The organism is Deinococcus sp. JMULE3, assembly GCF_013337115.1.
Lineage (GTDB): Bacteria > Deinococcota > Deinococci > Deinococcales > Deinococcaceae > Deinococcus.
The window spans coordinates 226964-677719 of record NZ_SGWE01000004.1 but is presented as its reverse complement, the minus strand read 5'-3'; the positions used below and the strand labels follow the sequence as shown (position 1 = coordinate 677719).

Below are 450756 nucleotides of genomic sequence, written 5' to 3'. Positions count from 1 at the left end.
CCAGGTGAGGACGCCGGTGGCGGTCACGGTGTCGCCGCCGCGCAGGGTGTTCGCGGCGCTGAGGTTCTGGCCGCCGCGCGCGAAGATTTCCGGGTCGGGGTTCTGCTGGCGGCTGCCGTCGTCGATGCGGATGTAGCGGTTCTTGAATTCTGCTTGGTACGCGGCGTTGCCCGCGATGTCGGGGGCGTTCAGCTGCGTGAAGTTCGTCACGCGGGCGTCGGCGATGTCGAAGCTGCCGAAGCGGCCCAGCGGGAAGTTGTTCGTGACGGTGCCGCTCACGCTGACACGCATGCCCTCGAAGCGTTCGCGGGCCGTGACGTCCAGGGGCAGCGTGAGGCTCTGCGCGTCGGGGAGGGGCACGCCGCTGGCGAGCGTGATGACGCTGGCGGCGGTCGTGCCGATCTGGGTGGCGTTGTTGAACTCGGTGGGGGTGCCGGTCACACGCACGCGGTCCCCGACGTTCACGGTGGGGCACCCGGCCGTCCCGCAGTACACGAACACGCCGTCGCTGGTGGTGGCGTCGCTGTCGGCGTCGATGCCTTCTTCCTGCATGAAGAAGCCCTGCAGGGACGCGTTGAACGCGGCGGTGACGACGCCCTCGACCGTGACGCTCTGGGTGCTCAGGGGGCTGGCGGCGTCGCCGCTGGGGGTGGCGCCCTGCACGCTGGCGATGTTCGTCAGGGCCAGCGGGGTGGGGTTGTCGGTGGCGGCGAAGATCATGCTGAACGCGAAGGGGTCGCTGTCGCTGATGTCGCTGCCCTGCAGGGGCACGCTGGCGGCGAAGGTCACGAGCTGGGACGCCCCGGCGGCCAGCGGCTGGGTCTGCCAGCCCTGGTGGGCGATGCCGGGCACGGTGGTGCCGGTGGGGACGCTCAGCGTGATGCTGCCGGTGTCCAGTCCGGAGGTGATGGGGGTGGCGTTCGGGTCGGTCTGGATGACGCCGCCGGACAGCTGGCGGGACTGTTCGATCTGCATGCCGGTGGCCGTGACGGTCTGGCCGGTGCGGGTGCGGACGTTGCGGAAGGGGGTGCTGCCGTCGGTGGCGAGGGTACCCGCGGTGTCCACGGGCACGAAGGTGGGGAGGGTCAGGTCGCCGCCGGTGTTGTTGGTGACGCGGAAGGTGGCGGTCATGTGCACGACCCGGTTGACGTTGTCGACCAGGTTGGACATGTTGACGCGCTGGAAGGCCAGCTGGGCGGTGATGTCGCCGGCCTGGGCGCTGATGGGCGCGCCGAGGCGCTGCACGGTGGCCTGGGCGGCCGTGCCGGTCAGGGCGCTGACCTGGAGTTCGTACAGGCCGAGGCTGCGGGCCGCCTTGACCGGGGCGCTGACCGGGGTGCCGGTGGTGGGGGTGCTGGTGCCGCAGGCGGTCAGGGCGAGCAGTCCGGCGAGCAGCAGGCGTTTAGTACTCACTGCTGCCTCCGGGCATGCCGGGCAGTGCGTTGAAGCCGGCGGAGCCGATCAGCGTGACGGCCTGCCACTGGCCGACCGGGGTGACGGTGGGTGGCGTGTAGGGGAGGGGGGCCTCGTGCTGAGGCGTGGGCGCGGGCAGGGTGGGGCTGGCGTTCACGTTCGACTCCTGTGGAACCCACCCGTCTGGGGGTGAGTATTGTGAATGATTCGTTAATCAATATCGGGTGTGAGTGCAAAATCTGGATGTGTCAAGCGTAACTGTGGAAGTACTACGCCCGGTCATCTATAGAACCGCTACCCTTCATTTATGTGGACCCCGTCAGCCGACCTGCTGGTCACGGATCTCGACGACGAACTGATCCTGATGGACCCTGCTAGCGCCGAGATGTACAGCCTCAACGGTAGCGGCCGCGTCCTCTGGCAGGCCCTGCCCGCCACCGACGCCACCCTGGAAGAACTGCTGCGCCGCACGTACGGACTCGACGCGATCCAGGCCCGCGCCGACCTCGCCGCGTGGCTGGCCGACATGCAGCGCCGCGCCCTGATCCGCCGCGCCTGAAGCGCCTCCACCGATGAACCTCTCCAGCCTCGACCTGCACCTGAGCGGCGACCTGCCCGGCGCCCAGGCGGACGTCCTGCGGTTCGACTGGGCCTTTCACGGCCCGCGCCCCGCGACGTGGCCCGTCCAGATCCGGACCGGTCCACAGCCCGCCGCGCCCGACCTTCCCGAGCAGCAGGTCCAGCTGCCCGACCGGACGGTGACCCTGCGCTGCACCCCCGAGCAGGTGTGGATCGCGGGGGACCTGCACCTGCACGTCACGCCCGGCGGCGCGCAGGTGACCGTGCCCGACGGGGCAGGCGGTGACGGAGGTGCGCGGGACGTCTGGGCGCTGGCCCTGACCGAACTGCACCGCGCCGCCGGGTGGCTCCCACTGCACGCCGCGCTGATCGGCACGCCCACCCACGCGGTCCTGATCGGCGGTCCCAGCGGCGCGGGCAAGAGCACCGCCTGCCTGCGACTGCGCGCCGCCGGGCTGACCGTCCACGCCGAGGACCGCGCGTGGTACCAACCGGACGGGCACGCACTCGGCATGGACCGCACGCTGCGCGCCTATACGGACAGCCTCGAACGCTTCGCGCCGGACCTGCTGCCCCTGGCCCGCACCGCTCCCCGCGACCCGCGCGGCAAGATCATGCTGCCCCTGCAGCCCCGACCGGCAGTCACGCTGCGCGGCGTGCTGCTCCTGGGCGAGGGTGGCGCGCTCAGCGGCCCGGACCGCGTCCGGCACGCCTGGGAACTGACCGGCGTGCCGCTGACGACCGCCGGTCGGGGGGCCGCCACGCACGGCGTGCAGACGCTGCTGCGAAGCGTGCCCTGGGGCCGCACGACGCGTGACACCGTCGAGGCGGACGTCCGCGCCCTGCTGCACTGACCCGGCTCGCACGATCCGGCTGGGGTTCCGGCGGGAATGCTCTACGCTGCTCGTATGGAGTTCATCCGTCGCCTTCATGATCTGCGGTTCGACACGCCACTCGGCATTCTGCTGTCCACGCCGCTGGTGGCCGCCTGTCTCGTGCTGTTCGTCTGGAGTCTCGCGCCTGCCATCAAGGGTGCGGTCAGTCCCTCGTTCAAGGTGTGGCTGCGCGTCACCTGGGCCGCGTTCCTGCTTCCGGCGGTGACGGGCTTGCTGCTGGCGCTGAACGGCGAGAAGGTCGCCAGTGCCACCGATGTGGGCAAGGGCCTGAGCCGCTACGGCTACCCGGTCGATCCCAGCCGGAACGGGGAACACTGGATGTACGTGGCGTTCGTCCTCGGGAGTTTGTATCTGATCGAGGTGCTCATGGGTGATCGGCTGGTGGCGCGCCGCGTCGGCCTGCGGTTCCTGCCGCTGGTGACGCTCTTCATGTACGGCTGCGCGTTCATGATCGGGCGGGTCGCGGTGCTGCCCGGCAGTACGCCCGGCACCTGAACCCCGGTCCCTGAGGCTGGGTGCCCGGCCCGCAGTCACCCACCTGACCGGTTCATGAAGGGCACCCCGCGTCAGCGTGACGGTCGGAACCCCGCGTGCTGCGGCGCGGGAGGACGAGGGGGCTGCGGTCGTTCCGGCGCGTGTGGCGGGCATGAACGTCACGTCAGGTTCAGTTCATGACCACGGGGGGCAACTGTGATCAGGTGTGACCTCATGCGGCGAACGATCCTCCTTCTCCTGCTGTCCGGTCTGGCTCCGGCGGCGTACGCGGTTCCGGCCAGCGTGCAGGTGAAGTCCGGGGACACGCTGTTCCGTATCGCGACCCGTACCGGGGTCAGCGTCGCGGAGATCCGCCGCATCAACGGCCTGAAAAGTGACGTGATCCGCGTCGGTCAGGTGCTGCGCCTCGTCGGGGCCGCCGCGTCCACCCCGGCGCCCGCCAGCGCGTCGGGGCAGGGCCGGTACACCGTGAAGAAGGGCGACACCCTGAGTGCCATCGGCGCGCGCTACGGCGTGAGCGTCCGCGCGCTGCAGGCCGGGAACAGCCTGAAGGGCACGGCGCTCGCGGTCGGGCAGGTCCTGAAGATCCCGCCCCGCACGGCCGCACGCCCCGCCCCCACCACCGAGGTCCGCGTGGTGTACCGCTACGTGCGCGTCGGCGTGAAGGACACCCCGCAGGCCCTGGCCGCCCGCTACCGCCTGAGCGTGGACGACCTGCGCCGCCTGAACGGCCTGGGCAGCTTCAAGCACATCGTGCCCGGCAAGAAACTGCTCGTGCCGTCCCGGGTGCCCGTCCCGATCCCACCGAAACCGCAGCGTGACCCCGTGACCTTCAAACGCCTGACGCCTCTGAACGTGCCCATGCAGATCGCGAACGTGGACCTGCGCTGGCGCAGCACGCTGGTCGCCCCGGTGCTGCCAGGGCGGGCGCTGGTGTTCAATTCCGGCGCGCGGGTCGGGGAACTCGCCCGGCGCAGCGGCGCGCGCGTGCTCGTGAACGGCAGTTACTTCCACCCGCAGTCCTTCGCGCCCGCCGGGGACATCGTCATGCAGGGGCGGCTGCTCACCTGGGGGCGCATCCCGCAGGCCCTCGCCATCACGCCCGACAACCGCGCCGCGATCCGTCCCAGCGCCACGGCGCTGCTGGGCCGCCCGCTGGACACCACCTGGACCGGCATGGAAACCGTGATCGCCACCGGGCCGCGCATCCTCAGCGGCGGGCAGGTCGTCACGCGCTACAGCACCGCGTTCCGCGATCCGGCCCTGTTCGGCCGCGCCGCGCGCAGCGCCGTGGGGCTGGTCAGCAACCGCGACCTCGTCCTCGTCAGCACGCACGCGAAACTCACCACCACCGAGATGGGCAAGCTGCTGCTGCGCCTGGGCGTGCGCGACGCCCTGCTGCTCGACGGGGGCAGCAGCGCCGGAATCGCCTGGAACGGCCGCGCCGTGCTGGACAGCGTGCGGCGCGTCAGTTACGGCATCGGGGTGTTCACGAACTACACCGGGCGCCGCTACGCCCGCTGACGGCCACCCAGCCGCGCCCCCATCGCCCGCGCCCTGGCCGTCAGCAGGTCGGCGGCCGGTGCGGGCAGGAGGTCACGCGCCGTCGCCTCCCACAGCGTCAGCCACGCCCGCAGGTGCTCGCCCCGCACGCCCAGCCCCGCGTGAGCTGCGTTCAGGTTCCCCCGCCACGGGGCGAGGTCCGCGGCGCCGCCCAGCAGCGTCACCCAGAACGCCGTGACGCGCCCCAGGTGCGCGGGCCAGTCCTGAACGTGCGCCGCGAACACCGGCCCCAGCAGCGGGTCCCGGCGCGCGCGGGCGTAGAACTCGGTCACGACTGCCGCCAGTGCGGGCACGCCCCCCACCTCCTCCAGCGGGGAGCCGGGCGTGCGGTCCGCCCAGCCGGGCAGCGCCGCCAGGAAGGCCAGCCGAACCTCATCCGGCAGCTCCGGGTCCGCCCAGGCCACCGCGCGCCCGTGCGTCCAGTGGCGCGGCACCTCGCCCACCCAGTCGTGGGTCACGGCGCCGCGCGGCAGGGCCGCCCACTCCAGGCCCCCCTCTGATCTATGAATCGCGGCGCCCAGTGCGCGGCCCAGCAACGCCGCCCCGCTGCCCCAGCCCAGCACCGGCACGCCCCGTCGCAGCGCCGCCGCCACGCCCGTCAGCAGCGCCCAGCGCTCCGGCTGATCCCGCAGGTCGGCCACCGGGCCACCGTCGTGCGGCAGGAGCAGCCCCGCCGCCGCCTGAATGCGCACGCTGCCCAGTGGGCGGGCGTCCGGCCAGCCGGGCAGGGGAGAGGACGTCAGGAGCATCGCGGGCAGGATACCCGTCTCACGGTTGGGGGCGGGGGGCGCGGCGTACACTGACGGGCTGATGAGTGCCCCCGCCCCCGCCCCGCACACCCCAGCGCAGACCCGGCCGCCGCACACGCTGTCGGTCGCGCCGATGATGGACTGGACCGACCGGCACTGCCGCGTCTTCCACCGCACCCTGACCCGCCGCACGCTGCTGTACACCGAGATGGTCACGACCGGCGCGATCCTGCACGGCGACCGCGACCGGCACCTCGCCTTCGACGCGGGGGAACACCCGGTCGCGCTGCAACTGGGCGGCAGCGACGCCCAGGCCCTCGCGGACTGCACCCGCATCGCGCAAGGCTACGGGTACGACGAGGTGAACCTGAACTGCGGCTGCCCCAGCGACCGCGTCAGCAGCGGCTCGTTCGGCGCGTGCCTGATGGGCACCCGGACGTCGTGGCGCGCGCCGTGGACGCCATGCGCGCCGCCACCAGCCTCCCCGTGACCGTCAAGCACCGCATCGGCATCGACGACCTCGACAGCTACGAGCACCTGACCGGCTTCATCCGCACCGTGGAGGCCGCCGGGTGCGACACGTTCATCGTGCACGCCCGCAAGGCCTGGCTCTCGGGCCTGTCCCCCAAGGAGAACCGCGAGATTCCCCCCCTGCGGCACGAGGTCGTGCGGCAGCTGAAAGCCGACTTCCCGCACCTCACCATCGTCCTGAACGGCGGCGTGCTCACGCTGGACGCCGCGCAGGACGCTCTGGGCTGGGCGGACGGCGTCATGATCGGCCGCGCCGCGTACCAGGACCCGTTCATCCTCGCCCGCGCCGATCAGGACGTGTTCGGCGACGACACCCCGCCTGTCACGCGCCGCGAGGCCATCCACGCCTACCTGCCCTACGTCGCCGCGCAACTCCAGGCCGGACAGCCGCTGAACCGCATGATGAAACACACCCTCGGCCTCTTCGCCGGGCAGCCCGGCGCCCGCCACTGGAAACGCACCATCAGCGAACAGGGCCACAAACCCGGCGCGGGACTGGAGGTCGTCCACGCCGCGCTGGCAGGCGTGCCGGACCACGTGCTCGACGAACGCCCGGGCCAGAGCGTCCCGGCCTGAATTCATCCGGGAATAAATTGATTTGCTTCCAGCGGGATCGCGTTCCGTTGTCCCCTCTCCCCCTGTGGGACTCGGAGAGCTGCGGAGCAGAGAGGGAGGGACTCGCAGAGCGGCGCAGCTGAGGAGCGAAGCGACGGAAGGGTGAGGGGGCCACCGGGCGACTCATACGGACTCCGGTTGAAAGGTTTGCAAAATCTTTCAACCCGAGCGGATGCGAGGAGGAGAGAAACGGGTTCCGGACGTGGAGTTGGCAGATCGGTGGTGTTCCGATCTGTCAACGAAACAGACGGAATCCGTATCAGAATGTCTTGGAATCACTTGGAACCCTTTTCCCTCCTGCTCGCTCTGGTGCTCAGTTCGGCGAGTCCGGCTCAGTTCAGGGTGCGGCCCGGTTCGGCGAGCATGAACGGCGCGATCGGCACCCGCGCCCGCGCGCCCCAGGCGTCCTGCATGACGTAATGGCCGCCCATGTGGCCGGGCGCGGCCTCCAGCGTCACGAACGAGTCGTACGTGAACGACCCGCCGGGCGGCAGGACCGGCTGCTCGCCGACGACGCCCTCGCCGTCCACGCTGGTCTCGCGGCCCAGGCCGTCCACGATGTCCCAGTGGCGCGCCAGGAGCTTCCAGGTCTGGTCGCTGCGGTTCTCGATGTGGATGATGTACGCGAACACCAGCCGACCCGGCTGGCTGTGCGAGGGCATGAACAGCACCTCCACGCGGACCTGGATGTCGGGGCTGTCGGTGAAAGAGGGGGCGTCCGGCATGAACACCTGCATTGTGGATCATGACCCGTGGTCAGCTGCGGCGTGCGGGGCACACTGTGTCCGGGATGAATGTCGGTGACCCCGATGCCGGGCGTAGACTCGCGGGCGTGACTATCAACCGTGAATTCCTGTTCAAGCTTCTGGACGCCGCCGCGCCCAGCGGCCTGGAACGCCGCGCCGCCGACGTCTGGCTCGCTGAGGCCGCCACCTTCGCCCGCACGCACGAGGACCACTACGGCAACGTGTACGCCGAGGTCGGCCCCGAAGGTGCCCCCGCCGTCGCCCTGATGGGCCACCTGGACGAGATCGGCCTGATCGTCTCGCACGTGGGGGACGAGGGCTTCCTGAGTGTCCTGCCGGTCGGCGGCTGGGACCCGCAGGTGCTCGTCGGGCAGCGCATCCGCGTGCTCGCGCCCGGCGGGGACCTGATCGGCGTGATCGGCAAGAAAGCCATTCACGTCATGGACGCCGACGAACGCACCAAGGCCAGCCGGATCGAGGACCTGTGGATCGACCTGGGCCTGACCAGGGAGGAGGTCACCGAGCAGGTGCCGGTCGGCACGTACGCCGTGATCGAGCAGGGCCCCATCATGGTCGGCACGCGCGTCGTGGGCCGCGCGCTGGACAACCGCGTGGGCGCGTTCATCGTGCTCGAAGCCCTGCGCGCCGTCGCCGGGAAGAACCTCCCGTACCGCGTGGTGGCCGTCGGTACCAGCCAGGAGGAGATCGGCTGTTTCGGCGCGCAGCTCGGCGGGTACCACCTGAACCCCGTCGCGGGCGTCGCCGTGGACGTCACCCACGAGACCAAGCAGCCCGGCGTGAGTGAGAAGAAGTACGGCGTGGTGCCCTTCGGGTCCGGCGCGAACCTGACCGTCAGCCCGATGGTCAGCCCCGTCCTGACCCGCCAGATGACCGACGCGGCCCGCGAGGCCGACGTGCCGTTCACGCTGAGCGCCTCGGGCCGCTACTCCGGCACGGACGCCGACGCCCTGACCCTGGTGCGTGCCGGCGTGCCGACCGCCGTGGTCAGCATCCCCAACCGTTACATGCACTCCCCGAACGAGATGGTCGACGAGCGGGACGTGAAGGCCTGCACGGACATCATCGCCGCGTGGCTGGAACGCCTGCCCGCTCAGGCGGACTTCACCCGCCGCTGAGCAGTTCCATATGGTACGGACTCCGGTTTAAAGGTTTGCAAAATCTTTCAACCCGAGCGGAGCGAGCAGGAGAGAACCGGGTTCCGGGCGTGGAGTTGGCAACCCGGTGTCGTTCCGGGTTGTTAACGAAACAAACGGAACCCGTATGAGAACGCCCCGCCAATTGAAGGCGGGGCGTTCCTGCTGTGGTCGATCAGGATTTCTTCGCGTCGCGGGCCGCGCCCTTGACGTCGTTCGCGGCCTTCTGCACGTCGGCCTTCGCCTCGGCGACCTTGGCCTGAGCGTCCGCCTTGACCTCGGCGGCCTTGTCCTGCGCGGCGGCCTTTAGGTCGGCGGCCCTGTCGCTGGCGGTGCCTGCCACGTCCTTCGCGGCGTCCCCAGCCTTGTCGGCGGCGCCCTGCACGGCGTCCTTCACGTCACCGGCGACTTCCTTGACCTTGTCGGCGGCAGCCTGCGCGCCACCGGCGGCGGCGTCCTTGACCTCGCCCGCCTTGTCGGCGATGACCGCCCCGGCGTCCTTGGCGGCCTCCTTGGTCTTCTCCCAGCCCTTCGTGACGCTCTCGCCGACGTCGTGCGCGGCGTCCTTCAGGCCCAGTTCGGCCAGTTTGGCGTCCAGGGCGCGGCGGTTCTGTTCACGGCTGAAGTAGTACGCGCCGGCGCCGACCAGGGCACCGAGCGCGAGCAGGCGTTTCACGGGAAAATGACGGTCGCTTTTCATGAGAGCCAGCCTACGCCCCCTCATCTGTGCAGGATGAGGCGCGATTTACACGGCGTTCAGGGCTTCCTGAGACACGGGCCAGAGTGCAGGCCGGTTCTCAGGCGGGCGTCAGGCCCAGGCGGCGGGCCAGCGCCTCGGTCAGGATCCAGTCCTCCGGCTCGTCGTAGCCCTGCACCTGCACGAGCACGCAGCCGCGCTCCAGGTAGAACGCGCGGATCTTCGCCCAGGCCTCCTCCTCGTCCCCTGCGGTCTCGTCGATGTCCTCAAGGGTGCCCCACACGTCCCCGTCCAGATCGGCGCTGCGCAGCGCCTCGGCGTGCCCGCTCATGACCCAGGCGTCCACCACCTCGTCCCGCGCGTACGTCTCTGCGTCCTGGCGCAGGTCCAGGCGGTCGTCGCGTTCATACAGTCCGGCCAGGAAGGTCTCCCAGGCGTCGGCGGTCAGGGTGATCACGTTCATCCCCGCAGTGTACCGCCCGCCCCCGCCGCGCCCCGGCGTGAAGGAAGCGTGCAGGGACGCCTCCGGCACGCGCCCCGTAGACTGACGCATGACCACAGCCCACCCTGGCGTCGCCTCCCGCCGCGCGCTGCTGCTCGCGGCCCTGCTGCTGCTCCTGACCGCCCTGTTCGCCCCGGTCGCGCACGCCCAGTCGGGCGGCGGTTTCGGTGGGCGCAGCTCGGGCAGTTCCGGCGGGTCCAGTTCGGGCGGCGGGTACAGCGGCGGCAGTTCCTCACGCGGAGGCAGTTACGGCGGGGGCTACGGGGGCGGGTACAGCGGCCCGGTCATCATCAACAACGGCGGGTACGGCGGCGGCTACGGGTACAGCACGGGCGGCGGCGGCTTCGGCCTGGTCGGGCTGATCATCTTCGGTGTGGTGATCTTCGCCGTCGTGATGACCATGCGCCGCAGCCTGGGCGGCGGCGTGCGCGGCCTGAGCAGCGTCAGCGGCACCGCGCAGGCGGTCAGCGTGCAGCTCCTCCTGGCCGAGGGAGACGAGGTCAAGCGCGCCCTGCAACGCGTCGCGCAGACCGGCGACCCCGACACGAACGAGGGCCTGGCCCGGATGCTGCAGGAAGCCGCGCTGGTCGCGCTGCGCCACCCGGACCGCTGGGTGTACGGCACCGTGCAGCGCGCCCAGGGTTCAGCCAGCACCGCCGACAGCCAGGTGGGCGCCTGGGCCACCGAGGCCCGCGCGGCGTTCACCGAGCAGACCACCAGCAACTACCAGAACAGGGACCCGAACAGCGGTTACCAGCACCGCGACGACTACACCTTCAAGGCGGACCCCAGCGACCAGTACCTCGCCGTGACGATCATGGTCGCCGCGCACGCCCTCGCGGCCCTGCCCCCCGCCGGGGTCACCACCGCGCAGGAGGCCCGCGCGGCCCTGAGCGCCATCAGCAGCGTCGCGCCGGGCGACCTGATCCGCGCGGACGTCGTCTGGAGCCCCGACGCGCCCGGCGAGTTCCTCTCGGAGGACGAGGCCATCCAGAAGTACCCCAGCCTGACCCGCCTGTAGGTCACGGACATTGCGACCCCCGGCGCAGTGACCCGCCGGGGGTCGCGTCTATCCTGGGCGGGTCATGGCCCGCCGCCAGCCCGAGTCCACCTGGCCTCCGCCGCCCCGCGAGGCACCCACCTGCGCGCTGTGCGAACGCGCCGTGCCGCAGCTGACCGAGCACCACCTGCTGCCCCGCTCGCAGGGGAGGCGCCAGGGTCTGCGCGTCACGGACCTCCCCACCGCGATGCTGTGCAGTCCGTGCCACAAGTTCCTGCACCGGACCTTCTCGAACGTGGAACTCGCCCGTGAGTACCGCGACCTCACCGCGCTGCGTGGGCACGAGGACGTGCAGCGTTTCGTGCGCTGGCTCCGCACGCAGCCCGCCACGAAAGCCGTCCGGGTGCGCTGATACGGACTCCGGTTGAAAGGTTTGCAAGAAACTTTCAACCCGAGCGGACGCGAGGAGGAGAAAAACGGGTTCCGGGCGTGGAGTGAACAGATCGGTGGTGTTCCGATCTGTTCACGAAACAGACGGAATCCGTAGGAACCGGGCACCCGGACGGAGCCGGCAGGGGGCTACTTCAACGTGGCGACGAACTGGGCAACGGCGCTCATGTCCGCGTCCGACAGCGGCTTGACGGCGATCCGCATGGCGTCGGGGTAGGCGATGCCCACGGGCGGCATCGCGTGGTACGCCTTGAGGGTCTCCAGGACGCTGGCGGCACTCAGGCCCGCGATGGCCGGGATGCCCACGGCGTCCGCACCCTTGCCGTCCTCGCCGTGGCAGACCGCGCAGGCCAGCACGTCGCGGGACGGGGCGCCCTCCAGGTAGAGGGTGCGGCCCAGTGCGCCGGGCGCCGTGACGGGGGCAGCAGGCGTGGGGGTGCTGGGTGCGGGCGGCGTGGCGGGTGCGGGCGCAGCGGGTGGTCCGGCGTAGAACGCGGCGACGTCCACGATGTCCTGGTCACTCAGGCGCGACGCGACGCCCTGCATGGTGCCGTTGCGGCGCGTGCCGTTGCGGAAGGCCAGCAGTGCGTTCTGGATCTGTGCGGCGGGTTCGCCCTTCAGGACGGGGGCGCGGCCGGTTGGGCCGTGGCAGCCGCTGCAACTGGCGGCGATGGCCTCGCCCCGCGTGAGGTCGGCCGGGCCGGCCTTCAGGGTGGCAGGTGTGGTCGGTGCCGGTGTGGTCTGGGCCAGCGCGGCGACCCCGGCCAGCAGGGGCGTGACGAGCAGCAGGGCGGCAGGCAGGGAGCGTCGGTTCATGGGGAGCCTCCACGGGGCGCGGCAGCGCAGGACAGAATCGAACAGGGCGGCGAAAGGACGTGACAACGACTATCCGGGAAGAACAAAGGGGCAGGTCCGACCTGCCCCGCACTGGTCTGATGACCGTCAGTGTACGACCTGCGGCGCCCCCTGCGCGGCACCCACCTGGGCAGGCAGCCAGCGGCGCAGCGCCAGCGGCACACCCTCGGTCGCGACCAGCACCAGCAGACCGTACCGCAGGGCGCGCACCACGCCCATGTCCTTGAGTTCCTGCGGCAGCGCGCCCAGCGCGAAGTACACCGCGAACACCATCACCAGACCCAGCACCGCCACGATCACGCGCCCGGCCCAGTCACGCGGCGGGGCGAAGGTGGGCCGCGCCGCCCAGAAGCCCGCTAGCAGCCCCAGGCCCGTCCCGAACTCCCGCGGGGCACCCGCCGGAATCAGCGCCGCGACGACCAGCAGCGCCGTCGGAACGCCCCAGCGCAGCGCCCCCGCCTGCGGGAAGTGCACGCGCGCCGCCAGCAGCGCGAATCCAACGCCCAGCAGCAGGCCCACCACCACGTCACTGGGGTAGTGCACGTTCAACAGCAGGCGCGACGCCGCGATCACCGCCACCAGCACGGCGGCGAACACCGTGAAGACCGTCGAGCGCAGCTGCGCCGCGATCCCCAGCCACAGCGTCGCGCTCATCTGCGAGTGCCCGCTCGGCAGGCCCGGGCCGCCCGCCGTCGCCCGCGCCGCCTCGGACGCCACCGACGGATCGTTCGTGAAGGGACGCGGCAGGTTCAGGCCGTACTTCAGCGCGGAATTCAGCAGGTAACTCAGGGCGAACGCCACGCCCAGCTCCCGCCCACCCTGCGGCCTCACCAGCCACGTGAACAGCGCCAGCACCACGATGAACACCTCGTCACGACCCAGGTTCGTGATCATCAACCACAGCGATTCCATGATGCCCACATCATGACGTATCGGCCGGGCGAACGTGCGTGATGCACAGTTGAACAGCTCCGAGGCGACCTCCCAGGTCAGACAGGGGCCGGGAACGTCTGCAGGTATGCCAGCGCGCGCTCCCACACGTTCCCCGGAAAATCCCAGGGAGCCCGGTGATTGTTCCCGGCGCAGAACTCGGCCAGGGGCACCTGAACGTCCGTCACGTCGGCCAGCCACTCGGGCTGCTCCGCCTGCAAGGCCCGGCGGTGCGCGCCGAGCAGCTCATCCTCTGCCACGTACCCCTGCGCGTCGAACGCCATTCTGCCGTCGGAGACGTACACGTGCGCTCCGTGGAATCCCGCCGCCGGGCAGATGAACCGCGGCCGAAAACCCGCGCGTGGGTACCGTTCCAGAAACGCGAACGCCAGCACGTGACATGCCCCCGCCGAGAAGAAACGCAGGTCAGGCCGGGCGTAACTGAGGTGAATGTCCCGAACTTCCTCGGGCGTGCGCCTCAGTGCCGTGGGGGGGTGCCGCATGCGCCCAGCGTACCGCCGCGCCCCACGTGACCCGGCCCGGCGCACCAGACCCCACGCGCCGCCCCCACAGGGTCTGTCCAGACGAGCCCGCGAAAGCTAGACTGAACGTTATGACTGTTCCACAGGCCGACGTTCTGCGCGCCGTTCAGCACAACTCCCCGAACGCGCTGGAGTTGCGCGGCATCACCAAACGTTTCCCGCTCGTGCTCGCCAACGACAACATCTCCATGCAGGTCAAGTGGGGCAGCGTCCACGCCCTGTGCGGCGAGAACGGCGCGGGCAAGAGCACCCTGATGAAGATCGTGTACGGCATCCAGCCCCCCACCAGCGGCGAGATCGTCGTGGACGGCGAGACCGTGAACCTCAGCGACCCCAGCGAGGCCATCAAGCGCGGCATCGGCATGGTCTTCCAGCACTTCATGCTCGTCGAGACGCTGACCGTCACCGAGAACGTCATCCTGGGCATGGAACCCACCAGCGGCGGCTCAATCAACTACGGCGCGGCCCGTAAACGCGTCGCGGACCTCATCAAGCAGTTCAACTTCGACCTGAACCCCGACGCCATCGTCGGCGAACTGCCCGTCGGCCTGCAGCAGAAGGTCGAGATCCTCAAGACCCTGTACCGCGGCGCCCGCATCCTGATCCTCGACGAACCCACCGCCGTGCTGACCCCCAGCGAAACGGACGAACTGTTCGACTTCCTGGTCAACCAGTACGCCAGGAGCGGCAACGCCGTCGTGTTCATCAGCCACAAGCTGCACGAGGTGCTGCAGATCAGCGACACCATCAGCGTCATCCGCGACGGCAAGATGATCGGCTCGATCCCCACCCAGGGCGCCACCACCGAAACCCTGGCCCGCATGATGGTCGGCCGCGACGTCACCCTGAAAGTCAACAAGGCCCCCGCCCAGCCCGGCGAGGTCGCCCTGAACGTGCAGAACGTCGTCGTGAAGGGCGAGCACCGCAACGCCGTGGACGGCGTGAGCTTCCAGGTGCGCGCCGGGGAGATCGTCGGCATCGCGGGCGTCGAGGGCAACGGCCAGAGCGAACTCGTCGAGGCGATCACCGGCCTCCAGACGTACCAGGGTCAGATCACGTACCTCGGCAAGCCCGCGCGCGGCGTGCGCGAGGTCGAGGCCAGCGGCCTGTCCCACGTGCCCGAGGACCGCAACGAACGCGGCCTCGTCCTCGAGATGACCACCGCCGAGAACTTCATCCTGGGCGAACACGACCGCGCGCCCTTCGCCGGACCCCTCGGCATCCTCAAACAGGACGTCATCGAGCAGAACGCCCGCACTCTCAGCGAGCAGTACGACGTCCGCCCCCGCAGCGCCACCCTGCCTGCCGGGAGCTACTCCGGCGGGAACGCGCAGAAGATCATCGTCGCCCGCGAGATGCGCAAGGGCCCCAAGATCCTCGTCGCCAGCCAGCCCACCCGCGGCGTGGACATCGGCGCGATTGAATTCATCCACTCCCGCATCGTCGAGGCGCGCGACCAGGGCCTCGCCGTGCTGCTCGTCAGCGCCGACCTCGGCGAAGTCATGAACCTCGCCGACCGCATCCTCGTCATGTACGAAGGCAAGGTCGTCGGTGAGGTGAACGCCGCGAACGCCACCGAAACCCAGCTGGGCCTCCTGATGACCGGCAGCGGCGGCGACACCACCACCACCCAGGCCAGCTGGTAAACGCGGGGAGTAGGAAGTGGGCAGTGGGGAGTGGGTCCTGCGCCCGCCTCCGCCCCACCGGGAAGGCCCGCCAGCAGCGATGCTGTGCGGGCCTCTTCTTGTTCACTTCCCACTGCCTTCCGCGTCCCGATTCCCTAATTCACGGGTTCCGGTTCGCTGTGCGCGGCCTTGCCGGTCAGGTTGATTCCGGCGCTGGCGGCGATCACGCAGGCCATCGCGGCCCACTGCACGGCCGTGAGGCGCTCGCCGAGGAACAGCAGGCCGCTCAGGGCCGCCAGGGCCGGTTCGATGCTCATCATCACGCCGAAGATCCGGGCGGGAATGGCGCGCAGGGCGCGCATCTCCAGCGTGTACGGCAGCGCGCTGGACAGCACCGCGACGCCCAGGCCCAGCAGCAGCGCGTGCGGCGCGAGCAGCGCCGGACCTGCCTGAATCACGCCGAACGGCAGGGTGACGAGCGCGGCGACGATCATGCCTGCCACCACGCCGGTCGTGCCGGGCACCCGGCGGCCCACCGCGCCCCCCGCGAGGATATACAGCGCCCACATCCCGCCCGCCACGAGCGCCAGCACGATGCCCAGCACCGGGACGTTCCCGGCCCCGCCACTGCCGATGGGGGAGATCAGCACGATGCCCAGCCCCGCCAGCGCCACCCACGCCACGTCCAGCGGACGGCGCGACAGCGCCAGCGACAGCAGCAGCGGCCCCACGAACTCCAGCGTGACCGCCAGCCCCAGCGGCAGCAGCCGCAGCGACTCGTAGAACGCGAGGTTCATCAGGCCCAGCGCCGCGCCGTACGGGAGGATCGCCCGCCACTGCACCCACGACAGGCGGTTCAGCGCGGGACGGAACACCAGCATCAGCAGCGCCGCCGCGAGCGCCACGCGGACCGTGGTCGTCCCCGCCGGACCCAGCGTCGGGAACAGCGTCTTCGCGAAGGCCGCGCCGCCCTGGATGCTCAGCATCGCCAGCAGCAGGGACGGCACCGGCGGCAGGGTGAACCGCGCCCCCTTGGCCGGACTGGTCAAGACCGCCCCCGTGGCGCGGCGACCCGGGAACCGGTGGCAGAGTGGAAGAGGACGCGGGACATGGCGGGCATTAGATCACCCCACGCGCGGCTGCCGGGTGCGGGTGTCTGCCCTGCCTGAATGCCTACTCCTGCTCCTCCAGCACCCGCTTTGCGATGGTGAACCCGCTCAGGCCCGCCGGGACACCGGCGTAGATCGCTACCTGATGCAGCACGTCACTCAGATCACGGGCACTGACCCCGGTGTTGCGGGTCGCGCGAACGTGGCCCTCGAACTCCCGCTCGCGGCCCAGCGCCGCCAGGATGCCCAGCGTGACCATGTGCCGCTCGCGGTCCGTCAGGTTCCCCCGGCCCCACGCCGCGCCCCAGGCGTACTCGGTCAGGAAACGCTGGTAGTCCGCGCCGAACGCCTCGGGGTCGCCACTGAACGCCCGGTCCACGTACTCCTGCCCCATGACCTGCGCGCGCTTGCGTTTCCCGCGTTCCAGTTGGTCGCTCATGCCTGAGCGTACCCGGCGTGAACAGGGCAGCACTGTTACCGCGTCAGGGAGCGTGCAGACAGAGAAAAAACCCCCTCCCGGCGGGGGGAGGGGGCAGGCAGGGTTCAGGTGGGGCTCGGGCAGCGGTCTTACATTCCGGTGGTGGGGGAACGCACCCCACCACCTCCACTGCAGACCGCCGCTCGGGTCGGCTCCTCGTTCCACTCGGGTCAGGTCGTGGCGACCTGACCGCCGGTCAGGCCCACTTGATCAGGCCGGCTTCCAGGTCGTTGCTCAGCCCGTCGATCACGGGCAGCATGCGCACGCCGACCGAGTACAGGCCGCTGTCCTTCAGGGGGATCTCGGCGCTGAACGTGCCGCCGCCGCGGCTGGTCAGGGGCACGCGGGTCAGGTGGCCGCCGCGGTTCAGGACCGCCTCGACGCGCAGTTCGTCCAGGTTGATCCCGGCGGGGTTCACGTGCGCGGTGACGGGGACGCTCTGGCCGGGGCGGGCGGTGGCGGGCAGCTGGGCAGTGGCGGTCAGGGTGGTGTAGGGCCACTGCTGGCGCACCCAGCCCTTCCACGCGGCGAGTTCGCGCGCGCGGGTGCTGTTGCCACTGGCGAGTTTCGCGCCGCGCTCGGCGATGGGCCGGTAGTACTTCTGCACGTAGTCGATCACCTGACGCTGCATGGAGAAGCGCGGGCTGACCGTCTGGATGGCGCGGCGCACCGTGGACGCCCAGGTGGGCTGGCCGCTCAGGCCGCCGTAGTAGCGGGGCGTGATGTCGGTTTCCAGCGTGTGGTACATGCTGAAGGCGTCCGCGTCGTCCTGGACGTTCAGGTCGGCGTACTCGCGTTCCTCGCCGATGGGCCAGCCGTTCGTGCCATCAAAACCTTCGCGCCACCAGCCGTCCAGGATGGAGAGGTTGGGGCTGCCGTTGAAGCTGGCCTTCATGCCGCTGGTGCCGGAGGCCTCCAGGGGGCGGCGGGGGTTGTTCAGCCAGATGTCCACGCCCTGCACGAGGTGACGGGCGACGTGCATGTCGTAGTTTTCCAGGATGACGATCTTGCCGCGGAACTCGGGTTCCTGTGACACGCGGTAGATCTCCTGAATGAAGGACTTGCCGGGGTTGTCGGCGGGGTGGGCCTTCCCGGCGAACACGAACTGCACGGGCCGCTCGGGGTGGTTCACGATGCGGCTCAGGCGGGCCTTGTCGCGGAACAGCAGCGTGGCGCGCTTGTACGTCGCAAATCTGCGCGCGAAGCCGATGGTCAGGGTGTTCTCGTCGAGCAGGGTGTCGGTGGCCGCGACGTCCGCGGCGGACGCGCCGTTGCGGAGCATCTGCTCGCGCATGCGGCCGCGCACGAAGGTGATCATGTCGCGCTTCATGTCGCGCTGCACGTCCTGCAGCTGCTGGTCGGTCAGTCCCTCGACGGCTTCCCACATCTGCTCGTCTTCCAGACGCTCGGTCCAGTCGGCGGGGAGCACGGTGCCCAGCAGGTCACGCATGGCCTGGGACGTGAAGGTGAGGTTGTGCGCGCCGTTCGTGACGTGCCCGATCGGCACCTCCTCGGTCTCGGCACCGGGGTACAGGAACTTCCACATGTCGCGGCTGACCTCGCCGTGCAGTTCGGACACGCCGTTCGCCGCGCGGCTCATGTTCAGCGCGAACACCGTCATGGAGAAGGTCGGGACCGGGTGGCCGTCCCACATCTGCTCGTGCTCGGCCAGCCGGTACAGTTCGTCGCGGCTGGTGGCGAGCTGGGCGGGCCACGCGCCGATGTAGCGGTCCATCAGGTCGTACGCGAAGGCGTCGTTCCCGGCGGCGACGGGCGTGTGCGTGGTGAACAGCGTCGAGCTGGCCACGGTTTCCAGGGCGGTCTTGAAGTCCAGGCCGCGCGCCACGTACTCGCGGGTGCGTTCCAGGCCCAGCAGCGCGGCGTGACCCTCGTTCATGTGGTACACGTCGCCGGGGACGTTCAGGACGCGCAGCGCGCGGATGCCCGCCACGCCCAGCAGGACGTACTGCTGCACGCGCAGTTCCTGATTGCCGCCGTACAGGCGGGCCGTCAGCTTACGGTCGTCCTCGTTGTTCTCGGGGACGTTCGTGTCGAGCAGCAGCACCCTGATGCGGCCCACGTTCAGGTTCCAGATGCGGACGTGCACGTCGCGGTCGCCGATGCGGACCTTCACGCGCGCCTCCTCGCCACCTTCGGTCAGGGCGGGCGTGATGGGCAGGGTGGTCAGGTCGAGTTCGTCGTAGGCCTCGTTCTGCCAGCCGTCTTTGTCGAACAGCTGCCGGAAGTACCCCTGGTGGAACAGCATGCCGACCGCCGTGAAGGGAATCCCGAGGTCCGAGGCACTCTTGCAGTGGTCGCCCGCGAGCACGCCCAGACCGCCGGAGTAGATGGGCAGGGACTCGTGGAAGGCGTACTCCATGCTGAAGTACGCGACCGGCTTCATGCCCGCGGCGTTCTTCGCGGCCCAGGTGTCCTGCTTGCCCATGTAGGCGTCGAAGTCGGCCATGACTTTCGCGTAGCGCGCGAGGTACGCGGGGTCCGCGGCGGCCTGTTCCAGGCGGGCCTGGGGCACTTCGAGCAGCTGGCGCACCGGGTTGTGCTGGAAGCGCTCCCAATTTGCCGAATCGAGTTCCTGATACAGCGCCTGAGCGTGCGGCGTCCACGACCAGTAGAGGTTGTAAGCCAGTTCCGACAGCCGCGCGATGCCGGGCGGCAGCTGAGGCAGCACCGTGACCTTGCCAATGACGTTCATACCTGTCGAGCTTACACTAAGCCGCTCAGCCCCCGCCTTCATTGGTTCTGCCCGCCCCCACAATGCTGGGGGACACCTGTCCAGACAGTCACCCCGGAGCCCCCATGACCCACGACCCCCACGCCGCCCTGATGACCGAAGGCGACCGCATCGCCCGGCACCTCACGCAGACCCTGCACGTCACCACCCACGACCCCGCCCGCCTGACCCTATTGGGCCGCAGTCTCGCCCTGAACCTGACCCGCGCCTTCCAGCAGACCATCGAACACGTCACCCGCCATGCCGGACACCCCGTCCACGCCGAACTGACCCAGGATGCGCACGGGCACGCCACCCTGCACCTGACCCGCGCCGGCCCGTCCTCACGCGACCTGCCCCTGGGCGACCTGCCCGCCGCCGACCTGCTGCGCGACCTGCTGTGGCCCCACGGCACCCTGCACCCCGCCATCCGCGAGCACCTCCAGGACGCCCTGAGTGGCAGCGAACACCACGCCACCCGCGCCCTGGTCGCCGCGCTGCGCCACCCCAGCGTCCTGAAAGGCATGGAAGCGAAGATCCGCGCCGTCATGGCCCGACCATGAGCGGCCACGTCCTGGGCACCGTCCACACCGCCATCGCCGTCAGCGACCTGACCCGTGAACTCGGCTACTGGCAGGAGGTCCTGGGCTTCACCCTGCTCGGCCAGACCGAGGTCAGCGGTCCCCTCCCCGAACAGGAGACCGGCGTGCCCGGCCTGCGCAGCCGCCTCGCCATGCTCGCCCTGCACGGACAGACCGTCGAACTGTACCAGCCCCTCGCCCCCGAAGGCCGCGCCACGTACCGGCCCAGCCCGGCCGACATCGGCTCCTGGCACCTGGCCTTCCGCGTGGCGGACCTGGCCGCCCTGATCCGCGACAGCGCCCCGTGGGGCTGGCAGGTGCGCGGAGAGGTGGCGACCGTCACCGAGAGCCCAGGCCCGATCGGCGCGCGCTTGGCGTACCTGCACAACGCCGACGGCACCATCCTGGAATTCATCCAGCCGCCCGTTTGACCCGCCCCCGTTACAGGGGTTCGTTCACGCCGCGTTCCTGCGGGTGCATCGCGGCGCGGACGTCCTGCGGGGACAGTTCATCCAGGTCCAGCGGCATCGCCCGGCCCGAGAAGCGCAGCCCACGCGCCTCGACCGTACTCATGAGTTCGTCCCAGACGTCCTCGTACTCGGCGAGGGTCATGACGCTCCCGTCCGCGCGGGACAGCAGGCCCATCAGCGCCCAGGTGCGCGCCTCGAAGGATGTATCCGCGAAGGTCATGCCCCAGGGTAGAAGGGCAGGCGTCACAGCCACCTGCCACGCCGGACCCTAAGTGTGCGGAACTTCACCCCACGACCTTCATCCTGCGCTCAGCCCTGCGGGAGTTCCGCCTCGACCAGCGTGCCGTGCCCCGGACTGGACAGCACCCGGTACAGGCCGCCGCGCGCCTCGATCCGCTCGCGCATCTGCAGCAGGCCCAGGCCGCCCGCGCTGCTCACCCGGCCCGAGATCGCGTCCGGATCGAACCCCGCCCCGTCGTCCTGCACGCGCAGCGTCACGCCCTCCGCGCCGTGCAGCGTCACCTTGACCTCCTGCGCGCGGGCGTGCTTGGCGACGTTGTTCAGGCTCTCCTGCAGGATCCGGAACACGACCGCCTCGTCCCCCGGCGACAGGTGCACGTCCCCGCTGACGTTCAGGTGCACCCGCAGATTGTTCTGCTCGCCGAAATCCAGCACATAGCGGCGCACCGTCTCCAGCAGCCCGTAGCGTTCCAGGTCGATGGGCCGCAGCGCGAAGATCGAACGGCGCACCTCGCGGATCTGCTCGCGCAGCAGCGTCGTCGCCGCGCGCACCTCGGCTTCCGCCTTCGGGGGGTCCGTATGGATCTGCCGGGCCACCACGTCCAGCTTCAGCGCCGCGAACGCCAGCGACTGCGCCACCCCATCGTGAATCTCGCGGGCAATCCGGGCGCGCTCGTCGCTGATCGCCAGTTCCTCCGAGTACAGGTACGCCCGCGCGTTCCGCACCGCCAGCGTCGCCTGCCCTGCCATCAGCGCCAGCAGCGACACCCGCGCGTCATCGAAGGCGTTCGGGTCCGGGTCACCCAGCAGCAGCACGCCCACCAGGCCCTCCTCGTCCCGCATGGGCAGGCCCAGCACGCTGCGGGCGTCCGGGAACACCTCGGCGGCCTCCTCGTCGGTGGCCTTCAGGGCCGCCTCGGCATGTGCGACCCGCTGCGCGAACGCCGGGGCGACCCCGCCGCGCCGCTCGCCGTGCGCGTCCTGCGCGTACTCCAGCCGCAGCACCCCGTCCTGATCGCTCAGGACCACCGCGCGCGCCCCGGCCCCCACGCGGCCCGCCATGGCGTGCGTCACGCGGCCCAGCAGGCGACGCATGTTGCGCTCGGCGCGGATACTCTGATCCACCGAGTACAGCGTCATCAGGTCCAGCGTCCGCTGCCGCACCGCTTCCACGCCCCGGGCGACCTCGGCGGCCAGCGCCTGCGCCAGCGCCTCCGCGTCCGCCGGGGGCACGTCCTGGAAGTGCAGGGCCAGCGCCCCGCCGCCCGGCACCGCCACCTTCAGCGGATGCAGCGGTCCCGCCGCCTCGCCGCTGCCCCCCTCGGCGCGGGCCGTGCCGCTCAGGCCGCCCGGCACCGTCAGCGTCGCCCGCTGCGCGCCCGTCACGCGGACCGCGCCGCGCGCCGCGACGTCCAGCACCGCGCCCATGTCCGCCGCGTCCGACAGGTCCCGCATGAGTTCCTGCACCGCGCCCAGCCGCGCGTGCGACACCCGCAGCTCGCCGTACAGGTCCAGCAGCTGCCGCTCGGCCCGCTCGCGCGCGCGGGTGCCCTCCGCGATCCACTCCACGCTGAAGTACGTCACCGCCGGACCCACCAGCCCGTAGAACAGCAGGTGCGCCCACAGCTCCAGCGCCGCGCCGGGCAGCAGCGAGATCAGGAACTCCACCACGCCCACCACCAGCACGATCAGCGGCGGCAGAACGTTACGCACCACCCGCACGCGGTCCGACAGCCGGAAGCCCCTCGGCCCCCGCACCGGCGCGCCCTCCAGCGCCTCCGGCAGGGCGTCCGGCAGACCATCCGGCATGGGGGAGAGGTCGGGGTTCAGGGCGTCAGGAGCAGGCTGGCGCGGCGCAGGAGCGTCCGTCATGGCCCCAGTCTAGGCCCAGGCCTCCGGGCGAGCCGTCCCGGCCGGAGTCAGCTGTTCTGTTCGGTGTCCGGCAGGTTCAGCTCCGGGGCGTCCGGCGCCGGAGCCTGCCGGGGGGCGGTCGTGCCGCGCGCGGCGGCGTCCTCCACCTTCCACTGCACCTGCCGCAGCAGCCCGCGGAACAGGCGGCTCTCGGCGCTGCTCATCAACGCCCGGTCCAGCGTCGCCCGCCACAGCCGCAGCGTGTGCCGCGCCCGCACCGCGTCCGTATACCCGATCAGGGTCATCGTCTCGCGCAGGTGACCGTACAGCGCCTCCATCTCCTCACGCGTCGCCGTCTTGCGCTGCCGCTCGGGCAGTTCGTCCTGCCCCTGCAGGAACTCGTAACACACCAGCAGCACCGCCTGCGCCAGGTTCAGGCTCGCGTAATCCCCGGTCGGGATGCGCACCGCCAGCTGACACTGCTCCAGGTCGCTGTTGATCAGCCCGGTCTCCTCCGGGCCGAACACCAGCGCGGGCGCCGCCGCTGCGCGCACCAGCGGGCGCACGTACGCCGGGTGCTGCGGCGGGGCCAGATCCGCGCGCAGGCGCGCCGTGGTCCCCACACTGAGGTCCCGGTCGGCCAGCGCCTCGCGCAGCGTCGGGTACACCTTCGCCTCGCGCAGCAGGTCCGCCGCGTGCACCGCCATCGCCACCGCGCCGGAATCCAGGTGGTCGCAGCGTGGCGCGACGAGCCGCAGGTCCCGCGCCCCCATGTTCAGCATGGCGCGCGCCGCCGAACCGATATTGCCAGGAGTTTTAGGAGAAACGAGCACCACCGCGAGATTCACACCCCCGATGGTACCTCAGCGGCGCAATTCGACCGCGCCGCCGCCCACGTTCAGCGCGCAGGTCAGGGCGAGCTGAGCAGCGGCGTCTCGTCCACGACGTGCAGGCCCCACTTCAGGTCGTGCGCGAGATCCTCGGGCGTGTCGCCCCAGGAGTCCATGCTGAGCTGCGTGACGCCGCGCGCGCGCAGGTGTGTATTCACCTCGTTCAGCAGCGCCGAGCGCAGCGCCGTGTGCCGCCACAGCGGGTGCACGCCCGGCGCGTCCACGCGGCCCTGCCCGTCCTCGATGGCGGCGCGGCACACGCCGATCCCGCGCCCCTGGTCGTCCAGCGCGACCACGCTGACGTGCGCGTCGAAATCCCCCGCGCCGTCCCGCGCGGCGTCCTCGTGGACCGCGTGGTGCCCGATGCGGTCCTCGTACGTACGCAGCGCCTCCAGCCGCGCCGCGTGGGGCGTGTCGGCCAGGGCGCGCAGGGTCACGCCGTCCGGGGGCGTGACGTGCCGGTAGGGCACGCGGCCCTCCAGGCGGCGGTACGCGCCCGTCTCGCGCCAGCCCAGCGTCAGGAACGGCTCGGGTGGGAACAGGTGCCCGTCGGCGAACACGTACGCGCGGCCCACCTCGGCGCGCGCGGCGTCCGCCAGGGCCAGCGCCGCCCCTTCGCGCAGCGGCCCGCTGAACACGCCGCCGAGCAGTTCCGCACCGTGCGCCGGGCTGGGCCGCGTCCCGGCGGCACCCAGGACCACCTCGCGCGGCTCGCCGTCCTCGCCGGACTGCACCTCGAACGCCACCCACGCCGCCGTGCACACGTCCGCCATCCACGCGACCGCCTCCTGCGGCGCGTCGTACAGCGCGGCCAGGACGGTCGTCAGGCCGTCCCCGGACAGCCGCTCGACCTGAACGGTCACGCGTCCACCGGACCGGGCAGCGGGCGCAGCGGACTGCTCAGCACCCGCGCGTACAGCCCCAGGTACTCACGGGTCGGGCCGTCCCAGCTGAAATCCAGGCTCATGGCCTCCTGCGCGCGGGCCGTCCACTCCGCGCGGTCGTCGAAGGTCAGTCGCGCCTCGGCGCACGCGTCCACCAGCGCCTGCGGCGTCGCCCCGGCGAAACGGAAGCCCACCTCGTGCGGGACGGTGTCCACCAGCCCGCCCGTCTCACGCACCACGGGCAGCGTCCCGTAGCGCATGGCGATCATCTGCGACAGCCCGCACGGCTCGAAGCGGCTGGGCATCGCGAACGCGTCCGCGCCGGCGTAGATGCGGTGCGCCAGCGGCTCGTTCATACCCTGCGCGAACGCCACGCGCGGATGCGCGTTCCACTCGCGCAGCCCCGCCTCCAGACGCGGGTCGCCGCCACCCAGCACCACCACGTTCCAGTCGCGCGTCAGGGTGGGCAGCGCCTCGATCAGCAGGTCCATGCCCTTCTGCTCCGCCAGTCGGCTGACCGCCGCCAGGATCGGCGCGTCGTCCAGGCCGAATTCCGCGCGCAGCGCCGCCCCGCACGCCGCCTTGCCCGCCACGTCCGCGAACGGCGTGACGTCCACGTCCTTTCTCGGGTCCCAGCGGTCCTGATCCAGGCCGTTCAGGATGCCACTCAGGCGCCCCTCGTGCGTCAGGCGCACCAGCAGGCCCTCCAGGCCCTCACCGTACTCGGGCGTGGTGATCTCCAGCGCGTACGTCGGGCTGACCGTCGTCACCTGCGACGCGAACACCAGCCCCGCCTTCATCAGGTTCACGTCCCCGTGGAACTCCAGGCCCTCGTGCGTGAACGCCCAGTCCGGCAGGCCCGTCCAGCCCACCCCGTCGATCAGGTTCCAGCGCCCCTGGTACTGGAGGTTGTGCACGCTGAACACCGCCCGCACCCCCGCCAGCCGCGCCAGGGCCACCACCAGTCCCGCCTGCCAGTCGTGCGCGTGCACCACGTCCGGCGCGACACCCACGCGCTCCAGCGCGGGCAGCACCGCCCGCGCGAACTGCGCGAAGCGCCACACGTCATCCGGGAAGTACAACCCAGGACGATCGAACGCCCCCAGCCCCACGAACAGGAACTGCACGCCGCCCTGCACGACTTCCCCCACCCGCACGTCCGCCAGCGGCACCGACCCCGGCACGTCCAGCGCCCCACGCCAGACCTCCCGCACGGGCTGCGCGATATCCGCGTACCACGGCGACACCACCGTCACCGCCGCGCCCAGCCGCGCCTGCTGCGCCGGCAGCGCGCCCAGCACGTCACCCAGCCCACCGGACCGCGAGAACGGGAACACCTCGGACGCCACATGCACGACACGCATGCCCCGCACTCTACCCGCCCACGCGCCCCCGCCCCCCAGGCCCAGCAGGATTTGACAACCCAGCAGGCCATTGGTACACTTCCCCTCGCCCTGAACGAGGGCAGCCAAGAAAAGCTCTGCGGGCTCTTAGCTCAACGGTCAGAGCAGTCGGCTCATAACCGATTGGTTGCCGGTTCAAATCCGGCAGGGCCCACCACAACACGGGCGGTTAGCTCAGCGGTAGAGCATTCGCTTCACACGCGAAGGGTCGTAGGTTCAAATCCTATACCGCCCACCACATCAAACCTCGCTCCGGCGGGGTTTTTTCCTTGTTCCGCTCCAGCCTGCTGCGCCGGGCGTGGTCTACAATCAGGTCTCCCCGATGCCTTCACTCACTGCCCTTCCCGACCATGCCTGAACAGCGGGCGCAACTGCTGAGCGCCGTCTTCCGCCGCTCACCGATCGGTATGTCCCTGCTCGACACGGACGGCACGTTCCTGGACGTGAACGACGCCCTGTGCGACCTGCTGGGTTTCGCGCGGGACGACCTGCTGGGCCGCTCGTACCGGACCGTCACGCACCCCGACGACCTGCCGGCCGACGAGTTGCAGTGGCAGCGGACGCTGGACGGGCAGCAGGACGGCTTCGAGCGCCGCAAGCGCTACCTGAGCCGTGACGGGCGGGTCGTGCAGGCGCAGGTGAAGGTGTCGGTACTGCTCGGCCTGGCGGGCGAGGCGGCCGCGCTGCTGTCGCAGGTGCAGGACGTCACGGCCGTGCAGGACCTCGGCGAGCGGTTGCACCTGGCGGTGGAGGCCACGCAGGACGGCATCTGGGACTGGCGGCCCACGCTGGGCACCCTGGACTGCACCGAACGCTGTCAGGTCCTGGGTGGCGTGCTGCCCGGCGGTACCCTGCGGGACTGGTGGCTGGCCCTGCCGCGCCCCGAGCGGGTGGGGACGCTGCGCGCGTACCGGCAGCACGCGCAGGGTCAGGCGGAGCACATCGACCTGGAGTTCCGGCAGCGCGGCGCGGACGGCGTGGACCGCTGGCTGGCGCTGCGGGGGCGCGTGACCGCACGCAACGGGGGAGTCGTCACGCGCGTGACCGGGACGCTGTCGGACGTGACCACGCGGGTGCAGGCGCAGCGGGACGTGCAGGTGCTGCTGGACAACCTGCCGGCCATGATCGGGTACTGGGACGCCGGGCTGCGCAACCGCTTCGGGAACCGCGCGTACCTGGACTGGTTCGGGAAGACCCCGCAGCAGATGCGTGGGCAGCACATCCGGGACGTGATCGGCGCGGACGCGTACCACCTGAACCGGCCGTTCATGGACGCGGTGCTGCGCGGCGAGGCGCAGGTGTTCGACCGGACCATCACGGACGCGGCGGGCCGCGAGCGGCACACCGAACTGCGTTACGTGCCCGACCTTCAGGGCGGCGAGGTCCGTGGTTTCTTCGCGCTGGGGACCGACGTGACGGCGCGCCGCCGCGCCGAGCAGGCCCTGCGCGAGCAGCGGGAACTGGCGCGCGTGACCCTGGCGAGCATCGGGGACAGCGTGATCACCACCGACCCGCACGGAAACGTCACGTTCCTGAACCCGGTCGCGCAGCGCATGACCGGCTGGAGCAACGAGGACGCCGCCGGGCAGCCTATCGAGACGGTCATGCCCCTGCTGGACGAAACCACCCTGACGGTCGCCCCGAACCCCCTGCGGGCCGCGCTGAGCCGCCGCGAGATCATGGGCATGATGGGCGGCACCGCGCTGCGGTCGCGCAGCGGCGCGCTGTTCAGCGTGGAGGATTCCGCCGCGCCGATCCTCAGCGAGTCCGGCGAGCTGCTGGGCGCCGTGATCGTCTTCCATGACGTCACCGAGGCCCGCACCATGGCGCTGCGCATGAGTCACCTCGCGCAGCACGACACGCTGACCGACCTGCCCAACCGCGTGCTGCTGCGCGACCGGATCGCGCAGGCGACCACCCTGGCCCGGCGCCGGGGCACGCCGTTCGCGGTGCTGTTCCTGGACCTCGACCACTTCAAGGACGTGAACGATAGCCTGGGGCACCACGCCGGGGATCAGCTGCTGCGCGAGGTGGCCCGCCGCCTGACCGGCAACCTGCGCGCCTCGGACACCGTCAGCCGCCAGGGTGGGGACGAGTTCATCATCCTGCTGCCCGAGGTGAGCAGCGCCGCGCACGTGCAGACCGTGATCAGCAAACTCATGGCGGCCGTCACCGCGCCGTACGACCTGGACGGTCAGGTGGTGCACGTCACGCTCAGTCTGGGCGCGGCCCTGTACCCGCAGGACGGCCGTGACGCCGACGAGCTGCTCAAGCACGCCGACGCCGCCATGTACCGCGCCAAGGCCGAGGGCCGCAACCGCCACCACTTCTACTCCCGTGAACTGCACGACGAGATTCAGCGGCAGCACCAGCTGCGGCAGGACCTGCGCGCCGCTCTGGACGCGGGGCAGTTCCACCTCGTGTACCAGCCCAAAGTCAACCCGGACAGCGGCGCGGTGCTGGGCGCCGAGGCGCTGCTGCGCTGGAACGGCCCCGCGGGACCCGTCCCACCCGCCACGTTCATCCCCGTCGCCGAGGACACCGGACTGATCGTCCCGCTGGGCCGCTGGGTGCTGCGCGAGGCCTGCGCGCAGGCGCGCCGCTGGGCAGACGACGGGCGCGCCCTGCCGGTGTCCGTGAACATCTCGGCGGCGCAGTTCGGCGAGACCGGCTTCCTGGAAACCGTGCAGGAGGAACTGCGTTCCAGCGGCCTGAGCGCGCACCTGCTGGAACTGGAGGTCACCGAGACGCTCCTGATGCGCCACGTCGAACACGTCCAGCGCAACCTCGCGGCGCTGCGGGCGCTGGGCGTGCAGGTCAGCATCGACGATTTCGGCACCGGGTACTCCAGCCTCAGTTACCTGCACGCCTTCCCGGTGAACACGTTGAAGATCGACCGGTCGTTCCTCGCGCCGGACCGCAGCGGCCCGCAGGCCACCGCGCTGATCAGCGCCATCGTGGGCCTGGGGCAGGCGCTGAACCTGCAGGTGATCGCCGAGGGCGTCGAGGAACCCGCGCAGGTGCGGCAGCTGCTGCGGCTGGGCTGCGACGCCATGCAGGGCTACCTCTTCGCGCGGCCCCTGCCGCCCGCCGAGTTCCAGACGTGGCTGACCGACTGGCCCGCGCAGCACGCCGCCTTCGCCGCGCATGCCTGATACGGATTCCGTCTGTTTCGTTCACAACCCGGAACCACACCGGATTGCCAGCTCCACGTCCGGAACCCGCCCTGCTGCTTCTCTGCTCCGCCGCTCTGCGAGTCGTATCCGCTCGGGTTGAAGGTTTTTGCAAACCTTTCAACCCGAGGCCTTATGACCGGCGGGCAGCGCGTGCGCCTTTCGGGGGACGCTCGCGGCGCGCCCGGCCCGCTACGCTGCGCGGCATGATAAGGGTGATGGATCAGGGAGGCCCGACCCGACCCGCCCGCCCCGCCCCACGGCACGCGCTGGCGGAACTGCTCGACCCCGCCACGTACCGCGCCGCCGCGTACGTGCTGCTCAGCGTGCCCGCCGGGACGCTGGTCGCGGCGCTGCTGACGGCCGCCGTGCTCGTGGGCGTGCTGAGCCTGCCGGTCCTGATCGGGGCGCTGTTCCTGATCGGGGCGCTGTGGCTGGTCGCGGCGCTCGGGGACGCGCAACGCGCCCTGATGGGCGTGCTCGGCGTGCGCTTCGCGCGGCCCGCGCACGCGCTGAGGCCCGGCGGGCTGCTCGGGTGGCTGGGCGCCACGCTGGGCGACCCCGCCACGTACCGCACGCTGCTGTTCCACGTGATCCAGCTGCCGCTGGGGTTGATCTGCTGGGTGGTGCTCGCGGCGCTGCTCGCGGCGGTCGTGCTGGGCCTGGGCGCGCCCATATGGTTGATGGACAAGAGCGTCCCGCTGGTGTGGAACGAGTGGACGCTGGAGCCCGGCCCGGTCGCCGTGGCGGGCCTGATGCTGACCGGGGCGGGCGCGCTGATCGTCACGGCGGGCGTCGTGAACCTGATGGGTCGCATGTGGACCCGCCTGGGCGCCGCGCTGCTCGCCCGCGACCCCGCCGAGGCCGCGCGGCGCGAGGTGATCGCCCTGCGCCGCGCCGCCGGGAGGGTCGCGCTGGGCGACGACCTGCCCGCCACGCTGCGCGACCTGACCACCCAGGCGCGGGCGGCCAGCACCGCGGACGCCGTCGCGCTGGTCGCCCCGGACGGCACGCTGCGCGCCCTGGACGCGGGCTTCGGCCCGCCGGACCTCGCGGCGCTGAGCGGCCCGCTGACCCGCCCCCCGGCGCCCGGCGAGGCCAGCCTGACGCCCCTGAGCGGCGGGGCGGCGCTGGCGGCGCTGCCCGTCACGCTGCCCGCCAGCGCCGGCGCGGACGGCGGCACCCTGCGCGCCCTGTACGCGCCCGGCACCCGGCCCGGCGCGGACGAACTGGCGTTCCTGCTGTCCATCGCCGACCACGCCGGGACCGCGCTGCACGCCACGCAGCTGATCGAACGGGCGGGCGCGCGCGCCGGGGAACAGGAACGCGCCCGGCTGGCCCGTGAACTGCACGACAGCGTCGCGCAGGCGCTGTACGGCATCACGCTGGGCGCCAAGACCGCCCGCGCCACCCTGGAACGCGACCCGGACCGCACCCGCCAGAGCCTGGAGTACACCATCCGCCTCGCCGAGGGGGGCGTCTCGGAGATGAAGGCGCTGCTGTTCAGCCTGCGCCCCGACGCGCTGGAGGAAGGCGGCCTGATCGCCGCGCTGACCCAGCACGCCCACGCGCTCGAAGCCCGCCACGGCCTGACCGTCCACGCCGACCTGCGCGAGGAACCCGCCCTGAGCCCCGACGCGCAGGCCGCCGCGTACCGCGTGGCACAGGAGGCCCTGCACAACACCGTCAAGCACGCCCGCGCGGGTCAGGTGTGGCTGAGCGTCACCCAGGACGCCACGCACGTCACCCTGAGCGTCCGCGACGACGGGCGCGGCTTCGACGTCAATGCTCAGGGGCGCGGCACCCTCGGGCAGCGCAGCATGCGCGAACGCGCCGCCGGGGCCGGCGGTACCCTGGAAGTCCTCAGCGACCCCGGCCAGGGCACCCGCGTCACCCTGACCCTCCCCGCCACCCGGCCGGAGGTGAGCGCGTGACCAGCCTGCCCGCCTCGCGCCCCCTGGCGCCCACCCTGCGCCGCATGGCCGCCGGACTGCTGCTGGCGGGCGTGGGCGGCCTGCTCGTGTGGCAGGGCAGCGGCCGCACCCTGACGCCCGGCATGAGCGTGCAGGACACGCCCATCAGCGTGCAGCTGGACGGCCCGCTCCCGCTGGACCTCGCCAGCAGCGCCACCCTGACCCTCGGCGGGGACCGCACCGACCTGAGCGTCACCGCGCTGAACGCCGGGAGTCCCTACGCCCTGCGCGGCCGCGCGCACCACCGCGCCCGCAACCCCGTGCAGGCCGACGTGACCCGCCAGGGCCGCGCCATCACCGCCCACCTGAACCTGAACGTGCAGCCCCTGCGCGAACGCGGCGTGGTCATCAGCGGCCCCGAGGGCGTGCAGCACCGCCTGGAGGTCGGGATCAGCCGCGACCTGCCCGTCACGCTCAGCACCGGCACCGCCAGCGGTGACCAGACCCTGAACCTCACGCCGCTGCGCCTGCGCGCCCTGACCGTCCGCAGCGACAGCGGCGACCAGACCCTGACCCTCCCCGCCCGCGAGGCCGGAGCGATCAGCGCCGTCAGCCGCAGCGGCGCCGTCACCCTGAACGCCCCGCGCGGCAGCCTCACCGACGCGCTGCGCGTCAACACCGGCAGCGGCGACCAGCGCCTCGACCTGGGCGGCCTGACCACCCAGACCCTGGGCGTCGGCACCGACAGCGGCCGCGTGCGCCTGACCCTCCCGGTCCTCACCGGGCGCGGCACCGTCACCACCGGCAGCGGCGACATCCGCATCACCGCCACCGCCCGCACGCGCGGGAACCTCGACATCCGCAGCCAGAGCGGCGACGTCACCCTGATCCTCCCGCCCACCCTGACCGCCCGCGTCCGCTACCCGGACCGCGACACGCTGAACTTCCCCCCGGACCGCCCCCCCAGCCCCACGCCCGCGCTGGACGTGTTCGTGGACGCCGGGAGCCGCAGCGTGACCATTACCAGCGACCCCGCGTACGCCCCCGACCCACCCGCCAGTTCCAGCCGCTCCCTGACCCGGCGCTGACCCGCCGCTGAACCCCCACCCGGAGACCCCACATGACCCACGACCCCACCCCAGCATCCCCCGCGCCCGCCACCGTCCGCGTGCTGCTCGTCGACGACCACGCCGTCGTCCGCCAGGGCCTGCGCCTCTTCCTCGGCCTCGACCCGCTGATCGACGTGATCGGCGAGGCCGCCAACGGCGAGGAAGCCCTCCAGGCCGCCGCCACCCTGCACCCCGACGTGGTCATCATGGACCTGATGATGCCCGTCATGGACGGCATCACCGCCACCCGCACCCTCAAACGCCAGCACCCCGACACCGAGGTCATCGCCCTGACCAGCACCCTGGAGGAACACAAGGTCAACGGTGCCATCGAGGCGGGCGCGATCAGCTACATGCTCAAGGACGCCAGTTCGGACACGCTGGCCGACGCCATCCACGCCGCCGCACGCGGCGAGGTCCGCCTGCACCCCGAAGCCGCCAAACGCCTCGTGCGGGACTTCCGCGGCGGCGAGATGCGCGAGAGCCTCACCCCCAAGGAAACCATCGTCCTGCAACTCCTCGCCCACGGGTACAGCAACCGCGACATCGCCACCGACCAGGGCGTCAGCGAAGCCACCGTCAAGACCCACGTGTCGCGCCTGCTCAGCAAACTCGGCCTGGACAGCCGCACCCAGGCCGCCCTGTACGCCCTGAAACACGGCATCGCCACCCTGGACGGCGTCAACGTCTAATACGGATTCCGTCTGTTTCGTTGACAGATCGGAACTCCACCGATCTGCCAACTCCACGCCCGGAACCCGCTTCTCTCCTTCTCGCATCCGCTCGGGTCGAACGGTTTTTGCAAACCATTCAACCGGAGTCCGTATAACTGGCGTCGTCCGGCGGCCAGCCCAGCACCGCGCGCAGGCCCGTCATGCAGTCCGCGCGGTACACGCCCAGGTCCGGGTCCGGGTCGGCCAGGAAGCGCACGCTGAGGCCCTCGACGATGGCGCGCAGCAGCCGCGCCCGGCCCTCCGCGCCCGCCGATCCCACCAGCCGCGCCAGTTCCAGATCCACCGCCAGGGACTCCGCCAGGAACGCCCGCTGCATGGTCATCAGTTCCGCGTCGCGCGTCGCGGCCGCCAGGAAATCCAGGGACACCGTGTAGAACCGCCGGGTGTTCACCAGCCCGTAGAACTGGTTGTCCACGTACGCCCGCAGCTTCCCCTCGGGCGTGCCCGACAGGCGCACCGCGCGCCGCGTCGCCACCGCGATCGTCCGCGAGAAGCGCCGCATCACCGCCGCGAGCAGTCCCGCGCGGCTCCCGAAGTGGTACACCAGCGTCCCCCGGCTGACCCCGGCGTGCGCGGCGATGTCCGCCAGCGTCACGCCCGCGTACCCCCGCTCGTAGATCGCGAGGTACGCCGCCTTCTCCAGCGCCGCCCGCCGCGCGCGGTCCTGAATGGGATTCACCTTGCGCGCCATTGCCCACAGCATCCCGGCTGCGCGGGTGAAGGTCAAGGCGGGGCGGGGCAGTGGGGAGTGGGTTGTGGGATGGGACGCGGACCTCCGACCCACTCCCCACTTCCTACTGCCCACTCCCCCCGACGACCGCAACGATCAGCGTGACGGTCAGCGCGGCGAGCCCCATGCCGATCGAGGAGGCCGCCCCGGTCTGCTCGCCTTCCTCGCGGGCGCGGGCGGTGCCGACACCGTGCGCGACGGACCCGATGGCGATGCCGCGCGCCAGGGGGTGCCGGACGCGCAGGGCGGTCAGGAGGGCGGGGAGGATCAGCGCGCCGATCAGGCCGGACAGCACGGCGAGGGTGGCGGCCAGCGCGGGGGGGGCGTATGTGAACGGTGCGAGTTGCAGCGCGACGGGGCTGGTGGCGGGCGCGGTGTGCAGGGCCCGCTGCGCGTCGGGGGAGAGGTGCAGCGCGCGGGCCAGCAGGGTGTCCACCGTGACGCCCAGCGCGGTCCCGGTCAGTCCGCCGATCAGCAGGGCGCGCCACTGCCGGGCGAGGAGTGCCCGCAGGCGGTACAGCGGCACGGCGAGGGCGACGACGGCGGGCGTGAGCAGCGCAGAGAGCGGTTGCACGTCGTGCAGGTACGCGTCGTACGGCACCCGCGTGAGCAGCAGGGCAGCGGCGACGATCAGCGTGCCGATCAGCGTCGGGTTCGCCAGCGGGGACCGCACCCGCACCTGCATCAGCACGCCCGCCGCGAAGGCCAGCAGCGTGACCATGACCCAGATCAAGCGTCCTCCGGGCGCAGCAGGCGCGACGCGAGCAGACCCGCCGCGCCCGCCCCCACCAGCAGGCCCGCCGTCATCACCAGCACCCACAGGCCCCACGCGGCCCCCGCGCTGAGGAACTGCAGGAACCCCACGGTGGCCGGAATGAACAGCAACCCCAGGATGCCCAGCAGCCCGTCGGCGGCGTCCGTGATCCAGTGCAGCCGCACCACTTTCAATCCCAGCGCCGCCCACAGCAGCACCAGCCCCACCACCGACCCCGGCAGCGGCAGCCCCAGCGCGCCCGTCAGCGCCTGACCGGCCGCCGCGAACGCCAGCAGCAGCCCCAGGCCCAGCACGAACCGGGCCGGGGCCGGCAGGCGCGCCGTGACCGACCCGGACGTCACAGGCTCAGCCTGCCTGGGCGCTCAGGCGCGCGAGCATCCCGCGCACGACCTGCTTGGCGTGGCGGGCCACCAGCGGCATGAACTCGCGGTAGTCGACGTTCGCGTCGTGGTCGGCGGTGTCGCTGACCGAGCGGATCACCACGAACGGCACGCCGGCCTTCGCGCACACCTGCGCGACCGCCGCGCCCTCCATCTCGGCGCAGGCCGCGCCGAAACCCGTCCACAGGCGCGTCACGCCCTCCTTCGACGCGATGAACTGATCCCCGCTCGCCACGCGGCCGTCCAGCACGCGGATGCCCTCCACGTCCCGCGCGGCCTCCAGCGCCACCAGCCGTAGCGTGTCGTCGGCGGGCCACGCCGGCAGTTCGCCCGGCACGGTGCCCGCCGCGTAGCCCAGCGCCGTCACGTCCACGTCGTGCTGCACGCAGTCCGTGCTGACCACGATGTCCCCGACGCGCAGTTCAGGGTGCACGCCGCCCGCCACGCCCGTGAAGATCACGCGGGTCGCGCCCTGCATCAGCAGGTACGTCGTGGTCATGGCGGCATTCACCTTCCCGATCCCGCCGCGCGTGAGCAGCACCGGCACGCCGTCCAGCGCGCCCCGGTGCAGCGTCACGCCCGGAAAGGTCAGGTCCTCGCGGGCCATCAGGTCCGCCAGAAGCAACTCGATCTCTTCATCCATCGCGCCAATGATCGCCAGCATGGGGTGCAGTCTAGCGGGGGAGGGCTGTGGGGAGTGGGAAGTGGGGAGTGGGCCGGAGGTCCGCGTCCCAGGAGTCTGGGGGGGCGTGGGCGGGAAGGCCTGGGCGGGTGCTCGGGCTTCCACTTCCCACTGCCTACTCCCCACTCCCTACTTCCCGCCGCCTCATGGGCGGGGCGTATGCTCGCGGGCATGACGGACACCCTCAATCCGCGCGACACGCTGGACGTCACGGCCCTGCGTCACCCCGATTCCCTGAAGTGGACGCAGTACCCGGAAGACGTCATTCCCATGTGGGTGGCGGACATGGACTTCCCGGTCGCGCCGCCCATCATGCGCGCCCTGCACGAGCGGCTGGACGCCGGGCTGGGCTACGCGCAGCTGCGCGGCGACACCCGCCTGAAAGACGCCCTGCTGCCGAAGCTGGCCGCGCAGGGGCTGGACGGCCTGACGCACGAGAACGTGACGTTCCTGCCGGGCGTCGTGCCGGGCATCTACGCCGCCGTGCACGCCCTGACCACCCCGGCGAGCCGGTCGTGACCATGACGCCCATCTACCACCCGTTCCACCTGGCGATCACGGAGCTGGGCCGCCGCGTGGCGGGCGTGCCCCTGCGCGACGGCGAGAACGGCTATGAGATCAACTGGGCGGCGATGGACGCCGCGTCGCGCGGGTCGCGGCTGCTGCTGCTGTGCCACCCGCACAACCCCACCGGGCGCGTGTGGACCGCCGAGGAACTGCAGAAACTGCGCGACCTCGTGCTGGCGCGTGACCTGTTCGTCATGAGCGACGAACTGCACGCCGACCTGCGCTTCACGGACGAGGCGTTCGAGGCGTTCGCTGCCGACCCGCGCGTGCAGAACCGCACCATCACCCTGACCGGGCCGTGCAAGGCGTTCAACACGGCCGGGCTGGGCATCGGCGCGATGATCAGCCACAACGCCCAGCTGCTGACCCGCGTGCGCGGCGCAGCGGGCGGACTGATGGGTCACGAGAGCGCCCTGAGCGTCACCATGTGGCGCGCCGCCCTGGCCGAGGGTGGCCCCTGGCTGGCGGACACCGCCCAGTACCTGCAGGAGAACCGGGACTTCATGGCGGCGTTCCTGCGCGAGCGACTCCCCTGGGTGCGCTTCCACGTCCCCGAGGCGACGTACCTCGCGTGGCTGGACCTGCGCGAGCACCCGAAAGCCGGGGACATCCAGAACTTCCTGCTGGAGGAAGCGCGGGTCGCCATCCACGACGGCCCGGTCTTCGCGCACGAGGGCCACAAGCCGCAGTATCAGGGCTTCATCCGCCTGAACTTCGCCACCAGCCGCGAGCTGCTGACCGAGGCGCTGACCCGCGTGGAACGCGCCCTGAACGCCACGAAGTAGGCCGGAAGGAGTGGATGCGGTGCTGCACCACTCCCCACTTTCCACTTCCTGCGTTTACTGCGAGGTCAGTTCGCGCAGGCGCTCGATCAGGGGCCGCAGGCGCTCGCGGCGGGTCTTGAGAGCCGCGCGGTTCACGACCAGCCGCGCGGTCGAGTGGAACAGCACGTCCACTTCCTCCAGGTTGTTGGCGCGCAGGGTGCTGCCCGTCTGCACGAGGTCCACCACGGCGTCCGCGAGGCCCGTCAGGCACGCCAGTTCGATGTTCCCGCTGAGCTTGACGATCTCGGCGGGAATGCCGCGCGCGTTCAGGTACGCGCGGGCCGCGCGGGGGTACTTCGTGCCGACCCGAGCGATGTCCCCGTCCGCGCCGACCTCGCGGATCAGGGAGAGGCGGCACCCGGCAAATTTCAGGTCCACCGGTTCGTACACGGTGCGGCCCGACTCGATCAGGACGTCCTTCCCGACGATCCCGGCGTCCGCGACGCCCAGGTCCACGTACACCGGCACGTCCTGGTTGCGCAGTTCCAGTACGGTCACGCCCGGGAACTCGTGCCGCAGCGCGCGGGATTTCTCGGGCATGGTCAGCGGCAGGCCCGCCTGCGACAGCAGCGCGATGGCGTCTTCGAGGATGCGGCCCTTGGGCAGCGCCAGGGTCAGGTGGCCGGGGTCACGGGTGGGGGCGGGGGTCACTGCGTTACCTCCGGGGCGGGCTGGAAGGTCAGCGTGCCGCCCTGACTGCTGGCCCAGCGGTGGATGCCGCGCGCGGCGCTGAACGCCTGCAGCTCGGCCCGGTCGTCCGTCCAGGCGAGTTCCGCGTGCAGACCCTGCGTGCGCGCCGCGTCGGCCGCCGCGAGGTCCAGCGCCAGCACCAGTTCCGGCTCGGGGGGCAGGTCACCGGCCAGGGCGCGCATCAGGCGTTCCAGGCCCAGCGCGAAGCCCGCGCCCGGCAGGCCCCCCTCCAGCGCGTAGCGGCCCCCGCCCAGCACCGGCTGGTTCAGGCCCGGCGCGTACGCGCGGAACGTCAGCCCGGTGTAGTAGTCGTAGCGGCGGCTGACGCCCAGGTCGAACAGCAGCGGCCCCGCGTACAGCGCGGCCACGCGGCGCAGGTGCGCGACCGCCTCCTGCGCCCGCGTGCCGCGCGCCAGCGCCTGCGCGGCGTCCAGCACCTCGGGGCCGCCGTACAGGTCCGTCAGGGCGTGCAGCGTGCGGCGCGTGTCGCCGCCCAGCCCGAACTGGCCGCACAGCAGGTCCACGTCCGCGCCACTCTTGCGGTCGATCGCGTCGTGCAGCGCCGCCCGCGCCGCGCCGTGCAGCCCGGCGTCCTCCAGCACGGCGTCCACGAAGCCCGGGTACCCGACCTCCAGCGCCGCGCCCACCCCGACCTCACGCAGCGCCGCCGCCGCCAGGTGCAGCAGTTCCGCGTCCGCCTGCGCGGTCTCCACGCCGATCAGTTCCACGCCCAGCTGATTGAACTCCCGCAGGCGGCCCAGTTCGCTGTTCTGTGCGCGCAGCCACAGCCGCCCGGAGTACTGCAACCGCAGCGGGAACGGCCCCTGCGGGTACCGGGTGCGGACCAGTCGGCCCACGGCGGTCGTGAACTCGCTGCGCAGCGACAGCACCTGCCCGCCCGAGTCGATCAGTTTGAACGCCACGGCGTCCTGCGGATGGTGCGCGCTGGCGTACTCCAGGGCGGGGACCTCCACGCCACGGTACCCCCAGCGGGAGAACAGGCCGGACAGCTGCGCGCGGATCGCTTCACGCTGCGCCCACTCGGGCGGCAGCACGTCGCGCGTGCCCTCCGGAATGAACGCCGACACGCGCGGCGCGGCGCCGGGTGCGGCAGCGGTGGATGGGGCGGACGAATTCACGCCCGGCATTCTAAGCGCCACCCGCGCCGCCCACCGTCACCCCGGTCTGAACGCCCCGTGCGCGGCGCGTATACTGCCCGCACTATGCGCCGAGCCCCCCTCCTCGCCCTGCTGGGAGCCAGCCTGATCCTCACGCTGGGCAGCTGCGCCCGCACCACCGACAACTTCACGCCGCGCATCAGCGTCACCGACACCGGCGCCACCCGCAGCGCCAACGGCTTCCTCGTGCAGGGCTACGTCCTGGACGACACGGGCGTCACGGACATCCAGGTGGACGGCAGGAGCGTGCCCATCCAGCCCGGCAGCCGCAAGATCGCCCGCTTCCAGTTCCAGGCGGTGCTCTCCACTCCCACCGGGCAGTACACCATCACCGCCCGCGACGCCGCCGGGAACGAGGCGAAGTTCGTGCTGCCCGTCAGCGTGGACCCCACCCGGCCTGCCGTGAAGGTCACCCGCTTCGAACGTACCGGGAACGTCATCCGCGTCTCGGGCGTCGCCACGGACAACGTCCGCGTGGCGCAGGTCAGCGTGGACGGCAACCGCCTGAACATCACCCCTGGCAGGGAGGTCGAGTTCTACGCCGAGACGACCGGCATCTGGGCCGACATCGTGGTGACCGACACCGCCGGGAACACCACCAACCTCCGCGCCCGCTGAACCTTCATCACGCGGACCCTGCGGCACGCCCCTTCATGAACCGGCCTCCGCCCTGCGAGTGACGCGCCCGTGCCGGGCGGCACGCTAGCCTGCGCGGGTATGCACGACCTGACCAGCCTGATCCTCTCCGCGTCCTACGTGGGCCTGTTCGCCATCGTCTTCGCCGAGACGGGCCTGCTGCTGGGCTTCTTCCTGCCCGGCGACACCCTGCTGCTGGCCGCCGGGGTGCTGGCCGCTGGTGGAGCCCTGAGCCTGGGCGGTGTCATGGCCGCCGTCGTCGCGGGCGCGATCCTGGGCTGCGTCGCCGGGTACTTCATCGGTGGGCGGTTCGGGCCGCGCGTGTTCGCCAATCAGGACGCCCGGTACTTCAAACCCGAGTACGTGACCCGCGCCGAACTGTTCTTCGCGCGGTACGGCTGGCTGGCCGTCGTCCTGGCCCGCTTCGTGCCCGTCGTCCGGACCCTGGTGCCCACCATGGCGGGCGTGAGCCGCATGCCCCTGGCGCCGTTCACGCTGTACAACATCCTCGGCGCCATCCTGTGGGGCGTCAGCGTCCCCGCGCTGGGGTACTTCCTGGGCGACCGCATCCCCCACCTGGACCGCTACATCCTGTTCATCGTGGGGGGCGTCGTCGTGATCAGCATCGTGCCCGTGCTGCTGAAGGTCATGCAGGCCCGCCGCATGGCCTGACGCCGGACGTAGGAACTGGAGGGGGTGGGTGTCGTCGCGTGACGGACCCACCCCCTCCTGACTGGGGGAGGCTGGGATGACCGTGCAGAGGACAGTTGTGATGCCGACGGGCGGCCTGCTGGCCGTGACGCTCGGGGCTGGACTGCGGGCGAAGCGTGACGCGAGGACGGCGCCGCCCCCTGCGGTGACTCTCCCCCCGGACGACCCGCTGCCGGAGCCGCAGGCGCTCACGCAGCAGTGCGTGAGCTTCGCGCGCCGCGTCCTGGCCAAGCAGTATCACGGGGCAGATGGGCAGTCCAACCGGCTGACCGGCGTGAAGGCCCTCACCCCGGAGCTGTGGCAGGTGCGGGGTGAACTGACGAGTCGCGACGGCGGTCGCGTCACGGTGTATCCCGACGAGTGCCTGTACAGCGCCGATGCGATCAGCGCGAACATCCACCCCCGCGTGCCGTAGCAGCAGAGGAGGGGGGAGGCTGTCACCGGACAACCTCCCCCTCGCCTCTGCCTTTCCCACTCCCCACTTCCTCCTGCCCACTACCCCCGCAGGATGCGGGCCTCGTTCGGGCGCAGGGCCGCGCCACTCTGGGGCTGGTCGCCCAGGCTGCTCAGGAGGGTCTCGCCGCGCGCCAGGGTGCCGAGGTCGTGGGTCTGCGCGCCGAAGTTCAGCAGGACGGTCAGGGTCTCGCCGTGCTCCTCGCGGACGAAGGCGAACACGTCGTCCGGGGCGTCCACGCTGCGGTACGTGCCGCCGATCAGCGCGGGGTGTTCCTGGCGCAGGCGGGTCAGGGCGCGGAAGTAGTTCAGGTCGCTGGCCGGGTCGCCCTCCTGCGCGGAGACGTTCAGGGTGGCGAAGTCGTCCGCGATGGGCAGCCAGGGGGTCGTGCCGTTGGCGCTGAAGCCCGCGTTCACGCCAGCGTCCCACTGCATGGGAGTGCGTTCCGGGTCGCGGCCCGCCTCGGGGCTGTCGGGCTGTTGCAGCGCCGCGGGGTCCACGATGCGGTCAGCGGGAATCTCGACGTCGTGCATGCCGATCTCGTCGCCGTAGTACACGGTGGGGGTGCCGCGCAGGGTCAGCAGCAGGGTCTGCGCCACGCGGTACTGCGCGTCGCCCAGGCGGCTGCGGAAGCGGTGCTGGTCGTGGTTGCCGAGCACCCAGTTCGGCCACGCGCCCGCCGCGAGGCTCGCCGCGTCGTAGCTGTCCGCGAAGCGCCGCACGTCCTGCGCCGTCCAGGGCATCAGGATCAGGTGGAAGTTGAACGGCAGGTGCACCATCCGCGCGTCCTCGGTGCCGGAGTACGGCAGGAGCTGCTCGACCGGCAGGTAGATCTCGCCGACCATCATGCGGTCGTCGAATTCGTCCAGCACGGCCCGCATCTCGCGGATGTACTCGTGCGTCTCGGGTTGGTCCTGCGTGTACGGGTGCAGGAGGCTCCAGTGTTCGGGCTGTCCGGGCTGCCACTCGGGGTTCCCGGGTTCGTCCAGGTAGCGGTCGTCCTCGGCGAGCAGCCAGATGACGTCCACGCGGAAGCCGTCCACGCCGCGGCGCATCCAGAAGCGCAGCGCGTCGAACATCGCCTGCCGCACCGCCGGGTTGCGCCAGTTCAGGTCCGGCTGGCTGGGCAGGAACTGGTGCAGGTAGTACTGCCCGCTGGCCTCGTCCAGCGTCCAGGCGGGGCCGCCGAAGAAGGACTTCCAGTTGTTCGGCACGCCGCCGCCCTCGGCCGGGTCGCGCCACACGTACCAGTCGCGTTTCGCACTGCCTTTGCCCATCAGCGCCTCCTGGAACCACGCGTGGTCAGAAGACGAATGGTTGGGCACGTAGTCCAGCATGACCTTCAGGCCCAGGCGGTGCGCCTCGGCGACGAAGGCGTCGAAGTCCTCCAGCGTGCCGAACAGCGGGTCGATGTCGCAGTAGTCGGCGACGTCGTACCCGAAGTCGCGCATGGGGCTCCTGAAGATGGGGGAGAGCCACACGGCCTTCACGCCCAGGCTGGCTACGTAGGGTAGGCGGCGGGTGATGCCGCGCAGGTCGCCCACGCCGTCGCCGCTGTCGTCCTGGAAGGAACGCGGGTAGATCTGGTAGATGATGCCGCTCTGCCACCACTTCAGCTCGCCGGTCAGGGAGGAGGTCATGCCCAGCACAGTACCTTCTGAATCGTTTCAGATCAAGGGGGGAGGGGGCAGTGGGAAAGGATGGTCTGCTGGGGAATTTCTGTGCCCGCTCGGTGGGCGGGCTGAAAGCGAAGCTGGTGACGGCCTAGCAACGAGTTCGGTACATTGGCCTGCCTCAGCATCTCATGGATTCGGACTTATGCCGTTATAAATAAACTGTGGTGGAGACGGTATCTAGCCATGCCGTCTCCATTTTTTGCCTTCTGGGAGCCGCTGAGCAGCTCATGATACGAGCCCTAAACGGGGTTACTCACTTATCAGAAAGCACCAATATTATTTATTATCGATTTCTTTTGAAATATTCAAATAAATCCTCTTCTATAGATAGCAAACCTAATCCAATAATAGGACCTAAATATTCTTCATCATCTACTTCAGAAATATCTATCACGTCGTCTCCTCTATAGTATGCTCGCCCCTGACCTAAAACTGGCAAGGGTATGCTATATGCAATTTCTGGATAATTTCCTAGATATTTAAATGGACCCTTTGTTAGAATGGCTTTGCCTGTATAGTTTGGAAGGGATTTTCTGCCGATAATAATCATTTGATCGCCGAGTGAATCAACTGAAATATCATCTGGCGAATCATATTCTTTATCAAAAAAGCTTATAAGCATAGCACTTGTAAATATTTTTGAAATATGAATCACAATACCAACGACCCACTTGCCATTCCGGAGTTCAAAGCCAAATATATCACCACGTCGGACTCTTTTTGGATTAGGAATTATTTTCATCTAGGAAGCACTAGTCCTTCTCGAGAAATTATCCTCATTACTTCTTGTATCAAGGGGGCGGGTAGGACCACAGGACAGCGTGGAACACCAGAATGGGGCGCGCGTGGTTATCACAGCGAGTCATGTGCTTTCAAGACCTGTTGCGCAGTAGAGGTCGGAGCAGGTAGGTTCAAGGGTGTTGCGGCTTGAGAAGCTGAAATCCAGGGGGCGGTCCTTTGAACGGCTGGTGGGGTTGAGTCCTGCCGAGTTTGACCAGCTGCTGATTGAACTGGAGCCCTTGTGGGAACGGAGTCATCACCGCTCCCTTTCCCGCGCCGGACGGGTCCGGCGCATCGGAGCGGGCAACACCTTCAAGCTCGACCTCAGCCAGCGACTGCTGGTCACGCTGCTCTATCTGCGACAGTACTTCACCATGCATGTTCTGGGCATCCTGTTCGATCTGGACGCGGCGAACATCTGCCGGAACATCCATGCCCTGCTGCCGGTCCTGGAGCAGGCGTTGCCTGCTCCCCTCCGTCCCCGGACGCTCCAGGCCGAGCCGGATGAGGCTCCTGGAGGGGCGAGCAGGAACCCGAGGAAAATACGCTCTCTGGAGGAGTTTCTGGAGATCTTCCCCGAACTGACCGACGTGATCGTGGATGGGACTGAGCAACCTCGCGGGCAGCCGAAAGTGAAGAAGGGGGAGAACCCCGGCAAGAAGGCGGTCGGGCGGCCCAAGGACAAGAAGCGCTTTTACAGCGTCAAGAAAAGGACCCATACCCTGAAAACCCAGGTGGCGGTGACGCCCGAAGGACAGATCGTGCACCTCAGTGCGACCGCCAGCGGTCGCACCCACGACATGAAGGTGCTGCGACGTTCCCGACTGATGAACCGACTGCCCAGGCACGTCCGGGTGTGGGGAGACCGGGGCTATACCGGAATGGAGAAGGTCTATCCGGACTGGGAAACCATCGTGCCCGCCAAACGACCGAAGAACGGCGAGTTGAGCAAGGAGCAACGTGAGCTGAATCGGCTGATCTCCAAGGTGCGGATCAGCGCTGAGAATGCCATCGGCCGCATCAAGAAATTTCGCGTCTGCAAGGAGTTTTTCAGGAATCGGACCTCACAGCACGGCGTGATGTGGGGGTGTGTCGCCGGACTCGTCAATCTCCGTTGGCAACGCCGCCACCACCTCTGCACGCCCTGAGCGTAGGGACAGATCAGTGGGGAGCCGATTCGCGGCTCCCCACTGATCCTTCAACTACTGCGCAACAGGTCTTCAGTTCTCACCATCTCGGCTTCGGGTCACGAGACACTTTGAAGCCTGTCTCAGACAGCATTGATGGCATGTGAGGCATCACGGCATGACTGAGCATGTTGAGGCCGTATCCGGGGTCGAAATCGCCTGAACGTGCCCTTCCAGACCACTCCACGCTGTCCTGTGGTCCTGCCAGGGGTGAAAAATTCGATTCCCATTTCCCTTCAGGGTGAGGGCGTGTCTGAGCCCAGGCGCACCGTCACGTCCGCGCCGGAGGCCAGGGGCTGATCGTTGACCGTCCCGAAGCCCACGTCGCGCAGCACCCGCGCCGCCGCCGCGCCCGACGCGGTGGTCTTCGCGGGGCCGCGCGTCTCGTTCACGATCCAGACGTTCGCGTAGCCCAGGCCCTCCAGCCGTTCCTTCAGGCGGCGCGCACTGCCGTCCGGGGCGTCGGTGTTCACGACCGCCACGCCCAGCGACCGCGGATCGTTCGGGTCACGGAACTCCCTGGCGATCAGCGCCCCCAGCGCGGCGCGGTCCACCTCCCAGATGCTCGCCGCGCCCCGGTACCCGAAGTCACCGGGCACCTGATGCGTCTTGATCTGCACGCCGCTCAGGCCCGCGCCCATCAGCGCCGCCACCTGCGCGCGGGTCAGGTTCGACTTCATGTTCCGGTCCACCGCCGCGACCATCAGCGGGAGTCGCCACGCGTTCAGCGGATTGCGCACCTGCGCGCCCAGCGCCCCAACGAACTGCTGCTGCCGCCCGATCCGCCCGATATCACCCAGGTTGTCATGCCGGAAGCGCAGGAAACCCACCATCTGCTCGCCACTCAGGCGCTGCCGCCCGGGCTTCAGGTCGATGTGCAGGTTCCCGGCGTTGTCGTCGTACTTCATGGCCTGCCCCACGTCCACCGTCACGCCCCCCGCCGCGTCCGTCAGGGCGGGCACGGCGTTCAGGCTGAGCAGCGCGTACCCGTCCACCGGCAGGCCCGTCAGGTCCTGCACGGCGCGCATCAGGCCCTCGGGGCCGCCGCTGCGGTTCGCGCCGTTGATCTTGCCCCACCCGGACTGCGGGACGTTCACCCACGAGTCGCGCGGGATGCTCAGCAGGTTCACCCGTCCGTCCGGCCACGCCTGCGCCAGCATGATCGTGTCCGTCCGGCCCCGGTACGATTCCGGCTGGGCCGGGTAAGGCCACACCGGGGCACTCTCGTTGTACTCCACGTCCACGCCCGCCAGCACCAGATTCACCGGCCCTTCGGCCTTGCGCGGCAGCGTGCCGTACCGCGCGAGAAACGGCGCGGCGGGTGACACGACCGCCACCACGCCCGCCAGGACGACCAGACCAACCACAACCGGAGTGCGCACGCGCGGAGCATACCGCCCGGCGCCCCCCATGCGGATCAACCGTAAGGGGGACCTTCAGCTCAGGTCCCGCACCAGATGCGTGTACGTGCCCCCCGCCAGCGCCCGTGTCCCCGCCGGTCGGAAGCCCTGCCGGGCGTACAGCCGCGCCGCCGGGTTGCCGTCCTCGACCAGGAGGCCCACCCGGTGCAGACCCAGCGTCACGGCCCGGTCCGCTGCTGCGTCCAGCAGCCGAGCCCCGATGCCCCGTCCCCGCGCGGCCTCCGTGACGGCCAGGGTATCCACGTACAGCTCGCCGGGTGTGCCCTCGGATTCGACGTGACCCGGCAGGCCCAGGGCACGCAGCCGCTCGCGGAAGGGATCGTCCAGCGCCTCGGCGTGATCGCCGGGATACGCGAGGATCAGCCCCAGCGGCTCCCCGGCAGGCGACTGCGCGATCAGCTGATGCTCGAAACTCAGGCGGTTCCCGCGCAGCGGGTAGAAGCCCAGGAGGGTCCGTTCGGCGGCCACGTCGTCCGTCACGCCCGTCAGTGCGTGCCCGATCCGGCCAATGGTGGCCTGGATCAGTGGCACGGCGAACGCCGCGTCGAACGGGTGGGCCGGGCGGATGAGGATATCGGTCACCTCCTCAGGGTAACGGCACAGCAGAAACCGGGCTCCCGAAGGAACCCGGCCCGGCGCGAGGCGCCTTAGTTGAGGGTGATCTTGTTGGCGGTCAGGGTGCTGGCGGCCTCGTCGATTTCACCTTCGACCGCGACGCTGGCGTCGGCACGGTCAGTGCCGAAGAATTCCTCGGCGGTGGTGGCCGCACCTTCGAAGACGGTGTCGGGGGTGATGGTCACGGCGTAGTTGGCGTCGTTCTCGTTCAGGGTGAAGGTCTGGGCGGTGCCGTCGAAGTCGGTCACGGTGCCTTCCAGGCCGTCGCCCACGGCCATGTCGACCTCTTCGCTCATGTTGGCGTCGTCGTCGTTGGTCATGGTGCTGTCGACACCGGGGTCTTCAGCGTTATCGACGGCGCCTTCGCCCTCGGCAACAGGGTTGTCCACGCCGGTCGTGTCGGTGGTGGTCTCGACGGTGGTGCCGTCTTCGGTGGTGGTGGTTTCCGTCTTGGGCGCGCAGGAGGCGAGGAGGGCAGCGGTCAGGAGGGCCAGCAGGGTGGGTTTCATGCCTGTCATCTTCCCGATTCCCCAGCCTTCTCATGTGAGGAGAAACCCAGGGAGTCTTTACGTCCAATGCGGGGACTTAACTGAAGGTAAAGCTGCCGTCCTTGACGCCTACTTTCACGCGCCCCCCACCCTTCAGGCGCCCGAAGAGCATCAGGTCCGCCAGCGGGCGCTTCAGTTGCGCCTCGATCACGCGCGCCAGGGGCCGCGCGCCCATCAGCGGGTCGTAGCCCAGCGTCGCCAGCCGCGCCCGCGCCGCCGGGGTGACCGTCAGGGCCACCTCCCGCTCCTGCAACTGCACCTGCAACTCCCGGATGAACTTGTCCACCACGCCGCCCATCACGTCCGGGGACAGCGGCGCGAAGTGCAGCACGCCGTCCAGGCGGTTGCGGAACTCCGGCGTGAACGTGCGTTTCACCGCCTCGGACTCCTCGCCCGCGCGGCCCGAGCGCCCGAAGCCCAGCGCGGGCCGTGAGGCGTCGGCCGCCCCGGCGTTCGTCGTGAACACCAAGATCAGGCCGCGCCCATCCACCTTCTTCCCGGTGTGATCCGTCAGCGTCCCATGATCCATGAGTTGCAGGAACACGTTGTACACGTCCGGGTGCGCCTTCTCGATCTCGTCCAGCAGCAGCACCGCGTGCGGATGCTTCGCCACGGCGTCCGTCAGCAGGCCCCCCTGGTCGAAACCCACGTACCCGGGGGGCGCCCCGATCAGACGCGCGACCGTGTGCGCCTCCTGGTACTCGCTCATGTCGAAGCGCGCCAGGTGAATGCCCAGCCGCTCGGCCAGCGCGCGGGCCAGTTCGGTCTTGCCCACCCCGGTCGGCCCGGCGAACAGGAACGCCCCCTGCGGCTTCTGCGGGTCGCGCAGCCCCGCGCGGGCCAGTTTCACGGCGCTCGCCACGGCGCCCACCGCCGCGTCCTGCCCGAACACCCGCGCCCGCAGGTCCGCCTCCAGGGTCGCCAGGGACGCGACCTCCTCGGCCTTCACGGCGCCCAGCGGGACGCGCGCCATGCGGGCCACCGTGCCCTCGATGTCCGGCACGTCGATGGTGCCGCCCTTCCCGGCGCTGCTGCGCGCCGCGCCCGCCTCGTCCAGCACGTCAATGGCCTTGTCCGGCAGGAAGCGGTCGCGCAGGTGCCGTACCGACAGCCGCACCGCCGCGTCCAGCGCGCCCGGCGTGAACGTCACCCCATGATGCGCCTCATAGCGGGGGGCGAGGCCCTGCACGATCTTCAGGGCGTCCTCCTCGGACGGCTCAGGCACCTCGACCGTCTGGAAGCGGCGCCACAGCGCCCGGTCCTTCTCCAGGTGCCGCAGTTCCGCCGGGGTGGTCGCCCCCAGCACCCGCAGCTTGCCCCGCGCCAGCGCGGGCTTGAGGAGGTTCGCGGCGTCCACGCTGCCGCCCTCGGTCGCCCCAGCGCCCACCAGGGTGTGCAGCTCGTCGATGAACAGCACCGCGTTCTGCCCGTCCAGCGCCGCCAGCACGCCCTTGAGTCGCGCCTCGAAATCACCCCGGTAGCGCGTCCCGGCCAGCAGCGCCCCCAGATCCAGCGCATAGACCGACGCGCCCCGCAGGAAGCCCGGCGCCTGTCCGTCCACGATCCGCTGCGCGAGGCCCTCGGCCAGCGCCGTCTTGCCCACGCCCGGTTCGCCGACCAGCACCGGGTTGTTCTTCCCGCGCCGCGCCAGCACATGCACCACCCGCTCCAGCTCCGACGTCCGCCCGATCACCGGATCGAACGCCCCGGCGCGTGCCTGCGCCGTCAGGTCCGACGCGTAGGCCTCCAGCGGGTCCACCTCCGCCTCCGGCGCCTCGGGGGCCGGGCCGTCCACGCCCGCCACGCGCCGCTCGCGGTCACGGCCCGGCACCTTCGCCGCGCCGTGCGACACGAAACTCAGCACGTCCAGCCGCGACGCCCCCCGCGCCTCCAGCGCCGAACGGGCCGGACTGTCTGGTTCCTCCAGCAGTTCCACGAGGACCCGCGCGCCATCCGCGACCTCATGCCCCTTCCCGCTGGCGTGCAACTGCAACACCGCGCCCTCCACGACCCGGTGCACGCCCAGCGTGAAATCCGGCTCGGCGTCCGGCACCACCTCGAACTCCGCCAGCAGCGACTGCAGATCCTCACGCAGCCGCTCGACATCCACACCCACCGCCAGCAGCGCCTCCCGCGCCTCCGGATCGTGCGTCAGGGCCAGCAGCAGATGCTCCAGCGTGACCAGCTCATGCCCCGCCTCACGCGCGTAATCCGCCGCGCGGGCGATCGTGACCTGCAGGTGATCGCCGATCATGCGTCCGGCTCCGGTTCCGCCACGACCCGCAGGGGGTGCCCGTCACGCCGGGCGTGGTTCATGACCTGCGCGACTTTCGTCTCGGCGACGTCACGGGTGTACACGCCAGCCACGCCCTGCCCCTTGTGATGCACGGCCAGCATGATCAGTTCCGCCTCCTGCTCGGCCTTGCGGAAGTAGCGTTGCAGCACCATCACCACGAATTCCATGGGGGTGTAGTCGTCGTTCAGCAGGAGCACCCGGAACAGGCGGGGCCGCTGCGTATGCGTGCGTTCCAGCGTCTGGGTGCGCGAGTCGAGGTCGCGGCGCGTCATGCGCCCGAGTGTACCCGCCCGCGCCCGCCGGGGCTGCGGCGGCCCTCACGGTGCGGCGCCCACCCCGCAGGGCAACGGGCGACCCACCCGCGAAGGAAGGTCGCCCGCGCTGGGGTCCGGGTTACTCGCCGCTGGGCTGCGGGGCGACGGGCGGCGTCTGGAGGTGGCGGGTCATGAGGACCAGCACGAACAGCGCGTGGATGCACAGCAGACCGAAGACCTCCAGGGTGGGCTGCGTGACGTACCCGGCGGCACCGACGAGCTGGAAGAGGATCATGACGAGCAGGCCCTGCTGGCGCGCGTCGGGACGGCGCAGGAAGACGAAGGTGCCGCCCGCCATGCTGAAGAGCAGCGGCAGCAGCAGCGCGTTAAGCATCTCTTGAGACATACCTCATTATTGAACGACAACTCTGACAGGCATATGACCCGCCGGGAAGTTGTGTGAGCAAATGGGCATTTCTCCGTGCTGAACTGCCTGGACAGGTCCTTCATCAAAGGCGGTATCGACTCAGCTGCCTGTCATCCACACACAGGCCTCTCAGGGAATTCACATCCAGCCAGCCGTCCCGGAACTCGATCGGGCCGTTCAGCAGGTCGTCCCGCAACTTCAGCACGAAGCTCAGTTCGCACGGCTCGGTCACCTCCGCCTGCGTGGACAGCAGCGCCGCGTGAATGGTGCCCAGCCCCGTGCTGGCCTGCGACCCCACCATGCCGCGCTTCCCGGCCGCCGCCGCGCGGCGCAGCATCTGCAGGCCGTCCGTGAACCCGTTGCGGGCCGTCTTCACGTTCAGCACGTCGAAGGTATCAAAGTCCAGTTCCCGCTCCAGATCGGCGGGCGTGAAGCACGAGTCGTCCGCCACGACCGGCAGGCGACCCTGCGCATGCAATTCGGCGCGGGCACGCAGATTCCGCGCTGGAAGGGGTTCTTCCACGTACATCAGCCCGGCCTCGCGCATCGCGTCCAGCGCCGCCGGGGCCGACTGCGGCGTCAGGGTCTCGTTGCTGTCCGCATACAGCAGCACCTCACCGCCGAACTCGGCGCGCAGCTCGCGGATCACGCGCAGGTCCCGCTCGTGCTCGCGGCCCACCTTCACCTTCAGGCAGCGCACGCCCGCCGAGACCACGCGCCGCGCCTCGTCCAGCATCTCCTGCGGCGGGGCGATCCCCAGGATGAAACTGGGCCGCACCCGCGTGTTCGGCCCCAGCAGCGTGTCGAACAGCGTGACTCCCCGCGCGCGGGCGCGGGCGTCGTGCAGCGCCATGTCCAGCGCGCCGCGCGCCGTGTGGTTGTTCACCACACTGTTCCGCACGCGGTCCAGGGCCGCCTCGTCCGTGATCGGCAGGCCCACCAGAGCCGCCTCCAGGTGCGCGAGGATGCCCAGGACGCTCGCGGTCGTCTCGCCGTAGATCGTCGGGCGCGGTGTGGCCTCCGCCATGCCCACCGTGCCGTCCGAGAGGGTCACGCGCACCAGCACGTGCTCGGCGGCACTCAGGGCCGAGTGCGCCCCCCACGCCAGCGCCGACGTCAGCGGCAGGCGGAAGGGAACGCCCTCCAGGCGCGCGACCGTCGGGGCGCTCACGCCTCACCTCCGGCCCAGGCGCGCACCGCCGCCGCCACGCCCGCCGGGTCGAGCGCCACGGTGTCCAGCACCAGCGCCCGCGCGGACGGCAGGGTCCGCAGGAACGCCTCGGCGGCCGCCGGGTCGTAATTGCGGCGTTCCGACACCACGATCTTCACCTTCGCCAGCACGTCCGCCGGAGCGAACCCCTGAGCGGGCAGCGCGGCCAGGTCATCCAGTTCCGCCGGGGTGAACACTGCCTCCACGCCCTTCAGCGCCGCCAGTTCCTCCCGCAGCGCCCCGCCGGAGCCGCCCTGCACCTGATCGAAGGTGTCGGCGCGGCCCAGCAGCCGCCGCACCCGCACGAGGTCCGGCGCGCCCAGCGCCACGAAGCGCCACGCGGGGAACGCCTGAGCCGCGTACCTCACCTCGTCCAGGCCGCGCAGTCCGTCGAACACCGGGGCCTCGCCCCAGTGGGCGGTGTCCGCGATCAGCGACCCCAGCGCCTGCGCCATCCCGCCCGGATGCGCCTCGCGGTACGCGGCGGTCAGGCGGAAGCGTTCCTCACGGTCCCGCACGGGCGCGCCCGCCAGGGGCAGGATCATCACGGCGTCCGTCACCTCGCGCCGGTCCGGCAGCACCCGCACGCCGGCGTCCGCGCCGGTCAGGGCGGCCAGCGCCGTGCTCTTGCCCACACCCGTCACGCCCACCAGCACCGTCAGGGGCAGCTCGGACAGGGGACGTGCAGAGGGGTGGGCGGCGCGCCCGGCGCACGGAGGAACGGCAGGGAAGAGGTCGTCATGCCCCGCAGGCTACCTCGCAGCAAGACCAGCACCGGCGGGTTGAGTAATCATCTGATACAAAAAAGGATAAAAAACGAGTCGTATGCAAAGCAGTGTCGGAGGGTCACCCGCCCCGCCACCCCCCTCCTGCACGCGTCACAGTCAGGCAGCCCACCCGCACCCGGCCCGGCAGCGCCTATCCTGAACGCCATGATCGAGTCCCTCATCGGGCACACCCCCCTCCTGCAACTGACGCGCGTCGTCGAGCCCGGCATGGCCGACGTGTTCGTGAAACTCGAAGGACAGAACCCCGGCGGCAGCATCAAGGACCGCACCGCCCTCGGCCTGATCGAGGACGCCGAACGGCGCGGCCTCCTGCAACCCGGCGGGACCATCGTGGAACCCACCAGTGGCAACACCGGCATCGGCCTGGCGCAGGTCGCCGCCGCCAAGGGCTACAAGCTGATCCTGTGCATGCCCGCCAGCATGAGCGAGGAACGCAAACGCACCCTGGCCGCCTACGGCGCCGAACTGATCCTCACCGACCCTGCCCGCCGCATGCTCGCCGCCATCGAGGAAGCCGAGAAGCTCGTGCAGGAACGCGGCGCCGTCATGATGAACCAGTTCGGGAACCCCGCCAACCCCGCCGTTCACGAACGCACCACCGGCCCCGAACTGTGGGAGCAGATGGACGGCCGCATCGACGCCTTCGTGTACGGCAGCGGCACCGGCGGCACCATCAGCGGCGTCGGCCGGTACCTGAAACGCATGAACCCCGCCGTGCAGATCATCGCCTGTGAACCCGCCCGCAGCAACGTCCTCACCGGCGGCGAGATGGGCACCCACGGCTTCCAGGGCATGGGCCCCGGCTTCATCCCGGACAACCTCGACCGCAGCGTCATCGACGACGTCATCGACGTCTGGGAGGAAGACGCCTACCCCCTGGCCCGCCGCCTGGCGCAGGAGGAAGGCGTGTTCGTCGGCATGAGCAGCGGCGCCATGGCCTGGGCCGCGCTTGCGGTCGCCCGCCGCCTGGGCCCAGGCAAGCGTGTCGCCACCATCGCCTGCGACACCGGCGCCCGCTACCTGACCACCAGCCTCTTCGCGGGCGAGGGCGACACGCCCCCCGGCTACCTGCCCCGCTCGCGCCAGCGCACCGCCTGACCGCCGCACCCAGGGCCCCACACCACTGCGGGGGTGATTGTCCAGACATCCGCGCGCCCGCTACAGTGACGCGGATGTCACCCCAGAAACTCACCGCCGAACTCATCGGCACCTTCGCGCTCGTCTTCACCGGCCTGCTCGCCATCAACAATGAAGCCACCCTGCTGGGCGTCGCCTTCGCGCACGGCCTGATCATCGCCGTGATGGCCATGGCGCTCGGCACCGTCAGCGGCGGGCAGTTCAACCCCGCCGTCAGCGTCGCCCTGAGCCTCAGCGGCCACCAGGACTGGCGCACCACCCTCAGCTTCATTCCCGCGCAACTGACCGGCGCGGCGCTGGGCGCCCTGGCCGCGCTTGCTGTTGCCGGACCCGCCCGCATGCAGGCCATCGGTTACGGCACGCCCGCCCTCAGCGGCGTCACGCTGGGCGGCGGCCTCCTGGCCGAGGTGATCGCCACCGCCTTCCTGGTCCTGGTGATCGTGAAGGTCGCCATCCACCAGCGGCACGTCCTGGGCGGCCTGATCGTCGGCCTGACCATCGTCGCGGACATCCTCGCCACCGGCCCCCTGACCGGCGCCGCCATGAACCCCGCCCGCGCCTTCGGCCCCGCCCTGATCGGCGGGAACTGGACCGACCAGTGGGTGTACTGGGTCGGCCCGCTGCTGGGCGCCGCCATCGGCGCGCTGCTCGCCACCTTCACCGAAGGGCTCACGCCCCGCCGCGTGCCCGAACAGCTGAACTGAATCAGGACACAGGAGAGAGGCCCGGCGCTGCGTGCGACCGGGCCTCCGCTGTTCTTGTTTCCGTCAGCGGCGTCCGCCGAACATGCCGATCAGGTCGTCCAGGGCGCTGCCGTCGCGGTCGCCGTCCAGCGCGCGGTTCAGCGTGCCGAACAGGTCACCGCCCTGCGACTGCCCCATCTGCGGCTGAGGAGGGGCGCTGCGGCCCGCGTCCGGGTAACCCGGCAGGACACTCCCACCGAGGCCGCCGCCGAGGCCGCCACCCAGCCCACTGTCCATCCGGGGCGACTGCTGGGGCACCTGCGCCTGCGATTGACCGCCGCCCAGCAGCCCGCCGAGCAGGCCACCCAGGCCGCCGCCGCCCACCAGTCCGCCCAGGATGCTGCCCAGGTCCGGACTGCCGCCCGCGCCGCCGCCGCCGCTGTTCGTGGGGTTCGCGGCCGCGCCGCCCTGCCGCTGACGGCCCAGGTACGCCAGCACCAGCGGGGCCAGCATGCTCAGGATCTGCATGGCCAGCTGCGGGTCGATCCCGGCGCGTTTGCTGACCGCCTGCGCCGCCTGCGTCTGCTGCCCGCCGAAGACGTGCCCGAGGATCTTCTGCCCGTCGCGCGTGTCTGGCGTCTGCCCCTGCGCGAAGGCGTCCAGCGCGCTGCCGTCGTGACGACTCAGGGCGCCGCTCAGGGCGTCCAGACCGCCGGGCTGCGCGGCGTTGCGGGTCAGGGCGCCCAGCAGCAGCGGCAGCGCCGCCTGCAGGGCCGCCTGCGTCTGGTCCGGGCTGGTGCCCGCCTGCTGCCCGATGCGTTCCTGCGCCTGTCCCATCCCACCCAGCATGCCGAAGATGTCCATCATGGTGTGTTCCTCCTTGGAATGCGCCCAGCGTAAGCCGCGTGGGCCGGGCGTCCATCCGCCCGGCGTTCAGGAAACCCTGACGCACACCTCCGCTTCCCCCTCCGCCACCCGGCGTATTCCGCTGCTACCGCCTCGACCACTACTCTGAACGCTTCCGGTTCGGCAACTGGAGCAGGGAGGAAATCATGACCACCATGCCCGCCCCCCCCACGGGGGGCCACGTCTCACGCCTGTCCCGGCTGGCGCTGCCCCTGGCCGTCGCCCGGCTGGGTTTCCAGCGGCAGTTCGCGTACCCGCAGGCGGCCCTGTGGGGCCTGATCACCAACTCGTTCTTCGGCCTGCTGCGCGTCGCGGTGCTGCTGGCCCTGTTCGGCACCCGCCCGCAGGTCGCCGGGTACACCCCGCAGGACGCCATCACGTACACCGGGCTGACCCAGGCGTTCATCATGGCGTTCAGCCTGTTCGGCTGGTTCGACTTCATGCGCGTCGTCCACCGGGGCGAGGTGACAGCGGACCTGCTGCGCCCCGCCAGCCTGCTGGGCTTCTGGGCCGCGCAGGACGCCGGCCGGGCGCTGGGGCAGCTGGTGCTGCGCGGCCTGCCCATGCTGCTGATCTTCCAGATGGTCTGGGGCCTGAACTGGCCGCCCGGCCCGCTGGCGTGGGCGCAGGTCACCCTGAGCGTCCTGCTGGCCTGGGCGTGCGGGTTCCTGTTCCGCTTCCTCGTGAACTGCGCGGCGTTCTGGTCCCCGGACGCCGTGGGCTTCGGACGCTTCGCGTGGGCGGTGCTGGGCCTGGGCTGCGGCTTCCTGATGCCCCTGGCCTTCTTCCCCGACGGTGTTCGTGCCGTGCTGGCCTGGACGCCCTTTCCCGCCATGCTGAACACCACCGTGGAACTCTGGGTGGGCGTCACCACCGGCCCGGCCGCCTGGGCGGCCCTGGGCACGCAACTGGCCTGGACCGTGGCGCTGCTGCTCGCCTGCCGGGTCACGCTCCGCGCGGGCCTGCGGCGGCTGGAGGTCGCCGGTGGCTGACCTGCGGCATCACCTGACCCTGTACGTCCGGCTGCTGGGCGCGCAGATCCGTTCGCAGGGCGCGCACCGCACCTCCTTCATCCTCGACGCGCTCGGCAGCCTCCTGATCACCGCCGCCGAGTTCGCCGCCCTCGCGCTGGTCCTCCCACGCTTCGGCGGGCTGGGCGGCTGGACGCTGGGCGAGATCTGCCTGCTGTACGGCCTCGCGGAACTCGCGTTCGTCCTGATGGACATCCTGTTCGGCGGCTTCGACGCGCCCAACCTCTCCGCGCACGTCCGCAGCGGTTCGTTCAGCACGTTCCTGCTGCGCCCCGCCCCGCTGACGTTGCAGGTGTTCGCGTCCGACTTCGCGTTGCGCCGCCTGCCACGCGTGCTGCTCGCCGCTGCCATCGCCGCGTACGGCCTCACGCACGCGCCCCTCGCCGCTGGGCTCGAAACGGCCGCCCTCCTGACCGCTGCCGTGCTGGGCATGATCTGCTTCTTCGGCGGGCTGTTCGTCATCGGCGGCACCCTGACGTTCTGGACGGTGGACAGCGTCGAGGCCATGAACGTCCTCACCTACGGCGGCCGCACCCTCATCAGCTACCCCATGGACATCTACAGCGCGTGGCTGCGGCGCACCTTCACGTACCTGATCCCCGCCGCGTTCCTGTCCTACCTGCCCGCCCTGCACCTCCTGGGCCGCCCCCTGCCCGACGGCCTGCCCGGTTGGGCCGCGCTGATCGGACCGCTGGCCGGACCACTCGTGCTGGCCGCCGCGTTCGCGTTCTGGCGTGTCGGCGTGCGGCACTACCAGGGCACCGGAACATGATACGGATTCCGTTTGTTTCGTTGACAGATCGGAACACCGCCGATCCGTCAACTCCACGTCCGGAACCCGCTTTGCTCCTTCTCGCATCCGCTCGGATTGAACGGTTTGTACAAACCATTCAATCGGAGTCCGTATGACACCGCTCGCCACAGCCCCGAAGGGAGGCACCCCATGATTCACGTAGAGCACCTGCGCAAGACCTTCACCACCCGCACCGGCCGCTTCCTGAGCGCGGGGCGGCGCACCCACGAGGCCGTCCGGGACGTGTCCTTCCACATTCCACGCGGCGAGATCGTCGGGTACCTCGGGCCGAACGGGGCGGGGAAGAGCACCACCGTCAAGATCCTCACCGGCCTGCTCGTGCCCGACAGCGGCACCGTCACGGTGGGCGGCCTGACGCCCTGGCAGGACCGCCGCCGTCACGTCGCGCGGCTCGGCGCGGTGTTCGGGCAGCGCACCACCCTGTGGTGGGACCTCCCGGTCACCGAGAGCCTGCGCCTCCTGCGGCACGTCTACCGCATCCCGCACGCGACGTGGCAGGCGAACCTGAGCACCTTCACGGACCTGCTGGACCTCGGGCCGTTCCTGCATACCCCCGCCCGCGCGCTGTCGCTGGGCCAGCGGATGCGCGCCGACCTCGCCGCCGCGCTGCTGCACGACCCCGAACTGCTGTTCCTGGACGAACCCACCGTCGGCCTGGACGTCGTGGCCAAGGAACGCATCCGGGACTTCATCGCGCACGTCAACCGCGAACGGGAGGTCACGGTGCTCCTCACCACGCACGACCTCGGGGACGTGGAACGCCTCGCACGGCGCGTGCTGATCATTGACCACGGGCAGCTGCTCTTCGACGGCGACCTCGCCCGACTTCAGGCCGCGTACGGCTCGCAGCGCGAACTGCACGTCGAGTTCAGCGGACCCGTCCCCGACGCCGGGGTGCCCGGCCTGACCCTCCTGACCCACGAACCGGGCCGCGCCACGTACGCCTTCACGGGAGCCGCAGCGGACCCCATCGCCCGCGTCACCGCGCACGCGCCCGTCCGGGACCTGACCGTACGCGAACCGGACATCGAGGCCACCATCCGCCGCATCTACGAGGGCGACCTGCTCCGCGCCGGGGTAGGGTAGAGGTCATGTCGCACCCTGAAGCCACGGGCCCGGCCCCCAGCGTGAGCACAGGCGCGCTGTTCCTGATGATCCTGACCTGCGCGGTCGCCTTCAACGTCCTGTTCCTGACAGTCATCCCCGACGACCGCCCCCTGCGTCTCGCCTGCGCCGCCCTGCCCCTCGCCCCACTTCTGTGGACCGCCGCCGCCGTCTGGCGGGCGCGCGGCGTGCCCAGCCCATTTCCCGCCCCGCTCCTTCCCCTCACGGCCACCCTCCTCAGCCTGCCCGTGTCCGGCGCGGCCCTCCGCCTCGCGCAGGGCGACACGCTGCCCGCCGGACAGTGGGCCTTCCTGGGACTGGCCGCGCTGGCGTTCCTCGGGGCGACGATCTACACGTACCGCACCCGGCCTTGACCACCCTTCTGCCGCCCACACACTTTCGGGGTGACCCGGTCCCCGTCGCCCGCGCGCTGCTGGGTGGAACGCTCGTGCGCGTGCTGGACGGCGGGGAACGCCTGACCGGGCGGATCGTCGAGGTCGAGGCCTACGACTGCCCCCGCGACCCCGCCTGCACCGCCGGACGCTTCCACGCGGCCCGCAGTGCCGACATGGCCATCCCGCCCGGCACGTGGCTGTTCTGGACGGCGCACGGCCACCCGCTGCTGCAGGTCGCGTGCCGCCCGGAGGGCGTGTCGGCCAGCGTCCTGATCCGCGCACTGGAGCCGCTGGAGGGCCTGGGGCACATGCTGACCTTCCGACCCGTCACCCGCGAACGGGACCTGACGAACGGCCCCGCCAAACTCGTGTACGCGCTGGGCCTGAACCCCGCGCGGATCAGCGGGCGGCCCGTGAACGCCCCGGAACTGCACCTCCTGCCGCCCCCCGCACCCCTCCCCGACGAGGAGGTGGAGGTCACCGCCCGCATCGGCATCCGCGAGGGGCGCAACCTCCCGTGGCGCTTCACGATCCGCGGCAATCCCTGGGTGTCGCCCGCCACGCCCAGCATGGACCTCGCCCGGCCCACCTGAACCGGCACCGGGCCGATTCTCGCCGTGGTGGATGTGAGTCGTTCAGGACTCCCGGTGTCCACCCGCACGCACGGCCGCGTCACTGCGCGCGACCTCCTGCTGCGTGCCGCGCAGGTCCCGCCAGCCCCACACGTCACTGCTCATGCCCCCGAGCTGCGTGAACACCAGCATGCTGAGCGTTGCGCCGCACTCGGCAGCCGCCTGCACCTTGTGATGCCCGTCGAGCAGGTGGTGCATGTCGACACTCAACCCACCCAGCGGTGGCGACTGCGTGGAGATGCCCATGCCGTTCTGGCCGTGGCTGACCAGCAGCGTGACCGCGGTCGGCAGGGCGCCGCCCCGCAACTGGTCCCGGTAGTGCGCCACGCGGTCCACGTCCAGCCGGGACGCCGCCTGCGTCGGCAGGATCACCGTCCGCTCCAGGTAGACGAAATCCATGCCGTTCTGTCCGCGACGCACCAGGGATTCCGCGTCGCAGGCGTAGTACGGTTCGGTCCGGTGACGACCCGGCGGTTGCCCGCACAGCGTCACCAGTTCGTTCGACAGATAATCGTCCGGATCACCCAGGCGGACGGGTCGGGGGCGCAGGCGCCGCAGGAACACCAGATACTGTCCCGGTGGCAGCAGCGCCCCCAGGCCCGTCACCACCCGTGGGTCCAGGGTGTCCAGCCCGAGACTCAATGCCTCCTGGATGTGCTGAATGATGGGCAGCGGGGGTTGCAGGCGGCCCGGTAGCACCTCGAACAGCGCCGGGGCGGTCGAGGACCACCCGAATGCCCGCGTGACCGTCACGCCGTGCAGGTCCAGGTACCCGACGGGCCTCCACTGCACGGGGCGCGCGGCGGCGTCGCCCTGCACGGTCAGGTGCGCGAACGGCACGCTCCCCACCTGCCCCTGCACCCACTCCGGCGGGATTCGCCTGATCTCCGGCGAGTCAGGGGGGCTGTCCAGCGAGAGTGGTGTCCCGCCCGGCGCGACCAGGATCGGCGCGCCGTTCAGGAGGCGGCCCCGCGCCATCCACTCGTCCCGTTCGGCCAGGGTCGCCAGTTCCCCGGCATCCGGGCGCGACGGTCCACCCCGGTCCGTCAGGAGCCACCACACGTCCCGCAACCACTGCAGCGTCATTCCTGGCTTCCAGTGGTGTCCAGCAGCGCCGCGACGCCCTGCACCGCCGTGCGTTCGCCGCGCAGGACCTCGCCGCGCAGGGCGTGCAGCCGCGCCGGGTCGAGGCCCGCCTGGAACGCCCGCCACGCGGCCTCGCGCAGCAGTTCGTCGAACCACTGCGCTGCCTGCCGCTGCCGTTTCTCGCGCAGGTTCACCGCCGCGCGGTACGCCTCGACGGTGCTCCACACGGCGTCCAGGCCCTCGCCCGTCAATGCGGAGGCCCGCAGTGCCATGGGCCGCCACGGCGCGTCGTGCGGGGTCAGCAGCGTCAGCGCCGTCCGTAACTCCGTCTGGGCGCGCACCGCCGCCTGCGGGTTCGTGTCGGCCTTGTTCACCACACACACGTCCGCGAGTTCCATGATCCCCCGCTTGATGCCCTGCAACTCATCCCCCGCGTTCGGGAGGGTCAGCAGCACGAACAGGTCCGTCATGGCCGCCACCTGCGTCTCGCTCTGACCCACGCCCACCGTCTCCACAAGAATCACGTCGAAGCCCGCCGCCTCGCACAGAGTGATCGACTCGCGCGTGCGCCGCGCCACGCCGCCCAGCGTGCCCCCGCTGGGGCTGGGCCGGATGAACGCATTCGGATGCACCGTCAGGCGCGGCATGCGCGTCTTGTCGCCCATGATGCTGCCGCCCGTCCGGGCCGAACTGGGGTCCACGGCCAGCACCGCCACCCGGTGCCCCGCGTCGGCCAGCCGCACGCCCAGCGCCTCGATGAACGTGCTCTTGCCCACGCCCGGCACGCCCGTCAGGCCGATCCGCACCGACCGCCCCGCACGCGGCAGCACCTCCGAGAGGAGGGCCTGCGCCTGCGCCTCATGCTCGGGCCGCGTGGACTCGACCAGCGTGATCGCCTTCGCCAGCGCCCGCCGCGCGCCCGACAGCAGCGGCAGCGTCAGGGGATGGGCAGCGGTGGGCAAGTGAACCTCTCTATCAGCTCGGCGGGACGCAGTTCGCGTTCCAGGGTCGGCCAGGGGACGCGGTTCTCGGGCTGCACGTCGCCCCACTCGCGGGTCTGCACGACCTGCCCGTCCGGGCCGATCAGCCGTTCGATCCGCGCGGCCACTGCGTCCTGGCCGGGCGTGCGGCGCAGCACCCACGAGTACACGCGGGGGCGGCCCGCCTCGTCCCAGTCGATGCGCTGCTCGGTCCGGTCCGGGTTCCAGCCGGACGCGGCGCGCAACACCAGCCGTCGCACCGTGCCGCGCGCGTCCGTCCAGGTCTGCACGTCGAAGAACGCATCCATGATGCACCCCATCGACGAGCCCTGGAACGCCCGCCACCCTCCCAGCGCCGCGTCGTTCCCGCTCACGACCGCCCGCGCGGACGCGGCAGGGGAGAGGCCCACCGGGTTGCCCGCTCCGCCCGCCAGTGCCGCACCACCCGACAGCGGCGCACTCAGCAGCAGCGCCAGCAGCACGTGCTTCAGCATGTCAGCCCCCCCGGCACTACGCGCAGGTACGACCTCAGCGGTGTCGTCACGCCCCGCGCGCGGAACCCCGTCTCCTTCACCAGTCGCCCCCGCGCGTCGAACGACCCACGCACGTCCAGCAGGCGACCCGCGAAGCCACTCCAGCTCACGCTGAGGCCCGTCAGGCGCCCGGCCCGGTCGTAACTCTGCCGCACCCATAACCGGTTGTCCGGCACCAGTCGCGCGTACGTCAGGCTCCGCACGCGGCCCGAGCGGTCCAGCAGGAACGTCGTGCCCCCCCGCTCGCACACCCGCAGGCCCCCCACCTGCGCGGGCGGCCCCGCAGGCGGCGCGGGCAGAGTCATCCCCACCGCGCCCGCACCACCCAGACCAGTCCCAGTCACGCCCAGCACGGCAAACGCCACCACAGCCCTCAATCGCTTCAGCATGCGCGCAGGTACGCGGGAGAGGAGCAGAGGTTGCGAGACACGCGCGTCAGGCTCTCCGGCGAAAGATCAGGGAGATCAGCCAGACGACCAGACTCACGATAAAGAGAACAGCCGTCACGAGAACCAGCAGAAGTGGCGGGTTGACCTTCGGGAGGCTATCCCAGGACTCCGGGCCGCCACCGGAAAGCAGAAAGATGAAGCCCATCCCCAGAGGTTCGAGCAGTAGAAGTGCGCCCGCGACCAAGCCCAGGAGGCTGACCGTCATGCCCCCGCAGCCCAGGTGCCGCCAGACCCGGCTGGGATCGGCGGGGGCCGGGATCTGCGGGCTGGGCTGGGGTGTGCTCACGCCTGTTCGCGGGTCCGCAGGAGGTTCAGCACTTCGCGGGCGCTGTTGAGGATGGGGGTGCCGGGGCCGAAGATGCCCGCCGCGCCTGCCTCGCGCAGCGCGGGGTAGTCCTGTTGCGGGATCACGCCACCCACGACGACGAGGATGTCCCCCGCGCCCTGTTCACGCAGCGCGGCGATCAGTTGGGGCACGAGGGTCTTGTGCCCGGCGGCCTGACTGCTCACGCCGACGACGTGCACGTCGTTCTCGATGGCCTGCCGCGCGGCCTCGTCGGGCGTCTGGAAGAGGGGGCCGACGTCCACGTCGAAGCCCAGGTCGGCAAAGCCGGTGGCGATGACTTTCGCGCCGCGGTCGTGGCCGTCCTGGCCCATCTTCACGACGAGGATGCGGGGGCGGCGGCCCTCGGCCTCGGCGAAGGCCTCGATTTCGCCCTGGAGGGATGCGAAGCCCTCGTCGCCGTCGTACCCGGCGGCGTACACGCCCGACAGGGTGCGGATCTCGGCGGCGTGGCGGCCCCAGGCGCGTTCCAGGGCGTCGCTGACCTCGCCGACGGTGCAGCGGGCCTGCATGGCGGTCACGCTCAGGGCCAGCAGGTTGCCTGTGCCGCTGCGGGCGGCGTGTTCCAGCGCAGTCAGGGCGGCCTGCACGGCCTGCGGGTCGCGCGTTTCCCGCACGTGGTTCAGGCGGGCGATCTGCGCGTCCCGGACGGCGGCGTTGTCGATGTCCAGCACGTCCACCGGGGTGTCCTGCGTGGGGCGGTACTTGTTCACGCCGACGATGACGTCCTCGCCCCGGTCGATGCGGGCCTGTTTGCGCGCGGCGGACTCCTCGATGCGCAGTTTCGGCACGCCGCTCTCGATGGCCTTCGCCATGCCGCCCAGTTCCTCGACCTCGCGCATCAGTTCCCGCGCCTTCTCCGCGAGGTCGTGGGTGAGGCGTTCCATCATGAAACTGCCGCCCAGGGGTCCACGACGTGCGGGATGCCGGTCTCCTCCTGAATCACCAGCTGGGTGTTCCGCGCGATACGGGCGCTGAAGTCGGTGGGGAGGCCGATGGCCTCGTCGAAGGAGTTCGTGTGCAGGCTCTGCGTGCCGCCGAACACGGCCGCCATCGCCTCGACGGTCGTGCGGATGACGTTGTTGTACGGGTCCTGCTCGGTGAGGCTCCAGCCGCTCGTCTGGCAGTGGGTGCGCAGCGCGCGGCTCATGGGATTCCTCGGTTCGAAGGGCGCCATGAGTTCGCTCCAGAGCAGGCGGGCGGCGCGGAGCTTGGCGACCTCCATGTAGAAGTTCATGCCGATCCCGAAGAAGAAGCTCAGGCGCGGCGCGAACTCGTCGATGTGCAGGCCCTTCCCGAGCGCGGCCTTCACGTACTCCAGTCCGTCCGCGAGGGTGTACGCGAGTTCCAGCGCGGCGTTCGCCCCGGCCTCCTGGATGTGGTACCCGGAAATGGAAATCGAGTTGAAGCGTGGCATCTGCTGCGCCGTGAACTCGATGATGTCCGCGATGATCCGCATGCTGGGCGCCGGGGGGTAGATGTACGTGTTGCGCACCATGAACTCTTTGAGGATGTCGTTCTGGATGGTCCCGGACAGCTGATCGAGGGTCGCGCCCTGCTCCAGGCCCGCCACGATGTACCCCGCCAGGATCGGCAGGACCGCGCCGTTCATGGTCATCGACACCGACATCTCGGACAGGGGGATGCCGTCGAAGAGGATCTTCATGTCCTCGACGCTGTCGATGGCGACCCCTGCCTTGCCCACGTCGCCCACCACGCGCGGGTGGTCGCTGTCGTACCCGCGGTGCGTGGCGAGATCGAACGCGACCGAAAGGCCCTTCTGCCCGGCCGCGAGGTTGCGTCGGTAGAAGGCGTTCGACTCCTCGGCGGTACTGAAGCCCGCGTACTGGCGGATCGTCCAGGGGCGCGCGGCGTACATGGTGGCGCGCGGCCCGCGCGTGAAGGGCGGCAGGCCCGGCAGTGAGGCCGTGTCCACGTCCCGGGTGTCGTCTGCGGTGTACAGGGCCTGGAGGGTGATGCCCTCGGGCGTCTCGCGGTTCAGGCGCGCCGGGTCGGCGCCTTTCAGGTCCTTGCTGGCCTGGGCTTTCCAGGCACTCAGGTCGGGCATGTGTGTTCCTCCGTGTGCTGCCGCCATCATGCCACCCACCCCGCACCTGCACCAAACGCCCGTTCGGTCCCGGCTCCCGAAGCCTGTCCCGCTGTGTGGAACAGCCGCACACCGCATCATTCTGTTTCAGTGAGAAAACACTGCTCCCGCTTCGCCCCCCGTGAAACGGGACTGTGGGGGATGCTAAGCTTCTGCCCGTGACCCCCGACACCCCCGAAGCGAGGCGCGTGAAGCTCGCGCCGAGCATCCTCGCCAGCGATTTCGCCCGCCTGGGCGAAGAACTCCGCGCCATCGACAGCGCCGACTGGGCGCACGTGGACGTCATGGACGGCCAGTTCGTCCCGAACATCAGCTTCGGACTGCCCATCCTGGCCGCCGCCCGTGCCGCCAGCAGCCTGTTCATGGACGTTCACCTGATGATCGACCGGCCCGAACGGTACCTGCGTGACTTCGCCGACGCCGGAGCCGACAGCCTGACCGTCCACGTCGAGAGCACCCCCCACATCCACCGCGCCGTGCAGCAGATCAAGGAACTGGGCAAGAAGGCAGGCGTCACCCTGAACCCCGGCACGCCCCTGGAAACCCTGCGACCCGTCCTGGCCGACGTGGACCTCGTCCTGATCATGAGCGTCAACCCCGGCTTCGGCGGGCAGAAGTTCATCCCGCACAGCCTTGAACGCATCCGCACCGTCCGCCGCTGGCTCGACGAGATCGGCAGCCCCGCCGAACTGCAGGTCGACGGCGGCGTCAGCGCCACCAACGCCCGCGCCGTCGTCGCCGCCGGAGCCAGCAACCTCGTCGCCGGAAGCGCCGTGTTCGGCAAGGACGGCGCGCAGGCCGGACTGGAACGCCTCCGCGAGGCCCTGAAATAACATGCGCCTGCGGGTCGACCTCCTCCCACACGGCAACTACCCGGACGTCGTGGTCATCATCGACGTGCTGCGCGCCACCACCACCGCCGTCACGTACCTCGAACGCGGCGCCGACGCCCTGCTCCTGACCGCCACGCCGGAGGTCGCCCTGAACCTCCGCACCGAAGGCAGCCCCTACGTGCTCGGCGGGGAACGCGGCGGCCTGCCCATCCCCGGCTTCGACTTCGGCAACAGCCCCGTCGAGGCCGCCGGGCAGAACTTCACCGGCAGGACGGTCGTCATGAACACCACCAACGGCACCGGCGCCGCCCACACCGCCGCGCAGACCGGTAAGCACATCTTCCTCGCCGCGCTGACCAACGCGCACGCCGCCGCCCGCCGCGCCCGCGCCGCCGCCACCGAGGAAATCGCCATCGTCTGCGCCGGCACCGACGAACACGTCGGCCTGGAAGACGTCTACGCCGCCGGGGTCCTCGCCGAGTACCTGCTCGCCATGGGTGAATTCAGCATCGACGACGGCGCCCGCATCGCCCTGACGGTGCGCCGCAACAGTGGCAACCCCCTGGAAGCCCTGGGCAGCAGCGGACACGGCCAGCACCTCATGCGCCTCGGCCTGGGCGAGGATGTCCGGTGCGCCGCCGGACTGAGCACCAGCACGATCGTGCCCACTCTGGACCCCGGTGACGCCCCTGAAGGCACCCTGAGATTCACCGCCGGGTGAGGTGAGTCCACCCATTCCCGCCCGCCTGCCCCCCCGGCACGGCGGGCGGTTTCGTCCGCCTGGCCAGAAGCGATTCGCTAGCATGAAGGTTGCATGAACGGCCCGACCCTTCTGAACCTCCTCCGCACCGGCGACATCGAACCCCTGCACGCCCACCTCACCGACCTGCAGGCGCAGTACGAAGCCGGGCAGATCAGTGAAGGCGACCTGCTACGGGCCTTCACTGCCTTCCAGACCTCCGACCTGACCCTGGGAGAAGGCTTCCAGAAGTGGACTGAGATTTACCCCAGCACGTACGCCCCGCACGTTGCGCTGGCGGGCTGGTTCCTGGGACGAGGCTGGGAAGCGCGCGGGCAGGGCACATCCAACCACGTCAGCGACCAGGGCTGGCGCGCGATGGACCACTTCCTGACGCAGGCAGACGGGTGCTCCCGCCACGCTGCCACCCTCACCGCCAACCCCCTGGCCGCCTGGAACGTCACCGGACTGGCCAGCAACGCGCGCGGCTGCCAGTTGTGCCTGAACGACGTGCAGACGCAGCAGTACCCGGACTGGTTCACGCGCGCCGTTCAGGACAACCCGGGCACCCTCGCCCTGCGCCGCGTCATGCTGCTGCACCTGCGTACCGAGTGGGGCGGCAGCGAGGAACACATGCTCACCTTCGTGCGCCAGCAGCAGGACGCCGGACTGCTCAGTCAAACCGACGTACAGCGCCTCTGGGCCGAGTTCCACAGTCGCGTGTCGCATCACGCCCTGGCGTTCGCGGACGAACCGTCAGTTGCGGTGGAACGCGCCCGCATCGCAGCCGAACTCCACCCCCTGGAAGCCGAGCAGCTGTTCATTGCCCTGACCAGAGTGCGGGGCAGCAGTGAAGCGCGTCTTGCTGCCCTGCAGCGTTACCTGGACGCCGCACTGCAGGAGCACGCCAAACCCGGTCGCATGTTCGGGTGGGCGCTGTCCCAGGCGCGGGACTGGATCGTTCCGGAGACCTCCCGCCTGGCCGAGCTGCTCACCCGAGCCGCACAGAGTGGTGACATTGACTCGGCGATCATGCTGGGTGAATTTCAGATTCAACATCCAAAGTGGGACCTGCCGGACGCCCGTCCTCTCCTGCGGCAGGCCCGCGATCAGGGACATACCGAGGCCGCCGAACTGCTGGTGGAATTTCACGAGTCGACGTTCCGTGAAGCGTTGAAGGACACACCACAGAAGCGCGAAGACATTCTCAAGGCTGCCGATCTTCTCAGTGGGGACATGAGCTGGCGCGTGTACAGCGACTTCGACACGTACCAAACGCAGTTCGGGCTGGATGCCCGGCAACAGTTCCGGTACCTGCACCGCGCGGCGGACAGCGGCAACAACAAGGCCCGCTTTGAGCTGGCGCGGCAGTTGAGGGCTGGGAACGTCGAACTGGGAGACGACGGCGTGCTGCGTCCAGTCGATACGCAACCCATCCAGGCCAGCCTGGACTATGCCCGTTACCTCCTGCAACGCGCCGCCCTGACCGACCACGCCCCGTCACGGAAAATCCTTGAGGCCATGGACGAGCATCAGTGGCAGGAAGGCCGCGCGCAGCGGCTCAACGTGCGAACTGTTCGTCCAGACCGGTTTAGTTTGTCGACTGAGTCCGAACGCCACAGCTTCCGGGGATACTGGTACCTGGGTGTTCTGCTGATCCTCGTGCTGTTCCGGGTGTTCGACCACCTGGGAGACGGGTCGTTCGATCCGCGCACATTGAGGTCGCAGCGTGCGGAAAGCGCCGAGCACCAGCGGTTGATGGAGCGGGTGGCGGCCGGGGAACTCCAGCCGGTCTTCGAGAAGGACGGCGTCCACTTTGAGCCGGTGACTCCCAAGTCCCCCTGAATCCCCGCTGACTCTTTCTTCGCGCGTCAGCCGTTACGCTGTGGGGCGTGACTGCTTTACCCGTGGACCTTCACCTGAGCCCCGTGACCTCGACCGAGTCGGTGGACTGGGCGGCCATTCCCAGTCCGGCGTTCGTGCTGGACGAGTCGCGCCTGCGCCGGAACCTGGAGTTGATCTCGTACGTGCAGCGGGAGAGTGGCGCGCAGATCATCGTGGCGTTCAAGGGCTTCTCGATGTGGTCGGCGTTCCCGATGCTGCGCGAGTACGGGATCACCGGCGCGACGGCCAGCAGCCTGAACGAGACGATCCTCGCCAAGGAGGAGATGGGCGGCGAGGTGCACGTGTACGCCCCGGCGTACAGCGACGAGGACTTCCCACGCATCCTGGCGCTGGCGGATCATCTGGTGTTCAACTCGTTCCGGCAGTGGGAGCGCTTTAAGCCGCAGGTGGAGGCCGCGCGGGCGGCGGGCCGGACGGTGCACGTGGGTATCCGCGTGAACCCCGAGTACGCCGAGGTGGAAACGGACCTGTACAACCCGGCGGGGCCGTTCTCCCGGCTGGGTGTGACGCGCCGCGAGTTCCGGATGGACCTGATGGACGGCGTGGACGGCCTGCATTTCCACACGCTGTGCGAGAAGGACAGCGACACGCTGGAGCGGACGCTGGAGGTGCTGGAACGCAACTTCGGGGACGTGCTCTCACGCGTGAAGTGGGTGAACTTCGGCGGTGGACACCTGATGACCCGCGAAGGGTACGACGTCCCGCGCCTGATCCGCGTGGTGCGCGCCTTCCGCGAGAAGTGGGGCGTGCACGTGATCCTGGAGCCCGGCAGTGCGTTCGGCTGGCAGACCGGGTGGCTGGTCAGCAGCGTGCTGGACGTCGTGCATAACGTGAAGGACGCCCTGCTGCTGGATATCAGCGTGTCGGCGCACATGCCGGACGTGCTGGAGATGCCCTACCGGCCCCGCATCCTGGGGGCGGGCGACCCGCCCGAGCTGGATCATCACCGTGAGACGACCGAGGGCGCGGGCGGCCATCCGTACATCATCGGCGGGACGACCTGCCTCGCGGGGGACGTGGTCGGGGAGTACGTGTTCGACCGGGCGCTGAACGTCGGGGACCGCGTGGTGTTTGACGACATGATCCACTACACGATGGTGAAGACGACGTTCTTCAACGGTGTGAAGCACCCGGATATTGGCATCCTGCGTCTGGACGGCTCGTACGACCGCGTGAAGTCGTTCGGCTACGAGGAGTTCCGCGCGAAGCTCAGCTGACAGCGGTTTTCAGAGGCGTTGAGGAAATCCCTCAACGCCTCTGAAACGAGCCGAGCGAGCAGCCGTGAACGACAGCGGTTGGAAGTGGAGCCCAGGGGCGTGCCGTTGGCCCTGGGGTGGAACTGGAAACCGCTGTGAGGGCAGCGTTGTGGGCCGCTCCCTCTGCGCGTGGGGGCGGCCCGTGTGCTGGAAAACGAGGATTTCGTTGAGAGGGTGTGCCTCTGCCGGTGGGCGGAGGTGCCGATTCTGACCCCGCGTGGTGGCCGCGCACGGTGCGGCGTTGCCTGCGGGGGGAGGGGTGGGCCGGGGGCGTGCGGTGTGTCCCTCCGGCAGTGTTCGGCTGATCCTGGCCTCTTGCGAGGTGCCCTGAGGGTATGGGCCGCAGCTGACCCGCCACTGAAGGGCGCCCTCATGGAGGCGCTTTCGGCCCTCATCGACCTTCAGGTGCGGCCGGTCGGGGGCGCGGGGTGTCTGCGCGCGTGCTGTCTGTGTGCCTGGGCTCGGCTGCGCCAGACAGCGGATGGTCGCTGCGCGGGACGGACGGTACACTGGGCGGCATGACGGCCCGCCCGATGATGCGAATGTCCCCCCGGCGCTGAGGAACGAGCAGCGACCGCGCGGGGCGTTTCCGATCAGGCCGGGACGCCCCGCCCGCCATTTCACGCCCCCGCCCGCAGCCCGTATCCTGAACAGGTTGCCCCCGGCGCGGCCCACCGCGCTGCGGGGAAGGAAGGACGCCCATGAGCCAAGACCCGTTTTTCATCACGACCGCCATCGACTACGCCAACGGCGCGCCCCACATCGGGCACGTCTACGAGAAGATCCTCACCGACGCCATCGCCCGCTACCAGCGCCTCGCCGGGCGGGACGTGTTCTTCCTGACCGGCACGGACGAGCACGGCGAGAAGATCGCCAAGGCTGCCGCGAAGGCCGGTCAGACCCCGCAGGTGTTCGTGGACGACCTCGCCACGCGCGCCTTCAAGGGCCTGTGGGACCGCCTGGAAATCAGCTACGACGACTTCGTCCGCACCACCGAGGGGCGCCACAAGCGTTTCGTGCAGGACGTCCTGCAGCGCGTGTACGACGCCGGGGACATCTACTTCGACGAGTACGAGGGCCTGTACTCGGTCGGCGCCGAGCGCTACGTCACCGAGAAGGAACTCGTCGAGGGGCCTGACGGCGTGCGCCGCTACCCCGGTGACAAGGACCCTCCCGAACTGCGCCGCGAGGCGAACTACTTCTTCCGCATGGAGAAGTACCAGGCGTGGCTGCTGGAGCACATCCAGGCGAACCCGGACTTCATCCAGCCCGCCGGGTACCGCAACGAGGTCATCGAGATGCTGCGTGAACCCATCGGGCCGCTGAGCATCTCCCGGCCCAAGAGCCGCGTCCCGTGGGGCATCGAGCTGCCCTGGGACCCGGACCACGTCACGTACGTGTGGTTCGACGCGCTGCTGAACTACGTCTCCGCCCCCGTCAGCAAGGGTGCCAGGCCCGACGTGATCGGCACCGCGTGGCACGTGATCGGCAAGGACATCCTCAAGCCGCACGCGGTGTTCTGGCCGACCATGCTCAAGGCCGCCGGGCTGCCCCCCTACCGCCGCCTCGTGGTGCACAGCCACATCCTCGCGGAGGACGGCCGCAAGATGGGCAAGAGCCTCGGGAACGCCATCGACCCCGAAGCGCTCGTGGGCGCGTACCCGGTCGACGCGATCCGCTACACCCTGCTGCGCGAGGCGACCCTGAGCGCCGACAGCCCCTACGGCGAGGGCATCCTGGTGAACCGCCTGAACAGCGACCTCGCCAACGACCTGGGCAACCTGCTGTCGCGCACCGTCAGCATGATCCAGAAGTACCGCGCGGGCGTCATTCCCGCCGCCGCCGAACCCAGCGACCGTGACCGCGAGATCGAATCGGCGGCGCTGGCCCTGCCCGGACAGATCCTGGGCCTGGTGGACGACCTGAAGATCAACATGGCGATCGAGGCCGCCATGAACTTCGTGCGTGACCTGAACCGCTACATCGCCGAGAGTGCCCCGTGGACCCTCGCCAAGAGCGAGGAGACGCAGCGCCGCCTGGACACCGTGCTGTACACCGCCGCCGAGGGCCTGCGCGTCGCCAGCGTCGCCCTGGAAGCCGTGATTCCCGTCAAGGCCCGCGAACTGCGCGCCCAGCTTGGCCTCGGCGGGCACACGTACGCCCTGCAGGCCGCGTGGGGCCTCACGCCCGCCGGGACGCGCGTGCAGGGCGGCGCGATCCTCTTCCCGAAACCCGAACCGAAAGACACCCCCACCCCCGCCGCGCCCATTCCGAAGCCCGGCAAGAAAGAGAAAACCATGACCCAGACTGCCCCCGAACCCGCTGCTCCTGAAACCACCGCCCCCGCCACGCCCGCCGCTGCCCCTGCCGCCCCCGAAGCCACGGAGACGCTGATCAGCATCGACGAGTTCGCCCGCATCGACCTGCGCGTCGCGCAAGTCATCGCCGCCGAGGCCGTCGCGAAGGCCGACAAGCTCCTGAAACTCACCGTGAAACTCGGTGAGGAGGAACGCATCGTCGTCAGCGGCATCCGCAAGTGGTTCGAACCCGAAGCGCTCGTTGGCCGCAAGGTCATCCTGGTCGCCAACCTGAAACCCGCCAAGCTGCGCGGCATTCAGTCGCAGGGCATGATCCTCGCCGCCGAGGACGACCAGGGCAACCTGGACCTCGTGGGCCTGGGTCTGGACCTACCCAGCGGCACCAAGGTCCGCTGACCCGGCACTGACCCGGACTGACCCCGCACCGCCGCCCGCGCCCCACGCGCCGGGCGGCGTTCACGTTGCATGACGGTCCCGTCACGGGCTGCCCCGCAGGCGCGGGCTACACTGCACCCATGCCGTTTGTCGTCGTATCCGGTCTGTCCGGCAGTGGAAAAAGCACCGCCCTGCGAACCCTGGAGGACGCCGGGTTCTTCATCACGGACAACCTCCCGCCCGAACTGTGGGGCGCGATGCATGACCTCGTGCACGCCCGCGGCCTGACCCGCGTGGCCATCAGCACCGACGTCCGCACCCGCGACTTCATGGGCGCGCTGGAGGACAGCTACGTGCGCCTCTCACGCCGCCGCGAGGACCTGCGCGTCCTGTTCCTCGAAGCGAACGACGACGTGCTGCTCAAACGCTACAACTTCACCCGCCGCGAACACCCGCTGGGCGAGAACCTGATGTTCGACTTCGCGCGGGAACGCGAACTGCTCGCCCCGCTGCGCTCCATCGCGGACACCGTGATCGACACGACCGCCCTGAGCGCCAAGGACCTCGCCGCGCAGGTCCTGCGGGTCTACCGGCTGGAACACGACTTCCACCTGCGCCTGATGTCCTTCGGGTTCAAGCACGCCCCGCCCCGCGACGCGGACCTCGTGCTGGACGTGCGCAGCCTGCCCAACCCGTACTACGATCCGGAACTGCGCCCCCGCACCGGCCTGGACCCCGAGGTCGCCGCGTACGCCTTCCAGGGCGAGGCCAGCGAGCAGTTCTACGCCGACCTGCGCGACTTCGTGCGGGTCGCCGCCGAACGCGCCCGCACCACGGGCCGCCACGGGTACACCGTCGCGATCGGCTGCACCGGCGGGCAGCACCGCAGCGTCGCCGTCGCCCACCGTCTCTCGCAGGACCTCGCGGACCTGAACGTGGACATCATGGATCACCGCGACATGAAAGAACCCCATGAGTGACCCGCCACTCCCGCACCGCGCCCCACCGGAAACCCGCCGCCGCGAACTGCTCGCACGTGGACAGCTGGCCGGACGGCGCGCCCGCATGTGGATGTCCCCCGGCCTGGGCGTCAAACGCTGGCTGGCGCTGTTCGTCATCTGCACCCTGATCGGCGCGGTCGGCGTGCTGCACTTCACCTGGACCGGCCCGCTGCACTTCACCGCCACCCGCTGGATCCTCTGGGTGAACGCCCTGATCCGCCCCGAGGTCATGCCGCTGTACGTGGGCGGCATCGTCCTGATGACCCTGGCCCTGCTGGGTGCCCTGCTGAGCATCGTCATGCTCAACCGCTCGGTCCTCAGCGGCACCGGCACCGCCCCCGAACAGGCCGTGGACCTCATGTACCAGAACCGCCACCTGTCCCGCGGGCCGCGCATCGTGACCCTGGGCGGCGGAACCGGCATGTCCAACCTCCTGACCGGCCTGCGCGTCCACACCGGGAACACCACCGCCATCGTCACCGTCGCCGACGACGGCGGCAGCAGCGGGCGACTGCGGCAGTCGCTGGACATGATCGCCCCCGGCGACCTGACCGACTGCTACGCCGCCCTGAGCGACAGTCCCGTCATGACCCGCCTGCTCCTGCACCGCTTCACGCGCGGAGACGGCCTGGAAGGCCACACCTTCGGGAACCTGATGCTCGCCACCCTGAGCGAACAGGAAGGCAGCCTCAGCGACGCCATGCTCGACATCCACGAGGTGCTGCGCATCCGCGGCCGCGTGTACCCCGCCGCCACCCAGCCCCCCACCCTGGTCGCCCACCTGAAAGACGGCCGTACCGTGCGCGGCGAGAGCCAGTTCGCTGGTCACGTCACGCCGTCCCGTATCGACCACGTGACCCTGGACCCACCCGACCTGCCCGCCCTGCCCGAGGTCGTGCAGGCCATCCGGGACGCCGACCAGATCGTCCTGGGCCCCGGCAGCCTGTACACCAGCATCATTCCCGCGCTGCTCGTACCCGCCGTCGCGCAGGCCCTGCGGCAGAGTCCCGCCCCGCTGATCTACGTGGCGAGCCTGATGACCGAACCCGGCGAGACCGACGACCTGACCCTCGAAGGGCACGTGCAGGCCATCGCCCACCACCTGGGCCGCACGCCCGACTGCGTGCTGGTGAACAACGCCGTTCCGCCCCGTGACGTGATCGCCCGCTACGCCGCCGAGGGCGCCCACCTGCTGAGCCTCAACGGCGCCAGCCGCGACCTGCGCGGCCGCAGCGTGATCCTGCCCCTGCTGCACCCCGGCCAGGCCCGCCACGACCCGGCCGCCCTGGCCCAGGCGCTGCTGTACGCCGCGCCCCGCCGCGACCAGACCGTCTGAATGTCGCAACTGGAAGCGGGCGCCCCGTGCGGAGGGCGCCCGCTTCCTGCTGTTGCCGTTATACGGGATTCAAGTGATTCCAAAACATTCGGAGTCGCCCAGTGGCCCCCTCACCCTTCCGTCGCTTCGCTCCTCCCTCCCTCTCCCACATCCCACAGGGGGAGAGGGGACAACGGAAGGCAATCACGTTGGAAGCAAGTCAATTTCATCCCGTATTACAGGCCCAGCAGGCCCAGCGCGACCGTGTCGGTCAGTTCCCGCTGGAAGGGCTGCACGAGCGCCCGTTCCTGCGCGGTGCCGGTCTGCACGTCGCGGTTCAGGTCCGGCACCTGCCCGTTCTGCAGGGACTGCGCCGCCTGCGAGAAGTCGATGCTGGGCACGCCCAGCGCCCGGTTCACGCCCGCACGGACCGCCGCGTAGCGCTCGGCGCTCATGTTCTCGCGGTTCAGGGCGGCCACCTGCGCCTGCCGGGCCGCGCCGACACTGCCGCCCACCTCGCGCAGCACCGTCATCATCTGGAACAGGTTCGGGTTCTGCCCGTTCTGGATGTCCGTCCACACCTGCTGCACGCCCGTGAACGACGAACCCATCGCCTGCCGCACGTCACGGCGCACCCGCACGAACTTCTGCACGTCTGCCTTCGTCAGGGCCGCGTTCACGTTCCCGGTCGGGGCGGGCGGCGTGACCGTCCCCCCACCCTGAGTCTGCCCACCCTGCGCCGGTCCACTCTGGGTCTGCGCGGTGGGCGTCTGCCAGTCCGCCAGGAACGCCCGCGCGGGCTGAATCACCAGGAACCACGCCAGGCCGCCCAGCAGCGCTAGCACCAGCAGCGTGCCGCCACCGCAGCCCAGACACCCGCACCCCCATCCTCTGCCACTTGATCTCATGTCAGCTCTGTACGCGGGCGGCGCGCCAGGAGTTCCCGGGGCTATAGTCAGGGCAGACCATTACAGCTCAGCCCGGCGCGCCCGCGCCCAAGGAGTCCCATGAAGCGTTCCGTGACCGCCAGTCTGCTTGCTGCCCTCGCCCTGTCCGCCTGCACCCCGGCGTCCGTGCCGTCCCCCACCACCGCCCGCGCGCACGACACCCGCACCTTCAAGGCCGTGACGCCCACCTTCACCGCCCTGCCCGGTGCGAGCATCTACCAGGGCGTCAGGCCCGGCCTGCACGGTGACGCCGCGTACGCCATCGAGGTGCCCGACACCTGGAACGGTCAGCTGATCATGTACGCCCACGGGTACGCCGGTGACGGCCCCGACCTGAAAGTCCAGGCGCCCGCCCTGCGCGCCTACTGGCTGAGCCTCGGGTACGCCTGGGCGGCCAGTTCCTACAGCGCCAACTACTACGACGTGCAGGCCGGCGTGGAGGACACCAACGCCCTGGCCAACGCCTTCAGCACCCTGACCGGCCGGGCGAAACCCACCAAGACGCTGATCATGGGCGTCAGCATGGGCGGGCACGTCGCGGGCGCCGCCGTCGAGAAGGAAACCGCGCAGGCCGCGAAGAACAGGACCACCTACGCCGCCGCCATGCCCGTCTGCGGCGTGATGGACGAGGAGTACGAATTCCAGTGGCTCGGCGACTACACCCTGGCCGCCGCGCAGCTCGCCGGACTGGGACCCAAGACCTTCCCGCAGGGCACCGACACGTACCGGGCGCTGCTGCCCGACATCATCGGCGCGCTGTTCAGCAGCGCCACCGACCCCGTCTGGCAGGAAAACGCCACCCAGGGCGCCAAACTCCGCGAGATCGCCCGCAACCTGACCGGCGGCCCCCGACCCGTGTTCGACCTGGCCTTCCGCCTCGGGTACTGGCAGAAAGCGGTCCTCGGTACCGGCGGCGCTGACGGGACCATCACCGGCATCCTGCCGCGCAACATCTACGGCAACGCGGGCACCACCTACCGCTGGACGACCGGCGCGACCCCCACCCCCGCCGAGATGGCCTTCAACGCGGGCATCCTGCGCGTCACGCCCGCCGCTGACCCCAACCCCGCCCTGAGCGGCAAGGTGCGCTACCTGCCCCGCGTGAACGGCGAGATCAGCGTGCCCGTCCTGACCCTGCACACCACCGGGGACTTCTACGTGCCCTTCAAGCACCAGCAGCTGTACCGCGCCGCCGTGAACGCCGCCGGGAACGGCGACCGCCTCGTGCAGCGCGCCATCCGCGCCGCCGGACACTGCGAATTCACCGGCCCGGAACTCGTCGAGGGCTTTAACGACCTCGTGAAATGGGAGGCGGGCGGCGCGAAACCCGCCGGGGACGACGTCGCCACCCCCGCCGTGCTGGCCGACCCCAACTACGGCTGCGCCTTCACCCGCAGCACCCGCCCCGGCGTGGACGCCTGCCCCGCGAACTGACAGCGGTGTTCAGAGGTGTTGAGGGATTTGCTCAATGCCTCTGAACCGAGCAGAGCGAGAAGCCGTCAACATCAGCGGTTGGAAGTGGAGTTGAAGGGCGTGCCGTTGGCCCTTCAATGGAACTGGAAACCGCTGTGAGGGGAGAAGGTTGTGGGCTGTAGGCAGTAGGGAGTGGGAAGAGAGGGGGCATTCCGTGCCGGAGTGCCCCCCTCTCGTCACTCGGGCAGGGTGGGGAGCACCGTCAGCAGCGCGCGGCCCTCGCGCAGCGAGGCGGTCACGGTCCCGCCCGGCGTCTCGTTGCTGACCGTCCAGCCGCTCCCCAGCGGGATATTGGCGTTGTCCAGCGGCCAGCGCACCCCGCCCAGGCTCAGGCCCCGCAGGTCGGTCACGGCCAGCACACTCAGCGTCGCGCCGCGCGGCACCTCCAGCGACAGGGGAGAGGCAGGCGTCAGCGGCCAGCCCCACTCGTCCCCGCTCGTCAGGGTCACGCGCAGGCCCTCCAGCTCCGTCAGGCGCAGGGACAGCAGCGCCAGCGCCAGCGTGTGATCGAAGCGCCCGCCGAACGCGCCCAGCAGCACCAGTTCCGTCGCGCCCCGCTCGCGCGCCACCCGGATCGCCAGTTCCGCATCCGTCTCGTCCTTCGCCGCCGGATGCACCTCACGCGGGGCGTCCACGAACACGCCCGCCGACGAGTCGAAATCCCCCACCCACACGTCCACCCGCACGCCGAGGCCCCACATGCCCAGCAGCGCCGCGTGCCGCGCCCCACCATCCGCCGCGACCACCACGTCCGGGCGGGCAGCGCCGCCAGTAGCGGCGAATCCACCAGCCGACCCCCACCAGCACCCACGCGATCACGCCCGGTCCTCCGGCAGGCGCCGCACACCCGACTCGTCCACGCTCAGACGCAGGTGGTCCCCGTCCAGCGCCGCCGCCTCCCGCGCACTCAGGGTCAGGGACAGCGGCCCCCACGCGTGCGCGACCGTCACCTGCACGCCTCCCTCCACTGGCTGCCGCGCCGTCACCGGCCAACGGTCACCCACACCGGGTCGCAGCGCCTCTTCCGGCACGAACCGCACCCAGCCCGGCCCGTCCGGCAGGAGGTTCGACTCGCCCAGGAACGCCGCCACCCACGCCGTCGCGGGCCGCGCGAACACCTCCTCGGTGGCCCCCACCTGCACCAGCTCACCCGCCCGCATGACCGCCACGCGGGCAGAGAGCGCCCGCGCCTCCCGCTGATCATGCGTCACCAGCAGCACCCCCGCCCCCCACCCGCGCGAACAGGGACCGCAACCCCGCGCGCAACTCCGCGCGCAGCCGCTCATCCAGGTTCGACATCGGCTCATCCAGCAGCAGCAGTCCCGCCCCTGTCGCCAGCGCCCGCGCCAGCGCCACCCGCTGCGCCTGCCCCCCCGACAACTGCGCCGGACGCCGCGCCTCCAGCCCCGGCAGATCCACCAGCGCCAGCGCCTCGCGCGCCCGCGCCTCCGCTGCCGCGCGCCCCGCGCCCCGCACCCGCGGCCCGTACGCCACGTTCCCCAGCACACTCAGATGCGGAAACAACGCGTAATCCTGAAACACCAACCCCACCCCACGCGCCTCCGGCGGCAGGCCCGTCACATCCCGCCCCGCCACCACCACCGACCCCGCATCCGGCCGCTCCAGACCCGCCACCACCCGCAGCACCGTACTCTTCCCGCACCCGCTCGGGCCCAGCAGCGCCACCGTCTCACCCGCCGCCACGTCCAGCGACACACCCCGCACCGCCGCCACCCCACCAAACGATTTCTGGATGTCACGCAGCGACAGGGCAGGGGGAAGGTCGGTCACGCGGGACAGCATCTCACGTCACCTCGCCCTCGCCGCCGTCCAGCAGCGTGAAGGCCAGCGTGGCGAGGATGAGCAGCGCGGTCGCCAGTGCGCAGGCCTCGCCGAGGTTGCGTTCGCCGGGGCGGCCCAGCCGTTCGTACAGGCCGGTGCTGAGGGTCGCCCACTCGGGCCGCGTGAGGACCAGCGTCGCGCCGAACTCGCCCAGCACGGTCGCCAGGGCCAGCGCCCCGCCGCCCCGCAGCGCCGGGAAGGCCAGCGGCACCGTGACGGACCGGAATGCCGCGCCGCGCGTGGCGCCCAGTGAACGCGCCGCCTCGAACAGCTTGGGTGGAATGGCGCGCAACGCGGGCAGCAGCGAACGCACCACCAGCGGCCACGCCAGTAGCGTGTACGCCGCGATCAGCATCGGCAGTGTCGCGGCCAGCACCGGGTACGCCAGCAGGTACCCGACCGCGAGGCTGACCGGTGAGACCATCAGCGGCATCAGCGACACCAGGTCCAGCGCCCGCGACCCGGCCCGCCACGCGCCCAGCGCGTACAGGCCGCCCAGCAGCGTGGCGCCCGCCAGGGCCATCAGCCCGAAGCGCAGCGTGTTCCACACCAGCAGTGGTGTGTCCGGGTCCGCCAGCACGCCCTGCCAGTACGCCAGCGTGAACCCCGACGAGCCCAGCACGCCCCGCACCACCACCGCGACCAGCGGCGCGAAGCACACGAGCGTCACCACGCCACCCAGCCCCAGCAGCGCGGCCCGCGCCCCGCCCCGCGCGCGCGGCAGGCTACCCAGCGGCACGCCCACCCCACCCCGCGACAGCGCCACGTAAGCCCACGTCGCCAGCAGCGTGAACCCCAGCTGGCCCATGATCAACGCACTCGCCTCCGACAGACGCAGTTGCAGCGCCGTCAGGGTGTAGATCTCCACCTCCAGCGTCGCGAACCGTTCCCCGCCCAGCGCCAGCGGAAGGCCGAAACTCAACGCCGAGTACAGGAACACCAGCACCACCCCCGCCAGCACCCCCGGCAACGCTAGAGGCAACGCCACGCCCAGCGCCGCCCGCCACCAGGGCGCCCCCAGCGACCGCGCCGCGCCCACCACGTTCCCCGGCACCCGCGCGAACCCCGCGTAACTCAGACGCACCAGCACCGGCACGTTGAAGAACAGGTTCCCCAGCACCAGCAGCACCGGCGTGTCACTCAGGTCCACCCCCGACAGGCGCGTCACCCACCCCTGCGGCCCCAGCAGCGCACTCAGCCCCAGCACCGCCACCAGCGTCGGCGTCACGAACGGCAGCAGCAGCAGGCGCAGGAACAACCCCTTCCCACGCACCTCGAACCGCGACAGCAGAAACGCCAGCGGCACCCCGATCAGCGCCGCCACGCCCGCCGTCACGCCCGCCTGCGTCAGCGTCCACGCCAGGCGACCCTGGAAGTACGGGTCACGCCACACATCCAGGGTCACGCCACCCTCGCGCAGCGTTCTGGCCAGGGGGAGGACGAGGCAGAGTGCCACGAAGATCAGGCCTGGCAGGGCGAGGAGCCAGCCCTGGAGTTTCGTGCTGTTCATTGGAGGGCGCCTGCGGCGGGCTGCCCCACCCCCCAGCCCCCATCCCCAGGGGGGACGGGGGAGCAGTCGCTGCGCTCGGCAAGAGATTCTTTCGGTGCGGCGTATCTGGAATGGGCGGTGACGTGTCCGGCCTCGACGCCATCCTTCGCAACCGCCGAAGGCCCGCGCGCTTCGCGCACGACGGCTCGTGGGCCATGACGGTAGAGGGGCAGGAAGGCTTGGTGCATGTCAGCGGGGTCTACTTTTTCAGCTTTGGCAACAGCATGTCTGTAGGCTCCCCTCTAAGGGGAGCTGTCAGCGCAGCTGACTGAGGGGTCCTGCGCAGCAGCCGTGTGTCCTTCCGCTGCGAAGCAGCCTGTGTTCCCACTGCCCACTTCCCACTCCCCACAACCCTCACCTCGCGCGGAGCACCTGCGTCACCCACGCGTCCACGAGGCGCTGGGGGTTGGCGGCGATCTCGGCTTTCACGGTGGTGGGCTGGGGTTCCTGCGCGAAGGTGAACACGGGGTTCAGGGGGGTGCCTTTCACGGCGGGGTAGATCCACATGCGGGTGGGGATGTCGCTCTGGACGGGGGCGCTCAGCATGAAGTCCACGAATTTCCGGGCGAGGGCGGCCTGCTTGGTGCCTTTCAGGATGCCGACGCCTTCGAGCTGGGTGTAGGTGCTGCCGGGCAGGAAGAGGTTCCCGGTGGGGGACTGGGCGGGGAGTTTGGTGGGGTTGAAGCCGTCGGCGTAGAAGACTTCGGCGGCGGGGCTGCTGGCGTAACTCAGGACGATGGGGTACTTGCCGCCGTTGCGGGTGAAGTCCTTGTAGTAGGCGTCGCTCCAGCCGCGCGTGACTTTCATGCCCCCCTGCCGGGCGGCGCGCCACCACTGCCACGCGCCGGTTTCGCCGTAGTGGTTGACGGTGGCGAGGAGGAACGCGAGGCCGGGGCTGCTCGTGGCGGGGCTCTGCACGACGGTCAGTTTGGCGTAGGTGGGGGTTTTCAGGTCGTCGAGGCTTTTGGGCAGCGGGACGCTGTTTTTCTCGAACCACGCGCGGTCGTAGTTCAGGGCGACGAAGCCGTAGTCGACGGTGTTCAGCAGGCCGTCTTCGCTCAGGTGGTACGCGGCGGGCACGCGGGAGAGCAGGGGGCTCTTGTACGGCTGGAGGATGCCCGCCTGTCGGGCGCGGGGCAGCAGGCTGTTGTCCAGGCCGTACACGACGTCGGCGATGGGGGCGCGGCGGGTGAGGATCAGGCGGTTCAGGAGTTCCCCGGCGTCGCCACCCTTGATGAAGCGCACCTTGGCCCTGTTCTGCGTTTCGAACGCGGCGATGAGTTTCTTGTCCACGTCGAAGGAGTCGTGCGTGATGACCGTCAGGGTGGTCGGTGCTGCGGTGGTCTGGGCGCTGGCGGCGCTGGCAATGGCAAGTGCGGCAAGTACAGTCAGGTTGGTACGCATTAGAAAGTCCCCTCGCGTCACGAGGGGAAGCGGTGGGCCTGCGCCACGGGTGTGGGCGGCCGGTCACGCTCCCTCCGCCGGAATGACCCGGATCAGGTTCCTGGGGTAAGTCTCAGCCCGCCGCTTTCGGCAGGCACCCCCGGTGACGCACGCACGAGGATAGCGCACGCGGGCAACCGGGGCGCAGGTGGAGGGCTGACCGGGTGTACACTGGCGGCACCACAATTTCTGTTGTCCGCGTGCGTTCGCCGGTCGCTGCCGCCCGTCCCGAGGGGATGTTCGGGAAAGGAATGGTGATCTTTCGTGCCTCACCGCATCGTGAGTCTGGCCGCGCACAGCGGCACCGGGAAGACGACACTGGCCGAGGCCCTGCTGCACCGCAGCGGGGTCATTTCGCGCATGGGCCGCGTGGAGGACGGCACGACCCGCAGCGACCACACGGACGCCGAGAAGGCGCACGGCTTCTCGATCCAGACCGGGGTGCTGCGCCTGACCCACGAGGGCACGGACGTGACGGTGCTGGACACGCCGGGCTTCGCGGACTTCGTGCGGGAGATCCGGGGCGGGATTCGCGCGGCGGACAGCGTGCTGGTGCTCGTCAGCGCGGTGGGCGGCGTGGAGGTCGGCACCGAGCGCGCCTGGGCGACCGCCGACCGCTTCGGCATGCCGCGCGTGGTGGTGGTGAACAGGATGGACCGGGACCGGGCGGACTTCTTCACGGTGCTCGCGGACGTGCGGGCCAGCCTGAAGGGGCCGGTCGCGGCGGCGTTCCTGCCGGTGGGGGAGGGGCCGGACTTCCGGGGCGTGGTGAACGTCCTGACGGGCGAGGTCAGCCCCCCGCAGGACCTCCCGCCCGCCCTGAGCGGCGCGCTGCGCGAGGCGCGGGACGCGCTGCTGGACGCCATCGTCGAGACGGACGACGACCTGATGGGCCGCTACCTGGAGGGCGAACCCATCGGGGACGACGAGCTGGAGGCGGCGTACCTGCGGGCCGTCCACGCGGGCACCCTCTACCCGGTGCTGCCCGTCAGTGCCCTCAGCGGTGTGGGCCTGGACGCGCTGCTGCACCTGATGGTCACGGGGCTGCGCAGCGCCCGCGAACGCGGCCCGCTGACCGGCGTGGACGGCCAGACCCGCGAGCCCACCCCGGACGCCCCGCTGAGCGCGCGGGTGTGGCGGGTGTCCATCGACCCGTTCGTGGGCAAGGTCGCGTACATCCGCGTCTGGAGCGGCACGCTGCGGCCCGGCGACACGCTGCGCAACACCTCGCAGGACCTGGACGTGCGCCCCATGCACCTGTACGTCCCGAACGGCAAGGACCTCACCGAGGTGCCCGAACTGCCCGCCGGGAGCATCGGCGTCCTGACGAAACTCCCGGACCTGCACGCCGGGGACACCCTCGCCGACCCCGCCCGGCCCATCACGTACGACCCGCTGTGGCTGCCCGAACCGGTCCACACCGTCGCCATTCACCCCGCCACCCGCCAGGACGAGGACAAACTCGGCGCGGCCCTCGCGAAGCTGCGTGAGGAGGACCCTACCCTGCACTACGCCCGCGAACCCCAGACGGGCGAGCAGCTGCTGTCCGGCATGGGCGACATGCACCTGGGCATCGCCGTGGAGAAGCTGGCCGCGCAGGGCGTCACCGTGACCACCACCCCGCCCCGCATCCCCTACCGCGAGACCATCCACGCCCCCGCCGAGGCGCAGGGCAAACACCGGAAACAGAGCGGCGGGCACGGCCAGTACGGTGACTGCAGAGTCCGCATCGAACCCGGCCCAGGCTTCGCGTTCCGGTCTGCCGTCGTCGGCGGCGCCATCCCCGGCAAGTACATCCCCAGCATCGAGAAGGGCGTGCAGGACGCCATGCAGCGCGGCGCACTCGCCGGGTACCCCATGCAGGACGTCCACGTCACCGTGCTGGACGGCAGCTACCACGACGTGGACAGCAGCGATATCGCCTTCCGCACCGCCGGAAGCCTCGCCCTGAAAAACGCCGTGGCGAACGCCCGCCCCGGCCTGCTGGAACCCGTCATGCAGCTGCGCGTCCGCGCCCCCGCCTCGTTCACCGGGGACCTGATCAGCGACCTCCAGACCCGCCGCGCCCGCGTGCAGGGCATGGACCCCGAAGGGACCGTCATCACCGTCACCGCCCTCGTCCCCCAGGCGGAACTCCAGACGTACAGCGCCGACCTGCGCTCCCTGACCGGCGACCGCGGCGCGTTCAGCGTCAAACCCCACGGGTACCAGCCCGTCCCTGACCACCTCGCCAGGAAGATCATCGAGGCGCGGCAGGGGGAACTGGCCGGAGCGTGAACCGGGCCGCGTGAACCGGGCAGGTCGTCGCGCGGCCCCCACCCCACCCGCGTACCCTGGGGCATGGCGCACCCGTACCACCACGCGATCAGTTCCAGCCGACAGTTCGGCGGGACGCCCGACGAGTACCTGCCCATCCACAACTGGTTCGACCAGACCAAGGCCCACCTGCCGGACGTCCGCCACCGCGCCGTCCTGCACTCCAGCCTGGGCATCTTCCTGTGCGAACAGGTCTTCGGCACCACCCTGACCCTCAGCACCGGCAAGAAGGTCCCCGTGCGATTGATCGGCGAGCAGCACGTCCGCGAGGACATGGGCGGCGAGATTCCCACCGTGCAGGACTGGCTGGGCGACCTGCCCCTGCGCCCCTGGATGGCCCGCGGCGCCGCCCGCCTGAGCGAAAGCGAACAGGAGGAAGGCCCGTGAGCGTCTTCCCGCAGGGCTTCACCCGCCGCCTGCAGCGCGCCGGAGTGGCCCGCGTGCAGTTCACGTACCACTGGCACAGCGACGAGAGGCAGTTTGAACTGGAGGTGCTCGGCGAGGACGGACAGGCGCTGACCCTGCCGCCGGAACTGGAAGAGGGGATCCGGGAAGCCGTGTGGAACGAAGCCGTGTGGAACGCAGACTTGAGCACGTTCGGCACCTACCTGTGGGACCTCGCCAGCGGAGACGTGGTGCCGTTCGGGCAGCTGACCTACCTGACGGGGAACAGTCTGGGCGGCACCTACGAGGTGACCTTCACTGGCAACCCGGAGGAAGTCCTGGCAGCCCGCAGCACCCCCGACCCGACCCGGTCACAGGTGAACGCCTGGGTGACCTCACCCGACCCGCAGATCCGCGCGGCGGTCGCCGGGAACCGGTCCGTGCCGGACGACTGGGTCACGCCGCTGCACGGGGACCTGGACCCGTCCGTCTCCTGGACCATGCGCGACCGACCGGGCCGCACCCTGCCACTGTCGAAACAGGAGATGGAGGCCGGGAACCCCGCCACCCTGCCCCGCGTGCTGGACACCCTGGCCCGCAGCGAGTGGGCGCAGGTCCGCCGCGCGGTCGCCGCGAACCCCAGCACGCCCGGCCGCACCCTGACCGACCTCGCCGGGGACCCCGAATGGCGCGTCCGCCTCGCGGTCCTCAACAACCCGTCGGCGGCTGAGGACGTGCGCTCGGCGCTGCTGACGCTCTTCAGGGGGGCAGACGTGACGCTGCGCCGCATGGCAGCCCGAGCGGAATCCGTCCCCCTGGACCTGCTGAGCACGTACGCCACCGACCCGGACCCGAGCGTCCGCGCCGCCGTCATGGGCCGCGAGGACCTGCTAGGCGACCTGCTGAACCACCTGAAAGACGACCCACATTCGCTGGTGAAGGAAGCCTACGATCTCCGGGAGGACGAGACGAAAGAGGACCCCTTCGATCCGTCCTGGCCGCCCGAGGAGCAGTGGCGCGTCGCCCGGGCCGCCGGTGGTGGCCTTGAACTTCGCCATGACCTTGACTCGTTGGCGCAGGCGCCCAACCTGCTGCCGGACGTCCGCGACGTACTCCGGACACTTCCTGGAGCGATTTCCTCTCTGCTGCGCCGGGACGACCTGAGGGACGATGAACTGATGGACATGCTCGGCAACGGCCCCCTGCCGGTCTGGGCGCTGCCCCGGCGACCACTGCCCCCGGAGTTCCTGCGGACGTTGTGGGCGCAGCTGGGCGCGGACGAGCAGGGGCAGCAATCACTGGCGGGACGTCCGGACCTGCCGCCCGACGTGCGGGACGCCCTCCTGAATTCAGGCGGTGTGGCCGTGCGGGGAGCCATGGCCGTGGGAGCTCCGCTGGACGAACCCCTGGCCCGCCGCCTCGCGTCCGACCCGGTGGACTGGGTGGCGGAGACGCTGCTGCGCAACCGGACGCTGCCCCCCGTAGTGGCCCGCGAGGTGCTCGCCCGCCTGGGACCGGACGTGCTCAACCCGTACTTCCACACGCGGGAGCCGCTGCCGCCTGACCTGCTGGGCGTGTACGCCGAGGTCGCCACCGGGAACGTCCTAGTGAACCTCGCCGCCAATCCGACTACACCGTCCCTGCCGATCATCGAGCAGTTGCGGGCGTCAGGGCCGGATGGGATTCGGCCCCTGCTGACCGACCCGACCACGCCCCCAGAGATGCTGGCGCGACTGGTGGGGACCGCGCACGACCTCCTGCTCGTGCAGCACCCGAACTTCACGGCGGATCACCTGCGCGCCCTGATCACGCAGGGAATCCACTCGTTTCGATTCTGGAAAAGGGGTCACGGCGAGGAACACCAGCGGATCACGGAGTTGCTTCACGCCATGCTGGACTCCCCGTTCATGACCCCGGACCTGTGGGACCAGTTGATCTCAGTCCGGGCCATGAATTGGGAGTTGCGACAAGCCGTCGCCTCCCGCACGGATCTGCCGGAGTTCATCGCTCGCCGCCTTAAGGAAGACCCCGTCCAGGCCGTCGCGGACGCGGTGCGGCGGGACCTCTGGCCGGACCTGTAGAGGTTCAGGGTCCCATGCCTGGGAATGTCTCCCGGATCACCTGTCCGTTCCGGAAGGTGGTGACCTGATCGCCGTATGGGACTCCGCCGATGACCGTCCAGGTGGTCGCGCGCAGCAGGGTCTCCACGTCGGTCAGGGGTTCTTCGGGCGGGCCGCGCAGCCACAGGAGGTGCGTGGCGCTCAGGCCGACGCTGGAGGCGCGGGGCTGGCTGCTGAGGCGCTGCATGGCACCGGGCGGGGGCGTGAAGCTCAGCGTGCGGTTCAGGTGAGCCTCGTCCACGAAAGCGACACGGAACGTCGTGCAGGACTTCACCTCCAGTCCCTGCCACCAGCGGGGGAGAGGCCCGTTCCCGCTGCTGCCTGAGACGGGTTCTACCGGTCCCTGTGGTTCGAGTGTGAGGATGATGGCCTGCGGCGTTCTCTGCTCGCGGACGTGTCCTTTCACGCCGATTTCAACCTCGCGCGGGCCGGTCTGCTCGACCTGCGTGACCCGGACCGGGGTGGTGAGTGGAATGAAGAACTCGGTGGTACTGCTCCCCCGGACGCAGCGCAGCGGGCCGCCGCCGTACACCCAGGCGTCCCGCCCGGCCAGCCGCGCCAGTTCCGGCGGGAGGGTGTCAGCCGGGGCGTGACAGGCGACCAGCAGGGGCAGGAGGGGTAGCCAGGGACGCATCCTCCAGGCATACCACCTCGTGTCCCGGGGCGCGTCCCACTTTGGGTGCGGCGCGGCGTAGCATCCGGGGCATGACTGCGTCCCGCCCGATTGCCGATCTGCGTTCCGATACCGTCACGACCCCCACGCCTGCCATGCGCGAGGCGATGGCGCAGGCGCCGGTGGGGGATGACGTGTACGGCGAGGACCCGACCGTGAACGAGTTGCAGGCGGAGGTGGCGCGCCTGACCGGGCACGAGGCGGGGCTGTTCATGCCGTCGGGGACGATGACGAATCAGGTGGCGATCGCGCTGCACACGCGCCGGGGCGAGGAGGTCATCTGCGCGGAGGGGTCGCACATCTACGAGTGGGAACTGGGCATGATGGCGACGTTCAGCGGCGTGGTGCCGCGTTTCGTGCCCGCGCCGCTGGGTGTGCCCGCCCCGGAGGACGTGCGCGCCGCGATCCGGCGCAGCATCCACCAGTCGCCGAGCGGGTTGATCAGTCTGGAGAACACGCATAACAAGGCGGGTGGGACGGTGATCCCGCTGGACGTGCTGGCGGGGATTCGCGCGGTGGCGACCGAGGAGGGGCTGCCGCTGCACCTGGACGGCGCGCGGGTGGTGAACGCGGCGGTGGCGTTGGGTGTGCCGCTGCGGGACGTGGCGGGGATGTTCGACACGGTCAGCGTGTGCCTCAGCAAGGGCCTGGGTGCGCCGGTGGGCAGCGTGCTCGTCGGCAGCGCGGCGGCCATGAAGGGGGCGCACCGCTACCGGAAGATGATGGGCGGCGGCATGCGGCAGGCGGGCGTGCTGGCTGCGGCGGCGCTGGTGGCCCTGCGCGAGGGTCCGGCCCGGCTGGCGGAGGATCACCGCCGCACCCGCGAACTGGCCCACGCCCTCGTGAACGCGGGCTTCGACGTGAACCTGAGCGCCGTGCAGACGAACATCATCTACGCCACCGTGCACGATGCAGCGGCGCATGCCACCCGCTGGAGCGAGCAGGGCGTCCTGTGCAACGCGCTCGGGCCGGACAGCGTCCGCTTCGTGCTGCACCATCAGGTGGACGACGAGGCCCTGGCGGGCGCGATCCGCGTCCTGACGGCTTAAGGGGCGCGGCAGGCGCAGCGTGCGGTGTGGGCTTGACACGGGAAGACGATTCGCGGACACGCTGTCCCCACTCCCCACTCCCCACTCCCCACTCCCCACTCCCCACCTCTCAACTTTCCGTTGACGCGCTGTGCGGGGTGGGCGCGGTAGGCTCGGGGGCATGACCGTTCCAGAGCCTACCGCGCCCAGTGTGCCGCCCGTTCCGCCTGCCGAGCCTGCCGGGGTGCGGGCGGTCAGTGGGAACCGCGCGGCGCTGACGCTGCTGCTGGTGCAGAACGTGGTGTCGGCGGTGCTGATGGGGGTGGGGGCGCCGCTGGGGCTGGCGCTGCTGGGGGCGTTCGCGGTGGTGGTGCTCGTGGCGTTCACGGCGTTCCGGGACACCATGACGGCGTTGCTGCGGGATTCGCGCTGGCGGACTCCGCCCGCATGGGGCGTGGCGCTGGCGGCGTTCGCGCTGGCGTTCCTGGCGTCGCGGGCGTTCGTGCTGGCGTTCGTGACGCTGGTGCCGTCGTCCGCGAACGCGGTGCCGCAGTTCCTGAGTCAGGGGGCGGACGTGTGGGTGCTGCTGCTCGCGGCGGGCCTCCTGATTCCCTTCGCGGAGGAGGTCGCATTCCGGGGTCTACTGATGCGCGGGCACGAGCGGGCGGCGGGGTTCACGGTCGCGGCGGTCACGAGTACGCTGGTGTTCTCGCTGGCGCACGGCGTTCCGGCCAGCGTGGTGGGCATCATTCCGCTGGCGTACGTGCTGGCGAGGGTCGTGCAGCACACCGGCAGCCTGTGGAACGGCGTGATCGTGCACGCGCTGAACAACACCATCGCGGTGGGGCTGGGCACGCTGCTCGCGGGTCGCCTCCCGTCCGACCCGGAGCGGGCGACCGAACTGCTGAAGAACGAGGCGTTGCGCCTGCCGGTCGCCGGGGGTGCGGCGCTGTTCGGGACGGTGGTCCTCGTCGTGCTGCACCTGTGGCTGACCCCGAAGGCGGACCCGCAGGAGCGCAGCGCGCCCGGCCCGTGGCTGAGCGGCGCGTTCGTAATCATGCTGCTGTTCGGCCTCAGTGCGGGGGCGCTGACCCTGCCGGGCGTGGCGCAGTGGGTCACGGACCTGCGCGGCGCGCTGCGATGACCGACCCGGCCCGTGCTGGCCTGTGGGCGCGGCTGCGGGCGTTCGCGCGGCACCTGAAGGCGGAACTGCTCGCCCTGAGCCTCGCGGCCCGCGACCCGCGCATGCCCTGGTACGCGCGGGCGTGGGCGCTGCTGGTCCTCGCGTACGCGCTGAGTCCCATCGACCTGATCCCGGACTTCATTCCGTTGCTGGGGCAGCTGGACGACCTGCTGCTCGTCCCGGCGGGGCTGTGGGTGGCGCTGCGCCTGATCCCGCCAGAGGTGCTTCAGGACGCGCGGCGCGAGGCGGCAGGCCACCCGCAGAAACTGGCCCGCAGCGCGGTCGGCGGGGCGCTGATTGTGCTGGTCTACGCTGCGCTGGTCGTGCTGGCGTGGGCGTGGTGGCGCGCCCGCAACGGCTGATAAGGGCTCCGGTTGAGAGGTTTGCAAAAACTTTCAACCCGAGCGGATGCGAGAAGGAGCAAAGCGGGTTCCGGGCGTGGAGTTGGCAACCCGGTGTGGTTCCGGGTTGTTAACGAAACAGACGGAATCCGTATGACAGGCGGAGGTTGACGGGTGGACCGGCAGGGCATCCGACTCCGGCACCCGCCCCGGTCAGCGGGTAGCATGCTCCGGATGGCCCGTTCCCGCCCGACTGCCCCTCCCGCCCCTGTTCCCGAGGCGCCGCTGCCCGCCTCGATCCTGGCCGGTCCGCGTCTGTTCGCCCGCGCGCTTGCGCCGACCGAGCCGCTCGCGTGGCGGTATCTGGGCGTGGTGGCGGTCGCGGCGGTGCTGTCCGGCGGGGCGTACGCGGCGCTGGTGCGCCCGGCGGTGAACCTCGCGGCCGAGGTGGCGGGCGGCGCGGCTCCGCTCGCGTCGCACGCGTTGAACGTGATCGGCGGGGCGTTCCTGTCAATGTTCACGTTCGGGTTGATGTGGGGACTGGGTCTGCTGGGCGCGGGTCGCGCGGGTCGCCCGGCGGAGGTGTTCGGCGCGACCTTCGCGCTGCTCCCGCCGCTGTACGTGCTGGTGATCGTCCTGAGCTTCCTGATCCCCGACGGGGCGTGGCGCCCGGCCGCGGACGCGCTGGCGGCGGTGGGCAAGGACCCGAACGCGGCGCAGCGACTGGGGCTGGCGGGCCTGAAGACGAGCTCGGCGGCGTTCCTGCTGCTGGTGGTCACGCTGGTGGCGCCGCTGGTGCAGTCCGGGCTGGCGTTCGTGGCGTTCCGGGAACTGACGGGCCGCGCGGGCCGCGCGGCGCTGGGCGCGCTGCTGCCGCTGCTGCCTGCGCTGACGGTGGGCTTCATCGCGCTGGCGCCCGTGCTGCTGGCCCGCTGAAGGAAAACCGCCCCGCAGTAACGCGGGGCGGGGAAGAGGTGGGATCAGGTCAGAACACGCTCTGAGCGGGGTCCCACAGCCGCCACAGTTCGTACAGGCCGATCAGGAGGTGCAGGACGACCTTCGCGGCGATCCCGGCGAGCAGGCCGATCAGGGTGCCCCAGGCGCTGCGCAGCGCGTCCATGGGCGCCTTGCGCACGATCAGCAGCTCGGCGGTCAGGGCGCCCAGCAGCGGCCCGACGATCAGGCCGAACGGAATGATCGGCAGGATGCCCACGATCCCGCCGATGATGGCGCCCCACACGGCCTGTTTGCTGCCGCCGTACTTGCGGGCGCCCCAGGCGGAGGCGACGTTGTCGATCATGCCGATCAGGACCGTGATGACCCCGAAGGTGATCAGGAACGGCAGGTCCGGCCAGGGCTGGAAGCCGTCGATCAGGGTGGCGGCGACACTGCCGATGAAGATGATGGCGGTGGCGGGCAGGGCGGGCACGAAGGTGCCGATCATGCCGATCACCCACGCGACGAGGAAGATCAGGAACGCGAGACTCACGCGTCTCAGTACGCCACACGCGGCGCGTTCGTTCCCGGGGCGGCCGTCCCGCGTGGGGGGCACAACAGAAGAAACCCCCACCGAAGTGGGGGTGTTTGGTTGCAGGGACAGGATTTGAACCTGCGACCTCCGGGTTATGAGCCCGACGAGCTACCAGACTGCTCTACCCTGCGTTACTCTGGTTCTTCTTTTCGCTCTTTCTTCGCGTTGCCGCGTTCAGTGCTCAGGAATAGTATCTCCCGTTTCGGGATCTGTCAACACCTGTGCGCTCGGCGTGCCGCGCGACAGTCCCGCACGCCGGGCGCCGGGTACGCTGGGCGGCGTGAGCACGCCCGAACCGTCCGCCATCCAGACCCGCAAACTGCGGCACATCGAGGCGTGCCTGCGGCCCGACAGTCAGTACGCGCGGCAGACGACCGGCCTGGAGGACGTGGCGTGGCCGTACCGGGCGCTGCCCGAGCGCAACCTGGAGGACGTGGACCTGCGCACCACCTTCCTGGGCCGCCCGCTGGCCGCGCCGGTCCTGATCGGCGCGATGACCGGCGGGGCCGAGGCGGCGGGGCGCATCAACCGTAACCTCGCCGTGGCGGCGCAGCGGCTGGGGATCGGCATGATGCTGGGCTCGCAGCGCGTGATGCTGGAACGCCCGGAGGCCGCCGCGTCCTTTCAGGTGCGGGACGTCGCGCCGGACATTCCCCTGGTCGGGAATCTGGGCGGCGCGCAGTTCCTGCTGGGCTACGGCCCGGAGGAGGCGCGGCGCGCGGTGCGGGAGGTCGGGGCGGACGCGCTGGCCATTCACGTCAATCCGCTACAGGAGGCGCTGCAGCCGGGCGGGGATACCCGCTGGGCGGGCCTGCGCGACCGGCTGGCCGAGCTGATCCCGGCGCTGGACTTCCCGGTGATCCTGAAGGAGGTCGGGCACGGGCTGGACGCCGCGTCGGCGGCGCTGGCGGCCCCGCTGGGCTTCGCGGCGCTGGACGTGGCGGGCGCGGGCGGCACGAGCTGGGCGCGCGTGGAGCAGCTCGTGCATCACGGGGAGGTCCGCACGCCGGACCTGTGCGACCTGGGTGTGCCGACCGCGCAGGCGCTGCGGGACGCGCGACTGGCCGCGCCGGGCGTGCCGCTGATCGCGTCGGGCGGCGTCCGCACCGGCCTGGACGCCGCGCGCGCCCTGTGCCTGGGCGCCGGGATGGTCGCGGTGGCCCGCCCGCTGCTGGAACCCGCCCTGCACAGCGCCGACGCCGCCGAAGCGTGGCTGGCGAATTTCATCCATGAGCTGCGGGTGGCGCTGTTCGTGGGCGGGTACGCGGGCGTGACCGAGCTGCGCTGCTGACGGTGGGATCAGCGGGCCGGGTAGGTGTATGATTTTTCACACCCCTGCCCGGCCCGCCTCTCCCAGTTCGGAGGTTGTGCATGACCGAATCCCCCACCCCCCGCACTGCCCTCCTGATCGGGGCGAGCGGCTTCCTGGGCCGTCACGTCGCGGCGCAGCTGCGCGCCGAGGGATGGACCGTCCATGTGGCGTCCGGCGCGGCGCTGACGGACGCCCCGGAGGCCACCTGGGATAGCCTGACGCGCGGCGCGCAGGCCATCGTGAACGCGGCGGGCCTCACTGCCGGCACGCTCCCGGACCTGACCCGCGCGAACGTGCTGCTCGTCGCGCAGGCGCTGGGGGCCGCCGCACGCGCCGGACTGCCCCTGGTACACCTGTCCTCCGCTGCCGAGTACGGCCGCACCCCGCACGGGCACGCCAGCCGCGAGGACGACCCCGCCCGGCCCCTCAGCCCCTACGGGGGCAGCAAACTGGCGGGCACCGCCCTGATCGAGGAGGCCACGCGGGCCGGGCGGGTGCAGGCGGCCGCGCTGCGCCTCACGAACCCGCTGGGCGCCGGGCTGGGCGAGGGAACCCTGCCGGGCCGCGCCGCCGCCACCCTGCGGGCCGCGCGGGCTGCCGGGCAGCGCAGCGTGCGCTTCGGGCCGCTGGGCGCGTACCGGGACTTCGTGGACGCCCGCGACGTCGCCCGCGCCGTCACCCACGCCCTGACGGTCCTCCCGCAGGGGGCGCTGGGCGGCGCCGTGAACGTCGGCAGCGGGGAGGCCCGGCCCGTGCGCGACATCGTGACCGGCCTCGCCGCGCAGCTCGACTACGACGGCGAGGTCCTGGAGGACGCCCCCGGCAGTCCCCGCAGCGGCGACGTGCCCTGGCAGCAGGCCAGCCTGGACCGCCTGCACGCCAGCGGCTTCCAGTTGCGCCATACCTTCACGGACGCCCTGAGCGCCCTGCTGAACCCGGACGCCCACCCGGCCCCGGGCACGGTCCCGGCATGACGCTCCCGGCGCACCTGTGGCCCGCGCTGCTCCTGCTGTCCGCCTGCGCCGCCCCGCCCACGCAGGCCGGACAGAACCCACCCGCAACCGGGACACCTGCCACGCCCGCCCCGATGCCGCTGACCGCCGCCCGCACCTGGGGCTACCAGCTGACCGGGTACGGCACCGACCGCCTGACGCGCGTGGCCGCCTCGGCGTTCGACGTGGTCGTCGTGGATACCCTGGACGACGACGCCCGCCCCTGGCCCGCCCCGGAGGTCGCGCAGGCCGCCCGCACGCACGTCCTGCTGGGCTACCTGAGCGTCGGCGCGGCCGAGGCGTACCGCCCGTACTGGCAGCCCGGCTGGCGCCCAGGCACCCCCGCGTGGCTCCTGGCGGAACAGCCCGACTGGCCCGGCAACTACGACGTGGCCTACTGGGACGCCGACTGGCAGGCGCTGACGCTGCGGGAACTGGACCGCGTGATCGACCAGGGCTTCCACGGCGCGTACCTGGACCTGATCGACGCCTACGAGGGGCACCCGGACCGGCCCGCCGCCCGCGCCGAGATGGTCGCGTGGGTGTGCCGCCTCGCCGCGCACGCCCGCGCCCGCCGCGCCGGGTTCCTGATCGTCCCGCAGAACGCCGCCGAACTCATCCGCGACCCCCGCTACGCCCCCTGCGTGGACGCCCTGGGCAGCGAGGAGACCTTCGTGTACGCCATGAACCAGCCCACCGAGGCCGCCCGCCGCGACACGCTGCTCGCCGACTACGCCCTGTGGAAGGCCGCCGGGAAACCCGTGTTCACCGTGGACTACGCCGACCAGCCCGACCTGACCACCCGCACGTACGCCCAGGCCCGCGCCCAGGGCCTCATCCCCTACGTCACCGTCCGCGAAGCCGACCGCCTCACCCCAGGACAATAGAAGGAGGGGACCGGAGGTTCGATCTCCGGCACCCCTCTACCCAGCCTGAAAGCGGATTCCGTCTGTTGCGTGGCCAGATCGGAACACCACCGATCTGCCCACTCCACGCCCGGAACCCGTTTTTCTTCCACTCGCTCCGCTCGGATTGAACGGCTTTGTCAGCCATTCAATCGGAGTTCGTATCACATGTTGTGCAGGACGTTCATGATGTCGCCGTCCTTCATGACGTACTCCTTGCCTTCGGTGCGCACCCAGCCCTTGCTCTTGGCGTTCGCCCAGCCGCCGGCCTCGACCATCTTGTCCCACTCGATGACCTCGGCGCGGATGAAGCCGCGTTCCAGGTCGCTGTGGATCTCACCGGCGGCCTCCGGGGCCTTCTCGCCGCGGCGGATCGTCCAGGCGCGCACTTCCTTCTCGCCGCTCGTGATGAACGTGATCAGGCCCAGCGTGTCGTACCCGACCGTGACCAGCTGGTCCAGGCCGCTTTCCTGCACGCCCAGTTCCTCCAGGAACGCGCGGGCTTCGTCCTCGGGCATCTCGGCCAGTTCACCCTCGATCTGCGCGCTGATCTTCACGACCTGCGCGCCCTCGGCGGCGGCGTACTCGCGGACCTTCTGCACGTACTCGTTGTCCTCGGTCAGGTTGTCCTCGCCGACGTTAGCGACGTAGATCACGGGTTTGGTCGTGATCAGCCCGAACTCCTTGGGGATGGGCGCGTCGTACGTCCCGGCGCGGGCGGGTTTGCCCTCGGACAGCACGGCGATGATCTGCTCGGCCAGTTCCGCCTGCTCTTTCGCGTCCTTGTCGTTCCCCTTGGCTTTCTTCTGGAGGTTCTGGAGGCGTTTTTCCAGGCCGCCCAGGTCCGCGAGGATCAGTTCGGTGTTGATCGTCTCGATATCGTCGATGGGGTCCACGCGGCCCGCGACGTGAATGACGTTCCCGTCCTCGAAGCAGCGGACGACGTGCGCGATGGCGTCCACCTCGCGGATGTTCGCCAGGAACTGGTTCCCCAGGCCCTCGCCCTTGCTCGCACCCTTCACGAGGCCCGCGATGTCCACGAACTCCACGAACGTCGGGATGATCGGCGGGACGCGCTCACCCTTCGTGAACACGCGGCTCAGCGCGGCGAGACGCTCGTCCGGGACAGTCACGCGACCCACGTTCGGTTCGATCGTGGCGAACGGGTAGTTCGCGGCGAGCGCCCCGGCGCGCGTGATGGCGTTGAACAGCGTGCTTTTGCCCACGTTGGGCAGACCGACGATACCAATAGCAAGACCCATACAGACTCCTTCCACGCGCCACTTGGCACGGCGCGGCAACCCTGACAGTGTACAGGGCCGCGCCCGCAACGGCACCGGACAGGCAGGGGCCAGAACCTCGTATCGCCCGATCGTCGTCCCTGGCCGGGAGGAGTAGTTGGGCACCTTCACGCTGCCCGAACGCGCCGCGTACCGGTCGGGGCTGGACCGCGCCCTGGCGTCTCTCCGGGGGCTGTTCGCGAAGCATCCTGACCGGATCGAGTTCGGGATCGTCAGTCTGCCGTCCAGTACGCCGGAGCGGCTCTCTCCCGTGGGCGGGTACGACGTCATCGGGATCGTCACGGTGCCGGGATGGGTGACGACCGATTTCCGTGGGCAGACTGTCCGCGTGGAGGATCTCCCGGACCTCCTGGAGCCCGAGCTGAGCGCCCTGTTCCGGTCACCGGTGCGCTGATGGGCAGCAGAACACCCCGGCCGGAGCGGGGGTGTGGGTGGGTGGAGTAGGTTGCACGGTCCGCCAGAGGTCCGGGGTCAGTGCCGCGCCGGGCGTCATTGGAGCAGGTGCAACGCGCCCAGTGTCCTCGCGTCGCAGCGGGCGGTTTGTAGCGCTCCTGGCAGTGTGGGGCGCACCTGAACGGTCTCTCAAGTCCAGATGACGCCCGGGTGACCGTCAGCGGCCCAGCAGGGGGCGGTCCATCGGTTCGCACGCGACGCCGTTGCGGTTGGGGTCGCGGCTGGTGTGGTACGCGGCCTCGGTGCGGCGCAGGTCCTTCAGGCCCAGCGGGACGAGGCGGCGGCAGTCGCCGGTGGTGTCCACGGCGGCGCGCAGCACCCAGCCTCGCTGCGTGCCGAACTGCACGTCGCACCACAGGGCGTAGCAGCGGTTCAGGTTCAGTGCCGTGCGGGCACCGAGGGTGCGCAGCGGCGTGCTGGTCTGGTTCGGGACCGGGTACAGTTTCGTGACGGGCATCACCCAGGCGGGCGTGGCGTGGGCCGCGCCGCACAGGAGCAGCGGCAGCAGGGGGCGGATCAGGCGGTGCATGGCGTGCGGGTAGTGTAGCCGCTCAGCCCGGCACCTCCCTTCACCCGGAAGGGGGGAGGGGAGGCGCCGGGCTGAACGGGGCGGTGAGGTTACAGGTAGTCGACGCTGATGATCTCGAACTCGGCGCTGCCCTTGGGGAGCTGCACCGTGACCTTCTCCCCGGCGCGGCGCCCGGCGAGGGCCTTGCCGATGGGGCTGGCGTCGCTGATCTTGCCTTTCAGGACATCCACCTCGTACGTGCCGACCAGTTCGAAGTGATGCTCCTTGCCTTTGGCGTCGCGCACGCGGACCTTAGCGCCCAGTCCGGCGCCGCCCGTGGCGTCCTCCTCGATGATCAGGGCGCGTTCCAATTGCCGCTCCAGTTCGGAGATGCGGGCCTCGTTCTCGCTCTGCTGCATGCGGGCCTCGTCGTACGCGGCGCTTTCGCGCAGGTCGCCGTCCTCGATGGCGCGGCCCATGTTCTCGGAGATCTCCTCGCGTTTGGTGGTCTTCAGGAAGTGCAGGGTTTCGACCAGTTTGTCGTACCCGCGCTGGGTCATCGTGATGCGATCCTTCGTCATAGACAGTCAAGTATAGGCGGTTTCGGATGGTGGCGGGGTGGGAACTGACCGGTCGTTCCGGCGCGGTGTATGAAGGTCACCCTGCCGTTATCCCACCCGCGCGGGGGCGCGCAGCCCGTAGCGTGCGGGGCATGACACGAGACGACGCGAGCGACTACGCGCCCGAAGGCGAGATCCGGGACGACGGCACCACCGGCGAACTGCTGAACGACAAGATGGCTGCCGAGGACCTGCTGCGCGCGGCGGCCAGCGAGGACGCCACGAACGTGAACGACCAGCCGGGCTTTCAGGACGGGTCGCAGGGCGGCCGGGACTTCGAGGACCGCCAGGGCACCCCGAACAACGACGGGGACAGCGACCTGGAGGGCCGCGCGGCAGGCGGCGATGGCACGCACCGCAGCGGCGGCATCGACGGCGGCCCGGCCCGCACGACGCCCCTGCCGGGCGCCAAAAAGTAGGCATCAGGTAGAGGGGACCCCGGCCACACGGTCAGGGTCCCATCTGCTGTTGCGGGTTCAGCGGGTTTCGCTGCTGATGCCCAGGTTGTTCGCCACGGCCTGCTGCACCTGCTTCTGCGTGTCCATCACCTCGACCTCGACCTGAGCGCCGCTCTCCAGGTCCATCACGAAGTGGTCGCCGTCCAGCCGCACGCGCGAGAGGATCTGCTCCTCGCCCTCGGGGCGGGTCGTGGCGCGCAGGTCCACGAAGCGGCGCAGGGGCGTGCGGATCACCTTCGGCGCCAGGATCTCCTCGACCTGGAAGATCCCGCCGGAGTTGTTCATGGTCACGCTGATCAGCACCGGCTTGTCCCGCCCGCGCTCGATGACCACCTGATCCACCGCCAGTGCGCTGATCGAGTGGATGTCCACGCTGCCCAGGCTGAATGCCTTGCGTCCCCGGCCCTTGGTGATGTCCGTCCCGTCCGCCACGGCGACGATGCCGCCCTCCATGGTCAGCGGCGCGGGGTTCAGGTCGTGGCAGTTGATGGCGCCCAGGATGAACGAGCGCACCTTCACGCGCTTGAACGGGTCGGGGTACAGCGGCGTCATGATCCGGTCGAGGATCGGCAGGGCCAGCGCCACGCCGTGCGCCTCGTGCCCCACGCGGTGAATCTGGTTCCCGATGTCGTGCAGCATGGTGCCCAGGATGACCGTCAGGAACACGTCGTCCGCGTCTCCGACGCCACTCTCCATGATGTCGGTCCGCACCCCGCCCTCGAGCAGGAGTTCGGTGATCGCCATGCCCGCCGCGCCCGTAATGAACGCGTGCACGCGGCCGTGGTCGTTGTACCCCAGCTTGCGCATGGTGATGTAGTTCGCCATGTCCCAGTGCGCCAGGGCCTCCGGGTCGGCGCGCAGCGCGTCGTACGCGGCCAGGGCGCGTGGGTAGTCCCGCAGGTCGGTGCGGATCGCCTGATTGGCCTCCTCGATCAGTTTCGCGCGGGGCGTCGTGAACTCGACCACGCGGGTCTTCGCGGCGGGCGCGGCGCTGTCCTCGCGGCCCGCGACGTCGCTGACCGTGCCGCCCTCGACCTGCAGGCGGAACTTCTGCTCGCCGCCCATGCCGTCCTCATTCACCCTGGAACTCCGCGCGGCGCTTGTTCAGGAAGGCGTCCACCCCCTCACGGAAGTCCTTCGTGGCGACCGTCATGCCGAACAGGTCCGCCTCGACCTCCAGGCCCGCCTCCAGCGTGGTGTCCAGGCCGCGGCGCACCGCCTCCTTGACGAGGGACAGCGCGATCGGGGCGTTCTTCAGCATCAGCTCGGCCACCTCGCGCGCCTTGGTCAGCGCGTCGTCCGCGACGTAGTTCACGAGGCCCATGCCCAGCGCCTCGTCGGCCTTCACCTGCCGGGCCGTGAGCATCAGGTCCAGCGCGCGGCCCGCACCCACCAGCCGCGCCAGACGCTGCGTGCCGCCGAAACCGGGGATCAGGCCCAGCGAGACTTCCGGCAGGCCCAGGCGGGCGGTCGTGGCGGCCACGCGCACGTCGCACGCCAGCGCCAGTTCCAGCCCGCCGCCCAGCGCGAAGCCGTTCACGGCCGCGATCACGGGAATCGGCAGCGAGGAGATCTGATGCATGACGTCCTGCCCGGCCAGCGACAGCTCGCGGCCGTCGTACACGCCCTCCAGGTTCTCGAACTCGCTGATGTCCGCGCCCGCCACGAACGCCTTGTCCCCGGCGCCCGTGATGATCAGCGCGCCCACCTCGGCGTCCTCCACGATCAGGTTCACGGCCTGCGCGATCTCCGACAGGGTGTCGGCACTCAGGGCGTTCAGCGCGCGGGGGCGGTTGATGGTCAGGACCGCGATGGGGCCATGCTGGTCAATCTGCACGTTGTTGAACTCGAATTCATCCAGTTGGGTCATGCGAGTATCCTGCCACAGCCCGCCCCGCGCACAAAGGGCGCACAACAGCGATCACAACAAAAAGAAGGACCGCCCGGCTGGACGGCCCTCCCCGGCACGGTCGCTCATACGGATTCCGTTTGCTCCGTTGACAAATCGGAACATCACCGATCTGTCAACTCCACGTCCGGAACCCGTTTTCCTCCTGCTCGCATCCGCTCGAGTTGAAAGATTTTGCAAACCTTTCAACCGGAGTCCGTATCAGTCGCGCGCGGCCAGCGTCACGATGGCGTCCAGCGCCACGCGCACCATGCGGTCCACCCCGGCCGCCAGCACGTCGTCCGGCACCAGCTGCGGGTCGCCGATGTCGTTGCTGCACGCCGTCAGGCACGCCGCGCGCAGCCCCCGCTGAGCGGCCACCAGGAAGATCGCGCTGGCTTCCATCTCGAAGCCCAGCACGCCCCGGCCCGCCCACAGCCGCGCGTGCTCGGGCGTGCTGGCGTAGAAGGCGTCCTCGGTCATGACCAGCCCCACGTGGTGCGGCGCGCCGCTGGCGCGGGCGGCCTGCACGCTGGCCTCCACAACCTCGAAGCTCGCGGCCGGAGCGTACGGCGCGCCGCCCAGCATCTGCCGGGTGGTGCCGTCGTTCGGGACGGCCGCCGTGGCGATCACCAGATCACCGGGCGCCACGCTGGGGGTCGCGCCGCCCAGCGTGCCCACGCGGATCAGCGTCCGGGCGCCCAGCCGCGCGAGTTCCTCCGCGACGATCGCCGCGCTCGGGCAGCCCATCCCGGTCGTCTGCACGCTGACCGGCACGCCCTGATACGTGCCCGTGAAACCCAGCAGCTGTCGGTGGCTGGTGTACTCGTGGGCGCCCTCCAGGTATGTCTCGGCGATGTGCCGGGCGCGGTTGGGATCGCCGGGCAGCAGGACATACGGGGCGACGTCGCCGGGCTGGGCTCGAACATGAATCTGGCTCATGCGCCGGAGTATAGGTGGCGCGCCGGGTGCCGCCTACTGCCCGCAGGGTCCGCCGGACCGTGAGCGAAAGCTCATGAACGCCGGGCATGACGGCCCCGACAGCTTTCTCACGAGGCAGGTCGCTGAGCCCGCCCTGCACGTACTCCGCCCTCCTCATGCGAAAGGGCCGATCTGTCATGCGACGCTCACGATCAAGCGGAATGTCAGATTCGACTCACAAAAGCCCTTCACGTCGAGGAACTCACGGCGGTCTGTTCACAAAGACCTCACTGCCCCTGCCTACCGTGAGTCCCAGAGAGACGCGTCACATTGTGTCGATGTTTCCGAATCAGACCGCTCAAGGAGAACCACACATGCGCAAATCACTGATCATCGCGTCCACCCTGGCCCTCAGCCTCGGCGCAGCCAGCGCCCAGACCACCACGACCGCCGCCCCCGCCCAGGTCACCCTGAGCGACGTCCCCGCCGGTCACTGGGCCAAGGACGCCGTGGACAAGATCGTCCAGTGCGGCCTGATTCAGGGCTTCCCCGACGGCACCTTCCGCGGCAACGAGAACCTCACCCGCTACCAAGCCGCGCTGATCTTCTACCGCGCCCTGCAGACCGGCAGCCTCAGCGGCTGCGGCTTCAGCGCCAGTGACATGACCACTATCGCCAACGGCATGCAGGAAGTCAGCACCGAGCTGGCCGCCATCGCCAGCCGCGTCACCGACCTCGAGAAACTCACCGCCGACCAGCAGGCCCGCATCGACGCCCTCGAAGCGAAGATCAACGGCATGGACACCGGCGCTGCCAGCGCCGACGTCGCCGCGCTGAACGCCCGCATCGACGCGCTGGAAGCCGCCATCCGCAACATCCCCGCCGGTCCCCAGGGTCCCGCAGGCCCCACCGGCCCCCAGGGCCCCGCAGGCCCCACCGGTCCCCAGGGCCCCGCAGGCGCCAGCACCAGCACCACGGGCACCGTCACCACCCCCGCCCCCAGCACCGGCACCACCGTCGTCATCGGTGACACCACCCCCGTCGCCGCCGCCCCCATGAAGAACCTGTACGCCGGGGTCGGCGTGGGCGCCAAGATGGCCGGCAACGGCGCCGAGTGCCTGAACACCTTCGACCAGAACAAACCCAAGGTGAACTACTGCTACACCGGCAGCGTCATGGTCGGCAGCAACCAGGTCATCGGCCCGGTCGGCGCCCGCGTGGCCGCCGAGTACCAGCCCGGCTACAACGGCGTGAGCGTGGACGCCAACGCCACCTACGCCCTGCAGAACGGCAGCAGGCTGACCCCCTACGTCGGCGCCGGTCTGGGCCTGACGAGCAGCCAGACCCGCACCGCCGGGTCCACCGCCAACGCCAGCGACATCTACGTGAACGGCATCATCGGAGTGGACTACAACATCACCGACAGCCTCGCGGTGTTCGTGGAAGGCAACGGCCGCTACTACCTGAGCAACAACGGCTACGGCACCGGCCTCGCCACCAGCGCAGCCGACAAGGGCGGCTTCAACGGCGGCATCAAGACCGGCGTGAAGTTCTACTTCTAAGCCCCACACCCCTCCAGGGTTGCGACCCCCGGCCACTCGGCCGGGGGTCTTCGCATGGCAGGCGCGGCACGGTGTCCCTCACGCGTGCGGGCTACACTGCGCGGTGATGCGGCTCGTTTCGTTCATTCAGGTGCTGCTGCTGCTGGGCATCGCCGCGTACCTCGCGCTGGTCACGCTGGAGAACCCCGGCGTGGTCCGGCTGCCCCTGCCCACCGGGAGCGGTGAACTGACCGTGCCGGTCGGGGCGGGCGTGGCGATCTTCCTGGCGCTGGGCGTGCTGTTCGCCACGCTGCTGCTGCTGCCCGGCCTGTGGCGGGAACGCGTGCGCCGCACCCGCGAGGCCCGGCTGCGGCGCCAGGCCGAGGACCGCCTGACCGCGACCCTCCAGGCGCGCCTGGGGTCGGTGGTGCCCACCGAGGTCATCACGGACAGCGAGGTGACTCCATGACCGGTGACACCGTGACCGCGCCCCGCTGGGTGCTCGCGCCGCCCGCCAGCCGCCAGGAGCTGCTGCGCGTCATGCAGGAATGGCGCGTGTCGCCCCCGCTGGCGCAGGTCCTCACCGGGCGGCACCTCACGCCTGCGCTGCTGGACCCGCCCCTGACGCTGACGCCGAACCCGGCGCTGCGCGAGGCTGCCCGGCGCATCGTGACCGCGATCAGGGGGAAGCAGCGCGTCCGCATCCACGGGGATTACGACGCGGACGGCGTGAGCGCCACCGCCACCCTGGTCCTGGGCCTGCGCGACCTGGGCGCAGACGTGCATGGCTTCATCCCGCACCGCCTGAACGAGGGCTACGGCGTCCACCCGGACAAGGTCGAGGAGCACGCCGCTGCCTGCGACCTGCTCGTGACCGTGGACTGCGGCGTGACGAACCTGGAGGAGGTCGCGGCCCTGATCGCGCGGGGCGTGCAGGTCATCGTCACCGACCACCACGCGCCCGGCGCCGATTTCCCCGACGCACTGGTCGTCCACCCGCGCCTGACCGACCGCTACGACCACGACCTGCACAACCTGACCGGGGCGGGCGTCGCGTACCACCTCCTCTGGGCCGTTCATGAGGAACTTGGCCTGCCGGAACCACGCGCCCTGACGGCCCTGGCGACCCTGGGCACCGTCGCGGACGTCGCGCCTCTCATCGGGGAGAACCGGGCCCTGGTCAGGGCCGGACTGGACGCCCTGCGGGACACGACCCTGCCGGGCCTGCGCGCCCTGCTCGACTCTGGCCGCGTCAAGCGCCCCACCGCGCGGGACGTGGCCTTCATCCTCGCGCCGCGCATCAACGCCGCCGGACGCCTCGGCGAGGCCGACGTCGCCCTGGACCTGCTGACTACCCCCAGCGCGCACGACGCCAGCCGCCTCGCGGAATACCTGGAGATCCGCAACCAGGAACGCCGCAAACTCCAGGACGACATGTTCCAGCACGCCCTGACCCTCGCCGACCCGACCGAGCCCGCGCTCGTCGTCACGCACCCCGACTGGCACGCGGGCGTCATGGGCATCGTCGCCAGCAAACTCGTCGACGCGTACCACAAACCCGTGTTCATCGTCGCGCAGGGCAAGGGCTCCGTACGGTCCACGCCCGGCATCAGCGCCGTCGAGGGCCTGCGCTACAGCCACGACCTCCTGAAACGCTACGGCGGGCACCCCGGCGCCGCCGGATTCGCCATCGACCCCACCAATATGAACGCCTTCCGGGACCGCATCCACGCGTACGCCCGGCAGTTCCCCACCCCCGTCGCGCAGGTACGCCTGGATGCGCCACTCCCCGCGCTGGCCGCCAGCCTCGACCTGCTCCAGGAGACGCACACGTTCGAACCCTTCGGCGAGGGGCACGCCCTGCCGCTGTGGCACCTGCGCGAACCCCTCACCGAGACCCGACTGGTCGGCAAGAAAGGCAACAGCCTCCAGTTCAAGGTCGCGGGCCTGCGCGGCATCAAATTCGACGAAACAGACGACGCTGCCGGAGAACGCGACCTGGGCGCGCACCTCGTCAGCAGCGAATGGCGCGGCCAGACCCGCCTGGAATTCCACGGACAGGCCCTCCGCGCCCCCGGCACCATCGACCTCGACGCCCCCAACCCCGAGCGGCCCACCCCGCGCCTGAACCCCAAAGCCGCCATGGAACACCTGCGCGCCGGAGCCAGCGCCTACGCCGAAGGACCCGTCGCCGCGTACCTGCGCGACAACGTCCCCGGCCTCACCCTCGTCACCACCGCCGACGCGCACCCCGGCGGGGAACTCATCCTGTACGCCCTGCCACCCGAGGACACCCTGCGCGGCTGGCTGCACGCCACCCAGACCCGCCCCACCGCCAGCCTCGCCTTCGCGTTCGGCCCCAAAACCCTCGCGGAACTCGAAGGCAGCCTCAGCCGCCACCACCTCAGCGCCCCACCCGCCAACCCCCTCCTGAACCCCGGCACCCTGGAAGCCGCCGCCGACGCCTACCGCCGCTGGCAGTGGGCTCACCACTGGCGCACCCTCAGCGACGACGGCTGGACCGCCAGCGTCCACGCCATGCTCGGCGAACCCGTACAGGAACGGGAAGCAGTCAGCGCGGACTGAGAAGGGTCGAATCGTATGACGACTTAAGGCGTGTGCTCACAGCTGGGCACGTTCCGCTGGCCAGCACACTCCACCACCAGGAGGGCGTTCTGGAATGTCAAATCAAAATACCCCTGTGCCCGTCGCAGAAAGCCAGCCACCCGGATTGTGCCGTCTCCGATTTCAAACTCGCAGATCTCTGAGAGCTCTTCAGGAAGATGTTCAATAACCGGCAAACCGCCCTCTTCTCCGTGCTTTCGGATGGTCAGCGCGGTCCATGCAGTGAGTTCGAGGCGTACGCCTTCCAGCGTGACGTCCGGATCGATGTAGGCACCGGTCACTCCCACGACGAAGAGTCGCTCCTTCTGATCAAAATGCATCGCCAGTACAGGATCGTCGGGAGAAAACGACAGGGTTGCGCAGTGCCTGGGATGAAGCCTGATCATGTTCCCGTGACGCGGCGGGCGAGGGTCCAGCCGCTCAGCAGCGCGGTTTCCACGCGGGGGCCGTGCTCGTCGGGCGTGAACCAGTCGCCGCACCAGCCGATGCGTAGTTCGGGGTCCCAGTGGCAGGGGCCGGGCGCGGGGTGGGTGGGGATGGCGTAGCGCCAGCGGTGCGTGAAGGTGTGCAGGGTGGGGGGGAGGTCGCCTGTGATGTCGGCGGCGGCGCGCAGCAGGTCGGGCAGGACTTCCTCGGGGGTGCGGTCGAGGTTCGCGCGGCTCCAGTCGGGCGTGGCGTGCAGCGTCAGCGCGGGTGGGTGCCCGGCGGGGCGTTTGGTATGCTCGCGCGCCAGCCACTCCAGCACGGGATGGTCGGCGCGCAGGGCGGGCCAGCTGGCTTCCAGATCGTGTTCCAGCACGATGCCCGCCGCCCAGCACGGCGCGTATTCCACGCCCGCGACCCGTTCAGTGGTGCCCTCGGAGTCGCTGCCGCGCAGGTCGAGGTCCGCCAGGAGGGGGGCCAGCTGCGGTGCGGGCAGGTTCAGCAGGAGCGTCCCGGCGTCCCAGGTGGCACCGTCGCGGGTGTGGATGCGCCAGCCGCCGGGGCGGCGTTCCAGGCTGGTGACCGTCACGCCGGTGGTGACCTCCAGCCCGCGTGCGAGGGTGCGGCCCAGGGTGCTGAGGCCCTGCGGGGGCACGAAGCGGGGGTGCCCGTCGCCGCCGCCGCTGAGCTGTCCGGCCTCCCAGCGGGGAATACCGCGTGTCCACTCGGCGTTCCAGCCTTCCCGGATGCCTGCCTCGGCCAGTGCGCGGGTGCGGTCATGCCGGGCGGTGAAGAACCGCGCCCCGTGATCCAGCCGCGCCTCCCGCCCGTCGGGGAGGGTCACGCGGCGGGTGGCGGCGCGGCCCGACACGCCGCGCGCCTTGTCCAGCAGCGTGACGTGTTGCCCCGCCGCCCCCAGGTCACGCGCCGCCGCCAGGCCGCCCAGGCCCGCACCGACCATCAGCACGCCTTGCATGCGTTACAGCAGCGCCCGGTGATCGGCGAGGAGGCAGCGGTCCTGTACGACGTCGATGCCGCGCGCCGCGAGCTCGCGGGCGGTCGCGTCGTCGCGGATGCCGAGCTGCAACCACACGACTTTCGGCGGGGTGGGCATGGCCAGGATGTCGGGCAGGTGCTGGCGCACCTTGTCGCTGCGGCGGAACACGTCCACGATGTCCACCGGGGTCGTGATCTCCGCCAGGGTCGCCACCGCCCTGTGCCCGAAGTAACTCTCGCCACGCGCGGCCAGCGCCGGGTTTACCGGGATGATCGTGTACCCCTGGCGGTGCATGTACTCGGGGACGTAGTACGCGGGTTTCATCGCGTCGTGGTGGAAGCCCACCACGGCGATGACCTTGTGGTCGGTGAGGATCTGCCGCACCTGCGCCGTCTGCGTGACGAGTGTCATGCGCCCAGATCCCGACCCAGATCGAGGTACGCGGCGCGCGCGGCGTCCAGCGTGGCGTCCAGTTCCGCGTCGCCGTGCACGCCACTCACGAAGATGCTCTCGAACTGGCTGGGCGCCCAGTACACGCCCCGGCCCAGCATCCCCTGGAACCAGCGGGCGAAGGCCTTCGTGTCGCTCGCAGCGGCGTCCGTGTACGTCCGCACGCTGCCGTCCGGTGCGTTCAGGTGGAAGGCGGTCAGCATGCTGCCGATGTGGTTGATGCTGACCGGCACGCCCGCCGCGGCCGCCGCGTCCCGCAGGCCGTCCGCCAGAGCGGTGGTGTATGCCCCCAGCCGCGCGTACAGGTCCGGGTCGGCCTCCAGCGCACTCAGGGTCGCGAGGCCCGCCGCCATCGCCAGCGGGTTCCCGCTGAGCGTCCCGGCCTGATACACCGGACCCTGCGGCGACACGAAATCCATCACTGAAGCGCGGCCCCCGTACGCGCCCACCGGCAGGCCGCCGCCGATGATCTTGCCCCAGCAGATCAGGTCCGGACGCAGGCCCAGCAGGCCCGTCGCGCCGCCCAGCGACAGCCGGAAGCCGGTCATGACCTCATCCGCGATCAGCAGCGCCCCGTGGGTCTTCACGCGGTGCAGCGCCGCCAGGAACTCCGGCGTGGGAATCAGCACCCCGGCGTTCCCCACCACCGGCTCGAAGATCACCGCCGCCACCTCCGACCCGCGCGCGGCCATCAGGGCGTCCAGCGCCGCCGGGTCGTTGTACTCGGTGACCAGCGTCAGGCCCGCGTACTCCTCGGGCACGCCCGCGCTGCTCGGGGCCGCCGCGCCCAGCGCCCCGTCCGCGTTCGTCATCAGGCCACTCCCGGCCTCCACGAGCAGGCCGTCCGCGTGCCCGTGGTAGTTCCCGCGGAACTTCACGATGAACTTCCGGCCCGTCACGCCCCGCGCCAGCCGCAGCGCACTCATGGTCGCCTCGGTCCCGCTGCTCACGAACCGCACGCGGTCCACGCCCGTCAGGCGCGTCACCAGCTCCGCCAGCAGTACCTCCCGCTCGCCGGGCGCGCCGAAACTCGTGCCGTACTGCAGCGCGTCCGCGATCGCCTCACGCACCGCCGGGTGGTTGTGCCCCAGGATCATCGGCCCCCACGACCCGATGTAATCCAGCAGGCGCGTGCCGTCCGCGTCGGTCAGGTACGCGCCGTCCGCTCGGGCGATGAAGCGCGGCGTGCCGCCCACGCTGCGGAAGGCCCGCACCGGACTGTTCACCCCGCCCGGCGTGACGGCCCGCGCGCGCGCGAACAGCGCCTCCGAATGCGCCGTGGGCGCGGGCGTAGGAACAGCTTGCAACTCGGTGGTCATGCCCCCCACCTTACCGGAGGCCTGTGAGGCCTGTGGGCAACCCAGCGCACACTGAAGTGGAGCCAGGAGGTCTGCACCGCGCGCCGGGCCGGACGGGAGGGGCGCGCTACGCTGGCGGGATGAGTGAGTCGTCCCCCAACCTGACCGTCCGGGAGATGGGCGTGCGGGCCCGCGCCGCTGCCCGCGTGCTGCGGTCGCTGCCCACCGCGCGCAAGGTGGCCGCGCTGCACGCGATCGCCGCCGGACTGCGTGCCAACGCACCCGCGATCCTGGCGGCGAACGCGCAGGACGTGCAGGCTGCCATTGAGGCCGGACTGCCCGAACCGATGGTGGCCCGCCTGCGGCTGGACGCCCGGATGCTGGACGGCATCGCGGCGGACGTGGAGGCCGTGTCGCGCCTGCCCGACCCGGTGGGGGAGACCACCCCCGCGCAGACCCAGCCGAGCGGCATCCGCGTCAGCACCCGGCGCGTGCCGCTGGGCGTGCTGGGCGTCATCTACGAGAGCCGCCCGAACGTGACCGTGGACGTCGCCGCGCTGGCCCTGATGAGCGGGAACGCCGTGATCCTGCGCGGCGGCAAGGAAACCGTGCGCAGCAACGCCGCGCTGGAGGACGTCATCCACGCCGCGCTGCGGGAGCAGGGCCTCCCGGCGGACGGGGTACAGGTCATCCGCGACCCGGCCCGCGAGCGGATGCTGGAGCTGCTGAAACTGGACGATCTGGTTGATGCGATCATCCCGCGCGGCGGGGCAGGCCTGCACCGCTACTGCGTGGAGAACGCCACCGTGCCCGTCATCGTGGGCGGCATCGGCGTGGTGCACGTGTACCTCGACCCCAGCTTCACCCGCGACCCCGAGGACCGCGCGCGCGCCCTGGAGATCGTCCGGAACGCGAAGGTGCAGAAACCCAGCGCCTGCAACGCCCTGGACACCCTCCTGATCCACGTGGCGGCCCTGGACGCCCTGCCGGACATCGCCCGCGACCTTCAGGCGCACGGCGTGACCCTGCGCACCGACCCGCCCGCCCACGCGGCCCTGAGTGCCGCCGGGATCACCACCGAGCCCGCCACGGACGCCGATTACGGTACGGAATTTCTGGCCCTGACCGCCAGCGTGAAGACCGTCCCCTCCTTCGAGGACGCGCTGGACTTCATTGCCGCGCGCGGGAACCACACCGACGTGATCCTCACCCGCGACGATGCGCAGGCGGGGCGGTTCATCGAGGACGTCGACAGTGCCGCCGTGGTCGTGAACGCCAGCCCCCGCTTCAACGACGGCGGGCAACTCGGCCTGGGCGCCGAGGTCGCCATCAGCACCCAGAAACTCCACGCCCGCGGCCCCATGGGCCTGCGCGAACTGACCACCACGAAATGGATCGTGGAAGGCAACGGCGAGGTCAGGGAGTAGATGGTCAAAAGTTGATGGTTGATAAAGGGTCGCCCCTTCCATCAACCATCAACTTTCAACCGTTCACACCCCGAGCGGGACGTCCACTCCGAGTTCGGCCAGCACGGTGCGGATGGCCTGCGCGTCGATGCCGGTGCGGGCGTGGACGCTCTCGACGGTCGCGTGTTCCTGGAATTCGTCGGGGATGCCCAGGACGCGCACGGGAGTCCGCAGGCCCTCGGCGTTCAGGAATTCCAGGACGGCGCTGCCGAAGCCGCCCACGACGGTGTTGTCCTCGACGGTGATGATCGCGCGGGCCGTGCGGGCCACGTCGCGCAGCATCGCCTCGTCCAGGGGTTTCACGAAGCGGGCGTTCACGACGCCCACGCCGTCCAGTCCGGCGGCGGCCTTCTGCGCGTACTCCAGGCCCTTGCCGCCCGCCAGGATCACGACGTCCGTGCCGTCCTGCACGCGTTCCCAGGTGCCCCACTCCAGTTCAGGCCAGGTGCCCTCCGGAACGGGGGTGGTGTTGCCGCGCGGGTAGCGGATCGCGAAGGGACCGTCGTACGTCTGCGCGTACTTCAGCATGCCGCGCAGTTCCGCCGCGTCCTTCGGCAGGCCGATGCGCACGCCGGGGATGGAGCGCAGGAAGCTCAGGTCGAACACGCCGTTGTGCGTCGCGCCGTCCGCACCCACGATCCCGGCGCGGTCGATGGCGAACGTGACGTTCAGGTGCTCGATGGCGACGTCGTGCAGCACCTGATCGTACGCGCGCTGCAGGAACGACGAGTAGATCGCCACGACCGGGCGCAGGCCCTGCAGGGCCATCCCGGCGGCGGCGGTCACGGCGACCTCCTCGGCGATCCCGACGTCCAGGTAGCGGTTCGGGTGCGCCTTCGAGTACCCGACCAGCCCGCTGCCCTCGCGCATGGCAGGCGTGATCACGAAGGTGCGCGGGTCCTGCGCGGCCAATTCGGTCATGGCGTCCCCGAAGGCGTTGCTCCACGAGTACGCCTTGCTGGCGCTGAACTCGCCGGTGCTCGGGTCGAACTTGCCCGGACCGTGCCAGTAGATCGGGTCCGCTTCCGCGTAGCTGAGGCCCTTGCCCTTCTTCGTGACGACGTGCAGGATGGTCGGCCCGTCCAGATCCACGAGGCGTTCCATGAGCCACACGAGTTCCTGCACGTTGTGCCCGTCCACCGGGCCGACGTAGCGCACACCCATCGCCGCGAAGGGATTCACGCTGGCCGGGTCGAAGAAGTGCCGCGTGCTGCTCTTGGCGCGGCTCATGAAGCTCGCCAGGGGCTTGCTGACGGCCTCCATGGCCTTCTTGCCCGCGCCCTCGCCCTCCTGGAACCACTTCTGCACCTGCAGGCCCCGCATGAACTTGTTCATCGCGCCCACGTTCTCGCTGATGCTCATCTCGTTGTCGTTCAGGACGATCAGCATCCGGCGGTTCATGTCCCCGATGGTGTTCAGCGCAGCCAGGGCCATGCCGCCCGTCAGGCTGCCGTCCCCGATCACGGCCGCGACCTTGTAGTCCTGGCCCAGCGCGTCGCGGGCCATCGCCATGCCCAGCGCGTTCGCGAGGGAGGTGCTGGCGTGTCCGACCGTGATCGCGTCGTGCGGGGACTCGCTGACCTTCGTGAAGCCCGACAGACCCCCCTCCTTCTTCACGGTCGCCATCTGGTCGCGCCGCCCGGTCAGGATCTTGTGCGCGTACGCCTGATGCCCCACATCGAACAGAATCCGGTCACGCGGCGAGTTCAGCACGTAATGCAGCGCCACGATCAGGTCGGTGGCGCCCAGCGACGACGCGAGGTGCAGCCCGCCGACCGAGCACACCCGCGTGATCTCGTCACGCAGTTCCTGCGACAGCGCGGGCAGCTGCTCACGCGAGAGCTTCTTGAGGTCGTCGGGATTGTTCACGCGGTCCAGCAGCGGCGTGCCGGACGGCTGTCTGATGTCGGTCATGGTTGTCCTCCTGAACGCGGGGCGAAGTTCCGCTCCGTCAGGAGCAGCCCCTCGGGCGTGCGCACCTCGCCCACGAAAGGCGTGAACCACAGCTGCTGGGTGGCCGGGAACAGCCCGCCCACCGTGTCGCTGATCTGGCGCGTCACCACCCACACGTCGAAACGCCCGCCCGGCGTACTCACCGTGCGGCGCTCCTGCACCAGATAAGAGTACGACAGCGTGCCGCTGCCCTTCACGGCCCCGTCGTCCCCGACCAGACTCACCTGACTCTGCCCCTGCCACGTCAGGCCCGTACGCCACGCGTCCGGCGCGGGGTACTCCAGCCACGCCGGTTGCAGCCGCACCGTCACCCCCGGCTTGCGGATGCCAAGCAGTTTCACGCCCTGCGCGTCCGCCACGCGGTACCACGTCTGGTCCGCGCCGCGCCCGGTCATGCGCGTGGCGTTCGCCGCCTCCCCGCCAAACAGGGTCGGGCCGAGGTTCTGCACCACGTACGGCGCGCCGCCCGCATCCTCGCCTTCCGGCAGGTACGCCCACTGCAGCCCGGTCTCCTGCGGGTAGAACGACGCGCGGGTCAGCGGCGTGCTGCTCTGCACCGTACCGGGAGCGGTCGCCTGCGGGGCGCACGACCCCAGCGCGGCGCACAGCGCACCGGCCAGCACGGCAGCGAACGGGAAACGGGGGGCGGGCATGGCACCAAGCTTAGAACGCCTCATCGCCCTCATTCTGTCAGCAAACATGAAGTTCACCTGACGAACGTCCCCCCAAAGAGGGAGGGACACCCGGTCACAGGCCTGCGGGTGCCCCCCCCTCGGCAGGCTTCAGCTGTTGCTGCCGCCCCCCTCGCCCTGCACCTTGGCTTTCAGGGCCGCCATCGCGTCATCCAGCGCCTGCCCCCGCCCCAGGTCCTTGAGCTGCGCGTCGAAGTCGTTCTCCCTGCGCAGATCCTGCATGGCGCGGTTGCGGTCCTCCATGCCGGACACCTTCTGCTCCATCTCCTCGAAGGCGTCCATGGCGCCGCCCGCCTTGTCGAAGCCGGACACGCGGTCCAGGGTCGCCCCGGCCTGCGCGGTCTTCTGCCGGGCGGCCAGCAGGGACTTCTTGCTCTCCATCTCGTCGATCTTCGCTTCCAGTGCGCGCAGCTGGGTTTTCAGCTGCTCGACGGTACTGGACTGCACCTGCAGCTGCTCCTCGAAGCCCGCCGCGAGATCCTTGGCGTTCTGAGAGCGGCGCAGCGCCTCGCGCGCCAGGTCCTCGCTGCCGCCACGCAGGGCCTCCTCGGCCTTCTTCTCGTACTCGGCGGCCATGCGGCGGTTGGTGTTCGCCTCGCGTTCCAGCTTGGCGTTCTGGCTCATGGCGTCGGCCACTTCACTGCGGGCCTCGGCGTACGCGGCGCGCATGTCCCGCAGCGCCTGCTCGATGATCTTACCGGGGTCTTCGGCCTTGCTGATCAGGTCGTTCACGTTCGCGCGCAGCAGGCGCGACAGGCGGTCAAGGATGCTCATGGTGGTTCCTCCTGGGGAAAGTGGGGCTTGAGCCGAAGCTTACCCCCCACCAGGACGCGCGGGCACCCCGCAGGGTTCCACCCCTAAGAACACGTGAAGGTCAGGCCCACGGCGCAAAAGGGGGAGACCCGCTGGCCTCCCCCCATCCGCGCCGCGGTCCCTCAGAACACGATGGGTTTCAGGCCCACGCTGTCCGACCCGCACGCGACCGTCAGCACGCCGCCGTTCGGGGTGGTCGTGCAGCCCAGGGCGCGCAGGCCCGCCAGCGGGAAGATCAGGTTCCTGCCGTCCGTGGCGGGCGCCAGCGGCAGTTCCACCGCGCCCGCGTCGGTCTGCGCGGCGCGCGCGCCCACCGTGACCGTCAGGGTGCCCTGGTCGGCGTTCGACAGGCGGTACTTCCCGCCGCCCAGCGACGTGACCTTCACGACGCCGATCAGGTCGCTGCCCAGCACGTACGGCTGACCCTTCACGACCCCGGTGGGCACGGCGACCTTGGCGGGCGCGGCGGTCTTCGCGGTGGGCGCGGCGTCCACGACGACCAGCGTTTCCTTGTCGTTCAGGGCGCTGAGCATCACGAAGTTCGCCGGGGTGTCCTTGACCAGCAGCACGCTGGCCTTCCCGGTGGTCTTCCAGTCCCCGGCGCGCGCGGCCAGTTTGCCCTTCACCAGGGGGCGCAGCGTCGCGGCCGGCGTCTGCACGTACAGGCACACGGCGTTCCCGCTGAGCTTCAGGCTGTCCGGGCAGCTCATCAGGCGGCCCTTGACGACGGCGCCCACCTCGACCGCCAGGGCACTGACGCCCCGGTTCGTGGTGGCGGAGGCCGCCGGGGCCTTGGCGGGTGTCGCCGGAGCCGTCTGGGTGGTCTGGGCCAGGGACGCCGGGCCGAGCAGGGCGAGACCCAGGGTGACGCTGAGGGAAAGACGCATACCGGGCATGCTAGAGCGCCCGCATGAGAAAGCCCGCCCCTCCATGAAGGGCCGCCCTCATGCGCGGCGCAGCAGGTCCACGAGGGCGCGGACCTCCGCGGACAGCAGCGCGGCGGGCGCCGTGACCAGCGTGTGCGCGACCGTCACTGCCGGGGCTTCCAGGCCCACGCTGGCGACCGCGCCCAGTTGCACGTCCCGCGCGACGAACCCGGCGGGCATGATCGCCACGCCGTCCCCGGCCCGCACGCCCGCCAGGACCCCCCACAGGCTTCCCAGTTCCAGGCCCTGCGCCGCACTGACGCCCACGCCGTCCAGCAGCCGTTCGGCCTGTCGGCGCACGCCGCTGCCCCGCGCGGACCACAGCAGCGTCTCGCCGCGCAGCGCGTGCGGCGCCACGTACCCCAGGCCCGACAGCGGATGGCCGGGCGGCGTGACCAGCCGCAATTGATCCTCGCCGACGCGGTGCAGGTCCAGGTCCTCCACCGCCCGCTGTGGCGACGTGACGATCAGCGCCGCGCCCAGCCGCCCGGCGCGGACCTCCTCGATCAGCGTCCCGGCGGGCCGCGCCACGATCCGCAGGTGCAGCCCGGCCGTGCGGGCCCGGCGTACCAGGGCGCTTGAGTGCTCGCTCAGGGCGAAGGAGAGGCCCACCCGCAGGGCCGCCGCCGGGCGTTGCCGGGCGCCGCTGATCTGCCCGGCGACCTCCGCGAGGTTCCGGGCGATCGCCTGCGCGTGCGGGAGCAGCCGCTCTCCGGCCTCGGTGAGGGCCACGCCGCGACCCTGGCGGGTGTACAGCGGCTGCCCGAACTGCTCCTGCAGGGCGCGCAACTGACCGCTCACGGCAGGCTGACTGAGGTTCAGGGCCTGCCCGGCGCGGCTGACACTCCCCAGTTCCGCGACGACACTGAACGTGACGAGATGCTCCGGGTTGATCCTCACGCCCGCATGGTATCCGCACTGCCGATGGGAGCGGGCCGGGGACGTCGGTGTATCACGCCCCCCGATGACGCCATCACGGGAGCCGGGGGGCACGGTGACCGGAGGCTGCGGTGCGCTACCCTGCCCGCGTGACCCGCTCCGGCCTGCAAGACACCATCGCCGCCATCGCCACCGCTCCCGGCAGCGCGGGCGTGGGCATCGTGCGCGTCAGCGGCCCCGCTGCGCTGAGCGTCGCCGACCGGGTGTTCCGGGGCCGCCGCGCCCCCTCGCGCACGCCCGGCGGCCGTTTCCTGTTCGGGCACCTGCAAGGCGCCAGCGGCGAGGTGCTCGACGAGGGCCTGTGCCTGATCTTCAGGGGACCGCGCAGCTACACCGGCGAGGACGTCGCGGAACTCCAGACGCACGGCAGCCCCGCCGTCCTGGCCCGCGTCCTCCAGGCCACGCTGGACTGCGGCGCGCGCCCCGCGCGGCCCGGCGAGTTCACGCTGCGCGCGTACCTGAGCGGACGCCTGGACCTCGCGCAGGCCGAGGCGGTCCTGAACCTCATCGAGGCGCAGACCGACACCGCCCGGCGGCAGGCGACCCTGGGCCTCAGCGGCGCGCTGGGCGACCGCGTGGACGGCGTCGCGCGCGGCGTGACCCGCACCCTGGCCGCCATCCAGGCCCTGCTGGACTACCCCGAGGAGGGCGTCCCGGACGAGGACCGCACCCTCCCCCTGGCGCAGGCCGAGTCGGACCTGCGGGACCTGCTGGCGTCCGCGCGGGCCGGGCAGGTCGCCACGCGCGGCGCGCGACTGGCACTGATCGGGCGGCCCAACGCGGGCAAGAGCAGTCTCCTGAACGCCCTGCTGGGCTACGAGCGCAGCATCGTCACGCCCATCGCAGGAACCACCCGCGACTACCTGGAGGCCGCCGTGGAACTCGCCGGGGTGCCCGTCACGCTGGTGGATACGGCGGGCATCCGCGAGACCGGGGACGCCATCGAGGCCGCCGGGGTGCGACAGGCGCTGAGTCTCGCGGGAGCCGCCGATCTGGTCCTGGCGCTGGAGGACGGCAGCGCCCCCCGCGAGGCCCTGCCCGCCGACCTGAGCGGCGCCCGCGTCATCCGCGTGCGGACGAAAGCGGACCTGCCGGGCGCGTGGACCGACCCGGCCGCGCTGGACGTCAGCGCCGTGACTGGCTCGGGCCTTCCCGCGCTGCGGGACGCGATCCAGGCGGCGCTGCTGGGCGACACGGCGCGCGGCGAGGCGTGGCTGACCACCGAACGGCAGGCCGACGCCGCCCGCCGCGCCCTGGCCCACATCCAGGCCGCACAGACCCTCCCGGACGACCTGGCCGGGTACGAACTGGAAGAAGCCCTGCGCGCCCTGGCCGAACTGACCGGCCGGGACGTGCAGGAGGACGTGGTGGACGCCGTGTTCCGCAACTTCTGCGTGGGCAAGTAGTCGCCCGGCGCGCGTCAGCGCAGCTTGCCCAGGCTCTTGCGGATCAGGCTGTCGGCGCTCAGGTCGGGGTCGGCAGAGAGGAGTTCGGCGACCACGCCGCGCACCTGCGCCTCGCGGAAGCCCAGGGCGAGCAGGGCGTCCACGGCGTCGCGTCCGGCGGTGCTCGTGACCCGCGCGGCCTTCGCGCCGCCCCCCGTGGCAGGCGCGGCGAGGTGCTCGGGGATCTTGCCCTGAAGTTCCAGCACGAGCCGCTCGGCGGTCTTCTTCCCGACGCCGCTGACGCTGGACAGCAGTTTCACGTCCCCGCCGAGCAGTCCGGCGGCCAGGGCGCTGACGGGCATGGCGGACAGCAGCGCCAGCCCCAGCTTTGGGCCGACGCCGCTGACGCTGGTCAGCAGGTCGAACACGCGGACGCTGTCGGCGTCGTGGAAGCCGAACAGCAGCTGGGCGTCCTCGCGGACGATGAAACGGGTGTTCAGTTCGGCGGTCTCGCCGACGGTCAGCTTGCCCAGGGTGCTGACGGGGCACTGGACCTCGTAGCCGACGCCGCCCGCGACGACCACGGCGCTGTGTTCTCGGATTTCCCGGACGGTGCCGGACAGGTAGGCGATCATTGCCCCCATTCTACATTCCGCTGTGAACAGAATCCTGCGCCGGGGCAGGTTCGCACCACCCAGCAGGCCCCGTCGGCGCCCGGTGTGCTGCACTGTGGGGCATGTTCACCCTGCGCCCCGCCCGCGAAACCGACCGCGCCGCGCTGTACCGCATCTGCCTGGAAACGGGCGCCAGTGGCCAGGACGCCACACACCTGTACGCCGACCCTCTGATCCTGGGGCACGTGTACGCCGGGCCGTACCTGACGTACGCGCCGGACTTCGCGTTCGTGCTGGAGGACCAGGGGAGCGGTGAGGTGACGGGCTACGTCCTGGGCGTCCCCGACACGGCCGCCTTCGAGGCCACCCTGGACCGCGAGTGGTGGCCGCCCCTGCGGGAGCTGTACCCCGACCCGGCTGGCATTCCGCGTGAGGACCGCACGCCCGACCAGCGGATCGCGCACCTGATCCACCACCCGCCCCGCGCGCCGCAGAACGTGCTGACGGACTACCCGGCGCACCTCCACATCGACCTGCTGCCCACCGCGCAGGGAGGCGGGAGGGGCCGGGCGCTGATGCACACCCTGCTGGACGCGCTGCGTGAGGCCGGGGTGCCGGGCGTCCACCTGGGCGTGGGGGAGAGCAACACCCGCGCGCAGGGGTTCTACCGGCACCTGGGTTTCCGGGAACTGCACCGCGCGCCCGGCAGCGTGACCTTCGGCCTGCCCCTCACCTGAACCCGCCGCCAGGGGCAGCCAGTGAAAGGGACGCCCACACGGGACGTCCCTCTGCTGCTCAGCTGGATTACTTGCGGTAGACCTTCGTCACGCCGTTCACGGTGCGGATGGTGCCGCCCTCGAAGTCCGCCGCCCACGCGCCGCTGATGGTGTACTGGTCGCGGGTGGGGAAGCCCAGGAAGGAGCCGCTGCCGCCCAGACCCTGGTAGGTCTTCAGGACATTCCCGCTGAGCCAGAACGTGCCGTACTTCTCGGTGCCGTACAGCGCGCCGTTCTGGAAGAAGCCGTACAGGCCGCTGGTGCCCAGGCTGTTCTGCGGGATGACCTTCTCGTCACCGGCGGCCCAGCCCAGGCGGCTGGGGGGACGCGTGCCGCCGTTCTCGGCCCTGGCGAGCGCCAGGTACCGTTCGAGCAGCATGCCGTGCACGGCGTACGAGCGGCTGCTGCCGTTGGCGTGCAGGAGCACCGCGTCACCGTACGCGCCGACGCCCTTGAACTTCTGCCACAGGCCGTCACCCCAGCCGCTGGCGTAGGTGGTGGCCTGACCGAGGCTCTCGTCGCCCTTCAGGCGGGCGTAGGCGTCCACCATGGCCTGATCGCGCGTGCCGTTCTGCCGCTCGCCGGGCTGGATGGTGCCCGTGGGCTGGGCGGGCTGCGCCGGCTGTGCCGGGGTCGGCTGGGCGGGAGTGGGTTGTGCCGGGGCGGGCTGCTGGCCCTGGCCGGGCGTGATGGTCACGGTGCCGGTCGTGCTGCCCGGCATGGCGGGCGTGGGGTTGGCGACCGGGGTGCCGCCCACCTTGAAGGTCACGACGTCGGTCGTCCAGCCGTCGGCAGGCAGCGGGTTCACGACGATGCTCAGGGCACGCGCGAGGTTCTCCTGCCCCTTGACGCTCACCTGCGCGAAGCCCTGATCCTTGGCGAACTTCGCGATGTCGGTCAGGTCCAGTTCCCTGGTGCTGGCCAGCGCCAGCAGGCGGTCCTGACCGTTCGGGCCACCGACGTTCAGGCCGTACTTGGCGTTCTGCTGCGGGAACACGCGGGTCACGCCGCCCTGCACGAAATTGCTTTCCTCGAAGTTGTTCGGGAAGAACAGGTCCACGACGCCGTTCGCGTTGATGTTGAACAGGTACACGTACGCGTCCTGGTTGGTCTTCACGGCGATCTTGATCGGCTCGCCCTTGCGGTAGGTGGGGTTGGCCTTGCCGCTGGCATCCTTGTTCACCCAGACTTCCACGTTCAGTTTGGTCTCGACGGGGTTCACGATGATGCTCTGCGCGGTGATCTTGGCGGGGCTGGCGCCCGCGGCGCCGAGCAGCAGGGTACTCAGGATCAGGGTTCGTTTCAGCATGGTGGTGCCTCCTTGTGGTGAGGCGCACCGTACCCCGCAACTCTGACCAGTTGCTGATAAGACCGCGTCCTGCAAGGCACGCTGAAGACCCGCTCAAGCCCACCTGACGCGCAGCGCCCGAACATGAGGGCCGGTTGCGGACGGCGTGAGCGTGCGGGGGGTGAACGGGCGGTGTGCATCGCCTAGCCTGCGGGCATGCGCGGCCCCCTCCTGCTTCTTCTGGCGCTGCTGCCCGTGCACGCGCAGGCCGCTTCGGACCCCTGGCCCGGCTCGCCCGTCCTGACGCGGCTGTTCGTGCTGCCGTCCGGCCGGGCCGACCGTGACCGGCTGATCGGCGCGCTGGACCTGACGGTCGCGCAGGTGCGGGAACTGGAACGCCTCGCGGGCAGCGAACGCGCCTACGCGCAGGCCGCCCGGACACTCGACCGGGCGGGCGCGCAGGCCCTGAACGTGAAACTGGCCGCCATGAACGCCGAGAAGGACCGCAAGGTGCGCCGCCTGCTGGGCGCCGACTACAAGCTGTTCCGCGCGTGGGTGCGCGCGTGGTGGCAGGCCCAGGTGCGCCGCGCCGCTGGGCGCTGACCGCACAGACGAATCAGCTGTTTCGCTGACCGCTCAGAACACCACCGATCTGACAGATATAGGCCCGGAACCGGTTTTTCTCCGATTCACAGCCGCTCGGACCCAGCGGGCTTTGCAGCCCATTCAATCGGAAACCGTCTCAGCCCAGGCGGGTGGCGATCAAAAGCGCCAGCGGGGCGATGAGCAGCGCGGGCAGCAGGCTCCCGACCCGCACGCGGCGGTCCTCGAAGCCCAGCCCGGCCAGCATGAGGTTCCAGCTGATCCCGATGATGGTCAGGCCGCCCGCCCCGGTGATCAGCAGCACGTACGGGTTCGTCTTCAGGATCTGCGGGTCCGCGCCGCCCAGCAGCCCGGCCGCGAAGGTGCCTGCCAGCAGGCTGATGCCGCCCTGCACGGCCAGCACCGTCAGCGCGCTGAACCCCACCCCGATCCCGTACGCGCCCGCCAGGGCCAGCGCCGCGATGCCGTCCAGCGTGGCCTTCAGGACGTACGTGGCGCTGTCCCCGGTCAGGCCGTTCTGCAGGCCGCCGATCACGGTCATCGGCCCGATGCAGAACAGCAGGCTGGCCGCCACGAACCCCTCCGTGAAGCGGCCCCCACCCCGGAAGCGGCGTTTCAGGGTCTCGCCCAGGCGTTCCAGGCTCTCCTCGATGCCCAGCGCCTCGCCGATCACGGCGCCCAGCGCCAGACTGACCAGCGCGAGGATCACGCCCGGCACCGCGCCGCCCTGCACGCGGTTCAGGCTGCCCGCCATGTCCAGCCCGATGAACAGCGTCACCAGACTCAGGGTCTGCAGCAGCGTGCGCTGCGTTCTCTCGGGCAGCCGTCCGCCCACCGCGAGCCCCACGGCAGTGCCCAGCAGGACGGTGACGACGTTGACCAGGGTGCCGGACAGCTGCGACAGGACGCTCATCGCCGCTGACTGTAGAGCACGCCGCGCGGCACGCGGGCCTGGATTGTCCAGTTCCGCCCGCTGGCGGGGCGCCGCACGACCATCAACGCAACCTTGAGGGGACCTCAAGAAGCCCGCAAGATCTGTGACGCCCCGCTGACAGGCGGTGTGCTACGTTCTACGCAAGTTGAACCGACTGCACCTCATCCCCTGTACGCCGCGCTGGAGCGGCGGGCCGGGCGGTGCGTCCCTGAAACCCATGCCGCGCGTGCTTGCCGGTATCGACATCGAATCTGAACGGGGCTGCCTGCGGGCGGCCCCGCTGCGTTGAAGGAGGTCACATGACCCTGAACGACCAGTACCAGAACATGCCCAAACTCCTGAAAGTCAGCGAGGTGGCCGACTTCACCGGCACCCACGAACGCACCGTGCGCCGCTGGATCCGCGACGGCCGACTGAGCGCCGTCGAGCACCCCAGCGGACTGCGCGTCCCCAGGCGCTCCCTGTGGCGCTTCCTGGGTCTGGACCTCGCCCTGAGCGCGTAGCCGGGGCGGCTGGCACAATGGCGGGCGTGACCGACCCGCCGCGTGACCACCTGCTCGAAGACCTGCGCGCCGCCCTGAGCCTGCCGACCCCCACCTTCCGCGCGGCGGACCTGTCCCTCCCGGCGGGCCTGACCGCCGCGCAGACCGAGGAGGCCGCCGCGCTGGCCCTTCACTGGGGCGCGCCCCGCGCAGCGCTCGCCTGGAGTCGTGACCCGCTGCGTCGCGCCGCCGCGCACCTGCGCCTGGGTGACCCGACCGCCGCACGCGCCGAACTGGCAGCCGAGGCGGACGGCGCCCGCGTGGCACTCCTGCGTGCCCGGGCCGCCGCGCTTGACCGTGCCGCCGACGCGCCCGCGCTGGCCGACCACGCGCGCACCCAGGCCCGCCGCGCGGGCGACAGTGCCGCCCTGATCGCCGCCGTGAGCCTCCTCGCAGAAGGTCAGCAGGCGGACCCGTACGCGGCCCTGCGGACTCTCGCCGAGGGCCTGAAGGTCGCCGAGATCACCGGGCAGAGCGCCGACCCGCACCTGCTGGCGGTGCTGGCCCACACCCAGGCGCGCCTGAACCCCCGCAAGGCCCAGTCGACCGCCGCGAAGGCGCTCGACCGCAGCGCGCCGCGCAGCCCCGCGCGGGTGCTGGCCCTGCTGGCCCTGGCCCGCCCCGACGATGCCCACGCCGAGGCTCAGGCGGGTGACCTGCACCCCCGCTGGTGGGCGTTCACCGCAGTTCCGACGCCGCCCATGCCTGGGGGAACGGCACGTACGGGGGCGGACGGATGAACGCGCGGGGGCCTGGGTTGCCGCGCAGGTACACGCTCTCGTAGACCCACACGTTCCGCTCCTGCAGGGCGGCGTACAGCGCCACACCCAGCCGCAGTTCCTCAGCGGACAGGGGGAGGTGCCCCCGGTAGGCGCGCAGGAACGTTCCGCCCAGGACCGGGTCGAGGCGCAGGCTGAGGTGCAGCGCCCGCACGACCTCCCACGCGCGGGGGGCGAGGCGCGGCTGCTCCCAGTCGATCACCGAGGCAGGCACGCCCCCCAGGAAGAAGACGTTCCCGTCGTGGAAGTCGCCGTGCACGAACCGTAGAGGCAACGCGGGCAGATCGTCGGGCAGCGGCGAGGTCCGCAGGTGAGTGAGGCGCTGCCGGGTGCGGTCCAGCGCCCAGCCGTCCGCCGCGTCCGGGTGGGGGAGGGCCAGGATCGCCGTCTCGATGACCTGCAGGCGCTCCAGGGTCGCCGTCACGCCTGCCGGAGGGGAGAGGGGGGGCACCTCGAACGGCACCGCGTCCGGCAGGCGTGCGTGCAGGTCCGCCAGCAGCGCCCCAAGGCCCGCCGCGTGCTCCGGGGTCAACGCGGGACGCGGCACGGGCGTGCCGGGCGCCACCTCGAACAGCGCCGCCCAGCGGTTCCCCAGTCGGGCCAGCGTGCCGCCCCCGCGCGTGATCAGCACCTCAGGAGTGGGCAACCCGCAGGCGCGGGCCAGCCGCACGGCGCGGTGTTCGACCTCGGCCCGCTCGCGGTGAGGATCACGGTACACCCGCAGGTGGAACGCCCCCGACGCCGCCTGCACGCGCCAGGCGGCGTTGATGCTCCCGCCGCCCAGCGGGGTCAGCGCTGCTAACGGCCCGACCGGCCAGACCGCCGCGACCTCCGCCGCGAGCGGGCCGGTGGGGGTCACCCGGCCTGCACGTCCAGCCGCGCCAGTCCCCGGATCACGAAGCCCCCGGTGTACTGCCCCGGCTCCTGCGGGTCCACGAGGCGCAGGTCCGGCAGGGCGCGGCACAGCGCCCGCAGGCTCAGGGCGAGTTCAAGCCGGGCCAGCGGCGCGCCCAGGCAGTAGTGGATGCCCAGCCCGAACGTCAGGTGCGGGTTCGGATCGCGGTCCAGGCGCAGCTCGTCCGGCGCGTCGAAACGCTGCGGGTCGCGGTTTCCGCTGGCGTACAGCAGGCTCACGCGGTCGCCGGGTTTCAGGTCCGCGCCGTGCAGCGTCAGGGGTTCCAGCACGATCCGTTCGAACATCGGCAGGGGCGTGTCGAAACGCAGCAGTTCCTCGACCGCCCGGCGGAACACACCCAGGCTGTCCGGCTCATGCGCCTGCGCCACGAGGCCCTCCCAGTGACGGCGGTCGCGTTGCAGGGCCAGCACGCCCGCCGTCAGGCCGTTCACGCTGGCCTCGTGCCCGGCGTTCAGCAGGAGGATGCAGGTGTCGATCAGTTCCTGCTCGGTCAGGCGGTCCCCGCCTTCCTCGGCCTGCACGAGCGCCGTGATCAGGTCGTCCTGCGGCTGCGCGCGGCGCTGCGCGACCAGTTCCCGCAGCAGCGCGCTGAAGTCCAGCACGGCCTGCTCGGCCTCGTCCTGATCGGCGGGCGTGGGGGCGGGTTCGTACAGCTTCACGATCGACGCCGACCAGGGCCGCAGCTGCGCGCGGTGCTCGTGCGGCACGCCCAGCAGCTCCGCGATGACCGTCACGGGCAGCGGCTCGGCGTAGCCCTCGACCAGATCGAACGGCCCCTGGCGCCCCAGGTCACGCAGCTGCGCGTCCAGAATCACCTCGATCCGCTCCGAGAGGGCCTCCACGCGGCGGGGCGTGAACGCCAGCCCCACCAGCGACCGCAGGCGCGTGTGCTTAGGCGGCTCGCTGTCCAGCAGGTGATTGCTGTTGAACGCGTCGAAGTTCGCCTGCCGGGGGTCCGGCAGCGGCCAGCCCAGCTCGTCGCGCGAGAAGCGGTGCAGGGCGCTGCGCCCGAAGCGCCGGTCGCGCAGCACGGCACTGATGTTCGCGTGCCGGGTCAGCACCACCCGGTTCATGCCCGGATCGAAGAACACCGGCGTCTCGGCCCGCAGCCGCGCGAGCAGCGGGTAGGGGTCCCGCACGAACGCCGGGTCCGCCACCGGCAGCGCGAACGTCGGCAGGGCAGAGGTCAGGGCGCTCACAGGAACTGCTGCGCCTCCAGCCGCACGGGTCGGTCCTCCGGCTCGGCCTTCGCTGCGGGGGTCGCCACCGGGTTGACCAGCGCGTGCCCGGACAGCGGGGCCGCCCCCGCGACTGGCATCCCCGCGACTGGCGCCGCCTGAAGAGTCGGTTCCGTCGGCGCCGCCTGGGCCGCCGGGGTCGACTCCTGGGCCGCCGCGTTCGGGGCCGCCGCGTTCGGGGCCGCCGCGTCCGGGGCCGCCGGGGGCAGCTCGGCCGGGGCGGCGCGCAGCTGATCCAGACGCGGCGCCGTCAGGGCCACGTCCTCGGGTGGGGCGTGCCGCGCGGCGAGTTCCGAGAACGACGCCACGAGCGCCCGGTACCCGCTCAGGAACTGCGAGTACTCCTGCCGCGCCGCCGTCAGACGGGCGTTCAGGTCCGCGTGCCGCTCGCTGAACGCCCGTTCCAGTTCCGCCAGCCGCGCCGCCTGCGCCCGTTCGCGCTCCAGCGTCAGCGTGTGGTGGTCGCGTTCCAGATCCGCGAACCGTCCCCGGAACGCCGCTTCCAGCGCCGCGAGGCGCGCCTGATGCCCGGACTCCAGTTCCGCGCGGCGCGACTCGACCTCACGCATCAGCCCGTCGCGTTCAGTCGTGGCCTGCGCGACCATCAGGTCCGCCTCGCGCGCCGCGTTCTCCCGCAACTCGTGCGAGATGCGCTCGGCAGCGATCACGGCCCGGCGGATCTCGTCCTCGTTCTGCCGCTGGGCCTCCAGTTCCTTTTCCAGCATCGAGACGCGCTCAAGGGTCAGCTGGTGCTGCTGCAGCTGCGCTTCGAGATCATCGGCCAGATCGTTCAGGAAGGCGCGCACGCCACTGCGTTCGTACCCGCCCATCCGGGTGGGGAATTCCTGGTGACGCACATCAAGAGGGGTGAATTTCACGTGAACAGACTCCTTCCCACCCTGACCAGGGTGGCTCCAGCCGCGACGGCGTGCGGGTAATCCCCGCTCATGCCCATGCTCAACTCTGACAGACCCAGATCATGCGCGCGCCGGGCCGTGTCCGTAAACAGGTGCTTCAGCCGCGCGTCGCGCTCGGTGGGCGGCAGGTCGTCCAGGTCGGGGGCCATCACCATCAGTCCCCGCACGGTCAGCCCGGTCGCCTGCACCTCGCGCAGCGCACCCGGCAGCTCGTGCCCCTCCAGGCCGTGCTTCTGCGCCTCGCCGTTGTGCAGCTGCAGCAGCAGCTCCGGCGCGCGGCCCCAGCCCTGCGCCGCCTGCGCGATCGCCTCGGCCTGCCACGCCGCCTCGATGGAATGCACCAGCGAGACGTGCCGCAGGTACTTCACCTTGTTGCGCTGCAGCGACCCGATGAAATGCCATTCCAGGTCCGGGCGCAGCGTGGACTTGTCCCTCAGCTCCTGCGCGCGGCCCTCGCCCAGCGGGAACGCCCCGTATGAGAGCACGCAGCGGTCGATGGCGTCCAGGTCCTGACCCTTCGTCACGGCGACCAGCCGCGCGCTGCCCTCGGGGCGGCCCGCCGCCGCCTCGGCCGCGCGGATGCCCGCCAGGACCTCCGGGAGGCTCATGGGTGCACCCCGGCGCGGCCGCGCACCCGCTTACATGATGGTTTCACGCGCGCATTCTCACCCGGCGCCCCCCCACCGCTCAAGCGGAAGCTTCACGCCCCGCCGGTGTCCCGTCAGGAAGTTCTCATGCCCACTCCTGCCTGCCCAGGCCCGCCGCCCAGGACGGACGCCGCGGCCCACAAGCCCACCGCACGCAATCTTCACCCTTCTCAGGCTTGACCCCGCAAATGTGAGCGAAGCTGCGTACGCCCGCAGTTCCCAGCCCGCGCCAGCAGCCAGGGAACGATGTCCAAGGGTGTGCGACACTAGGAGAAGCATGCGACACCCCCTGACGCTCGCCGTGACCGTCCTTCTTGCCGCGCCCGCCGTCGCCCAGACCGCAGGCACCGTGCAGGACGTGACCGTGGTCGGCACCAGCGAACTGCTGGCCAACTTTATCCGCGCCACCCTCAGCACCCAGACCGGCACGCCCCTGAGCAGCGTGAACCTCCGCCAGGTGGAACAGGAGGTCGTCGCCAGCGGGTACTTCAAGAGCGCCGTCGCCGAACTGCGCAGCGTGGGCGGCAAGGACACCCTGGTCATCACGGTCGTTCCCAACCCCACCATCAAGGACGTCACCATCACCGGCCTGACCTTCCTGCCCGCCGAGGGCTTCAAGAAGAGTGTCGCCGACCTCCTGAACATCGCCCCCGGCGCCACCCTGAATGGCCAGCGCATCGACGAGGCCAAGACGGCCCTGGCGCAGAACTTCCAGCAGGAAGGCTACCCCTTCGCGCCCAGCATCAGCGCCGAAGTGAAGACCGAAACCGACGGCAGCGTCACCGTGAACTTCGTCGTGGAGGAAACCACCCCCATCACCCGCGTGGAGGTCGACGGCGTCACCCTGCTGCCCGCCACGCAGGTCAGCGCGATCTTCAAACCCCTGTACGACGCCAGACGCTTCACGCCCGACGCGTACTACGGCGCCGTGCAGCAGCTCCAGCAGGCCTACGACGACGCCGGGTACCTCCAGGCCGGCGTGGACGTCGCGGGCAGCACCCTGGAAGGCGGCGTGCTGAAAGTCAGGGTCATCGAGGGCCGCGTGCAGGCCGTGAACCTCGACGATCTCGGCAACCCCCAGGTCACCCTGCAGACCCAGGCCGGGCAGCCCATCAGCCTGAGCAAACTCCAGGCGGACGTCCGCACCCTGTCCAACCAGACCGGCAAACCCGTGGGCTTCGCCATCCAGCCCGACCCGCAGAACCCCGCGCAGGTCAACGTGTTCTTCGGGTCCGCCGGCGTCGAGACCGGCCCGGTCAAGGCGGTCGTCATCCAGGGCAACACCCTGATCCCCACCGCGACCCTGCAGGCCGCCGTGAAGACCGGCGTGGGCGACGTGTACTCCCCGCAGCTGGCCCAGCAGGACTTCATGGCGCTGCGTGACGCCTACCGCAAGCAGGGCTACGAGATCAGCACCCGCGACGCGATCAGCTTCAAGGACGGCACCCTGACCTATGCGGTGCGCGAGGTGAAGGTCGCCGCGTACGAACTGCAGTGGCAGGGCGCGCACAATACCAAGGACCGCGTCATCACCCGCGAACTGCCCGCCCCCGGCAGCGCCTTCAACCGCAACGAACTGAACGCCGCCATCGGCCGCATCGCCCGCCTGGGCTTCGTGCGCGTCACCACCGAGAGCGTCCGCGCCGACCCGCAGAACCCCGAGAGCATCACCTATGTGCTGGGCGTCGCCGAGACCAAGACCGGCATTCCCGTCACGCTGGGCCTGACCTACGACCAGTTCAACGGCGGCTTCGCCGGGGACGCCGGGTACACGAACAGCAACGTCTTCGGCCTGGGCCACAACCTGACGGCCAGCCTGGGCGGCCAGCAGAACGAGGCCGGACAGAACCTCGTCGGGAACGCCAACTACACCATCCCCTGGCTGGACGTGGACTTCCTCGACTTCCGCAAGACGCCCACCAGCGTCAGCTTCGGGGTGGGCAGCAACGTCAACGGGAACAACGCCCTGTTCAGCAAGGACACCGACACGCCGGCCCGCGCCGACACCGGCTGGGACTACACCACCCGTGACACCGGCTTCAGCGTCAGCGCCGGGCGCAGCCTCGCGAAGAACCTGTCCGGCAGCGTCGGCGTGGGCCTCAGCTACAAGACGTACTACCTCGAACCGCTCCAGAGCGGCGACAAGAACACCGTCACGTACAAGGACGCCGCCGGGAACGACCAGACCCGCACCTTCACCGAGGCAGACGCCGCCGCGCTGGTGCCCGACACCAACCTCACGACCCGCCTGTCCAGCGGCCTGAGCTACGACAGCTCCACGGGCGGCGAATTCCCCGACAGTGGCGTGCGCGCCAGCGTCGGCGCCGCTTACAGCTTCGGCCGTCAGGGAGAGACGCCCCTGCGCTGGACCACCCTGAGCGGCGGGGCCAGCACCTACTACGGCTTCGGCCGCACCATCGAGAAGGACCTGGGCGTCAGCAACAAGCAGCAGGTGTTCGCCGTGCGCGCCAACGCCGGGACTGTCCTGGGCCTGGACACCGCGCCCGCCGGAACCGGCTACGCCATCGGCGGCGGCAGCGTGAACACGCCCTTCCAGCTGCGCGGCCTGAAGGACGGCGAACTGTTCGGCACGAACTACTTCACCACCAGCGCCGAGTACCGCTACGACTTCGGCCTGAAAGCCGGGATCGCGCAGGGCCTGTACGGCGTGGTCTTCGCCGACGCCGGAACCGCCTGGGGCGGCAGCGCCACGAATACCGACCCCAGCCTGAAGTACGGCTTCGGGGCCGGCGCGCAGCTGAACCTCGGGATCGGGGGGGCGCTGCTGCCCAGCCTGCGCTTCGACTACGGCTTCAGCCCCCAGACCGGCACCGGGAAGTTCTACTTCCGCATCGGCAACTTCTGGTAAGCCACTGACCTGCCCTGCGCGGGCCGCCCCGGCAGCATGGCCGGGGGCGGCCCGCGCGCTAGCATGCCCGGATGACGTTCCCCCCACCCCCCGGAGGCCGCCCGTGGAAGGCCTGATGCTGGCGCGCGTGCTGCGCGACCTGACCGCGCAGTTGCCGCTGCGCACCCTGGGCTGGGCCTTCCCGGACGAGACGACCGCCGCGCTGCTCCTCGACGGCCCGCGGCTGGGCGGTCAGACCAATCTGGTGCTGTCCTACCGCCCGCCGCAGCCCGTGGTGTACCTGTCGCGCGAACGGCTGCGCGGCGACCCCCGCAGCCCCTTCCAGCGTTTCCTGGCCGCGCGGGTGCGGGGGGACCTGCTGCGCGCCGGGCAGCTGAAGCTCGACCGGGTGATCGCCCTGAATTTCGCGGGCGAGACCGGTTTCGTGGACCAGCCCCCCACCCGGCTGCTGTTCGAGGTGACGGGCCGCAACGCGAACCTCCTCGTGCTGGACGAGGGCGAGGGTTTCGAGGGCCGCATCGTCATGGCCGCGCGCGAGATCACCGGCAGCCGCAACCGCTTCCGCACCATCCGCACCGGGGGGCGCTACACGCCGCCGCCGCCCTACGAGAAGCTCGACCCGCGCACCCTGAGCCCCGAACAGGCGCAGACCCTCCGGCACGTGCCCATCGGACGCTGGCGCGAGCAGCTGGACGGCATGGGACCCCTGCTGGGCGCGGAACTCGCCCGCCGGGCCGACCTCACCCCCGACAGCCCGCCCGGCGAGGCGTGGGCCCAGGCCCTGGCCGCCGTGCAGTCCCTGGTCACCGACCCGACCGTCAGCGAGGGCGCCCTGCAGGACGGCGCCCGCGAGGCCGCGCGGGGCGAGAAGGCCGCCACCCTACGCAAGTCGCTGCGCGAACCGCTCGACAAGCGCGTGACGCTGCTGCGTAACCAGCTCGCGGACGTCACCCGCGCCGAGGCGGGCCTCACGGACGCCGCCCGCGACCGGGAGGAAGCCGACCTGCTCATGGCCTACGCCCACACGGTCCCCACCGGCGCCAGCAGCGTGCTGCTACCCGCCTTCGACGGGACCGGCGAGCGGCCCATTGCCCTGGAACCCATGCTGAGCGCCGTGCAGAACGCCGAGAAACGCTACGCCCGCGCCCGCCGCCGCGAGGACGTGTACCTGCGCCTCGCCGAACGCGAGGAGCCCCTGCGCGCCGAACTGGCCGAGGCCGAGGCCCGCGTGCAGGCCCTGGACACCGCCGACCTGCCCGACCTTGAAGCCCTGAACACCCGCGTGCAGCAGGAACGCCCCGAGAAGAGCCCCTACGGCACGCGCTTCACCACGCCCAGTGGCCTGGAGGCGCTGGTGGGCCGCAACAACAAGGAGAACGCCACCCTGACCCACCGCGTCGGCCGCAGCATGGACTGGTGGTTCCACGCGCAGGGCTACCCCGGCAGTCACGTTCTCGTGCGCAGCGGCGCACGCGACCTGGACCTGCCGGACATCCTGTACGCCGCCCGGCTGGCCGCCGCGAACAGTAAGGCGCGCGGCAGCAGCAACGTGCCCGTGGACTACACCCGCATCAAGCACGTCTGGAAACCACGCGGCGCGCCCGCCGGACAGGTGCACTACACCGACCAGAAGACCGTGTTCGTGGACGGCACCCTGCCCGAATAGGCCCCGGACCGTGACCGGCGGCCCGGTGCGCGGCCCGGCACCGCGTACAATGGCGGGTCGTGGAACGCATCATGTTCAGGGCCAAGATTCACCGCGCCACCGTCACCCAGGCCGACCTCGACTACGTCGGGAGCATCACCATCGACCAGGACCTGCTCGACGCGGCGGACATCCTCGTGAACGAACGGGTGGACATCTACAACATCACCAACGGCAACCGCCTGAGCACCTACGCCCTGAGCGGCCCGCGCGGCAGCGGCGTGATCGGCATCAACGGCGCCGCCGCGCACCTCGTGAACCCCGGCGATCTCGTGATCATCGCCGCGTACGGCCACTACAGCGACGAGGAAGCCCGCGCGCTGGAACCGCACGTCGTGCACGTGGACGCCCGCAACCGCCAGATCCAGCTGCAACCCGCCTGACCGCCGGGCGCCGCCCAGACGGCGCCGCGACGGCCACCTTCCATATACTCCACCGAGAGAGAGGCGCCGGGGTTCCATTCCGGCGCCTCCGCATGTCGTTCAGGCCGGTCTGGATGGGATGCGGCCCCGGTCTGCACACCGCTGTGCCCCACTCCGGGGGCGTGTCGTTAAATCTTTAACAGTCGTTAATCACGGTGGTATGCTGACCGGGTGCCCCGTTCGCCCATCTGGTCCACCCTGGTGCTGATCGGCGCTGCTGCACTGATGGTCTACGCCGCATGGCAGCACCACCCTGCCCTGATGGCGGGCGCCGCACTCACCATGGCGGCCGCCACCGTCAGCGCCTCCGATCTGACCCGACTGCTTCCCCTGGCCGCGTACACCGTGGCCTTCCTGATCTCACTCGTGCTGCCCGGCGCCCGCCTGGGCCCACTGGACCTGCTCGCGGCCCTGCTGACCCTGGGCGGCCTGGGCTTCCGCATCCTGCAGGAGCAGGCGACCGCCCGGCAGCTCGCGTGGCAGCGAAACACCATCGCCGCGCTGCACGCCGGCAGCGAACGCCTCGCGGACGCCCGCGACGCCGACGCGATCATCAGGGCGGGCATCGGCATCCTGGACAAACTCCAGGTCGCGCCGAACCTCGCCTTCGTCGCGTACCGGCAGGGTACTCCGCACATCCTGGCCGCCAAGGGCGCCTTCGAACCGTTCCTGGAACGCCCCATCCATCCCAGCGACAACGACAGCCGCAGCGTCCAGGCGGACCACTGGGTGGCCGAGGAAGCCCTGGCCCTCCTGAAGAAACCGCAGCGTCGCCACTACCACGTCGCCCCGGTGTACGGCCGCGCGTCGAACCACCTGGGCGTGCTGATCATCACCCGCAGCACCCCGGAAGCCTTCGACGACGAGGAAAAGAGCGTCGTGGCATCCTTCGCCCGCCTGCTCGGCGCGCAGCTGGGCCAGTGGAACGCCATCCGCGACCTGCGCGACGCGAACGACCTGACCCTGCGCTCGCTGGGCGCCGCGCTGGAACACCGCGACGACGACACCGGCGGGCACACCAGCCGCGTCGTGAACCTCAGCGTGCGCCTCGCGCGGCGCCTGGGCTGGGACGAGGATCAGGTCAAGGCGCTGCGCTGGGGCGCGTACCTGCACGACCTGGGCAAACTCGCCATTCCCGACGCGGTGCTGCACAAACGCGGCCCGCTGGACCACGAGGAACGCCGCGTCATCCAGACGCACACCACCATCGGCTACGACATGCTGCAGGACCTGCACTTCCTGCCCGCCGAGACGCTGGACCTCGTGCGGTACCACCATGAACGCTGGGACGGCACCGGGTACCCCAGCGGCCTGCGCGGGCAGAACATTCCCGACACCGCGCGGCTGTTCACCATCGTGGACGTGTTCGACGCCCTGACGAACGCCCGGCCGTACAAACCCGCCTGGACCCGCGACCGCGCGATCAGCGAGATCCGCCTGCAGGGCGGGCGGCAGTTCGATCCGCAGTATGTGGATGCCTTCCTGCGCATGATGGCCGAGCACGACGAGGCGCACCTCGTGGTGTGATACGGACTCCGGTTGAATGGCTGACAAAGCCGTTCAACCCGAGCGGACTCGCAGAGCTGCGCAGCAGCGCGAGCAGGAGAGAAACGGGTTCCGTCTGTTTCGTTGACAACCCGGAACGACACCGGGTTGCCAACTCCACGCCCGGAACCCGTATGATCCCTGAACGACAGGAGGGCGGGGCCGCGTGCTGGACAGCGGCCCCGCCTTCACATCCGGGTTCAGTCGAGGTCGAGGTCCGCGCGGGTGGGGGCGTACGCCCCGGCGTGCGCGCAGGCGGCGGCGGCGGCGGCCAGACCCACCCGCAGGTGCTCGGTCCACAGGGCGCCGGCGTTCTCGGTGGCGCTGACGAGCAGCCCGGCGCACAGGGCGTCCCCGGCACCGACGGTGTCCACGACCTGCACGGGCGCGGCCGGGAGGTCGGCGCGGCCCGCGCTGTGGTACAGGCTCGCGCCCTGCGCGCCGCGCGTGATCACGATCGGGGCCTTCGCGTTCAGGCCGCGCAGGCGCCGCATGACGTCGTCCTCGGACTGACCGGGGAAGAAGAACGCGAGGTCCTCGTCACTGAACTTCATCAGGTCGGCGCGGCGGGCGACCTGCTCGAACACCGCCGGGTAGTCCGGGTGGCGGTGCGTGATGCGGGCGTTCGGGTCGAAACTGATGCGCACGCCGGCCGCGCGGGCCGATTCGATCAGGCCCAGCAGGGTGTCCGCCAGCGGCCAGCGGCTCAGGCTGATGCCGCCCACGTGCAGCCAGCGGGCCGCGCGCAGCCAGCCGTCCGGGAGGCGGGTGGGGTCGAAGTGCAGGTCGGCGCTGTTCTCACCCAGGAAGCGGTACGCGGGTGGATTCGCGGAGTACACGACGGCCATCAGGGTGGGCGCCGGGACGCGCTGCAGGAAGCGCAGGTCCAGCCCGGCGTCCTGCGAGGCGCGGGTCAGGTCGTCCCCGAAGTTGTCCCCCCCGACCGCGCCCGCGAAGGCGCTGGGCACCCCCAGGGACGCGCAGGCCCGCGCGACGTTCCACCCGGCCCCGCCGGGGTGGGCGTGCCAGGCGTTCCCACCGGCGGTCACGAGGTCGGTCAGGGCCTCACCGGCGCTGACAATCAGGGGCAGGTCGTTCTGGGGCAGGGACATGACCCTGTCATCCTAGCGTGATGGTCACGAGACCACTCCTGGGCGGCCCCGCGCCTGTCTGACCTGCCCGGTGGGGGAGGAGTGACCGTAAGCCCGCCGCGCCGATCATGGTCCGATCATGCCCCCGGTGGCACCCTGTGATCAGGCGGGGTTCGGACCACTTCCGGGGGGGAGTTGAAGGTCCGGACCCGCCAAACCGTTATGCCCGTCAGGCCCGGTTCACCGGCAGGCGGTAGCGCACCACCCGGAAGTCGAAGACCTCCCGTTCGTCCACCGGCTCGAATCCGAACGTCTCGTATAGGCGGCGCAGGGCGGGGCGACTGGCCGCCGTATCCAGCTTCAGCCAGGGCCGACCCGACGCGCGCGTGACCTGCACGGCGTGCTCCAGCAGCGTGTGCGCCAGCCCCTGCCCCTGGCAGGCGGGGTGAACGGCCAGCTTGTGCAGGTACAGCGCCTCGCCGGGCGGATCGTCCGGCCAGAAGGGCGGGTCCGACTCCAGCAGGCTGAACGCCCCGACCGCCGCGCCGCCCCGCCACGCGACGTGCCACGTCGGGGCCGGGTAGTGCCGCGCCAGCCGCTCGGGCGTGACGCTCGCGGGTGGCCAGAGGGTGCGGCCCAGCGCCTCCTGATGCCGCGCTGTCGCCTCCACCACCCCGGCGGCGGCCTGAAGGTCCCCCCGCGTGAACGGCACGAGTTCAGTCATGCCCGGCATTATCCGGTGTACTCGGGCGCCGCCTCGATCCCGGTCGCCCAGACGTCCGCGCCGCGCAGCTCCAGCCGCACGCGGGGCAGGGGTGCCAGGGCCTTGCCGAACACCGCCTCGCCCGCCTTCAGGGGGTCGAACACCGAGTAGTGGCAGCGGCAGCCCAGCTGCGGGTGCTCCTGCCCGCCGGGCGCGCGGTAGTTGAACGCGAAGGCCAGCACCTCGGCGTCCCGCACGAGGTTCACGTTGCAGCCCAGGTGCGTGCACACCCGCGAGAAGCCCGCCAGATGCCCGCCCGGCACCGCCAGCGACCCCCGAGTGGCGACGGGGAGGCGCAGCAGCGTGCAGGGCCGCCCGGCGTACGTGAAGGTCACCTCGGCCCAGTCGGCGCCCAGGTCGGCCAGGGCCGCCACGCGCTGCGGCGGCGCCGCCTCGAAGGCGGGCTCGCCGGGCGTGCGTTTGCCCAACGTGACGCGGGTGGCGTACCAGCCCATGTACCCGAAGGTTCCGGCCGTTCCGGCGACCGGTAGCAGCCACCAGCGTTCCAGCAGCGCCCGGCGCGTCACGCGGCGCGCCCGTGGGGGGGTGGGCGCGGGGTCGCTCACTGGCCCTCCCGCTGCCAGCCTTCGAGCAGCGTCAGCAGCGCGTCCAGTTCATCCGCTTTCAGGTCCGGGTAGGCGGGCATGGCGCCCTTGCCCTGCGTGATCACCTGCGCCAGCGCCGCGCGGGTCAGGGTGGACGCCCGCAGGCTGGGGCCGGTCCCGCCGCCCCCGCCCGGTCCGTGGCAGGACGCGCAGCTCGCGGCGTACACGCGCAGGGCCGGGTCGCTGGTGTTCAGGCGGGCGCGCAGCGCCGTGATCAGGTCGTCCGCGTCGCGGCCCTTCGGGTCCAGCGTGCGGTAGCGTTCCAGCGCCGCCAGCGCCGCCTGATCCTCACCGAAGCGGGCCAGCGCGAAGCCCAGCAGCAGCTGCGATTCCGGCTCCTGCGGGGCCAGCTGCGCGCCGGTGCGGATCAGCAGCGCGGCCCGCTGGGCGTCCTCGGCGCTGATGGCCTGCCCGGTCTGCTCGCCGCGCGTCAGGAGCAGGATGCCCAGGCGGCGCAGCGCCTCCGGCTGACGCGGATCGAGTTTCAGGGCGCTGCCGTACGCCGTGACCGCCTGATCGAAGGTGTTCGAATCGAACGCCGCCTTGCCCCACGCCAGGTACGCTTCCTTCGTGCCGCTGCGCTCCGCCTGCGCCTTCAGGCCCGGCAGTTTCAGCACCGCCTGCACGTTCCCGGCCTCGTTGGGGGTCAGGCTGGCCAGCTGCCAGCGGGGCACGAACGTCACGGCGCCCACCACGGTCAGCAGCGCCGCGCCGCCCAGCAGCCCCAGCGCCAGCGTCCGGGTGCCGGGGCGGCCCTGCGGGGCGGGCGGCAGGGCGTCCAGGCCGCGCAGGGCCAGCGCCGCGCGCCGCTCCAGGTCCGGGCGGCGCGACTCGTCGGTCAGGGCCGCGAGCTCGGCGTACAGCCGGTCCCGTTCGGCCCCCAGGCGCGCGCGTTCCGCCGCGTCCGGATCGTCCGGCGTGCGCGCCCGCAGCGGCTCGGTCACCAGCCACACGCACGCGAGCGCCACGAGCGCCAGCAGCAGCACGTTCAGCAGCACCGGGCCGGTCACGAGTCACCGCCCCGGCGGGTGTCGCGCTGCACCTGCGCGAGGTACGGGTCGAAGCCGCCCGCGTCGTTCAGCGGTTCGTCCGGCAGGGTCGCCGCCGGGCGGCTGCGGCGCAGGAACGCCCACAGCACCCCACCTCCGGCCGCCAGGGCCGCCAGGGGCGCGCCCCACAGCAGCAGGTTCCGGCCACTCTTGGGCGGGTCGAGCAGCACGAAATTCCCGTACCGCTGCGAGAAATACACGTAGATGTCCGAGTCGCCGCGCCCCTGCGCGACCTGCTCGCGGACCGATTCACGCATCTTCACGGCGATGGTGCTGCGCGAGTCCGCGATGGACTCCCCGGTGTCGCACAGCGGGCAGCGCAGGTTCTTCTCGATCGCCAGCGCCCGCGCCTCCTGCGCCGGGGTCAGGGTGGGCGCCGTCTGGGCAAGCGTGACGGCCCCGCCCAGCAGGGCGCCCGTGAGCAGCAGCGCGCGCCTCATAGGCCGGGCACGCCGATCTTCTCCAGCCCCACGTTCAGGCGCTCGCGGGTCAGGCCGCCGCGGTCCATGTGCTGCACCACGCCGTCCTTATCGATGAAGACCGTCTCGGGAATGCCGCTCACGCCGTACTCCAGGCCCGTGTTGATGCCGGGGTCGCGCAGGTTCGGGTACGCCAGCGCGTACTCCTGAATGAACTGCCGGGCGTTCCCCTCGTTCGTCTCGTTGAACAGGATGCCCACGACCGCCAGCCCGTCCCCGCCGCTCTGGCGGGCGCTCAGCTCGCGGAACATCGGCGCCTCCTCGCGGCACGGACCGCACCACGACGCCCAGAAGTTCACGACGACGGGTCGGCCCCTGAGGCTCGCCAGGGACAGCGGCGTGTCGTCCAGGCTGGTCAGCGTGAACGCCGGGGCGGGCTTGCCGACCAGCGGCCCGCCGGTCTGGTCGTTGCTGGCCGGGGTGCGCAGCGCGACCGCCAGGACCGCCACCAGCGCGAACGCGATGGCCGGGGGCAGCAGGCGACGCCACAGCGGCGCGGGGGTTGGGGATGCAGGGGACTTCGGGGCAGAGGGGGTCGATTCGGTCATCACAGCTCCGGGAAGGTCAGGCAGGAAGGGGAGGAGGGGATCAGTCGGTGGCGGGTGCCAGTCGCGCCGGGGCGGCCTGGGCAGCGCGGCGCGGCGTGACGAGCGTGAACGCGGCCCCCACGCACACGAGGAGCGTGCCCCACCAGATCCACGACACCAGCGGCGATTCGATCAGGCGCACGCTGGCCCACTGGCCCTTCGGGTCCACGCCGGTCATCACGAGGTACGTGTCGCCGGTCAGGCCGTAGCGCACGGCCGGGGAGGGGAAGGGCGTGTCGCCGCCCTGCGTGTACGTGTTCAGGCGGGCGCTGAAGGGCCGCCCGTCGATCAGCACGCGCGCCACGATGGACCGCCCGTCGGGCCGGGTGACGTTCTCCAGGGCGGTCAGGGTCAGGTCCTCGTTCAGCAGGTGAACACGCTGGTTCATGTTCAGCGTGACCTGCGCGTCGCGGCGGTACGTGCCGCTGAACGCCAGCCCCAGCGCCAGCACGATCAGGCCCGCGTGGGACAGGTACGCCCCGTAGCGGCGCGGCTGCGCGCGCAGGGTGCGGCCCAGCCCGCCTGCCTGCCGGGCCGCGCGGGCCGTCAAAAGCCCCAGGCCCAGCAGGTTGTACGCGCTCAGGGCCACCGTCGCCAGCACGCCGGGGTGGCGCACGCCCAGCGCCAGCGCCAGCAGCGCCGCGCCTGCCCCCGCGATCAGCAGGGGCCGCAGCGCCCGCCACAGGCCCTGGCCGTCCGCGCGCCGCCAGGGCAGCAGCGGCCCCACGCCCATCAGCAGCAGCAGACCCAGGCCCAGCGGAATGGCGAACGCGTTGTAGAACGCCGGGCCCACGCTGGCGTCCCGGCGGCCCTGCACGGCCTCCACGATGGTCGGGAACAGCGTCCCCACCAGCACCATCACCGCGAACACCACGAACAGCCAGTTCCCCGCCAGGAACGCGCCCTCGCGGCTCAGCGCGGCGGGCGGGTCGTTGTCGTCCCGCAGGTGCGGCGCGCGCCACGCGGCCAGCAGCGTCCCGGCCAGCAGCAGGAACGCCAGGAAGCCCAGGAACACCGGCCCGACCGGGCCGCCCGCGAAGGCATGCACGCTCTGCACGATGCCGCTGCGGTTCAGGAACGTGCCCAGCACGGTGCTCGCGTACGCCAGCACGATCAGCCACACGTTCCACGACCGCATCAGGCCACGGCGTTCCTGAATCTGGATGGAATGCAGGAACGCCGTCGTCAGTAGCCACGGGATGAAACTCGCGTTCTCCACCGGGTCCCACGCCCAGTAGCCGCCCCAGCCGAGCGTCTCGTAACTCCACCAGCCGCCGGCCACGATCGCCGCCGTCAGCAGTGCCCAGGCGACCAGCGTCCAGCGGCGCGTCACGACCACCCAGTGGTCCGACAGGCGACCCGTCACCAGCGCCGCCACCGCGTACGCGAACGGTACGCTCAGACCCACGAAGCCCAGGTACAGCAGGACCGGGTGCACCGCCATCATCCAGTGGTTCTGCAGCGCCGGGTTCGGGCCGCGCCCGTCCGCGACCAGCGTCGCCACCGGCGTGAACGGCGAGGCGACCGTCGCGCACACGCCTACGAAGAACACCAGACTGGCGAACATCGCCGCCAGCGCCCAGGGCCGCAGCGCGTCGCGGCGCAGCGTGACACTCAGGATGAACGCGTACCCGGCCAGCAGCCACGCCCACAACAGGATGCTGCCCTCCAGCGCGCCCCACAGGCCCGTGACCTTCACCCAGGTCGGCGAGGCCCGCATGGAATGCTCCGCGACGAAGCGCACCGTGAAATCGTCCCGCAGCAGCGCCGCGAGCAGCACCAGCGTACTCAGGCTGACGAGCGCGAACACCGCCCAGGTGGCCCGGCGCGCGGCCTCCGTGACGCGCGGATCACGCCGCGCCCCGCCCAGCAGCGCCAGCAGCAGGCCCGCCACGCTGAACAGCAGCGCGCCCAGCAGGCTCAGCTGCCCCAGCGCGCCGGACGCACTGGACGTCCATGAGATCAGGTTCAGCACATTCACTCCCACCGCGCCGCGCGGGCGCGGTCCACCCACGGCCTCAATCGGCCGACTTGATCATGTCCTTCAGCTCGGCCTGCGTCTTCGGGACGTTGTACTCCTCGCTGTGCTTGACGACCAGATCCGTCGCGTGGAACGTGTCCCCCTGGAACTCGCCGCGCACCACGACCCCCTGGTCCTCCTTGAACAGGTCCGTCACCGCGCCCCGGTACTGCACCGGGTAGCTGACGCTGCCGTCCGTGACCGTGAAGCGCAGGTCCAGCGTCTGAGGCTCGTACTGCACGGCCTTCACCAGCCCCCCGATCCGCACCGGGCGGCCCTGCAGCTGCGCCTGCTGCTGCGCGTACTCGCTGGGCGTCACGAAGTACTCCAGCGACTTGTTCAGGTTCCCGAACGCGATGGTCGCCGTCAGGCCCACCAGCGCCGCCACGCCCAGCACGACCGGCAGCGGGCTGCGCTTACGGCGCCGCGCCTGTGGCAGCGGCGTCAGGGGCGCGGGCGATTCAGGACCGGGCACGCTCAACGGGGGGCCTCGCTGGCGTCCTCGCCACGCACGGCCCGCAGCCGCACCCATATCCACGCCAGATAACCGATCAGGACGCTGAACGTCGCCAGGTAAGAGAACAGCACGTACCAGAAGTACTTATCCACGGGCCACCTCCAGACCGCTCACGCCGGTCAGTTCGCGTTCCTCACGCGCCTCCTCACGGGCCGCCAGGATGCCGCGCAGGCGCAGCAGGAAGAAGTACAGCAGCGTGAACGACGCCACGCTCAGCAGCAGCGTCGGCAGGTACACCGGCGCGGCGTCCCAGCGCACGCCACCCAGCAGCTTCAGCGTCTGCGTCTGGTGCACGCCGCGCCACCACTCCACCGCCATGTAGTTCACGGGCACGTACAGCGTCCCCACGATCCCCACCACCGCCGACACCCGCGCGCGGCGCTCGGGGTCGTCGATCAGCGACCGGATCAACAGGTACCCGCCGTACACCACCAGACTCAGCGCCGTGGTCGTCAGCCGGGCGTCCCACACCCAGTACGTGCCCCAGGTGGGTTTGGCCCACAGCATCCCGCCGACGATGGTCGCCAGCGTGAACAGCAGCCCGATCTCGCCGCTGGCCATCGCCAGCCGGTCCCAGTGACGGCGGCGCTGGATCAGGTACAGCAGCCCGAACAGGCCCGTGCCGCCGTACGCGAGGTAACTCAGCCACGCCTCGGGCACATGCACGAACATCAGCCGCACCAGCGACCCCATGTTCAGATCCAGCGGAGAGGTCAGGCTCAGGCCCAGCACCACCGCCAGACCCAGGAGGCTGGCCGCGCCCAGCACGGTCGTCGTGACGTCTCTTTTCATATCGCTCCTATTGTGCCGTCAACGCCGGGCGGGGAACCGTGAGGCCCGCCGCGCAGCGGTCATTTCCGGCCCGCAGCATCGCGCCCCACGCCCCAAACCGGCAAGTGCGAGTGTCCCCGCCACGCTATCCTGCACGCACCCATGACCCGAATCATGCCCGCCGCGCTCCTCGCGCTCAGCGCCCTGCTGCCCGCCTGCGCCCCCGCCCAGACCGGCCCCCTGCCCGACCCCACCACGTACCGCCCCGGCCCCGCCGACGTCGCCACCCTGCCCGACCTGGGACCGGTCGGCCGCTGGATGATCACCAAGACGCTGGAACCCGCCACCTGGCTGGGCGAGCGGGTCGGTGACCGCACCCTGCGCGAACCCATCAACGTCCTGATCCTCGACCGGACCTCCGCGACCCCCGAAGCCGCCACCGCCCGCCTGAACGCCGCCATGACCGCCGCCGGGTACGGCCCGAAGAACATGCACAGCGACGGCTACAGCGGCCAGCTCGGCGAGCGCCTGTACGCGCAGCTGCCCCCCAGCGGCAAAGGCCTCGCGTTCAGTGACGGCCCCTGGTACGTCAGCAACCACCACGGCCGCGTGTTCGGACCCGCCCCCATCCAGGGCGGCTACCTGTTCAGCGCCGCGTTCAGCCTGGAGGACATGCGCTGGCTCCCCACACCCGGCCACACCTACAACAGCTTCAAGGCGACCCGCGAGGACCTCGCCACGCGCCTGACCGCCACCGGGATGTACCGCCGCGCCGCGAACGTGGACCTCGGCAACCGCCTCGACACCCCGCAGGAGACCACCGGCGACCACGACGGACAGGCCGCGCTGCTCACCACCCCCTGAGAAACGCAGTCAGGAGGCCTCGGGGAATGTTCCGCCGGGGCCTCTCCTGTCTTGCAGTCACAGGGGAGGTCAGCCCTCGACCGCGGCCGGAAACAGCAGGGTCGCCAGGATGATCGTGCCCAGGTCGAACGCCGTCAGGAACGTCAGCCAGGTGCTGACCTCGGGACTCCAGCCACCCTCCAGGAGCAGGCGGGTGGCCTGCACGGTCGCCAGGACCGCCGGGACCAGGATGGGGAAGGCCAGGGCGGGCAGCAGCGCCTCACGCGCGCGGAGGTTCACGGTGATGCTGCCGTAAAAGGTCGTGGCGGCCGCGAAGCCCAGCACGCCCAGCGCGGTCGTCAGGGCCAGCGCCGCCCACGGCAGGGCGCGGCCCGCCGCCGTGACCGCCTCGGACGCACCGAACAGCACCAGACCCGTCGGGACGGTCGCCGCCGCGACCAGCAGCAGGGGCGGCAGCACGCCCAGCAGCTTGCCCAGGTACAGCGCGCCGTGCGGCCCGGGGTACGCCAGCAGCTGCTCCAGCGCGCCTGCTTCCTGCTCCTGCGCGAAGGCCCGCTGGGCGCCCACCGCCGCCGCGAGGGCCAGCGCCGTCCAGATCGCCCCGGCGGCCAGCGGCGCGCTCAGGCGGGCGTCGCGGGACACCACGCCGCCGCTCAGGGCGAAGCCCAGCACCAGCAGCACGATCCCCGCGAAGAACGCCGTGGCCAGCAAGGTGTCGCGCGTGCGGCCCGCCACGCGCAGGTCCTTCGCGGCGACCGTCAGCGCCTGCCTCAGCGCGCCCTTCACGCGGGCACCTCCTCGTGCAGCAGGCCGCCCGCGAGGCGCATGGTGCGCGGCGCGACCACCTGCGCCAGCGCGGGCTCATGCGCGGCGATCAGCAGCGAGCAGCCCTGCCCGCGCAATTCCAGCAGCAGTTCCTGCACCAGCGCCCGCCCCGCGTCGTCCAGGTTCGCGAAGGGTTCGTCCACCAGCGTCACCGGGCGGGCCAGCAGGTGCGCGCGGGCCAGTGCCAGCCGCTTGCGCATCCCCGCCGACAGAAAACGCGCCCGGCGGGTGGCCGCGCCCTCCAGCCCCACGCGGCGCAGCGTGCCCGGCACGTCCCCTGCCCGCGCATGCATCCGCAGCGCGAACTCCAGATTCTCCGCCGTCGTCAGGTCCGGGTACAGGCCGCCGTCCACCGGCATCAGGTGAATCGCGTCCCGCACGCCGCGGCTGTCGCGCAGGTCGTAGCCCAGCACCCGCCCCTCGCCGCGCGTGGGCCTCAGCCCGGCGCTCAGCAGGCGCAGCAGCGTGGTCTTCCCGGCCCCGTTCTCGCCCAGCAGCGTCACGCCCTGCCCGGCCGGGACGTCCAGCGTCACGCCACGCAGGATCACCTCGCGTCCCAGCCGCAGCCACACGTCCCGCAGCTGCACCGCGAACGCCGCGCCCGGATCATTCGCAGCCCTGTCCGTCACAGGCGCAGCCACTCGGGCATGATCGAGAAGAAGAACGTCGCCAGCCGCGTGAACTGCCCCGTCAGCATCATCAGGCCCACCACGACCAGCAGCGCGCCCCCCACCTTCTCGAACACCCCCGCGAAGCGGTTCAGGCGGCGCAGGTTCACGCGGTGCCACAGCGCCGCCGCCAGCAGGAACGGCACGCTCAGGCCCAGCGTGTACGCCGCCAGCAGCGTCACGCCGCTGCCCAGGCTGGCGCTGCTGGCCGCGAGGCTCAGGACGCTGCCCAGCGTCGGCCCCAGGCATGGACTCCAGCCGAACGCGAACGCCGCCCCCAGCGCCACCGGCCCGTACCCTCCGGCGTTCGCCAGGGCGCGCGTGTCCCGCATCAGGAACGGCAGCCGGATCAGGCCCAGCATCACCAGCCCGAAGAAGATGATCAGCGCGGCCGACAGCTGTCCCAGCAGCGCCTTGTGCGGCGCGATCAGCGCGCCCAGGCTGCTGGCCGTCGCGCCCAGCGCGATGAACACCAGCCCGAACCCCAGGACGAACCCCAGCGCCCGCGACCACGGTTGCCGCTCCCCACCCAGCACGCCCAGGTAACTGGGGACCAGTGGCAGCACGCACGGACTCAGGAACGACACCAGCCCCGCCAGGAAAGCGACAGTCAGGGTCGGGGAAGCACTCGTCATGCCCGGCAGTCTAGCGGCCCACGCTCAGGCCGCCTGTCCCGCCGCCCTATTCCAGCTTGCCGCTGAAGGTGCCCTCCCAGGCGTTCATGATCCGGCCGTCCTGCACCAGCAGGACCGTGGGGTACGCCCCCACCCGCAGCTGCCGCGCGAAGAGGGTTGCCGCCTCGCCCGTCCAGGCCTGCACGCCCGCCGGGGCGGGGGAGGGGAACCCCTCGGCGTTCACGGCCCGCACCGGCAGGCCCGCCGCCAGCACCGCCGACCACAGGTCGCCCAGGTCCCCGCAGTCGTGGCTGTACACCACCACGACCTCCTGCGCCGCCGCCGTCCACGGATGCTGCGGCAGGGGTTCCCCCAGGCGCACGCGCGCCTCGGCGGTCGAGATGCCCAGGGTCAGCAGCAGGGTCAGCAGGGGAGCGCGACGCAACCTCATACGGCCTCCGATTGGATGGTGTGCGTATCAATCCGAGCGGACGCGAGTTGGAGCGGAACGGGTTCCGGGCGTGGAGTTGACAACCCGGTGAGGTTCCGGGTTGTGAACGGAACAGACGGAATCCGCATCATGCCTGCCATGATGCCCTGCCTTCTGCGCAGGTGCATGACGGAGTGGTGAGGGGGCACTCAATGGCGAACGCGCCCCCTGCCACTGGAGGCGCGTGGGAAGGGACCGTTACGGTGCGCTGGCTGGCGGAACGGACTGCGTGGTGCCCGTGACGCCCCTGGCGGCCTTCACGGCTTCCGGGTCGGGCTGCTCGTCCCGGAGTGGCGCGGGGCTCTCGTCCGGCGCGTAGCCGGGCAGGTCCTCCAGTTGCACGCGGCGCTGCACGATGTTCTGCGGCGGCGTGAACTCGGTCGCCAGTCGGTTGGTCGTGCGGTCCAGGCTGACCAGCAGCGAGTCCGGATCATTCCCGGGCCGGTACGTCGTCTCGCGGTACAGCGTGGGGGGCGGCGCGTCCGTCTGCACCTCGGTGTTCGCCGCGTCGCGGTAGTTGGGGTCCAGCACCGCCAGTTTCACGTTCGGCAGGAACTGCTGATCGGGGGCGTCCACGTACTGGATGCCGGGCGGTTCGCTGAACTGCCGCAGCGCCTGCCCCTGATGCGCGAGTTCCATCATGCGCCGCCAGATCGGGGCGTTCACGTACCCCGAGTAGTACCCGCGGCTGGGCATGTCCCCACCCTGCTGGCGGCCCACCCACACCGACCCGGTGTACAGGGGCGTGGTGCCCACGAACCAGAAGTCCTTCGGGCCGTTACTCGTGCCGGTCTTCCCGGCGACGGGCCACTCGCCGAACTTCGCGCGTCCGGCCAGGCCGCCCTGCGCCTCGTTCAGGTCGTTCACGACCCCGCGCAGCATGTCCAGGCCCAGCCACGCCACCTGCGGCGTCCACACGCGCTTGCCCTGGACGGGTTGGCTGTTCACGTCGAACAGCACGGAGCCACGCGCGTCGGTCACACGCGTGATGTACCGGGGCGTGCGGTACAGGCCGCCGTTCACGAACGGCGCGTACGAGGCCGCCATCTTCACCGGGGTCGTCTCGACGGCGCCCAGCGCGGCGGCCAGTCCGGTCCCGTCGTTCGTCTGCAGGCCCAGTTCGCGGATCTTGCCGAAGAACGTCTGCAGGCCGATCCGGTCCGCCAGCCGTACCGTCACGAGGTTCAGCGAGCGGTCCAGCGCCTCGCGGATCGTCATGTCGCGGTACGTGGTGGCTCCCTCGAAGTTCTCGGGTTCGTATACGCCGTTCTTACAGCCCGTGCACGGGAAGGAGACGGGCCGGTCCTCCTCACGGTGCGACTGGTCCAGCCCGGTGGACAGCGCCGTCGTGTACAGCAGCGGCTTGATGGTGGACCCGATCTGCCGCTGCCCCTGCGCCGCGTTGTTCCACGCGGCCGGGGGCTCACTGCCGCGCAGCTTCTGCCCGATCATGCCCAGCACCTCGCCCGTGTACGGGTTGAGGATGGTCGCCGCGAGCGTCGCGCTCGGTGGCAGACCGGTCGCCTCGCGACTCGCGGTCTCCACCGCGGACTGAACCTTGGAATCCAGCGTGGTGTACACCCGCAGGCCACCCGAGCCGTATACCACGTCCCGCCCGAAGCGGCGCACGAGTTCCTGCTCGACCTGCTGCGTGAAGTGCGGCGCGCGGGTCGTGACAACCGCCTTGAGTTCCTTCGCGCTGCGGTCCACCAGTTTCGCGGTCTTCACGTTCCCGCCCGCGTCGTACGTGACCTGCCAGCCGCGCGGCTGGAGTTTCTCCTGCCACGCCGCGTCCATCTGCGCCTGCGTGATCCAGCCGTCCTCGACCATCCGCGACAGCAGCACCCGCATCAGGGGCCGCATCTCCTCGTACCGGAAGTACCGCCCGGCGTTCGGGACGAGCACCGTCAGGTACGCCGCCTGCGCCAGCGTCAGGTCCTTCGGCGTCGTGCGGAAGTACGCCTGCGCCGCCGAGTAGATCCCGTACAGTTCCACCGGCCCGCCGTCCCCCAGTAGATGGTGTTCAGGTACGTCTGCAGGATCTCGGCCTTCGTGAACGACCGCTCGACCTGCACGCTCAGGATCCACTCCTTGAACTTACGGTCCGGCGTGCGGGCCTGCTGGTACTCCTCGAGCAGCAGCGTGTTCTTCACCAGCTGGTTCGTCAGGGTACTGCCGCCCTGCACGCTGTCGCCCCGCGCTGCGCGCTGCACCTGCCGTCCCAGCCCGTACGGGTCCAGGCCGTAATGCTCGAAGAAGCGTCGGTCCTCGTTGCTGATCAGCGCGCCCACCATGAACGGACTGATCTCGCCCAGGGTCACGATCGTGCGGCTGATCGCCTGATCCCCCACCTTCGGGATCAGCGTGCCGAGCGGCGCGCCGTCCCGCGCGAAGATCTTCGTCTCGGACCCCAGCGACCGCGTCAGGTTGTCCAGTTCGCGGTAATCCGGCAGTTCCCGCCCCCACTTCAGGGCGTACGTGGTCACGACGCCCGCCGCGGCCAGCAGCGCCGCGAGTAGGAACGACGTCAGAAATTTCAGGAAGCGCAGCACGATCACGCTGCACCCCGTTCGGCTGCGCCCGTCAACGCCGTCGCGCCTCGATCAGCTGATTCACCCGTCCGCGCAGGTTCTTGCCGGACAGTGGCTTGTACACGATGTCGTCCGCGCCCACCAGTTTCGCGTGATCGCGCGTCTGGTCGTCATCGAAGCCTGTCAGCAGCAGTACCGGGGTGTCCCGCAGCCGCTTGATCCGCTTGACGCGCGAGCAGATCTCGAAGCCGTCCATGAACGGCATCTTCACGTCCAGCAGCATCGCGTCGGGCGTGTGTTCCTTGAGGTACTCCAGGGCCAGTTTGCCGTCCGGCACCGCCACAATGTCGTGCCCGTCCGCCGACAGAATGACCTCCAGCATGGTCCGGATGGCCGGTTCGTCGTCCGCGACGAGAATGGTATACGCCATGCCGCTCATCATAGAGCAGGGCAGCGGGACACGCGCCGTGACCTGCTGCGCCATCTGCGCGGCGCGCCCGGCGACACCCACACAGGGTCGAGCGGAGGCCAGACTGGCACCGTCCGCCGGACGGACGCCACGCGGATCAGTGGCAACCCTGGCGGCCCAGCGCGCCGTCCAGCGTCGCCTGCGCCCGGTCCCAGGCGGAGCCGTCGTTCCCGAAGGCGGCCTCGGGTCGGCCGGCCCGGATGGCCTGGATGAAGCCCCAGGGATCCTGCTGCTGTCGCAACGACTCCTGCGCCGCGAGCGGGCAGGCGGCTTCCCGCCCTGTACAGGGCCAGCTGCGCCTCAGGGCGGGTCAGGTGCAGGGCCAGTGCCTCGGCCTCGCGGACGGCCCTGGTCCGGGCATCCACTGCGACGCCCTGGTACCCGACGATGGGCTGCCAGGATTGCGGCGCGCCAGGGGGGTGGGCAGCGGCTGCACGCTGTACGTCACGCCTGACGTCACCAGCGGCGGGTGATTCCACGGCCCGGTCAGGACGGCACCCAGACGGCCCTGCCCGAACGCCTCAAGGGCCTGCGCCTCGTTCAGGCTCGCGCCTGGCCCACCGACGCGGCGCAGCGCGCACCCCGCGCGGCTGACTGCTGCCGGGTCCGGCGCAGGAGCAAGCAGGTTCACGCCGAACGCCCGGAACAGCCCGGCCTGAAGGTAGGGATCGTGGGGCCCGAGCGCCACGCCCGGCCCATCCGCTGCGGCGGCGCGTTCCAGATCCGCCCAGCTGCCGATCCCGCCCGGCACCAGCGCCCGGTTCACGACCAGCGCCACGGCGTCTGCCATCAGCGGTCGGGCGCGCACCACCCCGCCCACGGTCAGGGCCGCCACGCCTGCCGGATCTCCCAGGTCGTCCCCGGCCAGCGGCGCCGTCTGCGCGGCCAGACCGGGCAGCCAGTGGTCCGGCACGCCCACCACCACGTCCGGACGGGCACGCGCGCCCTCCCAGCGTTCGATCAGGTCCCCGAACGCGACCGAGGTGACCCGCACCTGCACGCCCGTCGCCCGCGCGTACCCGGCGCTCTGCGCCCGCACCCACGCGAGGTCCTGGCCGACATAGTGCGTCCAGACCGTCAACGTGACCGCTTGCGCCTGCCCAAGGAGCATCAGGCCAGCCCCCAGAATCCACCGTCTCATATCCAGAGCAGAGCACACGCCCGTCCATAACGCACGCCGGGATGAAGCAGAGGCGGGGCGCCGTGGTTTCCCACCGCGCCCCGCCCCCTGCGTCCCGATTTACTCGAACTGCGCGAGCACCTGCGTCAGGCGTTCGCGCTGCGCGCCGAAGTCGGCCACGCGGCGTTTCTCCTCCTCGATGACCTCGGCGGGGGCGCGGGCGACGAAGCCCTCGTTGCTCAGTTTGCCCTGCGCCTGCTTGATCTGCTTGTCGAACTCCGCGAGGCGTTTCTTCTGCTTGCCGATCCAGTCGGCAATATCGACGGTGCCTTCCAGCGGCGCGCGGACGGTCACCCCCTGCTCGACGAGGCTCAGGGTGCGGCCCTCCAGGTCGCCGGACAGGTTCACGCGGGCGATGCTCTCGACCACGCGGGCGTTCTCGTGCACGGTCGGGGCGAGGTCGCCTTCCACGGCGACGTTCAGGCGGTCCTGCGGGCTGAGGCCCAGTTCGCTCTTGAGGCTGCGGGCAGCGGCGACGGCGGCGCGCAGGGCGTCGAACGCGCGGGTGGCGTCCGCGTCGTGCAGCGCCTCGTCCGCGGCGGGCCAGGTGTGCACGGCCAGCTGGCGGCGGTGGCCGAGCGCGGCGTACAGTTCGCTCGTCACGAACGGCATGAAGGGGTGCAGCAGCTTCAGGATGTGTTCCAGCGTGGCCTTCAGCGTCACCAGCGTGGACAGTTTGCCTTCCGCGAGGGCGGGTTTGGCGGCCTCGATGTACCAGTCGCAGAACTCGTCCCAGGTGAAGGTGTACAGCGTGCGGATCGCCGCGCCGATGTCGAACGCGTCGAGCTGCGCGGTCGCCTCGGCGGTCACGGCGTTCAGGCGCGACAGGATCCAGCGGTCCGCCAGGGTCAGGTCCGTGCGGGCGCGCACGGCGCTCAGAGCGTCGCGGCTGCGCAGGATCTCGCCGACGCTGTCGTCCAGCGCGCCCTGCACGTAGCGGATCAGGGCCTCGTCGGCCTCGTGCCCGGTCGTCTGGAGGTTCGGGAGGGCCTCGCCGAGGCGCAGCATCGCGAAGCGCGCGGCGTTCCACAGTTTGTTCGCGAAGTTGCGGCCCTGCTCGAAGCGGCGCGGGTCGTGCTTGATGTCCTGCCCGCCGGTGGACAGGAAGCTGAACGCGAAGCGGCTGGCGTCCACGCCGTACTGGTCGAACAGCTCCAGCGGATCGATGCCGTTGCCCTTGCTCTTGGACATCTTCTGGCCCTTCGCGTCGAGGTACAGGCCGTGCAGCATCACCGTGCTGAAGGGGGCCTGACCGGTCAGGCCGTACCCGGCCATCTGCATGCGCGCCACCCAGAAGAACAGGATGTCGTACCCGGTCACGAGCACCTGCGTGGGGTAGAACTTCCGGAAGTCCTCACTGTCCGTGTCGGGCCAGCCCAGAGTGCTAAACGGCCAGAGGTTGGAGCTGAACCACGTGTCGAACACGTCCGGGTCGCGGCGCAGGTTCAGGTGCGCGTAGCGGGGGTCCTGATCGCAGTCCAGGTCCGGGTTCTCGGGGTCCGGCACGTACAGGTTGCCCTGCTCGTCGTACCACGCGGGAATCTGGTGGCCCCACCACAGCTGACGGCTGATGTTCCAGTCGCGGATGTTCTCCAGCCAGTCGCGGTTCACCTTCGCGTACCGCTCGGGCACCAGCTGCATGTCGCCGCGCTCCAGCCCGGCCAGCACCTGCTCGGCGAAGGGTTTCATCTTCACGTACCACTGCTCGCTGATGATCGGCTCGACCGGCACCTTTGTCCGCTCCGACAGGCCGATGGCGGTGTCGTGGTCCTTCTCCTCCAGCAGGTCGCCGCCCTCGGTCAGGGCCTTCACGACCGCCTTTCGGGCCGCGAAGCGTTCCAGACCCTGGAACTCGGCGGGCACCAGCCCGTCGCGGGTCAGGTTGCCGTGCAGGTCGATCACGCTGGGCCGCGCGAGCCCGTGCCGCTCGCCCACCTCGAAGTCGGTCGGGTCGTGCGCGGGCGTGATCTTCAGCGCGCCCACCCCGAACTCCATCTCGACCGCCTCGTCCGCGATGATCGGCACATACCGGTCCGTCAGGGGAATGCGGGCCTCCTGCCCCACCAGATGCGCGAAACGCGGGTCCTCGGGATGCACGGCGATCGCCTGATCCGCGAAGATCGTCTCGGGCCGCACGGTCGCGATGCGGATCTCACCCGCCTCCCCGTTGCTGGCCGCCGCGTTCGGGTCGCGCAGCTTGTACGACAGGGTGTACATCTTGCCCTTACGGACCTCGCGGTCGATCTCCAGTTCCGACAGGGTCGTCTGACTGGCCGGGTCCCAGTTCACGATCCGCTCGCCACGGTACGCGGCTCCGTCGTGGTACAGCTTCACGAACTGATGCCGCACGGCGCGCGACAGGCCCTCGTCCATCGTGAAGCGCTCGCGCGTCCAGTCTGCACTGACGCCCAGGCGCGACAGCTGCTCCAGGATCATCCCGCCCGACTCGGCCTTCCACTCCCACACCTGATCCAGGAACTTGTCGCGGCCCAGGTCGTGACGGCTGACGCCCTGCTCGCGCAGCTGCCGCTCCACGACCACCTGCGTCGAGATGCCCGCGTGGTCCATGCCCGGCAGGTACAGCGCCTCGAAGCCCGCCATGCGCTTGTAGCGGATCAGCGTGTCGATCAGCGTGTTGTCCAGCGCGTGCCCCAGGTGCAGGTTCCCCGTCACGTTCGGCGGCGGGATCACGATCGTGAACGGCTCCTTCCCGCTCGTCGCGTCCGCGCGGAACGGCTCGTTCCGCCACTTCGCGGCCCAGCCCGGCTCGACCGCCTTCGGGTCGAACTGCTTGGCGAGGGTGGACGCGTCGTTCTCCGGCGTCTGGTCAGGGGTGATGGTCTGGTCGGGGGTATGGGGGTCAGTCATAGGGATGCTCCTGAAAGTGAGGACTCAGAGAAAAGTAGCGGCGGTCAGTCGGTGAAGATGAGGCAGGGCCGTTTCGTAGCCATGTCCAACAATCAGGTCATGCTGGTCCATCGGGACGAACCGGCAGTGGAAGGTCATGCCGTGGTCTGCGCCGTCGCCCGTGACGGCATGCGGCCAGTTGTCCGGGGTGTCCGCCGGTGCGCTCAGCCAGAAGTAATGCCACACCTGGGACGCCTCGCCCCGGGTCCAGTGCATCGAGGTCAGGTGAACCGGGGCGCGCAGTCGCAGGCCCGTTTCCTCAAAGCTTTCGCGGATGGCGGCCTGTGCCGGTGTTTCCCCGGGATCGACGCCACCGGCCGGAACCTGAATGCCCGCGTCGGGGTATCGGGGAGGATGTTCGAACACGAGCAGTTCGTGAGGCTGACGGGTGATGTAGGCGAGCACCCGTTGACGGCAGCCCTGACGTCCGGCCAGTTCGACCGCCCCGGTCAGCGGCCATTCGGTGCCTGTCATCTCGCTGTGTGCCATGTGGTGCCTCCAGAGCAGAAAAACGTCCCGTCCGCCGGATGAACTTCCGGATGCGGACGAGACGAGAGTGTCCCGTGGTACCACCGCGTTTCCCCGCCTGCATGGGGGGCACTCGCTGCGCGCTGTATCGGGCGCACCCGGAGGCTCTACGCCCCCCGCGCGGGGGGGTTCTGCCGTCGTGCTCGCGGGTGACGTTCGCCGGGGGCCGGTCCACCTGCCCTCTCAGTCGCGGGGCGGGTTTCCTGTGGGGGCCTGACCCGGGTACTCCTCCCGGTCACTGCACTCGGGAGTGTACGCGCCGGGGGGCGGGCATTTCAATCCGCACGCTGGCGCATTGGCGGGGTGGGGGCGGGCCGGGCATCCTGCGGGGCGTGCCCCCGACTGGAATAACCCTGTATCACCGCGCCGTGCGGGACGTGCGTGGCGATCACCTGCTCCCCCTGAGCACCCTGCGTGAGCGTCACCCGGACGTGTACGCCCGCGAGGCGGCCAAGTACGTGGGCCGCGAGGCGCTGATGCAGGAGCGGGTCGGGCGGCTGGACTGCCTCTGGACCGACGTGCTGTTCTTCTCGCCCGTGAACCCGGGGCCGCTGCTGGACGCCGCGCGGCAGAGCGGCCGGGCGATTCCCCCCGTGCGGTTCTGGACGCTGGACGCCTCGCACCTCGATCCGGCGCGGGCGTGCGTCCGGCTGGTGCGCCCCTGGCCGGGAGATGTGAAGCCCGCGCCGGACCCGGCGGACGAGCTGCCGTTCACGCCGCAGACGCTGCGGGAGCACTCAGCCGCGCTCCCGGCGACCCTGGACCGCCTGCGCGCCCTGCCGGAAGAAGCGCCCCTGATCCTGTGGATGGACGTCCCGCACGTCCTCTACCGCGGCGAGGTCCCGCTGGGTGCGCTGGGCGAGGTGCGCTGCTGAGCCTCGTCGCCCTCGGGAAGGCGTTCGAAGCGGTACAGCAGGGGTTTTTTCAGCAGGCCGCGCGGGACGGTCACGGTGGCGCTCTGGTAGGGGAGACCGCTGACCTGCGCGGACGCGCTGAACAGGTGCGTGTCCTCGCCGATGCGGGCGGCGCGGTCGCTGACGTCCAGCGGGCCCTGCGCGCGGCTCAGCACGTCGTAGGGGTGCTCGATCAGCACCGTGAGTTTCACGGGCTGGCCGATCAGGCTGCGCAGGGGGTTCGCGGCGCTGCTGAACGCGGCCCGCACGGGTTGCGCCTGACGCTCGCACGTGACGCGGACGCTCAGGCCGTACTCGCCGACCGGGAAGGTCAGGTCGCGGATCAGGGTCACGCCGTCGCCCTCGGCCTCACGGAACGCGGCCAGCAGGGCCTCGCGGCGGTTGCGGACCAGCGTGACGGGCATGGCGCGCTCCATGGGGAACTCGCCCCGCTGGATCACGCGTTCGGCGTGCTTCAGGGTGTCCTCGCGCGTGCGGAACGTGCGGTGAGTGACGGACTGCGCGGCGTGCCATACGCCACTGGAGTCGCGTTCCATCCACTCGACCCACAGGTCGAAGCGGTCGTGGAACTGCCAGGACGGGTGCGCCTGCGTGGCGGGACGCGCGGCCTCGCGGGCCGGTTCGTCACGGGGGGACAGGGAGTCACTGGTTCGGCTGGTGGGGCGGGAGATGGCACTCATGGGTCCTCCGGATGCCCATCATGCCGCAGATGACCCGCCGAATGTGAAAAAACACCGCGCCGGGGGGGATCATACGGATTCCGTTTGTTTCGCCAACAATCCGGAACTTCACCGGATGGCCGGCTCCACGTCCGGAACCCGTGTTGCTCCCACTCGCTTTGCTCGGATTGAACGGGCTGTGCAGCCCATTCAATCGGAGTCCGTATCACCCCCCAGCCCGGCGGCGCGGCCTCCGGCTCAGCTGATCTCGATCAGTTCCGCCAGCAGGAACGGCTTCAGTGTCTCCAGGACCAGCCGGGGCGGCGCGGCGGTGCGTTCCAGCAGCGTGCGGATGTTGCCACTGTCGGAGATCAGGTTCAGCACGCGGTACTGCGTGCGGGTCACGGGCTGCGCCTCGGTCCACTTCGCCGTGAAGCGCAGGCGTTTGTTCCAGTCGGGGAAGGTCCGCAGCAGCGGCTCCCACGCGGCGTTGTCCTCCAGCAGGCGGCGCAGGGCCGGGTCGCGGCGCAGGCTCATGGTGCGGTTGGGGGGCGGCTGGTCCACCTCGAAGGTGAACACCCCGGCGTCCAGGCTGGCCATGAACTGCAGGGCGTGCTCGCCGCGCAGGCGGCCGGCCTCGGCGTGCGTGATCTCGCCGCGTTCCAGCCACAGCTGCCCGCCGCGGATGTGGTCCACGCTGAGCCGCCCGGCGCGTCCGCTCGTGAGGAACATCTGCATGACGGACAGGAAGGGGAAGACTGCCAGATCGCCGCGTACCATAGGTGACCCTCAGTGTAGGGGCGCGCCGCCCCCGGTGCGAGGGGTCACCCCGCCGGGGGCGGCGGCGTGCGAAGATCGTCACATGCCTGACCCTCTGGACGTGCTGCTGTCCCTGTGCGCGGCGGACGCGCTGGGCGCCGCCACGGAATTCAAATCCCCCGACGTGATCCACGCGCGCTACGGCGCCGCCTTCCGCGCGTACCAGCCGGGCAGCGTGTTCGGTTTCGCGCCCGGCGAGGCCACCGACGACAGCCAGATGGTCGTCGCCACCCTGCTCGGCGCGGCGCGCGGCGAGGGCCACGCGGGCGTCCTCGCGGCATTCCGCGAGTGGCTGGCCGCCGCGCCGCCCGACGTGGGCGGCCTGACCCGCCAGGCCCTGAGACTGACCTTCACGCAACCGGAGCGGCTCGACGGGGGCGCGCTGGCCTGGGAACGCGGGGGCTTCGACGGGGCCGGGAACGGCGGGCTGATGCGCGTGGCCGCCGCTTGGCTGCTCGGGCACCGGGGCGCGGCCCTGGCGCGCGAGGCGGCGATCCTGACGGCCCTGACGCACGCCGATCCGCGCTGCGTGTACGCCTCGGTGTTCCTGACGGCGTTCATGGAGGCCCTCGCAGACGGCCAGGCCTACGCGGCGGCGGCGCAGGCAGCCCTGGGCGTCATGGACAGCCTGGACGGGCGGGACGTGCTGGTGGACGCGGGGATGCTGGGCCTGAACACCCAGGACGCCCACCGCGCCTTCCGGGGCCGCGAGCGTGAGGCCCGCGCGCAGGTCCGCGCCCGCGTCCGCTCCGGGCTGGAGGGCACGATCACCTCACAGAGTGGGTACGTGCTGGACACCCTGGAAGCCGCCGTCGCGCACGCCCGCCGCGCGGACTGGTGGGCGTGCGTGGAACCCGCCGTGCTGGGCGGTGACGACAGCGATACGGTCGCCTGCGTGGTCGGGGCCATCGTCGGTGCGCGCGGCCTGAGCACCCCGCCCGAACTCCTGCCGGATCTGCGGCTGGGACACAGCTGGCCCGGCTGGGAGCGGCACTGGATTGCCACCGAGCACCTGCCGGGCGTCCTGACCCACGCGATGGCGTGACCCGTACACTGGCGTGACCCGTGCAGTGGCGTGACCGGGACAGCCCCTCACCCTGAAGGGCCCAGGCGTGGTACACTGTCAGGGTTGCCCGCTACGCACATGCACCGGAGACCGGGGCGCAGACGTGGCGGAGGAGGCACCCATGAAGAAAGACATCCACCCCAAAGTCGTTCCCACCAAGATCATCTACCAGGGTAAAGTCGTGATGGAAACCCTGAGCACCAAGCCCGAAATCCACGTGGACGTCTGGAGCGGCGTGCACCCCTTCTGGACCGGCGAAGAGCGCTTCGTGGACACCGAAGGCCGCGTCGACAAGTTCAACAAGCGCTTCGGCGACAGCTACCGCAACAAGAAGAAGTAAGCGCCCCGCGCCTGCGCCGCCCCCACCCACCAGGGTCGGGGCGGTTCTGCTGTCCCTTCTGCTGGGCTGACCGACTGCTGGACTGGTGCCCGCGCGGCCCGGCAGGTTCACGCCCGATCTGCGATACTCGCGGGCGTGCTGAAATCCCCCTACCACGGCGGTCACCTGGAAGTCATCGTCGGCCCGATGTTCAGCGGGAAAAGCGAGGAACTCATCCGCCGCGTGACCCGCGCCGTGATCGCCCGGCAGCGCGTGTTCGTGTTCAAACCCGCGCTGGACGACCGCTATCACGAGTCCGCCGTCGCCAGTCACGCCGGGCGGACCGTGCACGCCGTCGCGGTGCGCGGCGCGGCTGACATCCGCGCGCACCTGAGCGGCGAGGGCACCCTGCTGCACGCCCAGGGCGACACGCTGCCCGACGTGGTCGGCATCGACGAGGTGCAGTTCCTCGACGAGGCGATCATCCCCCTGGCCCTGGACCTCGCCGACGCCGGTGTGCGCGTGATCCTCGCCGGGCTGGACCAGGACTTCCGCGCCGAACCGTTCGGGTTCATGCCCGAACTGCTGGCCCGCGCCGAGAGCGTCGAGAAACTCACCGCGATCTGCACGGTGTGCGGCGCGCCCGCCACCCGCTCGCAACGATTGATTGGCGGTCAACCGGCCCGTTTCGACGATCCGGTCGTCCTCGTGGGCGCCCAGGAGAGTTACGAGGCCCGCTGCCGCGTCCATCACGAACTGCGCGGCTGACCCGGCCGATGTCCCCCGCCCCTCACCCGGCGCGCCCCCGCCACGTGAAGACCGGCTGGTCATATCCCTACCGTTCCCACACGCTAGACTGTCCGGGCCGCGTCAACGCACCTCAAACGCACCTCATTGAAACGTCCCGTCCTGACTCCGGGGTTGATCCTTGCAGAAACCAGTCGCGAATCCCACTCCTGAAGCGTTCTCCTGGCTGCTAAGCCAGCGCCGCATGTTCACCTGGCTGGTCGCGCTGGGCGCCGTCGCCTGCGCCGCTGCGCTCGGCTCGCAGTACCCGCAGTTCGACCCGCTGGACCTGTGGGCGCTGCCCACCCTGATCGTCGTGCTGGTGGCCCTGCAACTGCTGCTGACGACCGGCCTGATCAGCGTGGGCACGGCCGTGCAGGTCACGTTTCTGGGCACGGCCTCCTACGTGCTGCTGGCCCTGAACCACCAGTTCTCAGTCCTGACCGGTGTCTCGCAGGCGCTGATGGAGAACACCTACTGGTTCGCGGTGATCTACGTCGCCGCGTTCCTGGTGTACGAACCGAAGCAGGCGGCCCGCGCCGCCGGGGTCATCCTGGGTCTGGCGACCCTCGTGTGCGCCGCGAACCTGATCCTGATGCCCGCCGACATGCGCGCCCACCTCATCGGACCGTGCGCGCAGTTCCTGCTGATGGGCGCCGTGCTGACCCTGATGCAGGCCACGCTGGGCGTGCAGCGCAGCCAGTTCCAGGCGGCGCGCGCCGCCGCGCTGACCGACCCGCTGACCGGACTCGCCAACCGCCGCGCGGCGGAGGAACGCCTGTCGCAACTGACCCGCAGTGAGCAGACGTACACGCTGATCCTGTTCGACCTGGATCACTTCAAACGCGTGAACGACATGCACGGGCACGCCATGGGCGACCTGGTGCTGCGCGGCGTCGCCGAGATCACCCGCCGTCACCTGCCCGAGGGGAGCCTCGCGGCCCGCTGGGGCGGTGAGGAATTCCTGCTGATCCTGCCCGAGCAGCGCGACAAGCACCTGCGTCCCATGCTGGACCGGCTGCGCGCCGATCTGCGCCACCACCGCTACGGCACCGTGAACGGCGTCACCGCCTGCTTCGGCGTGGCGACTGCCAGCCCGGCCGAGGACCCCGTGGACGTCGTGCAGCGCGCCGATCTGGCGATGTACCGCGTGAAGGCGCAGGGCCGCAACGACGTGCACCTCGCGGACCTGCGCCGCACCCAGGTCAGCTGACCCGGATCAGGACGCCGGATCAGGACGCCGGATCAGGACGCCGGATCAGGACGCCGGATCAGGAGGCCGGTTCAGGATGACGGTGTGGCCGGGCGGGCCCGCCGGGCGCGGCGGTCACCCGCATCCGGGGCCGCCGCCTCACCCACCGCGAGGCCCAGCTTGCGGGTCAGGACGCTGAGCTGCTCCAGTTCCTCGGCCGTCATGGCGCTGAACACCTCGCGGATGCCCCGGACGTGACGGGGCAGCACCTGCTCGATCAGCTCGCGGCCCGCGTCGGTCAGGGTCACCCGCATGATGCGGCGGTCCAGCGCGTCCCGGTCGCGGCGGACCAGCCCGTCGCGTTCCAGGTTGTCGATGACCATTGTCAGGTTCCCGCTGGAGCGCAGGATCTTGTCCGCCAGCTGCCGCTGACTGAGGGCACCCAGGTGGTACAGGGCTTCAAGCACGCCGAACTGGCTGATGGTGAGGTTGTGGTCGGAAAGATGACGGTTGGCGTTCACCTCGACCGCGTGCGCGGCGCGCCATAACTTCACGTAGGCGTCCAGCGCGGCGCGGTCGTCGGGTGAACCAGCGTAACGGTTCGGCATTACCCCCATGGTCGGGGGGCGGCCTCATGAAGTCAAGCTGATCGGCCGGTCAGAGGCGTCAGCAGGTGACGCCCTGACGGGCGGGGGCGTCAGCTCTGCTGCGCGCGGTACTCCTCGGTCGCGAGGCGCACGCAGGTCGCGACGGCGCGCATCGCCTCGTAGACTTCCTCGACCGGGGGGCGGGTCGGCGCGAGGCGGATGTTGCGGTCATGCGGGTCCCGCCCGCCGGGGTACGTGGCGCCCGCCGGGGTGAGGCTCACGCCTGCCTCGTCCGCCAGTTGCACCACGCGCGACGCGACGGGCGCGGTCGTGTCCAGGCTGATGAAGTACCCGCCGCGCGGACTGCCCCAGGTGGCGAACTCGCCGCCCGTCCCCAGTTCCGCGCGCAGCACCTCGTCCACCGCGCGGAATTTCGGGGCGATCAGCGCCGCGTGATCGTTCATCAGGCCCTCCAGCCCGCCGGGGTACGCCTGGAGGAACTTCACGTGTCGGGCCTGCTCGACCTTGTTCGGGCCGATGCTCTGCGCGTTCAGGAACGTCGACAGCCACCGGATGTTGTCCTCGCTGCTGCCCACGAAGCCCAGCCCGGCGCCTGCGAAGGTGATCTTGCTGGTGCTGGCGAACACGAACGTCCGGTCCGGGTACCCGGCGTCGCGCGACAGCGTCACGAGGTTCACGGGCGTGTCCTGCCCCGCCGGGTCGGGGGAGAGGTGGTGGGCGCGGTACGCGTCGTCCGCGAAGATCGTGAAGTCCGGCGCGGCCGCCTTCACGCCCGCCAGTCGCCGGGCCTTCTCGGCGCTGATGGTCTCCCCGCCGGGGTTCGAGTACGTGGGGACGAACAGCACGCCCTTCACGCTCGGGTCCGCCGCCAGTCGCTCGATGGCCTCGACGTCCGGGCCGTCAGGCTGCATGTCCACGGTCAGCAGGTCGAAGCCCAGCGTCTGCAGCAGCAGGAAGTGCCGGTCGTACCCGGGCGTCGTGACGATCATCTTCGGGTTCTGCCCCGCCCAGGGCTGCCCGCCACGCGGACCGTGCAGCAGCGCGAACGTCAGCACGTACCCCTGGAGTTCCAGGCTGGCGTTGTTCCACACGATCACGTTCTCGGGTTTCAGGTCCAGGTACGCGCCGAACATCGCCCGCGCGGACGGCAGGCCCGCCACGCCACCGGGGTAGTTACGCAGGTCCAGGCCGTCCATGTGCGTGTCCGTTTCATTCAGCACGGTCAGCAGGCCGTTACTCAGGTCGAAGTCCGCGTCGGCGGGCTGGCCGCGCTGCATGTTCAGCTTCAGACCCTTCGCCTTCACCGCGTCGTACGCCGCGCGCGCCTGCGCCAGGGCCTCACTCTGCACGTCACTCGTCATGCGCCCAGCGTACCCGCCCCCGCCCGGACAGGTCAGGGACGTGTCTACCCCTGACGGCGCGGGGTCGCTGTGCATGTGAACGGGCACTGACCGACGCACCCGCCCGAGTCAGGCCCACCCACTCCCCACGGCCCACACCCCACTCCCGGCGCCCCGCGCGCCCCGGGTGTTACACTGCCAGCGCTGCGCCCGCCGGGCCAGCTTTTCCCTTTCGTTCCTTTCCCATCCCGCCCTTTTCCCGCCCAGCTTCCACCACAACAGGAGAATTCCCATGCAATACGTCGTTCACCGCCCCCGCGTCGGGGTGTTCATTGATACGCAGAACCTCTATCACTCGGCCCGCGACCTGATGGAACGCACCGTGAACTTCGAGACGATCCTGAAGACCGCCACCGAGGGCCGCGAGCTCGTGCACGCCATCAGCTACACCGTGGAACGCGAGAACGAGGCCACCGCCCGCCCGTTCATCTACAAGCTGTCCACGCTGGGCTTCAAGGTGCGGCGCATGAACCTCACGCTGCACCACGTCACGGATGGCGGCAAGGCGATCTACGAGGGCAACTGGGACATGGGCATCGTGGCCGACATGGTGCGCCTGATGGACCACCTCGACATCGTGGTGCTCGGCAGCGGCGACGGGGACTTCACCGACATCGTGGAGGTCCTGCAGGAGCGGGGCAAGCGCGTGGAGGTCATCGCGTTCCGCGAGCACACCGCGCAGAAACTCGTGGACGCCGCCGACCGGTTCACGCACCTGCCCGACATCGACGGCGGCCTGATGCCCGCCCGCCAGACCCGCGCCGCCACCCCCAAGACCGAGGAGTAAACCCCGATGACCGACGCCACGCCGCACGCCGGGGCGGACGCCGTCCTGCACCGCCTGAACTTCCACCTGCCCGAGGACCGCGTCGCGCAGACCGGCGCGGAACCCCGCGACGCCTCGCGCCTGATGATCGTGGGCGACGAGATTCAGCACCGCGTCTTCCGCGACCTGCCGGAGTTCCTGCGAGCGGGCGACCTGCTGGTGTTCAACCAGAGCAAAGTCATCCCCGCCCGCGTCATGGCCCGCAAACCCGTGGACGCCCACGGGCACGGCGGCGGCAGCGTGGAGGTCATGCTGCTGCGCGCCGAGGAACGCCCGGAGCTGGGCCGACACGTCTGGAGCGCGTACCTGAAACCCGCCCGCCGCGCCGGGAACGAACTGTGGCTGGGCGGCCTGGCGCACGAGGGCGGGCACCGCGCCCAGGTCGTCGGGGAGCTGGAGGACGGCGCGCGGCTGCTGCGCTTCGACCACGACATCCTGCCGCACCTGGACGACATCGGCCGCCTGCCCCTCCCGCCGTACATCGACGCGGGCGACAGTGACGAGACGTGGCGCGAACGCTACCAGACCGTGTACGCCCGCGAGCCCGGCAGTGTCGCCGCGCCCACCGCCGGACTGCACTTCACGCCCGGACTGCTGGCACGCCTTGCGGGAATGGGCGTTCAGACCGCGCACGTCACCCTGCACGTCGGCGCCGGAACGTTCCGGCCCATCAGCGGCAGTGTCGCCGACCACGTCATGCACGCCGAACGCTGGCACGTCACCCCCGACACGGCGCAGGCCATCAACGCCGCCCGCGCCGAGGGCCGCCGCGTCATCGCCGTCGGCACCACCACCGTCCGCACGCTGGAAAGCGCCTGGGACGGCACGCAGGTGCAGCCCGGCGAGGGCGACACGCAGATCTTCATCACGCCCGGCCGTCCCGTCAACGTGCCGGACCTGCTCATCACGAACCTGCACCTGCCGGGCAGCACCCTGCTGCTGCTCGTCGCCGCGTTCGCCGGAGAGGACCGCATCCGCGCCGCGTACGACGCCGCCCTGAACGGCGACTACCGCTTCTACTCGCTGGGCGACGCGATGCTCCTGACCAACCTGCGCGGCGCGCAATCCGAGGTCAGTGGGGAGTAGGCAGTGGTGAGTGGGGAGTGGTGAGTGGGGACACACGAAGGTGGGCGCGTCACGGCGACGCGCCCACCTGCTCTTTCCACTGCCTACTGCCCACTCCCCACTTCCCGCGTGAGCGTGACCGTCGCCGCCTCACGCGCGAAGCCCATGCGTTCGTTGATGGCGAGCATGGGGCGGTTGATGACGTGGTTCCCGGTGCGGGAGTGCGTGAAACCCCGTGCCAGGGCGGCGCGGGCGGCGGCGAGTTTCAGCGCGAGGCCCAGGCCGTGCCCGCGCCATCCGGCGCGGACGCCGGTCAGGCCGTTGTGGACGAAGCCGGGGCGCGTGGCGATGGGTTGCGACAGCTGACTGGTCCCCACCCACGTGCCGTCCGGGGCGAGGGCGATCATGATGCCGCTCGTGTCGGGCAGCAGGGTGGGCATGCGCTCCAGCCACACGTCGAACGGCCAGACCTGCACCGGGCGGGCGCTGGGCACGTCGGTCAGCAGCGCGTGGATCAGCTCGTAGTGCTCCCGCTGGTGCGCGTCCCAGCCGCCCAGGTCGCTCAGGGGGACGATCCGCACGCCGCTCGCGCGGGCGCGGGCCTCGTCGGCGGCGAACGCGGCGAAGTCCAGGCTGCGCAGGTCGAGGGTGCTGAGCCACATGCGGTCCGCCTCCTGCCAGCCGCGCGCCCGCAGGAAGTCGTGCTCCCACCAGTCCTCGCGGACGCGGGTCACGGCGGTCGTCGCGCCCGCTGCGCGCAGCACGCCCAGCCCGGCGTCCAGCAGCTCGTCCGCCAGTGGCCCCCCGGCCTCCTGCGGGTGGAGGGTGAGGGTCAGGTCCAGCCAGCCGTCGTGCGCGTCCATGCGCGGCACGCCCGTCGTCACGGCCCCCCTCGCCTCGCCGTGTTCGAAGGCGGCCTGCTGGGTGTGGTGTTCGCCCGGGCGGCGGGTGGCGCTCAGGCGGGTCAGGTCGTCCACGCTGACGGGGCTGTCCGGGTGAGCCAGGGTGCGCAGCGCGGCCAGATCGGCGTCCACGATGGCGTGCAGGCGGGGGAGGGTCGCGTCCATGCACGATTACAGCACGCGCCCCGCAACCGCCGGGCACGTCAAATGGCTTACGGTGCGCTCAGCCGCCCTGTCTATACTCCGGGGTGATGACTGCAACCCAACCCGAGGCGACCGGCGTCAGCAACCCCCTGCTGAACGTCGGGTTCCGCATTCCCTTCGACCAGATCCGCCCCGAGCACGCCGAGGCCGCCGTGGACACCCTCCTGGCGCAGACTCAGGCGAAACTCGAGGACCTCGCCCGCAGCGGCGAGCGCGGCTTCGCCAACTTCATGGCGGACCTGGACACCCTGACCGAGCAGCTCGACACCGTGAACACCATCGTGCACCACCTCGACAGCGTGAACAGCAGCCCCGAATGGCACGCCGCGAAGATGGCGATCCTGCCCAGGACCAGCGAGTTCTACACGAAACTCAGCCTGCACCCCGGCCTGTGGGCGGCGCTGAAGGCCTTCGCCGAGACGCCCGAGGCCGCCGCGCTCGACCCGGTGCGCACCCGGCACCTGAAACTCACCATCGACGAGTTCCGCCGCGAGGGTGCCGACCTGCAGGGCGAGGAGCAGAAGCGCCTGCTGGCCCTGAACACCCGCCTGGCCGAGGTGACCAGTCAGTTCAGCAAGAACGTCCTCGACGAGACCGCCGCCTTCGAAATGTACGTGCCCGAGGGGCGACTGGCGGGCGTGCCGCAGCGCGTGCAGGACGCCACCCGCCGCGACGCCGAAGCCAAGGGCAAGGACGGGCACCGCCTGACCCTGCACGCCCCGGTCCTCGTGCCCGTCCTGACGTACGCCGACGACCGCGAACTGCGCCGCGACCTGTGGCTCGCGAACAGCCGCGTGGGTCAGCAGGAGGGCCGCGACAACCGCCCCCTGATCCGCGAGATCCTTGGGCTCCGCCGCGAGAAGGCCCAGCTCCTGGGCTTCAGGGACTTCGCCGACTACGTGCTGCAGGACCGCATGGCGGGCAGCGGCACGCGCGCCCTGGCCTTCGAACGCGACCTGGACGCCCGCACCCGTCCCGCCTTCGAACGCGAGAACGACGACCTGCGCGCCTTCCACCGCGAGCAGGTCGGTGCCGACGCCCCCGAACTGGAAGCCTGGGACGTCTCGTACTGGGCCGAGAAGCAGCGGCAGGTCAAGTACGACTTCGACGAGGAAGCCCTGCGCCCCTACTTCCCCATGGACGGCGTCCTGGCAGGCCTGTTCGAGATCACCCGCCACGTGTTCGGCATCAGCGTCACCGAGAGCGAAGCGCCCGGCTGGCACCCCGAAGTGCGCTACTACACCATCCACGACGAGGCGGGCACGCACGTCGCGAGCTTCTACACCGACTGGTTCCCCCGCGACAGCAAACGCGCCGGCGCGTGGATGAACGCCTTCATCACCGGCGGCCCCCGCGAAGGCGGCGTCGCGCCGCACCTGGGCCTGATGTGCGGCAACATGACGCCCCCCGACGGCGACACCCCCGCCCTGCTGTCCATCCGTGAAGTCGAAACCGTCTTCCACGAGTTCGGGCACCTGCTGCACCACGCCCTGAGCCGCGTGGAGGTCCGCAGCCTGAGCGGCACCAGCGTCCCGTGGGACTTCGTGGAACTCCCCAGCCAGATCATGGAGAACTGGGTCATGGAACGCGGCGCGCTCGACCTGTTCGCCCGCCACTACCAGACCGGCGAGACCATCCCCCAGGACCTGTTCGACCGCATGGTCGCCGCGCGCAACTACCGCGCCGCGAACGCCGCCATGCGCCAGTACTCCTTCGGCCTGACCGACCTGAGCCTGCACGTCGAGTTCGACCCCGAAGGCGACGCCGACCACGTCACGTACGCCCGCGACCTGATGGCGACCTTCAACCCCACCCCGCTGCCCGAGCACTACGCGATGATCGCCGCGTTCAACCACCTGTTCAGCAGCCCCGTCGGCTACGGCGCCGGGTACTACAGCTACAAGTGGGCCGAGGTGCTCGACGCCGACGCGTTCAGCCGCTTCGCGCAGGAAGGCATCTTCAACCGCGACACGGGCCGCGCCTTCGTGGACAGCGTCCTGAGCCGCGGCAACAGCGCCGACCCCGCCGAGCTGTACCGCGAGTTCATGGGCCGCGACCCCGACGCGGACGCCCTGCTGCGCCGAAGCGGCCTCCTCTAACCACACCGTTTCATTCCGGGGTCCAGGCACACGAGGCCTGGACCTCATCCTTTTTGCGGTTGACCCCGTGGGGACACATGAGAGGGAATGCCGATTTTCCCATCTCCTTCATCTGCCATTCAGGTTAAGATCGGTTCACGATGCTCATGCAGACCGCCCAGCGCACGCTGGGAGCCCTGGCGGCCCTCGTGGCCCTCGGACTCCCCGCCACGGCCCAGTCCACCGCCGAGCAGCAGCTGATCAAACGGCTGAACCAGGTGCGCGCCCAGGGCGTCACCTGCCCCGGCAGCGGCACCCGACCCGTCGCCGGCGGTCTCACGTTCACCCCGGCCCTCTCCGCCGCCGCGCGCATGCAGGCCGGGTACATGAGCGCCTCGGGCCGCATCACCCACACCGGCGCGAACGGGAGCACCCCCCGCGTCCGCGCCGCCAGCACCGGCGTGAACGCCGTCAGCGTCACCGAGATCGTCTTCATGGGCGGCAGCCAGAACCCCGAACAGGCGATCCGCTGGTGGCTGCAGTCCCCCGTGCACTGCTTCTGGATGAACGAACGCCGCTACACCCACGTCGGCGCCGCCGTCGTCCAGGGCTCCCGCGGTACCGCCTACGTGATGGTCCTCAGCAGCCAACCCCGCTGAAGGTCGCTAGACGATGGAGGATGGTTGATGGAACCGTCCTCCATCTTCTTGCTGTAGAGGCTGGGCGTTACCGGGCGGTCCAGCCCAGGTCCAGGTCCAGCACCGCGCCCGTCATGCCCCACGCCGCCGGGCTGACCACGTAACTGGCGAGTGCCGCGATGTCCTCCGGGTTCAGGAGGCGCTTGATCGCGGCGGGTTCCAGCATCACCTTCTGCTCGACCTCCTGCACCGTCAGGCCGCGCGTGCGGGCCTGATCCGCGATCTGCCCCTCGACCAGCGGCGTGCGCACGTACCCCGGGCAGATGGCGTTCACGGTCAGGCCCTGCTCACCGGCCTCCAGCGCCGCCGTGCGCGTCAGGCCGACCAGGCCGTGCTTCGCGCTGATGTACGCACTCTTGAAGGGGCTGGCCACGTGCCCGTGAATGCTCGCCACGTTCACGATCCGGCCCTGCCCGGAACGGGTCAGGTGCGGCCACGCGTACTTGCTCAGCAGGAACGGCGCCGTGAGCATCACGTGCAGCATCGCGTCCCACGTGTCCTCCGGGAACTCCGCGATCGGATCGATGTGCTGGAAGCCCGCGTTGTTCACCAGCACGTCCAGCCCACCCAGCGCCGCCACCGCCTCATCCACCGCGCGGCGGCAGTCCTCGCGGCGCGACAGGTCCGCCCCGATGAACGCCAGCCCATGCGCCCGCGCCACCTCGCGCGCCTGCGGGCGGTCCAGGTCCAGCACCGCCACCCGCAGCCCATCCTGCGCGAGGCGCTGCGCGATCGCCAGCCCGATGCCACTCGTGCCGCCCGTGACCAGCGCGGCCCTGCCCTGCTTCTGCGTGTCCTGCGTCATGCGCGGAGTCTAGGCCGCAGGCGTCACGCGGCGGTTACGCCCAGCGGTGTGCGCCTCAGGCCCGCGCGCCCGACAGCGCCTGCCACAGCGCCTGCGTCTCCGGCAGGGGGCGCAGTCCCAGGTCCGCCAGCGCCGCCGAAAGGGCCGCGTACACCCGCCCGGCCGCCGCGCCGCGCCCCAGCGCGTGCTGCGCGCGCATCAGCGCCCGCGCCGCCGGTTCATGGGCCGGATCGAGGCTCAGGGCGCGCCCGGCCGCCCGCGCCGCCCGGTCCGGGCGAGCCACCGCGAGGGCCACCTCCGCCTCGGCAGCCAGCGCTTCGGGCAGGGCCGCCGCGTAGCGCTCGGCCTCACGCGCCACGTCCTCCAGATCCACGTCCGCCAGCGTGGGCGGGAGCGCCAGCAGGGCCTCCAGGCGGCCCGGCGTCCCCGCCGCCTGCCCCAGGTGCGCCCAGGCGGCCGCCAGATCGACGTGCAGGTCCGCGCCGGGCCGCAGGCGCAACCAGTCCCCGCGTTCCAGGAACACGCCGCTGCGCGCGCGCGCCTCCTCCAGCACCTGCCCCAGCGCGTGCAGCGTCACGCGGAAGTTCCGTTCGCCCACGCCCGGGTCGGCGTCGGGGAACAGCGCCTCCTGCGCCGCCTCGCGCGGCAGGCCCGCCGGGTGCACGGCCAGCAGGGCCAGGAGGTCGCGGGCCTTCGCGCGGCCCCACTCGCGCACCCGGCCGTCCTCGCGCAGGACCGCCACGCGGCCCAGCACCTGCACCTGCACCTCGAACCCCGGCGTGTCCGCCGGGTCCGGCACCGCCGCGTACCCCAGTTCGCGGGCCGCCGTCGCCAGCGCGCCACGCGCATCCGGGTGAGCCTCGCCCAGGCGGGCCAGCAGCGCCGCGCGGCCCGCGCGGGACGCGACCGGCGCGAACAGGGACGGGCGGCCCAGCAGGAACGGGTACGCGGTCACCGCCTGCGCGGCCGCCCCGGCACCTCCCGCGTCCAGCGTGAACAGGGCCAGTGCCGCCGCCGCCTGCCCGAAGGCGTCCCCGCACGCGCTGAACAGCGCCGTCGCCTGCCGCAGCCCGTCCGGTGCCTGAGGGGCGAGCGGACCCTGCGCCAGCCCCAGCGCGGCCGTCAGGACCAGCAGGCCCTCCATGTAGCGGTCCCCGCCCGTCTGCCCCCGCGCCTCGGCCGTCAGGGCCTGCGCGCGCGCGCCGTCCCCCGCGCGGCCCGCCAGTGCCGCCAGCCCCATCAGGGGTTCCACCTGCAGGCGACCCGCCACGTGCTGCGCCTGCCGCAGCGCCGCCTCGTAGCTCTCACGGGCCGCCGCGAAGTCCCCCGCCGCCTGCTGCGCGTGCCCCAGCCGCGCCAGCGCCAGTGCCTGCACGAACGGACTCTCCAGCCGCTCACCCTCGGCCAGGCCCCGCCGCGCGCAGGCCCCGGCCGCATGCACCTCGCCCCGCGCCGCGTGCAGGAAACTCGCCAGCAGCAGGCCCTCGCGGTGATTCTGCGCGGCCCGCGCGCCGCCCGTCTCGCCGTCCGCCAGGGCCAGCGCCCGCGACAGCGCCGCGTCCAGATCCCCGGACCTCAGCGCGTAGCGCGCCCCGCCGCGCAGCTCGGGTTCCAGCGCCACGGCCTCCGCCAGCTGTCCGGCGTTCAGCAGGTTCTCCGCCCGCAGGCGACGCACCTCGCCCTGCCGGTCCCCGCCGATCAGCGCCGCCGCCTCGTCCAGTGGCCCCCAGGCGTGCGCGGGCTGCACGGTGTCCAGCGCGAGGCGCACCTCGCCCAGCGCGCGGTCCAGCGGGCCTGCCAGCGCGTACTCCGCGCGGGCCTCGTCGTAGCGGCTCGCCAGCCGCAGGGCGTCCCCGGCCAGGGCGTGCAGCGCCGGAGTCCACACCGCGCGCGGCAGGCGCGACAGGCTGCGGTCCACCAGCGTCACCCGCCCCTGCGCCAGCCACACCCCGCCCCGCCCGGCCAGCAGCGTCGCCGCGCGCGCCGCGTTCCCGGCCAGCAGGTGCGCCGCCAGCGCCCGCCGCAGCCGCCCCGTGCGCTCGAAGAACGCCGCGCCGCGCGCCGCGACCGCCCGCGCCTCCTCCGGCGGGAGCAGCCCCCGCAGGTGCGCGCGCAGCAGCGGGTGCGCGCGGTACGTGTCCTCACCTGCGCGGGTCAGGAACGTCCCACTGCCCGCCAGCGCGTCTAGCAGGGTGCGCGCGCGCGGCTCGTCCAGCGCGTCCTCCAGCAGCGCCGGAATCAGCTCCTCGAACACGCTGCTGCGCGTCAGCAGGCCCCGCAGGGACGGGTCGAGCGGTCCCAGCACCTCCTGCGCGAGGTACGTGAACAGCGTCCCCAGCGGCGCGTCCCCGCCCTCCAGGTCCGCCAGGTCCGCCGGCGTCACGCGGCCCTGCGCGGCCGCCTGCGTCAGGAACCGCACCGCGATCGGCCAGCCCTCGGTCGCCGCGTGCGCCGCCCGGACCTCCGCGCCCGACAGGGTCAGGCCCTGCGACGCGAACAGCGCGGCGATCTCGGCGGGCGTGAACGCCAGTTCCGCCGCCGACAGGCGCGCCGCGTCCCCCGACACCTCCAGCCGCGCCAGCTCCGGCAGGTCCAGCGCCGTGCGCGACAGCAGCGCCACGCGACCCTCGCCCGGCGCGAGGAGCTCCCCCAGCAGGTCCGCGCCCGGCGTGCCCGACAGGCCCTGCGCCTCGTCCAGCACCAGCAGCGCCGCGCAGCCGTCCAGCACGTCCGCCACCAGCCCTGCCACCCGCCGCGGCGACGCCCCGGCCCCCAGCGCCTCCCCGGGACGCGCCCCGCCCGGCAGGCCCTGCACCGCCAGCGACAGACTGGCCGCCAGCACCAGCGGATCGGCGTCGTCACTGTCCAGCGTCAACCACGCCACCGGCCCGGGCCGCGCCGCAGCCGCCTCGGCCAGCGCCGTCGTCTTCCCGTACCCGGCAGGCGCGGTCACCAGCAGCACGCGGGCGTCCAGCGCGTCCAGGAGGCGCGGGCGGGCCACCGCGCCGCGCACCGCCGGCAGCCGCGTGCGCCGCGCCGACGTCAGGTCCCGCCAGTGAAGGGTCACACCCGGCAATCTAGCGTGAAGTGCCGTCCTGGCGCGACAGAAACCCCACAAGGGGCAGGGGAGGGTCGGAGCCTGCCTCGCCCCGACCCTCCCCGCCAGCGCTGGAGGCTACAGCGCCAGGTACGCCTCGCGCACGGCCGGGTCGGCCAGCAGCGCCGCGCCCGTCCCCTCCCCCACGACCTGCCCGTTCTCCAGCACGTACGCCCGGTGAGCCAGTTTCAGGCTGAGGTTCACGTTCTGCTCGACCAGCACAACCGTCACGCCCCGCGCGTTCACGGCCTTCAACGCCTCGAACACCGTCTGGGTCATCAACGGCGACAGGCCCAGGCTGGGTTCGTCCACGACCAGCACACTGGGGCGGGCCATCAGCGCGCGGCCCACCGCGACCATCTGCTGCTCCCCACCGGACAGCGTGCCTGCCAGCTGCCCCGCCCGTTCCTGAAGGCGGGGGAACAGCGCGTAGACCTCGCCCAGTGTCTCGGCGGCGCGCGCGCGGGCGGCGGCACTCATGGCCGCGCCCAGCTCCAGGTTCTCGCGCACCGTCATGTGCGGGAACAACTCGCGGCCCTCCGGGACGTGCCCCAGGCCCAGCGCCACCACGCGGCTCGGTTCGGCCCGCGTGATGTCCACGCCACCCAGCGTGATACGGCCCGCCGTGGGCTTCACGACGCCACTCACGGCGCGTAGCGTGGTCGTTTTGCCCGCCCCGTTCGCGCCGATCACTGCCACGAACTCGCCCGGCGCGGCGTGCAGCGAGACGTCCCACAACACCTGCACCTTCCCGTACCCGGCAGCCAGACCCTCGATACGTAATTCCTGCCCCACGTCATTCGACGCGGGGGCCGTCCGATTCAGTGTGTCGGTCATACCGGATTCATCCGATTCCCGACCTTCCGGAACACCACCGGAAGTCCGTCCATCTCCTGAAGTCCGTTCATCATCGCTTCTCCCTCTGCTGCGCAGCCTTGCAGGTCCGGTCGGGTTCGTCTCCGACTCACCGCAATTCCTGTCATGCCTGTAATCCTTCCTCGGTGCCCAGGTACGCGCTGACCACGCGTGGGTCGGCGGTCACCTCGCGGTACGTGCCCTGCGCGAGCACCTGCCCCTGATCCATCACGACCACCCGGTCGGCCAGATCCCGCACGACCGGCATGATGTGCTCGATGAACAGCACGCTCACCCCGCTGTCGCGCACGCCGCGCACCAGAGCGACGGCCTCCTGAGCCTCGCCGGGACGCAGGCCCGCCATCACCTCGTCCAGCAGCAGCACGCTGGGGTTCGTCGCCAGGGCGCGCGCCACCTCCAGCCGCTTGTCCTGCAGCAGCGTCAGCTCATGCGCGGCCTTGTCGGCGTGCGCGGCCAGACCGGTGCGTTCCAGCAGCGCCCAGGCCCGCTCGCGCGCCTCCGGCAGGCGCTGACCGGGCTTGCCGAACAGCGCGCCCACCGTGACGTTCTCATGCACGGTCATCTCCGGGAAAGGCCGCACGATCTGGAACGCGCGGCCCAACCCGGCGTGACAGCGGGCCTCCATGGGCAGGTCCGTCACGTCGCGGCCCATCAGGTGCAGCCGCCCCGCTGACGGGCGGTACACGCCGGACAGCAGGTTCAGCAGCGTCGTCTTACCCGCCCCGTTCGGCCCGATCACCGCCAGGATCTCACCCTGATGGTGCTTGAAAGACACGTCCTGCACGGCCTTCAGACCCCCGAAGCGCTTCGAGAGGCCCTCGGCACGCAGGACCTCCACGCCCTGCGGGGCAGGGGAGAGGGTGCCCCCAATGGTCGTCGCGGCGGTCACAGGTCACCTCCGTGCTTCTTGTTGCGGCGCAGGCCCATCAGGCCGCGCGGCAGCCACAGGATGCTCAGCATCAGCACCAGCCCGTACACGACGAGATACCCGTTCTTCACGCTGTTGTGCAGCACTTCCTCGGCGACGCGCAGCACGGTCGCGCCCAGCACCGGCCCCAGCGTCGTGTACAGCCCCCCAAAGATCGAGGTGGTCAGCGGCGCGATGGAGTTCGCGAGGCTGAACGTTTCCAGCGGGTTGATGAAGAACGTCTTCCCGGCGTACAGCACCCCCGCCAGCGCGGCCAGCGACGAGCTGATGAAGAACGCCAGCAGCTTGAAGCGCACGATGCTCACGCCCAGCACCCGCGCCGTTTCCTCGCCCTGCCGGATCGCGGCGAACGCGAAGTGCAGCCGCGTCAGGCGCACCGCCAGACTGACCAGCACCGTGAACGCCAGCAGCCCCCACGCCAGAAAGTACTGCGCGCGGCTGTTCCCGCCCAGCAGCGCGGGCACGAGCAGCCCGGTCGCGCCGCCCGCGACGCTCTCGGGGAGGTTCTGGATGATCGTGCGGACGACCTCGGTGAAGGCCAGCGTGGCGATCGCGAAGTACATGCCGCTCAGGCGCATCGTGACCGCGCCCAGAATCAGGCTCACGCCGCCCGCCAGCAGTGCCGAGGCGGGCATGGCCAGCAGCCACGGCAGGCCCGCTTTCAGCAGCAGCGCGTACCCGTACGCGCCCAGCCCGTAGAACGCCGCGTGCGCGAGGCTCACCTGCCCGCTGCGCGCCAGGATGTCCCACGACAGCGCCATGATCCCGGCCACCAGCGTGAAGAACGCGATCTGCAGCAGGAACTCCGAACGGGTGCCCAGCGGCAGGAACGGGAACAGCGCCGCCAGCAGCAGGAACCCCAGCAGCGGCAGGACCGCGCCCAGCGTTACCTCGCGGCGCGGTGCCGCGCGCACGGGGCTGTTCCCCTCCGCGTTGCGGGTGCTCATCGTGCCCCCCGGAAGGACCGCAGGACCAGCGTCCCGAAGATCATCAGGAAGAACACCGCGTCACTCCAGCCGCCACCGCCCGGCACGTACGTCTGCACCAGCGCCTCGCTGACGCCCAGCAGCACCGACGCCCACAGCACGCCCGTCAGGTTTCCCAGGCCCGCCATGACGATGATCGCGAAGGCCTTCAGCGCGAACACCAGCCCCACGGTCGGGGACGCGAACAGGAGCACGCTGACCAGCACGCCCGCCACCGCCGCCAGGGCGCAGCTCACGCCGAACGCGATCAGGTACACGCGGTCCACGTTGATGCCGATCAGCTGCGCGCCCCGGCGGTTCTGCGCCACGGCCCGCATCTGGCGGCCCAGCGTCGTGCGGTACAGCACCCCGTACAGCGCGGCCAGCAGCAGCGCCGCCAGTCCGAACGCCAGCGCCTTCGGGCCGCCCACGCTCAGGTCGCCGAGTTGCAGGCTGCTCGCCTGGTACGGCGTGCTGACCGTGCGGGTGTTGCCGCCCAGCAGCATCAGCGCGAGGTTCTGCAGTAGGATGCCCAGCCCGAACGTCAGCAGCATCTGGTTCAGTTCCGGCGCGAGCAGCACGTGCCGGATGCTCACCCGGTACGTCAGCGCCCCGATGGCGAACACCGCGACGGCGATGACCGGCAGGCTCAGCAGCGGATCGACGCCCAGGAACGCGCTGCCCGCCCACGCCAGGAACGCCCCGATCATCAGGTATTCCCCGTGCGCGAAGTTGACGATGCCGACCACGCCCACCGCCAGCGCCAGCCCCGACGCGACCAGCGCGTACAGTCCGCTCTGGAGCAGGCCGTTGACCAGCGTCTGCATAAATAAGTCCATCTCTCTTCCTCCCCTCTGCCCTGCGAGGACACCGTCCAGAAAAACGCTCCGGGCTCTAAGCTGCCGGGGAACACGTCCCACACAGCTCACAGCCCAGAGCTCACCGCTCAGAGCATTACTTGCCGTACACCATGGACTTCTGCGCGAACTTGATCGGGTAGACCGGCACGCGCGCGTCCCCGAGATACTGGAAGTGCAGCCAGTTCCCGGCCTTGAAGCCCTGGTACTTCGTTTTCAGGCTGGGGCTGAAGGTCAGCTGCCCGAACGGCGTGGACACGTTCGTTTTCGCCATTTCGGCGGCGACTTTGGCCTTGTCGGTCGTGCCCGCGCGGTTGATCGCGGCGGCCAGTGTCTTGAGGTTCACGTACGCCAGCGGCGCGAAGTACTCGTCGGTCACGGTGCCGAACTTCTTCCTGTACGCGGCGACGAACGCGCGGCTGTCCTTGTTGGGGCTGGTGGACAGCCACAGGCTCAGGCCCGCGACGTTGTCGGCCAGTTTGTTCTTCTCGAAGCCGACGGGCCAGCTGGGGGGTGTGCCGTACAGCAGGCCCAGCTGCAGGTTCTGCTGCTTGATCTCGGTCGCCAGGGGCAGGGCGTCGGTGTCGTAGCCGACCCAGTACAGGATGTCGGGTTTCGCGGCCTTGGCCTTGCTGACCAGCGGGCCGAAGTTGCCGCTGCCGGTCTTGAACTTCTCGGTCATGACGACGTTGAACCCCGCCTTCCTGAAGGCGTCCACGGTCGCGTCGATGCCCGCGCTGCCGAAGGGGCCGTCCTCGTACGCGATGGCGATGTTCTTCGCCTTCTTGTACGTCTTGAGGTACTTGAAGTACCCGAGGATCGCCTCGAAGTTGTAGTACGACCAGGGGTGGTAGTGGAAGAAGTACGGGTGGTCCGCGAAGGCGTCCTCGACGGGCACGGCGGCCGCGCCGATCCAGGCCATGAAGGTGCCGTACTGCTTGGCGGGCCCGCTGATGGCGATGCTGGTGGCGCTGCTCACGCCGCCCGCCATGAAGTCCACCTTCTCGACCGTCACGAGCTTCACGAACTCCGGCACGGCCTTGGCGGGGGCGCTGCCGTCATCGGCGAATTCCAGTTCCAGGGGCTTGCCCAGCACGCCGCCCGCCTTGTTGATCTCGTCCAGGGCCAGCTGGTACCCGCTTCGTGCGGCCTGCCCGGACACGCTGCCCGCCCCGCTCAGGGGAAGCAGCACGCCGACCTTCACCGCGCTCGCGCCGGACAGCGCAAGCAGAATGCCCGTCATCAGGAGTGTTTTCATGTTCGCCCGGCAGTCTAGGACCGACTCGTCACACGGGCGTTACACCTGCCGCTGACCGGGCGTGTAACCGGCCCGTGACGCCCCCCACCTAGCCTGAACCGCGATGCGAGACAGTCAGTGGACCTGGACCCCGGGCGACTCCCCCGGTCTGTTCGAACTGCGGGGTGACCTGAACGTGGCGGGCGTCCCCGTCCCCGTGCGCCTGGGCGGGCGCGCCTGGGGTGAACTGAACGCCGCGCGCGACAACGCCGTGCTGGTCTGCCACCACTACACCGGCACCATGCGCGCCGCCGGGGTTCAGCCCGACGGCACGCCCGGCTGGTGGGCGGCCCTGATCGGGCCGGGGCGGGCGCTGGACACCGACCGGTTCCACGTGGTGTGCCTGAACAGCCTGGGGAACGTGCAGGTGCGCGACCCGCAGGTCGTCACGACCGGCCCCGCCACGCCCCACCCGGACGGGCAGCCGTGGGGAGAGCGGTTCCCGGCGTGGACGATGGCGGACCTGCACGCGGCGCAGTGCGGCCTGCTGCGCGCGCTGGACGCTCCGCACTGGCACGCGGTGGTCGGCCCCAGCTTCGGGGGGATGCAGGCGCTGCAGTGGGCGGCGCGCGCCCCGGCGCTGGCGCCGCGCGTGGCGGCGGTCGTGACCAGTCCGGTCGCGGGGCCGGTGCTGCGCGGCGTGTTCGGGCCGCTGCTGCACGCGGCGGCGCAGGGCGACCCGGATGCGGCGCTGCACGAGACGCTGCGCCTGATCACCTTCTTCGGGCTGGGCGCGGACGGCATGGACCTGCTGTTCCGCGAGGAGGACGTGGACGCCTACCTGCGTACCCGCACCGTCACCGCGGACCTGAGCCACGTGCTGGACATCGGCCGGGCCGTGCAGACCCATGACCTGCTGGAGGTCGCCCCCCTGGACGACCTGTGCCGCCGCTGGCGTGACCTGGGCACCCGGCTGCTGAGCGTGAACGTCCGCGGTGATCAGTTCTTCCCTGCCGCCGAGATGCGCGAGTTCGCCGCGCGCACGCAGGAGGCAGGCGTGGCGCACACCCACCTGGAATTCGACTCGCCGCGCGGGCACCTGGGCGGCCTGACCGACACTGCCGCGTTCGAGGACGCCCTGCGGGACCTGCTGGGCACGGCGCCGATCCCGCCCGCGCTGGACGTGGCGGAGGTGCGCCATGTCTGACGGAGGCATGACCCGCACCCTTGTAGCGCTGCACGGGAATTTCGCGTCCGCCCGCTGGTGGGTGGACCTGCTGGCCGATCCGCCTGCGGGGTGGCGGGTGCTGGCCCCGGACCTGCCGGGCTTCGCGGGCACGCCCCACGTGGGCGAGGTTGCGATTGGATCGTACGCGGACTGGATGCAGGACTGGCTGCACGCGCAGGGTGTCGTGCGGCCCGTGCTGCTGGGGCACTCGCTGGGAGGCGCGGTGGCGCTGGAGGTCGCGGCGCGTGAGCCGCAGGCCCTCGCGGGTCTGGTCCTGGCGGCCAGTGCACCCCTGAACGGGCTGGTCACGCCGGAGGAGAACTACCCGGTGCTGGAACTGCTGCGCACCACCCCGCCGCTGATGGAGGCCAGCCTGGGTGCCCTGTTCCCGTCGCGCCGCCCGGCGAACTTCGCGGACCTGCTGGCGGACGGCGCGAACATGGCCGTCACGCATTACAGCGGGAATGCCCGCGCGCTGGCCGCGTGGCGGGTGGACGCGGCGCGCCTGGCCGGGCTGCCCACGCTGGTGTTGGGCGGTGAACTGGACCCGCTGATCACGCCGGACATGGTGCGCGCACAGGCGTCGGCGCTGGGCACGGCGGCCACCATCCTGACCGGGCGCGGTCACGGCTTCCCGCAGGAGGACCCCGCCGCCTTCCGCGCGCTGCTGGACGGGTTCCTGTCCAGCCTCCCCATCTCCTAACGACCGTTCGTTCTACACTGGAGCCAACATGAACAAGGTGTACCCCGACGCCCACGCGGCGCTTCACGACATCGTCGCCGACGGCCAGACCATCGCCGTGGGCGGCTTCGGCCTGTGCGGCATTCCCGAACAGCTCATCCTCGCCCTGCGCGACAGCGGCGCTAAGGACCTGACCGCCGTCAGTAACAACGCCGGGGTGGACGGCTGGGGCCTGGGCCTGCTGCTCCAGACCCGCCAGATCCGCAAGATGATCAGCTCCTACGTCGGCGAGAACAAGGAATTCGAACGCCAGTACCTCGCCGGGGAACTGGAACTGGAATTCACGCCGCAGGGCACCCTGGCCGAACGCATGCGCGCCGGGGGCGCGGGCATCCCCGGCTTCTACACGAAGACCGGCGTGGGCACCACCGTCGCCGAGGGCAAGGAACACAAGGACTTTGACGGCCAGACGTTCATCCTGGAACGAGGCATCGTCGCCGACGTCGCCCTGGTGAAGGCGTGGAAGGCCGACCGGGCCGGGAACCTCGTGTACCGCAAGACCGCCCGGAACTTCAACCCGATGGCCGCCACCTGCGGCAGGGTCACCGTCGCGGAGGTCGAGGAGATCGTCGAGATCGGTCAGATCGACCCGGACGACGTGGACACCCCCGGCATCTTCGTGCAGCGCGTCGTGCTGAACGCCACGCCCGAGAAACGCATCGAGCAGCGCACCGTCCGCGCCGGGTGAGAAGGGGGACGGCCCGGCATCGTCAGCCGGGCTGCCCCCCTGGTTCAGTGCTTCTGCCACCACCCGTCGAACGGCGTGACCGGCACGGCGCGCTTGTGCCGGGTGACGCGGTACATCCGCTCCAGTTTCTCTGCCACTTCCGGCGCGACCGGCTGGCCTTCCAGGTAGTCGTCGATCTGGGCGTACGTCAGGCCCAATGCCACTTCATCGGGGAGGCCGGGGCGGTCGTCCTCCAGGTCGGCAGTGGGCACCTTCTGCCACGTCTCCGGCGCGGCGCCCAGGTGCGCGAGGAGCTGCGCGCCCTGGCGTTTGCTCAGGCCGGTCAGGGGGGTCAGGTCCACGCCGCCGTCCCCGTACTTCGTGAAGAAGCCCGTGATGGCCTCGGCGGCGTGGTCGGTGCCCACCACGAGCAGGTTCAGCTGCCCGGCCAGCGCGTACTGCGCGACCATCCGCTCGCGGGCCTTGATGTTCCCCCGCACGAAGTCGCGCAGCTCGCCGCCCATGCCCGCCTCGGCCAGCGCCTCGGCGGCGGCCCGCGCGGCGGCGTCCACGGCGCCCTTCACGTTCACGGTCACGCTCCGGTCGGGGCGGATGAACGCCAGGGCGCGCTGCGCGTCCGCCTCGTCGGCCTGCACGCCGTACGGCAGGCGCGCTGCCACGAACGTCGCGTCCGCACCCTCCCCGCGCAGTCGCTCGGCGGCCAGCTGGCACAGCCGCCCCGCCAGGGTGCTGTCCTGCCCGCCACTGATCCCCAGCACGAACCCCCGCGTGCCCGACGCCCGCAGGTACGCGCACAGGAACGCCACGCGCCGCTCCACCTCGGCCGCCGGGTCGATGACGGGGCGGACCTCCAGTTCCGTGATGATGGCCTGCTGCATGCTCATGCCGCGCAGTATCCCAGATGCGCTCAGGTGGCGCCCGGGCGCACGCAGGAACGCTCTACACTGAACGGGTGACCGAGCGGCCCACCCGACTGTACCTCCCGGACGACGTGCCCGCCGCGCCGCTGCCCGGCACCACCACCGTCGACGCCGTCATCGAGAGCCTGGGTGTCGGGGCGTTCCAGATCCGGCTGCTGCTCATCTGCGGCCTGACCTTCGCCGCCGACGCTATGGAGGTCCTGCTGATGGGCTTCGCGCTGCCCGGCGTGAACGCCTCGTTCGGCCTGCCGTCCGGCGCGCTGGGCAGCACCATGCTGCTCTCGGCGACGTTCCTCGGCATGCTGCTCGGCGCGCCCTTCTGGGGCCGTCAGGCCGACGTGTACGGGCGCCGCCCGGTGTTCCTGTTCACGGTGCTGGCGGGCGTGATCTTCGGGCTGGTGGGCGCCATGGCCCCGAACATCTGGGTGCTGGTGACCGCGCGGGTCCTGGCCGGATTCGCCATCGGGGGCACCATGGCGGTCGACTACGCCCTGATGGCCGAGTTCGTCCCCCGGCGCGTGCGGGGCCGCTTCCTGGTGCTCACCGAGGGCTTCTGGGCGATCGGGACGCTGCTGATCGCCGCGCTGGCCTACGGCGTGGGGCACCTGCTGCCACCGGAGGAGGGCTGGCGGGTGCTGGTGCTGATCGCCGCCCTGCCCGGCGTGGTGGGCCTGCTCGTGCGGACCGGCGTGCCGGACTCGCCCCGCTGGCTGAGTGCACGCGGCCGCCTGGACGAGGCCCGCGCCGCGCTGGAACGGGTCGCACAGCTCAACGGGCGAGACCTGCCGCCCGAACCGCTGGCCGCGCCGCGCCGCGTGACCGCCCGGCCCCCCCGCTGGGCGGCGCTGCTGTCCCCGCACCTGCGCGACCGGACGCTGCTGCTGGGCATCACCTGGTTCGGCATGAGCCTCGGGTACTACGGGATCTTCTCGTGGCTGCCCACGTACCTCCGCACGCAGGGCGTGGACCTGCCCGAGGCGTACCGCCTGGCGATGATCCTGGCGCTGGCGCAGATTCCCGGTTACCTGCTGTCCAGCCTGCTCGTCGAGTGGCTGGGGCGCCGCATGACGCTGGTGATCTTCATGCTGTCCAGCGCCGCCGGAGCGTACCTGTTCATGCTGTCCAGCGAGCCCGTCTGGACGCTGGTCGCGTCGGGGCTGCTGTCGTTCTCGCTGCTGGGCGCGTGGGGGGCGCTGTACGCCTTCACCGCCGAGGTGTTCCCCACCACGCTGCGCGGCACCGGCATGGGCACCGTCAGCGCCGCCGCGCGGCTGGGCAGCCTGATCTCCCCGGTGGCGGGCGGCCTGCTGCTCAGCGGGAACCTCGGTCAGGCGCTCACCGTGTTCGCCGCGTCGTTCATCATCTCGGCCGGGTGCGTCTGGGCGACCGGACTGGACCTGCGCGGCCAGCCCGTGCCGGAAGGGGAACACGGATGACGGGCGCGTCCCCGCTCGGCTCGGCGCTGTTCACGGACCTGTATCCGCTGACCATGCTGCAGGGCGACCACGCGGCCGGACTGCACGCGCAGACCGCCAGCCTGCGCGACCGCCACGGGCTGTGATACGGATTCCGTCTGTTTCGCCAACCATCCGGAACGTCACCAGATTGCCGGCTCCACGTCCGGAACCCGCCCCGCTCCCACTCGCATCCGCTCGGATTGCAGGGGCTGTGCAGCCCATTCAACCGGAGTCCGTATGGCCGATCCGCTGACCGTGTACGTGGGGCGATTTCAGCCGCCGCACGCGGGGCACCTGCAGACCATGCAGGCCGCCATAGACAGGCGCGGGCGGCTGCTGGTGCTGCTGGGCAGCGCGAACCTCGCCCGCAGCGCCCGCAATCCGTTCACGCCGCGCGAACGGGCCGGGATGATCCGCGCCGCGCTGCGCGAGTCTGGGGTCCCGCCGGGCCGCGTGACGCTGCGCCCCCTCCCGGACGAGTTCGACGCGACCCGCTGGGCGGCGCACGTCCGCCACGCTGCGCACGCCGTCGCCGGGAACGCCCCCGTGGTCCTGACCGGTTTCGAGAAGGACGCCAGCAGCAGTTACCTGCGCTGGTTCCCCGAGTGGACCCTGGCCCCCAGCCCGGCCCTGTGGGTGGGGGAGGGCGTGCTGAACGCCACCGAGGTCCGCGCTGGCCTCTTCGGGCAGGGCGAGGTGTCCCCGGACCTCCCCCCGGCGGTCTCCGGATTCCTGACCCACTTCCGGGGCACGGGCACCTTCACCCGCCTGCGCGCCGAGTGGACCGCGCTGGAGGCCGAACGGGCCGAGTGGGACGGCACGCCCCGCCACGAACGCCTCGACCTGCACGTCACCCCGGATCAGTCGCTGGTGTGGCTCTCCCGCTGCCCCGGCCCGGTCGGCGCGGGCCTCTGGACCCTGCCCGCCACGCCCCTGCCCCCCGACAGGCTGCCTGCGGGCGCGACGGTGTTCAGCCACCCGGCCCGCTCGCTGGGCGTTCCCACCACCGCGCACGTCGTCCTCGCGGACGCGCCGCCCGTGGGGACCCGCCCGGTGCCCCTCGCGCACGCACTGGAGCGCCCCAGGCAGTTCTTCGAGGACCACCACGTCATCCTCCGGCGGATGCTGGAGGCCGGGAGCGGCGCGCCGGGCGCGGGAGATGGACGCTCCACCTGAAACGGGCCTGTGACGGGCGCCGGGCATGATACGGGTGTCCATTCCAGCGGGCCCGGCGGCTTGACACCCCGGCAACCCGCGCCGCAAGCTGCCCCTGACTTTCACAATCCCACCCCTACTGACCGCAAGGAGGTCACCCATGCCCTGGACCCGAGACGAGATGGCCGCCCGCGCGGCCCGTGAACTGCAGGACGGCTACTACGTGAACCTGGGCATCGGCCTGCCCACCCTGGTCGCCAACCACATCCCCGACGGCGTGAGCGTCATGCTGCAGAGTGAAAACGGTCTGCTGGGCATCGGCCCGTTCCCCACCGAGGATCAGGTGGACCCGGACCTGATCAACGCCGGGAAGCAGACGGTCACGGCGCTGCCCGGCGCGAGTTTCTTCTCCAGTGCGGACAGTTTCGCCATGATCCGCGGCGGGCACGTGAACCTCGCCATTCTGGGCGCCATGCAGGTCAGCGAGAAGGGTGACCTGGCGAACTGGATGATTCCCGGCAAGATGGTCAAGGGCATGGGCGGCGCGATGGACCTCGTGGCGGGCGTGCAGCGCGTCGTGGTCCTGATGGAGCACGTGGCGAAGGGGGACGCGCACAAGATCCTGCCCGACTGCACCCTGCCACTGACCGGGCAGGCGGTCGTGAACCGCATCATCACGGACCTGGGCGTGCTGGATGTCACGCCTGGCGGCCTGAAACTGGTGGAACTCGCGCCGGGCGTGACGCTGGAAGAGCTGCAGGCGAAGACCGGCGCGGCCATCCACGCCTGAACCGCCTCCCCCGGCGCCTCCCGTGTCCCGGTGGATGCGGGGGGCGTGTCCTGCTTCCCTCGCATCCCTAACGAGCGTTTGTTAGACTGATGGCAACAATGACCCAGCCTGACACCAGCGCCCCCCCGGCGCCCCCGACCCGTAGCGCGTGGCAGGACGCCCTGGAACGCCTCGCCACCGACCGCCTGACCGTCCACGCGGGCGGGGGCGCCAAGGCCCAGCAGCGCCAGCACGACAAGAACCGCCTGACCGCCCGCGAACGCATCCGCCAGCTGATCGACGATGGCACCCCCTTCGACGAACTGATGACCTTCGCCGGGTGGGAGATGTATGGGGACGTCGGCGGCTGCCCGTCCGGCGGGACCGTCACCGGCATCGGCACCATCCAGGGTCGCCCCTGGATGATCATCGCCAACGACGCCACCGTGAAGGCCGGGGCGTTCTTCCCGATCACCGCCAAGAAGGTCATCCGCGCGCAGACCATCGCCCTGGAAAACCACCTCCCGGTCGTGTACCTCGTGGACAGTGCGGGTGTGTACCTGCCCATGCAGGACGAGATCTTCCCCGATCAGGACGACTTCGGCCGCGTGTTCTACCTCAACGCCCGCATGAGCGCACGCGGCATCCCGCAGATCGCCGCGATCATGGGCAACTGCGTCGCGGGAGGCGCGTACCTGCCCGTCATGTGCGACACCCTGATCATGACCGAGGGCTCCGGGCTGTACCTCGCCGGGCCCGCGCTGGTGAAGGCCGCCATCGGACAGGTCGTGGACAGCGAGGACCTCGGCGGGGCGGGCATGCACGCCTCTATCGCCGGGACCGTGGACTACAAGGAACCCGACGACGCCGCCGCACTGAAACGCATCCGCGCGCTGGCCGACCTGTACGCGCAGGGCGAACCCGCCCCGTTCGCCCGCCGCCGCAAGGAGACGCTGCCCGCCCCGGAACGCGACCTCACGGACCTCGTCGGCTTCGACGGCAGCAGGACCTACGACGTGCGCGACCTCATCACTGCCCTGGTGGACGGGGGCGAGTTCCACGAGTTCAAACCCGAGTACGGCGAGACGCTCGTGTGCGGCTTCGCCCGCGCCGGCGGCTACCCCGTGGCGTTCGTGGCGAACCAGCGCACCGTCATCAAGAAGAAACTCAAGAGCGGCGGCGAACCCGGCCTGCGCACCCGCATCGAGGTCGGCGGCGTCATCTACGGCGACAGCGCCGACAAGGCCGCCCGCTTCATCATGGACGCCAACCAGGCGGGCGTGCCCCTCGTGTTCCTGAGTGACGTGACCGGCTTCATGGTCGGCCGCGACAGCGAACAGGAAGGCATCATCCGGCGCGGCGCGAAACTCGTCAACGCCGTGAGCAACACCGTCGTCCCCAAGATCACCATCATCACCGGCGGGTCCTTCGGGGCCGGGAACTACGCCATGAACGGCAAGGCCTACGCCCCCCGCTTCCTGTTCGCGTGGCCCAGCGCCAAATACGCCGTCATGAGCGGCAACGCCGCCGCCAAGACCCTCCTCGACATCCAACTCGCCGCACTGAAACGGGGCGGCCACCAGCCCGACGACGAGGAACTCCAGCGCCTCTACGACGAGGTCAAGAGCAAGTACGACACCGAACTCGACCCCCGCTACGCCGCCGCCCGCCTCTGGGTCGACGAGATCATCCCCCCCAACGACACTCGCGACCGCCTCATCCGCGCCCTCGAAGCCTGCGCGCAGAACCCCCACCAGGACGAATTCCGCGTCGGCGTCTTCCAGGTATAGGTCCGTCGATGGTTGAAGGTCGATGGTCGAAAGACTGCCCGCCTTCCTCCATCACCTATCAACTTTCAACCATCACCCCCTCCGAAGGAGCCCCCATGACCAGCACCCTGAACCGCCCCGATGCCATGAACCCGAACACGCAGCCCATGAACGACGACCAGCGCACGATCATCAGCGCGCTGCGCGCCTTCCTGAAGAACAAGGTCGAGCCCGGCGCGGCCGAGCGGGACCAGACCAGTGAGTTCCCCATGCAGATCGTCCGTGAACTGGGCGAGATGGGCATCATGGGCGCGCAGACGCCCGAGGAGTACGGCGGCGCCGGGCTGGACACGGCGACGTTCGCGATGATCATCGAGGAGATCGCCGCGGTGGACGGCAGCCTGTGCCTGACGGTCGCCAGTCACAACAGCCTGTGCCAGGGTCACATCCTGATCGGCGGGACCGAGGCGCAGAAGCAGAAGTTCCTCCCGGCCCTGGCCAGCGCGGAGAAGCTGGGCGCGTGGGGCCTCACCGAACCCGGCAGCGGCAGCGACAGCGGCGGCATGCAGAGCAACGCCAAGGAGCAGCCCGACGGCAGCTGGATCCTGAACGGCAGCAAGAACTTCATCACGCAGGGCAGCGTCGGCGGCACGTACGTCGTCCTGGCCCGCACGGACGCCGCCCGCCCCGGCAAGGGCAAGAACGACGGCATCAGCGCGTTCGTGTTCAACCGCGACGAGGTGCAGGGCTTCTCCATCGGCCGCAAGGAAGACAAGCTGGGCCTGCGCTCCAGCGACACCGCGCAGCTGATCTTCGAGGACATCCACCTGCCGCAGGGCGCCCTGCTCGGCGAGCGTGGGAACGCCTTCAAGGACGTCATGAAAGTCCTCGACGGGGGCCGCGTCGGTATCGCCGCCATGGGCCTCGGCCTGGGCCGCGCCGCGTTCGAGTACGCCGCCCGCTACGTCAACCAGCGCGAACAGTTCGGCAAACCCATCGGTCACAACCAGAACCTCGCGTTCCGCCTCGCCGACATGGACACCAAACTCGAGGCCGCACGTCTGCTGATCCGCAAGGCCGCCGACCTCAAGGACGCCGGCATGAACTTCACCGTCCCGGTCGCCCGCGCCAAACTCTTCGCCACCACCGTCGGCGTCGAGGCCTGCGACGAGGCCATCCAGATGCTCGGCGGGTACGGCTACATCAAGGAATACCCCGTGGAACGCATGTGGCGCGACAACCGCCTCACCCGCATCGGCGAGGGCACCGACGAGGTGCAGCGCCTCGTCATCAGCCGCGACGTCCTCAAACGCTTCGCGGACTGAAACGAGCTCCGAGTGAATGGTGTGCAAGCACCGTTCAACCCGAATCAGTGGGCAGGGAAGGGGCCGGGGATTACTCCTCCGGCTCCTCCAGTTTTTCCAGGAACTCGTCGTACTGGTACGCGATCTGATCCGAGAAGCCGTACCCGAACCCGTCGGCGTTCTTCACGAGGCGTTCCAGCCGCTTGAAGGGAATGTCTTTCACGTCGAGGGTCGCGGCGCGTTTCAGGGCCGCTTCGAAGACGCCTTCCATGCTGCTGTAGTTGTTTTCGGGCCAGTCGCCGTACGCGTGCAGGCACAGCACACCGGCCTCGACGTAGCGCAGTTCCGCGTCCAGGGCCTCGGCGGGCGCGGCGACTTTCAGGTACGCGGTCAGGGCTTTCTTCGCCCCGCCGACCTTCATGCTGGGCAGGCGGCCGGAGGTGCGGAACGCCTTCTCCAGTTCGGTGTCCAGCCGGTCGAGGAGGCCGCTGTGGTCGCCTTCCAGCAGCGCGGCCAGCTGGCGTTTGTTGTCGCCGCTGGCGCGGTACAGCGTGACGATCAGCTCGCGGAGTTCCGGGGCGTCCATGTCGCCCAGCGTGTGGCGGAGTTGCGTGAGGGTCAGGGCCATGCCGTCAGCGTACCGGCTGGCGGGTGCGACAATCAGCCATGAAAGCCGGAAGACTGTGGGGGGTGGGGGCGGCGCTGGTGCTGGGTGCGTGGGTCCTCTCGACCAGACGCGCCGCCTCGTATGCCCGGCTGCACCCGGAGTTGCGCTCTCCTTTCGTGCGCTTCCGCTCGCCGCCGTTCACGGCGGGTGTCGTGGCGGTCATGGGGGCGATGCAGGCCCGCGCGAAGGCTCCAGCGCTGCCGGACGGGGTGACGGTGGAGGAGCGGCGCATTCCCGGCCCGCCCGGTGCGCCGGATGTGACGGTGTTCGTGTATAGGCCCCCGAATCTCCCGGCTGGGGCGGCGGCGATCCTGAACATTCACGGGGGCGGGTACGTGACCGGGTCGGCGGCGGCGTACCACCCGCAGAGCGCCGCGTACGCGCGAGAACTGGGCGTGCTGGTCGTGGGCGTCGAGTACCGTCTCGCGCCGGGCACGCCGTTCCCCGGCCCGCTGGAGGACTGTTACGCCGCCCTGACCTGGATGGCGCGGGAAGCAGAGGCCCTGGGCCTCGACCCGGCCCGCATCGCCCTCGTCGGCGACAGCGCCGGGGGTGGGCTGGCCGCCGCGCTGGCGCAGCTCGCGCACGACCGGAGCGAGGTCACGCCCGCCTTCCAGCTGCTGTACTACCCCATGCTGGACGACCGCACGGCCCTGAACGCCGATCACGCCGGGCGGGGTGAGTTCATCTGGCGGCCCGCGTCGAACGTGCTGGGCTGGACGTCGTACCTGGGCCGCCCACCGCGTCTGGACGATGCCCCCGAGTACGCCGCGCCCGCCCGCCGCGCCGAACTGACCGGCCTGCCGCCCGCGTGGATCGGCGTGGGCACTCTCGACCTCTTCCACGAAGAGGACCGGGACTATGCACGGCGACTCCAGGCTGCCGGGGTGCCCTGCGAGTACGTGGAGGTGCCCGGCGCGTACCACGCCTTCGAACGCTTCGCGCCGGACTCGGCGGTGGCGCGTGGCTTCACGACCTCCGCCCTGAACGCGCTGCGGCGCGGGCTGAGGCTGAGCTGATCCGGTTCAGCGATACGTCCCGATGCGGTCGCGTAGCAGCTCGAAGAAGCCGTCGGCGTTGACGTGGGTCATGACCTGCGCGTTGGGGGCGTTCCCGGTGACGTGCCAGAGGTCGGCGACGGTGCGGCCGTGGCTGGGGCCGCCGCTCAGGTCGATCTGGACGTGCATGGGTTGCACGCGGAACAGGTCGGGGCGCAGCAGGGACGCGACGGTCAGCGGGTCGTGCAGCGCGCCGCCGTCCCAGCCGTAGCGTTCACGGTGGTGTTCGGCGAAGAAGGCGAGCAGGTCGGCGACGAACGCGCCGGTGGGGGTGCCCAGGTCGCGGAACATGGCCACGCGGGCGGGGTGCGCGATGGCCTGATGGCTGGCGTTCAGGCCGATCATGGTCAGCGGCACGCCGCTCCCGAAAACGACGTGCGCGGCGTGCGGGTCGGCCAGGGCGTTGAATTCGGCGGCGGGTGTCCAGTTGCCGGTGTCGGTACTGCCGCCCATCCACACGACCTCCCGCACCAGTGGAACGATGTCCGGCGCGAGGCGGAAGGCCAGCGCGACGTTGGTCAGGGGTCCGGTGGGGACCAGCGTGATCTGGCCGGGGTGGGCGCGGACGGTGCGGATGATGAACGCGGCGGCGTGTTCGTCTTCGGTGCCGCGCGTCGGGGTGGGCAGGTGGGGGCCGTCCAGGCCGCTCTCGCCGTGCACGGCTTCCGCGCTGATCCTGGCCTGCACGAGCGGGCGGTCCGCTCCGGCGTACACGGGCACGTCGGACCGGGCGATCTGGCGGGTGATCAGGGCGTTGCGGGTGGTGCGGTCCAGGCCCACGTTCCCGAACACGGTGGTCAGGCCCAGCACGCGCAGTTCCGGACTGGCGAGCGCCAGCAGGATGTTCACGGCGTCGTCGTGACCGGGGTCGAGATCCAGGATGACGGGGCGGGGCGCGCTCATGCGGGTCAGTATGCGCCGCGAGGAATCGGCAAGGGGTCTGTCAGAGTTCACAGCGAGAGACCTGGTGTGGTGGCCTGCGTGAAGGTCGGTCCGGGGCAGCCCGAACCCAGCCCTGTGGTGGGTGGAGGCCGTGCCGGTCGGTGTGCGGCGTGCATGAGGGTCCATGAGCGGAGGTGTCCCCCACGGGGGCACCCGTCGCGCGTCCGGCGCGTGAAGTCATGGTAAGGCCCGTGCCATAACTGTCAGGGTCAGGTCAGTACACTGAGGGCATGAAAGGCCTGCGTGAATTCGTCGACTGGCTGCGCGAGGTGCTCACTGGCGGCCCTCAACCTCAGCCGGTTCCGGTTCCCGTGCGCGTGCGTGAGCGCCGCTGACGGGCAGTAAGCGTCCTCCTTCTCCATCCTGACTCTCCCGCCCACCCGCGTGGTGGGCGTTTCCCTGCTGGTCGCTGCCCGGCGCCGTGATGGGGGCGTGTCTGCTCCGCGTCAGGTTCATGCCGGTGGGGGGCGCTATGCTGCGGGGCGTGCAGGCAGGCGCAGACAGCGACTATGGAATGGGGGAGCTCCGGGCGCTGATCGCGTCCCGGCCCGAAGGGGACCGGCAGCGGGTGGAGGCGGCGTTCGTGTTCGCGCGGGACGCGCACGCGGGCGTGAACCGCAAGAGCGGCGAGCCGTACATCACGCACCCGGTCGCGGTGTCGGTGATCCTGGCGCGTCTGGGCATGGACACTGAGAGTCTGATGGCGGGTCTGCTGCACGACACGGTCGAGGACGTGGACGGCGTGACCTTCGAGCTGGTGGAAGAGCAGTTCGGGCCGGACGTGCGCCGCATCGTGGAAGGCGAGACGAAGGTCAGCAAGCTCAGCAAGCAGGGCTCGCAGGCGGCCGAGGTCCGCGAGTCCGGGCGGGACGTGCAGGCGGAGAACCTCCGGCAGATGCTGATCGCCATGACGGGCGACATCCGCATCATCGTGGTGAAGCTCGCCGACCGGCTGCACAACATGCGCACCCTGGGGTCCATGAAGCCCGAGAAGCAGCAGCGGATCGCGCGGGAGACCATGGACATCTTCGCGCCGCTCGCGCACCGCCTGGGGATCGGGCAGATCAAGTGGGAACTGGAGGACCTGAGCTTCCAGTACCTCTACCCCGACGAGTACGCGTACCTGCAGTCGCGCCTGCGGACCCGGCAGGAGGAACGCCAGACGCTGATCGAGAACGCCGTGCAGCAGCTGCACGAGGCCCTCATCGACGATCTGGAGCTGCCCGAGTGGATCAGTGACATCGACATCGCGGGGCGCAGCAAGCACCTCTGGAGCATTCACAACAAGATGCAGCGCGAGGGCAAGGGCCTGGAGCAGATCTTCGACCTGCTGGCGATCCGCGTGATCCTCACGCCGCGCGAACTGGTGGTGCCGCCCGGCACGGACGAGAAGCGCCGCGAGCGGGCCGAGGAGACCCGCGAGAAACGCATCTGCTACCACACGGTCAGCATCGTGCATAGCGTCTGGACGCCCCTGCCGGGCCGTTTCAAGGATTACATCGCGGTGCCCAAACCCAACGGGTACCAGTCGCTGCACACGACCGTGATCAGCCCCAGCGGGCAGCCCATCGAGGTGCAGATCCGCTCCCGGCGCATGCACGAGGTCGCGGAGTTCGGGATCGCCGCGCACTGGATGTACAAGCAGGGCAGCCAGCTCGCGCAGCGTGACCGGGAGAACTGGATCACGCAGCTGCGCGAGTTGCAGAACGAGATCAACGACGCCTCGGACTACATGGACGCCGTGAAGGTCGACATCCTGTCGCAGCGCGTGCGGGTCTTCACGCCCAAGGGCCTGGCGATCAGCCTCCCGGCGGGCAGCACCCCGATCGACTTCGCGTACCACATCCACACCCGCATCGGCGAGACGACCGTGGGCGCGCGCGTGAACGGCAGCATCGTGCCGCTGTCGCACCGGCTGGGCAACGGCGACATGGTTGAGATCGTCACCAGCAAGAACGGCCACCCCAGCCAGGACTGGCTGAACTTCGCGGTGACCCGCTCGGCCCGCACGAAGATCCGCCATCACTTCCGCGCGCAGGAACGCAGCGAGGCGCTGCAGCACGGGCATGACCTGCTGGAACGCTACCTGCGTAAGCGGCAGCTGGCCGTGCGGCAGCTGATGCGCACCAAGCTGCTGGAGGACGCCGCGCAGAAACTCATGGGGTCCCGCAACCCGGACGACCTGTACCTGGCGCTGCACGCCGGGAAACTCACGCCCAGCGCCGTGGGCAAGGTCCTGTCGCCGCAGCTGGCGCAGGAGCAGGCCTCCGGCCCGGTCCGCCGCGCGCCCGTCCCGAAGGCCCCCGAGCCGGGCGGCGTGTACGTCGAGGGGTTCAGCACGAACACCAAACTCAGCCAGTGCTGCAACCCCATCCGCGGCGATCAGGTCATGGGGTACCTGACGCGCGGGCGGGGCGTGAGCGTGCACCGCATCGACTGCCCGAACATGATCCGCCTGCTCAAGGACGAACCGGAACGCTGCGTGGCCGCCTCCTGGGACCCCGGCACGCCCGGCAGCGTCCTGGTGGACGTGGACGTCATCGCGCCCGACCGCACGGGACTGCTCGCGGACGTGCTGGGCGTCCTGGCCCGCGAGAAACGCAGCCCCACCAAGGTGGAGGCCGTGGTCGGGCAGGAGGAGATCGCCGTGATCCACCTGCGCCTGAACGTGTCCGGGCACGGGGACCTGGAAGGCATCCGCCGCGCGATCCTCACGGTGCCGGGCGTGCAGGACGTCGTCCGGGTCGGCGGACGCAAACGCAACGGCGCCAGCAGCTGACCCGGTCGCCCTCCGGTCGCGCGGTAGACTTCGCGCATGTCTCAATTCACGCCTGGTGCACGCCCGGCCTCGCTGACCCTGCTGCCGGACCTGGGCGACCTGCTGCGGCTGCACCCGCAGTTCAACGCGGGGACCGTCACGGAACTCCTCGCGCATCTGGGCGCGCGGGAGGTCCTGTGGGCCAGCGGCGACGATCCCGATCACCCGCTGAGGGACGCGCTGCCTGCCGCCGGGATCACGGTCCATGAGGGCTTCACCGCCGACTGGGCGTGGGCGGACGCCGAGCACGAGCAGATGCTGGGATTCCTGAACCAGTTCCCGCAGGGCCGCGAGCGACTGCGCCGCGCGCAGGGGGCCGAGCAGTCGCTGGCGGCCCTGGTGACGGCGCCGCTGGACGCCGCCCGCGTGCTGTCCCCCACGTTCCTGGCAGAGGTGGAGGCCACCCGCGCGGAGGTCCGCGCCGCGCTGGACGAGGGTCCCGGGACCCGCTGGCGCCAGCGCCGCATGGATGACCTCGCCGCGCGCCTGGACGGCCAGAGCGGCGTGGTCGTGGTCCCGCTGGACGACCTGCCGGCCCTGCTGCCCCGCCTTCCCGGCGCGGCCCTGCCTGACCTGGGCGGCTTCACGCCCGGCGAGACCAGTCGCCTGCGCGCCCTGGCCGACCGCGCGTGGCAACTGCGCGACCAGGACGACCTGAACGCCCTGCTGGCCCTCCTGGACCGCGAGAACGGGGACCGCGTGACGCCCCGCGCGGAACTGGACGCCGCCGCCGCCGGCATTCACCTCGCGGTGGGGGACCTGCCCGGCGCACGCGAGCGCCTGGAGCGCGCCGCGCACGCCCTGACTGACGGGCAGCCGCGCAGCCTCGCCGGACTGGTCCTGGCCCGGCTGGGGCAGGTGCGCGACGCGCTGGGGGACCGTGAACTCGCGCAGCGCACCTACCGCGCCGCGCTGGCCCTGAACCACGCGCCGCAGGTGGCGCGCGCCGCCGCGCAGGACGGGCTGCGGGAGGCCTTCGTGCTGGACCTGACCTGATGCGGCGGTGGGTGTCCCCCATTCATGGGGTGGTCATCTTCGCGTGACAGGATCGTCGCCGCCGGACACCATGAGTGCAACGACCGGGACGCGACCGGTCAGCCGGACGGTCACGCCCCGGTCACGTCCGGCCTGTCACCCTGCGCAGCGGGAGGGAACCTCATGCAACTCACCATGGTGGATATCTACGGTCCGGCGGGTCACATCGGAAAATTCGGGTTCTACACACTGCCCCGCCAGGGTGAACGGATCCTGCTGCCCGGCACGCGCACCCCGGTGACCGTGCAGGACATCACGCATTTCGGCGCGGCGCTCATGAGTGACCTGCTGCCGCCCCCGGTGCAGCTCACGGTGGGCCGCCCGCACGCCGGGGGCAGCGCCCTGCACCTGACCGAACCCGAATGGGCGACGCTCCCACCGGGCCTCGAACCCTGACCCTCCTGCACGGTCCCCACCTCCTCCCGGCGGGCGGGGTGGGGCTGCGTCCTGAACGTGTCACCGGACCTGTTCCAGCCACCACGCCGTCACGTCCAGGCGTTCGGCGTGCAGCAGGTGCGGCGGGCCGCTCAGGTCCAGGCCGTGGCGGTCCCCCAGGGTGTTCACCCGCACCTCCGCCTGCGCGCGCCGCAGTGGCCAGGGCGCGTGGTGGATGCGGCCCCGGAAGACCCGCCCGTCCGGCGCGGCACTGAACAGCCGCAGGCGGTCGGTCAGCCACGCCTCCAGACTGTCCGCTTCGGGGGTGAGGAGTGGACCGGTCGGGCGGTACGCCCCGGCGAACGCGCCAGGACCGGTGCGCAGGTCCGTGCGGACGCTGGCGTACCGCGTGACGCCGTCCTGCCGGTCCATCCACATGCGCGCCTGACGGTAGGGCAGGTGGAAGAACGTGCGAGCCAGGGCCGCCGCCAGCGGCTGCGTGACGTCCAGCGAGTAGAACCACACGCCGCTCTCGCCGTTCACGGTCACGTAGGTGCGCAGGTTCAGTTCCGGGAAGGCACTCAGGCCCGGCACGGCCGGCGTCAGGCGCGGGGCGACGTCCGCCATCCGGAACGGCACGACCCCCACGTACGCCAGACCGCCCCGCGTATCGACCTCCACGCCCGGGGGGAGGGTCGCCTGCACGGCGACGGGCGGCACCGGCCAGTGCATGAAACAGAGGTCCAGCCATCGCATCCTCAGCACCCAGGGCGTCATCCCGTCCAGTGCAGCACAGCCGCGCCCGCATTGAACAGGGCCGCGCGGCCCGCATGTGAACTCGGCCAAGGGCTGCCCAACCCTGCGTGAACGCCGCCTTGGTGCAGTTATCAGGTGCGCCGCCCCGCCACCTTCTAACCTGACAGCGTCTGATTTCCAGTCCATCCGGCGTCCCTCCCATCTGGGACGGCGCGGACTGACCCAGCTACAGGAGGCACCACCATGACCATGACCAACGAGAACGTTCTCGACAAGCTCCAGTACCTCCTCGGCACCCTGCGCGACGGCCAGAAAGGTTTCGAGGACGCTGCCGAGCACGCCACCGACCCCAGCCTCAAGAGCCTGTTCTCCGAGCGCAGTGCCCAGCGCGCCCAAATGGCGGGCGAGGTCGAGGCGCACATCAGCCGCCTGGGCGACAAGCCCCGCGAGCACGGCAGCGTCGGCGCGGCCCTGCACCGCACCTGGCTGAACGTCCGTGACGCCCTGACCGGCCGGGACGACACGGCCGTGGTCGCCGAAGCCGAGCGTGGCGAGGACGTCGCCGTGGAGAACTACCAGGACGTCCTGAAGGCCGAGGGGTTGCCCGCCGACGTGCGCAGCTTCGTGGAGGGCCAGTACGCGAAGGTGAAGGCCAGTCACGATCAGATCCGTGACATGAAGCACCGCATGGAAGCCTGAACCTGATACGGACTCCGATTGAATGGCTTATAAAGCCGTTCAATCCGAGCGGATGCGAGTAGGAGAGGAACGGATTCCGGACGTGGAGTTGGCAATCCGGTGAAGTTCCGGGTTGTTAACGGAACAAACGGGATCCGTATGATCCCATGACGACGCCCCCCGCAGTTCACGCGGGGGGCGTCGTCCGTTATGCCTGTGGTCAGCCGTTGCGGCGGCGGCGGCGCAGACGCTCCATGGCGGAGTCCAGGCTCAGGCGCATGCGTTCCAGCGCCTGCGCGAGGTCACCGATCTCGTCGTTGCGTTCGGCGCGCACCGGGCGGCTCAGGTCGCCCATGCTGATCGCGTCGGCGACCCGCACGAGTTCCTCGATGGGCTGCACCACGGCGCGGGCGGCGCGCAGCGCGAGGTACCCGGCGATCGCCAGGGCCAGCAGCGACACGAACATCACCAGGAACAGCGTGCGGCGCAGCGCGGACTGCTGCGCGCCGTTCTCCACACCGACCGCGACGGTGTACAGGACGTTCTCGGCCTCGCCCGCACGCTCATTGCTCACGACGCGTCGGCCGTCCACATCCTTCACGGTGATCTGCTGGACGATGTAGTTCACGTTCGTGACGGTCTGGTTGGCGGGGTCGGCGGCGGCCTTCTCCAGCTTCTCGACGTCGTTCGCGGTGCCGCCCATGGTGCGCATCTCGTTCGCCTGTTCGCGGAACAGCTTGGCGGGCGAGATGCTGTCCCTGAACACGGCGCTGTCCGGGTTCTCGATCAGCCAATTGCTGACCTGCGCGTTCAGCAGGTCGCCGACCTTCGGCACCTGGGTCGCGAAGTACCGCGAGCCGTCCCGCAGTTCGACCTGCACGAAGCCCACGCTGGAGTTGTTCACGAGCGCCTGCAGTTGCGGGTCGATGCTCTGGCTGCCGCGCGTCGGGTCGATGTTGCTCGCCACGGCCACCGCGATCGCCTTCGCGTTGCCCTGCACGAGGCCCTGCTGCAGGCCCGGCAGGGTCAGGGCCAGCACGCCCAGCGTCAGGAGGCTGGACACGCCCAGCGGGACCAGCGCGCCGACGGTCATGCGGTTGCGCAGGCTGCTGCGGCGCAGCTTCGGCCCCGAGTCGCTGTCCGGCAGGCCCGTCACGATAGGGTCCATCCCGGCTGCGCTGGGCACGGCAGCTGCCTCGGGCACGACCGGGGTGGGGGTGGTGTCGGTCAGGGTCAGGGCGCCCGTGAAGTCGGACCACACGTCCGCGGAGGCGTCCGGCGCCTTGGCCGGAGTGGGCGGCACCAGCGGCGCGCCGAACGCGGTGGCGAACGGGTCGGCGTCCGGCACGGGCAGGCCCGCCGGAACGGGCGGGGGCATCAGGGCGGTCGCGGTGTCCGCCCCGAAGGGAGAGGGGGTGGGTGGCATGAGGCTGGGCGCCGGAGCGTTCCAGTTCACGGCGGGCATGAACTCGGCCGGCAGGTCGCCGGGCACGCTGCCGGGGGCAGACAGGTTGGGTGCGGACAGGTTCGGGCCGGGCAGGGGCATACCGGGCGCCGCGAACGGGTCGGGCAGCGCGGCGGGCGGCGCGAGGTCCACCTCGGGCCAGATGCCCGACACGGAAAGCGGCACCTCGGCGCGGTCCGGGGCCAGGGGCGCGTCGTCCGGCGCACTGGGCGCGGCCGGGCGCGCCGGGGCGGCCAGCGACTGGAAGGGCTCGCTGATGACGCTGGTCTCCTCGCGGACTTCCTCCAGCGTGACGTCCGCGCCGACCGACTGGAACATCGCCAGGAGCAGTTCCGCGCGGGCGCGCCCCGTGGGTTTCATGAGGCGGCCGGTGCGGCGGTCGCTCAGGCGCTGCGCCTGCTCGCCGGTCAGGCCGAAGCGTTCCCGCAGCTGCTGCTCCAGTTCCGGCTTTCGTTCGCTGTTGACGGGCTGTCGGATGAGGACCGTGTACTTCATGGGTGTGCTCCAGGGATCGGCGTGCCGGTGGGGTCGGTGAGGGACGGGCGGAGGGTAGTCGGGGCGTTCATGTCACGCCCCGTTCGCGCAGCAGTCGGGCGAACAGTTGCACGCGTTCCGGCGTGAGCTGTTTGGCGAGGGTGGACAGCGTGGCATTCAGGGTGGCCTGCTCGCCCAGATCGTCGAGCACCTCGTCGACCATCACGGCGGCGACCGGGCCGACCACGCCGGTCAGGCACTGGATGATCCGTTCGGCCAGTTCGTCACTGACCGGCAGGTCACGCTGCGCGGCGCGGGCCACCCACGCGGTGGCGGCGTTCAGGCGTTCCTGCACGTCGGGTACGGTCATGCCCGCCAGCCGGGCGACCTCGGTGATGTCGCGCGTGCCGTCCACGTGATGCATGACGCGCCACACGCTGAACGGCAGCGGGGTGGCGTCCTGCAGCCCGTCGGGCCAGACCGGGGCGCTCACCGCTGCTCCAGTCCCGACGCGGCCCACTCGGGCCGGTCACGCAGGTTCGTGATGGGCAGGTCCACGAGGCGCAGGCCCAGGCGGGACAGCACGCCGCGCAGCGCGGCGCTCAGGGCGGGGCGGAACTCGTCGACGGGGACGTCGTCGTCGATGGTCAGCTGTCCCGCCTGGAAGGTCACGTCCTGCGCGAAGGGGTCCAGGCAGGGGTGCTCGTCCGCGAGGCGCATCGTGACGTCCTGCCACGCCGCGTCGAGCGGCTGGGTGCGGTGCGTGACGGCCAGCAGTTCCTGCCAGAAGCTGATCAGCCCGGCGCGGTTCGCTTCCGAGTGCGGCGTGAACAGCCACGCCCCGGCGCCCGTTTCGGGCAGCGTGCCGGTCATCAGGCGTCCGGACAGCCAGTAGCTGCACGCGGCCCCACTGACGAGCAGGCCGTGGTAGTGGGCGCGTTCCAGCGCCTGCTGCGTCTGCGGCCAGCTGCCCGGCGCGGGGCGGCCCTCGACGTCACGGGTGGTCCAGAGCAGTTCCACGAGGCGGGTCGAGAGTTCCACGAGGCTGACGCGGGCGCGTGGGAGGCCCTGCATGACGGTGGTCCACGTCACGGGCTGCCCGCCGTGCGTGTACCCGCCCAGCAGCGCGCCCTGATTCCACAGGAAGCGGGCCCAGCGGCTGCCCTGCCAGGCGTCGAGGACGCCGGTGAACCCCTGGCCCTGCCGGACGCCCAGGTCGGCGGTCACGTCGGTCCAGGGGTAGTGGTCGGTGCTGATGGCGCTGTACACCGCCGCGTCGAGCGGCACGGCGACCGGGTGCATGAGTTTCGGACTCGCGGTTGGGGTGGTGGGATCAGACATTCGACTTCCGTGTGAGGTCAGGATGAGGGTGCGGTCTGGGCTCGGGCGGAACTCCTTAAGGGATACCCCATCATGACACCCCTTCGCGTCTTACGTGCCGCTTACACCTGTGCAAAACCTCACGCCCCACCCCCCGGACGTGAAGGGTGAGGCGTGAGGTGAAGTGCTGGTGGGTTCAGCCCAGCTCGGTCAGGAGTTCCTGCACGCGGACCTTCAGGTCCCCGCGACCCTGCGGGGCGCCCAGCTGGTGCAGACCACCGTGGTACGCGTCCGGGTCGCCGAACAGGCGCGACAGCAGGTCGAATTCCCGCTGGCTGCGCAGGCTGGCGTCATCGCGGAACATGTTCACGTACTGATCCTGGAAGGCCCAGTCGCTCAGCTGCCCGTCCAGGTAGGCGCGCATCAGGCGGCGGTAGGGTTCCACGTTGTCGTCGGTGGCGACGCTCGCCACGCCCTCGCGGACGGGCACGTGCGCCTCGAACACCGGGCCGAGCGCCTGCGGGGTGATGTCCCAGTTGTTCACCTCGAACTGCGGCTGGCCGTCACGGAACAGGATCAGCTGCGGGCTGTGGTGAATCAGGCCGGTGCGCTGCGCGACGTGGTTGCTCGCGGGGCGCCAGTCCACCACGCGGATGAAGCCCACGGGCAGGTCGTGGCGCTGCAGGAAGGTCTCCAGCACGCCGAAGCCCTGCATGGTCTTGTGGCAGGTTCCGGCCTTGAACACGGCGGCCAGCGGGTACTCGGTGAGGAACTGGTCCACTTCCTCGGGGGTGGTCAGGGGAACCAGAACCTGCGCTTCAGTCTGAGCAGCTTGCGTCATGCGCCCAGCATAGCGCCCGCTTTAGAAAACGAAGTGAGGCAGGGCACAAGACCCACTGCCGGTCAGTCGAGCTGCCACACGTGCACTTTCAGGTGCCGCGCGCCCGGGTAGTCCTCGCCCGCGCCGAACCGCTCCTGTACTGTCCCGCGCCGCCCCGCCGCGTCCAGCCCCGCCCCGGCCATCCGCTCGAACGCCGCCGCGTTCACGCCCGCGTGGTTCAGCAGCGCCAGCACCTGCCCGCCCGGTGCCGTCACCCGCGCGGCCAGGGTCATCAGCCGCGCGTAGTCCCGCTCTGAGCGCCACACCCCGGCCTTGCCCCGCGCGAAACTGGGCGGGTCGAGCACCACCAGATCGAACACGTCCCCGCGCCGCTCCAGCCGCGCGAGCCACTCGAACACGTCCCCGAACAGGAAATCCGTGTCCGGTGCGGCCAATCCGCTCAGGGCGTAGTTCTCCTGCCCCCACGCCAGCACCTTGCGGGACAGGTCCACGTTCTTCACGACCGCCGCGCTGCCCAGAGCCGCGCTCAGGCCGAAGCCGCAGGTGTACGCGAAGGTGTTCAGTACCCGCCGCCCCGCCGCGTGCTCCCGCACCCAGGCGCGCGCCGGGCGGGCGTCCGTGAACACCCCCACGCTCAGGTCCGCGCCGGGGCGGATCAGCAGCGGCACCCCGGCCTCCAGCGCCGTCAGTTCAGGCCGCGCCTCGCCCCACACCGGGTCCGGCGGGGACAGGTCCTCACGGGCGACGTTCGCCGCGTGCCGGGCCTCCACGGGCCGCCGCTTCAGGTACACCCCCGCCAGCCCCGCCGCCTCGCCGCAGGCCGCCGCGAGCGCCGCCTCGTCCGGCGGGGTCAGGGGCACGTACAGGCTCAGCACCCCGGCGTCCCCGGCGACGTCCAGCGTGAACTGCCCGCCCGTCTCGGTCAGGTGCGCGGCGCGGTACACGGTCGTGCCTGACGCGGGCAGTGCGGCGCGCGCCGCGAACAGGCGAGGCAGATCAGGCAGGTGCAGGGGGTGGAACTCGGTCACACCCGAGTCTAGCCGCCGCGCCCCCACGAAACAGGCGGACGGGGGAGAGGCGGCCCTCTCACCCCGCCCGCCCTGACTGCCTTAAGGTCTTCCGCCGAGCAGCCACCACACCAGCGCCGTCGCGACCGCCGACACCACCCAGAACCGCATGGTGACGTGCGTCTCGGGCCAGCCGATGTCCTTGTGCTCGAAGTGATGCTGGATGGGGGACATCTTGAATACCCGCTTGCCGCGCAGTTTGAACGACGCCACCTGAATGACCACGCTGAGGACCGCCACGACCGGGATGATCGCCGCGATGGGCAGCAGCCACACGTCCGCGTACAGCACGTACGCGCCGGCCGCGATGGCCCCGATCGCGTGGCTGCCCATGTCGCCCATGAACACCCGCGCCGGGTGCGCGTTGAACCACAGGAAGCCCAGCAGCGCCGCGACCAGCAGTGCACTGACCGGCGACAGCGCCAGCAGCGGCAGCAGCACGATGATCGCCACGCCGCCCAGCAGGCCGTCCAGGCCGTCCGTGAAGTTGAAGGCATTCACGCTGCCCACCATGACCAGCGTCAGCAGGATCACGTCGCCCACCGGGCCGAATCCCGGCACGAGCTCGTGCGACGCGAGCGGCGCGGCGAAGTACGCGAACAGCAACGCCACCAGGAACTGCAGCGGGAACTTCTCGCGGGCCAGCAGTTCCGCGCGGCCCTTGCCGGTCATGCGTGAGCGGATCTTCAGCAGGTCGTCCACGCCGCCGATCACGCCCATCGCCAGGGCCGTCAGCCAGATGATCATCTCGCGCGGCCCCCCGGCGTTCCCCGTGAAGTACAGCGGCAGGAACACCACGCTGAGGGCCAGCACGAACGGTACGCCGCCCGCCGTGGGCGTCCCGTCCTTGATCAGGTGGGTCTGCGGGCCGTCCTGCCGCACCCGCTGCCCCCACCCGCGCGCCTTGCTCATGCGGACGAACAGGCCCACCAGGAACCACGACAGCAGCGCCGTGACGACCATCATGGCCGCACCGCCCGGAACGCACTTAGTCTCGACATCTCAACCGGGGAGCCTACCACGCACGGCTCAGGCCCCTCGATCGGCCCCCTGATCGGCCAACGCCTCCTGCGCCTCCTGCCGCACCTGCGCGGTCAGCCCCGAAGCCTCCGGCCAGCCTGTGAGGTCCAGCGACTTCAGCAGGTCCAGGATCGCCAGGGCCGCGCCGGGCGTGCCGTCCAGACCCGGCAGGCAGGCCGCCAGCCGCGCCGCCAGGGCCGGGAAGCGCACCTCGAAGCGGCGTTCCAGTCCGTACGCGTCCGCCCAGCCGGGCGCGGCTGGGATGGTGTCGGCGGCCAGCGCCAGCGCGTTTCCCAGCGCGTAGACCTGCGTGAACTGCCACGCGGACAGCCGCTCGCCCCGCCGGAACCGCCGCACGCCGACGAGCAGGTTCGTCAGCGCCTCGCCCAGAAGATGATCGCGCTGCGCCCCGCTCAGCGGTGCCGTCTGCGCCTCCTGCGGGCGGAGGTGTAGCGGAAGGTCTGCCGGGGCGTCCGGCGACCGCCATACCACCCGCGCGTTCACGAACTCCGCGCCGCGCAGGGCCGCCTCGTCGAACACGGCGAACTCGCCGTACACACCATCCCTGAACAGGACCTTGAAGCCGTCCGGCGTGTTCCGGAACACGTAAACCACGTCGCCGCCCAGCCACGCCAGGTCGTCCAGCAGCGCCCCCACCTGCCCGGGGCGGGCCACCACGAAGAAATCCAGGTCCGAGAATTGATCGGCCCGGTCGAGCTCGGCCCCCACCGACCCCAGAGCGAGCAGCGCCAGCGCCCGCCCAGAGGCCTCCAGGCCAGAAGCGATCACGTCCAGGCGGGCCAGCAGGCGTTCCACGGGGTCAGGTGTCATGCCCCTTTGTAGCGCAAGAACAGCAGAATTCAGAGGGCTGGATGGTCGTTCTCAATCCCTCTGAAGAGGGACATCGGAGAGCTGCGCAGCGCAATCACCTGCGAACCGCTGTGTGGCGTGACGGTTCAGTTCGCGAGGTACCGGATGAAGTCGCGCATCTCGTTCGCGCAGGCCCCGGCGTCCTTCGCGGCGGCGCTGCCGGTCACGGTCCGCAGCACGCCCCGGTCGCTCAGGTACAGCTGACTGATGCGGTACGTCACGCCCGCCTGCTGGTAGTCGTACGCGGCCAGCACCCCCCACGCCCCGGCGCGGTCCACGGGCTGCGTCACGACCGAGCGCATGCTGCGGCCCAGGCTGCTCTGCAGTTTCAGGGCGAACGTGCGGGCGTCCTCGGCACTCGTGAATGTCGGGAAGGCCTGCCCGGAGCGTTCCTCGCGCATCAGGCAGGCGCCGCTCGGGTCGGTCCAGTAGTTCGCGTCGCCGTTCACGGGCGTCCAGCCGGTCAGGGGAACGATCAGGGCCTGCGCCGGGCACAACAGCGCGGCCAGCGTGGCAGCGAGGAGGGTGGCTGGTCGGCGGGTCACGTGCGGCAGTCTACCCGGACCTTTATGGCAAACTTGTCTTTTTTCTCATGAAAGGGTTGCACCCGGATGGGGGTGATCATCCAGCCGCGCCGTCAGCCGGGCCCGCACTGCCGGCCACTCGGCGCGCAGCACGCTGAACATCACCGAGTCACGCGCCGACCCGTCCGGACGCACCTGATACGCCCGCAGCACGCCCTCCTCGGCAGCGCCCAGGCGGCGCATGGCCCGCAGGCTCCGCTCGTTGCGGGCGTCCACCTTGAAGTGCACCCGGTTGGCGCCCAGCACCCCAAAGGCACGTTCCATGACGAGCAGTTTCGCGTCCGTGTTCACGCCGCTCCCCTGCGCCTCGGGCAGCAGCATCGTTCCGACCTCCACCCAGCGGTCCGCGACATTCACGTCGCTGTAACTGATGCGGCCCACCACCCGCCCCGACGCCCGCGACCGCACCGCGAAGTTCACCCGGCGCGGCAGGGCGTTCAGCCGCTCCACGTACGCCACCCACGCCGCCGGGGTGTTCTCGGGCGGGCCACCGCGCGCCAGGAAGCGGATGGTGTCCTGGGTCGCCCCGGTGCTCAGGTCCGCGCCGTGCTCGGGGCGCAGGCCCTCCAGCGTCACCAGCCGCCCGCGCAACTCGGGCGTCTCGAACCACTGCTCGGCCGGGGCGGGCGTCGTCTCGCTCATGCCCGCAGCCTACGCCCACACCGGGCAGCGGGCGGTCAGCCGCGGTGGTACGGTTCGCCCGCGCTGATGGTACTCGCGCGGTACAGCGCCTCCGCGAGCACCACCATCGCCAGGTCGTGCGGCAGGGTCAGCTGCCCCAGCCCCCACAGCAGGTGCGCCCCGGCCCGCAGCTCGTCGGTGTGCCCGTCGGGACCGCCGATCGCGAACGCCAGTTCGCCCACGCCCGCCACGCCCTGCGCGTCCAGGTAAGCACTGAGGCCCTCGGACGTGAACTGCCGCCCGCGCGGGTCGAGCAGCACCAGCGGGGCGCGCCCGGCGGCGCGGCGCACCGCCTCGCTCTCCAGCGCCTGGGTCTTGCCGCTCACGCGCGTCACCTGCACCTTGTGGTAGCGGCGCAGTCTCTTCTCGTACTCGTCCCACCCGGCGCGCGCGTACGCCAGTTTCGGTTCCCCCACGGTGATCAGGTGCAGTCGCACGCCCCGCACCCTACCACCCCGCGCACTGGCCCCCCCGGGCCACGCCCCGTGCCTGGACGGCGCGCAGCGGACTTCATGACCGCATGCACGGCGCGGCGGGCGCGCGTGCCGCTAGACTGTGGCGCATGAGTGGCGTGAAGGTCCGGCAGGTCGGGGGGGCGGCGTGAACTACGCGGCGACCCTGGCGGTGCTGGTCGTGCTGGCGTTCTGCTTCCCGCTGACGGTGCAGCTGGCCGCGCAGGTCGGTGTGCCCGAGGCGGTGGTGCTGTCCGTGCTGGGCGCACTGGCGACCTTCGGGCTGGCGACGTTCACGGTCCGGTGGCAGGTGAACCGGCACCGGGTGCGGCTGGCGCGGCTGGAGGCGGCGCGCGCGCAAGTGGCGGCCGATCCGCAGAATCCACGGGCGTACTTCGTGGGTGGCGAGCACCTGGGGACGCTGCTGCTGCGCCTGGACCGGCGGCGCGAGGCGGCGGAGGTCATCGACCGCTACGCGCGGCTGGGCGGGGCGCGCGAGTCGGAGATCGTGGCGCTGCGCGAGGCGTTGTCGGCAGCGGAGCGGCGGCGTCACCGCGCGCAGGGGAGGGAAGCATGAAGGCCTACAAGGGCGTGGTCGAGAATGGCGTCGTGGTGATCGTGGGTGGTCGCCTGCCCGAGGGCACGGTGGTGACCGTGACGGTCGGTGAGGGTGAACTGCTGCGCGCGAGGATCACGAACGTCCTCAAGCGGCCCCGCAAGGTCCGGGTGCGGCTCAAGCCCACACCCGGTCTGGCCATGCAGGGTCTGGCGATGGAGGGACTGGTGCATCCCGGTCCGGGCGTCATACTCGGCAGCGATGACTGAGCCGGAGTTCACCGACACCCCTGATCTCGACCTGCCCGTCGGGCCGCCCGACGAGCTGACTGCCGACCTGCTGGACGACCTGCCGGACGTGACGCCGGTGAGCATCCCCGACGGCGCGCGGGTGTGGCTGGTCCCCACCCCGGTCGGGAACCTGGGGGACATCACGTTGCGGGCGCTGGACGTGTTGCGCGCCGCCGACGCGGTCGCCTGCGAGGACACCCGCCGGACCGGGGCGCTGCTGACGCACCTGGGCATCAAGAAGCCGCTGGTGCGGCTGGACGCGCACACGATGGGCCGCGCGCCGCAGGTGCTCGAACGGTACGCGCGGCTGGCGTACGTGAGCGACGCGGGCACGCCCGGCATCAGCGACCCCGGCGCGGAACTGGTCGCGGCGGCGCTGGCGGCGGACGTGCCGGTCGAGGCGCTGCCGGGCGCGACGGCGTTCGTTCCGGCGCTGGTGCTGTCGGCCCTGCCGACCGGGCGGTTCACCTTCGAGGGCTTCCTGCCCCGCTCTGGCCGGGACCGCAAGGAGCGGCTCTCGGCGGTCGCAGCCCGTGCCGAGACGAGCGTGCTGTACGAGAGTCCGCATCGCCTGCACGCGACGCTGGCCGACCTGCGTGACGCCTGCGGGCCGGAGCGGGCCGCGAGCGTGACCCGTGAGCTGACCAAGCGCTTCGAGGAGACGGTGCGCGGCACGCTGGCCGAACTGGCCGCGCACTTCGAGTCGGGCGTGCGCGGGGAGATCGTGGTGGTCGTCGCGGGCCGCCCGGAGGGCGAATCGGCCGGAGCGGAGGTGGACCACGCGGCGCGCGCGCGGGAGCTGGCGGGGCAGGGGCTGAGCACTCGGGATATACGTGATCTTCTCATCCGGGAGGGTTTGCGTAAGAATGACGCTTATGCACTGGCACTCCAGGCGACCTCGGACGCCTGACCCCGGCGGGACGCACCACCAGCACCTGGCGGGACCGTCCGGCGACCTGGAACTGCTTCCACGGTGCCACCCCAACCCCCACAGACAGCGAGGCCCAGCATGACCGAACCCCACTGCGACCCCCACCCCAACCCCGCCGGCATCAAACGTGTCGCCGTCCTCACCAGCGGCGGTGACGCCCCCGGCATGAACGCCGCCATCCGCGCCGTCGTGCGTACCGCCACCTCGCAGGGCATCGAGGTCATCGGCGTCCGGCGCGGCTTCTCCGGCCTGCACCGCGGCGACTTCATCACCCTCGGCGCCCGCGACGTCGCCAACACCCTGCAGCGCGGCGGGACCATCCTGCTCTCGGCCCGCAGCCACACCTGGCGCACCCCCGAAGGCCGCGCCCGCGGCGCCCGCCACCTGCGCGCCCACGACGTGGACGCCCTGATCGTCATCGGCGGGGACGGCAGCTTCCACGGCGCGCACTTCCTGCAGGAGGAACACGGCATTCCCGTCATCGGCCTGCCCGGCACCATCGACAACGACCTGTACGGCACCGACCACACCATCGGGTACTTCACGGCCGTCGAGACCGCACTGGACGCCGTGGACAAACTCCGCGACACCGGCGCCAGCCACGAACGCATCTTCGTGATCGAGGTCATGGGCCGCCACGCCGGACACATCGCCCTGGACGTCGCGGTCGCCGGCGGCGCCGAGGAGGTCTTCATCCCCGAGGACGCCAAGGAAGTCGCGGGCGTGCTGGAGATCGTCAAGGCGTCCGTGAAGAAGGGCAAGATGGGCAGCATCATCATCGTCGCCGAGGGGTACCCCGGCGGCGCGACCGGCGTGGCGCAGGCCATCCAGGACGGCACCGGCATGGAAACCCGCGTGAGCATCCTGGGTCACATCCAGCGCGGCGGTAGCCCCGTGTCCTCGGACCGCATCCTGGCGAGCCGCCTGGGCGAGGCCGCCGTGTACGCCCTGATGGACGGCAGGAGCGACGTCATGATCGGCCGCCAGAACCACGAGACGAGTTACATCCCGCTGGCCGACACCTGGGAGAAACGCAAGGACGTCAGCCGCGACCTGTACCGCTGCGCCAAGACCCTGAGCATCTGAACCTCATCGGGCGAACCTCCAGCCGACATGAAGGGCGCGTTCAGGCGCGCCCCACGCGCGGGCGGTAGCGTGACGGCATGACGAACGACAAGCCCGAGCACCCCAAGACCGAGGACGAGATCAGCAACGTCGACCTGCAGTTCATGGGCAAACCCGACCCGGAAGCGGAAATCGACGCGGCCGTGGACGCCGAGAACAAGGCCGCCAGCGCCTACCGCCAGGAAGGCCTGGACAAGCAGGACGTCGCCATGACCCAGAGCATGGACGCCAGCGACCCACCCAGCACCAACATGGGCCAGGAGTAAACAGCACCGCCCACGACAGGCAGGGTCACCTCGGCGGGGTGGCCCTGCCTGCGTCCGGCCCGAGACACCGCCTAGCCCGAGACACGCGGCGCGTACGGATTCCGGATCAGGTGCGGCGACTGCCTACAGGCTGGCGTGTCGGCTGGGCGGAGTCCTGCGCGTTCAGCCAGATGCCCCACACGCGCGCCTGATTGCGTCCGCCGTGCTTCGCGGCGTACAGGGCCTCGTCGGCGCGCTGCGCGAGTTGCCGCAGCGGCACGGACGCCCAGCTGGCCCCGCCGACCGAGACGGTCACGCCCGCGCCGGTGGCGCGCATGGGGTGCCGCTCGACGGCGGCGCGCAGGCGCTCGGCGACGCGGTTCAGGCCGTCGCCCTTGACGTCCCGCAGGATCACGGCGAATTCCTCGCCGCCGTAGCGGTACGCGCGGTCTCGGCCGCGCCCCTCGCGTTCCAGCAGCCGGGCGACCTCCTGCAGGACCTCGTCCCCGACGTGATGCCCGTGCGTGTCGTTCACGCGTTTGAAGTGATCGATGTCCAGCAGCAGCAGCGCGTCGCCCGGCCCCATTGCCTCCAGGTCCAGGTCGAACTGGCGGCGGTTGCCCAGGCCCGTCAGGGCGTCGGTCAGCGCCGCGGACTGCCACTGGCTGGTCAGGCGCAGGACGTGGAAGCGTTCGCTCAGGACGCCCCAGGCGGCCAGTGCGCCCACGACGTTTGAGAGCAGCAGGAGGGGGTAGGCCTGCCCGAACAGCCTCGCGCCGTCCGGCAGGGCCAGCAGGGGCACGCCGTTGAAGGCGAACATGACGATCACGGCCGGCCAGTGCTGCCAGAACAGCGGGCCGACCGGGGGAATGAAGCGGCGCATCACGCTGGTCAGCAGGATGACGCTCAGGAGGCTGGGCAGCGCGGCGTACATGCCGATTCCGCCCAGCAGCACGCGGTAGATCATGATGGGCAGCGCGACCAGCAGTCCGGCGACCGGGCCGAACTGCAGGGTGACGAACGCCACGGGCACGGCCCGCAGGTCGATGACGACGCCGGGGGCGACGGTCGCCGGGAACAGCAGCATGGTCAGGCCCGCTGCCGCGAACGCCGCTAGACGCAGCGTATGGTGCCAGCCGCGCCGGGACACGGGCCACGACCGGAACGTGAAGCGCAGCAGGTAATGCACGCTGATCAGCAGGCACAGGTTGAAGAACAGTTCGCGCAGCATGGCGGCCTCGGCATGGCGGGGGAAGGGCGACGGGGGAGAGGGTGCGGGTGGATGAGCTGCGTGGAGTGGTTGGGGTAGTGTACCGCCGGACGCGACCTCTTTCCGGCGAGATGACCACACGTTATTGATCGCGGCATATCAAGAACCGGCGTGGAAGTGGTACGCTGAAGGCATGACCGCCACCCGTAGCACCCGCCAGCGTGACGTGATCACCCGCGTCCTGCACGACGCCGAGGGACCCCTCGGTGTGGCGGACGTGCTGGACCGCGCCCGCACCGATCTGCCCGCCCTTGGCGTCGCCACCGTGTACCGCACCCTGAAACTCCTGACGGACCAGGGCCGCATCCACCCCGTCACCCTGGACGGCGAGACGCTGTACGAGGCCAGCGGCAAGGGCCACCACCACCACTTCGCCTGCACCCGCTGCCAGCGCGTGTTCACGCTGCACACCTGCCCGGTCGCGCTGCCCAGCGGCACCGTGTACCCCGGCGGTTTTATCGTCGAGGCGCACGAGGTCACCCTGTACGGCCAGTGCCCCGACTGCGCGCAGGCCAGCTGAGGCGCTGAAACACACACAGGACAGGCCGCCCGTGTGTGGGGCGGCCTGCTGTGTGTGCAGTGGTTACTCGTACCCGAGTTCGCGCAGTGCCTCGACGTCCTCGCGCCAGCCGGGAATCACGATGACCTCCAGCCCCAGGTACACCTTGCGGTCCAGGAAGACCTCCAGCTGCTTGCGGGCCGCCTGACCGATCTCGCGCAGCTGCTTGCCGCCCGAGCCGATCACCATGCCCTTGTGCGCGTTCTTCTCCACGACGATCTCACCCTCGATGCGCTGCAGGCCGTCCTCGCGTTCCGTCCAGCGGTTCACGCGCGTCGCCACCGCGTATGGCAGTTCATCGCGGAGCTTCTTCATGGCTTCCTCGCGGATGATCTCCGCGGCCCACTGCTCGCGGCTCTGGTCACTGGCCGGGCCGACCGGGAAGAAGAACGGCCCCTCGGGCAGGATCTCCAGCAGCTGCTCACGCAGCGTCGCCACGGCGTTCGGGTTGTTCTGCGCGCTGAGCATCATGTCGCTCAGGTCACCGTCACGCCCCTCCAGCAGCGCGCGGTACAGCTTCATGGCCTCGTCGGGGTACTTGGCGGCGTCGGTCTTGTTGCCCACCAGGAACAGCGGCTTGGGCAGCTCGCGGACCTGACGCGCGACCAGCTGGTCCTCGTCGGTGGGCGGGTGACGCAGATCCACGACCCACACGATCGCGTCCACGTCCGCCAGGGCGCTGTGCACCTCATGGTTCATGTACTTGCCCAGCGCGTCCTTGGGCTTGTGCAGGCCCGGCGTGTCCACGAACACGACCTGCCGCTCGCCGCTGGTGTGAATGCCGCGCACGCCGCGGCGGGTGGTCTGCGGCCGGGGGCTGGTCGGGGCGACCTTGGTGCCCAGGAACGCGTTCAGGAGGGTGCTTTTGCCGACGTTGGGCTTCCCCACGATGGCCACGAAGCCGGAGTGGGTCTGCTCGCCGGAGGTCATAGAAGATTCCGTCATCGCGGAGCATTGTGACACGCCGGGGCGAGGGCAAAGGTGCCGCGCCCCCGCCCGACCATGAAGGAAGCATGAACGAAGGCGCGGGCAACTTCGCTGGCAAGGCAGCCGTACTCCGTGCCATGAGAAGCCCCGTGACCAGCGGTCCCGAAAGCAAAGTGCAGGACATGTTCGCCCAGAGCGTCGCCGTCCTGAGCCGCCCCAGCCCCGCCACCTTCGAACGCTTCGAGCGGCGCGGCGGCCTGACCGCTGCGATCATCTACGTCATGATCGCCGCCGTGGTCTCCGCGGTCATCGCGGCCCTCTTCTCCTTCCTGCACAGCGACGTGACCTTCTTCGGACAGCTGTTCAACCGCCTGATCACGATCCCGCTGGGCTTCCTGACCTTCACGGGCGCCGTGTACCTGATCGGGAAGACCCTCTTCAGAGGCACCGGCACCTACCCCGAGGTCGCGTACTCCTTCGCGCTGTTCTTCGTCCCGCTGAGCATCGTCAGCACCCTGATCGGCGTCATTCCCATCCTGGGCTGGCTCGCCATGTTCCTGATCGGCCTGGCCATGATCTACTTCGGCTTCCTGGCCGTGCAGAGCAGCATGAACCTCCGCGACCAGACCCAGGCGATCGTCACGCTGGTCCTCGCGTGGATCGCGCAGATGATCGTGGTGGGCGTGGTCGGCACCATCATCGCCGGGATCTTCCTGACGGGCCGCGCCATCACCGGCAACTGACTGACCGACCCCAACCGAACAGCAGGGCGCGTGGCCAGGAAGGAGACCACGCGCCCTGCGCTTTGCCATTCCCCTTCCGCCGAAGGGGGGACTGGAGGTTCAGTCCTCACGGTACACGTACACCGCCACCGACATGCTGCCCTTCCCACCGCCGTAATACGTGCCCCGCACCGGGGACACGTCGCTGTACTCCCGCCCGTGCGCGATCTTGATGTGCTTCTCGCGCGCCACGCAGTTGTTCGTGGGATCCAGACCCAGCCAGCCGTACCCCGGAACGAAACACTCCACCCACGCGTGCGTGGCCTCCGCGCCGCGCATCTCGCCGCCGCTGTACAGGTACCCGCTCACGTACCGCGACGGAATCCCCAGCTGCCGCGTGACCCCCAGCATCGCGTGCGTGAAATCCTGACAGACCCCCCGGCCATGCTGCGCGAACTCCGCCAGCGGCGTGTTCACCGACGTCGCCTCGGTGTCGTACTGGAACTGGCTGTACAGGAACGTGTTCAGGTTCTGCAGGTACTCGCCCAGATCGTCCTGCGTGGTGGGCCGCGTCACGCCGAACACCTCCGGCCACGGACCCGACGGCACCCGCGGACACGGCACCAGGAACTCCGTCAGGGGCGCCCGCTGGCCGTCCAGCGCCGAGACCGGCACCGGCCCCGGATCCGGCAGGTTGTGCGTGTCCACCATCGCCTGCGCCTCGATCCGCAGGTGCGTGTGATGCGCGTGCACATGCACCTGATGCACCAGCGCCCCGAAGTAATCCCTATGGGACGACACCTCCGCGTCCGGCACCACGTGCAGATGGAACGACCGGACCGACTGCCGCGCCTCCTGCGTCGGATGCAGCCGCACCTGATTGAACGAATCCCACGCCGGCTGCGGGTACCGGTACTCGGTCACGTGCCGGATCTCACACCGCATGCCGGTCCCTCCCGGTGCCCGGGCACTGCACGGACCCGCTCATGCAGATTTCGGTTGAAAGGTTTGCACCTTCTTTCAACACGAGCAGAGTGAGCAGATCGGTGGCGTTCCGATCTGTGAACGAAACAGACGGAATCCGTTTCATTCCTTCTCGAAGAACGCCGCGGTGATCGCCGCGCCCACCCGGTTCACGTCCACCAGCAGGTCCGGCAGCGCCGGATCGCGCCGGTCCAGGATGTCCTCGATGCGGGCGTACTCCAGCCGGGCCACCAGCCACCGCGACAGGCGCGTCACGTCCTGATGCGCGCCCGGATGCCAGCGGTCGATCTGCTCGAGGGCCTCGTGCAGGTTCTGCGCGCCGTACCTCACGCTGCGCGGGAAGTACTCGTCGAGCAGCAGGAACGCCGCGATACTGCGCGGCTCGATCCCCTCATGGACGCGCTTGCGGAACGCCTCGTAGGCGCTGGCGCCCTTGAGGACCTGCACCCAGCGCTGCTCGAGCAGCATGTCCCGCGCCGGGTCCGTCGACGGCCGCAGCGCCTCGGGCGTCAGGCGACCCTGCAGCACCCGCAGCGTGTTGTCGGTGCGTTCCAGCATCTGCCCGGCCCGCATGAACGACCAGCCCTCATCGCGCGGCAGGGTCGCGAACGCAATCCCGAAGAAGAACTGCGACGCGTCACGCGCCGACACGCAGAACTCGTACAGCCCGTCGCGGTCCATGACCGCGCCCGTCTCGAAGCACAGGTTCAGGTACGCGCGGTTGATCGCCTCCCACATCTCACTGGGAATCCGGTCACGCAGGCCCCGCGCGTTCGACCGGGCGAACGCCAGACTGCTGGCGATACTCGACGGATTCTCCCGGTCGAACGCCAGCCAGGACCCCACGCTGCGGGTATCCACCCGCCCGTAGCGTTCCCGCAGGGCATTCTCACCGCCGGTCAGGTCCAGCAGCGGCCGCCAGTGGTCCCGCGCACTCCCGGCGGATTCCAGCGTCGCGTAGTAGTTCACGCTCAGGAGCCGGGCCGTGTTCTCCGCCCGCTCCATGTAGCGGCCCATCCAGAACAGGTTCTCGGCCAGTCGCGACAGCAGCAGCATCAGCGCTCACCGCCTTCGAGCTGCTGTTTTTCCAGCTGCTGCTGGAACGAGTGCGACCCCGGTCCGTCCTCGGGGGCGGGCACGTCGCCGGGCGGCTCGGCGTGCGCCTGCTGACTCTCGCCGTACGCGGCGACCTGCGCGTCGTCCGCGACACGCGCCCGCGCGTGCATGTCACGCTCGTTCAGGGAGTTGCGGGTCGCATCGGTGAGCGGCTCGGCATCCAGCGGCACCGCGCCGAAGCCGCCCTGCCACTGCGACTGCCCCTGAGACTGGGACTGCGACTGAGATTGGGACTGCCCCCCCGACGACTGCTCCTGCCGCTGACCCTGCACGGCAGGCGACGTGTCCCCGTGCAGCAGCTGCGTCATGCCCAGAGGCGCCCCCGGCCCGTCGTGATCCAGGACCCAGGTGTCCTTGCTGCCGCCCCCCTGCGAACTGTTCACGACCAGACTCCCTCGCCGCAGCGCCACGCGCGTCAGGCCGCCCGGCACGATCGTCACGTCCTCACCGAACAGGATGTACGGCCGCAGGTCCACGTGCGCCGCCTCGAACCCACTGCTGTCCGGGTAGAACGTCGGGTGCCGCGACAGGCCCACCACCGGCTGCGCGATGAACTCCCGCGGATCCTGCCGCACCTTGTGCAGGTACGCCGTGATCTGATCCGCGGTCGCTTCCGGCCCGATCAGCATGCCGTACCCGCCCGCCTCGCCCACCGACTTGAACACCAGTTCGGCCGCGTTCGCCAGCATGTACTCCAGATGCTCGGCGTTCCAGCCCAGGTACGTGGGCACGTTGTTCAGGATCGGCGACTCGTTCAGGTAGTACCGGATCATGTCCGGCACGTACGCGTACACCGCCTTGTCGTCCGCCACGCCCGTCCCAATGGCGTTCGCGATCGCCACGCGGCCCTGCCGGTAGACCTCCACCAGTCCCGCCACGCCCAGCGCACTGTCCCGCCGGAATGCCAGCGGATCCAGGAAATCATCGTCCACGCGGCGGTAGATGACGTCCACCTGCTGCCGCCCGCCGGTCGTGCGCATCCACACGCGCCCGCCGTCCACGAACAGGTCGCGGCCCTCCACGAGTTCCACACCCATCTGCTGCGCGAGGTACGCGTGCTCGAAGTACGCGCTGTTGTACATGCCGGGCGTCAGCACCACCACCGTGCCGTTCTCCCGCGGACTGCTGGCCAGCAGCAGGCGCAGCAGCGCCGACGCGTAATGCTGCACCGGCCGCACCCCCTGACCCTCGAACATGCCCGGGTACACCCGCGTCATCGCCTGCCGGTTCGCCAGCAGGTACGACACGCCGCTCGGCGAGCGCAGGTTGTCCTCCAGCACGAGGTACTCGCCCTGCTCGTTGCGGATCAGGTCCGTGCCGACCACGTGCGTGAACACCCCGCCCGGCGGCAGCACCCCGTGCACCTCGCGCCGGAAGTGCGAGCTGGTGTACACCAGCTCCGCCGGGATGACGCCGTCCCCCATGATCTGCGCGCCACTGTAGATGTCCGTCAGGAACGCATTCAGCGCCCGGACCCGCTGCGTCAGGCCCGACTCGATGTGCGCCCACTCGGACGACGGAATGATGCGCGGCACCGGATCGAACGGAAAGGTCCGCTCGGTGCCCTGCGCGTCCCCGTACACCGTGAACGTGATGCCCTGATTCCGGAACGCCAGGTCCAGCAGCTGATGTCGACGCTCGAACTCCGCCACTCCCAGCTGATCCAGGTACGCCTTGACACCCGCGTAGTGTGGACGGGCGGCGCGATCAGCGGTGAACATCTCATCGAAAAACCTGCTCCCGGGCTCATACTCCATCGCGTTCCACGCTCCCCTGCATCCCTTAGATGAACCAAGATACGGAAAGCGCCGCCGAAGCGACATGCCGCCAGCCGACATGAGAACGGACGTGAAGAAACGCGTATGCTCCGGGCTACACTGCCCCCCATGACCGGAACCCCGATCCACCCCGACGACCGCGCCCGCCTGGACCAGGTGTTCATGCAGGTCGTGCTGGACGTCCAGGCCCAGGCCCAGCAGACCGCGCCCGCCCAGAGCGGCAACCTGGCCGCCATGTTCCACAAGGAAACCGTCACTGACGCCCTGCAGGGCTGCGCCATGCTGATCGCCGGGTGGAACCAGGGCCGCGTGGACGACGCCGGCCTGACCCGCACTGCCAAGGCCCTGCGTGCCCTGGACCTCCCGGACCTCGCCGCCCGCGTGGAGAAACTCCGGCAGATCGCCGACGCCTGAACCTGACCTGCACCCCGGCGGTACCCCTGACGGGCAGGCTCCCCCCGGCGGACCGGGCAGCGCGTACCATGGCGCATGCCACTGCGATTCCTGAAACGGGGAGGAAAAGACCCGGAGGCCAGCGCCCAGGCCCAGCCCTCCGGGGGTCCACGCACCGAACGGTCCCGCCGCGAGGACCACTTCGAGCAGCGCCTGCGTGACGCCCTGCGCGGGCAGCCGGTCGAGGTGCGCGGCGCCACCGTCCTGCGGGACGTGCTGGCCTTCACCGTCACCCCCGAGCGTCCCAGGGGCGCGCTGGAACAGGCGTCGCAGGTGAAGGTCGATTACGTGCTCGTCACGCCGGGCACGGACGAACCCCTGGCGGGCCTCGTGCTGTCCTCCCGCGCGTACGGCCGCGACCGCCGCCGCCCGCAGTCCCCGACCATCCACGACAGCGGCGAGAAACGGTCCATCGTCACGGTCGTGCACCTCAACCCCAACCTGCTGCCCGACGCGGACAGCGTGCTCGGCGCGCTGCGCGCCTACCTGCCCGGCTGACCTTCCGTGAAGGCCCGTAAACCTGGACGACCTGTCTGCATGTGCCCTAGACCGCCCGCCAGTGCCCGCACGGCGCCGGGGCCTACACTGCGGCCCATGACGACGCGCGGCTTCTTTTATTGGTTCGGTCACCACCGGGCCTAGTCGCGCTGCATCCCCACCCCCCGACGCCCGGTGAGCCCACAAGCCACCGGGCGCTGCCGTACACCCCAGGAGACCCGCCATGACGCACCCCGAACCCACCATCCACGCTGGCCGCACCGAGAACCTGAACGTCAGCGGCTTCACGCCCCTGATCACCCCCCGCGCCCTGAAAGCCCTGCACCCCCTGACCCCGCAGGCCGAGGCGACCGTCCTGGCCGGACGCAAAGCCGCGCAGGACATCCTGCACGGCCGCGACGAGCGCCTGCTCGTGGTCGTCGGCCCCTGCTCCATCCACGACCACGAGCAGGCGCTCGACTACGCCCGCCGCCTCGCTGACCTGCGAGAACGCGTGAAAGACCGCCTGGAAGTGCACATGCGCGTGTACGTCGACAAGCCCCGCACCACCGTCGGCTGGCGCGGCTACCTGCTCGACCCGGACATGAACGGCACGAACGACATCAACAAGGGCCTCGAACTCACCCGCAAACTCATGGTGCAGGTCAGCGAACTGGGCCTGCCCGTCGCCACGGAACTCCTGGACCCGTTCGCGCCGCAGTACGTGTTCGACGCCGTCGCCTGGGCCTGCCTGGGCGCTCGCACCACCGAGTCGCAGACGCACCGCGTCATGAGCAGCGCCGTGTCCGCCCCCATGGGCTTCAAGAACGGCACGGGCGGCGGCATCAAACTCGCCGTGGACGCCATCGTCGCCGCGCGCGCCTCGCACGCGTTCTTCACCATTGACGACGACGGACAGGCCTGCATCGTCCACACCCTGGGCAACCCCGACGGGCACGTCATCCTGCGCGGCGGCCGCGGCGGCCCCAACTACGCCCCGCAGTTCGTCACGGAGGCCGCCGGACTCATGAGCAGCGCCGGACTGACCCCGGCCGTCATGGTGGACTGCTCGCACGCCAACAGCGGCTCAGACCACACCCGCCAGAGCCTCGTGTGGCGCGACGTGCTGCACCAGCGCGCCGCCGGACAGGACGCCGTGCGCGGCCTGATGATCGAGAGCAACCTCCGCCCCGGCAAGCAGGGCATCCCCGCCGACCTGAGCACCCTGATCCCCGGCCTGAGCGTCACGGACGCCTGCGTCGGCTGGGACGAGACCGAAGCGCTGCTGCTCGAAGCTCACGCCGCGCTGGGCCGCGAGACCGTCAGCGGCTGAGCCGCAGGTCCGGTTTCGGCAGCCCGAGCGCGTGCCGTCCCCAGTCGAATCGGCCCGATAGAGAAGCAGGTTCATTCGGGAAGACCGCCTGATGCATCTGGTGATCTGCAGGCATCACGGAATACAGGTACGCCGCTTTCATACCCTGGCCGTCCCCGCGCCAGATCACGCTCTGCTGCTTGCTGCCCAGCTTCCGGTAATCCAGGCCGTAGAGCGCCAGCGGCGTCCAGGTGTTCATCGGAAGGGGCCGGGCCGCGCGGTGATGGTCGCTCCGGACCTGACCGACCATCCAGCTGGTCCTGCCCCAAGAGCTCTGGACCCATTCCACGGTTGTTCTGGGGGGCAGGGTTGCCAGACACTGCGGAGAGCCCCGTATCCTGCCTTGCTCGGCGGGCCAGCGCATGTCCTCATACAGGGCCAGCCCGTTCCCGCCACACCGTCCCGTTTCCCAGACGCTGCTGCCCAGCACCACCTGCGCGCGGCGAACCCGGTTGGGCCCCAGACCGGGTGCGGGCGCCAGCCGGTGCATGGCCCAGTAGCCGCTCCCGCGCCCCGCTCCGCTGCCGACCGGGGTAATGGCCACGTACACCCACTCGGTGCGCGGCGGCACGCGCAGGGTCCCGGCCAGCATCTGCCCGCGCGGGGCGTACTCATATCCCAGGATGTCCCGCAGGTCGTCGCTGCTCAGTTCCTTCGACCAGTTCCAGCTGGCCTCGCGCACGCCGGGCAGTGGGAGGGGCACGCGGGTCCACACCCACCAGCCTCCGCCCCCGATCACCAGGGCGGTCAGGACCGTCCAGCCCAGAGCGGTGGTGAACACGTGCCCCAGCAGGGCGCGGTTGGTGCCCGCCGGGCGCCCCATGGCGGTCACGGCCAGATGCTCGGCTTCCTCGCGGCTGAATCCTTCGGCCTCCAGTTGCCGCACCCGGTCGAGGAGGTGGGTGCGGAGTTCGGCGGCGACCTCCAGGCGTTCGTGGCGGGGCAGGCCGGTGGTGGCGCGGCGGACGTAGCGGGACACGCGGCTCACGCGAGGCTCCGGCTGATCAGGGCGTTCACGGCCGCCTGGAGTTTCTGCCATTCGCCGCGCCGCCGCGTGAGTTCCTGGCCGCCACTGTCGGTCAGGGTGTAGACCTTGCGGGGGCTGCCGCCGCCGGGCGTGGGGTGCCACTGACCCTCGATGAGTCCGGCGCGGCTGAGGCGCAGCAGGGCGGGGTAGAGGCTGCCCTCGCTGAGTTCGAACAGGCCGCCGCTGCGGGTGCCGATGTGCTGCGCGAGTTCCAGGCCGTAGCGGGGCTGTTCCTGCAGGGCGGCGAGGATGACGAGGTCGATGGTGCCGGATTTCAGTGGATTCAAGTGGACCTCCGCAGTCATGTCTTGCAATGCAAGGCTTGCTTGACCAAGTATGCGATGAGAGGCCTGACCCTGCAAGCAGAAGTGACCAGTTAGAAAAACCACCCCGGTCGCGTGACCGGGGTGGGGGAGAGGTCCGTTCAGGTCAGGGGTTCTGCACGAGGCGGAAGTCGCGGAAGCTCAGGCCGTAGTTGCTGCCCGCCGCGCCGACCGCGCCGAGGATCTGGAACTGCGCGCCGATGTTCGTGACGGGCGCCGTGAAGGTGTACGTGAAGGTCTGCTCGGTGCCGGTCAGGGCGGCCTTGCCGTCCAGGTAGCGGGTGAAGCTGCCGCCGTTCTCGCCGATGACCACGGCGACCTCGCGGGCGTCGGTGGCCTTGCCCTTGAAGGTCAGGGTGTAGGACTTCCCGGCCGTGACGGGCACGTTCGTCTGGTTCAGCTGGACGTGCCAGTTGTTGCTGGGGTCCACGTTCGTGACGTTCAGGGTGACCGTGCCGCCGCTGACGCTGGTGCTCAGGCGTTCGGGGACGTTGCTCCAGGTGCTCCAGTACGCGCTGCCGGGCACGCCCGCGATGCCGGGAACGGTCGCGGTGGCGTCCTGCGTGAACGCGGCGTTGTACAGCAGGTTGCCGTCGGCGGCGGGCGGACGGGCTCCGGCGGCGTTCCCGACGCGCTTGATGACCACGTTGTCGATCCAGACCGGGCCGGTCCCGGCGTTCCCCAGGTTGAATTCCAGGCGGGCGGCGGCGTCGGAGGTGGCGCTCATGTCGAAGGTCAGGGTCTGGCGTGCCTTCGTGGTGCCCAGTTGGACGGTCTTCTCGCCGGAGTACGCGGCGTAGCCCCGGTCAGGGCCGCCGCCGACCTTGATCGTGACGGGACGGGCGGTCTGCGCCCAGGCGTCGAAGCTGACCTCGTACTTGCCGCCCAGTTCGATGTTCAGGCCGTCCTGGCGGACCTGCACGGCGTAGGCGACGCTCCCGGCGTTGGTGATGTCGGCCTTCAGGGCGCCCGCGTCGTTGCTCAGGGTGACCTGACCGTCGCTGGTGTACATGGTCCAGAACTTGCTGTTGTTCACGCCGCTCAGCGAGGTGGCGTCGGGCGTCACCAGCGGATCGGTGTCACTGAGGTCGAACGACCCGTTGTACACGAGGTTCCCGTCGGGCAGGGCCGGGCGGGCGGGTCTGGGCGTCCAGGGGTAGGTCATGTCGGGTTTCGGTCCGGCGCTGCCGTTCTCATTCTGCATGCCGTACACGCGGACGTAATCCACGAGCATCTGGCCCTGGTCGGGGGTGGTCGCGTCGGGGTTCCCGTCGAAGTTGCCGCCCACGGCGAGGTTCAGCAGCAGGTGGAAGGGCTTGTCGAAGGGGGCGGGCCAGGCGTTCAGGTCGGCGTCGCTGGTGGGGGGATTGTTCTTGGCGCTCCACCACTGGGTCTTTTCACTGGTGAGTTTCCCGTCGATGAACCACTGGATCTTGCCGGGCGTCCACTCGACGGCGTAGGTGTGCCACTGGTCCATGGTGCCGCCGTTGGCGAAGGTGACGGTTTCGCCCTTGTACACGTTGTTGGGCCACACGCCGCCGTAGTGGATGGTCTGCGCGAGTTCGGTGGGTTTGCTGCCCCAGCCCTCGGCGATGTCGATCTCGCCGTTCGCGGCCCAGCCGGGGTAGGGGCTGGGGGTTTCGGGGAGCATCCACACGGCGGGCCAGAAGCCCTTGCCCCTGGGGAATTTGGCGCGGATCTCGAACCTGCCGTAGGTGCGGCTGAACTTCCCGGCGGTGCGGACGCGCCCCGAGGTCCAGTCGAAGGTGCCGGTGGTGTTCCCGGTGGGACCGGTGAACTGTTCCTTCTTGGCGGTGATCACGAGGTTGCCGCCCTGAACGCTGACGTTGCTGGCGCGGTCGGTGTAGTACTCCAGTTCGTTGTTGCCCCACCCGGCGACGTAGTCGTTGCCGTTCATGAAGCCGTTGCCGGTCTGGTAGCTCCACTTGCTGGTGTCCAGCTGGGTGCCGTTGAATTCGTCGGCCCAGACGGGCGTGGCGGTGCTGGCCCCGGTGAGGTTGCAGGCGCCGAGCAGCAGCGTGACGGGCAGCAGGATGGGCAGGGGTGATCTGGGCATGGGGGTTCTCCTTGGCGCGTGGGGCGCAGGGCAGAGGGCGCCGCGTCCCAGGGGGTGGGACGGTGGCAGGGACCCCGGCGGCTCGGGGTCGGCGGACGTTGGATTACCCGGAGCGTAAGGGATTCTGAAAGCGCTGTCAAGAATCCGGATCACGCTGGGATTCATGCGCCAGAGCGTCAAAACTGCTCACGAGTCGAACGAATCCGGCCAGCGGTGAATCTGCTCGCTGGGCGCGAATCATGGCCCCGGCACTGCCCGGAATCACGCGGAAACCGGTGCTGCACAGCCGCGATCCTGCGTGATGACAGCTTCCTGCCCCGGCGGTCTCTCGACAGACGACGTTCCCGGCCGGCTGAATACGTTTTCTCGCCGAACGAACCCGCCCCGTGAAGGGAACTTCACCCCCGCCTACGGAACGCCGCGCCCCGCCGCGCCATGCTGGCAACGATGCCTCGCCCGGAACGCCCCTTCGGCGGTGGACGCCCGCCCAGCCAGCGTCCCAGTAAAATCTGCGCCCACTGCGGCCTGCCCTTCACTTGGCGCAGGAAGTGGGCGCGCGACTGGGACACCGTCAAGTACTGCTCGGACCGCTGCCGCGCCGCCGCGAAACGGGACCGCACGTGACGGCTCCCACCTACGGACTGGTCTGTCTGACCACCGGCCCCGAGATCCGCTTCCGCACCATCACCCTCACCCGCTACCGCGCCCTGACGGCAGACCAGCGGTACGGCACGCTGCTCGACCTGTACGCCGACAACACCGCCCGCGTGCGCCGCGCCGCCGACTACTGCGCCGCGCGCGGCATCCGCCTGTACCGCCTCAGCTCCAGCCTGTTCCCCATGCTGGACCTGCAAGGCGACGACACCGGCGCGCAGGTCCTCGCGCACCTCGCGCCGCAACTGCGGGACGCCGGGCACGCCTTCCAGGATCACGGCATCCGCGTCCTGATGCACCCCGAGCAGTTCATCGTCCTGAACAGCGACCGCCCCGAGGTCAGAGAGAGCAGCCTGCGCGCCATCACCACCCACGCGCACGTCATGGACGCCCTGGGCCTGGAGCGCAGCCCCTGGAACCTCCTGCTCCTGCACGGCGGCAAGGGCGGCCGCGCCCAGGAACTCCAGGCGATCATCCCCGACCTGCCCGAATCGGTCCGCCTGCGCCTGGGCCTGGAAAACGACGAGCGGGCCTACAGCCCCCGCGACCTCATGCCCGTCTGCGAGGCCACCGGCACCCCACTGGTGTTCGACGCGCACCACCACGTCGTCCACGACCACCTGCCCGACCAGGACCACCCCAGCGTCCGCGAGTGGGTCCTGGCCGCCCGCCGCACCTGGACGCCCCCAGAGTGGCAGGTCGTGCACCTCAGCAACGGCCTGGACGGCCCGCAGGACCGCCGCCACAGCCATCTGATCACGCACCTGCCCGCCGCGTACCACGACGTCCCCTGGATCGAGGTGGAAGCCAAGGGCAAGGAGGAAGCCCTGGCCGCCCTGGGCGCCTGCACCCCGGTGCGAACCGCGTGACCCCCGGCCCCCTGCGCGTGGTCGTCATGGGCGTCTCCGGCAGCGGCAAGACCACCCTGGGCCGTGCCCTGGGCGCCGCGCTGCACGCCCCGTTCCTGGACGGCGACGACCATCACACCCCCCAGGCCCGCGCGCGCATGCACGCCGGGCACCCCCTGACCGACGCGGACCGCGCCCCCTGGTTGGCCCGCCTGCGCGCCGAACTGGACGCCCACGACCGCGTGATCCTGGCCTGCTCCGCCCTGAAACGCCCCTACCGCGACGCCCTGCGCGCCCCCGGCACCCGCTTCCTGCACCTGCACGTCCCCGAAGACCTGCTGCGCGACCGCCTCCGGCACCGCCACGGGCACTACGCCGGACCCGACCTCCTGCCCTCGCAGCTGACCACCCTGCAACCCCCACAGCCCGACGAGCCCGACGCGATCACGCTGCACGTCACGGCCCGCGACACTCCCGCCGACGTGCTGCGTGGGGCCCTGGCCCGACTCCAGCCCTGACCACCCCCCGCGCCCCGCACGCGCTACCCTGCGGGGCGTGAATGTTGTCGTGTTCGACCTGGAAACCACGGGCCTCTCGCCGGAACGCGACGGCATCGTCGAGATCGGCGCCGTCCGCATCGTGGACGGGCAGGTGGACGAGGCTCAGCGGTACGAGACCCTGGTGCGCCCCACCACCGCCGACGGCGACGCCATGCTGATCCCCTGGCGGGCCGAGAAGGTGCACGGCATCAGCAACGACATGGTCCGCGCCTCGCCCACCATCCATGAGGTCCTGCCGGAATTCCTGGAGTTCGTGAACGGCTGGCCGGTCGTGGCGCACAACATCGGTTTCGACGCCGGGTTCATGCGCGCCAACGCCGCCCGCGCGGGCCTGAACTGGAACCCGCAGGCGGAGTACTGCACCGTGCAGCTCTCGCGCCGCGCCTTCCCCCGTGAACGCGCGCACAACCTGACGGTGCTGGCCGAGCGGCTGGGCCTGAACTTCGCGCCCGGTGGGCGCCACCGCTCCTTCGGGGACGTGCAGGTCACCGCGCAGGCCTACCTGCGCCTGACGGAACTCCTCCGGAAGGCCTGAAGCGCGATACCTCCCACCTCCAGATTCGGCAGGGGAGGGGCTTGACCCGCCGAAACAATCACGGTACGGCTGTTTCACAGCCCACAGCCCACAGCCCACAGCCCACAGCCCACAGCCCACAGCCCACAGCCCACAGCCCACAGCCCACAGCCCACAGCCCACAGCCCACAGCCCACAGCCCACAGCCCACAGCCCACAGCCCACAGCCCACAGCCCACAGCCCACACGCGAAAGAACCCGGCCACCTGGACCGGGTTCCTTTGCTGTGAGCCTTACTTCGAGAGGCGCAGTTTGCGCTGGTAGGCGGTCTCCTCGGGGAAGGCGACCACGCCCGTCTGGGCCTTGAAGGTCGGGCTGAAGCGCATCTTGGCGCCCTGGCCGACGCTCAGGCCTTCCAGGCCGTTGAGGTTCTCGTACCACTTGTACGCGGTGACGGACACGCCGGCGCTCTTCGCGGCGCTCAGGACGCTGCGGTACCCGTCGTGCGCGAGCTGCGCGGCACCCAGGTAGTCCAGCGCGTCGTACTTCGTCTTGGCCTGCACGAACTTGCTGTCGGCGCTCTGCGCGGCGCTGCTGACGCTGCCCGCTTTGTTGGCGCGGCGCACGAGTTCCAGGATGGCGTTCGTGTTGTTCAGGTACGCGGCGGTCAGGTAGCGGTACTGGCTGTCCAGGTTGAACTGCCCGAAGGTGCGGGACAGGTCGTTGTAGGACATGATCGTCGCGCTCTGGTCGCCGGTGTTCACGAAGTGGAAGTCGCCGCTGGGGCCGTACGAGAGGTTCTGCTCGCTGTCGTACCCGTCGTGCGGGTGGCTCAGGCTGAGGTGGTGCCCGGTCTCGTGCACGGTGGTGTCCGTGAAGCCGTACCCGAAGTCAAGCAGGTCGGGCGTCAGGAAGGAGTACACGAAGCTCTGCGTGCCGGTCTCGCCGTCGTCGTACGCGACGCCCAGCAGGCCGCCCTGGCTGTTCGTGCTGTCGTTGAACAGGTAGATGGGCAGGTTGTACGTCCCGGCGGGCGTGGTCTTGTACGTCTCGCGCAGTTCCTTCACGCCGAACTGGAACAGCTTCTCACCGCTGAAGTCGGCGTAGTCGGGCGAACAGGTGTCCTCACTGACGCCGAAGAAGCACTTGTACACGTCCGCGAGGTCGCCGTCCAGGGCAGTGGTCTTGCTGGACTGCTTGAAGGTCGCGAACGGCTGCAGGACCTTCACGCGGTCCTGCAGCAGGCCGTTCTTCAGGACGGTGGCGGGATCGGCGGCGCCGTCACCCTGCTCGACATGCACGTCCAGGTTGATGGTGTCGGGCATCTCGGGCGGCGTGAGGGCCGCGCGGTAGATGGGGCTGGGCGTGAACAGCAGGTTGATCGCGGTGTAGCGGGCGACCAGTGCCAGGTCCGGGCTGACCTTGCGGCCGTACCCGATGTTCGCCTTGCGGGTACCGTACTCCCAGATGGGCGGCATGCGGTAGTCGGGGACCTCGTCGCCGTCAACATCCGGGTTGGTCACGTCAATCGCGTCGGTCCAGGGGTCAGGGTTGGCAGACAGGTCGTAGAACCACACGCGCTGCGCCGGGGCGTTCTCGCGGGCGCTGCCGCCCCAGGCGATCAGGCGGCGTGACGAGTAGGTGCCGAACGGCGCGCCCGTGTCGGTGTCCTTGGCGTCCAGTCGGGCGTAGCTGTGGAACTTGAAGTCCGGGCGGTCGTACCAGTTCACGAAGTAGATGGTGTACTCGCCGGGCTTGACGCCCACGCGGCTCACGTTGTCCGCCAGCCAGTTCTCGGTCTTCAGCGCGTCGACGACGATGTTGTTGTTCGCGTCGATGGCGCGCGTGATGTTGCCTGCTGGGGTGGTGCAGGTCGGGTCGCCCTGGCAGTTGAAGATTTTCTCGCGGCTGGTCAGGGCTGCCGGCTGGCTGACCTCCTTGGTTTGGACGAACTTGAAGAAGTCGTCTTCGAAGGTCTGGTCGGCGAAGACGTAGTTGTAGTCGAAGTCGAAGCTGGTGCCGGTCTTCTCGGTGCGGCCGTACGCGCTGGGGATGCGGTTCACGGCGTCGTAGCTGCCGGGGAGGATCTGGTCGAAGTCGGCGGTGCTGACCTGGCGGGCGGTGGCGACCTGACCGGGCAGGGTCTGGCGGTACCCGACGAACACGATGTTCACCTTCAGTTTGGTGTTGATGGTGTCCTGCGTGCCGGGTTTCAGGGCCTGCAGTTTCCCGAATTCGGTCTGCGTGCCGGGGGTGGGTGTGGGCGTGTTGGGTTTGGTGCAGCCGGCGAGCAGGGCCGCGCCCAGCAGGGCGGTGGCGACGAGTTTGTGGTTCATGAGTCTCCTGAATGGGGGTGGAGGAGTGGGCTGATCCGCGCAGGAGCAGCGTGGAAGCGGATGTCATGCCCGGCCCGGAAGGGGTGGACACATGGAAATGGGACGACCGGCTCATCATAGCCTCTTTCCCCCGAATGGGTGTGTCGATATGACGTATGCCACAGCTGGACAGCTCCCTTGACCCCCGCGCCCGGCTCACGCTAGGCTTCATCTCAGCTCCCGCGTGGAGCGACCCACTTCAGAGCGCCCGAGAGACCTGGCTCGTAGACGGCGCGGCAACCGGACCTCATCACGTCACGGTGCCAAGGCCAGCCCCGCAGGCGGGTCGACGATGACCGCCGCCGGGGAGCAAGAGGGAAGGTCACGCGGTGATATGTCAGCGCCCCTTCTCGAGTCCATCCGAGCAGGGGCGCTTCTCCATTTGCATTTGCGCCCCACCGACGCACCCCACCGAGGAGGCGCAGTCATGGCGCACAAGTTCGAGACGTTGCAGGTTCACGCCGGGCAGAAGCCCGACCCCACCACAGGCGCGCAGCAGACGCCCATCTACCCCACGAACAGTTACGTGTTCCAGTCCCCGGAGCACGCCGCGGACCTGTTCGGCCTGCGGCAGTTCGGGAACATCTACAGCCGGATCATGAACCCCACGAACGCCGTGTTCGAGGACCGCGTCGCGGCGCTGGAGGGCGGCGTGGGCGCGCTGGCGGTCGCCAGTGGGCACGCCGCGCAGTTCCTGGCGATCACGAACGTCGCGCAGGCGGGCGACAACATCGTGTCCAGCCCGAACCTGTACGGCGGGACCGTGAACCAGTTCCGCGTGACCCTGAAACGACTGGGCATCGAGGTGCGCTTCACGAGCCGCGACGAGCGCCCCGAGGAATTCACCGCGCTGATCGACGACCGCACCCGCGCCGTGTACCTGGAGACCATCGGGAACCCCGCGCTGAACATCCCGGACTTCGAGGCGATCGCGGCCGCCGCGCACGCGCAGGGCGTCGCGGTGATCGTCGACAACACGTTCGGTGCCGGGGGGTACTACTGCCAGCCCCTGAAGCACGGCGCGGACGTGGTGCTGCACTCGGCGAGCAAGTGGATCGGCGGGCACGGGAACGGGATCGGCGGCGTGATCGTGGACGGCGGCACCTTCGACTGGGGGAACGGCCGGTACCCGCTGATGACCGAACCCAGCCCCAGCTACCACGGGCTGAACTTCTGGGAGACCTTCGGCGCGGGCAACCCGCTGGGCCTGCCGAACGTGGCGTTCATCATCCGCGCCCGCACCGAGGGCCTGCGCGACCTGGGACCCACCCTGGCCCCGCAGCAGGCGTGGCAGTTCCTGCAGGGCCTGGAAACCCTGAGCCTGCGCGCCGAGCGGCACGCGCAGAACGCGCACGCGCTGGCGTCGTGGCTGGCGTCGCACCCGGATGTGGCCCGCGTGACCTACCCCGGCCTGAGTAACCACCCGCACTTCGACCGCGCGCAGCATTACCTGCCGCGCGGGGCGGGCGCCGTGCTGACCTTCGAACTGCGCGGCGGTCGCGCGGCAGGCGAGGCGTTCATCCGCTCGGTGGCCCTGGCGCAGCACGTCGCGAACGTCGGCGACACCCGCACGCTGGTCATCCACCCGGCCAGCACCACGCACAGCCAGCTGGAGGAGGCCGCGCAGCGCGCCGCCGGGGTCACGCCCGGACTGGTGCGCGTGTCGGTGGGCATCGAGCATATCGACGACATCCGCGAGGACTTCGCGCAGGCGCTGGCTGCCGCGCTCGTCGAGGCCGGTGACGCCACCCTGGGGGACGCGTGACCGCCCTGACGCACCCCACCACCCCCACCATGCCCCTGAGCGCACCGGACGACACGCCCGAACGATGTCACGCCGAGGACCGCCCCCACCTGCGGGTCGCGCGGCTGTTCCGGACCCAGCCGCTGCTGCTCGACTGCGGCCTGCCCGTCAGTGACGTCCGGCTGGCGTACCACACCTACGGGACGCCGCAGGAGACCGCCACGCTGGTCCTGCACGCCCTGACCGGCACGAGCGCCGTGCACGAGTGGTGGCCGGACTTCCTGGGCGAAGGGAAACCCCTGGATACAGGGCGGGACTACGTGATCTGCGCGAACGTCCTGGGCGGTTGCGCGGGCAGCAGCGGCCCCGCCGACCTGCCCACCCTGAACGGCCAGGACGCCCCGCTGACCCTGCGCGACCTGGCCCGCGCGGGCCGCGCCCTGCTGGAGCACCTGGGCGTCAGGCGCGTGCGGATCGTGGGCGGCAGCATGGGCGGCATGCTCGCGTACGCGTGGCTGCTCGAATGCCCCGACCTCGTCGAGAAGGCCGTGATCATCGGCGCCCCGGCTCGCCACTCCCCGTGGGCGATCGGGCTGAACACCGCCGCCCGCAGCGCCATCCGCGCCGCGCCCGGCGGGGAAGGCCTGAAGGTCGCGCGGCAGATCGCCATGCTCTCCTACCGCAGCCCCGAGAGTTTCGCCGCCACCCAGAGCGGGCAGCGGCAGGGTGTCCCCGCCATCACGTCCTACCTGCACCATCAGGGCGAGAAACTCCACGCGCGCTTCTGCGAACGCACCTACGTCACCCTGACCGGCGCGATGGACGCCTTCCAGCCCAGCGACGCGGAACTGCAGACCATCCGCACGCCCGTTCTGGCCGTCGGGATCAGCAGCGACCAGCTGTACCCGGCCGCCGAGGTGCAGGCCAGCGCGGCACTCCTCCCGCACGCGCGGTACGTGGAACTGAACAGCATCCACGGGCACGACGCGTTCCTGATGGACGCGGGCGACCTCCCGGAGCAGGTCAGCGAGTTCCTGAAGGGCTGATCCCCACCTCAACCCAGAGCAGGAAGCCGCGCCGCGTCCGGACACGACCTCCAGACGGGCGCTTCCGGCGTGGCTACACGCGCCGCAGGGGCTCGTGCGGTTCCGGCGGCAGAGTCACGCGGATGGCGTCACCGGGTGTCACCTCACCGCTTTCCAGCACGGTGCCCATCACCCCGGCGAGGAACACCGGGTCGCCCGCGTCGTCCGTGCCGATCAGGCGGTGCATCAATCCCGGCTGGAACGCGTCGATCTGCGCGCAGGGGTTGCGCAGGCCCGTCACCTCGACCGCCGCGCCGGACGGGAAGGTCAGTCGCGTGCCGCGCGGCAGGGCCAGCAGGTCCAGGCCACGCGTCGTGATGTTCTCCCCCAGGTCGGCGGGTTGCACGTGGAAGCCGTCCGCCGCGACCTGACCAAGCAGTTCGGCGTGAATCAGGTGCACCTGCCGCAGGTTCGGCTGCGTGGGGTCCGCCCGGACGCGCGAGCGGTGCCGCACCGTCTCGCCCGCGTGCGCGTCGCCCTGCACGCCCAGCCCGGCCAGCAGCGTGATGCTCGGCTGTGGCGTCTTGCTGAAGCGGTGCGTGACGTTCCGCGCGACGGCGATGACCTGAGCCTGCTGAATCGTCATGCGCCGAGCGTACCCCGCCCGCTACAGCAGCCGCTCGGGTTCGTTCAGCAGCGCCCGGATAGGTGCGAAGGACCGGCGGTGCGCCTCGCTGACGCCCAGGTCGCGCAGGGCCGCGCGGTGGGCGGGCGCACCGTACCCCTTGTGCCCCGCGAAGCCGTAGCCGGGGTGCTGCGCGTCGAGGTCCAACATCAGCAGGTCCCGTTCCGTCTTCGCCAGCAGGCTCGCGGCGGCCACCGAGTAGCTCAGCGCGTCCGCTTTCGGGGGGGCCGTCAGGGGCAGGTCCGTGCGGAGCTTCAGGTAATCCGTGATCAGCGCCTGTGGGGCCGGGTCCAGCCGCGCCAGGGCCCGCTGAGCCGCCGCGTGCGTCGCGCCCAGGATGTTCAGGCGGTCGATCTCGTCCGGCCAGGCGTGCTCCACCGCCCAGCTCACCGCCACCTCGCGCACCTGCGCCGCGAACGCCTCACGCTGCGCGGCACTCAGCTGCTTGCTGTCCCGGAACGGGTACTCCGCCGCCGCGCCCGGCAGGATCACGGCGGCGACCGTCACCGGACCCGCCCACGCGCCTCGCCCGGCCTCGTCCACGCCCGCCACGCGGAAGTACCCACGCCGCCAGTGCTCACGTTCATAGGACCAGTCGGGGGTGACGGAAGGCACGCTCATCGGGCGTACCCTAGCGCATGCGCCGCCCCTGGATTCATGGGCGGCGCGTTGCGGGTGGGCGGCTCAGTCGGCGGCCAGGTCTGCCGTGTTCCGTTCCGGCACGCCGTCGCGGACGCTGGGGTGGATGCCGAAGTCCTGCGCGATGAGGCGGGCGGTCATCTTGGCGCTCATCATGACGCTGGGGGTGCCGCCGCCGGGCTGTGCGCCCGCGCCGACCATGTAGAGGTTGCGGACGTCCTCGCTGCGGTTGTGCGGGCGGAAGTACGCGCTCTGCGCCAGGATCGGCTCGGGGCCGAAGGCGTTGCCGAGGTAACTGTCGAGGGTCTGGGCGAAGTAGTCGGGCGTGATGAACTCGCTGTGCGTCAGGCGCTCGCGCAGGTTCGGGATGTACCCGCGTTCCTCCAGGAAGTCGTACACGCGCTCGACCAGCTTCGGGCCCTCCACGCTCCAGTCCAGGCCACTGGCGTTGTGGGGCACGGGCACCAGCGTGTACGCGGCGTGATGCCCTTCCGGGGCCAGGGTGGGGTCGGTCAGGGTGGGGACGTGCAGGTACTGGCTGAAGTCGCGGCCCAGCACCTTCTTCCCGAAGATCTCGGTGAGCAGTTCCTCGTAGCGCGGCCCGAGGATGATGTTGTGGTGGCGCAGGTTCAGCTCCGGGCCTTCCCGGCGGAACCCGAAGTAGATGACCAGCAGGCTCATGCTCTGGCGGGCGGCCTTGACGCGCACGTCGCTGTTCACGAGGCGCGCAGCGGCGGGCACGCGCTTGAGGTACGTGTTCGCCCAGTCGCCGTTGCTGACGACGATGTCCGCGTGCAGCTCCTCACCGCTTTCCAGGCGCAGGCCGCGCGCCACGCGCTTCCCGCCGGGTCGGCGGACCGGACGGCCCCGGTCGTCGGTCACGAGGATCTCCTGCACGCCGGCGTTCAGGCGCAGCGTGCCGCCCAGTTCCTCGAACTTGCGCACGAAGGCGTCCACAAGCGCGCCGGTGCCGCCCATCGCGTAGTGGATGCCCCAGGTCTTCTCCACGAAGTGGATCATCGCGTAGATCGCCGGGACGCTCAGGGGGTTCCCGCCGACGAGCAGCGTCTCGAACGAGAACACCTGCCGCATCTTGGGATTCTGGAAGTACTTGCTGGTGAACGAGAACAGCGTGCGTACGGCGTCCAGGCGCATCAGGTCCGGCACGACCCGCAGCATGGTCGGCATGTCCCCGAAGTGCGTGTACCCCAGTTCCAGGAAGCCGCGCTCGAAGATCGCCTGCGCGTCCGCGTGGAAGCGCTCGTACCCGGCGAGGTCCTCGGGGGCGAGGTCCGCGATCTGGCGGCGGGTGCTGACCGGATCGCCGTCGTAGTCGAAGTACGTGCCGTCATCGAAGTAGATGCGGTAGAACGGCAGGATCGGCACGAGCTTCACGTAGTCGCGGGTGCGTTCGCCGCCGCTCTCGCCCTCGCGCACGCGGGCGTCCGGGGCGAGGATCTGCGCGGGGTAATCCGGCTCGGCCAGCATGCCCCTGTCGCGTTCCAGGGCGAACAGTTCCTCGATGAAGTGCGGCACGGTGATCACGGTGGGGCCCATGTCGAACACGTACCCGTCGGCGGTGCGTTTCTGGTACGCGCGTCCGCCCGGCTGGTCCAGGCGCTCGACGATGGTCGTGTCGAAGCCCAGCGACTGCAGGCGGATGCCCAGCGACAGGCCCCCGATGCCCGCCCCGACGATCAGGGCGGTCTTGCGGCGTGAAGAGGCAGGCAGGGGAGAGGATTCAGGAGTCATTCGTGGCAACCTCCCGCCGCCCCAGTCGTGCGGGCGGCGTGGTGTGAAAGCAGGGTGTTCAGGACGGGTCGGGTGGTCAGGACAGGCTGGCGGGCGCGCTGCGCAGTTCCCACCACGCCTGCGGCAGCATCAGCAGTTTGCGGGTGCCGCTGACATGCGCGCGCCGCCCGAAGTTGTCGAAGTCGTTCCGGGCGAGGTCGTCCAGGATGCCCTCGTACGCGCGGGCGGCGGTCGCCACGGCCAGCCGGGCGCTGCCGTGCAGGCAGGGAATGCCCTGGCGGCCCTCGGCGTACCACTCGCGCGCCAGGGCGCTCAGGTGCCGCATCAGCGCGCGGTACTCGGGCGTGACCACGCCGCGGTCCAGATCGGCGCGGCTCACGCGGTACTCGGCCAGCAGCTCCGAGGGCAGGTATACCCGGCCGCGCGTGAGGTCCTCGCCGACGTCCCGCAGGATGTTCGTCAGTTGCATCGCCTGCCCCAGCATCAGTGCGGCGTGCAGGGTGCGTTCACCGCCGCTGTACCCGCTGACGGGCGCGATCATGAAGCCCACCACGCCCGCCACCCGGCGGCAGTACAGCATCAGGTCGTCCATGGAGTGGTACTCGTGCCCGCGCAGGTCCATGCGCAGGCCCTCGTGCAGTTCCGCGAACGCCGACAGCGGAATGGGGTACTCGCGCGCCGCCCAGGCGAGCGCGGTGTCGATGGGGTGATCGCCGGGCCGCCCCGCGAACGCGCCCTGCACGCGCGCCCACCACTGGTCCAGGCCCTGCTGCGCGGAGGCGCCGCTGAGTTCGTCGACGATGTCGTCCCCGTCGCGGCACGCGGCGTACACGGCCCACACGGCGCGTCGCTGTGCCATGGGAAAGAAGCGTGACCCCAGGTAGAAGGTCTTGCTGTGCTCCCGCGTCACGTCCTGACAGTGCGCCACGGCCCGGTCGAGTCCGGGGGGGATGCGGAGGTGAAGGTCAGGTCAGTCACGTTAGGGGTTCCTTTGCAGGCAGTGTACGAGGCGGCGTGGGGGCGAGACGTCACGGATTGTTACAGAGTGCCGCCCACCCCCGCCCGTACGGGTGACCCTGCCTGCACCTCGGAGCGCACGAACCGCTCGAACTGCACGGCCCCCACCGACAGGCCGTCCGTGCGTTCACAACCGGGCAGGTGCCGCGCCACCCACGCCGCGTCCGGGAAGGTCAGGCCGCCCAGCGCCGGGCGGGACAGCAGCCCCTGCACCGGCCCGGCGGTGCGGCGCAGGTACATCAGCCACAGCTGCCCGCCGGGCCGCAGCAGCCGCGCCAGTTCCGACAGCAGCCGCGCCGGATCGTGCGTCTCGTTCAGGGTGGCGCCCACCGTGATCCCGTCGAAGCTGCCGTCCGGCAGGCCACTGGCCTCCACGTTCACGTTCACCCAGGTGATGAGCGGGCTGCGTTCACGCTGCGCCGCGACCGCGAGCATCGCCGGGCTCAGGTCCGCCGCTGTCACCTGCGCGCCCGCGCGGGTCAGCACGCCCGCGTAGAACCCGGCGCTGGTGCCCACGTCCAGCCAGTGCTCCCCCGGAGCGGGGCGGCACAGCGCGGTGAACAGGGCCGCCTCGCGCTCCAGGGTGAAGCCGCGCGCACCCAGCAGCGCCAGGGACCGTGAGCGCCACCACGCGTACCCCCACGCCGTCACGGGCGAGAGGTTGCTGCGCTGCGCGGCACTCAGGGGCCGGGCATGTGCGCCTGGATTCAGGTTTTCTTTCGCCTGCGCGGCATGGGGCACGAGGTTCATTATGCTGGGGGCACTTCACGCCCCCCGTTCATGAAACGTGAGGGCTTCACCCGGAGGAAGTATGGAAGAACGCAAGAGCATGGGAGGCGCCCTGGTCGACGTATTCGACGCGGGCGTGACCCTCGTCAAATCGGAGATCAGCGCCGTCGCCCGCAAGGCCGGTCAGATCGCCAAAGCCAAGGGCATCGGCGCGGTGCTGCTGCTGGCCGCCACCGGTCCCCTCATCCTGGGTCTGGTCTTCATCATCCTGGCCGTGTTCTACGGCCTGATGCGCCTGGGCCTGGGCGCCTGGGCCGCCGCGCTGATCATCGCGATCCTGAGCTTCGTCGTGACCGGCGCCCTGATCTTCATGGGCATCAAGAAACTCGGCGCGGACGTCCACATGGACGAACCCCGCACCCGGAGGGACAGCATGGACGACCACACCCCCAGCCAGCCCGTCAATCCCGTCCCCGCGCCCAGCGGCAGCAACGCCGCGCGCGACTCGCACAACAGCAGCGGCCCGAAGGTCGAACTGCGCCGCGACGCCCAGGAGCACGCTGCCGGTGAGACCCGCGTCCTGCACGAAGCCGACGGCGTCGCCACCGTCCGCACCGAGGAGGGCACCGTCAACGTGCCCGTGTACGAGAGCAAACCCGGCGGGGAAGCCTCCCACTACGGCAGCGGGCTGAACAAGAAACTCAGCGGGCACCACGACCACGACCCCAACCTGCAGGAACCCAAGGTGCTCAAGGACGCCCCCGGGATCAGCGTCAGCACCACCCCCACCTTCCGCGAGGACATGCAGAAAGGCGGCAAGTGACATGCCCGAGTACCTCACCGAACGCGAGGAAGCCCGCAAACGCCTCCAGGAGAGCGTCGACGCCCTGACCAGCCAGGTCAGCCTGCACGCCAACATGCAGAAAGACCCCCTGAAGATGCTCGGCGGGGCTTCCGCCGTCGGCGCGCTGATGGGCATCGTCGTGGGCCGTCAGTTCCGCCGCAGCCGCAAGATCTACGTGGACGCCCAGAGCCCCGCCAAGCACCAGAAAGCCCTGATGAAAGCCCAGAAGAGCCAGAAGGGCGGCGGGGTCGGCGGCGCCCTGGTCGCCACGCTGGGCACGCTGGCCGTGAAGACCCTGATGGACAAGGTCGTCACGCCCCGCCTGGAAACCTTCGCGGACAACCTGCTCGACAAGGCCGGACAGCCCCGCGACCGCGACGCGCAGCCCGGCACCGTCCAGAAGGGACCCGGCGGGCACGTCAGCCCGAGTTACAGCAGCGGCGTCGGCGCGTTCACCCGCACCGCGCCTGCCGCCAGCGCCCAGAGCTATGCGCAGCAGGCGTCCGCTGACGGCAGCGCCGCGCCCGCCCCCACGAGCCGCACCCCGGTCAGCACCGTGAAGGCCGCCGCGCAGGGCAGCGCCATCTCCGAGCAGGACCTGAGCAACCCCAACAGGAAGTAATACGGACTCCGGTTGAAAGGTGTGCAACATCTTTCAACCCGAGCGGATGCGAGGAGGAGAAAAACGGGTTCCGGGCGTGGAGTTGGCAACCCGGTGCGGTTTTGGGTTGTCAACGAAACAGACGGAATCCGTATAACGCACGGCAGAGGAGGCGGCCCGCTCCGGAGTAGAGCGGGCCGCCTCCCTTGTGTGTAATGCACCTGCGGATTCCGTCTGTGGTCCGCGCTGCGGGTTGGCTCTGCGGGTCGTGTTCGGGTCAGCTGGCGGCCGTGCCGGACAGGTGAGAGGGGCTGGCCGGGCGGGCCGCCTGCAGCGCCAGGCCGCACAGCCACACCCGGCCCGGCAGGCCCGAACGGGACCAGCACCGGCGTTCGGCCAGGGCGCGGCGCAGCACCTGAAACGCGAACTCCTCCGGGTCGCGCACGTCGTGCCGCCGGGCCAGGGCGAACAGCAGTGGGGACGCCGCCTGCACCAGCGGCGCCCAGTCCGGGACGGGCTGGCTCAGGTGGCGTTCGATCGGGCACGGCGGGGTCACCACTCAAGTCTGACCTGCCCCCGCTCCTCGCAACCAGAACGGGTGTTCACGCGACCGTCAGATTCACTTCATGGGTGGTTCATCCGGCGTCCAGAAGTGGACATGAGACCAGCAGGCGTCCAGCGATACGCCCCTCCGATCAGATCAGGAACTGTCCGTTCTCCTGCACGACCTCGCCGTCCAGGCTCAGTCGGCCCTCCCGTCGCAGGTCGGTGATCAGGTCCCAGTGCACGGCGCTGGCGTTCACGCCGCCGGTCTCCGGGTAACTCTTGCCGATCGCGAGGTGCACGGTCCCGCCGATCTTCTCGTCGAACAGGATGTTCCCGGTCGGCACCTGAATCCCCCCGTTCGTGCCGATGCCCAGTTCGCCCAGTCGCCGCGCACCGGGATCGGTGTCCAGCGCGGCGTGCAGGGCGGCCTCGCCCTCGTCGGCACTGGCGTTCACGACCAGCCCACCCCGGAATTCCAGGCGGGCGCCGCGCACCATCACGCCCTGGTACTCGGCGGGCACCGTGAACGTCACGACGCCATCGGCGCTGTCCTCGTGCGGGCCGGTGAAGACCTCGCCGCTGGGCATGTTGCGTTTGCCGTCACTGTTCGCCCAGGTGCGGCCCCCCACGCGCAGGCTCAGGTCCGTGCCGGGCGCCTCGATCCGCACGACGTCCGCGCGGGTCAGGCGCTCGATGATGCGGGCCTGCGTCGCGCGGACCTCACCCCAGGCGGCCACCGGGTCGGCGCGGTCGAGGAACATGGCGCGCATCACGAAATCCCCGAAATGCGCCTCGCTCATGCCCGCCTGCGCCGCTGCGTACGCGGTCGGGTACAGCGTGAGGCTCCACTTCCTCCGCGCGCGGGCCGACGCGACCGGCGCGTTCGCCGCGAGCAGCCGTGCCCGGCGCGCCGCGTCCACACTCCGGGGCTCGGCGGGCGTCAGGACGCGCAGGCTGCCGTCCAGCGCCTCCACGTCCGACAGGTCCGCCGGGTGGATGGCGTCCAGCACCGCGTCACTGGCCAGTTCCGCGAAGTCCTCCAGCTGCCCCGGGTAGTCCACGCGCACCACGGGCCGCGCGCCGCGCGTGAGCAGCGCCCGCGTCACCGCGCGGATCAGCGGCGTCGCCTCCTGCCCCCCGGCGACCAGCAGGCGCTCGCCCGGCGCGGCCGACAGGCAGTAGTCGGCCAGCAGGGCCGCGTGAAGGTCCGGGGCGTAGGGAAGCAGATCTGCACTCATGGCCGCGAGCCTAGCACCGCGCGCCCCCACGGCGTCCCGCCTCGCCGACAGGCAAGGCAGCCGTCAGGCAAGACAGGGGCCGGTGCCTTCAGCGGGCCTGCGGTATCCTCGCCGGATATGACGGTGCCACCAGCCGCGCTCGACCCCCTGAACACCGCCGTCCTGACGATCACCTGCCCCGACCGGGGCGGGATCGTCGCGGCCGTCTCGCAGTTCCTGCACAACCACGGCGCGAACATCCTGCACAGCGACCAGCACAGCACCGACCCGGCGGGCGGAACGTTCTTCATGCGCATGGAATTCCACCTCGCGGGCCTGGACCTCGCCCGGGACCAGTTCGAGCGGGCCTTCGCGACCGTCGTCGCCGCGCCCTTCGGGATGGAGTGGCGCGTCGCGTACACCACGGAACCCAAACGCATGGCGCTGCTCGTCAGCCGCTACGACCACTGCTTCCTGGACCTGCTGTGGCGCAAGCGCCGGGGCGAACTGAACATCGAGATTCCGCTGATCATCAGCAACCACGATGACCTGCGCCGCGACGCGGAGATGTTCGGCATTCCCTTCCACGTCGTGCCCGTCACGAAGGACACCAAGGCCGAGGCGGAAGCCGAGCAGGTCCGCCTGATGCACGAGGCGGGCGCGGACTTCGCCGTGCTGGCCCGCTACATGCAGATCCTCAGCGGGGACTTCCTGCGCGCATTCGGGCGGCCCGTGATCAACATTCACCACTCGTTCCTCCCGGCGTTCGTCGGCGCGAACCCCTACCGCGCGGCGTTCAACCGGGGCGTGAAACTCATCGGCGCGACCAGCCACTACGTCACCGAGGAACTCGACGCCGGGCCGATCATCGCGCAGGACGTCATTCCCGTCACGCACCGCGAGACGCCCGACAGCCTGATGCGGATCGGGCGGGACGTGGAACGGCAGGTGCTGGCCCGCGCCGTGAAGGCGCACGTGGAAGACCGCGTGCTCGTGTACGGCAACAAGACCGTCGTGTTCTGAGCGGCTCGCTGACTGGAGCCCGACCTGTCCCTTGAGCTTACCGAGCGGTCAGGTTAGGCTTTCGGTCATGGCGACCCTGTACCTCGTGCTCCTGACCCTCCACAACCTCAACCGCTGGCTGATCCTGATCGCGGGCATCTGGACGCTGATCCGCACCGTGCCCGGCGCGTCCGGCGGGCGGACCTTCACGCCCGCCGACCGCCGCCCGGTCGTGATGTTCATGGGCAGCCTGCACCTGCAGGTCGTGCTGGGCCTGCTGCTGTTCGCGTTCATGGGCATGCAGAACATCCCCGTGTTCGCCGGTGCGCCGCGCGCCAGCTTCCAGTGGGAGCACCTGGGCCTGGGCATCATCGCCGCCGTGTTCGGCACCCTCGCCAGCGTGCAGGCCCGCAAGGCCCCCACCGACCAGGGCAAGTTCCGCGCCGCGACCCTCTGGACCGCGCTGAGCCTCGTGACCATCCTGCTCGGCATCCCCTGGTGGCGGCCCCTGCTGCGCTTCTTCACGCAGTAAGGGGTTGAGGGAGGTGGGCTGTGGGTCGTGGGGGGATTCCACGGGACCTGCAGCCCACCAGTCTTGATTGGTCAGTCGGCGGCGCTCATGGCGTCGGGGACGGTCAGTGGGGCGTGCGGGGTGGCGGGGGGCCGCAGCAGGTCCCGGAGGACCCGTCCTCCCTGCGCTTTGCTGGGCATGAACCACGTGAAGAACAGCAGGCGCATCAGCCACGCGACCGGTCCGGTGAAGGTCACGCCGCGCAGTTCGGTGATGGCGTTCCAGCGGCCCAGGCTGGCACTCTGCCCCAGCCCGCCGTACCGGAAGGGCCGCAGCGGCAGGCGGCGCACGCTGCGGGCCACGTTCCGGCCGATGCACTGGCCGTGTTTCATGGCGTACAGGGCGTTCGCCGGGTCCTCGCCGCGCGGCTGGCGGACGCACGCCGCGTCCCCACCGGCCCAGACGTTATGGCAGCCGGTCACGCGCAGGAACTCGTCGGTCAGCAGGCGGCCCCGTTCGTCGCGGGGCAGTCCTTCCGTGCCGGGCAGGGCGGTGTGCGCGATCCCGGCGGCCAGCAGCGTGAGGTCCGCGCGGCGCAGCGTGCCGCCCTCCAGGCGCGCGCCGAGCGGTTCGACGGCCTGCACGCGGGTGTGCTCGTGCAGCTGCACGCCCAGCGCCTCCAGGGACGCGCGGGCGTGGGCGCGCAGTCCCGCCAGTTCGGGCGGGAGGGTGTCCAGCACCCCTCCGGCGCTGATCAGGTGCACGTCGCCCGGCAGGCCCTCGCGCTGCTGGCGTTCACGCAGCGCGGCGGCCATCTCGACGCCGGCGTACCCGCCGCCGATCACGTTGATCGTCGTGGGGGTGCGCGCGGCGAACCGCAGCCCGACCTGCGCGCGGAACGCCTGCATGTCCTGCGGGCGTTTCAGCGTCCAGCCGTGCTCGCGCAGGCCCGGCACGCGCCCGAACGGGTCCACGGAGCCCACTCCCAGGATCAGGTGATCGAACGGCAGCCACGTCGCCTCCGCGCCCGGGACGCGCACCTGCACGCGCTGCATGGTCAGGTCCACCCGCGTGACCGTGCCCTGCACGACCTCTGTGCCGGGCAGCAGGGGCCGCAGGGGCGTCAGCGTGCGCGACAGGGCCAGCTGCCCGCCCAGCGCCTCGCCCGTGAACCCGTGGAAGGTGTGGTACGGGGTGGGATTCACGACCGTGACCTGCACCTCGCCCCGTGCCAGCTGCCGCCGCGCGCCGCGCCGCAGGGCCCGGCAGGCGTCCAGGCCCACGTACCCGCCGCCCACGACGACCACCCGCGTGACCGGACTTCGGGGAGCGGGGGCGTTCACGCGACCACCTCGCCCCGCTGGCGGTCCTGCGGGACCACCCCGGCGGGCAGGGGCGGCTCGAAGCGGCGGGTCACGGTGACCGGCTGCCCGAATGAGTGAGGGGCGGCCAGCGTGAACCCCAGGTGCCGCGCCTGCCGCGCCACGTCCAGCAGCAGCGTCGCCTGCTCGGGACTGGGGCTGCCCAGCGAGTAGTGCCCCCGGTGCCCGCACAGGCCCAGCAGGAGCGTCTCGGCGAGGCAGGCGTACGCCACGCCGGGCGGCAGGCCGATGAACCCGCGCCGCTGCACGCCGGGCACGCTGACCAGTCCGCCGTCCACGATCCGCACGTCCGGGCGTTCCAGCAGCAGCTCCGGGCGGGTGTTGCGCGGCTGGGTGTCGTCCAGGACGACCGCGCCGCGTTTCAGGTGCCGGGAGCCCAGCAGGGCGTCCTCGGCGCTCGTCAGCAGGATCACGAGGTCCGCGTCCCGCACGCGGTCCAGGTCGGTCGTGGCGACCGCCCGCCCGGCCGGGAGACTGGCCCGCAGGGACCGCAGCCGCGCCTCGTTCCGCGCGACGAGCAGCAGCGGATTCGGCGTTCTCTCGGCGAGCAGCCGCGTCAGGCAGCCGCCGACGCTGCCGGTCGCGCCCACGACCGCCACCAGCGCGTCGCCCGGCAGGTCGTCCAGCAGCCGCTGTGCGCCCAGCAGGGTCATGGCGGCCGTGAACGCGTTTCCGTTCGTCACGCCGATGTCCGTCCGGTGCCGCAGGGCCGCGCCGCCCGCCGTGGCCGGGGCGGTCAGGGCGCCCAGCCCGACGGTGCGCGCGCCGAGCTGCGCGGCGCGGTCCACGGCCCGCCCGATGATCCGCTGAGCGCGCCGCCCGCCACTCAGCAGGTCGCGGGGCGTCAGGGGCACCGTGATCAGCCACCCGGCGGTGCGGGCCGGGTCGTCCGCGAAGCGAATCGTGCCCGTGACCGGACTGGGGAACTCCAGGCGGCGCAGCGCGGCCGCGTACACGCCGTTCGGCACCCAGCCCAGCGGGCGGCAGATACCGCCCAGATCGGCGGCGACGTCGGTGCGGGGGTGAACGAGGAACGCGACGGGGTGACGGTCTGGGAACAGGGTGGGGATCATGGCAGGGACGCTCCGGATGGATGAGAGGACGAGTGAAACCGAGTGTGCCCGCCCGCGCGTTATGGGCGCGTTAGCGGGGCTGGCCTGCACTGTGCCTTCCGGGGCATGATCAGCCCGTGATCGGAGTCGGGCCGGGCTAGGAATGGCAGCAGAAAACGCCCCCCGCGGCGGAGGGGCGTCGAACGTGGCGCTCTCTGTGCGGATGTCCGTCAGCGGCCGGGTTCGATGATGACCTTGCCGGTCGTGCGGCGGTTCAGGAGGTCCGTAAAGGCCTGCACGCTCTGATCCAGGGCGTAGGTGGGGCCGACCTGCGGGACGACCTTGCCACTGCCGACCAGGTCGGCCAGGGCGCGGGCGGCTTCCTGGGTGGCGGGCGCGTCGCTCATGAGGCTGGTCAGCCACAGGCCCGTGACGGTCAGGTTGCGTTTCATGAGCTCCACGGGGCGCAGGTTCGCCTGTTCGCGGCTGGCGTTGCCGATCACGATGATCCGGCCGCGGCTGGCGGCCATGTCGAGGCTCTCCTGGAAGCGTTTGCCGCCCACGACCTCCAGGATCAGGGGCACACCTTTGCCGCCCGCTGCGTCGCGGACTTTCTTCACGCGGTCCGGGTCGTCCTGCAGGATCGTGACGTCCGCGCCCAGGGTGCGGGCGATGTCCAGTTTCTCGTCGGTGCTGGCCAGCGCGATGACGTTCATGCCCATGGCCTTGGCGAGCTGGATGCTGGCGGTGCCCAGCGCCCCGGCGGCGGCCTGCACGAGCACCCACTCGCCGGCCTCGCCGCGCCCGAGGGTCTTCAGGCCGTGGTACGCGGTGAAGTACGACACGGGGAACGCGGCGGCCTGCGCGCCGCTGAGGGATTGCGGGACGGGGATCAGCGCGGCGGCGGGCACGGTGGCGTACTCGGCCATGGCGCCGCTGCCGCCCAGCGCGGCGACGCGCGTGCCGACCTGCACGCCCTGCACGCCTTCACCCAGGGCGTCCACGATCCCGGCGAATTCCATGCCGGGCGTGTACGGCACGCGGGTGCGGGTGAGGTACTCCCCGGCGACGGCCAGCGCGTCGGCGAAGTTGATGCCGACCGCCTCGACCCGCACGCGGACCTCGCCGGGGGCGGGGGAGGGGACGGGCGCGTCCTGAAGCTGCATGACGTCGGGCGGCCCGAGGCGTTCCACGCGGATGGCGCGCATGCTGGCCTGCGGGGTGGCGGCAGTCTGACTGTCGGTCATGCCCGGCAGCATACCCCGCCCCTGCGCGAAAGTGAACGTCAACGTACACTCTGAACGTGAACGTGTTTGACCGTCCCGGCCTTTCATGGAAAGCTGGGGCCGCACACCGCACCCCGCAACCCGACCGCCCCGCAGGAGGCCCCGCATGAGCACCGAGAACATCGTCGCGCAGTCCCGCCAGGACGACGTCCTGATCCTGACCATCCAGAACCCGCCCGTGAACGCCTTCAGCCCCGGCGTCCCCGAGGGCCTCAAGGCCGGCCTTGACGCCGCCGCTGCAGACGACACCGTCAAGGCCGTCGTGATCATCGGCGGGGGGCGCACCTTCGTCGCCGGGGCGGACATCAAAACCTTCAACATGCCCCGCGAGCAGGCGCCGGACCTGCGCGGCACCATCGAAAAACTGGATGCGTTCCCCAAACCCACCGTCGCCGCCATTCACGGCACCGCGCTGGGCGGCGGGCTGGAACTCGCCATGGGCTGCACGTACCGCGTGGCGACCCCCGACGCGCAGCTGGGCCTGCCCGAGGTGAAACTCGGCGTCCTGCCCGGCGCGGGCGGCACCCAGCGCCTCCCCCGCGTGGTCGGCGCGCCCAAGGCCCTGGAGATGATGCTGAGCGGCAACCCGATCAAGGCGACCGAAGGGCAGGAGGTCGGCCTGATCGACCGCCTGATCGACGGGGACCTCCTGAGCGGCGCGGTCGCCTTCGCCCGCGAGGTCGCTGACACCCGGCCCCTCCCGCGCATCAGTGAACGCGCCGTGGACGGCGCGACCCCCGAGGTCTTCGCCGCCGCCCGCCAGGGCATCAGGAAGACCCACCGCGGGCAGCTGTCCCCGGAGCTGATCATCGACCTCGCCGAGATGGCTGCTGGCGCCCCCTTCCAGGACGGCTGGGCGGCCGAGGCGACGAAGTTCATGCAGGCGAAGGACTCCCCGCAGTCCCGCGCGCTGCGCCACGTGTTCTTCGCCGAGCGGGAAGCCGCGAAGATCCCCGGCCTGGGGAAGGACACGCCCACGCTGGACATCCGCCGCGCCGGGATCATCGGGGCGGGCACCATGGGCGGCGGCATCGCCATGAACTTCCTGAACGCCGGCATCCCCGTGACCATCGTGGAGACCACCCAGGAGGCGCTCGACCGGGGCCTGGGCGTCATCCGCCGCAACTACGAGAACACCGCCAAGAAGGGCCGCATGAGCCAGGACGACGTCGAGACCCGCATGGGCCTCCTGACGCCCAGCCTCGACATGGGCAGCCTCGCGGACGCCGACATCATCATCGAGGCGGTGTTCGAGAACATGGACGTGAAGAAGGACATCTTCACGCGGCTCGACGCCATCGCCAAACCCGGCGCGATCCTCGCCACGAACACCAGCACCCTGGACGTGAACGAGATCGCCGCCGTCACCAGCCGCCCCGAGAGCGTCATCGGCCTGCACTTCTTCAGCCCCGCCAACGTCATGAAACTGCTGGAGATCGTCCGCGCCGCCAGGACCAGCGACACGGTCCTGGCGACCAGCATGGCCCTCGCCCGCAAAATTAAAAAGGTCGGCGTGGTCGTCGGCGTGTGCGACGGCTTCGTCGGGAACCGCATGGTGCACCGCTACGGCGAGGAAGCCCGCCAGCTCGTCGAGGAAGGTGCCCGCCCCGAGGACGTGGACGCCGCCATGAACGCCCTGGGCCTCCCCATGGGTCCCTTCCAGATGAGCGACATGGCCGGACTGGACATCGGCCACGCCATCCGCGTGCACCGCGCCAGGGTCAGCGGCGAACCCGAACCGGACGGGTGGCTCGACCGGATCGTGAAGACCGGCCGCAAGGGCCAGAAGACCGGCGGCGGCATCTACGACTACGACGAGACGCGCAAACCCCGCCCGAACGCGGACGTGCAGGCCCTGATCGACACGTACCGCGCCGAGAAGGGCGTCACCCCCCGCGACATCAGCACCGACGAACTGACCAAACGCCTCGCGTACACCCTGGTGAACGAGGGCGCGCAGATCCTCGACGAGGGCATCGCCGCGCGCGCCGGGGACATCGACGTGATCTACCTGTACGGCTACGGCTTCCCCGCCTACCGCGGCGGCCCCATGCAGTACGCCGACGAGATGGGCCTGCAGAGCGTCGTGGCAGACCTGGAACGCTACGGCCAGACGCCCGCCCCCCTCCTGAAGCGCCTCGCGGACGAGGGCGGCAGCTTCGCCGGGCTGGACGCGAGCAGAGGACGCTGAGACCACGGCCTTGAGCGTCACCCCGTACCTGACCCACGCGCTTCTTCCGGCAGGCACCGACCTGGGCGGGCTGGGCGCGCGGGTCGCCCGGCACGCCGGAGCGGAGGCCAGCCTGCGCCCCGGCGACCGGGCCGGAGAGGTCGCGTTCGGCGGGTACCGCTTCTTCATCGCCCTCGATGACGGCACCGGCAATGGCAGTGAACTGGCCGGGCTGCGCGACGTGATCCTGACGGTCGCCACCGACGCCGAACGCCGGAAGACGTTCGGGGCGGTGCTGACCCTCGGCGGGCTGAGCCCCGACCCGGACCTGGAGCACTTCAACGACGCCGCCCTGCTCATGGAAGCGGTCGAGGCGCTGTGCCCCGGCGCGGTCCTGTTCGACCCGCAGTCCGGCGAGCGGATCTAGCCCTCAGCGGGAACGGGAAACGGGCCGGAGGCGTGCATGCTTCCGGCCCGTCTCCTGTCCCTGCTCCGCTCAGCCTGTGGTGCCGGATGCGGCCAGGGTGCCGTCGGTGGGTTCGTCGTGCCGGACGCTCTTGTACCAGCCGCGCCGCCCGGTGAAGTGGTTGAACAGCGCCAGCGGCAGCGACCACAGCGTGATCGCGCTGAACACCGGGAGGGTCAGCATGATGTACCCGACCACCCACAGCGGCAGGCGGCGTTCGGCGCGGTAGCGCAGCGCCCAGTTCAGCTGGAACGCCAGGGGCAGCAGCGTGAACACGGTCGCCACCCACGCGGGGGACGTGAAGCCGTGCCAGCCGAACGCGCGGCGCAGCGGCTGGGACAGCAGGCTGATGATCATCAGGGTGTTCAGCCACGGGCCGAGGATCAGGTACGTGAAGTCCGCCAGGGTGACGGGGTGGGCGCGTGCGCCCCACAGGCGGCCCAGGTAGCGCAGGCACTGCATGGTGCCCTGGATCCAGCGGGCACGCTGGCGCATGAACGGCACGGGGCTGATCATGCCCTGCTGCCCGACGTGCGCGGTGAGCAGCGCGATGCGGGCCCTGGGGTCGTGCAGGCGGATTTCCAGGGCGCTGCCGAAGTCCTCGAGCAGCACGTCCGGCCAGGGTTCCACGCCGCGTGCGAGCTGCCCGGCGACGTAACTGGCGCGCATGCACTGGCCGTTGCCGGTCAGGGACGCGGTGCCCGCCCAGTGCCGCACGCGCTGGTAGTGACCCAGGATGAAGTTCTCGAGGTCCTGCTGGATGAGCAGCACGCGCGCCAGCGCGCCCTGCAGGCCCGGGAGTTCGCTGGTCGTCTGGCGGTAGCGCATCCAGCCCTGCGCGGCGAGGACGTGCGGGTCCTGGAACGCGCCGCGCACCTGCGGGACGAAGTCGCTCCCCAGGCGGCCGTCGGCGTCCAGGCCCACGAAGACGTGCTGCGTGAGGTCCTGGCCCTGCATCTCGGGTTCGGCCAGGAGGCGCGTGACGGCCCAGTTCATGGCGCGGCCCTTGTTCTGCCGCGCTTCGGGGAACTCGCGGCGCAGGAGGCGCACGTCGGGGTCGCGCTGCGCGAACGCGCGGACGATGTGGTCGGTGCCGTCGTCGCTGGCGTCGTCGATGACGATCACGCGGGCGTCGGGGGCGACGGTGCGGACGTTCTGGAGGGTCGCCTCGATGACCTGCGCCTCGTTCAGCGCGGGGATCAGGAACGTGACGTGCACGCCGCCCTGGGCGTGGGGGATGCGGCGGGGGCGCATCAGGGCGCTGGCGGTCTGCTGCACGACGTACAGCGCGAACAGGACGAGGCCGAGAATGTCGAGGAAGGCGAGGAAGTTCATCAGTGGGGGCTCCGGGGTGGGGACGCGGGCGTCCCAGCAGGTCACTATGACATTAACCGGGTCTTCATGCCGGGAAGTTGAGGCACCTTCCGGTGGGGTGGGGCGTCCGCGCGGGACGCGACCCACCGGAGACGCTAGACTCGGTTCATGAATATTCCGCTGGGGGAAGCTGTCCCCGACGACGGAACGCGCGCCGCCGGGTCGGCCGCGCCGCCCATGCGACTGGCGGTCCTGACCGACGCGCCGCGCGTGGCGGGCAGTGAACTGTGGCTGCTGTACGTCCTGCCGCGCCTGCTGCCGGGGGGCGTGCAGCCCACCGTATTCCTGCGGGTGGGGGAGAGCCTGGACCGGCTGGCCGCGCAGTTCGGCGAGGCCGGGATTCCGGTGCGGCGCTACGCGGACCTGTCGGGCCTGCCGGACCTGACCCGTGACTTCGACCTGCGCCTGCTGCAGGCCTGGGACCCCGGCACGTACCTGCGCCTGCTGCCCCGGCTGGCCGCGCCGACGCTGGTCGTGTCGCACGATCAGCTGGACTACCACTACGCGCCGCCGCTGCGGGCGCTGTACCGCGAGACGTACCGCTTCACGAAGGCGATTCCGCTGCGCCGCGCGGGGCACCTGCTGACCGTGTCCCGCTGGGGCGCCGCATTCCTGCGCGGTCCGATGGGGCTGCGGGACACGACCTTCGTGACGAACGGCGTGGACCCAGAGCAGTTCCGGCCCGCCACCCCCGAGGACCGCGCGGCGCTGCGCGAGTCGCTGGGATTCACGCGCTTCACGGTCCTGATTCCGGGCCGCTTCACGCCCGAGAAGAACCAGTGGATGAGCGTCCGCGCGGCGCGGCACGCCCCGGACCTGGATTTCGTGTTCGTCGGGGACATGGACTCCAGCGTGGGGAAACTGGTGCAGGGCTACGCGGCGCGCCTGGGGTTGCGGAACGTCCGGTTCCTGGGCCGCCGCTGGGATATGCCGGAGCTGTACCGCGCGGCGGACGCGCTGCTGCAACCCACCCTGGCGGAGAACCAGTCCCTGGTGACGCTGGAAGCCATGGCGTCCGGCCTCCCGGTCGTCACGACGGACATTCCGGCGCAGGCGGAACTCGTGCAGGACGGCGTGACCGGCCTGACGGTGCCCGCGCAGCCGGACGTGCTGGCCCGCGCATTGCAGGCGCTCGCGGCACACCCGGAGCGCACCCGGGAGTTCGGGCGGGCCGCGCGGCAGTTCGTCCTCGATCACCACACCACCGACCACACCGCCGCGCTTGTCCTCGCTGAACTGCAGCGCATTGTTTCCACCCCCTCACCTGCGGCGCACGCCGCGAAGGAGTAAACCCCATGCCTGAAGCTGTCATCGTCTCCACCGCCCGCACTCCCATCGGCAAGGCCTACCGCGGCTTCCTGAACGACACGCACGGCAGCGACCTGGGCGCGCACGCCGTCACGCACGCCGTCGCCCGCGCGGGCGTGGACCCCGCCGAGATCGAGGACGTCATCATGGGCGCCGGGAACCCCGAGGGTGCCACCGGCAGCAACATCGCCCGGCAGATCGCGCTGCGCGCCGGCCTGCCGGTGGGCGTGGCGGGGCAGACCGTGAACCGCTTCTGCTCCAGCGGCCTGCAGACCATCGCCACCGCCGCGAACAGCGTCATGGCCGGCCAGGGCGACGTGTACGTCGCGGGCGGCCTGGAAAGCATCACGCTGACGCAGAACGAACACGCGAACAAGTACCGCCTGCGCGGCGAATGGCTCATGGAGCACAAGCCCGCCATCTACATGCCCATGCTGGAAACCGCCGAGATCGTCGCCAAACGCTACGGCATCACCCGTGAGCAGCAGGACGAGTACGCGTACCACTCGCAGATGCGCACCGCCCGCGCCCAGCAGGCCGGACTGTTCGAGCACGAGATCGTCCCCATGACCGCCACCATGAAGGTGCAGGACAAGGCCACCGGCGAGATCAGCGACCAGACCGTCACCCGCACCCTGGACGAGGGGAACCGCGCCGACACCACCCTGGAAGGCCTGGGCAAACTGAAACCCGTGTTCGAGGGCGGCGTCATCACCGCCGGGAATGCCAGCCAGCTCAGCGACGGCGCGGCTGCCGTGGTCGTCATGAACGCCGACGTCGCCCGCGAACGCGGCCTCGCTCCGCTGGGCCTGTTCAAGGGCTTCGCCATCGCCGGGTGCGAGCCCGACGAGATGGGCATCGGCCCGGTGTTCGCCGTGCCGAAACTCCTCAAGCGACACGGCCTCAGCGTGGACGACATCGACCTGTGGGAACTGAACGAGGCGTTCGCCGTGCAGGCCCTGTACTGCCGCGACCACCTCGGCATCGACCCCGAGAAGTACAACGTGAACGGCGGCTCCATCAGCATCGGGCACCCGTACGGCATGAGCGGCGCGCGCCTGACCGGGCACGCCCTGCTGGAAGGCAAACGCCGCGGCGCGAAGCACGTCGTGGTGACCATGTGCATCGGCGGCGGCATGGGCGCGGCGGGCCTGTTCGAGGTGCTGTGACGGCGTTCAGGGCACGGCCCTGAACCGAGTGGAACGAGCAGCCGCCAGAGGCGTTGGTGGGAAGTGGAGGTCGCGGGAGTGCGGTTCTCCCGTGACCGGAACTGGACACCATCGCCGGGGAAGTAGGCAGTCGGGAGTGGGCCGTGGGGGTGATCCTGCGGCCCGCTCTCCTGTTGTGCTGTTGCTGCGTGGGTAGAGTGCGGTATGGATCTGCTGGAGCGGCTGCTGGGGCATGACGCGTGGACGACGGGGCGGCTACTGGATCAGGCGCGCGTGCTGGACGAGGCGGGGCTGGATCAGCCGTTCGACCTGGGGTGGCGGACGGTGCGGGCGACCCTGGCCCATATCGTGCGGAACATGGAGGTCTGGACGGACCTGATGAGCGGCGTCCCGCCGCGCGTGGGTCCGGGGGACCGGGTCAGTCTGGATGAGCTGGCGTGGCGGCTGGAGGTGGTGGGGCCGCAGCTGGCGGCGCTCGCGAGGTGGGTGCAGGCGGAGGAGCGGCTGGATGACACCTGGGTGGACGTGCTGGACGATCCGCCGCGGCGCAAGTCGTTCGGTGGGGCCATCGCGCATGTGATCACGCATTCCATGCATCACCGGGCGCAGTTGATTCACATGCTGCGGACACTGGGCGTGCCGGACGTCGAGGAGGGGGACGTGCTGGGCTGGGAGCGTCGGGTGGTGCGGGGCGGCGCGTGGGACGTGGGCGGGGAGGCGTGACGGCTGTCGGCTCGTCACAATCGCTTAACATCAAACGAATTAGAGTGTGGGCATGACCACCACGCCCCTCACCCCGCACGGCCTACACCACGTCACCGCCGTCACCGCCGACGCCCGCGCCAACCTCGGGTACTACACCCAGACGCTCGGCCTGCGCCTCGTCAAGAAGACCGTCAACCAGGACGACGTCACCGCCTACCACCTCTTCTACGCCGACCGCGACGGCACCCCCGGCAGCGACCTGACCTTCTTCCAGTGGGACGTTCCCCGCGAACAGCCCGGCAACAACAGCGTCAGCCGCACCAGCCTGCGCGTCCCCACCGGCACCCTCGACTGGTGGCAGGCGCACCTGACCGCCAGCGGCACCCCCGTCACCCCCGTGACCCGCCACGGCCGCGCCCACCTTGATTTCAGCGATCCCGAAGGCCAGCGCCTCAGCCTCGTCGAGGGCGGCCCCGAAGGCACCCCCTGGGACGCCAGCCCCATCCCCACCGAGAAGCAGATCCTCGGCCTGGGACCCGCCGAACTGACCCTCCCGAACCTGTTCCCCACCACCCGCGTCCTCGAACGCGCCTACCACCTCACGCCCGCAGGCTCGTACCCCGACCCCGAACAACCAGGGCGGACCATTCACGTCTATGCCATGAATGAGGGCGGCCCGCACGCGGAACTGCACCTCCGCATCGACCCGACCATCCCACCCGCCCGGCCCGGTGCGGGCGGCGTGCACCACATCGCCCTGCGCGTCCACGACGACCAGTACCACGACTGGAACACCCACCTGACCAGCCTGGGCCTGCGCACCAGCGGCGAGGTCGACCGCCATTGGTTCCACAGCATCTACTACCGCGAACCGCAGGGCGTCCTGATCGAACTCGCCACCGACGGCCCCGGCTTCGCTGTCGACGAACACCCCGACCACCTGGGCGAAACGCTGATCCTCGCACCCTTCCTGGAACCGCACCGCGCGCAGATCGAAGCGGGCCTCACCCCCCTGACCTGAACGCACGACAAAACGCGCCGCCCCATCTCCTCGGGGCGGCGCGTTTCACCTGACGTTTACTGGCAGTCCACGACCGGGAACGCCTGCGCGGACTCCAGAATGTTGCTGTACCGACCCGCCGCGTCCAGACCCTGCACCTTCACGAACGTGTTCCCCTTCACGTCCAGGATCACCGGGTTCACCACGATTGCCTGCGCGTTCAGCTTCCCGGGCACGCTCAACGGCGCGGTCCCGGCACCCAGCGTCGCGCTCAGCACCGCGCTGCCGCTGTAATCCGCCGAGCCATACGAGTAGAAGCTGAAGTTCTGCGTGCCGCCCGTCTTCAGACCCTCGAACTGCGTGTACACCTGCTTCAGACCGCCCGTCCAGTCCAGATCCACGTACATCTCCGTGCTCTTGTTGTCACAGATGATGTACGACCCGGCCGGGATCACCTGACCGTCCTGATCACGGTACTCCGCACTCGTGCGGTACTGCGTGCTGTACGAGAACGACGTCAGCTTCAGGGATGTCGAGGGCTGCGTGCCGGGCGTGAAATCCGGCACGCTGACGGTCACGGAACAACCGGCAAGGGCAGAGGCGAGGGCAGCGGCGGCCAGAGCAACTTTCTTCATGCCTCTCACTCTGCCCGGCGAACCTGACGCCCGCGTGATGAGAGGCTGACCCGACGTGAGAACACAGGAAAAACCCCGACCACGAAGGCAAGGGTTTCCGTGAGGGCAGTGGATTACTTGCTGAGAGGCTGGGCCACGCCAGCCAGCGTGCAGTTGCGGTACACGTTCACCCTACTGAGGTTCGCACTGGTGATCGTGAAGGACGAGCCGGTACTCGTGTACACCTTCAGGTCGGCGTAGAACGACCCGGCGAGGTTGGACGCGGTGACGGCGCGGGGCTCGCGGATGGCGGGAGGCGTGGGGTTCACGATGATGCTGGCGGGCAGGAAATCACCCGACGCCGACTGGAAGTCGAACACGGCCTGATAGTTCCCGCTGCTGTCCTTGCTGAGCTGGCTGAGCGTGAACGTCTTGGTCTCATTGTACGTGCTGCTCGTCGTGCCCTTCAGGGTCACGTCCACTTTCGTCACGCTGCCTGCGGTGGCGAACTTCACGACCACCTGCGTGCTCGTCGCGCGCGCCGGATCGGTCGGGTTCGAGACGTTGTCGCAGCCCACGTATTTCGCCGGGCTGCTGCCCTGCAGGGTGTACTCGGTCGTGATCTCCACCACGCGACCATTCGCGCTCCCGTCCGGCGCACTCCCGTACGACCCGCAACTTGCCAGAACGCCCGTCAATCCCACCGCTGCCAGCATCAGTTTCTTCATGCCTTCCACTGTGTCGCCCCACACGCACCCACACATGACGGTCCACTTGATCCTCCCTAAAGGAATGAAGGAACGCCCCGACCGTGTCCTCATGCGTGCCACGAGAAAAACCCCCGCGCGGGGCGGGGGGCAGGGGAGGGTGCGGGGGTTACTTCGTGCAGGTGGCGTACACGGGCAGCGCGACGGTACTTGCCAGTTTCACGCTGCTGCGGCTGCGGTTGATCACGATGTCGGCCTTCAGCGTGGCGACGGAGCTTCCGCTGACCGTCACGGCGGCGGGGGCGGTCACGGCGGTGTTCACGGTCAGTGCGCCGCTGGCGATGCGCGTGACGGGCAGTTTGAATTCGCCGTCCTTGTCGCCCTTCAGGAGGTAGTTCCCGGCGACGTCGGTGGTGCTGACGACCTTCCCGGCGGCGTCGGTCAGGTTCACCTTGACGTTCTGGATGGTGCCGCCCGCCGCGAGGCCGATCACGATCTGCGTGCCGCTGTTCGCGCCGTTCACGCTGTCGCACAGGACGGGCGCGCCCGAGACGGTGTGGCTGGTGGTGACGCTCAGGAGTTTCTCGCTGCCGTCGCTGCCGCCCAGCGCGGTGCCGCAGGACGCGAGGATGACGGGGGTGGCAAGCGCGGCGAGGATCACTTTCTTCATGCGGTCCACTCTCGCGTCTGAGCGTAGCTTTAACATGATGGTTCCCTGAGAAGCGCGTGGGGCGCAGCGAGAACGCCGCCCCGCAGTGGTGCAGGGCGGCGCGCTCGGGTCAGGTCAGGCCATTGCCAGGGGCGAGGTCAGCGCCGCTGCTTCCGGGTTCAGTTTCGGCAGTTCCGGCAGGTCGTTCCCGCTGGCGTCCACGAGTTTCGCGTACATCATGTGCGGCGTCGCGTGCTCGATCCGCGCTAGGTGCACGCCGGGGCCGGTCACGCCGACTGCCTTGGGCACCACCGTCGGGTGGTTGCCGCGCGTGTGGCCCTCCAGGAAGCCGTTGTCGTGCGCCTCGCCGCGCAGCAGCAGCTCCTGGATGGTGCCGACCTTCGCGGCGTTCTTCCGGGCGCTCCACTCCTTCTGCCGCGCGATCAGCCGCTCCAGCCGTTCGGTCTTCACCTCGCGCGGCAGGTCGTCGAAGTGTTTGTAGCTGGGCGTGCCGGGGCGGGGCGAGTACGCGAACATGTACGCACTGTCGAAGCCCACCTCGTCGTAGAGGCTCAGCGTCTTCTGGAAGTCCTCCTCGGTCTCGCCGGGGAACCCCACGATGATGTCCGTCGCCAGGACCGCGTGCGGCAGGTGCTTGCGGATATCCGCGACGTGCCGCAGGTAATCCTCGCGGGTGTACTCGCGCGCCATGCGGCGCAGCACCCGGTTGCTGCCGCTCTGTACCGGGAGATGCACGTACTCGCAGATGGCGGGCGTTTCCGCCATGGCCGCCGCGACGTCCTCCGTGAAGTTCATCGGGTGGCTCGTCGTGAACTTCACGCGCCGCACCCCACTGCGCCCCACCAGCCGTAGCAGGTTCGCGAAACTCGGGTACCCGCCCACGCGCGCTCCCTGATCCACGCCGTACGCGTTCACGTTCTGCCCCAGCAGCGTCACCTCCTGCACGCCCGCCACCAGCAGGGAATCCAGTTCCCGCAGGATGTCGTCCGGGTGGCGGCTCACCTGCGGCCCGCGCGTCGTCGGGACGATGCAGTACGTGCAGTGATGATCACACCCCGCATGATCGTCAGGTGCGCCTGCAACTGCCCCGCCGGAGCGGGTGGAACGTGGTCATGCAGCTCATCGCGGAACGCCAGACCCCAGAACCGCTCGTTGCTCTCCAGCGCCTTGCCGATGTCCAGCAGGCTGCCCGGCCCCAGCAGGATGTCCACGCCGAACTTCCGCGCCATCTGCTGCCCTTCCTCCAGCTGCGCCAGGCAGCCCATCATGCCGATCACCAGGGGGCGGCGGGCCTTGATCTTGCGCAGGTCACCCAGCAGACTGCGGACCTTCTCCACGGGCTTCCCGCGAATGGCGCAGGTGTTCAGCAGCACGAAATCGGCCACGTCCACGCTGTCCACGATGTCCGCCCCGAAACTCACGAGTTGCGACTGCACCAGATGCGTGTCGTACTCGTTCATCTGACACCCGTAGGTGACGATGTGGGCACGCACGTTAGAAGTCCCTCAGGTTGTATTTCCAAAAGCACATGCTGGCAATTCTAGCGACCACCACGCAACCCGAATGTCACAGGGCCGCCTCATAGCGACAGTGCGATGATTTCCGAACGCATCAACTCGGAGCACAAGAACTTCTGAGTTTTCAGTGACATCACGGAGATTGGCGGCGATGTGCGACAGTTCACACAGCCCATCGTGTTCCTTGAGGCTGGACACGCGCCTGAATGGGGAAGTCAATATCGCAGGTTGTCCTTCGGTTTGGTTTCGATAGTCACTTATCTTCATCGTTTGTGTTTACGGGTGACGCCTCATCGTGCTTCGTGTCAGCATCGATTGCTCGAGCATAGGCTTCCTGCATCTCTTGGAAGCGAGCCTTTCTTGATGGATTCCACCATCTAGATTGAGCCAAATCGGACTCTCTATACGGTTTGACGAATTTGGGATAAAGGAACACAAATATGACGCGATGGCGGCTATGGCATATCCGGCTGCTGAGCCTATGTTTGCATAGTTTATTCCAGAGGGGGAATGTCTAAAGCGAGGTTTTTGAGATCCTACGCCAACGCTAAAGCTCATTCTCTCTAGGCCTTTCTGCAAATCTGGAAATAATCCAAAGGCCTCAGATGTAATATAACTGCTAACTGCTACGAAAATGATTAAAATAGGTATAAAAAATAACCAGAGTAAACCACCGAACCATCCATTATCCCTAGCGAACAATAAAAAAATAAAGACGAGGGCGGATAATATAATTCCGTCTATGAAGCCAAACACACAACCTGCTAAAAATTCCAATTATGATGCTCCTTTTCCGATAAAGTCACTCTGTGTCATTTAGCCCAGAAATTTCTGCATGAAATATAAAAAACCGTTGATTCTATTGTGAACATCTATCTGAGCGTAATCATGTGAGCATTCATTTTTTGCACCCACGCTCAGCCGGACGGATGGATTCCGGGGCCTTTCCCACGCCCCCGCGCAGGCAGGGGCAGCGTTCAGGATTCTAGCGGGTTGGGGGGCAGCGGTTGGAGGCGGCAGGTGCGGTCCCGCGCCGACGCCGCGCGAGGCACACTGAAGGCGTGACCAGCCTGAACGCCGCCCCCGCTGAGCCCGCCCTGACGGCCATTCCGTTCTGGCGGCGGCTGATGTTCACCTTCCCCGCGTCGTACGCGTTCCTGTCGCTGGGTGTCGGCACGCAGCCGATCCTGCATCTGGAAGGTCTGCCAGTCGTGCGGCAGCTCGCGGACGTGGTCAGCCGCGCGGTGTTTCAGGTGCCGGTGCCGCCCATTCCCCAACCGACGGGCAGTGGGGACACTGCGTTCGACTGGGCGTGGACGCTGTGCCTGCTGCTGCTGGCGGTGGCCGCCGGGCTGGTCTGGGCCGAGCGGCAGCGGTCGGCCCCTACCGCTGTTCAGCGGGTGGCGCTGCGGACGTTCCTGCGGGCGGTGCTGATCTGGTGGCTGACCATGTACGGGCTGAGCAAGTTCGCGTTCTCGCAGTTCGGATTGATCGGCAGCTGGCAACTGGCGGGCACGTACGGTGAATCCAGTCCGATGGGGCTGCTGTGGCGGTTCATGGCGGCCAGTCCCGGGTATCAGCTCGTGGCGGGCGTGGCCGAGGTGCTGCCCGCGCTGCTGCTCCTGCACCGCCGCACCGTGACGGCAGGCGCACTGGTCGCGGCGATCACCATGACGAACGTGTTCGCGCTGAACCTCTTCTACGACGTGCCGGTGAAACTCTTCAGTGGTCACCTGCTGCTGGCGGCGCTGCTGCTCCTGGCGCTGGACGCGCGGCGACTGCGGGCTGCGTTCACCGGAGGCGCGGTGGCGGCGGCTCCGTGGGCGCCGCGTCCGGTGTGGCGGCGGGTGCTGCCGTGGCTGCTCACGGCGCTGATCACGGTGCACGTGGGGCTCAGCTTCCGCACGGGCCTGCAGACGCTGCGGGAGGACCGGGAGTTCACGCAGTCCATTTCGGCTCCGCTCAAGTCCCGTGGGTTCAACCTCATTCAGGAGAAGCCGTTCAACCGGTAGGCAGGCTCAGGGCTGCGCGGGCACGGGGCGCAGGCTGACGCCATAGCTGAGGGCTTCGCGGCCCAGCAGGACGGTCCGCAGGTGCCCGTCCAGACTGACTGTTCCGTCGGTGTCGCGCCGCACGACGTACAGGTTCGCGCGGTGCGCGCCGTTCTCGAACAGCTGCAGGGTGATCTCGGTGCCGTCCACGAGCCGTTTGAAGCTGCCGCTCCCGGCGTACACCTTGCGGCTTTCCAGGTTCACGAGGCTGCCGCTGGCGCGCCCGTCGCGTTCCACGAGGCCCAGCGTCAGGCGGTACGGAACGCGTCCGGTGGGGCCGTTGCCTTCGCCCTCGTACACGCCGTTGACCTGCCGTTCCAGGGGCGTGATCGCGGGGAAGTACGCGCCCCACGCGCAGCCGCTCAGGGCGGGCGTCAGGAGCAGGGTGGCGGTCAGCGCGGGGCGGGCGAGGGTGCGGGGGCGCATGCGGGGCAGGGTACGCGCGGCTCATGAAGCGGGGCTGATGGGGAAGCGGGTGTGGGCGCGTGGTCATTTCTGCTTGCGCGCGGGGCGCAGGTGGGAACAATGAGAGGTACGCTGCTGCCGCTGAGTATCCCCGCTGTCTACCTGAGGCGGGCCGCAGGCGACTTTCCCTCTGGAGGTCCCCGTGGAGTCAACCTGTCCTGCCCCCGTGCCCGCGCTGCGGACGCTGGGTGAACTGAGTGTCGGCGGGGTGGTTCAGAGGCCCAAGCCGCTGCTGCTGCTGGCGTACCTGTCCCTGGAGGGCCGTCAGTCCCGCGCGCGGCTGGCGCGATTGTTCTGGCCGGAGTCCCGCAACGCGCTGAACAGTCTGGCGCAGCACCTGATCCGCCTGCGGCCCCTGGGCGCGGTGCTGCGCGAGGGTCCCGGCTGGCTGGAGGCGACCGTCACGACCGACGCGCACCTGTTCCGGGATCACCTGACGACCGGGGACGCGCGCGGCGCGCTGGACGTGTACGGCGGGGAGTTCCTGTGCGGGCTGGACGTGCCGCTGGGCGCGGAACTGGAGGAATGGGTGCTGTCCACGCGCGAGGCGCTGGCCGGGGGCGCGCGTGCGGCGCACCTGACGCTGGCGGAGGCCGCGCGGGACGGGGGGCGCAGTGTCGAGGCGGCCCGTCACGCGGAGGCGGCGTTCACGTTGCCGGGCGCCGCGCCGTTCGAGGAGCCTGAACTGCGGCGCCTGCTGGCGGTGCTGCCGCTGCACTCGCCACTGCGGGGCGCGGCGGCGCGCGAGTGGCGGGAGGTGCGCGGCCCGCTGCTGCTCGCGCCGCCCACGCCGTCCCAGGACGCCCCGGTGCGGCCGGAAGCGCCCATCGTGGGCCTGGATGACCTGATCATTCGGGTGCTGGACAGCCTGGAGGCGCGGAAGGTGGTGTTCATCAGCGGCGAGGCGGGCAGCGGCAAGAGTGCCGTGTGGGACGCGCTGCGTCCGCACCTTGGGGGGGTGCCGTGCACGTCGTCCGTCGCGCTGCCGGGCGATTCGGCCGCGCCGCTGAGCACGTACCAGCGGACGGTGGACGACCTGCTGCGGGACCTGCGGGCGCGTCCCTGCGCCGGTCTGCCCTCGGCGGTCGAGGCGCGGCTGCGGACGCTGTCGGCGCAGCCGGTCACGCCGGACGCGTTCGCGGCGGTCGTGGCGCTCCTGGCGGAGGTCTTCCCGCGTGGCGGGGTGGGCTGGACGGACGACTTCCATCACTGGGACGCGGCGTCGCACGCGTTCGCGGTGCACCTGACGCAGCGGGCGTGGCTGGAGGGCTCGCGGCACTCGGTGCTCGTCGCGTACCGCCCGGACGAACTGGGCGAACCGTACCGGGCGCGGAACGCGGCGCTGGTGGACGCGGGGGCCGCCGTGGAGTTCCGCCTGCCGCCGCTGGGCCGCGCGGCGTGCGAGGCGCTCGCGCAGCACTTCCTGCCGGGTGTGCGGGACGCGCAACTGGACGCCCTGCACCGCTTCAGTGGCGGGCATCCGGGCGTGCTGCGCGCCGTGCTGGAGGACGCCCGTGCGCGCGGCGACCTGCCCGAGGCGCTGCTGGTCCCGCCCGGCCCGACCCGTGACGGGCTGGCGCGGCGGATCGGGGCGGTGCGGGGCGCGGCGCTGGATGTGCTGCGGGTGCTGGCGCTGGGCGTCCCGCCGGAGCGCCTGAGTGTCCCGTGGCTCGCCGCACTCCTGGGCCGTCCGGAACGTGCCGTGCTGGACGCCGTGGACGCCCTGACGCAGGGCGGCTGGCTGACCCGCGCGGGCCTGCCGAGCGGCGCGCTGGCGCAGGTGGTGCTGGACGGCCTGCCGGACCTGACGGGCGCGCACCTGCGGGCGCGCATCGCGGCCCTGCCCGTCCAGGGGGCGGCCGTGACGCTGCACTGAACGTCCCCCCGATCCCGGGTCCAGGGACGTTCGGTGCGGGCGGTTCAGCGCACGCGGTTCAGGGTGACGGGGTAACTGAGGCCGTTCACGCGCAGCGTGCCGCTCAGGCGGGTGGCGGTGACGGTGGCGGACAGGGTGCCGCTGGCCTTCAGGGGCACGTTGCTGATGCCGAAGCCCAGCAGGCTGGCGTTCAGGCGGGGGGTGTCGCCAGGGTCGATCTTCGCGGTCAGCGTCTCGCCGTCCGGGGTAGGGAGTTGCGTGCCGGTCAGAGTGAAGGTGTCGCCGCTGCTGAGGTTGCGGTACTCGCCTCGGACCTCGTGCGTGCCTGGGTTCACGGTGTACGTGACGCGCAGCTTCTGCGGGAGGAGCAGGAAGCGGGCCTCACCCTCGTAGGTGTACGTCGGCTGGATCTGTGTGGTGGGCGCGCACGCGGTCAGCAGCGCCAGGGCAGGGAGGAGGTGAAGGGGTTTCATGCACCGTCCAGGGTACGTTCCAGCGCGCGGGCCAGGCCCAGCAGGCGGTCGTCCTGTCCGTGCGGGGCGATCAGCTGCGCGCCGATGAACGCAGTGCGGGTCGGCAGGGCCACCACGGGCGCGCCCAGCAGACTGAACGGCGCGGTGAGGCGCAGCACTGCCCGGCGCAGCGGCGTGGGGCCGTCCGGCAGCAGCACCTCGTCCTGGCCCTGCGCGGGGGGCGGGGTGGGCACCGCCGGGGCGAGAAGCAGGTCGAAGCGGGTCAGCAGGTCGTTCAGCTGCGCGCGGTACGCGGCGCGGCGCTCGTGGGCGGCCTGCACCTCCGCGTCCGTCAGGGCCGCGCCCTGCCGCAGCGAGGCCAGCGTGAACGGCAGGAAGCCCGGATCGTCCAGGTGCAGCGCCTCGCGGTGAACCTGCGCCGCCTCGCTCAGCACGATCGGGGAGTACGCGTCCAGCACCTCGGGGAAGTCCACGTCCTCCACGGTCGCGCCCGCGCCGGTGAGGGCGCCCGCCACGTCGCGCAGCGCCGCGCGGACGTCCTCCGTGACCCAGCCGCCGGGCAGCCACAGGCCCACCCGCAGGCCACCCAGGGCCGCCTCCGGCACCGTCTGCCCGGTCAGGGCCTCGTGGACGCGCGTGACGGTCGCCACGTCCCGCGCCAGCGGTCCCGCGTGATCGCACGTCACGGACAGGGGCAGCACGCCGTCCGTCGGCCACGCCGGATGATCCCTGGTGGGTTTGAAGCCCACCACGCCGCACCACGCGGCGGGCACGCGGACGCTGCCGCCCGTGTCCGTCCCCAGCGCGAAGTCCACCTGTTTCAGCGCCACGCTGACCGCCGCGCCGCTGCTGCTCCCGCCCGGCACGCGGCCCGGCAGGAACGGGTGGTCCGTGCCTCCGAAGCCGTTGACGCCCGTGATGCCCAGCGCGATCTCATGCAGGTGCGTCTTCCCGACCGCCGACGCGCCCAGCGCCAGTAGCCGCGTCACCAGCGGACTCGGGCCGGGGTCCGGAACGGGCGCGCGGGTACTGGCCCGCAGCGGCCACCCCGCCACGCCGAACAGGTCCTTCACGCTGAACGTCAACCCCGCCAGAGGCCCACCGGGCGCGCCGGGCAGGGGAGAGGCCGGACGGAACGCCCAGGCCCGCTGCGGGTCCGGAACGGCAGAAGTGGCGTCAGTCACGCCCGCAGCGTAGCGCGGAGGGCAAGGGCTGTGAGCCGTGAGCTCTGAGCCGTAAGGAGGCACGCTCGTGCTGCGCTCAGAGCCCAGAGCCCCTTCCACTCAGAACGGGATGATCGGGTCCTGCTTCCACTGCCCCTGCGACAGCGTGAACGGCCCGAACGGCTGCAGGCCCAGCGGCCCGAGGTCGGCGGTGAAGCCTCCGTCCAGCCGGTACGTGACGAGCTGCCCGCGCGCGACCTTCAGGAACGACGCGGCGGTGTTCAGGGTCACGAGCACGCTGACCTCTGCCACCTGATCGGCGCTGCCCCGCGCGGGCAGGGCGACGTTCGGGAAGTTCACGTCCCCCACGTTCGCCCCGTCGATGATCAGCGACCCCGCGAGGTTCGCGACGCGCAGCGGCAGCGGGTTGGGGTTCGTGACGCGCAGGTTCACGGTCAGGTTCGCCACGGGCGCCCGCCCGAAGCCCCCCGGCAGGGTCAGGCTGGTCAGGCGCACGCCCTGAACCTCCACCTGCGGCACCTGAATGACCTGCTGCAGGGGCGCGCAGGCTCCCAGGAGCAGGGCGGGAAGGACGGCGGTCAGGGCAGGCAGGGCGCGCATGCGGGCAGGGTAGCGCGCGGAGCTCACGCGAAACTGACCGGCACCTGCGGGTGCCGCGCGGCTCTTTGCTACGCTGAACCGCGTATGCCACCCCGCTTCCCCCTGCGCGCCGCCCTGCTGGGTGGCCTGCTCGCCGCCCCCGCCCTGACCCAGGCGCACGCCACCAGCCTGAACTTCGGCGTGTCGTACACGAATCCCACCGGCACCTGGGATTTCCCGGTGTGGGGTCGGCTGGGCGTGGACGACCTGAGCGTCGGAGGCGGCCCCCTGACCTCCGGGACGCTGAGCGCGGCCGTGTCCACCCGCGCCCTGAGCGTCGGGTACCGCCAGGGGTTGAGCCTGCCGCCCCTGGCGACCGTGGCGGCCCGCACGGACCTGACGGTCACCTGGAACCGCCTGTACCGCCTGAGCACCCGCGTGAACGCCAGTGCCGGGCCGGTCGCCGTGAGTGGCGGCGGCACGACCTTCACGCTGCCCGCCACCGGCAGTGACCCGCTCGCCCTGTACGCCGAGGCGCCCACCGACCTGCGCCTGAGCGGCTGGAACGCCGACCTGAATGTCCGGTACCGCGTGAACCGTGACGTGGTGGCGGTGCTGGGCGGCGAGTTCGGCCCGCAGGCGCACGGGACGCTCGGCGTGGAGGGCCGCCGCGCCCTGACCCGCGTCGTGCCGCCCGACCCGGCGGACGTACCGGAGGACGCCGGGGACACTGGGGACGGCAGTGACCCCGCGCCCGTCCCCGACCCGGAAACCGAGGTGACCGGGACCGTCACCTGGCGCGCCGGGGCGCGGGGCGGCGCGGACCTGCTGGCCGTCACGGGCGGCGTCGGGTACGCCACCCCGGCGGGCGTCACCCTGAACCTCGACGGGCTGCTGGGCGTCAGCGACTGGCGTAGCCGCCCGAACACCCTGAACGGCCACATCACCTGGGGCGTGGGCGGCAGCGTCGCCGCCCCGGACCTGCTGGGCGAGGGCAGCACCCTGCGTGCCTACGCCGCGTACGAACCCTGGCGGGCCGCCGCGTCCCCCCTGCGGGTCGGCGTGAACGCCAGTGTGCCCGCCGGGAGCGGCGCCGTGAACGTGGACGTCGCCGGTGGGCGCGGGCGCGACGGCGCGCTGGGCTTCGGCGTGAAGGTCGGGTACAGTTTCGACCTTGCCCGCCCCTGAACCGCCCGCCTTCTTCGGACCCTCAGTCGACCCTGGATCGCCCGGCCCGGACCTGACCGGATTGTGACGATAAATCCCGTCCTGGCGCGACGTTAAACCTTCCGTCAGCCCCGCGCTTCCCTTCTCATGAGGGCGCGCGGGATACTGCCACGCATGAGCAAACGACTGACCCTGACCCTCCTCGCGGGCCTCCTGAGCGTCGCGGGCGCGCAGTCCGCGCAGGACATCGTGAACAAGGTGGACGCCGCCCAGAAGGCCGCCAGGGACGTCTCCTTCCGCCTCAGCGGCAACGCCAGCTTCGACAGCGCCGCGCAGAAGATCGACCTGACCGTCAAGGCCATCCCCGCCCAGAGCCTCGCCCGCGTGCAGTTCATGGCGCCCGACGCCCTGGCCGACAACGTCATCGTCGCCGACAAGACCGAGATCCGGCAGTACATGTACCTCACCAACCAGATCACCGTCACCAGCGCCCAGAAGGCCGCGCAGCAGGCCGGGCTGGGCCTGGACTTCACGCAACTGACGAACACCGCCAGCATGCTCGCCCGCTACAACGTCAAGCTGATCGGCACGACCGGTACGGCCGGGAAGCGCGTGTACCAGCTGGAAGCCACGCCCAAGACCGGCGGCAGCGACAGCAGCCGCGTCTGGATCACCGAGGCCGGCTGGCGCCCCACCCGCATCCAGCTGCTCAGCGGCGGCAAGACCATCGCCGACTTGACCGTCAGCAGCTACAAGGTGAACAGTGGCGTCACCGCCGCTGCGATCCGCATGCTCCCCAAGGACGCGCAGATCATCAAGCAGTAACGCACGAGGCAGGGGGGCGGGACGCAGAGCAGGAAGCGTCCCGCCCCCTCCGCTGCACGCCGCTTGGCTGCAGACTGCTCGCCCGCCTGGGCAGGGCGGCGCCTCCGCGGATCTGATGGCCGGGGTGATTCCAGTTCATCCGGAGTCACCCGAAAGCCCCATTGCCCTTCCGTCGTTCACACCCTTCTGGGGCAGAGGGGACAACGGAACGCGACCACGTCGGAGGCGAGTCGTTTCTCTCTGGTGCCAGACCTTGTCTTCAGGCACAGGACCCGCGGATGTGGTCGCGCGATGGTGTTCGGGGGGCTCCATCCGGCTCGTTCGCCTGATCTTGCAGGTTCAGGCAGGCAGACCCTGCATGCGTTCGGCTTCAGTAAGTCGTTTGACAGAATGTCGTTGCAACGATTAATTTATGTCCAGCGCCGACCGGACACGTCCGGACCGCTACCCTGAACCCATGCCCGACACCCCCACCCCCGGCGCGCCCGGCAGCCTGCAGCACCGCGCCTACCTCGCCCTGCAACGCCTCGCGCTGCACCAGCAACGCCAGGGCGCCGACCTGTTTCGCGACCACGGCCTCAGCGCCCCGCAGTTCAACGTCCTGCGCATCCTGCGCGGCGCCGCAGACGGCGGCCTGACCTGCAGCGAGATCAGCGACCGCCTCCTCGACCACGACCCCGACGTCACCCGCCTCCTCGACCGCCTCCAGAAGGCCGGACTGGTCACCCGCGACCGCGACCGCCCCGACCGCCGCATCGTCGCCACCCGCCTCACCGACGCCGGACGCGACCTGCTGACCCGCCTCGACCCACCCCTGACCGACCTGCACGCCCGGCAGTTCGCGCACCTGACCGACACGCAACTGCGCGACCTGATCAGCCTGCTCACCGCGGTCACCTCACCGGAGGACACCCCATGACCACCCGCATCGCGCCCGCCCTGAACCCCGACCTCGCCCTGCTGCTGCTGCGCCTCGCCACCGGCTTGGTGTTCGTCATGCACGGCGCGCAGAAGTTCTTCACGTACACCCTGCCCGGTACCACCCAGGCCTTCACGCAGATGGGCGTGCCCGTCCCCGGCATCAGCGCCCCCGTGGTCGCCACCGTCGAACTGCTGGGCGGCCTGCTGCTGATCCTGGGTGTGTACAGCCGCGCCGCCGGGGTGCTTCTCGCTGTGAACATGCTCGTCGCCATCGCGCTGGTGCACCTGAAAGCCGGGTTCTTCAACCCGGGCGGCCTGGAATTCCCGCTCGTGCTGCTCGCTGCCAGCCTCGCCGTGGCGTTCGCCGGACCGGGCCGCCTGCGCGCCCCCATCGGGCACCCCTGAGCGTAGGGGAGACGTCGCGCCGGGCCTGGGGTGATCCCGCGGCCCGGCGCGTTTCATGCTCCGGCACCCCTCCCGCCGGTTCGGTGAAAGGGGAGACCAATGCCCGCCGGGCGCGGTGCTACGCTCCGGACATGACCGCACCCGCCCCACCCCCGCAGCGGGCGACCTGCTGCCCCGCGCCGCACGCGGCGACCGCCTGACCCACGCCGAGATCGAGGCGCTGTACCACCAGCCCCTCCCGGACGTGGCCGCCGTCGCCCACCACCTGCGCCTCGCGCGGCGCGACCCGGACACCGTCACGTTCCTGATCGACCGGAACATCAACTACACGAACATCTGCAACGTCGGCTGCAACTTCTGCGCCTTCTACCGCACCCGCCGCCAGAAAGACAGCTACACCCTGGACTACGAGCAGATCAGCCACAAGATCCGCGAACTCGAAGCGGTCGGCGGCACCCGCATCCTGCTGCAGGGCGGCGTGAACCCCGACCTGGGCCTGGACTACTACACGGGCCTGCTGCGGCACGTCAAGGCCAACCACCCCACCATCCGCATCGACGCCTTCTCCCCGGAAGAAGTGCTGTTCATGGAGAAGACCTTCGGCCTGAGCCTCGACGAGCTGCTCGACACGCTGATCGAGGCGGGCCTCGACGGACTGCCCGGCGCCGGGGGGGAGATCCTGGAGGACGACGTGCGGGCCAAGGCTGCCCCCGCGCGCATCCGCAGCGAGGACTGGTTCCGCATCATCGACGCCGCGCAGCGCAAGGGCCTGTACACCATCGCCACCATGGTCATCGGCTTCGGCGAGACCTACGCGCAGCGCGCCAACCACCTCCTGAAGATCCGCGAGCAGCAGGACAAGGCGAACCGCGACTACGACGGCAACGGCTTCTCCGGCTTCGCCATGTGGACCCTGCAGACCGAACACACCCGCCTGCACGGCAAGGCGCCCGGCGCGACCGCGCACGAGTACCTCCAGCAGCTCGCCATTGCCCGCATCGCGCTGGACAACATCCCCAACATCCAGGCGTCCTGGCCCGCGCAGGGCTTCAAGGTCGGGCAGGCCGCGCTGTACTACGGCGCCAACGACCTCGGCTCCACCATGCTGGAGGAGAACGTCGTCTCGGCCGCCGCCGGACATGACCGCCACCAGGCGACCGTCCGCGAACTGGTCCGCATCGCCGTGGACGCCGGATTCACGCCCGCCATCCGCAACAGCCGCTTCCAGATCATCGAGCGGCCCGACGCGCAGGCCATCCTGAACCGCGCCGACGCGAACCCCGAGGGGAACCGCGCCGTCGGCTCCGCGGGCTGACCCGTCCCCACGCGGCCCGGCTCCTCACGTGATACGGGATTCAAGTGATTCCACATCATCCGGAGTCGCCCGGTGGCCCCCTCACCCTTCCGTCGCTTCGCTCCACTGCTGCGCAGCTCTGCGAGTCCCTCCCTCTCCCACAGGGGGAGAGGGGACAACGGAAGGCAATCACGTTGGAAGCAAGTCAATTTAATCCCGTATGAGAGGCCGGGCCGCCGCCTTTCCGTCAGCGCTGGACGTGCTGGGAGAGTACGAGCGCCTCTGTCACGAACAGCGCCCAGCCCCACCGAGCGTCAACATGAGCACGCAGGCCATCCCACCTCCCCCGGCCCTCATGCCCGCGTGCTCTGCTGCACCTGCGCCCCGAGGACGCCCGCCGTGCCGACCCTGACCACCATCTTCTGCGAGACCCGACCCCACACCCAGGAGCCCGCCGAGTGGACCGGCGAGGCCCGCTTCCTGCTCGACCCGCCCGGCGACCTGCTCGGCGCCCTGCACGCCGCGCACCTGCACGACCTGGGCCACCCGGACGACCTGAGCGTCCAGGTCAGCGCCGAGGCCCTGTTCGAGGACGGCGAGATCACCGGCCGCACCGTCCTGAGCGCCGCCGATCTCGCCACGCTGACCGCGCACCTGCCCGAAGCGCACCACGCCCGCGTGCTCGCCTGGGCCGCGTTCGCGTACGCGCTGGAAGGGCAGGGGAACGACGCGCGGTTCGTCATCTGGTTCGTCGAGTAGAGCGCCGGGCAGCGAACGGCCCCGCCGGGCACAGGCGGGGCCGTTCAATTCAGGAGAGGTCCAGGGGTCACGCCGCGCCGGGCAGGTCGGTTCCACCGCACTCCGGCGCGGAACCGTCCAGTTGCACCTGCCGGGCGACGTCCTCCATGACCTCGCCGTACAGGCGCGCCCCCACACCCGGCAGCCACGCCAGTTCCAGCGTGACGTCGCCCAGGTCTGCATGGACGCTGCGATGATGCCAGCCCGGCCCTTCGGCCTCCAGCATGAACTGGGTGGCCTGCACGAGAATTCTCACGCGGCCCTCTTCCGTCCGCGTATCGCTGAAGTGACGGGTGACATTCATGCCATCAGCATACGCAGCGGCCCTGACCGGATTCATACGCCAAAGTGATGATCGGCTGATCGGCGTGCGCCCACACGGCGTTCACCGTCCCGGACCGCGCCGCCCGCCTGCCCTCACGTCAGGGGGGAAGAGGTGACTCCGGACGCGTCCCGCAGGGCCTTTTCCGCCCGTCCGGTGGCGGGGCGTCTTGAGGTGCCGGTTCGCGCGGTCCTGTCAGGATCTGACAGCGCCCGCCGCGCCCGTCTACACACCTGCGCCCCGCCTGCACCGGCACTCCCGTAGACTCCGGGCATGTTCAACCCACCACGACGCCGGAACGCGCCCACTGCGGTGCTTCTTCTTCGTTGGGGGCGTTGAGCGCAGCCCAGCGTTCATCCACACGCCCCCGGAAGCGAGCAGCGACCGGGGGCGTGTCTTTCCTGGGGAGGTTTCATCATGGGAATGACGATTGCAGAGAAGATCCTCGCCGCGCACAGCGGGCACGACCACGTCGTCCCGGGCCAGCTGATCGAGTGCCGCACCGACTGGGTGCTGTGCCATGAGATCACCACGCCCGCCGCGCTGCGCATGCTCGAGGAACGCGGCATGGATCAGGTGTTCAACCCCGACCAGATCGTCGCGGTGCCCGACCACTCGGTGCCCGCCATGAACATCAAGGCCGCGAAGATGTACCAGAAACTCAAGAGCTGGGTGCACGAGAAGGGCATCAAGCACTTCTTCGACGTGGGGCGCGGCGGCATCGCGCACGTCGTGCTGGAGAACACCGGCCTGATGAAACCCGGCCAGACGCTCGTCAGCGGCGACAGTCACACCTGCAACGCGGGCGCGCTGGGTACCTTCGCGACCGGCGTGGGCAGCACCGACCTCGCGGGCGCCATCTACGCTGGGAAGGTGTGGTTCAAGGTGCCCGAGACCATGCTGATCCGCGTGACCGGGCAGGCCCAGCCGGGCGTGACGCCCAAGGACATCGTGCTGGAGGTCATCAAGCGCATCGGCGCGGACGGCGCGAACTACATGGTCATGGAGTGGGTCGGGGACTACATCGATAACCTCGACATGGAGGGCCGCTTCACCCTGACGAACATGGCCATCGAGGCCGGCGGGAAGACCGGGATCGTCGCCGTGGACGACACCACCCGCGCGTACATGAGCGCCCGCGGCGTCACGCCCGACGCGTACACCGAGTACCAGTCCGACGCGGACGCCAGCTTCAAGGTGATCGTCGAGGTGGACGCCTCGCAGGTCGAACCGACCGTCGCGTACCCGCACATTCCCAGCAACGGCCGCGTGGCGGGCAGCGACCGCATTGCCGTGTCGCACGCGTACGTGGGCAGTTGCACGAACGGCCGCATCAGCGACCTGCGCGACGTGGCCCGCATCCTCAAGGGCCGCAAGGTCGCCGAGGGCGTGCAGATGATCGTCGTGCCCGCCACGCAGGCCATCTGGAAACAGGCCGCGCAGGAGGGCCTGCTGGAGACCTTCGTGGACGCCGGGGCGAGCGTCAGCTACCCCAGTTGCGGCGCGTGCCTGGGCATGCACTCCGGGGTTCTGGGGCCGGACGACGTGTGCATCAGCTCCTCTAACCGCAACTTCGTGGGCCGCATGGGCGATCCCAGTGCGCAGATCTACCTCGCCAGTCCGGCCACCGTCGCCGCGAGCGCCGTCGCGGGCTTCATCAGCGACCCGCGCGCGTACAACGACACCATCAACGCCGCCGACTGACCGGCCGCGACCCGAAGTCAAGGGGAGGAGAGAAGCGTGGATCTGAACATTCTGCTGGCCGTCGCGGCCATTCACACGGTGGTGCTCGTGATCCCAGGCCCGGACGTGCTGCTCGTCAGCCAGACCGCCCTGGCCCGTACCCGCCGCGCGGCGCTGCTGGCCGGACTGGGCGTCGTGCTGGGCATCGCGTGCTGGGCGGCGCTGGCGCTGCTGGGCATCGGACTGCTGTTCCAGGCGTTCCCGTGGATTCACGGCGCCGTCAAGGTCGCGGGCGGCATGTACCTGCTGTGGATGGGCGTGAACCTCTGGCGCAGCAGCGCCCGGCCGGACGCGCAGGCCGCGCCCATCCAGGCGCCACTGAGCGACCTCGCCGCGCTGCGCGCCGGGTTCCTGACAAACATCAGCAACCCCAAGGCCGCCGTGTTCTTCGGCAGCGTGTTCAGCGGCGTGCTCGGCGCGCACGCGGGCACCGGGCTGAAACTCGCGGCCTTCGCCGTGATCGTGGGCCTCAGCGTGGGCTGGTTCGCGCTGGTCGCTGCGGGCATGTCCACCGCGCCCATGCAGCGCGCCTACCTGCGCGCCCGCCGGGCCGTGGACCGCGTGGCGGGCACCCTGATGCTGGGCTTCGGAGGGCTGCTGCTCGCGTCCCGCGAGTAAGCTGGGGGCACCATGGGTGAAGCGAAACGCCGCAAACAACTGGGTCTGATGCCCACCGTCCATCCCTTCGACGCGCAACTGGACGCCGACGGCACGCTGACGTTCACGCAGGCGCCCGACGACGCCGCGCTGCGCGGGAAGATCGAACAGGCCCTGCGCCTCGCGCTGCCGTACGGCGCCGCGTGGGACAGCCAGTTCCGCACGCAGCTCGTCCTGCACGGCCGGGTGGACGGCACGCTGACCACCGCCGAGGACGTCGCCGCCCTGCCGGTCGCGCCGCACCGGCACGTCGCGGGGGAACTCACGACCGGCGGGCAGCCGCACGAGGGTGACATCCGCGTGGACGGCGGGCACGTCCGCCTGCGCGGCGTGCAGCACTCGTTCGACGGGCAGCGCTGGGAGACCTTCCCCGCGAACGCCGACCCGAACGTCGCCGTGCGCCGCCTCCTGAACCACCCCGCCGCGCGCCTGACCGGCGAGACCGTCGCCTCGCTGACCGTCGAGCAGTACCGCGAGGGCCGCACCGACATCGACCCCGAACCACCCGCCGAGCTGCTCGAAGCCATCGAGGAACTCGCCCGCGAGTACCACGGTGAAACCGACGCCGAGTGGCTGGAGATCCACCGCGAACTCGCCCCGGACGCCGGGGACGAGAGCCCGGTCGCCAAGCGCATCGTGTTCGACCTCACCCAGCCCTCGCCCCTGCAGACGCCGTTCAGCCGCGCCTTCGCGGTCCTCGGCAACATCGAGGTCGTCCCGCAGGAGGGCAGCGCCGCCTACTCCCTGGACGGCGAGGAATGGGTGTCGTACGCGGACGGTCAGACCTTCGAGGGCGGCCTGCCCGCCGAACTCGCCGACATCTTCGACCTGGAGACCGTGCCCGTCACCGTGTACGCCGACGGCCGCGTCGAATGGGACGAGAACGAGATTCCCGACGAGCACGCCGATCGCCTGCGCACCGAACTGCGCGACACGACCGGCGCCGGCACCCCCGACGACTGGGCCAGGTGGACCCGGCAGATGCTGGAGAACGTGTACGCCGAGGAACTCGTGATCCCTGACGGTACCGACCTGCCCGTCCCGACCGCCGTGCGCCTCGACATTCCCCTCGACGCCCTGACCGACCCGGACCCCCTCGCGCAGACCTTCATGGAATCCGAGGTGACCTTCGACGGTCAGTCGTGGCGCGACCTGTACGACGAGGAACTCCCCGAGGAACTCAGCGCCGTCGCCCATCCCGGCGGGCTGAACTGACATGGACCTGCCCGGCCTGTTCATCACCGGAGCCGCGCTGTTCGCGCTCTGGATGGCGTGCCGGGTTCCGGGTCAGGGAAGGCGCGCGCCGCTCACCTCCGCGTGGGGACCGCTGCTGCTCGGCGTGATCCTGGCGCTGTACACCTTCCGCGAGATGCCCCTCTGGGCGCATCTGCCCTTTCCCTACGCCCTGCTGGTCTGGGCCGCCGTCACGGTCCTGAGCCTGATCCTGGGTCTGACCATGATCCTGCGCGGCCACCTGCGCGGCTGGCCCTGGCTGGGCTTCGGCCTGTCCGTCCTGGGCGCGGTCGCCGTGGCCCTGCTCCATAACTCACTCACGTCCGGCGACCCGATCCTGGGGTCGCCCCCCACTCCCGGAGGTCACCATGCCTAAAGTGCACGTGTTTGCCCGTGATCACATCAACACTGACGAGATCATTCCCGCCCGCCACCTGACCACCGACGTGGAGAGCGAACTCGCGAAGTACGCCATGGAGGACTACGACAGGGACTTCGTGCGGCGCGTGCAGCCCGGCGACATCATCGTGGCCGGCGCGGACTTCGGGTGCGGCAGCAGCCGCGAGCACGCCGTCTGGGCGCTGCGCGGCGCGGGTGTGGCGGCCGTGATCGCCCCGAACTTCGCGCGGATCTACTACCGCAACAGCATCAACAACGGCTTCCTGGCACTGGAATGCGACGGCATCGTGGAAGCCTTCCAGGACGGCGATCCGGCCGACCTGGACCTGACGGGCGGCACGATCACGAACACCCGCACCGGGCAGAGCCTGACGTTCGTGCCCGTTCCGCAGTTCGCGCTGGACGTTCAGAAGGCCGGGGGCTGGCTGGAGTACATGAAGGCGAACGATCAGGCGGCGCTGGAAGCCGAGACCCTGAACGCCCACTCCACTCAGGCCGGTCACGGCCACCCCGGACAGGAGGAACAGCATGCCTAAGATCGTCACCCTGCCCGGCGACGGGATCGGCCCCGAGGTCACCGCCGCCGCCGTCGCCGTCCTGCGCGAGGTCGCGCCCGACGTCACCATCGAGGAGCACCTGATCGGTGGGATCGCCTACGACACGCACGGCGACCCGTTCCCGCAGGTCACCCGCGACGCCCTGAAAGACGCCGACGCGGTGCTGCTGGGCACGGTGGGCGGCGCGCAGGACAGCGCCTGGAACCTCCTGCCCCGGCACCTGCGCCCCGAGAGCGGCCTGCTCGCGCTGCGCAAGGCGCTGGGGTGTTATGCGAACCTGCGCCCCGTGCGCGTGCAGCCCGGCCTGGAGCACCTCTCGCCGCTGAAGGCGGAACTGGCGCGCGGCGTGGACATCCTGATCGTGCGTGAACTGCTGGGCGGCGTGTACTTCGACGGGGACCGCAAGATCGACGGGGACACCGCGTACAACACCATGCGCTACACCACCCCCGAGGTCGAACGCGTCGCCCGCGTGGCCTTCTGGGCCGCCGAGCAGCGCAAGGGCCGCGTGACCAGCGTGGACAAGGCCAACGTGCTGGAAGTCAGCGAACTGTGGCGCCGCGACGTCACCGCCCTGCGCGACCGCGAGTACCGCGGCATCCACCTGAACCACGAGTACGTTGACAGCGTCGCCATGCTGATCGTGTCCGACCCCAGCCGCTACGACGTGATCGTCACCGAGAACCTCTTCGGCGACATCCTCAGCGACCTCGCCGCCGTCATTCCCGGCAGCCTCGGCCTGATGCCCAGCGCCAGCCTGGGGGACGGCGCGGGCCTGTTCGAACCCATCCACGGCAGCGCCCCCGACATCGCCGGGAAGGGCGTCGCGAACCCCGCCGCCGCGATCATGAGCGCCGGGATGCTCCTGCGCCACGGCCTCAAACGCCCCGAGGGCGCCAACCAGATCGACCGCGCCGTCGCCCTGGCCCTGCGCGAACACCCCACCCGCGACCTGGGCGGCAGGGCCGACACGCAGACCTTCACCCGCGCCGTCCTCAGCGCGCTGGAAACCTCGCCCGCCGTCGGCTGAACCCGGCACGAGGGGCGGCGGGTCACTCCGAGATGGGGGAGAGGCCCGCCGCCTTCCCTTGCCTTCAGGGCCGTTCGAGGTGATCCAGGCGGTCGCGCAGATCATCCACCTGCCGTTGAAGTGCAGCGCGTTTCCGGGCGCCGCGCATCAACCACATCAGCGGCAGCGCCACCAGCAGAGCGATAAAGAGGGTGGCCACAAGCAGCATCACGAGTTCAAGAGGTCCGAGTGACATACCTCACCGTACGCACGTGCGGCCCGGATGGTTGCCGCACCCGCTGTTCACGCCGCACCCGCTGTTCACGCCGCCCCGCGCGGCGCATGCTGGGGGCATGACCGACGCCGTGACCTTCCCCACCCCCGGCCGCATCCCGTACCCCGGCGGGTGCGTGCTGGAACCCGCCCCTTACGCGCTGGACTGGCTGCTGAAATGGCCCGCCGACGTGACCGTGAACGGCACGCTGCACGCGGGCGTGCCCGTGTTCCCGCTGCTGCGCAAGCTGCTGCGTGACCCCGCCGCGCACGGCCTCACCCCCGAGCAGGCGCAGGCGGCCCGCGACCGCTTCCTGGACACCGCCGGGCAGGCCCTGGAGGCCGAGGGCGGGCAGCGCGCGTGGCTGGAACGGGAATTCCGCTGAGCCCGGACCACTCAGCGCCCGGCTGGCTGGACGCCCTGACCCTCCCGCCGGCGCAGCCCGGCGAAACCCGCCACGCGCAGGTCACCCGCACGCTGCGCACCGCGATCACGCGCGGCCTGCTGCCCGAAGGCACCCGACTGCCCGGGCACCGCCGCCTCGCCGAGCACCTGGGCGTGGCGCGCAACACCCTGGTGGACGCCCTGGCGCAGCTGGAACTGGAGGGGTACGTGCAGGCGCAGGGCCGCAGCGGCACCCGCGTCAGCGTCCCCGCCCACGCGCCGCCCCCACCCGCGACCACGACGTTGCCCCTGAGCGCCTGGGCCCAGCGTGCCCTGGCCGGACAGATCGAGGACGCGGGTGGCGAGTACCTCGTGGATTTCCGCGTCGGCCAGCCCGTCCCGGACCTGTACCCGGAAGCCGCGTGGACGCAGGCCCTGGCCCGCCGCGCCGCACAGGCCCTGCGCGCCGGACAGCCCGACGATCCCCTCGGCCCCCTGGAGACCCGCCGCGCGCTGGCCGCGCACCTGAACGCCGAACGCGGCGCGCAGGTCACGCCCGACATGATCCTCCTGACCGGCGGGACGCAGGGCGCGCTGGACGCCCTGGCCCGCGTCTTCCTCGAACCGGGCCGGGTCGCCGCCGTCGAGGACCCCACCTACCCCGGCGCGCGCGCCGCGCTGGCCGCCACCGGCGCGCAGGTGCAGCCCGTCCCCGTGGACGATCAGGGCGTCCGGCCGGACCGGCTGCCCGCACAGGCCACCCTGCTGTACGTCACGCCCGGCTGCCAGTACCCCACAGGCGCCGCGCTGCCCGCCACGCGGCGGCAGGCGCTGATCACCTGGGCGCGCCGCGGCGGCGCGTTCATCCTGGAAGACGACTACGCCGCCGACCTGTACCACGCCGCACGCCCACCCGCCGTCCTGCAGGGCGTCGCACCCGACCGCGTGATCCTGCTCGGCTCGTTCAGCAAGAGCCTCGCGCCCGTCACCCGCAGCGGCTTCCTGGTCGCCCCGCCCGACGTCGTGCGCGTCCTGGCCGCCACCCGGCCCCTCACCGACCGCGTGCCGGGCCGCCTGGACGCCCTGGCCCTCGCGGACGTGCTCGCCAGCGGCGCGTACAGCCGCCACCTGCGCCGCGCCCGCGCGACCCTCACGCACCGCCGCGACGTGCTCACGCACGAACTCGCCACGCACCTGCCCGGCTGGACGCCCCACCCGGCGCCCGGCGGACTGCACCTCTACCTGCCGCTCCCACCGGCATGGACCGAGGACCGCGCCCTGAACCGCGCGGCCATTCACGGCGTCGCCGTCGGTGCTGTGGCCCCCCTCGCTCAGGACCGGCACCCGCCCGCCGTGCTGCTCGGCTTCGCTCACCTGAAGGTCGAGCAGCTCAGGACCGGCGCGGCCCGCCTCGGCGCCGCCTGGAGTCGGCCGGACTGAAGTCAGTTCAAGCGGCAGTGTGGCGCACACACCGCCCCCTTCGGGTTAGACTCGGTGGAATGCGGTTGCTGCTTGCTGCCCTGGCCCTGGTCCTGACGCTGATGTACTTCACGTTCGGACTCCGGTTCGGCTATGTCACCCTGACACCCACCTACATGCTGAACGCCACAGGCGAGAGCCGCTACGGCTTCATCACCTACGAGGACGATCAATCTGTTGGCGTCCGGGGTGTATGCGACGTCCGCAAGGGCAACGTCACGGTGCGCCTGCTCGACCCCGCCGGGGTGCAGGTGGCCGGACAGGTGTGCCCCAAAGGCAAGTGGGCACTGAACGCGCTGGGTAAAGGACGGAACGGCACGTACGAGCTCGTCATGGAGTACAAGGACTTTACCGGCATCATCGACATCAACGAGGCGCGCGAGTAACGACAGAACGGTCCCTGCGAACCACTCCGTACACGCGGGTGTGTCCCACAGATCTGCGAACCAGAGAAGAAAACAAAACCGGGTCCAGCGCCTGGAGTCAGCACCCCGAACTTCTTCCGGGTGATCAACGAACCGGTCTGCATCCATAGAGTTCCCACGCCGGTACACTGCCCTCATGACCACGGCGCCCACCAAGCTCGTCCCGACCAACAGCTCGGGGCGTGCGACCACCCGCCAGAACCTCGTCACCATCGGCCTGGCGTGGTGGCTGATCGCGGGCGTGTTCACGGACGGCTGGGCGCACAACCAGTTCGGCGAGACGCTGGAGACGTTCTTCACGCCCTGGCACGCCGCGTTCTACAGCGGCTTCCTGGCGGTCGCCGGGTGGTGCCTGTTCCTCGCGGCGCAGGGCTGGCGCGAAGGTCGACGCGGCCTGAGCGCCTTCCCGGACGGGTACCACCTCGCCGCGCTGGGCGTGCCGATCTTCGCGCTCGGTGGCGTCGGAGACCTGACGTGGCACACCGTGCTGGGCATCGAGGTCGGCATCGAGGCGCTGCTGTCCCCCACGCACCTCCTGCTGTTCCTCGGCGCGATGCTGATCGCCGCGTCCCCACTGAACGCCGCGTGGCGCAGCCCTGAGCCGCGCGCCGCCCGCCCGGTCGTCCGCTGGGTCGCCACGCTGAGTGCCACGAGCCTGCTCGCCATGACCGCGTTCATGCACATGTACCTGTGGGGCCTCCTGACCGTCCCGCAGGGAATGGGCTACGTGCAGACGCGCGGGGAACTGGGCACCCTCCTCCTGACTGCCGTGATCATGGCCGCGCCGCCCCTGCTCCTGCTGCGCCGCTTCACCCTGCCGTTCGGGGCGGTCGCCGTCATGTACGGCGTCACGAACCTCGGCATGACCCTCATGATCCTCCCCGGCAATGTCCGCGTGCCGCTGCTGGCGGTCGCCACCGGCCTCCTGATCGACGTGTGGCACGCCCTCCTGCGCCCCGCACCCAGCCGCCCCTGGCACCTGCGCGCCTTCGCGTTCCTCCTGCCCCTCAGCGTCTGGGTGCCGTACCTCGGCGACGCCGTGTGGCGCGGCCAGACCAGCCTCAGCCTCGAACTGTGGCTCGGCGTGGCCGTCATGACCGCCCTCGGCGGCCTGGCACTCAGCGCCCTCATCTTCCCCGCACCCGTCCCGGAGGAAGCGGTCTGAGGGTCGAACGGTCGAAGATTCAGGCCGTTGCGTTTTGGACTCTTCGACCCTCAGACCCTTTGACGGCCCCTCAGTGCATCCCGTGCGGCGCTGGGAGCGGCTGCGCGCCGCGTGCCTTCAGGAGGCTGTCCAGGGTGCGGATCTCACCGGACTGCGTGGCGGTCACCTGCTGGGCGAGACCAGCGACGAGCGGCTGACGACTATCTGTGAGGGGCCGGGCCATGAGTAGTGCGCCCTGGTGGTGGCGGCGCATCAGGCGCAGGTACTGCGTTTCGGCCTCGCGGGCGGGCAGGGTCTTCAGGGACAGGAGTTCGTCCCGCGTGGCCATGCCCATCATGCCCGCGTGCATCGCGTTCGGCTGGGAGCCGTCCGGGGCGTTCCAGCGGCGCAGCCACGCCTCCATCTGCCGGTTCTGTTCCTCCTGACCCAGCTGAATGTCCAGCGCCAGGGAACGCACCGAGCGGTCTACCGCGACCTTCAGCACGAGGACGCTCATCGTGACCGCCTGATCGTGATGCAAGCGCATGTCCTGCACGAAGCGCACCTCCGGACTGCCCGGCGCGGGCGTGACCGGGCGGGGCTGGGCCAGCAGCAGCGCGCCGCCCACCCCCAGGCCCGCCAGGACGACCAGCGCGCCGCGCCGCCTCATATGAGCTCCGATTGAATGGTTCGCCAGAACCGTTCAATCCGAGCGGATGCGACTCGCAGAGCTGCCCCGCAGAGAAGGAGCAGAGCGGAGTCCGGGCGTGGAGTTGGCAACCCGGTGGTGTTCCGGGTGGAGGGCGAAATAGACGGACTCCGCCTCACGCGACCGTCACGCCCCGCACCCCTCCTGCCCCTGCCGGTCGAAGTGCCGCTGCCGCTCCCGGAATGCCGCCTTCTGCTCCGGCGTGGTCCGCGCGTGGCAGTGCTCGCAACTGACGCCCTCCTCGAACAGCGCGTGCGCCCGCTCGGCCTCACCCAGCGGCCAGCCGCACGAGTGGCACATCACCGCCGCGCCCTCGCGCAGGCCATGCCCGACCGTCACGCGCCCGTCGAAGACGAAACACTCGCCGTCCCAGCGGCTCTGCTCCTGCGGCACGTCCTCCAGGTACTGCAGAATCCCGCCCCGCAGGTGAAACACGTCCTGATACCCGCGCTGCCGCAGCAGACTCGTGCTCTTCTCACAGCGGATGCCGCCCGTGCAGAACATCGCCACGCGCTTCCCCCGCAGTTCGTCGGCGTGCTCGTCCAGCCACGCCGGGAACTCCCGGAACGACTCGATCCCCGGATCCACCGCGCCCCGGAACGTCCCGGCCTTCACCTCGTACCGGTTGCGCGTGTCGATCACGACCACGTCCTCCGACTCGATCAGCGCGTTCCAGTCGTGTGGCTCGACGTACTGCCCGACCTCCCGCTCCGGCGCGACCGGCACGCCCAGCGTCACGATCTCCCGCTTCAGCCGCACCTTGAACCGCTTAAAAGGCTGCGCCGACGCGCCGGACTCCTTGTACTCCAGCCCCGCGAAGCCCTCCGTGAGCAGCGCCGCGTGCAGCGCGTCGATGCCCGCGCGGCTCCCCGCGACCGTCCCGTTGATCCCCTCGGACGCCACGATCAGCGTCCCACACAGTCCCCCCGCCTCACCGAGCGCCAGCAGCCGCTCCCGCAGACCCGCCGGGTCCGCCACCGCCCGGAACTGATACAGCGCCGCCACCACGAACGGCGCGGAAGAAGACATTTCAGGGGCAGGGTGAGGCACGACCGACATCCGACACAGGATAGCGGACGGGTGGAAAGTGTAATGGTGGATCGCGTGGGTGTGTCACCCTGCTTTCGTGGCGACTACATTCGACGTCTACCCGGGCCGGGTGGAACTGCCCACGACGCGCCAGGTGCTCTCGCTGGGCTGTCTCAAGCTGGACGCATACCTCAAATGGGGCTTCCTCAGAGCAATCCCGTTCAGGTTCAGCTCCTGACCAGCGGCACTCACGAGGGTCAGGGCCTGCTTCTCGATGCGCCGTTTGCCTGCACGGCGAACGCCTACTTCTGGTTTACGGTGCAGGACGTGGCTGGAGGCACCAGTGCTTACTTCAAGCAACTTGACTTGGAGGGGTTCGAGCAGACTTTCGGGCTGCCTATCGAAGCAGATAGGACTGATCTCTCCGCTGTGTTCGATACCGCGCGAATCAGCGGACACTGGTGGTACTTCCGACGCTCGGCGGGGCAGTCGGCACTGATCAACATTCTGTACGGTTGTCTCGCCTCCGCTCTGGCGGAGCTGACCCATGGCGTCGTGTATTCGGATGATGGAGCGTGGGATTTCGAGCTCTTCCCAGCCTTGCCACAGGAGTTCGACCGCTGGTTCATGCGGCCGGAATATGCGCTGAGCCAAGAGAGAAAGCAGTGGGCCGGGCAGATCAGAGACAGTCTGCTGAAGGAAATGATTTCGGAGTAACTCGCTCCCATCTGAGCCCTTCGGCGCATTTCCTGTTCGGGCCCTTCTGTTAGCCTTGCGGGCGTGTCTGTGCCGTCTACCCTGATTGCTGCGTCGAACGTGTCGGTGTTGTTCGGCGAGCGGGTGGTGCTGGACGGCGTGGGTGTGGGTGTGTCACTGGGTGAGCGGGTGGCGCTCCTGGGTCGGAACGGGGCGGGGAAGACGACGCTGCTGCGGGTGCTGGTCGGGGAGCGGGTGCCGGAGGAGGGTGAGGTCTGGAGCGCGGATGGGTTGCGGGTGGCGGTGCTGGAGCAGCATCACGCGCATCCGGCGGGGCGGAGTGTGCGGTCGCTGGTGGACGCGGCGCATCCGTACCGGGCGCTGGAGGTGAGTCTGCTTGAGCTGGAGGCGGACCTGGGTGATCCGGAGGTGCTGGCGCGCTGGTCGGCGCTGCACGCGCACCTGGAGGACGTGGAGGCGTTCCGCTGGCCGTCGCGCGTGGCGCGGGTGCTGGGGATGCTGGACCTGACGCGCTTTCTGGACCGGGACGCGAGCACGCTGTCCGGGGGGGAGCGGACGCGGCTGGCGCTGGCGCTGGCCCTGGCGCGTGAACCGGACCTGCTGGTGCTGGATGAACCGACGAACCATCTGGATATCCGCATGCGCGAGTGGCTGGAGGGGTGGCTGCGGGCGTTCCGGGGTGGGGTGCTTCTGACCAGTCATGACCGGGAGTTTCTGGACGCAGTGGCGACGCGCAGCGTGTGGCTGGAGCATGGCGGGGCGACGGGGTATCCCGGTGGGTACTCGCGGGCGTCGGCGCAGCGGGAGCTGGAGCGGCGCACGCAGGCCCGCGCGGCGCGGCTGGGGGAACGCGAGTCGCAGCGCTTGTCGAAGAGTGTGGAGGTGCTGGACCGCTGGGGTCGCCGCTCACGGGCGTTGAAGACCCGCGCGGAGCGGCAGAGCGTGCCGGAGGCGCCGCTGCCCGAGCGGCAGATCCGTATGCGCCTGCTGGCGGGCACGGCGCGTGCGCCGCTGGTGGCGTGGGGGGAGCACCTGAGCAAGGCGTACGGGGACCGGCCCGTGCTGTCAGACGCGGCGTTCCGGCTGCGGCAGGGGGACCGGGTGGCGCTGATGGGCGCGAACGGCACGGGCAAGACCACGCTGATGCGCCTGCTGTCCGGCGAACTGCACCCCGACCCGCCCGCGCCGGATCCGCTGACGGGGGAGGTCGGGTCGCCGCCTGCGCTGCGGGTTGCGCCGGGCGTGACGGTCGCCAGCCTGGATCAGACGTGGCATGGCCTGACGCCGGGGGAGGGGCTGCACGCGCAGTTCGAGCGGCGCTTCGGGCGGCAGGCGAACACCCTGCTGGGCCGCGCGGGGTTCGGCGCGGACGACTGGCCGAAAACCCCGGAGGTGCTGTCGGGCGGCGAGCGGGCGCGGGCGGGGCTGGCCCTCGTGAGTGGCCTGCGGGCGGACCTGCTGCTGCTGGACGAACCCACGAACCACCTGGATGTGGAGGCGCTGCTGGCGCTGGAGGGCGCGGTGCAGGCGTACGGGGGCGCGGTGGTGATCGTCACGCACGACCGCCGCTTCGCGCGGGAGGTCGCCACGCGCCTGTGGGTGATCGAGGACGCCGCGCTGCGCGAGGTGAGCGGCTGGGGCAGCCGCGAGTACCTCGACCCGGCGGCGACATTGCAGGGCGACCCGCCTCCACCGCCGCCGCCGCCCACGCCCCGGCAGCGCCTCGCGCCGCTGGAGGCCCAGCTTTCTGCCCTGCGCGCGGAACTGGACCGCCCGCCCGGCAGCCTGACCGGGCGCGAGGAGGCCCGCGTGAGAGCCCAGGCGCACGCCGTGCAGCAGGGCCTGTACTGGCTGTACTCGCAGGTGTGGAGCGCCCCGCAGTTCGACGCGGAGGTCCGCGAGCCGCCCCTGACCGTCCGCGCGCAGCGTCTCGGCGACTCGGGCGGGATGTTCTGGGCCGCGCACGACGAGGGCTGCCCGCACCTCGCCTGGGACGGGCACACGCTCCGCTGGAACGGCGAGCCGCCCGCGTGGTTCGGCGCGGCGCTGCTGGGGGGCACGCTGCGCGTCCTGTTCGAACGCTGGAACGTGGGCCGCGTGGAACTCGGTGAAGGCGGGCCGGTCCTGACCCGCCGGGCATACTTCGAGCGGGTGGGCCTCGTGCCGGGACGTGGCGGGCACATCGGGCGCTGATCCCGGTGCCCACAGGGAACGGCGAGGTGCTCCCAGGAGCGTCGCGGTTCCCAGGGCGGCGCCGCAGTCGGCATCACTGATCGCAGGGTACGGAGCGGGCGTGACACGTTCCGGGGCAGATTCCACCGACCCCGCCCGGAACGCGGAGGTTCATCGCCACGAGTTCCGCCACTTGCCCGGCCACCGCGCGGGCGCCGTCCGGGGCGAGTGGGCAAGTCAATCTGCGGCCCTCGATCAGTCGGCAGCGCTGAGGAGACGGCCGAGCAGCAGCAGCTCCTGCGGGTAGGGGGCGTTCTCGGCGTCCAGGATGGTCCGCCAGCGGCGCAGCCAGTCCAGGCTCGCGGCCCGGTCGGGCAGGGTGCGCAGGGCGTGGGCGGTCAGCGGCGCGGCGTTCTCGTCGGTGGGATCGTCCAGCAGCAGCGGCCACAGCACCTCCAGCGTCTGCGCGGCGGGCAGGGTCGCGGCGCGGCGCAGGGTCGCGGCGCGCCACAGGCCGTGCAGGTGCAGGCGCAGCAGGATCACGTCCGGCTGGTCCTCGCCCGGCAGGAACGGTCCGCCGTAGAGCCGCAGGACCTCCTGATCATCCCCGGCCTGCGCGGCGTTCAGGAACGCCTGCACGTCCACGCGTGCGAGGGTCAGGCGGTACGTGCCCTGCGCGCTCAGTTCGATGCTCGCGGCGTCCCCCAGCTGGGACCGGAGTCTGGAGACGCTCTTGCGCAGGTTGCCGTACGCGACGGCGTCCGGCACGTCCGGCCACAGGTTCACGCACAGTCCGTCGCGGGTCAGCAGGGCCGGGCGTCCCCCCAGCTGCCCGGCGAGCAGCAGGGCCAGCAGGTGCCGGGTGGTCCGCCCCCGCCACGGGACCGCCTCGCCCGCGACGTCCACCGTGAAGCGGCCCAGGGTCCGCAGCGACCGGACCGCGCCCGTGGTGGGCACGTCCGGAACGTCGAGCTGTATAGCCGCGTCCCGGTGCACGGCGCGGCTCAGGTCGGCGAGGCCACCCAGGCCCAGCGGGCGGGCCACGTCCTGCGCCTGGGTGGCCAGCGTCCGCGCCGACCCCGCGTCGCCGCGCAGGGCGCGCAGCGTGCCCAGCCCCATGAGGGCCTGGGCGAGCATGGGCGGCGCCCCTCCGGCCTGCGCGACGCGCGCCGCCTCCTCGAACCGGCGCTGGGCGGCGTCCCACTCCTGCAGCCGGGCGTGCGCGTGGCCCCGCACGACCTCGCCCTCGGCCTGCAGCCACGCGTTGCCCGGCGCGTCCCAGTCGCTCAGGACCGACAGCGCCGCGCGCGGGTCACCCGTCAGGAGGTGCAGGTACGCCGCGATCATGCCCGTCGTGCGGAACGCCTGGGGGGCGCGCGGGTCGCGCAGGACCGCCCGGGCGAGCCGCACGTCGCCGCGCAGCGCGAGGCACAGCGCCCGGAACGCGCTGGCGTTCAGCGCCCACATCGCCCGGCCCGCCCGGCGGCCCACCCGCCAGGACTCCAGGAAGTGCCCGGCCGCGGCGCGCAGGTCCCCGCGCAGCCACGCCACCATGCCCAGGTTGTGCTGCGCGGCGGCCAGTTGCGGCAGGTGCGCGCGGCTGCGGCACAGGCTGATCGAGGACCGGGCGGCCCGCTCGGCTTCCGGCAGGTCGCACGCGGACAGGCGCGTGACCGCCAGGGACGTCAGGACCAGCACGCGGGCGTGATGATCCCCGGTCCGCACGGCCTCGTCCTGCGCCTCCCGCAGGCACGCCGCGGCCTCCTCACGCAGCCCCAGGTGGTCAAGGGTCGCGGCCAGCCACATCAGGCTCCGCAGGAACGGCAGGCCGCCGTCCCGCCGCAGGGTCCGCACGGCCACCTCGCCCTCGCGCCGGGCGTCGTCGTACGCGCCGCGTGAGAACAGCAGCCGCCCCCAGACCGCGCGGGCGTACGCGGCCGCCGCGCCGCTGCTGCCCCGCATGGCCCGCAGCGCCACCGCCTCGCCCTCGGCCACCCGGTCAAGTTCCCGCAGGGTCAGGGCCAGCAGGCACAGCTCGGCGGGACGCTCGGCGATCCCGAACAGGTCGGCCGCCTCGTGCAGGCGGCCCAGGTCGCGCAGGACCTGCGCGCGCAGCAGCGTGACGCCGCGCCCCGCGCCGAGCAGGTCCGGCTCTTCCAGCAGGGCCAGCGCGCCGCGCAGGTCCCCCTGCGCCCAGCGGACCCGCGCACGCGCCAGCCCCCACGCCGGCGCCCGCCGGTGCCCCGGCGCGCCGTCCAGCAGGGCCTGCAGGTGCTCCAGCGCCTCGGCCGGGCGGCCCTGACGCAGCGCCTCCGCCGCGGCCCGCTGCGTCAGGGGCAGGTCCAGCTGACCGGACCGGCGGGCGTGCAGGGCGCGCAGGCCCGTGCTGGACTCGTGTGTAAGGGCCTGCGCGTGCAGCGCCCGCACCTGCGCCAGGGACAGCTGGCCCAGCACCGCGCCGGACAGGTCCGGCGAACTCAGCGTCCACACCACCTGCGTGCCGTGCGTGACTGGCCGCACCAGTCGAAGCGCCTGCGCGCGCCGCTGCGCCGGTACGAACGGGCCGCCGGACCGCGCCGCCCACTCGTCCGCACCCAGGGGCCGCCCGGCCACCGCCAGGGTCGCCAGCACCCCGAGCACCTCCGGTTCGGCCGCCGCAGCCAGCAGCGTCAGGTCGGACGGGTCCTGATCCAGCAGGGCGTCCACCCCGCCGTGGTACACCCAGGTGCTGTCCTCGCGGCGCAGACCGCCCAGCTGAATCAACTGCCGCACGGCGTCCAGCAGCGGTCCGGCCCGCGTGTCACCCCGCCCCCCGAGCCACCCGAGCAGTTCCGGTGGGGGCGCGCCGCGCAGCGCCGAGCGCAGCAGTGCCTCTACCTGCTCCGGCGGGAGTGGCCCCAGCGGCAGTTCCAGCGGGGCAGGCCCTCCGGTGAGCGTGGCGGTCGCCTGCCAGCCCTGCCACAGCGGTCCGGGCAGCGTCTGCGCGGTCCCGAGCAGCAGCGCGGGCGTGCCCAGACGCGTCAGGTGGTGCCACAGCAGGTTCAGCCGGGTCAGGTCCTCGTTCGGCCAGGTGTCCAGCGCGTCCAGGTGCAGGCACACGCCACCGGCGCGGCGGGCCAGGTCGTCCAGCGCATCGGCCTGCGCCTGCACCTGTTCCGGCAGGGACCGCCGCGCCGCGTCCGGCAGGTGAAGGAACGCCCCGCCGCTCAGGACCTGATCGGGCCGCCACTGCCGGGACCACTGGGTCTGCAGCCAGCTTTTCCCGACGCCGGACTCGCCCGTGAGGAGCGCCGCGGCGGGCTGCGCGCACTTCTGCACGTCCTGCCACGCCTGCGTCAGCGCCGACCACGCGGCGGCGTGGAACGTGGAAGCTGGCCCCATGAAACCATGATGTCACACGTCCGGACGGCACCTGCGCGTGGGCGTCACGCTATACTCGCGCGCATGGAAGACCTCATCAAGGGCCGCCTCGGCGGAGCGGACGGCTACGGCATCCGCTGCGTCATCGACGGCGACACGATCACGGGCCGCGCGGGCGGCAAGCTGCACGGCAAGGACATCAACCTCGAGATCACCGAACGCGGCGTGCAGGGCACCGTCGGCGCCGACAGCGTGAAGATCGAGCTGGAAGACGGCGAACTGCGCGGCAACGTCGGCGCGCAGAAACTCACGCTGCGTGGCGTGGACCGCGTGACCGGCTTCATGGGGGAACCCATCGTCGGCTGGAACGTCGTGGCGCAGCAGACCGGCGAGAAACTCGTCGGGCAGCTGGGCAGCACCGTCCTGGGCCGCCCCTTCGAGCTGGACCTGGGCAGCGCCCCCGGCTGGGTGGGCACCCTGGTGGCCGTCGTGGCCTTCTACGCGCTGGAACCCCGCGCGAACGTCACTGTCTGATTGACGATCTGAGTAGCGCCGCCCCTGCTGTCTGCGGGGGCGGCGCTGCTCATGGCTGTGTTTCATGGCTGGGTGCCGGGGCAGGGAGGGGATGCGCCCCCCGCCCCCCGCCTCACCGGCCGAACAGGTAGCGCACCCCGAAGCGGAACACCGCGCCGCGTTCGCCGTTCTCCACGCCGAAGCTGACGTTGGTGCGGTCGTTCACGTTGTACCCGACGCTGAAGGTCGGCCGGATCGACTGGAGGTTCAGGCCCTTCAGGGGCGTGCTGACCTTGAACGTGAAGCGGCTGTCGGGCGCGGTGTACTCGGCGTTGATCAGCCCCTCGCCGCTGAGGTCCACCTGGTACTGCAGGTACAGGTCGCGGGTCAGGTACGACCCGAGCGTGATGGTCGCGCCGACCGTGCCGTTCTCCACGCTCAGGTTCGGCGTCAGGCGGAACACGTCCAGCCCGAACGCGTTGGCGATGGTCCGTTCGAATTCGCCCAGCACGAACACGTTCAGTGCCGTCTGGATGGCGCTCGATCCCAGCGCGCCCAGGTTGCTGGGCAGCGCGGCGAGGTTCGGGACGCCGGTGGCGACCAGCGCGTACAGTTCCGCCTCGCCGTAGGGCAGGCCGGTGTCGGGGTCGGCGCAACTGCTGCCCTCGGCGGTGCAGCGCAGCGTGGTCGTCAGGTCCAGTACGGGCGTGCCGTTGCGGGTGACGAACTCGCCGCTGAGTTCCAGTGTGACCGGCACGCGCTGGCGGGTGGTGACGGCGGTGACGGTCCCGCTGGCCTGCACGGTGAAGCGCGGGTAGAGGTTGTCGCCGCTGAACGTGACGCTGCTGTCCTGCAGCGCGAACTCGTTCTCGCGCAGGTACACGAAGCCGCGCTGCGAGCGCACCTCGCCGCTCAGGCGCGGGCGGTCGCCGCTGCCCGCGAGGGTCAGGTCGCCCGTGAACTCGGCCCGCACGAGGTTCTCGTCGATGCGGATGCCGTTCGTGGCGCGGATGGGAATGTCCTCGAACACCAGCCGCTGCAGGAAGGGTCGCGCGGGCGCCGGGGCGTCCGCCTGCGCCGCTTTCGGGAAGGTCGTGAATTCCTCGGGCAGGGGACTGACGAAGTTGTCGGTGGTGCGGCCCGTGCCGGTGTCGGTGCTGCTCTGGCCGGGCGCGGGGATGGTGGTGGGGGCGTTCACGCGGCCCAGGATCAGCCGTGCGAAGTCGGCCGCGCCGGTCACGCGGATCACGCTGCCGTCGTCCACGGCGCGCAGGTCGGCGTTCAGGGCGCTCTCGCGGCCGTAGATGACCGCCAGCGGCAGGTTGTAGTTCCGCGCGGCGAGACTCAGGTCCCAGCGGGGCGAGAGCGTCCCGGTCAGGCTGAGCGTCCCGGCGCCGCTGGCGGCCGTGCTGCTGCGACTCTGGGCGTCCACCGTCCAGCGGCCGTCGCTCTGCTGCGCGAGGGTCGCGGTGGTGTTCGGCAGTGCGCCCAGCGCCTGCGGGGCCAGCAGGCCCGTGAAGGTCACGCGCGTGCCGCTCAGGCGTCCCAGCGTGAGCTGCCCGGCGACGTCCAGCGTGCCGTCCGTGCCGACGGTCCCGCCGGTCAGGACCCGGCCGCCCGCCGTGAACGCGCCGCTGTCCGGCAGGTCCCCGGCGAACTGCGGCACGCTGAGGCTCAGGCCCGCCACGCTGCCGCGCAGGTTCTGCGCGCGGATCAGGCCGCGCGGCCGGTCGTACGTCCCGGCGGCACTGACCGTCAGGGTGCCCTTCAGGCTGGGCGTCAGGTCCACCAGTCCCGGCACGAGGCGCAGCACCGGCGTGAAGGTGGTGTCCGTGAACTGCGCGCTGAGGTTCACGTTCTCGCGGGTGTACTGGCCGCGCACGTCCCAGGTGCCGGCACCGCCCAGCTGGATGTTCACGCCGCGCAGTTCACGCGCCGCGAAGTCCAGCGTGCCGCTCCCGGTCAGGGTCTCGGTCACGGCCGCCTCGCCCTCGCCGCTGGTGGCACTGACGCGGATGCGTTCAGCCACGACGTTCAGCGTCCCGGCGGGCGGGTCGGCCAGCGGGAAGCGGAAGCGGGCCACGCCGGTCACGACGCCCTCGCCGGGCGTCTGCCCGGTGAAGGCCCCCACGAGCGCCCCGACCGGCAGGGCGCGCAGGCTGCCCTGTCCGAACACCTCGCCGCCGCTGAGGCCCGCCGTGAAGTCCGACTCGCCCAGGAAGCCACGGATGCGCCAGTCCGCGCCGACCTGCGTGCCCTCCAGGCGGGCCGGGAGGGTGCGGGTGCCGACCGTCAGCGCGTCGGCGCGCAGCACGAAGGTGCCGCCCCCGTCCCGCAGGTTCGCCTCGCCGCTCACGCGGCCCGACAGTGCCGGGGCGATCTTCAGGTCCCGGACCTCCAGTTCGTCCAGGGTGGCCCGCAGGGCGTAGCCGTCCCCGGTGGGGTTCACGGCCAGGACCCCCTCCAGCGCCGGGATCAGGTCGGCGATGCCGCCGGACGCGGTCAGGTCCGCGCTGCCCATGCCGTTCCCGCCGCGCAGGTCGGCGGCGAACGTCTGCCCGTCCAGGTTCAGTGTGCCGCTCAGGCGCACGGTCTGGCCCGCCACGTCCAGCGGGTAGGCGGTCACGCCCAGTTGCCCGCGCAGGCCGTCCGCGGCGGCGCGGACGTTCACGTCGAGGCTCCCGGCGTCCTGCGTCAGGCGGCCCGTCAGGGTGCCCGTCCAGACGTCCGGGCCCTGCGCGGCGCGCAGCGTCAGCGTCCCGGCGCGCAGGGCCGCCGTGAGGTTCACGCTCGGGCGGCCCCCGGCGAGGGTCACGTCGCCGTCCAGGCTGCCGCGCAGCGCCACACCCAGGTACGGCGCGGTGAACGGCGTGTCCAGCTCCCGCACGTTCAGCGTCACGCGGCCCGAACTGGTGTCGGTGTTCACGCTGCCCACGGCGGTCAGCAGGCCCGACAGGCCCGTGACGCCCAGGCGGCCCAGGTTCAGGCCCGGCAGGTTCGCCGCGAGCTGCCCGGCCTGCCAGCGCAGCGAGCCGTCCACCAGTCCGTCCGAGACGTTCAGGTCGGCGGCCCGCAGGCTGACGCTGCCGCTGGCGCGCCACTCGCCGCGCCGTACGGACAGCTGCGCGCGCGGGTCGGCCAGGGTGCCGTCCGCCGTGACCGTCACGGCGCCCTCGGGGCGGGTCAGGCTGGCAGTGCCCAGCAGCGCCCACTCACGCGCGCCGGGGCGGGCTTCCAGCACGCCGCTGCCCTGCGCCTGCGGGCCGTCCACGAGGCGCAGTTGCACGCCGCGCGCACTGGCGACCACGCGGGCGCCCGCGCCGAGCAGGCCCGCCTCGCCCTGCGCCAGTGGCGTCCCCAGCGGACCGCTCAGGCGCAGCGTCAGCGGCTGCGTCAGCACCCCGGCGGGACCGCCCGTGACGCGCGCCGTGCCACGCCAGCCGCCCAGCCGGTCGGCGGTGACCTCCAGCGCGGCGCGCAGGCCCTGCGGTCCGCTGAGGTTCCCGCGCGCACCGAGCGCCTGCGCGCGGTTCGTGAGCTGCACGCGGCCCGCCAGGGTGCCCGAGGCGTCCACGGTCAGGTCGACGGTGCCGTCCAGCGCGGCGGTACCCGTGACCTCCAGGTCGCTGCCGAACGCGCTGGCGCCCAGGCCGCTGAGGGTCAGGCGGGTGCCGTCCAGCGCGGCGACCGTCCGGCCCGCCTGGGCGAGGGTGCCCTTCAGGCCGCTCAGCGTGCCGGACAGGGTGCCGCTCAGGTCGCCCAGCGTGACCCCGGCCAGCGCCGCGCCGCGCGTGTTCAGCGTGCCCGCCAGGGTGGGTGAGACCAGCGTGCCGCCCAGGCTGGCGCTCAGGGTCGCCTCGCCCGCGCCGCCCACCAGCGGCAGCGGCGTGACACTCAGGCGGCCCGCCAGCGCCGGAATGAGGTTAGCGCCCGGCGTGAGACTCAGCGTGCCCGCACCCAGTCGCCCGGCCGCCAGCGCGTACGTGCCGCGCCCGTCGCCGGTCAGGGTCACGGGGTCGGGCAGGCCCGCCACGCTGGCCCGCACCGCCCCGGACAGGCGCGGCCACACGCCGTTCAGATCCAGGGTCGCGCGGGTGTCACCACTGCGGACCGTGCCGTACAGGCGCGCGCGCAGGGTGCCCGCCGCGAGGTCGAGGTCGCTCGCCTCGGCATACACGGCGCCGCCCAGGCTGCCCTTCAGGGTCGCGCGGGCGTTCAGGCGCGGGTCGAGCACCCGGCCCGACGCGGTGATCAATGCCTCCAGCTGGTCGGTGGACAGCGTCACGCGGCCCGCCACGGCGGGGTCCGCGGCGCGGCCGGTGAAGGTCAGGTCCGCGCCCAGCGTGCCGCTCCCCAGCGACGCGGCGTTCAGGTACGCGGCGCTCAGGTCCCGTGCGGTCACGCGCAGCCCGCCCGGCAGCGAGCCCTGGGCGCGCAGCACGCCGTCCCGCAGGCTGCCGCTCAGGTCGGCGCTCAGCACGTCCGCGCGCGGATCGAAGGCGGCGCGGCCGTACAGGCTGAACGGCCCGGCCTGCGCCTGCTCGCCCTTCACCGCGAGGTTCTGCGCGTTCAGCGCCTCCAGCCCACCCGACAGGGTGCCGCTGGCCGTCAGGGTGCCCGCCACGGTCAGGGCGTCCACGTCCAGACCGGCGGGCAGCAGCCGCGCGGCACGCAGCCCGTCCAGGCGCAGCGACGCGGCGTAACGCCCGCTGTCCAGGGTGGCCAGTCCGCTCGAGCGCGCGCCGCTCAGCTGCACGCGGGCGTTCCCGGCGGCGTAACGGGCGCTCAGGTCACCACTCAGGTCCCCCTCGCGGTCCTGCACGGCCCCGCCGAAGGAGGCGTTCAGCGCACTCCACGACGCGCCCCCCAGGGTGGCCGCGCCGCTCAGGCGCAGCTGCTCCGCGCGGCCCCACAGGGCACCCGCGTCGAAGCTCGCCAGGGTCAGCGTGCCGCCCGGCCGCAGCGGGAGGCTGGCGGGCAGGCGCCCGGTCACGCGGGCCTCGCGGACGCCGGTGCCCAGCGTGGCGGCCACGGTCAGGTCCCCGGTGGGCGTGCCGTCCAGCAGGGCGTCCAGCGGCCCGCCGGGCACGTCACCCACCGCGCGCAGCGCTCCGCTGAAGCCCGTGCGGGCGTTCCAGCCGATCGGGCCGCGCAGCCGCACGTCCGTGTCGGCATTCACGAGCGCCGCGTTCAGGGTCAGCGCGGCGCGTTGCAGGCCACCCAGCGCGCCGGTGCCCAGGTCGCCGCGTACCTCGCCAGTCAGGGGCGCGCCGGTGAACACCGCGCGGTACGTGCCGCCCAGCAGGTGCGCCGAGACGCGCGTGCCCGCCGCGCGCAGGCCCGATGGACCGTCTGTCAGGATGCCCTGCGCCGTCACGTCCGGCCGGGCGAAGCTGCCGCGCACCTGCGCCGTGTACGTGCCGGGCAGCAGATCGGTCAGGGTCGCCTTCGCGTCCAGCTTCAGGACCGGGAACACCGGCCCGCCCGCCCGCACGGTGCCCTGCGCCAGTTCAGCCTGCGCACCGTCCACGCGCAGCGCGCCGCCCGCGTACCGTAGCGGGGCGCGGAAGGTCACGCCCGCGACCTCCCCCTGTGCGGTGGCGCGCACGTCGGCCAGAGTGCCGCCCAGTGTGACGGACGCCCGGCCCGCCTGCCCCAGCAGGGGCCGCAGGTCGCCCGCGTTCGCCGAACCGCCCAGGGTCCAGGCGCCCAGGCCCGCCCCGGACCGCTGCGCCGCACTCAGGTCCAGCGCCGCGCCCGCCACGCTGCCGCCCAGGGTCACGCGCGCCGCGCCGCCCGTCAGGGCCACGCCGGTCGCGGTGACGTTCACGGCCTTCCCGGCGTACGAGCCGTTCACGCGCAGGTTCAGCGCGTCGCCCGCCCCAGGTCCCGCGCGGCCGGTCAGGGCGGCGCGCAGGTCCTCGAAGGTCACGGCGGCGTTCGCCTGCGGGTACAGCGGGCCGCGCACGCTCAGCGCCTGCCCGCCCAGGGTGCTGCTCAGGGATGCGCTGACCTGCCCGCGCAGCAGGCTGACACTCCCGCGCGCCGACTGCCCGGCGGCCTGCACGTTCACGTCCGCGCGTCCGGTCGCCCGCGCGAAGTCCAGCTGCGGGACGCTCAGGTTCAGGCCGACGCGGCCCCGCGCGCCCGGCAGCACCGGGGTCAGCACCCGCGCGTCCAGCACGGCGCTGCGGACCGTCAGGCCCGCGCCGCCGTACGCCACCGGAATCCGCGAACCCGGGTGGGTGAGGGTGCCCCTCACGTTCAGTCCGTTGTTCCAGTCTGCGCGGGCGTCCAGTCGCAGCGGGTCACCCAGGTAGCGGGTGCCGCTCGTGAACAGCGTGGCACTGCTGCCGCCCAGCGCGACCTCCAGCCGCCCCGGCACGAGCGCCGCGCGCACGTCCGCCGGGAGGCCCGCCGCGAACGGCGCGAGGCTGGTGCTCAGCGTGCCGCCCAGCGCCGGAAGGACCGACACCCGCCCGGTCAGCGGCCCCGACGGCAGCGCCAGCAGGGTGGTCGTGCCCTGCCCGGCCAGCCGCACGGTCCCCGCCTGCTCTGTTGCGGGGCTGCTCCCCAGCGCGTAGCGCAGGCCCAGCGCTCCGGTCCAGTTTCCACCCACGTACGTCAGGCCGCCCACGGTCGCGCGCAGCCCGGTCAACGACGCGCGCAGCGGGAACGACTGCCCCGGCACGCTCAGCGCGGTCGGCCCCGCCGCGAAGCGCTGCGGTTTCAAGGTCAGGGTGCCGCGCAGGTCCGCGACGCCACCGGTCGCCGCCGCCGTGAAGTACGGCCCGGTCACGCGCAGGTTCAGACCCTCCAGCGTGGCCGGCAGCCGCACCCGTCCGGTCGCGGTGACCTCCTGTCCCGCGACGGAACCGGTCACGCGCAGCGCCCCGCGGTCCGCGCGGACCAGGAACGGCCCGGCGTTCAGGCGGCCATCCAGCACGCCGTTCCGGGCCGTCAGGGTCCCCTCCAGCCGCTGCCCGGCCAGCGTGAGGCCCTGCGCGGTCAGGTTTAGGTTGTCGAAGCCCGCCAGGGTCACGCTTGCGCGGCCCCCCTGCGCGTCACGGACGGCGATCTGCCCACGCGGCTCCGCGCCGGTCCCCTGCACGTTCCCGTCCACGAACAGCCCGTTCCCGAGCGGCCCGCTGACATCCACGTCGTAGCGCCCGCTGGGCAGCGAGGCGGTCCCCTCGGCCCGCAGGCCCTCGCCGTCCGTCACGAGGAGATTCAGGCCGTTCCACGGCCCGCTGACCGCCAGGGTGTACTGGTCCAGCACCCCGCGCGCGTTCACGCCGCCCCGGAACGACCCGCCCGGTCCTGGCGCCCACGACGCGCGGCCCTGCACGCGCCCCGCCTGCCCGAACGCCGTCAGCGCCTGCGCGCCGCTGACCTGCACCAGCCCACTGCGCCCGTCGTACGCGGCGGTCAGGTCGCCCCACGTGCCGCTGACGCGCACGGCGGGTGTCAGGGTGCCCCGCAGGTTCACCGCCTGCGCGGGCAGCGTCACGCCCCCGAAGGACAGGATGCCCGTGCGGCCGGTCACGGCGGCCCTCAGCGCGCCGTACGGGCCGGTCACGCGGGCGTTCAGGGTCTGCCCCTGCGCCTGCACGGTCCCGCCCACCTGAATGTCGGGGAAGACCCGGCCCGCGACCTGCGCCGCCCCGCTGCCCGCCCCGCTGCCCGACGCCACGGTCAGGTTCGCAGTGATCGGCGTGCCGGAGGTGGGCTGCCGGGTCAGGCTGCCCGTGATGTCCGCCCCTGCCGCCTGCGCGTTCACGCGCGCCGACCCGCCCCGCCCCGCGAGGTTCAGGTCCAGCGTGCCGCCCAGGTCCAGGCCCGGCAGCAGGGGCCGCAGCGCGCCCAGGTTCACGCGCCCCTTTGCGGTGATGGTCTCGCCGTCCACGGTGCCGCTGGCCGTATCGCCCCGCGTCGTCAGACTGAAACGCACGCCGCTGTCCAGCGTCACGTTCCCCCGGATGTCCGCGCCCGCCACCCGCGCCTGCACCCTGTACGGGGCGCGCAGGTCCGCGTCGGCCAGGACGGTCACGCCGCCCGCGTCCGCGCGCAGGTTGGCGCTGGTGCCCCGCGCGAAAGCCGTGACCGTCACGCCCGACCCGACCGCCCGCAGCGACCCGAAGGCCTTCAGGGTGTTCGTGACCGTCACGTCCCCCGTGACCCGCAGGCCGCCCGCTGCGGCGAGGTTCCGGGCGCGCAGCCCGAACGCGTCCCCGTTCCACGTCAGGCGCTGCGAGCCCGCCGTGAACGTCCCCCGCTGCCGCACGTAGTTCAGGGCCAGCGGCCCCTGCAGCGGCTGCGGCACGCCCGGCACGGCCGCGCTCAGGGTGCCCGTCACGTCCCCGCCCGTCAGGTCGATGCGGCCCCCACCGTTCAGGGTCACGCCGCTGCCCGACAGGTCACGCGCCGCCCACGTCCCCCGGAAGTTCTTATCCAGATTCAGGCTGGCCGCGCCCAGATCCACCCGCAGGCCCCGCCGGTCGAAGGCGGCCGTGCCCGACAGGCCCGTGAACGGTCCCGCCTGCGCGTCCGTGACGCGGGCGCGCAGGTCGTCCGGCGTGCCGCTCAGGACCACGCGGGCGCCCGCCGCGCCGAAGGACGGGTTCAGCGTGGCGTTCAGGCGCGTGCCGTTCAGGTCGAAGGTGCCGCGCAGCGGACCTCCCAGCCCCTGCCCGTCGAAGGCCAGCAGGTTCTGCGCGTCGATGCGGCCCTCGACGTCCAGCGGCTTCTGCGCGAAGGTGCCGTTCAGACTCACGCGGCCCTCGCGCCCGAAGGCCCAGCGGCCCGCGAGTTTCTGCGCCGAGCCGCCCAGCGCCGTGTCCGCGCTGAACGCCAGATCGTTCGTCTGACCTGCCACGTTCCCGTCCTCGCTCAGGAAGGTGTACTCGGCGTTCGCGTCGCTGAAGCCCACGCCCGCCAGCGTCCCCGCGCCCTGCGCGTACGCCTTCACGCGCACCGTGCTCCAGCCGCCGGCCGTGACCCGCAACTTCAGGTCGCCGTCCCCGGTCGTGCCCAGCGCGCGCGCCAGTCCCGACACGGTCGGCGTGGCGTCCGCCGTGACCGACCAGTTCTGTGCCTTCAGGTCCACGCCGCCCGTCGCGGTGACCGGGCCGTTCCAGCCGCGCCCCGCGAGGTTCAGGCGGATGTCGTCCCCCCGGTGCGTGGCCGCGCCGCTGATGCCCGTGACCGTCACGAACTTCGCCTCCGACACGCGCAGCGCCGCGTCCGTCACCCGCAGGTCACCCACGATCGGACCGTCGCCGAGCACGTAACGCCCGGTGATGCGCCCCGCCGTCACGCCCGGCCAGTAGTGGTTCAGCACCCGCGCGTCCGCGTCCAGGTTCACCGTGAACACGTTCACGCCCGCCTTCTCGGCGACCAGCACGTCCGCGTTCAGGTCCCCGTCGCGGGTCGCGCCCCGCACCGCCAGCGCCCCGCCCTGCCCCGGCGTGACCGTGAAACGCCCGTCGGGTACGTTGAAGCCCGTGCCGTCCACGGTCAGGCGGGTGCGCTGCACGTCCAGGCCGCCCAGCACGACCTTCCAGCCGCCCCCGCCGCCCCCCGCGCCGCCGCCCCCGCCGAACAGCTCCTGCAGCTTCAGGTTCAGCGCCGCGTCGGACGCCTGCACGTTCAGCCGCACCACCCGCGTCAGGGGATTCACGCCCGCGACCGTCACGCCCACGCGTCCCGCCTCGCCCTTCAGGCCCGGAATGTTCACCCGCACGCCCGACAGGCCCGGCGCCCACAGCGGCCCCGTCACCCGGTCGGCACTCACGCCCGCCGGCGCCCCGAAACGCGACAGCAGCGCCCCACCCAGCAGCGCGGGCAGAAACGCCAGGAACAGCAGCAGCGCGCCCAGCACGCCCAGCACCCACCACCATGCCCGACCCCGGCGGCGGACTGGGGTCGGGGTCGGCGTGCCCTCCGGGCTCATCGGCTCGGGCGCGGCCTGTTCGTCCGTCACGTCACGGTCCTCCGGACGCTGACCCGTCACGCCTCCACCCGGCCCGGCGTTGCCCGGTCCCCCCACTGTCCACACGCTCCTGGCCGCATTCCCCGCATTCTACGCAGCGCCGCGTGAATGCCGCACCCACGGCGTCCTCACGCAACCGTCAGAAACCCACGCTTCGGGCGGGCGAAAGCCGCTAGCATGCCCCCCATGCGCCTGACCGCCCTCATCACCGGAACCGTGCAGGGCGTCGGCTACCGACGCTACGTGCAACGCCACGCCCGCGACCTGAACCTCGCCGGGTACGCCGAGAACCTCAGTGACGGCCGAGTCGAGGTCGTCGCCGAGGGCCACACGGACGACCTCGCGCGGCTGCTGCACTGGCTCAGGCGCGGCCCGCCCCACGCCCGCGTGCAGGACGTCCAGACCCAGCAGAGCGAGGCGACCGGCCTGAACGACTTCCACCTGTACTGACCCGGCAGCCCCGGCGCCGTGGCCTGCGGCAACTTCCGCCGCGCGCCCCGCGTATCCTCCGGCAGACATGACCGAACTGACCTCCCCGGTGCCGGACGACCTCGCCGCGCCCCGCACCGGCCCACCCCTGACCGCGTACGGCCTGGCGCTGCTGCCCCTGGGCCTCGCGGGTCTGCTGCCGCCCTGGGGCGCGGCGCTCCTGTGCGGGCTGTTCGCACTGGGCGTCCGTTTTCCCGTGTGGGCGCAGGCCCGCGTGCTTGGCACGCAGCTGATCATCGGGCTGAGCGTGGCGGCGCAGGTGCCCGCCGCGCTCGCGCAGCCCCGGCAGCTGCTGGTCCTGGCCGGGACGTACCTGCTGCTCAGCCTGTCCGGGTTCGCCCTGGGTGCCGGGGCGCACGCCCTGGAGGACGGGCGGCGCCGGGGCCTGCTGGCGCTGCTGCCGGGCCTGCTCGCGCCGCAGCCGGGGCTGATCCTGGCGCTGGCCGGGGGCGCCCTGGCGCGGCCCGCGCGGGACGCCCGCCACGCAGCCCGGACCGCTCCTGGCTGGTGGACCTGGGTGGCGGGCGCCGCCGTGGCCGCCGCGCTGCTCGGCACCCTGCTGCCCATGCCCCGCCCGGACATCGCGGGGGCCTTCCTGCCGACTCCCACGCAGACGGCCCAGGTCGCCCGTGAGTCCCAGGCGGCCCCGCCAGCGCCTGCTGATCCGGCCACTCCGAATCTGCTGAACCGGTCCGGGAACGTCCCTCAGCTCCAATTGGACGTGGGCGTGCCGCTGCTCCCGCCGGAGCTGGCGCTGGGCGCGGGCCTGCTGTGCCTGCTGGCGGCGGCAGGTGTGCCCCAGCTGCGCCGCCGCGCGGGCCGCCCCCCGCACCCGTCCGAGGTGCTCATGGTGGCCGGGCTGGTCCTGACGGGCCTGCTGTGGGTCGTGTCGGCCATCCTGCTGAACCTGGGGGGGCGCGCCCCCGGTCCGGCCGATTCGGGCGCGGCGCCGCCCCCGGACGAGGCGGCCCGCATGGCCGAGGCCGCCACGGGACCGGCCGCTCAGGTCGTCAGCGTGACCTGGCTCGCCCCGCTGGCGCAACTGCTGGCCCTGGCGGCCCTGCTGATCGTGGCCGCCGTGCTGCTCGTCAACCGCCGCCGCGTCGCTGCGACCGTGACAGGCACCCCGGAGCATGACGACCTCCCCACCACCTCTGCCCCGCCGGCCCCGCTGCACCGGGTGCGCGTCGCCTACCGGGAGGCGCTGGCGGCCCTGTCGGACGCCGGTCTGGGCCGCGCCGCGCACGAGACGCCCGCCGGGTACGCCGCGCGGCTCGGTGCGCACCACCCACCGCTGGCGGACCCGCTGGGCACCCTGACCGCCCTGTACGAACCCGTCCGCTACGGCGGGCAGCTGACCGACGAGCAGGCCGGACAGGCCGAGCAGGCCGCCCGCGCCGTCTTCCAGATCATCCCGACCCTCCCACCCGAAGATTCCGTCGATCACAAGGACCTGCCATGACCCACACTGCACCCACGCCCGCCTTCGCCCGCTCGATTCTCGACAACGTCGCCCAGGTCCTGGTCGGCAAGGAGGACGTCACGCGCCTCGCGCTGGCGGGCGTCCTGGCCGGGGGGCACGTCCTGCTGGAGGACGCCCCGGGCACCGGGAAGACCATGCTGGCGCGCGCGCTGGCCGTCAGCCTGGGCCTGGACTTCCGGCGCGTGCAGTTCACGCCGGACCTGCTGCCCGGCGACGTGACCGGCGTCAGCGTGTACCGCCCGGACACCCACGAGTTCCGCTTCGTGCCGGGCCCGATCTTCACCGGGGTGCTGCTCGCGGACGAGATCAACCGCGCCACGCCCAAGACGCAGTCCGCACTGCTGGAAGCCATGGCCGAGGGGCAGGTCACGGAGTCCGGCGTGACCCACCCGCTGCCCGCGCCGTTCGTGGTGATCGCCACGCAGAACCCCGTCGAGCACGAGGGCACCTACCGCCTGCCCGAAGCGCAGCTGGACCGCTTCCTGCTGAAACTCTCGGTCGGGTACCCCACGCCGGAGGAGGAGGTGCGGATGCTGGGCCGCCTGCAGGGCGAGCACCCGATCCAGGCGCTGCGGGCCGTGACGACCCCGGCGGCGCTGCTGGACGCGCAGGAGGCCGTGCGGCGCGTGTTCGTGTCGGAACCCGTGCGGGCGTACGTCGCGGGCCTGAGCGCCGCCACGCGGGCGCACCCCCTGGTCACGCTGGGCGGCGGGCCGCGCGCCAGCCTGGGATTGCAGGGCACGGCGCAGGCCCTGGCGTGGCTCGCGGGACGCTCGTTCGTCACACCGGACGACGTGCAGCGCGCCGCGACCGGCGTCCTCGCGCACCGCCTGAGCCTGCGGATCGAGGCGCGCCTGCAGGGTCAGAGTGCGGAAGGCATCGTCGCGGAGGTCCTGCGCGCCCAGCCGGTCCCGGTCGAGAACGCCGCGCACGCATGACCGCCGCGCTGCTGTGGCTGGCCCTGATCGCCGCGGTGACGGGGGGCCTGTGGTGGCTGGCCCGCCGCCCGCCCCGCGTGACCGTCACGCGTGAGGTTCCGGGCAGCGGCTTCGAGGGCGGCGGGCTGCCCCTGACCGTCACCGTCACCGTGCAGTCCCGCCGACCCCTGCGCGTCACGCTCAGCGACCCCACTCCGCGCGGCGTGGTCCCCGCTCATGAACTGACCGCCGCCGCGCTGCACATCGGGCAGACCACCCAGACCTTCACGACCACCCTGCGCCTGAACCGCCGGGGCCACTTCGAGTGGCCGGGCCTGGACCTCGCGTGGGCCGATCCGCTGGGGCTGTTCTGGCAGCAGACCACCCTGCCCGCCACGACCGCCGTCACCGTGTACCCCGGCACGCACGGCCTGCTCCTGCCGGACCTGCTGCGCCCCCTCCTCTCCGAGGGGACCCTGTCGCGGCAGCTGGGCCTCGACGACCCACTCAGCCTGCGCAGCGCCCGCGAGTACGTCACCGGGGACGCGCCGGGCCGCATCCACTGGCGCCTCAGCGCCCGCCGCGGCGAACTGGTCGTGCGGGAACCCGAACGCACCGCCGCCAGCAGCCTGACCGTCTTCGTGGACGCCAGCGCCGGGGGCAGCACCTTCGTGGACAGCGCCGCCCGGCTGGCCGCGAGCCTCCTGCGCGAGGGCCAGACGCTGGGCCTCCCGGTCGCGGCCGCCGCCGCGGGGCAGGTCACGCCCGCCGGGCGCGGCGCGGACGCCCTGCACGCCGCGCTGCACCTGCTGGCCCGGCTGGAACCCGACCCGGCGCCGCCCGCGCTGCCGGTCACGCGCGCCGGGGGGAACCTGATCATCCTCACCGCCCGCCCCAGCGCCGACCTGACCACCCAGGCGCTGCACGCCCGCGCCACCGCCAGCCGCGTCAGCATCGTCGCGCTGCCCGAAGGCTTCTACCTCGAGCCCGGCGAGCAGGCCCGGCGGCAGTGGGCGGGCCTGCCGGACGCCGTGCGGGACCTCGAACGCCGCGCCGCTGTCCTGGCCGAATCCGGCATTCTGGTCTACGTCCTGCGCGGCAACCAGAGCGTCCTGACCCTGGCGGGCTGATACGGACTCGGGTTGAACGACGGCGCACCCCGTTCAACCCGAGTGCGTATCAGGGAATGATCTGCCCGTAGTTCAGTTCCGACACGATGTTCGTGGTCTTCCCGCTGATATCGAGTTTCAATGTCCGGCCCAGCGTCCCGCCGAACACCGCCCGCTGCTGCTCGGGCGGCAGGGTGGACACCACGCTGATGTCCTGATTGCCGATGCCCGGCACGTCCACGAACAGGGTGGTCAGGCCGCCGGGCAGCACGTCGTACGAGTAACTCTGGTACCGCTGGTTCAGCGGGGTGTTCAGCACCAGCCCACCCCGGTTCAGCGGGGTGTAGTCGCCGCGCAGCGAGTCGCCCACGAACCCGTACAGGCCTTCCTCGCCCCGGTCGCGCAGGTCCCCGTACGGCGCGAACTTCCCGATGTGGCTGCTGAAGAACAGGTACACCTTGCCGCCCTTCATGAGCAGGTTCGGCCGCTCCAGTTCCTGGTTCACGCAGCGGGCCGTGAGCAGCGGGTTCAGCAGCTTCCACGCGCCCGGCGCGGTCTCCACCGCCAGCCCGATCGCGCCGTTGTGCAGCGGCATCTCGGCGTTCAGGGCGCCCAGGCCGGCGCGGAAGGTCGCGTCGCCCAGATCCTCGGGCTGGCAGGTCTGCTGGGATTTCAGGCCGCCCATGTTCCCGGTGAACACCACGTACCGCTTGCCGTCCGCCGGATTCCGGAACGCCCACGGGTCACGGAAGCCGTACAGCGGCCCCGCGTCGGACTGCGCGGCCGTCTGGTACAGCGTGCCGTCGGCGCGCAGGATCACCCGGTGCTTCCAGGTGCCGCTGAAGACCACGCGGCCACCGACGACCTCGGCTTTCACGCCGTCCGCCAGCGCGATCCGCTGCTCGAACCCGACTCCGCCCTCGTTCGGGAAGCCGCTGCCACTCTGCGGCGCGAGCTGCCCGTCTGCCGTCAGGGCGCCCCGCACGTCCCCGACGTGCTGGCGTTCCAGTACCGAAGACGGCCCCTGCACCGGCCCCTCGTTCCGCTCGCCGGTCACGGTGTAGTACACCTCGACGCTGCCGTCGGCCTTCAGCAGCGCCGAACCCGCCCAGTTGCGCGACCCGAGTACCACGCCCTCCGGGAACAGGTACCCGCCCGGCTGCCAGCTGCGCCCGTCGGTGGAGTACGAGTAGCGCAGCGTGGCGAGGTCGTGCCGCGCGCCCGGCAGCACGCTGTCGTCCACGCTGAGGTGAATGAGCACGTAGTACGGCGTGCCGTCCGCGGCGCGGACCGTGGCGATCTGCATGTCCTCGGTCTTCAGCGGCCAGGTGTCCCACACCCACTGGTCCGGCAGGGTCTTCTGCGCGCCCTGCGGCCAGCTGGTGATCAGCGGCATGGTCGTCTGAGCGGTCTTGTCGGCGTCGGCCGGGATCTGCAGCGCCTCCTGCAGGGTCCAGCGGTCCGTGAAGGTGCCTTCCGGGCGGGTGTCGGGCGCGGGCGGCGTCGGGCTTCCGCCCGGAGCGCAGGCGGCCAGGGTCAGGCTCAGGGTCACGGTGGCGAGGGTGCGGGCATGACGGGTGCGGGCGGTACGGGCAGGTCGTGGCATGGAAGGTCTCCGGTACGGACACAGGCCCACGGACGGCGTCACCCCGGCGCGCAGGGCGACGCCGGGGCAGGGAAGGGTCAGGCGGACAGATGCGGCGCGGTCCGGTGTGAACTGTGAGGGGCAGTGTGCCCGCACGCGCCGGACCGGGGCGTGCCCCGCACACAGTCTGAACGGTGACCGAATGCACGCTCCAGACCCGCTCAAGCTGCCCGGCCCGGCCTGTCAGGCCGTTCACACCGGACCCGCGTGCCGGAGAGAGCGCAGGGGCGCCCGGTGCCGGGAAATACCGTGCTCAGCGGCGTGCAGGCGTCACGTTCACGCTGGTGCTCAGGCTGACCTTCCCACCCGTGAGCTTCATGACGTACAGCTTCGCGCTCTGCCGGTCCCCGTCCGCGTTGAACTTCACGCTGCCGGACAGCAGTCCGGCGTACGTCCCGGCCCGCACCGCCGATTCCACCTGCGCGCGGCTGGGCACCTTCCCACCGTTGGTCTTCGCGGCATTCAGGATGCCCTGCAGCGCCACGCGGGCCGCGTCGTACGCGAACGCCGCGAAGCCCTGCGGATCACGGCCGAACGCCTTGCGGTACGACCCGGCGAACGCCTTCGCGGCGGGCAGGGCACTCAGCGGCGCCGACACGGTCGTGTAGTACACGTTCGTGCCGCCCGCCCCGGCCACGCGGGCCAGGTCCGGGCTGTCCAGGCCGTCGCCGCCCACCACGGGCGCCGTGACACCCGCGCCGCGCAGCTGCGAGAGGAACACGCCCACCTGGTTGTACACACCTCCGAAGTAGATCGCGTCCGGTTTCTGCAGGCGGATCTTGGCGATCACGCCGCTGAAGTCGCTCTTCTCCTCGGTGCCCTCGTTTGCCAGGACCTTCACGCCGCGCGCCCTGAGGGTCTTCTCGACCTCGGCGGCCAGCCCCTCGCCGTACGCGGTCTTGTCGTTCAGGACGTACACCCGCTTCGCCTTCAGCGTCCCCGCCAGGAACGCCGCTCCGGCCGGACCCTGCGCGTCGTCACGCGGCACGATCCGGCTCACGTTCTTCAGGCCGCGGTCCGTCACCTGATTCGCGGTGCTGCCCGAATTCACGACCGCCACCCGGCTGGCACTCAGCGCGGCGCTCGCGGGGATGGTCACGCCGCTGTTCAGCGCGCCCACCACCGCGAGCACCTGACGGTCCGCGGCGATCTTGCGCGCGGCGGCCGTGCCGGTCGCGGGGTCCGCCTGATCGTCGAACGCCACGAGGCTCAGGCGGAAGCCCAGCTTCGCGAAGCGGGGTGCGTACTCGTTCACGGCCAGCTGCGCGCCGTTGCGGACCTGCACACCCAGGTTGCTGATCGAACCGGACAGCGGACTGATCGTCGCGAGTTTCACGGGAACGGGCGTCTGGGCGTGCGCGGCACCCAGGGCCAGGATGGACACGGTCAGGAGGTGGGTGGTGGGAACTCGGGGCATGGGAACTCCTTGACGACACCCGCCGCAGGGGGCAGGTCCGGATGCAGGGGAAAGAGGCGGCTGCCCGGACGGTCAGTCCGGAGCTGGAGCGTTCAAGATAGGCGGCCCGGCCCGCCTCCCGGCCGGATGTCCGGACAAATGCGCCCCTGTGAAGGCCGGTGTGTCTACACAGCCCCTTTTGGCGAAGCAGAGCTCTACCCCGTCTGGGCCAATGAAAAGGGCCGACGAAAAACCCCCACCGCGAGGGTGGGGGAGAGGGGGGGAGTCTAACCGTCATACGGGTTCCGTTTGATTCGTTGACAACCCGGAAAGGCACCGGGTTGCCAACTCCACGACCGGAACCCGTTTCGCTCCTACTCGCTCCGCTCGGGTTGAAAGGTTTGCATAACCTTTCAGCCGGAGTGCATATCAGTCGCGGTCGACGTTGCGCAGGAACGCGGGAATGTCGTAGTCCTTCGGGTCGAAACTGCCGCCGCGCACGGGCTTGACGATCGTGTCGATCACGCTGGAACGCCCGCCGGCCACGGTGACCGGCATGTCGTTGAAGCCGGTGGCGATGACGGTGACGCGCACCTCGTCCCCGGCGGCCTCGTCGGGCGTGATGCCGAACAGGATGTCGGGTTCCTCGAAGCCGGTCGCCTCGCGGATCTTCTCGACGATCTCGTTCGCGTCGGTCATGCTCAGGTCGTAACTGCCGGTCACGTTCACCAGAATGCGCCGCGCGCCCTCGATGCCGCGTTCCAGCAGCGGGCTGTGGATGGCGCTCATCGCGGCTTCCTCGGCGACCTTCTCGCCGCGCCCGGCGCCGATGCCCATCAGGACCGTGCCGCTGTTCGCGAGCAGGTTGCGCACGTCCGCGAAGTCCAGGTTGATCATGCCCTCGACGTTGATGACGTCGCTGATGCCCTTCACGCCGTAGTACAGCACGCGGTCGGCGATCAGGAACGCCTCGCGGAACGAGACCTTCTTGTCCACGGCGGTCAGCAGCTTCTCGTTGTTCACGACGATCATGCCGTCCACGCGGTCCGCCAGCTTGCTGATGCCTTCCTCCGCCACGCGCAGGCGCTTGGGGCCCTCAAAGCGGAAGGGGCGGGTGACGATCGCGACCGTCAGGATGCCCATCTCGCGGGCGATCTCCGCGACGACGGGCGCGCTGCCCGTGCCGGTGCCGCCGCCCATCCCGGCGGTGATGAACAGCATGTCCGTCCCGTCGAGGTACTCCTTGATGCGCTCGCGGTCCTCCAGGGCGGCCTTCTCGCCCACCTCGGGGTCGGCCCCGGCGCCCAGGCCGCGGGTCAGGCGGTCCCCGAGCTGGATGCGGATCTCCGCGTGACTCTTGGCGAGCACCTGCGCGTCCGTGTTCCCGGCGATGAACTCCACGCCTTCAAGTCCCGATTCAATCATGCGGTTGACGGCATTGTTGCCCGCCCCGCCCAAGCCGATCACGCGAATTCTGGCCGCTTGCATCATCTCTCCTTACCACGACCCGACCCGAACAGCAGGCCGGTGTCGTTGACTGCTTGGCAGTTTAGCGCACCATATCAGGCGCGCACGCCCCGAACGAGTCACGTGCCGGTCCCACCCGCCAGTCCCGCTGGGCCTGATCGTCAATCGCCTGCCCAGACCAAGCAGGCAGACGAAGCGGGCAGACGAAGCGGGCAGACGAAGCGGGCAGACGAAGCGGGCCGGGGGGAGGTCGGCGGCACCCGGCCCCGACCTCCCCCCCAGTGACCTTCCCCTGCGGTTCACGCAGGGGGGCGGATTCACATCCAGTCCTTGAACCAGTTACGCATCCGTTCGGCGAGGCTGGGACCCTGCTTGTCCTTCTCGCGCGGCGCGGGGGCCGGGCGGGATTCGGGGGCGCTGACCTCGGGGGCGGGCGCGCTGGGCGTGTGGGTGGGCGCCGGGGGCACCGGGGTGGGCGCGGTCGTGGCGGGCGCCATGTCGCCGTACATCAGGTGCGGCATGCCGTCCTCGGCCATGCCGTACAGCACCAGCCCCACGCTTCCGGCGTGGCCGGGACCGCTGACGATGTCAGTCAGGCCGCCGATGCCGCGCGGGCGGCCCACCCGGACCGGCAGGCGGAAGCGGTCGCGGGCGAGTTCCGGCGTGCCGCGCAGCAGCGCCGCGCCGCCCGTGAGGATCACGCCGTTCGCCACGAGCTCGACAGGCCCGAGGGTCTGGTCGATCTCGTCGCGGATCATGCCGAAGATCTCCGCGAGGCGCGGTTTGATGATCCGCGACAGTTCGAAGGCCGTGATGGCGTGCGTGCTGCCCGACGACGTCGTGATCTCCAGCGTCAGGTCCTGATCGGCGAGTTCCGGCAGGGCCGCGCCGTAGCGCCGCTTGACGTTCTCGGCCTCCTCGGTGGGGATCTTCAGGATCTGCGCGAGGTCCGCCGTGACGTGATCCCCGCCGATCGGAATGCACGCCGAGTGCGCGAGGTTCCCGCGTTTGAACACGGCCACGTCGGTTGTCCCGCCGCCCATGTCCACCACGATGACCGTCTGCGCCTGCTCGGCGGCCTCCAGGGTCGCCAGGCCGCTGGCCAGCGCGTGCAGCGCGAAACCCTCGACGCGCAGCCCGGCCTCCTGCACGCAGCGGCGCAGGTTCAGCAGCGGTCCGCCTGTCCCGGCGACGATGTGCACGTCGACCTCCAGGCGTACGCCGTGCATTCCGACCGGGTTCTTGATGCCTTCCTGGCCGTCCACGACGTACTCCTGCGGGAGGGTGTGGATGATCTCCAGGTTGGGATCGAGCGGCACGGCGCGGGCGTTCTCGATGGCGCGGTCCACGTCGGTCTGCCCGATCTCCTGGTTGCGGCGGATCGCGGCCAGTCCGTGGCTGGTGATGGCCTTGGCGTGATTCCCGGCGACCGTGACGTACACGGACTCGACCTTCACGCCGCTGACGCGTTCGGCGCTCTGCACCGACTGCCGGATGGCGTGCGTGGCCCGTTCGAGGTTCACGACTGAGCCGCGCTTCATGCCCTCGCTGGGCACGCTGCCTTCACCGATGATGTCGACGCTGCCGTTCGGACCGACCTCGCCGATCACGGTGGTGATTTTCGTGGTCCCGATGTCCAGGCCGACGATGATGCTGTTCTCTTTCATTCCTGGACGCTCACCCCCCAGGGGTAGATGTAGATGTCACGGTCTGGATACATGCTGATGCTCCCAGCATACTTCACAAGGGCGCGCAGGTCGCCACTCCACACCGACGAGGAGCGGAATTTCACGGTCACGCCCGACGGCGTATAGCTGACCGACTGCGCATTGTAGCGGGCCAGGGTGTCCAGCAGGTGCAGGACTTCCGGCACCCGGTCCGGCCCCCAGCCGCTGATCAGCGGGAGTTTCGCCGTGCCTGTCGCGCCCGGCAGGACCGTTCCGTCCCGCGCGACCGCGACGACCTCGCCGGGGCGGCGCTGCCAGCGCGCGGCGGGCGTGCGTTCCGTCACCTGCACCGTGACGCGGTCCGGGAAGATCCGCGTCACGGCCGCCGACTGCACCCACGGGCTGTCCAGCAGGCCCCGTGCGCGCCACGCGCCGTAGTACAGCCAGCCGAAACTGCCGTCCAGGCCCGCCAGGGTCCGTACCCGCGCCTCGCTCAGGCGGACGTTGCCACTGACCGTCACGGTCTTCACGGGCAGCGCGAACCACGCGCCCACCCCGGCCCCCACCACGAGCGCCGCCGCCAGGGCCGTCCACAGGGGACGGCGCGAGCGACGGCGGGGCGCGGGTCCGGCGGGATCAGCAGGTGCAGGGTCCAGCCCGGACGTGACCGGTGCCGGGCCAGCCGGATCCGGCGCCGCAGGAGGGGCGGCCACTGCCGGGCCACCCGTCACGTCTGGACCGGGTGGGTCCAGGCGACGGTTGCGGGGCCGCTCCGGGCTGCTCACGAGGAGGCGATCCCCGGCCACAGTTCGTACTCCAGTTCCATCGGGACCGGCACGCGCTCGCGGATGACGTCCAGCAGGGCGTGCACGTCGGCGGCGGTCGCGCCGCCCAGGTTCACGATGAAGTTCGCGTGTTCCGGCGCGATCAGCGCGTTGCCGACGCGGGTGCCCTTCAGGCCCGCCTCGTCGATGAGTTTCCCGGCGCTGACGCCGCCCGGGTTCTTGAACGCGCAGCCCGGCGTCTTCATCTTCGGCTGGCCCTTGCGGGCCTGATCCGCGAAGTCCATCTTCGCCAGGACCTCGTCGGGCGCGGCGCGGCGCAGTTTCAGGCGCACTCGGGTCACGATGTGGTTGCGCGGAATACCGCTGTCGCGGTAGCCCCAGTTCAGGTCGTCCGGCGTGACCTGCCGCAACCCCTCGGGCGTGACGATCTCCAGGGTGTGCAGCCCGTCGAACATCTCGCCGTAGCGGGTACCGGCGTTCATCCACACCGCGCCGCCCACCTGCGCGGGAATGCCGACGGTGCCCTCCAGGCCGCTCAGACCCAGCTTCTGCAGCTGCCGGATCAATCCGGGCAGGGGCACGCCGCCGCCCACCCAGCCGGTCACGACCCAGGTGTCGTCACTCAGGGTGGGGTCCGGCGTGAGGTCCCGCTCGGCCAGCGGGCCGCTCAGGCGGATCACGCGTTCCGGCACGCCCTCATCCGCGATCACGAGGTTGCTGCCGCCCCCCAGGATGCGGTACGGCTGCGCCATGGCCTCGCGCAGCTGCTCGTGCGTCTCGACAAACCACACCTCGGCCTCGCCGCCGACGCCCAGCGTCGTGAAGCGCGCCAGGGGCAGCCGCTCGACGCGCGCGCCCGTGCGGCTGAGCGTGGCGGTCACAGCGTCCCCACCAGTTCACGCGACAGTTTCCACACGTCGCCCGCGCCCATCGTCACGATCAGGTCGCCGGGTCCGGCCGTCTCGCGCAGCACGCGCAGCACCTCGGCGCGGTCGGGCAGGTAGCGCACGCCCGCGTGCCCGCCTTCGCTCATGCGGTCGCTGATCAGCGTCGCGTGGATGCCGGGAATGGGCGTCTCGCTGGCCGCCGCGATGTCCAGCAGCAGCACCTCGTCCGCGTCCATCAGCGCGTCCGCCAGACGCGGCCAGGACTGCTGCGTGCGCAGATACCGGTGAGGCTGGAACACCACCCGCACGCGCCGCCCCGTCTGCCGGGCCGCCTGCACCGCCGCCGCGACCTTCGTGGCGTTGTGCGCGTAATCGTCGATCACCAGCGCGCCGTTCAGTTCCCCGATGCGCTGCCAGCGCCGCCCAGGCCCCCGGAACTCCGCCAGGGCCGAGGCCGCCTGCTCCACGTTCCCGCCGTGCAGGTCCACGACCGCCAGCGCTGCCAGCGCGTTCAGGACGTTGTGCAGGCCCGGCAGCGCCACGCGCGCCTCGGCCAGCGGTTCGCCCCGGCGCAGCACCGTGAACGTCGTGCCGTCCGCGTCCGGGCGCAGGTTCACGGCGCGGTAGTCCGCCCCCTCGGCCTGCCCGTACGTCAGGCGCTCACGGGCGCCTGCGCACAGGGCGTCCAGGCCCGGCCAGTCGGCGCACAGCAGCACCCGGCCCGACTGCGCCACGAAGCGCGCGAACGCCGCGTGCTGCTCCTCCACCGTTTCCCAGTAGGTGGCCTGGTTGCCGCCCACGTGGTCGTCCTCGGCGTTCGTGAACACCGCCGTGCCCGCCGCCAGCGCCGCGAAACCCTTGTCGCTCTCGTCCACCTCGGCCACGAAGGGACCGCTGCCCGTCCGGGCGTTGCTGCCGAACTCCGGGACGATGCCGCCCACGAACGCCGACGGGTCCAGCCCGGCCCCCGCCAGCGCTACGGCGATCATGCTGGTCGTGGTCGTCTTGCCGTGCGTGCCGATCACGCCGATGCTCGTCCCGGCCCGCAGCAGTTCGTCCAGCAGCGCCATGCGCGGCCGGATCTCCACACCCGCCGCGCGCGCGGCCACCAGCTCCGGATGGTCCTTCGGAACCGCTTCCGACGCGACCAGCACGTCAACGCGCCCGAACGGCTCGTCGGTCACGTGCGACGCCGAGTGCTCCGGCGCGACCGGAATACCCTCCTGCGACAGGCGCGCCGTCAGGTCCGTGACGTGCTCGTCACAGCCGCTCACGCGGTGCCCCTGCGCCGACAGCAGGCGCGCGAAGGCACTCATGCCAATGCCGCCCGCCCCCATCAGGTGATAGTGCAGGGCCTCGGGACGGGAAGAATCGATTGAGGACGCCGCGGCCACGCCGGGCGAGGAAACAGCATTGGATAGGTCAGTCATGAGTGGAGTGCGGCCCACTAACGCAGGTGCCGTTCGATCAGGTCCGCGAACCGCCCCGCCGCGCCCGTCTGGGCCCGGCCGAGCGCCGCCTCTGCCATCGAGGCGCGCGTCCCCGCTGCCGCACACTCTAACACCGCCCGCCCCAGCGCTTCTGAGGCGTTCTTCTGCTCCACCACGAGCCCCGCCCCCGCTGCCTGCACCGCCTGCGCGTTATGGAACTGATGGTTCTCCGCCGACTCCGGCAGCGGCACCATGATCAGCGGCACGCCGTGATACGCCGCCTCCGCCAGCGTGCTCGTCCCCGCGCGCGTGATCGCCAGGTCAGCCACGGACCACGCCGCCACCGCGTCCACGTACCCGGCCGCTTCGAACCACTCCAGGTCCTGCACGCCCGGCGCGACCTCCGAGAGCCAGCGCGGCCCGGTCGAGTGCAGCACCTGCACCCCACCCCCCGCGCCGCCTGCCCCCGTGAAGTCCAGATCCACCAGCCCCCGGCTCGGCTCATGCCCGGGGGGCAGCAGGCCCTCGGACCCGAAGGCGTGCCGCAGCACGTCCGGCACCGTCTGGTTCAGGAACAGCGACCCCTGCGACCCGCCCATCACGAAGATCGTCAGCGGCCCCTCCTGGAGGCCCAGCCGCGCCAGTGCCTCCGCGCGCGGCAGCCGCTCCTCGCGCACTGGCATGCCCACCATCGTCGCCAGCGCCGGGTTCAGGCCGATCACGCGCTCGTACGCCGTCCCCACTGCCCGCGCCTTGCGGACCGCCAGCCGCTGCGTCAGGCCCAGGCGGGCGTTCTGCTCGTGCAGCACCGTCGGCACGCCCAGACTCTGCGCGGCCAGCACCCCCGGCAGGCTCGCGAAGCCCCCGTACCCGACCACCACGCCCGGCTTCAGCCGGTTCAGCACCGAGCGGGCCTGCAACACGCCCTGACCGGCCCGCAGCAGCTCACGCGGGTCCGGGCGGCCCTGCCCGCTGCGCGCCAGCTTCCCGGCGTCCACACCCTCGAACGGCAGGCCCTGCTCGCGCGCCACGCGCTCCTCCATGCCGCCCCGCTGCCCCAGCAGCAGCACCTCATGCCCACGCCGCGACAGCTCCCGCGCCGTCGCCACCGCCGGATAGATATGCCCCCCCGTGCCCCCCGTCGCCATCACAACCAGACTCATCGCGGGCGAGTCTAGCCCGTCAGGGGGGTGGGTTGTGGGGTGTAGGCAGTGGGAAGTGGTGAGTGGGCAGTGGAATCCACAATGCCGCGGTGGGAGCGGTCAGGGGGCGACGACAGGAAGGGGAGACGACCACACCGCGTCGCCTCCCCCCAGGGCACGGGGCGGGTCATCCAGCCGACCCACTCCCCACTGCCCACTTCCCCGCGCTCAGTCGAACAGGTCGCCCAGGCTCTTGCCGACGCTGCCGCCGTGGCTGTCGCCGCCGAGCATCCCGGCCTCGAACTCCTCGTAGGGCTGCACGACCACGAAGCCGTCGCCCTGGAAGACCATCTGGTACGTCTCGCCGCCGCCTCGCCCGAACATGCTGCGCATGCTGGAATCCATCCGCAGCTGCGGCTGCAGGTTGCCACTCCAGGCGATCGTGGCGTTCGGGTCGGTGAAGATCGGCTCCTGCGGCGTCACGCGCAGCGTCAGCGGCTTGCCGTGACTGAGGATCGCGACCATGCCGTGCCCCTGCACGCGCACGCTGAACAGCCCACCGGCTGCCATGCCCGCGATGCGGCGCTGCATGGTGATGTCGTACTGCACGGTGTCCTCGAAGGCCAGCAGGTCGTTGCCGTTCACGTTCAGCGCGTCACCCTGCAGGCGCAGGATCTGCACTTCCTTGCCCTGATCGGCGAGGTACGCCACGCCGCGCCCCTCGATCTTCGCCAGGGGGCTCATCTCCTGCGACACGGCGCGCTTCAGGGCCTTCATCAGGCCGCCTTCGAGCATGCCTTCACGCGTGAACGAGAGGTTGCCCTTGTAGGCGACCATGGCGCCCAGCTTGCTCCAGATGCGGCCGTTGACCTTGACCTCCAGCATCTTGCTGCTTTCGAGCTCGAATACCTCGCCGGGGTTGTCCCGCTCGGCGGTCTGCGCGATGAAGTCACGGAGGCTGTAGGTGCCGTCACTGCCGGGATGCATGTTCGTCATGACACCACAGTACGACGGGCCGCGCCGAACGGTTCCCGGCCGCGTGACCGGGTCAGCCCAGCAGCCCACCGATGCGGCGCAGGACCTCCTCTATGTTCGCCATGCTCGTCGCGTAACTCAGGCGCACCTGCCCCGGCGCGGCGAAATCCGTGCCAGGCACGACCGCCACCCGCGCGTCGTCCAGAATGCGCCGCGCCGCCTCCAGCTCATCCGGGTGAATCGTGGTCGTGTCGGCCATCACGTAGAACGCGCCCTGCGGCGTGGGGGTGCGCAGGCCCAGCGCGTTCAGGCCCGCGACGATCCGGTCGCGCCGCTCGCGGTACGCCGCGCGGGCCATGTCCACGAACGCCGCCGTGTGCGCCTGATCCGACAGGGCCGCCAGCGTCGCGTACTGCGACACGCTGCTTGCGTTACTCGTGCTCTGCGACTGCAGGGCGTTCATCGCGGCGATCACGCCCTTCGGGCCGCCCGCGTACCCGATGCGCCACCCGGTCATCGCGTACGCCTTGCTCGCCCCGTTGATGGTCAGCGTGTGCTCGGGCGCGTACCGTCCGATGCTGACCTGCTCGGCGTCGTATACCAGATGCTCGTACATCTCGTCCGTCACGATCACGAGGTTGTGCTTCTGCGCCACCGCCCCCACCGCGCGCAGCACCTCCGGCGGGAACACCGCGCCCGTCGGGTTGCCGGGGCTGTTCAGCACGATCATCCGCGTCCTGGGCGTCACGCGCGCCTCCAGCTCATCGGGATCGAGCAGGAACCCCGACTCCGGCGTGGTCGGCACCGTCACCGGCACCGCGCCCGTCAGGGCCACCATCTCCGGGTAGCTCACCCAGTACGGCGCCGGGATCAGCACCTCGTCCCCCGGGTTCAGCAGCGCCAGAAAAGCGTTGAACAGCGCCTGCTTCCCGCCGCTCGTGACCGTCACCGCGTCCGGTGTGTAGCTCAGGCCGTTCTCACGGGCGAACTTCGCGCTGATCGCCTCGCGCAGCTCCGGGATGCCGTTCACCGCCGTGTACTTCGTCTTGCCCGATTCGATCGCGGCGATGGCCGCCGCCTTCACGTGATCCGGCGTGTCGAAATCCGGCTCGCCGACGCTCATGCTGATCACGTCCACGCCCTGCCGCCGCAACTCCAGCGCGCGGCTCGTCACCGCGACCGTCGCGGAAGGCTTCAGGCTCAGGGCACGCTCGGACAGCAGAAAAGGGCCGCTCATACCCCGCAGGGTACAGGCGGCCCGACTGGCGCGCGGCGAGAGGTTTAGAAGCGGTACGTCACGCCCAGATGCAGTCCCGGCAGAGTGACGGAGCCGCCGTCCACGAAGTAACTCCGCAGTTTCGCCTCGGAGAACCAGCCCAGATTGCCCTGACGGAACTCGCCGCGCACACCCGCCGTGGCGTTCAGCAGCAGCACCTGCCCACTCACCGTGCCGAGTCCCGGCCCGGCGTACAGATTGACGCTCCCCTGCGGGAAGTTGAACAGCGCGTCCACGCTGGCGTACACCGGCAGGGTCGCCGGTCCGTTCATCCCATCGGCGGCAATCGGGAGGAACATCGTGCCCACACTGCCGCGCACGTCCACGCTGCCGACCGGGACACTCACGGACAGACCCAGCGCGGGGAGAATGACAAACTCCGTGCCGGTATTCACCCACACGGTCGTGCCGCGCGGCAGATCGGTGGACGACACCGGGGTGGACGAGGACTGCGCGGCGGCCGCGCCCGACAGGCACGCCGCGACCAGAACGGACTTCAGAATCTTCACCCGCCGAGTCTAGGGACCGGGCCGCCCGATACCTGCCTCACATGACGCGCGCCGCCCCATGCCCCCGGCGGGGGAGAGGCGGCGCGGCGCAGTTCGGTCAGAACCGGTACGTGAGGCCCAGGTGCAGGGTGGGCAACACTTCCGGGTGCGGTTGCTCGATCCGGCCCCGCAGTTGCCCCTCCATGAACCACCCGAGCGGGCCACTGCCGTACTCACCCCGCACGCCACCGGTCACGTTGCCCACCAGAATCGGGGCTCCGAACAGTCCGGCGCCCGGACCGGCGTACCACACGACGTCCCCCCGCGGCCAGGTGTACAGCGCGTCCAGGTTCACCTGGAGGGGCGTTGTGCCGTCCGTGCCCGGCATCCAGCGCGAGTAGACGGCTCCGAGCTGAGCGCGCAGGTCCACGCGCCCCAACGGCAGGCTGGCCCCGACGCCCGCTGTGGGGAACACCATGAACTCCAGGCCGCTGTGCGCCCACAGCAGGGGCGACCGACCTGCTGACTGTGCCTGTGCAGGAGTGGCGAGCAGCAGGGCGGCCAGCGTGACCACGCATGAAGACAGCTTAAGATTCCTCATTCTGTGCGTAAGGTAGCAGCCGGGAGAACGCCAGGTTGCCTCGCCTGCGGGGCAGCTAAGTGAGTCGCATCCGCTCGGAGTGAACGGCTCTGCAAGACATTCAATCCGAGTCCGTATCAGAAGCGGTAGGTCACGCCCAGGTTCACGCCGGGCAGCAGCACGGGCTGGTCCACGCCCAGCAGGTACCGGGCCTTGAGTTCCCCGAAGTACCCCCAGTTCCCCTGACCCAGGGGACCCTGTACGCCCGCCACGCCGCCCAGAATCCAGGCCAGCCCCGCGATGTTCCCGACGCTCGGGCCACCGTACAGGTTCATGCCGGGTTCATTGCCGCGCAGCAGTAGCTCGGCGGAGTACGTGGGCACCGGGCCGGTCGCGTCCGGCACCAGCAGTAGCACGGACAGGCTGGCGCCGCCACGCACCGACGCGGTCAGGCCGCCGAAGCGCGCCACGTCCGCACTCAGGCCCAGGCTGGCGGTCGGCATGATGTACGCGTCGGGGCCCAGCCCACCCCAGACCTGCACGCCGGTCTGCGCGGCGGCAGTCCCGCTCAGGAGGAGGGCGGCACCAGTGATCAGGGCAGCAGTCTTCATGCGGCGAGTGTATGGGCTGCGTGGACCCTCACCTGCCACACATGACGCGCGCCGCCCCGTGCCCCCGGCGGGGGAGAGGCGGCGCATCTCAGGCGACGTTCAGTGCAGCAGGCCGATGCTGCGGGCGCGACTGACCGCCTCGGTGCGGTCCCCGGCGTCCAGTTTCGCGTACAGGCGCGCCAGGTGGTCCTTGACGGTGTCCGGGCTGACCCCGAGGTTCTTCGCGATCTCCTTGTTGCTGTAGCCCTGTGCCAGCAGGGGCAGCACCTCGGACTCGCGGGGTGTCAGGCGCGGCACGTCCACCTGTGGCAGGCGGTCGATCTCGGGGTTCGCGACGATGTCCCGCAACTGCCGCGCGAGGCTCTCGGGGTCGGTTTCCTTGCTGACGTACCCGCGCGCCCCGGCGGCCCGCGCAGCCTGCACGATGGCGGGCTCCGCGAAGGTCGTGATCAGCACGCTGACCAGCCGGGGGTTGCTCTGGCGCAGCCGCTCGCAGACCTCGATGCCGGTCATGCCGGGCATCTTCACGTCCAGCAGCGCCGCGTCGGGCTGCAGCGCCCGGCAGGCTTCCAGCGCGGCCAGGCCGTCGCTGGCCTCGGCGACCACGTCGAACCCCTGGTGGATCAGGGCGTACTTCAGGCCCATGCGGAAGAGGGGGTGGTCGTCGGCGATGACTAATCTCATGGTTGAACCTCCGGGAGGGACAGGGTGAAGCGGGTCAGGGCAGCGGGGGGGGCGGGCTGGTCGTCGGGCGGGGGCGCCGGTGGGTGTTCGGGGGGCGTGGCGGGCACGCGGTCGTAATGCAGGTCGCCGCCGTGCGCCTGCGCGATGCGCCGCACGATGAACAGGCCCAGCCCGGCGGTGCCGGACGTGTACTGCTTCCCGGCGATGGTGGTGGGTTGCGCGTTGAACGGCTGCGCCAGTTCGTCCAGCGGGGCGGGCAGGCCGGGGCCGTCGTCGGTGACGGTCAGGCCCGACGGCGTGACTTCCAGCGTGACGTGCGTCCGCGCGTACCGCAGGGCATTCACGGTGAGGTTCGTGACGGCGCGTTCCAGGACGGCCGCGTCGGCCGCCGCGACGCCGCGCCCGCACACGCGGACCTGCACGCCCCGCTCGTGCGCCTGCGTGGCGACGCGGGTGGCGACCTCGTCCAGCAGGGCGCGCAGGTCGGCCGGGGCGACGCGCACCTGCACCTGCTCCTGCTCGAAGCGGTGCGCGTCGGCCATCTGCTGCACCAGCGCCAGCAGCCGCGCCGTTTCCGCCTGGATCTGCTCGCCCATCATGCGCCGCTCGGCGTCCGGGACGGGCATGGTCGTGATGATCTTCGTCAGGTGCCCGGTGGCGATCAGCGGCGTCTTCAGGTCGTGCACCAGCGTCGCCATGAACGCGTTGCGCCGGGCCTGTTCGGTGCTCAGGCGACCCAGCAGATCCGTGAACGCCTGGCGCAGCGACAGGATCTCGCTGGGGTCGTCCGGGTGGGGTTCACCGAAATGCCCGCTCATGACCTCGCCCCGCAGGCGGCTGACAGACGTGAGCAGCGCGCCGCTGAGCACGAAGCCCACCAGCGCGCAGGTGGCGCCCACCAGCACCATCCACGCGAGGATCGCGCCACTGGGCAGCGACGGCTGGGCCATCAGGGTCATCACGAGGTTCGGGAGGAACGCCAGCAGAAAGATCACCAGCGTGAACTGCGCGCGCAGGGTCGTGCGCACCCGCAGTCCGCGTGGGCGGGCAGCGGCATTCAGATTTGACCCGGCGCTCATGAAGCTCAGGCTACGCGCGCCCCTCTGACAGAACCCTCACTCACCTGTCAATCCCCCCACCCCCACCGCATGGGGGAAGGATGGGCACCCCCGCCTGGGGGGAACGCGCACGTGAAGGCACCGTGACAGCCGGAGGGGAGCCTGAACGCGGGGCTCCCCTCCGACTGGATTTCTGGCTTTTTGCCCGGTCCTTACTCCTCGGTGCTGAGCACCGCCAGGAACGCTTCCTGCGGTACCTCGACCGTCCCGAACTGCTTCATGCGGGCGCGGCCCTTCTTCTGCTTTTCCAGCAGTTTCTTCTTTCGGCTGATGTCGCCGCCGTAGCACTTGGCGAGCACGTCCTTGCGGAAGGCCTTCACGGTGGCGCGCGCGATGATCTTCCCGCCGATCACGGCCTGCACCGGCACGGGGAACATCTGCCGGGGGATCACGTCGGCCATCTTGTCCACGATCTTGCGGCCCAGCCCGTAGGTCTTGGTCTCGTGGACGATCACGGCCAGCGCGTCGATGATCTCGTTGTTCACCATGATGTCGACCTTGCGCAGGTCGCCCTCGCGGTACCCCAGCTGCTCGTAGTCCATGCTGGCGTACCCACGGGAGATGCTCTTGAGGCGGTCGTGGAAGTCGTACAGGATCTCCGCGAACGGCACCTCGTACAGCAACTCCACGCGCTTGCCGACGTAGTTCATGGTGATCATCGAGCCGCGCCGTTCCTGCAGCAGCTGCATGACCGGCCCCACGTAGTCCTCGGGCAGCATGATGCTCAGCTTGATGTACGGTTCCTCCACGGTCGTGATGCGGTCACGGGTGGGGAACTCGGCCGGGTTCTGCGTCTCGAACACCTCGCCGTTCGTGAGGGTCACGCGGTACACGACGGCGGGCGCCGTGGCGATCAGGTCCAGGTCGTACTCGCGTTCCAGGCGCTCCTGGATGATCTCGGCGTGCAGCAGGCCCAGGAAGCCGCAGCGGAATCCGAAGCCCAGCGCCTCGGACGTCTCCGGCTCGAAGGAGAACGCCGCGTCGTTCAGCTTCAGTTTCTCCAGCGCGTCACGCAGCTTGCGGTAGTCCTCGGTGTCGGTCGGGTACAGGCCCGAGAACACCACGGGCTGCGCGGGCTTGAAGCCGGGGAACGGCTCGGCCGTCTGCCGCTCGCGCCCGGTCAGGGTGTCGCCCACCTGCGCGTCCTGGATGTCCTTGATCCCCGCCGCGACCCAGCCGACCGCGCCCGCCGGGAGGGACTGCCCCACGACCAGCCCGGGGCTGAACGTGCCGACCTTGTCCACCTCGAAGTTCTTCCCGGCGTTCATCAGGCGGATCTGATCCTTCGGGTTCAGGGTCCCTTCCAGCACCCGCACGAACAGGATCACGCCCTGATACGCGTCGAAGAACGAATCGAAGATCAGCGCCTTCAGCGGGGCCTCCGGGTCGCCGCTGGGCGCGGGGATGCGCTCCACGATGGCTTCCAGGATCTCGGGAATGCCGATCCCGGCCTTGCCGGACGCGAACACGGCGTCCGACGCGGGAATCCCGATGACCTCCTCCAGCTCCTGCGCGGCGCCCTCCGGGTCGGCGGCGGGGAGGTCGATCTTGTTGATGACCGGCACGATCTCCAGGTTGCTGTCGATGGCGAGGTACGCGTTCACGATCGTCTGCGCCTCGACGCCCTGCGAGGCGTCCACGAGCAGCAGCACGCCCTCGCACGCCGCCAGGGACCGCGAGACCTCGTAGTTGAAGTCCACGTGGCCGGGCGTGTCGATCAGGTTGAAGGTGTACTCCTCGCCGTCCTCACGCGTGTACGTGAGGCGCACCGGGGTGCTCTTGATGGTGATGCCGCGCTCGCGTTCGAGTTCCAGCGTGTCGAGGGTCTGGTCGCGCTTGTCCCGTTCGGACATGGCACCCAGCCGCTCCAGAATGCGGTCCGCGAGGGTGGATTTCCCGTGGTCCACATGGGCGATGATCGAGAAGTTCCTGACGTTCACAATCCGCAGTCTAGCGTGGCACGCCGAACGCATGCAGTGACCCGCGCCCTGTGACCCGTCCACAGTGACCCGTCCACCGTGGCGCGGCACATGCGGCAACCCGGCCCGCCCGGGCGGCGTATCAAGGAGTCAGCATGTACCCCCGCACCCGCGCCCTGCCCACCCGACCCGCCATTCCCGCGTGGAAGATCATCCTCCCCGTCCTCGGCGCGGCGGCGCTGGGCTGGTGGGGGTACAGCTGGGCCACCCGGCCCGTGAACCCACCACTGGACCCCGCCGCGCGCCAGGGCAGCGTCGCGGGCGACTGGGCGACCCTGAAGACCTTCGGGCCGCGCACGCCCGGCACGCCCGGACACGACCGCACCCTGGACTGGGCGCAGGCGAAACTGACCGCGCTGGGCTACCACGTCACCCGCGACACCTTTCCGCTGAACATCTGGACGGACGGCGGCGCGACCGTCACCGGACCCGGCGGGCTGAACGTCACGGGCCGCGCCCTGTACGGCTCGCAGGGTTTCGACCAGCAGGGTCGCCTCGTGGCGGTGCCCGGCGATGCCAGCGACGCGCAACTCGAAACCCTGGACCTGCAGATGCAGCTGGCCGTCACGCACTGCCCCGCGCGCCCCTGGGGGCGGTTCGCCGCGGCACTGATCGACCAGGGGGCGTTCGGCGTGGCGATCATCGACGACTGCCCGGTCACGCCCGCCCTGTCCCGCGCGCCCGCCACGCCCCTGCCCATGCTCGTGCTGGACCGGGAGGCCGGGTCGGCGCTGGAGGCGCACCTGGGGCAGACCGTCACCTTCACCGCCCGCACCGGCGAGCAGACCGTGCAGGCCGCGAACCTCGTCGCCCGGCGCGTGGACGGGCAGGCGCAGGTCATCTACGGCGCGCACCTGGACAGCATGCCCGGCGCCAGCGGCGCGAACGACAACGCCAGCGGCGTGCTGGCCGTGCTGGACCTCGCGCGGCGCGCGGCAGGCACCCCGGACGCCGAACGGGCGTGGTTCGCGCTGTTCGACGCGGAGGAACTCGGCCTGATCGGCAGCCGCCAGTTCGTCCGGACGTACGCGTACCCCATGGAACAGACCCGCGCCATGATCAACCTCGACATGGTCGGCGTCAGCGCCCAGCCGCTGGGCGTCGCCGCCACCGAGGACCTGCTGCCCCTGATCCGCGCCGCCCGCCCCGGCCTGCGTGAATTCGAGGACGAGGCGCAGTCCACCCGCGAGACTTTCGGCCGCAGCCTGGGCACCACCGGCCTGAGCGACCACGCCGCGTTCAAGGAGGTCCGCATTCCCGCCGCGTTCCTGCACCGAGGCCTGGACGGGCATTACCACACCCCGCAGGACACCACCCTGGACCCCGCACTCGTGCAGGACGCCGCCCGCACGGCCTGGACGCTCGGTCAGGCGGTCCTCGCCGCGCCCTTCACGCCGCGCCCCGAGTGCGGCCTGACCGGACGCGACTGCCACTGAACGCACAGCGGTGTTCGGGGAGACTGAGCGGTTTGTTCAGTCTCCCCGAATCGAGCAGTGCGAGGACCCGTTGCCATCAGCGGTCGGCAGTGGAATCGAAGGGGGTGCCCCTGGTCCACGGCTCACCACTGTGCAACGTGGGCTGCGGGTGGTGGGCTGCCGCCTGTCCCACACCCCACAGCCCACGACCCACAGCCCCTTTACCCCACGCGGCGGATGTCGCCCACCACGCGGTAGAAGCCCCCGGCGTCCACGAGGTCGTCCACGAGGTACGTCGCGCCCGCCTCGCGGAGGTTGCGGGGGAACTGCACGTTCCAGGCGTGATAGCCGGGGGTGGTGGGGCGCACGCGCAGGCGGGCGCCGTCACGTTCGCATACCAGTCGCACGCCCTCGCCGGTGTCGGCAGTGACGGCCAGTTGCGTCAGGGGGGCGCTGACCTGCGCGGCGGCGGCGAGTTTCACGTCGCGGGGGGCGGGGGCCTCGCCGCGCTGCGCGGCCTGGATCGCCCCTTGGCTGGCGTCCAGGGCGGCCAGGGTGCCGCGCGAGGTCACGAGGTACAGCCGCCCACCCGAGTACTGCATGCTCAGCGCGCCGCCCACCCCGCTGCCCAGCTTCCACAGGCGCTCGCCGGTGCGGGTGAAGCAGTACACGGCGCTGCCGCTGTCCCCGGCGAACACGTACTCCCCGCCGGGACTGGTGGCGCAGGACAGCACGGCGGCGTCGCAGGCGTAGTCCTGCACGTGCTCGCCGCCCTTCGTGAAGCGCTGGATGAGGTTCTGGGTGGTGCCCGCGTACAGGTCCTGGCCGTCCTGCCAGCCGAACAGCACCCCGCCGCGCGTCTTTGCCTGCCACAGCGGGAGGCCGCTGGTGCGGTCGTACATGCCCACGCCCGCCGAGTGCCCGTAGTACACGCCCCGGTCGTCCACGCGGACCATCCAGCCCATCTTGCCGCCGGTGGCGACGTTCGCCCACTGCTGGTCGCTCTCGGCGTCGAAGGCGAACACGTTCCCGCCCGCGTCGCTGGCGGCCAGGGTTCCGGCGTGGATGTCCAGCCACAGCAGCGCGGCGCTGCCCTCGACCTCGTACGCCACGAAGGGCAGCTTGCCGCTCAGGTCGTACACGTTCCCGTCGTCGCACCCGGCGAAGGTCCAGCGGTCGTCCCGCACGAGGCATTTCACGCCGTCGGGCAGGGTGAAGGAGCGCTGCACCTCGCCGTCGGGGCTCAGGGCGTGCACCTGCCCGGCCTCGTTGCCCACCCAGACCTGATCGTCGTCCGCGAAGATGCCGAACGCAGTGGCTTTCGTGTCGAACTTCCACAGCAGCGGCGCGCCCCGGCGGGTGGTGGCGCGGGTCTCGGTGAAGGTGCGGCGCACCACCTCGCGTTTCTGGCGCACGCCCTGCACGGCGTCCTCGTAGCCCTTGCGGCGTTTTTCCCGGAGCTTCTTGTCGGCTTCCGCCTGGGCCTTTTCGGGGCTGGGGAAGGTCTTGCGCTGGGTCTGCCCGTCGGTGCCGATGCGGCCGTAGCGGACGGTCAGGTCCGCGCCGTCCACGGTGACCTCGTAGAACTTATGCTCGGCTCCGTTCGGATCTGAATATTCCAGATATGTTACAGACATAATGTATTGTAACTGAACTCACGCTGAACTGGCAAGTGAACCTGCACCGGAAGACCGTCCGGAACGCGAATCCGCAGCCGAAGCAGGAGAGGTCCGAACGCCCCAGGCGCTTTTTCAGAATCTCAGCTTTCAACTGAAAATCGAAGCTCGCACAATGCAGCCATGCCCACAACGACCCCACCAGCCCATGCCGCACCCGACCCCCTGAATCCACCCGCGACCCTGCACGTCACCACCCCCGCCCAGGCCTCCGCCCTCATGGACTTCGCGTACGGCGCACGCCTGCTCGAACAGTTCCTGACGCCCGCCACCGCCAGCCACGCCGCCCGCGCCCTGAACGAACCCGCCAACCGCGTCACGTACCACGTCCGCAAACTCGTGGCCTGCGGCCTGCTGCGCGCCGCCGGACATCAGGGCAAACGCGTCCTGTACGTCACCGCAGCCCGCACCTTCCACGTTCCCCGTACCCTGGTGCAACTCGACGAACCCCTGACCGTCATCGGCCCCGCCATGCGCGAGATCACCGCGGCGTACGCCCACGCCATCCTCGACTGGCAGACCCGCCAGGGCCACCCCGCCGCCGGGGACGACCTCACCATCCACCTGGGCCGCGGCGCGACCGACACCCGCAGCGACCCCGGCGCGTTCGCACCCGCCATGCGCCTCCGCACCGTGCAACTCAGCCCGCAGCAGTACCGCGCGCGCAGGACGCCATCAACGCCATCCTCGACCGCCTGGAAACCGAGGAAACCGACGTGAGTCGCACGAGTACCTTCGTCCACATGAGCTTCAGGGGCCAGCTCCACCTGAACTGACCACCCTCAGCCCATCCCACCCCCGACCGCCCCGGCGGACGGCGGGACACCCCCCTCATACCCCAAGCGAGGTCCCACCATGTTCCACGAACGCCACCAGCACGCCCTCGACCGCCACGCCCAGCTCGTCAGGGAAGCGCAGGACGCGCACCGCGCCCGCACCGCTCAGCACGACCGCCCCCGGCGCTGGGCCTTCAGGTGGCGACTCCAGACGGTCACGCTGCGGCTCCCGGTCCTTGCGGTCAAGGCAGGTCCCCTCCGCTGAGCACTCCCGCGAACGCCACGATGCGCCGCGCCGCCTCGCGCGGGTCCAGTTGCGTCGTGTCCAGCACCAGTGCGTCCGCCGGGGCGTCCATCACCCCACCGCGTTCCAGCAGGCCGCGCAGGATCAGCGGATCGCGCAGCTTCAGCCGCTCCCGCCGCTCCGGGTGCTCCATCCGCGCCTCCAGTTCCGGCAGCGGGCACGTCAGCCACACCGGCACGAACGCTGCACCCCGCTCCTGCGCCAGGGCACGTAACTCGGCGACGACCGCCTCGCCCTCTTCCACGCGACTCAGGTAATTCGTCAGGATGTGCGACCGCGCAGGCGGAGCCAGCCGCAGCGCCCGCAGCCCCACCTGCCGGACCTCCTCGGCCAGATCGAACAGTTCAGGCGGCACCGGACTCACGCCGTCCACACCGAACGCCGTGAACACCGGATCGTTGAACAGGTGATTGTCCAGCAGCGCCGCGCCCGTCAGGGCTGACAGTGCCTTGCCGACCGTGCGTTTGCCGCTGCCGGGCGGGCCGACCAGGTAGAACAGGAAACTCATGCGCGCCAGCCTGCCATGCAGGGGTCACCTGCACATGCGCCCATTGGCCTGCCGCCATGGAAAACGGCGCCCCTGGTGATCGGGGGCGCCGCAGAACCCGGAACCTTATTCCAGGATGGCTTCGTGGGTGATTTCCACGTTGCCTTTCATGACCTGGCTCATGGGGCACATGTCGGCGGCCTGCTTGACGTGCGCCTCGAAGTCGGCCTGGTCGCTGCCCGTGACCTTACCGCGCACCACGAGTTTCATCGCGCTGACCTTGAAGCCCGCGCCGTCCTTGACCATCTCGCAGGTGGCCTGGGTGTCCAGGGACTCGATGGTGTGGCCGTGGTTGGCGAGCAGCGCGGACAGTTGCATGGTGAAGCACCCGGCGTGCGCGCTGGCCAGGAGTTCTTCGGGGTTGGTGCCCCTGCCGTTCTCGAAGCGGGTGCCGAACGAGTACTGCGCGCCGTCCAGCACGCCACTCTCGGTGCTCACGGTGCCCTTGCCGTGCTTGAGGTCGCCTTCCCAGTGGGCCGTTGCCTTGCGTGCGATGTCTGCCATACCTGCCAGTCTGGCGGGCTCGGGTGTGGCGTGGGGTGCGGGACGGCTTGAGCGGAACTTCACCATTCGAGGCCGCAGGCGGGCCCGGTTACGCCTATGCTGCGGGGTATGACCTCTGCACCCCGCGCCGCCCGCAAGGGCGTCCTGCACGATATTCACGGCATTCAGCGCGCCGACGATTACCACTGGCTGAAAACGCAGGGCAAGGCCGACTCCGAGGTGCTGGCGTACCTGAGCGCCGAGAACGCGCACCTGGACGCCGTGATGGCCCCGCTGCGGGACACGCAGGCGGCGATCTACCGGGAGCTGCTGTCCCAAGTGCAGGAGCAGGACGACCAGCCGGAGGTGGTGCGAGGCGCGTACGCGTACTTCCAGCGCACCCTGGAGGGACAGGCGCACGCGATCTTCATGCGCCGCCCCCTGGCGGGCGGCCCGGAGGAGACGCTGCTGGACCTGAACGCCCTGAAGGTCCGCGAGGGTCTGGAGAACGTGTGGGTGTACCGCGCGGTGCCCAGCCCGGACGGGCGGCTGTGGGCGTACCTGCTGGACACGACCGGGCAGGAGGTCTTCGAACTGCGCGTGCTGGACACTGCCAGCGGCGAACTGGTCGAGGCCCCGTTGACCGGCCTGAGTGGCTGGGTGCTGGACTGGAACGCGTCGGGCACGGGGCTGTACTACGCGACCGACGACGCCACGCAGCGCCCGGACAGCATCTGGCGGCACACGCTGGGGCGGCCGCAGGCGCAGGACGAGCGGCTGCTGCACGAACCGGACCCCACCTTCCGCGTGGCCGCCCTGACGACCGAGGACGGCGGCACGCTGCGGCTGGTCAGCCAGAGCAACATGGCGCAGGAGTGGTGGGTGCTGGACACCGCGCAGGACGGCGCGCAGCCCACGCTGCTCCTCGCGCGGGAACGCGGCACCGAGGTCCCGGTCCTCACCGACGCCGGGGACCACTGGCTGGCCCTGACGAACCACGGAGGCGCGGAGGAATTCAAACTCGTGCGCTTCCCGAAACGCGCGGGCACGCTGGACTGGGCCGACGCGCAGGACGTCCTCCCGTACGACCCGGCGCGGCACCTGACCGGCCTGCACCTCTTCCGGGATCACCTGCTGCTGTCCGGGCGAGAGGGGGGCTTCACGCGCCTGTGGGTGCTGGCCCGCACGCCCGGCGGGTACGGCCCGGCCCGCCGTGTCGAGTTCCCGGAGGACAGCGTCACCGTCCGCATCGGCGCGAACCACGTCTTCGACTCGGGCAGCGCGCGGATCGTGTTCACCAGCCTCACCCGACCCGTCGAGCACCTGCACCTCGACCTGGACCGCCTGGACACCACCCTGGTGAAGGCCACGCCGGTCCCCGGCTACGACGCCAGCCTGTACGTCAGCGAGCAGACCTGGATCACCGCGCCCGACGGCGAGCGCGTCCCCGTGAGCCTGCTGCGCCGCCGGGACACCCTCCTGCCCGCGCCGACGCTGCTGTACGGGTACGGCAGTTACGGCTTCAGCATGGACCCCGCGTTCTCCATCGCGCGCCTGCCGCTGGTGGACCGCGGCTGGGTGTACGCCATCGCGCACGTCCGGGGCGGGTCCGAACTGGGCCGCCGCTGGTACGACGCCGGGCGACTGGCGCACAAGATGAACACCTTCACCGACTTCGTCGCCGCCGGGGAGGCCCTGAAGGCGGACGGCACCGCGCGCGAACTGGTCGCCATGGGCCGCAGTGCGGGCGGCCTCCTGATGGGCGCCGCGCTGAACCTGCGCCCAGACCTGTGGACCGCCGTGTTCCCCGGCGTGCCGTTCGTGGACGTGCTGAGCACCATGCTCGACGACACCATCCCCCTGACCACGAACGAGTACGACGAGTGGGGCAACCCCAACCACGACGAGCAGTACGCCGTGATGGCCGCGTACAGCCCCTACGACAACCTGAAGGCCACCCGCTACCCGCACCTGTTCATCAGCACCGGCCTGAACGACCCGCGCGTCGCGTACTGGGAACCCGCCAAGTTCGCCGCCCGCGTGCGCGACCTCGCGCAGCCGGGCAGCGGCGTGACCGTCCTGAAGACCATCATGGGCGCCGGGCACGGCGGGTCCAGCAGCCGCTACGAGTACCTCAACGAGATCGCCGAGGAATACGCCTACGCGCTGGCCGCCGTGGACGGCACCCTGCCCACCCCGGACGCCCCGTGATCATCCCCGCCGCCGACGGCACCCCCCTGTTCGTGCAGCAGGCGGGCGACGGGCACCCCCTGATCCTCCTGCACGGGCTGGGCAGCCACAGCGGCTGGCTGGACGGCGACCTGCACCACCTCGCCGGGAAGCGGCGCGTGATTGCTCCCGACAGTCGCGGGCACGGGCGCTCGGGCCGCCCCGCGAACTTCACGCTGGCCGATCACGTCAGCGACGTGCTGACCGTCATGGACGCCCTGGGCGTCCCGCAGGCGGACGTGATGGGCACCAGCATGGGCAGCTACGTCGCGCAGGCGCTTGCCACCACGCACCCTGCGCGCGTCTCGCGGCTGATCCTGGTCGTCCCGAAGGCCAGCGGGCAGACCAGCGGCACCGCCATCCTGATGGCGCAGCACGAGGCCGAACTGCGGGACCTGACCCCGCAGGAGGTCCAGGCGTTCCTGCTGGAGCGCATGTTCGCCCCCGGCACCCCGCAGGCCATCCGGGACGAGGTCGCCCGCCGCACCGCCGACGACCACGCGACTGGACTGGCCCAGACGCCGGAACAGGCCGACGCCGCCCGCCGCGCCCTGGAACGCTTCGACTTCCGGCCCGGCCTGCCGCGCGTCACCGCCCCCACCCTGATCCTCAGCGGCGCGCACGACCCCCTCAACCCACCCCCCGCCGGAGCGGAGATCGCCGCCCTGATCCCCCACGCCCGCCAGGAGGTCCTGGCCCACAGCGGGCACTTCCCCGCGCTGGAGGAGGCGGAGCGGTACCGCGCGCTGGTGGACGACTTTCTGGGGGAGTAGGCAGTGGGGAGTGGGGGGCTTGACGGGGGCGGTCGGGTCGCGCGCACGCTGTTGACCATCACCCATCACCCATCACCCATCACCCATCACCCATCACCCATCACCCATCACCCATCACCCATCACCCATCACCCATCACCCATCACCCATCACCCATCACCCATCACCCATCACCCCCGTTAGACTCGGTTCATGCAAAACGAAGCGTGGACGGTACCGGGCGCGCCGGTCGAGGGATACCTGTGGCGGGCGGCCAGCCCGAAGGCGGCGCTGCTGCTCTCGCACGGGTTCGGGGAGTACGCGGGCCGCTACGTGGAGCGGTACCACCGACTGATTCCCACGCTGGTGGACGCCGGGATCAGCGTGTACGCCTTCGATCAGCGCAGTCACGGGAAATCTCCGGGGCGGCAGGCAGTCGCGGACATGAACGTGCTCGTCGAGGATCATCTGAAAGCCCGCGAGGCGCTGCGGGCGCAGGACCTGCCTGTGTTCGCGCTGGGGCACTCCATGGGCGGACTGGTCACGGCGGCCAGCGCGGCCCGTGACCCGCGCGGCCTGAGCGGCGTGATCCTGTCCAGCCCGGCGCTGCTGGTGGGGGAGAAGGAACCCGCGTGGCTCAAGCGGCTGGCGCCGGTCATCGCGCGCGTCGCGCCGGGCCTGAAGACCAGCGACCTCGGCACCGGCGGCCTCTCGCGCCTGCCCGACGAGGTCGCCGCGTACGAGGCCGACCCGGTCATGTACCACGGGAACGTCCCGGCCCTGACCGGCGCGACCATGCTGGGCCTCAGCGGGCGCCTGTGGCCCGAGTACGCCCGCTGGACGCTGCCCACCCTGACCCTGCACGGCACCGCCGACAAGATCACCGACCCGCGCGGCAGCCAGCGCTTCCACGACACGATCACGTCCACGGACAAGACGCTGCACACCGTCGAGGGCGGCTACCACGAGCTCCTGAACGACGAACCGCGCGAGCAGGTGCGGCAGGTGATCCTCGACTGGCTGCGCGCCCGCACAGGCTGATACGGACTCCGGTTGAAAGGTGCGCAACATCTTTCAACCCGAGCGGATGCGACTCGTAGAGCTGCGGAGCAGAGAAGGAGCGAAGCGGCTCTCCCGGCGCCTGCGTGTGCCGGAACGGCCGATGGGGGGCAGACGTTCGCGTCGCCCCCTTTACTTTTCATCAGACCTTCACTATCTTCGCGGGGTACACCACACAACGGAGGTTTCACCCATGCGCGTCGCGTCTTCCCTCATTGCCCTGTCCGTCATCCTGGCTGCCTGCAGCCCGTCCCCCACCCCCGACGCCCGCGTGACCCCCGAGAAGGCCCCCGCGACCCTGATCATGCCCGACGGCACCGAGCAGCAGGTCATGGGCTTCAAGCAGGACGGCTACCTGATGCTGGAGGACGACATCATCCTCGCGGACCTCAGCAGCGCCAGGGTCGGCGAGCAGGGCACGTACGTCGTGGACACCCGGTACCGCTGGACGGGCCGCACCATTCCTTATACCTTCGCCGCGAACGTCCCCCAGGCGATCCGTGACCGCGTGGCGGCCGCCGCCGCCACGATCCGCTCGACCACGAACGTCGTCGTGACCCCCCGCACCAGCACCACGCAGCGCAACTACGTGGAGATCACGTACAACACCGGCACCAGCTGCGCGTCCAGCCTGGGCATGGTGGGCGGCAAGCAGACCATCACCCTGGCCGACCGCTGCACGACCGGCTCGATCATCCACGAGTTCGGGCACGCCATGGGCCTGTTCCACGAGCAGACCCGCCCCGACCGCGACAAGTCCGTGACGATCATCTGGGCGAACATTCCCGCCGACTGGCAGAGCCAGTACCAGATCCGCAGTGGCAGCGCCGGGTACGGCGCGTACGACTTCGACTCGATCATGCACTACCCCGCGTTCTTCGACGGCAAGATCGCCATCCAGCCGATCGACCCGAGCATCGACCTGAACCGCATGGGGCAGCGCAACGGCTTCTCCACGACCGACAAGAGCACCATCAACGCCATGTACCCCCGCTGAACACGGAATGAAAGGGGGCGGCCCGGTTAGGTGAACCGGGCCGCCCCCTTTGTTTCTCGATTCCGCGTCAGTTCGTGAATGCTCCCCACAGCAGGTACACGTTCAGGCCGATGATGATGCTCGCGAACAGCCAGCCCAGCCCGGTGACGAGCGGCTTGCTGGTCAGCACGCCCATCACGTCGCGCCGGGCGGTGAACAGCAGCAGCGGCACGAGCGCGAACGGCACGCCGAAGGACAGGATCACCTGCGACAGCACCAGCACGTCGGTGGGGTTCAGGCCCAGCAGGATCACGATGAACGCCGGGAGCATCGTGATCGTGCGGCGCAGCCACAGGGGAATGCTGAAGTTCACGAAGCCCTGCATGATGACCTGCCCGGCCATGGTGCCCACCGCGCTGCTGCTCAGGCCGCTGGCGAGCAGCGCGATGGCGAACGCGGTCGCGGCGGCCGGGCCGAGCAATGGCGTCAGCGTGCGGTACGCGGTTTCCAGGTCCCCGGCGTTCTCGACGCCCTTGCCGTAGAAGGTGGCGGCGGCGACGGCCAGCATGCTCATGTTGATCAGGCCCGCCACGCCCATGGAGGCGATCACGTCCACGCGGTTCAGGCGGCTGAGGCGCAGTTTCTCGTCGTCGTTGCGGGTGGGAACGCGGCCCTGCGTCAGCGCGGAGTGGAGGTAGATGACGTGCGGCATGACGGTCGCGCCGATGATCCCCACGGCGAGGTACACGCTGTCCACGCCCTGGAAGCTGGGAATGAACCCGCGCCCCAGCTCGGCCAGGGCGGGGCGGGCCAGCACGAACTGCGTCAGGTACGCCACCCCGATGATGGACACGAAGCCCCCGATGACTAGTTCCAGCGGGCGGAAGCCCCGGCGCTGGATGGTCAGCAGCCAGAAGGTCAGGACGGCCGTGATGCTCGCGCCCCAGATCAGCGGCAGGCCGGTCAGCAGCTGAATGGCGACCGCCGCGCCCAGGAACTCCGCGAGGTCGGTCGCCATGGCGACGATCTCCGCCTGCACCCAGTACAGCCACACGACCGGGCGCGGCCAGCGTTCCCGGATGGTCTCCGGGAGGTTCTTCCCGGTCGCGATGCCCAGTTTCGCGCTGAGGTTCTGGATCAGCATCGCCATGAGGTTCGCCGCGAGGATCACCCACAGCAGCGCGTACCCGAACTGCGCGCCGCCCTGGATGTTCGTGGCGAAGTTGCCGGGGTCCATGTACGCGATGGACGCGATCACGGCCGGGCCGAGGAACGGCAGGATGCGGGCCAGTCCGCGCTTCTGCGAGTGCCGGGCCAGGACGGCCTCGGCCCGGCGGGTCATGCGGTCGTCCAGGCTGCCGGCGCTGGGTCGATCGGGGGGAGGCAGGCTCATCGAAGCGCATCTTAGGCGGCCCTAAAAAAAATTGTCCACTGCCGCCCCCGTCACCCCAAGAAACCCGCAACCTCCCCCTAGCCAAATCAGCGCCGCCCCCGGCCCCGGCGCGTACCCTCGGGGCATGACCGCCACCGCCCCCACCCAGGCCGACCAGACCGCCGCCGCGCCGCTGCGCGTCCTGATCTGCGACGAGATGAATCCCGGCGACCTGAACCACGACGGTTTCCAGATCGACTACCAGGGCAACATGGACCGCGCCGAGACGCTGCGCCGCCTGCCGGAGTACGACGCGCTGATCACCCGCAGCCGCACCAAGGTCGACCGCGAACTGATCGACGCGGCCGGGCCCCGCCTGAAGGTCATCGGGCGCGGCGGCGTGGGCGTGGACAACATCGACCTGGAGTACGCCAGCCTGCGCGGCCTGCTGGTGCTGAACGCCCCGGAAAGCAACAACGTCTCGGCGGCGGAACTGGCCGTCATGCACCTCATGGCCGCCGCGCGCGGCCTGACCCGCAGCGACAGCAAGACCCGGGCCGGACAGTGGGACCGCAAGTACCTGGGCCTGGAACTCAAGGACAAGACCCTTGGCATCGTGGGCCTGGGCCGCATCGGCAGCATCGTCGCCGACCGCGCGCAGGGCCTTCGCATGCACGTCGTCGCCTTCGACCCCTACGTGCCGGACAGCAAGTTCGAGCGGCTGGGCGTCACCCGCGCCGCCACGCTGGACGACCTGCTCGCGCAGGTGGACGCCATCACGGTGCACACCCCCCTGACGGACGAGACGCGCGGCATGATCGGCGCCGAGCAGCTCGCCCGCCTGAAGAAGGGCGCGATCGCCGTGAACGCCGCGCGCGGCGGCATCATCGACGAGCAGGCCCTCGTGGACGCCCTGCACAGCGGTCACCTGTTCGCCGCCGGGGTGGACGTGTTCGTGGACGAACCCCCCGCTCCGGAGCACATCTTCCTGGGCGCGCCGAACCTGGGCATCACCGCGCACCTGGGAGCGAACACCTTCGAGGCGCAGGAACGCGTCGGCGCAGAGATCGTGTCGCGTGTCCTGGACGCCCTGCACGGCGACGTCAGTAAGGGCGCCGTGAACGCCCCCGCCCTGGACGCCAAGACGATGGAAGCCCTGGGTGGGTACCTGAAACTCGGCGAGAAGCTGGGCCGCGTCCTCGCGCAGCTGCTGCCCGGCGCGCACGATGTCGAGGTCACCTTCCGGGGCGAGTTCCCCGCCGACCCCGCCCCGGTCGTCACCAGCGTCCTCGTCGGCTACCTGTCGGGCATCACCGACGAGACGCCCAACATGATCAACGCCCGCGCCCTGGCCAAGGAACGCGGCGTGAACCTCGCCATCCGCGAGGAAGGGGACAGCCCCGACTACCAGACCGAGGTCATCGTGAAAGTCACGGGCGGCGCCAGCGGCGAGAAGGAACGCACCCGCACCGTCGGCGGCACCGTCTTCGGCCGCAACCCCCGCCTGACCCGCCTGCGGGACTTCCGCGTGGAACTCGAACCCGAAGGGTTCATCCTGATCGCCAGCAACCAGGACAAACCCGGCGCGGTCGCCAAACTCAGCACCCTGCTGGGCAGCTGGGGCGTGAACATCGCCGGGATGGCCCTCGGCCGCGCCGAGAAGGGCGGACAGGCGCTGTTCACCCTGACCCTCGACGACGCCCTGACTGCCGAGCAACTCGATCAGGTCCGCGCACTGGACGTCATCGACAGCGCGTACCTCGTCCGGGCGTAAACCGGTCAGAACTCGCGGCCCGCTTCCCGGTGGAGGCGGGCCGCGCTGTGATCACACCAGCCTGTGCAGTCGGTCGGCGGCGACCAGCAGGACGTCCCACACGCCGCTGAACGGTGGGGCGTACGCGAGGTCCGCGTCGAAGAGGTCCTGCGCGGTGGCCCGCTCGCCCAGCAGGGCCGCGACGACGTCCACCCGCTTGACGCTGAGGTGGTTCTCGCCGACCAGCTGCGCGCCCAGCAGGCGGCCCGATCCCTTCTCGGCGGTCAGGCGGACGTGGATGGGGCGGCTGGTGCGGTGGTACCCGGCGTGGTCGGTGCTGCTGACGTCCACACTGACGGCGTTCAGGCCCACGGCCTCGGCGTCGGTCTGTGTGAGGCCGGTGCGGGCCACGCCCAGGTCGAACGCCTTGAAGATGCCGGTGCCGACCACGCCGGGGAAGCGCGCCTCACCGCCCGCCATGTTCACCCCGGCGATACGGCCCATGCGGTTCGCGGTGAGGCCCAGCGGAATGTGCACGCGGCGGCGCGTGACGCGGTGCACGCTCTCGGTGTTGTCCCCGGCGCTGAACACGCCCGGAACGCTGGTTTCCTGCCGGGCGTTCACGGCGACCGCACCGGTTTTCCCCAGCCGCGCGCCCGCCGCCTTCGCCAGCCCCACGTTCGGTTTCACGCCGACCGCCACGACGACCAGATCGGCCCGCACGAGGCCCTGGTCGGTCTGCACGCCACTCACGCGGCCCTTGCCGGTCAGGCCCTGCACGGTCACGCCGCAGCGGACGTCCACACCGTTGCGTTCCAGTTCGGCGCGCACGCGGCGCTGATGTTCGGGGTCCAGCATGCGCCCGGCGACTTCCGGCCCCTTCTCCAGCAGCACGACGCTCAGGCCGCGTGAGCGCAGCGCCTCGGCCAGTTCCAGTCCGATATACCCGCCGCCCACGATGCAGGCCCGCTTCGCGTCCCGCACGCTGGCGTCCAGCGCCTCGCCGTCCGGGATGTCGCGCAGGACGTGCACGCCGCCCAGGGGCGTGACCGCCCAGTCGGGCCGCACAGGGGAGACCCCGGTCGCGATGAGCAGCCGGTCGTACGGTTCCGTGCAGGACTGCCCGGTGGCGCGGTCGGTCACGGTGACGGTCGCGGCCCCCGAGTCCACGCCAGTCACGTCGTGCTGCAACCTCACCCCGATGCCCCGCCCGCGCATCTGCTCGGGCGTGCGCGCGATCAGCCGCTCGAAGGACTCGACCTCCCCGCCGATCACGTAAGGCAGGCCGCACGCGCCGTAACTGATCTGTTCTCCCCGCTCGAACACCACGATCTGCGCGTCCGGATTGAAACGCCGCGCCCGACTGGCCGCGCTCATTCCGGCCGCCACGCCGCCCACGATCACGATTCGCATGCCCGCAGCCTAGCCGCTGCCCGCCCATCAGCCGTATCGGCGGCCTTTATGCGGGCCAGTGGGTTGGCGGCAGGGCAGTGCAGATGGGGGAGAGGGGCGCACCCGCCTGCACCCCCTCCCCGCCAGCAGCCGTCTGCCATCATCCGTCTGCCGCTTATACGGATTCCGTCTGTTTCGTTCACAACCCGGAACGACACCGGGTTGCCAACTCCACGCCCGGAACCCATTTCTCTTCTGCTCGCTCTGCGGCGCAGCTCTCCGAGTCCGCTCGGGTTGAAAGTTTTTGCAAACCTTTCAACCGGAGTCCGTCTTACCGTCCGAAGCTCTGCACCCAGTACGTGGCGAAGACCGTGTCGGGCGTGCCGTTGCCCATCGCGGCGCCGAATTCGCGCCACTCGGGGTTCATGAGGGTCCGGCAGTGGCCGGGGCTGTCGAGCAGGCTCTGGAGGGCGTCCTCGGGCGTGACCGAGTCGTACGCGGCGTTCTCGCCGACCGCGTCGCTGGGGTACCCGGCGGCCTGCGCGCGGCTTTCGGGGGTGCTGCCGGTCTCGGGGTTGATGTGCCCGCGGAAGTTCAGGCGAATCATGTCACTGACGTGGCCCTGTGCGGCCACGCCCAGCTGGTCGTTCCAGGTCAGTGGCGGGGCGCTGTGGAACAGCTGGTCGCCGCAGCGTTGCCCCTGGCGGCGGGCCTCGTTGGTCAGGTCCATGAAGCGCAGCAGCCACGCGCGGGGGTCGTCCGCGACGATCTGCGCGGGCTGCATGGCGACCAGTGCGGCGCGGCCGTCCTGCACGGCGACGCCGTAGCGGGTGAAGCCGACGCGGTAGGCGCACTGGTTCGCCATGGCCTTCAGGACGGCCGGGGCGCGCCCCAGTTTCGGCAGGATGAACTGGTTGGCGCGCCGGTGGCGCAATTTTGCGGCCCGCAGTTCACTGCTCAGCTCAAAACCCCGAGCGACGCGGGCCGCGACGGCGTCCAGGGCCGGGTCGCGGTGTGCCGTCTGCCCGCAGCTCAGGAAGTCCGCCTGCACGAGCAGGGCGAAGAGGTCGGCGCTGTCGACCATGGCGTTCGCGTCCACTGCCTGCCCGCCGGGGAGGGTCAGGGGGTTCGGGAGGGTCGTGGGCAGCTTGGGTTGCCCGACCGGGACGCTGGGCGTCTGGACCGGCGGGGCGGTCGGCGGGGTCGGCAGTGGGGTGGACAGCGGGGCGCCGGTCTGGGCATATGCACCTGCCGCGAGGGTCAGGCCGGTCAGGAGGGTCAGGAGGGGACGGGTCATGACCTCATTTCATCAAGAAATCCCAACATTGTCCTCACAGTCTGCCCATTCAACGTGGTGTTTCTCACGCAGTGCTGCACAGGGGCGCCGCGCCCGCCCGGCACCCCGCCTAAGATGCAGGGCATGAGCGACGCTGCCCGTCCGGACTTCACGCCCCTGAACCGCGAACGCCTGATCGCCCCCGGTCCCGTCGAGGTCGCGCCGAACGTCCTGGCGGAACTGGCGCAGCCGCAGATGCACCACCGCGCGCAGGCCGGGATCGCCAAGCTGATGGAAGCCCGCGAGAAACTCACGCGGCTGCTGGGCGACCCCTACGACGCCGTCATCACCACCAGCAGCGGCACCGGCGCGTTCGAGGGCGCGCTGGTCAGCACCACGCCCGGCGGCGCGAAGGTCGTGAACGCCCAGGCCGGGAAGTTCAGCGAACGCTGGGGCGAGATGGCCCGCCGCTTCGGGTACGACACCACCCTCGTATCGAAACCCTGGGGTGAGGTCCTCGACCCGCAGGAGGTCGCCGACGCCTCGCGCGACGCGCACACGCTGCTCATCACGCACAGCGAGACGAGCACTGGCGCCCTGCACGACCTCGAAGCCATCGCGCGGGCCGCGAAGGCGCAGAACCCGGACCTGATCATCATTGCCGACGGCATCACCTCCTACGGCGTGGCGGAACTACGCCCCGCCGCGTGGGGCGTGGACGTCATCGTGTCCGGCAGCCAGAAGGGCACCGCCACGCCCCCCGGACTGGGCTTCGTGCTGTTCAGCCCTGAAGTCCAGGCCCGCATGATCCAGAACCCGGAACGCGGCTTCTACCTCGACATGACCCGCGAACTGGCCGGGCAGAAGGCCGGGAACACCCCGCAGACCCCGGCCATCAACCTGATCTACGCCCTGAGCACGGCCCTGGACCGCCTGCTGAGCGTGCCCTTGGAGGTCCTGTGGGCCGAGCAGCGCCGCAAGACCGACGCGCTGATCGCCGCCGGGACCGCGCTGGGCGCCCCCGCGTGGGCGCCGCGCACCAGCCCCGCGGTGGCCGTTCTCACGCCGCCCGCCGGGATCACCGGACGGCAGGTGGCCGCCCAGCTGGCCGCGATGGGCCAGCGCGCCCTGCCGGGCCAGGCGCCGCACGAGGACACGGTGTTCCGCGTGAGCACCATGGGCTACGCGGACCGCTACGACGCGCTGGCGATCGCCGGGATTCTGGAGGACGCCTTCAGTGCGCTGGGCGTGCCGTTCGAGCGTGGCGCGGCGGTGCAGGCCGCCTGGAACGCGCTGAAGCCAGGCTGACAGGGAGGGGGGAGAGGGGCGGTCCGGAGGCGGGCCGCCTCTGCCGTTGTCTGCCTGTTGAGGACGTCATCAATGGTGCGTTCACTGTTCAGGCACCAGAAGGGACGGGCATGGAAAACGTCTTCTATGACGCCTTTCCTGCTCACCCCCTCCCAGCCTCCCCCCTCAAGGGGGAGGGGGAAATACGGCGTGTTCATCGTTGGTCTGCCCTGAAGTGATGAACCTGTCCGCACCACTGGTCATACGGGATTCAGGTGATTTCAGGTCCTTCGGAGTCGCCCGGTGGCCACCTCACCCTTCCGTCGCTTCACTCCACTGCTGCGCAGCTTTTCGAGTCCCTCAGGGGGAGAGGGGACAGTGGAACGAGAGCACGTTGCAGGCCAGTCAATGGAATCCCGTATCAGATAGGCCGAATGGACGACCCTTCGAAAGATGTGGGGCACTTCACCTTCCTGACTGTAAGACTGTTTCACACTTCGAACCATGTTGCCCCCGGAACAGCCACCCCCCGAGTCAGATCACCCGAACCGCAGCCCCGAGCACGTCCAGGCCGCCGAAGCCTTCGGCAAGACCATGAAACGCCTGCACCGTCTGATCAGCAGCCGCGTCATGCGGGGCATGCAGGACGAACTGCTCGAGTGGGACCTGAGCTTCTCGCAGATCACCGCCATGCACCAGCTGCGCGCCCGCGCGCCCATGACCGTCACGCAGCTCAGCGAACTGACCCGCCTGAGCGTCCCGGCCGCCAGTCACCTCGTCGAACGCCTCGTGAAACGGGGACTGGCGCAGCGGACCGAGAACCCCGAGAACCGCCGCGAGAAACTCGTGGACCTCACCGACGCCGGACGCGACATCGTCGGCCGCATGGACAGCGAATTCGTCAGGGCGTACGTCACTGCCTTCCAGGGCCTGCAACTGGACACCGTCCAGGCCGCCACCCACCACCTCCAGCGCGTGCTGGACGAACTCGAACCCATCTACTCCTGCCAGGAGCACCCATGAGCGCACACACCGCCGAACCCGAAGGGCGTATCGACTACGCCAAGACCCTCGACATGCCCACCAAACGCCTGATCCTCTTCGGCGTGCTGCTGGGTCTGTTCCTCAGCGCGCTGGACCAGACCATCGTGTCCACCGCCCTGCCGCGCATCACCCAGGAACTCAACGGCCTGAGCCTGTACTCCTGGGTCACCACCGCGTACCTGCTGACGAACACCGCGCTCGTGCCCATCTACGGAAAACTGTCCGACCTGTACGGCCGCAAACCCATCCTGATGATCGGCATCGTGATCTTCCTGATCGGCAGCGCCCTGTGCGGCCTGGCCGGTGAACCCTTCCTGGGCAACCTGTTCGGCGGCGGCATGATGCAGCTCGTCGTGTTCCGCGGCCTGCAGGGCGTCGGCGCCGCCGCGCTCGGCTCGGTAGCGTTCGCGATCATCGCCGACCTGTTCGAACCCGTCGACCGTCCCCGCTACCAGGGCCTGTTCGGCGCCGTGTTCGGCCTGAGCAGCGTCATCGGGCCGCTGCTGGGCGGCTTCCTGACCGACCAGGTGTCGTGGCGCTGGGTGTTCTACGTGAACCTGCCCATCGGCCTGATCGCCCTGGCGTTCATCGCCAGCAAGATGCCCCGCCTCGCCAGCGGCCTGAAAGCCCGCGTGGACTGGCTGGGCGCTTTCCTGATCCTGGTGTTCGCCGTGCCGCTGCTGCTGGCCCTCACCTGGGGCGCCGACGGCAACTACGCCTGGACCAGCCCGCAGATCCTGGGCCTGTTCGGCCTGAGCGCCGCCAGCCTCGTCGCGTTCCTGTTCGTCGAGAGCCGCCACGAGAGCCCCATCCTGCCCCTGACGCTGTTCAAGAACCCCACGTTCGCCTGGGGCGCCCTGGCGCGCTTCATGATCGGCGCCGGGTTCCTGGGCGCGATCCTGTTCCTCAGCCTGTACCTCGTGCAGGTGCAGGGCGTCAGCGCCACCGCCGCCGGGACCGCCACCATCCCCCTGACCGTCGGCCTGATCATCGGCGCGATCGGCAGCGGCCAGATCGCCAGCCGCATGGGCCGATACAAGCCCCTGATGCTGATCGGCCTGATCACCGCCGGACTGGGCTTCTTCGCGCTGAGCACCCTGAACGCCGACAGCAGCTATGGCAGCGTCGTGTTCCGCATGGTGCTGCTGGGCCTGGGCCTCGGCCCCGCCCTGCCGCTGTACACCACCGCCCTGCAGCTGGCCGTCAAGCCCTGGGAGATCGGCGTGGCGACCAGCGCCGGGCAGTTCTTCCAGCAGATGGGCAGCACCATCGGCACCGCCATCTTCGGCGCGATCCTGACCGCCGGGGTGAGCGGCAACCTCGCCACGCAGTTCGCCGCGCAGGCCGCCAGCAATCAGGGCACCGTCGCCACGACCCTCCAGAAGATCAGTGACGACATCAGGAGCGGCAACGCACCCACCGGTGACCGCAACGCCACCCCCGAGAACCCCGAGGACGTCAAGGCTCGCTTCGCCGCACTGCGCGAGAACCTCACGAAAGCCATCCAGACCGGCGACCAGCAGGCCCTGACGGCCGTGAAGAACGACCCGTTCATCAGGACGCTGCCTGCACCCGCGCAGGCGCAGTTCACGAACATTCCCGCAGGTGGCGTGCCCGCCCCGGCCCGCGCACAGGCCCTCAGCGGCGCCCTGAGCGGCGTGAACGACGGCGAGAAGATCACACTCGCCAGCGCCCGCGCCGCCAAGGTCGCCTTCGCGGACACCATCAGCTCCATCTACCGCTACTCGATCCTCGTCGCTGCGCTGGCCTTCCTGGCGACGCTGATGATGCCGAACCTGGAAATTCCCCGCCGCGCCAAGGGCGAACGCGCCCAGCCCGCCCACGTCGAGATCTGACCATTCCCCATATGCAATCGCCCCGGCCGGAGTGGTCGGGGCGATTCAGGTCTGGGGGGCCGGCGACGATCAGCGGACGGGCGGATCACCGGCGGGCGGGTCGCGGCGCTTGGTGCTCGTCACGCCCGCCAGAATGCCGATGCCCAGCAGCACGACCGCGCCGATCAGGGTGTAGGACTGCGGCCACGCGAAGGCGTTCCCGGCGATGAACAGTGCCACGATCAGCACGATGATCCCGATCATGTAGATTCCGAAGTTCGACATATGTTCCTCCTGAGGGGCGGACACCGCTCCCGCTTGAATGACCCCAGTGTAGGAATGTGTGTCTGACGCTGCCGAAATGAAAGGTTCAGCCGCTCTTGACGGTGAATTCACATGGTCTTGAGGTGACCCTGAGGTCGGCGGCGCTACCCTGGGCGGCATGACCCGCCCCCTGTACCACGACAGCACCCGGATGACCTTCACCGGCACCGTCACGCACGCGCACGGCCACGAGGTCGCGCTGGACGCCACCGCCCTGTACCCGGACGCCGGTGGGCAGGCGGCCGACACGGGCACGCTCCGCTGGGACGGCGGTGAGGCTCACGTGACCGGCAGCCGCCGTGACAAGGCGACCGGGCTGATCTGGCACACGCTGGACGGCATGCTCCCGCCGGTCGGGCGGGCCGTGCAGGGCGAGGTGGACCGGGATCGCCGCTGGCGGCACATGCAGCGCCACAGCGCCGAGCACCTGCTCGCCCAGGCGTTCGTGCAGGTGAACCCGGTGTTCGAGGTGGTGGCCGTGAACATGAACGCTCCGGAGTGCACCATCGACCTGAGTGGTGAACCGGCCGAGTCGCACGTCCGCGCCGCCGAGGCGCTGCTGCGCGAGACGCTGGGCCGCGACGAACTGACCCTGGACACCCCGGTCGTGCCCGAGGCCGACCTGCACGGGTACCCCCTGCGGCGCGAATCGAAGGTGCGGGGCGACACGCGGCTGGTCATCTACCGCCGCGCGGACGGCACGCCGTTCGACGTGAGCGCCTGCGGCGGCACGCACGTCCCGCGCGCGAGCATGGCCGCCCCGGTCGTGATCCTGCGCACCGAACGCATCAAGGGCGGCGTGACCCGCGTGACCTTCATGGCAGGCGAGGAGGCCGCCGAGTACCTGGGCAGCGTGTACGCCGACGCGCGGCGCCTCGCCCAGGGGTTCAGCGTGCCGGTCGAGCGGCTGCCGGAACGCGTGGACGCCCTGACCGCCGAGCGGGCCGCGCTGGCCGCGCAACTGGACGCCCTGCATGCCACGCACGCCCGCACGCTACGGGACGCCGCCCCCACCGAGACGCACGGTGAGGTGACCCTGCGCGTCATCACCCTGAGTGACCCGGCCGGACTCCAGGCGGCGCTGACCGATCTTCCGCCCGGCGAGGTCGTCGTGGCGGTCACCGACGCGGGCCGCGTGGGCATCGGCAGCGCGCAGCCCACCGTGAACGCCGGGACCCTGCTACGCGCCGCGCTGACCGCCAGCGGCGGCAAGGGCGGCGGGCGCCCGGACCTCGCGCAGGGCAGCACCCCCGACGTCCCCGCTTTCACGCGGGCCGTCCGCGAGACCCTGATTGTCCCGGCCTGACCGTCCCCGCCTGACGCGCGGGCGTGGAACTGTCCCGTCAACTGTCCCGCCCGGTTCCTACAGTGCAGGCATGACCCGAACCCGGCGCGCGCACCTGACGGCCCTGAACCTCACCACCCTGGCCCTCCTGCTGAGTGCAGGCACGGCAGGCGCGGCCAGCCTGACCGTCGCCGCCTCGTACAGGCTGAGCGGCGCGACCGGCCAGGACGCCGCGTGGTTCCAGAACGGCCAGCGGTTCGCGGTGGCGACCGACAACACCGTCAACATCGCGTCCGCCGCCCAGCCCGACCGGGTTCTGATGACCCTTCGCGGTCCCAGCGAACCGGTCACGCACGTGGACGTCAGCCCGGCCGGGGACCTCCTTACCGCGATCAGCGACGGGGTGGCGTACGCCTGGAGCCTCAGTGACGGGCGGCTGCTGAACACCTTCGAGGACCTGAACGTCACCTCCGCGCAGTTCCGCGCGGACGGACAGGTGATCCTGGTCGCTGAGGGCCTGCGCGACACCACCGTCCTCTGGAACCCAGGGAAGGATCAGGTCCTCAACCTCGAAAGTCCCTTCCTGAACCTCGTCACATCCCCCGATGGAAAGCGGGCCATGGTGGCGGACGGGAAGGGCAACGTGACCCTGTGGGACCCGGTCGCCTGGAAGGCCGTGGGGCAGCCGCTGCCCTGCAAGACCCTGTACGCCCTGGCTATCGCCCCGGACGGCAGCGTGGGGGCGGCCAGCTGCGACGGCAGGAAGGGGCTGATCCTGAAGCCCGGCGCGAACCGCACCCTGACCCTGCACGGCGAGCGCGCCTCGCTGGCCTTCGCGTCCCCTGGCGTCCTGTACGCGAAGGCGGAGAACAAACTGCAACGCTGGAACCTGCAGTCCGGTCAGGGTGACGCGCCCACCAGTCACTACAGCGGGGAGGTGCTGCGCATCTCACCCGACGGGCAGAACGTGATCTTCCTGGCGCAGGATGTTCCCGCCCGGATCGCCCCCCTCGCCAGGCCCCTGGCTGCGCGGGAACTGCTGTACCCGGCCAGTCACGCGAGCGACAGCGGTTTCCTGAACGGCACGCCCGTCGCCGCGAGCGCCAGCGTCGGCTACCGCCTGTCCGCCACGCCGCAGGTCATCACGGAGGACGAGACGTGGCTGCGGTCCATCGCGTCCGCCGCCGGGCAGGGCTTCGGCGTGCTGGAAGACGAACTGAACTTCGAGCCGTACCTCGCGCTGCTGGGCGAGCAGGGCTTCGACACCACGGACGACCTGTACGAGATCGACCTGAGCGACGCGGAACTGATCACCGCCAGCCCGGACGGCACACTGGTCATCGTGAACTCCGGCTCGTACGCCGAACTGTTCGATGCCACCGGGAAGAAAGTCTTCGGCCTGTCCGTCGAGGCGCTGGAGGACCTGGACATCGACCCGGACGACACGTTCCTGGACGTCGCGGTCAGCGCCGGGGGCAGGGTGCTGGCCCTCATCACGGAGCAGGGGCACGCCCTGCGGATCGACACCACCGAGCGGGAACTCATCAGTCAGGCGCAGTTCCCCGAGGACACCACCCCCAAGTTGCTGGCGAGCGCCGCCGACGGCACCCTGGCCGTCAGTGTCCGCCGGGGCGGCAAGAACCAGATCTGGCTGTTCAGGGACGAGGACACCACCCCCTACAAGCAGGTCACCCTGGGCGGCTGGATCGAGGACCTCGCGTTCAGCCCCGACGGCACCCACCTCGCCGTGAACGCGTCCGGGGACCTGCCGCACGTCATTGTGCTGCGCGTCAGCGACGGTCAGGAGGTCGCGCGCAGCCCGAAACTGTCCATGTACGACGGCGGGCTCACCTGGAACGCCGCCGGAACTCAACTCCTCGTCGGGCGCGGTCAGCTCGGCACGGACAGCGCCGCCACCCTCCTGACCTTCCAACGCTGAGCATGGGGACATTCACAGCCGCGCCGGAACTTGATAGGCTCAGGGGTCATGAGTATTCACCTGAACGCTGAACCCGGCCAGATCGCCGAAACCGTCCTCCTCCCGGGCGACCCCCTGCGCGCCAAGCACATCGCCGAGACGTTCCTGACCGACCCCGTCCTGCACAACACCGTGCGCGGCATGCACGGCTACACCGGCACGTACAAGGGCAAGCGCGTCAGCGTGCAGGGCACCGGCATGGGCATCGCCAGCTCCATGATCTACGTCAGCGAACTGATCACCCAGTACGGCTGCAAGAATCTGATCCGCGTCGGCACGGCCGGCAGCTACCAGGCGGACGTGCACGTGCGCGACATCGTCTTGGCGCAGGCCGCGTGCACGGACAGCAACATCAACAACATCCGTTTCGGCGCGAAGAACTTCGCCCCCATCGCCGACTTCGACCTGCTGATGCGCGCCTACCAGATCGCCCGCGAACGCGGCCACGCCACGCACGTCGGCAACATCATGAGCAGCGACACCTTCTACCACGACGACTTCGACCAGTACAAAATCTGGGCGGACTTCGGCGTGCTGGCCGTCGAGATGGAAGCCGCCGGGCTGTACACCCTGGCCGCCAAGCACGGCGTGAAGGCCCTGACTGTCCTTACCATCAGTGACCACCTCGTCACCCGCGAGGAAACTACCGCTGAGGAACGCCAGCTGACCTTCAACGCCATGATCGAGATCGCCCTCGACGCCGCGCTCGGCGAGTAATACCAACTCCGGTTGAAAGGTTTGCAAAATCTTTCAACCCGAGCGGATGCGAGAAGGAGCAAAGCGGGTTCCGGACGTGGAGCTGGCAATCCGGTGAGGTCACGGATTGTCAGCGAAACAAACGGAATTCGCCTAAATGTACACAGACAACGGGGCGTGCGCCGGGGTTGATCCTCCGGCGCACGCCCCCATTTCGGTGAAGGTCAGTTCACGCGGACGCTGTTCGTCAGGGTGCGGACCACGGCCTCGTTCTTCGCGTAGTCCTTCAGGTTCCCGGCGATGGTCACGACCAGCATGCGGCCCCCGGCGCTGGTGACGAGCAGTTCGCGGCGCAGTTCGTCGCCCTGGCTGGGGGTGGTGAAGATGAACTGCGCCCAGGGCGTGCCGCTGACCTGCAGCAGGTTCGCCTTGAGGGTCTTCACGTTGGGCACCTGCGCGCGGATGACGCTGGGGAACTGCTCGACGAGTTTGCCGACCTCGGTCCTGTTCAGTTTGCTGGCGCGCCATTCGAACGCGACGCTGACCTTGCGGTCCTCGGTCATGAAGACGGCGTCGGGGCGCCCGGCGGCGCTGGGGAACGCGGTGCGGATTCCGGCGGCACTCAGGGTCAGGAGTTTGGCGTTCGGTTCGACGGTCACCGGCACGCTGCCCAGCTTCACGGGCACCGCGCTGGCGGCGCCCAGGGTCAGGGCGGCGAGCGTCAGGAGAAGGGAGCGGGGCTTCATGTCAGTGCCACCCTAGCGTGAGAGGTGAGAACGCTCGTGAACCGAGCATGAGGACTGTGCGATTCGCATCAATCTCACGTCAGCCCAGCCCATCTGCCCGGAGGGCGAAGGTCGCGGCCCGCGCGCCGATCATCATGCTCGTCGCGTTCGTGTTCGCATGGATGATGCGCGGCATGACGCTCGCGTCCCCCACCCACAGACCCCGCACGTCCCGTACCGCCAGTTCACGGCTCACCACGGCGTCCTCCCCGTCGCCCAGGGCCGCCGTGCCGACCGGGTGGTACAGGGTCGCGCACTCGCGCGCCACGTGCTGGCGCAGCGCCGCGTCACTGCGGTGCCCCTCGCCCGGCAGGACCTCCGCGCCGCGCAGCTCGGACAGGGGAGGGGTCGCGGCGATCTCGCGCGCCTGCCGCACGCCCGCCACGAGACTCTGCACGTCCCGCTCGTCCGTCAGGTACCCCGGATCGATCACGGGCGCCGCCAGCGGGTCGCGCGACGCCAGGCTCAGGCGGCCCCGGCTGTGCACGTCCACCAGCACCGGCCCCACCGAGAAATGATTGCCCGGCTCGGTCCGGAACCCGTGATCCCGGAAGTACGCCGGACCGAAATGGAACTGGATGTCCGGATCGTCCTGGCTGCTCAGGCCCGGTGGGGCGTGCGTGAACGCGCAGGCCTCCGCGACATTGCTGCTCAGCGGCCCGCTGCGGTTCCACAGGTACCGCGCCAGCGCCTCGCCCTGCGGCACCCGGTCCAGACTCGTGATCCGCGATCGGCTGATCACCGGCACCGCGAGGTGATCCTGCAGGCCACCACCCACGCCCTCCAGTGCCACGCGGACCGGGATGCCGTGCCGGTCCAGTTCCGCGCGCGGTCCGATCCCCGACAGCATCAGCAGTTGCGGCGTCTGCACCGCGCCCGCCGTGAGGATCACCCCGCCCGCCGGGGCGTCCAGCGTCCGGCCCCGCCAGCGCAGCCGCACACCCGCCGCACGGTTCCCGTCCCACAGCAGTTCCAGCACGTGCGCGCCGGTCAGGACCGTCAGGTTCGGGTGGTCCAGCACCGGCTTCAGGAACGCCCGGAACGCACTGAAGCGCTCGCCGCCCAGGTGATTGCTCTCGAACAGACCGGCGCCGTCCAGCACGCCATCATTGAAGGTCTCCACGACCGGCACGCCCAGCCCCACCGCCGCCGCCTTCACGAACGCATGACTCAGCTCATGGGACGCGCCGCGCGCCCCGGCAGGCATCGGGCCGTCCACGCCGCGCAATTCGGACGCCGGACCCCGATACGACTCCAGCGCGCGGAACTCCGGCAGCACGTCCTCCCAGGTCCAGCCGTCGCCCCAGCTGTCGAAATCCCGCCGCGAGCCTCGAATCCAGATGGTCGCGTTGATCGCACTGCTGCCACCCAGCACCTTCCCGCGTGGCCAGTAGAACGACCGACCCGCCGCGCGCGGCTGCGGCACCGTCGTCAGGTTCCAGTCCACCGACGTGCGGAACAGCTTGTTGAATGCACCCGGCGCGCGGATCAGCGGGTGAGAGTCCGGTCCGCCCGCCTCCAGCAGCAGCACCCGCGTGCCCGCGTCCAGCAGCCGCCGCGCCGCCACACACCCGCCCGAACCGGCCCCCACCACGATGAAATCCACGCGCCCCTGCCCTGCGTCCCCGCTTGTCATGTGCCCCGAGTATAGACGCCCACCCCGCGCGCCCTCCCGGTCCGGGCAGACCGCCCGGTACACTCCCGTACATGAGCCTCACCTTTCCCACCGGTTTCACCGCCGCCGCCATGGCCGCCGGGATCAAACCCAGCGGCAAGACCGACCTGAGCGGCGTCACCAGCAGCACTGACTGCACCTGGGCGTTCGCGGGGACGCGCAGCACCACCGCCGCCGCGTGCGTCACCCGCAACCGCGACCTGTACGCGCAGGGCGCCCCCATCCGCGCGCTGCTCGTGAACGCCGGGAACGCCAACGCCGCCACCGGCACCCGCGGCGCCCATGACAACGCCGACATGGCCGACGCGTTCGGCAGCGTCCTGAACGTCCAGCCCGAAGCGGTCCTGACCGCCAGCACCGGCATCATCGGGCACCTGCTGCCCATGGATAAGGTCCTCAGCGGCATCGAGCACCTGCCCGACGAACTCGACAGCGGCGCGGACGCCTTCGCCAGCGCCATCATGACCACCGACACCCGACCCAAGACCGCGTCAGCCACCCTGAGCAGCGGGGCGCGCATCGTCGGCACCGCCAAGGGCAGCGGCATGATCCACCCCGACATGGCGACCATGTTCGCCTTCGCGTTCACCGACGCAGAAATCGATCAGGCCGCGCTGCGCGACGCGTTCCCCGCCATCGTGAACCGCACCTTCAACGCCGTCACCGTCGACGGCGACACCAGCACCAACGACATGGCCGTCGTCCTGTGCAACGGCCAGGCCGGACCCGCCGACCTCACCGAATTCCTGGCCGCCCTTGAGGGCGTCATGCGTGACCTCGCCCGGCAGATCGCCGCCGACGGCGAAGGCGCCACCAAACTCCTGACCGTGCAGGTCAGCGGCGCCCGCACCGAAGCCGAGGCCCTCGCCGCCGCCCGCACCTGCTGCGTCAGCCCCCTCCTGAAAAGCGCCGTGCACGGCAACGACCCCAACTGGGGCCGCGTCATCATGGCCGTCGGCCGCAGCGGCGCCGGCGTGAACATCGAGAAACTCCGCGTCACTGTGCAGGACCACCCGGTCTTCCAGGGCAAACCCCTCCCGTACGACGACGCGCAGGTCAGCGCCAGCATGAAAGCCGAGGAGGTCGTCTTCACCATCGACCTCGGCGTCGGCGACGCGCGCGGCGAGGCCTGGGGCTGCGACCTCAGCGCCGAATACGTCAGCATCAACGCCGACTACACGACCTGATTGGGCTGGCGGTGTGCGGGGGGCGGGACGTGGTGCCTGCCCCCCGCGTCATTCCGCCGATCTGGACAGCGCGTCGAACCGGGAAAGGTGCCGCTGCGTGCGCTCGATCCACGTTTTCAGGACACGTGGCGTCGCGGTGAACGGCAGGGCGGTGAACGTCAGCACGGTCAGCGCCGCGCCCTCCAGCGCCGCCGCCTGCACCTTGTGGTGCCCATCCACGATCACGTTCACGGCCAGGGTCAGGTTCGACAGCAGTGTCCCCTCCCATTGACTGTTGCTGTCCCGCTCCTCGATCACCTGCAGGCAGACCGCCGTGGGGCGCGCCCCGGCCCGGAACTGCTCACGGTAGAACGCCACCCTCCGGGCCTCCAGTGACTCTGTCTCCTGTGTGGGCAGCAGGACCGAGACGCCTGCCTCCTCGCCCGGTACCTGCCGACCACCCGTGTACGAGATCACGCCCGGTTCCCGCCAGCCCGGCGCGCGGTAGGACAGGGCCGGTGGTGCCTTGGGCACGTCCGCTCCGGGCCAGGAGCCCTGCTGACGATCGCCCGGCCAGTACCGCTCCCGCTCGTGCGTCATGTAGTCCAGCGGGCCGCCCGGCACCACCACCGACGGGCGGGTCGTGACCAGACCCGCCACGTACCACCCCGGCGGGAGGAGCGACGCCAGCCGCGTGACAGTCGCCCCATCGAGCGCCTGCAGGCCGCCCGCCAGAGCGTCCTGCAGGCCATCCACTCCCGCCAGGGAAGGACGCCGAGTCAGGGGCAGCACGTGAAACAGCGCGGGCAGCGTGGCCGACCCCATCCCGATCAGCGCCGCCACCCGCCCTTGAACGCGAAGCGCGGCGCCGGAGTATCCCCGACCCTCCCAGCGCAGCGGCACCTGATCCGCCGCCTGCCCCGCCGCGACCAGCGCGAAGGGAACACGCCCCACCTGACCCTTCACCCACGCGGGATCAGGCGTGACCGCCGACCTGTCCAGCATCGGCGCCAGCGGCGCCCGCGTGTGTGGGTCGGACGTGGTGAACCACAGCGGCGTCTCGGTCATGCCGCTCAATCTGACACCGGCGTCCCGTCCAACTCCCCTCATGTGCCACTCGCGCTGCTCAGCATTCCTTACCGATTGCCCCGCCCGACCGGCGGTGGAGGGTAGGGTGCGGACATGAGTGCCGAATCTCCCCTTCGCCCGGCTGCCTCCCGTTCGGCGCTGGCGCGTCCGCTGGACTTCACGTACCTGTCAAACCGCGTGGCGGCGCTGGGACTGCTGGGGACGGTGGCGCTGGCCCGCCTGCGCGGGCGGGGCTGGGCGGACGCGGTGGGTGCAGGGGGCGCGGCGTTCCTGGCGTGGGCGACCGCGCGGGAACTCGACCCGGACCACCCGGCGACGGCGAACGCGGCGCTGCCCGTGGCGGCAGTGGCCGGACTGGTCAGCCGGGGCGGAGGGCTGGCGCCGCTGTTGCCCGCGGTGGCGGTGCTGTCCGGCCTGCGGGGAATCGCGGGGACGACGGGGGAGACCCTGACCCGCACCGACCACCTGGGTCTGCTGGCGCAGTCGCTCGCGGCGGCGGGGACGGGCGGCACGGTGGGGGCGCTGGTGGCCGGTGCGGCGCCCCTCCTGACCGGAGGCGGGCGGAGCGTGACCCCATTGATGGGTGCGCTGCTGCCCCCGCTGGGCCCCGCGAGCGGCGGGTCGTGGACGGGCGCACTGCTGTCGGCGGCCGCCCTGCCGCTGGCCCGTGACCTGACCGCGCCGGAACCCGTGCAGAGCGCCTGCGACCGCGCCCCGCGCGCCGTGCGGGCCGAGGAGGTGCGCCGCGCCCGGCAGGTCGCCACGCTGGCCCTGGCCGCCGGGCTGCTCACGCGGCAATCGCGGGGGCTCCTTCCACTGGCTGCCGCGTGCCTGACCGTCGCCGCCCGCCGCGCCGGGGCGAACCTCAAGAACACCTGAAGCCCCACGCGCGCAGACTGGGCGCGAGGCGACAGCCCCACGAAGGGTCGCCTCCTACGCTGAACGCATGACCGGACTTCCCAGGCAGATCACGCTACTGCTCGCCACGATCCTCACGCTCGTGATGAACTACCTCAGCAACGCCCTCCCGCTCTTCGGCAACTCCAACAAGGAAGTCAGCGACGCCCTCCCGAACGCCTTCACGCCCGCCGGACTCACGTTCGCCGTGTGGGGCCCCATCTTCCTGGGCCTGCTGGTCTTCGCCGTGTACCAGGCGCTGCCCGCCCAGCGCGGCCCCCGCTATGACCGGCTGTTCTGGCCGTTCCTGCTGAGCAACCTGCTGAACGTCTCCTGGCTGCTGGCCTTCCAGAGCCTCAACTTCGGCCCCAGCGTGATCATCATGCTGGCCCTGCTCGCCAGCCTCGTCTGGCTGTACCTCACGGTGCGCGGCCTGCCGCCTCAGGGCGCGGAACGCTGGACGCTCGCGCTGCCCACCTCGCTGTACCTGGGCTGGATCAGCGTCGCCACGATCGCCAACATCACCGCGTACCTCGTCAGCGTCGGCGTGACCACCGGCGCGCTGGGCCTCAGCGCCCCGTCTGGTCCGCCGTGCTCGTCGTGATCGCCGCCGCGATCGGCGTCTTCTTCCTGGCCCGCTTCCACGACTACGCCTTCGCTGGGGTGCTGCTGTGGGCCTTCTACGGCGTGTACGTCGCCCGTCCCGACGCCGCGACCGTCGTGACCGGCGTCGCCATCGCCGCCGTGATCGTCGTGCTGGGCGCCCTGCTCAGCCTGCGGACCCGCCGCACCGCCCTGTAATCTCACTCCCTGGATGGGCCGCTGCGGGCATGACCGGCAGCGGCCCATCTGCGGTCGCTACACTGAACTTCACATGCATCCCGACTCGCCCCTGGCCCTGATCGGCTACCCCGCCCCGGCCGCCCGCGCCCTGCGCGACCTCGGCCTGATCGCCGTGAACGTCCCCACTGACGACCTGCGCGCCGTGCTGGACGCCAGCCGCACCCTCCACTTTACCGGCGCACTCGTCCACCCCAGCCAGGAAACGCACGCGCTCGGCGCTGTCACACCCGACGCCGTCGCCCGCCGCGTGGGACGCGTGGACGCCATCGCCCTGAGCGGCGAATTCCACGGTACCTTCGCCCTCAGCGACGCCCTGACCGACGCGCTGGACGCCAGCGGGTACGCCTCTCGCGGCGCGAGTGCCCTGATCCTCGGTGTGGACGCCCACGACCTCGCCCTCGCCCTGCCCCTCGCCCGGCTGGGCTTCACCGAGATCGGCATCGCCGCCGAGAGCACCCCCGAAGCGGAACGCGCCGCCCGCGACCTCCCCGCCGGACGCCGCGCCTACCCCCTGAGCCGCCGCGACCCCAGCGTCGGCGACTTCGCCGCCCGCGCCGACCTGATCGTGCTCACCGCCGGACCGCTCCCCAGTGGACTCGTGCAGCCGTACCACACCGTCATCGACCTGACCGGCCGCGCCAGCGTCACCGGCAGCGGCGCCAGCACCCTCGACCTGCGCGACCTCCCCCTGCGCCGCCTCGCCCGTCAGCTGGAACACGCCACCGGTCAGCGCTTCCACCCGCAGGAACTCGAAGGAGCCCTGCAGGCCCTCGTGTAAGGGAAAAAGGGGAGAGGCGCACCCGGATGTGGGGTGCGCCTCTCCCCGCTTCAGGCCTCGCCCGGTTCACGCCGGGGCAGGAAAAGCCGTGCCGAGGATCGTCGCCACGACCGCCAGCAGTCCGGCAGCACCGACCCTCACCAGCAGCGCGCCGGGGAGGAAGAACACGCCTGCCGCCAGTTGCAGGACCGCGAAGGCCACCGTCACCGCATCCGCGTTCCCCTGACCCAGAGCGAAGCAGAAACTCAGCCCGAAGCCCAGGAACACGAACCCACCCAGGGCGCGGGCCCAGGCCAGTTCGTCCCGCTGGGGGCGCGGAGTCGGGGCCACCGGGGCCGAAGGTACCAATGCCCGCCTGACCAGGTGCAGGGTGAAGCCACTCCCGTACCCGGAGATCAACGCGACCAGCAACGTCACGACATTCAGCCGCAGGGCGGAAGGCAGCAAGAGGCACAGGCCCGTCCCGACCGCCGCCAGGGCCAGCAGCACCAGACTCGACGGCCGGTGCACAGGCCACACGAGTGGCGCGAAGAAAGCCAGGCACAGGGTCAGCCACATCACGACTTCAGACAGCACGCAGGCAGTGTAGGCGGCCAGAAGGACAGGGGCGCACCCGTCTGCCGGATGCGCCCCACCTGTCAGCCTTCCCGATCAGGATGGTGACCTTCCGCTCAGTTGTGGCTGGCGGTGTCCAGTTTCTGCAGGTAGGCCTTCCCGCCTTCGAGTTCGGCTTCGAAGCCGTCGGCGGCGGCGAACACCAGCGTCTCGGCCAGCGTTTCGCTCATCAGGTATTCCTGCCACGCTTCGGCGGCCTCGCGGGCGTCGCCTTGAAGGTCCAGGTGGAGGGCGATGCGGTCCTGCACCTCGAATCCGGCCTTCTTGCGGGCGTCCTGCACGCCGCGTACGAGGTCGCGGGCGAGCCCTTCGAGTTCCAGTTCGCGGGTGAGGGTGGTGTCGAACGCGACGAGGTACCCGGCTTCCTCCTGCGCGGCGAAGCCTTCGGGGGACTTGGCGTCCACGAGGACCTCGTCCGGCCCGAGTTCGAAGCGTTCACCGGTCGGGGCGATGACCTCGAACTGCTTGCCGTCGCGCACGAAGCGGGCGACCTCGCTGGCGTCGGCGGCGGCCAGCGCGGCGCGGACCTGCGGGACGGCCTTCCCGAACTTCTTGCCCAGCACCGGGAGGTTGGGGCGCAGCACGTAGCTGACGAGTTCCGCGTACTGGTCGATCAGTTCGACCTCCTTGACGTTCAGTTCCTCCTTGAGCTGCTCGGCGAAACGGCCCAGCGCCTGGGTCTGGTCGGCGGTGCGGGCGCGGACCATGACCTTCGGGAGGGGCTGACGCTGGCGCATGCCGGTCTGTCCGCGAACGGCGCGACCCAGGCTGACGACGCGCAGGACGGCGTCCATCTCGCCCACCAGGGTCGGGGCGGCCAGCGCCTCGTCGACTTTGGGCCAGGGGGTGAGGTGCACGCTGTCGGGCGCGTCCGGGACCAGCGAGCGCACGAGGTTCCCGTACAGCGTCTCGGCGAGGAACGGCGTGAACGGCGCGGTGAGCTGCGTGACGGTCACCAGGGCGTAGTGCAGCGTGGCGTACGCGTTGTGGTCGGCGCCGTCGTCCCCGGCCCAGAAGCGGCGGCGGTTGCGGCGCACGTACCAGTTGCTCAGGTCCTCCACCACGAAGTCCTGCAGGGCGCGGCTGGCCCCGGTCGGGTCGTAGTTCTCCAGCGCGCCCGTGACCGTGGCGATCAGGGCCTGCACCTTGGCGAGCAGCCAGCGGTCCACCTCGGGACGCTGATCGGCGGGCGCGGCGGCCTTCAGGTCCGGCTGGTCCAGGTTGGCGTACAGCACGAAGAACGAGTAGGTGTTCCACAGCGTCAGGAAGTAGGAGCGGAACGCCTCGCCCACGAGGTTCATGCCGAAGCGGCGGCTCAGTTCGGGCGGCGCGCTGACGTACATGTACCAGCGGGCGGCGTCCGCGCCGTACTGCTCGAACACGTCCCAGGGGTTCACGACGTTCCCCTTGCTCTTGCTCATCTTCGCGCCCTTCTCGTCCAGGATGTGCCCGGAGCAGATGACGCTCTTGTACGCCACGGAATCGAACACCATCGTGCCGATCTGGTGCAGGCTGTTGAACCAGCCGCGCGTCTGGTCGATGGCCTCCGCGATGAAGTCGGCGGGGAAGCCGCCGTTCTCGAATTTTTCTTTGTTCTCGAAGGGGTAGTGGTGCTGCGCGAACGGCATGCTGCCGCTGTCGTACCAGACGTCCATCACGTACGGCACGCGCCGGAAGGTCTTGCCATCCGCCTCGAAGGTGATGTCGTCCACGAACGGCCGGTGCGGGTCGAAGTCCGGGCCGGTCAGTTCGGGGCGGCCACTCAGTTCGGCCAGTTCGGCGTAGCTGCCGATCACGCGGTACTCGCCGTCCTCGGCCTCCCACACGGGCAGCGGCGTGCCCCAGTAGCGGTTGCGCGAGAGGTTCCAGTCGATCAGGTTCTCCAGCCACCCGCCGTAGCGGCCGTTCCTGATGTGCGGCGGGTGCCAGTCGATCGTCTGGTTCAGTTCGATCAGACGCTCCTTGAGGCGGGTGTTGTTCAGGTACCAGCTCTCGGTGGCGTAGTACATCAGCGGGGTGCCGCAGCGCCAGCAGTGCGGGTAGGCGTGCAGGAAGTTCTTCTCGCGCCACATCAGGCCGCGCGCGCGCAGGTCGCGGACGATCTCGGTGTTCGCGTCGCGGAAGAACACGCCCTGCCAGGGGCCGAAGCGGTGCTTGCCCTCGCCGTCCACACCGACGATCACCGGGAAGCCGTAGTTCCGCGCCAGGCGCATGTCGTCCTCACCGAAGGCGGGCGCGGTGTGCACGATCCCGGTCCCGTCGCTGTCGGACACGTAGGTGTCCAGACCCGACATCCACACGGGCTTGCCCTCGCCCTCGGCCTCGTAGGCTTCCGTGAACAGCGGCTGGTACGCCACGCGCTCCAGTTCGCTGCCCTTGAAGGTCTTCACGACCTCGGCGTCCTCGCCCAGCACCTCGGCGCGCAGGCTGGCGGCCAGGATCAGCACGTGGCCGTCCTTGTCGCGCGCGGCCACGTACTCGAACTCCGGGTGGATGGCGACGCCCACGTTGTACGGCAGCGTCCAGGGGGTGGTCGTCCACACCAGGAACGCCGCGCCGTCCTCCAGGCCCAGGCGGGCCGGGTCGGTCAGGCGGAACGGCACGTACACGCTGGGGTCCTGGATGTCCTTGTACCCCTCGCTGACCTCGGCGTTGCTCAGGGTCGTGCCGTCCTTGGGGCAGTACGGCGCGACGCGGAAGCCCTTGTACAGCAGGCCCTTCTCGCTGAGGTTCTTGACGCTCCACCAGATGCTCTCGATGTAGTCCCTGTGCAGCGTCATGTACGCGTCGTCCAGGTCCACCCAGTAGCCCATGCGCTCGGTGAAGCGGCGCCACTCGGCCTCGTACTCGAACACGCTGGCGCGGCACTCGGCGTTGAACTTGTCGATGCCGTACGCCTCGACCTCACGTTTGCTGTTCAGGCCGAGTTTCTTCTCGACGCCCAGCTCGACCGGCAGGCCGTGCGTGTCCCAGCCGGCCTTGCGGGGCACGTGGAAGCCCTGCATGGTCCGGAAGCGCGGGAAGAGGTCCTTGAACGAGCGGGCCTGGACGTGGTGCACGCCGGGCTGGCCGTTCGCGGTGGGTGGCCCCTCGAAGAACGTGAAGACGGGGCCGCCCTGGGTCTGTTCCAGCGAGCGTTCGAACACGCGTTCGCGTTTCCAGAAGTCGAGGATGCCCTGTTCCAGCGCGGGGAAGTTCGGGTTGCCCTGCACGGGCGTGAAGAGGGTCTTCTTGTCGGTCATGTGATCTCCGGGTGGGCGGTGAGGGTCGTGGTGGGTCGGGCGTCGGAGGCGGGGGTCACCCGCGTCCGAATCGGCCGCCTGGGCCGGGCGGGGCAGAGGGGCGTGGTGTTGGCCAGTCGGGTGTGGTGGATTCGGGTGCGGGGCATGGTCACCTCCGGCGGGTGCGGGTCAGGACAGGGGAGAGGGGGCGGCTAGTCGACGATGAACAGCGTGGCCCCCACGGCGGTGCTCGACCGGTGCGCTTCGGCATGATCAGCCACCTGATACGACTCGCCGGGCCGCAGCGTGAAGGTGCGCCCGTCGGCCAGTTCGGTGTCCAGCTGCCCGGCCAGCACGAGCAGGACGTGGCCCTTCTCGCACCAGTGGTCGGCGAGGTACCCGGCGGAGTACTCGACCATCCGCACGCGGACCGCGCCGAACTGCCGGGTGCGCCACGTCGCCGCGCCGCGCTCGCCGGGGTGGTCGGTGGCGGGCACGTCGGCCCAGGTGGTCACCCCGAAGGGAATGTCGGTCAGGTGCATGGTTCAGGCCTCCGGGGACAGGGCAACAGTAAGGGGGCGGCGGGTCTCAGCGGTCACGCCCCCACGTGGGGGGACGGTGCTGGGACGCGCCGCCCCCGTGGGGAGCTGGTGCGTGGTACCACCCAACTTCACCGGCGCGTGCCGGTCTCCATTGGCCCTCTGCCGGGGGGTGTCCGGGCGGGTCTAGTCGGCCTGCTGGCCTTTCTTCCGCCGGCGCGGGAGGTGATGTTCGGTGCTCGCGGCTGGCGTCAGGCTTCCACCGTCCCTGACTCGCTCGCGCTGCCCTGCGGCCCTACTGTCCTCTCGGTCGCCTCTGCTGTCTCACCCCGGTCTGGGGTGCCCCTCATGGTAGGGCGGCAGGCTGGGGGCGGTCAACGTGGTCCCCCGGCGGGCCGCGCTTGCGGGTATGCTGGACGTCCGTTCCTCCAGCGTCCCACCCCCCCTGCCCCCGGCGCGTACGTGTGAAAAGCGTCAGCGCGCGTTTAGAATCGGTTTCAGGAGTACGTGACGAATGATCTCAATCCATCCCACCTGCCTGAACGACCAGCCCGCCGCGCGCGTGGCGGGCGTGCCTGACAGGTTCCCACCCACGGAGGCCCCGCTGTGACCGACACCCACCAGAGCCTCCCGTACCACGAACTGCAGCAGAAGATCCTGCCCGAACTGCACCTGATCGCCGCCGGGTACGGCATCGAGAACTACCGCAAACTGAAAAAAGACGCCCTGGCCCTGGCGATCATGGAGCATCAGGCGGCCAGCGAGGGCCAGCTGCTCGCGCGCGGTTTCCTGGAGATCAGCCCCGACGGGTACGGTTTCCTGCAGGCCGACCTGCTCGACCCGAACAGCCGCACGGTGCTGATCAGCGCTGGGGTCATCAAGCAGTACCACCTGCGCACCGGGGACGAGATCATCGGCCGCGCCCGTAAGCCCCGCGAGAACGAACGTTTCGGGTCGCTGGTGCAGGTGGAGGCCGTGAACGGCGTGGACCCCGAGACGGCCCGCCGCCGCCCGCGCTTCGACGACCTGACCCCCACCTTCCCGGACGCGCAGCTGGTGCTGGAAGATCCGACCATGGACGATGGGCTGAGCCTGCGCGTCGTGGACCTGCTGGTGCCCATCGGGCGCGGGCAGCGTGCGCTGATCGTCGCGCCGCCCAAGGCCGGGAAGACCAGCCTGCTGAAGAAGGTCGCGAACTCCATCGTCAAGAACTACCCGGACGTGACCGTGATGGTCCTGCTCGTCGACGAGCGCCCCGAGGAGGTCACGGACTTCCGCGAGAGCGTGCAGGGTGCGCAGGTGATCGCCAGTACCTTCGACGAGCCGCCCCAGCATCACGTGCGCGTCGCGGAGTTCGTGCACGAACGCGCCCGCCGCATCGTGGAGGAAGGTGGGCACGTCGTGATCCTGCTGGACTCGATCACGCGACTGGCCCGCGCGAACAACCTCGTCACCCCGCCCACCGGACGCACCCTGTCCGGCGGTCTGGACAGCAACGCCCTGCACTGGCCCAAGCGCTTCCTGGGGGCCGCGCGCAACATCCGCGAGGGCGGCAGCCTGACCATCCTGGCGACCGCCCTGGTGGAAACCGGCAGCCGCATGGACGACGTGATCTTCGAGGAATTCAAGGGCACCGGCAACGCGGAACTCGTGCTGTCGCGCCGCCTCGAGGAACGCCGGATCTTCCCGGCGCTGGACATCCTGAAGTCCGGCACGCGCCGCGAGGAACTGCTGCTGCAGCCCGAAGTCCTGAAGAAGATGTGGCTGCTGCGCAAGGTCATCAGCGACATGGACCCCGCGGACGCGATGGAAATGCTGCTGTCCCGCATGGGAAAAACCCGCAACAACGTCGAATTCCTGGCGGCCCTGGCCGGCGGCTGACGTTCGCCCACTCGATCCTGAACCACCGGAGCTCACCCTTGTCCCTGTCACCCCTTCGCCGCGCGACGCGGCTCCTGACCCTCGGCGCCCTGCTGGGCCTCGCCCACGCCCAACAGGCCCCCGCCGAACGGCTGCTGGCCCCCCTGCAACTGAACCTCGACGCCCCGGCGGACGTCATCCTCAGCCGTGACAGCGGCGAGCGGGTCATGCAGATCGTCACGACCCGCACCACGCCCCTGCCGAACGTCGCCCGCCGCTACGGCGTGACGTCCGGCGCGGTGAAACTCGTCTCCGCGCGTGGCAGTACGCAACTGGTGCAGCTGACCCTGCCGGGCCGCGTGCAGGAACGCCAGCCGCTGCGGCCCTCATCGGTCGTCACGTACCGCGTGCGTCCGGGCGACACGCTGGCCCGCGTCGCGGGGAAATTCGGGATCACGGTCGTGGACCTGCTCGGCGTGAACCTGGACCGCACCAGCCTGGACCGGCTGGAGGTCGGCAGCACCCTGAACGTCCCGACCGGGGCGCGCGGCCTGCTCGTGCGGATCAAGCCCGGTCAGAGCGCCCTGTCGCTGATCGCCGGGTACGGCGCGGACCTCGTGGCGACCGCGCAGGCGAACGACGTGCTGCCCACCGAACTGAACGTCGGGGATCAGCTGCTGCTGCCCGGCATCCGCGCCGAGGGCTTCGCGCAGCAGCTCGCCGACCGCCGCGAGGCCGAGCGGCGCGCGCAGGTCGCCGCGCAGCGTCAGGCGCAGTACGAGAAGTTCGTCGCGTGGAAGAAACAGCGGGAACGAGAGCGTCTGGAGGAGAAGTACGAGGCGCAGGCGCAGTACGAGAAGTTCCTGGCGTGGAAGAACAGCCCCGAACGCAAGGCGGCCATCGCGGCGCTGGAACGCCAGCAGCAGTTCGAGGCGGCGCAGGCGGCCGCGCAGGCCCGCGCGCGGCAGTCCGCGCAGCGGTCCAGCGTCACGGCCGCCGGGATGGGCCCCGGGCGCAGCGGGCTGATCTGGCCGATGCGCAACTACCGCCTGACCAGCCGGTACGCCGAGCAGGACATCGAATTCCACCGTCAGGTGTTCCACGGTGGCATCGATCTGGCCGCGCCCTACGGCACGCCGATCTACGCCGCTGCGGCAGGTGAGGTCACGCAGAGCGGCTTCGGGGCGTATGGTCTGAACGTGTTCACGCAGAGTGGGGGAAGCACGCTGGTGTACGGCCACATGAGCCGCACGGCGGTCGTGGCGGGTCAATCGGTCCAGCAGGGGCAGCTGCTGGGCTATATCGGCTGCACCGGGATCTGCACCGGTCCGCACCTGCACTTCGAGGTGCGTCTGAACGGGCAGACGGTCGATCCGCTGGGCCTGCTGCCGTGACGTCGCCCGACGCCGTGCGCCTGCTGGTCGTGGATGACGAGGCACAGATCCTGGAACTGCTGGACCTGACCCTGTCGATCCAGGGCTACGAGGTCTGCCCGGCGGGCAGCGGCCCGGTCGCGCTGGAGGTCCTGGCCCGCGAGCAGATCGACGTGATCGTCATGGACGTCCTGATGACGCCCTGGGACGGGTTCGAGACGGTGCGGCGCATGGCGGCGCAGTACGGCGCGGCGCTGCCGCCCGTGGTGTTCCTGTCCGGGCTGGCGCGCCCGGCGGTGATGCCGGACCTGGGGCCGGACGTGGTGCAGGAGTACCTGGTCAAGCCGTTCCGACCGTCGCAACTCGTCGAGCGGATCGAGGAGGCCCGGCGGCGCAAGCTGTCCAGCTGATCTGGACTGGATTCCCCCTGCCTGAATCTGACCCCCCTGATGGTGTCCATGTGACCCTTCCTGGGGGGTCAGTTCTGGTCTACCCTGCACATATGACCGAAGCAAGCACCGGTACCCCCGCCCTGAAGCAGGGCTTCGCTGAAATGTTCAAGGGCGGCGTCATCATGGACGTCGTCACCGCCGACCAGGCCCGCATCGCCGAGGCCGCCGGCGCGACCGCCGTCATGGCCCTCGAACGCGTCCCCGCCGACATCCGCAAGGACGGCGGCGTGGCCCGCATGAGCGACCCCAAGATGATCAAGGAGATCATCGGCGCCGTCAGCATCCCCGTCATGGCCAAGGTCCGCATCGGGCACATCGTCGAGGCGCAGATCCTCCAGGCGCTCGGCGTGGACTTCATCGACGAGTCCGAGGTCCTGACCCCCGCCGACGACCAGTACCACATCCTCAAGCACGACTTCAAAGTGCCCTTCGTGTGCGGCGCCAAGAACCTCGGCGAGGCCCTGCGCCGCGTCGGCGAGGGCGCCAGCATGATCCGCACCAAGGGCGAGGCCGGGACCGGCAACGTCATCGAGGCCGTCCGCCACGCCCGCACCGTGCTGGGCGAGATCAAGCACATCCAGGCCCGCCCCGCCGAGGAACTCATGACCGTCGCCCGCGACCTCCAGGCCCCGTACGAACTGGTCCGCTACGTCCACGAGCACGGCAAGCTGCCCGTCGTGAACTTCGCCGCCGGTGGCGTCGCCACGCCCGCCGACGCCGCGCTGATGATGCTCCTGGGCCTGGACGGCGTGTTCGTCGGCAGCGGCATCTTCAAGAGCGACAACCCCGAGCGCCGCGCGCAGGCCATCGTGAAGGCCGTCACGCACTTCCAGAACCCCGAGGTGCTCGCCGAGATCAGCGAGGACCTGGGCGCGCCCATGACCGGCATCAACATCGACGACCTGATTCCCGCCGAGCGCCTCGCCGCGCGCGGCTGGTAAACATGGCCCGCATCGGCGTGCTGGCCCTCCAGGGCGCGTTCCGCGAGCACCGCGCCGCCCTGGAACGCCTGGGCGCCCAGGTGACCGAGGTCCGTCTCGCGGCGGACCTGGACGGCCTGCACGGCCTGATCCTCCCCGGCGGGGAAAGCACCACCATGGCCCGCCTGATGACCGAGTACGCGCTGTGGGAACCCCTGCGGGCCTTCCACGCGCGCGGCGGGCAGCTGTGGGGCACCTGCGCGGGCGCCATCCTGCTGTCCCGTGAGGTGCAGGGCGCCCCGCCGCAGTTCGGCCGTCAGGACAGCCTGGACCTGCTGGACGTGACGGTGCAGCGCAACGCCTTCGGGCGGCAGATCGACTCGTTCACGACCGGACTGGACGTGCGCGGCCTGAACGGCGCGTTCCCCGCCGTGTTCATCCGCGCGCCCGCCTTCGCCCGCGTCGGCGACGGCGTGGAGGTCCTGTCCGAGTACGGGGGGCAGGCCGTCGCGGTGCGGCAGGGCCGCGTGCTCGCCACCGCGTTCCACCCGGAACTCACCGGGGACGACCGCCTGCACGCGCTGTTCCTCCAGGGCTGCCTCACGCCCGCCTGAACGTGGGCGTCACAGGCCGCCACCTCTGAATGGGGTGGCGGCCTGTTCTGTGATCGGTCAGTCGTTGCTCGCGGATGTTGGGGCCTGCGTGGGCCGGGTGACGCGCAGGCGCAGGCTCAGCGCCAGGGCCACCACCACCAGTCCCAGCGCCAGCAGGTACGCGCGGCGCAGGCCCTCGGCGAGTTCGAAGCCGCCGCTCTGGATGGCGGCCGAGCCGATCAGCAGCGCCATCAGCGCGGTGCCCAGCGCCCCGCCCATCTGCCGGGCGAACAGCACGCCGCTGGTTACGGCGCCCAGTTCCTCGCGTGCAGAGGACTCCTGCGCGGCCAGCAGCAGGCTCAACATGGAAAAGCCCATGCCGGTCCCCACCGCGAAGCCCAGGGCGCTCGTGACCCACAGCGGCGCGTGCACCGCCAACGTCAGCGCGCCGAACATCACGACGAGCACTGCGAAGCCCGCCTGCGCGATGCGCGCCAGGGGAACGGTCTTCACGAGGCGCGAGGTGACGATGGCGGTCAGCGTCCAGCCGACCAGCATGGGCGTCAGGATCGCGCCGCCTGCCGTGGCCCCGCCGCCCGTGACGCCCTGCGCGTACAGCGGCAGGTAAGCGATCACGCCGAAGTACGCCGCGCCGCCCAGCAGGTTCCCCGCGAACGCCACGCGCGGCAGCCGCTCGCGCAGGGCGCGCATGGGCAGCAGCGGGTCCGGGTGGCGCCGTTCGAGCAGGATCGCGCCCACCAGCGTCGCGGCGCCCAGGCCCACCAGCAGCCACTGCCGCTGCTCCAGGCCCCACACGACCAGACCGCTGCCCAGCGTGAACAGCGCCGCGCCCGCCCAGTCGATCCGGGCGGGGCGGGGCTGCCCGGTCTCCGGCAGGAAACGCAGGGCCAGCAGCAGTGCCGCCACGCCGAACGGCAGGCTGGCGTAGAAGGTCCAGCGCCACGAGACGGCCTCCGTGAGCCAGCCGCCCAGCAGCGGCCCGACCAGCCCGGACACGCCCCACACGCCGGAGATCAGGGACTGCACGCGGCTGCGTTCCTGCAACGAGTACAGTTCGCCGACCATCGTGAGGGTCAGGGGCAGCAGGCCGCCCGCGCCGATGCCCTGCACGACCCGCGCGGCGATCAGCAGGCCCATGGAGTGGCTCTGCCCGCACAGGGCCGAGCCGATCAGGAAGATCACGATGGCCGCGAGGTACAGGCGGCGGCGCCCCACGACGTCGCTGGCGCGGCCCCACAGGGGGCTGCTGACGGTGCTGGTCAGCAGGTACACGGCGAACGGCAGGGCGTACAGGTGCTCGCCACCCAGGTCGCGGATGACGCTGGGCATGGCGGTGGCGACCACGCTGGCCTCCAGCGCGGCCAGGAACACGCCCACGATCAGGCCGGTGGTGGCCAGTTGCCGCGCCTGCGGGCTCAGGTTGGGGAGGGCATTCACCCGCGCAGCGTACTCCCGTGAACGCCGGGTCAGGGGTGGGACTGGATTCACACGATCTGAATCGTTACAGTCTGCGCATGAGCATGCACCAACGACCCCTCGGCCGCAGCGGCCTGAACGTCACCGAGATCGGCTACGGCGCCTGGGGCATCGGCGCCGACATGTGGAAAGGCGCCCAGGACGACCAGAGCCTGGACGCCCTGCGCCGCTACATCGAACTGGGCGGGAACTTCATCGACACCGCCATGGGCTACGGCAGCGGCCACAGCGAACGCCTCGTCGGGCAGGTGGCCCGCGAGCACCCCGGCACGCTGGTCGCCACGAAGATCAGCCCGAAGAACATGGAGTGGCCCGCCGCGCCCGGCACCACCGCCGACGAGGCGTTCCCAGGCGGGTACATCACCGACATGACCCGCGCCAGCCTGGAACGCCTCGGCCTGCCGACCATCGACGTGCAGCAGTTGCACGTCTGGAACGACACCTGGCTGGGTCAGGGCGACTGGCAGGACGCCGCAGCGCAGCTCAAGCGCGACGGGCTGATCCGCGCCTTCGGGATCAGCATCAACGACCACCAGCCCGACAACGCCGTGAAGGCCGTCGAGGCCGGCGCGGTGGACAGCGTGCAGGTCATCTACAACGTGTTCGACCAGTCCCCGCAGGACCGCCTGCTCGACGCCTGCCTCGCGAACGGCGTGGGCGTCATCGTGCGCGTCGCGCTGGACGAGGGCAGCCTGACCGGCACCCTGACCCAGGACTCCACCTTCCCCGACGGCGACTGGCGCAACGGGTACTTCGGCGGCGACCGCCTGACGCAACTGCAACCCCGCCTGCGCGCCATCGAGCAGGACCTCGGCATCCGCACCGACCAGCTCGCCGAGACCAGCCTGCGCTTCGTGCTGTCCCACCCCGCCGTGTCCACCGTGATCGTCGGGATGCGCTCGGTGCGTAACGTCGAACGCAACGTCGCGCTGGCCGACGGGAAGGGACTTCCGCAGGCACAGGTGCAGCAGTTGCACGCCCACCGCTGGGACCGCAACTGGTACCTCGGCGCCGAGTGATCCCATGAAGCGGGGCCGCCGATCTGAACTCGGCGGCCCCGTTCCTGTCCGCCGCTCAGCTGGCGCGCGGCGGCAGGCGCACGATGGTCAGCATGTACCGGCCCAGCGCCTGGATCGCGTCGTAGAACTTCCCGAACTCCACGGGTTTGACCACGTAGCTCGCGGCGAACGCCTGATACGAGCGCAGGATGTCCTCCTCGGCGCGGCTGGTGGTCAGCATGATCACGGGAATCGTCATGAACGCCGGGTCGTGCTTGAGGACGCGCAGCAGTTCCAGGCCGTTCATGCGTGGCATGTTGATGTCGAGCAGGATCACGTCCGGGCGGGGACAGGTGGGGTCACGCAGGAACTCCAGCGCCTCGACACCGTCACGCGCCACGTTCAGGTCGATCAGGATGCCCGCCTCGCGGAAGGCCTCCTGGGTCAGGATGATGTCTGCCTCGCTGTCCTCGACCAGCAGGATATGAACGGGCATGGGGGTCTGAGTCATGTGCGGCCTCCGGCCCGCTCCTGGGGCACTGTCGGCCAGTCTGTCACCCTGACATGACAGTGTGCCGCCATACAGGTTCACGCGCTCCCCACCCACCCTTGAGCCAGCCTTGAAATCCACCCGGTACTCTGGACCGCATGAACGTCCTGCAGTACGCCCTGGCCGGAGGCGCGGCCTTCCGCACCCCCGACGCCCTCCTGGCTGGCCTGACCCACGCCGAGGCCACCCGCAGCGTGCCCGGGCTGCCCTACACCCTGGCGGAGGTGCTGGCGCACCTGCAGGTCACGCAGCGCGCCAGCCTGAACCTCGCGTCCGGCCGCGCCGAGTCCTGGCCGGACGGTCTGGACGTCTGGCCGACCCTGACCACCCCCGCACAGCTGGACGCGGCGCTGCTGGACCTGCGGGCCGGACTGGCCGAGGCGCAGGCGCTCGCGGCGGACCCCAGCACCCGCGCGCGGGACGTCCTGACGGACCTCGCGGCGCACAGCGCGTACCACTGGGGACAGGTCGCCCTGATCCGCCGCCTGCACGGCACCCTGCCGCACGGACCGCAGGCGTGAGCGTCCTCGTCGGCTCGCTCAACCCCGGCAAGGTCCAGCCGGTGCAGGAGGTCTTCGCGGCGCTGTTTCCGGGGCTGGAGGTGCGCGGCGTGTCCGTGCCCAGCGGCGTGCGCGACCAGCCGATCGGGGTGGAGGAGACCCGCCGGGGCGCCGTGAACCGCGCCCGGAGTGCCGCGCGGCTGCCCGGCGCGACCTGGGGCGTGGGCCTGGAGGGCGGCGTGCGCGTCGAGGGCGGTCAGGGCTGGCTGTTCGGCGTGGTGGCCGCCACGCGGGCGGACGGCACCCTGTACACCTCCCGCACGGCGGAACTGCCCCTGCCGCCGCTCGTGCTGCCCCGCGTGCTGGGCGGGCAGGAACTCGGCCCGGTGATGGACGGCCTGCTGGGCACCCGCGACCTGAAGCGCGGGGTGGGCACCGTCGGCGCGCTGACCGGCGGGCTGGTGACGCGCCCCGGCGTGTGGGCGCAGGCGCTCGCACTGGCGCTGGCTCCCGCCCTGAACCCTGACCTGTACACCCCGCAGCTCACCGGGCCAACGAACGACCGTTAGGTCGTCTGCTAGGCTCGGCAGCGTGAGCACCTGGACCCAGTCCCGCCAGATCGGCCCCGCCACCGTCCACTCCCTGACCGACGGGCAGTTCCGCCTGGACGGCGGCGCGATGTTCGGCAGCGTCCCCCGCGTCCTGTGGGAACGCGCTGCCACCCCCGACGAACTGAACCGCATCCGCCTGCGCATCAACCCGCTGCTGATCCAGCTGGGCGGCGAGAACATCCTCGTCGAGACCGGCATGTGGGACCAGGGCGGCGAGAAGTTCGAGGCCATGTACGCCCTCGACCGCGACGAGACCGTCTTCCGGGGCCTGAACGCCCTGGGCCTGAGCCCCGACGACATCCACCTCGTGATCAACACGCACCTGCATTTCGACCACGCCGGACGGAACGTCACCACCCTGGGCGACCCCACCTTCCCGAACGCCCGCTACGTCGTGCAGAAACAGGAACTCCACGACGCGCGCCACACCCACGAACGCAGCCGCGCCAGTTACATCGGCGCGTACATCGACCCCATCGAGCACGCGGGCCTGTTCGAGATCGTGGACGGCGAGCACGAACTGCGCCCCGGTCTGAGCGTCCTGCCGCTGCCCGGCCACAACCTCGGGCAGCAGGGCGTCGTCCTGCGCGGCGGCGACCAGACCCTCGTGTACGTCGCCGACCTGATCCCCACCCTGGCCCACGCCCCCACCGCGTATGTCATGGGCTACGACCTGTACCCCGTCACCACCCTGGAGACCCGCAAACGGTACCTGGGCCAGTGGTTCGAGGAAGGAGCCGTCATCTGTACGCCGCACGACCCGGACACCGCCTTCGCGCAGTTGCGCCCCCACTCGAAGGGCGGCTTCACCCTCGGCGCCGCGCAGCCCTGACCACGCCCACCCGCGCGGCGCGCTACCCTGGAGGCCGTTCATGCGTTCCCTCCTGCCCCTGCTGCTGACCGTCCTGACGGCCCTGCCCGCCCAGGCCGCCCCCACCCTGGACCCCAACTACTACCCGCACCGACCCGGCACCCGCTGGACGTACACCAGCGGCGAAACCCAGGTCGTCGGAGCGCCCGTCACGCACCGGGGCGTGAAAGTGACTCCGGTCAGCCACCAGTACGGCAGCACCACCTACAGCCAGGACCTGCTGGAACACCGCGCCGACGGCAGCGTCTGGTTGCGCGGCGTGAACGCCGCCGGGAGGCTCACCTGGTACAGCCCGCCGCTGCTGGTGTACCCCGCCGGGCCCCTGAAGACCGGTCAGAGCTGGCAGGCCGCCAGCGGTCCGCTGCGCATGACCGTCACCGTGACCGGCACCGCCCCGCTGAAACTCGCCGCCGGGACCTTCAACGCCCTGGTGCTGCGCACCGACACCGTCACCGGCGGCCGCACCAGCACCCAGCTGACCTACTTCGTGCCCGCATTCGGCATCGTCCGGTACCAGACCGCCGACGGCAGCACCATCGACCTGCAACGCTGAACGCGACAGGGGAGCCCGCGCCCGCCGCCCCGGTTCAGCCCCGGCGGCGGGCGCGGTACGTCAGCAGGGACACGTACATCTTCGTGCGGGCCTTCGCGCCGCCCCAGAAGCCCCGCTTCTTTTCCTTGACGACCTGCGCCACGTTCGGCAGCTCCACGTACGCCCAGCGCGCCCCGGTCGCCTTCAGGTGCCGCGTGATCGCCGGTTCCGGCCAGCGTTCCGTGCCCAGGTCCGGCACCGACAGCAGCCACTCGCGGCGGCAGGCCCGCTGCCCACTCAGGTGCGGCGTGAGCTTGTTCCCCCAGTCCGTCACGAACCCGCCGCCCTCGAATACCCCGATGCTCATGTCCAGGTCCCCACGCCGCACCGGGTCGCACAGCGTCTCCAGGTGCGCGGCACTCAGGCCCGTCAGGTCCGCATCCAGCAGGATCACTACGTCTGAGCGCGCCGCCTCCAGCCCCGCCCTCAGCGCCCCGCCCTTGCCGACATTCACCGCGAGATCCACGACCTCCGCGCCCGCCCCACGCGCCGCGCGGACCGTGCCGTCCACACTCCCGTCGGACACGACGATCACCTCCGGCGTGAAGGTCCGCGCCACGCGCACCACCTCGCCCACGGTGTCCTCCTCGTTGAAGGCCGCAATCACAACCGCGCAAGATACCGAGACACCGGACATGCCGCCCATGGTACCGAACCCGACCCGCCCCACCAACAGGGCCGCCCCGACCGACCGTGGAAGGGGTCAGTTCACGATGCGGATGTCCTCGGTGGACAGGTCCGCCGCCTCCAGCGTCGGGACTGCCACGTCCGCCGCGAGCGCCGCGCCCAGCCACGACCCGTGCCGGACCAGCAGCAGGTTCCCGCCCGGCAGGCGCGCCACCAGCAGGTCATGCAGGACCATCGGGGCCAGCCCGGGCATCATCACGACCAGTTCCCCCTTGTAATCCCAGCGGATCGTCACGCCGCGCCCCTCGACCTGCACGGTCAGCGGCTCGTCGCTGAGGACCACGCTCGTGAACTGCCCGCCGGGCGCGAGATCCACGTGCGTCAGCGCCACGCCCTCGGGCAGGGTCTCCGGGTCGTGCAGCGCGATGTGCAGCGCCGCGTGCAACCGGTCGGCCACCACCCGGTGCAGTCCCAGCGCCTGCGCCGCCGTGCGGAAGGCCTGCGCGGCCTCCTCGGTCCCCAGGCGCGCCAGTCGCACCACCAGCGTCTCCACGCCCTTACGCGCGAACGACAGCAGCACGTCCGGCGTGGCGTCCAGGTACTTGCGGGCGCTGTCCGGCGTGAGTTTCTCCAGCTGCAGCGGCCCGCCGCGCATCACCTGCGCTGCCGCGCGCGCCAGGCGCAGGAACGCGAAATCCACCGCCGGGTCCAGCAGCAGCGCCGCCGCCCGCGCCGTGGACGCCCGCCGCCCCAGTTCCAGCGCGGTGTGACTCTCGACGACCAGCGTCATGTACGCCCCGCTGATGAACGCCCGGAACTGCTGGTCCGGCAGTTTCAGCGTCTGCGAGCGCTCGTGCGGCGGCAGGCCGGGGCGCAGCAGCGTCAGTTGCGACCCGACCTGCACCTGCCAGTTCGGCCCGATGGGCTGCCACTCGATGTTCAGGCCGCGCCAGCGGGTGCTGGACCCGCCGCGCAGGTACACCGTCAGGCGTTCGCCGCCGTCGTCCGGGACGCGCATGGCGCTGCCCGGATGCTGCGCCAGCAGGATGCTGCCCTGCGGCGCGCCGTTCAGGCTGGGTTTGGGCAGCGCGTCCAGCACCGGTTCGAGCAGTTGCGCGACGTGCCGGGCCGCCGCGCGGATCGCGGGCCGTTCACGCGGGTCGCGCGGCAGCGGAAACTCGGCCTGCAGCGCCCGCACAAGGGCCGCACGCGCCTCGTGCGACACGGGTTCACGTTCGGCGGCCGCGATGCGCGCGGCGAGCACGTCCTCGTCCGGGTGACGCGGGAACGGCTCGGCGTGCACGGCCGACAGCGCCGCCCGCACCCGCGCCCGCCCGTCCTCCGTGAGGAGCAGCACCGACAGCGCCGCCGCCAGCCGCCCGGTGACCTCCGGGTCGTGCAGGTCCATCAGCGCGTCATGCGCGGGCGGCACCGCCAGCGGCTGCGTGCCGGGCCGCGAGAGCCGCTCGGCGTTCTCGATCACGGTGTACAGCACCCGCAGGTGCCCGAACTCCGGTTCACGCTGCCAGCGCAGCGTCAGGTCCCGCGCCTGCGCCGCCGCCCGCTGATGCCACTGCAGCAGCTGCAGTTCCTCCCACGCGCGCGACTCCTCGGAATCGGCGGTGGGCGGCGCCGTCCAGGTGCTCTGCCCGCCGTGACCGGCGCGCGGGCGGGTGTGCTGCACGGGATTGCCCTGATTCAGGCGGTACTGCCGGTCGGTTTCCATCAGGCGGCGCAGCAGCGGCGGTTCCAGCGGCGCGCCCAGCAGTTCGTCGCGCAGCACGGCCAGTCCGCGCCGCCCGCCGCGCGGCACGCGGCCCTCCATCAGGTCCTGCACCTTGTACTCGTACAGTTCCACCAGTTCAAGCCAGAAGTCCACGGCGCACCTCCGGGCAGTTCAGCAGCGAAGCGGGCATCACCGACAGTATGCCCCGCCTGACCCCGCCCGTGGGTGCGGTCCTCCCCCGCCTCCCCCAGTCGGACGCGTCCCCCTTCACGTTCAGGCGCCGCGTGATGTAAGGCGCGTGACAGCCGCGCCCTGTATAACAGAGAACAATGACGTGCCCCACCCCCCGCCCACCCCGGAGCCGAGCGTGACCCCGGCCCTGCTCGCGGCCCTGTTCGTCGTCGGGGTCCTGCTGACCGTCCGCCTGAACGAACGGGTCCTGAGCGTCGTCGTGGCGGTCGTGGTGGGCGCCCTGACCCTGCTGCTGGCCGCACTGGCGCTGGGCGTCGGCGGGCCGCGCGCCGCCGACATGCAACTCGCGGACCTGAACCGCGCGCAGGGCCTGCTGGTTGCCGCCGCGTTCCTGATCGGCACGGCGGCGTTCCACATGGGCCGCATGGTCCTGCCCAGCCTGAACCGCCCCGGTCGGCGCCCGGTGAAGGTGCAGCGCACCGCCGCGCCCACCCAGGTGCAGCGCCGCACGAACCTCACGCAGACGCAGGTGACCAGCGACCTGCGCTTCCAGGAGTACGAGGTCCTCGACCGGATCGGGGTGGGCGGCATGGGCAGCGTGTACCGCGCCCGCCGCCGCCAGGACGGCCGCACGGTCGCGCTGAAGGTCCCGCAGGACAAGTACCTCGCGGACGCGAAGTTCGTCAAACGCTTCTACCGCGAGGCCGAGGTCCTCAAGCGCTTCAGCCACCCGAACATCGTGCGGGTGTACGACTACCGCATGCAGGACCCCGAGCATTACATCGCCATGGAATTCCTGGATGGTGAGAGCCTCGAGGACGTACTGGAAAACCGCACGTTGGCCTTCACGGAAAGCGCGCAGATCATGCGGGCGCTCGCGGACGCGCTGCGGCACATCCACATGCAGAACGTCGTGCACCGCGACATCAAACCCGCCAACGTCATGCTGCTGAAAAACGCCTTCACCGAGGGCACCCTGCGCGAGGGCGGCGTGAAACTCATGGACTTCGGTATCGCCGTCGGGAAGGTCCTGACCCGCCTGACCATGACCGGCGCGCGCGTCGGCACGCCCATCTACATGGCGCCCGAGCAGGCCAAGGGCAACCGCGTGGACGCCCGCAGCGACGTGTACTCGCTGGGCCTGCTCGCCTACGAACTGGTCACCGGGCAAACCGCCTTCAAGGGCAGCTACGAGGCCGTCGTGCACCAGCAGGTGTTCGAGTCCCCCAAGCCGCCCAAGCAGGTGAGGCTGGAAGTGCCGGGCAAACTGAACGACCTGATCCTGCACATGATCGAGAAGGACCCGGCCGCGCGCCCCACCCTGGACGACGTGATCGCCCGCATCGACGCCGGGGTGCTCAGCGACGACGTGTTCAACGACCCCGTCGCGCTGGCCCTGAGCGTGCAGGAGAAACGCGGCACGCTGCGCCTGCTGGACCTCAAGGGCAAACTGCGCGCCAGTCTGCGCGACCAGACCGGCGGCACCCAGGGCCTGCCCGGCGCGCCCAACGCCATGGCCAGCGACCACGAGGGCAACATGTTCATCACGCTGCTCGACTACCGCCAGGGCCGCAGCGGCGCGCTGGTCCGCAAACTCGACCCGGACGGCAAGGAACTCGCGTCCTTCGGCCCGTACGGACTGGGCGACGGGGAACTGCTCCAGCCGGTCGGGGTGGCGGTCGCGCAGGGGCAGGTGTTCGTGCTGGACGCCGAGGCCCACCACGTCGTCGTGTTCGACCTCGAGGGCCGCTTCCTGCGCCGCTTCGGCGGGCGCGGCCAGGGCCTGGGCCGCTTCGAGAAACCCCGCTCGATCGTCAGTGCGCCCGACGGAAACGTGTACGTGCTCGACACCGGCAACAACGAGGTGCAGCGCTTCAACGCGCAGGGCGAGTACCTCAGCCGCTTCGCGTTCCGCCTGGACCGCAACAGCGACGCGCTGCGCCCCCTCGAGGGACTGGGCGTCGACCAGTTCGGCGCGGTGTACATCGTGGACAGCGTCGCCCGCAAGGTCCGCAAGATCGAGGCGGACGGCACGCCGGGCCTGACCTTCTCCATGGAGACGCTGGTGGGCGAACCCGCCGACGCGCCCTGGCTGATCCAGGTCGGCCCGGAAGGGCAGCTGTACGCCGTGCGGCAGGGCGGGCAGGTGCTACGCATCTACTCCGGCGTCGGGGACCTGCTGTCCTCGAACGACATGTACGCCCCGGTGCAGGCCATGTCGCTGCTGCAACGCCCGCACGTCCTGCAGCCCGCCTGACCGTGCCCCTGCCGACCCTGACGCTGTACACCCGCGCCGGGTGTCACCTGTGCGAACAGGCCGCTGCGAACCTCGGCGCGGCGGCCCTTGCGTTCACCCCGGTGGACATCGACGCCGACCCCGACCTGCGTGCCCGCTGGACCGATCACGTCCCGGTGCTGGCCTGGACGCCGCCCGGCCAGCCGGAGCAGGTGCTCGGCAAGGGTGCGTTCAGCCGCGCGCGGGCCGGGCAGATCAAACTGCACCTCATGCGGACCGCACCCGGCACCTGAAGCGCGGCACCTGACGGCACAGATGGCGTAGAACCTGACCGCGCAGCCCCTGAGGATGTCCGGGGACGCGCGTCGGCCCACCGGGACGCTATCGTGGGCACATGACTCATCCCTGTCCCCCCGCCGGAGTGCCCGCGTGAGCTGGCTCGAACGCCTCCGCGACGGGCTGTCCAAGACCCGCAAGCAGATCAACGACACCGCAGGCTTCCTGGGCACGGACGTCCGCGACGTCCTCACCAACCGCCTGGACACCATCGAGGACCTCGAGTACGCCCTGATCGCCGCCGACGTGGGCCGCGCCGCCACCGAGGAGATCCTGGAGGACATCCGCCGCAGCGAGGGCAAGAACCTCCAGGACGCGCTGATGGACGCCCTGACCCTGCAGCTCGAACCGGACTCGAAACGTGCCGAGTTCCGCAAGCTGGGCTTCAGCCCCGACGCGCGGCGCAGCAGCGTGGACCCCAGGGGCCACGTCGTCATGGTGATCGGTGTGAACGGGGTGGGGAAGACCACCACCATCGCCAAGCTCGGGCAGTACTACGTGGACCGCGGTCGCAGCGTCATGTTCGCCGCCGGGGACACCTTCCGCGCCGCCGCCGGCACGCAGCTGGGCGTCTGGGGTGACCGGCTGGGCATCCCGGTCGTGCAGGGCGTGGACGGGGGCGACCCGGCCGCCGTGGCCTTCGACGGGGCCGCTGCCCGCGCGGCGCGCGGCACGGACCTGCTGTTCGTGGACACCGCCGGGCGGCTGCACAACAAGCACAACCTGATGGAGGAACTGAAGAAGGTCCGCCGCGTGATCGAGAAGGCCGACCCGAACGAACCGGCCGAGGTCTGGCTGGTGCTGGACGCCGTGACCGGCCAGAACGGCCTGCAGCAGGCCAAGAAGTTCCACGAGGCCACCCCGCTGACCGGCGTGATCGTCACGAAACTGGACGGCACCGCCAAGGGCGGCATTCTGGTGCCGATCGTGCGGGAACTGGGCGTGCCGATCAAGTTCATCGGGGTGGGCGAGCAGCCCGGCGACCTGCAACCCTTCGACAGCCGCGAGTTCGTCCGCGCGCTGTTCGACGTGAACATCCCCCGCGAATAGACCAGATGTGGAGGCGGCCCCCAGGTGATCCGGGGGCCGCCTCGTCGCGTGGGGTCTACTGGGTGCTGCGGGGGTCCAGGACGTCGCGCAGGCCGTCGCCGAGCAGGTTGAAGCCCAGCACGGTCAGGAAGATCGCCAGACCGGGGAAGATCATGGTCCAGGGGGCGTCCAGGTAGTACTGGCGGCTGTCGCTGATCATGGTGCCCCACTCAGGCAGGGGCGGCTGCGCGCCGATGCCCAGGAAGCCCAGCGCGGCGACCTCGATGGTCGCGGTGGCGATGCTCAGCGCGCCCTGCACGATCAGCGGCGAGAGGCTGTTGGGCAGCACGTGCCGGAACACCATGCGGCCCTGCGAGGCGCCCAGCGCCCCGGCGGCGGCCACGAACTCCCGCTCGCGGATGGACAGCACCACGCCGCGCGCCAGGCGCAGGTACACCGGAATCTGTACCAGCGACACGGCCAGCATCGCGGTGACCAGCTGCGGGCTGTTCAGTGCGAACAGGCGGTCCATGCCCGCGATCAGCAGCGGCGGGTTGTCGGCGCTGAAGATGCTGGCGAAGCCGATGGCGAGCAGGATGCCGGGGAAGGCCAGCATCACGTCCGTGACGTAGCCCAGGACGCTGTCGAGCCACCCGCCGAAGTACCCGGCGAGGACGCCCAGCAGCGACCCGATCACCAGGGCCAGGATGGTGCTGACCACCCCGACCTTCAGGCTGATGCGGGTGCCGTGCAGCACGCGCGTCATGATGTCGCGCCCCAGATTGTCCGTCCCGAACGGCGCGGCGAACACGTTCACCTTCCCGCTGACGGGGTCGGTGTACGTCTGCTTCGCCTCCTCGTTCCACAGGGCCGTGACGGACGGCGGTTTCAGGCGCAGGCTGTAGCGGTTGGGTTCGTTGCGCGGATCGTAGGGTTTCAGGACGCTGGCGAACACGGCCAGCAGCACGAACGCCAGCACGATCACCGCGCCGACCTTGCCGGGCGTGCTGCGCCGGAAGCGCCGCCAGAAGATGCTGTCCTGCTTGGGAGTGGACTGCGGAACAGTCGTTGTCGTCATGGGGTCACTGTTCCTTTCAGCTGTACTGGATGCGGGGATCGAGGGACGCGTAACTGAGGTCCACGAGCAGGTTCACCACGCTGACCACCAGCGCCGCGAAGATCACGCCGCCCTGGATGATCGGGTAGTCCCGCTGGCTGATCGCGTCGTACACCCACGAGCCCAGGCCCGGCCAGGAGAAGATCGTCTCGGTCAGCACGGCGCCGCCCAGCAGCGCGCCCGCCTGCAGGCCGATCACGGTCACGACCGGCAGCAGCGCGTTGCGCAGCGCGTGCTTCATGGTCACCGTGCGGTCCGCGAGGCCCTTGGCACGCGCGGTGCGTACGTAATCCTGGTTCAGCACGTCCAGCATGGCGCTGCGCGTGATGCGCGCCACGATCGCCAGCGGAATGCTGCCCAGCGCGATGGCCGGGAGGATCAGGTGCCGCACGCCGTCCCACGCGGCGGCCACTTGACCGCGCAGCAGGGCGTCGAGCACGTTGAAACCTGTGATGGGGTCCACGTTGAATTCCGTGCCGGTGCGCCCACTGGGCGGCAGGATGCCCAGCTGCACGCCGAAGAAGTACGACAGCAGCAGGCCCAGCCAGAACACCGGCATGCTCACGCCCACCAGTGAAATCGTCGTGGCGAGGTTGTCCCAGATGCTGTTGCGACGCAGCGCCGCCAGGATCCCGGCGGGCATGCCGATCAGCAGCGCGACCAGCAGCGCCGCGATACTCAGCTCCGCCGTGGCGGGGAAGCGGGCCTTCAGGTCGTCCAGCACGGGAATGTTGCTCTTCAGGCCGGTGCCCAGGTCACCGCTGAGCAGCGCCGTCATGTACTTCGGGTACTGCGCGTCCAGCGGGTTGGCGGGGTTGAAGAACCAGGGTTTGTTCAGGCCCAGCTGCTCGCGCAGCGCGGCGGCCGCTTCGGGCGTGGCGCGCTCGCCGAGCATGGCGACGGCCGGGTCGCCGGGAATGGAACGGACGAACACGAACACGACCAGACTGATGCCCAGCATGACCAGCAGGGTGCGTGCGAGGCGGCGGATCAGGTAACTGCCCAAGGTGGATCTCCAGGGGGAACGTCAGGAGGCGAAAGGGGGAGGGCCGGAGGCGACCCGTGTGGGGCGCTGCTCCGGCCCAGGCGTCAGTCGGGCTTACTTCTTGCTGCCGACGCTGATGGTGTTGAAGGGTTCGCTGCCCAGCGGGCTGGGCGTCCAGCCCTTCACGTAGCTGCGCGCGGCGGCCAGCGGGTTGCTGTGCACCATGGGAATGCGGTACGCGGCGTTGTAGGTGATCTCGTGCAGCTGCTGGTACACCTTGGTCTTGGCGGCCTGGGTGTTCGCGGCGCGGCCCTGCTGCAGCAGCGTCTCGACGTTCGCGGGGTTCCAGTTGATGTCGTCGCTGGCGTTGCTGCCGTAGTACGCGCCGTAGAAGTTGTCCGGGTCGCCGTAGTCGCCGGTCCAGCCGATCATGTACATGTCGAAGCCGGGTTCCTTGTTGCGGTCCTGCAGGTACTTGGCCCAGTCCTCGGTCTTCAGGTTCACCTTGATGCCGATGACGCTCAGGTCCGCGGCGATGGCCTCCGCGATGGGTTTGGGCGTCGGGAAGTACGGGCGGCTGACCGGCATGTACCACAGGTCGATCGAGAAGCCGTTGGGGTACCCGGCGTCGGCCAGCATCTTCTTCGCGGCGGCGGGGTCGAACTTGTAGTCCGCCGGGACTTTCGGGCTGTTCGCCCAGGCGAGCACCGGGGGCAGGAAGCTGGCGTTGCTGACGGCCAGGCCGTTCCAGAAGGCGGCGGCGATCTCCTTCTTGTTGATGGCCATGCTGATCGCCTGACGCACCGTCTGGTTCTTCAGGTACTGGTTGCGGTTGTTCAGGCTGACGAAGCCCACGTTGAAGCTCGGGCGCTTGACCGCCACGAGGTTCCGGTCGGCCTGGATGCTCTTGAGGCTGTCGGGCGTCAGGTCGTTGGCGAAGTCGATGGTCCCGGCCTTCAGTTCGTTCAGGCGCTGGCTGGCGTCCTTGATGCTGCGGATGACCAGCTGGTCCACCTTGGCCTTTTCACCCCAGTACAGCTTGTTGGGCAGCAGGGTCACGCGGTCCCCGGTGCGCCAGCTCTGGAAGATGAAGGGGCCGGTGCCGACGGGTTTGCTGGCGGGCGTGCCGTACTTCGCGCCTTCCTTCTTGATCGCCGCAGGGCTGGCGATGCCGAAGTACCCGGCGGCGAGCACTTCCGGCAGGACGCTGGAGGGCTTGTTCAGGTCCACGCGGACGGTCGTGTCGTTCACCTTGACGATGTTCTTGATGACGGCCGTGGCGTCGCCCTTGTACCCGCCGAGCAGTTCGCCGACGATCTCGAAGGTGCGGCCCTGGTCACGGAAGCCGTAGGGGTGGCTCTTGTCCCACCAGCGGCCCAGGTTGAAGATCACGGCGTCGGCGTTCATGGGGGTGCCGTCGTGGAAGCGCACGCCCTTGCGCAGCGTGAACGTCCAGGCGGTGTTGTTCGCGTTGGCGGTCCACTTGGTGGCCAGACCGGGCTTGAGGTCGGTGGTGCCGTCCTCGAAGTCGATCAGGGTGTCGTAGATCTGACGCTGCACCAGGATGCTGATGCCGTCGGTGATGTTCCCGGATTCCAGGCTGACGGGTTCGCCGTTACCGCCGAAGACGAGGGTGGCGGCCGACGCGGCACTGAGGGTCGCGAGCAGGGCAGTCAGAAGCACTTTCTTCATGGAACCTCCGGTCCTGACCGGCATGACTGTCATGCCCCACGCGGGGGATTCATGAGAGCGGCTGGCAGGACGATGAAAAGGGAAAACGTTCGTTCAGGGTATGGGCCACCCCCTGGGGTGTCAAGCGACAAGCGCTGACCGCGCCGTCAGTTGGGGCGCTCTTCGGGACGCCCTGACCCCCGCTGCGGTCCTGCTCTCCCGGCAGGGCGCGCGGCTGGATTCCGGATCAGCTGATCGGCGTCACGAGCACGCCGATACCCTCGACCTCCACCTCGACCACGTCGCCGGGGCCGACCGGGCCGACGCCCTCGGGCGTGCCGGTCAGGACGACGTCGCCGGGTTCCAGCGTCACGAAGCGCGTCAGGTACACCAGGATGTCCACGACCGGGAAGATCATCTGCGCGGTGCGGCCGTCCTGGCGAACCACGCCGTTCACGCGGGTCTGCACGCGCACGTCGCGCGGGTCGAACTCGGTCTCCAGCCAGGGGCCCAGCGGGCAGAAGCGGTCGGCAGCCTTCGCGCGGAACCACTGCAGGTCGGTCTTCTGCCGGTCACGCGCGGTCAGGTCCAGGCCGCAGGTGTACCCGGCGACCGCCGCCAGCGCGTTCTGCGGCGTGAGGCTCCGGGCGCGCTGGCCGATCACTAGGGCCAGTTCGCCCTCGAAGTGGAAGTTGTCGGTCCAGTCGGGTTTCTGCACGCTCCCGCCGGGTTCGGCCAGCGCGTTGGGGCCTTTCAGGAAGATGCCGGGCTCGGCGGGCAGGTCGCCGGTGTCGTTGCCCAGTTCCCGGATGTGATCCAGGTAGTTGCGGCCCACGCACACGATCTTGCTCGGCTCGGCCGGGGGCAGGAGGCTGACCGCTGCGACCTCCAGCGTCTCGCCCGTGATCTCGCCGCCCATGCCGCGCGTGACCTGCACCTGCGTGCCGCTCAGGACGCCCCACTGCGCCGCGCTGTCCCCTGCCGTGAATCTGACGAGTTTCATGCGCGCAGGATACGGCCCGTGCGGGTCGGTCCTGGCCGGATCCCCGTGGTTCAGGCCAGCGGGGCGGGACGCCCGAAGTGGAAGCCCTGCAGGAACGTGCAGCCCACGTCCCGCAGCAGGTCGGCCTGCACGGCGGTCTCGACGCCCTCGGCGACGGTGGTCAGGCGCAGCGCGCGGGCCAGGGTCACGATGGCCCGCACGACCTCCAGTGCGCGGTCGCCCTGCTCGCCGCTCTCGCCGACATGCCGCACGAACGACCGGTCGATCTTCAGGTGCTGGACCGGCAGAGTGGACAGCGCCGACAGACTGGAGTACCCGGTCCCGAAGTCATCGAGGGCCAGCTGCACGCCCAGCCCCCGCAGTTCCGCGAGGACCACGCGGGAGTGCTCGGCGTTCAGCAGGGACGTCTCGGTGATCTCCAGCACCAGCCGCGAGGGGTCGATGCCGCTCTCGGCGAGGATGCCCGCCAGGCGCTGCACGTACCCCGGCTGGTCGAACTCCAGCGGGCTGACGTTCACGGACACCCGCGCCAGGCGGTCCTCGCGGATCTGCCGGGTCGCCTCGCGCAGCATGAACGCGCCCAGCTGGTGAATCTGCCCGGACCGTTCCGCCAGGGGAATGAATTCGGCGGGACTGACCAGCTGCCCGGCGCGTTGCCAGCGGACGAGCGCCTCGAACCCGACCGGACTGTAATCGTTTGCGCGGACGACCGGCTGGAAGAACGCGCGCAGCTCACCGAGTTCATGGGCGCGTTTCAGTGCCGACAGGGTCTCCAGGTCCTGCGCGCTGCGGGAGTCGTGCAGCGCGTTGAAGAACGCCCAGCCCTGACCGGTGCGCTTGGCGCGGTACATGGCGGTATCGGCGCGGGCCAGCATCTCCTCGGCGTCCACGCCGTCGTCCGGGTACAGGCTCACCCCGGTGCTGAAACTGACGCTCAATTCCCGCCCCGCCACCGTGAACGGGCGCTGCATCGCGTCCCGCAGCCGGGTCAGGACCCGCTCGACCGACCCGATGCCGCGCACGTCGGTCAGCACCAGCGCGAACTCGTCACCGCCCATGCGTGCCACGAGATCACTGCTCGACAGGACCTCCCGCAGGCGGGTCGCGACCTGCTGCAGCAGATCATCCCCGGCCTGATGACCCAGCGAATCGTTGACGTCCTTGAACCCGTCGAGGTCCAGCAGCGCCAGCGCGACCCGCTCCCCGGTCAGCGTGACCCGCTGCGTCGCCTGCCGCAGGTGCTCGCGGAACTGCGCGCGGTTCGGCAGGCCGGTCAGCGCGTCGGTCAGGGACATCCGCTTGAGCTGAACCTGCGCCGCGCGGCGTTCCAGTTCCGCACCGAGCACCTCGGCCAGCTGCGTGAGGGCCTCGATCTGCTCGGGCGTGAAGGGTCGGGGGCGGTGGTCGATCACGCACAGGGTGCCCAGCGCGTACCCGTCAGCCGTGACCACGGGCACGCCCGCGTAGGCGCGGACATTCATGGGCCCGGTGACGGTCGCGCGTTCCGCCACGCGCGGGTCGAGGTGCGTGTCCGGAATCACCAGCGGCCTGACCTGCTCGACCACCAGCGTGCAGATCGAGTCGGCCCGTGGTGAACCGTCCACGTCGGTGCCGCGGCGCGCCTTGAACCACTGCTGGTCACGGTTGATCAGGCTGAACAGAGCGACGGGCGTGCCGCACAGTGTCCGCGCGAGATCCACGATGCGATCGAAGGCCGCCTCCGGAGCGGAGCGCCACAGTCCACTCGTCTGGACGGCGTCCACGCGCCCGGCCTCGTCCCCGACCATGCCGAGTGCCTGATAGGGATTGAGGTGAGGGCGACCGTCCGTCATGCCTCAAGTGTCCATGAAGTGATCTCACACGATTCTGTCTGGCGGGACATTAATGGAATCAGTTCCACTGCGATCGGCACGGCATCCCCACTCCAGAACGGCCACCAGCTCCCCCAACCCCTCCGCCCGGTGACCGCCAGACCAGCACAAGCGATCAGCGCAGACCAACAGCGCAGGCCAGCCGCACAGATCGGAAGCACAGACCAGCCGCGCGACCGGAGGCCCCCCCGGCCACACCAGATCTGGCTGATCCATGATGAACGTGACGTGCCGACCCCGCGACCGCCCGCTGTCGCTTCGTCCCAGTGCGATTTGAAGATCGGCGCAGCAGTGGCGCAAAACGCCGTAAGGGTGAGGAGGCCACCGGGCGACGCCGCATCACTTGAGCCCCATATGATCAATGGTGCGGACAGGTTCATCTCTTCAGGGCAGACCAACGATGAGCACGCGGTGTTTCCCCCCCCCCTTGAGGGGGGAGGCTGGGAGGGGGTGAGCAGGAGCGGCGTCATAGAAGACGTTTTGCATGCCCGTCCCTGCTGGTGCATGAACAGTGTCCTCACCATTGGCTGATACGGATTCCGTTTGTTTCGTTGACCGATCGGAACGACACCGATCTGTCAAATCCACGTCCGGAGGGGTTTTTTCTCCCACTTGCATCCGCTCGGACCCAGCGGCTTCGTCAGCCATTCAATCCGAGTCCGTATGACACACACCTCCACGCACCTTCATGAAGGACAGGGGAGGGGCCGGGCGCGGACGGTCAGCCCACCCTGCGCCCGGCCCCTCCTGATGGGATTACTTCAGCAGGTTGCGGCTGATCACGACGCGCTGGATCTCGTTGGTGCCCTCGTAGATCATGTTCAGTTTCACGTCGCGCAGCAGCTTCTCGACCGGGTACTCGGCCACGTAGCCGTACCCGCCGTGAATCTGGATGCCCTCGTTCGCGGCGCTGAACGCCATCTCGCTGCAGTACGCCTTGGCGATCGCGCTCTCGAAGCCGTGCGGTTGGCCCTGATCGACCAGCCACGCGGCCTTCTGGTACATCAGGCGGCCCGTCTCGATGCCGATGGCCATCTCGGCCAGCTTGAACTGGATCGCCTGGAACTGCGCGATGGGCTTCCCGAACGCCTCGCGGTCCTTGGCGTACTTGACGCTTTCCTCCATGGCGCGCCGCGCGATCCCGACCGAGCCCGCCGCGACCGGAATGCGGGTCTTGTCCAGCGTCTTCATGGCGATCTTGAAGCCGTCACCCAGGCCGCCCAGCTGGTTCGCTTTCGGCACGCGGACGTTCTCGAACACCAGTTCGCTGGTCAGGCTGGCGCGCTGGCCCAGCTTGTGCTTGATCTTGTTGTACGAGAAGCCCGGCGCGTCCTTGGGCACGACCAGCGCGACGGTCGCCTTGTGGCCGCCCTGCTTGTCGGTGGTGGCGAACACGACCGTGACCTCGGCCAGACCGCCGTTGCTGATCCACATCTTCGTGCCGTTGATGACCCACTCGTCGCCGTCCAGCACGGCGGTGGTGCCCATCGCGGCGGCGTCGGAGCCGTTGTTCGGTTCGCTCAGCGCGAACGCGGCCAGCCCGGCCTTCTCGGTCAGAGGCGTCAGGAAGCGCTTCTGCTGCTCCTCGGTCCCGCCGATCAGGATCGGGGCTATGCCCAGTTCGCTGGCCATCAGGACGGTGTAGATGCCCATGCAGCCGTAGGCGATCTCCTCGCCGATCAGGCACTCGTCGAACATGCCCAGGCCCAGGCCGCCCGCGTGTTCGGGGATGCTGGGGTTGAGCAGGCCGACCTCGAAGGCCTTCTCGACGACCTGCCAGGGCAGTTCCTCCTTCTGGTCGTACTCGGAGGCGATCGGGATGATCTCCTTGCGGGTGAAGTCGCGGGCGAGCTGCTGCAGCTGGCGTTGTTCGTCGTTCAGGGTGAAGTCCATGGTCACTCCTCGGGGTGGGCGCGCGGCTGCGCCGGAATGGGGGGCAGAATGGGGGATTGTACTGGGTTCAATCTTATCAGGGCCGCGGCCCCCCACGCACCTGTCCCCAGCCCGGTGGCGCCCAGCCCGTCCACCCACGCTGATCATGAGCTGATCACGCCCCACCCGGTACAACACGGGCCAGAGGCGCCTCATGACCACACCCCCACCGCAGCGACCACCAGACCCACCGCCGCCCCCACACCTGGACCTCACGCTGGACCTGCGCGTCCTGAACGACGAGAACTTCGCCCCCGGCGACCATACCCGCCACGCCAGCCAGATCCGCCTGCCCCTGCGGGAGCGCCCCCACACCCACCGGCACGACCTGCGGCTGGGGGGCAGCCGCACCCTGACCATCGCCGTCCACTGCCCCCTGGACCGGCACCCTCACACCCTGCGCGTCGAGGCCACCATCCGTGAGACCCGCCCCGCCCCCGCCCGCGCCCGGCACCACGCCCGCCTCCCCCTGCGGCCCGGCCCGGCCGCCCCGCTCGACCTGCCCCTGCACCTGCCGGGCGACCCGCACCCCTACGCGCACCTGACCCTGCGCTGTACCCTGAGCCCCGCCGGACCCGACCCGGGCGGCGCCCTGCACGCCCGCGCGGGCAGCCTGGGCTGGACCCCCGGGCACCTGCAGGCCGTGCCCGGCGGGTACCAGCTGACCACCGACCACGGCACCCTGTACCACGACGGCCAGCGCCTCAGCGCCCTGCACCACCACGCCGACGCCCACTACCAAGCCCGCGGCGGCCCCGGCGGTCCCCTGGGCCTCCCCACCGGCGACGCCCTGACCAGCCCCGGGTGGACCCTCGCCTTCGCCAGGCACACCCTGCGGCACGACCGCGGCCACACCGCCCTCCTGACCCGCGCGGCCGCCGCCCACTGGCCCGCCGCCGGCGCCACCCTCGGCCTGCCGGTCGCCGACACCACCCGCCTCGACCGCCCACGCGGCCCGCTGGACGTCACGCCGTGCGAACACGGCACCCTGCTCGTCGACCCCACCCGGCCCGCCCGGATCACCCCCAGGACCCTGAGCGTCCGGCCCGCCCGCGTCACCCGCTGGCTCCAGGCGCACCTCGACCGGGCCGCCCCCGGCGCGACCTTCGGCGACCCCTGGCCCGGCCCGCCGCTGCGCTACCCGCTGACCCTGAATGCGCCCGGCGGCCCGCTGACGCTGTGCGTGCCGCTGGCCCTGAAGGTCAGCCCTGCCCCCGACGCGCGGCGCGAGGTGCACCTCGGCGCCCGGCAGGCCGGACTGATCGACCTGCCGCCCGGCACGCCCGCCCGCGCCGCCCGCCACGCCCTGCGCGCCCTGGACGACCTGCTGCGCAGGCCCCTGCAGCTGGCCGCCCTGCCCGCCGGGAACCACCTGATCGGCGCGCACGTCACCCCGGACGGCGGCCTGCACCTGGACTTCCTGCCCACCGACTGGACCTGACCGGAGGTTCCCTAACTCAGTTCGCGCAGCACGGCGGCGAGCAGCAGCACGTTCACGCACAGCAGCACGTTCGACGCGGGCACCACCCAGCCCGGCTCGAAGGTCCCCGCGCCCCGGCGGGATTTTCTGCGTTTCGCACGTCGTTTCCGGGCCATCGAGTGGCGAAGGTACCACCAGCAGGCCCGGCAGAACGGGAAAAACCATGCAAACGCCCCCGCCGGGGGCACCTGCGGCCCGTGCAGGACAGCGTCAAGCAGGCGGGGCGGGGGAGAGCATGCGCCCCCACCCGCCCCGCACAGAAGCGACCGGTTTACATGCCGAAACGCGCGTAGATGTCGTCCACGTGCCGCAGGTACCAGCCCAGGTCGAACGCCGCGTCCAGTTCCGCGTCGCTCAGGGGGCTCTCCGCGTCGGCCTTCAGCAGGTCACGCAGGCCCTCGCCGGTCTCCCAGGAGCGCAGGGCGTTGCGCTGCACGAGCGTGTAGGCGTCCTCGCGGGTCATGCCTTTCTCGTCGATCAGGGCGTGCAGCACGCGCTGGCTGAACACCAGGCCGCCCAGGTCGTTCAGGTTGCGCAGCATCCGCTCGGGGAACACCACGAGGTCACGCAGCACGCCCGTCAGGCGGCGCGTGGCGTAACTCGTCGCGGCGGTCGCGTCGGGCAGGATGACCCGCTCGGCGCTGGAATGGCTGATGTCCCGCTCGTGCCACAGCGGCACGTTCTCCAGACCCGTCAGCAGGTACCCGCGCAGCAGCCGCGCCAGTCCGGTCACGTTTTCCGTGAGGATGGGGTTTTTCTTGTGCGGCATGGAGGAACTGCCGGTCTGGCCCTTCCCGAAGGGTTCCATCGCCTCGCGCACCTCGCTGCGCTGCAGGTGGCGGATCTCCACGGCGATCTTCTCGACGGTCGTGCCGTAGATCGCCAGGGCGCTCAGCACCTCCGCGTGACGGTCGCGGGCGAGCGTCTGGTTCGTGACGGGCGCGGCCTGCCAGCCCCACGCCTGCGCGACCTCCTCCTCAATGCGTGGCGAGACGTGTGCGAACGTCCCCACCGAACCCGACAGCATGACGACCTGAATGCGCTTCCTGGCGGCGTGCAGGCGTTCCAGGTCGCGGTCCAGGGTCGCCATCCAGTTCAGGAACTTCAGGCCGAACGTCATCGGTTCGGCGTGAATGCCGTGCGTGCGGCCCACCGTCGGCGTGTGCTTGTGCGCCGCGGCCTGGATGCGGCACACCTCGCGCAGCGCCTCCACGTCCGTGATGATCACGCCCAGCGCCTCGTCCAGCACGAGGTTCTGCGCGGTATCCACCACGTCCGTGCTCGTCAGGCCGTGATGGATGAAACGCGCCTCGTCGCCGTAACGGTCCGTCAGAGCGCGGGTGAACGCCACGATGTCGTGCCGGGTCACCGCCTCGATCTGGGCGACCTTCAGCGCGAACGCCTCGTCCAGCGGGTCGGCCGCACTCTTGGCCGTCAGGGTGTCGTAGGCGGCCTGGGGCACCTCGCCGTGCCGCGCCTGCGCCTGCATGGCGGCCAGCTCCACACGCAGCCACGCGCGGTACTTGCTGGCCTCGCTCCACAGCGCCTTCATTTCCGGGGTCAGGTAACGGTCAATCACGGTTTTCCAGCGTACCACCCCCCCGCCGCCGCCCGGCGCGCGGTGTCCAGCCGGGGGCAGAGGCGCCGCCGGGCCGCCCCCCCGATTGGCGGGAGGGACGCGAAGTTTTTCGTGTTCACAGCTTTCCGTCAGCTTCGCGGCGCACACTGCCGATGTTGTCTCATACGGATTCCGTCTGTTTCGTTAACAACCCGGAACCACACCGGGTTGCCAACTCCACGCCCGGAACCCGTGTTTCTCCTGCTCGCTCCGCTCGGGTTGAAAGTTTTTGCAAACCTTTCAACCGGAGTCCGTATCAATTCACGGCGGCCCCCGCGCCGCCCCCTGCCAGAGGAGGCCCCATGAACCGCACCCTGATCGTCACCCTGACCGCCCTGACCCTGGGCACCGCAACCCTGGGCACGGCTGCCCTCGCCGAGGACGCCGCGACGACCGTCACCCTGCCCGGCACCGTCACCACCAGCGTGAAGGACGCCTGGGTCGCCTTCGCCACGGCCGGTGGGACGGCCGAACTGCTCGGCGCGGACGGTACCGTCATCGGCACCCTGAACGCCGACGGCACCGTCACCCTGACCGGCACGGCGACCCTGAGCGACGTCCGGAGCGTTCGCCTGACCCCCGCGACCGGCGAGGCCATCACCGTGAACGTCACCCGTGACCTCAGCAAACCCGGCGCGATCAAGATCGAGTTCACCGACGCCAGCGGGCGCACCCAGTCCCTGCCCCTCCCGGCGGTCGTGAATCGCCTGAAAGCCGCGCCCGGCAGTGATGACAGCGCGGACAGCGGCGAGGACAAGTCGGAGAAGCCCGACAGGGAAGACAAGGGCGAGAAGGGCGGCAAGCCCAGCACCAACCCCGGCAAGGGTAAGCCCTGACCTGACGCACGTAGAGGCGGGACGCTCCAACCGGGGCGTCCCGCCGCCGTTGCCCTGCGCTAGCCTGACCGCATGAGCCTCACGCCCGCCGACCTGCGCGCCGCCGCGCTGCGGACCCTGGCCCCCGCGACCGGCGTGCAGGCCGCGCTGAGCCGGCTGGGTTTCGTGCAGGCCGACCCGATCCGCGCGCCCGCCCGCGCGCAGGACCTCACCCTGATGGCCCGCGTGAGGGACTACCGCGCCGGGGACCTCGAACGGCTGTACCCGACGCTGGACGCCGAGGAGGACATCATTCCGAACTACGGGTTCGTGACGCGGGACGTGCAGCGCCTCCTGCACCCGCGCGAGGTGCCGCCCACCCGCGTGGAACGCGAGCATCCCGGCCTGATCGCCGACGTGCGCGCCGTCCTGCACGAGCGGGGCGAGGTCCACCCCCGCGACGTGATCGCCGCGCTGGGTGCACGGCGCGCCTCGAACTACTGGGGTGGGAAAAGTCAGGCGACCACCCGTGCCCTGGACGCCCTGCACTACCGGGGCGAGGCGCGGATCGTGCGCCGCGACGGTGGCGTACGCGTGTATGGGCTGGCCCCGCACCTGGACGCCCTGCGGGCCGACCCGCTCCCCACCCCGGACCGCCTGCGCGCGGTGGTGCGGTTGCTTGCGCGGCTGTACGGCCCGCTGCCGGAGGCCAGCCTGCGCTACCTGACCAGCCTGTCCGGCTACGGCCTGCCGCACCTGCGCGCGGACCTGCGTGGCGCGCTGCGGGACGCCCTGAAGGGCGAACTGGAGGGGGCGCGCGTGGACGGCGTGCCGTACGTCTGGGCTCCGGGCGACCACCCCGGCGACGCCCCCGCCCCGCGCGGCGTGCGGATCGTGAACCCCTTCGACCCGCTGGTGTGGGACCGCCGCCGTTTCGAGCACCTGCACGGCTGGGCGTACCGTTTCGAGGCGTACACCCCCGCCCCGAAGCGCACCATGGGGTACTACGCGCTGCCGCTGCTGCACGCGGGCCGCGCGGTCGGCTGGGCGAACCTGAGTGTCCGAGGGGACACTTTGCACGCTCAGATCGGCCTGCGGCCCGGCATGCGGCGCACCAGTGCGTTCACGGCCGCGCTGGACCGCGAACTGGACCGCCACCGCGCGTTCCTGAACGCCGCTCAGGTCGCGGTGTCGTTCGACCAGACCTGAGCGGCGCGCTCCAGCGCCTCCGCCACGCCACCCGACCCCGCCGACCTGCGGCGCAGGGTCTGCCGGGCAGTGGACAGCAGATTCAGCGCCAGCCCCGCCCGCTCCTGCGCTCGCAGTGCCGCCGGGGACAGCGGCAGGCCCGCCTGCGCCAGCGCGTCCGCGTAGACCGCCCGCAGGTCACCGCCCAGCCGGGCGCGTTCCCCGGCGTCCAGCCGGAGCGTCAGCAGGTGCGCCAAGTCCTCGCCCGGCAGGCTGGGATGCACCTGCCCGTAATCGATCAGGACCGGCGTGCCGTCCGCGCGGGACCACAGCACCTGCCCGGCGTGAATGTCGCCGTGCACCAGCGTCCAGACCGGCGCGTCCCGCAGCAGCGCCGGGAGGGCCTGCGCGGCGTCCAGCAGCGCGTCCCGCTGCGCGGCGGGCAGATCCGGCACGCCGGGCCGGTCCTGCCACCGCGCCACGCGATTCCGCTCCAGCACCTCCTGCGGGCGCCACACCCACTCGCCGCTCAGGGCCGCGCGGCCCGGCCCGGCCCAGTACGCGTGCAGGACCGCCAGCAGCCGCACCACGTCCCGCAGGCCCTCCTCCCGCGCGGCGTCGTCCGTGAAGTAGCCCCAGCCGGTCGTCGCGTCCGTCAGGTCCCGCATGAGCAGGTGCGCCAGCGGCCGATCCGCGCTGCGGGCCTCGTGCAGCAGCGGCGCGACCGGCACCGGGCAGCCCGGCGCGAGGTCGCGCAGGTAGGCCGCCTCCCGCTCCAGGCGCGCGGCGGCCCGCGCGTCCCGCCACCCGGCCGGGAGGTACTTCAGGAACAGCGGCCCACCCGGCGACGCGTAACGGGCGAAGGCCGCGCCCTCGCCCACCCACGACTCCCGCAGCCGCGCACCGGGAAACTGCGCCCGCAGCTTGCGGGGCCACACGCGGGCGTCCACCGCCACCTCGCCGGACGGGGCGCGCCACGTATCCGCGAGCAGCGCCCCCAGCCGCATCAGGTCAGCCTCATCAGGAGAGCCTCATCAGGTCAGCAGGGACACGAGGCCCAGCAGCGACCCGCCCGCCAGTGCCGCCCCCACCATGAACACGCCCAGGCAGCCCAGCGGGCCCCGGCGGCGCGCGCGGTAGTGCCCGCCGTGCCCGTAGTGGTGCCGCCCGTGGCTGTGCGAGGAGCGGCTGTGATGCCCCAGGAACCCGCCCCGGTGCCCGTGCCCGCTGCGACTGAAGGAGAACGATCCGATCGAGAATCCACTCATGCCCTGCACTACGCGGCCCGCCCGGTAAAAGTTGCGCCGTCTGAACCGGGTCCATTCAGGCGCACTGGCCTGCACGGCCTCCGGCGAGGCCGACACTCCGACGCGTATGATGGGCGCGATCATGACGGAACGGAAGTACTTCGGAACGGACGGCGTGCGCGCCGTCGCAGGCACCCACCCCCTCACGGCCAGCTGGGTCATGACCCTCGGCGCCGCTGCGGGCGAGGTGCTCAAGAGCAGCAACCCCCGCGCGACGGTCGTGATCGGCAAGGACACCCGCCAGAGCGGCGACATGCTGGAAGCCGCGCTGGCCGCCGGACTGACCAGCCGCGGCGTGAACGTCATCCACCTGGGCGTGCTGCCCACCCCCGGCGTCAGCTTCCTGACCCGCCACCTGAAGGCCGACGCGGGCGTCGTCATCAGCGCGTCGCACAACCCCTACGAGGACAACGGCATCAAGTTCTTCGGCGCGGACGGCCAGAAACTCAGCGACGCGACCGAACACGAGATCGAGGCCGCCATCGACCGCGTGCCCGACCTGACCCCCGTGACCGGCGTGGACCTGGGCGGCGTCACCAACTACTCCGAGGCCGAGCGGCTGTACGTGAACTACCTCAAGTCCCTCGCGCCGGACCTGAGCGGCCTGCGGATCGCCATGGACTGCGCCAACGGCGCCGCGTACCGCGTGGGACCCAAGGTCTTCCAGGCGGCCGGGGCGGACGTGTTCGCCGTGTACACCACCCCGGACGGCCGCAACATCAACCGCGGCTGCGGCAGCACCCACATGGACCACCTCCAGCGCATCGTGCGCGAAGGGAAGTACGACCTGGGCGTCGCCTTCGACGGGGACGCCGACCGCGCCCTGTTCGTGGACAGCCGCGGGAACGTCGTGCACGGGGACCACATGCTGCTGCTGAACGCCCGCGCGCGCGGCGAGACGGCCGTCGTGACCACCATCATGGCGAACATGGGCCTGGAGGTGAAACTGCGCGACGCGGGCATCCCGCTGGAACGCACCGCCGTCGGCGACCGCTACGTGCACGAGCGTCTGCACGGCGGCGGCCTGCACCTGGGCGGCGAGCAGAGCGGCCACATCCTCTTCCTGGACGTGTCGCCCACCGGGGACGGCGTGCTGACCGCCCTGCTGACCCTGAAGAGCATGCAGCAGCTCGGCACCACGCTGGACGCCCTGCACGACGACCTCGTGATGTTCCCGCAGACCCTCGTGAACGTCCGCGTGACCGACAAGAAAGCCATCGCCGTGGACCCCGAGGTCAGGGCCGCCGTGCAGCGCGCCGAGGACCGCCTGCACGGGAAGGGCCGCGTGAACCTGCGCCCCAGCGGCACCGAGAACCTCATCCGCGTGATGGTCGAGGGTCAGGACGAGACCGAGATCCACGAGATCGCCCGCGAACTGGCAGGCGTGGTCGAGACGCGCGGCGCCCTGACCGCCTGAACGGCCCCGGACCGGTGGGGTTCCACAGCACGCTCATGCGCCGCCGGGGTACATCTGGGACAGCGTCAGACCCGCGTCAGAGGCGCGCCCTCACAATGACCCGAGCACGCTGAACCCCCGCATCGCGCACCACCCTGAATCCAGAACCCCGCCCCGGAGGACCCCATGAAAGCCATCGCCCTGATCCTGACCCTGAGCGGCGCCGCACTGGCCGCCGCCACCACCCCCGGCCCCCTGAAACTCACCGCGAGCACCTCTGTCGTCACGAAGACCACGAAGGACGGCAAGACCACCGAGACCCTCACCGACGCGAGCAAGGTGGGCGTGCTGCCCGGCATGACCCTGGAACTCGCGCAGACCTTCGAGAACGTCAGCACCCGCGACCTGAATGGCCTGAAACTGAACATGCCGGTCGACAAGGCCGTCGCCTTCCAGACCGCGACCTGCACCGTCGCCGGGGTCACCACCCTGTACTCCGCCGACGGGAAGACCTTCGGCCCCGCGCCCCTGATGAAGACCGTGACCGTCACCGAGAACGGCAAGCAGGTGCAGAAACAGGTGGAGGTCAGACCCAGCGAGTACCGCGCCGTCCGCTGGGAGATCCCCACCCTGAAGGCCGGTGTGACCGGCCGCTGCGCCATCCGCGCCACCGTCCGCTGACCGCCGACACGAAAGCGGCCCCCCCACCACCAGGGTGCGGGGGGCCGCTTGTTCAGGCCAGCAGACCATGAAGTGGGGCGCGTCAGCCGCAGCCGACGCGCCCCAGCAAACCGGGCGGTTTAGCCCTGCTGCGCGGCCTTGGCCTTGTTGATGGCCTTGGCCAGGCGGCTCTTCTTGCGGGCCGCAGCGTTCTTGTGCAGGGTGCTGCCCTTGGCGGCCTTGTCGATCAGGCTCTCGGCGCGGGACTGCACGGCGGCCATGTCCTCGGCGCCGGTCTGGGCGGCCACCAGGGCCTTCTTGCTGAAGGTCTTGATGGTGCTCTTGCGGCTGCGGTTCAGCATGCGGCGCTTGAGGCTCTGGCGGTGACGTTTCTGGGCGGACTTGTGACGAAGGGCCATGTGGGTTCTCCTTGTTCTCCCGCCGCCTGTCCGGCGGATCGGGGCGGTTCCCATGGCGGGAACACGAGCGTCCGGGCCTCGCGGCGTCCGGCGCGCCGGGCACGTCGCCGTGCTCCGGGTCACTCACCGCGCGCGGTGGGCAACCTGCGCACTATAGCGGCCCGCCGCCCCACCCGGCAAGAGCCCACCCGGGAGCACACGCGGCGCCGCGCACCTTCACGCCCTCCGCCCCGCGTCATACTTCCCCCGTGAGAGCCCGCCGACCCCGACCCGACCTCCCGGACGCCGGGGAGGACCGCGCCCGCCCCGCGAAACCCCGCGACCCGCAGGAGGAACGCGACGCGCTGCTCGCCTACGCGTTCCGCGCGCTGGGCCAGCGGGCCCTGAGTGCCGCCGAACTGCGTACCCGCCTGGAACGCCGCAGCGACAACCCGGACCTGATCGAGGAGGTCCTGAAGCGCGTGCAGGAACTCGGGTACCAGAACGACGAGCAGGTCGCCCGCAGCGAGGGCAACCGTCGGGGCGTGGGCACCATGCGCGTCCGGCAGACCCTCAAGCGGCGCGGCGTGCAGGACGACCTGATCCAGGAGGTCGTGCAGGCCCGCGACCCCGACCGTGAGCACGCCGAGGTCCTGACCCTGCTGGAGCGCCGCTGGTCCTCTCTGGCCCGCAAGCGCGACCCGCAGGCCAGCGCGTTCGCGTTCCTCGCGCGGCGCGGGTACACCGGGAACGTCATCTGGCCCGCCCTGCGCGAGTTCATGGCGGACCGCCCGGCCGAGGAACCCGGCGACGAACCCGACTGGGAAGGCGAGGAGTGATCGGCGAGGATTGACGGGGGAGGACTGCCCCTCGGGGTTCAGGCGTTCAGGAGGCGCACCGCGCCGGGCCGGACCTCCACGTCCAGCCGCGTGACGGGCGCACCCAGGTCGCCGTCCAGATGCACCCGCATGGGCCGGTTCCAGCGGACCGTGACCTGCCGCGCCGCCGCGTGGTGCGCCAGCGGGTGCCCCAGGTGCGCGCCACGCAGCACCCGCGCCAGCAGACCCGCCAACTGCAGGCGCGTCATCGGGCCGCCCACGACGACGTTCAGCAGGCCGTCGCGCACGTCCGACTCGGGGCTGATCAGGAACCCGCCGCCGTAGCGGGTGCCGTTCATGACCGCCACGATCGCGCTGGGTCCCTCATACAGCGTTGCGCCGTCCGCGTCCACCGTCACGTCCGCCAGGGACAGGTCCTTCAGGGTCGCCACGGCGGACCACGCGTACCGCGCGAAGCCCTGCACGCTCGCCGGAACGCGGTCCATGTTCGTGGTGACGTCCGCGTCGAAGCCCATGCCCAGCCCGTTCAGCAGCGCCCGCTCGGTCACCGTCCCGTCCGCGTGTTGGGCCCGGACCCACAGGGCGTCCACGGCACGCGGCGTGAACGCCAGCCGGTCCAGCGCCTCGCCGAACGCGCCGGGCTTCAGGCCCAGCAGGCCCGCGAAGTCGTTCCCGGTGCCCAGCGGCAGGATCGCCAGGGGCCGCCCGGTCCCCACCACGGCCGGGAGGAGCGCGCCCACCGTGCCGTCCCCACCGACCGCCATCAGCGCCGTGTCTGCCGGGAGCTCCTGCACGCGCGCCAGGGCCAGCGCGGCGTTCTCCTCCTGAATCAGGGTGTGCCGCAGCCCACGCCGCTCCAGTTCCTCCCGCAGGCGCGGCCATTCCCGCGCCGCCAGCCCACCCCCCGCGTTGGGGTTCAGGACGACAGCCAGTTCCGGAAAGTCCGCCGCGCGGAGAGAAACGTCACTCACGATCCCAGCAGGATAAGGCCTGCGCCCCGCGCCACCGGCCCGCCTTGACCCGGTTCAGCCGCCGGGGCGGGTCACTTCATGTTCGGGTCGTCCTGCAATTTCCGGGCCTCCATCTGCCCGACCAGTTGCAGCCACTCGTCGTCACTCAGGTCGTCCGGGGTGCGGCCACTGACCTGGAGCAGGTCGCGCATCAGGGCCACCTCGCGGTCGGAACTGGCCTGCTCGCCCAGCCGGGCACGGATCGCGGTGTCGGAGATCATGCCGCACCCTAGCGCCCGCCCGCGCGGCGCGCCTTCACTCGCCCACCAGCGTCCCTTCACCAAAAAGAAGAGGAAGCACCGACCGGGCCCCCTCTCCAGCGCTGCCGTCCACTCAGACGATGGCGGGCTCCACGTACTCGCCGTACACGGTCTTCAGGACGTCCATCTGCTCGCCCAGCGTGCAGTACGCGTGCGCGCACTCCAGGAAGGCGGGCATGGAGTTCGCCCCGGTCACGGCGGTGTCGCGAAGGGCGTCCAGCGCGGCCTGCACGCGCTGCGGGTCACGTTCGCGGCGCACCTGCGCCAGCCGCGCCTCCTGCACCCGCTCGACCTGCGGGTCGATCAGCTGGATGGGCACCTCGACGGCGTCCTGCACGAACTCGTTCACGCCGACCACGATGCGGTCCCTGGACTCGACCTCGCGCTGGTAGCGGTAGGCGGCCTCGGCCATCTCCAGCTGGAAGAACCCGCTGTCGATCCCTGCCTCCACGCCGCCCATCATGCGGATCTGCTCGATGTAGCCCATCGCGGCCGCTTCGATGTCGTCCGTGAGTTTCTCGACGTAGTAGCTGCCCGCCAGGGGGTCCACGACGCCCGCCACGCCGGTCTCGTAGGCGATGATCTGCTGGGTGCGCAGGGCGATGGTCGCGGCTTCCTCGGTGGGCAGCGCCAGCGCCTCGTCGAAGGAGTCGGTGTGGAGGCTCTGCGTGCCGCCCAGCACCGCCGCGAGCGCCTGGATGGCGACGCGGGCGATGTTGTTCAGCGGCTGCTGCGCGGGCAGGGACACTCCGGCGGTCTGCGAGTGCGTGCGCAGCATCCAGGAGCGGGGGTTCTTCGCGCCGTAGCGGTCGCGCATCTGCCGCGCCCAGATGCGCCGCGCGGCGCGGAGCTTGGCGATCTCCTCGAAGAAGTCGTTGTGGATGTCCCAGAAGAAGCTGATGCGCGGCGCGAACTCGTCGATGTTCAAACCCCGCTCGAGCGCCTTCTCCACGTAGTGGAAGCCGTCCGCGAGGGTGAACGCGAGTTCCTGCACGCCGGTCGCCCCGGCTTCGCGGATGTGGTAGCCGGACACGCTGATGAAGTTCCACTTGGGCAGGACTTTCGGGCCCCACTCGAAGGTGTCGATGACCAGTTTCACGCTGGGGGCGGGGGGGTAGATGAATTCCTTCTGCGCGATGAATTCCTTCAGGATGTCGTTCTGGATGGTGCCGCCCACCTGCCCCAGGTCCTTGCCCTGCTTCTGCGCATTGGCGATGTACATGGCCCAGATGGCGTTCGCGGGGCTGTTGATGGTCATGGACGTCGTGACCTGCGTGGGGTCGATGCCCCGGAACAGGATTTCCATGTCCGCGAGGCTGCTGACGGCTACGCCGCACTTGCCGACCTCGCCCTTGCTGAAGGGGTGGTCGCTGTCGTAGCCCATCAGGGTGGGCAGGTCGAAGGCGGTCGAGAGGCCCGTCTGCCCGGCCTTCAGCAGCGCGTGGAAGCGTTCGTTGGTCTGCTCGGCGCTGCCGAAGCCCGCGAACATCCGCATGGTCCACAGTTTCCCGCGGTACACGCTGGGCTGCACGCCGCGCGTGTACGGGAACTCGCCGGGGTAGCCCAGGTCCCGCTCGGCGTCCCAGTCCTTCAGGTCGTCTGCGGTGTAGATGGGTTCGGGCTCCATGTCGGAGAGGTTCTTGAAGTTGTACTTGCGCTCGGGGAACTTCTGCGCGGCGGGGCTGTAGACGCTCTGCATCCACTCGTTCTTGCTTTTCATCGGGGACCTCCGGGGCGGGGGAGAGGCTGGAACAAACGCTCGTTAGGTTCCTGCCAGGATAGCAGGGCGCCCGACCCCCGGACCCCAGGTGCGGCAGCGTGCCCGCCCGGGCGGCGCTAGCGTGTCCGGCAGTGACGACCACCGACCAACTGCCGGGCACCACCGACCTGCCCACGGCCGCCGAACTGGCCGCCTTCACCCTAGAAACGCAGCACCCCGCCACGCACGGGTGGATGGACCCCGCCGCCCGCCTCGGGAACCTGACCGAGGAACACGAGTTCGACGTGCAACTCGCCACCGACCTCGACCTCGCCGCTCAGCGCGCCGAATTCCTGAATGCCGGACCCGCCGCGCCCGCCTACCTGAACGTCTGGACGCCCGTCCGCCCCGACCTGCACGCCATGCTCAGCATCCGCTTCGAGGGCCTGGACGTCACGAAACCCTTCGTGGACGTCAGTGTCACCAACCGCCCGGTCACGCACGCCGACCTCCCGGCGCTGGCGGAAGCCGCCCGCGCGTACGCCGCGTTCCACCCACCGCGCCTGCGCTTCTGGAGCGCCGCCCCCATGACCGACTGGGCGGACCTCGACCCGGACCGGCGCGTGCTGGCCGCGCCCGTGGGAAACCTGCGCGGGCACCCCGTCCCGGACGACCTGACCCTGGTCCCCACCACGACCACCGAACGCTACGCCGACGCGCAGGCCGCGTACGACGCCGTGGACGCCGCCCACCCCCACCACCCGCACGAGGCCCGCCTCCTGTCCGCCGAGGACCTGCGGGAGTGCATCGACGCCGGAACCATGTTCGACGTCCACTGGCGCGGCGAGTGGGCCGGATACGCCGGGACCCTCGCGCACCCGCAGCTGGGCCTGGACGCGCAGGTCGTGCAGGAACTCCTGCTCGCCCCACACGCACGCGGTCACGGCCTGGGCGCGGCGCTGAGCACCCTGCTCGCCCGGCACCTCCCCGAAGTTGGGCAGGTCCTCAGCGGCACCATCCACGGCCGCAACCGGGGCTCGCTGCACGCCGCCACGCGCGCCGGACGGCACGACGTGGGCGGCTGGTGGTGGGCACCGCTGCCCTGAACCGCCCCCCTGACCAGTGCAGGAGGAGGCCCCACCGGTTCAGCTGGTGGGGCCTCCTCCTGCACTCCGTGGACTTGTCGGGTTTACTTGTCGGCGGGCTGGACCGTCACCGTGGCCGGGTAGGTCTCACTGCCGAGGCGGACGAACTGGGCGTCCAGGTACTTCTGCGCGGCGTCACCGGCCAGCTTCTCGCGGATCAGCGGCGCGGCCTCGTCGAGCGGCATGACCCCCCCCTCGGTGCGCTTCGTGACGAGCACGAGGTGCCAGCCGAACTGCGACTGCACGGTCTGCACCTGATTCAGCGGTCCTCTGAAGCTGGCCGCATCGAAGGACTCGACCATCTCGCCGGGACCGAAGCAGCCCAGGTCGCCGCCCTGCGGACCGCTGCCGGGGTCCTGACTCTTCGCCTTGGCGACGGTCGCGAAATCCGCGCCGCCCGCCAGGTCCCTGGCAATGGCCTGCGCCTCGGCCTGGGTGGGCACCAGGATGTGCTTCACGCACGCTTCCGGGTCACGCTGGAACTCGTCGCGGTACAGGGTGTACATGGCCGCCACGGTGGCGTCCCCGAACGTGAAGCGGTCCTGCACCGCCTGCAGGTACGCGTTCACGACCGCGCGGCGTTCCAGTTCGGCGCGCAGGTCGTCCGGGCTGGCGTACCCGGTGGCGGTCAGCGCCTCCTGGAATTCCGCGTCGGACTCGAAGTCCGCTCGGGCTTCCTGCACCTGCGCGTCGATCTGGGCGGCGTCCACCTCGCCGGACGACCGCGCCAGCTGCTCGATGGCGCGGTCCCGCGCGAACTGCTTCAGGAAGTCCGCGCGGGCATCCGCGAACTGCGCGAGGTACGACTCCTCGAACGGTAGCCCCTGCCCGTTCAGGACCTGCGCGACCGCCAGCCGGAACGCGCGGTTGTAGTCCGCCAGCGTGTAACTGACCGTCCCGACGCGCGCCACGATCACCGCGGCCGTCATCTCATTGCTCGCGGGCGCCGTGACCGGGGCGGGCGAGGTGACCGGGCTCGCGGGCGCGGTCGTGTCGGTCTGGGCCAGGGCAGCCCCGGACAGCAGCAGGGCAGTCAACAGGAGTTGTTTCACCCCGCCACTCTAGCGTCCCCGCGCGGCCAGACCGTGACACACGCGGCGGTCAGGGCAGACTGCTACAATCCCCCGCGTGCGCCTGAACCTCGTCGAAACCACCGATCCGCGCGTCTACGACGACGCCGTGCGGAACCTGCCCATCACCAGCGCCCTGCAGGGCTGGGGCTACGGCGAGGCCAGGCGGCAGCTGGGTCAGACGCCGGCCCGCTACCTGATCCAGCAGGAGGGCCGCACCGTCGGCGCGCTGCAACTGATCCGCAAACGGCTCGTGCCGGGCTTCAGCACCCTGTACGCCCCGCGCGGCCCCGCCCTGGAGAGCCTGGACCTGCTGCCGGGCGTGGCCGACGCCGTCCGGCGCGTGGCACGCCCCACCGACGCCCTGCTGAAGATCGAACCGCCCGTGCCGTTCCTGGCCGCCGAGGGCGTCGCCCTGCCCGAGGCGTACGGCCCGTTCCGCCGCGCGGACACCGAGCAGCCGGAACACACCATCGTCGCGGACCTGACCCGCAGCGAGGACGAACTCTTCGCGGGCCTGCACTCCATGGCCCGCCGGAACGTCCGCACCGCGCAGAAACTCGGCGTGGTCGCCGGACGGGACGACGACTTCGACGCGTTCTGGGAGATCTTCACTGCCACCAACGAACGCGCCCAGCTGGGGGCCTTCCCCCGCGAGTACTACGAGACCATGCTGCGCGAGGGGAACGCCCACGGCGGCGAGGCGTACATCGTCCTGTCCCGCTACCAGGGCCGCGCGCTGGCCGGAGGTTTCTTCCTGGCGATGGGCAAGGGCACGTACTACCTGTTCGGCGGCAGCGTCCGCGACGACCGCGTGAACGAGGACGGCAGCCCCCTGAAAGACGCCAAGGCCCCCGACGCCTTCTACTGGAACGCCATGCTGGACGCGAAACAGCGCGGCTACGAACTGTTCGACTTCTGGGGCATCCCACGCGTCCTGGACGAGAGCAAACACTCGTACGGGGTGTTCAAGATGAAACTGAAGTTCAGCGAGCAGCGCGTCTGGTACCCCGCGTACGACCTGAACCTGAACCCCGCCGCGCCCGCCATCGTGAAGGCGCTGCGCTGGCGCAAGACGCAGAACAACCTCCGCAAGCGCGGCAGCGCCGACGACGTGCTGTAAACGCCACAGAGAGGAGGCCCCCACCCGGCAAACGGTGTGGGGGCCTCCTCCTAATGGGATCAGCGGGGGCTGAGGTCGCCCAGCGCCACGCGCGGCGCCGCCTCCGAGAGGGTCGCGCTGCGCTCGTCGCTCGTCTCGCCACTCTCGCCGAACACGCCGTTGCCGTTCACGTCCGACCCCGCCACGACCCGGTACGTGCCCTCGCCCAGGAACGCCCGGAACGCCCCGGTGCTGTCCAGTGCCGGCTGGAAGCTCAGGCCGCGGCTGCTCTGCACGCGCACGCCCAGGCCGCTGCTCACCTGCGGGGCGTTCAGCGCCGCCGCCGCATTGATCATCCCGAAGCCGAAGCGGTCGTCACGGCCCGCCGCGCCCAGGTCCGTCGCGGTGCCGCGCAGGCGCGCCAGTGTATCGTCCGGCCCGCTCGTGACGCCCTTGCTGAGCAGCAGCGCCGCCAGCGCCGCCACCTGCGGACTCGCCTGACTCGTCCCGACCTCCGCCTCGTAGATGGGGACGTTCTTGCTGTAATTCCAGCTGGTGGACAGGATCATGTCCGGGAACGCCGCCCCGTTGAACGTCCCACCGTTGAAGGTCGCGCCGCTGCCAGGGTCCGCCCCGCCGGGCGCGGCCAGCTGCACCTGCGGGTACGCGTTGCTGAACGCCGAGTGCATCGGCGCGCTCGCGCCCGACAGGGTCACGCTGCCCACCGCCACCGCCCCGTCACACGCCGCCGGGTAGTACGGCGCCGTGCCGTACCCGTTCCCGGCCGCCGCGATCACCAGCGACCCCGCCGCGCGGGCCTCCGCGATCGCCTCGCACATGGGTTGCGCGTCCGCCGCGCTGATCGCGCCGCCCAGACTCAGGTTGATCACCTGCGCGGCGTGCGGCGTGCGGTACGTCACGCCGTCGATCGTGACCGGCAGCCCCGCCGCGTAGCGGATGCCCCGCGAGACGTCCGCTTCGGTCGCGTTCCCGGTCGCGTCGATCACCCGGACTGGCAGCACCTTCACGTTCGCCTTGTAGGCGGCGCCCACCACGCCGCTGGGACTGCACCCGGCGCACACGCCGCTGTTCTCGCCCCAGCGGGCCGCGACGATCCCGGTGACGTGCGTGCCGTGACTGCCGGTCGTGCGCCCCGGCACGGACGGATCGGTCGGATCGGTGTCCGCGCCGTCCCCGTCGCCGTTGGTCGTGTCCGTGATGACGTCCATGGCGCCCTCGCCCGGCCCCCACAGCGCCCCCGCGAGATCCGGGTGATCGAAGCGCACGCCGGTATCGATCACCGCGACCGTCACCGCGCGGCTGTACGCGCCGGTCTCCATGTCGCGCCACACCGCGCCGTACCCCAGCAGCGGGTACGCCCACTGCAGCGGCGCGAACTGATCGGTCGGCGTGACCGGCTGCGCGAGCGCCTGTGTGTTCATTGCCTGGGTGCGCAGCACAGCGTTCGGCACGGCGTACTCCACGTCCGGGTCGGCCCGCAGCGCTGCCAGTGCGCCCGGCACGTCCGCGACGTCCAGCGTGGCACTCCTCTCGCCCAGCGGCGCGTGCCGCCGCACGCTCAGGCCCGCCGCGCGCAGCCGCTCGATGCTCCGGGCCTCGGGCCCCAGTGCGCCGGACGCCCCGAGCCTCTGGGCACTCAGGCCCGCGCGGTACTTCACGATCACGCCCCGCGCTTCCGGCGTGACCGCCGCCGGGCCAGGCACGCTCGTGACGACGTCCGTTCCGGTCACGGCGACCGGCTGGGTCACGCGCCCGGTCAGTTCGTACTGCTGCGCCGTCACCACCCACGTCGCCGCGCCGTTCTTCGCGGTCGCGCCGTTCCCGGTCGTCCACGCGACCTTGATCACGCCGCTCAGCTGCGCCTGATCTGCCGTCACCGGCGTCGCGTCCTGCCGGACTGCCGCGACCGACAGCGCGATCGCCCCGGTGCCCGCCGAGCGCGACACCCGCACCCACGTCGGGTACTCCGTGATCCGCCAGCTGCCCGTGAACGGCACCGTCACGTCCTGCTGCGCGCGCAGCCCCAGCGCCACCGTGCGGTCCTGAACGCCCAGACCGCTCAGGTTCAACTGATCGCAGGCCGTCAGGGCCAGCGCCGCCACGAGCAGTCCCGCCTTCCCGAAGTGATGAGTCATGTACGCCACAGCATGCCGCAAGAAACCTGACGGCGCATGAAGTCCCGCCCGGAGGTGACGGCCCAGAGGTGATGGTCCGGAGGTGACGGCGCCGCCTCCGTGAATCCCGGCGCGCGGAGTGGCACAATGGGCCGCGCATGCCCAGCGGACGAGTGCACAACCTGATCAACATCGCCGCGTACAGCGTCCTGGCCGCCGGCGCCCTGTACGCCACCCGGCAGGACCTGCTGGTGGTCACGCCCGCCCAGGCGCTGAACTTCACGCTGGCGTACGCCGCCGGGACGTTCCTGCTCTCCCCGGACCTCGACCTCGCCGAGGGGAAGGTGGACAGCAAACGCCACTGGGGCGTGCTGGGCGTGCTGTGGGTGCCGTACGGGATGATGTTCAGCCACCGCGGCTGGTCGCACAGCTGGCTGATCGGCCCACTGACCCGCCTGCTGTACGTCGCGCTGATCACGGCGCTCATCGTGGGGCTCGTGCGGTTCGTCGCGCCGGACCTGCAGATGCCGACCATCCCGCAGCCCATCGCGTGGAAGGTCGTACTGCCCTTCCTGATCGGGTACTACCTCAGTCAGTGGCTACACCTGATCGCCGATGGCGTCCGGCCCGACCACGGCCTGCGCAAGGGCTACCGCAAGGTCCGGCGCCGATAACTGCCCCCCACCGAACGTTCACAGATCAACGCGTCCCCACGCGCGGCGCATGACGGACTCACGTAGGCTGGATACCCTCCGGATACCCACAATTCATCTCCCGGCCGGGTGAAGTCGGGACGGGACGCCCCGCCAGACGCGGGGCTTTTTCATGCGCCCAGTCAGGCTCAGGGTCATGCGGTCCGGCCACAGATGAACGCCCCGTTCATACATAGAGTTCCCCTCAAGGGCAGCTTCAGCCCCCTTGAGGCGCGTGTCATGGACAGCCGGGGCGCGCGGCGCACACTGGACCCATGAGCCTCCTGCTGATCATGGCCGCCCTGACCCTCCTGGTCATGCTCGTGTCCTTCGTGGTCATGACGCATGAGGACCGCGCGATCCTCCGCGAGATGGAGGACCTGCCCCTACGCAACCTCCAGGCCGGGGACTGACACCAACTCGCCACCCCGACTCACAATCCAGTCCATCCACGAGCCGCTGCCTGTGCCCTCACGCCCGCAGCGGCGTTCTGCTGCCCGCGCCGGAATTCATTACGTCCCCAGTAGAATGGCGGGTATGACCTCCGCCGCCCCCGACACCCTGGTGCTGATCGACGGCCACGCCCTGGCGTTCCGCTCGTACTTCGCCCTGCCGCCCCTCACGAACCGGCAGGGCGAGACCACCAACGCCATCCTGGGCTTTCTGCGCCTCACGCTGCGCCTCGCGCGGCAGCGCAGCAATCAGGTCATCGTGGTGTTCGACCCGCCCGTGAAGACCTTCCGGCACGAGCAGTTCGACGGGTACAAGTCCGGCCGCGCCGAGACGCCCGCCGACCTGCCAGGGCAGATCAACCGCATCCGCGAGATCGTGGACGCCATCGGCTTCCCCCGCCTCGAAGAACCCGGCTATGAAGCCGACGACGTGATCGCCAGCCTGACCCGCAAGGCCGAGGGCACCGGCATGCAGGTCCGGATCGTCACGAGCGACCGCGACGCGTACCAGCTGCTCGACGACCACGTGCGCGTCATCACGAACGACTTCCGCCTGATCGGCCCCGCCGAGGTGCTGGAAAAGTACGGCGTGACCGTGGGGCAGTGGGTGGACTACCGCGCGCTGACCGGCGACGCCAGCGACAACATCCCCGGTGCGAAGGGCATCGGCCCGAAAACCGCCGCGAAACTCCTGCAGGAGTACGGCACGCTGGAGGGCATCTACGCCGCCGCGAAGGCCGGCACGCTGAAACCGGACGGGACCCGCCAGAAACTCCTCGATTCCGAGGAAGCCGTGGAGTTCAGCCACCGGCTGTCGTGCATGGTCACGGACCTCCCGCTGGACGTGCAGCTCGGCGCGGGCCGCCTGCCGGGCAACCCGGAGAGGTTGCACGAACTGCTGACCGAGCTGGACCTGCACTCCATCAAGCGGGACGTGGCGGCCCTGGACGGCATCGAGAGTGTCCTGAGCGTCCCCGACGCGGTGCATGACACCACCCACCGCGACGCGCCGCACGACGCCCCAGACGCTGCTGCCGTGCCCGCCGTTCCGGCCCTGACCATCCAGACCGCCGAGTGGCGCACCCCCGCGCAGGGTGTCATCTGGGGGTACCGCCTATCCCGCGAGGACGACCTGACCGCCGCCCTCGTGGACGCCGCCACCCTCGAACTCGACGGCACGACCGGCACCGTCCGCACCGCGCCCACCACCGAACCCACCGAGTGGCGCAAAGCCGAGGTGTACGCCCAGCCCGGCGGCCTGTTCGACAGCCCGGACGAACCCGCCGCGCCCCTCACCAAAACCCAGCAGAAAGCCGCCGAGAAGGCCCGCAAGGAGCAGGAGAAAGCGGCCGCGAAACTCCGCGAGCAGTTCCCCGCCACGGTGGACGACGCGCAGTTCGTGGCGCAGCGCACCGTCACCGCCGCCGCCGCCAAGGCCCTCGCCACGCACCTCAGCGTGCGCGGCACCAGCGTGGAACCCGGCGACGACCCCCTGCTGATGGCGTACCTGCTCGACCCCGCCAACACCACCATGAGCGCCGTTAGTCAGCGGTATCTGAACGTTCCCTGGCCCGATGACGCCGCCGGACGCGCCGCGATCACCGGGCAGCTCCTCGACCTGCTGCCGCCCCTGCTGGACGACACCCGCCGCAAGCTGTACGACGACATGGAAAAACCCCTGTCCGCCGTCCTCGCCCGCATGGAAGTGCGCGGCGTGCGCCTGGACAGCGAGTACCTGCGCGGCCTGTCCGCCGCCACGGGCGCGCGCCTGAGCACCCTGGAAACCCAGATCCACTCGCTGGCCGGACGCGAATTCCAGATCCGCAGCCGCGACCAGCTCGAAGCCGTCCTGTACGACGAACTCGGCCTCGCCAGCGGCAAGAAGACCAAACTCACCGGCAAACGCAGCACCGCCGTCGCCGCCCTCGAACCCCTCCGGGACGAGCACCCCATCATCCCCGCCCTGCTCGAATACCGCGAACTGGAAAAACTGCGCGGCACGTACCTCGACCCCCTCCCGAACCTCGTCAATCCCCGCACCGGCCGCCTGCACACCACCTTCGCGCAGGCCGCCGTCGCCACCGGACGCCTCAGCAGCCTCAACCCCAACCTGCAGAACATCCCCATCCGCAGCGAGACCGGCCGCGAGATCCGCAAGGGCTTCATCGCCGACCCCGGCCACTGCCTGATCAGCGCCGACTACTCCCAGATCGAACTGCGCCTCCTGGCGCACATCGCCGACGACCCCCTCATGCAGCAGGCCTTCCAGGACGGCGCGGACATCCACCGCCGCACCGCCGCGCAGGTCCTCGGCCTGAACGAGGGCACCATCACGCCCGATCAGCGCCGCGCCGCCAAGACCGTCAACTTCGGCGTGCTGTACGGCATGAGCGCCCACCGCCTCTCGGGCGACCTCGGCATTCCCTACGCGGACGCCGCCGGATTCATCGAAACGTACTTCGCCACGTACCCCGGCATCCGCGCGTACATCGACCGCACCCTCGAATTCGGCCGCCAGCACGGCTACGTCGAAACCCTCTACGGCCGCCGCCGCTACGTCCCGGAACTCGTCGCCACCAACCGCACCCTGCGCGAAGCCGGGGAACGCCTCGCGTACAACATGCCCATCCAGGGCACCGCCGCCGACATCATCAAACTCGCCATGATCACCCTGGAACGCGAACTCCAGGGCACCGGCGCCCGCCTCCTGCTACAGGTCCACGACGAACTGCTCCTCGAAGCCCCCGAAGACAAAGCCGAGGAGATCAGCGACACCGTACGACGCATCATGGAAGGCGCCGCCAGCCTCACCGTGCCCCTCGCCGTCGAGGTCGGCGTCGGACCGAACTGGTACGACACGAAATAAAATTGCGGTGAGTCGCAGACGAACCCGACCGGAGGGAGGAGCAATCAAGGCGGGTTCAGGAGATGGACGGCTTCCCGGTGACGTTCCGGGAAGCCGGGAATCGGATGAATCCGCTCTGTGGGGGGTGGGCAGTGGGAACGGCCTACCCCCCTCACTCTTTCTTGGCGTTGAGGTCGCCCCAGTCGGGTGCGGGCGTACCCTGCGGGCATGACCATCCGCGCCCTCTTCTTCGACATCGGCGGCGTGCTGCTCAGCAACGGCTGGGACCGCGAGCAGCGTGCCGTCGTCGCCGCGCAGTTCGGGCTGGACGCCACGGACTTCAACGAGCGGCACAAGCTGGCCGTGCCCGAGCTGGAACTGGGCCGCATGACCCTGGACGAGTACCTCGAGCAGACCGTGTTCTGCCACCCGCAGACCTTCACGCAGGAGGAGTTCCGCGCGGCGATGGAAGCGCAGAGCACCCCGCACGAAGGCGCCCTGGCCCTCGCCCGCGACCTCGCAACGCGCCACCGCCTGTACGCCCTGAACAACGAGGGCCGCGACCTGAACGACCACCGCATCCGCACCTACGGCCTCAGCGACTTCCTGCTGGCGTTCTTCACGTCCTCCACGCTGGAACTCATGAAACCCAACCCCGCCATCTACCGCGCCGCCCTGACCCTGGCCGCCGTCGCCCCGCACGAGGCCGTCATGATCGACGACCGCGCCCAGAACACCGAAGCCGCCCGCCGGGTCGGTATGCACGCTGTCCGCTACGAGAACGCCGCGCAGCTCCGGGAGGAACTGGCGGCGCTGGGCGTGAAGTAAGCAGGCGTGTAAGCTTCAGATGGATGTCAAACCCTCGCCAGGACGCGAATCTTGCCCTCGTTGAACTCCTGCTTGAGCAGATAGAAAAGGATCCTGATCTGCGATTCGGGCAGCTGCTCTGGAATCTGGGCATCGTGATTCCAGATGCGGCAGGTGGAATCCTCGATCCACACGCGGAAGAGTCGCTTGTCACTCTTAACCGGGCCGTGCAACGGGTAGAACGACTTCGTCGCGCCGCAGAGTGAAGGGGGCGTGGCTCTCAGCTATGAGTGAGGAACGCCTTGACCGCGCCGAGGCTGCCGGTGTCGAGCAGCAGTTTCCCGCTGGGGCGGTGCAGCAGGGCGGGGGTGCGGGCTAGGCCGTGCGCGTCGGCCAGTGCGGTGAAGGCGTCGGGGTGCTGCTGGCGGTGCAGCACTTCGATCTGGTCGTCGAACGCGCCGCGCAGGGGCAGGGTCAGCATGCGCTTGAGGGTCTCGCACTGCGGACACTGGTCCTGCGTGAACAGCACGAAGGGTTTCGGGTCAGTCATGGGCGACCTCCTGAGCGGGCCAGAGTTCGCTGAAATCGTCATCCGTCAGTGCTTCGACGCGGAGTTTGGCGTAGCTGCTGCCCTTGGCGCTGAAGAAGTCGTGGGTGGTGCCGCGTGAGCGGATACCGTTCAGCACGACGGGATTCACGTCCTCGTCCGGGAAGCGGCGTTCCAGGCCCAGGTTGTCGGCCAGCACGTTGAAGTTGAAGCGGATGAACGTGGCGACGTCCTCCACGAGGTTCACGCTGCCGTACAGCACCTCGGTGTACGCCAGTTCGTTGCGGTACAGCGTGTCGAGGCTCGCCTCGTACCACGCGAAGGCCTGCGCCTGTTCCTCTTCGGTCAGCGCGGCGAACTTCTCCTGCGCCAGCAGCGCCACGTACACGCCGTGCACGGCCTCGTCGAGAATGATCAGGTTGAAGATCTCCCCGGCGGACACCATGCGGCCCTGCCCGGCCAGCAGCAGCGGGTAGTAGAAGCCGCTGTAGAACAGCGCCGTTTCCAGCATGCACGACACGACCATCTTCCGCCACAGGCCGAAGTCGCTGATGTCCGGGTCGCGGAACACGTCCTCGATGAACTGAATCTTGAACTGCAGCTGCGGCTGCGCCTCCACCCACGCGAACACGGCGCGTTCCTCGGTGGTCGTCAGGAACGTCTTGTTCATCAGGCTGTAGCTGCGCGCGTGAATGTCCTCCATCATCCCCTGGAACTGCAGGGTCGCCTTGCGGATGTGCCCGTCCACGAGGCCGCGCAGGGCGGGCATGCCCACCTCGCCCTGCAGCGTGTCCAGCGCGTTCAGGCCCGCCGAGGCGTGCATGTACGTCCAGCGTTCCTGCTCGGTCAGGCTCTTCCAGTGGATCGCGTCGTTCGTCAGCGGAATCTCGTCCGGGAACCACAGCTGGGACGTGTACTTCTCGTAGAACGTGACCGAGAAGCTGTCCTCGGGGTCGCTCCAGTTCGTGGCAGTAAAGGGGGCTCGGGTCATATCAGGTCTCACAGGGATTGGGATAGTTGGTGTTCGTGTGGGCGCGGCATTCCGTTCCACGGACGGGAGGACGGCACTCCCGCCCGTTCCACTTCACGCCGCTGCCGGGTCGGTTTCTCGCGCTGCTCGGGGCCTGCGGCCCGCCGGTCAGATGGCGCAGTTCAGGCACTCGTCGATGCTGACCTTGCGCAGGCGCGTGTAGTACAGCGTTTTCAGTCCTCTGGCGTAGGCGTAGAGGTAGTAGCGTTGCAGGGTGCGGGTGCTGGCGTTGCTGGGCACGAACAGCGTGCAGGAGATGCCCTGGTCGACGTGGCGTTGCGCGGCGGCGACGGTGTCGATGACGCGTTTCTGGTCCATGTCGTACGCTTCCTCGTAGAACCATTCGGTCAGTTCGTTCAGGTGGGGCATGGGGTAGATGGTGCGGGCCTTGTTGCTCGTGCGGGTCTCGACGCGTTCGGTGATGGGCATGATGCTGGCCGAGGCGTTGCTGACGTAGCTGATGCTGCCCGTCGGGGCGATGGCCATGACGAAGGAGTGCGCCAGGCCGTGCGTCTGGATGTCCTGCACGAGCGCCTGCCAGTCGGCGCGGGTGGGGAGGTCGTGCCCGTCGAACAGCGCGGCGACCTCGGGCGTGGTCGGCAGGAAGTCCTCGTGCAGGTACTGCGCGAAGTGCTCGCCGCTCTGATAGCGGCTGCCCTGGAAGCCCTGGAACACGAAGCCGGTGTCCCGCGCGACCTGCATGCTGGTGCGGCGGGCGTGGTAGTGCACGGCGGCGAAATACACGTTCACGAACTCCAGCGCCTCGGGGCTGCCGTACACGAGTTCGTTCTTCGCCAGGAACGAGTGCAGGCCCATCGCGCCCAGGCCGATGCTGCGCATCTCCTCGTTGGCGCGCTTCACGGCGGGCACCTCGTGGATGCTGGTCGAGCGGGCCACGTTGTCCAGCAGTTTCACCGCCGAGCGCACCACGCGCCCCAGGTCGCCGCTCGCGAGGCTCTGCTCGATGACCAGCGACGCGAGGTTGCAGCTGACGTCCAGGCCCACCTGATCCTTTTCCTCCTGCCCGTACGCGTGGAAGGTGCTGGGGAGGGTGGGTTGCAGGATCTCGCTGCACAGGTTGCTCATCTTGATCGTCCCGACGTTCGGGATGGGGTTCACGCGGTTCGCGTTGCCCTCGAACAGCAGGTACGGGTAGCCGCTCTCGCCCTGCGTGACGGCGATGTCCTCCAGGATGCGGCGGGGCGACACGAGTTTCTTGCGCAGGCGCGGGTTCGCGGCCAGCGTGTCGTACTCGCGGGTCCAGTCGATGCTGGTGAACTCCCGGCCGGTCTCCTGGAACAGCGAGTGCGGGTAGAACTGGTAGATGTCCTGCCCGGCGCGGGCCTTCTCCAGGAAGATGTCCGGGATGGTCGCGCCCATGGACAGGGTTTTCAGGCGGGCGTCCTCGTCGGACGCGATCTTCTTCGCGCTGAGGGTGTCCAGGAAGTCAGGGTGCATGACGCTCAGGTAGATCGCGCCCGCGCCGGGCCGCTGCCCCGCCTGATCCGCGTAGCGCAGCATGTTGTCCAGCATCTTCGCGACGCCCATGACGCCCTTCGTGACGTTCTGGATGCCGCGCAGACTCTCGCCGCGCGCACGCAGGTTGCTGACCTCCACGCCGATCCCGCCGCCGCCCTTGCTGAGTTCCGCCACGAACGACAGCGTCTTCGTGATCGAATCCAGGTTGTCCGTGCAGTCCTGCAGCAGGAAGCAACTCACCAGCCGCCCCGTGTTCGCCTTCCCGGAGTTCATCAGGGTGGGCGTCGCGGGCGTGAACGTCTGATTCACCAGATGCTCCACGAGTTCCAGTGCCTCGGGCAGGGACTCGCTGCGGGCCAGGGCCGTGACGCTCAGGCGGTCCTCGTACCGCTCCAGCCACTGCTTGCGGTCCGGGGTCATGGTCGCGTACTCGCTGTAGAACTTGAACGCCCCCATGAACGACCGGAAGCGGAAGTTCAGGCTGTACGCCCGCTCGAACACCGCGCGCACCTCCGACGGGCGGAACCGGGCAAACACCGCCGGGTCCCACACGCCCCGCTCGGTCAGCGTGGCGATCTTCTCCTCCAGGCTGGGGAAGGTCACGGTGTTCGGGTTGACCTTCTCGCGGAAGTACACCCGCAGCGCCTCCTGATCATGCGACGTGTCCACCACGCCGCCCGCGAGCACCTTGTTGTTCAGTTCAATCCAGGGATCCATTCGTTCGTCCTTTCCGCCCCCACGGGCGACACCCACGCTGCGCTCGATTCCTTACCCTGCCCCGCCAGCCACGCCAGCACCGCCGCGCGGTCCGCTGCCGTCCCGCCCTTGTTCAGCCGGGCCACCAGCGGGACCCCGAACTGCGCGGCGATCCGGTCGCCCGCCCGCCCGAAGTTCTCGCCCCAGTGGTAACTGCCGCTCGCCACCACGCCCCGCAGGCCCGCGCCGTGCTCGCGCAGGAACGCGGCGGTGCTGTCCGGCACCTGCCCCGACCCGAACGTGTACGTCAGCAGCAGGAACCCCTCGCCCGGCGCGGGCGGCGCGTCCCGCACCGACCCGACCGGCAGGCCCCCCGCCTCACGCGCCAGGGCCGTCGCGAACCGCCGCACGTTCCCCGTCAACGAATCGAAAACCAACCTCACGCCTCTGCCGCCAGAGGGGGCACGGGCGCAGGCTGCCCGTCCTCACCCAGCGCCACGAGCGCGAACGTCCCCGCGCACGCCAGTTCCCGCGTCTCGCTGTACATGTCCTCACGGAACACGTCCACCTGCACCGTCATGCTCGTCCGCCCGGTCCGCACCACGCGCGCCACGAGTTCCACCAGTGACCCCTGCGGAATCGGATGACGGAACTCCATGGCGTCCAGGTGCCGCGTCACGACCTTCTTCCGGCAGTGCCGGGTCGCCGCGATGAACGCCGCCGAGTCCATCAGGGACAGCGCCTCACCACCGAACAGCGTGCCGTGATGGTTCGTCAGGCCGGGGAAGACGACGTGCGTCACGCGAGTTTCACGCGGCGGCACGGGCGGAAGGCCGCCCAGCGGGGGACGGGACAGGGGCAGGGTCATGGAACACCTCTGGGGGGCTTCCGGTGAGTCGTCAGACGAACCCGAGCGGAGCGAGAGGAAGACGGGGAGGCCCGGCGGCGACGGAGGTGCAGGTTCGGCGGTGTTCCGAACGTGCGCCGCAGGCAGAGCGGGGCCGGGTCAGGGGCAGCGGGGCAGAGGGTGTCAGGTGATCAAGGGAAAACCGCCTTGTGCCCCTTGCGCGGGGGCCGTGATGTGGGCGTCTCTTCGCTGGGCGAGCGTTCGGACTGTGAACCGTGGCGCGACCGTGCCGGACTGAACCCCTGGTGGGGCGTGACCGGACTTCCCTCTGTTCCCGCGAAGTGCTGCGTGCGCAGCGACTGCCGGAGTCTACATGCGGTATGCAGGCGGGTCAAATGCAGGTGCGGTATACATCATCTGGTATGACAGCAGAACGCACCGCCTCCGGGGTGGAAGCGGTGCGTGGTGGGCTTCAGTCTACGCGGTGACGGGGGTCAGGACGGCGCGAGCGGCGGTGCGTCCGGCGTTCACGCAGTCGGGGACGCCCACGCCGGTGTAGCTGGCCCCGGCGATCTGCTGGTGCGCGGGCAGCGCGGCGCGGATGCGCGCGATGTGGTCGAGGTGCCCGACGACGTACGCGGGGTTCTTGCCGCGCCAGTCGCCGAACGCGTGCCAGAGTGGGTCGCCCTGCGCGCCGAACAGCCGCTCGGCGGTTTCCTGAGCCATGACGCGGGCCGTGGCGGGTTCGATGTCCTTGAAGAACACGCGCATCAGGACGTGCCCGTCGGGGGCGCGGCCGTGCATCTTCGCGGAGTGCACCGTGATGGCCTTCAGGAGGGTGTCCTCGCTGGCGTCCACCTGCAGGCCGTGCAGGAGCATGTCGCCGGGGAACTGCTCGGAGCGGTACGCGAGGACCACGGCGACGCTGCTGTTCGCCTTCAGCTGCCCGATCAGGCTGGCGGCTTCCGGGTAGTCCCGCTGGTACATGGCGCCCGCGTACCAGGCGGGGGTGGTGTTGATGACGGCCCGGCCGCGCAGTTCCTCGCCGCCCGCGAGGGTCACGCCGTGCTCATGCACGCGCAGGACGGGGGTGTTCAGGCGGATCTCGCCGCCGGTCAGGCGTTCGTGCAGCGCGCGGATCAGGGTGCTGGTCCCTTCCTGGAAGGACATGAAGACCGGCCCGGCGGCGCGGGGCGTGGCGCGGCTGCCCCGGATGACGCTGCCGTACTCCTGTTCCATCTTCAGGAACTGCGGGAACGCGGCTTTCATGCTGAGTTCCAGCGGGTTCGCCACGTAGATCCCGGCGGCGAGCGGCACGATGAAGTTCAGGCTTTCCGGCCCGAACCGCCGCGTGAGGAACGACGCGAGGGACTCGTCCTCGTCGGTGGGGGGTTTGGGCGGCACGTTCTGCTCGTCCAGGTAGCGGCACAGGCCCTCTGGGGACAGCACGCCGCTCTGCAGGAACGATTCGTCGTCCAGCGGCACGAACATCTTCATGTTCGGTGGAAACGGCAGGAGCTGGCCGCCGCGCAGGAAGTAGATCTTCTTCGTGTCCTCGCGCGGGTGGATCACCTGAGCTTCCAGGCCCACCTCGCGCGCCAGCTGCGCCGCGTACGGCTTGCCGAGGATGAACGCGTCCGCGGCCCGCTCGACGAGGAAGCCGTCCTCGGTGCGTTCGGAGTGCAGTTTCCCGCCCAGGTAATCCCCGGCTTCGAGCAGCACGAACGGCACGCCGCGCGTCTGGAGTTCCCAGGCGGCGCTCAGGCCGGTGATGCCGCCCCCCACGATGATCACGGGCAGGTCACCGCCCGCCCCTGTACCACTCGGGGCTGCGCCGTCCTTCACTGCGGCGTCGGTCATGACAGCGCGGCCACCTTGCGTTCCAGCACGCTGGCGAGCGTCCCGATGAACAGCGGGTCGGTGTTCAGGGCCGGGGGGCGCACCAGCGTCATGCCCAGCTCGGCGGCAGTTTCCTGCGCGGCGATGTCGATGTCGAACAGGATCTCCACGTGGTCGGACACGAAGCCGACCGGCACGCTGACGACCTTCTTGATGCCCTTGCCCGACAGGTCGTGCATGTGCTCGTCGAGTTGCGGCCCCAGCCACGGCTCGGGGCTGCGCCCGGCGGACTGGTAGCTCCAGGACCACTGGTCGTCGCGCAGTCCGGCGGCGGCGGCGATCAGGCGCGCGGACTCGTGCAGCTGGTCGGCGTACGGGTCACCTTCGCGCAGAATGCGGACCGGCAGGCTGTGCGCGCTGAGGATCACGTGCACGTCGTCCCGCTCGCCTTCCGGGAACGCCGCGATGCCCTCGCGGACGCGGTTGGCGAGTGCCGTCACGTACCCGCTTTCCGTGTGGTACTCGTTCACGAACTCGAAGTCGATATGGCCGTGGTTCATGCTCAGGCCCGCCTTGATCTTCTTCTGGTACTTCGCGACGCTCATGCTGGAGTAGTGCGGGGCCAGCACGATCGCCACCGCCTGCGTGATGCCGTCGTCGAGCATCTCGCGCACGGCGTCCTCGATCCACGGGTTCCAGTGGCGCATGCCGATGTACGCCTTCAGGGGCCGCTGCACGCGCGCCTGGAGTTCCTGCATGGTCGCCTCGACCTGCGCGCGGGTGAATTCCGGCAGGGGGCTCTTCCCGCCGATCTGACGGTAGTTGTTCGTGATCTCGTCCAGCACGGCCTGCGTCGTCACGCGCCCGGCGCGGATGTCCGCGAGGTACCCGGGCATGTCCTCCAGGCTCTCGGGGCCGCCGTAGGCCATGAACAGCACGCCCAGCGGCGCTCCTTGGTGGGTTGAATCGGTCATGTCGCTCCTCTCAGGTCACAGGGGGGAATCGGGGTGGGGTCCAGTGCAATCGCTGCTCGCCGTGCTCGGGGGTTACTTCGCGGTCTGCTCGTGCACGTAGTCCACGAGGCGGCGGACCATGTCCACGGGCGTCTCGGGCAGCAGGCCGTGCCCCACGTTGAAGATGTGCCCGGGGCGGCCGTCCACCTCGGCCAGGATGCGGTCGGTCTGGTGCTTCAGTTCACGCCAGGGGCCCTGCAGCAGCAGCGGGTCGAGGTTCCCCTGCACGCCCTGCCCGGGCTGGATGAGTTTCCACGCGTCGTTCAGGGGCGTGCGCCAGTCGATGCCCATGACGTCGCTGCCCAGCGAGGACATCTCGGGCAGGAGGTGGTGGGTGCTCGTCCCGAAGTAGATGACGGGCACGCCCAGTTTCTTGGTGCGTTCGATCAGGCGGCCCGTGGCGGGCTTCACGTACGTGACGTAGTCGTAGATGCTCAGCGCGCCCACCCACGAGTCGAAGATCTGCACGGCCTGCGCGCCCGCCTTGACCTGCTCGGCGAGGTAGTCCGCGAGGATCGTCTCGAACTTGTCCATCAGGCGGTGCCACGCGGCGGGCTCGCCGTACATGAAGCGCTTGGTGCGCTCGTAGTTGCGGCTGCCCTTGCCCTCGATGGCGTAGCTGGCGAGCGTGAACGGCGCGCCCACGAAGCCGATCAGCGGCACGCCGCGCGGGTCGAGTTCCTGCCGCACGAGCTTGATCGACTCGGCGGTGTACGGCATGACCTCGGCGGCGGCGGGTACGCCCAGGCGGTCCACGTCGAAGGGCGTCTCGATGCGGTTGCTGATCTGCGGGCCGACGCCCCCCACGAAGTCCAGGTCCAGGCCCATGACGGGCAGCGGCGTCAGGATGTCGTTGAAGAGGATCGCGGCGTCCATCGGCATGGCCTTGATGGGCTGCAGGGTGATCTCGGCGGCCAGTTCCGGTGTGCGGATGCATTCCAGCATGCTGCGCCCGGCACGCAGCGCGCGGTACTCGGGCATGTACCGTCCGGCCTGCCGCATGAACCACACCGGGGTGTGCGGGGCGGCCTCGCCGCGCATGGTCTTCAGGAACGCGGAGTCGCGGTTGGTGGGATCAGGGGTCAGGACGGGGGTGCTGGGTCGGGTCACAGTGAAAGGCTCCTTGCAGGGGTGGGGAGCGCCGCGCGGGCGCAGGACGAGTGGGGGAGAAAGCCGCACCGGAACGGCGTCGGGTGGGGCAGCGCCCGGTACTCTAGCGGAGAGCCTCCCAGTCAATCATCCCGGACCAACCGGTCGGTCAGTGCGTGCCGGAGGGCGTGGCGGTCATATTCTCCTGGGTGACGCCCGCGCAGACCGTACCCGTCACGCCAGTCAGGCACGCACCCATGCCCTATGTCGTCGCACCGCACGCCGACCACTGCCGATCAGGGCGGTCAGCGCTATCCCAGCCAGTGCCAGGGGCAGCAGCGTCAGAGTCCCCACACCCACGGCCGACCACCCCGCCAGCAGCACCACCGTCACCAGCGCCGCGACGCCGTGCCGGGCGGCTCCCGTGCCTCCCAGTCCACCGAGTAGCGCGGCGGGCAGCAGGGTCAGGACTCCCAGTCGGACGAAGTCAGGCCCGGTGGCCTCCAGATTCCGCCACAGGGCCTGCGGGCTGAACCACGCCTCGCTCAGCCGGAACGCCTCCCCGGCCCGCAGGACCAGCAGCGTCGCCAGGAAGAAGAGAACGCTGCCTGCCGTGTACAGGGCCGCCCGCCAGATCCCACCCGGCAGGAATGGCAAGGGGCCGGAGGGGACGACCTCGCCCAGCCTCCGGCCCGCACGCCCTGACCCGCTCAGACCTTCACGAATTCCTGCACGCCCATCACGAACATCACGGCGCCGCCGACGGGCACCTCGACCGGGTCGTTCACGAGGCCCTCGTTCTGCTCGCCCATCGGGACGCTGGGCGCGACGAGGCGGGTGCGGGTGCGGCAGGTGCGCTGCACGTGCCTCTTGAGTTCGTCGAGGCGTTCGTCGGACACGCCGATCATCAGGGTGGTGTTGCCCTCGCGCAGGAAGCCGCCGGTGCTGGCGAGTTTCGTGACCTCGAAGGCGTTCTGGGACAGCACGCGGACCAGGGCGGTCGCGTCCGCGTCCTGAATCACAGCCAGCACGAGTTTCATGCCCGGCAGGATACCAGACCGCCGGTGAAGGTTCCGTCAGCCGGGTCAGCCAGCTCGGGTCGGCCCGCGCAATGAAAAACCCCCGCCGGAGCGGGGGCAGGGGGTGCGGGTTCGTTCAGGCGACGGCTTTCTTGCGGCCCGTGGTCTTCTCGGGCGCGGCGGTTTCCTGGCCGAGCGCCTGGGTTTCCTTCAGGCGGAAGATCACGAGGCTGCCCACGAAGGTGCAGGTGATCATGCCGTGGGCGTTCAGGAGGCTCAGGGCGGACATGACGTCCTCGCGGGTCATGCGCAGCTGGTCGCTCATGTACAGGGCGCTGTCGGCGCGACCCTCGAGGTAGTCGCGGACCTTCTTGGCGTCGCTGGTCAGCGGGGTGGCGGGCACGTCGGCCAGGCCGGGGTCGGCCAGGCCGTACACGGCGCGGGTGCCGGTGCCGGGCAGGCGGCGCACGCGGCCCTGGTCGAGCAGGCTGGCCAGCGCGGCGCGCAGGTGGCTCAGGGCGAGGCTGGTCGTCTTGGCCAGTTCGGTCTCGACCCATTCGGGTTTGCTTTCCAGGGCCTTGAGCACCAGCTTCTCGTTGGCGCGGCGGGTTTCCTGCAGGTCTTCGAGGGTGGGGGGATTGAACATGTTGCCTCCGGTGCGCCGCTGGCCCGGCTGGGCGTGAGCGGTGCGGAACTGTGGCGGGTCGGGTGCGGGCCCAGGCCCGGCAGTGGGGCGTTGGGTCCGGTGGACGTGGATCAGTCAGGTCTGAGCGTGGGGCGACTGGGGTGCGGTGCTGGAGCGCAGGATGTTGGACGCAGTGCAACTTTCCGGCCTGACTCGGCCTGTAGCGCAACTTTCCTATTGTTACAGATTTTCTCTCATCTTGCATGAGCTGACGGGGGATTGCTTTTCATCCACGTCCTGTGTCGCTGAACGGGAAAGTGCGTTTGGGCGGGCCTTTCTGGTCTGATTCACACCAGTCTCACGCTCCGGCTGGATCGATTCAGGCGCGCGGCCCAGGCGACCGGGGGAACGGTTGACCCTGACGTGGCGTATGCACCATCACGCCCCCAGATGGGGGCACACAGGAGACGCATGCCCGACCCTCACTCCATGCTCGACATTCAGAACGTCACCAAGTCCTACCGCGCCTACCAGGCACTGCGCGGCGTCACCCTGCAGGCCCACAGCGGCGAGGTCTTCGGCCTGCTCGGCCCGAACGGCGCCGGGAAGACCACCCTGCTGCGCATCCTCGCCACGCTGCTCGAACCGACCTCCGGCACCGCCGTGGTCGGCGGGCACGACATCCACCACGATCCGGAAGGAGTGAGGCGCGCGGTCGGCGTCGTGAACGGCGGCATGGGCCTCCCCGCGCGCCTCACGGGCCGCGAGGTCCTGCGCTCCTTCGCCACGCTGTACGGCATGACCCGCGCCCAGGCCGACGCGCGCATCACGGAACTCGACGACCGGCTGGAACTGGGCCGCACGCTGGACGTCCGCGCCGGGGAGTACTCGACCGGCATGAAGCAGAAGGTCGTGATCGCCCGCGCCGTCATCCACGACCCGCCCGTCCTGATCCTCGACGAGGCGGCCAGCGGCCTGGACATCTTCGCGCGGCGCACCCTGCTGGACTTCGTGCACGCCACCCGCGCGCCGGGCCGCCTGACCGTGTACTCCACCCACGTCATGAGCGAGGTCGAGGAAGTCTGCGACCGCGTCGCCATCCTGCACGAGGGGCAGCTCCTGAACGTCGGCACCATCCCCGACGTGCTGGCCCGCACGGGCGCGAGCAGCCTGGAACGCGCCTTCTTCACCCTCGTCCGCCCGGAATCTGCCCCCGTGGAGGCCCGCCATGCCCGCTGAACGCCCCACTGGTACCGCCCGGCGCGGCGGCCTGCGCCCCGGCATGGTCTGGCAGATCGCCGCACGCGACCTCCTGACCACCCTGCGTGACCGCCGCACCCTGAGCGCCACCATCCTCATGCCGCTGATCCTCATCCCGCTGTTCACGCTGGGCCTGCCCCTGCTGATGGGGAACCTGATCGGCGGGCAGCAGCAGGCGCGGCAGCAACTGGGCGTCGTCGGCACCCTGCCCGAGGGCCTGCGCCGCGCCCTGACCACCGACGAGAAGCTCCCCGACGGCACCGTCACCCGCGCCGGCGTGACCCTGGTTCCCGTCACGGACCCGCTGAAGGCCGTGCAGGACGGCACCGTCGAGGCCGCCATCCAGGCCGCCGCCCCGCTGCCCGCCCGCGCCGGGGACGGCACCGGGACCCTGAAGCTGTACGCGAAACTCAGCAACCTCCGCGCCCGCAGCGGCGCGTTCGGCAAGGTGCAGGACGTCGTGGACGGCTACAACCGCCAGCTCGCCACCGCCCGCCTGGGCACGCTGGGCCTCGGCGCGGACACCCTCGAACCCGTCCGCATCCAGCCGGTGGACGCCAGCAGCGCCCAGGAGCAACGCAGCGGGCAACTGGCCTTCCTGATCCCCATGCTGATGATGCAGTTCATCCTCGCGGGCGCCCTGGCCACCGCCCTGGACGCCACCGCAGGCGAGAAGGAACGAGGCACCCTGGAAAGCCTCCTCGTGGCGCCCGTCCGCCGCGCCGAGGTCGTCACCGGGAAACTCATCGCCACCGCCACCACCGCCCTGACCAGCGCCGCGTTCAGCGTCGCCGGATTCCTCCTGAGCAGCGTCATCATGCGCGCCTACCAGACCGCCAATCCCGGCCACGTCGCCACGTTCACGCAGGCGATGGGCGGCCAGCTCAGCCTGACCCCCACCTCGCTGCTCACCGTGCTGGGCATCGCGCTGACCACCGCGCTGCTCATCAGCAGCCTGCTCATCCTGATCGGCATCTACGCCCGCAGCTTCAAGGAAGCTCAGACGTACGTCGCGCCCATCAACCTGCTCGTCGTGCTGCCCGCCGTGACCCTGCAGTTCGCGGACTTCCTGAATGCCAGCGCCGCCCTGTACGCCACGCCACTCATCGGCGGGATGCTCTCCATCCTCGACACCGTCAAGGGCACCGGCGAACCCGCCCACGCCGCACTGGCCGTCGCCGGGAACCTCGCCGGAACCGCGCTGTTCAGCCTGCTGGCCCTGCGGTCCTTCGGCCGCGAGGAAGTCATCTTCCGCAACTGAAACCGCATGTCCTATGCGCTACTCAATTGATTCCAAACCAGACAGGGTCACCCGGTGGCCCCCTCACCCTTCCGTCGCTCCGCTCCTCAGCTGCGCCGCTCTGCGAGTCCCTCCCTCTCTGCTCCGCAGCTCTCCGAGTCCCACAGGGGGCGAGGGGATAATGGAAGGCGATCAAGGTGAAAGCAAGTCAATTTCATCCCGTATTACTGGGCACAGTGGGCCGCGTCTTCCAGTGACGCGGCCCACCCGGCACTAGAATGCCGCGCGATGAGGATCGCTGTCCTGGCCGACATTCACGGGAACGCCGACGCGCTGGACGCCGCGCTGCGCGATGCCCACGACCAGGGCGCCGAACGGCTGATCGTGAACGGCGACGTCGTCAACCGCGGCCCGGACTCCGCGCAGGTCCTCCAGACCCTGCTGGACCGCGACGACGTGACCTTCACGCTGGGGAACCACGACGACCTGCTGCGCCTGTGGCACGCCCGCAGCGACGTCCTGCCCGCCGACTGGTATGCCGACCCGTTCTGGGGCGCGACCGACTGGAGCGCCACGCAACTGGACCGCGCGGGCCTGCTGCACGCTCCTGCCGACTGGCCCATGACCCTGGACCTGCACGAACCGGGACTGCCGCCCGTGCAGATCGCGCACGGCACCCGCGACCACTACCGCGAGAGCCTCAGCGACCGCAGCGACCCCGCCCGGCTGGACGCCCTGAGCGCCGCGCCGGACGGCACCCGGTACGGCGCGCTGATCGGCTCGCACATCCACCGGCCCGTGCAGCACGACCACGGCGGCACGCTGATCCTGAACACCGGCGCCGTCGGTTCCCCGGCCACGGGCGACCCCCGCGCGCAGTACCTGCTGCTCGACGCGCACCCCGGCGGGTGGCAGGCCACCCTGCGCGCCGTGCCGTACGACCGCAGCGGAATCCTGCGCCGCTTCCAGACCAGCGGCCTGCTCGACACCGGCCTGAGCGCCCGCATCTTCCGGGACGAGATCATCACCGCCCGCAGCCTCTACACCCCCTACTGGACCTGGACGGAAGACCACGGCATCCCCCGCACCGACGCCAGCTGGACCGACTTCCTGAGCCTGCATCCGGACCTCCAACCGGTCTGATCCCACCAGCGTGCGTGAACCCCAGTCGCTTCCGGTCCGTACCGGAAGTGACGCGCGCCCCGCGTCTCTGGAGGGCCCATGCACCGACTGACCACCCTGACCACGTTGCTTGCCGTCAGCCTGCTCGCCTCGCCGCCTGCGCAGGCCGTGACCACCGGGCGGCCGCCACCGGAACTGACCGGCGGCCCCTGGCTGAACACCTCCGCGCCCCTGACCCTGGCGGGCCTGAGGGGCCGGGTGGTGCTCGTGAACTTCTGGGTGTACTCGTGCATCAACTGCCACAACAGTCTGCCCACCCTGCAACGCTGGTCCGGGCAGTACCGCGCGCAGGGCCTGGAGATCATCGGTGTGCACACCCCGGAATTCGAGTCGGACAAACCCACCGACAGCGTCCGGGCCGCGCTGAAACAGGACGGGGTGACGTGGCCGGTCGTGCAGGACAACGCGTTGCGGAACTGGCGCGCCTGGGGCATACGGGCGTGGCCGACGTTCCTGCTGATCGACCGTCAGGGCCGCGTGCGGTTCACGCATCGGGGCGAGATCAGCTCGCGCTTTCCACAGGCGATTCCTGTGCTGGAGGCCCGACTCCGTGTGCTACTGGCTGAGAAGTGAGCGGCTTTCAGGAGTCATCGGCAGGGTCGGGTGACGCTGGGCGCGTTCAGAGAACCGCATGATTCCCGCCCGGCTGCTCGCCGTCGTCCTGAGTGCGTCGCCCGTCCCGGCGCTGACGGTCAGTGTGCGCCTGCCGCCGGACGTGGGCCTGAATGCGCGCGGTGAGTCGCGGATCACCGTGCAGGCGGGACAGAAGCGGTGGGCGTTCCCGCTGTCCGGCGTGCCCGATCCCGCCAGTCCGGACACGTTCCGGGCCGCGCGGCCCCTCTCGGTGCGCCTGCCTGCCGGGGTGCGAGGCCTGGTGACCGTCCACGCCCGCCTGTTCCTGTGCGATCGCCGCGACGGCCTCTGCACCGTGCAGGAACAGGCCCGCCGCGTGACCCTGAAGCCCGGAGCGACCGTCCCTGTGGTGATGCCGGTCACCCCGCCGCGATGACCCCGCCCCCATGACCCTGCCCTGCACGCTCAGGCGCCGGACCTCTCCCACAACCCACTTCCTACGTCCTACAACCCACTCTCCCGGTCACCGTTCGCCGCGCACGTATGCGCGGCCCAGTGCGGCGGGGGCGTCCCCGGCCTGCCCGCGCACGCCGGCCAGGGCCAGCACGACGAGCACGAGGATGAACGGCATGGCGCTGAACACCTCGGTGGGGACGTTGCTGTTGCCCTGCAGGCGGAACTGCAGGTAGTACAGGAACCCGAAGAACAGCGCCCCGGCGATGGCGCGCAGGGGCCGCCAGCCGACGAAGATCACGAGTGCCACGGCGATCCAGCCCAGGCCGTTCGTCATGTTGTCCGCCCACGACGAGCGGTAGGACAGGGCCAGGAACGCGCCCGCCAGTCCGGCCAGCGCGCCGCCGCCCAGCACGGCCAGCACGCGGGTCAGGCCGACGTTCACGCCCAGCACGTCCGCCGCCGCCGGGTTCTCCCCGACCGAGCGCAGGGTCAGGCCGCCCCTGGTGGCGTTCAGCCAGAAGGCCAGCAGGCCCGCCAGGAGCAGCGCGGCGACCGTGAACGGACTGATCGTGAAGCTGCCCAGCGTCCAGTCGGGCACCTTGTTGAAGAGGGGCAGTCCCTCGAACTTCTTGCCGAGCAGGCCCGCCGCGCCCGTGCCGATCAATGCCAGGGCGAGGCCGCTGACGAACTGGTTGGCGCGCAGCGTGACGGTCGCGAAGGCGTGCAGCAGTGAGAGGGCCGCGCCTGCCAGCATGGCCGCACCGACTGCTGCCCACAGGTTCGCGTCCGGACTCTTCGAGGCCACCGCGAACGCGGCGAGTGCCCCGACGGCCATCAGGCCCTCCACGCCCAGGTTCACGACCCCGGCGCGTTCGTTCAGGATCGCGCCCAGGCACGCGAGCAGCAGCGGCGTTCCGACCGCCAGGGCGCGCACGAGCGCCTCGATGACAATGCTATCCATGTAGGACCTCGGTGGGGGAGAGGGGACGGCTCACGCGCGGCCCCACTGGACGCGGTGGCGGACGAACACCTCGGAGGCGATCAGGCACAGCAGGATCACGCCGCTGAAGATGTCCACCACGCGGAACGGGAGGTTCAGGTCGATCTTCAGCAGGTCCCCGCCCGCCAGGATCACGCCCATCAGCGGCGCGGTGATCAGGCACAGCGCCGGGTTCCCACGCGCCAGCCACGCGACGATCACGGCCGTGAAGCCGTACCCCAGGCTGATCTGACTGGCTTCCAGGAGGCGGTGGTGGATGCCCGCCACCTCGCCCGCGCCCGCCAGTCCGGCCAGCCCCCCGGTGAGGAGGGCGACCAGCGTGGCGACCCGCGCGGAGCTGAGGCCCGCGTAGTGCGCCGCGCCGGGGTTCTCGCCGACGACGCGCAGCGCGTACCCGAAGGTCGAGCGGGTCAGGAGCCACTGCAGGCCCAGCGCCAGCGCCACGCCCAGCAGCAGCGTCGGCCAGTGCACCTGCGTGCCGCTGACCGTGGGCAGCCACGCTCCCTGCGGGAAATTATCGGTGTAGATGTACCCGCGCACGTCCTTGCCCTTCCACGGCCCGGCGATCAGGTACGTGACCAGCGCCACCGCGATGTAATTCAGCATCAGGGTGGAGAGGATCTCATTGACGTTCACGCGTCGCAGCGCCGCCGCCACGAGCGCCCACAGGCCCCCGCCGACGAAGCCCGCCACGAACACCGCCGGGATCAGCAGCGCGCCCGGAACGGGCAGGAACAGCGCCGTGCCCGCCGCGAACACTGCGCCGAGCAGCAGCTGGCCCTCCGCGCCGATGTTGAAGAACTGCGCGCGGAACGCCAGCGCCAGCCCCGCCCCGATCAGGAGCAGCGGAATGGTGCGCCGCCCCACCTCGGCCAGACCGGTCGGGTCGCCCAGCGTGCCGCGCAGCATCGTGCCGTACACCGCCGCCGGGGACTGCCCGGCGAACACGAAGATCAGCGCGCAGATCAGCAGCGCTGCCACCACCGACGCCACCGTGACGAGCGCCGTGCGCGCCGCCGAGGGGGCCGTCATCGCCACGAACCTCACGCCATCACCCCATTCTGAGTCGGTCCCTGATCCGCGCCGGGAATGCTGTGCGGGTGCGCGCCGCCCATCAGCAGACCCAGCGACTCGCGCGTGACCCCGGACACAGGGAACGGCCCCAGCAGCGAGCCGCCCACCATGACCGCCACGCGGTCCGACAGGCTCAGCAGTTCATCCAGATCCTCGCTGACCAGCAGCACGCCCGCCCCCTGCGCCGTGCGGTCCAGCAGCACCCGGTGCACCTGATCGGTCGCGCCGATATCCAGCCCGTACGTGGGGTGCACCGCCAGGATCAGTTTCGGCTGCCCGGCCAGTTCGCGCGCCAGGATCAGCTTCTGGATGTTCCCGCCCGACAGCAGCCGCGTGGGCGTGTGAATGCCCGGCGTGGCGACCGCGTACGCCTCGACCTCGCGCCGCGCGCGGTCATCGGTGGCGCCCAGGTCCCGCGCCAGCCCGCGCGCCAGCGGCGCCCGCGCGAAGTCCCGCAGCGCGAGGTTCTCCGCGACCGTCATCGTCGGCACCGTGCCGCTGTGAATGCGGTCCTCCGGGATGTGCGCCACGCCCGAACGGAAGCGCCCGGCGGCGTCCCCGCTCAGCGGCTGCCCGTCCAGCGTGACCGTGCCCGTCGCCTCGTGCAGCCCGGCCAGGACCTCGACCAGTTCGCTCTGCCCGTTCCCGGCAATCCCGGCCACGCCGAGCACCTCGCCGCGGCGCAGTTCGAAGCTCACGCCGCGCAGGGCTGGCAGGCCGCGCGACCCGTGTGCGCTCAGGTCACTTACGCTCAGCAGGGCGCCCGCCTCCGGGCCGGGGCCGTCCGCGCGCTTGCGGGTAAAGTCCACGCTGCGGCCCACCATCAGCTCCGCGAGGCTCTCACGGGTCGCGCCCAGCGTGGGCACGCCGCCCACGACCTTGCCCCGGCGCAGCACCGTCACGCGGTCCGCCACCGCCAGCACCTCGTCGAGCTTGTGAGAGATGAAGATCAGGCTGCGCCCGTCCGCCTTCAGCTCGCGCATCACGCGGAACAGCCCGTCGGCCTCCTGCGGGGTCAGCACGCTCGTCGGCTCGTCCAGAATCAGGACCCGCGCGCCGCCCAGCAGCGCCCGCACGATCTCCACGCGCTGCTTCTCGCCCGGCGACAGGTCCGACACGCGCGCCTCCGGGTCCACCTCCAGCCCGTATCGCGCCGAGAGGTCCCGCACCCGGCCCGCCACGCGCCGCGCCGGGAACAACCCACCCGCGCCGCCCAGCGCCAGATTCTCGGCCACCGAATGCCGCGACACCAGCAGCGGATGCTGCGGCACCAGCCCGATCCCGAGCCGCAGCGCCTGCGCCGGACTGCCGATCCGCACCGCCCGGCCGTCCAGTTCCACCGCGCCCTCGTCCGGCTGGTACAGGCCGTACAGGATCGAGATCAGGGTGCTTTTCCCCGCGCCGTTCTCGCCCAGCAGGGCCAGCACCTCGCCCGCGTGGACGGTCAGGTCCACCGCGTCGTTCGCCACGACCCCCGGAAAACGTTTCGTGATGCCGCTCAGCCGCAACGCGGGCGGCCCGGCAGATTCATGGGTTCGGTCCACAGTCCATCCTTTCACCGGGGCGGGCACCTGCCCAGCCGGTCCCTTCACGGAACCTTTAACCGGCGTCCCGACAGCCTACCCGACCCCGACCCGGACACACCGCCCCCCACCCAAACAGGCGAAACCAGCCCCCCGGCGGGCCGCGCGGCTCACGACCTCCTCGGCCCCCACCCGCCGCACACCGCCCACCACGCGCGTCGGAACGTCACGGACACTGGCTCATACGGATTCCGTCTGTTTCGTTGACAACCCGGAACCGCAGCGGGTTGCCAACTCCACGCCCGGAACCCGTGTTTCTCCTGCTCGCTCTGCTGCGCAGCTCTGCGGGTCCGCTCGGGTTGAAAGTTTTTGCAAACCTTTCAACCGGAGTCCGTGTCAGTACATGGCTCCGCCGCTGGGGAACGACACGACCTCCGCGATGCCGTGCTGGTTCAGGCGCGCGATGAAGCCCGCGTCCTCGCGGTACGCCATGCCGCTGTCCATCGCCACGCACACCCGGTTCGCGTACGGAATCGGCGCGCCCGCCCCCAGCGTCGGCCCGTGCAGCGCCTCGTCCAGCAGCACGTACACCGGCGTGTGCCCGTGCACGATCCGCTCCCCGCCGAACACCGACAGGGTCCGGCGGGCCTTCGCCTCACCCTCGCCCAGCGAGAACGCCATGCGTTCCGTGAACCAGTTCAGGAACAGCCCCCACTCGTCCGGATCGGGATTGCCCAGAATCCGCGCGACCTCGGCATTCACGCCCTCCACGCTGTCACCCAGCCGCAGGTACATCATGCTGTCCGCGTGCACCAGCAGCCACCCGTGCGACGCCGCCATCGCCGGACGACTGGAGAGCCACGCCAGATCGCTCGGTTCGAGCAGGTCCGCGTCACGCGGCTGCCCGCCGTTCTCCAGCCAGTACTCCCGGAAGCCCATCCGGTCGTGCGGGTCCGCGTGCCGGAACACCAGCGACGCCAGGAACATCACCTCGTGATTGCCCAGCAGTGCCGTCACCTGCCCGCCGACCTCCGGCGCCTGCACCTCCAGGCTGCGGATCAACCGGATGACCTCCAGCCCGTTCGGCCCACGGTCCAGGTAATCGCCCAGGAACACCAGGTGCGTGTCCCCGGCCGTCCACGACCCGTCGAAATCGATCAGGCCCGCGCGCAGCAGCATGGCCCGCAGCTTGTCGTACGCGCCGTGAACGTCCCCCACGACCCACAGGGGCCTCATGAGGTCACCGGGCGGACAGCGGAAGGGCAGGAGGCACGTGACACGCCGCGCAGGATACGGTGCCGGACGCCCTCACGTCTGGGGGGATGACCAGCGCACCTCACCTCCTGCAGATTCCGGTTGAACGGTTTGCAGAAACGTTCAACCCGAGCAGGCGAGAAGCGGGTTCCGGGCGTGGAGTTGACGGATCGGTGGTGTTCCGATCTGCGGGCGGAACAGACGGAACCCACCTCAGTCCCCGTCCGCACCGGCCTCCTGCTCGCCCTGCGGGAGGGTGCGCCACTTCGTCATGCGCTCCGTGATGTCCTCCTGAATGCGCCGCACGTTGCTTTCCAGACCGGCGCGCGTGGAATCCAGTTGATGGCGCAGCCGCATGATCTCCTCGACCCCGGCGAGGTTCACGCCGAGTTCCTGCGTCAGGCGGCGGATCTCGCGCAGGTGCTCGATGTCACGCTCGCTGTACAGCCGCGTCTTGCCGCTGCTGCGGCCCGGACGGATCAGCTGCTTGCGTTCGTACAGGCGCAGCGTCTGCGGGTGCATGTCCACCAGTTCCGCCGCGATGCTGATCACGTACACCGGCCGGTCACGCGGATCGATACGGCCGTCCACGCCCGGCAGCGCCTCGGGCCGCTGCGCCTGCTCCCGCAACTCGGACTCGATGCGTTCGATCTCCGCCTCGAACTCACCCTGCATGTCGTCCAGCTCGTGCTGCAGCCGCATGACCTCCTCGACGCCCGCGAGGTTCACGCCGAGTTCCTGCGTCAGGCGGCGGATCTCGCGGAGGTGCTCGATGTCACGTTCACTGTACAGGCGCGTCTTGCCGCTGCTGCGCCCCGGACGGATCAGGCCCTTGCGTTCATACAGGCGCAGCGTCTGGGGATGCATGTCCACCAGTTCCGCCGCCACGGAAATCACATACACGGGCCGGTTTTTCGCGTCGCTGGGCATACCTTCCCTTGAGTATACGGGAAGCAGTGTTTCTGCACCGGAATGGGAAGTGGGTTGTGGGGAGTGGGCAGTGGGAGGTGGGCAGGCGGATGTGGGGAAGGCGCGGCAGGACACAGGCACCCCAGCCGTCCATCCCGGACGCCCCGCGCCTGTCAGCCCGTATCATCCCCCCATGACCACGCCCGACCTGAGTGCCGCCCTGAACCGCGAGCAGGCCAACGAGGAACTGTTCGACCTGCTGCGCATCCCCTCCGTCAGCGCCGATCCGACCCGCACGGCCGACATGGCCGCCACCGCCGAGTTCCTGCGCGCCAAACTCGCGGATCTGGACTTCACGGCCCGCATCGACCCGACCGCCGGTCACCCCGTCGTGTACGCCGAACGCCTGAACGCCCCCGGCAAACCCACCGTCCTGATCTATGGGCACTACGACGTGCAGCCCGAGGCACCCCTGGAAGAGTGGGTCACGCCGCCCTTCGAGCCGACCATCCGAGACGGGCGCATCTACGCGCGCGGCAGCACCGACGACAAGGGACAGGCCTACGCTCACGTGAAGGGCGTGGAACTGCTGCTCGCGCAGGGCGAACTGCCCGTGAACGTGAAATTCCTGCTGGAGGGCGAGGAGGAGATCGGCAGCCCTAACCTCGAACCGTACCTGCGCGACCATGCCGAAGAACTGAAGGCCGACGTGATCGTCATCAGCGACGGGAGCCGCTTCGCGCCCGACGTGCCCACCATCACCTACGGCGTGCGCGGCCTCAGCTACGTCGAGATTCACGTCCAGGGCGCCAACCGCGACCTTCACAGCGGCAGCTACGGCGGCGCCGCGCCCAACCCCATCAACGCGCTGGCGGAAATCATCACGCGCCTCAAGGACGACCAGGGCCGCGTCACCATCCCCGGCTTCTACGACGGCATCGACGACCTGACCGACACCGAACGCCAGATGTGGGCCGACCTGCCCCACAGCGACGCCGAATTCGCCGCCAGCATCGGCGTGCCCGCCCTGCCCGGCGAGGCCGGGTACACCACCCTGGAACGCCTGTGGGGCCGCCCCACCCTCGACGTGAACGGCATCTGGGGCGGCTACCAGGGCGAAGGCAGCAAGACCGTCATCGCCGCCAAGGCCGGCGCGAAGGTCAGCATGCGCCTCGTCCCCGGACAGAACCCTGAACGCATCACGCAGCTCATTACCGACTACGTACCCACCCTCGCGCCCGCAGGGACCACCGCCGTCGTCCACCCGCACCACGGCGGCCGCCCCTTCAAGTTCGACCTGAACAGCCCCTACAACCTCGCCGCGAACCGCGCCCTCAAGCGCGTCTTCGGCCGTGAAGCCGTGTTCGCCCGCACCGGCGGGAGCATCCCCATCGTCGCCGCGTTTAACGACCTGCTGCACGCCCCCGTTCTGTTCGTGGACCTCGGCCTGAACGAGGACGCCCCCCACAGCCCCAACGAGAGCTTCGCCGTCAGCGACTACCACAACGGCATCCTCACCAGCGCCTACCTGCTGCAGGAACTCGGCGCGAACCCCGCCGAATGAACCTCGGCTTCCTCGCCTCGCACGGCGGCAGCGCCGCGCGGCACCTCGTCGAGGCCTGCCGCGCAGGCGACCTGAACGCCACCCCGGTCGCCCTGGTCAGCAACAACAGCCGCTCCCCGGCCCTCGCCTGGGCACGCGACGCGGGCCTGGCAGTCGCGCACCTCAGCAGCGCCAGATACCCCGACCCGGACGACCTCGACGCCGCCATCCTCGACGTCCTCGTCCGCGCGGGCGCGGACACCCTCGTCCTCAGCGGGTACATGCGCGAGATCGGCCCCCGCGTCCTGGCGCACTTCGCGGGCCGCCTCGTGAACATCCACCCCAGCCTCCTGCCCCGCCACGGCGGACGCGGCATGTACGGCGACCGTGTCCACGAGAGCGTCCTCGCCAGCGGCGACCCCGAGAGCGGCGCCACCGTCCACCTCGTCACCGCCGGCATCGACGAGGGGCCCATCCTCGCGCAGGCCCGCGTGCCCGTCCACCCCGGCGACGACCTCCACAGCCTCAAGGCCCGCGTGCAGGCCACCGAAGGCGACCTCATGCTGCGCGCCGTCCGCAGCCTCGCGTAGGACGGGGGAGGCTTCACCTCGCCCCCTCACCCTTCCGGCGCTCCGCGCCTCTGCTGCGCAGCTCTGCGAGTCCTTCCCTCTCCCACAAGGGGAGAGGGGACCACGGAAGACGCTCAAGCTGAACTGCAGGCAGAACCATTTCAGGAAGCTGATACGGAGGGGCATGAAACGGAAAGTCTTCGACCTGAGCGGCTGGGCGCGCGTCACCCGGCACACCCAGACCGTCCTGCACGTCCCCGGACACATCATCGTGGACTTCGTCGCGCACGACGTCATCCGGCCCCTCGACGTGCCCATCCCCGGCCGGGACGGCCTGCGCCGCGTCCTGGACAGCGGGTACCGCTGGGTGCGCGCCCACCCCACCACCGGGGACGGCACGCCCGGCAGCTCCCTGACCATGCAACTCGACCCTACCGGGCGACCCGTGCAGTACTACATCGACCTGCACGGCGGCGAAGGCTGGCACGACAGCGGGCACCCCTGGCACGACGACCTGTACCTCGACGTGATCGGCCACCCCGCCGAACACGACCCCTGGACGGTCGCCGCCACCGCGATCATCGACGGGGACGAGCTCGACGAAGCCGTCACCCAGGGCCTCATCACGCCCGCCCAGGCCGACGCCACCTGGACACACGCCCGCCACGTCGAAGCGCAACTCCAGGCGGGCACCTACCCACCCGTACACGTCCTGAAACGCTACCTGGAAGACCCGTACACCTGACCCCGTTTCCCTGACCCGCCGCGCCCGCCAGACCTGCGGAGCGCGGCAGCTCTTTCGCTGGGTCTTTGTGTCGCCAGCCCCGTGACACCCGTGCGGGCTGGACAGGCTCCTGCTGGGGCGCGCTAGGCTGGGCGCATGAGTGATTCGGTGCAGGTTCCGGTGGTGGGGGAGGCGTTCCCGGCGTTCACGTTGTTGGACGCGGCGGGGCAGGCGCATTCGCTGGCGGATTTCGCGGGGCGGTACGTGGTGCTGTACGTGTACCCGAAGGACGACACGCCGGGGTGCACGCGGGAGGCGTGTGATTTCCGGGACAACGCGCTGCTGCGTGAGCATGGCGCGGCGATTCTGGGTGTGAGTGCGGATGACGCGGACAGTCACGCGCGGTTCGCGGAGAAGTTCAGCCTGCCGTTCCCGCTGCTGAGTGATCCGGGCGCGGCGTTCCTGCGCTCCATCGGGTCGTACGGGACGAAGAACATGTACGGGAAGGTGACGGAGGGCATCAAGCGGCAGACGTTCCTGATCGGCCCGGATGGTCGGTTGGTGAAGTCGTGGCTGGCGGTGAAGGTGGACGGTCACGCGGATCACGTGGCGGCCGCCATCGAGAAGGATCGCGCGGCGAAGGGTGTGAAGTGATGGATCTGGAGGCGTTGAAGCACGAGGCGGCCCTGCGCGCCGTGGCCCTCGTGAAGAGTGGGGACCGGGTGGGCCTGGGGACGGGCAGCACCGCGAAGTACGCCATCGAGGAGATCGGCCGGAAACTCGCGGCGGGTGAACTGACGGGCGTGGTGGGCGTGGCGACCAGCGAGGCGAGTGACGTGCTGGCCCGGCAGGTGGGCATTCCCGTGGAGCCGCTCGACCCGCGTCCGCTGGATATCGCGATTGACGGTGCGGACGAGATCGCGCCGAACCTCGACCTGATCAAGGGGCTGGGTGGGGCGCTGCTGCGCGAGAAGCTGACCGAAGTGCAGGCGCGGCGTTTCATCGTGATCGCGGACCACACGAAACTGGTGGAGCACATCGGCGAGAAGTCGGCGCTGCCCATCGAGATCGCCCGTTTCGGGTTCCTGAGCACCATCGAGCGCCTGCGCGCCATCCTCCCGGCGGGGCGGTTGCGGCAGCCCGGCGCGCAGCCGTACGTGACGGACAACGGGAATTACATCTTCGACGCGCAGATTCCCGCCGGGACGGACATCGCGGCGCTGGAACGCCAGCTGAAGGGCACGCTGGGCGTCGTGGACACCGGGCTGTTCCTGGGTATGGCCGAGCGGGCCTTCGTGGCCGCCCCGAACGGCGTGACCGAACTGACGCCCCGCTGAAAGCCACGTCGCCTCCTTACGCTCCTCCCCCTTGAGGGGGGAGGCTGGGAGGGGGTGAAGTCCTGCCTGCCCGTTACGCGTTCTGGCGTAGCGGGTGGCGTGCGTTTGGGTGCTGGCGTACCCTGGGTGATCATGACGGGCGATCGGGGTGGGGTGGGGGACGCGGCGGTGCGGGTGCGTGACCTGCGCAAGGGGTACGTGGTGCATGAGAAGGAACCGGGATTCCTGGGGAGCCTGCGGTCGTTCGTGAGCCGCAAGTCGCGCGTGGTGGAGGCGGTGCGCGGCGTGTCGTTCGATCTCGCGCCGGGCGAGGTGGTGGGGTTCCTGGGGCCGAACGGGGCGGGGAAGACCACGACGCTGAAGATGCTGTCGGGCCTGCTGCACCCGTCGGGCGGCGAGGTGCGCGTGGCGGGCTTCGAGCCGGGGCGGCGGGAGAACGCGTTCCTGCGGCAGATCACGCTGGTGATGGGGCAGAAGCAGCAGCTGATCTGGGACCTGCCGGCGCTGGATTCGTTCTTGGTGAATCAGGCGATCTACGAGATTCCGGACGCGCAGTTCCGGGCGACGATGGCGGAGTTCACGGAGGTGCTGGGTCTGGAGGGCATCCTGAAGAAGCAGGTGCGGAAGCTGTCGCTGGGCGAGCGGATGAAGTGCGAGCTGGCGGCGGCGCTGCTGCACCGCCCGAAGGTGCTGTTCCTGGATGAGCCGACGATCGGGCTGGACGTGAACATGCAGGAGTCGGTGCGGGCGTTCGTGCAGGACTACAACGCGCGGTACGGGGCGACGGTGATGCTCACGAGTCATTACATGGCGGACGTGACGGCCCTGGCCCGCCGCATCCTGGTGATCGACCGGGGTGAGGTGGTGTTCGACGGGGACCTGGCGCGCCTGGCCGAGCAGGGCGGCGGCGGGAAGACCGTGCGCCTGCAACTGCGCCGCCCCGCGACGCCCGAGGAGCTGGGCCGCTTCGGGTCGGAGGTGCGCGTGGACGGCCTGAGCGCCGAACTGACGGTGCCTCGTGCGCTGGTCAGTGAACGGGCGGCGGCGCTGCTGGCGGAACTGGACGTGGCGGACCTGACGGTGGAGGACCCGAGTATCGAGAGCGTGATGGCGTCCCTGTTCGGCGCGCGGGCCGCGCAGCCGGAACGCACCCCGGAGCCCGTGTGAGGGCGCTGGCGTTCAAGGCGCGGGTGCTGTTCGCCACGCGCTTCGCGGAGATGGCCGAGTACCGCGCCGAGGTCGTCATCTGGATGCTGTCGGGCACGCTGTCCCTGGTCATGATGCTGGTGTGGATGGCGCAGGCGGCCGCCGCGCCCGGCGGGCAGATCCGCGGGTACAGCGCGCCGGAGTTCGCCACGTACTTCCTGTCCACGTGGCTGGTGTCGCAGCTGCTGGTGGTGTGGGTGTCGCACGAACTGGACTTCCAGATCCGGCAGGGGACGCTGTCGCCGCAGCTGCTGCGCCCGGTGGACCCCATGTGGCTGCACGTCGCGTCGCACGTCGCCGAGCGGCTGGTTCGGATCGTGCCGCTGCTGGTCATGGTGGGCGTGTTCACGTGGCTGTCCGGCGCGTCCTTCACCCGCGAGTGGTGGGCGTACCCGGCCGCGCTGGGGCTGGCGGCGCTGGGCTTCAGCGTGCGGTTCCTGTACGAGTACGCGATCGGCCTGCTGGCCTTCTGGACCGAGAGCAGCGCGTCCTTCCAGGAGGTCGTGTGGCTGGTGTACGCCGCGCTGGGCGGCATGTTCGCGCCCCTGGCCTTCTACCCGGAGTGGGTGCAGCGCGTCGCCGTCTGGACGCCGTTCCCGTACATGCTGGGCCTCCCCGCGCAACTCCTGGCCGGGAAGGCCACGCTGGCGCAGGCCGGGCGCGGCGCGCTGGTTCTCCTCGTGTGGCTCGCGGTGTTCTGGGTGGTGCGCCTCATCGTCTGGCGCGTCGGCCTCCGCAAATACGGCGCGGTCGGCGCATGATTGGGGCCGTTGAAGGTCGAACGTTGATGGTTGAAAGTGGTCCGCTGTCCGATCTACTCCTCCCCCTTCAGGGGGGAGGCTGGGAGGGGGTGGCCTTCCATCACCTCTCACCCATCACCTATCAACCCGCCCGGAGGGCCCCGTGAGGCGGTACCTGCGGCTGGTGCGCATCTTCGTGGGGGCGACCCTGTCGGCGCAGCTGGAGTACCGGGCGAACTTCCTGGGTGCGGTGCTGGCGAGTCTGGGTGAGGTGGGGGTGGCGTTGCTCGGCATCAGCGTTCTGTTCGGGCAGCCGGGCGTGACGCAGGTGGGCGGCTGGTCGTTCCGGGAGGCACTGCTGGTGACGGGCTTCTTCATGCTGACCGAGGGGGTGATCAGTGTGTTCATCCAGCCGAACATGTCGAAGATCGCGGAGGCGGTGCGGACCGGGAACATGGATTTCACGTTGCTGAAGCCCATCGACGCGCAGTTCAACGTGAGTACCCGGAACCTGAACGTGCTGCGCTTCCCGGACCTGCTGATTGGGCTGGGATTGATCGGGTACGCGGCGTCCGGGCTGGAGGTCACGTCGGGCGGGGCGCTGGCGGCAGCGGTGCTGTACGGGTCGGCGGTGGTGATCGTGTACTGCATCTACCTGGGCCTGAGCACGACGGCGTTCTGGTTCGTGAAGACGCAGAACGTCACGGAGCTGTTCAGCGGGGTGTTCGGCGCGGCGCGCTTCCCGGTGGCGGCGTTTCCGGTGCCGGTGCGGTTCGTGCTGACGTTCGTGCTGCCCGTGGCGTTCATCACGACGGTGCCCGCGCAGGCGCTGACGGGCGCGCTGGGCGGGGGGCTGGCGCTGGCGTCCCCGCTGATCGCGGCGGCGCTGTTCCTGGGCACCCGCCTGTTCTGGCGGTACGCGGTCGCGAGTTACACCAGCGCGAGCAGCTGATGAAGGACCCCCTGTCCCGCTGGGCGGCGCTGGGCCTGCCGCGCCCCCGTTCACAGCCCCTGCCGGAGGGCGCGCGGGCGCGGCTGGCGCATCTGGCGGAACTGCGAGACATCGGCGGGCCCAGCGAGGCGGCGCGGGCCGGGGCGGAATTCGCGGGCGAACGCTGGTTGCGCCCTGACCTGCTGGGCGTGCGTCCCTGGCTCGCCCCCGACACCCCCGCGCGGGAGGTCGTCCCGGCGGTGCTGCGCGCCGAGTGGACGGGCTTCCTGGCCCTGCTGGGCGAGTCCGGCCCATGGGTGTACGCGCCGGACGTCCGGGCCTTGCAGGAGCTGTCCGGCGCGTACGCGGCGCTCGTGACGGCGGCCCGCACCGCACACGAGGCGGAGGTGCTGCTCGCCGCCGAGCGCAGCCTCGCCCTCGGGACTCACCGGACGCTCCTCGTGCGGCTGGAGGCGACCCCCTACCGGCAGCCCACCCGCAGCGGGGTGACGGCCGATGGGCTGCACGACCTCGAAACCGCGTTCTGGGCGCTCGCCGGGACGCAGGCGGCGCAGGCGCACGCGCGCTGGCAGGCGCGGCGCTGAACGCGGGTCTGAGGGTCGCGTGAACATGGCGCCACTGGCAGGGCGTGGGCGTGCGGGCCTAGATTCGGCGCATGACTGAAGGTCCCCTGCTGTTCCAGCCGCTGAAACTCCGCGACGTGACGCTGCCCAACCGCGTCGTCGTGTCGCCCATGTGCATGTACTCCGCGCAGGGCGGACTGGCGAACGACTTCCATCTGGTGCACCTGGGCCAGTACGCGCTGGCCGGGACGGGCCTGATCATCGCCGAGGCGACCGCCGTCAGCCCGGAGGGCCGCATCAGCCCCGAGGACCTGGGCCTGTGGGAGGACCGGCAGATCGCGCCGCTGGGCCGCGTGACGGACTTCGTGCACGCGCAGGGCGGAGTGATCGGCGTGCAGCTGGCCCACGCGGGCCGCAAGGCCAGCACGTACGCCCCCTGGCGCGGGCGCGGCGCGGTGCCGCCCGAGCGCGGCGGGTGGGACGTGATCGGCCCGGACACCAACGCCTACAACGACTCGTTCCCGCAGCCGCACGCCATGACCGGGGAGGACATCTCGGGCCTCGTGGGAGCATTCCGGCAGGCCGCCCGACGCGCCGAGATCGCCGGATTCGACGTGGTCGAGATCCACGCCGCGCACGGGTACCTGCTGCACCAGTTCCTCTCGCCCCTGTCGAACAGCCGCACCGACGAGTACGGAGGCACGTTCGAGAACCGCACGCGCCTCGTGCTGGAGGTCACGCGCGCCGTGCGCGACGTCTGGCCGCACCACAAGCCGCTGTTCGTGCGCCTCAGCGCCACCGACTGGGCCCCCGGCGGCTGGGACGAATCGCAGACCGTCGTGCTGGCCGGACTGCTGGCCCGCGAGGGCGTGGACGTGCTGGACCTCAGCAGCGGCGGCCTGACCCCGGCGCAGCAGATCACGCCCGCGCCCGGCTACCAGACGCCCTTCGCCGCGCAGGTGAAGGCCGCCGTGCCGGACCTGACCGTCATGACCGTCGGCATGATCGACACCCCCGAACGCGCCGAGGGCCTCCTGCGAAACGGGGACGCCGACCTGATCGCCCTGGCCCGCCCCATGCTGGGCGACCCGCACTGGATTCAGGCCGCCGCGCGTGACCTGGGCGCGGCGCACCCGCTGCCCGCCCCGTACGCGCGCGGCACCCGCACCACCTGACGCGGGGCAGGTCCCCGGTCAGGCAGATTTCGGGAAGCGACGCTCGAACGCCAGGCCGCGCGGCGTGCCGGTCAGCATCACCGGGGTGAGGACCGGCACGCCCAGCAGCGACACCCGGACGTGCCCCGGCTCGTCGGTGCGTTCCATGGCCGCCGCCACGGCGACCACCTCCCAGTCCCGCTGCGTGCCGAGGAGCGTGGCGGCCAGTTCGGCCTGACCTGAGCGCAGGTCCAGGCTCACGATCGCCGCCCAGACCGCCCCGCGCGCCGTATCCAGTTCGCCGGGGTGGTGCAGGGCAGAACCGACCAGCGTCCAGTGACCGGCCAGGGACGTCGCCTTCACGCTGGGCACGCCGCGCAGCGCCCCCAGTTCATGACTCAGGGCCTCCGCGCCGGGCGTGGAGATCAGGACGTCCACGTCGGGCAGGACGCTGCTGAAGTACTCCGCGACGACCAGACGGTCCCGGTGCGACAGGCCCGACAGGCGGGCCTGCACGGCCTCGGCGCTGGGCAGGACATCGGCAATGGCACTGCGGAACTGATCGGGCATGGTGGACTCCTCGGGCGGGACGCGAGCACCCGCTGTCCACAGCGTACTCAGGGGCGCGTGAGGACCGCCGGGCAGGTGCCGTCGCCGGGCGTTCACGGATCGTTCAGGCAGCGGGGGCGCGGCCTCACCTGCCGGACACCCCACGCGACCGGACCCGCCCACCGGCGTAGGGTGGCGGGGTATGCAGGCCACCCTGAACACCACCCGCCACGCCGCCGCCATCGCGGTCGCCGTGACCGCCGGGCACTTCATCAACGACGCGTACAGCGCCATGCTCACGCCCCTCACGCCCGCGCTGCAGGCGAAGTACGGCGTCAGTATCGCCGCTGTCACGTTCCTGGGCAGCATCTACTCCCTGACGAGCAGCGTCCTCCAGCCCGTGCTGGGCATCCTCGGCGAGCGTCTCGACCGCCGCTACGCCGCCGCGCTCGGACCCCTCATGACCGGGATCGGCCTGACCCTGATGGGCTTCGTGCCGTGGTTCGGGGCGCTGATCCTGCTCGTCGCGGTCGCCGGGCTCGGCAGCGGCTTCTTCCACCCCGCCGGGGCCGCGTACGTCGCGCAGCACAGCCCCCCCGACAGGCGCGGCCTGTGGGCCAGTCTGTTCAGCGCGGGCGGTACGGCAGGCATGGCCCTCGGCCCCGTGTTCGCGGGCGTGGGCCTCACGCACCTGCCGTGGTTCGCGCTGATCGGCGTCGTGATCGCCGCCATCACGTTCGCCGTCACGCCCAGCGGCGTGCAGAAGGCCAAACGGATTCCCCTGCGCGACTACGCGGGCATCTTCCGGGGACCCCTCGTGTGGCTGTGGGCCATGGCGGTCCTGCGCTCGCTGGCCAGCATGGGCTACAACGCCATGCTCCCGTTCATGCTCCTCGCGCGTGGCTTCGGGGCGCGCGAGGTCGCCATCACGCTCGCCGTGTACTCCGTCGCCAGCGCCATTGGCGGCATCGTCGGCGGACGACTCAGCGACCGCCTGGGCCGCGTCACCGTCCTGCGCGGCGCGATCCTCACCACCATCCCCTTCTTCGCGCTGCTGATCCTCTCCAGCCCCGCCCACTGGTGGTTCTACCCCCTGACGTTCATCGTGGGCGCCGCCGTGAACGCCAGCATCCCCGTCGGCGTCGTCACCGCGCAGGAGTACGCGCCCGGCCACGTCGCCGTCGCCAGCTCAATCATGATGGGCTTCTCCTGGGGCTTCGCGGGCCTCCTCGTGTTCCTCGTCGGCGCCCTCGCGGACGCCACCAGCCCCACCACCGCCGCCCTCGCCGCGCTGAGCCTCCTGATCCCCAGCGCGATCATCGCCGCGCGCCTACCCGAACCGCAGAAGGTGCAGTTCAGCTGAGCGGCGGCCGGGCCGGATACGGATTCCATATGACAGCAGGGTGGGCCCCGAGACATTCCTCGGGACCCACCCTGTTCTGCCCCCGTCCTGTCAGGCGGGCGTGAGCTCCCGGGTTTCCTGCGCGCGGACGGCGTCCATGACGAGTTTCAGGGTGTCGCGGCGCTGGGCGGCGTCGGGGATGTTCAGGCTGATGATGAGTTCGTCGGCGGCCGTGTCGCGCGCCAGGGCGTGCAGGCGCGCGGCGACGGTGGTGGGGTCGCCGATGATGGCGCGCCGTCGCATGGAGTCGGCCAGTGCGCGTTCCTGCGGGGTGTAGGGGTAGGCCTTGGCCTCGGCGACGGTGGGGTAGGGGGCGCTCTCGCCGCGCGTGAGGCGCAGGAACATCAGGCCCAGCGGGAGGCTGAGCTCCTCGGCTTCCTCGGCGGTGGGGGCGGTGACGACGCTCGCGGCGACGATCACGCGCGCCTCGGGGAACGCGTCGGAGGGTTCGAAGGCGCGGCGGTACGCGTCGGCGGCGGCGCGGGCCTGCGCGGTGTCCGGGTTGATGTGCCACGCGAACGCCAGCCCCGCGCCCGCTTTGGCGGCGACGTGCGCGCCGTAGCCGCTGCTGCTCAGAATCCACAGCGGGGGGAACAGCCCCTCGCCTGCCGGGGCGGCCACCGTGCCCGCGAAGGGGTGCCCGGCCGGGTACTGCCCGGTGCCGAAGGCGATCAGGTCCGAGAGTTGCCGCTCGAAGGACTCCTCCATCAGGCCCTGTGCGCCCCGCAGCGCGCGGGCGGTGCGGCCGTCCGTGCCTGGGGCGCGGCCCAGACCGAGGTCCACCCGGTCGGGTGCGAGGGCCGAGAGCAGCCGGTAGCCCTCCGCGACGGCCAGCGGCGCGTGGTTGGGCAGCATCACGCCGCCCGAGCCCAGGCGGATGCGACTGGTCCGCTGTGACGCGGCGGCCAGGACTGCCAGCGGCACACTGGACGCCAGCGCGCCCATGTTGTGGTGCTCGGCCACCCAGTAGCGCGTGAACCCGGCGTCCTCGGCGGCCTTCGCGTACGCCAGGGCGGCCTCGACCGACTCGGCGGCGCTGGACCCCAGCGGCACGGGGACAAGGTCAAGCACGGACAGGGGCAGGGGAGAGGGAACGCTCATGCCCGGCAGTGTGCGCCCCCCCGCGCGGGGAAAAGCTGCGCGTGCTCACGAACCCCGCGCCGTGTTTCCCGGCGGGGGACAGCTTCATCTGGCTAGTCGTCTGCGCCGCCGCGTTCCGCCTGTCCCGGCCACCCGCCTCTATCCTGTGCCCCATGAGCGTGGCTGCATGAACAACGACATTCCCGTGCAGGCCCTGGGCGGCCAGGGCGAGGTGATGGCGCACGCCGTGGACGCCTGCGTGCACTGCGGCTTCTGCCTGCCCGCCTGCCCCACGTACGCGCTGCTGGGCGACGAGATGGACAGCCCACGCGGCCGCATCGTCCTGATGAAGGAGGTCCTAGAGGGTGGCCTGCCGCTGGCGGACGCCGCGCCGCACCTCGACCGCTGCCTGGGCTGTCAGGCGTGCGTGACCGCCTGCCCCAGCGGCGTCCCGTACGGCGAACTGATCACGGCGTTCCGTGGCTGGAGCGAACCGCAGCGTCAGCGCAGCGCGCTTGACCGGTCGAAACGCTGGGCGATCCTCAAGGCCCTGCCCGCCCCGCGGCTGTTCAGCGTGGCGGCGCGCGTGGGGCAGTTCGCCAAGCCGCTCGCGCCCGTGCTGCCCGCCGCGCTGCGCGGCCCGCTGGACCTGCTGCCGGAATCCGTGCCCGCCATGCAGCCCAGCGCGAAGGTCACGCCCGCGCGTGGCATGCAGCGGGGCCGGGTGGCGTTCCTGGTCGGGTGCGCGCAGCAGGCGCTCGCGCCGAACTTCAACGCGGCGACCCTGCGCGTCCTGGCCCGCAACGGGATCGAGGTCGTCATTCCCGACGGGCAGGGCTGCTGCGGCGCGGCCGCGCTGCACACTGGCGCGCGCGACGAGGCGCTGAAACTCGTCCGCGCTAACCTGAACGCCTTCAACCCGGACGACTTCGACGCGATCCTCTCCAACGCCGCCGGGTGCGGCGCAGGCCTCAAGGAATACCCGATGGTCCTGCACGGCGAACCCGACGAGACCCGCGCGAAAGCCTTCGCGGCGAAGGTCATGGACATCAGCGAGTACCTGAACACGCTCCTCCAGAACGGCGAACTGGAACCCCCCGTCCCCGCCAGCCGCCCGCTGACGGTCGCATACCACGACGCCTGCCACCTCGCCCACGCGCAGGGCGTCCGCGCCGCCCCCCGCGCCCTGCTGCGGCACATCCCCGGCGTGAGCGTGCTGGAGGTCCCGGAAGGCGACCTCTGCTGCGGCTCGGCCGGCACGTACAACCTCGAACAGCCCGACCTGGCCGGGCAGCTCGGCGCGCGCAAGGCGAAGAACATTCTCTCTACCACGCCCGATCTGATCGCCAGCGGCAACATCGGCTGCCACACCCAGATCCAGAGTCACGTGCGCCGCCAGGGCAGCCCCACGCCCGTCCTGCACACCATCGAGATCCTCGACCGGGCGTACCGGGGGGAGCTGTGAGGGGTGATGGGGGATGGTTGATGGGTGATGGAGGGGGGGACTCGTGAGCACCGAGAAACTGGCGTTGACCACGAATTCCTCTGCTCGTAAACCTGCGTCGGCTGGGGGCGCATCCAACGCCCTCGCGGCTGACCTGACCCGCGCGCTGGGGCCGCGCAAGGTGCTGTCGAACCTGTCCGAGCGGCTGAACTACCGCTACGACGCCATCCAGTTCGGGGCGACGCCGCTGGCGGTCGTGCTGCCCGAAAGCACCGAGGACGTCGTGGTGGCGGTCCGGGCGGCGCGGGCGGCGGGCGTGCCCATCGTGGGGCGCGGCGCGGCGAGTGGCCTGTCGGGCGGCGCGGCCCCGCTGGAGCCGGGGCTGGTGATCTCGTTCACGCGCATGACCCGCCTGACCATCCACCCCGAGCGGCGCGAGGCGACCGCGCAGGCGGGCGTGGTCACGCTGGCCGTGACCGAGGCCGCCAGACCCCACGGGCTGATCTATCCGCCGGACCCGGCGAGTTTCCGCACGAGCACCATCGGCGGGAACCTCGCGGAGAACGCGGGCGGCCCGATGTGCTTCAAGTACGGCGTGAGCGGCGACTACGTCCGCGCGCTGGAGTTCGTGGACGCGGCCGGCGAGGTGCACCGCCTGACCCGCGACGTGTTTGATCTGGCGGGCCTGCTGATCGGCTCGGAGGGCACGCTGGGATTGATCACCGAGGCGACGCTGCGCCTGATTCCCCCGCCCCGCTTCACGCGGACGCTGATGGCGCACTTCCCGGAGGTCGGCGCGTGCGCGGAGGCGGTCAGCCGCGCCATCGCGGCGGGCGCGGTGCCCAGCAAGCTGGAATTCATGGACCGCGCCTGCACGAACGCCGTCGAGGACTACCTGCACCTTGGGCTGCCCAGGGATGCGGAGGCCGTGCTGCTGGTGGACACCGACGGCGAGGACCTGGACACCGTTCAGGACGAGCTACGGCTGGTCGAGGACGCCTGCGTCGCCTCGGGCGGCACGGTGCGCCGCGCGGCGACGGACGAGGAGGGCGCGCAGCTGTGGCGGGCGCGCCGCTCGGTGTCCCCCGCACTGGGCCGCATCCGCCCGCAGCGCATGAACGAGGACATCGTCGTGCCCAGATCGGCCCTGCCGGACGTGGTCCGCGAGATCCGCGCGCTGGGCGACGCCAGCCCCTTGCGGCTGGTGCAGTTCGGGCACATCGGGGACGGGAACCTGCACCCGAACATCCTGTTCGACCCCCGCACCGAGGACGCGCACGCCGTGCATGATCTGGCGCACCGCATCGCGCTGGTCGCCATCCGGCACGGCGGGGTCCTCAGCGGCGAGCACGGCATCGGCAGCATGAAACGCGACTTCATGACCGACGCCGTGGACCCCGGCACCATGCAGGCCCTGCGCGGCGTGAAACGCGCCCTCGACCCGAGTGGCGCGCTGAACCCCGGCAAGATTCTTCCTGCGGAAGGAGTGGATGGTTGATGGGTGACCGTGGATGGAGGACCTTCGCCGTTCTATCAACCATCGACCATCTCCCATTTTCTGCGCCGGAGGCCGCCCGTGACCATTCTTGACCTGTCTCCCGACGACCAGACGATCACCCTGACCGGTGAGGTCACGCTGCCCGAGGTGTACGCGGCGCTGCCTGCCGGGTTGTTCCCGCCGTTCCCGCACGTGAACCTGCCGGGCGGCGTGGGCGGTCTGATCGGGCGCGGCGGCTTCGGGCAGACGTTCCCGTTCGCGTCGGACGTGCTGGGCGTCACCTTCCGCGCCGCGAGTGGCCGGGTGGTGCGCGCGGGGGGCCGCACCGTGAAGAACGTGCAGGGCTACGACCTGACCCGCCCGTTCGTGGGCAGCTTCGGCCTGCTGGGCGAGCTGCTGGAGGTCACGTTGCGCCTGCGCCCCGGCCTGAGCGTGGGGCACGTCGTTCACCAGGGACCGCTGGCCCCGACCACGGCGCGCTTCACCTGGGCCGCGCCGGACGGCACGCACGTCGTGCACTTCGGTCATGAACGCGAGGTGCGTGCAGCGCTGGACCTGCCCGGCGCGATTCCTGTCGCCACCACACCTGATTACGCCCCGCTCTTCACGGGCGGAATGGGGGTCGGCGAGGCCGGACCGCTGCGGGACCTGCGCCTGGGCTGGCAGAACGGCGCACGGGTTCCAGAGGCCCCGGCGCTGTTCCGGACGCTGGCGGCCAGTCTCTAAAGGCCCCCTGAGGCTGTTCTCATGACTGACCCGCCGCCCACCGGTGACGGGCGAATACACCCCTGACACTTTTCGCTATTCTGTCGGGCGTGCTGAAACACATCTCCCTGATGACCGCGCTCATGCTCGGCGCTGCGGGCGCGCAGACCGTCGAACTGCGCATCCTCGAAACCACCGACCTTCACACCGCCGCCAAGGGCTACGACTACTACCAGGACAAGCCCACGGGCGAGTTCGGCCTGGAGTACACCGCCACGCTGATCGCCAAGGCCCGCGCCGAGAAGGTCAACACGCTGCTGTTCGACAACGGCGACCTGATCCAGGGCAACCCGCTCGGCGACTACGCCGCGCGCGTCGCGCCCATCAAGGACGGCGAACTGCACCCCATGCACCAGGCCATGCGCTCCCTGAAGTACGACGGCGCCACCCTGGGCAACCACGAATTCAACTACGGCCTGGACTACCTCGACCGCGTGCTGAAGTCCGCGCCCATGCCTTACGTGAACGCCAACGTCCTGAACATGGACGGCAGCAACAAGTACACCCCCTACGTCATCCAGCGCAAACTGGTCCGTGACACGCAGGGCCGCCCGTACTACATCAACGTCGGCGTGATCGGCTTCACGCCCCCCCAGATCGTCAACTGGGACAAGGCGTACCTCGACGGCAAGGTGCAGGTCATGGACATCGTCCAGAGCGCCCAGAAGTTCGTTCCTGACATGAAAGCCAAAGGCGCTGACATCATCGTCGCGCTGGCCCACACCGGCATCAACAGCGGCGCGTACACCCCCGGCCAGGAACAGGCCGGTGCGGAACTCACCAAGGTCCCCGGCCTGGACGTGATCCTGACCGGCCACAGCCACCTGGAATTCCCCGGCCCGGCCTACAAGGACGTCCCCGGCGTGAACCTCGCCAAGGGCACCATCAACGGCAAGGTCGTCCTGATGCCCGGCTTCTGGGGCAACAACCTCGGCGTCGCCGACCTGAAACTGAACTTCGACCGCAAGACCCAGAAGTGGACCATCCTGGACGCACAGGGCGGCATCCGCCCCATCTGGGACAAGGCCGCCAAGAAGAGCCTCGTGACCGCCGACACGACCGTCGCCGCCGCCGTCGAGGGCGCGCACCAGGGCACCCTGGGCTACGTGCGCGGCAAGGTCGCCGACCTGACCGCCCCCATCAACTCCTACTGGGCACTGACGCAGGACGACCCCAGCGTGCAGCTGGTCAGCAACGCGCAGATCGCGTACGTGAAGGCCGCGCTGAGCAGCACCCAGTACAAGGACCTGCCCGTCCTGTCCGCCGCCGCGCCCTTCAAGGCCGGGGGCCGCGCGGGCGTCAGCTACTACACCGACATCCCCGCCGGGACGCTGGCGATCAAGAACGTCGCCGACCTGTACGTGTACCCGAACACCGTGCAGGCCGTGCTCGTGACCGGCGCGCAGGTGCAGGAGTGGCTGGAGCGCAGCGCCGGGCAGTTCAAGCAGATCGACCCCAGCAAGACCGAGCCGCAGGCACTGGTGGACGAGACCTTCCCCACCTACAACTTCGACGTGATCGACGGCGTGAGCTACGAGATCGACGTCACCCAGCCCAACCGCTACAACAGCAAGGGCGAGGTCGTGAACCCGAACGCGCGCCGCATCAAGAACCTGACGTTCATGGGCAAACCCATTGACCCGGCCGCGCAGTTCGTGGTCGCCACGAACAACTACCGCGCCTCGGGCGGCGGGTCGTTCCCCGGCCTGAACGGCAAGAACATCATCCTGCAGGCGCCCGACGAGACCCGCGAGGCCCTCGTGAAGTACTTCAACGAGCAGAAGACCGTCAACCCCAGCGCCGACGGCAACTGGAAACTCACGCCCATCCCCGGCGCGACCCTGCTGTACGCCAGCAGCCCCACCGCGCAGAAGTACGCGCCGGCGAACGCCACGCTGGTCAAGACCCGCGACGACGGCTTCGCCGAGTACTACATCAAGTACTGATCCCTGTTGGTTCTGCGCGCCCCCGGCTTCGGCTGGGGGCGTTCGCTTTTGCGGGGTGGCGGGCATTCTGAATCGTTTTCGAAAGCGCAGGGGGTGGCATCGGAGGATGGGCTGTCTATGCCTCCGGTAGGGGTGGTCGTACGGCTCGAAGACGTGCTGGAGGGTGTTCGTGCGACTTTCGAATAATGATCGCCTGCTGTTGGAACTGTTTCCATTGACAGCCTGAGAGCGGAGGTGTACGCTTGCCTCACCAAGAACGAAACACGTGGAACCGCTTCACAGAAGCGGGCCGGGCCTGTCCGGCACCCACCCAAGGGGGATGCATGAAGAAAGTCATCGCACTCGTCAGCCTCAGCGCCGCCATCGCCTTCAGCAGCAACGCCAGCGCCGTCACCGTCACCCTCGCCTGCGGCGCCGTCGGCCAGGAACTCGAACTCTGCAAGGCCGGCGCCGCCCGCTGGGCCAAGAAGACCGGCAACGAAGTCAAGATCTTCGAGAGCCCCAACCTCACCAACGACCGCCTCGGCCTGTACCAGCAGCAGCTCGCCGCCAAGAGCAGCGACATCGACGTCTACCAGCTCGACGTCGTCTGGCCCGGCCTGCTCGCCCAGCACTTCGTCGACCTGAAGGGCAAGGTGCCCGCCGCTGAAGTCAACGCGCACTTCAAGGGCATCATCGACGCCAACACCGTCAACGGCAAACTCGTCGCCATGCCCTGGTTCACCGACGCCGGCCTGCTGTACTACCGCACCGACCTCCTGAAGAAATACGGCTTCAAGAGCGCCCCCAAGACCTGGACCGAGATGGCCCTGATGGCCAAGAAGATCCAGACCGGCGAGCAGAAGACCAACAAGGCCTTCACCGGCTTCGTCTGGCAGGGCAAGAACTACGAAGGCCTGACCTGCGACGCCCTGGAATGGGTCGTCAGCTTCGGCGGCGGCACCATCGTCGACGCGACCGGCAAGGTCACCATCAACAACGCCCAGGCCGCCAAGGCCCTGGACACCGCCGCCAGCTGGATCAAGACCATCAGCCCCGCCGGCGTCACCACCTACGCCGAGGAAGAAGCCCGCGGCATCTTCCAGTCCGGCAACGCCGCCTTCATGCGTAACTGGCCCTACGCCTGGGCGCTCGGCCAGGGTGACGACAGCAAGGTCAAGGGCAAGATCGGCGTCGCGCCCCTGCCCAGCGGCGGCAGCCGCAACGCCGCCACCCTCGGCGGCTGGCAGCTCGGCGTGAGCCAGTACAGCAAGAACCAGGCCGCCGCCATCGACCTCGTGCGCTACCTCGCCGGCCCCGCCGAGCAGAAGATCCGCGCCATCGAAGGGGCCTACAACCCCACCATCCAGAGCCTCTACAAGGACAAGGACGTGCTCGCCAAGAACCCCTTCTTCGGCAGCCTGTACAGCGTCTTCACCAGCGCCGTCGCCCGTCCCTCCGGCCCCACCAAGAGCAAGTACAACCAGGTCTCCCAGGCCTTCAGCACCGCCGTCAGCGACGTCCTGAACGGCAAGATGAAAGGTCAGGCCGCCGTCGCCAAACTCGCAGGCGACCTGAACCGCATCAAGGGCCGCGGCTGGTAAACCCACCGCGCAGGGGAGGGGGGACGCCCACCACCAGGGGCGTCCCCCCTTCCCATTCCAACCGCCCGCCAGATTCCACCCCGCCGGAAAGCGCCAGCCTTGCGAAAGCGTTCATCCGGCCGCCTGGTCCCCCCGCCCCCATACACTGAACCCACGCCCAACCCAGGAGGTCCACCGGCATGACCGTGAACACCCCGCCCGCCCGCCCCACGAAAACACGCGGGATCGAGGCCGCCCGCGCCCAGCAGGCGATCTGGCTGCTGCTGCCCACCCTGATCGCCATCGCCCTGGTCGCCGGGTACCCGCTGTACCGCACCATCTACTTCTCGCTGTTCGAGGCGAACCTCACCACGCCCGACCAGCGGACCTTCATCGGCATGGGGAACTTCTGGTTCACCACCGAGGACGGCGTCGCCCTGGGCTTCCTGCAGGACCCCAAGTGGTGGGGCGCCGTGAAGAACACCCTGCTGTTCACCGTCGTGTCCGTCACGCTGGAAACCATCTTCGGCATGATCATCGCGCTGGTCGTGAACAGCACCTTCAAGGGCCGCGGAATTCTCCGCACCGCCATGCTGGTCCCCTGGGCAATCCCCACCGTCGTGTCCGCGCAGATGTGGTCGTACCTGTACAACGACACCTTCGGCCTGATCGGCCGCGGCCTGCTGGGCGGACAGGCACTGCTCGCCAACACCGACAGCGCCATCTGGGCCCTGATCGCCGTGGACGTCTGGAAGACCACCAGCTTCATGGCGCTGCTGATCCTCGCGGGCCTGCAGAGTCTGCCCAGCGACATGTACGAGGCGGCCGACATGGACGGCGCGAGCAAATGGACGCAGTTCTGGCGCCTGACCCTGCCACTGCTGCGCCCCGCCCTGCTCGTCGCGCTGGTGTTCCGCAGCCTGGACGCCCTGCGCGTGTTCGACATCATGTCCGTGATGCTCGGCAACGTGAACGCCGCCGCGACCAGCATGACCGGCTACGCCCGGCAGGCGCTGATCGACAACTCGCTGCTCGGCTACGGCAGCGCCGTCAGCGTGGCGATCTTCGTGATCATCATGGTCATCGTCGTCATCTACGTCACCGCGTTCCGCGTGAAATTCGACTGAGGGGGCCGACATGAACCTGAAGACCAAGAACCCGGCCCTGTACTACCTGCAACGCGCGGCCTTCTACCTGCTCGTGCTGGTCATCGCCTTCTACCTGCTCGCCCCGTTCTTCTGGGCGGTCCTGACCAGCCTGCGCTCCCCCGGCGACCTGTTCCTGCAACCCGCTCAGTTCATCGCCGCCGAGACCACCTTCCAGAACTACACCCAGGTGTTCGCCAACCCGAACTTCCAGCGCGGCCTGCTGTACTCCCTGATCGTCGCCGTCGGCTCGGTCCTGATCAGCCTGCTGATCGGCTCGTTCGCCGCGTACGCCCTGGGCCGCTTCCGCTTCAAGGGCAAGCAGATCATCATGTACGTCATCCTGGCCGTCAGCGTCTTCCCGCAGATCGCCGTGCTGTCGGGCCTGTACACCCTGATCAGCGCCCTGGGCCTGTACAACAACCCCGTCGGCCTGATCCTCACGTACCTGATCTTCACCATCCCCTTCACCGTGTGGGTGCTGACCAGCTTCGTGCGTGACATCCCCGGCGAACTGGAAGAGGCGGCCCTGGTGGACGGCGCCAGTCCCCTCCAGACGCTGTTCCTCGTGCTGTTCCCCGTCATGATGCCCGCCCTGGTCACCACCGGCCTGCTGGCGTTCATCAACGCCTGGAACGAGTACCTGTTCGCCCTGACCTTCACCAGCACCAACCGCACCGTGCCGGTCGTGATCGCCAATTATTCCGGCGCCACGCAGTTCGACCAGCCGTGGGGCCAGATCATGGCCGCCAGCATCGTCGTGACTATCCCCCTGATCATCCTGGTCCTGGTGTTCCAGCGCAACATCGTGTCCGGCCTGACCGCCGGGGCCGTCAAGGGCTGACCCACTCCAGTCGCGCGGTCAGGAACCCACCGAAGGCAGATGGCAGAGGCCCCAGGGACTATCCCCCGGGGCCTCTACCTGTGAAGCCGTGGGAGGCTCCAACCTCCCGAGCCCCAGGTCACGCCACAGGTTCAGCCTCCGCCTCCAGGTCACCCCGCGCGATCGCCTGGGCCAGCGCGGCATGATCCCGCTCGGCCTGATCGGCGTACGCCACCGCGAAGGCCGCCACCGCCTGATCGAAGGTCTCACGGCGGCCCAGGTACGCACCCAGCGCCACCGCGTCCCCCGTTCGGGCGTGCGCGCGGGCCAGCGCCCAGCCGCACAGCTCGGCGATCTCCTCCAGCGTGCGCGGCGAGACCGCCTGCAGGTCGAAGCGGCCCTTCTGGTCCCGCAACTGCCGCACGTACCCGCAGAACCCGTCGCCCGCCGACCAACCCAGGAACGGATCGGCCGCCGCCTGCATCAGCTGCTGCCCCCGCACGATCCGGTGCGCGGCGTTGCGCGCCACGGTCGGCCCGGCGAACGGTTCCAGCACGCTCGGCCGCGCCTCCTTCACCTGCAGGAACAGCACGTCGTCCCCATCGGCGACCAGCAGCAGGACCAGCACCCGCCGACCGCAACTGCCGACGCCCGTGACCTTCAACGCCCAGTCCGCCAGGTGGTAGCGCGACAGCAGCTCCCGGCGGTCCGGCGCGACGCTGTCCAGGTAGTTCGCCCGCACGCCCGCCAGCATGACCTCCGCCTGTGGGTCCGACGTGTGCACCAGCAGCGGCGGATCGTCCCGCAGGCGCCAGCCGCCCGGCGTCTGCACCGCCAGTTTCTTCAGGGTGTGCAGGTGCGTGCGGGTACTGGCCTTCGCGAACATCGCCCGGCCGTGATCCCGCGCGTCGGCCGCCATGTCCGCCAGCGCCTCCGACGCGTCGATGCGGTCGTACCAGACGTCCAGGTGATGCTGCCTCGCGTACGCACGGACATGCAGGCGGTAGGCCCGCGCCGCGCTGCGCGCGGCATACACGGCGTCCGCCTCGCTGTGCCCCGCCTCGCGCCCGGCCAGCACCAGACTGGTCGCCAGCCGCCGCACATCCCACTCCCACGGCGCCCGCAGCGTCTCATCGAAGTCGTTCAGGTCGAACACCAGGTTCCGCTCGCCGGTCGCGAACGCCCCGAAGTTGGCGCAGTGGGCGTCCCCGCTGGCCTGCACCCGCTCGCCCGTCACGGGCGTGCCCGCCAGATCGGCCGCCATCAGCGCCGCCGTCCCCCGGAAGAACGCGAAGGGACTGGCGACCATCCGCCCGAACCGCAGCGGCAGCAGGTGCGTCATGCAGCCGTCCGTTCCCGCGTGCAGGGCGTTCAGCACATGTTCAGGTCGCTCACCGGGTGCCTCGAACAGCGCGTGGTCGCGCCGGGCCAGCGTGCGGCGTAGCGCGCGGCCCCGCGCCCGCCGCTCATCCCGGCCCGGCAACGGCACCGCAGAAAATGGATCATGCATGGCCGCATCGTGGCACGCCAGGACAGGACAGGACTTCACATGTGCCGCCCACCAGTCCACCCGGACTGCATCTCAGCGGCGGAACGCTCAGTTCAGGTGCGAGGGGTCCTCATGGGCGCCCCCGTACGTGCGGATCACGTCGCTCAGCAGCTGCCGCGCCAGCCGCAGCACGCTGTCCTCGGTCAGGTCGTCCACGCGGAACCCCTCGCCCAGACCGTACTCGCCGCGGAACTGCCCGTCCACCCGGCGCACCCGCACGAGCACCTCGCACAGACCCAGACGGTAGCGCGCCGCGTGCCACGAGCCCAGCGGCGCGGGACGCAGCGTCACCTGCGGGTCCGGCACCGGGTCCATGCTGACGTTGTTCAGCGGCAGGCCCGGCCCGCTCGCGGCGCGCAGTGCGTGGTACAGCAGGTTCAGGAATCCCTCGCAGGCCTGCACCTCGGCCTGCCGGGCCCGCGCGCCGCGCCGGATCACCGCCTGCAACTCGTCGAAGGAACTCACGGGACCGACTGTACCGCCCAATCAGTTCAGCAGTTCGTACGCCGCGTCGCGCGTGCCGGTCCCCAGCTTGCGCAGCAGCCCGTCCTGCACCAGTCGCCGCAGGGTCCGCCACGCCTGCTGCGTCGTGATGCCGCACGCTCCGCGCAGGTCCACGTTCCGCACCCGCCCGTGCTCGCGCGCCAGGGCCAGCGCGATCGCGCGGACCTCCGCCGCGTTCGGGCCGCTGCTGTCTGCCGGGCGGCGCGGCGCCCGCACGACCTTCGGCCGGGCAGGCTGAGCGGGTTCCGGCGCAGGCACGGGCCTCGCCGGGACCGCCACAGGGGCGACCACGGCAGCAGTGGCGGCCAGCGCGGGCGCCGCAGCCTCGATGACAGGCAGCGCCGGGCGGCCCAGCGCGCCCCGGACCTCGTCACTCAGGACGTACGCGATGCCGCGGCCCACCCCGGCGCGGCGGATCAGACCGTGTTCCTCCATGCCGCGCAGCAGGCGTGGCGTGCGGTCCTCCGGGAGTTGCAGCGCGCGGGCCAGCGCCGCGCGGGTCGCCTCACCCTCGCGCGCCAGCAGGCTCAGGACGATCAGGACGTCCAGCGACAGCGTCTGCATGTCCTCCTGCTTGCGGGCCACGAAGCGCACGAACTCCGCGTCGAAGCCCGGCGAGTGCAGCGCCAGCGTCACCGAATCCGGGTACGTGGTGTACTCCGGCGGTTCCTTCCCGTGCCGCAGCATCAGCGAGTACATCTTGTCCACGCCCACCCCGGCCCGCTCGACTAGCCCCAGGCGCGCCAGGGACTCCGCCAGCAGCGGATTGCGGCGCTTGGGCTGGTGCCGCAGGATGTTCCCCGGCGTGATCCCGCCCGGCAGCCCGCCCGGGTTCATGATCTCCAGCCGGTCCGGGAAGTGATGCACGTGCACGGCGTCCCGCAGCGTGTAATCCCGGTGCGTCAGGGCGTTCAGCAGCGCCTCGCGGTACACGACCTCGTCCTGGTCCCACACCTCGATGCGGAACAGCCCGACCTGCACCGGCGTGAAGCGGTTCCGCGCCTGGATGAGTTCCGCCAGCCGCGTCAGTAGCGCCGGAATGGGCCGCAGCAGGTCCTCGCGGAACTGGAATTCCACGTCGGTCGTCTGGTGGTGGTAGAAACACACCTCCGACTGAGGCACGTGCGCCCGCAGCGCCGCCGGGGTGCCCGCCAGCAGGATCGCCGCCAGCGTGGGCCGCAGCGCCCCGCCACTGGGAATCAGCAGGCCCAGTTCCCGCAGGAAATCCAGGTCCGGGAGGTTCGCCGCGCTCGCCCGGCGGCCCAGCCCGCGCAGGCGCGCGACCTCCGCCGGGTCCAAGTCCGCCAGGGACGCGTCCGGCGGGACGGTCGCCGTGAAATCCTGATCCGCGACCGGTTCCGCCTCGCCCGGCGTGACCGGCACGAGATGCGCGCCGTCCCAGGTGATCACCGAGCCGTCCGGCGCGGCCAGCACGTACGGCGCGTGCGGCACGAACACCGCCAGCACCCGCGCCCCGCCCGGCAGGCGGTGATGCTGCACGTTCACCGTCAATCTCCCGCCGGACAGTTCGAAGATCGCGTGCGTGATCATCAGCGGATGCAGTTCCCCCGCGTCCCGCGCGCTGCCCGACACGGCGTCCACACCCACCAGCACCGTCCCGCCCCGCGCGTTCGCGAGGCCCACCGCGTGCCGCGCCAGCCCCTCGGGCGTCACGTCCAGCGGCAGGTGAATGCAGGTGGGGCCCGGCGGGGGCAGCACCCCCAGCGGCGAGATGGCGTCGGTCGCGTCCAGCGTCACAATCCGGCAGTATAGCCGCAATCCGCTGTGCCGGGTGAATCCGCTCCGGATGAATCGGCCCGGCGCAGCCACAGCCTCAGGGTCCGCAGCTCTGTTGGCGCGGTACGGTCGTCCAGCCACACCAGCGCCGCCCGCCTGCCCACACCCCACACGACCGCCGCCTGCCCGAACCGGCGCCCCAGCCGCGCCGCCTCGCGCAGCGGCACCCCGCGCAGGATCAGCGTGTCCTCACGCCACTCGCCGTCCCCGTTCCAGCCGGGCAGGGGAGACCACCGCCCGACCTCTCCGGCCAGTTCGGCCTGCCGCCGCGCGTTCAGGACGGCGTCCGCCATCCGGCCCGCCGGATTCCACGCGGTCACGATCGCCCAGCGTCCCCCCGGCGCAGTCCAGCTGGGTGCGCTCCAGTCAGGCCCGCTGCAGTCAGGCAGGGCGCCCGGCCCGCGCGGCGAGAGGGTCAGCCGCTCCCCGGCCCGGCCATAGCTGCTGCCCAGGAACGCGGCCCGCAGATCCGGCGTGTCCGGCATCCGCCCCGGCCCCTACCGCGTGACGACAGCCTGCACGCTCAGGATCTGCGAGTTCTTCAGGCGGAACACCAGCCCCACCCGCTGCCCGACCTTGAACGTGCCGCCCAGCACCACGCGCGCCCGCGCGTCCGGACCGAACGTCACCTGGCCTGGCACCGGCAGGCTGGACACGACCTTGCAGCGCGGCTCGCAGCGCATCAGCCGCGCGCGGCCCGCGCTGCTCCAGACGCCCAGCAGTTCGTCGGTGCGGGACAGTTTCAGCGTGCCGGACAGCAGCACGCCCTCGCGCAGGAGCTTCAGGGTGATGGGCTGCGGCGCGTTCGCCTGCGCCGCGGGGGACAGCGCCAGCAGCGCCGCGCACAGCAGAGTCCTGACCTTCATTCCACTCCCTCCTCGTCACCCGCGGGGTCGGCGCCCAGGTCCGGAGTCGCGGCGTCCACGCTGGTCTTCATGACCTCACGCAGCACACTCGTGGCGAAACTGCCCTTCGGCAGCGTGAACGACAGCGTGAAGCCGTCCTCCTCGGGCGTCACTGCCGCCTCCTGCGGGAACACCCGCGTCAGGCGGCGGTCCCCCTTGCGACTGCCGAACACCTCGGGGCTCAGGCCCAGTTCGTCCAGCACCGCGCGTTCCAGGTCACCGGCCTCCAGCGTCAGCGGTTTGACCTTGCGGCCGAACAGCGTGCCGGTGGCACTCACCTCGCCCCGCTGCGCGCGCGGCGTCTCGGCGGCAGCGTCCTGCACGCTGAACACGCCGCCCGTGTCGTGCTTCTTCGCCATATCCCCCAAGAGCAGCGCGTCGAACACGCCCCGGTCCAGGCGGCGGCTGACGAAGGCGTTGAACACCACGCTCTGCAGGGCGCTCGTCAGGAAGCGGCGCACGCGCGGGTCCCGCACGCGCGATTCGCCGCGCACGACGCGCAGGCCCTCCTCGGCGTTGACGCCGCCCAGCCCGAAGCGCTGCGGCCCGAAGTAGTTCGGCACGCCCCGCGCGACCAGCTCCGCCAGCGTCCCGGCGGCCTCGTCGGCCCGGCCCGCCGCGTCCCGCACCCGCACCTGGAAGCGGTTGCCGCTCAGGTGCCCCATCGCCAGCTTGTTCCCGTGCCGCTGCACGTTCAGCACGCGCACGCCGTCCATCTCGAAGGTGGGCAGTCGGGACTCGAATTTCGCCGGGAGACTGATCCACTGCGAGGTGACCGCGTGCCGGTCCTTGAGACCCGCCACGCCCACGTCCCGGTCGCGCACGCCCAGCTGGGCGCCCAGCTCGCGCAGGACGTGCGCGGTCGTGTGGCCGGTCTTCTCCAGCTGCACGAACAGGAAGTCGCCGTCGCCGCTGAGGGAGTAGGCGGGGAGTTCCTCCACGCGGAAATCCGAGGGTTCACGCCGCAGGACGCCGCCGGTACCCGGCCCGTCCGTGAGGGCACGAAGCGCCGACCAGTCAAACACCAGACTCACGATCCGACCACCATATCCCGCCCCGTCAGAATCGATGTGAAAAATCCCGCATCGTCATGAGGGCGCCCCGGAACCCGCCCAGCCGGAAGTGACCCTTGGGCCGTCAGCCGGAACGTGGGACGGAGGGCGGGCCGCGTGAGCGGCATGAAGAAATCTTCACCTGTGCCGTCGACCCACCCGCAGCGTCAGCCCAGGCTCAGTCGCAGCCACAGCGCCAGCAGTCCCGCCAGCAGCACCGGCGGGGTCAGGCGCAGCCCGGCGCGCAGGTACTCGCCCCAGCCGACCTCCAGCCCCCGCCCGCGCAGGACGTGCAGCCACAGCAGCGTCGCCAGACTCCCGATCGGCGTGAGCTTCGGCCCGATATCCGCGCCCACCACCGCGCCGAACACCAGCGCCTGACGCGCCGCGCCACTCACGCCACTGCCCTGGATGCCCAGGATCGCCGTGAGCAGCGCCGGGAGGTTGTTCAGCCCCGCGCTGAGCCCCGCCACGCTGAGGCCCGACGCGAACACCGCCGCGCCCGTTCCGTGCGCCGCCCAGCCCGAGAGCCACGCCCCGTACGCGCCGGTCACGCCCGCACCGCGCAGGCCGTACACCACCGTGTACATCGCCAGACTGAACGCCACCACGTTCCACGGCGCGGCCCGCAATACCGCCCGCGTGCCCACGTGCGCGCTGCGCGCCGCGACCACCCACACCAGCCCCGCGCACACCGCCACCACCGCACTGAGGGGCACGCCCACCCCCTCGGCCAGGAACGCCCCGGCCAGCAGCAGCGGCGTGACCAGCCACCCCGCACGGAACACGCCCCACGACCGCACCGCGCTGCCCGGCGCGGGCAGATCCGCGACGTCGTAGCGGCGCGGCAGGGTCCGCCCGTAGAACACCAGCAGGGTGCCCAGGCACGCCGCGACCACGACCAGATTCACGGGCAGCATCACGCCCGCGTACCCGCCGAAACTGATGCGGAACGCGTCCGCCGCGATGATGTTCGTCAGGTTGCTGATCGTCAGCGGCAGACTCGCCGCGTCCACCACGAACCCCACCGCCAGCGCCAGGGTCAGCGTCGCCGCACGGCTCAGGCGCAGCGCGCCCGCCAGTTCCAGCACGATCGGCGTGAGGATCAACACCCACCATCGTTCGCGAACAGTGCCGCCACCACCGCGCACAACCCCACCAGCAGCGCCAGCAGCCGCCGACCACTCCCACCCCCCCAGCGCGCCACGTGCAGCGCCGCCCAGCGGAACAGACCCGCCGCGTCCAGCAGCAGGCTCAGCACGATCAGACCCACCAGTGTCAACGTCGCGTTCCACGTCGCGCCCCAGAGGGTCGGCAGGTCCGACAGGTGCACCACGCCCGCCAGCAGCGCCAACACCGCGCCCAGCGTCGCGGCCCGCGCCGCCCCCAGCCCACGCGGCTGCCAGACCACCAACGCCACGGTTCCCAGCACGATCAGCACCGCCCACATGACCGGCACTCTAGTCCCGGCGGCGGCCCCACATGCCCGCGTCAGCCGACCAGCGTCACCCAGCCCAGCGCCAGCAGGGCCAGCGGCGCCAGTCCGGCCACGCCGAAACCCCCCAGTAGCGCCCCGACCACCCCCGGTGCCATCGCCGCCGCGTACTGCAGCTGCGCCGCCACCGCCGGGTCCCCGACCGACTCCCCCAGCGCCGCGCGCACGCCCAGCGCCGCCCACGGCGTCAGGACCGCCGAGAGGAGGACGGGCCACCCGCCGCCCGCCAGCAGCGCGCCCAGCAGCGCGGCCCCGCCCAGCGTCAGCGCTGCCGGGAGGTGACCCGCCAGCCGCGCCCGGCGGCCCGGCACCGGCGCGAACGGCAGGTGCGTCGGCGTCCGCAGACCCAGCGCCGGGACCAGCAGCAGGCCCGCCACGACCGGCTGCCCCAGCGCCGCCCCCACCCCGGCCAGCGCTGCGCCCAGCACGCCCGCCAGGAGCTGAGAACGACGGCGCGTGAGCTGCAGCGCCCCCCGCCACCACAATGCCCCCAGCGGAGACGCGCGGTGCAGCGTGGGCACCCAGCGACGCGGCGGCTGCAATCCATCGGCGTTCACGTCCGGCACGGGCAGCCCGAACCGGCGCGCCCCGGCCCGCACCGCCTCCACCTCCAGTTGCACGAGGAGGCGCGGGGGCAGATCGTCCGCGAGCGTCCGCGCCCAGTGCCCTGCGGCCCCCAGCAGGGCCAGCGCGGCCCCCACCGGCAGCAGGGCCGGGTGCAGCAGGCCCAACAGCGGCAGCGCGGCCAGCGCCGTGACCAGCCACCCGGACCGCCCGGCCAGCCGCTGGACGTGCCGCGCGGCGTGCAGCGGCTGGCCGCCCGCACCCAGCCACGGGAGGCTCAGGGCGAGCGGCCACAGCGCCGGGCTCCAGGCCAGCAGGGCCGCCCCCAGGGCCAGCCCGGTCAGGGCGCCGGGGAGCGCCGCGTGGGCCAGTGCCGGAGCCAGCGCCCACGCCGGACTGACCGGACCCCGCAGCGCCGCCCACTCCAGCCCGCGCGGACTCAGCCCAGGCCGCGACCCGGTCAGGCCCAGCAGCAGCCACCCGCACGCCAGCGCCACCGGCAGCGCCCACGGCACGCCCACCGGCGCAGGCGGCAGCATGGGCCACACGCTGAGCACCGCCACGCCCGCGCAGCCCAGCAGAAACGCCAGCATCAGCGGCACGCCGCCCAGCCGCCACGCGCCCCACGTCCACGCCAGTTCCCGCCGCGCCGACCGCCACCACCAGACCAGCCACGCACGGTCGGCGGGGGTCACGCGGGCTCCAGCGTCACGCGGCGTACCGGCAGCCCCGCGAGTTCCTCGCCGTGCGTCGTGACGACCAGCGCCCCACCCGCCGCCGCCCGCGCCCGGATCGCGTCCAGCAGCGCCGCGCGCGAGGCGGTGTCCAGCGTTCCGAACGGTTCGTCCAGCAGCGTCAGCGCGCAGCCCAGCCCCAGCGCGCCGCTCAGCGCGACCTTCTGCCGCGTGCCGCGCGACAGCTCGGCGGGCCACGCGTCCAGCCAGCGCGCCAGCCCCAACGACTCCGCCAGCGTCAGCAGCGGAGCCGCCGGGCGGGACCACAGCGCCGCCAGGAACGCCAGACCCTCCGCGACCGTCAGGTCGTCCGGCAGGGCCGCGTCCGTCGGCACCCACGCCGTGTCCGCCCGCGCGCCCCGCGAACCCGGCGCGCCGCCCAGCACCCGCACCTCGCTCCCCGGTCGTTCCCCGACCAGGACGCGCAGCAGGGTCGTCTTGCCCGCCCCGTTCGGCCCGCACAGGTGCAACACCTCTCCGGGCCGCAGATTCAGTTCCGGAACGCGCGCGAGGGGCCGCCCCGCGACCTCCAGCGTGAACGGCGGGGCGGCGAGGATCGGCGGAACAGTCAGGGACATCGCGATTCTGTACGCCCCGACCCTGCGGTCCGTTCCGGGAGCCCCTCCGGTTGCCCTGACCTGCCCCTCTTCAGCCTGCCGTATCCTGCCCCTACCATGAACCGAATCTCGCGGTGGCTGCCGCGCCTCCTGGCTGGCCTGATCGTCCTCGTTGCCGTCCTGGCGGGCGTCGTTTACGCCCTGACCGACCACCCGAAACCCGAACAGGCCGCCGACCTGACCTGCCCCGCCACGGCCCCCACCCTGAAGGCCGGGCAGGACGTGCGCGTCATGAACTGGAACGTGCAGTACCTCGCCGGGCGCGGGTACGTGTTCTTCTACGACACCCTCGCCGGGGACGGCCCCGACACCCGCCCCAGCCCCCAGAGCATCGCCCGCACGCTGGACGAGGTCACGCAGGCCATCCGCGAGGAGAACCCGGATCTGGTGCTGCTGCAGGAGGTCGACCGGGACAGCAGGCGCACCGACTACGCCGACCAGCTGGCCCTGATCCAGGCGAAACTGAACGGCGCGTACCCGTGCGCCGCCACCACGTACTACCACCGCGCGACCTTCGTGCCGCACCCCAGCATCATGGGGAAGGTGGGCCTGAGCCTCTCGACCCTCAGCCGGTACCGCATGGACAGCGCCACCCGCTACCAGCTGCCGCGCATCTGCGGCGACCCCGTCACGGTCGCGTTCAACTTCAAACGCGCCGTGCTGGGCGTCACCCTGCCCGTGCAGGGCGGCCAGCCGCTGAGTGCCTTCAACACCCACATGGACGCCTTCGCGCAGGGCTGCGACACCATGCGCAATCAGGTGGCGTTCATCGGTGACCTGCTCGGCCGCACCAGCGCACCCTGGGTGATCGGCGGGGACTTCAACCTGCTGGGCACCCGCGCCGCGTACGACCGCCTGCGCGACCGCGAGAAAGCGTACTTCAACCCCGACACCGAACTCGCCCCCCTGACCGCCAGGTACGCGTCGTTCCCCAGCCCCGCGCAGATCGACAGCGGCAACCCCGCGTTCATCACCCACTACGCCAACGACCCCGCCGTCGGCAAACCCGACCGGACCATCGACTACTACTTCTACTCCGCGGGACTGAAACATGCCGATGAGCGCGTCCGGCAGGACGAGCCCAAGATCAGCGACCACTACGCCTTGCTGACCACCCTCACCCTGCCCTGACCGCAGAGAAAACAGGGGGGGCGGAGTGTGTGAGCACCTCCGCCCCTTCTCGTTCAGTGGTCGTCCGGGCCGTGCGGCTCGATGGGGAAGATGCGGTCCGCGAACACCTCCAGACCCCGCGCGCCCGCCCGGCCCTGGCACGCTTCCGTGGGCGTGCACAGCGTCACGTACCGCGTGCGGCGCGCCGCGATCGTCACCCGGTACATCAACGCCTCCGAGCGGCTGCGGGTGTAATGGCACAGGTCGCAGTGCAGCGCGTTCTTCCCCTTCGGGTCGATCGGCGTGAACTCCGCCAGCTGATCCCCGTGCACCAGCGCCAGCCGCCCGTCCGCGACCGGGTACAGGCCCAGCGTGGGCGGCGCGCCCGAATCCCGCTCGCCGAACAGCTCGCGGTGCGTCTCGGGGAACAGTTCCCGCAGCAGGTCCTGCACGCTGTGCGCCTGCTCGCGGGCCTTGCGGTGCGGGTCATTCATGAGAGGCAGTGTAGGGCCACCCGCCGCGCCCGATGGTGGACAGAGGCACAGCCCCGACGCGCCCCCCGGCGCTATCCTGGGCAGCAGTGATGCGGATTCCGTCTGTTCCGTCGGCCACCCGGAAAGTCACCGGGTGGCCCACTCCACGCCCGGAACCCGCTCTACTCCTTCTCTGCGCTGCAGCTCTACGAGTCGCCTCCGCTCGGATGGAACGGTTCTTGCAAACCATTCCATCGGAGTCCGTGTGAGGTCCCGAACCGCCAACCGCAGTGGCATCGTCATCCGGCGGCGCGTGACGCCCGCCGGGGACATCCTCGTCACGCTGCTGACCCCGCAGGGCAAACTCAAGGCCGTCGCGCGTGGCGGGGTGCGCGGGCCGCTGTCCAGCCGCCTGAACCTGTTCCATCACGTCGGCATGCAGGTGTACCAGGGACCGCAGAACGACCTCGCCAGCGTGCAGCAGGCTGTGCTGGAGGGCGCGCTGCCCACCCTGGCGCAGCCCGAGCGGTACGCCTTCGCGCACCTGCTCGCCGAGTTCGCCGAGGCGCTGTACCAGGAAGGGGAATTCAGCGAGCAGGCCTTCGAGCTGTTCGCGGGCGCCCTGCGCGGCGTCGCGCACCAACCGGACCCGGAATGGGTGGCACTCGTCATGAGCTACAAACTCCTGGCCCTGGCAGGCTTCATCCCGCAGACGGCCCGCTGCGCCCGCTGCGCGCAGGACCACCCCACGCACCCCGATCCGCTCGGCGGCCAGCTCCTGTGCGGCAGTTGCGCGGCGCTGCCCGCCTACCCGGACCCCAGCCTGGACTTCCTGCGGAACGTCGCCCGTCGCACCGTCCGCGCCAGCATGGACGCCCCCCTGCCCGCCGAGCAGCGCCCCGCGCTGTGGCGCGCCCTGGAACGCTTCGTGACCGTGCAGATCGGCAGCGTCCACTCCTGGCGGCAACTCGTGCCCACCGGCACAGCCCTCAGCGCGTAGGGGAGAGGGCGACCTACTCGCCCAGCGCCGCGATGGCGCCCAGCAGCGCCACGGGGGCCGTCTCCGCCCGCAGGATGCGCGGGCCGAGCGTGACGGCGTGCGCGCCCCCCTGCACGAGCGTCTGGACCTCGACGTCGGTCAGGCCGCCCTCCGGGCCGGTGATGATCGTGACCGGGGCGTCCCAGGTGACGACGTCGGACACGCGGACCGCCGAGCCGGGCTGCGCGACCAGCGTCAGGCCGCCGGGCTGGAAGCGCGCCAGCGGCACCGGGGCCAGGACGGGCGGGACGACGGCGCGGCGCGACTGCTTGGCGGCTTCCTGCGCCACGCGGTTCAGGCGCACGAGTTTCTGATCGCCGATCTCGCGGACGTCCGCGCGGGCGGTCACGAGCAGCTGGATCTGCGCGGCCCCCAGTTCAGTCGCGGCGCGCACGACGTCCGACAGTTTGTCGGCCTTCAGCAGCGCCACGGCGACCGTCAGCGGCCAGGGGGTCTCGGCGGCACCCTCGATGGCGTCGCCCAGCGTCAGCACGGCGCGCACCTCGTTCAGTTCGGCTATCTCGGCCAGGGCTTCCGCGCCGCGCCCGTCGAACACGCGCACGGTGTCGCCCGCGTTCAGGCGCAGGACGTGCAGGTGCCGCGCCTCGCCCGGCCCGAGCGTCATGGTGTCCGTCAGGGCGTCCACCCGCAGGCGGTGCCGGGGCAGCCTCGCAGGGGCGTCCGTCATTCGCCCGCGCGGGCGGTCACGAGTGCCCACTCGCCATCCGTGCGGACCTGCACGTCCGTGAACCCCTCGCGGTCCAGCGCGCCTTGCACCAGCGGCAGCTTCCCGGTCAGGATCCCGGTCAGGATCAGCGGTCCGCCGGGGCGCAGGTGCCCCACGTAAGCCCCGACCAGCAGGTCGTGCAGTTCCGCGTACAGGTTCGCCACGAGCACGTCGAACACGCCGTCTGCGACCACGTCACCCGGCAGGTCGTCGCCCAGCGTGCCCACCATGAACGCCGTGCGCCCCTCGGGCACCGCGTTGTCCCGCGCGTTCTCATCGGCAATCGGGATCGTGATCGGGTCGATGTCCACGCCCAGCGCGTACTCCGCGCCCAGCAGCGCACCCGCGATCGCCAGCACGCCACTCCCGGTGCCCACGTCCAGGATCGTCTGCCCGTCCAGGTTCAGGTCCGACAGGGCCTCTACGGCCATGCGGGTCGTCGCGTGGTGCCCCGTCCCGAACGCCATGCCCGGCTCGATCACCAGTCCCACCTGCGTGGCGGGAATCTCGGCGCGCAGCCACGGCGGCACGATCGTCACGCGGCCCGCCTGCACCGGGCGCAGGTTCGCCTTGAACTCCGCCAGCCAGTCCTGATCCGCCTCCTGCCGCCACTCGCCGTCCCGGATGGCCTCGGGCAGCTCGGTCTCCTCGTCGAAGTACGCGCGGATCAGCCCGGCGCGTTCCTCCAGACCGGTCGCCCCGGCCTCCCACAGCAGGTCGAGGTGATCCTCGCGCGTCTCGAACGTTCCCGGAAGGTGATACACCAGCATCCCTGTAGTTTACCCGCGCGACGCACGTCTGCACGCCGGGCACGCCCCGCGCGGGGGCCGCACCTATACTGGCGCGCATGAAACTCGCGATCGTCGGCGTCGGCAAACTCGGACTGGCCCTGCTGGAAGGCGTCACCGCCCAGGGCGTCCTGCCCCCCGCAGAGATCGGCCTGCTCGACGCGAACGCCGCCCGCGCGCAGGACATCGCCGCCCGCACCGGCGCCCGCGTCATCACCCAGGCGGACCTGGGCCGCGCCGAACGCATCCTGATCAGCCTGCAACCCCGCGTGTTCCCCGAAGCCGCCGAGTGGCTCGCGCAACCCAACGCCGGGTACATCAGCACCATGGCCGGCGTGTCCGTCGCCGCCCTGACCCGCCGCCTGGGCACCAAACGCGTCGTGCGGGTCATGCCGAACCTCGCCGCGACCATCGGCCACAGCCAGACCGCCATCACCGGCCCCAGAGAGGCCGGGG

432 protein-coding genes, 3 tRNA genes, 5 pseudogenes and 2 riboswitches (2 of these 442 only partly in view) are annotated in these 450756 nt (G+C 70.7%); of the genes and pseudogenes, 208 read left to right on the top strand and 232 right to left on the bottom strand.

All coding sequences use genetic code 11. From position 1 onward, the window contains the following. Both EXW95_RS06090 and EXW95_RS06085 read right to left on the bottom strand, forming a co-directional pair. Positions 1-1413: the 5' portion of an ExeM/NucH family extracellular endonuclease gene (locus tag EXW95_RS06090; RefSeq protein ID WP_174366710.1), read on the bottom strand. Its footprint begins 2592 nt before the window's first position; the window shows 1413 of its 4005 coding nt (coding positions 1-1413); its start codon is at positions 1411-1413; its stop codon lies beyond the left edge, outside the window. Further along, a complete protein-coding gene (locus tag EXW95_RS06085; RefSeq protein WP_174366709.1) occupies positions 1403-1570 on the bottom strand; it encodes a hypothetical protein in 168 nt (55 codons plus the stop codon). The genes EXW95_RS06090 and EXW95_RS06085 overlap by 11 nt, the downstream gene beginning before the upstream one ends. A 150-nt stretch (positions 1571-1720) precedes the next feature. Between EXW95_RS06085 and EXW95_RS06080 the strand changes: the two genes are divergently transcribed. The 4 genes from EXW95_RS06080 (at position 1721) to EXW95_RS06065 (ending at position 4907) form a co-directional block, all read left to right on the top strand. Continuing rightward, positions 1721-1972: a PqqD family protein gene (locus tag EXW95_RS06080; RefSeq protein ID WP_174366708.1), complete on the top strand. Its 252-nt coding sequence runs from the start codon at positions 1721-1723 to the stop codon at positions 1970-1972. A gap of 13 nt (positions 1973-1985) precedes the next feature. Beyond that, positions 1986-2846, top strand: a complete 861-nt coding sequence (locus tag EXW95_RS06075) for a hypothetical protein (RefSeq protein ID WP_174366707.1) — start codon at positions 1986-1988, stop codon at positions 2844-2846. Between the two features lie 54 nt (positions 2847-2900). Continuing rightward, complete coding sequence (locus EXW95_RS06070) at positions 2901-3383, top strand: hypothetical protein (protein WP_174366706.1); 483 nt, start codon at positions 2901-2903, stop codon at positions 3381-3383. A 213-nt stretch (positions 3384-3596) separates the two neighbouring features. Next, entirely contained in the window at positions 3597-4907 is a 1311-nt protein-coding gene (locus EXW95_RS06065; RefSeq protein WP_174366705.1) for a LysM peptidoglycan-binding domain-containing protein, read from the top strand. On the opposite strand, the gene EXW95_RS06060 is transcribed toward EXW95_RS06065, so the two are convergent. Next, positions 4895-5695 carry a group III truncated hemoglobin gene (locus EXW95_RS06060; RefSeq protein ID WP_174366704.1) on the bottom strand — a complete coding sequence of 267 codons (801 nt, stop codon included), beginning with the start codon at positions 5693-5695 and terminating at the stop codon, positions 4895-4897. The two genes, EXW95_RS06065 and EXW95_RS06060, sit on opposite strands and share 13 nt — an antisense overlap. A 133-nt stretch (positions 5696-5828) precedes the next feature. On the opposite strand from EXW95_RS06060, the pseudogene dusA reads away from it, so the two are divergent. Further along, positions 5829-6802 (top strand): annotated as a pseudogene (gene dusA, locus EXW95_RS06055) (tRNA dihydrouridine(20/20a) synthase DusA). A 371-nt stretch (positions 6803-7173) separates the two neighbouring features. On the opposite strand, the gene apaG reads toward dusA, so the two are convergent. Continuing rightward, positions 7174-7566 (bottom strand): Co2+/Mg2+ efflux protein ApaG, encoded by a 393-nt coding sequence (apaG, locus tag EXW95_RS06050; RefSeq protein ID WP_119674092.1) that lies wholly within the window; start codon positions 7564-7566, stop codon positions 7174-7176. A 107-nt stretch (positions 7567-7673) separates the two neighbouring features. Between apaG and EXW95_RS06045 the strand changes: the two genes are divergently transcribed. Continuing rightward, positions 7674-8723, top strand: coding sequence for a M42 family metallopeptidase (locus tag EXW95_RS06045; protein ID WP_371809939.1), 1050 nt, complete (start codon positions 7674-7676; stop codon positions 8721-8723). 193 nt (positions 8724-8916) lie between these two features. Here EXW95_RS06045 and EXW95_RS06040 read toward each other — a convergent pair whose 3' ends face one another. Then, positions 8917-9441, bottom strand: coding sequence for a desiccation-associated late embryogenesis abundant protein (locus EXW95_RS06040; RefSeq protein WP_174366702.1), 525 nt, complete (start codon positions 9439-9441; stop codon positions 8917-8919). Positions 9442-9538: 97 nt separating this feature from the next. Beyond that, positions 9539-9901, bottom strand: coding sequence for a hypothetical protein (locus EXW95_RS06035; protein WP_174366701.1), 363 nt, complete (start codon positions 9899-9901; stop codon positions 9539-9541). Positions 9902-9989: 88 nt separating this feature from the next. On the opposite strand from EXW95_RS06035, the gene EXW95_RS06030 reads away from it, so the two are divergent. Further along, positions 9990-10961 carry a DUF1517 domain-containing protein gene (locus tag EXW95_RS06030; RefSeq protein ID WP_174366700.1) on the top strand — a complete coding sequence of 324 codons (972 nt, stop codon included), beginning with the start codon at positions 9990-9992 and terminating at the stop codon, positions 10959-10961. Positions 10962-11025: 64 nt separating this feature from the next. Continuing rightward, complete coding sequence (locus tag EXW95_RS06025; RefSeq protein ID WP_174366699.1) at positions 11026-11352, top strand: HNH endonuclease; 327 nt, start codon at positions 11026-11028, stop codon at positions 11350-11352. A gap of 167 nt (positions 11353-11519) precedes the next feature. Here the strand turns inward: EXW95_RS06025 and EXW95_RS06020 are convergent, their stop codons facing one another. The 3 genes from EXW95_RS06020 to EXW95_RS06010 form a co-directional block, all read right to left on the bottom strand. Beyond that, entirely contained in the window at positions 11520-12206 is a 687-nt protein-coding gene (locus EXW95_RS06020; RefSeq protein WP_174366698.1) for a c-type cytochrome, read from the bottom strand. Between the two features lie 126 nt (positions 12207-12332). Continuing rightward, entirely contained in the window at positions 12333-13157 is an 825-nt protein-coding gene (locus tag EXW95_RS06015) for a phosphatase PAP2 family protein (RefSeq protein WP_174366697.1), read from the bottom strand. A gap of 77 nt (positions 13158-13234) precedes the next feature. Beyond that, positions 13235-13678 (bottom strand): hypothetical protein, encoded by a 444-nt coding sequence (locus EXW95_RS06010; protein ID WP_174366696.1) that lies wholly within the window; start codon positions 13676-13678, stop codon positions 13235-13237. A gap of 110 nt (positions 13679-13788) precedes the next feature. Between EXW95_RS06010 and EXW95_RS06005 the strand changes: the two genes are divergently transcribed. Next, on the top strand, positions 13789-15363 hold the full coding sequence (locus EXW95_RS06005; RefSeq protein ID WP_174366695.1) for an ABC transporter ATP-binding protein: 1575 nt from the start codon (positions 13789-13791) through the stop codon (positions 15361-15363). Between the two features lie 134 nt (positions 15364-15497). On the opposite strand, the gene EXW95_RS06000 is transcribed toward EXW95_RS06005, so the two are convergent. The 3 genes from EXW95_RS06000 to glgP all read right to left on the bottom strand — a co-directional run bounded on the left by EXW95_RS06000 (position 15498) and on the right by glgP (position 19642). After that, a complete protein-coding gene (locus EXW95_RS06000; protein WP_174368850.1) occupies positions 15498-16328 on the bottom strand; it encodes a DMT family transporter in 831 nt (276 codons plus the stop codon). A 187-nt stretch (positions 16329-16515) separates the two neighbouring features. Continuing rightward, a complete protein-coding gene (locus tag EXW95_RS05995) occupies positions 16516-16890 on the bottom strand; it encodes a carboxymuconolactone decarboxylase family protein (protein WP_174366694.1) in 375 nt (124 codons plus the stop codon). A 235-nt stretch (positions 16891-17125) separates the two neighbouring features. After that, positions 17126-19642, bottom strand: a complete 2517-nt coding sequence (gene glgP / locus EXW95_RS05990) for an alpha-glucan family phosphorylase (RefSeq protein ID WP_174366693.1) — start codon at positions 19640-19642, stop codon at positions 17126-17128. A 104-nt stretch (positions 19643-19746) separates the two neighbouring features. Between glgP and EXW95_RS05985 the strand changes: the two genes are divergently transcribed. Together EXW95_RS05985 and EXW95_RS05980 are read left to right on the top strand one after the other, a co-directional pair. Continuing rightward, positions 19747-20223, top strand: a complete 477-nt coding sequence (locus tag EXW95_RS05985) for a hypothetical protein (RefSeq protein ID WP_174366692.1) — start codon at positions 19747-19749, stop codon at positions 20221-20223. Further along, positions 20220-20672, top strand: a complete 453-nt coding sequence (locus tag EXW95_RS05980; RefSeq protein ID WP_174366691.1) for a VOC family protein — start codon at positions 20220-20222, stop codon at positions 20670-20672. The genes EXW95_RS05985 and EXW95_RS05980 overlap by 4 nt, the downstream gene beginning before the upstream one ends. Before the next feature lie 10 nt (positions 20673-20682). Here EXW95_RS05980 and EXW95_RS05975 read toward each other — a convergent pair whose 3' ends face one another. The 5 genes from EXW95_RS05975 to EXW95_RS05955 all read right to left on the bottom strand — a co-directional run bounded on the left by EXW95_RS05975 (position 20683) and on the right by EXW95_RS05955 (position 25940). Beyond that, complete coding sequence (locus tag EXW95_RS05975; protein WP_174366690.1) at positions 20683-20931, bottom strand: hypothetical protein; 249 nt, start codon at positions 20929-20931, stop codon at positions 20683-20685. Positions 20932-21020: 89 nt separating this feature from the next. Next, a complete protein-coding gene (locus EXW95_RS05970; RefSeq protein ID WP_174368849.1) occupies positions 21021-22760 on the bottom strand; it encodes a GAF domain-containing sensor histidine kinase in 1740 nt (579 codons plus the stop codon). A gap of 110 nt (positions 22761-22870) precedes the next feature. Then, on the bottom strand, positions 22871-23650 hold the full coding sequence (locus tag EXW95_RS05965) for an RNA methyltransferase (RefSeq protein ID WP_174366689.1): 780 nt from the start codon (positions 23648-23650) through the stop codon (positions 22871-22873). 62 nt (positions 23651-23712) lie between these two features. Next, positions 23713-24555, bottom strand: coding sequence for a hypothetical protein (locus EXW95_RS05960; RefSeq protein ID WP_174366688.1), 843 nt, complete (start codon positions 24553-24555; stop codon positions 23713-23715). After that, entirely contained in the window at positions 24552-25940 is a 1389-nt protein-coding gene (locus EXW95_RS05955) for a glycogen synthase (RefSeq protein ID WP_174366687.1), read from the bottom strand. Before EXW95_RS05955 ends, EXW95_RS05960 begins: the two co-directional genes overlap by 4 nt. A gap of 120 nt (positions 25941-26060) precedes the next feature. Between EXW95_RS05955 and EXW95_RS05950 the strand changes: the two genes are divergently transcribed. From EXW95_RS05950 to EXW95_RS05925, 6 genes are all read left to right on the top strand, one after another. Continuing rightward, positions 26061-26136: transfer RNA gene (locus tag EXW95_RS05950), tRNA-Ile, on the top strand. A gap of 6 nt (positions 26137-26142) precedes the next feature. Further along, a tRNA-Val gene (locus tag EXW95_RS05945) sits at positions 26143-26217 on the top strand. Positions 26218-26329: 112 nt separating this feature from the next. Next, complete coding sequence (locus EXW95_RS05940) at positions 26330-29134, top strand: EAL domain-containing protein (RefSeq protein WP_174366686.1); 2805 nt, start codon at positions 26330-26332, stop codon at positions 29132-29134. Positions 29135-29370: 236 nt separating this feature from the next. After that, positions 29371-31086: a sensor histidine kinase gene (locus EXW95_RS05935; protein ID WP_174368847.1), complete on the top strand. Its 1716-nt coding sequence runs from the start codon at positions 29371-29373 to the stop codon at positions 31084-31086. Further along, positions 31083-32153 (top strand): DUF4097 family beta strand repeat-containing protein, encoded by a 1071-nt coding sequence (locus EXW95_RS05930; RefSeq protein ID WP_371809938.1) that lies wholly within the window; start codon positions 31083-31085, stop codon positions 32151-32153. Before EXW95_RS05935 ends, EXW95_RS05930 begins: the two co-directional genes overlap by 4 nt. A 32-nt stretch (positions 32154-32185) precedes the next feature. Next, positions 32186-32866, top strand: coding sequence for a response regulator transcription factor (locus EXW95_RS05925; RefSeq protein ID WP_174366685.1), 681 nt, complete (start codon positions 32186-32188; stop codon positions 32864-32866). A gap of 118 nt (positions 32867-32984) precedes the next feature. Here EXW95_RS05925 and EXW95_RS05920 read toward each other — a convergent pair whose 3' ends face one another. The 4 genes from EXW95_RS05920 to EXW95_RS05905 all read right to left on the bottom strand — a co-directional run bounded on the left by EXW95_RS05920 (position 32985) and on the right by EXW95_RS05905 (position 35457). After that, positions 32985-33599: a TetR/AcrR family transcriptional regulator gene (locus tag EXW95_RS05920; protein ID WP_174366684.1), complete on the bottom strand. Its 615-nt coding sequence runs from the start codon at positions 33597-33599 to the stop codon at positions 32985-32987. 103 nt (positions 33600-33702) lie between these two features. Beyond that, on the bottom strand, positions 33703-34371 hold the full coding sequence (locus EXW95_RS05915) for an LrgB family protein (RefSeq protein WP_174366683.1): 669 nt from the start codon (positions 34369-34371) through the stop codon (positions 33703-33705). Then, positions 34368-34754, bottom strand: coding sequence for a CidA/LrgA family protein (locus tag EXW95_RS05910; RefSeq protein WP_174366682.1), 387 nt, complete (start codon positions 34752-34754; stop codon positions 34368-34370). Before EXW95_RS05910 ends, EXW95_RS05915 begins: the two co-directional genes overlap by 4 nt. Positions 34755-34758: 4 nt before the next feature. Continuing rightward, positions 34759-35457, bottom strand: a complete 699-nt coding sequence (locus EXW95_RS05905; protein WP_174366681.1) for a 5'-methylthioadenosine/adenosylhomocysteine nucleosidase — start codon at positions 35455-35457, stop codon at positions 34759-34761. 189 nt (positions 35458-35646) lie between these two features. Between EXW95_RS05905 and EXW95_RS21280 the strand changes: the two genes are divergently transcribed. Further along, positions 35647-35994, top strand: coding sequence for a hypothetical protein (locus EXW95_RS21280; protein WP_371809937.1), 348 nt, complete (start codon positions 35647-35649; stop codon positions 35992-35994). A 2-nt stretch (positions 35995-35996) separates the two neighbouring features. Then, on the top strand, positions 35997-36827 hold the full coding sequence (locus tag EXW95_RS05900; RefSeq protein WP_371810174.1) for a MalY/PatB family protein: 831 nt from the start codon (positions 35997-35999) through the stop codon (positions 36825-36827). A 54-nt stretch (positions 36828-36881) separates the two neighbouring features. On the opposite strand, the gene hisG is transcribed toward EXW95_RS05900, so the two are convergent. Together hisG and hisZ are read right to left on the bottom strand one after the other, a co-directional pair. Further along, positions 36882-37517: an ATP phosphoribosyltransferase gene (hisG, locus tag EXW95_RS05895; protein WP_046842976.1), complete on the bottom strand. Its 636-nt coding sequence runs from the start codon at positions 37515-37517 to the stop codon at positions 36882-36884. After that, on the bottom strand, positions 37514-38704 hold the full coding sequence (gene hisZ, locus EXW95_RS05890; protein ID WP_174366680.1) for an ATP phosphoribosyltransferase regulatory subunit: 1191 nt from the start codon (positions 38702-38704) through the stop codon (positions 37514-37516). The genes hisG and hisZ overlap by 4 nt, the downstream gene beginning before the upstream one ends. Before the next feature lie 75 nt (positions 38705-38779). Between hisZ and EXW95_RS05885 the strand changes: the two genes are divergently transcribed. The 3 genes from EXW95_RS05885 (at position 38780) to EXW95_RS05875 (ending at position 40496) form a co-directional block, all read left to right on the top strand. Then, positions 38780-39352 carry a hypothetical protein gene (locus tag EXW95_RS05885; protein WP_174366679.1) on the top strand — a complete coding sequence of 191 codons (573 nt, stop codon included), beginning with the start codon at positions 38780-38782 and terminating at the stop codon, positions 39350-39352. A gap of 99 nt (positions 39353-39451) precedes the next feature. Next, a complete protein-coding gene (locus EXW95_RS05880; RefSeq protein WP_174366678.1) occupies positions 39452-40042 on the top strand; it encodes a DedA family protein in 591 nt (196 codons plus the stop codon). Positions 40043-40142: 100 nt separating this feature from the next. Next, entirely contained in the window at positions 40143-40496 is a 354-nt protein-coding gene (locus EXW95_RS05875; protein ID WP_174366677.1) for a hypothetical protein, read from the top strand. Between the two features lie 80 nt (positions 40497-40576). On the opposite strand, the gene EXW95_RS05870 is transcribed toward EXW95_RS05875, so the two are convergent. Together EXW95_RS05870 and EXW95_RS05865 are read right to left on the bottom strand one after the other, a co-directional pair. After that, positions 40577-42175 carry an alpha-amylase family glycosyl hydrolase gene (locus tag EXW95_RS05870; protein WP_174366676.1) on the bottom strand — a complete coding sequence of 533 codons (1599 nt, stop codon included), beginning with the start codon at positions 42173-42175 and terminating at the stop codon, positions 40577-40579. Positions 42176-42494: 319 nt separating this feature from the next. After that, positions 42495-42953, bottom strand: a complete 459-nt coding sequence (locus EXW95_RS05865) for an Imm26 family immunity protein (RefSeq protein ID WP_174366675.1) — start codon at positions 42951-42953, stop codon at positions 42495-42497. A gap of 178 nt (positions 42954-43131) precedes the next feature. Between EXW95_RS05865 and EXW95_RS05860 the strand changes: the two genes are divergently transcribed. Continuing rightward, positions 43132-44139 carry a transposase family protein gene (locus tag EXW95_RS05860; RefSeq protein ID WP_174368799.1) on the top strand — a complete coding sequence of 336 codons (1008 nt, stop codon included), beginning with the start codon at positions 43132-43134 and terminating at the stop codon, positions 44137-44139. Between the two features lie 275 nt (positions 44140-44414). On the opposite strand, the gene EXW95_RS05855 is transcribed toward EXW95_RS05860, so the two are convergent. The 8 genes from EXW95_RS05855 to EXW95_RS05820 all read right to left on the bottom strand — a co-directional run bounded on the left by EXW95_RS05855 (position 44415) and on the right by EXW95_RS05820 (position 51593). Beyond that, positions 44415-45560, bottom strand: coding sequence for an LCP family protein (locus EXW95_RS05855; RefSeq protein WP_371809936.1), 1146 nt, complete (start codon positions 45558-45560; stop codon positions 44415-44417). A 54-nt stretch (positions 45561-45614) separates the two neighbouring features. After that, the gene (locus tag EXW95_RS05850; RefSeq protein ID WP_371809935.1) at positions 45615-46181 is read right to left on the bottom strand and encodes a GNAT family N-acetyltransferase; all 567 of its coding nucleotides are present in this window, start codon (positions 46179-46181) and stop codon (positions 45615-45617) included. Between the two features lie 65 nt (positions 46182-46246). After that, a complete protein-coding gene (locus tag EXW95_RS05845) occupies positions 46247-46723 on the bottom strand; it encodes a hypothetical protein (RefSeq protein ID WP_174366673.1) in 477 nt (158 codons plus the stop codon). A gap of 76 nt (positions 46724-46799) precedes the next feature. After that, positions 46800-49016, bottom strand: coding sequence for an AAA family ATPase (locus EXW95_RS05840; protein WP_174366672.1), 2217 nt, complete (start codon positions 49014-49016; stop codon positions 46800-46802). Beyond that, a complete protein-coding gene (gene clpS / locus EXW95_RS05835) occupies positions 49013-49330 on the bottom strand; it encodes an ATP-dependent Clp protease adapter ClpS (RefSeq protein ID WP_046842966.1) in 318 nt (105 codons plus the stop codon). The genes EXW95_RS05840 and clpS overlap by 4 nt, the downstream gene beginning before the upstream one ends. Positions 49331-49451: 121 nt before the next feature. Further along, positions 49452-49706 (bottom strand): hypothetical protein, encoded by a 255-nt coding sequence (locus tag EXW95_RS05830; RefSeq protein WP_254605524.1) that lies wholly within the window; start codon positions 49704-49706, stop codon positions 49452-49454. 115 nt (positions 49707-49821) lie between these two features. Continuing rightward, complete coding sequence (locus EXW95_RS05825) at positions 49822-50910, bottom strand: enolase C-terminal domain-like protein (protein WP_174366670.1); 1089 nt, start codon at positions 50908-50910, stop codon at positions 49822-49824. Next, positions 50907-51593, bottom strand: coding sequence for an ATPase (locus EXW95_RS05820; RefSeq protein ID WP_371809934.1), 687 nt, complete (start codon positions 51591-51593; stop codon positions 50907-50909). The genes EXW95_RS05825 and EXW95_RS05820 overlap by 4 nt, the downstream gene beginning before the upstream one ends. A gap of 288 nt (positions 51594-51881) precedes the next feature. Here EXW95_RS05820 and cysK point away from each other — a divergent pair, with 288 nt between their 5' ends. Both cysK and EXW95_RS05810 read left to right on the top strand, forming a co-directional pair. Next, positions 51882-52835, top strand: a complete 954-nt coding sequence (cysK, locus tag EXW95_RS05815) for a cysteine synthase A (protein WP_174366669.1) — start codon at positions 51882-51884, stop codon at positions 52833-52835. Between the two features lie 74 nt (positions 52836-52909). Next, complete coding sequence (locus EXW95_RS05810; protein WP_174366668.1) at positions 52910-53578, top strand: MIP/aquaporin family protein; 669 nt, start codon at positions 52910-52912, stop codon at positions 53576-53578. A gap of 63 nt (positions 53579-53641) precedes the next feature. Here the strand turns inward: EXW95_RS05810 and EXW95_RS05805 are convergent, their stop codons facing one another. Further along, positions 53642-54424 (bottom strand): DUF937 domain-containing protein, encoded by a 783-nt coding sequence (locus tag EXW95_RS05805; RefSeq protein ID WP_174366667.1) that lies wholly within the window; start codon positions 54422-54424, stop codon positions 53642-53644. A 185-nt stretch (positions 54425-54609) separates the two neighbouring features. On the opposite strand from EXW95_RS05805, the gene EXW95_RS05800 reads away from it, so the two are divergent. From EXW95_RS05800 to EXW95_RS05780, 5 genes are all read left to right on the top strand, one after another. Beyond that, the gene (locus tag EXW95_RS05800) at positions 54610-55455 is read left to right on the top strand and encodes an ABC-2 family transporter protein (protein WP_254605522.1); all 846 of its coding nucleotides are present in this window, start codon (positions 54610-54612) and stop codon (positions 55453-55455) included. After that, positions 55448-56266, top strand: a complete 819-nt coding sequence (locus EXW95_RS05795) for an ABC transporter permease (RefSeq protein ID WP_371809933.1) — start codon at positions 55448-55450, stop codon at positions 56264-56266. The genes EXW95_RS05800 and EXW95_RS05795 overlap by 8 nt, the downstream gene beginning before the upstream one ends. A gap of 171 nt (positions 56267-56437) precedes the next feature. Further along, positions 56438-57394: an ATP-binding cassette domain-containing protein gene (locus tag EXW95_RS05790; protein ID WP_174366666.1), complete on the top strand. Its 957-nt coding sequence runs from the start codon at positions 56438-56440 to the stop codon at positions 57392-57394. Positions 57395-57399: 5 nt separating this feature from the next. Continuing rightward, positions 57400-57786 carry a hypothetical protein gene (locus EXW95_RS05785; RefSeq protein ID WP_174366665.1) on the top strand — a complete coding sequence of 129 codons (387 nt, stop codon included), beginning with the start codon at positions 57400-57402 and terminating at the stop codon, positions 57784-57786. Beyond that, positions 57783-58400 carry a DNA-3-methyladenine glycosylase gene (locus tag EXW95_RS05780; protein ID WP_174366664.1) on the top strand — a complete coding sequence of 206 codons (618 nt, stop codon included), beginning with the start codon at positions 57783-57785 and terminating at the stop codon, positions 58398-58400. The genes EXW95_RS05785 and EXW95_RS05780 overlap by 4 nt, the downstream gene beginning before the upstream one ends. Positions 58401-58442: 42 nt before the next feature. Here EXW95_RS05780 and EXW95_RS05775 read toward each other — a convergent pair whose 3' ends face one another. From EXW95_RS05775 to scpA, 6 genes and pseudogenes are all read right to left on the bottom strand, one after another. Continuing rightward, the gene (locus EXW95_RS05775; RefSeq protein WP_174366663.1) at positions 58443-59525 is read right to left on the bottom strand and encodes a hypothetical protein; all 1083 of its coding nucleotides are present in this window, start codon (positions 59523-59525) and stop codon (positions 58443-58445) included. Continuing rightward, a complete protein-coding gene (gene meaB, locus EXW95_RS05770) occupies positions 59522-60487 on the bottom strand; it encodes a methylmalonyl Co-A mutase-associated GTPase MeaB (RefSeq protein ID WP_174366662.1) in 966 nt (321 codons plus the stop codon). The genes EXW95_RS05775 and meaB overlap by 4 nt, the downstream gene beginning before the upstream one ends. Continuing rightward, the gene (locus tag EXW95_RS05765) at positions 60463-60999 is read right to left on the bottom strand and encodes a hypothetical protein (RefSeq protein WP_174366661.1); all 537 of its coding nucleotides are present in this window, start codon (positions 60997-60999) and stop codon (positions 60463-60465) included. Before EXW95_RS05765 ends, meaB begins: the two co-directional genes overlap by 25 nt. Then, positions 60993-61343: a hypothetical protein gene (locus EXW95_RS05760; protein WP_174366660.1), complete on the bottom strand. Its 351-nt coding sequence runs from the start codon at positions 61341-61343 to the stop codon at positions 60993-60995. The genes EXW95_RS05765 and EXW95_RS05760 overlap by 7 nt, the downstream gene beginning before the upstream one ends. A 130-nt stretch (positions 61344-61473) precedes the next feature. Then, the gene (locus EXW95_RS05755) at positions 61474-61692 is read right to left on the bottom strand and encodes a hypothetical protein (RefSeq protein WP_174366659.1); all 219 of its coding nucleotides are present in this window, start codon (positions 61690-61692) and stop codon (positions 61474-61476) included. Between the two features lie 77 nt (positions 61693-61769). Beyond that, positions 61770-63898 (bottom strand): annotated as a pseudogene (gene scpA, locus EXW95_RS05750) (methylmalonyl-CoA mutase). 197 nt (positions 63899-64095) lie between these two features. Here scpA and rpe point away from each other — a divergent pair. The 7 genes from rpe to yvcK all read left to right on the top strand — a co-directional run bounded on the left by rpe (position 64096) and on the right by yvcK (position 73700). Beyond that, on the top strand, positions 64096-64770 hold the full coding sequence (gene rpe, locus EXW95_RS05745) for a ribulose-phosphate 3-epimerase (protein ID WP_371809932.1): 675 nt from the start codon (positions 64096-64098) through the stop codon (positions 64768-64770). A gap of 1 nt (position 64771) precedes the next feature. Next, complete coding sequence (locus EXW95_RS05740) at positions 64772-65491, top strand: 2-phosphosulfolactate phosphatase (RefSeq protein WP_174366658.1); 720 nt, start codon at positions 64772-64774, stop codon at positions 65489-65491. A gap of 93 nt (positions 65492-65584) precedes the next feature. Further along, positions 65585-67354, top strand: coding sequence for a sel1 repeat family protein (locus EXW95_RS05735; RefSeq protein WP_174366657.1), 1770 nt, complete (start codon positions 65585-65587; stop codon positions 67352-67354). A 47-nt stretch (positions 67355-67401) separates the two neighbouring features. Beyond that, entirely contained in the window at positions 67402-68631 is a 1230-nt protein-coding gene (nspC, locus tag EXW95_RS05730) for a carboxynorspermidine decarboxylase (protein WP_174366656.1), read from the top strand. 740 nt (positions 68632-69371) lie between these two features. Next, positions 69372-71384, top strand: coding sequence for a methionine--tRNA ligase (metG, locus tag EXW95_RS05725; RefSeq protein WP_174366655.1), 2013 nt, complete (start codon positions 69372-69374; stop codon positions 71382-71384). Positions 71385-71503: 119 nt separating this feature from the next. Beyond that, a complete protein-coding gene (gene rapZ, locus EXW95_RS05720) occupies positions 71504-72343 on the top strand; it encodes an RNase adapter RapZ (RefSeq protein ID WP_174366654.1) in 840 nt (279 codons plus the stop codon). Further along, positions 72336-73700 (top strand): uridine diphosphate-N-acetylglucosamine-binding protein YvcK, encoded by a 1365-nt coding sequence (yvcK, locus tag EXW95_RS05715; RefSeq protein WP_371809931.1) that lies wholly within the window; start codon positions 72336-72338, stop codon positions 73698-73700. Before rapZ ends, yvcK begins: the two co-directional genes overlap by 8 nt. 215 nt (positions 73701-73915) lie before the next feature. Here yvcK and EXW95_RS05710 read toward each other — a convergent pair whose 3' ends face one another. Then, entirely contained in the window at positions 73916-74524 is a 609-nt protein-coding gene (locus EXW95_RS05710) for a hypothetical protein (RefSeq protein ID WP_371809930.1), read from the bottom strand. Positions 74525-74686: 162 nt separating this feature from the next. Between EXW95_RS05710 and EXW95_RS05705 the strand changes: the two genes are divergently transcribed. Further along, a complete protein-coding gene (locus EXW95_RS05705; protein WP_174366652.1) occupies positions 74687-76060 on the top strand; it encodes an alpha/beta hydrolase in 1374 nt (457 codons plus the stop codon). A gap of 215 nt (positions 76061-76275) precedes the next feature. On the opposite strand, the gene EXW95_RS05700 is transcribed toward EXW95_RS05705, so the two are convergent. The 4 genes and pseudogenes from EXW95_RS05700 to EXW95_RS05685 all read right to left on the bottom strand — a co-directional run bounded on the left by EXW95_RS05700 (position 76276) and on the right by EXW95_RS05685 (position 80894). Further along, a complete protein-coding gene (locus EXW95_RS05700; RefSeq protein WP_174366651.1) occupies positions 76276-76848 on the bottom strand; it encodes a thiamine diphosphokinase in 573 nt (190 codons plus the stop codon). 66 nt (positions 76849-76914) lie between these two features. Continuing rightward, positions 76915-77902 (bottom strand): annotated as a pseudogene (locus tag EXW95_RS05695) (ABC transporter ATP-binding protein). Between the two features lies 1 nt (position 77903). Continuing rightward, a complete protein-coding gene (locus tag EXW95_RS05690; RefSeq protein WP_174366650.1) occupies positions 77904-79451 on the bottom strand; it encodes an iron ABC transporter permease in 1548 nt (515 codons plus the stop codon). Positions 79452-79844: 393 nt separating this feature from the next. Beyond that, a complete protein-coding gene (locus EXW95_RS05685) occupies positions 79845-80894 on the bottom strand; it encodes a thiamine ABC transporter substrate-binding protein (protein ID WP_174366649.1) in 1050 nt (349 codons plus the stop codon). A gap of 51 nt (positions 80895-80945) precedes the next feature. Next, positions 80946-81045: riboswitch (TPP riboswitch) on the bottom strand. A 152-nt stretch (positions 81046-81197) separates the two neighbouring features. On the opposite strand from EXW95_RS05685, the gene EXW95_RS05680 reads away from it, so the two are divergent. The 3 genes from EXW95_RS05680 to EXW95_RS05670 all read left to right on the top strand — a co-directional run bounded on the left by EXW95_RS05680 (position 81198) and on the right by EXW95_RS05670 (position 85714). Beyond that, positions 81198-83210, top strand: a complete 2013-nt coding sequence (locus EXW95_RS05680) for an elongation factor G (RefSeq protein WP_174366648.1) — start codon at positions 81198-81200, stop codon at positions 83208-83210. Positions 83211-83273: 63 nt separating this feature from the next. Continuing rightward, positions 83274-83636, top strand: a complete 363-nt coding sequence (locus tag EXW95_RS05675) for a hypothetical protein (RefSeq protein WP_174366647.1) — start codon at positions 83274-83276, stop codon at positions 83634-83636. Next, on the top strand, positions 83633-85714 hold the full coding sequence (locus EXW95_RS05670) for a hypothetical protein (RefSeq protein WP_174366646.1): 2082 nt from the start codon (positions 83633-83635) through the stop codon (positions 85712-85714). Before EXW95_RS05675 ends, EXW95_RS05670 begins: the two co-directional genes overlap by 4 nt. A gap of 4 nt (positions 85715-85718) precedes the next feature. Here EXW95_RS05670 and EXW95_RS05665 read toward each other — a convergent pair whose 3' ends face one another. Beyond that, complete coding sequence (locus EXW95_RS05665; RefSeq protein ID WP_174366645.1) at positions 85719-86387, bottom strand: hypothetical protein; 669 nt, start codon at positions 86385-86387, stop codon at positions 85719-85721. A gap of 71 nt (positions 86388-86458) precedes the next feature. Here EXW95_RS05665 and EXW95_RS05660 point away from each other — a divergent pair, with 71 nt between their 5' ends. From EXW95_RS05660 to EXW95_RS05645, 4 genes are all read left to right on the top strand, one after another. Next, the gene (locus tag EXW95_RS05660; protein ID WP_174366644.1) at positions 86459-87475 is read left to right on the top strand and encodes a low specificity L-threonine aldolase; all 1017 of its coding nucleotides are present in this window, start codon (positions 86459-86461) and stop codon (positions 87473-87475) included. A 160-nt stretch (positions 87476-87635) separates the two neighbouring features. Then, positions 87636-88598, top strand: a complete 963-nt coding sequence (locus EXW95_RS05655) for a CPBP family intramembrane glutamic endopeptidase (RefSeq protein ID WP_174366643.1) — start codon at positions 87636-87638, stop codon at positions 88596-88598. Then, complete coding sequence (locus tag EXW95_RS05650; RefSeq protein ID WP_174366642.1) at positions 88595-88999, top strand: YkvA family protein; 405 nt, start codon at positions 88595-88597, stop codon at positions 88997-88999. The genes EXW95_RS05655 and EXW95_RS05650 overlap by 4 nt, the downstream gene beginning before the upstream one ends. Positions 89000-89212: 213 nt before the next feature. Beyond that, entirely contained in the window at positions 89213-89914 is a 702-nt protein-coding gene (locus tag EXW95_RS05645) for a hypothetical protein (protein ID WP_174366641.1), read from the top strand. 49 nt (positions 89915-89963) lie between these two features. Here EXW95_RS05645 and EXW95_RS05640 read toward each other — a convergent pair whose 3' ends face one another. Then, a complete protein-coding gene (locus EXW95_RS05640; RefSeq protein WP_174366640.1) occupies positions 89964-90467 on the bottom strand; it encodes a DUF456 family protein in 504 nt (167 codons plus the stop codon). Between the two features lie 96 nt (positions 90468-90563). Further along, a tRNA-Met gene (locus tag EXW95_RS05635) sits at positions 90564-90640 on the bottom strand. 149 nt (positions 90641-90789) lie between these two features. On the opposite strand from EXW95_RS05635, the gene fni reads away from it, so the two are divergent. The 3 genes from fni to EXW95_RS05620 all read left to right on the top strand — a co-directional run bounded on the left by fni (position 90790) and on the right by EXW95_RS05620 (position 93700). Continuing rightward, positions 90790-91800, top strand: coding sequence for a type 2 isopentenyl-diphosphate Delta-isomerase (gene fni, locus EXW95_RS05630; protein WP_174366639.1), 1011 nt, complete (start codon positions 90790-90792; stop codon positions 91798-91800). A gap of 80 nt (positions 91801-91880) precedes the next feature. Continuing rightward, positions 91881-92795 (top strand): NAD(P)-dependent oxidoreductase, encoded by a 915-nt coding sequence (locus tag EXW95_RS05625; RefSeq protein ID WP_174366638.1) that lies wholly within the window; start codon positions 91881-91883, stop codon positions 92793-92795. Beyond that, entirely contained in the window at positions 92792-93700 is a 909-nt protein-coding gene (locus tag EXW95_RS05620; RefSeq protein WP_174366637.1) for an MJ1477/TM1410 family putative glycoside hydrolase, read from the top strand. The genes EXW95_RS05625 and EXW95_RS05620 overlap by 4 nt, the downstream gene beginning before the upstream one ends. A 182-nt stretch (positions 93701-93882) precedes the next feature. On the opposite strand, the gene ychF is transcribed toward EXW95_RS05620, so the two are convergent. Beyond that, on the bottom strand, positions 93883-94980 hold the full coding sequence (gene ychF, locus EXW95_RS05615) for a redox-regulated ATPase YchF (protein ID WP_174366636.1): 1098 nt from the start codon (positions 94978-94980) through the stop codon (positions 93883-93885). A 136-nt stretch (positions 94981-95116) separates the two neighbouring features. Here ychF and EXW95_RS05610 point away from each other — a divergent pair, with 136 nt between their 5' ends. After that, entirely contained in the window at positions 95117-95413 is a 297-nt protein-coding gene (locus tag EXW95_RS05610) for a hypothetical protein (protein ID WP_174366635.1), read from the top strand. Between the two features lie 216 nt (positions 95414-95629). Here the strand turns inward: EXW95_RS05610 and EXW95_RS05605 are convergent, their stop codons facing one another. Both EXW95_RS05605 and greA read right to left on the bottom strand, forming a co-directional pair. After that, on the bottom strand, positions 95630-96001 hold the full coding sequence (locus tag EXW95_RS05605; protein WP_174366634.1) for an excalibur calcium-binding domain-containing protein: 372 nt from the start codon (positions 95999-96001) through the stop codon (positions 95630-95632). A gap of 89 nt (positions 96002-96090) precedes the next feature. After that, complete coding sequence (gene greA / locus EXW95_RS05600; RefSeq protein WP_174366633.1) at positions 96091-96561, bottom strand: transcription elongation factor GreA; 471 nt, start codon at positions 96559-96561, stop codon at positions 96091-96093. Between the two features lie 131 nt (positions 96562-96692). Here greA and EXW95_RS05595 point away from each other — a divergent pair, with 131 nt between their 5' ends. Further along, positions 96693-97019 (top strand): hypothetical protein, encoded by a 327-nt coding sequence (locus EXW95_RS05595; RefSeq protein WP_174366632.1) that lies wholly within the window; start codon positions 96693-96695, stop codon positions 97017-97019. 57 nt (positions 97020-97076) lie between these two features. Here EXW95_RS05595 and EXW95_RS05590 read toward each other — a convergent pair whose 3' ends face one another. From EXW95_RS05590 to EXW95_RS05580, 3 genes are all read right to left on the bottom strand, one after another. Next, positions 97077-98123: a phosphohydrolase gene (locus EXW95_RS05590; RefSeq protein ID WP_174368840.1), complete on the bottom strand. Its 1047-nt coding sequence runs from the start codon at positions 98121-98123 to the stop codon at positions 97077-97079. A gap of 7 nt (positions 98124-98130) precedes the next feature. Next, positions 98131-98928: an enoyl-CoA hydratase/isomerase family protein gene (locus EXW95_RS05585; RefSeq protein WP_119673757.1), complete on the bottom strand. Its 798-nt coding sequence runs from the start codon at positions 98926-98928 to the stop codon at positions 98131-98133. A gap of 240 nt (positions 98929-99168) precedes the next feature. Continuing rightward, positions 99169-99888, bottom strand: coding sequence for a purine-nucleoside phosphorylase (locus tag EXW95_RS05580; protein WP_174366631.1), 720 nt, complete (start codon positions 99886-99888; stop codon positions 99169-99171). Positions 99889-100241: 353 nt separating this feature from the next. Between EXW95_RS05580 and EXW95_RS05575 the strand changes: the two genes are divergently transcribed. From EXW95_RS05575 to EXW95_RS05565, 3 genes are all read left to right on the top strand, one after another. Next, on the top strand, positions 100242-101429 hold the full coding sequence (locus EXW95_RS05575; RefSeq protein WP_174366630.1) for an S-layer homology domain-containing protein: 1188 nt from the start codon (positions 100242-100244) through the stop codon (positions 101427-101429). Positions 101430-101535: 106 nt separating this feature from the next. Next, entirely contained in the window at positions 101536-101877 is a 342-nt protein-coding gene (locus EXW95_RS05570; RefSeq protein ID WP_174366629.1) for a hypothetical protein, read from the top strand. Beyond that, positions 101874-103994 carry a DHH family phosphoesterase gene (locus EXW95_RS05565; RefSeq protein WP_254605520.1) on the top strand — a complete coding sequence of 707 codons (2121 nt, stop codon included), beginning with the start codon at positions 101874-101876 and terminating at the stop codon, positions 103992-103994. The genes EXW95_RS05570 and EXW95_RS05565 overlap by 4 nt, the downstream gene beginning before the upstream one ends. A 23-nt stretch (positions 103995-104017) precedes the next feature. On the opposite strand, the gene EXW95_RS05560 is transcribed toward EXW95_RS05565, so the two are convergent. The 4 genes from EXW95_RS05560 to hemL are packed head-to-tail and all read right to left on the bottom strand — an operon-like array spanning position 104018 to position 107222. Further along, the gene (locus EXW95_RS05560) at positions 104018-104419 is read right to left on the bottom strand and encodes a hypothetical protein (RefSeq protein ID WP_174366628.1); all 402 of its coding nucleotides are present in this window, start codon (positions 104417-104419) and stop codon (positions 104018-104020) included. Next, on the bottom strand, positions 104416-105432 hold the full coding sequence (locus tag EXW95_RS05555; RefSeq protein ID WP_174366627.1) for an NAD(P)/FAD-dependent oxidoreductase: 1017 nt from the start codon (positions 105430-105432) through the stop codon (positions 104416-104418). The genes EXW95_RS05560 and EXW95_RS05555 overlap by 4 nt, the downstream gene beginning before the upstream one ends. A 3-nt stretch (positions 105433-105435) precedes the next feature. Further along, positions 105436-105864, bottom strand: a complete 429-nt coding sequence (locus tag EXW95_RS05550; protein WP_174366626.1) for a CoA-binding protein — start codon at positions 105862-105864, stop codon at positions 105436-105438. Then, entirely contained in the window at positions 105861-107222 is a 1362-nt protein-coding gene (hemL, locus tag EXW95_RS05545) for a glutamate-1-semialdehyde 2,1-aminomutase (RefSeq protein WP_174366625.1), read from the bottom strand. Before hemL ends, EXW95_RS05550 begins: the two co-directional genes overlap by 4 nt. Before the next feature lie 119 nt (positions 107223-107341). On the opposite strand from hemL, the gene EXW95_RS05540 reads away from it, so the two are divergent. After that, positions 107342-108628 carry a glutamate-5-semialdehyde dehydrogenase gene (locus EXW95_RS05540; protein WP_174366624.1) on the top strand — a complete coding sequence of 429 codons (1287 nt, stop codon included), beginning with the start codon at positions 107342-107344 and terminating at the stop codon, positions 108626-108628. Positions 108629-108691: 63 nt separating this feature from the next. On the opposite strand, the gene dxs is transcribed toward EXW95_RS05540, so the two are convergent. From dxs to EXW95_RS05515, 5 genes are all read right to left on the bottom strand, one after another. Beyond that, positions 108692-110581 carry a 1-deoxy-D-xylulose-5-phosphate synthase gene (gene dxs / locus EXW95_RS05535; protein WP_174366623.1) on the bottom strand — a complete coding sequence of 630 codons (1890 nt, stop codon included), beginning with the start codon at positions 110579-110581 and terminating at the stop codon, positions 108692-108694. Continuing rightward, entirely contained in the window at positions 110578-111273 is a 696-nt protein-coding gene (locus EXW95_RS05530) for a hypothetical protein (protein ID WP_174366622.1), read from the bottom strand. Before EXW95_RS05530 ends, dxs begins: the two co-directional genes overlap by 4 nt. Positions 111274-111402: 129 nt before the next feature. Then, on the bottom strand, positions 111403-112086 hold the full coding sequence (locus tag EXW95_RS05525) for a PspA/IM30 family protein (protein WP_174366621.1): 684 nt from the start codon (positions 112084-112086) through the stop codon (positions 111403-111405). 161 nt (positions 112087-112247) lie between these two features. After that, complete coding sequence (locus EXW95_RS05520) at positions 112248-113012, bottom strand: hypothetical protein (RefSeq protein ID WP_254605518.1); 765 nt, start codon at positions 113010-113012, stop codon at positions 112248-112250. Between the two features lie 57 nt (positions 113013-113069). Next, on the bottom strand, positions 113070-113951 hold the full coding sequence (locus EXW95_RS05515; RefSeq protein WP_174366619.1) for a LysR family transcriptional regulator: 882 nt from the start codon (positions 113949-113951) through the stop codon (positions 113070-113072). 128 nt (positions 113952-114079) lie between these two features. Here EXW95_RS05515 and mnmE point away from each other — a divergent pair, with 128 nt between their 5' ends. Continuing rightward, positions 114080-115396, top strand: coding sequence for a tRNA uridine-5-carboxymethylaminomethyl(34) synthesis GTPase MnmE (mnmE, locus tag EXW95_RS05510; RefSeq protein ID WP_174366618.1), 1317 nt, complete (start codon positions 114080-114082; stop codon positions 115394-115396). 14 nt (positions 115397-115410) lie between these two features. Here the strand turns inward: mnmE and ruvA are convergent, their stop codons facing one another. After that, entirely contained in the window at positions 115411-116010 is a 600-nt protein-coding gene (gene ruvA, locus EXW95_RS05505) for a Holliday junction branch migration protein RuvA (protein ID WP_174366617.1), read from the bottom strand. 101 nt (positions 116011-116111) lie between these two features. Between ruvA and EXW95_RS05500 the strand changes: the two genes are divergently transcribed. Then, positions 116112-116726 carry a GNAT family N-acetyltransferase gene (locus EXW95_RS05500; protein WP_174366616.1) on the top strand — a complete coding sequence of 205 codons (615 nt, stop codon included), beginning with the start codon at positions 116112-116114 and terminating at the stop codon, positions 116724-116726. A 67-nt stretch (positions 116727-116793) separates the two neighbouring features. Here EXW95_RS05500 and EXW95_RS05495 read toward each other — a convergent pair whose 3' ends face one another. Further along, complete coding sequence (locus EXW95_RS05495; protein ID WP_174366615.1) at positions 116794-118074, bottom strand: DUF4384 domain-containing protein; 1281 nt, start codon at positions 118072-118074, stop codon at positions 116794-116796. Between the two features lie 195 nt (positions 118075-118269). Here EXW95_RS05495 and EXW95_RS05490 point away from each other — a divergent pair, with 195 nt between their 5' ends. After that, positions 118270-118656, top strand: a complete 387-nt coding sequence (locus tag EXW95_RS05490) for a hypothetical protein (protein ID WP_174366614.1) — start codon at positions 118270-118272, stop codon at positions 118654-118656. A gap of 139 nt (positions 118657-118795) precedes the next feature. On the opposite strand, the gene EXW95_RS05485 is transcribed toward EXW95_RS05490, so the two are convergent. Further along, the gene (locus tag EXW95_RS05485; protein WP_174366613.1) at positions 118796-119569 is read right to left on the bottom strand and encodes a DUF554 domain-containing protein; all 774 of its coding nucleotides are present in this window, start codon (positions 119567-119569) and stop codon (positions 118796-118798) included. A gap of 320 nt (positions 119570-119889) precedes the next feature. On the opposite strand from EXW95_RS05485, the gene EXW95_RS05480 reads away from it, so the two are divergent. Both EXW95_RS05480 and EXW95_RS05475 read left to right on the top strand, forming a co-directional pair. Further along, entirely contained in the window at positions 119890-120093 is a 204-nt protein-coding gene (locus EXW95_RS05480; protein WP_046842889.1) for a helix-turn-helix domain-containing protein, read from the top strand. A 26-nt stretch (positions 120094-120119) separates the two neighbouring features. Beyond that, positions 120120-120872: a hypothetical protein gene (locus tag EXW95_RS05475; protein WP_371809929.1), complete on the top strand. Its 753-nt coding sequence runs from the start codon at positions 120120-120122 to the stop codon at positions 120870-120872. Here EXW95_RS05475 and EXW95_RS05470 read toward each other — a convergent pair. From EXW95_RS05470 to EXW95_RS05455, 4 genes are read right to left on the bottom strand one after another with little or no spacing between them, the layout of a single operon-like run. Next, on the bottom strand, positions 120811-121770 hold the full coding sequence (locus EXW95_RS05470) for a phosphotransferase (protein WP_174366612.1): 960 nt from the start codon (positions 121768-121770) through the stop codon (positions 120811-120813). The two genes, EXW95_RS05475 and EXW95_RS05470, sit on opposite strands and share 62 nt — an antisense overlap. Then, entirely contained in the window at positions 121767-123026 is a 1260-nt protein-coding gene (locus EXW95_RS05465; protein ID WP_371809928.1) for a cytochrome P450, read from the bottom strand. The genes EXW95_RS05470 and EXW95_RS05465 overlap by 4 nt, the downstream gene beginning before the upstream one ends. Beyond that, entirely contained in the window at positions 123023-123943 is a 921-nt protein-coding gene (locus EXW95_RS05460; protein ID WP_174366611.1) for a DivIVA domain-containing protein, read from the bottom strand. The genes EXW95_RS05465 and EXW95_RS05460 overlap by 4 nt, the downstream gene beginning before the upstream one ends. Next, a complete protein-coding gene (locus EXW95_RS05455; RefSeq protein ID WP_174366610.1) occupies positions 123940-124590 on the bottom strand; it encodes an alanine racemase in 651 nt (216 codons plus the stop codon). Before EXW95_RS05455 ends, EXW95_RS05460 begins: the two co-directional genes overlap by 4 nt. Positions 124591-124906: 316 nt before the next feature. On the opposite strand from EXW95_RS05455, the gene EXW95_RS05450 reads away from it, so the two are divergent. From EXW95_RS05450 to EXW95_RS05435, 4 genes are all read left to right on the top strand, one after another. Continuing rightward, positions 124907-127498 (top strand): outer membrane protein assembly factor, encoded by a 2592-nt coding sequence (locus tag EXW95_RS05450; RefSeq protein ID WP_174366609.1) that lies wholly within the window; start codon positions 124907-124909, stop codon positions 127496-127498. Between the two features lie 103 nt (positions 127499-127601). After that, positions 127602-129164, top strand: coding sequence for an NFACT family protein (locus EXW95_RS05445; protein ID WP_174366608.1), 1563 nt, complete (start codon positions 127602-127604; stop codon positions 129162-129164). 59 nt (positions 129165-129223) lie between these two features. Next, positions 129224-129586 (top strand): aspartate 1-decarboxylase, encoded by a 363-nt coding sequence (gene panD, locus EXW95_RS05440; protein WP_174366607.1) that lies wholly within the window; start codon positions 129224-129226, stop codon positions 129584-129586. Between the two features lie 210 nt (positions 129587-129796). Beyond that, entirely contained in the window at positions 129797-131152 is a 1356-nt protein-coding gene (locus tag EXW95_RS05435; RefSeq protein WP_371809927.1) for an HD-GYP domain-containing protein, read from the top strand. A 218-nt stretch (positions 131153-131370) separates the two neighbouring features. On the opposite strand, the gene EXW95_RS05430 is transcribed toward EXW95_RS05435, so the two are convergent. The 10 genes from EXW95_RS05430 to ccsA form a co-directional block, all read right to left on the bottom strand. Continuing rightward, positions 131371-132282, bottom strand: coding sequence for a carbohydrate kinase (locus EXW95_RS05430; RefSeq protein ID WP_174366606.1), 912 nt, complete (start codon positions 132280-132282; stop codon positions 131371-131373). Between the two features lie 208 nt (positions 132283-132490). Further along, entirely contained in the window at positions 132491-132985 is a 495-nt protein-coding gene (locus EXW95_RS05425) for a GNAT family N-acetyltransferase (RefSeq protein ID WP_174366605.1), read from the bottom strand. Positions 132986-132993: 8 nt separating this feature from the next. After that, the gene (locus tag EXW95_RS05420) at positions 132994-133590 is read right to left on the bottom strand and encodes a ubiquinol-cytochrome c reductase iron-sulfur subunit (protein ID WP_371809926.1); all 597 of its coding nucleotides are present in this window, start codon (positions 133588-133590) and stop codon (positions 132994-132996) included. Beyond that, positions 133587-134639 carry a c-type cytochrome gene (locus EXW95_RS05415; RefSeq protein WP_371809925.1) on the bottom strand — a complete coding sequence of 351 codons (1053 nt, stop codon included), beginning with the start codon at positions 134637-134639 and terminating at the stop codon, positions 133587-133589. The genes EXW95_RS05420 and EXW95_RS05415 overlap by 4 nt, the downstream gene beginning before the upstream one ends. Continuing rightward, positions 134636-135118, bottom strand: coding sequence for a cytochrome c-type biogenesis protein CcmH (locus tag EXW95_RS05410; protein ID WP_174366604.1), 483 nt, complete (start codon positions 135116-135118; stop codon positions 134636-134638). Before EXW95_RS05410 ends, EXW95_RS05415 begins: the two co-directional genes overlap by 4 nt. Continuing rightward, positions 135115-135705, bottom strand: coding sequence for a TlpA disulfide reductase family protein (locus EXW95_RS05405; protein WP_174366603.1), 591 nt, complete (start codon positions 135703-135705; stop codon positions 135115-135117). The genes EXW95_RS05410 and EXW95_RS05405 overlap by 4 nt, the downstream gene beginning before the upstream one ends. 40 nt (positions 135706-135745) lie before the next feature. Next, positions 135746-137719, bottom strand: coding sequence for a heme lyase CcmF/NrfE family subunit (locus EXW95_RS05400; protein ID WP_174366602.1), 1974 nt, complete (start codon positions 137717-137719; stop codon positions 135746-135748). A 43-nt stretch (positions 137720-137762) separates the two neighbouring features. Beyond that, entirely contained in the window at positions 137763-138239 is a 477-nt protein-coding gene (gene ccmE, locus EXW95_RS05395; protein ID WP_371809923.1) for a cytochrome c maturation protein CcmE, read from the bottom strand. A gap of 2 nt (positions 138240-138241) precedes the next feature. Next, positions 138242-138373, bottom strand: a complete 132-nt coding sequence (locus EXW95_RS20970; protein WP_256435001.1) for a hypothetical protein — start codon at positions 138371-138373, stop codon at positions 138242-138244. Then, on the bottom strand, positions 138366-139073 hold the full coding sequence (gene ccsA, locus EXW95_RS05390; RefSeq protein WP_174366600.1) for a cytochrome c biogenesis protein CcsA: 708 nt from the start codon (positions 139071-139073) through the stop codon (positions 138366-138368). The genes EXW95_RS20970 and ccsA overlap by 8 nt, the downstream gene beginning before the upstream one ends. 141 nt (positions 139074-139214) lie before the next feature. Between ccsA and EXW95_RS05385 the strand changes: the two genes are divergently transcribed. Further along, positions 139215-139916, top strand: coding sequence for a hypothetical protein (locus EXW95_RS05385; protein WP_174366599.1), 702 nt, complete (start codon positions 139215-139217; stop codon positions 139914-139916). 69 nt (positions 139917-139985) lie between these two features. Here the strand turns inward: EXW95_RS05385 and EXW95_RS05380 are convergent, their stop codons facing one another. From EXW95_RS05380 to EXW95_RS05335, 11 genes are all read right to left on the bottom strand, one after another. Beyond that, the gene (locus tag EXW95_RS05380) at positions 139986-140702 is read right to left on the bottom strand and encodes a heme exporter protein CcmB (RefSeq protein ID WP_371809921.1); all 717 of its coding nucleotides are present in this window, start codon (positions 140700-140702) and stop codon (positions 139986-139988) included. Further along, positions 140699-141370 (bottom strand): ATP-binding cassette domain-containing protein, encoded by a 672-nt coding sequence (locus tag EXW95_RS05375; RefSeq protein WP_174366598.1) that lies wholly within the window; start codon positions 141368-141370, stop codon positions 140699-140701. Before EXW95_RS05375 ends, EXW95_RS05380 begins: the two co-directional genes overlap by 4 nt. Continuing rightward, positions 141367-142044, bottom strand: coding sequence for a cytochrome c biogenesis CcdA family protein (locus EXW95_RS05370; protein WP_174366597.1), 678 nt, complete (start codon positions 142042-142044; stop codon positions 141367-141369). Before EXW95_RS05370 ends, EXW95_RS05375 begins: the two co-directional genes overlap by 4 nt. A gap of 46 nt (positions 142045-142090) precedes the next feature. After that, positions 142091-142474 (bottom strand): penicillin-binding protein, encoded by a 384-nt coding sequence (locus tag EXW95_RS05365; protein ID WP_174366596.1) that lies wholly within the window; start codon positions 142472-142474, stop codon positions 142091-142093. A gap of 237 nt (positions 142475-142711) precedes the next feature. Further along, positions 142712-144508 carry a transglycosylase domain-containing protein gene (locus tag EXW95_RS05360; RefSeq protein ID WP_371809920.1) on the bottom strand — a complete coding sequence of 599 codons (1797 nt, stop codon included), beginning with the start codon at positions 144506-144508 and terminating at the stop codon, positions 142712-142714. Beyond that, complete coding sequence (locus EXW95_RS21275; RefSeq protein WP_371809919.1) at positions 144445-145071, bottom strand: transglycosylase domain-containing protein; 627 nt, start codon at positions 145069-145071, stop codon at positions 144445-144447. The genes EXW95_RS05360 and EXW95_RS21275 overlap by 64 nt, the downstream gene beginning before the upstream one ends. Before the next feature lie 25 nt (positions 145072-145096). Beyond that, positions 145097-145483, bottom strand: coding sequence for a PleD family two-component system response regulator (locus EXW95_RS05355; protein ID WP_174368832.1), 387 nt, complete (start codon positions 145481-145483; stop codon positions 145097-145099). A gap of 127 nt (positions 145484-145610) precedes the next feature. After that, positions 145611-145754 carry a hypothetical protein gene (locus EXW95_RS05350; RefSeq protein WP_174366595.1) on the bottom strand — a complete coding sequence of 48 codons (144 nt, stop codon included), beginning with the start codon at positions 145752-145754 and terminating at the stop codon, positions 145611-145613. Positions 145755-145823: 69 nt separating this feature from the next. Next, complete coding sequence (locus EXW95_RS05345; RefSeq protein ID WP_174366594.1) at positions 145824-146654, bottom strand: extracellular solute-binding protein; 831 nt, start codon at positions 146652-146654, stop codon at positions 145824-145826. Positions 146655-146753: 99 nt separating this feature from the next. Further along, positions 146754-149561 (bottom strand): valine--tRNA ligase, encoded by a 2808-nt coding sequence (locus tag EXW95_RS05340; RefSeq protein WP_174366593.1) that lies wholly within the window; start codon positions 149559-149561, stop codon positions 146754-146756. A gap of 24 nt (positions 149562-149585) precedes the next feature. After that, positions 149586-150089 carry an NUDIX domain-containing protein gene (locus tag EXW95_RS05335; protein ID WP_254605516.1) on the bottom strand — a complete coding sequence of 168 codons (504 nt, stop codon included), beginning with the start codon at positions 150087-150089 and terminating at the stop codon, positions 149586-149588. 371 nt (positions 150090-150460) lie between these two features. On the opposite strand from EXW95_RS05335, the gene EXW95_RS05330 reads away from it, so the two are divergent. Further along, positions 150461-151003, top strand: coding sequence for a hypothetical protein (locus EXW95_RS05330; protein ID WP_174366592.1), 543 nt, complete (start codon positions 150461-150463; stop codon positions 151001-151003). On the opposite strand, the gene EXW95_RS05325 is transcribed toward EXW95_RS05330, so the two are convergent. Together EXW95_RS05325 and EXW95_RS05320 are read right to left on the bottom strand one after the other, a co-directional pair. Beyond that, entirely contained in the window at positions 150955-151722 is a 768-nt protein-coding gene (locus tag EXW95_RS05325; RefSeq protein WP_174366591.1) for a hypothetical protein, read from the bottom strand. The two genes, EXW95_RS05330 and EXW95_RS05325, sit on opposite strands and share 49 nt — an antisense overlap. 237 nt (positions 151723-151959) lie before the next feature. Further along, positions 151960-152481: a DUF4388 domain-containing protein gene (locus tag EXW95_RS05320; protein ID WP_174366590.1), complete on the bottom strand. Its 522-nt coding sequence runs from the start codon at positions 152479-152481 to the stop codon at positions 151960-151962. A gap of 82 nt (positions 152482-152563) precedes the next feature. On the opposite strand from EXW95_RS05320, the gene EXW95_RS05315 reads away from it, so the two are divergent. The 4 genes from EXW95_RS05315 to EXW95_RS05300 all read left to right on the top strand — a co-directional run bounded on the left by EXW95_RS05315 (position 152564) and on the right by EXW95_RS05300 (position 155904). Then, positions 152564-153565 (top strand): ADP-ribosylglycohydrolase family protein, encoded by a 1002-nt coding sequence (locus EXW95_RS05315; protein ID WP_174366589.1) that lies wholly within the window; start codon positions 152564-152566, stop codon positions 153563-153565. Positions 153566-153707: 142 nt separating this feature from the next. Next, entirely contained in the window at positions 153708-153926 is a 219-nt protein-coding gene (rpmE, locus tag EXW95_RS05310; RefSeq protein ID WP_046844910.1) for a 50S ribosomal protein L31, read from the top strand. Between the two features lie 135 nt (positions 153927-154061). Beyond that, a complete protein-coding gene (locus EXW95_RS05305; protein WP_174366588.1) occupies positions 154062-154673 on the top strand; it encodes a thymidine kinase in 612 nt (203 codons plus the stop codon). A gap of 223 nt (positions 154674-154896) precedes the next feature. After that, positions 154897-155904, top strand: coding sequence for a GGDEF domain-containing protein (locus EXW95_RS05300; RefSeq protein WP_174366587.1), 1008 nt, complete (start codon positions 154897-154899; stop codon positions 155902-155904). A gap of 71 nt (positions 155905-155975) precedes the next feature. On the opposite strand, the gene EXW95_RS05295 is transcribed toward EXW95_RS05300, so the two are convergent. After that, positions 155976-156491 (bottom strand): MarR family winged helix-turn-helix transcriptional regulator, encoded by a 516-nt coding sequence (locus EXW95_RS05295; RefSeq protein WP_174366586.1) that lies wholly within the window; start codon positions 156489-156491, stop codon positions 155976-155978. A gap of 89 nt (positions 156492-156580) precedes the next feature. Beyond that, entirely contained in the window at positions 156581-157852 is a 1272-nt protein-coding gene (locus tag EXW95_RS05290; RefSeq protein ID WP_174366585.1) for an aminotransferase class I/II-fold pyridoxal phosphate-dependent enzyme, read from the bottom strand. 271 nt (positions 157853-158123) lie between these two features. On the opposite strand from EXW95_RS05290, the gene EXW95_RS05285 reads away from it, so the two are divergent. Together EXW95_RS05285 and queA are read left to right on the top strand one after the other, a co-directional pair. Then, positions 158124-158678, top strand: a complete 555-nt coding sequence (locus EXW95_RS05285) for an NYN domain-containing protein (RefSeq protein ID WP_174366584.1) — start codon at positions 158124-158126, stop codon at positions 158676-158678. A 6-nt stretch (positions 158679-158684) separates the two neighbouring features. Then, positions 158685-159803, top strand: a complete 1119-nt coding sequence (queA, locus tag EXW95_RS05280) for a tRNA preQ1(34) S-adenosylmethionine ribosyltransferase-isomerase QueA (RefSeq protein WP_174366583.1) — start codon at positions 158685-158687, stop codon at positions 159801-159803. A gap of 83 nt (positions 159804-159886) precedes the next feature. Here the strand turns inward: queA and EXW95_RS05275 are convergent, their stop codons facing one another. Further along, positions 159887-160849, bottom strand: a complete 963-nt coding sequence (locus tag EXW95_RS05275; RefSeq protein ID WP_174366582.1) for an N-acetyltransferase — start codon at positions 160847-160849, stop codon at positions 159887-159889. A gap of 86 nt (positions 160850-160935) precedes the next feature. On the opposite strand from EXW95_RS05275, the gene EXW95_RS05270 reads away from it, so the two are divergent. Together EXW95_RS05270 and EXW95_RS05265 are read left to right on the top strand one after the other, a co-directional pair. Next, on the top strand, positions 160936-162987 hold the full coding sequence (locus tag EXW95_RS05270; protein ID WP_174366581.1) for a M3 family metallopeptidase: 2052 nt from the start codon (positions 160936-160938) through the stop codon (positions 162985-162987). Positions 162988-163133: 146 nt separating this feature from the next. Continuing rightward, the gene (locus EXW95_RS05265; protein WP_174366580.1) at positions 163134-163625 is read left to right on the top strand and encodes a CAP domain-containing protein; all 492 of its coding nucleotides are present in this window, start codon (positions 163134-163136) and stop codon (positions 163623-163625) included. 67 nt (positions 163626-163692) lie between these two features. Here the strand turns inward: EXW95_RS05265 and EXW95_RS05260 are convergent, their stop codons facing one another. From EXW95_RS05260 to EXW95_RS05230, 7 genes are all read right to left on the bottom strand, one after another. Then, positions 163693-164469 carry a 3-hydroxybutyrate dehydrogenase gene (locus tag EXW95_RS05260; RefSeq protein WP_174366579.1) on the bottom strand — a complete coding sequence of 259 codons (777 nt, stop codon included), beginning with the start codon at positions 164467-164469 and terminating at the stop codon, positions 163693-163695. A gap of 55 nt (positions 164470-164524) precedes the next feature. Then, positions 164525-167536 (bottom strand): BTAD domain-containing putative transcriptional regulator, encoded by a 3012-nt coding sequence (locus tag EXW95_RS21145; RefSeq protein ID WP_174366578.1) that lies wholly within the window; start codon positions 167534-167536, stop codon positions 164525-164527. A 108-nt stretch (positions 167537-167644) separates the two neighbouring features. Then, positions 167645-168403 carry an ABC transporter ATP-binding protein gene (locus EXW95_RS05250; protein ID WP_174366577.1) on the bottom strand — a complete coding sequence of 253 codons (759 nt, stop codon included), beginning with the start codon at positions 168401-168403 and terminating at the stop codon, positions 167645-167647. 142 nt (positions 168404-168545) lie between these two features. Then, positions 168546-169331, bottom strand: a complete 786-nt coding sequence (locus EXW95_RS05245; protein ID WP_371809918.1) for an ABC transporter ATP-binding protein — start codon at positions 169329-169331, stop codon at positions 168546-168548. Next, on the bottom strand, positions 169328-170317 hold the full coding sequence (locus EXW95_RS05240) for a branched-chain amino acid ABC transporter permease (protein WP_174366576.1): 990 nt from the start codon (positions 170315-170317) through the stop codon (positions 169328-169330). The genes EXW95_RS05245 and EXW95_RS05240 overlap by 4 nt, the downstream gene beginning before the upstream one ends. Continuing rightward, positions 170314-171174: a branched-chain amino acid ABC transporter permease gene (locus EXW95_RS05235; protein WP_174366575.1), complete on the bottom strand. Its 861-nt coding sequence runs from the start codon at positions 171172-171174 to the stop codon at positions 170314-170316. Before EXW95_RS05235 ends, EXW95_RS05240 begins: the two co-directional genes overlap by 4 nt. Positions 171175-171289: 115 nt before the next feature. Further along, a complete protein-coding gene (locus EXW95_RS05230; protein ID WP_174366574.1) occupies positions 171290-172450 on the bottom strand; it encodes an ABC transporter substrate-binding protein in 1161 nt (386 codons plus the stop codon). A gap of 103 nt (positions 172451-172553) precedes the next feature. Here EXW95_RS05230 and EXW95_RS05225 point away from each other — a divergent pair, with 103 nt between their 5' ends. The 3 genes from EXW95_RS05225 to EXW95_RS05215 are packed head-to-tail and all read left to right on the top strand — an operon-like array spanning position 172554 to position 175087. After that, positions 172554-173636: an alpha/beta fold hydrolase gene (locus EXW95_RS05225; protein WP_174366573.1), complete on the top strand. Its 1083-nt coding sequence runs from the start codon at positions 172554-172556 to the stop codon at positions 173634-173636. Between the two features lie 7 nt (positions 173637-173643). Further along, the gene (locus tag EXW95_RS05220) at positions 173644-174360 is read left to right on the top strand and encodes an alpha/beta fold hydrolase (protein ID WP_174366572.1); all 717 of its coding nucleotides are present in this window, start codon (positions 173644-173646) and stop codon (positions 174358-174360) included. 28 nt (positions 174361-174388) lie between these two features. Next, positions 174389-175087, top strand: a complete 699-nt coding sequence (locus tag EXW95_RS05215) for a CoA transferase subunit A (RefSeq protein ID WP_174366571.1) — start codon at positions 174389-174391, stop codon at positions 175085-175087. A gap of 44 nt (positions 175088-175131) precedes the next feature. Here EXW95_RS05215 and nadE read toward each other — a convergent pair whose 3' ends face one another. Continuing rightward, entirely contained in the window at positions 175132-175971 is an 840-nt protein-coding gene (gene nadE, locus EXW95_RS05210; protein WP_174366570.1) for an ammonia-dependent NAD(+) synthetase, read from the bottom strand. 68 nt (positions 175972-176039) lie between these two features. Between nadE and EXW95_RS05205 the strand changes: the two genes are divergently transcribed. The 6 genes from EXW95_RS05205 to EXW95_RS05185 all read left to right on the top strand — a co-directional run bounded on the left by EXW95_RS05205 (position 176040) and on the right by EXW95_RS05185 (position 182482). Continuing rightward, the gene (locus EXW95_RS05205) at positions 176040-177443 is read left to right on the top strand and encodes an MFS transporter (protein WP_371809917.1); all 1404 of its coding nucleotides are present in this window, start codon (positions 176040-176042) and stop codon (positions 177441-177443) included. Continuing rightward, a complete protein-coding gene (locus EXW95_RS20960) occupies positions 177440-177568 on the top strand; it encodes a hypothetical protein (RefSeq protein ID WP_256435000.1) in 129 nt (42 codons plus the stop codon). Before EXW95_RS05205 ends, EXW95_RS20960 begins: the two co-directional genes overlap by 4 nt. 133 nt (positions 177569-177701) lie before the next feature. Further along, positions 177702-178640, top strand: a complete 939-nt coding sequence (locus tag EXW95_RS05200) for an adenylyltransferase/cytidyltransferase family protein (protein ID WP_174366568.1) — start codon at positions 177702-177704, stop codon at positions 178638-178640. A gap of 139 nt (positions 178641-178779) precedes the next feature. Further along, entirely contained in the window at positions 178780-179409 is a 630-nt protein-coding gene (locus tag EXW95_RS05195; protein ID WP_174366567.1) for a CoA transferase subunit B, read from the top strand. 98 nt (positions 179410-179507) lie between these two features. After that, positions 179508-181178 carry an acyl-CoA carboxylase subunit beta gene (locus tag EXW95_RS05190; RefSeq protein WP_174366566.1) on the top strand — a complete coding sequence of 557 codons (1671 nt, stop codon included), beginning with the start codon at positions 179508-179510 and terminating at the stop codon, positions 181176-181178. A gap of 95 nt (positions 181179-181273) precedes the next feature. After that, positions 181274-182482, top strand: coding sequence for an acyl-CoA dehydrogenase family protein (locus EXW95_RS05185; protein WP_174366565.1), 1209 nt, complete (start codon positions 181274-181276; stop codon positions 182480-182482). Between the two features lie 70 nt (positions 182483-182552). Here EXW95_RS05185 and EXW95_RS05180 read toward each other — a convergent pair whose 3' ends face one another. Then, entirely contained in the window at positions 182553-183089 is a 537-nt protein-coding gene (locus EXW95_RS05180; protein ID WP_174366564.1) for a hypothetical protein, read from the bottom strand. Between the two features lie 38 nt (positions 183090-183127). On the opposite strand from EXW95_RS05180, the gene EXW95_RS05175 reads away from it, so the two are divergent. Beyond that, a complete protein-coding gene (locus EXW95_RS05175; RefSeq protein WP_254605514.1) occupies positions 183128-184147 on the top strand; it encodes an alpha/beta hydrolase in 1020 nt (339 codons plus the stop codon). Positions 184148-184153: 6 nt separating this feature from the next. Here EXW95_RS05175 and EXW95_RS05170 read toward each other — a convergent pair whose 3' ends face one another. Beyond that, positions 184154-185089, bottom strand: a complete 936-nt coding sequence (locus tag EXW95_RS05170; protein ID WP_174366563.1) for a nucleoside hydrolase — start codon at positions 185087-185089, stop codon at positions 184154-184156. Between the two features lie 553 nt (positions 185090-185642). On the opposite strand from EXW95_RS05170, the gene EXW95_RS05165 reads away from it, so the two are divergent. The 3 genes from EXW95_RS05165 (at position 185643) to EXW95_RS05155 (ending at position 189377) form a co-directional block, all read left to right on the top strand. Then, positions 185643-187907, top strand: a complete 2265-nt coding sequence (locus tag EXW95_RS05165) for a bifunctional (p)ppGpp synthetase/guanosine-3',5'-bis(diphosphate) 3'-pyrophosphohydrolase (protein WP_174368828.1) — start codon at positions 185643-185645, stop codon at positions 187905-187907. A gap of 36 nt (positions 187908-187943) precedes the next feature. After that, the gene (locus tag EXW95_RS05160) at positions 187944-188942 is read left to right on the top strand and encodes a hypothetical protein (RefSeq protein ID WP_174366562.1); all 999 of its coding nucleotides are present in this window, start codon (positions 187944-187946) and stop codon (positions 188940-188942) included. Between the two features lie 162 nt (positions 188943-189104). Next, on the top strand, positions 189105-189377 hold the full coding sequence (locus EXW95_RS05155; protein ID WP_174366561.1) for a hypothetical protein: 273 nt from the start codon (positions 189105-189107) through the stop codon (positions 189375-189377). A 60-nt stretch (positions 189378-189437) separates the two neighbouring features. Here EXW95_RS05155 and EXW95_RS05150 read toward each other — a convergent pair whose 3' ends face one another. Then, complete coding sequence (locus tag EXW95_RS05150) at positions 189438-190112, bottom strand: DUF2071 domain-containing protein (RefSeq protein WP_174366560.1); 675 nt, start codon at positions 190110-190112, stop codon at positions 189438-189440. Positions 190113-190355: 243 nt separating this feature from the next. Between EXW95_RS05150 and EXW95_RS05145 the strand changes: the two genes are divergently transcribed. Continuing rightward, positions 190356-190811, top strand: coding sequence for a PA2169 family four-helix-bundle protein (locus EXW95_RS05145; RefSeq protein WP_174366559.1), 456 nt, complete (start codon positions 190356-190358; stop codon positions 190809-190811). Between the two features lie 199 nt (positions 190812-191010). Here EXW95_RS05145 and EXW95_RS05140 read toward each other — a convergent pair whose 3' ends face one another. The 10 genes from EXW95_RS05140 to EXW95_RS05095 form a co-directional block, all read right to left on the bottom strand. Beyond that, positions 191011-192750 (bottom strand): HAMP domain-containing protein, encoded by a 1740-nt coding sequence (locus EXW95_RS05140; protein WP_174366558.1) that lies wholly within the window; start codon positions 192748-192750, stop codon positions 191011-191013. Positions 192751-192817: 67 nt separating this feature from the next. Beyond that, the gene (locus tag EXW95_RS05135) at positions 192818-193222 is read right to left on the bottom strand and encodes a hypothetical protein (protein WP_371809916.1); all 405 of its coding nucleotides are present in this window, start codon (positions 193220-193222) and stop codon (positions 192818-192820) included. Next, positions 193219-194070, bottom strand: a complete 852-nt coding sequence (locus EXW95_RS05130; protein ID WP_254605512.1) for a hypothetical protein — start codon at positions 194068-194070, stop codon at positions 193219-193221. Before EXW95_RS05130 ends, EXW95_RS05135 begins: the two co-directional genes overlap by 4 nt. A gap of 175 nt (positions 194071-194245) precedes the next feature. After that, complete coding sequence (locus tag EXW95_RS05125) at positions 194246-194890, bottom strand: thioredoxin family protein (RefSeq protein ID WP_174366556.1); 645 nt, start codon at positions 194888-194890, stop codon at positions 194246-194248. Between the two features lie 62 nt (positions 194891-194952). After that, positions 194953-195918, bottom strand: coding sequence for a class I SAM-dependent rRNA methyltransferase (locus EXW95_RS05120; protein ID WP_371809915.1), 966 nt, complete (start codon positions 195916-195918; stop codon positions 194953-194955). Between the two features lie 81 nt (positions 195919-195999). Then, complete coding sequence (locus EXW95_RS05115) at positions 196000-196923, bottom strand: phospho-N-acetylmuramoyl-pentapeptide-transferase (protein WP_174366555.1); 924 nt, start codon at positions 196921-196923, stop codon at positions 196000-196002. Positions 196924-196986: 63 nt separating this feature from the next. Further along, the gene (locus tag EXW95_RS05110; RefSeq protein ID WP_174366554.1) at positions 196987-197808 is read right to left on the bottom strand and encodes a hypothetical protein; all 822 of its coding nucleotides are present in this window, start codon (positions 197806-197808) and stop codon (positions 196987-196989) included. A 125-nt stretch (positions 197809-197933) separates the two neighbouring features. Further along, complete coding sequence (locus EXW95_RS05105; RefSeq protein WP_371809914.1) at positions 197934-198392, bottom strand: hypothetical protein; 459 nt, start codon at positions 198390-198392, stop codon at positions 197934-197936. 45 nt (positions 198393-198437) lie between these two features. Continuing rightward, positions 198438-199073: a GNAT family N-acetyltransferase gene (locus tag EXW95_RS05100; RefSeq protein ID WP_174366553.1), complete on the bottom strand. Its 636-nt coding sequence runs from the start codon at positions 199071-199073 to the stop codon at positions 198438-198440. Positions 199074-199108: 35 nt separating this feature from the next. After that, positions 199109-199549: a 23S rRNA (pseudouridine(1915)-N(3))-methyltransferase RlmH gene (locus tag EXW95_RS05095; RefSeq protein WP_058976182.1), complete on the bottom strand. Its 441-nt coding sequence runs from the start codon at positions 199547-199549 to the stop codon at positions 199109-199111. Between the two features lie 163 nt (positions 199550-199712). Between EXW95_RS05095 and EXW95_RS05090 the strand changes: the two genes are divergently transcribed. From EXW95_RS05090 to EXW95_RS05070, 5 genes are all read left to right on the top strand, one after another. Beyond that, on the top strand, positions 199713-200141 hold the full coding sequence (locus tag EXW95_RS05090) for a hypothetical protein (protein ID WP_174366552.1): 429 nt from the start codon (positions 199713-199715) through the stop codon (positions 200139-200141). Beyond that, positions 200138-200389, top strand: coding sequence for a hypothetical protein (locus tag EXW95_RS05085; RefSeq protein ID WP_254605511.1), 252 nt, complete (start codon positions 200138-200140; stop codon positions 200387-200389). Before EXW95_RS05090 ends, EXW95_RS05085 begins: the two co-directional genes overlap by 4 nt. Further along, positions 200382-201320: a 16S rRNA (cytidine(1402)-2'-O)-methyltransferase gene (rsmI, locus tag EXW95_RS05080; RefSeq protein WP_174366551.1), complete on the top strand. Its 939-nt coding sequence runs from the start codon at positions 200382-200384 to the stop codon at positions 201318-201320. The genes EXW95_RS05085 and rsmI overlap by 8 nt, the downstream gene beginning before the upstream one ends. A 99-nt stretch (positions 201321-201419) precedes the next feature. Further along, the gene (gene pfkA, locus EXW95_RS05075) at positions 201420-202427 is read left to right on the top strand and encodes a 6-phosphofructokinase (RefSeq protein ID WP_174366550.1); all 1008 of its coding nucleotides are present in this window, start codon (positions 201420-201422) and stop codon (positions 202425-202427) included. Between the two features lie 77 nt (positions 202428-202504). Further along, positions 202505-202732 (top strand): M-like protein, encoded by a 228-nt coding sequence (locus EXW95_RS05070; protein ID WP_174366549.1) that lies wholly within the window; start codon positions 202505-202507, stop codon positions 202730-202732. Between the two features lie 106 nt (positions 202733-202838). Here EXW95_RS05070 and EXW95_RS05065 read toward each other — a convergent pair whose 3' ends face one another. Beyond that, positions 202839-203942 carry a diguanylate cyclase gene (locus tag EXW95_RS05065; RefSeq protein WP_174366548.1) on the bottom strand — a complete coding sequence of 368 codons (1104 nt, stop codon included), beginning with the start codon at positions 203940-203942 and terminating at the stop codon, positions 202839-202841. Between the two features lie 172 nt (positions 203943-204114). Between EXW95_RS05065 and EXW95_RS05060 the strand changes: the two genes are divergently transcribed. Next, positions 204115-204501: a Fur family transcriptional regulator gene (locus tag EXW95_RS05060; RefSeq protein ID WP_174366547.1), complete on the top strand. Its 387-nt coding sequence runs from the start codon at positions 204115-204117 to the stop codon at positions 204499-204501. 63 nt (positions 204502-204564) lie between these two features. Here the strand turns inward: EXW95_RS05060 and era are convergent, their stop codons facing one another. Then, positions 204565-205485: a GTPase Era gene (gene era, locus EXW95_RS05055; protein ID WP_174366546.1), complete on the bottom strand. Its 921-nt coding sequence runs from the start codon at positions 205483-205485 to the stop codon at positions 204565-204567. A gap of 119 nt (positions 205486-205604) precedes the next feature. On the opposite strand from era, the gene EXW95_RS05050 reads away from it, so the two are divergent. Next, positions 205605-206210, top strand: coding sequence for a YIP1 family protein (locus EXW95_RS05050; protein ID WP_174366545.1), 606 nt, complete (start codon positions 205605-205607; stop codon positions 206208-206210). A gap of 99 nt (positions 206211-206309) precedes the next feature. On the opposite strand, the gene EXW95_RS21140 is transcribed toward EXW95_RS05050, so the two are convergent. The 3 genes from EXW95_RS21140 to EXW95_RS05035 form a co-directional block, all read right to left on the bottom strand. Beyond that, entirely contained in the window at positions 206310-207134 is an 825-nt protein-coding gene (locus EXW95_RS21140; protein ID WP_174366544.1) for a transglutaminase family protein, read from the bottom strand. A 141-nt stretch (positions 207135-207275) separates the two neighbouring features. Continuing rightward, complete coding sequence (locus EXW95_RS05040; protein ID WP_174366543.1) at positions 207276-208229, bottom strand: alpha-E domain-containing protein; 954 nt, start codon at positions 208227-208229, stop codon at positions 207276-207278. Further along, entirely contained in the window at positions 208229-210046 is a 1818-nt protein-coding gene (locus tag EXW95_RS05035) for a circularly permuted type 2 ATP-grasp protein (RefSeq protein WP_174366542.1), read from the bottom strand. Before EXW95_RS05035 ends, EXW95_RS05040 begins: the two co-directional genes overlap by 1 nt. 129 nt (positions 210047-210175) lie before the next feature. Here EXW95_RS05035 and EXW95_RS05030 point away from each other — a divergent pair, with 129 nt between their 5' ends. The 3 genes from EXW95_RS05030 to EXW95_RS05020 all read left to right on the top strand — a co-directional run bounded on the left by EXW95_RS05030 (position 210176) and on the right by EXW95_RS05020 (position 212330). Further along, positions 210176-210481 carry a hypothetical protein gene (locus tag EXW95_RS05030; protein ID WP_174366541.1) on the top strand — a complete coding sequence of 102 codons (306 nt, stop codon included), beginning with the start codon at positions 210176-210178 and terminating at the stop codon, positions 210479-210481. 75 nt (positions 210482-210556) lie between these two features. Next, the gene (locus EXW95_RS05025) at positions 210557-211018 is read left to right on the top strand and encodes a hypothetical protein (protein ID WP_174366540.1); all 462 of its coding nucleotides are present in this window, start codon (positions 210557-210559) and stop codon (positions 211016-211018) included. A gap of 223 nt (positions 211019-211241) precedes the next feature. Beyond that, positions 211242-212330, top strand: coding sequence for a 3-deoxy-7-phosphoheptulonate synthase (locus EXW95_RS05020; RefSeq protein ID WP_174366539.1), 1089 nt, complete (start codon positions 211242-211244; stop codon positions 212328-212330). Here EXW95_RS05020 and EXW95_RS05015 read toward each other — a convergent pair. The 3 genes from EXW95_RS05015 to EXW95_RS05005 form a co-directional block, all read right to left on the bottom strand. Beyond that, positions 212320-213357 (bottom strand): permease prefix domain 1-containing protein, encoded by a 1038-nt coding sequence (locus EXW95_RS05015; RefSeq protein ID WP_174366538.1) that lies wholly within the window; start codon positions 213355-213357, stop codon positions 212320-212322. The genes EXW95_RS05020 and EXW95_RS05015 overlap by 11 nt on opposite strands. After that, a complete protein-coding gene (locus EXW95_RS05010; protein WP_254605505.1) occupies positions 213354-213683 on the bottom strand; it encodes a PadR family transcriptional regulator in 330 nt (109 codons plus the stop codon). Before EXW95_RS05010 ends, EXW95_RS05015 begins: the two co-directional genes overlap by 4 nt. A 142-nt stretch (positions 213684-213825) precedes the next feature. Continuing rightward, positions 213826-215796 carry a carbohydrate binding domain-containing protein gene (locus tag EXW95_RS05005; protein WP_174366536.1) on the bottom strand — a complete coding sequence of 657 codons (1971 nt, stop codon included), beginning with the start codon at positions 215794-215796 and terminating at the stop codon, positions 213826-213828. A gap of 435 nt (positions 215797-216231) precedes the next feature. On the opposite strand from EXW95_RS05005, the gene EXW95_RS21270 reads away from it, so the two are divergent. The 4 genes from EXW95_RS21270 to EXW95_RS04985 are packed head-to-tail and all read left to right on the top strand — an operon-like array spanning position 216232 to position 218393. Then, on the top strand, positions 216232-216420 hold the full coding sequence (locus tag EXW95_RS21270; protein WP_174366535.1) for a DUF2256 domain-containing protein: 189 nt from the start codon (positions 216232-216234) through the stop codon (positions 216418-216420). Continuing rightward, positions 216417-217319, top strand: a complete 903-nt coding sequence (uvsE, locus tag EXW95_RS04995; RefSeq protein ID WP_371809913.1) for a UV DNA damage repair endonuclease UvsE — start codon at positions 216417-216419, stop codon at positions 217317-217319. The genes EXW95_RS21270 and uvsE overlap by 4 nt, the downstream gene beginning before the upstream one ends. Then, positions 217316-217816 (top strand): gluconokinase, encoded by a 501-nt coding sequence (locus tag EXW95_RS04990; protein WP_371809912.1) that lies wholly within the window; start codon positions 217316-217318, stop codon positions 217814-217816. Before uvsE ends, EXW95_RS04990 begins: the two co-directional genes overlap by 4 nt. 37 nt (positions 217817-217853) lie before the next feature. Then, a complete protein-coding gene (locus EXW95_RS04985) occupies positions 217854-218393 on the top strand; it encodes a 3'-5' exonuclease (protein ID WP_174366533.1) in 540 nt (179 codons plus the stop codon). 272 nt (positions 218394-218665) lie between these two features. On the opposite strand, the gene EXW95_RS04980 is transcribed toward EXW95_RS04985, so the two are convergent. Next, complete coding sequence (locus EXW95_RS04980; RefSeq protein ID WP_174366532.1) at positions 218666-220708, bottom strand: hypothetical protein; 2043 nt, start codon at positions 220706-220708, stop codon at positions 218666-218668. A 231-nt stretch (positions 220709-220939) separates the two neighbouring features. Continuing rightward, positions 220940-221034: riboswitch (SAM riboswitch) on the top strand. A gap of 140 nt (positions 221035-221174) precedes the next feature. On the opposite strand from EXW95_RS04980, the gene EXW95_RS04975 reads away from it, so the two are divergent. Both EXW95_RS04975 and EXW95_RS04970 read left to right on the top strand, forming a co-directional pair. Next, positions 221175-222512, top strand: a complete 1338-nt coding sequence (locus EXW95_RS04975; protein WP_174366531.1) for an O-acetylhomoserine aminocarboxypropyltransferase/cysteine synthase family protein — start codon at positions 221175-221177, stop codon at positions 222510-222512. After that, the gene (locus EXW95_RS04970) at positions 222509-223537 is read left to right on the top strand and encodes an alpha/beta fold hydrolase family protein (protein ID WP_371809911.1); all 1029 of its coding nucleotides are present in this window, start codon (positions 222509-222511) and stop codon (positions 223535-223537) included. Before EXW95_RS04975 ends, EXW95_RS04970 begins: the two co-directional genes overlap by 4 nt. A 73-nt stretch (positions 223538-223610) precedes the next feature. Here EXW95_RS04970 and EXW95_RS04965 read toward each other — a convergent pair whose 3' ends face one another. The 5 genes from EXW95_RS04965 to EXW95_RS04945 form a co-directional block, all read right to left on the bottom strand. Continuing rightward, a complete protein-coding gene (locus tag EXW95_RS04965) occupies positions 223611-224162 on the bottom strand; it encodes an MOSC domain-containing protein (RefSeq protein WP_174366530.1) in 552 nt (183 codons plus the stop codon). Between the two features lie 21 nt (positions 224163-224183). Continuing rightward, positions 224184-224822: a ribonuclease HII gene (locus tag EXW95_RS04960; protein WP_174366529.1), complete on the bottom strand. Its 639-nt coding sequence runs from the start codon at positions 224820-224822 to the stop codon at positions 224184-224186. 63 nt (positions 224823-224885) lie between these two features. Continuing rightward, positions 224886-226592: a phytoene desaturase family protein gene (crtI, locus tag EXW95_RS04955; RefSeq protein ID WP_174366528.1), complete on the bottom strand. Its 1707-nt coding sequence runs from the start codon at positions 226590-226592 to the stop codon at positions 224886-224888. 76 nt (positions 226593-226668) lie between these two features. Beyond that, a complete protein-coding gene (locus EXW95_RS04950) occupies positions 226669-227502 on the bottom strand; it encodes a phytoene/squalene synthase family protein (RefSeq protein WP_174366527.1) in 834 nt (277 codons plus the stop codon). 128 nt (positions 227503-227630) lie between these two features. Beyond that, a complete protein-coding gene (locus tag EXW95_RS04945) occupies positions 227631-228359 on the bottom strand; it encodes a class I SAM-dependent methyltransferase (protein ID WP_174366526.1) in 729 nt (242 codons plus the stop codon). A gap of 61 nt (positions 228360-228420) precedes the next feature. Between EXW95_RS04945 and EXW95_RS04940 the strand changes: the two genes are divergently transcribed. Further along, positions 228421-229161, top strand: coding sequence for a phage holin family protein (locus EXW95_RS04940; protein ID WP_174366525.1), 741 nt, complete (start codon positions 228421-228423; stop codon positions 229159-229161). Between the two features lies 1 nt (position 229162). Next, the gene (locus EXW95_RS04935) at positions 229163-229804 is read left to right on the top strand and encodes a hypothetical protein (protein WP_174366524.1); all 642 of its coding nucleotides are present in this window, start codon (positions 229163-229165) and stop codon (positions 229802-229804) included. Between the two features lie 256 nt (positions 229805-230060). Here the strand turns inward: EXW95_RS04935 and EXW95_RS04930 are convergent, their stop codons facing one another. After that, complete coding sequence (locus EXW95_RS04930) at positions 230061-230339, bottom strand: hypothetical protein (RefSeq protein WP_174366523.1); 279 nt, start codon at positions 230337-230339, stop codon at positions 230061-230063. A 139-nt stretch (positions 230340-230478) separates the two neighbouring features. After that, positions 230479-231567: an aminopeptidase gene (locus EXW95_RS04925; protein WP_174366522.1), complete on the bottom strand. Its 1089-nt coding sequence runs from the start codon at positions 231565-231567 to the stop codon at positions 230479-230481. A 117-nt stretch (positions 231568-231684) separates the two neighbouring features. Here EXW95_RS04925 and purU point away from each other — a divergent pair, with 117 nt between their 5' ends. Both purU and EXW95_RS04915 read left to right on the top strand, forming a co-directional pair. After that, positions 231685-232569 carry a formyltetrahydrofolate deformylase gene (gene purU / locus EXW95_RS04920; RefSeq protein ID WP_174366521.1) on the top strand — a complete coding sequence of 295 codons (885 nt, stop codon included), beginning with the start codon at positions 231685-231687 and terminating at the stop codon, positions 232567-232569. Between the two features lie 67 nt (positions 232570-232636). Beyond that, positions 232637-233080 carry a hypothetical protein gene (locus tag EXW95_RS04915; protein WP_174366520.1) on the top strand — a complete coding sequence of 148 codons (444 nt, stop codon included), beginning with the start codon at positions 232637-232639 and terminating at the stop codon, positions 233078-233080. 71 nt (positions 233081-233151) lie between these two features. Here EXW95_RS04915 and EXW95_RS04910 read toward each other — a convergent pair whose 3' ends face one another. From EXW95_RS04910 to EXW95_RS04900, 3 genes are all read right to left on the bottom strand, one after another. Beyond that, positions 233152-234402 (bottom strand): FAD-dependent oxidoreductase, encoded by a 1251-nt coding sequence (locus EXW95_RS04910; RefSeq protein WP_174366519.1) that lies wholly within the window; start codon positions 234400-234402, stop codon positions 233152-233154. Then, on the bottom strand, positions 234399-235514 hold the full coding sequence (locus tag EXW95_RS04905) for a semialdehyde dehydrogenase (protein WP_174366518.1): 1116 nt from the start codon (positions 235512-235514) through the stop codon (positions 234399-234401). The genes EXW95_RS04910 and EXW95_RS04905 overlap by 4 nt, the downstream gene beginning before the upstream one ends. A gap of 209 nt (positions 235515-235723) precedes the next feature. Next, positions 235724-236740, bottom strand: a complete 1017-nt coding sequence (locus EXW95_RS04900; protein WP_254605502.1) for an NADPH:quinone oxidoreductase family protein — start codon at positions 236738-236740, stop codon at positions 235724-235726. Between the two features lie 145 nt (positions 236741-236885). Between EXW95_RS04900 and EXW95_RS04895 the strand changes: the two genes are divergently transcribed. Both EXW95_RS04895 and EXW95_RS04890 read left to right on the top strand, forming a co-directional pair. Further along, the gene (locus EXW95_RS04895) at positions 236886-238970 is read left to right on the top strand and encodes a 3-hydroxyacyl-CoA dehydrogenase NAD-binding domain-containing protein (protein WP_174366517.1); all 2085 of its coding nucleotides are present in this window, start codon (positions 236886-236888) and stop codon (positions 238968-238970) included. Between the two features lie 10 nt (positions 238971-238980). Next, entirely contained in the window at positions 238981-239376 is a 396-nt protein-coding gene (locus EXW95_RS04890) for a hypothetical protein (RefSeq protein ID WP_174366516.1), read from the top strand. A 69-nt stretch (positions 239377-239445) separates the two neighbouring features. On the opposite strand, the gene EXW95_RS04885 is transcribed toward EXW95_RS04890, so the two are convergent. Beyond that, on the bottom strand, positions 239446-240750 hold the full coding sequence (locus EXW95_RS04885) for a glycosyltransferase family 2 protein (protein WP_174366515.1): 1305 nt from the start codon (positions 240748-240750) through the stop codon (positions 239446-239448). 147 nt (positions 240751-240897) lie between these two features. Here EXW95_RS04885 and EXW95_RS04880 point away from each other — a divergent pair, with 147 nt between their 5' ends. From EXW95_RS04880 to EXW95_RS04865, 4 genes are all read left to right on the top strand, one after another. Beyond that, positions 240898-242079: a glycosyltransferase family 4 protein gene (locus EXW95_RS04880; RefSeq protein ID WP_254605501.1), complete on the top strand. Its 1182-nt coding sequence runs from the start codon at positions 240898-240900 to the stop codon at positions 242077-242079. A gap of 5 nt (positions 242080-242084) precedes the next feature. Continuing rightward, entirely contained in the window at positions 242085-243266 is a 1182-nt protein-coding gene (locus tag EXW95_RS04875; protein WP_160976299.1) for an acetyl-CoA C-acyltransferase, read from the top strand. 204 nt (positions 243267-243470) lie between these two features. Further along, on the top strand, positions 243471-243989 hold the full coding sequence (locus EXW95_RS04870) for a DinB family protein (RefSeq protein ID WP_174366514.1): 519 nt from the start codon (positions 243471-243473) through the stop codon (positions 243987-243989). 52 nt (positions 243990-244041) lie between these two features. Further along, on the top strand, positions 244042-244992 hold the full coding sequence (locus EXW95_RS04865; RefSeq protein WP_174366513.1) for a ring-cleaving dioxygenase: 951 nt from the start codon (positions 244042-244044) through the stop codon (positions 244990-244992). Positions 244993-245048: 56 nt separating this feature from the next. Here EXW95_RS04865 and EXW95_RS04860 read toward each other — a convergent pair whose 3' ends face one another. From EXW95_RS04860 to miaB, 4 genes and pseudogenes are all read right to left on the bottom strand, one after another. Next, complete coding sequence (locus EXW95_RS04860) at positions 245049-245606, bottom strand: hypothetical protein (RefSeq protein WP_174366512.1); 558 nt, start codon at positions 245604-245606, stop codon at positions 245049-245051. Between the two features lie 113 nt (positions 245607-245719). Next, positions 245720-246313 carry a hypothetical protein gene (locus EXW95_RS04855; protein WP_174366511.1) on the bottom strand — a complete coding sequence of 198 codons (594 nt, stop codon included), beginning with the start codon at positions 246311-246313 and terminating at the stop codon, positions 245720-245722. Between the two features lie 148 nt (positions 246314-246461). Further along, positions 246462-246962: a hypothetical protein gene (locus tag EXW95_RS04850; RefSeq protein ID WP_174366510.1), complete on the bottom strand. Its 501-nt coding sequence runs from the start codon at positions 246960-246962 to the stop codon at positions 246462-246464. A 114-nt stretch (positions 246963-247076) separates the two neighbouring features. Further along, a pseudogene (miaB, locus tag EXW95_RS04845) lies at positions 247077-248455 on the bottom strand (tRNA (N6-isopentenyl adenosine(37)-C2)-methylthiotransferase MiaB). A gap of 1085 nt (positions 248456-249540) precedes the next feature. On the opposite strand from miaB, the gene EXW95_RS04840 reads away from it, so the two are divergent. After that, positions 249541-250491 carry a hypothetical protein gene (locus tag EXW95_RS04840; protein WP_174366509.1) on the top strand — a complete coding sequence of 317 codons (951 nt, stop codon included), beginning with the start codon at positions 249541-249543 and terminating at the stop codon, positions 250489-250491. A 6-nt stretch (positions 250492-250497) separates the two neighbouring features. Here EXW95_RS04840 and EXW95_RS04835 read toward each other — a convergent pair whose 3' ends face one another. Then, complete coding sequence (locus EXW95_RS04835; RefSeq protein WP_174366508.1) at positions 250498-250956, bottom strand: hypothetical protein; 459 nt, start codon at positions 250954-250956, stop codon at positions 250498-250500. 205 nt (positions 250957-251161) lie between these two features. Here EXW95_RS04835 and EXW95_RS04830 point away from each other — a divergent pair, with 205 nt between their 5' ends. Beyond that, the gene (locus EXW95_RS04830) at positions 251162-252871 is read left to right on the top strand and encodes a hypothetical protein (protein WP_174366507.1); all 1710 of its coding nucleotides are present in this window, start codon (positions 251162-251164) and stop codon (positions 252869-252871) included. Positions 252872-252915: 44 nt separating this feature from the next. Here the strand turns inward: EXW95_RS04830 and EXW95_RS04825 are convergent, their stop codons facing one another. From EXW95_RS04825 to EXW95_RS04815, 3 genes are all read right to left on the bottom strand, one after another. Beyond that, positions 252916-253344 carry a hypothetical protein gene (locus EXW95_RS04825; protein WP_174366506.1) on the bottom strand — a complete coding sequence of 143 codons (429 nt, stop codon included), beginning with the start codon at positions 253342-253344 and terminating at the stop codon, positions 252916-252918. Beyond that, entirely contained in the window at positions 253341-254528 is a 1188-nt protein-coding gene (locus tag EXW95_RS04820) for an amidase (protein ID WP_174366505.1), read from the bottom strand. The genes EXW95_RS04825 and EXW95_RS04820 overlap by 4 nt, the downstream gene beginning before the upstream one ends. Positions 254529-254627: 99 nt before the next feature. Beyond that, a complete protein-coding gene (locus tag EXW95_RS04815; protein WP_174366504.1) occupies positions 254628-255128 on the bottom strand; it encodes an LEA type 2 family protein in 501 nt (166 codons plus the stop codon). A gap of 84 nt (positions 255129-255212) precedes the next feature. Between EXW95_RS04815 and EXW95_RS04810 the strand changes: the two genes are divergently transcribed. The 6 genes from EXW95_RS04810 to EXW95_RS04785 all read left to right on the top strand — a co-directional run bounded on the left by EXW95_RS04810 (position 255213) and on the right by EXW95_RS04785 (position 260478). After that, a complete protein-coding gene (locus EXW95_RS04810; protein ID WP_174366503.1) occupies positions 255213-256295 on the top strand; it encodes a hypothetical protein in 1083 nt (360 codons plus the stop codon). A gap of 153 nt (positions 256296-256448) precedes the next feature. Further along, positions 256449-257099 (top strand): outer membrane lipoprotein carrier protein LolA, encoded by a 651-nt coding sequence (locus tag EXW95_RS04805; protein ID WP_254605500.1) that lies wholly within the window; start codon positions 256449-256451, stop codon positions 257097-257099. Positions 257100-257556: 457 nt separating this feature from the next. Beyond that, entirely contained in the window at positions 257557-258018 is a 462-nt protein-coding gene (locus tag EXW95_RS04800; RefSeq protein ID WP_174366501.1) for a MarR family winged helix-turn-helix transcriptional regulator, read from the top strand. Beyond that, positions 258015-258425: a DoxX family protein gene (locus EXW95_RS04795; RefSeq protein ID WP_174366500.1), complete on the top strand. Its 411-nt coding sequence runs from the start codon at positions 258015-258017 to the stop codon at positions 258423-258425. The genes EXW95_RS04800 and EXW95_RS04795 overlap by 4 nt, the downstream gene beginning before the upstream one ends. Positions 258426-258540: 115 nt before the next feature. Beyond that, positions 258541-259740: a cyclic dehypoxanthinyl futalosine synthase gene (mqnC, locus tag EXW95_RS04790; protein ID WP_371809910.1), complete on the top strand. Its 1200-nt coding sequence runs from the start codon at positions 258541-258543 to the stop codon at positions 259738-259740. Positions 259741-260118: 378 nt separating this feature from the next. Beyond that, positions 260119-260478, top strand: a complete 360-nt coding sequence (locus EXW95_RS04785; RefSeq protein WP_174366498.1) for a hypothetical protein — start codon at positions 260119-260121, stop codon at positions 260476-260478. Positions 260479-260545: 67 nt separating this feature from the next. On the opposite strand, the gene EXW95_RS04780 is transcribed toward EXW95_RS04785, so the two are convergent. Then, positions 260546-260821, bottom strand: coding sequence for a hypothetical protein (locus EXW95_RS04780; protein WP_174366497.1), 276 nt, complete (start codon positions 260819-260821; stop codon positions 260546-260548). Positions 260822-261256: 435 nt separating this feature from the next. Here EXW95_RS04780 and EXW95_RS04775 point away from each other — a divergent pair, with 435 nt between their 5' ends. The 6 genes from EXW95_RS04775 to leuB are packed head-to-tail and all read left to right on the top strand — an operon-like array spanning position 261257 to position 266458. After that, a complete protein-coding gene (locus EXW95_RS04775) occupies positions 261257-262543 on the top strand; it encodes a homoaconitate hydratase family protein (RefSeq protein ID WP_174366496.1) in 1287 nt (428 codons plus the stop codon). 36 nt (positions 262544-262579) lie between these two features. Then, a complete protein-coding gene (locus EXW95_RS04770; RefSeq protein WP_371809909.1) occupies positions 262580-263200 on the top strand; it encodes a LysE family transporter in 621 nt (206 codons plus the stop codon). A 12-nt stretch (positions 263201-263212) separates the two neighbouring features. Continuing rightward, on the top strand, positions 263213-264454 hold the full coding sequence (locus EXW95_RS04765) for a hypothetical protein (RefSeq protein WP_174366495.1): 1242 nt from the start codon (positions 263213-263215) through the stop codon (positions 264452-264454). Position 264455: 1 nt separating this feature from the next. Next, positions 264456-264848 (top strand): hypothetical protein, encoded by a 393-nt coding sequence (locus EXW95_RS04760; protein ID WP_174366494.1) that lies wholly within the window; start codon positions 264456-264458, stop codon positions 264846-264848. Beyond that, positions 264841-265407 (top strand): 3-isopropylmalate dehydratase small subunit, encoded by a 567-nt coding sequence (locus tag EXW95_RS04755; RefSeq protein WP_174366493.1) that lies wholly within the window; start codon positions 264841-264843, stop codon positions 265405-265407. Before EXW95_RS04760 ends, EXW95_RS04755 begins: the two co-directional genes overlap by 8 nt. After that, entirely contained in the window at positions 265400-266458 is a 1059-nt protein-coding gene (leuB, locus tag EXW95_RS04750) for a 3-isopropylmalate dehydrogenase (RefSeq protein ID WP_174366492.1), read from the top strand. Before EXW95_RS04755 ends, leuB begins: the two co-directional genes overlap by 8 nt. A gap of 64 nt (positions 266459-266522) precedes the next feature. On the opposite strand, the gene EXW95_RS04745 is transcribed toward leuB, so the two are convergent. Continuing rightward, entirely contained in the window at positions 266523-266693 is a 171-nt protein-coding gene (locus tag EXW95_RS04745) for a hypothetical protein (RefSeq protein ID WP_174366491.1), read from the bottom strand. A gap of 97 nt (positions 266694-266790) precedes the next feature. Here EXW95_RS04745 and EXW95_RS04740 point away from each other — a divergent pair, with 97 nt between their 5' ends. The 4 genes from EXW95_RS04740 to EXW95_RS04725 all read left to right on the top strand — a co-directional run bounded on the left by EXW95_RS04740 (position 266791) and on the right by EXW95_RS04725 (position 270164). Then, complete coding sequence (locus EXW95_RS04740) at positions 266791-267096, top strand: hypothetical protein (RefSeq protein ID WP_174366490.1); 306 nt, start codon at positions 266791-266793, stop codon at positions 267094-267096. Then, a complete protein-coding gene (locus EXW95_RS04735) occupies positions 267072-268535 on the top strand; it encodes a PLP-dependent aminotransferase family protein (RefSeq protein ID WP_371809908.1) in 1464 nt (487 codons plus the stop codon). The genes EXW95_RS04740 and EXW95_RS04735 overlap by 25 nt, the downstream gene beginning before the upstream one ends. Before the next feature lie 59 nt (positions 268536-268594). Further along, entirely contained in the window at positions 268595-268960 is a 366-nt protein-coding gene (locus tag EXW95_RS04730) for a hypothetical protein (RefSeq protein ID WP_174366489.1), read from the top strand. A gap of 175 nt (positions 268961-269135) precedes the next feature. Continuing rightward, positions 269136-270164 carry a hypothetical protein gene (locus tag EXW95_RS04725; protein ID WP_174366488.1) on the top strand — a complete coding sequence of 343 codons (1029 nt, stop codon included), beginning with the start codon at positions 269136-269138 and terminating at the stop codon, positions 270162-270164. Between the two features lie 70 nt (positions 270165-270234). On the opposite strand, the gene EXW95_RS04720 is transcribed toward EXW95_RS04725, so the two are convergent. Continuing rightward, complete coding sequence (locus tag EXW95_RS04720) at positions 270235-270813, bottom strand: DUF305 domain-containing protein (protein ID WP_174366487.1); 579 nt, start codon at positions 270811-270813, stop codon at positions 270235-270237. 165 nt (positions 270814-270978) lie between these two features. Beyond that, positions 270979-271881 carry a rhodanese-related sulfurtransferase gene (locus EXW95_RS04715; RefSeq protein ID WP_254605499.1) on the bottom strand — a complete coding sequence of 301 codons (903 nt, stop codon included), beginning with the start codon at positions 271879-271881 and terminating at the stop codon, positions 270979-270981. A gap of 195 nt (positions 271882-272076) precedes the next feature. Here EXW95_RS04715 and EXW95_RS04710 point away from each other — a divergent pair, with 195 nt between their 5' ends. Both EXW95_RS04710 and EXW95_RS04705 read left to right on the top strand, forming a co-directional pair. Next, positions 272077-272598 carry a hypothetical protein gene (locus tag EXW95_RS04710; RefSeq protein WP_174366485.1) on the top strand — a complete coding sequence of 174 codons (522 nt, stop codon included), beginning with the start codon at positions 272077-272079 and terminating at the stop codon, positions 272596-272598. Between the two features lie 63 nt (positions 272599-272661). Then, positions 272662-274791 carry an ABC-F family ATP-binding cassette domain-containing protein gene (locus tag EXW95_RS04705; protein WP_371809907.1) on the top strand — a complete coding sequence of 710 codons (2130 nt, stop codon included), beginning with the start codon at positions 272662-272664 and terminating at the stop codon, positions 274789-274791. Positions 274792-275025: 234 nt separating this feature from the next. On the opposite strand, the gene EXW95_RS04700 is transcribed toward EXW95_RS04705, so the two are convergent. Further along, complete coding sequence (locus tag EXW95_RS04700) at positions 275026-278151, bottom strand: hypothetical protein (RefSeq protein ID WP_174366484.1); 3126 nt, start codon at positions 278149-278151, stop codon at positions 275026-275028. Between the two features lie 63 nt (positions 278152-278214). On the opposite strand from EXW95_RS04700, the gene EXW95_RS04695 reads away from it, so the two are divergent. After that, on the top strand, positions 278215-278664 hold the full coding sequence (locus EXW95_RS04695; protein WP_174366483.1) for a hypothetical protein: 450 nt from the start codon (positions 278215-278217) through the stop codon (positions 278662-278664). A gap of 112 nt (positions 278665-278776) precedes the next feature. Here the strand turns inward: EXW95_RS04695 and EXW95_RS04690 are convergent, their stop codons facing one another. Continuing rightward, positions 278777-288655, bottom strand: a complete 9879-nt coding sequence (locus EXW95_RS04690; RefSeq protein WP_371809906.1) for a translocation/assembly module TamB domain-containing protein — start codon at positions 288653-288655, stop codon at positions 278777-278779. 165 nt (positions 288656-288820) lie between these two features. Between EXW95_RS04690 and EXW95_RS04685 the strand changes: the two genes are divergently transcribed. The 4 genes from EXW95_RS04685 (at position 288821) to EXW95_RS04670 (ending at position 292653) form a co-directional block, all read left to right on the top strand. After that, on the top strand, positions 288821-289084 hold the full coding sequence (locus tag EXW95_RS04685; RefSeq protein ID WP_174366482.1) for an acylphosphatase: 264 nt from the start codon (positions 288821-288823) through the stop codon (positions 289082-289084). A gap of 67 nt (positions 289085-289151) precedes the next feature. Next, positions 289152-290585, top strand: a complete 1434-nt coding sequence (locus EXW95_RS04680; protein WP_174366481.1) for a DUF4129 domain-containing protein — start codon at positions 289152-289154, stop codon at positions 290583-290585. Continuing rightward, positions 290582-291544, top strand: a complete 963-nt coding sequence (locus EXW95_RS04675) for a MoxR family ATPase (RefSeq protein ID WP_174366480.1) — start codon at positions 290582-290584, stop codon at positions 291542-291544. The genes EXW95_RS04680 and EXW95_RS04675 overlap by 4 nt, the downstream gene beginning before the upstream one ends. After that, on the top strand, positions 291541-292653 hold the full coding sequence (locus tag EXW95_RS04670; RefSeq protein ID WP_174366479.1) for a DUF58 domain-containing protein: 1113 nt from the start codon (positions 291541-291543) through the stop codon (positions 292651-292653). Before EXW95_RS04675 ends, EXW95_RS04670 begins: the two co-directional genes overlap by 4 nt. Before the next feature lie 49 nt (positions 292654-292702). Here EXW95_RS04670 and EXW95_RS04665 read toward each other — a convergent pair whose 3' ends face one another. The 16 genes from EXW95_RS04665 to lepA all read right to left on the bottom strand — a co-directional run bounded on the left by EXW95_RS04665 (position 292703) and on the right by lepA (position 310756). Continuing rightward, positions 292703-294238, bottom strand: coding sequence for a glycoside hydrolase family 68 protein (locus EXW95_RS04665; RefSeq protein ID WP_174366478.1), 1536 nt, complete (start codon positions 294236-294238; stop codon positions 292703-292705). A 292-nt stretch (positions 294239-294530) separates the two neighbouring features. Next, positions 294531-295694, bottom strand: a complete 1164-nt coding sequence (locus EXW95_RS04660; protein ID WP_174366477.1) for a branched-chain amino acid ABC transporter substrate-binding protein — start codon at positions 295692-295694, stop codon at positions 294531-294533. Between the two features lie 408 nt (positions 295695-296102). After that, positions 296103-297161, bottom strand: coding sequence for a cell division protein FtsZ (gene ftsZ / locus EXW95_RS04655; RefSeq protein WP_174368816.1), 1059 nt, complete (start codon positions 297159-297161; stop codon positions 296103-296105). Positions 297162-297457: 296 nt separating this feature from the next. Then, complete coding sequence (gene ftsA, locus EXW95_RS04650; RefSeq protein ID WP_174366476.1) at positions 297458-298807, bottom strand: cell division protein FtsA; 1350 nt, start codon at positions 298805-298807, stop codon at positions 297458-297460. Continuing rightward, the gene (locus EXW95_RS04645) at positions 298804-299520 is read right to left on the bottom strand and encodes a cell division protein FtsQ/DivIB (RefSeq protein ID WP_371809905.1); all 717 of its coding nucleotides are present in this window, start codon (positions 299518-299520) and stop codon (positions 298804-298806) included. The genes ftsA and EXW95_RS04645 overlap by 4 nt, the downstream gene beginning before the upstream one ends. 68 nt (positions 299521-299588) lie before the next feature. Further along, complete coding sequence (locus EXW95_RS04640) at positions 299589-300473, bottom strand: UDP-N-acetylmuramate dehydrogenase (RefSeq protein WP_174366475.1); 885 nt, start codon at positions 300471-300473, stop codon at positions 299589-299591. Beyond that, entirely contained in the window at positions 300470-301816 is a 1347-nt protein-coding gene (gene murC, locus EXW95_RS04635) for a UDP-N-acetylmuramate--L-alanine ligase (protein WP_254605743.1), read from the bottom strand. The genes EXW95_RS04640 and murC overlap by 4 nt, the downstream gene beginning before the upstream one ends. 110 nt (positions 301817-301926) lie before the next feature. Beyond that, a complete protein-coding gene (murG, locus tag EXW95_RS04630; RefSeq protein ID WP_174366473.1) occupies positions 301927-303072 on the bottom strand; it encodes an undecaprenyldiphospho-muramoylpentapeptide beta-N-acetylglucosaminyltransferase in 1146 nt (381 codons plus the stop codon). Between the two features lie 207 nt (positions 303073-303279). After that, positions 303280-304047 carry an AIM24 family protein gene (locus tag EXW95_RS04625; protein ID WP_046842722.1) on the bottom strand — a complete coding sequence of 256 codons (768 nt, stop codon included), beginning with the start codon at positions 304045-304047 and terminating at the stop codon, positions 303280-303282. 52 nt (positions 304048-304099) lie between these two features. Beyond that, positions 304100-305263, bottom strand: a complete 1164-nt coding sequence (locus EXW95_RS04620) for a pyridoxal phosphate-dependent aminotransferase (RefSeq protein ID WP_174366472.1) — start codon at positions 305261-305263, stop codon at positions 304100-304102. Between the two features lie 44 nt (positions 305264-305307). Further along, positions 305308-305811: a hypothetical protein gene (locus EXW95_RS04615; RefSeq protein WP_174366471.1), complete on the bottom strand. Its 504-nt coding sequence runs from the start codon at positions 305809-305811 to the stop codon at positions 305308-305310. 97 nt (positions 305812-305908) lie between these two features. Further along, entirely contained in the window at positions 305909-306391 is a 483-nt protein-coding gene (locus EXW95_RS04610) for a hypothetical protein (RefSeq protein ID WP_174366470.1), read from the bottom strand. Positions 306392-306507: 116 nt separating this feature from the next. Next, positions 306508-306981 carry a hypothetical protein gene (locus EXW95_RS04605; RefSeq protein ID WP_174366469.1) on the bottom strand — a complete coding sequence of 158 codons (474 nt, stop codon included), beginning with the start codon at positions 306979-306981 and terminating at the stop codon, positions 306508-306510. A 99-nt stretch (positions 306982-307080) separates the two neighbouring features. Then, on the bottom strand, positions 307081-307665 hold the full coding sequence (locus EXW95_RS04600) for a response regulator (protein ID WP_174366468.1): 585 nt from the start codon (positions 307663-307665) through the stop codon (positions 307081-307083). Further along, positions 307662-308744, bottom strand: coding sequence for a sensor histidine kinase KdpD (locus EXW95_RS04595; RefSeq protein ID WP_174366467.1), 1083 nt, complete (start codon positions 308742-308744; stop codon positions 307662-307664). The genes EXW95_RS04600 and EXW95_RS04595 overlap by 4 nt, the downstream gene beginning before the upstream one ends. 191 nt (positions 308745-308935) lie before the next feature. Beyond that, positions 308936-310756, bottom strand: coding sequence for a translation elongation factor 4 (lepA, locus tag EXW95_RS04590; protein ID WP_058976287.1), 1821 nt, complete (start codon positions 310754-310756; stop codon positions 308936-308938). A gap of 101 nt (positions 310757-310857) precedes the next feature. On the opposite strand from lepA, the gene EXW95_RS04585 reads away from it, so the two are divergent. Continuing rightward, positions 310858-312198 (top strand): M28 family peptidase, encoded by a 1341-nt coding sequence (locus EXW95_RS04585; RefSeq protein ID WP_174366466.1) that lies wholly within the window; start codon positions 310858-310860, stop codon positions 312196-312198. A 200-nt stretch (positions 312199-312398) separates the two neighbouring features. Here EXW95_RS04585 and EXW95_RS04580 read toward each other — a convergent pair whose 3' ends face one another. Beyond that, positions 312399-313814: a WGR domain-containing protein gene (locus EXW95_RS04580; protein ID WP_174366465.1), complete on the bottom strand. Its 1416-nt coding sequence runs from the start codon at positions 313812-313814 to the stop codon at positions 312399-312401. Positions 313815-313976: 162 nt separating this feature from the next. Between EXW95_RS04580 and EXW95_RS04575 the strand changes: the two genes are divergently transcribed. Both EXW95_RS04575 and EXW95_RS04570 read left to right on the top strand, forming a co-directional pair. Next, complete coding sequence (locus tag EXW95_RS04575; RefSeq protein WP_174366464.1) at positions 313977-314573, top strand: winged helix-turn-helix domain-containing protein; 597 nt, start codon at positions 313977-313979, stop codon at positions 314571-314573. A gap of 135 nt (positions 314574-314708) precedes the next feature. Further along, a complete protein-coding gene (locus EXW95_RS04570) occupies positions 314709-314894 on the top strand; it encodes a hypothetical protein (protein WP_174366463.1) in 186 nt (61 codons plus the stop codon). On the opposite strand, the gene EXW95_RS04565 is transcribed toward EXW95_RS04570, so the two are convergent. Both EXW95_RS04565 and EXW95_RS04560 read right to left on the bottom strand, forming a co-directional pair. Next, positions 314872-315441, bottom strand: coding sequence for an AAA family ATPase (locus EXW95_RS04565; RefSeq protein ID WP_174366462.1), 570 nt, complete (start codon positions 315439-315441; stop codon positions 314872-314874). The genes EXW95_RS04570 and EXW95_RS04565 overlap by 23 nt on opposite strands. A gap of 105 nt (positions 315442-315546) precedes the next feature. After that, complete coding sequence (locus EXW95_RS04560) at positions 315547-315984, bottom strand: OsmC family protein (RefSeq protein WP_174366461.1); 438 nt, start codon at positions 315982-315984, stop codon at positions 315547-315549. Positions 315985-316092: 108 nt separating this feature from the next. On the opposite strand from EXW95_RS04560, the gene EXW95_RS04555 reads away from it, so the two are divergent. The 4 genes from EXW95_RS04555 (at position 316093) to EXW95_RS04540 (ending at position 321000) form a co-directional block, all read left to right on the top strand. Then, the gene (locus EXW95_RS04555; protein ID WP_174366460.1) at positions 316093-318174 is read left to right on the top strand and encodes a S9 family peptidase; all 2082 of its coding nucleotides are present in this window, start codon (positions 316093-316095) and stop codon (positions 318172-318174) included. Continuing rightward, positions 318171-318965, top strand: coding sequence for an alpha/beta fold hydrolase (locus EXW95_RS04550; RefSeq protein ID WP_174366459.1), 795 nt, complete (start codon positions 318171-318173; stop codon positions 318963-318965). Before EXW95_RS04555 ends, EXW95_RS04550 begins: the two co-directional genes overlap by 4 nt. Before the next feature lie 192 nt (positions 318966-319157). Continuing rightward, positions 319158-319985, top strand: a complete 828-nt coding sequence (locus EXW95_RS04545; RefSeq protein WP_174366458.1) for an alpha/beta hydrolase — start codon at positions 319158-319160, stop codon at positions 319983-319985. Between the two features lie 211 nt (positions 319986-320196). Then, positions 320197-321000 (top strand): M12 family metallopeptidase, encoded by an 804-nt coding sequence (locus EXW95_RS04540; protein WP_174366457.1) that lies wholly within the window; start codon positions 320197-320199, stop codon positions 320998-321000. A 67-nt stretch (positions 321001-321067) separates the two neighbouring features. Here the strand turns inward: EXW95_RS04540 and EXW95_RS04535 are convergent, their stop codons facing one another. Further along, positions 321068-322372 carry an Nramp family divalent metal transporter gene (locus EXW95_RS04535; RefSeq protein ID WP_371809904.1) on the bottom strand — a complete coding sequence of 435 codons (1305 nt, stop codon included), beginning with the start codon at positions 322370-322372 and terminating at the stop codon, positions 321068-321070. 124 nt (positions 322373-322496) lie between these two features. Here EXW95_RS04535 and serA point away from each other — a divergent pair, with 124 nt between their 5' ends. Further along, positions 322497-324125 (top strand): phosphoglycerate dehydrogenase, encoded by a 1629-nt coding sequence (gene serA / locus EXW95_RS04530; protein WP_174366456.1) that lies wholly within the window; start codon positions 322497-322499, stop codon positions 324123-324125. A gap of 51 nt (positions 324126-324176) precedes the next feature. On the opposite strand, the gene EXW95_RS04525 is transcribed toward serA, so the two are convergent. Together EXW95_RS04525 and EXW95_RS04520 are read right to left on the bottom strand one after the other, a co-directional pair. Continuing rightward, positions 324177-325517, bottom strand: a complete 1341-nt coding sequence (locus EXW95_RS04525; RefSeq protein ID WP_174366455.1) for an FAD-dependent oxidoreductase — start codon at positions 325515-325517, stop codon at positions 324177-324179. Between the two features lie 310 nt (positions 325518-325827). Continuing rightward, a complete protein-coding gene (locus tag EXW95_RS04520; RefSeq protein ID WP_174366454.1) occupies positions 325828-326793 on the bottom strand; it encodes a CAP domain-containing protein in 966 nt (321 codons plus the stop codon). A 123-nt stretch (positions 326794-326916) separates the two neighbouring features. Here EXW95_RS04520 and EXW95_RS04515 point away from each other — a divergent pair, with 123 nt between their 5' ends. The 3 genes from EXW95_RS04515 (at position 326917) to EXW95_RS04505 (ending at position 330959) form a co-directional block, all read left to right on the top strand. After that, positions 326917-328080, top strand: coding sequence for an aminotransferase class V-fold PLP-dependent enzyme (locus tag EXW95_RS04515; RefSeq protein ID WP_174366453.1), 1164 nt, complete (start codon positions 326917-326919; stop codon positions 328078-328080). Between the two features lie 483 nt (positions 328081-328563). Then, complete coding sequence (locus tag EXW95_RS04510) at positions 328564-329082, top strand: MarR family winged helix-turn-helix transcriptional regulator (protein ID WP_174366452.1); 519 nt, start codon at positions 328564-328566, stop codon at positions 329080-329082. Further along, positions 329079-330959: an MDR family MFS transporter gene (locus tag EXW95_RS04505; protein ID WP_174366451.1), complete on the top strand. Its 1881-nt coding sequence runs from the start codon at positions 329079-329081 to the stop codon at positions 330957-330959. The genes EXW95_RS04510 and EXW95_RS04505 overlap by 4 nt, the downstream gene beginning before the upstream one ends. A 69-nt stretch (positions 330960-331028) precedes the next feature. On the opposite strand, the gene EXW95_RS04500 is transcribed toward EXW95_RS04505, so the two are convergent. After that, the gene (locus EXW95_RS04500; RefSeq protein ID WP_046842771.1) at positions 331029-331223 is read right to left on the bottom strand and encodes a hypothetical protein; all 195 of its coding nucleotides are present in this window, start codon (positions 331221-331223) and stop codon (positions 331029-331031) included. A gap of 157 nt (positions 331224-331380) precedes the next feature. Between EXW95_RS04500 and EXW95_RS04495 the strand changes: the two genes are divergently transcribed. The 3 genes from EXW95_RS04495 to deoD all read left to right on the top strand — a co-directional run bounded on the left by EXW95_RS04495 (position 331381) and on the right by deoD (position 335242). After that, a complete protein-coding gene (locus tag EXW95_RS04495) occupies positions 331381-332568 on the top strand; it encodes a DHHA1 domain-containing protein (protein WP_174366450.1) in 1188 nt (395 codons plus the stop codon). Between the two features lie 70 nt (positions 332569-332638). Next, the gene (locus EXW95_RS04490) at positions 332639-334486 is read left to right on the top strand and encodes a hypothetical protein (RefSeq protein WP_174366449.1); all 1848 of its coding nucleotides are present in this window, start codon (positions 332639-332641) and stop codon (positions 334484-334486) included. A gap of 48 nt (positions 334487-334534) precedes the next feature. Next, the gene (gene deoD, locus EXW95_RS04485; protein ID WP_046844650.1) at positions 334535-335242 is read left to right on the top strand and encodes a purine-nucleoside phosphorylase; all 708 of its coding nucleotides are present in this window, start codon (positions 334535-334537) and stop codon (positions 335240-335242) included. 203 nt (positions 335243-335445) lie between these two features. Here the strand turns inward: deoD and EXW95_RS04480 are convergent, their stop codons facing one another. Together EXW95_RS04480 and EXW95_RS04475 are read right to left on the bottom strand one after the other, a co-directional pair. Next, a complete protein-coding gene (locus EXW95_RS04480) occupies positions 335446-335967 on the bottom strand; it encodes a hypothetical protein (protein ID WP_174366448.1) in 522 nt (173 codons plus the stop codon). Between the two features lie 79 nt (positions 335968-336046). Continuing rightward, a complete protein-coding gene (locus EXW95_RS04475) occupies positions 336047-337642 on the bottom strand; it encodes a GMC family oxidoreductase (RefSeq protein ID WP_174366447.1) in 1596 nt (531 codons plus the stop codon). Between the two features lie 71 nt (positions 337643-337713). Here EXW95_RS04475 and argJ point away from each other — a divergent pair, with 71 nt between their 5' ends. Further along, positions 337714-338868 carry a bifunctional glutamate N-acetyltransferase/amino-acid acetyltransferase ArgJ gene (argJ, locus tag EXW95_RS04470; protein ID WP_174366446.1) on the top strand — a complete coding sequence of 385 codons (1155 nt, stop codon included), beginning with the start codon at positions 337714-337716 and terminating at the stop codon, positions 338866-338868. 48 nt (positions 338869-338916) lie between these two features. On the opposite strand, the gene EXW95_RS04465 is transcribed toward argJ, so the two are convergent. Then, complete coding sequence (locus tag EXW95_RS04465) at positions 338917-339915, bottom strand: hypothetical protein (protein WP_174366445.1); 999 nt, start codon at positions 339913-339915, stop codon at positions 338917-338919. A gap of 114 nt (positions 339916-340029) precedes the next feature. On the opposite strand from EXW95_RS04465, the gene EXW95_RS04460 reads away from it, so the two are divergent. From EXW95_RS04460 to EXW95_RS04450, 4 genes are all read left to right on the top strand, one after another. Beyond that, a complete protein-coding gene (locus tag EXW95_RS04460) occupies positions 340030-340815 on the top strand; it encodes a hypothetical protein (RefSeq protein ID WP_174366444.1) in 786 nt (261 codons plus the stop codon). Positions 340816-340882: 67 nt separating this feature from the next. After that, the gene (locus tag EXW95_RS04455) at positions 340883-341437 is read left to right on the top strand and encodes a tryptophan-rich sensory protein (RefSeq protein ID WP_254605497.1); all 555 of its coding nucleotides are present in this window, start codon (positions 340883-340885) and stop codon (positions 341435-341437) included. Next, the gene (locus EXW95_RS20500) at positions 341425-341634 is read left to right on the top strand and encodes a hypothetical protein (RefSeq protein WP_254605495.1); all 210 of its coding nucleotides are present in this window, start codon (positions 341425-341427) and stop codon (positions 341632-341634) included. Before EXW95_RS04455 ends, EXW95_RS20500 begins: the two co-directional genes overlap by 13 nt. 73 nt (positions 341635-341707) lie before the next feature. Beyond that, positions 341708-342454 carry a shikimate dehydrogenase gene (locus tag EXW95_RS04450; protein WP_174366443.1) on the top strand — a complete coding sequence of 249 codons (747 nt, stop codon included), beginning with the start codon at positions 341708-341710 and terminating at the stop codon, positions 342452-342454. Between the two features lie 66 nt (positions 342455-342520). Here EXW95_RS04450 and EXW95_RS04445 read toward each other — a convergent pair whose 3' ends face one another. From EXW95_RS04445 to EXW95_RS04430, 4 genes are all read right to left on the bottom strand, one after another. Next, on the bottom strand, positions 342521-343030 hold the full coding sequence (locus EXW95_RS04445) for a hypothetical protein (protein WP_174366442.1): 510 nt from the start codon (positions 343028-343030) through the stop codon (positions 342521-342523). Between the two features lie 95 nt (positions 343031-343125). Then, positions 343126-346311: an isoleucine--tRNA ligase gene (gene ileS, locus EXW95_RS04440; RefSeq protein WP_174366441.1), complete on the bottom strand. Its 3186-nt coding sequence runs from the start codon at positions 346309-346311 to the stop codon at positions 343126-343128. Then, positions 346308-346457, bottom strand: a complete 150-nt coding sequence (locus tag EXW95_RS04435) for a hypothetical protein (RefSeq protein ID WP_174366440.1) — start codon at positions 346455-346457, stop codon at positions 346308-346310. Before EXW95_RS04435 ends, ileS begins: the two co-directional genes overlap by 4 nt. Positions 346458-346502: 45 nt before the next feature. Further along, on the bottom strand, positions 346503-346832 hold the full coding sequence (locus EXW95_RS04430) for a DHCW motif cupin fold protein (protein WP_174366439.1): 330 nt from the start codon (positions 346830-346832) through the stop codon (positions 346503-346505). A gap of 603 nt (positions 346833-347435) precedes the next feature. Between EXW95_RS04430 and rho the strand changes: the two genes are divergently transcribed. From rho to pdxT, 5 genes are all read left to right on the top strand, one after another. Beyond that, complete coding sequence (gene rho, locus EXW95_RS04425) at positions 347436-348710, top strand: transcription termination factor Rho (RefSeq protein WP_174366438.1); 1275 nt, start codon at positions 347436-347438, stop codon at positions 348708-348710. Positions 348711-348748: 38 nt separating this feature from the next. Beyond that, positions 348749-350083, top strand: a complete 1335-nt coding sequence (locus EXW95_RS04420) for a peptidoglycan DD-metalloendopeptidase family protein (protein ID WP_254605494.1) — start codon at positions 348749-348751, stop codon at positions 350081-350083. Beyond that, the gene (locus EXW95_RS04415; RefSeq protein WP_174366437.1) at positions 350080-350472 is read left to right on the top strand and encodes a response regulator; all 393 of its coding nucleotides are present in this window, start codon (positions 350080-350082) and stop codon (positions 350470-350472) included. The genes EXW95_RS04420 and EXW95_RS04415 overlap by 4 nt, the downstream gene beginning before the upstream one ends. Before the next feature lie 92 nt (positions 350473-350564). After that, positions 350565-351455: a pyridoxal 5'-phosphate synthase lyase subunit PdxS gene (pdxS, locus tag EXW95_RS04410; protein WP_174366436.1), complete on the top strand. Its 891-nt coding sequence runs from the start codon at positions 350565-350567 to the stop codon at positions 351453-351455. A gap of 2 nt (positions 351456-351457) precedes the next feature. Beyond that, the gene (pdxT, locus tag EXW95_RS04405; RefSeq protein WP_174366435.1) at positions 351458-352048 is read left to right on the top strand and encodes a pyridoxal 5'-phosphate synthase glutaminase subunit PdxT; all 591 of its coding nucleotides are present in this window, start codon (positions 351458-351460) and stop codon (positions 352046-352048) included. 57 nt (positions 352049-352105) lie between these two features. On the opposite strand, the gene EXW95_RS04400 is transcribed toward pdxT, so the two are convergent. After that, the gene (locus EXW95_RS04400) at positions 352106-353485 is read right to left on the bottom strand and encodes an MDR family MFS transporter (RefSeq protein WP_174366434.1); all 1380 of its coding nucleotides are present in this window, start codon (positions 353483-353485) and stop codon (positions 352106-352108) included. 83 nt (positions 353486-353568) lie between these two features. On the opposite strand from EXW95_RS04400, the gene EXW95_RS04395 reads away from it, so the two are divergent. Continuing rightward, positions 353569-354543, top strand: coding sequence for an aldo/keto reductase (locus EXW95_RS04395; protein WP_174368812.1), 975 nt, complete (start codon positions 353569-353571; stop codon positions 354541-354543). Between the two features lie 55 nt (positions 354544-354598). On the opposite strand, the gene EXW95_RS04390 is transcribed toward EXW95_RS04395, so the two are convergent. Next, the gene (locus EXW95_RS04390) at positions 354599-355033 is read right to left on the bottom strand and encodes a response regulator (RefSeq protein ID WP_174366433.1); all 435 of its coding nucleotides are present in this window, start codon (positions 355031-355033) and stop codon (positions 354599-354601) included. A gap of 137 nt (positions 355034-355170) precedes the next feature. Between EXW95_RS04390 and EXW95_RS04385 the strand changes: the two genes are divergently transcribed. The 4 genes from EXW95_RS04385 (at position 355171) to EXW95_RS04370 (ending at position 357607) form a co-directional block, all read left to right on the top strand. Next, a complete protein-coding gene (locus tag EXW95_RS04385) occupies positions 355171-355593 on the top strand; it encodes a DinB family protein (RefSeq protein WP_174366432.1) in 423 nt (140 codons plus the stop codon). Further along, the gene (gene yjjX / locus EXW95_RS04380) at positions 355590-356141 is read left to right on the top strand and encodes an inosine/xanthosine triphosphatase (protein WP_174366431.1); all 552 of its coding nucleotides are present in this window, start codon (positions 355590-355592) and stop codon (positions 356139-356141) included. The genes EXW95_RS04385 and yjjX overlap by 4 nt, the downstream gene beginning before the upstream one ends. A gap of 109 nt (positions 356142-356250) precedes the next feature. Further along, the gene (locus EXW95_RS04375) at positions 356251-357015 is read left to right on the top strand and encodes an MBL fold metallo-hydrolase (RefSeq protein ID WP_254605741.1); all 765 of its coding nucleotides are present in this window, start codon (positions 356251-356253) and stop codon (positions 357013-357015) included. 40 nt (positions 357016-357055) lie between these two features. Next, positions 357056-357607, top strand: a complete 552-nt coding sequence (locus EXW95_RS04370; protein ID WP_174366429.1) for a hypothetical protein — start codon at positions 357056-357058, stop codon at positions 357605-357607. A gap of 34 nt (positions 357608-357641) precedes the next feature. On the opposite strand, the gene EXW95_RS04365 is transcribed toward EXW95_RS04370, so the two are convergent. Further along, positions 357642-358283 carry a glycosyltransferase family 2 protein gene (locus EXW95_RS04365; protein WP_174366428.1) on the bottom strand — a complete coding sequence of 214 codons (642 nt, stop codon included), beginning with the start codon at positions 358281-358283 and terminating at the stop codon, positions 357642-357644. A gap of 66 nt (positions 358284-358349) precedes the next feature. Further along, complete coding sequence (locus tag EXW95_RS04360) at positions 358350-360152, bottom strand: hypothetical protein (protein ID WP_174366427.1); 1803 nt, start codon at positions 360150-360152, stop codon at positions 358350-358352. Between the two features lie 214 nt (positions 360153-360366). Between EXW95_RS04360 and EXW95_RS04355 the strand changes: the two genes are divergently transcribed. The 3 genes from EXW95_RS04355 to ftsY all read left to right on the top strand — a co-directional run bounded on the left by EXW95_RS04355 (position 360367) and on the right by ftsY (position 363813). Beyond that, positions 360367-362448, top strand: coding sequence for a protein kinase (locus EXW95_RS04355; protein ID WP_174366426.1), 2082 nt, complete (start codon positions 360367-360369; stop codon positions 362446-362448). 2 nt (positions 362449-362450) lie between these two features. After that, a complete protein-coding gene (locus EXW95_RS04350) occupies positions 362451-362720 on the top strand; it encodes a glutaredoxin family protein (RefSeq protein WP_174366425.1) in 270 nt (89 codons plus the stop codon). Between the two features lie 136 nt (positions 362721-362856). Continuing rightward, positions 362857-363813, top strand: coding sequence for a signal recognition particle-docking protein FtsY (gene ftsY / locus EXW95_RS04345; protein ID WP_174366424.1), 957 nt, complete (start codon positions 362857-362859; stop codon positions 363811-363813). Between the two features lie 55 nt (positions 363814-363868). On the opposite strand, the gene EXW95_RS04340 is transcribed toward ftsY, so the two are convergent. From EXW95_RS04340 to EXW95_RS04315, 6 genes are all read right to left on the bottom strand, one after another. Then, positions 363869-364870, bottom strand: a complete 1002-nt coding sequence (locus EXW95_RS04340; RefSeq protein WP_174366423.1) for an ABC transporter permease — start codon at positions 364868-364870, stop codon at positions 363869-363871. A 16-nt stretch (positions 364871-364886) separates the two neighbouring features. Then, positions 364887-365915, bottom strand: a complete 1029-nt coding sequence (locus tag EXW95_RS04335) for an ABC transporter permease (protein ID WP_174366422.1) — start codon at positions 365913-365915, stop codon at positions 364887-364889. Positions 365916-366008: 93 nt separating this feature from the next. Then, the gene (locus tag EXW95_RS04330) at positions 366009-367586 is read right to left on the bottom strand and encodes an ABC transporter substrate-binding protein (protein ID WP_174366421.1); all 1578 of its coding nucleotides are present in this window, start codon (positions 367584-367586) and stop codon (positions 366009-366011) included. Between the two features lie 226 nt (positions 367587-367812). After that, on the bottom strand, positions 367813-368568 hold the full coding sequence (locus EXW95_RS04325; protein WP_174366420.1) for a fumarylacetoacetate hydrolase family protein: 756 nt from the start codon (positions 368566-368568) through the stop codon (positions 367813-367815). A gap of 50 nt (positions 368569-368618) precedes the next feature. Further along, complete coding sequence (locus EXW95_RS04320) at positions 368619-370400, bottom strand: bifunctional diguanylate cyclase/phosphodiesterase (RefSeq protein WP_254605493.1); 1782 nt, start codon at positions 370398-370400, stop codon at positions 368619-368621. A 795-nt stretch (positions 370401-371195) separates the two neighbouring features. Then, entirely contained in the window at positions 371196-372332 is a 1137-nt protein-coding gene (locus tag EXW95_RS04315) for an acyl-CoA dehydrogenase family protein (RefSeq protein ID WP_174366419.1), read from the bottom strand. A 193-nt stretch (positions 372333-372525) separates the two neighbouring features. On the opposite strand from EXW95_RS04315, the gene EXW95_RS04310 reads away from it, so the two are divergent. Beyond that, positions 372526-373812, top strand: a complete 1287-nt coding sequence (locus tag EXW95_RS04310) for a hypothetical protein (protein WP_174366418.1) — start codon at positions 372526-372528, stop codon at positions 373810-373812. An 11-nt stretch (positions 373813-373823) separates the two neighbouring features. On the opposite strand, the gene EXW95_RS04305 is transcribed toward EXW95_RS04310, so the two are convergent. Both EXW95_RS04305 and purB read right to left on the bottom strand, forming a co-directional pair. After that, the gene (locus tag EXW95_RS04305) at positions 373824-373967 is read right to left on the bottom strand and encodes a hypothetical protein (RefSeq protein WP_174366417.1); all 144 of its coding nucleotides are present in this window, start codon (positions 373965-373967) and stop codon (positions 373824-373826) included. Positions 373968-374122: 155 nt separating this feature from the next. After that, positions 374123-375430 (bottom strand): adenylosuccinate lyase, encoded by a 1308-nt coding sequence (purB, locus tag EXW95_RS04300; RefSeq protein WP_174366416.1) that lies wholly within the window; start codon positions 375428-375430, stop codon positions 374123-374125. Positions 375431-375771: 341 nt separating this feature from the next. On the opposite strand from purB, the gene EXW95_RS04295 reads away from it, so the two are divergent. Both EXW95_RS04295 and EXW95_RS04290 read left to right on the top strand, forming a co-directional pair. Then, complete coding sequence (locus EXW95_RS04295) at positions 375772-376305, top strand: hypothetical protein (RefSeq protein ID WP_174366415.1); 534 nt, start codon at positions 375772-375774, stop codon at positions 376303-376305. 72 nt (positions 376306-376377) lie between these two features. After that, positions 376378-377493: a DNA glycosylase AlkZ-like family protein gene (locus EXW95_RS04290; RefSeq protein ID WP_174366414.1), complete on the top strand. Its 1116-nt coding sequence runs from the start codon at positions 376378-376380 to the stop codon at positions 377491-377493. On the opposite strand, the gene EXW95_RS04285 is transcribed toward EXW95_RS04290, so the two are convergent. Then, positions 377463-378479, bottom strand: coding sequence for a phosphotransferase family protein (locus tag EXW95_RS04285; protein WP_174366413.1), 1017 nt, complete (start codon positions 378477-378479; stop codon positions 377463-377465). The two genes, EXW95_RS04290 and EXW95_RS04285, sit on opposite strands and share 31 nt — an antisense overlap. Before the next feature lie 27 nt (positions 378480-378506). Next, positions 378507-378740 (bottom strand): hypothetical protein, encoded by a 234-nt coding sequence (locus EXW95_RS04280; RefSeq protein ID WP_058976841.1) that lies wholly within the window; start codon positions 378738-378740, stop codon positions 378507-378509. Positions 378741-378861: 121 nt separating this feature from the next. On the opposite strand from EXW95_RS04280, the gene glmM reads away from it, so the two are divergent. Next, positions 378862-380196, top strand: coding sequence for a phosphoglucosamine mutase (glmM, locus tag EXW95_RS04275; RefSeq protein WP_174366412.1), 1335 nt, complete (start codon positions 378862-378864; stop codon positions 380194-380196). Between the two features lie 165 nt (positions 380197-380361). Beyond that, positions 380362-380856 (top strand): hypothetical protein, encoded by a 495-nt coding sequence (locus tag EXW95_RS04270; protein ID WP_174366411.1) that lies wholly within the window; start codon positions 380362-380364, stop codon positions 380854-380856. 119 nt (positions 380857-380975) lie between these two features. Here the strand turns inward: EXW95_RS04270 and rpsT are convergent, their stop codons facing one another. After that, the gene (gene rpsT / locus EXW95_RS04265; RefSeq protein WP_174366410.1) at positions 380976-381254 is read right to left on the bottom strand and encodes a 30S ribosomal protein S20; all 279 of its coding nucleotides are present in this window, start codon (positions 381252-381254) and stop codon (positions 380976-380978) included. Between the two features lie 248 nt (positions 381255-381502). Between rpsT and EXW95_RS04260 the strand changes: the two genes are divergently transcribed. Then, entirely contained in the window at positions 381503-382072 is a 570-nt protein-coding gene (locus EXW95_RS04260; RefSeq protein WP_174366409.1) for a RecX family transcriptional regulator, read from the top strand. Between the two features lie 38 nt (positions 382073-382110). Here the strand turns inward: EXW95_RS04260 and EXW95_RS04255 are convergent, their stop codons facing one another. The 3 genes from EXW95_RS04255 to EXW95_RS04245 all read right to left on the bottom strand — a co-directional run bounded on the left by EXW95_RS04255 (position 382111) and on the right by EXW95_RS04245 (position 385062). Beyond that, positions 382111-383043: a diacylglycerol kinase family protein gene (locus EXW95_RS04255; protein ID WP_371809903.1), complete on the bottom strand. Its 933-nt coding sequence runs from the start codon at positions 383041-383043 to the stop codon at positions 382111-382113. 71 nt (positions 383044-383114) lie between these two features. Further along, on the bottom strand, positions 383115-383303 hold the full coding sequence (locus EXW95_RS04250) for a hypothetical protein (RefSeq protein WP_174366408.1): 189 nt from the start codon (positions 383301-383303) through the stop codon (positions 383115-383117). A gap of 112 nt (positions 383304-383415) precedes the next feature. Next, positions 383416-385062 carry a methylmalonyl-CoA mutase family protein gene (locus EXW95_RS04245; RefSeq protein WP_174366407.1) on the bottom strand — a complete coding sequence of 549 codons (1647 nt, stop codon included), beginning with the start codon at positions 385060-385062 and terminating at the stop codon, positions 383416-383418. A gap of 131 nt (positions 385063-385193) precedes the next feature. Between EXW95_RS04245 and EXW95_RS04240 the strand changes: the two genes are divergently transcribed. Next, on the top strand, positions 385194-386147 hold the full coding sequence (locus EXW95_RS04240) for a hypothetical protein (protein WP_217449166.1): 954 nt from the start codon (positions 385194-385196) through the stop codon (positions 386145-386147). A gap of 83 nt (positions 386148-386230) precedes the next feature. Here the strand turns inward: EXW95_RS04240 and EXW95_RS04235 are convergent, their stop codons facing one another. Further along, positions 386231-387238: a peptidylprolyl isomerase gene (locus tag EXW95_RS04235; RefSeq protein WP_174366406.1), complete on the bottom strand. Its 1008-nt coding sequence runs from the start codon at positions 387236-387238 to the stop codon at positions 386231-386233. Positions 387239-387314: 76 nt separating this feature from the next. Here EXW95_RS04235 and EXW95_RS04230 point away from each other — a divergent pair, with 76 nt between their 5' ends. Further along, positions 387315-388379: a peptidoglycan bridge formation glycyltransferase FemA/FemB family protein gene (locus EXW95_RS04230; RefSeq protein WP_174366405.1), complete on the top strand. Its 1065-nt coding sequence runs from the start codon at positions 387315-387317 to the stop codon at positions 388377-388379. Positions 388380-388438: 59 nt separating this feature from the next. Here the strand turns inward: EXW95_RS04230 and EXW95_RS04225 are convergent, their stop codons facing one another. Continuing rightward, positions 388439-390514: a S8 family serine peptidase gene (locus tag EXW95_RS04225; RefSeq protein ID WP_174366404.1), complete on the bottom strand. Its 2076-nt coding sequence runs from the start codon at positions 390512-390514 to the stop codon at positions 388439-388441. 137 nt (positions 390515-390651) lie between these two features. On the opposite strand from EXW95_RS04225, the gene EXW95_RS04220 reads away from it, so the two are divergent. The 4 genes from EXW95_RS04220 to EXW95_RS04205 all read left to right on the top strand — a co-directional run bounded on the left by EXW95_RS04220 (position 390652) and on the right by EXW95_RS04205 (position 395310). Beyond that, a complete protein-coding gene (locus EXW95_RS04220; RefSeq protein WP_174366403.1) occupies positions 390652-391167 on the top strand; it encodes a metal-binding protein in 516 nt (171 codons plus the stop codon). 293 nt (positions 391168-391460) lie between these two features. Beyond that, entirely contained in the window at positions 391461-391598 is a 138-nt protein-coding gene (locus tag EXW95_RS04215; protein ID WP_174366402.1) for a hypothetical protein, read from the top strand. 124 nt (positions 391599-391722) lie between these two features. Further along, positions 391723-394503 (top strand): DNA polymerase I, encoded by a 2781-nt coding sequence (gene polA, locus EXW95_RS04210; protein WP_174366401.1) that lies wholly within the window; start codon positions 391723-391725, stop codon positions 394501-394503. Between the two features lie 207 nt (positions 394504-394710). After that, positions 394711-395310, top strand: coding sequence for an HAD family phosphatase (locus tag EXW95_RS04205; RefSeq protein WP_174366400.1), 600 nt, complete (start codon positions 394711-394713; stop codon positions 395308-395310). A gap of 26 nt (positions 395311-395336) precedes the next feature. Here the strand turns inward: EXW95_RS04205 and EXW95_RS04200 are convergent, their stop codons facing one another. From EXW95_RS04200 to EXW95_RS04145, 12 genes are all read right to left on the bottom strand, one after another. After that, on the bottom strand, positions 395337-395483 hold the full coding sequence (locus EXW95_RS04200; protein WP_174366399.1) for a hypothetical protein: 147 nt from the start codon (positions 395481-395483) through the stop codon (positions 395337-395339). Between the two features lie 86 nt (positions 395484-395569). Beyond that, the gene (locus tag EXW95_RS04195) at positions 395570-395839 is read right to left on the bottom strand and encodes a thioredoxin (RefSeq protein ID WP_174366398.1); all 270 of its coding nucleotides are present in this window, start codon (positions 395837-395839) and stop codon (positions 395570-395572) included. Then, on the bottom strand, positions 395832-396827 hold the full coding sequence (nrdF, locus tag EXW95_RS04190; protein WP_174366397.1) for a class 1b ribonucleoside-diphosphate reductase subunit beta: 996 nt from the start codon (positions 396825-396827) through the stop codon (positions 395832-395834). Before nrdF ends, EXW95_RS04195 begins: the two co-directional genes overlap by 8 nt. Positions 396828-396974: 147 nt before the next feature. After that, positions 396975-399062: a class 1b ribonucleoside-diphosphate reductase subunit alpha gene (gene nrdE / locus EXW95_RS04185; protein ID WP_174366396.1), complete on the bottom strand. Its 2088-nt coding sequence runs from the start codon at positions 399060-399062 to the stop codon at positions 396975-396977. Further along, positions 399041-399484: a class Ib ribonucleoside-diphosphate reductase assembly flavoprotein NrdI gene (locus EXW95_RS04180; protein ID WP_174366395.1), complete on the bottom strand. Its 444-nt coding sequence runs from the start codon at positions 399482-399484 to the stop codon at positions 399041-399043. The genes nrdE and EXW95_RS04180 overlap by 22 nt, the downstream gene beginning before the upstream one ends. Then, entirely contained in the window at positions 399481-399909 is a 429-nt protein-coding gene (locus EXW95_RS04175) for an acyl-CoA thioesterase (protein WP_046844698.1), read from the bottom strand. Before EXW95_RS04175 ends, EXW95_RS04180 begins: the two co-directional genes overlap by 4 nt. Before the next feature lie 456 nt (positions 399910-400365). Then, complete coding sequence (gene hemG, locus EXW95_RS04170; protein ID WP_174366394.1) at positions 400366-401748, bottom strand: protoporphyrinogen oxidase; 1383 nt, start codon at positions 401746-401748, stop codon at positions 400366-400368. Further along, positions 401745-402701: a ferrochelatase gene (gene hemH / locus EXW95_RS04165; RefSeq protein ID WP_174366393.1), complete on the bottom strand. Its 957-nt coding sequence runs from the start codon at positions 402699-402701 to the stop codon at positions 401745-401747. The genes hemG and hemH overlap by 4 nt, the downstream gene beginning before the upstream one ends. 72 nt (positions 402702-402773) lie before the next feature. Continuing rightward, a complete protein-coding gene (hemE, locus tag EXW95_RS04160; RefSeq protein ID WP_371809902.1) occupies positions 402774-403850 on the bottom strand; it encodes a uroporphyrinogen decarboxylase in 1077 nt (358 codons plus the stop codon). A gap of 222 nt (positions 403851-404072) precedes the next feature. Continuing rightward, positions 404073-404486, bottom strand: coding sequence for a hypothetical protein (locus EXW95_RS04155; RefSeq protein ID WP_174366392.1), 414 nt, complete (start codon positions 404484-404486; stop codon positions 404073-404075). A gap of 53 nt (positions 404487-404539) precedes the next feature. Next, positions 404540-404869, bottom strand: a complete 330-nt coding sequence (locus EXW95_RS04150; protein WP_174366391.1) for a cyclic-di-AMP receptor — start codon at positions 404867-404869, stop codon at positions 404540-404542. A gap of 115 nt (positions 404870-404984) precedes the next feature. Further along, positions 404985-405494 (bottom strand): transcriptional regulator, encoded by a 510-nt coding sequence (locus EXW95_RS04145; protein WP_174366390.1) that lies wholly within the window; start codon positions 405492-405494, stop codon positions 404985-404987. Between the two features lie 468 nt (positions 405495-405962). Here EXW95_RS04145 and EXW95_RS04140 point away from each other — a divergent pair, with 468 nt between their 5' ends. From EXW95_RS04140 to EXW95_RS04120, 5 genes are all read left to right on the top strand, one after another. Further along, positions 405963-406712, top strand: a complete 750-nt coding sequence (locus EXW95_RS04140; protein ID WP_174368807.1) for an ATP-binding cassette domain-containing protein — start codon at positions 405963-405965, stop codon at positions 406710-406712. Continuing rightward, positions 406702-407994, top strand: a complete 1293-nt coding sequence (locus tag EXW95_RS04135) for an ABC transporter permease subunit (RefSeq protein WP_254605492.1) — start codon at positions 406702-406704, stop codon at positions 407992-407994. Before EXW95_RS04140 ends, EXW95_RS04135 begins: the two co-directional genes overlap by 11 nt. Before the next feature lie 267 nt (positions 407995-408261). Next, a complete protein-coding gene (locus tag EXW95_RS04130; protein WP_174366389.1) occupies positions 408262-409116 on the top strand; it encodes a metallophosphoesterase in 855 nt (284 codons plus the stop codon). A gap of 78 nt (positions 409117-409194) precedes the next feature. Continuing rightward, positions 409195-409728 carry a redoxin family protein gene (locus EXW95_RS04125; protein WP_174366388.1) on the top strand — a complete coding sequence of 178 codons (534 nt, stop codon included), beginning with the start codon at positions 409195-409197 and terminating at the stop codon, positions 409726-409728. A 58-nt stretch (positions 409729-409786) separates the two neighbouring features. Further along, positions 409787-410164, top strand: a complete 378-nt coding sequence (locus tag EXW95_RS04120) for a hypothetical protein (protein WP_174366387.1) — start codon at positions 409787-409789, stop codon at positions 410162-410164. A gap of 87 nt (positions 410165-410251) precedes the next feature. Here EXW95_RS04120 and EXW95_RS04115 read toward each other — a convergent pair whose 3' ends face one another. The 5 genes from EXW95_RS04115 to hspR form a co-directional block, all read right to left on the bottom strand. Further along, positions 410252-411145 carry an ABC transporter permease gene (locus tag EXW95_RS04115; RefSeq protein ID WP_174366386.1) on the bottom strand — a complete coding sequence of 298 codons (894 nt, stop codon included), beginning with the start codon at positions 411143-411145 and terminating at the stop codon, positions 410252-410254. Between the two features lie 30 nt (positions 411146-411175). Continuing rightward, complete coding sequence (locus EXW95_RS04110) at positions 411176-412216, bottom strand: ABC transporter permease (RefSeq protein WP_174366385.1); 1041 nt, start codon at positions 412214-412216, stop codon at positions 411176-411178. Positions 412217-412227: 11 nt separating this feature from the next. Continuing rightward, complete coding sequence (locus EXW95_RS04105) at positions 412228-413802, bottom strand: ABC transporter ATP-binding protein (protein ID WP_174366384.1); 1575 nt, start codon at positions 413800-413802, stop codon at positions 412228-412230. 375 nt (positions 413803-414177) lie between these two features. Then, positions 414178-415017, bottom strand: coding sequence for a metallophosphoesterase (locus tag EXW95_RS04100; protein WP_174366383.1), 840 nt, complete (start codon positions 415015-415017; stop codon positions 414178-414180). A 231-nt stretch (positions 415018-415248) separates the two neighbouring features. Further along, positions 415249-415965 (bottom strand): heat shock protein transcriptional repressor HspR, fused homodimer type, encoded by a 717-nt coding sequence (hspR, locus tag EXW95_RS04095; RefSeq protein WP_174366382.1) that lies wholly within the window; start codon positions 415963-415965, stop codon positions 415249-415251. 172 nt (positions 415966-416137) lie between these two features. On the opposite strand from hspR, the gene EXW95_RS04090 reads away from it, so the two are divergent. From EXW95_RS04090 to EXW95_RS04045, 10 genes are all read left to right on the top strand, one after another. Further along, positions 416138-417508: a dipeptidase gene (locus EXW95_RS04090; RefSeq protein ID WP_174366381.1), complete on the top strand. Its 1371-nt coding sequence runs from the start codon at positions 416138-416140 to the stop codon at positions 417506-417508. After that, positions 417505-418077 (top strand): phosphoribosylglycinamide formyltransferase, encoded by a 573-nt coding sequence (locus EXW95_RS04085; protein WP_174366380.1) that lies wholly within the window; start codon positions 417505-417507, stop codon positions 418075-418077. Before EXW95_RS04090 ends, EXW95_RS04085 begins: the two co-directional genes overlap by 4 nt. Before the next feature lie 163 nt (positions 418078-418240). Further along, positions 418241-418801, top strand: coding sequence for a DUF402 domain-containing protein (locus EXW95_RS04080; RefSeq protein ID WP_174366379.1), 561 nt, complete (start codon positions 418241-418243; stop codon positions 418799-418801). 135 nt (positions 418802-418936) lie between these two features. Next, complete coding sequence (locus tag EXW95_RS04075) at positions 418937-419434, top strand: peroxiredoxin (protein ID WP_174366378.1); 498 nt, start codon at positions 418937-418939, stop codon at positions 419432-419434. Then, positions 419434-420117: a ribose 5-phosphate isomerase A gene (rpiA, locus tag EXW95_RS04070; protein WP_174366377.1), complete on the top strand. Its 684-nt coding sequence runs from the start codon at positions 419434-419436 to the stop codon at positions 420115-420117. The genes EXW95_RS04075 and rpiA overlap by 1 nt, the downstream gene beginning before the upstream one ends. A 132-nt stretch (positions 420118-420249) precedes the next feature. Continuing rightward, a complete protein-coding gene (locus tag EXW95_RS04065) occupies positions 420250-421284 on the top strand; it encodes an ATP-binding cassette domain-containing protein (RefSeq protein ID WP_174366376.1) in 1035 nt (344 codons plus the stop codon). A gap of 50 nt (positions 421285-421334) precedes the next feature. Continuing rightward, positions 421335-422084, top strand: coding sequence for an ABC-2 family transporter protein (locus EXW95_RS04060; protein ID WP_160979621.1), 750 nt, complete (start codon positions 421335-421337; stop codon positions 422082-422084). Positions 422085-422226: 142 nt separating this feature from the next. Beyond that, a complete protein-coding gene (locus EXW95_RS04055; RefSeq protein ID WP_174366375.1) occupies positions 422227-423015 on the top strand; it encodes an ABC transporter permease in 789 nt (262 codons plus the stop codon). Continuing rightward, positions 423015-423599: a hypothetical protein gene (locus EXW95_RS04050; RefSeq protein ID WP_174366374.1), complete on the top strand. Its 585-nt coding sequence runs from the start codon at positions 423015-423017 to the stop codon at positions 423597-423599. The genes EXW95_RS04055 and EXW95_RS04050 overlap by 1 nt, the downstream gene beginning before the upstream one ends. Before the next feature lie 71 nt (positions 423600-423670). After that, positions 423671-424753, top strand: a complete 1083-nt coding sequence (locus EXW95_RS04045) for an NADH:flavin oxidoreductase/NADH oxidase (RefSeq protein ID WP_174366373.1) — start codon at positions 423671-423673, stop codon at positions 424751-424753. A gap of 18 nt (positions 424754-424771) precedes the next feature. Here the strand turns inward: EXW95_RS04045 and EXW95_RS04040 are convergent, their stop codons facing one another. After that, a complete protein-coding gene (locus tag EXW95_RS04040) occupies positions 424772-425302 on the bottom strand; it encodes a hypothetical protein (RefSeq protein WP_174366372.1) in 531 nt (176 codons plus the stop codon). Positions 425303-425483: 181 nt separating this feature from the next. On the opposite strand from EXW95_RS04040, the gene EXW95_RS04035 reads away from it, so the two are divergent. Then, complete coding sequence (locus EXW95_RS04035; protein WP_174366371.1) at positions 425484-426644, top strand: MFS transporter; 1161 nt, start codon at positions 425484-425486, stop codon at positions 426642-426644. A gap of 90 nt (positions 426645-426734) precedes the next feature. Here EXW95_RS04035 and EXW95_RS04030 read toward each other — a convergent pair whose 3' ends face one another. Beyond that, complete coding sequence (locus EXW95_RS04030; protein WP_174366370.1) at positions 426735-427784, bottom strand: LLM class flavin-dependent oxidoreductase; 1050 nt, start codon at positions 427782-427784, stop codon at positions 426735-426737. Between the two features lie 166 nt (positions 427785-427950). Here EXW95_RS04030 and glcF point away from each other — a divergent pair, with 166 nt between their 5' ends. The 7 genes from glcF (at position 427951) to EXW95_RS03995 (ending at position 436967) form a co-directional block, all read left to right on the top strand. Next, positions 427951-429228: a glycolate oxidase subunit GlcF gene (gene glcF, locus EXW95_RS04025; RefSeq protein WP_174366369.1), complete on the top strand. Its 1278-nt coding sequence runs from the start codon at positions 427951-427953 to the stop codon at positions 429226-429228. A gap of 43 nt (positions 429229-429271) precedes the next feature. Then, entirely contained in the window at positions 429272-430705 is a 1434-nt protein-coding gene (locus tag EXW95_RS04020) for an FAD-linked oxidase C-terminal domain-containing protein (protein WP_174366368.1), read from the top strand. Positions 430706-430783: 78 nt separating this feature from the next. Beyond that, positions 430784-431431, top strand: coding sequence for a DUF5639 domain-containing protein (locus EXW95_RS04015; RefSeq protein ID WP_174366367.1), 648 nt, complete (start codon positions 430784-430786; stop codon positions 431429-431431). 110 nt (positions 431432-431541) lie between these two features. Next, positions 431542-433416, top strand: coding sequence for a 2',3'-cyclic-nucleotide 2'-phosphodiesterase (gene cpdB / locus EXW95_RS04010; protein WP_174368805.1), 1875 nt, complete (start codon positions 431542-431544; stop codon positions 433414-433416). Between the two features lie 323 nt (positions 433417-433739). After that, on the top strand, positions 433740-434999 hold the full coding sequence (locus EXW95_RS04005; protein ID WP_174366366.1) for an ABC transporter substrate-binding protein: 1260 nt from the start codon (positions 433740-433742) through the stop codon (positions 434997-434999). 179 nt (positions 435000-435178) lie between these two features. Continuing rightward, a complete protein-coding gene (locus EXW95_RS04000; RefSeq protein ID WP_174366365.1) occupies positions 435179-436105 on the top strand; it encodes a carbohydrate ABC transporter permease in 927 nt (308 codons plus the stop codon). Positions 436106-436115: 10 nt separating this feature from the next. After that, complete coding sequence (locus tag EXW95_RS03995; protein WP_058976391.1) at positions 436116-436967, top strand: carbohydrate ABC transporter permease; 852 nt, start codon at positions 436116-436118, stop codon at positions 436965-436967. A gap of 118 nt (positions 436968-437085) precedes the next feature. Here EXW95_RS03995 and EXW95_RS03990 read toward each other — a convergent pair whose 3' ends face one another. The 9 genes and pseudogenes from EXW95_RS03990 to EXW95_RS03950 form a co-directional block, all read right to left on the bottom strand. Beyond that, entirely contained in the window at positions 437086-438456 is a 1371-nt protein-coding gene (locus EXW95_RS03990; RefSeq protein ID WP_174366364.1) for a DUF2252 domain-containing protein, read from the bottom strand. 87 nt (positions 438457-438543) lie between these two features. After that, complete coding sequence (locus tag EXW95_RS03985; RefSeq protein ID WP_174366363.1) at positions 438544-438960, bottom strand: hypothetical protein; 417 nt, start codon at positions 438958-438960, stop codon at positions 438544-438546. Positions 438961-438981: 21 nt separating this feature from the next. Beyond that, positions 438982-440757 (bottom strand): helix-turn-helix domain-containing protein, encoded by a 1776-nt coding sequence (locus tag EXW95_RS03980; RefSeq protein ID WP_174366362.1) that lies wholly within the window; start codon positions 440755-440757, stop codon positions 438982-438984. After that, a complete protein-coding gene (locus EXW95_RS03975; RefSeq protein WP_174366361.1) occupies positions 440754-441281 on the bottom strand; it encodes a DUF3293 domain-containing protein in 528 nt (175 codons plus the stop codon). The genes EXW95_RS03980 and EXW95_RS03975 overlap by 4 nt, the downstream gene beginning before the upstream one ends. Positions 441282-441293: 12 nt before the next feature. Continuing rightward, positions 441294-441662, bottom strand: coding sequence for a hypothetical protein (locus tag EXW95_RS03970; RefSeq protein ID WP_174366360.1), 369 nt, complete (start codon positions 441660-441662; stop codon positions 441294-441296). After that, a complete protein-coding gene (gene truD, locus EXW95_RS03965) occupies positions 441659-442735 on the bottom strand; it encodes a tRNA pseudouridine(13) synthase TruD (protein ID WP_174366359.1) in 1077 nt (358 codons plus the stop codon). The genes EXW95_RS03970 and truD overlap by 4 nt, the downstream gene beginning before the upstream one ends. A gap of 185 nt (positions 442736-442920) precedes the next feature. Then, a pseudogene (gene arsB / locus EXW95_RS03960) lies at positions 442921-444203 on the bottom strand (arsenical efflux pump membrane protein ArsB). Between the two features lie 41 nt (positions 444204-444244). Continuing rightward, on the bottom strand, positions 444245-445507 hold the full coding sequence (locus EXW95_RS03955; RefSeq protein ID WP_174366358.1) for a hypothetical protein: 1263 nt from the start codon (positions 445505-445507) through the stop codon (positions 444245-444247). After that, positions 445504-446124: an ATP-binding cassette domain-containing protein gene (locus EXW95_RS03950; RefSeq protein ID WP_174366357.1), complete on the bottom strand. Its 621-nt coding sequence runs from the start codon at positions 446122-446124 to the stop codon at positions 445504-445506. Before EXW95_RS03950 ends, EXW95_RS03955 begins: the two co-directional genes overlap by 4 nt. Before the next feature lie 96 nt (positions 446125-446220). Here EXW95_RS03950 and EXW95_RS03945 point away from each other — a divergent pair, with 96 nt between their 5' ends. Further along, positions 446221-447294 (top strand): endonuclease/exonuclease/phosphatase family protein, encoded by a 1074-nt coding sequence (locus EXW95_RS03945; RefSeq protein WP_174366356.1) that lies wholly within the window; start codon positions 446221-446223, stop codon positions 447292-447294. 53 nt (positions 447295-447347) lie between these two features. Here EXW95_RS03945 and EXW95_RS03940 read toward each other — a convergent pair whose 3' ends face one another. Next, positions 447348-447767, bottom strand: a complete 420-nt coding sequence (locus EXW95_RS03940) for a hypothetical protein (RefSeq protein ID WP_174366355.1) — start codon at positions 447765-447767, stop codon at positions 447348-447350. A 244-nt stretch (positions 447768-448011) separates the two neighbouring features. On the opposite strand from EXW95_RS03940, the gene recO reads away from it, so the two are divergent. Next, positions 448012-448746, top strand: coding sequence for a DNA repair protein RecO (gene recO / locus EXW95_RS03935; RefSeq protein WP_058976403.1), 735 nt, complete (start codon positions 448012-448014; stop codon positions 448744-448746). Positions 448747-448759: 13 nt separating this feature from the next. Here recO and EXW95_RS03930 read toward each other — a convergent pair whose 3' ends face one another. Both EXW95_RS03930 and EXW95_RS03925 read right to left on the bottom strand, forming a co-directional pair. After that, entirely contained in the window at positions 448760-449473 is a 714-nt protein-coding gene (locus tag EXW95_RS03930) for a 16S rRNA (uracil(1498)-N(3))-methyltransferase (RefSeq protein ID WP_174366354.1), read from the bottom strand. Continuing rightward, the gene (locus EXW95_RS03925) at positions 449470-450282 is read right to left on the bottom strand and encodes a 50S ribosomal protein L11 methyltransferase (protein WP_174366353.1); all 813 of its coding nucleotides are present in this window, start codon (positions 450280-450282) and stop codon (positions 449470-449472) included. Before EXW95_RS03925 ends, EXW95_RS03930 begins: the two co-directional genes overlap by 4 nt. Before the next feature lie 77 nt (positions 450283-450359). On the opposite strand from EXW95_RS03925, the gene proC reads away from it, so the two are divergent. Continuing rightward, positions 450360-450756 carry the 5' portion of a pyrroline-5-carboxylate reductase gene (gene proC / locus EXW95_RS03920; RefSeq protein WP_174366352.1) on the top strand. Its footprint extends 395 nt past the window's final position, so the window shows 397 of its 792 coding nt (coding positions 1-397); the start codon lies at positions 450360-450362; its stop codon lies off the right edge, out of view.

What these genes read in the sequence shown, in the direction of transcription:
- EXW95_RS06080 (WP_174366708.1), top strand. Translation starts at nt 1,721, where the DNA reads ATGTGGACCCCGTCAGCCGACCTGCTGGTCACGGATCTCGACGACGAA.
- EXW95_RS06075 (WP_174366707.1), top strand. Translation starts at nt 1,986, where the DNA reads ATGAACCTCTCCAGCCTCGACCTGCACCTGAGCGGCGACCTGCCCGGC.
- EXW95_RS06070 (WP_174366706.1), top strand. Translation starts at nt 2,901, where the DNA reads ATGGAGTTCATCCGTCGCCTTCATGATCTGCGGTTCGACACGCCACTC.
- EXW95_RS06065 (WP_174366705.1), top strand. Translation starts at nt 3,597, where the DNA reads ATGCGGCGAACGATCCTCCTTCTCCTGCTGTCCGGTCTGGCTCCGGCG.
- EXW95_RS06060 (WP_174366704.1), bottom strand. Translation starts at nt 5,695, where the DNA reads ATGCTCCTGACGTCCTCTCCCCTGCCCGGCTGGCCGGACGCCCGCCCA.
- apaG (WP_119674092.1), bottom strand. Translation starts at nt 7,566, where the DNA reads ATGCCGGACGCCCCCTCTTTCACCGACAGCCCCGACATCCAGGTCCGC.
- EXW95_RS06040 (WP_174366702.1), bottom strand. Translation starts at nt 9,441, where the DNA reads ATGAAAAGCGACCGTCATTTTCCCGTGAAACGCCTGCTCGCGCTCGGT.
- EXW95_RS06035 (WP_174366701.1), bottom strand. Translation starts at nt 9,901, where the DNA reads ATGAACGTGATCACCCTGACCGCCGACGCCTGGGAGACCTTCCTGGCC.
- EXW95_RS06030 (WP_174366700.1), top strand. Translation starts at nt 9,990, where the DNA reads ATGACCACAGCCCACCCTGGCGTCGCCTCCCGCCGCGCGCTGCTGCTC.
- EXW95_RS06025 (WP_174366699.1), top strand. Translation starts at nt 11,026, where the DNA reads ATGGCCCGCCGCCAGCCCGAGTCCACCTGGCCTCCGCCGCCCCGCGAG.
- EXW95_RS06020 (WP_174366698.1), bottom strand. Translation starts at nt 12,206, where the DNA reads ATGAACCGACGCTCCCTGCCTGCCGCCCTGCTGCTCGTCACGCCCCTG.
- EXW95_RS06015 (WP_174366697.1), bottom strand. Translation starts at nt 13,157, where the DNA reads ATGGAATCGCTGTGGTTGATGATCACGAACCTGGGTCGTGACGAGGTG.
- EXW95_RS06010 (WP_174366696.1), bottom strand. Translation starts at nt 13,678, where the DNA reads ATGCGGCACCCCCCCACGGCACTGAGGCGCACGCCCGAGGAAGTTCGG.
- EXW95_RS06005 (WP_174366695.1), top strand. Translation starts at nt 13,789, where the DNA reads ATGACTGTTCCACAGGCCGACGTTCTGCGCGCCGTTCAGCACAACTCC.
- EXW95_RS06000 (WP_174368850.1), bottom strand. Translation starts at nt 16,328, where the DNA reads ATGCTGAGCATCCAGGGCGGCGCGGCCTTCGCGAAGACGCTGTTCCCG.
- EXW95_RS05995 (WP_174366694.1), bottom strand. Translation starts at nt 16,890, where the DNA reads ATGAGCGACCAACTGGAACGCGGGAAACGCAAGCGCGCGCAGGTCATG.
- glgP (WP_174366693.1), bottom strand. Translation starts at nt 19,642, where the DNA reads ATGAACGTCATTGGCAAGGTCACGGTGCTGCCTCAGCTGCCGCCCGGC.
- EXW95_RS05985 (WP_174366692.1), top strand. Translation starts at nt 19,747, where the DNA reads ATGACCCACGACCCCCACGCCGCCCTGATGACCGAAGGCGACCGCATC.
- EXW95_RS05980 (WP_174366691.1), top strand. Translation starts at nt 20,220, where the DNA reads ATGAGCGGCCACGTCCTGGGCACCGTCCACACCGCCATCGCCGTCAGC.
- EXW95_RS05975 (WP_174366690.1), bottom strand. Translation starts at nt 20,931, where the DNA reads ATGACCTTCGCGGATACATCCTTCGAGGCGCGCACCTGGGCGCTGATG.
- EXW95_RS05970 (WP_174368849.1), bottom strand. Translation starts at nt 22,760, where the DNA reads ATGCCGGATGGTCTGCCGGACGCCCTGCCGGAGGCGCTGGAGGGCGCG.
- EXW95_RS05955 (WP_174366687.1), bottom strand. Translation starts at nt 25,940, where the DNA reads ATGCGTGTCGTGCATGTGGCGTCCGAGGTGTTCCCGTTCTCGCGGTCC.
- EXW95_RS05940 (WP_174366686.1), top strand. Translation starts at nt 26,330, where the DNA reads ATGCCTGAACAGCGGGCGCAACTGCTGAGCGCCGTCTTCCGCCGCTCA.
- EXW95_RS05935 (WP_174368847.1), top strand. Translation starts at nt 29,371, where the DNA reads ATGGATCAGGGAGGCCCGACCCGACCCGCCCGCCCCGCCCCACGGCAC.
- EXW95_RS05925 (WP_174366685.1), top strand. Translation starts at nt 32,186, where the DNA reads ATGACCCACGACCCCACCCCAGCATCCCCCGCGCCCGCCACCGTCCGC.
- EXW95_RS05920 (WP_174366684.1), bottom strand. Translation starts at nt 33,599, where the DNA reads ATGGCGCGCAAGGTGAATCCCATTCAGGACCGCGCGCGGCGGGCGGCG.
- EXW95_RS05905 (WP_174366681.1), bottom strand. Translation starts at nt 35,457, where the DNA reads ATGCTGGCGATCATTGGCGCGATGGATGAAGAGATCGAGTTGCTTCTG.
- EXW95_RS21280 (WP_371809937.1), top strand. Translation starts at nt 35,647, where the DNA reads ATGACGGACACCCTCAATCCGCGCGACACGCTGGACGTCACGGCCCTG.
- EXW95_RS05900 (WP_371810174.1), top strand. Translation starts at nt 35,997, where the DNA reads ATGACGCCCATCTACCACCCGTTCCACCTGGCGATCACGGAGCTGGGC.
- hisZ (WP_174366680.1), bottom strand. Translation starts at nt 38,704, where the DNA reads ATGCCGGGCGTGAATTCGTCCGCCCCATCCACCGCTGCCGCACCCGGC.
- EXW95_RS05885 (WP_174366679.1), top strand. Translation starts at nt 38,780, where the DNA reads ATGCGCCGAGCCCCCCTCCTCGCCCTGCTGGGAGCCAGCCTGATCCTC.
- EXW95_RS05880 (WP_174366678.1), top strand. Translation starts at nt 39,452, where the DNA reads ATGCACGACCTGACCAGCCTGATCCTCTCCGCGTCCTACGTGGGCCTG.
- EXW95_RS05875 (WP_174366677.1), top strand. Translation starts at nt 40,143, where the DNA reads ATGCCGACGGGCGGCCTGCTGGCCGTGACGCTCGGGGCTGGACTGCGG.
- EXW95_RS05870 (WP_174366676.1), bottom strand. Translation starts at nt 42,175, where the DNA reads ATGACCTCCTCCCTGACCGGCGAGCTGAAGTGGTGGCAGAGCGGCATC.
- EXW95_RS05865 (WP_174366675.1), bottom strand. Translation starts at nt 42,953, where the DNA reads ATGAAAATAATTCCTAATCCAAAAAGAGTCCGACGTGGTGATATATTT.
- EXW95_RS05845 (WP_174366673.1), bottom strand. Translation starts at nt 46,723, where the DNA reads ATGAAACCCACCCTGCTGGCCCTCCTGACCGCTGCCCTCCTCGCCTCC.
- EXW95_RS05840 (WP_174366672.1), bottom strand. Translation starts at nt 49,016, where the DNA reads ATGATCGGCGATCACCTGCAGGTCACGATCGCCCGCGCGGCGGATTAC.
- clpS (WP_046842966.1), bottom strand. Translation starts at nt 49,330, where the DNA reads ATGACGCGCCGCGACCTCGACTCGCGCACCCAGACGCTGGAACGCACG.
- EXW95_RS05830 (WP_254605524.1), bottom strand. Translation starts at nt 49,706, where the DNA reads ATGCTTAACGCGCTGCTGCTGCCGCTGCTCTTCAGCATGGCGGGCGGC.
- cysK (WP_174366669.1), top strand. Translation starts at nt 51,882, where the DNA reads ATGATCGAGTCCCTCATCGGGCACACCCCCCTCCTGCAACTGACGCGC.
- EXW95_RS05810 (WP_174366668.1), top strand. Translation starts at nt 52,910, where the DNA reads ATGTCACCCCAGAAACTCACCGCCGAACTCATCGGCACCTTCGCGCTC.
- EXW95_RS05805 (WP_174366667.1), bottom strand. Translation starts at nt 54,424, where the DNA reads ATGATGGACATCTTCGGCATGCTGGGTGGGATGGGACAGGCGCAGGAA.
- EXW95_RS05800 (WP_254605522.1), top strand. Translation starts at nt 54,610, where the DNA reads ATGACCACCATGCCCGCCCCCCCCACGGGGGGCCACGTCTCACGCCTG.
- EXW95_RS05790 (WP_174366666.1), top strand. Translation starts at nt 56,438, where the DNA reads ATGATTCACGTAGAGCACCTGCGCAAGACCTTCACCACCCGCACCGGC.
- EXW95_RS05785 (WP_174366665.1), top strand. Translation starts at nt 57,400, where the DNA reads ATGTCGCACCCTGAAGCCACGGGCCCGGCCCCCAGCGTGAGCACAGGC.
- EXW95_RS05775 (WP_174366663.1), bottom strand. Translation starts at nt 59,525, where the DNA reads ATGACGCTGCAGTGGTTGCGGGACGTGTGGTGGCTCCTGACGGACCGG.
- EXW95_RS05765 (WP_174366661.1), bottom strand. Translation starts at nt 60,999, where the DNA reads ATGCTGAAGCACGTGCTGCTGGCGCTGCTGCTGAGTGCGCCGCTGTCG.
- EXW95_RS05760 (WP_174366660.1), bottom strand. Translation starts at nt 61,343, where the DNA reads ATGACTCTGCCCGCGCCGCCTGCGGGGCCGCCCGCGCAGGTGGGGGGC.
- EXW95_RS05755 (WP_174366659.1), bottom strand. Translation starts at nt 61,692, where the DNA reads ATGACGGTCAGCCTCCTGGGCTTGGTCGCGGGCGCACTTCTACTGCTC.
- EXW95_RS05740 (WP_174366658.1), top strand. Translation starts at nt 64,772, where the DNA reads ATGCGCCTGCGGGTCGACCTCCTCCCACACGGCAACTACCCGGACGTC.
- EXW95_RS05735 (WP_174366657.1), top strand. Translation starts at nt 65,585, where the DNA reads ATGAACGGCCCGACCCTTCTGAACCTCCTCCGCACCGGCGACATCGAA.
- metG (WP_174366655.1), top strand. Translation starts at nt 69,372, where the DNA reads ATGAGCCAAGACCCGTTTTTCATCACGACCGCCATCGACTACGCCAAC.
- rapZ (WP_174366654.1), top strand. Translation starts at nt 71,504, where the DNA reads ATGCCGTTTGTCGTCGTATCCGGTCTGTCCGGCAGTGGAAAAAGCACC.
- yvcK (WP_371809931.1), top strand. Translation starts at nt 72,336, where the DNA reads ATGAGTGACCCGCCACTCCCGCACCGCGCCCCACCGGAAACCCGCCGC.
- EXW95_RS05705 (WP_174366652.1), top strand. Translation starts at nt 74,687, where the DNA reads ATGAAGCGTTCCGTGACCGCCAGTCTGCTTGCTGCCCTCGCCCTGTCC.
- EXW95_RS05690 (WP_174366650.1), bottom strand. Translation starts at nt 79,451, where the DNA reads ATGAACAGCACGAAACTCCAGGGCTGGCTCCTCGCCCTGCCAGGCCTG.
- EXW95_RS05685 (WP_174366649.1), bottom strand. Translation starts at nt 80,894, where the DNA reads ATGCGTACCAACCTGACTGTACTTGCCGCACTTGCCATTGCCAGCGCC.
- EXW95_RS05675 (WP_174366647.1), top strand. Translation starts at nt 83,274, where the DNA reads ATGGCGCACCCGTACCACCACGCGATCAGTTCCAGCCGACAGTTCGGC.
- EXW95_RS05665 (WP_174366645.1), bottom strand. Translation starts at nt 86,387, where the DNA reads ATGCGTCCCTGGCTACCCCTCCTGCCCCTGCTGGTCGCCTGTCACGCC.
- EXW95_RS05660 (WP_174366644.1), top strand. Translation starts at nt 86,459, where the DNA reads ATGACTGCGTCCCGCCCGATTGCCGATCTGCGTTCCGATACCGTCACG.
- EXW95_RS05655 (WP_174366643.1), top strand. Translation starts at nt 87,636, where the DNA reads ATGACCGTTCCAGAGCCTACCGCGCCCAGTGTGCCGCCCGTTCCGCCT.
- EXW95_RS05650 (WP_174366642.1), top strand. Translation starts at nt 88,595, where the DNA reads ATGACCGACCCGGCCCGTGCTGGCCTGTGGGCGCGGCTGCGGGCGTTC.
- EXW95_RS05645 (WP_174366641.1), top strand. Translation starts at nt 89,213, where the DNA reads ATGGCCCGTTCCCGCCCGACTGCCCCTCCCGCCCCTGTTCCCGAGGCG.
- EXW95_RS05625 (WP_174366638.1), top strand. Translation starts at nt 91,881, where the DNA reads ATGACCGAATCCCCCACCCCCCGCACTGCCCTCCTGATCGGGGCGAGC.
- EXW95_RS05620 (WP_174366637.1), top strand. Translation starts at nt 92,792, where the DNA reads ATGACGCTCCCGGCGCACCTGTGGCCCGCGCTGCTCCTGCTGTCCGCC.
- ychF (WP_174366636.1), bottom strand. Translation starts at nt 94,980, where the DNA reads ATGGGTCTTGCTATTGGTATCGTCGGTCTGCCCAACGTGGGCAAAAGC.
- EXW95_RS05605 (WP_174366634.1), bottom strand. Translation starts at nt 96,001, where the DNA reads ATGCACCGCCTGATCCGCCCCCTGCTGCCGCTGCTCCTGTGCGGCGCG.
- greA (WP_174366633.1), bottom strand. Translation starts at nt 96,561, where the DNA reads ATGACGAAGGATCGCATCACGATGACCCAGCGCGGGTACGACAAACTG.
- EXW95_RS05595 (WP_174366632.1), top strand. Translation starts at nt 96,693, where the DNA reads ATGACACGAGACGACGCGAGCGACTACGCGCCCGAAGGCGAGATCCGG.
- EXW95_RS05590 (WP_174368840.1), bottom strand. Translation starts at nt 98,123, where the DNA reads ATGGGCGGCGAGCAGAAGTTCCGCCTGCAGGTCGAGGGCGGCACGGTC.
- EXW95_RS05585 (WP_119673757.1), bottom strand. Translation starts at nt 98,928, where the DNA reads ATGACCCAACTGGATGAATTCGAGTTCAACAACGTGCAGATTGACCAG.
- EXW95_RS05580 (WP_174366631.1), bottom strand. Translation starts at nt 99,888, where the DNA reads ATGAGCCAGATTCATGTTCGAGCCCAGCCCGGCGACGTCGCCCCGTAT.
- EXW95_RS05575 (WP_174366630.1), top strand. Translation starts at nt 100,242, where the DNA reads ATGCGCAAATCACTGATCATCGCGTCCACCCTGGCCCTCAGCCTCGGC.
- EXW95_RS05570 (WP_174366629.1), top strand. Translation starts at nt 101,536, where the DNA reads ATGCGGCTCGTTTCGTTCATTCAGGTGCTGCTGCTGCTGGGCATCGCC.
- EXW95_RS05565 (WP_254605520.1), top strand. Translation starts at nt 101,874, where the DNA reads ATGACCGGTGACACCGTGACCGCGCCCCGCTGGGTGCTCGCGCCGCCC.
- EXW95_RS05560 (WP_174366628.1), bottom strand. Translation starts at nt 104,419, where the DNA reads ATGATCAGGCTTCATCCCAGGCACTGCGCAACCCTGTCGTTTTCTCCC.
- EXW95_RS05555 (WP_174366627.1), bottom strand. Translation starts at nt 105,432, where the DNA reads ATGCAAGGCGTGCTGATGGTCGGTGCGGGCCTGGGCGGCCTGGCGGCG.
- EXW95_RS05550 (WP_174366626.1), bottom strand. Translation starts at nt 105,864, where the DNA reads ATGACACTCGTCACGCAGACGGCGCAGGTGCGGCAGATCCTCACCGAC.
- hemL (WP_174366625.1), bottom strand. Translation starts at nt 107,222, where the DNA reads ATGACCACCGAGTTGCAAGCTGTTCCTACGCCCGCGCCCACGGCGCAT.
- EXW95_RS05540 (WP_174366624.1), top strand. Translation starts at nt 107,342, where the DNA reads ATGAGTGAGTCGTCCCCCAACCTGACCGTCCGGGAGATGGGCGTGCGG.
- dxs (WP_174366623.1), bottom strand. Translation starts at nt 110,581, where the DNA reads ATGACCGACATCAGACAGCCGTCCGGCACGCCGCTGCTGGACCGCGTG.
- EXW95_RS05530 (WP_174366622.1), bottom strand. Translation starts at nt 111,273, where the DNA reads ATGCCCGCCCCCCGTTTCCCGTTCGCTGCCGTGCTGGCCGGTGCGCTG.
- EXW95_RS05525 (WP_174366621.1), bottom strand. Translation starts at nt 112,086, where the DNA reads ATGAGCATCCTTGACCGCCTGTCGCGCCTGCTGCGCGCGAACGTGAAC.
- EXW95_RS05520 (WP_254605518.1), bottom strand. Translation starts at nt 113,012, where the DNA reads ATGCGTCTTTCCCTCAGCGTCACCCTGGGTCTCGCCCTGCTCGGCCCG.
- ruvA (WP_174366617.1), bottom strand. Translation starts at nt 116,010, where the DNA reads ATGATCGCCTACCTGTCCGGCACCGTCCGGGAAATCCGAGAACACAGC.
- EXW95_RS05500 (WP_174366616.1), top strand. Translation starts at nt 116,112, where the DNA reads ATGTTCACCCTGCGCCCCGCCCGCGAAACCGACCGCGCCGCGCTGTAC.
- EXW95_RS05495 (WP_174366615.1), bottom strand. Translation starts at nt 118,074, where the DNA reads ATGCTGAAACGAACCCTGATCCTGAGTACCCTGCTGCTCGGCGCCGCG.
- EXW95_RS05490 (WP_174366614.1), top strand. Translation starts at nt 118,270, where the DNA reads ATGCGCGGCCCCCTCCTGCTTCTTCTGGCGCTGCTGCCCGTGCACGCG.
- EXW95_RS05485 (WP_174366613.1), bottom strand. Translation starts at nt 119,569, where the DNA reads ATGAGCGTCCTGTCGCAGCTGTCCGGCACCCTGGTCAACGTCGTCACC.
- EXW95_RS05480 (WP_046842889.1), top strand. Translation starts at nt 119,890, where the DNA reads ATGACCCTGAACGACCAGTACCAGAACATGCCCAAACTCCTGAAAGTC.
- EXW95_RS05455 (WP_174366610.1), bottom strand. Translation starts at nt 124,590, where the DNA reads ATGAGCCTCCCGGAGGTCCTGGCGGGCATCCGCGCGGCCGAGGCGGCG.
- EXW95_RS05450 (WP_174366609.1), top strand. Translation starts at nt 124,907, where the DNA reads ATGCGACACCCCCTGACGCTCGCCGTGACCGTCCTTCTTGCCGCGCCC.
- EXW95_RS05430 (WP_174366606.1), bottom strand. Translation starts at nt 132,282, where the DNA reads ATGTCCCTGCCCCAGAACGACCTGCCCCTGATTGTCAGCGCCGGTGAG.
- EXW95_RS05425 (WP_174366605.1), bottom strand. Translation starts at nt 132,985, where the DNA reads ATGACTGAACTCGTGCCGTTCACGCGGGGGGACCTTCAGGCCGCCGCC.
- EXW95_RS05410 (WP_174366604.1), bottom strand. Translation starts at nt 135,118, where the DNA reads ATGAGGCGCGCGCTGCTGCTCACGGGCGCCCTGCTGGGCGGGGCCGTC.
- EXW95_RS05405 (WP_174366603.1), bottom strand. Translation starts at nt 135,705, where the DNA reads ATGACCGAATCGACCCCCTCTGCCCCGAAGTCCCCTGCATCCCCAACC.
- ccsA (WP_174366600.1), bottom strand. Translation starts at nt 139,073, where the DNA reads ATGAAAAGAGACGTCACGACGACCGTGCTGGGCGCGGCCAGCCTCCTG.
- EXW95_RS05385 (WP_174366599.1), top strand. Translation starts at nt 139,215, where the DNA reads ATGACCCGAATCATGCCCGCCGCGCTCCTCGCGCTCAGCGCCCTGCTG.
- EXW95_RS05370 (WP_174366597.1), bottom strand. Translation starts at nt 142,044, where the DNA reads ATGACGAGTGCTTCCCCGACCCTGACTGTCGCTTTCCTGGCGGGGCTG.
- EXW95_RS05365 (WP_174366596.1), bottom strand. Translation starts at nt 142,474, where the DNA reads ATGAGGTTGCGTCGCGCTCCCCTGCTGACCCTGCTGCTGACCCTGGGC.
- EXW95_RS05355 (WP_174368832.1), bottom strand. Translation starts at nt 145,483, where the DNA reads ATGAGCGGCATGGCGTATACCATTCTCGTCGCGGACGACGAACCGGCC.
- EXW95_RS05345 (WP_174366594.1), bottom strand. Translation starts at nt 146,654, where the DNA reads ATGAGACGGTGGATTCTGGGGGCTGGCCTGATGCTCCTTGGGCAGGCG.
- EXW95_RS05340 (WP_174366593.1), bottom strand. Translation starts at nt 149,561, where the DNA reads ATGACTGACCCCCATACCCCCGACCAGACCATCACCCCTGACCAGACG.
- EXW95_RS05335 (WP_254605516.1), bottom strand. Translation starts at nt 150,089, where the DNA reads ATGGCACACAGCGAGATGACAGGCACCGAATGGCCGCTGACCGGGGCG.
- EXW95_RS05325 (WP_174366591.1), bottom strand. Translation starts at nt 151,722, where the DNA reads ATGAGTGCCATCTCCCGCCCCACCAGCCGAACCAGTGACTCCCTGTCC.
- EXW95_RS05320 (WP_174366590.1), bottom strand. Translation starts at nt 152,481, where the DNA reads ATGGTACGCGGCGATCTGGCAGTCTTCCCCTTCCTGTCCGTCATGCAG.
- EXW95_RS05315 (WP_174366589.1), top strand. Translation starts at nt 152,564, where the DNA reads ATGCCTGACCCTCTGGACGTGCTGCTGTCCCTGTGCGCGGCGGACGCG.
- rpmE (WP_046844910.1), top strand. Translation starts at nt 153,708, where the DNA reads ATGAAGAAAGACATCCACCCCAAAGTCGTTCCCACCAAGATCATCTAC.
- EXW95_RS05300 (WP_174366587.1), top strand. Translation starts at nt 154,897, where the DNA reads ATGTTCACCTGGCTGGTCGCGCTGGGCGCCGTCGCCTGCGCCGCTGCG.
- EXW95_RS05295 (WP_174366586.1), bottom strand. Translation starts at nt 156,491, where the DNA reads ATGCCGAACCGTTACGCTGGTTCACCCGACGACCGCGCCGCGCTGGAC.
- EXW95_RS05290 (WP_174366585.1), bottom strand. Translation starts at nt 157,852, where the DNA reads ATGACGAGTGACGTGCAGAGTGAGGCCCTGGCGCAGGCGCGCGCGGCG.
- EXW95_RS05285 (WP_174366584.1), top strand. Translation starts at nt 158,124, where the DNA reads ATGCAATACGTCGTTCACCGCCCCCGCGTCGGGGTGTTCATTGATACG.
- queA (WP_174366583.1), top strand. Translation starts at nt 158,685, where the DNA reads ATGACCGACGCCACGCCGCACGCCGGGGCGGACGCCGTCCTGCACCGC.
- EXW95_RS05275 (WP_174366582.1), bottom strand. Translation starts at nt 160,849, where the DNA reads ATGGACGCGACCCTCCCCCGCCTGCACGCCATCGTGGACGCCGATCTG.
- EXW95_RS05270 (WP_174366581.1), top strand. Translation starts at nt 160,936, where the DNA reads ATGACTGCAACCCAACCCGAGGCGACCGGCGTCAGCAACCCCCTGCTG.
- EXW95_RS05265 (WP_174366580.1), top strand. Translation starts at nt 163,134, where the DNA reads ATGCAGACCGCCCAGCGCACGCTGGGAGCCCTGGCGGCCCTCGTGGCC.
- EXW95_RS05260 (WP_174366579.1), bottom strand. Translation starts at nt 164,469, where the DNA reads ATGACGCAGGACACGCAGAAGCAGGGCAGGGCCGCGCTGGTCACGGGC.
- EXW95_RS05250 (WP_174366577.1), bottom strand. Translation starts at nt 168,403, where the DNA reads ATGACCGACACACTGAATCGGACGGCCCCCGCGTCGAATGACGTGGGG.
- EXW95_RS05240 (WP_174366576.1), bottom strand. Translation starts at nt 170,317, where the DNA reads ATGAGCACCCGCAACGCGGAGGGGAACAGCCCCGTGCGCGCGGCACCG.
- EXW95_RS05235 (WP_174366575.1), bottom strand. Translation starts at nt 171,174, where the DNA reads ATGGACTTATTTATGCAGACGCTGGTCAACGGCCTGCTCCAGAGCGGA.
- EXW95_RS05230 (WP_174366574.1), bottom strand. Translation starts at nt 172,450, where the DNA reads ATGAAAACACTCCTGATGACGGGCATTCTGCTTGCGCTGTCCGGCGCG.
- EXW95_RS05225 (WP_174366573.1), top strand. Translation starts at nt 172,554, where the DNA reads ATGCGAGACAGTCAGTGGACCTGGACCCCGGGCGACTCCCCCGGTCTG.
- EXW95_RS05220 (WP_174366572.1), top strand. Translation starts at nt 173,644, where the DNA reads ATGACCCGCACCCTTGTAGCGCTGCACGGGAATTTCGCGTCCGCCCGC.
- EXW95_RS05215 (WP_174366571.1), top strand. Translation starts at nt 174,389, where the DNA reads ATGAACAAGGTGTACCCCGACGCCCACGCGGCGCTTCACGACATCGTC.
- nadE (WP_174366570.1), bottom strand. Translation starts at nt 175,971, where the DNA reads ATGAGCATGCAGCAGGCCATCATCACGGAACTGGAGGTCCGCCCCGTC.
- EXW95_RS20960 (WP_256435000.1), top strand. Translation starts at nt 177,440, where the DNA reads ATGACGGGCGCGTCCCCGCTCGGCTCGGCGCTGTTCACGGACCTGTAT.
- EXW95_RS05200 (WP_174366568.1), top strand. Translation starts at nt 177,702, where the DNA reads ATGGCCGATCCGCTGACCGTGTACGTGGGGCGATTTCAGCCGCCGCAC.
- EXW95_RS05195 (WP_174366567.1), top strand. Translation starts at nt 178,780, where the DNA reads ATGCCCTGGACCCGAGACGAGATGGCCGCCCGCGCGGCCCGTGAACTG.
- EXW95_RS05190 (WP_174366566.1), top strand. Translation starts at nt 179,508, where the DNA reads ATGACCCAGCCTGACACCAGCGCCCCCCCGGCGCCCCCGACCCGTAGC.
- EXW95_RS05185 (WP_174366565.1), top strand. Translation starts at nt 181,274, where the DNA reads ATGACCAGCACCCTGAACCGCCCCGATGCCATGAACCCGAACACGCAG.
- EXW95_RS05180 (WP_174366564.1), bottom strand. Translation starts at nt 183,089, where the DNA reads ATGGCCCTGACCCTCACGCAACTCCGCCACACGCTGGGCGACATGGAC.
- EXW95_RS05175 (WP_254605514.1), top strand. Translation starts at nt 183,128, where the DNA reads ATGAAAGCCGGAAGACTGTGGGGGGTGGGGGCGGCGCTGGTGCTGGGT.
- EXW95_RS05170 (WP_174366563.1), bottom strand. Translation starts at nt 185,089, where the DNA reads ATGAGCGCGCCCCGCCCCGTCATCCTGGATCTCGACCCCGGTCACGAC.
- EXW95_RS05165 (WP_174368828.1), top strand. Translation starts at nt 185,643, where the DNA reads ATGGGGGAGCTCCGGGCGCTGATCGCGTCCCGGCCCGAAGGGGACCGG.
- EXW95_RS05160 (WP_174366562.1), top strand. Translation starts at nt 187,944, where the DNA reads ATGTCTCAATTCACGCCTGGTGCACGCCCGGCCTCGCTGACCCTGCTG.
- EXW95_RS05155 (WP_174366561.1), top strand. Translation starts at nt 189,105, where the DNA reads ATGCAACTCACCATGGTGGATATCTACGGTCCGGCGGGTCACATCGGA.
- EXW95_RS05150 (WP_174366560.1), bottom strand. Translation starts at nt 190,112, where the DNA reads ATGCGATGGCTGGACCTCTGTTTCATGCACTGGCCGGTGCCGCCCGTC.
- EXW95_RS05145 (WP_174366559.1), top strand. Translation starts at nt 190,356, where the DNA reads ATGACCATGACCAACGAGAACGTTCTCGACAAGCTCCAGTACCTCCTC.
- EXW95_RS05140 (WP_174366558.1), bottom strand. Translation starts at nt 192,750, where the DNA reads ATGAAGTACACGGTCCTCATCCGACAGCCCGTCAACAGCGAACGAAAG.
- EXW95_RS05130 (WP_254605512.1), bottom strand. Translation starts at nt 194,070, where the DNA reads ATGTCTGATCCCACCACCCCAACCGCGAGTCCGAAACTCATGCACCCG.
- EXW95_RS05125 (WP_174366556.1), bottom strand. Translation starts at nt 194,890, where the DNA reads ATGACGCAAGCTGCTCAGACTGAAGCGCAGGTTCTGGTTCCCCTGACC.
- EXW95_RS05115 (WP_174366555.1), bottom strand. Translation starts at nt 196,923, where the DNA reads ATGATGGTCGTCACGGCGCTGCTGTCGTGGTTCCTGGTGGGCCTGTTC.
- EXW95_RS05110 (WP_174366554.1), bottom strand. Translation starts at nt 197,808, where the DNA reads ATGACACCTGACCCCGTGGAACGCCTGCTGGCCCGCCTGGACGTGATC.
- EXW95_RS05100 (WP_174366553.1), bottom strand. Translation starts at nt 199,073, where the DNA reads ATGAGCGAGACGACGCCCGCCCCGGCCGAGCAGTGGTTCGAGACGCCC.
- EXW95_RS05085 (WP_254605511.1), top strand. Translation starts at nt 200,138, where the DNA reads ATGAAGGCCTACAAGGGCGTGGTCGAGAATGGCGTCGTGGTGATCGTG.
- rsmI (WP_174366551.1), top strand. Translation starts at nt 200,382, where the DNA reads ATGACTGAGCCGGAGTTCACCGACACCCCTGATCTCGACCTGCCCGTC.
- pfkA (WP_174366550.1), top strand. Translation starts at nt 201,420, where the DNA reads ATGACCGAACCCCACTGCGACCCCCACCCCAACCCCGCCGGCATCAAA.
- EXW95_RS05070 (WP_174366549.1), top strand. Translation starts at nt 202,505, where the DNA reads ATGACGAACGACAAGCCCGAGCACCCCAAGACCGAGGACGAGATCAGC.
- EXW95_RS05065 (WP_174366548.1), bottom strand. Translation starts at nt 203,942, where the DNA reads ATGCTGCGCGAACTGTTCTTCAACCTGTGCCTGCTGATCAGCGTGCAT.
- EXW95_RS05060 (WP_174366547.1), top strand. Translation starts at nt 204,115, where the DNA reads ATGACCGCCACCCGTAGCACCCGCCAGCGTGACGTGATCACCCGCGTC.
- era (WP_174366546.1), bottom strand. Translation starts at nt 205,485, where the DNA reads ATGACGGAATCTTCTATGACCTCCGGCGAGCAGACCCACTCCGGCTTC.
- EXW95_RS05050 (WP_174366545.1), top strand. Translation starts at nt 205,605, where the DNA reads ATGAGAAGCCCCGTGACCAGCGGTCCCGAAAGCAAAGTGCAGGACATG.
- EXW95_RS21140 (WP_174366544.1), bottom strand. Translation starts at nt 207,134, where the DNA reads ATGCGGTGTGAGATCCGGCACGTGACCGAGTACCGGTACCCGCAGCCG.
- EXW95_RS05040 (WP_174366543.1), bottom strand. Translation starts at nt 208,229, where the DNA reads ATGCTGCTGCTGTCGCGACTGGCCGAGAACCTGTTCTGGATGGGCCGC.
- EXW95_RS05035 (WP_174366542.1), bottom strand. Translation starts at nt 210,046, where the DNA reads ATGGAGTATGAGCCCGGGAGCAGGTTTTTCGATGAGATGTTCACCGCT.
- EXW95_RS05030 (WP_174366541.1), top strand. Translation starts at nt 210,176, where the DNA reads ATGACCGGAACCCCGATCCACCCCGACGACCGCGCCCGCCTGGACCAG.
- EXW95_RS05025 (WP_174366540.1), top strand. Translation starts at nt 210,557, where the DNA reads ATGCCACTGCGATTCCTGAAACGGGGAGGAAAAGACCCGGAGGCCAGC.
- EXW95_RS05020 (WP_174366539.1), top strand. Translation starts at nt 211,242, where the DNA reads ATGACGCACCCCGAACCCACCATCCACGCTGGCCGCACCGAGAACCTG.
- EXW95_RS05005 (WP_174366536.1), bottom strand. Translation starts at nt 215,796, where the DNA reads ATGCCCAGATCACCCCTGCCCATCCTGCTGCCCGTCACGCTGCTGCTC.
- EXW95_RS21270 (WP_174366535.1), top strand. Translation starts at nt 216,232, where the DNA reads ATGCTGGCAACGATGCCTCGCCCGGAACGCCCCTTCGGCGGTGGACGC.
- EXW95_RS04980 (WP_174366532.1), bottom strand. Translation starts at nt 220,708, where the DNA reads ATGAACCACAAACTCGTCGCCACCGCCCTGCTGGGCGCGGCCCTGCTC.
- EXW95_RS04975 (WP_174366531.1), top strand. Translation starts at nt 221,175, where the DNA reads ATGGCGCACAAGTTCGAGACGTTGCAGGTTCACGCCGGGCAGAAGCCC.
- EXW95_RS04965 (WP_174366530.1), bottom strand. Translation starts at nt 224,162, where the DNA reads ATGACGATTCAGCAGGCTCAGGTCATCGCCGTCGCGCGGAACGTCACG.
- EXW95_RS04960 (WP_174366529.1), bottom strand. Translation starts at nt 224,822, where the DNA reads ATGAGCGTGCCTTCCGTCACCCCCGACTGGTCCTATGAACGTGAGCAC.
- crtI (WP_174366528.1), bottom strand. Translation starts at nt 226,592, where the DNA reads ATGACTCCTGAATCCTCTCCCCTGCCTGCCTCTTCACGCCGCAAGACC.
- EXW95_RS04945 (WP_174366526.1), bottom strand. Translation starts at nt 228,359, where the DNA reads ATGAACCTCGTGCCCCATGCCGCGCAGGCGAAAGAAAACCTGAATCCA.
- EXW95_RS04940 (WP_174366525.1), top strand. Translation starts at nt 228,421, where the DNA reads ATGGAAGAACGCAAGAGCATGGGAGGCGCCCTGGTCGACGTATTCGAC.
- EXW95_RS04935 (WP_174366524.1), top strand. Translation starts at nt 229,163, where the DNA reads ATGCCCGAGTACCTCACCGAACGCGAGGAAGCCCGCAAACGCCTCCAG.
- EXW95_RS04925 (WP_174366522.1), bottom strand. Translation starts at nt 231,567, where the DNA reads ATGAGTGCAGATCTGCTTCCCTACGCCCCGGACCTTCACGCGGCCCTG.
- purU (WP_174366521.1), top strand. Translation starts at nt 231,685, where the DNA reads ATGACGGTGCCACCAGCCGCGCTCGACCCCCTGAACACCGCCGTCCTG.
- EXW95_RS04915 (WP_174366520.1), top strand. Translation starts at nt 232,637, where the DNA reads ATGGCGACCCTGTACCTCGTGCTCCTGACCCTCCACAACCTCAACCGC.
- EXW95_RS04905 (WP_174366518.1), bottom strand. Translation starts at nt 235,514, where the DNA reads ATGATCCCCACCCTGTTCCCAGACCGTCACCCCGTCGCGTTCCTCGTT.
- EXW95_RS04900 (WP_254605502.1), bottom strand. Translation starts at nt 236,740, where the DNA reads ATGACCGACAGTCAGACTGCCGCCACCCCGCAGGCCAGCATGCGCGCC.
- EXW95_RS04895 (WP_174366517.1), top strand. Translation starts at nt 236,886, where the DNA reads ATGAGCACCGAGAACATCGTCGCGCAGTCCCGCCAGGACGACGTCCTG.
- EXW95_RS04885 (WP_174366515.1), bottom strand. Translation starts at nt 240,750, where the DNA reads ATGAACTTCCTCGCCTTCCTCGACATTCTCGGCCTCGTCCTGTTCGCG.
- EXW95_RS04880 (WP_254605501.1), top strand. Translation starts at nt 240,898, where the DNA reads ATGAATATTCCGCTGGGGGAAGCTGTCCCCGACGACGGAACGCGCGCC.
- EXW95_RS04875 (WP_160976299.1), top strand. Translation starts at nt 242,085, where the DNA reads ATGCCTGAAGCTGTCATCGTCTCCACCGCCCGCACTCCCATCGGCAAG.
- EXW95_RS04870 (WP_174366514.1), top strand. Translation starts at nt 243,471, where the DNA reads ATGGATCTGCTGGAGCGGCTGCTGGGGCATGACGCGTGGACGACGGGG.
- EXW95_RS04865 (WP_174366513.1), top strand. Translation starts at nt 244,042, where the DNA reads ATGACCACCACGCCCCTCACCCCGCACGGCCTACACCACGTCACCGCC.
- EXW95_RS04860 (WP_174366512.1), bottom strand. Translation starts at nt 245,606, where the DNA reads ATGAAGAAAGTTGCTCTGGCCGCCGCTGCCCTCGCCTCTGCCCTTGCC.
- EXW95_RS04855 (WP_174366511.1), bottom strand. Translation starts at nt 246,313, where the DNA reads ATGAAGAAACTGATGCTGGCAGCGGTGGGATTGACGGGCGTTCTGGCA.
- EXW95_RS04850 (WP_174366510.1), bottom strand. Translation starts at nt 246,962, where the DNA reads ATGAAGAAAGTGATCCTCGCCGCGCTTGCCACCCCCGTCATCCTCGCG.
- EXW95_RS04835 (WP_174366508.1), bottom strand. Translation starts at nt 250,956, where the DNA reads ATGCGCCCCCGCACCCTCGCCCGCCCCGCGCTGACCGCCACCCTGCTC.
- EXW95_RS04825 (WP_174366506.1), bottom strand. Translation starts at nt 253,344, where the DNA reads ATGAAACCCCTTCACCTCCTCCCTGCCCTGGCGCTGCTGACCGCGTGC.
- EXW95_RS04815 (WP_174366504.1), bottom strand. Translation starts at nt 255,128, where the DNA reads ATGCGCGCCCTGCCTGCCCTGACCGCCGTCCTTCCCGCCCTGCTCCTG.
- EXW95_RS04810 (WP_174366503.1), top strand. Translation starts at nt 255,213, where the DNA reads ATGCCACCCCGCTTCCCCCTGCGCGCCGCCCTGCTGGGTGGCCTGCTC.
- EXW95_RS04805 (WP_254605500.1), top strand. Translation starts at nt 256,449, where the DNA reads ATGAGCAAACGACTGACCCTGACCCTCCTCGCGGGCCTCCTGAGCGTC.
- EXW95_RS04800 (WP_174366501.1), top strand. Translation starts at nt 257,557, where the DNA reads ATGCCCGACACCCCCACCCCCGGCGCGCCCGGCAGCCTGCAGCACCGC.
- EXW95_RS04795 (WP_174366500.1), top strand. Translation starts at nt 258,015, where the DNA reads ATGACCACCCGCATCGCGCCCGCCCTGAACCCCGACCTCGCCCTGCTG.
- EXW95_RS04780 (WP_174366497.1), bottom strand. Translation starts at nt 260,821, where the DNA reads ATGAATGTCACCCGTCACTTCAGCGATACGCGGACGGAAGAGGGCCGC.
- EXW95_RS04775 (WP_174366496.1), top strand. Translation starts at nt 261,257, where the DNA reads ATGGGAATGACGATTGCAGAGAAGATCCTCGCCGCGCACAGCGGGCAC.
- EXW95_RS04765 (WP_174366495.1), top strand. Translation starts at nt 263,213, where the DNA reads ATGGGTGAAGCGAAACGCCGCAAACAACTGGGTCTGATGCCCACCGTC.
- EXW95_RS04760 (WP_174366494.1), top strand. Translation starts at nt 264,456, where the DNA reads ATGGACCTGCCCGGCCTGTTCATCACCGGAGCCGCGCTGTTCGCGCTC.
- EXW95_RS04755 (WP_174366493.1), top strand. Translation starts at nt 264,841, where the DNA reads ATGCCTAAAGTGCACGTGTTTGCCCGTGATCACATCAACACTGACGAG.
- leuB (WP_174366492.1), top strand. Translation starts at nt 265,400, where the DNA reads ATGCCTAAGATCGTCACCCTGCCCGGCGACGGGATCGGCCCCGAGGTC.
- EXW95_RS04745 (WP_174366491.1), bottom strand. Translation starts at nt 266,693, where the DNA reads ATGTCACTCGGACCTCTTGAACTCGTGATGCTGCTTGTGGCCACCCTC.
- EXW95_RS04740 (WP_174366490.1), top strand. Translation starts at nt 266,791, where the DNA reads ATGACCGACGCCGTGACCTTCCCCACCCCCGGCCGCATCCCGTACCCC.
- EXW95_RS04730 (WP_174366489.1), top strand. Translation starts at nt 268,595, where the DNA reads ATGCGGTTGCTGCTTGCTGCCCTGGCCCTGGTCCTGACGCTGATGTAC.
- EXW95_RS04725 (WP_174366488.1), top strand. Translation starts at nt 269,136, where the DNA reads ATGACCACGGCGCCCACCAAGCTCGTCCCGACCAACAGCTCGGGGCGT.
- EXW95_RS04720 (WP_174366487.1), bottom strand. Translation starts at nt 270,813, where the DNA reads ATGAGGCGGCGCGGCGCGCTGGTCGTCCTGGCGGGCCTGGGGGTGGGC.
- EXW95_RS04715 (WP_254605499.1), bottom strand. Translation starts at nt 271,881, where the DNA reads ATGTCTTCTTCCGCGCCGTTCGTGGTGGCGGCGCTGTATCAGTTCCGG.
- EXW95_RS04710 (WP_174366485.1), top strand. Translation starts at nt 272,077, where the DNA reads ATGGGGCTTCCTCAGAGCAATCCCGTTCAGGTTCAGCTCCTGACCAGC.
- EXW95_RS04700 (WP_174366484.1), bottom strand. Translation starts at nt 278,151, where the DNA reads ATGGGGCCAGCTTCCACGTTCCACGCCGCCGCGTGGTCGGCGCTGACG.
- EXW95_RS04695 (WP_174366483.1), top strand. Translation starts at nt 278,215, where the DNA reads ATGGAAGACCTCATCAAGGGCCGCCTCGGCGGAGCGGACGGCTACGGC.
- EXW95_RS04685 (WP_174366482.1), top strand. Translation starts at nt 288,821, where the DNA reads ATGCGCCTGACCGCCCTCATCACCGGAACCGTGCAGGGCGTCGGCTAC.
- EXW95_RS04680 (WP_174366481.1), top strand. Translation starts at nt 289,152, where the DNA reads ATGACCGAACTGACCTCCCCGGTGCCGGACGACCTCGCCGCGCCCCGC.
- EXW95_RS04675 (WP_174366480.1), top strand. Translation starts at nt 290,582, where the DNA reads ATGACCCACACTGCACCCACGCCCGCCTTCGCCCGCTCGATTCTCGAC.
- EXW95_RS04670 (WP_174366479.1), top strand. Translation starts at nt 291,541, where the DNA reads ATGACCGCCGCGCTGCTGTGGCTGGCCCTGATCGCCGCGGTGACGGGG.
- EXW95_RS04665 (WP_174366478.1), bottom strand. Translation starts at nt 294,238, where the DNA reads ATGCCACGACCTGCCCGTACCGCCCGCACCCGTCATGCCCGCACCCTC.
- EXW95_RS04660 (WP_174366477.1), bottom strand. Translation starts at nt 295,694, where the DNA reads ATGCCCCGAGTTCCCACCACCCACCTCCTGACCGTGTCCATCCTGGCC.
- ftsZ (WP_174368816.1), bottom strand. Translation starts at nt 297,161, where the DNA reads ATGCAAGCGGCCAGAATTCGCGTGATCGGCTTGGGCGGGGCGGGCAAC.
- ftsA (WP_174366476.1), bottom strand. Translation starts at nt 298,807, where the DNA reads ATGAAAGAGAACAGCATCATCGTCGGCCTGGACATCGGGACCACGAAA.
- murC (WP_254605743.1), bottom strand. Translation starts at nt 301,816, where the DNA reads ATGGGGGCGGGCGGCATTGGCATGAGTGCCTTCGCGCGCCTGCTGTCG.
- murG (WP_174366473.1), bottom strand. Translation starts at nt 303,072, where the DNA reads ATGAGTCTGGTTGTGATGGCGACGGGGGGCACGGGGGGGCATATCTAT.
- EXW95_RS04625 (WP_046842722.1), bottom strand. Translation starts at nt 304,047, where the DNA reads ATGACGAACATGCATCCCGGCAGTGACGGCACCTACAGCCTCCGTGAC.
- EXW95_RS04620 (WP_174366472.1), bottom strand. Translation starts at nt 305,263, where the DNA reads ATGAGCGGCCCTTTTCTGCTGTCCGAGCGTGCCCTGAGCCTGAAGCCT.
- EXW95_RS04610 (WP_174366470.1), bottom strand. Translation starts at nt 306,391, where the DNA reads ATGAGGAATCTTAAGCTGTCTTCATGCGTGGTCACGCTGGCCGCCCTG.
- EXW95_RS04605 (WP_174366469.1), bottom strand. Translation starts at nt 306,981, where the DNA reads ATGAAGACTGCTGCCCTGATCACTGGTGCCGCCCTCCTCCTGAGCGGG.
- EXW95_RS04600 (WP_174366468.1), bottom strand. Translation starts at nt 307,665, where the DNA reads ATGAGATTAGTCATCGCCGACGACCACCCCCTCTTCCGCATGGGCCTG.
- EXW95_RS04595 (WP_174366467.1), bottom strand. Translation starts at nt 308,744, where the DNA reads ATGAGCGCCGGGTCAAATCTGAATGCCGCTGCCCGCCCACGCGGACTG.
- lepA (WP_058976287.1), bottom strand. Translation starts at nt 310,756, where the DNA reads ATGCGTTCGGCGTGCCACGCTAGACTGCGGATTGTGAACGTCAGGAAC.
- EXW95_RS04585 (WP_174366466.1), top strand. Translation starts at nt 310,858, where the DNA reads ATGTACCCCCGCACCCGCGCCCTGCCCACCCGACCCGCCATTCCCGCG.
- EXW95_RS04580 (WP_174366465.1), bottom strand. Translation starts at nt 313,814, where the DNA reads ATGTCTGTAACATATCTGGAATATTCAGATCCGAACGGAGCCGAGCAT.
- EXW95_RS04575 (WP_174366464.1), top strand. Translation starts at nt 313,977, where the DNA reads ATGCCCACAACGACCCCACCAGCCCATGCCGCACCCGACCCCCTGAAT.
- EXW95_RS04570 (WP_174366463.1), top strand. Translation starts at nt 314,709, where the DNA reads ATGTTCCACGAACGCCACCAGCACGCCCTCGACCGCCACGCCCAGCTC.
- EXW95_RS04565 (WP_174366462.1), bottom strand. Translation starts at nt 315,441, where the DNA reads ATGAGTTTCCTGTTCTACCTGGTCGGCCCGCCCGGCAGCGGCAAACGC.
- EXW95_RS04560 (WP_174366461.1), bottom strand. Translation starts at nt 315,984, where the DNA reads ATGGCAGACATCGCACGCAAGGCAACGGCCCACTGGGAAGGCGACCTC.
- EXW95_RS04555 (WP_174366460.1), top strand. Translation starts at nt 316,093, where the DNA reads ATGACCTCTGCACCCCGCGCCGCCCGCAAGGGCGTCCTGCACGATATT.
- EXW95_RS04545 (WP_174366458.1), top strand. Translation starts at nt 319,158, where the DNA reads ATGCAAAACGAAGCGTGGACGGTACCGGGCGCGCCGGTCGAGGGATAC.
- EXW95_RS04540 (WP_174366457.1), top strand. Translation starts at nt 320,197, where the DNA reads ATGCGCGTCGCGTCTTCCCTCATTGCCCTGTCCGTCATCCTGGCTGCC.
- EXW95_RS04535 (WP_371809904.1), bottom strand. Translation starts at nt 322,372, where the DNA reads ATGAGCCTGCCTCCCCCCGATCGACCCAGCGCCGGCAGCCTGGACGAC.
- serA (WP_174366456.1), top strand. Translation starts at nt 322,497, where the DNA reads ATGACCGCCACCGCCCCCACCCAGGCCGACCAGACCGCCGCCGCGCCG.
- EXW95_RS04525 (WP_174366455.1), bottom strand. Translation starts at nt 325,517, where the DNA reads ATGCGAATCGTGATCGTGGGCGGCGTGGCGGCCGGAATGAGCGCGGCC.
- EXW95_RS04520 (WP_174366454.1), bottom strand. Translation starts at nt 326,793, where the DNA reads ATGACCCGTCCCCTCCTGACCCTCCTGACCGGCCTGACCCTCGCGGCA.
- EXW95_RS04515 (WP_174366453.1), top strand. Translation starts at nt 326,917, where the DNA reads ATGAGCGACGCTGCCCGTCCGGACTTCACGCCCCTGAACCGCGAACGC.
- EXW95_RS04510 (WP_174366452.1), top strand. Translation starts at nt 328,564, where the DNA reads ATGTTGCCCCCGGAACAGCCACCCCCCGAGTCAGATCACCCGAACCGC.
- EXW95_RS04505 (WP_174366451.1), top strand. Translation starts at nt 329,079, where the DNA reads ATGAGCGCACACACCGCCGAACCCGAAGGGCGTATCGACTACGCCAAG.
- EXW95_RS04500 (WP_046842771.1), bottom strand. Translation starts at nt 331,223, where the DNA reads ATGTCGAACTTCGGAATCTACATGATCGGGATCATCGTGCTGATCGTG.
- EXW95_RS04495 (WP_174366450.1), top strand. Translation starts at nt 331,381, where the DNA reads ATGACCCGCCCCCTGTACCACGACAGCACCCGGATGACCTTCACCGGC.
- EXW95_RS04490 (WP_174366449.1), top strand. Translation starts at nt 332,639, where the DNA reads ATGACCCGAACCCGGCGCGCGCACCTGACGGCCCTGAACCTCACCACC.
- deoD (WP_046844650.1), top strand. Translation starts at nt 334,535, where the DNA reads ATGAGTATTCACCTGAACGCTGAACCCGGCCAGATCGCCGAAACCGTC.
- EXW95_RS04480 (WP_174366448.1), bottom strand. Translation starts at nt 335,967, where the DNA reads ATGAAGCCCCGCTCCCTTCTCCTGACGCTCGCCGCCCTGACCCTGGGC.
- EXW95_RS04475 (WP_174366447.1), bottom strand. Translation starts at nt 337,642, where the DNA reads ATGACAAGCGGGGACGCAGGGCAGGGGCGCGTGGATTTCATCGTGGTG.
- argJ (WP_174366446.1), top strand. Translation starts at nt 337,714, where the DNA reads ATGAGCCTCACCTTTCCCACCGGTTTCACCGCCGCCGCCATGGCCGCC.
- EXW95_RS04465 (WP_174366445.1), bottom strand. Translation starts at nt 339,915, where the DNA reads ATGACCGAGACGCCGCTGTGGTTCACCACGTCCGACCCACACACGCGG.
- EXW95_RS04460 (WP_174366444.1), top strand. Translation starts at nt 340,030, where the DNA reads ATGAGTGCCGAATCTCCCCTTCGCCCGGCTGCCTCCCGTTCGGCGCTG.
- EXW95_RS04455 (WP_254605497.1), top strand. Translation starts at nt 340,883, where the DNA reads ATGACCGGACTTCCCAGGCAGATCACGCTACTGCTCGCCACGATCCTC.
- EXW95_RS04450 (WP_174366443.1), top strand. Translation starts at nt 341,708, where the DNA reads ATGCATCCCGACTCGCCCCTGGCCCTGATCGGCTACCCCGCCCCGGCC.
- ileS (WP_174366441.1), bottom strand. Translation starts at nt 346,311, where the DNA reads ATGACCGACAAGAAGACCCTCTTCACGCCCGTGCAGGGCAACCCGAAC.
- EXW95_RS04435 (WP_174366440.1), bottom strand. Translation starts at nt 346,457, where the DNA reads ATGCCCCGCACCCGAATCCACCACACCCGACTGGCCAACACCACGCCC.
- EXW95_RS04430 (WP_174366439.1), bottom strand. Translation starts at nt 346,832, where the DNA reads ATGCACCTGACCGACATTCCCTTCGGGGTGACCACCTGGGCCGACGTG.
- pdxS (WP_174366436.1), top strand. Translation starts at nt 350,565, where the DNA reads ATGACCGAAGCAAGCACCGGTACCCCCGCCCTGAAGCAGGGCTTCGCT.
- pdxT (WP_174366435.1), top strand. Translation starts at nt 351,458, where the DNA reads ATGGCCCGCATCGGCGTGCTGGCCCTCCAGGGCGCGTTCCGCGAGCAC.
- EXW95_RS04395 (WP_174368812.1), top strand. Translation starts at nt 353,569, where the DNA reads ATGCACCAACGACCCCTCGGCCGCAGCGGCCTGAACGTCACCGAGATC.
- EXW95_RS04390 (WP_174366433.1), bottom strand. Translation starts at nt 355,033, where the DNA reads ATGACTCAGACCCCCATGCCCGTTCATATCCTGCTGGTCGAGGACAGC.
- EXW95_RS04385 (WP_174366432.1), top strand. Translation starts at nt 355,171, where the DNA reads ATGAACGTCCTGCAGTACGCCCTGGCCGGAGGCGCGGCCTTCCGCACC.
- EXW95_RS04375 (WP_254605741.1), top strand. Translation starts at nt 356,251, where the DNA reads ATGTTCGGCAGCGTCCCCCGCGTCCTGTGGGAACGCGCTGCCACCCCC.
- EXW95_RS04370 (WP_174366429.1), top strand. Translation starts at nt 357,056, where the DNA reads ATGCGTTCCCTCCTGCCCCTGCTGCTGACCGTCCTGACGGCCCTGCCC.
- EXW95_RS04365 (WP_174366428.1), bottom strand. Translation starts at nt 358,283, where the DNA reads ATGTCCGGTGTCTCGGTATCTTGCGCGGTTGTGATTGCGGCCTTCAAC.
- EXW95_RS04340 (WP_174366423.1), bottom strand. Translation starts at nt 364,870, where the DNA reads ATGACGACAACGACTGTTCCGCAGTCCACTCCCAAGCAGGACAGCATC.
- EXW95_RS04330 (WP_174366421.1), bottom strand. Translation starts at nt 367,586, where the DNA reads ATGAAGAAAGTGCTTCTGACTGCCCTGCTCGCGACCCTCAGTGCCGCG.
- EXW95_RS04325 (WP_174366420.1), bottom strand. Translation starts at nt 368,568, where the DNA reads ATGAAACTCGTCAGATTCACGGCAGGGGACAGCGCGGCGCAGTGGGGC.
- EXW95_RS04320 (WP_254605493.1), bottom strand. Translation starts at nt 370,400, where the DNA reads ATGACGGACGGTCGCCCTCACCTCAATCCCTATCAGGCACTCGGCATG.
- EXW95_RS04315 (WP_174366419.1), bottom strand. Translation starts at nt 372,332, where the DNA reads ATGGACTTCACCCTGAACGACGAACAACGCCAGCTGCAGCAGCTCGCC.
- EXW95_RS04310 (WP_174366418.1), top strand. Translation starts at nt 372,526, where the DNA reads ATGACCACACCCCCACCGCAGCGACCACCAGACCCACCGCCGCCCCCA.
- EXW95_RS04305 (WP_174366417.1), bottom strand. Translation starts at nt 373,967, where the DNA reads ATGGCCCGGAAACGACGTGCGAAACGCAGAAAATCCCGCCGGGGCGCG.
- EXW95_RS04295 (WP_174366415.1), top strand. Translation starts at nt 375,772, where the DNA reads ATGAACCGCACCCTGATCGTCACCCTGACCGCCCTGACCCTGGGCACC.
- EXW95_RS04290 (WP_174366414.1), top strand. Translation starts at nt 376,378, where the DNA reads ATGAGCCTCACGCCCGCCGACCTGCGCGCCGCCGCGCTGCGGACCCTG.
- EXW95_RS04285 (WP_174366413.1), bottom strand. Translation starts at nt 378,479, where the DNA reads ATGCGGCTGGGGGCGCTGCTCGCGGATACGTGGCGCGCCCCGTCCGGC.
- EXW95_RS04280 (WP_058976841.1), bottom strand. Translation starts at nt 378,740, where the DNA reads ATGAGTGGATTCTCGATCGGATCGTTCTCCTTCAGTCGCAGCGGGCAC.
- glmM (WP_174366412.1), top strand. Translation starts at nt 378,862, where the DNA reads ATGACGGAACGGAAGTACTTCGGAACGGACGGCGTGCGCGCCGTCGCA.
- EXW95_RS04270 (WP_174366411.1), top strand. Translation starts at nt 380,362, where the DNA reads ATGAAAGCCATCGCCCTGATCCTGACCCTGAGCGGCGCCGCACTGGCC.
- rpsT (WP_174366410.1), bottom strand. Translation starts at nt 381,254, where the DNA reads ATGGCCCTTCGTCACAAGTCCGCCCAGAAACGTCACCGCCAGAGCCTC.
- EXW95_RS04250 (WP_174366408.1), bottom strand. Translation starts at nt 383,303, where the DNA reads ATGATCTCCGACACCGCGATCCGTGCCCGGCTGGGCGAGCAGGCCAGT.
- EXW95_RS04245 (WP_174366407.1), bottom strand. Translation starts at nt 385,062, where the DNA reads ATGAAAAGCAAGAACGAGTGGATGCAGAGCGTCTACAGCCCCGCCGCG.
- EXW95_RS04225 (WP_174366404.1), bottom strand. Translation starts at nt 390,514, where the DNA reads ATGACTCATCACTTCGGGAAGGCGGGACTGCTCGTGGCGGCGCTGGCC.
- EXW95_RS04220 (WP_174366403.1), top strand. Translation starts at nt 390,652, where the DNA reads ATGCCCAGCGGACGAGTGCACAACCTGATCAACATCGCCGCGTACAGC.
- EXW95_RS04215 (WP_174366402.1), top strand. Translation starts at nt 391,461, where the DNA reads ATGAGCCTCCTGCTGATCATGGCCGCCCTGACCCTCCTGGTCATGCTC.
- polA (WP_174366401.1), top strand. Translation starts at nt 391,723, where the DNA reads ATGACCTCCGCCGCCCCCGACACCCTGGTGCTGATCGACGGCCACGCC.
- EXW95_RS04205 (WP_174366400.1), top strand. Translation starts at nt 394,711, where the DNA reads ATGACCATCCGCGCCCTCTTCTTCGACATCGGCGGCGTGCTGCTCAGC.
- EXW95_RS04195 (WP_174366398.1), bottom strand. Translation starts at nt 395,839, where the DNA reads ATGACTGACCCGAAACCCTTCGTGCTGTTCACGCAGGACCAGTGTCCG.
- nrdF (WP_174366397.1), bottom strand. Translation starts at nt 396,827, where the DNA reads ATGACCCGAGCCCCCTTTACTGCCACGAACTGGAGCGACCCCGAGGAC.
- nrdE (WP_174366396.1), bottom strand. Translation starts at nt 399,062, where the DNA reads ATGGATCCCTGGATTGAACTGAACAACAAGGTGCTCGCGGGCGGCGTG.
- EXW95_RS04175 (WP_046844698.1), bottom strand. Translation starts at nt 399,909, where the DNA reads ATGACCCTGCCCCTGTCCCGTCCCCCGCTGGGCGGCCTTCCGCCCGTG.
- hemG (WP_174366394.1), bottom strand. Translation starts at nt 401,748, where the DNA reads ATGACCGACGCCGCAGTGAAGGACGGCGCAGCCCCGAGTGGTACAGGG.
- hemH (WP_174366393.1), bottom strand. Translation starts at nt 402,701, where the DNA reads ATGACCGATTCAACCCACCAAGGAGCGCCGCTGGGCGTGCTGTTCATG.
- EXW95_RS04150 (WP_174366391.1), bottom strand. Translation starts at nt 404,869, where the DNA reads ATGAAACTCGTGCTGGCTGTGATTCAGGACGCGGACGCGACCGCCCTG.
- EXW95_RS04145 (WP_174366390.1), bottom strand. Translation starts at nt 405,494, where the DNA reads ATGTTCAATCCCCCCACCCTCGAAGACCTGCAGGAAACCCGCCGCGCC.
- EXW95_RS04140 (WP_174368807.1), top strand. Translation starts at nt 405,963, where the DNA reads ATGCTCGACATTCAGAACGTCACCAAGTCCTACCGCGCCTACCAGGCA.
- EXW95_RS04135 (WP_254605492.1), top strand. Translation starts at nt 406,702, where the DNA reads ATGCCCGCTGAACGCCCCACTGGTACCGCCCGGCGCGGCGGCCTGCGC.
- EXW95_RS04130 (WP_174366389.1), top strand. Translation starts at nt 408,262, where the DNA reads ATGAGGATCGCTGTCCTGGCCGACATTCACGGGAACGCCGACGCGCTG.
- EXW95_RS04125 (WP_174366388.1), top strand. Translation starts at nt 409,195, where the DNA reads ATGCACCGACTGACCACCCTGACCACGTTGCTTGCCGTCAGCCTGCTC.
- EXW95_RS04120 (WP_174366387.1), top strand. Translation starts at nt 409,787, where the DNA reads ATGATTCCCGCCCGGCTGCTCGCCGTCGTCCTGAGTGCGTCGCCCGTC.
- EXW95_RS04115 (WP_174366386.1), bottom strand. Translation starts at nt 411,145, where the DNA reads ATGGATAGCATTGTCATCGAGGCGCTCGTGCGCGCCCTGGCGGTCGGA.
- EXW95_RS04110 (WP_174366385.1), bottom strand. Translation starts at nt 412,216, where the DNA reads ATGACGGCCCCCTCGGCGGCGCGCACGGCGCTCGTCACGGTGGCGTCG.
- EXW95_RS04100 (WP_174366383.1), bottom strand. Translation starts at nt 415,017, where the DNA reads ATGAGGCCCCTGTGGGTCGTGGGGGACGTTCACGGCGCGTACGACAAG.
- hspR (WP_174366382.1), bottom strand. Translation starts at nt 415,965, where the DNA reads ATGCCCAGCGACGCGAAAAACCGGCCCGTGTATGTGATTTCCGTGGCG.
- EXW95_RS04090 (WP_174366381.1), top strand. Translation starts at nt 416,138, where the DNA reads ATGACCACGCCCGACCTGAGTGCCGCCCTGAACCGCGAGCAGGCCAAC.
- EXW95_RS04085 (WP_174366380.1), top strand. Translation starts at nt 417,505, where the DNA reads ATGAACCTCGGCTTCCTCGCCTCGCACGGCGGCAGCGCCGCGCGGCAC.
- EXW95_RS04080 (WP_174366379.1), top strand. Translation starts at nt 418,241, where the DNA reads ATGAAACGGAAAGTCTTCGACCTGAGCGGCTGGGCGCGCGTCACCCGG.
- EXW95_RS04075 (WP_174366378.1), top strand. Translation starts at nt 418,937, where the DNA reads ATGAGTGATTCGGTGCAGGTTCCGGTGGTGGGGGAGGCGTTCCCGGCG.
- rpiA (WP_174366377.1), top strand. Translation starts at nt 419,434, where the DNA reads ATGGATCTGGAGGCGTTGAAGCACGAGGCGGCCCTGCGCGCCGTGGCC.
- EXW95_RS04065 (WP_174366376.1), top strand. Translation starts at nt 420,250, where the DNA reads ATGACGGGCGATCGGGGTGGGGTGGGGGACGCGGCGGTGCGGGTGCGT.
- EXW95_RS04060 (WP_160979621.1), top strand. Translation starts at nt 421,335, where the DNA reads ATGGCCGAGTACCGCGCCGAGGTCGTCATCTGGATGCTGTCGGGCACG.
- EXW95_RS04050 (WP_174366374.1), top strand. Translation starts at nt 423,015, where the DNA reads ATGAAGGACCCCCTGTCCCGCTGGGCGGCGCTGGGCCTGCCGCGCCCC.
- EXW95_RS04045 (WP_174366373.1), top strand. Translation starts at nt 423,671, where the DNA reads ATGACTGAAGGTCCCCTGCTGTTCCAGCCGCTGAAACTCCGCGACGTG.
- EXW95_RS04040 (WP_174366372.1), bottom strand. Translation starts at nt 425,302, where the DNA reads ATGCCCGATCAGTTCCGCAGTGCCATTGCCGATGTCCTGCCCAGCGCC.
- EXW95_RS04035 (WP_174366371.1), top strand. Translation starts at nt 425,484, where the DNA reads ATGCAGGCCACCCTGAACACCACCCGCCACGCCGCCGCCATCGCGGTC.
- EXW95_RS04030 (WP_174366370.1), bottom strand. Translation starts at nt 427,784, where the DNA reads ATGAGCGTTCCCTCTCCCCTGCCCCTGTCCGTGCTTGACCTTGTCCCC.
- glcF (WP_174366369.1), top strand. Translation starts at nt 427,951, where the DNA reads ATGAACAACGACATTCCCGTGCAGGCCCTGGGCGGCCAGGGCGAGGTG.
- cpdB (WP_174368805.1), top strand. Translation starts at nt 431,542, where the DNA reads ATGACCGCGCTCATGCTCGGCGCTGCGGGCGCGCAGACCGTCGAACTG.
- EXW95_RS04005 (WP_174366366.1), top strand. Translation starts at nt 433,740, where the DNA reads ATGAAGAAAGTCATCGCACTCGTCAGCCTCAGCGCCGCCATCGCCTTC.
- EXW95_RS04000 (WP_174366365.1), top strand. Translation starts at nt 435,179, where the DNA reads ATGACCGTGAACACCCCGCCCGCCCGCCCCACGAAAACACGCGGGATC.
- EXW95_RS03995 (WP_058976391.1), top strand. Translation starts at nt 436,116, where the DNA reads ATGAACCTGAAGACCAAGAACCCGGCCCTGTACTACCTGCAACGCGCG.
- EXW95_RS03990 (WP_174366364.1), bottom strand. Translation starts at nt 438,456, where the DNA reads ATGCATGATCCATTTTCTGCGGTGCCGTTGCCGGGCCGGGATGAGCGG.
- EXW95_RS03975 (WP_174366361.1), bottom strand. Translation starts at nt 441,281, where the DNA reads ATGCCGGACACGCCGGATCTGCGGGCCGCGTTCCTGGGCAGCAGCTAT.
- EXW95_RS03970 (WP_174366360.1), bottom strand. Translation starts at nt 441,662, where the DNA reads ATGAAGGTCAGGACTCTGCTGTGCGCGGCGCTGCTGGCGCTGTCCCCC.
- EXW95_RS03950 (WP_174366357.1), bottom strand. Translation starts at nt 446,124, where the DNA reads ATGTCCCTGACTGTTCCGCCGATCCTCGCCGCCCCGCCGTTCACGCTG.
- EXW95_RS03945 (WP_174366356.1), top strand. Translation starts at nt 446,221, where the DNA reads ATGAACCGAATCTCGCGGTGGCTGCCGCGCCTCCTGGCTGGCCTGATC.
- EXW95_RS03940 (WP_174366355.1), bottom strand. Translation starts at nt 447,767, where the DNA reads ATGAATGACCCGCACCGCAAGGCCCGCGAGCAGGCGCACAGCGTGCAG.
- EXW95_RS03930 (WP_174366354.1), bottom strand. Translation starts at nt 449,473, where the DNA reads ATGACGGACGCCCCTGCGAGGCTGCCCCGGCACCGCCTGCGGGTGGAC.
- EXW95_RS03925 (WP_174366353.1), bottom strand. Translation starts at nt 450,282, where the DNA reads ATGCTGGTGTATCACCTTCCGGGAACGTTCGAGACGCGCGAGGATCAC.